The 461,373-nt window shown below is 70.2% G+C and carries 361 protein-coding genes and 10 pseudogenes (1 of these 371 cut by a window edge); 165 read left to right on the forward strand and 206 right to left on the reverse strand.

Translation table 11 applies throughout. The features are described 5' to 3' along the window. Positions 1-114 precede the first annotated feature (114 nt). Together OG584_RS05220 and OG584_RS05225 are read left to right on the forward strand one after the other, a co-directional pair. Positions 115-756, forward strand: coding sequence for a TetR/AcrR family transcriptional regulator (locus OG584_RS05220; protein WP_405775459.1), 642 nt, complete (start codon positions 115-117; stop codon positions 754-756). 5 nt (positions 757-761) lie between these two features. Beyond that, a complete protein-coding gene (locus OG584_RS05225; RefSeq protein ID WP_405775461.1) occupies positions 762-2,318 on the forward strand; it encodes an FAD-dependent monooxygenase in 1,557 nt (518 codons plus the stop codon). 389 nt (positions 2,319-2,707) lie between these two features. Here the strand turns inward: OG584_RS05225 and OG584_RS05230 are convergent, their stop codons facing one another. Then, on the reverse strand, positions 2,708-3,619 hold the full coding sequence (locus OG584_RS05230) for a LysR family transcriptional regulator (RefSeq protein WP_405775463.1): 912 nt from the start codon (positions 3,617-3,619) through the stop codon (positions 2,708-2,710). 166 nt (positions 3,620-3,785) lie between these two features. On the opposite strand from OG584_RS05230, the gene OG584_RS05235 reads away from it, so the two are divergent. The 3 genes from OG584_RS05235 to OG584_RS05245 all read left to right on the forward strand — a co-directional run bounded on the left by OG584_RS05235 (position 3,786) and on the right by OG584_RS05245 (position 5,609). Next, the gene (locus OG584_RS05235; RefSeq protein ID WP_405775465.1) at positions 3,786-4,418 is read left to right on the forward strand and encodes an NADPH-dependent F420 reductase; all 633 of its coding nucleotides are present in this window, start codon (positions 3,786-3,788) and stop codon (positions 4,416-4,418) included. Positions 4,419-4,504: 86 nt separating this feature from the next. Then, positions 4,505-5,440 (forward strand): SDR family oxidoreductase, encoded by a 936-nt coding sequence (locus tag OG584_RS05240; RefSeq protein ID WP_405775467.1) that lies wholly within the window; start codon positions 4,505-4,507, stop codon positions 5,438-5,440. Positions 5,441-5,504: 64 nt separating this feature from the next. Continuing rightward, on the forward strand, positions 5,505-5,609 hold the full coding sequence (locus OG584_RS05245; protein WP_405775469.1) for an NAD(P)-binding domain-containing protein: 105 nt from the start codon (positions 5,505-5,507) through the stop codon (positions 5,607-5,609). A 5-nt stretch (positions 5,610-5,614) separates the two neighbouring features. On the opposite strand, the pseudogene OG584_RS05250 reads toward OG584_RS05245, so the two are convergent. Beyond that, a pseudogene (locus tag OG584_RS05250) lies at positions 5,615-6,602 on the reverse strand (IS630 family transposase). A 6-nt stretch (positions 6,603-6,608) separates the two neighbouring features. On the opposite strand from OG584_RS05250, the pseudogene OG584_RS05255 reads away from it, so the two are divergent. Then, positions 6,609-7,040: pseudogene (locus OG584_RS05255) on the forward strand (formylglycine-generating enzyme family protein); the annotation flags it as partial. Between the two features lie 301 nt (positions 7,041-7,341). Here the strand turns inward: OG584_RS05255 and OG584_RS05260 are convergent. Continuing rightward, complete coding sequence (locus OG584_RS05260) at positions 7,342-7,866, reverse strand: hypothetical protein (protein ID WP_405775471.1); 525 nt, start codon at positions 7,864-7,866, stop codon at positions 7,342-7,344. Between the two features lie 378 nt (positions 7,867-8,244). Between OG584_RS05260 and OG584_RS05265 the strand changes: the two genes are divergently transcribed. Continuing rightward, positions 8,245-9,615 (forward strand): DEAD/DEAH box helicase, encoded by a 1,371-nt coding sequence (locus OG584_RS05265; RefSeq protein ID WP_405775473.1) that lies wholly within the window; start codon positions 8,245-8,247, stop codon positions 9,613-9,615. 405 nt (positions 9,616-10,020) lie between these two features. On the opposite strand, the gene OG584_RS05270 is transcribed toward OG584_RS05265, so the two are convergent. Both OG584_RS05270 and OG584_RS05275 read right to left on the reverse strand, forming a co-directional pair. Next, entirely contained in the window at positions 10,021-10,395 is a 375-nt protein-coding gene (locus tag OG584_RS05270) for an SH3 domain-containing protein (RefSeq protein WP_405775475.1), read from the reverse strand. A 438-nt stretch (positions 10,396-10,833) separates the two neighbouring features. After that, complete coding sequence (locus tag OG584_RS05275) at positions 10,834-11,400, reverse strand: pyridoxamine 5'-phosphate oxidase family protein (protein WP_405775477.1); 567 nt, start codon at positions 11,398-11,400, stop codon at positions 10,834-10,836. Between the two features lie 529 nt (positions 11,401-11,929). Between OG584_RS05275 and OG584_RS05280 the strand changes: the two genes are divergently transcribed. After that, positions 11,930-12,379 carry an SRPBCC family protein gene (locus OG584_RS05280; RefSeq protein ID WP_405775479.1) on the forward strand — a complete coding sequence of 150 codons (450 nt, stop codon included), beginning with the start codon at positions 11,930-11,932 and terminating at the stop codon, positions 12,377-12,379. A 139-nt stretch (positions 12,380-12,518) separates the two neighbouring features. On the opposite strand, the gene OG584_RS05285 is transcribed toward OG584_RS05280, so the two are convergent. The 4 genes from OG584_RS05285 to abc-f all read right to left on the reverse strand — a co-directional run bounded on the left by OG584_RS05285 (position 12,519) and on the right by abc-f (position 19,464). After that, on the reverse strand, positions 12,519-15,239 hold the full coding sequence (locus tag OG584_RS05285; RefSeq protein WP_405775481.1) for a TIM-barrel domain-containing protein: 2,721 nt from the start codon (positions 15,237-15,239) through the stop codon (positions 12,519-12,521). A gap of 362 nt (positions 15,240-15,601) precedes the next feature. After that, complete coding sequence (locus OG584_RS05290) at positions 15,602-16,900, reverse strand: erythromycin esterase family protein (RefSeq protein ID WP_405775483.1); 1,299 nt, start codon at positions 16,898-16,900, stop codon at positions 15,602-15,604. 180 nt (positions 16,901-17,080) lie between these two features. Next, positions 17,081-17,761, reverse strand: a complete 681-nt coding sequence (locus OG584_RS05295; protein ID WP_405775485.1) for a CatB-related O-acetyltransferase — start codon at positions 17,759-17,761, stop codon at positions 17,081-17,083. An 83-nt stretch (positions 17,762-17,844) separates the two neighbouring features. After that, entirely contained in the window at positions 17,845-19,464 is a 1,620-nt protein-coding gene (abc-f, locus tag OG584_RS05300; RefSeq protein WP_405775487.1) for a ribosomal protection-like ABC-F family protein, read from the reverse strand. Between the two features lie 155 nt (positions 19,465-19,619). Between abc-f and OG584_RS05305 the strand changes: the two genes are divergently transcribed. Further along, on the forward strand, positions 19,620-20,264 hold the full coding sequence (locus tag OG584_RS05305) for a TetR/AcrR family transcriptional regulator (protein ID WP_405775489.1): 645 nt from the start codon (positions 19,620-19,622) through the stop codon (positions 20,262-20,264). A gap of 142 nt (positions 20,265-20,406) precedes the next feature. Here the strand turns inward: OG584_RS05305 and OG584_RS05310 are convergent, their stop codons facing one another. Then, on the reverse strand, positions 20,407-21,363 hold the full coding sequence (locus OG584_RS05310; RefSeq protein ID WP_405775491.1) for a MerR family DNA-binding transcriptional regulator: 957 nt from the start codon (positions 21,361-21,363) through the stop codon (positions 20,407-20,409). Between the two features lie 177 nt (positions 21,364-21,540). On the opposite strand from OG584_RS05310, the gene OG584_RS05315 reads away from it, so the two are divergent. Continuing rightward, a complete protein-coding gene (locus tag OG584_RS05315) occupies positions 21,541-22,164 on the forward strand; it encodes a histidine phosphatase family protein (RefSeq protein WP_405775493.1) in 624 nt (207 codons plus the stop codon). 142 nt (positions 22,165-22,306) lie between these two features. On the opposite strand, the pseudogene OG584_RS05320 reads toward OG584_RS05315, so the two are convergent. After that, positions 22,307-22,621 (reverse strand): annotated as a pseudogene (locus OG584_RS05320) (acyl-CoA dehydrogenase family protein); the annotation flags it as partial. 283 nt (positions 22,622-22,904) lie between these two features. Here OG584_RS05320 and OG584_RS05325 point away from each other — a divergent pair. Further along, the gene (locus OG584_RS05325) at positions 22,905-24,923 is read left to right on the forward strand and encodes an alpha/beta fold hydrolase (RefSeq protein WP_405775495.1); all 2,019 of its coding nucleotides are present in this window, start codon (positions 22,905-22,907) and stop codon (positions 24,921-24,923) included. Positions 24,924-25,056: 133 nt separating this feature from the next. Here the strand turns inward: OG584_RS05325 and OG584_RS05330 are convergent, their stop codons facing one another. Beyond that, positions 25,057-25,230 carry a hydrophobic protein gene (locus OG584_RS05330; protein WP_405775497.1) on the reverse strand — a complete coding sequence of 58 codons (174 nt, stop codon included), beginning with the start codon at positions 25,228-25,230 and terminating at the stop codon, positions 25,057-25,059. 152 nt (positions 25,231-25,382) lie between these two features. Between OG584_RS05330 and OG584_RS05335 the strand changes: the two genes are divergently transcribed. Beyond that, on the forward strand, positions 25,383-25,556 hold the full coding sequence (locus OG584_RS05335) for a CsbD family protein (RefSeq protein ID WP_405775499.1): 174 nt from the start codon (positions 25,383-25,385) through the stop codon (positions 25,554-25,556). A 166-nt stretch (positions 25,557-25,722) separates the two neighbouring features. Here OG584_RS05335 and OG584_RS05340 read toward each other — a convergent pair whose 3' ends face one another. The 6 genes from OG584_RS05340 to OG584_RS05365 all read right to left on the reverse strand — a co-directional run bounded on the left by OG584_RS05340 (position 25,723) and on the right by OG584_RS05365 (position 34,139). Beyond that, positions 25,723-27,501 carry an ABC transporter ATP-binding protein gene (locus tag OG584_RS05340; RefSeq protein WP_405775501.1) on the reverse strand — a complete coding sequence of 593 codons (1,779 nt, stop codon included), beginning with the start codon at positions 27,499-27,501 and terminating at the stop codon, positions 25,723-25,725. Beyond that, entirely contained in the window at positions 27,498-29,258 is a 1,761-nt protein-coding gene (locus OG584_RS05345) for an ABC transporter transmembrane domain-containing protein (protein WP_405775503.1), read from the reverse strand. Before OG584_RS05345 ends, OG584_RS05340 begins: the two co-directional genes overlap by 4 nt. A gap of 407 nt (positions 29,259-29,665) precedes the next feature. Next, positions 29,666-30,187 (reverse strand): hypothetical protein, encoded by a 522-nt coding sequence (locus OG584_RS05350; protein WP_405775505.1) that lies wholly within the window; start codon positions 30,185-30,187, stop codon positions 29,666-29,668. Positions 30,188-30,302: 115 nt separating this feature from the next. Further along, the gene (locus OG584_RS05355; protein ID WP_405775507.1) at positions 30,303-32,669 is read right to left on the reverse strand and encodes a site-specific integrase; all 2,367 of its coding nucleotides are present in this window, start codon (positions 32,667-32,669) and stop codon (positions 30,303-30,305) included. Then, complete coding sequence (locus tag OG584_RS05360; RefSeq protein WP_405775509.1) at positions 32,666-33,019, reverse strand: helix-turn-helix domain-containing protein; 354 nt, start codon at positions 33,017-33,019, stop codon at positions 32,666-32,668. Before OG584_RS05360 ends, OG584_RS05355 begins: the two co-directional genes overlap by 4 nt. A 16-nt stretch (positions 33,020-33,035) precedes the next feature. Beyond that, positions 33,036-34,139, reverse strand: coding sequence for a tyrosine-type recombinase/integrase (locus OG584_RS05365; protein ID WP_405775511.1), 1,104 nt, complete (start codon positions 34,137-34,139; stop codon positions 33,036-33,038). A 259-nt stretch (positions 34,140-34,398) separates the two neighbouring features. On the opposite strand from OG584_RS05365, the gene OG584_RS05370 reads away from it, so the two are divergent. From OG584_RS05370 to OG584_RS05380, 3 genes are all read left to right on the forward strand, one after another. Continuing rightward, positions 34,399-34,533, forward strand: coding sequence for a hypothetical protein (locus OG584_RS05370; RefSeq protein WP_405775513.1), 135 nt, complete (start codon positions 34,399-34,401; stop codon positions 34,531-34,533). Positions 34,534-34,654: 121 nt separating this feature from the next. After that, the gene (locus OG584_RS05375) at positions 34,655-35,200 is read left to right on the forward strand and encodes a GNAT family N-acetyltransferase (RefSeq protein WP_405775515.1); all 546 of its coding nucleotides are present in this window, start codon (positions 34,655-34,657) and stop codon (positions 35,198-35,200) included. A gap of 202 nt (positions 35,201-35,402) precedes the next feature. Continuing rightward, positions 35,403-35,951 (forward strand): putative immunity protein, encoded by a 549-nt coding sequence (locus tag OG584_RS05380; protein ID WP_405775517.1) that lies wholly within the window; start codon positions 35,403-35,405, stop codon positions 35,949-35,951. A gap of 100 nt (positions 35,952-36,051) precedes the next feature. Here OG584_RS05380 and OG584_RS05385 read toward each other — a convergent pair whose 3' ends face one another. Next, complete coding sequence (locus OG584_RS05385; protein ID WP_405775519.1) at positions 36,052-37,443, reverse strand: MFS transporter; 1,392 nt, start codon at positions 37,441-37,443, stop codon at positions 36,052-36,054. 763 nt (positions 37,444-38,206) lie between these two features. Between OG584_RS05385 and OG584_RS05390 the strand changes: the two genes are divergently transcribed. The 3 genes from OG584_RS05390 (at position 38,207) to OG584_RS05400 (ending at position 40,722) form a co-directional block, all read left to right on the forward strand. Further along, complete coding sequence (locus tag OG584_RS05390; protein WP_405775521.1) at positions 38,207-39,550, forward strand: MFS transporter; 1,344 nt, start codon at positions 38,207-38,209, stop codon at positions 39,548-39,550. A gap of 269 nt (positions 39,551-39,819) precedes the next feature. Further along, positions 39,820-40,212 carry a PPOX class F420-dependent oxidoreductase gene (locus OG584_RS05395; protein ID WP_405775523.1) on the forward strand — a complete coding sequence of 131 codons (393 nt, stop codon included), beginning with the start codon at positions 39,820-39,822 and terminating at the stop codon, positions 40,210-40,212. Between the two features lie 99 nt (positions 40,213-40,311). Then, a complete protein-coding gene (locus tag OG584_RS05400; protein ID WP_405775525.1) occupies positions 40,312-40,722 on the forward strand; it encodes a VOC family protein in 411 nt (136 codons plus the stop codon). 339 nt (positions 40,723-41,061) lie between these two features. On the opposite strand, the gene OG584_RS05405 is transcribed toward OG584_RS05400, so the two are convergent. From OG584_RS05405 to OG584_RS05420, 4 genes are all read right to left on the reverse strand, one after another. Continuing rightward, positions 41,062-41,619, reverse strand: coding sequence for a cysteine hydrolase family protein (locus tag OG584_RS05405; RefSeq protein ID WP_405775527.1), 558 nt, complete (start codon positions 41,617-41,619; stop codon positions 41,062-41,064). Positions 41,620-41,752: 133 nt separating this feature from the next. Then, positions 41,753-43,171, reverse strand: coding sequence for an MFS transporter (locus OG584_RS05410; RefSeq protein ID WP_405775529.1), 1,419 nt, complete (start codon positions 43,169-43,171; stop codon positions 41,753-41,755). Beyond that, positions 43,164-43,610, reverse strand: a complete 447-nt coding sequence (locus OG584_RS05415) for a MarR family winged helix-turn-helix transcriptional regulator (protein ID WP_405775532.1) — start codon at positions 43,608-43,610, stop codon at positions 43,164-43,166. The genes OG584_RS05410 and OG584_RS05415 overlap by 8 nt, the downstream gene beginning before the upstream one ends. Positions 43,611-44,099: 489 nt before the next feature. Continuing rightward, positions 44,100-44,519, reverse strand: a complete 420-nt coding sequence (locus OG584_RS05420; protein WP_405775534.1) for a PPOX class F420-dependent oxidoreductase — start codon at positions 44,517-44,519, stop codon at positions 44,100-44,102. A gap of 198 nt (positions 44,520-44,717) precedes the next feature. On the opposite strand from OG584_RS05420, the gene ligD reads away from it, so the two are divergent. Then, the gene (gene ligD, locus OG584_RS05425) at positions 44,718-45,677 is read left to right on the forward strand and encodes a non-homologous end-joining DNA ligase (RefSeq protein ID WP_405775536.1); all 960 of its coding nucleotides are present in this window, start codon (positions 44,718-44,720) and stop codon (positions 45,675-45,677) included. 62 nt (positions 45,678-45,739) lie between these two features. On the opposite strand, the gene OG584_RS05430 is transcribed toward ligD, so the two are convergent. The 7 genes from OG584_RS05430 to OG584_RS05460 form a co-directional block, all read right to left on the reverse strand. Next, positions 45,740-46,858: a cation diffusion facilitator family transporter gene (locus tag OG584_RS05430; protein WP_405775538.1), complete on the reverse strand. Its 1,119-nt coding sequence runs from the start codon at positions 46,856-46,858 to the stop codon at positions 45,740-45,742. Positions 46,859-47,027: 169 nt separating this feature from the next. Beyond that, a complete protein-coding gene (locus OG584_RS05435; RefSeq protein WP_405775540.1) occupies positions 47,028-47,609 on the reverse strand; it encodes a hypothetical protein in 582 nt (193 codons plus the stop codon). Then, positions 47,606-48,754, reverse strand: coding sequence for an ROK family glucokinase (locus OG584_RS05440; protein ID WP_405775542.1), 1,149 nt, complete (start codon positions 48,752-48,754; stop codon positions 47,606-47,608). Before OG584_RS05440 ends, OG584_RS05435 begins: the two co-directional genes overlap by 4 nt. Positions 48,755-48,779: 25 nt before the next feature. Beyond that, positions 48,780-49,640 (reverse strand): ATP-binding cassette domain-containing protein, encoded by an 861-nt coding sequence (locus OG584_RS05445; RefSeq protein WP_405775545.1) that lies wholly within the window; start codon positions 49,638-49,640, stop codon positions 48,780-48,782. Then, positions 49,637-50,674, reverse strand: a complete 1,038-nt coding sequence (locus OG584_RS05450; RefSeq protein WP_405775547.1) for an ABC transporter permease — start codon at positions 50,672-50,674, stop codon at positions 49,637-49,639. The genes OG584_RS05445 and OG584_RS05450 overlap by 4 nt, the downstream gene beginning before the upstream one ends. Next, complete coding sequence (locus OG584_RS05455; RefSeq protein WP_405775549.1) at positions 50,671-51,675, reverse strand: sugar ABC transporter substrate-binding protein; 1,005 nt, start codon at positions 51,673-51,675, stop codon at positions 50,671-50,673. Before OG584_RS05455 ends, OG584_RS05450 begins: the two co-directional genes overlap by 4 nt. Before the next feature lie 293 nt (positions 51,676-51,968). Continuing rightward, the gene (locus OG584_RS05460; protein ID WP_405775551.1) at positions 51,969-52,733 is read right to left on the reverse strand and encodes a GntR family transcriptional regulator; all 765 of its coding nucleotides are present in this window, start codon (positions 52,731-52,733) and stop codon (positions 51,969-51,971) included. A 77-nt stretch (positions 52,734-52,810) separates the two neighbouring features. On the opposite strand from OG584_RS05460, the gene OG584_RS05465 reads away from it, so the two are divergent. Beyond that, entirely contained in the window at positions 52,811-53,815 is a 1,005-nt protein-coding gene (locus OG584_RS05465; RefSeq protein WP_405775553.1) for a Gfo/Idh/MocA family oxidoreductase, read from the forward strand. A 39-nt stretch (positions 53,816-53,854) separates the two neighbouring features. On the opposite strand, the gene OG584_RS05470 is transcribed toward OG584_RS05465, so the two are convergent. The 6 genes from OG584_RS05470 to allB form a co-directional block, all read right to left on the reverse strand. Beyond that, on the reverse strand, positions 53,855-54,277 hold the full coding sequence (locus tag OG584_RS05470) for a PaaI family thioesterase (protein ID WP_405775555.1): 423 nt from the start codon (positions 54,275-54,277) through the stop codon (positions 53,855-53,857). A gap of 43 nt (positions 54,278-54,320) precedes the next feature. Beyond that, the gene (locus tag OG584_RS05475; RefSeq protein WP_405775557.1) at positions 54,321-55,499 is read right to left on the reverse strand and encodes a cytochrome P450; all 1,179 of its coding nucleotides are present in this window, start codon (positions 55,497-55,499) and stop codon (positions 54,321-54,323) included. Positions 55,500-55,503: 4 nt separating this feature from the next. After that, complete coding sequence (locus tag OG584_RS05480) at positions 55,504-56,187, reverse strand: response regulator (protein WP_405783892.1); 684 nt, start codon at positions 56,185-56,187, stop codon at positions 55,504-55,506. Beyond that, positions 56,175-57,389: a sensor histidine kinase gene (locus tag OG584_RS05485; RefSeq protein WP_405775559.1), complete on the reverse strand. Its 1,215-nt coding sequence runs from the start codon at positions 57,387-57,389 to the stop codon at positions 56,175-56,177. Before OG584_RS05485 ends, OG584_RS05480 begins: the two co-directional genes overlap by 13 nt. Before the next feature lie 170 nt (positions 57,390-57,559). Further along, a complete protein-coding gene (locus OG584_RS05490; RefSeq protein WP_405775561.1) occupies positions 57,560-58,387 on the reverse strand; it encodes an AIM24 family protein in 828 nt (275 codons plus the stop codon). A gap of 296 nt (positions 58,388-58,683) precedes the next feature. Then, entirely contained in the window at positions 58,684-60,021 is a 1,338-nt protein-coding gene (allB, locus tag OG584_RS05495) for an allantoinase AllB (RefSeq protein ID WP_405775563.1), read from the reverse strand. A gap of 298 nt (positions 60,022-60,319) precedes the next feature. Here allB and OG584_RS05500 point away from each other — a divergent pair, with 298 nt between their 5' ends. Then, entirely contained in the window at positions 60,320-61,123 is an 804-nt protein-coding gene (locus tag OG584_RS05500) for an IclR family transcriptional regulator (RefSeq protein ID WP_405775565.1), read from the forward strand. A gap of 13 nt (positions 61,124-61,136) precedes the next feature. Here OG584_RS05500 and OG584_RS05505 read toward each other — a convergent pair whose 3' ends face one another. Continuing rightward, positions 61,137-61,814 (reverse strand): ABC transporter ATP-binding protein, encoded by a 678-nt coding sequence (locus OG584_RS05505; protein WP_405775567.1) that lies wholly within the window; start codon positions 61,812-61,814, stop codon positions 61,137-61,139. Next, positions 61,811-62,851, reverse strand: a complete 1,041-nt coding sequence (locus tag OG584_RS05510; RefSeq protein ID WP_405775569.1) for an FtsX-like permease family protein — start codon at positions 62,849-62,851, stop codon at positions 61,811-61,813. The genes OG584_RS05505 and OG584_RS05510 overlap by 4 nt, the downstream gene beginning before the upstream one ends. A gap of 135 nt (positions 62,852-62,986) precedes the next feature. Between OG584_RS05510 and OG584_RS05515 the strand changes: the two genes are divergently transcribed. Together OG584_RS05515 and OG584_RS05520 are read left to right on the forward strand one after the other, a co-directional pair. Then, complete coding sequence (locus tag OG584_RS05515) at positions 62,987-64,195, forward strand: sensor histidine kinase (RefSeq protein ID WP_405775571.1); 1,209 nt, start codon at positions 62,987-62,989, stop codon at positions 64,193-64,195. A 13-nt stretch (positions 64,196-64,208) separates the two neighbouring features. Beyond that, complete coding sequence (locus tag OG584_RS05520) at positions 64,209-64,853, forward strand: response regulator (RefSeq protein WP_405775573.1); 645 nt, start codon at positions 64,209-64,211, stop codon at positions 64,851-64,853. Positions 64,854-64,927: 74 nt separating this feature from the next. Here the strand turns inward: OG584_RS05520 and OG584_RS05525 are convergent, their stop codons facing one another. After that, positions 64,928-65,236, reverse strand: coding sequence for a DUF5955 family protein (locus OG584_RS05525; protein WP_405775575.1), 309 nt, complete (start codon positions 65,234-65,236; stop codon positions 64,928-64,930). A gap of 346 nt (positions 65,237-65,582) precedes the next feature. Between OG584_RS05525 and OG584_RS05530 the strand changes: the two genes are divergently transcribed. The 4 genes from OG584_RS05530 (at position 65,583) to OG584_RS05545 (ending at position 70,809) form a co-directional block, all read left to right on the forward strand. Then, a complete protein-coding gene (locus OG584_RS05530; RefSeq protein ID WP_405783894.1) occupies positions 65,583-66,152 on the forward strand; it encodes an NTP transferase domain-containing protein in 570 nt (189 codons plus the stop codon). Positions 66,153-66,366: 214 nt separating this feature from the next. Then, positions 66,367-67,986: a malate synthase A gene (gene aceB, locus OG584_RS05535; RefSeq protein ID WP_405775577.1), complete on the forward strand. Its 1,620-nt coding sequence runs from the start codon at positions 66,367-66,369 to the stop codon at positions 67,984-67,986. 406 nt (positions 67,987-68,392) lie between these two features. Then, complete coding sequence (locus OG584_RS05540) at positions 68,393-69,967, forward strand: NCS1 family nucleobase:cation symporter-1 (RefSeq protein WP_405775579.1); 1,575 nt, start codon at positions 68,393-68,395, stop codon at positions 69,965-69,967. An 86-nt stretch (positions 69,968-70,053) separates the two neighbouring features. Next, positions 70,054-70,809, forward strand: a complete 756-nt coding sequence (locus OG584_RS05545; RefSeq protein ID WP_405775581.1) for an aspartate/glutamate racemase family protein — start codon at positions 70,054-70,056, stop codon at positions 70,807-70,809. Positions 70,810-70,845: 36 nt separating this feature from the next. On the opposite strand, the gene OG584_RS05550 is transcribed toward OG584_RS05545, so the two are convergent. Both OG584_RS05550 and OG584_RS05555 read right to left on the reverse strand, forming a co-directional pair. Continuing rightward, complete coding sequence (locus OG584_RS05550; RefSeq protein WP_405775583.1) at positions 70,846-72,375, reverse strand: YfcC family protein; 1,530 nt, start codon at positions 72,373-72,375, stop codon at positions 70,846-70,848. Beyond that, positions 72,372-73,724 (reverse strand): M20/M25/M40 family metallo-hydrolase, encoded by a 1,353-nt coding sequence (locus OG584_RS05555; protein WP_405775585.1) that lies wholly within the window; start codon positions 73,722-73,724, stop codon positions 72,372-72,374. Before OG584_RS05555 ends, OG584_RS05550 begins: the two co-directional genes overlap by 4 nt. A gap of 138 nt (positions 73,725-73,862) precedes the next feature. Between OG584_RS05555 and OG584_RS05560 the strand changes: the two genes are divergently transcribed. Continuing rightward, positions 73,863-74,483, forward strand: coding sequence for a TIGR03086 family metal-binding protein (locus tag OG584_RS05560; RefSeq protein ID WP_405775587.1), 621 nt, complete (start codon positions 73,863-73,865; stop codon positions 74,481-74,483). A gap of 99 nt (positions 74,484-74,582) precedes the next feature. Here the strand turns inward: OG584_RS05560 and OG584_RS05565 are convergent, their stop codons facing one another. Continuing rightward, positions 74,583-75,266, reverse strand: a complete 684-nt coding sequence (locus tag OG584_RS05565; RefSeq protein WP_405775589.1) for an alpha/beta fold hydrolase — start codon at positions 75,264-75,266, stop codon at positions 74,583-74,585. A 256-nt stretch (positions 75,267-75,522) separates the two neighbouring features. On the opposite strand from OG584_RS05565, the gene OG584_RS05570 reads away from it, so the two are divergent. Beyond that, positions 75,523-76,392 (forward strand): chitosanase, encoded by an 870-nt coding sequence (locus tag OG584_RS05570; RefSeq protein WP_405775591.1) that lies wholly within the window; start codon positions 75,523-75,525, stop codon positions 76,390-76,392. A gap of 89 nt (positions 76,393-76,481) precedes the next feature. Here the strand turns inward: OG584_RS05570 and OG584_RS05575 are convergent, their stop codons facing one another. The 7 genes from OG584_RS05575 to OG584_RS05605 form a co-directional block, all read right to left on the reverse strand. Next, positions 76,482-77,996, reverse strand: a complete 1,515-nt coding sequence (locus OG584_RS05575; RefSeq protein WP_405775593.1) for a nucleobase:cation symporter-2 family protein — start codon at positions 77,994-77,996, stop codon at positions 76,482-76,484. A 284-nt stretch (positions 77,997-78,280) separates the two neighbouring features. Beyond that, on the reverse strand, positions 78,281-79,666 hold the full coding sequence (locus OG584_RS05580; protein ID WP_405775595.1) for an 8-oxoguanine deaminase: 1,386 nt from the start codon (positions 79,664-79,666) through the stop codon (positions 78,281-78,283). A gap of 169 nt (positions 79,667-79,835) precedes the next feature. Continuing rightward, positions 79,836-80,759, reverse strand: coding sequence for a factor-independent urate hydroxylase (gene pucL, locus OG584_RS05585; protein WP_405775597.1), 924 nt, complete (start codon positions 80,757-80,759; stop codon positions 79,836-79,838). Between the two features lie 7 nt (positions 80,760-80,766). Further along, positions 80,767-81,156, reverse strand: coding sequence for a hydroxyisourate hydrolase (gene uraH, locus OG584_RS05590; protein ID WP_405775599.1), 390 nt, complete (start codon positions 81,154-81,156; stop codon positions 80,767-80,769). A gap of 5 nt (positions 81,157-81,161) precedes the next feature. Next, a complete protein-coding gene (gene uraD, locus OG584_RS05595; RefSeq protein WP_405775601.1) occupies positions 81,162-81,710 on the reverse strand; it encodes a 2-oxo-4-hydroxy-4-carboxy-5-ureidoimidazoline decarboxylase in 549 nt (182 codons plus the stop codon). A gap of 196 nt (positions 81,711-81,906) precedes the next feature. Then, complete coding sequence (locus tag OG584_RS05600; RefSeq protein WP_405783896.1) at positions 81,907-82,209, reverse strand: helix-turn-helix domain-containing protein; 303 nt, start codon at positions 82,207-82,209, stop codon at positions 81,907-81,909. Positions 82,210-82,262: 53 nt separating this feature from the next. After that, complete coding sequence (locus OG584_RS05605) at positions 82,263-82,523, reverse strand: hypothetical protein (RefSeq protein ID WP_405775603.1); 261 nt, start codon at positions 82,521-82,523, stop codon at positions 82,263-82,265. Positions 82,524-82,648: 125 nt separating this feature from the next. Between OG584_RS05605 and OG584_RS05610 the strand changes: the two genes are divergently transcribed. The 3 genes from OG584_RS05610 to OG584_RS05620 all read left to right on the forward strand — a co-directional run bounded on the left by OG584_RS05610 (position 82,649) and on the right by OG584_RS05620 (position 86,058). After that, the gene (locus OG584_RS05610) at positions 82,649-83,470 is read left to right on the forward strand and encodes a TIM barrel protein (RefSeq protein ID WP_405775605.1); all 822 of its coding nucleotides are present in this window, start codon (positions 82,649-82,651) and stop codon (positions 83,468-83,470) included. Positions 83,471-83,505: 35 nt separating this feature from the next. Then, a complete protein-coding gene (locus OG584_RS05615; protein WP_405775607.1) occupies positions 83,506-84,396 on the forward strand; it encodes a 2-hydroxy-3-oxopropionate reductase in 891 nt (296 codons plus the stop codon). Between the two features lie 204 nt (positions 84,397-84,600). Continuing rightward, a complete protein-coding gene (locus tag OG584_RS05620; protein WP_405775609.1) occupies positions 84,601-86,058 on the forward strand; it encodes a catalase in 1,458 nt (485 codons plus the stop codon). A 1,280-nt stretch (positions 86,059-87,338) separates the two neighbouring features. On the opposite strand, the gene gcl is transcribed toward OG584_RS05620, so the two are convergent. Continuing rightward, entirely contained in the window at positions 87,339-89,129 is a 1,791-nt protein-coding gene (gcl, locus tag OG584_RS05625) for a glyoxylate carboligase (protein WP_405775611.1), read from the reverse strand. A gap of 204 nt (positions 89,130-89,333) precedes the next feature. Between gcl and OG584_RS05630 the strand changes: the two genes are divergently transcribed. Next, positions 89,334-90,197: a hypothetical protein gene (locus tag OG584_RS05630; RefSeq protein ID WP_405775613.1), complete on the forward strand. Its 864-nt coding sequence runs from the start codon at positions 89,334-89,336 to the stop codon at positions 90,195-90,197. Positions 90,198-90,249: 52 nt separating this feature from the next. Here the strand turns inward: OG584_RS05630 and OG584_RS05635 are convergent, their stop codons facing one another. Genes OG584_RS05635 through OG584_RS05645 form a run of 3 tightly spaced genes read right to left on the reverse strand, consistent with a single transcriptional unit; the run spans position 90,250 to position 93,768 of the window. Further along, positions 90,250-90,483 carry a hypothetical protein gene (locus tag OG584_RS05635; RefSeq protein ID WP_405775615.1) on the reverse strand — a complete coding sequence of 78 codons (234 nt, stop codon included), beginning with the start codon at positions 90,481-90,483 and terminating at the stop codon, positions 90,250-90,252. Between the two features lie 13 nt (positions 90,484-90,496). Continuing rightward, a complete protein-coding gene (locus tag OG584_RS05640; protein WP_405775617.1) occupies positions 90,497-92,092 on the reverse strand; it encodes an AMP-binding protein in 1,596 nt (531 codons plus the stop codon). Beyond that, the gene (locus OG584_RS05645) at positions 92,089-93,768 is read right to left on the reverse strand and encodes an AMP-binding protein (protein ID WP_405775619.1); all 1,680 of its coding nucleotides are present in this window, start codon (positions 93,766-93,768) and stop codon (positions 92,089-92,091) included. Before OG584_RS05645 ends, OG584_RS05640 begins: the two co-directional genes overlap by 4 nt. 136 nt (positions 93,769-93,904) lie before the next feature. Between OG584_RS05645 and OG584_RS05650 the strand changes: the two genes are divergently transcribed. Together OG584_RS05650 and OG584_RS05655 are read left to right on the forward strand one after the other, a co-directional pair. Continuing rightward, positions 93,905-94,723: a response regulator transcription factor gene (locus tag OG584_RS05650; protein ID WP_405775621.1), complete on the forward strand. Its 819-nt coding sequence runs from the start codon at positions 93,905-93,907 to the stop codon at positions 94,721-94,723. A 121-nt stretch (positions 94,724-94,844) separates the two neighbouring features. Beyond that, positions 94,845-95,699, forward strand: a complete 855-nt coding sequence (locus OG584_RS05655) for a GNAT family N-acetyltransferase (protein WP_405775623.1) — start codon at positions 94,845-94,847, stop codon at positions 95,697-95,699. A gap of 79 nt (positions 95,700-95,778) precedes the next feature. Here the strand turns inward: OG584_RS05655 and OG584_RS05660 are convergent, their stop codons facing one another. After that, positions 95,779-96,873, reverse strand: a complete 1,095-nt coding sequence (locus tag OG584_RS05660; protein ID WP_405775625.1) for a winged helix DNA-binding domain-containing protein — start codon at positions 96,871-96,873, stop codon at positions 95,779-95,781. A gap of 158 nt (positions 96,874-97,031) precedes the next feature. On the opposite strand from OG584_RS05660, the gene OG584_RS05665 reads away from it, so the two are divergent. Beyond that, positions 97,032-98,189: a magnesium and cobalt transport protein CorA gene (locus OG584_RS05665; RefSeq protein ID WP_405775627.1), complete on the forward strand. Its 1,158-nt coding sequence runs from the start codon at positions 97,032-97,034 to the stop codon at positions 98,187-98,189. Between the two features lie 41 nt (positions 98,190-98,230). Here the strand turns inward: OG584_RS05665 and OG584_RS05670 are convergent, their stop codons facing one another. The 7 genes from OG584_RS05670 to OG584_RS05700 all read right to left on the reverse strand — a co-directional run bounded on the left by OG584_RS05670 (position 98,231) and on the right by OG584_RS05700 (position 103,945). Further along, positions 98,231-98,749, reverse strand: coding sequence for a hypothetical protein (locus tag OG584_RS05670; protein ID WP_405775629.1), 519 nt, complete (start codon positions 98,747-98,749; stop codon positions 98,231-98,233). 34 nt (positions 98,750-98,783) lie between these two features. Beyond that, positions 98,784-100,250: an APC family permease gene (locus OG584_RS05675; RefSeq protein WP_405775631.1), complete on the reverse strand. Its 1,467-nt coding sequence runs from the start codon at positions 100,248-100,250 to the stop codon at positions 98,784-98,786. Between the two features lie 662 nt (positions 100,251-100,912). Further along, positions 100,913-101,347: a YdeI/OmpD-associated family protein gene (locus tag OG584_RS05680; protein WP_405775633.1), complete on the reverse strand. Its 435-nt coding sequence runs from the start codon at positions 101,345-101,347 to the stop codon at positions 100,913-100,915. A gap of 150 nt (positions 101,348-101,497) precedes the next feature. Further along, on the reverse strand, positions 101,498-101,911 hold the full coding sequence (locus OG584_RS05685) for a VOC family protein (RefSeq protein WP_405775635.1): 414 nt from the start codon (positions 101,909-101,911) through the stop codon (positions 101,498-101,500). A 131-nt stretch (positions 101,912-102,042) separates the two neighbouring features. Next, positions 102,043-102,702, reverse strand: a complete 660-nt coding sequence (locus OG584_RS05690; protein ID WP_405775637.1) for a glyoxalase — start codon at positions 102,700-102,702, stop codon at positions 102,043-102,045. Positions 102,703-102,707: 5 nt separating this feature from the next. Then, positions 102,708-103,229, reverse strand: a complete 522-nt coding sequence (locus tag OG584_RS05695; protein WP_405775639.1) for a helix-turn-helix transcriptional regulator — start codon at positions 103,227-103,229, stop codon at positions 102,708-102,710. 305 nt (positions 103,230-103,534) lie between these two features. Beyond that, positions 103,535-103,945, reverse strand: a complete 411-nt coding sequence (locus tag OG584_RS05700) for a VOC family protein (protein WP_405775641.1) — start codon at positions 103,943-103,945, stop codon at positions 103,535-103,537. 309 nt (positions 103,946-104,254) lie between these two features. Between OG584_RS05700 and OG584_RS05705 the strand changes: the two genes are divergently transcribed. Beyond that, positions 104,255-104,641, forward strand: a complete 387-nt coding sequence (locus OG584_RS05705) for a VOC family protein (protein ID WP_405775643.1) — start codon at positions 104,255-104,257, stop codon at positions 104,639-104,641. Between the two features lie 351 nt (positions 104,642-104,992). Here the strand turns inward: OG584_RS05705 and OG584_RS05710 are convergent, their stop codons facing one another. Beyond that, positions 104,993-105,709 carry an SDR family NAD(P)-dependent oxidoreductase gene (locus OG584_RS05710; protein ID WP_405775645.1) on the reverse strand — a complete coding sequence of 239 codons (717 nt, stop codon included), beginning with the start codon at positions 105,707-105,709 and terminating at the stop codon, positions 104,993-104,995. A gap of 95 nt (positions 105,710-105,804) precedes the next feature. Between OG584_RS05710 and OG584_RS05715 the strand changes: the two genes are divergently transcribed. Next, positions 105,805-106,374, forward strand: a complete 570-nt coding sequence (locus tag OG584_RS05715; protein ID WP_405775647.1) for a MarR family winged helix-turn-helix transcriptional regulator — start codon at positions 105,805-105,807, stop codon at positions 106,372-106,374. 39 nt (positions 106,375-106,413) lie between these two features. Here the strand turns inward: OG584_RS05715 and OG584_RS05720 are convergent, their stop codons facing one another. Beyond that, positions 106,414-106,626: a nucleotidyltransferase domain-containing protein gene (locus tag OG584_RS05720; protein WP_405775649.1), complete on the reverse strand. Its 213-nt coding sequence runs from the start codon at positions 106,624-106,626 to the stop codon at positions 106,414-106,416. Between the two features lie 126 nt (positions 106,627-106,752). On the opposite strand from OG584_RS05720, the gene OG584_RS05725 reads away from it, so the two are divergent. The 3 genes from OG584_RS05725 to OG584_RS05735 all read left to right on the forward strand — a co-directional run bounded on the left by OG584_RS05725 (position 106,753) and on the right by OG584_RS05735 (position 108,703). Then, the gene (locus OG584_RS05725) at positions 106,753-107,100 is read left to right on the forward strand and encodes a VOC family protein (RefSeq protein WP_405775651.1); all 348 of its coding nucleotides are present in this window, start codon (positions 106,753-106,755) and stop codon (positions 107,098-107,100) included. 301 nt (positions 107,101-107,401) lie between these two features. Further along, on the forward strand, positions 107,402-107,911 hold the full coding sequence (locus tag OG584_RS05730) for a hypothetical protein (RefSeq protein ID WP_405775653.1): 510 nt from the start codon (positions 107,402-107,404) through the stop codon (positions 107,909-107,911). Positions 107,912-108,424: 513 nt separating this feature from the next. Then, a complete protein-coding gene (locus OG584_RS05735) occupies positions 108,425-108,703 on the forward strand; it encodes a hypothetical protein (RefSeq protein ID WP_405775655.1) in 279 nt (92 codons plus the stop codon). Positions 108,704-108,787: 84 nt separating this feature from the next. On the opposite strand, the gene OG584_RS05740 is transcribed toward OG584_RS05735, so the two are convergent. Both OG584_RS05740 and OG584_RS05745 read right to left on the reverse strand, forming a co-directional pair. Then, complete coding sequence (locus OG584_RS05740) at positions 108,788-110,845, reverse strand: phosphocholine-specific phospholipase C (protein ID WP_405775657.1); 2,058 nt, start codon at positions 110,843-110,845, stop codon at positions 108,788-108,790. 246 nt (positions 110,846-111,091) lie between these two features. Beyond that, positions 111,092-111,460, reverse strand: a pseudogene (locus tag OG584_RS05745) (helix-turn-helix domain-containing protein); the annotation flags it as partial. Between the two features lie 300 nt (positions 111,461-111,760). Here OG584_RS05745 and OG584_RS05750 point away from each other — a divergent pair. Beyond that, positions 111,761-112,177, forward strand: coding sequence for a hypothetical protein (locus OG584_RS05750; RefSeq protein ID WP_405775659.1), 417 nt, complete (start codon positions 111,761-111,763; stop codon positions 112,175-112,177). Between the two features lie 59 nt (positions 112,178-112,236). Here the strand turns inward: OG584_RS05750 and OG584_RS05755 are convergent. Together OG584_RS05755 and OG584_RS05760 are read right to left on the reverse strand one after the other, a co-directional pair. Further along, a pseudogene (locus OG584_RS05755) lies at positions 112,237-112,642 on the reverse strand (transposase); the annotation flags it as partial. Positions 112,643-112,926: 284 nt separating this feature from the next. Next, entirely contained in the window at positions 112,927-113,838 is a 912-nt protein-coding gene (locus tag OG584_RS05760; protein ID WP_405775661.1) for an SDR family oxidoreductase, read from the reverse strand. Positions 113,839-113,981: 143 nt separating this feature from the next. Between OG584_RS05760 and OG584_RS05765 the strand changes: the two genes are divergently transcribed. Both OG584_RS05765 and OG584_RS05770 read left to right on the forward strand, forming a co-directional pair. Next, positions 113,982-114,893, forward strand: a complete 912-nt coding sequence (locus OG584_RS05765) for a LysR substrate-binding domain-containing protein (protein WP_405775663.1) — start codon at positions 113,982-113,984, stop codon at positions 114,891-114,893. A 323-nt stretch (positions 114,894-115,216) separates the two neighbouring features. Continuing rightward, the gene (locus OG584_RS05770; RefSeq protein WP_405775665.1) at positions 115,217-115,669 is read left to right on the forward strand and encodes a hypothetical protein; all 453 of its coding nucleotides are present in this window, start codon (positions 115,217-115,219) and stop codon (positions 115,667-115,669) included. Positions 115,670-115,702: 33 nt separating this feature from the next. Here OG584_RS05770 and OG584_RS05775 read toward each other — a convergent pair. Then, positions 115,703-116,512: pseudogene (locus tag OG584_RS05775) on the reverse strand (IS110 family transposase); the annotation flags it as partial. Between the two features lie 417 nt (positions 116,513-116,929). On the opposite strand from OG584_RS05775, the gene OG584_RS05780 reads away from it, so the two are divergent. Further along, entirely contained in the window at positions 116,930-117,325 is a 396-nt protein-coding gene (locus OG584_RS05780) for a VOC family protein (protein ID WP_405775667.1), read from the forward strand. 135 nt (positions 117,326-117,460) lie between these two features. Here OG584_RS05780 and OG584_RS05785 read toward each other — a convergent pair whose 3' ends face one another. Beyond that, entirely contained in the window at positions 117,461-118,288 is an 828-nt protein-coding gene (locus OG584_RS05785) for a class I SAM-dependent methyltransferase (protein ID WP_405775669.1), read from the reverse strand. A gap of 417 nt (positions 118,289-118,705) precedes the next feature. Between OG584_RS05785 and OG584_RS05790 the strand changes: the two genes are divergently transcribed. From OG584_RS05790 to OG584_RS05820, 7 genes are all read left to right on the forward strand, one after another. Next, positions 118,706-119,215 carry a MarR family winged helix-turn-helix transcriptional regulator gene (locus OG584_RS05790; RefSeq protein ID WP_405775671.1) on the forward strand — a complete coding sequence of 170 codons (510 nt, stop codon included), beginning with the start codon at positions 118,706-118,708 and terminating at the stop codon, positions 119,213-119,215. Between the two features lie 107 nt (positions 119,216-119,322). After that, positions 119,323-121,713 (forward strand): MFS transporter, encoded by a 2,391-nt coding sequence (locus OG584_RS05795; RefSeq protein WP_405775673.1) that lies wholly within the window; start codon positions 119,323-119,325, stop codon positions 121,711-121,713. Between the two features lie 277 nt (positions 121,714-121,990). Beyond that, positions 121,991-122,074 (forward strand): putative leader peptide, encoded by an 84-nt coding sequence (locus OG584_RS05800; RefSeq protein WP_356832488.1) that lies wholly within the window; start codon positions 121,991-121,993, stop codon positions 122,072-122,074. A 181-nt stretch (positions 122,075-122,255) separates the two neighbouring features. Beyond that, positions 122,256-123,125 carry an ABC transporter permease gene (locus OG584_RS05805; RefSeq protein ID WP_405775675.1) on the forward strand — a complete coding sequence of 290 codons (870 nt, stop codon included), beginning with the start codon at positions 122,256-122,258 and terminating at the stop codon, positions 123,123-123,125. Next, the gene (locus OG584_RS05810) at positions 123,098-123,835 is read left to right on the forward strand and encodes an ABC transporter ATP-binding protein (RefSeq protein WP_405775677.1); all 738 of its coding nucleotides are present in this window, start codon (positions 123,098-123,100) and stop codon (positions 123,833-123,835) included. The genes OG584_RS05805 and OG584_RS05810 overlap by 28 nt, the downstream gene beginning before the upstream one ends. Before the next feature lie 59 nt (positions 123,836-123,894). Next, positions 123,895-124,938, forward strand: coding sequence for an ABC transporter substrate-binding protein (locus OG584_RS05815; RefSeq protein WP_405775679.1), 1,044 nt, complete (start codon positions 123,895-123,897; stop codon positions 124,936-124,938). After that, positions 124,935-126,092 carry an LLM class flavin-dependent oxidoreductase gene (locus tag OG584_RS05820; RefSeq protein ID WP_405775681.1) on the forward strand — a complete coding sequence of 386 codons (1,158 nt, stop codon included), beginning with the start codon at positions 124,935-124,937 and terminating at the stop codon, positions 126,090-126,092. The genes OG584_RS05815 and OG584_RS05820 overlap by 4 nt, the downstream gene beginning before the upstream one ends. A 65-nt stretch (positions 126,093-126,157) precedes the next feature. Here OG584_RS05820 and OG584_RS05825 read toward each other — a convergent pair whose 3' ends face one another. From OG584_RS05825 to OG584_RS05850, 6 genes are all read right to left on the reverse strand, one after another. Continuing rightward, positions 126,158-127,153: an N-acetylglucosamine kinase gene (locus OG584_RS05825; protein ID WP_405775683.1), complete on the reverse strand. Its 996-nt coding sequence runs from the start codon at positions 127,151-127,153 to the stop codon at positions 126,158-126,160. Between the two features lie 74 nt (positions 127,154-127,227). Continuing rightward, on the reverse strand, positions 127,228-128,568 hold the full coding sequence (locus OG584_RS05830; RefSeq protein ID WP_405775685.1) for an alpha-glucosidase/alpha-galactosidase: 1,341 nt from the start codon (positions 128,566-128,568) through the stop codon (positions 127,228-127,230). Between the two features lie 245 nt (positions 128,569-128,813). Then, positions 128,814-129,701, reverse strand: coding sequence for a carbohydrate ABC transporter permease (locus tag OG584_RS05835; RefSeq protein WP_405775686.1), 888 nt, complete (start codon positions 129,699-129,701; stop codon positions 128,814-128,816). Next, positions 129,698-130,657 carry a carbohydrate ABC transporter permease gene (locus OG584_RS05840; protein ID WP_405775688.1) on the reverse strand — a complete coding sequence of 320 codons (960 nt, stop codon included), beginning with the start codon at positions 130,655-130,657 and terminating at the stop codon, positions 129,698-129,700. Before OG584_RS05840 ends, OG584_RS05835 begins: the two co-directional genes overlap by 4 nt. 11 nt (positions 130,658-130,668) lie before the next feature. Next, on the reverse strand, positions 130,669-132,003 hold the full coding sequence (locus tag OG584_RS05845; RefSeq protein ID WP_405775690.1) for an ABC transporter substrate-binding protein: 1,335 nt from the start codon (positions 132,001-132,003) through the stop codon (positions 130,669-130,671). A 58-nt stretch (positions 132,004-132,061) separates the two neighbouring features. Then, positions 132,062-132,898, reverse strand: coding sequence for an endo alpha-1,4 polygalactosaminidase (locus OG584_RS05850; protein WP_405775692.1), 837 nt, complete (start codon positions 132,896-132,898; stop codon positions 132,062-132,064). 218 nt (positions 132,899-133,116) lie between these two features. Here OG584_RS05850 and OG584_RS05855 point away from each other — a divergent pair, with 218 nt between their 5' ends. Then, complete coding sequence (locus OG584_RS05855) at positions 133,117-133,869, forward strand: DeoR/GlpR family DNA-binding transcription regulator (RefSeq protein WP_405775694.1); 753 nt, start codon at positions 133,117-133,119, stop codon at positions 133,867-133,869. A gap of 173 nt (positions 133,870-134,042) precedes the next feature. Here OG584_RS05855 and OG584_RS05860 read toward each other — a convergent pair whose 3' ends face one another. After that, positions 134,043-137,306 carry a glycoside hydrolase family 3 C-terminal domain-containing protein gene (locus OG584_RS05860; protein ID WP_405775696.1) on the reverse strand — a complete coding sequence of 1,088 codons (3,264 nt, stop codon included), beginning with the start codon at positions 137,304-137,306 and terminating at the stop codon, positions 134,043-134,045. A 632-nt stretch (positions 137,307-137,938) separates the two neighbouring features. Here OG584_RS05860 and OG584_RS05865 point away from each other — a divergent pair. Further along, on the forward strand, positions 137,939-138,262 hold the full coding sequence (locus OG584_RS05865) for an alpha-L-rhamnosidase C-terminal domain-containing protein (RefSeq protein ID WP_405775698.1): 324 nt from the start codon (positions 137,939-137,941) through the stop codon (positions 138,260-138,262). A 264-nt stretch (positions 138,263-138,526) separates the two neighbouring features. Beyond that, positions 138,527-138,868 carry a hypothetical protein gene (locus OG584_RS05870; protein ID WP_405775700.1) on the forward strand — a complete coding sequence of 114 codons (342 nt, stop codon included), beginning with the start codon at positions 138,527-138,529 and terminating at the stop codon, positions 138,866-138,868. 74 nt (positions 138,869-138,942) lie between these two features. Here the strand turns inward: OG584_RS05870 and OG584_RS05875 are convergent, their stop codons facing one another. Continuing rightward, positions 138,943-139,971: a S66 peptidase family protein gene (locus OG584_RS05875; protein ID WP_405775702.1), complete on the reverse strand. Its 1,029-nt coding sequence runs from the start codon at positions 139,969-139,971 to the stop codon at positions 138,943-138,945. 595 nt (positions 139,972-140,566) lie between these two features. On the opposite strand from OG584_RS05875, the gene OG584_RS05880 reads away from it, so the two are divergent. The 3 genes from OG584_RS05880 to OG584_RS05890 all read left to right on the forward strand — a co-directional run bounded on the left by OG584_RS05880 (position 140,567) and on the right by OG584_RS05890 (position 144,875). After that, a complete protein-coding gene (locus OG584_RS05880) occupies positions 140,567-142,363 on the forward strand; it encodes a pentapeptide repeat-containing protein (protein WP_405775711.1) in 1,797 nt (598 codons plus the stop codon). Between the two features lie 158 nt (positions 142,364-142,521). Then, positions 142,522-143,481: a prolyl aminopeptidase gene (gene pip, locus OG584_RS05885; protein ID WP_405775713.1), complete on the forward strand. Its 960-nt coding sequence runs from the start codon at positions 142,522-142,524 to the stop codon at positions 143,479-143,481. Between the two features lie 254 nt (positions 143,482-143,735). Further along, entirely contained in the window at positions 143,736-144,875 is a 1,140-nt protein-coding gene (locus tag OG584_RS05890; protein WP_405775715.1) for a glycoside hydrolase family 88 protein, read from the forward strand. A gap of 243 nt (positions 144,876-145,118) precedes the next feature. Here OG584_RS05890 and OG584_RS05895 read toward each other — a convergent pair whose 3' ends face one another. Next, the gene (locus OG584_RS05895; RefSeq protein ID WP_405775717.1) at positions 145,119-145,598 is read right to left on the reverse strand and encodes an NUDIX domain-containing protein; all 480 of its coding nucleotides are present in this window, start codon (positions 145,596-145,598) and stop codon (positions 145,119-145,121) included. A gap of 333 nt (positions 145,599-145,931) precedes the next feature. On the opposite strand from OG584_RS05895, the gene OG584_RS05900 reads away from it, so the two are divergent. After that, positions 145,932-146,654 (forward strand): dienelactone hydrolase family protein, encoded by a 723-nt coding sequence (locus OG584_RS05900; RefSeq protein ID WP_405775719.1) that lies wholly within the window; start codon positions 145,932-145,934, stop codon positions 146,652-146,654. A 236-nt stretch (positions 146,655-146,890) separates the two neighbouring features. Here the strand turns inward: OG584_RS05900 and OG584_RS05905 are convergent, their stop codons facing one another. From OG584_RS05905 to OG584_RS05935, 7 genes are all read right to left on the reverse strand, one after another. Then, a complete protein-coding gene (locus OG584_RS05905; protein ID WP_405775721.1) occupies positions 146,891-147,715 on the reverse strand; it encodes an ABC transporter ATP-binding protein in 825 nt (274 codons plus the stop codon). Further along, positions 147,708-148,622: an ABC transporter ATP-binding protein gene (locus OG584_RS05910; RefSeq protein ID WP_405775723.1), complete on the reverse strand. Its 915-nt coding sequence runs from the start codon at positions 148,620-148,622 to the stop codon at positions 147,708-147,710. Before OG584_RS05910 ends, OG584_RS05905 begins: the two co-directional genes overlap by 8 nt. 49 nt (positions 148,623-148,671) lie before the next feature. Continuing rightward, positions 148,672-149,556, reverse strand: a complete 885-nt coding sequence (locus OG584_RS05915) for an ABC transporter permease (RefSeq protein ID WP_405775725.1) — start codon at positions 149,554-149,556, stop codon at positions 148,672-148,674. Continuing rightward, complete coding sequence (locus OG584_RS05920) at positions 149,553-150,503, reverse strand: ABC transporter permease (RefSeq protein ID WP_405775727.1); 951 nt, start codon at positions 150,501-150,503, stop codon at positions 149,553-149,555. Before OG584_RS05920 ends, OG584_RS05915 begins: the two co-directional genes overlap by 4 nt. Next, positions 150,500-152,143, reverse strand: coding sequence for an ABC transporter substrate-binding protein (locus tag OG584_RS05925; RefSeq protein WP_405775729.1), 1,644 nt, complete (start codon positions 152,141-152,143; stop codon positions 150,500-150,502). The genes OG584_RS05920 and OG584_RS05925 overlap by 4 nt, the downstream gene beginning before the upstream one ends. A gap of 107 nt (positions 152,144-152,250) precedes the next feature. Then, positions 152,251-153,195 (reverse strand): nitrilase-related carbon-nitrogen hydrolase, encoded by a 945-nt coding sequence (locus OG584_RS05930; RefSeq protein ID WP_405775731.1) that lies wholly within the window; start codon positions 153,193-153,195, stop codon positions 152,251-152,253. Beyond that, on the reverse strand, positions 153,192-154,229 hold the full coding sequence (locus tag OG584_RS05935; protein ID WP_405775733.1) for an agmatine/peptidylarginine deiminase: 1,038 nt from the start codon (positions 154,227-154,229) through the stop codon (positions 153,192-153,194). Before OG584_RS05935 ends, OG584_RS05930 begins: the two co-directional genes overlap by 4 nt. 164 nt (positions 154,230-154,393) lie before the next feature. Here OG584_RS05935 and OG584_RS05940 point away from each other — a divergent pair, with 164 nt between their 5' ends. The 4 genes from OG584_RS05940 (at position 154,394) to OG584_RS05955 (ending at position 158,125) form a co-directional block, all read left to right on the forward strand. Next, on the forward strand, positions 154,394-154,981 hold the full coding sequence (locus OG584_RS05940; RefSeq protein ID WP_405775735.1) for a TetR/AcrR family transcriptional regulator: 588 nt from the start codon (positions 154,394-154,396) through the stop codon (positions 154,979-154,981). A gap of 169 nt (positions 154,982-155,150) precedes the next feature. Further along, a complete protein-coding gene (locus OG584_RS05945; RefSeq protein ID WP_405775737.1) occupies positions 155,151-156,278 on the forward strand; it encodes an agmatine deiminase family protein in 1,128 nt (375 codons plus the stop codon). 226 nt (positions 156,279-156,504) lie between these two features. After that, on the forward strand, positions 156,505-157,242 hold the full coding sequence (locus tag OG584_RS05950; RefSeq protein ID WP_405775739.1) for a DUF4097 family beta strand repeat-containing protein: 738 nt from the start codon (positions 156,505-156,507) through the stop codon (positions 157,240-157,242). 49 nt (positions 157,243-157,291) lie between these two features. Beyond that, the gene (locus OG584_RS05955) at positions 157,292-158,125 is read left to right on the forward strand and encodes a class I SAM-dependent methyltransferase (RefSeq protein ID WP_405775741.1); all 834 of its coding nucleotides are present in this window, start codon (positions 157,292-157,294) and stop codon (positions 158,123-158,125) included. 63 nt (positions 158,126-158,188) lie between these two features. Here the strand turns inward: OG584_RS05955 and OG584_RS05960 are convergent, their stop codons facing one another. After that, positions 158,189-158,311 carry a hypothetical protein gene (locus OG584_RS05960; protein ID WP_405775743.1) on the reverse strand — a complete coding sequence of 41 codons (123 nt, stop codon included), beginning with the start codon at positions 158,309-158,311 and terminating at the stop codon, positions 158,189-158,191. A 217-nt stretch (positions 158,312-158,528) separates the two neighbouring features. Continuing rightward, positions 158,529-159,473, reverse strand: coding sequence for a LysR family transcriptional regulator (locus OG584_RS05965; RefSeq protein ID WP_405775745.1), 945 nt, complete (start codon positions 159,471-159,473; stop codon positions 158,529-158,531). A 65-nt stretch (positions 159,474-159,538) separates the two neighbouring features. Here OG584_RS05965 and OG584_RS05970 point away from each other — a divergent pair, with 65 nt between their 5' ends. Beyond that, entirely contained in the window at positions 159,539-160,483 is a 945-nt protein-coding gene (locus OG584_RS05970; RefSeq protein WP_405775747.1) for a DMT family transporter, read from the forward strand. A gap of 772 nt (positions 160,484-161,255) precedes the next feature. On the opposite strand, the gene OG584_RS05975 is transcribed toward OG584_RS05970, so the two are convergent. Continuing rightward, positions 161,256-161,837, reverse strand: coding sequence for a hypothetical protein (locus OG584_RS05975; RefSeq protein WP_405775749.1), 582 nt, complete (start codon positions 161,835-161,837; stop codon positions 161,256-161,258). 170 nt (positions 161,838-162,007) lie between these two features. After that, positions 162,008-162,712 (reverse strand): M24 family metallopeptidase, encoded by a 705-nt coding sequence (locus OG584_RS05980; protein WP_405775751.1) that lies wholly within the window; start codon positions 162,710-162,712, stop codon positions 162,008-162,010. Between the two features lie 605 nt (positions 162,713-163,317). On the opposite strand from OG584_RS05980, the gene OG584_RS05985 reads away from it, so the two are divergent. After that, positions 163,318-164,085, forward strand: coding sequence for a DUF4157 domain-containing protein (locus tag OG584_RS05985; RefSeq protein ID WP_405775753.1), 768 nt, complete (start codon positions 163,318-163,320; stop codon positions 164,083-164,085). Positions 164,086-164,861: 776 nt separating this feature from the next. Here the strand turns inward: OG584_RS05985 and OG584_RS05990 are convergent. The 7 genes from OG584_RS05990 to OG584_RS06020 all read right to left on the reverse strand — a co-directional run bounded on the left by OG584_RS05990 (position 164,862) and on the right by OG584_RS06020 (position 170,815). Beyond that, complete coding sequence (locus tag OG584_RS05990) at positions 164,862-165,740, reverse strand: urease accessory protein UreD (protein WP_405783897.1); 879 nt, start codon at positions 165,738-165,740, stop codon at positions 164,862-164,864. A gap of 59 nt (positions 165,741-165,799) precedes the next feature. Beyond that, positions 165,800-166,480 carry an urease accessory protein UreG gene (gene ureG, locus OG584_RS05995; RefSeq protein WP_405783899.1) on the reverse strand — a complete coding sequence of 227 codons (681 nt, stop codon included), beginning with the start codon at positions 166,478-166,480 and terminating at the stop codon, positions 165,800-165,802. A gap of 115 nt (positions 166,481-166,595) precedes the next feature. Continuing rightward, positions 166,596-167,282 carry an urease accessory protein UreF gene (locus tag OG584_RS06000; RefSeq protein WP_405783901.1) on the reverse strand — a complete coding sequence of 229 codons (687 nt, stop codon included), beginning with the start codon at positions 167,280-167,282 and terminating at the stop codon, positions 166,596-166,598. A gap of 79 nt (positions 167,283-167,361) precedes the next feature. Next, positions 167,362-169,086, reverse strand: coding sequence for an urease subunit alpha (gene ureC / locus OG584_RS06005; RefSeq protein WP_405775755.1), 1,725 nt, complete (start codon positions 169,084-169,086; stop codon positions 167,362-167,364). After that, positions 169,086-169,526, reverse strand: coding sequence for an urease subunit beta (locus OG584_RS06010; protein WP_405775757.1), 441 nt, complete (start codon positions 169,524-169,526; stop codon positions 169,086-169,088). The genes ureC and OG584_RS06010 overlap by 1 nt, the downstream gene beginning before the upstream one ends. 25 nt (positions 169,527-169,551) lie before the next feature. After that, on the reverse strand, positions 169,552-169,857 hold the full coding sequence (locus OG584_RS06015) for an urease subunit gamma (RefSeq protein WP_405775759.1): 306 nt from the start codon (positions 169,855-169,857) through the stop codon (positions 169,552-169,554). 4 nt (positions 169,858-169,861) lie between these two features. Then, positions 169,862-170,815 (reverse strand): urea transporter, encoded by a 954-nt coding sequence (locus OG584_RS06020; protein ID WP_405775761.1) that lies wholly within the window; start codon positions 170,813-170,815, stop codon positions 169,862-169,864. 547 nt (positions 170,816-171,362) lie between these two features. Here OG584_RS06020 and OG584_RS06025 point away from each other — a divergent pair. After that, on the forward strand, positions 171,363-171,722 hold the full coding sequence (locus tag OG584_RS06025; protein WP_405775763.1) for a hypothetical protein: 360 nt from the start codon (positions 171,363-171,365) through the stop codon (positions 171,720-171,722). Positions 171,723-171,787: 65 nt separating this feature from the next. Here OG584_RS06025 and OG584_RS06030 read toward each other — a convergent pair whose 3' ends face one another. Beyond that, entirely contained in the window at positions 171,788-172,273 is a 486-nt protein-coding gene (locus OG584_RS06030; protein ID WP_405775765.1) for a hypothetical protein, read from the reverse strand. A gap of 404 nt (positions 172,274-172,677) precedes the next feature. Here OG584_RS06030 and OG584_RS06035 point away from each other — a divergent pair, with 404 nt between their 5' ends. Next, entirely contained in the window at positions 172,678-173,823 is a 1,146-nt protein-coding gene (locus tag OG584_RS06035) for a D-alanyl-D-alanine carboxypeptidase family protein (protein WP_405775767.1), read from the forward strand. A gap of 18 nt (positions 173,824-173,841) precedes the next feature. On the opposite strand, the gene OG584_RS06040 is transcribed toward OG584_RS06035, so the two are convergent. Beyond that, positions 173,842-174,711 (reverse strand): UbiA family prenyltransferase, encoded by an 870-nt coding sequence (locus OG584_RS06040; protein WP_405775769.1) that lies wholly within the window; start codon positions 174,709-174,711, stop codon positions 173,842-173,844. A 389-nt stretch (positions 174,712-175,100) separates the two neighbouring features. On the opposite strand from OG584_RS06040, the gene OG584_RS06045 reads away from it, so the two are divergent. The 4 genes from OG584_RS06045 to OG584_RS06060 all read left to right on the forward strand — a co-directional run bounded on the left by OG584_RS06045 (position 175,101) and on the right by OG584_RS06060 (position 182,261). After that, on the forward strand, positions 175,101-176,168 hold the full coding sequence (locus OG584_RS06045) for a type III polyketide synthase (RefSeq protein ID WP_405775771.1): 1,068 nt from the start codon (positions 175,101-175,103) through the stop codon (positions 176,166-176,168). A gap of 13 nt (positions 176,169-176,181) precedes the next feature. Then, positions 176,182-176,727 carry an isoprenylcysteine carboxyl methyltransferase family protein gene (locus tag OG584_RS06050; protein ID WP_405775773.1) on the forward strand — a complete coding sequence of 182 codons (546 nt, stop codon included), beginning with the start codon at positions 176,182-176,184 and terminating at the stop codon, positions 176,725-176,727. Continuing rightward, positions 176,724-177,737: an NAD(P)/FAD-dependent oxidoreductase gene (locus OG584_RS06055; protein ID WP_405775775.1), complete on the forward strand. Its 1,014-nt coding sequence runs from the start codon at positions 176,724-176,726 to the stop codon at positions 177,735-177,737. Before OG584_RS06050 ends, OG584_RS06055 begins: the two co-directional genes overlap by 4 nt. Before the next feature lie 228 nt (positions 177,738-177,965). Further along, on the forward strand, positions 177,966-182,261 hold the full coding sequence (locus tag OG584_RS06060; protein WP_405775777.1) for a discoidin domain-containing protein: 4,296 nt from the start codon (positions 177,966-177,968) through the stop codon (positions 182,259-182,261). 81 nt (positions 182,262-182,342) lie between these two features. Here OG584_RS06060 and OG584_RS06065 read toward each other — a convergent pair whose 3' ends face one another. From OG584_RS06065 to OG584_RS06090, 6 genes are all read right to left on the reverse strand, one after another. Continuing rightward, positions 182,343-183,746, reverse strand: coding sequence for an LLM class flavin-dependent oxidoreductase (locus OG584_RS06065; protein ID WP_405775779.1), 1,404 nt, complete (start codon positions 183,744-183,746; stop codon positions 182,343-182,345). 14 nt (positions 183,747-183,760) lie between these two features. Then, positions 183,761-184,528, reverse strand: coding sequence for an ABC transporter ATP-binding protein (locus OG584_RS06070; protein ID WP_405775781.1), 768 nt, complete (start codon positions 184,526-184,528; stop codon positions 183,761-183,763). Further along, entirely contained in the window at positions 184,504-185,463 is a 960-nt protein-coding gene (locus OG584_RS06075; protein WP_405775783.1) for an ABC transporter permease, read from the reverse strand. The genes OG584_RS06070 and OG584_RS06075 overlap by 25 nt, the downstream gene beginning before the upstream one ends. Continuing rightward, entirely contained in the window at positions 185,460-186,524 is a 1,065-nt protein-coding gene (locus OG584_RS06080) for an ABC transporter substrate-binding protein (protein ID WP_405775785.1), read from the reverse strand. Before OG584_RS06080 ends, OG584_RS06075 begins: the two co-directional genes overlap by 4 nt. 48 nt (positions 186,525-186,572) lie before the next feature. Next, positions 186,573-187,094 carry a flavin reductase family protein gene (locus tag OG584_RS06085; RefSeq protein WP_405775787.1) on the reverse strand — a complete coding sequence of 174 codons (522 nt, stop codon included), beginning with the start codon at positions 187,092-187,094 and terminating at the stop codon, positions 186,573-186,575. A 356-nt stretch (positions 187,095-187,450) separates the two neighbouring features. Beyond that, positions 187,451-188,713, reverse strand: a complete 1,263-nt coding sequence (locus tag OG584_RS06090) for an ROK family protein (protein WP_405775789.1) — start codon at positions 188,711-188,713, stop codon at positions 187,451-187,453. A 492-nt stretch (positions 188,714-189,205) separates the two neighbouring features. Here OG584_RS06090 and OG584_RS06095 point away from each other — a divergent pair, with 492 nt between their 5' ends. From OG584_RS06095 to OG584_RS06105, 3 genes are all read left to right on the forward strand, one after another. Continuing rightward, complete coding sequence (locus tag OG584_RS06095; RefSeq protein ID WP_405775791.1) at positions 189,206-189,403, forward strand: hypothetical protein; 198 nt, start codon at positions 189,206-189,208, stop codon at positions 189,401-189,403. 197 nt (positions 189,404-189,600) lie between these two features. After that, complete coding sequence (locus OG584_RS06100) at positions 189,601-190,584, forward strand: glycosyltransferase family 2 protein (protein WP_405775793.1); 984 nt, start codon at positions 189,601-189,603, stop codon at positions 190,582-190,584. Then, positions 190,581-191,084, forward strand: a complete 504-nt coding sequence (locus OG584_RS06105) for a GtrA family protein (protein WP_405775795.1) — start codon at positions 190,581-190,583, stop codon at positions 191,082-191,084. The genes OG584_RS06100 and OG584_RS06105 overlap by 4 nt, the downstream gene beginning before the upstream one ends. Here OG584_RS06105 and OG584_RS06110 read toward each other — a convergent pair. From OG584_RS06110 to OG584_RS06135, 6 genes and pseudogenes are all read right to left on the reverse strand, one after another. Further along, complete coding sequence (locus tag OG584_RS06110) at positions 191,059-192,555, reverse strand: DUF6056 family protein (protein WP_405775797.1); 1,497 nt, start codon at positions 192,553-192,555, stop codon at positions 191,059-191,061. The genes OG584_RS06105 and OG584_RS06110 overlap by 26 nt on opposite strands. Positions 192,556-193,058: 503 nt before the next feature. Beyond that, positions 193,059-194,174, reverse strand: a pseudogene (locus tag OG584_RS06115) (XdhC family protein); the annotation flags it as partial. A gap of 35 nt (positions 194,175-194,209) precedes the next feature. Next, positions 194,210-195,688 (reverse strand): NCS2 family permease, encoded by a 1,479-nt coding sequence (locus OG584_RS06120; protein WP_405775799.1) that lies wholly within the window; start codon positions 195,686-195,688, stop codon positions 194,210-194,212. Positions 195,689-195,920: 232 nt separating this feature from the next. After that, positions 195,921-198,305, reverse strand: a complete 2,385-nt coding sequence (locus OG584_RS06125; protein ID WP_405775801.1) for a xanthine dehydrogenase family protein molybdopterin-binding subunit — start codon at positions 198,303-198,305, stop codon at positions 195,921-195,923. A gap of 2 nt (positions 198,306-198,307) precedes the next feature. After that, a complete protein-coding gene (locus OG584_RS06130) occupies positions 198,308-198,910 on the reverse strand; it encodes a (2Fe-2S)-binding protein (protein ID WP_405775803.1) in 603 nt (200 codons plus the stop codon). Continuing rightward, positions 198,910-199,800, reverse strand: a complete 891-nt coding sequence (locus tag OG584_RS06135) for an FAD binding domain-containing protein (protein ID WP_405775805.1) — start codon at positions 199,798-199,800, stop codon at positions 198,910-198,912. Before OG584_RS06135 ends, OG584_RS06130 begins: the two co-directional genes overlap by 1 nt. A 284-nt stretch (positions 199,801-200,084) precedes the next feature. Between OG584_RS06135 and OG584_RS06140 the strand changes: the two genes are divergently transcribed. Beyond that, on the forward strand, positions 200,085-201,785 hold the full coding sequence (locus tag OG584_RS06140; RefSeq protein WP_405775807.1) for a PucR family transcriptional regulator: 1,701 nt from the start codon (positions 200,085-200,087) through the stop codon (positions 201,783-201,785). Between the two features lie 153 nt (positions 201,786-201,938). Next, positions 201,939-202,709, forward strand: coding sequence for a hypothetical protein (locus tag OG584_RS06145; protein WP_405775809.1), 771 nt, complete (start codon positions 201,939-201,941; stop codon positions 202,707-202,709). Between the two features lie 81 nt (positions 202,710-202,790). Here the strand turns inward: OG584_RS06145 and OG584_RS06150 are convergent, their stop codons facing one another. After that, positions 202,791-203,624 (reverse strand): GntR family transcriptional regulator, encoded by an 834-nt coding sequence (locus OG584_RS06150; RefSeq protein ID WP_405775811.1) that lies wholly within the window; start codon positions 203,622-203,624, stop codon positions 202,791-202,793. A gap of 120 nt (positions 203,625-203,744) precedes the next feature. Here OG584_RS06150 and OG584_RS06155 point away from each other — a divergent pair, with 120 nt between their 5' ends. Continuing rightward, the gene (locus OG584_RS06155; protein WP_405775813.1) at positions 203,745-204,593 is read left to right on the forward strand and encodes a (2Fe-2S)-binding protein; all 849 of its coding nucleotides are present in this window, start codon (positions 203,745-203,747) and stop codon (positions 204,591-204,593) included. Positions 204,594-204,759: 166 nt separating this feature from the next. After that, positions 204,760-205,830 carry a DUF2637 domain-containing protein gene (locus tag OG584_RS06160; protein WP_405775815.1) on the forward strand — a complete coding sequence of 357 codons (1,071 nt, stop codon included), beginning with the start codon at positions 204,760-204,762 and terminating at the stop codon, positions 205,828-205,830. 62 nt (positions 205,831-205,892) lie between these two features. Here the strand turns inward: OG584_RS06160 and OG584_RS06165 are convergent, their stop codons facing one another. Further along, positions 205,893-206,342, reverse strand: coding sequence for an ATP-binding protein (locus OG584_RS06165; protein WP_405775817.1), 450 nt, complete (start codon positions 206,340-206,342; stop codon positions 205,893-205,895). Positions 206,343-206,504: 162 nt separating this feature from the next. Here OG584_RS06165 and OG584_RS06170 point away from each other — a divergent pair, with 162 nt between their 5' ends. Then, a complete protein-coding gene (locus tag OG584_RS06170; RefSeq protein ID WP_405775819.1) occupies positions 206,505-209,585 on the forward strand; it encodes an alpha-mannosidase in 3,081 nt (1,026 codons plus the stop codon). A gap of 360 nt (positions 209,586-209,945) precedes the next feature. On the opposite strand, the gene OG584_RS06175 is transcribed toward OG584_RS06170, so the two are convergent. From OG584_RS06175 to OG584_RS06185, 3 genes are all read right to left on the reverse strand, one after another. Next, entirely contained in the window at positions 209,946-210,329 is a 384-nt protein-coding gene (locus OG584_RS06175) for a hypothetical protein (RefSeq protein ID WP_405775821.1), read from the reverse strand. A 113-nt stretch (positions 210,330-210,442) separates the two neighbouring features. Beyond that, a complete protein-coding gene (locus OG584_RS06180) occupies positions 210,443-212,185 on the reverse strand; it encodes a pyruvate dehydrogenase (protein WP_405775823.1) in 1,743 nt (580 codons plus the stop codon). A 113-nt stretch (positions 212,186-212,298) separates the two neighbouring features. Continuing rightward, on the reverse strand, positions 212,299-213,966 hold the full coding sequence (locus OG584_RS06185; protein WP_405775825.1) for a protein phosphatase 2C domain-containing protein: 1,668 nt from the start codon (positions 213,964-213,966) through the stop codon (positions 212,299-212,301). 267 nt (positions 213,967-214,233) lie between these two features. Between OG584_RS06185 and OG584_RS06190 the strand changes: the two genes are divergently transcribed. From OG584_RS06190 to OG584_RS06205, 4 genes are all read left to right on the forward strand, one after another. Further along, positions 214,234-215,277 carry a helix-turn-helix domain-containing protein gene (locus OG584_RS06190; protein WP_405775827.1) on the forward strand — a complete coding sequence of 348 codons (1,044 nt, stop codon included), beginning with the start codon at positions 214,234-214,236 and terminating at the stop codon, positions 215,275-215,277. Positions 215,278-215,405: 128 nt separating this feature from the next. Next, complete coding sequence (locus OG584_RS06195; RefSeq protein ID WP_405775829.1) at positions 215,406-215,888, forward strand: DUF456 domain-containing protein; 483 nt, start codon at positions 215,406-215,408, stop codon at positions 215,886-215,888. Positions 215,889-216,262: 374 nt separating this feature from the next. Then, on the forward strand, positions 216,263-218,617 hold the full coding sequence (locus OG584_RS06200; RefSeq protein WP_405775831.1) for a glycosyl hydrolase family 95 catalytic domain-containing protein: 2,355 nt from the start codon (positions 216,263-216,265) through the stop codon (positions 218,615-218,617). Between the two features lie 64 nt (positions 218,618-218,681). Beyond that, positions 218,682-219,047 (forward strand): PPOX class F420-dependent oxidoreductase, encoded by a 366-nt coding sequence (locus OG584_RS06205; protein ID WP_405775833.1) that lies wholly within the window; start codon positions 218,682-218,684, stop codon positions 219,045-219,047. A gap of 36 nt (positions 219,048-219,083) precedes the next feature. On the opposite strand, the gene OG584_RS06210 is transcribed toward OG584_RS06205, so the two are convergent. The 4 genes from OG584_RS06210 to OG584_RS06225 form a co-directional block, all read right to left on the reverse strand. Further along, a complete protein-coding gene (locus tag OG584_RS06210) occupies positions 219,084-220,412 on the reverse strand; it encodes a bifunctional transcriptional activator/DNA repair enzyme AdaA (protein WP_405775835.1) in 1,329 nt (442 codons plus the stop codon). 83 nt (positions 220,413-220,495) lie between these two features. Continuing rightward, positions 220,496-221,626 carry a ribosome small subunit-dependent GTPase A gene (gene rsgA, locus OG584_RS06215; protein WP_405775837.1) on the reverse strand — a complete coding sequence of 377 codons (1,131 nt, stop codon included), beginning with the start codon at positions 221,624-221,626 and terminating at the stop codon, positions 220,496-220,498. A gap of 355 nt (positions 221,627-221,981) precedes the next feature. After that, a complete protein-coding gene (locus tag OG584_RS06220; RefSeq protein WP_405775839.1) occupies positions 221,982-223,187 on the reverse strand; it encodes a low temperature requirement protein A in 1,206 nt (401 codons plus the stop codon). A 234-nt stretch (positions 223,188-223,421) separates the two neighbouring features. Next, on the reverse strand, positions 223,422-224,405 hold the full coding sequence (locus tag OG584_RS06225; RefSeq protein WP_405783902.1) for an Ig-like domain-containing protein: 984 nt from the start codon (positions 224,403-224,405) through the stop codon (positions 223,422-223,424). A gap of 241 nt (positions 224,406-224,646) precedes the next feature. Here OG584_RS06225 and OG584_RS06230 point away from each other — a divergent pair, with 241 nt between their 5' ends. Both OG584_RS06230 and OG584_RS06235 read left to right on the forward strand, forming a co-directional pair. Continuing rightward, positions 224,647-228,687, forward strand: a complete 4,041-nt coding sequence (locus OG584_RS06230) for an amino acid adenylation domain-containing protein (RefSeq protein WP_405775841.1) — start codon at positions 224,647-224,649, stop codon at positions 228,685-228,687. A gap of 86 nt (positions 228,688-228,773) precedes the next feature. Continuing rightward, positions 228,774-229,124 carry a hypothetical protein gene (locus tag OG584_RS06235; RefSeq protein WP_405775843.1) on the forward strand — a complete coding sequence of 117 codons (351 nt, stop codon included), beginning with the start codon at positions 228,774-228,776 and terminating at the stop codon, positions 229,122-229,124. Positions 229,125-229,208: 84 nt separating this feature from the next. On the opposite strand, the gene OG584_RS06240 is transcribed toward OG584_RS06235, so the two are convergent. Then, a complete protein-coding gene (locus OG584_RS06240; RefSeq protein WP_405775845.1) occupies positions 229,209-231,527 on the reverse strand; it encodes an ATP-binding protein in 2,319 nt (772 codons plus the stop codon). A 288-nt stretch (positions 231,528-231,815) separates the two neighbouring features. Beyond that, complete coding sequence (locus OG584_RS06245) at positions 231,816-232,982, reverse strand: YihY/virulence factor BrkB family protein (RefSeq protein WP_405775847.1); 1,167 nt, start codon at positions 232,980-232,982, stop codon at positions 231,816-231,818. A 17-nt stretch (positions 232,983-232,999) separates the two neighbouring features. Between OG584_RS06245 and OG584_RS06250 the strand changes: the two genes are divergently transcribed. The 14 genes from OG584_RS06250 to OG584_RS06315 all read left to right on the forward strand — a co-directional run bounded on the left by OG584_RS06250 (position 233,000) and on the right by OG584_RS06315 (position 246,512). Continuing rightward, positions 233,000-234,637, forward strand: a complete 1,638-nt coding sequence (locus OG584_RS06250; protein WP_405775849.1) for an acyl-CoA dehydrogenase family protein — start codon at positions 233,000-233,002, stop codon at positions 234,635-234,637. Positions 234,638-234,951: 314 nt separating this feature from the next. Next, the gene (locus OG584_RS06255; RefSeq protein WP_405775851.1) at positions 234,952-236,253 is read left to right on the forward strand and encodes a GAF domain-containing protein; all 1,302 of its coding nucleotides are present in this window, start codon (positions 234,952-234,954) and stop codon (positions 236,251-236,253) included. A 52-nt stretch (positions 236,254-236,305) separates the two neighbouring features. Then, positions 236,306-236,875 (forward strand): GNAT family N-acetyltransferase, encoded by a 570-nt coding sequence (locus tag OG584_RS06260; protein WP_405775853.1) that lies wholly within the window; start codon positions 236,306-236,308, stop codon positions 236,873-236,875. Between the two features lie 115 nt (positions 236,876-236,990). Then, positions 236,991-237,074 carry a putative leader peptide gene (locus OG584_RS06265; protein ID WP_317824784.1) on the forward strand — a complete coding sequence of 28 codons (84 nt, stop codon included), beginning with the start codon at positions 236,991-236,993 and terminating at the stop codon, positions 237,072-237,074. A 174-nt stretch (positions 237,075-237,248) separates the two neighbouring features. Further along, the gene (locus OG584_RS06270) at positions 237,249-238,946 is read left to right on the forward strand and encodes a nitrite/sulfite reductase (protein ID WP_405775855.1); all 1,698 of its coding nucleotides are present in this window, start codon (positions 237,249-237,251) and stop codon (positions 238,944-238,946) included. Then, on the forward strand, positions 238,943-239,131 hold the full coding sequence (locus OG584_RS06275) for a hypothetical protein (RefSeq protein WP_405775857.1): 189 nt from the start codon (positions 238,943-238,945) through the stop codon (positions 239,129-239,131). Before OG584_RS06270 ends, OG584_RS06275 begins: the two co-directional genes overlap by 4 nt. Then, positions 239,128-239,829 carry a phosphoadenylyl-sulfate reductase gene (locus OG584_RS06280; protein ID WP_405775859.1) on the forward strand — a complete coding sequence of 234 codons (702 nt, stop codon included), beginning with the start codon at positions 239,128-239,130 and terminating at the stop codon, positions 239,827-239,829. The genes OG584_RS06275 and OG584_RS06280 overlap by 4 nt, the downstream gene beginning before the upstream one ends. After that, positions 239,829-240,398 (forward strand): adenylyl-sulfate kinase, encoded by a 570-nt coding sequence (cysC, locus tag OG584_RS06285; RefSeq protein WP_405775861.1) that lies wholly within the window; start codon positions 239,829-239,831, stop codon positions 240,396-240,398. The genes OG584_RS06280 and cysC overlap by 1 nt, the downstream gene beginning before the upstream one ends. After that, positions 240,395-241,330: a sulfate adenylyltransferase subunit CysD gene (gene cysD, locus OG584_RS06290; protein WP_405775863.1), complete on the forward strand. Its 936-nt coding sequence runs from the start codon at positions 240,395-240,397 to the stop codon at positions 241,328-241,330. The genes cysC and cysD overlap by 4 nt, the downstream gene beginning before the upstream one ends. Further along, entirely contained in the window at positions 241,331-242,689 is a 1,359-nt protein-coding gene (locus OG584_RS06295; protein WP_405775865.1) for a sulfate adenylyltransferase subunit 1, read from the forward strand. It abuts the gene before it with no gap. A 267-nt stretch (positions 242,690-242,956) separates the two neighbouring features. Next, positions 242,957-244,069: an aliphatic sulfonate ABC transporter substrate-binding protein gene (locus tag OG584_RS06300; protein ID WP_405775867.1), complete on the forward strand. Its 1,113-nt coding sequence runs from the start codon at positions 242,957-242,959 to the stop codon at positions 244,067-244,069. A gap of 36 nt (positions 244,070-244,105) precedes the next feature. After that, positions 244,106-244,891 (forward strand): ABC transporter ATP-binding protein, encoded by a 786-nt coding sequence (locus OG584_RS06305; protein WP_405775869.1) that lies wholly within the window; start codon positions 244,106-244,108, stop codon positions 244,889-244,891. Beyond that, positions 244,878-245,756 (forward strand): ABC transporter permease, encoded by an 879-nt coding sequence (locus OG584_RS06310; protein ID WP_405775871.1) that lies wholly within the window; start codon positions 244,878-244,880, stop codon positions 245,754-245,756. Before OG584_RS06305 ends, OG584_RS06310 begins: the two co-directional genes overlap by 14 nt. A 6-nt stretch (positions 245,757-245,762) precedes the next feature. Then, a complete protein-coding gene (locus OG584_RS06315) occupies positions 245,763-246,512 on the forward strand; it encodes a sirohydrochlorin chelatase (RefSeq protein ID WP_405775873.1) in 750 nt (249 codons plus the stop codon). Between the two features lie 297 nt (positions 246,513-246,809). On the opposite strand, the gene OG584_RS06320 is transcribed toward OG584_RS06315, so the two are convergent. Continuing rightward, positions 246,810-247,745 carry an MBL fold metallo-hydrolase gene (locus tag OG584_RS06320; RefSeq protein ID WP_405775875.1) on the reverse strand — a complete coding sequence of 312 codons (936 nt, stop codon included), beginning with the start codon at positions 247,743-247,745 and terminating at the stop codon, positions 246,810-246,812. A 346-nt stretch (positions 247,746-248,091) separates the two neighbouring features. Between OG584_RS06320 and OG584_RS06325 the strand changes: the two genes are divergently transcribed. Beyond that, entirely contained in the window at positions 248,092-248,652 is a 561-nt protein-coding gene (locus tag OG584_RS06325) for a TetR/AcrR family transcriptional regulator (RefSeq protein ID WP_405775877.1), read from the forward strand. Positions 248,653-248,689: 37 nt separating this feature from the next. On the opposite strand, the gene OG584_RS06330 is transcribed toward OG584_RS06325, so the two are convergent. Both OG584_RS06330 and OG584_RS06335 read right to left on the reverse strand, forming a co-directional pair. Beyond that, on the reverse strand, positions 248,690-249,292 hold the full coding sequence (locus OG584_RS06330; protein WP_405775879.1) for a DsbA family protein: 603 nt from the start codon (positions 249,290-249,292) through the stop codon (positions 248,690-248,692). An 81-nt stretch (positions 249,293-249,373) separates the two neighbouring features. Continuing rightward, entirely contained in the window at positions 249,374-250,393 is a 1,020-nt protein-coding gene (locus OG584_RS06335; protein WP_405775881.1) for a ketopantoate reductase family protein, read from the reverse strand. A gap of 358 nt (positions 250,394-250,751) precedes the next feature. Between OG584_RS06335 and OG584_RS06340 the strand changes: the two genes are divergently transcribed. After that, on the forward strand, positions 250,752-251,552 hold the full coding sequence (locus tag OG584_RS06340; protein ID WP_405775883.1) for an ABC transporter ATP-binding protein: 801 nt from the start codon (positions 250,752-250,754) through the stop codon (positions 251,550-251,552). A 60-nt stretch (positions 251,553-251,612) separates the two neighbouring features. Here OG584_RS06340 and OG584_RS06345 read toward each other — a convergent pair whose 3' ends face one another. Continuing rightward, a complete protein-coding gene (locus tag OG584_RS06345) occupies positions 251,613-252,161 on the reverse strand; it encodes a DUF1697 domain-containing protein (protein ID WP_405775885.1) in 549 nt (182 codons plus the stop codon). A 61-nt stretch (positions 252,162-252,222) separates the two neighbouring features. Then, a pseudogene (gene mgt, locus OG584_RS06350) lies at positions 252,223-253,520 on the reverse strand (macrolide-inactivating glycosyltransferase). A gap of 63 nt (positions 253,521-253,583) precedes the next feature. Between mgt and OG584_RS06355 the strand changes: the two are divergent. After that, on the forward strand, positions 253,584-254,435 hold the full coding sequence (locus OG584_RS06355) for a phosphotransferase enzyme family protein (protein WP_405775887.1): 852 nt from the start codon (positions 253,584-253,586) through the stop codon (positions 254,433-254,435). Between the two features lie 86 nt (positions 254,436-254,521). On the opposite strand, the gene OG584_RS06360 is transcribed toward OG584_RS06355, so the two are convergent. From OG584_RS06360 to OG584_RS06375, 4 genes are all read right to left on the reverse strand, one after another. Next, positions 254,522-255,307: an SDR family oxidoreductase gene (locus OG584_RS06360; protein ID WP_405775889.1), complete on the reverse strand. Its 786-nt coding sequence runs from the start codon at positions 255,305-255,307 to the stop codon at positions 254,522-254,524. 126 nt (positions 255,308-255,433) lie between these two features. Beyond that, positions 255,434-256,147, reverse strand: coding sequence for a 3'-5' exonuclease (locus OG584_RS06365; RefSeq protein WP_405775891.1), 714 nt, complete (start codon positions 256,145-256,147; stop codon positions 255,434-255,436). 89 nt (positions 256,148-256,236) lie between these two features. Then, the gene (locus OG584_RS06370) at positions 256,237-256,500 is read right to left on the reverse strand and encodes a GlsB/YeaQ/YmgE family stress response membrane protein (protein WP_405775893.1); all 264 of its coding nucleotides are present in this window, start codon (positions 256,498-256,500) and stop codon (positions 256,237-256,239) included. A gap of 77 nt (positions 256,501-256,577) precedes the next feature. Next, complete coding sequence (locus tag OG584_RS06375; protein ID WP_405775895.1) at positions 256,578-257,810, reverse strand: SAV2148 family HEPN domain-containing protein; 1,233 nt, start codon at positions 257,808-257,810, stop codon at positions 256,578-256,580. Positions 257,811-258,028: 218 nt separating this feature from the next. Here OG584_RS06375 and glgX point away from each other — a divergent pair, with 218 nt between their 5' ends. Both glgX and treY read left to right on the forward strand, forming a co-directional pair. Continuing rightward, positions 258,029-260,194: a glycogen debranching protein GlgX gene (glgX, locus tag OG584_RS06380; protein ID WP_405775897.1), complete on the forward strand. Its 2,166-nt coding sequence runs from the start codon at positions 258,029-258,031 to the stop codon at positions 260,192-260,194. A gap of 48 nt (positions 260,195-260,242) precedes the next feature. Then, a complete protein-coding gene (gene treY, locus OG584_RS06385; RefSeq protein WP_405775899.1) occupies positions 260,243-262,594 on the forward strand; it encodes a malto-oligosyltrehalose synthase in 2,352 nt (783 codons plus the stop codon). 39 nt (positions 262,595-262,633) lie between these two features. Here the strand turns inward: treY and OG584_RS06390 are convergent, their stop codons facing one another. Then, positions 262,634-263,200, reverse strand: coding sequence for an FHA domain-containing protein (locus OG584_RS06390; protein WP_405775901.1), 567 nt, complete (start codon positions 263,198-263,200; stop codon positions 262,634-262,636). Between the two features lie 127 nt (positions 263,201-263,327). Here OG584_RS06390 and OG584_RS06395 point away from each other — a divergent pair, with 127 nt between their 5' ends. Beyond that, positions 263,328-264,290, forward strand: coding sequence for a GNAT family N-acetyltransferase (locus tag OG584_RS06395; protein ID WP_405775903.1), 963 nt, complete (start codon positions 263,328-263,330; stop codon positions 264,288-264,290). 150 nt (positions 264,291-264,440) lie between these two features. Here OG584_RS06395 and OG584_RS06400 read toward each other — a convergent pair whose 3' ends face one another. After that, positions 264,441-265,532 (reverse strand): alpha-L-fucosidase, encoded by a 1,092-nt coding sequence (locus OG584_RS06400; protein ID WP_405775905.1) that lies wholly within the window; start codon positions 265,530-265,532, stop codon positions 264,441-264,443. Between the two features lie 14 nt (positions 265,533-265,546). Then, the gene (locus tag OG584_RS06405) at positions 265,547-266,926 is read right to left on the reverse strand and encodes a GH1 family beta-glucosidase (RefSeq protein WP_405775907.1); all 1,380 of its coding nucleotides are present in this window, start codon (positions 266,924-266,926) and stop codon (positions 265,547-265,549) included. A gap of 102 nt (positions 266,927-267,028) precedes the next feature. Between OG584_RS06405 and treZ the strand changes: the two genes are divergently transcribed. Then, positions 267,029-268,774, forward strand: coding sequence for a malto-oligosyltrehalose trehalohydrolase (treZ, locus tag OG584_RS06410; RefSeq protein ID WP_405775909.1), 1,746 nt, complete (start codon positions 267,029-267,031; stop codon positions 268,772-268,774). Between the two features lie 248 nt (positions 268,775-269,022). Here the strand turns inward: treZ and OG584_RS06415 are convergent, their stop codons facing one another. Next, complete coding sequence (locus OG584_RS06415; protein ID WP_405775911.1) at positions 269,023-269,310, reverse strand: hypothetical protein; 288 nt, start codon at positions 269,308-269,310, stop codon at positions 269,023-269,025. Further along, complete coding sequence (locus tag OG584_RS06420; RefSeq protein WP_405775912.1) at positions 269,303-269,644, reverse strand: hypothetical protein; 342 nt, start codon at positions 269,642-269,644, stop codon at positions 269,303-269,305. Before OG584_RS06420 ends, OG584_RS06415 begins: the two co-directional genes overlap by 8 nt. A 109-nt stretch (positions 269,645-269,753) precedes the next feature. Between OG584_RS06420 and OG584_RS06425 the strand changes: the two genes are divergently transcribed. Then, a complete protein-coding gene (locus tag OG584_RS06425) occupies positions 269,754-270,956 on the forward strand; it encodes a helix-turn-helix domain-containing protein (RefSeq protein WP_405775914.1) in 1,203 nt (400 codons plus the stop codon). An 833-nt stretch (positions 270,957-271,789) separates the two neighbouring features. Here OG584_RS06425 and OG584_RS06430 read toward each other — a convergent pair. The 4 genes from OG584_RS06430 to OG584_RS06445 form a co-directional block, all read right to left on the reverse strand. Continuing rightward, entirely contained in the window at positions 271,790-272,122 is a 333-nt protein-coding gene (locus OG584_RS06430) for a hypothetical protein (protein ID WP_405775916.1), read from the reverse strand. Then, positions 272,119-272,322, reverse strand: coding sequence for a hypothetical protein (locus OG584_RS06435; RefSeq protein ID WP_405775918.1), 204 nt, complete (start codon positions 272,320-272,322; stop codon positions 272,119-272,121). Before OG584_RS06435 ends, OG584_RS06430 begins: the two co-directional genes overlap by 4 nt. A 248-nt stretch (positions 272,323-272,570) precedes the next feature. Further along, positions 272,571-273,695, reverse strand: coding sequence for an aminopeptidase P family protein (locus tag OG584_RS06440; RefSeq protein ID WP_405775920.1), 1,125 nt, complete (start codon positions 273,693-273,695; stop codon positions 272,571-272,573). Positions 273,696-273,766: 71 nt separating this feature from the next. Further along, the gene (locus tag OG584_RS06445; RefSeq protein WP_405775922.1) at positions 273,767-274,396 is read right to left on the reverse strand and encodes a nucleoside/nucleotide kinase family protein; all 630 of its coding nucleotides are present in this window, start codon (positions 274,394-274,396) and stop codon (positions 273,767-273,769) included. A 117-nt stretch (positions 274,397-274,513) separates the two neighbouring features. On the opposite strand from OG584_RS06445, the gene OG584_RS06450 reads away from it, so the two are divergent. Next, positions 274,514-274,903 carry a VOC family protein gene (locus OG584_RS06450; protein WP_405775924.1) on the forward strand — a complete coding sequence of 130 codons (390 nt, stop codon included), beginning with the start codon at positions 274,514-274,516 and terminating at the stop codon, positions 274,901-274,903. A 34-nt stretch (positions 274,904-274,937) separates the two neighbouring features. After that, entirely contained in the window at positions 274,938-276,443 is a 1,506-nt protein-coding gene (locus OG584_RS06455) for a hypothetical protein (protein WP_405775926.1), read from the forward strand. Positions 276,444-276,564: 121 nt separating this feature from the next. Here the strand turns inward: OG584_RS06455 and OG584_RS06460 are convergent, their stop codons facing one another. Together OG584_RS06460 and OG584_RS06465 are read right to left on the reverse strand one after the other, a co-directional pair. Then, positions 276,565-277,422, reverse strand: a complete 858-nt coding sequence (locus OG584_RS06460; RefSeq protein WP_405775928.1) for a ketose-bisphosphate aldolase — start codon at positions 277,420-277,422, stop codon at positions 276,565-276,567. 4 nt (positions 277,423-277,426) lie between these two features. Next, on the reverse strand, positions 277,427-278,311 hold the full coding sequence (locus tag OG584_RS06465) for an SIS domain-containing protein (protein ID WP_405775930.1): 885 nt from the start codon (positions 278,309-278,311) through the stop codon (positions 277,427-277,429). A gap of 126 nt (positions 278,312-278,437) precedes the next feature. On the opposite strand from OG584_RS06465, the gene OG584_RS06470 reads away from it, so the two are divergent. Then, the gene (locus tag OG584_RS06470) at positions 278,438-279,223 is read left to right on the forward strand and encodes a DeoR/GlpR family DNA-binding transcription regulator (RefSeq protein ID WP_405775932.1); all 786 of its coding nucleotides are present in this window, start codon (positions 278,438-278,440) and stop codon (positions 279,221-279,223) included. On the opposite strand, the gene OG584_RS06475 is transcribed toward OG584_RS06470, so the two are convergent. The 3 genes from OG584_RS06475 to OG584_RS06485 form a co-directional block, all read right to left on the reverse strand. Continuing rightward, a complete protein-coding gene (locus OG584_RS06475; protein ID WP_405775934.1) occupies positions 279,210-280,415 on the reverse strand; it encodes a Gfo/Idh/MocA family protein in 1,206 nt (401 codons plus the stop codon). The two genes, OG584_RS06470 and OG584_RS06475, sit on opposite strands and share 14 nt — an antisense overlap. Positions 280,416-280,680: 265 nt before the next feature. After that, positions 280,681-281,418: a 4'-phosphopantetheinyl transferase gene (locus tag OG584_RS06480; protein WP_405775936.1), complete on the reverse strand. Its 738-nt coding sequence runs from the start codon at positions 281,416-281,418 to the stop codon at positions 280,681-280,683. A 2-nt stretch (positions 281,419-281,420) separates the two neighbouring features. After that, positions 281,421-282,041: a TetR family transcriptional regulator gene (locus OG584_RS06485; RefSeq protein ID WP_405775938.1), complete on the reverse strand. Its 621-nt coding sequence runs from the start codon at positions 282,039-282,041 to the stop codon at positions 281,421-281,423. Positions 282,042-282,216: 175 nt separating this feature from the next. Here OG584_RS06485 and OG584_RS06490 point away from each other — a divergent pair, with 175 nt between their 5' ends. Continuing rightward, a complete protein-coding gene (locus OG584_RS06490) occupies positions 282,217-282,678 on the forward strand; it encodes a hypothetical protein (RefSeq protein ID WP_405775940.1) in 462 nt (153 codons plus the stop codon). 264 nt (positions 282,679-282,942) lie between these two features. Here OG584_RS06490 and OG584_RS06495 read toward each other — a convergent pair whose 3' ends face one another. Further along, positions 282,943-284,448 carry an arabinofuranosidase catalytic domain-containing protein gene (locus OG584_RS06495; RefSeq protein WP_405775942.1) on the reverse strand — a complete coding sequence of 502 codons (1,506 nt, stop codon included), beginning with the start codon at positions 284,446-284,448 and terminating at the stop codon, positions 282,943-282,945. Positions 284,449-285,107: 659 nt separating this feature from the next. Further along, entirely contained in the window at positions 285,108-285,611 is a 504-nt protein-coding gene (locus OG584_RS06500; RefSeq protein WP_405775943.1) for a hypothetical protein, read from the reverse strand. A 332-nt stretch (positions 285,612-285,943) separates the two neighbouring features. On the opposite strand from OG584_RS06500, the gene OG584_RS06505 reads away from it, so the two are divergent. The 3 genes from OG584_RS06505 to OG584_RS06515 all read left to right on the forward strand — a co-directional run bounded on the left by OG584_RS06505 (position 285,944) and on the right by OG584_RS06515 (position 288,389). Further along, positions 285,944-286,066, forward strand: a complete 123-nt coding sequence (locus OG584_RS06505; protein WP_405775945.1) for a hypothetical protein — start codon at positions 285,944-285,946, stop codon at positions 286,064-286,066. Positions 286,067-286,375: 309 nt separating this feature from the next. Then, complete coding sequence (locus tag OG584_RS06510; protein WP_405775947.1) at positions 286,376-287,443, forward strand: hypothetical protein; 1,068 nt, start codon at positions 286,376-286,378, stop codon at positions 287,441-287,443. A 283-nt stretch (positions 287,444-287,726) separates the two neighbouring features. Further along, positions 287,727-288,389, forward strand: coding sequence for a hypothetical protein (locus tag OG584_RS06515; protein ID WP_405775949.1), 663 nt, complete (start codon positions 287,727-287,729; stop codon positions 288,387-288,389). A gap of 452 nt (positions 288,390-288,841) precedes the next feature. Here the strand turns inward: OG584_RS06515 and OG584_RS06520 are convergent, their stop codons facing one another. The 3 genes from OG584_RS06520 to OG584_RS06530 are packed head-to-tail and all read right to left on the reverse strand — an operon-like array spanning position 288,842 to position 291,308. Next, positions 288,842-289,030, reverse strand: coding sequence for a hypothetical protein (locus OG584_RS06520; protein ID WP_405775951.1), 189 nt, complete (start codon positions 289,028-289,030; stop codon positions 288,842-288,844). Between the two features lie 24 nt (positions 289,031-289,054). Further along, on the reverse strand, positions 289,055-289,957 hold the full coding sequence (locus tag OG584_RS06525) for an alpha/beta hydrolase (RefSeq protein WP_405775953.1): 903 nt from the start codon (positions 289,955-289,957) through the stop codon (positions 289,055-289,057). Next, positions 289,857-291,308 carry an amidase gene (locus OG584_RS06530; RefSeq protein ID WP_405775955.1) on the reverse strand — a complete coding sequence of 484 codons (1,452 nt, stop codon included), beginning with the start codon at positions 291,306-291,308 and terminating at the stop codon, positions 289,857-289,859. Before OG584_RS06530 ends, OG584_RS06525 begins: the two co-directional genes overlap by 101 nt. 124 nt (positions 291,309-291,432) lie before the next feature. On the opposite strand from OG584_RS06530, the gene OG584_RS06535 reads away from it, so the two are divergent. Both OG584_RS06535 and OG584_RS06540 read left to right on the forward strand, forming a co-directional pair. Beyond that, positions 291,433-292,056, forward strand: a complete 624-nt coding sequence (locus OG584_RS06535; protein ID WP_405775957.1) for a TetR/AcrR family transcriptional regulator — start codon at positions 291,433-291,435, stop codon at positions 292,054-292,056. A gap of 75 nt (positions 292,057-292,131) precedes the next feature. Next, on the forward strand, positions 292,132-292,383 hold the full coding sequence (locus OG584_RS06540; protein ID WP_405775959.1) for a hypothetical protein: 252 nt from the start codon (positions 292,132-292,134) through the stop codon (positions 292,381-292,383). Between the two features lie 132 nt (positions 292,384-292,515). Here the strand turns inward: OG584_RS06540 and msrB are convergent, their stop codons facing one another. The 4 genes from msrB to OG584_RS06560 form a co-directional block, all read right to left on the reverse strand. Then, positions 292,516-292,923 (reverse strand): peptide-methionine (R)-S-oxide reductase MsrB, encoded by a 408-nt coding sequence (gene msrB, locus OG584_RS06545; protein WP_405775961.1) that lies wholly within the window; start codon positions 292,921-292,923, stop codon positions 292,516-292,518. Between the two features lie 9 nt (positions 292,924-292,932). After that, on the reverse strand, positions 292,933-294,327 hold the full coding sequence (gene murC, locus OG584_RS06550) for a UDP-N-acetylmuramate--L-alanine ligase (RefSeq protein ID WP_405775963.1): 1,395 nt from the start codon (positions 294,325-294,327) through the stop codon (positions 292,933-292,935). 47 nt (positions 294,328-294,374) lie between these two features. After that, complete coding sequence (locus tag OG584_RS06555) at positions 294,375-294,845, reverse strand: indole-3-glycerol phosphate synthase (RefSeq protein WP_405775965.1); 471 nt, start codon at positions 294,843-294,845, stop codon at positions 294,375-294,377. Between the two features lie 104 nt (positions 294,846-294,949). Next, on the reverse strand, positions 294,950-295,747 hold the full coding sequence (locus OG584_RS06560) for a pyrimidine reductase family protein (RefSeq protein WP_405775967.1): 798 nt from the start codon (positions 295,745-295,747) through the stop codon (positions 294,950-294,952). A 35-nt stretch (positions 295,748-295,782) separates the two neighbouring features. On the opposite strand from OG584_RS06560, the gene zapE reads away from it, so the two are divergent. Both zapE and OG584_RS06570 read left to right on the forward strand, forming a co-directional pair. Next, positions 295,783-296,853 carry a cell division protein ZapE gene (gene zapE, locus OG584_RS06565; protein ID WP_405775969.1) on the forward strand — a complete coding sequence of 357 codons (1,071 nt, stop codon included), beginning with the start codon at positions 295,783-295,785 and terminating at the stop codon, positions 296,851-296,853. A 31-nt stretch (positions 296,854-296,884) separates the two neighbouring features. Further along, on the forward strand, positions 296,885-297,310 hold the full coding sequence (locus OG584_RS06570) for an OsmC family protein (protein WP_405775971.1): 426 nt from the start codon (positions 296,885-296,887) through the stop codon (positions 297,308-297,310). Between the two features lie 43 nt (positions 297,311-297,353). On the opposite strand, the gene OG584_RS06575 is transcribed toward OG584_RS06570, so the two are convergent. The 4 genes from OG584_RS06575 to OG584_RS06590 are packed head-to-tail and all read right to left on the reverse strand — an operon-like array spanning position 297,354 to position 299,787. Beyond that, complete coding sequence (locus OG584_RS06575; RefSeq protein ID WP_405775973.1) at positions 297,354-297,548, reverse strand: hypothetical protein; 195 nt, start codon at positions 297,546-297,548, stop codon at positions 297,354-297,356. Between the two features lie 33 nt (positions 297,549-297,581). Further along, complete coding sequence (locus OG584_RS06580) at positions 297,582-298,250, reverse strand: ABC transporter (protein WP_405775975.1); 669 nt, start codon at positions 298,248-298,250, stop codon at positions 297,582-297,584. Then, positions 298,247-299,113, reverse strand: a complete 867-nt coding sequence (locus OG584_RS06585) for an ATP-binding cassette domain-containing protein (RefSeq protein ID WP_405783904.1) — start codon at positions 299,111-299,113, stop codon at positions 298,247-298,249. Before OG584_RS06585 ends, OG584_RS06580 begins: the two co-directional genes overlap by 4 nt. After that, positions 299,110-299,787 (reverse strand): AIM24 family protein, encoded by a 678-nt coding sequence (locus tag OG584_RS06590; RefSeq protein WP_405775977.1) that lies wholly within the window; start codon positions 299,785-299,787, stop codon positions 299,110-299,112. The genes OG584_RS06585 and OG584_RS06590 overlap by 4 nt, the downstream gene beginning before the upstream one ends. A 92-nt stretch (positions 299,788-299,879) precedes the next feature. Here OG584_RS06590 and OG584_RS06595 point away from each other — a divergent pair, with 92 nt between their 5' ends. Continuing rightward, entirely contained in the window at positions 299,880-300,608 is a 729-nt protein-coding gene (locus tag OG584_RS06595; protein ID WP_405775979.1) for a peptidyl-tRNA hydrolase, read from the forward strand. 112 nt (positions 300,609-300,720) lie between these two features. On the opposite strand, the gene OG584_RS06600 is transcribed toward OG584_RS06595, so the two are convergent. Next, the gene (locus OG584_RS06600; RefSeq protein ID WP_405775981.1) at positions 300,721-301,818 is read right to left on the reverse strand and encodes a hypothetical protein; all 1,098 of its coding nucleotides are present in this window, start codon (positions 301,816-301,818) and stop codon (positions 300,721-300,723) included. Between the two features lie 905 nt (positions 301,819-302,723). On the opposite strand from OG584_RS06600, the gene OG584_RS06605 reads away from it, so the two are divergent. The 3 genes from OG584_RS06605 (at position 302,724) to OG584_RS06615 (ending at position 307,034) form a co-directional block, all read left to right on the forward strand. Continuing rightward, positions 302,724-302,924 carry a hypothetical protein gene (locus OG584_RS06605; RefSeq protein WP_405775983.1) on the forward strand — a complete coding sequence of 67 codons (201 nt, stop codon included), beginning with the start codon at positions 302,724-302,726 and terminating at the stop codon, positions 302,922-302,924. 913 nt (positions 302,925-303,837) lie between these two features. Continuing rightward, a complete protein-coding gene (locus OG584_RS06610; protein WP_405775985.1) occupies positions 303,838-305,259 on the forward strand; it encodes a DUF692 domain-containing protein in 1,422 nt (473 codons plus the stop codon). A 128-nt stretch (positions 305,260-305,387) separates the two neighbouring features. Further along, a complete protein-coding gene (locus tag OG584_RS06615) occupies positions 305,388-307,034 on the forward strand; it encodes an alpha/beta hydrolase (RefSeq protein WP_405775987.1) in 1,647 nt (548 codons plus the stop codon). A 29-nt stretch (positions 307,035-307,063) separates the two neighbouring features. Here OG584_RS06615 and hemQ read toward each other — a convergent pair whose 3' ends face one another. Further along, on the reverse strand, positions 307,064-307,801 hold the full coding sequence (gene hemQ / locus OG584_RS06620) for a hydrogen peroxide-dependent heme synthase (RefSeq protein WP_405775989.1): 738 nt from the start codon (positions 307,799-307,801) through the stop codon (positions 307,064-307,066). Between the two features lie 4 nt (positions 307,802-307,805). Next, on the reverse strand, positions 307,806-309,224 hold the full coding sequence (gene hemG, locus OG584_RS06625) for a protoporphyrinogen oxidase (protein ID WP_405775991.1): 1,419 nt from the start codon (positions 309,222-309,224) through the stop codon (positions 307,806-307,808). A gap of 233 nt (positions 309,225-309,457) precedes the next feature. Between hemG and OG584_RS06630 the strand changes: the two genes are divergently transcribed. Continuing rightward, a complete protein-coding gene (locus OG584_RS06630) occupies positions 309,458-310,837 on the forward strand; it encodes an FAD-dependent oxidoreductase (RefSeq protein ID WP_405775993.1) in 1,380 nt (459 codons plus the stop codon). A gap of 98 nt (positions 310,838-310,935) precedes the next feature. On the opposite strand, the gene hemE is transcribed toward OG584_RS06630, so the two are convergent. Then, positions 310,936-312,000 (reverse strand): uroporphyrinogen decarboxylase, encoded by a 1,065-nt coding sequence (gene hemE / locus OG584_RS06635; RefSeq protein WP_405775995.1) that lies wholly within the window; start codon positions 311,998-312,000, stop codon positions 310,936-310,938. Between the two features lie 92 nt (positions 312,001-312,092). On the opposite strand from hemE, the gene OG584_RS06640 reads away from it, so the two are divergent. From OG584_RS06640 to OG584_RS06670, 7 genes are all read left to right on the forward strand, one after another. Next, on the forward strand, positions 312,093-312,743 hold the full coding sequence (locus OG584_RS06640; RefSeq protein WP_405775997.1) for a DUF3000 domain-containing protein: 651 nt from the start codon (positions 312,093-312,095) through the stop codon (positions 312,741-312,743). A gap of 323 nt (positions 312,744-313,066) precedes the next feature. Continuing rightward, complete coding sequence (locus OG584_RS06645; RefSeq protein ID WP_328320403.1) at positions 313,067-313,723, forward strand: response regulator transcription factor; 657 nt, start codon at positions 313,067-313,069, stop codon at positions 313,721-313,723. A gap of 116 nt (positions 313,724-313,839) precedes the next feature. Further along, entirely contained in the window at positions 313,840-315,123 is a 1,284-nt protein-coding gene (locus OG584_RS06650) for an HRDC domain-containing protein (protein ID WP_405775999.1), read from the forward strand. A 135-nt stretch (positions 315,124-315,258) separates the two neighbouring features. Beyond that, on the forward strand, positions 315,259-318,912 hold the full coding sequence (locus OG584_RS06655; RefSeq protein WP_405776001.1) for a beta-galactosidase: 3,654 nt from the start codon (positions 315,259-315,261) through the stop codon (positions 318,910-318,912). Between the two features lie 177 nt (positions 318,913-319,089). Next, positions 319,090-320,319, forward strand: coding sequence for a thiolase family protein (locus OG584_RS06660; RefSeq protein ID WP_405776003.1), 1,230 nt, complete (start codon positions 319,090-319,092; stop codon positions 320,317-320,319). Further along, positions 320,316-322,448, forward strand: coding sequence for a 3-hydroxyacyl-CoA dehydrogenase NAD-binding domain-containing protein (locus OG584_RS06665; protein WP_405776005.1), 2,133 nt, complete (start codon positions 320,316-320,318; stop codon positions 322,446-322,448). Before OG584_RS06660 ends, OG584_RS06665 begins: the two co-directional genes overlap by 4 nt. A 98-nt stretch (positions 322,449-322,546) precedes the next feature. Then, complete coding sequence (locus OG584_RS06670) at positions 322,547-323,653, forward strand: signaling protein (RefSeq protein WP_405776007.1); 1,107 nt, start codon at positions 322,547-322,549, stop codon at positions 323,651-323,653. Between the two features lie 21 nt (positions 323,654-323,674). On the opposite strand, the gene OG584_RS06675 is transcribed toward OG584_RS06670, so the two are convergent. The 5 genes from OG584_RS06675 to OG584_RS06695 all read right to left on the reverse strand — a co-directional run bounded on the left by OG584_RS06675 (position 323,675) and on the right by OG584_RS06695 (position 331,009). Next, positions 323,675-325,291 (reverse strand): glycosyltransferase family 2 protein, encoded by a 1,617-nt coding sequence (locus OG584_RS06675; protein WP_405776009.1) that lies wholly within the window; start codon positions 325,289-325,291, stop codon positions 323,675-323,677. Positions 325,292-325,333: 42 nt separating this feature from the next. Then, the gene (locus tag OG584_RS06680; RefSeq protein ID WP_405776011.1) at positions 325,334-326,158 is read right to left on the reverse strand and encodes a hypothetical protein; all 825 of its coding nucleotides are present in this window, start codon (positions 326,156-326,158) and stop codon (positions 325,334-325,336) included. After that, positions 326,155-326,970: a rhamnogalacturonan acetylesterase gene (locus OG584_RS06685; RefSeq protein WP_405776013.1), complete on the reverse strand. Its 816-nt coding sequence runs from the start codon at positions 326,968-326,970 to the stop codon at positions 326,155-326,157. The genes OG584_RS06680 and OG584_RS06685 overlap by 4 nt, the downstream gene beginning before the upstream one ends. 39 nt (positions 326,971-327,009) lie before the next feature. Beyond that, positions 327,010-329,163, reverse strand: a complete 2,154-nt coding sequence (locus OG584_RS06690) for a hypothetical protein (RefSeq protein WP_405776015.1) — start codon at positions 329,161-329,163, stop codon at positions 327,010-327,012. Between the two features lie 262 nt (positions 329,164-329,425). Further along, positions 329,426-331,009: a hypothetical protein gene (locus OG584_RS06695; RefSeq protein ID WP_405776017.1), complete on the reverse strand. Its 1,584-nt coding sequence runs from the start codon at positions 331,007-331,009 to the stop codon at positions 329,426-329,428. Between the two features lie 363 nt (positions 331,010-331,372). On the opposite strand from OG584_RS06695, the gene OG584_RS06700 reads away from it, so the two are divergent. Continuing rightward, a complete protein-coding gene (locus tag OG584_RS06700) occupies positions 331,373-332,440 on the forward strand; it encodes an LCP family protein (RefSeq protein ID WP_405776019.1) in 1,068 nt (355 codons plus the stop codon). 128 nt (positions 332,441-332,568) lie between these two features. Here the strand turns inward: OG584_RS06700 and OG584_RS06705 are convergent, their stop codons facing one another. The 10 genes from OG584_RS06705 to ngcE form a co-directional block, all read right to left on the reverse strand. After that, positions 332,569-333,615, reverse strand: a complete 1,047-nt coding sequence (locus OG584_RS06705; protein ID WP_405776021.1) for a hypothetical protein — start codon at positions 333,613-333,615, stop codon at positions 332,569-332,571. Positions 333,616-333,727: 112 nt separating this feature from the next. Beyond that, positions 333,728-335,239 carry an amino acid permease gene (locus OG584_RS06710; RefSeq protein WP_405776023.1) on the reverse strand — a complete coding sequence of 504 codons (1,512 nt, stop codon included), beginning with the start codon at positions 335,237-335,239 and terminating at the stop codon, positions 333,728-333,730. Positions 335,240-335,370: 131 nt separating this feature from the next. Continuing rightward, positions 335,371-337,293, reverse strand: coding sequence for a 1-deoxy-D-xylulose-5-phosphate synthase (gene dxs, locus OG584_RS06715; protein WP_405776025.1), 1,923 nt, complete (start codon positions 337,291-337,293; stop codon positions 335,371-335,373). Between the two features lie 255 nt (positions 337,294-337,548). After that, complete coding sequence (locus tag OG584_RS06720) at positions 337,549-338,835, reverse strand: sugar ABC transporter permease (RefSeq protein WP_405776027.1); 1,287 nt, start codon at positions 338,833-338,835, stop codon at positions 337,549-337,551. Then, on the reverse strand, positions 338,832-339,620 hold the full coding sequence (locus tag OG584_RS06725) for an ATP-binding cassette domain-containing protein (protein ID WP_356830350.1): 789 nt from the start codon (positions 339,618-339,620) through the stop codon (positions 338,832-338,834). The genes OG584_RS06720 and OG584_RS06725 overlap by 4 nt, the downstream gene beginning before the upstream one ends. A gap of 163 nt (positions 339,621-339,783) precedes the next feature. Then, positions 339,784-340,887, reverse strand: coding sequence for a sugar ABC transporter substrate-binding protein (locus tag OG584_RS06730; RefSeq protein WP_405783906.1), 1,104 nt, complete (start codon positions 340,885-340,887; stop codon positions 339,784-339,786). Between the two features lie 132 nt (positions 340,888-341,019). Further along, positions 341,020-342,219 carry an ROK family protein gene (locus tag OG584_RS06735; protein ID WP_405783908.1) on the reverse strand — a complete coding sequence of 400 codons (1,200 nt, stop codon included), beginning with the start codon at positions 342,217-342,219 and terminating at the stop codon, positions 341,020-341,022. Between the two features lie 242 nt (positions 342,220-342,461). Next, a complete protein-coding gene (locus OG584_RS06740) occupies positions 342,462-343,385 on the reverse strand; it encodes a carbohydrate ABC transporter permease (protein ID WP_405776029.1) in 924 nt (307 codons plus the stop codon). A gap of 1 nt (position 343,386) precedes the next feature. Beyond that, entirely contained in the window at positions 343,387-344,310 is a 924-nt protein-coding gene (locus OG584_RS06745) for a carbohydrate ABC transporter permease (protein ID WP_405776031.1), read from the reverse strand. 49 nt (positions 344,311-344,359) lie between these two features. Next, positions 344,360-345,805 carry an N-acetylglucosamine/diacetylchitobiose ABC transporter substrate-binding protein gene (ngcE, locus tag OG584_RS06750; protein ID WP_405776033.1) on the reverse strand — a complete coding sequence of 482 codons (1,446 nt, stop codon included), beginning with the start codon at positions 345,803-345,805 and terminating at the stop codon, positions 344,360-344,362. 472 nt (positions 345,806-346,277) lie between these two features. Between ngcE and OG584_RS06755 the strand changes: the two genes are divergently transcribed. The 3 genes from OG584_RS06755 to xylA all read left to right on the forward strand — a co-directional run bounded on the left by OG584_RS06755 (position 346,278) and on the right by xylA (position 352,681). Beyond that, a complete protein-coding gene (locus tag OG584_RS06755; protein WP_405776035.1) occupies positions 346,278-350,102 on the forward strand; it encodes a GH92 family glycosyl hydrolase in 3,825 nt (1,274 codons plus the stop codon). Positions 350,103-350,255: 153 nt separating this feature from the next. Then, entirely contained in the window at positions 350,256-351,245 is a 990-nt protein-coding gene (locus tag OG584_RS06760) for an aldo/keto reductase (protein ID WP_405776037.1), read from the forward strand. Positions 351,246-351,511: 266 nt separating this feature from the next. Then, positions 351,512-352,681: a xylose isomerase gene (gene xylA, locus OG584_RS06765; protein WP_405776039.1), complete on the forward strand. Its 1,170-nt coding sequence runs from the start codon at positions 351,512-351,514 to the stop codon at positions 352,679-352,681. A gap of 129 nt (positions 352,682-352,810) precedes the next feature. Here the strand turns inward: xylA and acnA are convergent, their stop codons facing one another. Continuing rightward, positions 352,811-355,525: an aconitate hydratase AcnA gene (gene acnA, locus OG584_RS06770; RefSeq protein WP_405776041.1), complete on the reverse strand. Its 2,715-nt coding sequence runs from the start codon at positions 355,523-355,525 to the stop codon at positions 352,811-352,813. A gap of 583 nt (positions 355,526-356,108) precedes the next feature. On the opposite strand from acnA, the gene OG584_RS06775 reads away from it, so the two are divergent. Next, a complete protein-coding gene (locus tag OG584_RS06775; protein ID WP_405776043.1) occupies positions 356,109-356,528 on the forward strand; it encodes an ASCH domain-containing protein in 420 nt (139 codons plus the stop codon). Between the two features lie 178 nt (positions 356,529-356,706). On the opposite strand, the gene OG584_RS06780 is transcribed toward OG584_RS06775, so the two are convergent. After that, complete coding sequence (locus OG584_RS06780) at positions 356,707-357,747, reverse strand: hypothetical protein (RefSeq protein WP_405776045.1); 1,041 nt, start codon at positions 357,745-357,747, stop codon at positions 356,707-356,709. A 740-nt stretch (positions 357,748-358,487) separates the two neighbouring features. Here OG584_RS06780 and OG584_RS06785 point away from each other — a divergent pair. Next, on the forward strand, positions 358,488-358,682 hold the full coding sequence (locus OG584_RS06785) for a hypothetical protein (protein WP_405776047.1): 195 nt from the start codon (positions 358,488-358,490) through the stop codon (positions 358,680-358,682). 26 nt (positions 358,683-358,708) lie between these two features. On the opposite strand, the gene OG584_RS06790 is transcribed toward OG584_RS06785, so the two are convergent. From OG584_RS06790 to OG584_RS06835, 10 genes are all read right to left on the reverse strand, one after another. Further along, a complete protein-coding gene (locus OG584_RS06790) occupies positions 358,709-359,482 on the reverse strand; it encodes a thioesterase II family protein (RefSeq protein ID WP_405776049.1) in 774 nt (257 codons plus the stop codon). 935 nt (positions 359,483-360,417) lie between these two features. Beyond that, positions 360,418-360,609, reverse strand: a complete 192-nt coding sequence (locus tag OG584_RS06795; protein WP_405776052.1) for a hypothetical protein — start codon at positions 360,607-360,609, stop codon at positions 360,418-360,420. A gap of 297 nt (positions 360,610-360,906) precedes the next feature. Next, positions 360,907-361,923, reverse strand: coding sequence for a 2,3-diaminopropionate biosynthesis protein SbnB (sbnB, locus tag OG584_RS06800; RefSeq protein ID WP_405776054.1), 1,017 nt, complete (start codon positions 361,921-361,923; stop codon positions 360,907-360,909). After that, a complete protein-coding gene (gene sbnA, locus OG584_RS06805; protein ID WP_405776056.1) occupies positions 361,917-362,978 on the reverse strand; it encodes a 2,3-diaminopropionate biosynthesis protein SbnA in 1,062 nt (353 codons plus the stop codon). Before sbnA ends, sbnB begins: the two co-directional genes overlap by 7 nt. Before the next feature lie 24 nt (positions 362,979-363,002). Next, positions 363,003-363,221: an MbtH family protein gene (locus tag OG584_RS06810; protein ID WP_405776058.1), complete on the reverse strand. Its 219-nt coding sequence runs from the start codon at positions 363,219-363,221 to the stop codon at positions 363,003-363,005. 94 nt (positions 363,222-363,315) lie between these two features. Next, on the reverse strand, positions 363,316-370,971 hold the full coding sequence (locus tag OG584_RS06815; protein WP_405776060.1) for an amino acid adenylation domain-containing protein: 7,656 nt from the start codon (positions 370,969-370,971) through the stop codon (positions 363,316-363,318). Next, positions 370,968-391,682, reverse strand: coding sequence for an SDR family NAD(P)-dependent oxidoreductase (locus OG584_RS06820; RefSeq protein WP_405776062.1), 20,715 nt, complete (start codon positions 391,680-391,682; stop codon positions 370,968-370,970). Before OG584_RS06820 ends, OG584_RS06815 begins: the two co-directional genes overlap by 4 nt. Further along, the gene (asnB, locus tag OG584_RS06825; protein ID WP_405776064.1) at positions 391,679-393,670 is read right to left on the reverse strand and encodes an asparagine synthase (glutamine-hydrolyzing); all 1,992 of its coding nucleotides are present in this window, start codon (positions 393,668-393,670) and stop codon (positions 391,679-391,681) included. The genes OG584_RS06820 and asnB overlap by 4 nt, the downstream gene beginning before the upstream one ends. Further along, entirely contained in the window at positions 393,658-393,927 is a 270-nt protein-coding gene (locus OG584_RS06830; RefSeq protein ID WP_405776066.1) for an acyl carrier protein, read from the reverse strand. The genes asnB and OG584_RS06830 overlap by 13 nt, the downstream gene beginning before the upstream one ends. Continuing rightward, complete coding sequence (locus OG584_RS06835) at positions 393,924-394,799, reverse strand: ACP S-malonyltransferase (RefSeq protein ID WP_405776068.1); 876 nt, start codon at positions 394,797-394,799, stop codon at positions 393,924-393,926. Before OG584_RS06835 ends, OG584_RS06830 begins: the two co-directional genes overlap by 4 nt. A 267-nt stretch (positions 394,800-395,066) precedes the next feature. On the opposite strand from OG584_RS06835, the gene OG584_RS06840 reads away from it, so the two are divergent. After that, positions 395,067-398,102: a BTAD domain-containing putative transcriptional regulator gene (locus OG584_RS06840; RefSeq protein WP_405776070.1), complete on the forward strand. Its 3,036-nt coding sequence runs from the start codon at positions 395,067-395,069 to the stop codon at positions 398,100-398,102. Here the strand turns inward: OG584_RS06840 and OG584_RS06845 are convergent. From OG584_RS06845 to OG584_RS06855, 3 genes are read right to left on the reverse strand one after another with little or no spacing between them, the layout of a single operon-like run. Then, a complete protein-coding gene (locus OG584_RS06845; RefSeq protein WP_405776072.1) occupies positions 398,045-398,797 on the reverse strand; it encodes a thioesterase II family protein in 753 nt (250 codons plus the stop codon). The two genes, OG584_RS06840 and OG584_RS06845, sit on opposite strands and share 58 nt — an antisense overlap. A gap of 51 nt (positions 398,798-398,848) precedes the next feature. Beyond that, positions 398,849-400,609 (reverse strand): non-ribosomal peptide synthetase, encoded by a 1,761-nt coding sequence (locus OG584_RS06850; RefSeq protein WP_405776074.1) that lies wholly within the window; start codon positions 400,607-400,609, stop codon positions 398,849-398,851. After that, the gene (locus OG584_RS06855; RefSeq protein ID WP_405776076.1) at positions 400,606-401,589 is read right to left on the reverse strand and encodes a TauD/TfdA family dioxygenase; all 984 of its coding nucleotides are present in this window, start codon (positions 401,587-401,589) and stop codon (positions 400,606-400,608) included. The genes OG584_RS06850 and OG584_RS06855 overlap by 4 nt, the downstream gene beginning before the upstream one ends. 206 nt (positions 401,590-401,795) lie before the next feature. On the opposite strand from OG584_RS06855, the gene OG584_RS06860 reads away from it, so the two are divergent. From OG584_RS06860 to OG584_RS06870, 3 genes are read left to right on the forward strand one after another with little or no spacing between them, the layout of a single operon-like run. Next, positions 401,796-411,911, forward strand: a complete 10,116-nt coding sequence (locus tag OG584_RS06860; protein ID WP_405776078.1) for an amino acid adenylation domain-containing protein — start codon at positions 401,796-401,798, stop codon at positions 411,909-411,911. A gap of 51 nt (positions 411,912-411,962) precedes the next feature. Next, positions 411,963-413,183: a cytochrome P450 gene (locus OG584_RS06865; RefSeq protein ID WP_405776080.1), complete on the forward strand. Its 1,221-nt coding sequence runs from the start codon at positions 411,963-411,965 to the stop codon at positions 413,181-413,183. 21 nt (positions 413,184-413,204) lie between these two features. Further along, the gene (locus tag OG584_RS06870) at positions 413,205-414,197 is read left to right on the forward strand and encodes a TauD/TfdA family dioxygenase (RefSeq protein WP_405776082.1); all 993 of its coding nucleotides are present in this window, start codon (positions 413,205-413,207) and stop codon (positions 414,195-414,197) included. A 66-nt stretch (positions 414,198-414,263) separates the two neighbouring features. On the opposite strand, the gene OG584_RS06875 is transcribed toward OG584_RS06870, so the two are convergent. Further along, positions 414,264-414,887, reverse strand: coding sequence for a TetR/AcrR family transcriptional regulator C-terminal domain-containing protein (locus tag OG584_RS06875; protein WP_405776084.1), 624 nt, complete (start codon positions 414,885-414,887; stop codon positions 414,264-414,266). A gap of 64 nt (positions 414,888-414,951) precedes the next feature. Between OG584_RS06875 and OG584_RS06880 the strand changes: the two genes are divergently transcribed. The 5 genes and pseudogenes from OG584_RS06880 to OG584_RS06900 all read left to right on the forward strand — a co-directional run bounded on the left by OG584_RS06880 (position 414,952) and on the right by OG584_RS06900 (position 421,149). Then, positions 414,952-416,421, forward strand: a complete 1,470-nt coding sequence (locus OG584_RS06880) for an FAD-dependent monooxygenase (protein WP_405776086.1) — start codon at positions 414,952-414,954, stop codon at positions 416,419-416,421. Positions 416,422-417,479: 1,058 nt separating this feature from the next. Next, on the forward strand, positions 417,480-417,872 hold the full coding sequence (locus OG584_RS06885) for a hypothetical protein (RefSeq protein WP_405776088.1): 393 nt from the start codon (positions 417,480-417,482) through the stop codon (positions 417,870-417,872). 334 nt (positions 417,873-418,206) lie between these two features. Beyond that, positions 418,207-418,421: pseudogene (locus OG584_RS06890) on the forward strand (GNAT family N-acetyltransferase); the annotation flags it as partial. Between the two features lie 142 nt (positions 418,422-418,563). After that, positions 418,564-419,670 (forward strand): trypsin-like serine peptidase, encoded by a 1,107-nt coding sequence (locus tag OG584_RS06895; protein WP_405776090.1) that lies wholly within the window; start codon positions 418,564-418,566, stop codon positions 419,668-419,670. A gap of 528 nt (positions 419,671-420,198) precedes the next feature. Further along, a complete protein-coding gene (locus tag OG584_RS06900; protein WP_405776092.1) occupies positions 420,199-421,149 on the forward strand; it encodes an SDR family NAD(P)-dependent oxidoreductase in 951 nt (316 codons plus the stop codon). Here the strand turns inward: OG584_RS06900 and OG584_RS06905 are convergent. Further along, on the reverse strand, positions 421,103-421,861 hold the full coding sequence (locus OG584_RS06905) for a TMEM175 family protein (protein ID WP_405776094.1): 759 nt from the start codon (positions 421,859-421,861) through the stop codon (positions 421,103-421,105). The two genes, OG584_RS06900 and OG584_RS06905, sit on opposite strands and share 47 nt — an antisense overlap. Positions 421,862-422,039: 178 nt before the next feature. Between OG584_RS06905 and OG584_RS06910 the strand changes: the two genes are divergently transcribed. Continuing rightward, on the forward strand, positions 422,040-423,569 hold the full coding sequence (locus OG584_RS06910) for a helix-turn-helix domain-containing protein (protein WP_405776096.1): 1,530 nt from the start codon (positions 422,040-422,042) through the stop codon (positions 423,567-423,569). Positions 423,570-424,048: 479 nt separating this feature from the next. On the opposite strand, the gene OG584_RS06915 is transcribed toward OG584_RS06910, so the two are convergent. Further along, complete coding sequence (locus OG584_RS06915; protein WP_405776098.1) at positions 424,049-424,783, reverse strand: DNA-binding response regulator; 735 nt, start codon at positions 424,781-424,783, stop codon at positions 424,049-424,051. Positions 424,784-425,027: 244 nt separating this feature from the next. Here OG584_RS06915 and OG584_RS06920 point away from each other — a divergent pair, with 244 nt between their 5' ends. From OG584_RS06920 to OG584_RS06960, 9 genes and pseudogenes are all read left to right on the forward strand, one after another. Continuing rightward, positions 425,028-425,474 (forward strand): XRE family transcriptional regulator, encoded by a 447-nt coding sequence (locus OG584_RS06920; RefSeq protein WP_371534943.1) that lies wholly within the window; start codon positions 425,028-425,030, stop codon positions 425,472-425,474. A gap of 244 nt (positions 425,475-425,718) precedes the next feature. Further along, the gene (locus tag OG584_RS06925) at positions 425,719-426,282 is read left to right on the forward strand and encodes a hypothetical protein (RefSeq protein ID WP_405776100.1); all 564 of its coding nucleotides are present in this window, start codon (positions 425,719-425,721) and stop codon (positions 426,280-426,282) included. A 55-nt stretch (positions 426,283-426,337) separates the two neighbouring features. Beyond that, complete coding sequence (locus OG584_RS06930; RefSeq protein ID WP_405776102.1) at positions 426,338-427,567, forward strand: MAB_1171c family putative transporter; 1,230 nt, start codon at positions 426,338-426,340, stop codon at positions 427,565-427,567. Beyond that, the gene (locus OG584_RS06935; RefSeq protein ID WP_371534946.1) at positions 427,564-428,565 is read left to right on the forward strand and encodes an aldo/keto reductase; all 1,002 of its coding nucleotides are present in this window, start codon (positions 427,564-427,566) and stop codon (positions 428,563-428,565) included. The genes OG584_RS06930 and OG584_RS06935 overlap by 4 nt, the downstream gene beginning before the upstream one ends. 141 nt (positions 428,566-428,706) lie before the next feature. Continuing rightward, on the forward strand, positions 428,707-429,108 hold the full coding sequence (locus tag OG584_RS06940; protein WP_405776104.1) for a hypothetical protein: 402 nt from the start codon (positions 428,707-428,709) through the stop codon (positions 429,106-429,108). After that, on the forward strand, positions 429,105-429,959 hold the full coding sequence (locus OG584_RS06945) for a S8 family serine peptidase (protein ID WP_405776106.1): 855 nt from the start codon (positions 429,105-429,107) through the stop codon (positions 429,957-429,959). Before OG584_RS06940 ends, OG584_RS06945 begins: the two co-directional genes overlap by 4 nt. A 133-nt stretch (positions 429,960-430,092) precedes the next feature. Beyond that, positions 430,093-430,917, forward strand: coding sequence for an ABC transporter ATP-binding protein (locus OG584_RS06950; protein WP_405776108.1), 825 nt, complete (start codon positions 430,093-430,095; stop codon positions 430,915-430,917). Positions 430,918-431,122: 205 nt separating this feature from the next. Then, positions 431,123-431,395 (forward strand): annotated as a pseudogene (locus OG584_RS06955) (FtsX-like permease family protein); the annotation flags it as partial. Between the two features lie 217 nt (positions 431,396-431,612). Then, on the forward strand, positions 431,613-432,842 hold the full coding sequence (locus OG584_RS06960; RefSeq protein ID WP_405776110.1) for an ABC transporter permease: 1,230 nt from the start codon (positions 431,613-431,615) through the stop codon (positions 432,840-432,842). 637 nt (positions 432,843-433,479) lie between these two features. On the opposite strand, the gene OG584_RS06965 is transcribed toward OG584_RS06960, so the two are convergent. Beyond that, positions 433,480-434,043 (reverse strand): TerD family protein, encoded by a 564-nt coding sequence (locus tag OG584_RS06965; protein ID WP_405776112.1) that lies wholly within the window; start codon positions 434,041-434,043, stop codon positions 433,480-433,482. 1,414 nt (positions 434,044-435,457) lie between these two features. On the opposite strand from OG584_RS06965, the gene OG584_RS06970 reads away from it, so the two are divergent. From OG584_RS06970 to OG584_RS07000, 7 genes are all read left to right on the forward strand, one after another. Further along, positions 435,458-439,384 (forward strand): glycoside hydrolase family 3 C-terminal domain-containing protein, encoded by a 3,927-nt coding sequence (locus OG584_RS06970; protein ID WP_405776114.1) that lies wholly within the window; start codon positions 435,458-435,460, stop codon positions 439,382-439,384. A gap of 183 nt (positions 439,385-439,567) precedes the next feature. Further along, entirely contained in the window at positions 439,568-441,628 is a 2,061-nt protein-coding gene (locus OG584_RS06975; RefSeq protein WP_405776116.1) for a phosphocholine-specific phospholipase C, read from the forward strand. A gap of 202 nt (positions 441,629-441,830) precedes the next feature. Beyond that, positions 441,831-443,417, forward strand: a complete 1,587-nt coding sequence (locus tag OG584_RS06980) for an alpha-amylase family glycosyl hydrolase (protein ID WP_405776118.1) — start codon at positions 441,831-441,833, stop codon at positions 443,415-443,417. A gap of 113 nt (positions 443,418-443,530) precedes the next feature. Further along, the gene (locus tag OG584_RS06985; RefSeq protein ID WP_405783910.1) at positions 443,531-444,250 is read left to right on the forward strand and encodes a response regulator transcription factor; all 720 of its coding nucleotides are present in this window, start codon (positions 443,531-443,533) and stop codon (positions 444,248-444,250) included. After that, positions 444,247-445,743: a sensor histidine kinase gene (locus OG584_RS06990; protein WP_405776120.1), complete on the forward strand. Its 1,497-nt coding sequence runs from the start codon at positions 444,247-444,249 to the stop codon at positions 445,741-445,743. Before OG584_RS06985 ends, OG584_RS06990 begins: the two co-directional genes overlap by 4 nt. Positions 445,744-445,974: 231 nt before the next feature. After that, positions 445,975-446,415, forward strand: a complete 441-nt coding sequence (locus OG584_RS06995) for a hypothetical protein (RefSeq protein WP_405776121.1) — start codon at positions 445,975-445,977, stop codon at positions 446,413-446,415. After that, entirely contained in the window at positions 446,412-446,642 is a 231-nt protein-coding gene (locus tag OG584_RS07000; protein WP_405776123.1) for a hypothetical protein, read from the forward strand. The genes OG584_RS06995 and OG584_RS07000 overlap by 4 nt, the downstream gene beginning before the upstream one ends. A gap of 172 nt (positions 446,643-446,814) precedes the next feature. On the opposite strand, the gene OG584_RS07005 is transcribed toward OG584_RS07000, so the two are convergent. From OG584_RS07005 to OG584_RS07015, 3 genes are all read right to left on the reverse strand, one after another. After that, positions 446,815-447,774 carry a LysR family transcriptional regulator gene (locus OG584_RS07005; protein ID WP_405776125.1) on the reverse strand — a complete coding sequence of 320 codons (960 nt, stop codon included), beginning with the start codon at positions 447,772-447,774 and terminating at the stop codon, positions 446,815-446,817. Positions 447,775-447,945: 171 nt separating this feature from the next. Beyond that, entirely contained in the window at positions 447,946-448,464 is a 519-nt protein-coding gene (locus OG584_RS07010; RefSeq protein WP_405776127.1) for a hypothetical protein, read from the reverse strand. Positions 448,465-448,578: 114 nt separating this feature from the next. After that, positions 448,579-449,481 (reverse strand): amidohydrolase family protein, encoded by a 903-nt coding sequence (locus OG584_RS07015; protein ID WP_405776129.1) that lies wholly within the window; start codon positions 449,479-449,481, stop codon positions 448,579-448,581. 226 nt (positions 449,482-449,707) lie between these two features. On the opposite strand from OG584_RS07015, the gene OG584_RS07020 reads away from it, so the two are divergent. After that, positions 449,708-450,847 carry a PP2C family protein-serine/threonine phosphatase gene (locus OG584_RS07020; RefSeq protein WP_405776131.1) on the forward strand — a complete coding sequence of 380 codons (1,140 nt, stop codon included), beginning with the start codon at positions 449,708-449,710 and terminating at the stop codon, positions 450,845-450,847. 16 nt (positions 450,848-450,863) lie between these two features. Here OG584_RS07020 and OG584_RS07025 read toward each other — a convergent pair whose 3' ends face one another. The 3 genes from OG584_RS07025 to OG584_RS07035 are packed head-to-tail and all read right to left on the reverse strand — an operon-like array spanning position 450,864 to position 453,200. Continuing rightward, positions 450,864-451,694 (reverse strand): alpha/beta fold hydrolase, encoded by an 831-nt coding sequence (locus OG584_RS07025; RefSeq protein ID WP_405776133.1) that lies wholly within the window; start codon positions 451,692-451,694, stop codon positions 450,864-450,866. A 1-nt stretch (position 451,695) separates the two neighbouring features. After that, positions 451,696-452,094 (reverse strand): RidA family protein, encoded by a 399-nt coding sequence (locus tag OG584_RS07030; protein WP_405776135.1) that lies wholly within the window; start codon positions 452,092-452,094, stop codon positions 451,696-451,698. Next, a complete protein-coding gene (locus tag OG584_RS07035; RefSeq protein WP_405776137.1) occupies positions 452,091-453,200 on the reverse strand; it encodes an acyl-CoA dehydrogenase family protein in 1,110 nt (369 codons plus the stop codon). Before OG584_RS07035 ends, OG584_RS07030 begins: the two co-directional genes overlap by 4 nt. Positions 453,201-453,288: 88 nt before the next feature. Between OG584_RS07035 and OG584_RS07040 the strand changes: the two genes are divergently transcribed. After that, a complete protein-coding gene (locus OG584_RS07040; protein WP_405776139.1) occupies positions 453,289-454,899 on the forward strand; it encodes an AMP-binding protein in 1,611 nt (536 codons plus the stop codon). Here OG584_RS07040 and OG584_RS07045 read toward each other — a convergent pair. Both OG584_RS07045 and OG584_RS07050 read right to left on the reverse strand, forming a co-directional pair. Continuing rightward, positions 454,886-457,189, reverse strand: a complete 2,304-nt coding sequence (locus OG584_RS07045) for a bifunctional salicylyl-CoA 5-hydroxylase/oxidoreductase (RefSeq protein WP_405776141.1) — start codon at positions 457,187-457,189, stop codon at positions 454,886-454,888. The two genes, OG584_RS07040 and OG584_RS07045, sit on opposite strands and share 14 nt — an antisense overlap. Positions 457,190-457,191: 2 nt before the next feature. Further along, positions 457,192-458,019 carry an enoyl-CoA hydratase family protein gene (locus tag OG584_RS07050; RefSeq protein WP_405776143.1) on the reverse strand — a complete coding sequence of 276 codons (828 nt, stop codon included), beginning with the start codon at positions 458,017-458,019 and terminating at the stop codon, positions 457,192-457,194. A gap of 267 nt (positions 458,020-458,286) precedes the next feature. Between OG584_RS07050 and OG584_RS07055 the strand changes: the two genes are divergently transcribed. Further along, positions 458,287-458,718 (forward strand): ATP-binding protein, encoded by a 432-nt coding sequence (locus OG584_RS07055; protein WP_405776145.1) that lies wholly within the window; start codon positions 458,287-458,289, stop codon positions 458,716-458,718. Here the strand turns inward: OG584_RS07055 and OG584_RS07060 are convergent. From OG584_RS07060 to OG584_RS07070, 3 genes are all read right to left on the reverse strand, one after another. Continuing rightward, on the reverse strand, positions 458,690-460,141 hold the full coding sequence (locus OG584_RS07060) for an amino acid permease (RefSeq protein WP_405776147.1): 1,452 nt from the start codon (positions 460,139-460,141) through the stop codon (positions 458,690-458,692). The genes OG584_RS07055 and OG584_RS07060 overlap by 29 nt on opposite strands. Before the next feature lie 149 nt (positions 460,142-460,290). Then, positions 460,291-461,298, reverse strand: a complete 1,008-nt coding sequence (argF, locus tag OG584_RS07065; protein ID WP_405776149.1) for an ornithine carbamoyltransferase — start codon at positions 461,296-461,298, stop codon at positions 460,291-460,293. Positions 461,299-461,358: 60 nt separating this feature from the next. Further along, on the reverse strand, positions 461,359-461,373 hold the 3' portion of the coding sequence (locus OG584_RS07070; RefSeq protein WP_405776151.1) for an arginine deiminase. The gene runs 1,212 nt beyond the window's last position; the window shows 15 of its 1,227 coding nt (coding positions 1,213-1,227); the start codon falls outside the window, past its right edge; its stop codon occupies positions 461,359-461,361.

The following is a 461,373-nucleotide window of genomic DNA, read 5'->3' on the forward strand; positions in this document are numbered from 1 at the left end:
CTTCTGGGCCGCTTGAGCGTCGGCGGGTGTTTCGTCGTTCCCGCAGGGTCGGGCGCACATTTCTTGCCCAATGAGCAAAGTTGCTCAATGTGCACTCTTTGTTATTGTGGAGGCATGGAAGACGGTCTGCGGGAGCGGAAGAAGCAGCAGCTGCGTGACCAGCTGAGCATGACCACGGTGCTGCTTGCCAAGGAGCGCGGCCTGGCGCATGTGCGTGTGGAGGACATCGTCGAGCGGGTCGGAGTGTCGCGCCGTACGTTCAGCAACTACTTCGCGAGCAAAGAGGAGGCCATCGCCGACCGGCATGTCCAGCGGACGCGCGAGGCAGCCGAGGCCCTGCGCGGCCGCCCTGCGGGCGAGCCGCTGTGGGACTCCGTCACCACCGTGATCGTGGGCCGCTACGCGGCCTGGTCCAGCACCACCGCCGCGCAGATAAAGGCAGACCCGGATCTGATCTCCCTGCTGGGCGAGCCCGAGATCCAGGACGCCATCGCCCGCGGAGCGCGCACGGCCACCGCCGAACTCGCGCGGGCGGTGGCCGACCGACTCGGCACCGACGCGGCCACCGACCTCCACCCGACCCTGATCGCCAACGTCGCCCTGAGCACCCAGATGTCCACCCTCGACTTCTGGTTGCGCACCGATCCACAGGTCGAGCTAGGCCCGCTGATGCAGGAGGCATTCCAGCGACTTGCCGCGGGCTTCGGCGCTCTCCCGGCCCGCCAGTCGGCTACGGCCGGAGACGAAAGGAAGTAATCATCATGTTTGACACCATTATCGTCGGGGGCGGTCCGGTCGGGCTGTTCCTCGCCTGTGAACTGCGGCTCGCCGGAGCCAACCCTGTCGTCCTGGAGCGCCTGCCCGGCGCGAGCCAGGCCGACAAGGCGCACGGCCTCACCGGACAAGTGGTCCGGCTGATGGACCACCGCGGTCTGTACGAGCGCTGCGGCGGGAGCGCGCCGCCCATGCCCGCGCCGCAGTTCTTCTTCGGTGGGCTCACCCTGCCGCTGGACGTGCTCGGCGCGGACAACCCGATGTACCTGCTGCGGATCAACCAGCGCGATCTTGAGGGTGTGCTCGGCGAGCGGGCGGCCGAGCTCGGCGTGGATGTGCGTCGCGGCTACGAGGTCCGCTCCTTCAGCCAGGTGCAGGACCACGTCGCCGTGGTCGTGACTGGCGAGGACGGCAGCGAGACGACCTTCCACGCCCGGTACGTCGTCGGCTGCGACGGCGCGCGCAGCGTGATCCGCAAGCAGTCCGGGATCGGCTTTCCCGGCTTCACCGACCCCCACGTGGTCGACCGCAGCGCGCTGGTCGGCCCCATCGAGCACGTCCACCCCAGGCCAGGCGGACGCATCGCCATCGACGGCCTCGGTGAAGTCCCGGCCAGCTTCTACCGCACCGAGCGCGGCGTGCTCACCATCGGCGGCTCCCCGCAGCAGCCGATCATCCACACCATGGAATGGGAGGACCAGCCGGCCGGAACCTATCCGGGACCCGGCAGCCCCATGACGATGGCGGAGATGGAGGACAGCATCGAGCGGGTCATCGGCGTACGCATCGCCCTGACCGAGCCCGCCGACGGCTCGCCCACGCTTTCGCGCCGTCTGTGCGGCCGCAACACCCGCCTGGCCGACCGCTATCGCGACCGCCGCGTCTTCCTCGCCGGCGACGCCGCACACGTCCACTCCGCCGCCGGTGGCCCCGGGCTGAACCTCGCGCTGCAGGACGCCGCGAACCTGGCCTGGAAGCTGGCAGCCGAACTCCACGGCTGGGCACCCACCGACCTGCTGGACACGTACGAGAGCGAACGCCACGCGATCGGCGAGCGAGTCTTCATGCAGACCCAGGCCCAGACCGCCCTCATGGCCCCCGGCAGCAATGTAACCGCCCTGCGGGAACTGTTCACGGAACTCCTCGGCCAGCGGGAGAACGTCCAGCAGATCGCCGACTTGATCGCAGCCTCCGACATCCGCTATGACATGGGCGACGAACACCCCGCCGCACCCACCGGAAGGTTCGTCCCTCCGCTGGAACTCACCACCGAAGACGGCCGACACCGCCACCTCGCCGAACTCACGCACCACGCCCGCCCACTGCTCCTCGATGCCTCGCACGGCACCGACCTCGCCGCCGCAGCAGCCCCTTGGGCCGATCGCGTCCTGCGGATCCCCGCCGACGTCAAGGACACCCCGGCCCCCGCACTTCTGATCCGTCCCGATGGATACGTCGCCTGGGCAGGCTCCGACCCCGTCGGCCTCCAAGGAGCTCTGACCCGCTGGTTCGGCAGCGCACCCGACGACCGGCCCGCAGCCTGACCACGGATCGGCCGCCGGGACCGCTTCGAACGCTGTGGCCATACAGGTGTAAAGCGGAAGCTCCACCCAAACCGGAAGATCGTTAACATCCGACAACTGACCGCCACTGAACGTTGCTGCTGCCCATGGTCACGCGGAAAACGCTCGGTCGGTACTCATGATCACACCCAAGCCGGGAAGAGCTGGCCCGCCGCGGCAGGGGAAGCCTCCTCGCACGCCGAACCCGCTGCCCTGATCTCCTCCTCCGAAATGACCCCGCGCACCACCCTCAGCAGGCTGTCCTCCAGATCCGACAACACAAGCCCATGCGCCTGGCCGCGCGCGCCGTGGCGACGGGGTGTGTGCGGTGGTCGAAAGTCTCGAATCCGACGGCGGTCTCCAGCACCTACTTAGGGGTGCCGTGCGAGGGCGTCGCCCCCGAGCTGCCACATCTCGTAGTTGCCGCATTCTGCCGTGATCTCGGCCGCCGAGTGAGCCGCCGTGATGAAGTCGTCCACGACCGGTGAAGTATGCGTTGTCGCTACCGCGAGATGTACCTGGTCGGGTGCCAGGTCCGGGATGGGCACGTAGGCGATGTCGGGATGCGAGTAGAACACGGACGCCGAGCGGGCCAGGAAGGAGATACCGCGTCCGGCCGCTACATGTTCGAGGGTCTCGTCGACGCCGCGCACCGGGTATCCAGCGTTGGCGAACGGGCGCTCGGTGGGCTGCGAGCGCGCGTCACCGTCCCACAGCAGCGGCTCACCGGCCAGGTCGGTCTCGGTGACCTCCGCCTTGTCGGCGAAGCGATGTCCGGCCGGCAGCACCGCCACCCGCGGCTCGGTGTACAGGGGTGTCAGGCGCAGGCCGGTTTCGTCGATGGGCAGGCGCACGAAGGCGACGTCGATGCGCCCGTCTAGCAGCATCGCGGCCTGGTCGTCGCCCTCGATCCGCTGCATGTCCACGATCACGTCCGGGTGCCTGCCCGCGAACGCGCGAGCCGCCGGGGTGATGGGAATGCCGGCGCGGAAACCGACCATCAGCCGCCTCCGGCCGTCGGCGGCCTCGGACACCCGGCGCCGCAGCGCGTGTGTGGAGGCTAGCAGCGGGCCGGCGTCGGCGAGCAGCTGCCGGCCCGCGTCAGTCAGCTCGACGCCGTGACGGTCCCGGGTGAACAGCGCCGCGCCGAGATCTTGTTCGAGTACGCGGATCTGTCGGCTGAGCACCGGCTGCGCGATGTGGAGTTCGTCGGCGGCGCGGCCGAAGTGGAGCCGGTCGGCCACGGCGACGAAGTACCGCAGCTTTCGCAGATCGAGATCCATACGGCCTCCAGCGTGGTGAGACCTCCAGGGTATCACCAGGGTTTAAAGAGGTCTTGGACGTTTCCTGGGGGCGGTGACAGCATGAAATGCGGCGCCTCATGGCGTCGGAAATGAATTCGATGCGGAAATCTCTGGGCAGGACCGGAAACCGAAAGCAGGAATACTGATGAGCAGTATCAGCATTGTCGGACTGGTAAACATGGCCCGAGCCCTGGCCGGACGGGCGCTCGCCGCCGGGAATACCGTTGAGATCCTCGGCCGCAACCAGAGCAAGGCGAAGGAGGTGGCCGCCGTGCTCGGCGGCGCCACAGTGGGCACGGCCGGTGACGTCCCGGCCGGGGACATCGTGATCCTCGCCGTGCCCTACGCCGGCGCAGCAGCGGTGGTGAAGGAGTACGGGGACGCTCTGCGCGGCAAAATCATCGTTGACATCACCAACCCTGTTACCCCTGACCTGCAGGGTTTCGTCGTGCCCGACGACAGCTCCGGAGCGCAGGAGATCGCCAAGGCGGCTCCCGATGACGCGCACGTCGTCAAGGCGTTCAACACGGTGTTCTCCCACGTGGTGGCCGCCGGGTCCGCCGAGGGTCGCCCGGTGGACGTGTTCATCGCCGGCACCGACGCGCAGGCCAAGGCCCGCGTGTCGGCGTTTATCGAGAGCTTGGGGCTGCGCCCCTGGGACACCGGCGACCTGTTCATGGCGCGGGCGCTGGAGAACGTCGGCCTGCTGGAGCTGGGCCTGATGAGCCACTCCGTCAAGCACACCGATTTCTCCCTCAACGTCACCCTTCTGCGCTGAATAGCGCTTCTCATCTCTTTCCGTGCCGTCCAGCATTAGTTCACTAGCGGCACGGAAAGCCCCCACCTATTTAAGGAATAATCCAGGTGCGTGTATTCATCGCTGGCGGGACCGGGCATTCCGGTTCTCACATCATTCCCGAGCTTATCTCCGCAGGGCACGAGGTCACCGGCCTAGCCCGGTCGGACGCGTCCGCGGAAACCCTGTCCGCACTCGGCGCGAAGGTACGGCGCGGCAATTTGGAGGACCTCGACGGGCTCAAGGAAGCAGCCGCCACCTCCGACGGCGTCATCCACGTCGCCCACCGACAGGACCTCCTGCCCACCGGCGGTATGGACGCCGTGGCCGCCGCGGAGATCCCCGTCATGCTCGCCTACGGCGAGGCCCTCGCGGGAACCGGAAAGCCGCTGGTCACCGCCGGGAGCATAGGTTCGCCCGGCAACCTGGGACGGCCGGCCACCGAGGAAGACCCTGCCCTGCCGTCCGGCGAAGAGCACCGGGGCACCCTGCGAGTCCGCAACGTCGTGGAGCGGGCCGTGATCGACCTGGCCGGGCGGGGGGTTCGTTCCTCGGTCGTACGGATCGCCAACATCGCGCACGGCACGAGTGATGTGGCGGGCTTCCTTCCCACGCTGATCGCGCTCGCGAAGGAGAAGGGGTTCGCCGGCTACCCCGGCGATGGCGCCAACGTGTGGAACGCCGTCCACATCCGCGACACCGCCGCCCTGTTCCGCCTGGCCCTGGAAGACGGGCCGGCCGGCAGCTACTGGCACGCGGTCGAGGACGGGGGCACCCCCTTCCGCGACATCGCCGAGGCCCTCGCCGACCGTCTGGGCCTGCCCGCCGTGAGCATTCCCAATGACGCCCTGATGACACCGGGCTACTTCGGATTCCTCACCAACATCGTCACGCAGAGCTATCCGGCGTCTAACGCCATCACCCGCCGCACCCTCGGCTGGGAACCCGCCCAGCCCGGCCTCCTCGCGGATCTGGACAACGGCCACTACTTCCCCGCCGACTGAACAGCACCATCAGCGGCTCGTGACCAGTCCGGCACGCCCGGCTCTATGAAAAGGACGTACAACTATGACAACGGTGGGCTTCATCGGAAGCGGAGCCAGCGGTAAGACTCTCGCACGCCTGGCCGTGGGCGCCGGGCATCAGGTAGTGCTCAGCAGCGCGAGGCCGTGAGCCACCTAGTGACCTGAGTCGGAGACTCGTCGGCAGTAGGTGGCGGCGTTGTCGAGGATCTCGTCTGCGGTCTTTGTCCAGGCGAAGGGTCTGGGGTGTTCGTTCAAGTCCGTGAGCCAGGACCGGATGTCGCGTTCGAGGGCCTGGACGGAGCGGTGGACGCCGCGCTTGAGCTTCTTCTGCGTGAGCTCGGCGAACCACCGCTCCACCAGGTTCAGCCAGGACGCACTCGTCGGCGTGAAGTGCAGGTGGAACCGGGGATGCCTCAACAGCCACCTCTTGATGTCGGGCGTCTTGTGGGTCGCATAGTTGTCGAGGATCAGGTGGACCCGGAGATCAGCCGGTACTTCTCTGTCGAATTTGGCGAGGAATTTCTTGAACTCGGCAGCCCGGAGGCGGCGATGAAGAGCCGATGACTCTGCCGGTCGCCACTTCCAGAGCTGCGAACAGGGTGGTGGTGCCGACCCGCACGTAGTCGTGACTACGCCGTTCAGGGACGCCGGGCACCATCGGCAGAACCGGCTGGGACCGGTCCAGAGCCTGGATCTGCGACTTCTCGTCCGCGCAGAGCACCAGCGCCTTTTCCGGCGGGTCGAGATAGAGGCCGACGACGTCGCGGACCTTGTCGATGAACAACGGATCGGTCGACAGCTTGAACGTCTGCGACCGGTGCGGTGCGAGAGCGAATGCCCGCCAGATCCGCGAGACCGTCGGCTGCGACATCCCCGTCGCCGCCGCCATCGACCTGGTCGACCAGTGGGTCGCATTCTTCGGCGTCTCCTCGAGCGTCTTTACGGTCACCCGCTCGACATCGGCATCCGTGATCTTCCGTGGCACGCCTGGACGCCGGTCGTCGCACAACCCGTCCGGGCCCCGTTCGAGGAAACGGCGTCGCCAGGTGCGGACCGTGTCCGGAGTGATCCGCAGCCGACGGGACACCTCCATGAACTCCGGAGGCCGGGCGCCCCGTTGCGGGGCAACCAAAGCGGTAATGGGGCGGACGGCCTCCGCCCGGGTGGCGGGCACCGGTGCCGTATCTGGAACGGCGAGTTCCCGCACCGGCCCACCGGCGAGGACGGTTGGTTCGCCACGTCCCCCGTCGGCACCTACCCGGTAAACGGCTACGGGCTCCACGACGTCGCGGGCAACGTCTGGGAATGGTGCGCCGACTATTTCGAACCCCGGTGGTACGAGCGCTCCTCCCGGGACAATCCGCAGGGGCCGCCCACAGGCGACCGGCGAGTCCTGCGCGGCGGCTCCTATCTGTGCCATCGCAGCTACTGCAACCGCTACCGAGTGGCCGCCCGGACGGGAAACACACCGGAGTCCACGAGCGGCAACTGCGGCTTCCGCACGGCAGCGGCTGGAAACGGGCACCGGGGAGTGTCTGCAGCGGCGCCGAGCCGCCCGTCCAGAGCCGTCGAGCGGTAACCGAACGGGTAGAGGTGCGTGCGGCCGCCCGAGATGTGCACGTGGGCCCGCGCCATGCGCGTCGTACCGGCCTCGACCAGTATTCGCGCGAGCACGGCGGAGCGCGTCTCGCCCGGTGTTGCGTCCGGCCGTGCGGAGTGCGGCGAGGGCCGCCTGCTGGTCCGCGTGCGCCGTAAGGCGGGCGACAATCCCCACGCCACGGGAGTGTGGCAGGAAGTAAAGGGCGAGGCGCCTGCACCGGCGTATGAACGGTCGCGGGAGCAGCACCCGAGCGCATCGCGCTCCCCCGCGGCCGCCGTCCTCACGAGCCGTAGGCACCACGGCACAGGGCTGCCACCTCGGCACTCGTCACCCCTGCGGAGGCTCTCCGGCACAGCGGGCGCATGCTGGAGCGGGGCGGGGGCTGGTGACGGGTCTGCGGCCGCCGGTTCGGCGCGCTGCGGTGATGGCGGCGGTACACCTTCTTGGGGGCGGGTGCGGGCCGGAAGCGGTGGATACGGGGCGCAGCGGGGGCGTACACGGGAGCCCGGTGGCGGTGGACGTGAGTAACTGCTGGTGCCAGGTGAAAGTGGCGGCGGGGGCGCTTCTTCTTGGCCTTCGCATGCTCGGAAGGCTTCGGCTTGTGGGTCGAAGCCTCCACGGTGGCCAGGATGGACCGGCCCGGGGGCTGGTGCGCGTCGGGCCGCAACTGGGCAGTCAGCGGCGCCCCGGCAGCAGCCGGTGGGTGGCTCGGTCCGGCCGGGCGCGGGGCGGACGGTACGGAGACGCAGCCGGATGTCGCGAGCAGAGCGGCCAGGACGAGAAGGAGGGGGCGGCGGGGGATCACCTGCTCAGCGTGGCGCACGGAACGCAGGCGTTGCGGGCGCCGCGCGTGACCGCCACCGTACCGAGTGACCGTCCGTCCACGTCCAGGTGACAAATCCGGGATGCGCCGTGACTCGCGGGATCCGGTGAGGGGGCCGCCCATGAGGACGCGCACAGTAGCTGCGTCGCGTCCCGCCGTCCGGACCTCCGTGACGCGGTCGGGCAGGTCCGAGCGGCTGCCCCTGGGCGAGGACGGCTGTGACAGGGGGCGTGCCGCCGGAACCGGAATGTGCCGTGTCCCCCGCTGATAACCTGGGGGCACGCTTCGAAACCGTTGGGGCCCGTACCGAGGGGTACGGGCCCCGGCGCGTTCCGGGCACCAGACCGAGGAAGGTTCCCCATGAACGCGAAGCCGCCGGCCCCGAAGGGCGAACTCACAACGCCGCAGACGGCTGCCCCTAGCCTGCCGCCGGTCGAGTCCTTCGACGCGCTCGGGCTGCCGCCGGAGCTGACGGCGACGATGACCGGCCTCGGCGTGACAGAGCCCTTCCCGATCCAGGCGGCGACCCTGCCCGACGCACTGGCCGGCCGTGATGTCCTCGGCCGCGCCCGGACCGGCTCCGGCAAGACCCTTGCCTTCGGGCTTGCACTGCTGGCGCGCACGGCAGACATGAGAGCGGAGCCGAAGCGGCCGCTCGCACTGGTCCTGGTGCCGACCCGGGAGCTCGCGCAGCAGGTGAGCGACGCGCTGGCCCCGTACGCGCTGGCGCTGAACCTGCGGCTGGCGACGGTGGTGGGCGGGCTGTCCATCAACCGGCAGGTGGCGCTGCTCCGGACCGGTGCCGAAGTGGTTGTCGCGACACCCGGACGGCTCACCGACCTCGTATCGCGCCGGTCCTGTGATCTGCGGCAGGTACGGATCACGGTGCTGGACGAGGCGGACCAGATGTGCGACCTGGGGTTCCTGCCGCAGGTCTCGGAAATCCTGGACCAGGTCCGTCCAGACGGTCAGCGGCTGCTGTTCTCGGCCACGCTCGACCGCAATGTCGACGAGTTGGTGCAGAACTATCTGCGCGAGCCGGCAGTGACGTCGCTCGACCGTGTGGCGGGCTCGGTCACCACGATGGAACACCATCTGCTGAACATCCACCCCGCCGACAAGTACGCGACCGCGACCGAAATCGCCGCGCGGGACGGCCGGGTCCTGATGTTCCTGGACACCAAGGCCGGCGTGGACCAGTTCACCCGGCACCTGCGGGCCAGCGGCGTACGGGCCGCCGCCCTGCACAGCGGGAAGTCGCAGCCCCAGCGCACTCACACGCTCGCGCAGTTCAAGGACGGCGGGATCACCGTGCTGGTGGCCACCAACGTCGCGGCGCGAGGCATTCACATCGAGGCGCTCGACCTCGTCGTCAACGTCGACCCCCCTGCCGATGCCAAGGACTACCTGCACCGCGGCGGGCGCACGGCACGCGCCGGGGAATCCGGGAACGTGGTCACGCTGGTCACACCGAACCAGCGGCGAGACGTGAACCAGATCATGGCCGAAGCCCGGATCCGGCCGACTGTCACCCAGGTGCGCTCCGGCGAGGAGAAGCTGACCGCCATCACCGGGGCGAAGCGCCCCCCGATCGAAGGCAAGGGCAGCGGAAACACACCCTTCCGCGGCATGGGCACCCGTCCGGGCCGGCCCAAGGAGTCCCGTAAGACGGCCGACGCACGCAAGGCGGCAGAGGCCCGAGCGGCGGCCCGGGTGCGCAAGGGCCGCTGAACCGGACGGACTTACCGGACGGGGGCCGAGCGCCGCCGGTGGCGCCGTCCGCCCGAGCACCGGTCAGGGGGGCGCTGCCGAACGTGGGCGAGCACTCCGGCCAGGACGCCCCTGCGGACGCCGGCACCGGCGTGGTCGTACGGCGGCACACGGTCCGCGCCGAACCGACCGGCCCGGCTCCACGTCATCATCGCCTGTGGCGGCGACTCCATCGAGCCAAGGGATCCGACAGCGACGTCGCCGGCTTCGCCCGGCTGAATGCCGTGGACGGTACCCGTGCCACGAAGAACGTGACCGGATTCCGCCTCCTCCGAATTCCGCCGACCGCAAACAGCGGAAAAGCCCTCGCACATGGGTGACGGGACATCAGGTCCGTTACCGCGCGAGGGCTCTTTCCGCCAGGACTCAGCAGTAGTGCGGGATGTTTCCGATGTTGGCGATGTAGCGCGCCGACACGAAGTTACCCTGGGGGGTCTTGTACCACAGGGAGTTCCCGTTCACGTTCTGGCCGCGCACCTTGCACTTGATCAGAACGACCGAGTTGTACGAGTAGGAGCCGACGACCCGGTAACGCTGGCTGGGGCCACTTCGCACCAGCACTCCCGCCCGGGTGGTCACGCGGCCCTTGTAGTAGGACGTAGCCGCGGCACTTGTCCTGGCCTTGTAGGCCGTGTCGCTGCTGTGGTCGCCGGCCAGGGCCGGCCCGGCTGCCACACCGACGGCCATGGCACCGGCTGTCAGAGCCATGACGAGCTTACTGGTCTTGGGCTTGGGGAACACGCGTTGCCTCCACGAGGTCACAGACCGACAGATAGATGTCCGAGACGACGTCCCGTTATGTGCGCCTGCACGAATGTCGCTGCTCGCACAATTCATCCTCGAACGGCCCGGAGGATGAGACTCATCGCCTCAGCAACAGCAACGTACTGCGACGCCCACGATAAATATCCAAGTACGAAATTCGACACGCGGCACGATCCCTGAATGGGCGTATAAGCTTTCTGCACTCCGGGAGTCGGATCTGCGAGCACCGGAGCCGCAGGGCGCTAGATGCGTTCCCGCCTCTCGGCGACCTGCGGCACGTTCGCGGCACCCCCGGCGAATTGAGCGATCAGGAACCGGCACCCTTGAATCCCGCGTCGCCCCGGCGCAGCGCGTCCCGTGACCGGTCCGCGCGACTCCGTTCCTCGGCCTCACAGTCCCCCGGGCCACCGTGACTCAGAACGTCCACCGAGTGTGGGTGTAGACGCCGTCGTTCCGGCCGAAGCCGAACGCCGTGTCAGGGGCCACCACGAAGACCATCGCGTCGCCCTTCCGGAACGCATCGCTGATCCCGTGGAACGTGCCGTCGGGTGAGGTGATGTGCGGCCCGTACTTGTCTTCGTACGCCGCGATCACCCCTTCAAGCACGGTCGGGTCGACAACCGGCTCCGCCTTGCCCTCGACCACGACATCGAGCCCTTCGGTGAGCGAATTCCGCCCGGTGGTCAGCGCGCAGTGCCCGTCATGAGCGAGATTCTTCCGCTTCTGCTCCCCGGGGCCGGTGGAGAAGTACAGCACCCCGTCGTGCCAGGCGGCGATCACGGGAGTGACGTGCAGCCGGCCGTCCGGCCGTACCGTGGAAACCCAGAAGATCTCGGCTTCCCGCAAATGACGTTGGGCCTCGGCCCACTCGGTGGCGGTGGCGTCCGCGGCCCCCGGGCGGGAGTTGAGCGCGGAGCTGTAGCGACCGTCGAGCTCGGCCATGGGCCGCATGGGCTGCTCCGCGGGTTCCTGTGTCGGCATGTGATGTCCCCTTTCTCGCCCCGATAACGACTGTCCGCCCAGGAAGAAATCATCGCCGCATCCGGATTTCCTGCCCGGCGTTCCCGCATCGCGCGCCGGGGCCGTCCTTCAACACGGTCCGCCGGCGCGAAAATCGATTGACGCAGCCCGCCTCGTGCCTGTTCTGTAATACGGATTTGGGGACCGTGATACGGGAGGGGTGGTTGTGTGAACGCGGGAATGCAACATGCGCTGGACGCCTATCGGGCCAGTCAGCATGACGAGCCGGCTCCTGCACATCCGTACGAAGCAGTCACGGGCAGCCCATTGCGGGCCGTCCGGCGTGCTTGGCTGTTGCGGAAGATGTCCAGGCTGGTGCCGAAGGGGCGCGACACACCCCCCACGGATCATGAGCCTGGGGCCGCCAGTCCCGACCAATTGGCGTGACGCGAGAGGTTCCCCGGGGCCCGTCGGCCCCGGGGAACGGCCTGAGCGCCGGCAGGACGGTCATGTCATCGGCGGGGGCCACGTACAGGTCTACGATGAGAGAGTGCCCAATTTCGAGGTCGTGACAGCTGTCGCAGCACCTCCGGATCAGGTTTTCGCGTTGTGCCTGGATGTGCAGGCCCACACCCGCTCGATGGCCGCGTCATCGGAGCGAGCGGTCGACGGCACTACCCGGGGTGAACTGTCGCTCGGTGACACGGTGACCTTCCAGGCCCGCCATTTCGGCCTGACCTGGCGGCTCAAGGCCCGCATCACCTCGTACGAACGGCCCCGGTATTTCGTCGACGAGCAGGAGTCCGGCCCCTTCGAGCGATGGCGTCACGTCCACTGCTTCGAGCCCGACGGCGCCGGTGGCACCGTGATGAGAGACGTCATCGAATTCGCCTCACCACTGGGCCCTGTCGGACGCATCGTCGACAGCATCGTGCTGAGCCGGTACATGCCCCGCCTCATCAGAATTCGCAACGCCTCACTGAGCAGAACCTTCGACTGATCGGCTGCCCGTGGACCTCGGTCGGCTGTGCGGGCCGGTGGACTCGACCCGGTGATGTCGCTGCCGCAGGCCGCACGTCGGGACGTACCGACTCCTCCGCGGGCCGGGGCCCGGCGGGCCCCGGCCTGCGCTCACACGGTCACCCGACCGTGATCACCGTCCGACGACCGGTGGGAAGTTCGGCGGTTGTGGCTGTGACGGTCCGCCTGCCGGCGTCGTACGACCACGTCACGGGTCTGCCGTTGACCCTGACCGAACGCGGGTGGGCGATGTCGCTCAGCCGCAGTGTCCAGGAGCGCCCACGGACCTGGCCCCGGTAGGCACCCTTCTGCGGATCGATGGTCACGGTCGCGCCGTGCGCACGCACCGTGGTCGTGGCGTGAGCGTCCGTGCTGCCGTCGCCTTCGTCCTCGTACAGCGAGAACGAACCGTGGCCGCCGGCCGCAACGTTCAGTGTGACCTTGTCCATCGGGGACTTGGCGTCGTAGTCCTTGTATTCCTGCTCGGCGAGAATTCCACCGGAGCGGATCAGAACCGGCATTTCGTCGAGCTGCGATGTGGTCTCGACGGTTTTGGGTCCCGTGTACGACGTACCGGTGAAGTAGTCGGTCCAGGTGCCCGGCGGGACCCACACCGTGGTCCTGCCGCCCGGCCCGGTGACGGGGGCGACGAGGACGTCGTCGCCGAGCGTGTACTGGGAAGTGTGCTCGTACGCTCCCTGCTGCTCCGGGTAGTTGAGGTAGAGGGGTCGGGACATCGGCAGGCCGGTCGCGTGCGAATCGGCCGCCAGGGAGTACATGTACGGGGTCAGTGCGCCGCGCAGCCGGAGAGCCTTGGCACCCGCTTCGCCGGCCTTGCCGCCGAACTCCCAGGGCAGGGACTCGCCACCGCCGGAATGGATCCGGTCGATCGGCGAGAACGCCCCGAGCTGCATCCACCGTGCGTACAGCTCCGGATCACGGGTGCCGGGGTCGCCGTGGAATCCACCGACGTCGTCGCTCACGTAGGGGAGGCCTATGTTGCCTTCGGTGGCGTTGAGCATCGAGGTGAAACCCAGGGTGTCCCAGTTGGCGTAGGAGTCGCCGGTGAAGTGCATCGTGGAGCGGTGGTCGGCCCAGGGCCCGGACGCGTACCCTCCGCCGAGCCGCTGGTAGGAGGCGCCTATACGGGAGAAGGCGAAGCCCCGAAGGCCGGTGGCCTCACTGTCGTGCGCCGCGTAGAGGGAGTTGACCAGTGTGTCGGGTGTGATGCCTGCGCCCGAGGCGAGAGAGGCATCACAGCACCAGTCGTTCCACCACAGGCGCACTCCCTGGGCGTCGTAGGGCTTGTGCAGATCGAAGAAGGCCGCCGCCTGCTCGGGGTCGGAGAAGTCGAATCCGTAACAGTCGTCACTGGAGTAGCACCCGATCTTCGGGAGCTTGCCGCCCGCGGTCTTCATGGCCTGTGCGAAGGCCGGGTCGGATCCGTCGATGGACGGGTGGGTGTTGAGCGTGACGGGCAGGCCGTTGTCCTTGGCCCACTTCATGAACTCAGCTGGATCGGGGAAGAGTTCCTTGTTCCAGCCGGTCCAGCCGTTCCACCATCCGGAGCCCTTGTAGTCGGTATCGACGACGAGCGAGTCGAGCGGCACCTTGTTGCCGCGGAACTGAGCGAGCAGCTTCTTGTAGTCGTCGAAACTGTAGGCCTGCCAGCGGGAGAACCAGACGCCGAAGGCCCAGCGCGGCAGCATCGGTGCCGGACCGGTCAGTTCGCGCAGATCGCGCAGGCCCTGTTTGTAGTCGTGGCCGTAACCGAAGAGGTAGCCGTCCTGGTACTCGTTCTCCGGGCGCTCCGCCCGCGGCGTGGGCTGTTTGCCGTCGCCGTTGGTGAGTGCGGTCTGCGAGTCGTCGAGCAAGTACCAGCCGTCGCGCGACAGCATGCCGTCGTTGAGCTGGTAGGGCGCGGCCGGAGTGTTGTCGAGCCCACGGGTCCATCCGCCCAGGTTCGCCGTGGCGCCCTTGGTGGCGGGTGTGGGGTAGGCGGCATCCGCATCCGGGGTGAGCGCGAAGGAGTCGATGTTGGCGCGGCCGGTGTCGCCGGGGCGCTGCTCGACACTGATGTCGTCGACGCCGCGCTTGAGTTGAACGGTGATGGGTCGGGAGACGGCGTAGGTGTTCCAGTCCCCGGTCGGTGCCAGAGCGGCCTGCTGCCATACGCCGCCCGCTTCGACGGAGAGGCTCCGTTCGGCCGTCCGGCCGTCGGATGCCTTGGCGTTGGCGTACCGCAGCCGCAGGGTGTACGCGCCGTCGGCGGGGACACCGCGGACGCGAACCGTGCTCCGGGCGCCCTCCTTCTCGTAGCCCTCGACGACCCCTCGCCCGTACGCCTTGGTGGTGCCGCCCGGGAAGGCCCACTTGGCGCCGCCTGTCATCACCCCGTACTCGGTGTCGCAGACCGCTCCGACGGCGCAGGTGGAGGTGGACTCGCCGAACTGGGGGTGCCCGGTGACGCTCTCCGTGCCGGCCTTGAGGCGGACCTCGGTGTTGTCCTGGGTGAAGGGGCCCGACCCCAGCTTGTGGCGCAGCGTCAACTCGTGGGTACGAATGACGCGGTAGCCGTTCTCCACCGTCGAGGAGTAGGCGGCTCCGAAGTCACGGTCGACCGCGTTGACGGTCGGCCGGTCCTCGAAATGACCGTCCTTGGCGTACTCCATGCGGATCAGGGTGGGAGTGAGGATCTGAAAGCGGGCGCTGCCGTCCACGACCATGTGTGCGTTGCGAGTTCTCGCGCCGTCGGCGTGGGACACGCCGGCCGCCGCGGGTAGCGCGAGCAATGCGCCGGCGGTCAGCAGAGCCCAGGTCCGCTTGCCACTCTTGGGCATCTCGGTGCCTCCTGGTCCGGGACCGCCGACGGACGGGCGCGATGCCGCGATGCTCGCCTGCGGTCGTCGCACGGTACCCTCGTAATTAGTTCGGCTAGGATCCGAACTAATTACGGGTAAGTCAAGGGCTGCGTACAGCAATTCGGGTTGCGGTCCGCGCATTCCCGCAGGCGCTGAAGATCCTCAACGCGAAGGGCGACAGCGGGGCGATTCGCCGGTCCACCTGACAGGGGGCTCGGTGGTGTCAGGCGGGCATCCCGGTCCATCGCCGCCCCGCGCGTCCAGGTGACTGTGCCGTATTCCTTTCTCCTGACCCCGGCCGCTGTGTTCTCTCGGCCCGACGCCCTCGTGGCCTGCCTGTCTCAGGTGTTGTCGAGGTCGGCGGCAACGGTGGAGGCCGGGGTGTTGAGGATGGCGTCGAACGCGTCGAGGACGGGGGTGTGCAGATACGTGCTCTGTATGCGGATGCGGTCGGGCCCCGGGGTGAGGTCGGCGCCGCCCTGCGTGTCGCGGGGGGCCCGGCGAAGCCCGGCCATGCTGAGTCCGAGGCCGGCATCGGCGAAGGCTGCTTCGACACTTCCCGGCTCGGGCGGCTCCAGCGCGGTGGGGGCGATGGTGAAACCGAAGCGGGAGTTCTCGTCGCGGGGCATGTCCGCGGTGTGTCCTGTGGTGCTTGTCAGTCCGAGGGCGGCGTAGTCGTCGCCGAGCGCGCGGGTCAGGTAATGGCCCATCGGGAAGCCTGTGAGATGGCCGTCGAAGGAGACCGGTGTTTTCTGGATGTGGGCGTTGTGGGCTGCCAGAACGATGCGGGTGCCGGGCTCGGAGCGCTCCAGGTGCCACAGGACCGACTCGGCCATGTAGCCGTCGCGGGCAGAGGTGTCGGCGGTCAGCCCCTTGCCCGTGAAGAGGTCCGCCAGGGCGCGGAAGGTGTAGTCCGCGTGGCAGGCGCCTTCGAGGCGTCGCAGGGCGACGTCGTAGCGCGACCGGCCGCCGCGGGCGACGTACAGCGGTTCAACGGCACGGAACCGGATGAGCAGCCGCGCCAAGGCCGCGCTGAGCGCGTCCTGTTCGGCAGCGGGAAGACGTGCCCACGCGGGCGCGGTGTCGGCCCCGGAGCCGCCTGCGAATGATTCGGCGATCTGCATCGCCGTGTGGAGGGCCGGGAGGGTTTCGGAATCGATGTCGCGGAGGTAGTCGGCGAGCGGGGTCAGAGCGGGAAGCAAGGACCCACCGGCCGCCGGGATGTCGATGCCGGCGAAGCGGACCGGTGCCGCGGCGGTGCGGTTGTGCCGGCGCATCCAGCGCAGCGGCTCATCCACTCCCACGGGGATCGTCGAGGCGAGGTGGGCCGACAGTTCGCCGTCCGCCCCCTCGCCCTGGGCCCAGGTGTCGAGCGGGAAGCCCTCGCTGAAACCGTATTCGAAGGCCAGGACAGTGAAGCCGCAGCGCTCGACCAGGAACCGCAGGATGCGCAGGCGCATGGCGGCGAACTCGTTGATGAAGTGGGAACTCTCACCGATCGCGACCACACGGGCATCACCGACGATGTCGCGCAGCGGCTCCAGGTCGTCGAGCGGCGCGGCGGGGTCGAGGTGGGTGAGCGGGACGGCCTGGGCGCGAAGCCAGTCGGCGAACGGCTCGTGGTGAGACGAAGCAGGCATGCTGACAGCTCGTTTCTCGGTGCTGGAGTGTGAAGGGACCACCGCGTCCGGGTGCATCCCGGGGGCCCACGGGCATTCGGCGACCGGCACGGGCAGGTGGGGCCGCTCAGCCTCACCGCCCGTGGCGTTTCCTCAAATGGAGCCAGGTTTCCGCGGGGCCGGACGGGCTGTTGCGCGGGTTCAGCGGTCCGGTGGCGGGTCCTGACGTGACCCTGCCGCCTGCGCGGGCGCTGCGTCCTCAAGGGCGTCGATACTGCCGGACATGATCGTTCGGATGTGTTCGCCGATGTGCTGGACAGGCCAGTCCCACCAGGCGAGAGCAAGCAGGCGGGCGATGTCCTCGTCGCTGTGCCGACGGCGAATGAGGCCGGCGGGGTTGCCGCCGACGATGCCGTAGTCAGGAACGTCGTCGACCACAACGGAACCGGAAGCGATGACCGCTCCGTGACCGATACGGACGCCGGGCATCACCATGGCCCGGTACCCGAACCAGACGTCGCTGCCGACCACGGTGTCGCCCCGGCCTGGCAGGCCGGTGATCAGATCGAAGTGCTCGGCCCAGGAACCGCCCATGATCGGGAAGGGGAACGTCGAGGGGCCGTCCATGCGGTGGTTGGCACCGTTCATGATGAACCGCACGCCTTCGCCCAGCGCGCAGAACTTACCGATGACCAGCTTCTCCGGCCCGTAGTGATACAGCACGTTCCGGGTCTCGAAGGCCGTTGGATCGTCCGGATCGTCATAGTAGGAGAACTCTCCGACCTCGATCAGCGGCGAGGTGACGAGTGGCTTCAGCAGTACCACGCGCGGCTGCTCGGGCATCGGACGGAGCACGGTCGGGTCGGCGGGAATCGATGGCATGCCGTACTGCTTCCTTTACGACGGGTGCGACGGGTGGATGGGGCGGTGAAGCGGGTGCGGGGAGTCTGCGGGGCCGGAAGGCCTCAGCATGTGGTGACGGAGGTCGATGTCGCGCGCATGGCAAGGTGGGTGCCCCGCCAGCGTCGGCGCAGCCTGCGATCGTGGCTGACGACGACGAGCGTGCCGTCGTACCCCAACAGCGCGGTCTCCAGCTCCTCGACGAGCGCGGGGGACAGATGGTTGGTGGGTTCGTCGAGCAGCAGGACGTCCGAAGGATCGCCGAGCAGTTGTGCCAGGGCGAGGCGCTGCCGCTGTCCGGTGGACAGCCGGCCGACCGGCACCGTGAACTGGTCGCGGTCGAACAGGCCGAGGGACAGCAGCTGTTCGGCATGATCTGCGGCTTCTCCCGCCCGTCCGCGGGCAAACGCGGCCAGTACTGTCTCGCCCGGATTCGCCGGGCGCGGCTCTTGCGGGAGGTAGCCGATCCTGCCGCGGCGTGTGACACTCCCGCGGTCGGGGGTGACTTGTGCGGCCAGAACACCGAGCAGGGTGGACTTGCCCACTCCGTTGGGCCCCGTGATCAGCAGGTGTTCGCCGGCCGTGACGGTGAGGTCCGTGCGGTCGAGCCGGTCGGTGACGGCAATGCCCGCGACGTCCAGCACGGCCCCCTGCAGGGGGCGGGCACGCAGTACCGGGGTGAAGCGCAGCGGCTCCGGCGGAGGCGGGACCGGGTCGGCGAACAGCCGGCTCAGCCGTTCCTCTGCGTTGCGCACCCGGCCGGCCAGCGACTGCTGCACTCGTCCGCCCGCGCGGTCGTAAGCCATCTTGTTGCCGTCCTTCATCGCGCGGCCGGGGGCCACCTGCCGAGCAGTGGTCGCAGCGGCCTCGCGCAGCCGGTCGACGTCCGTCCGCCACTGGTCGTACGCCTGAGCCCAGCGCTGCCGGGCAGCCCTCCTCTCGGCGAGATAGCCGGTGTATCCGTTGCCGTAGCGCACGACGCGGCGCCGGTCGGCGTCCACTTCCAGCAGGCTGGTGGCGACGCGCTCGAGGAAGACGCGGTCGTGGGAGACCGTCACCGTCGTGCCCCGACGCGTGCGCAGGTGGTCCTCCAGCCACGTCAGGGCAGCGCCGTCGAGGTGGTTGGTCGGCTCGTCCAGCAGCAGCACCTCCGGCGCTGCCGAAAGTACGGCCGCCAGCCGCAGTCGGGCCTGTTCCCCGCCGGACAGCGCGCCCACCGTACGGTGACGGCTCACCAGCCCGAGGCCGAGGCCGTGCAGGGCACGTTCCACCCGGGCGTCGGCGTCATAGCCGCCGCGCAGCTCGAAGACGGTCATGAGGTCGCCGTACTCGGCCATGCCCGACTCGTCGCCCGCGCCCATCTCGGCCTCAAGGCGGCGCATTCGCTGCTCGACGGCGCGCAGGCCGCTCAGGGCGCGGTCGATGATGTGCTGAACAGTCGCCCGCGGAGCCACCCGCTCGTCCTGGGCGAGATAGCCGACGCCACCTGCGGCCTGGACGACGACCTCGCCCTGATCGGGCCGCTCACGCCCGGCGAGCAGCCGCAGCAGGGTCGTCTTGCCCGAGCCGTTCTCGCCGATGATCCCGGTGCGCTCGCCCGCGGCGAGTGAGCAGGTCACCGAGTCGAGGACGGGCCTGCCGTTGTAGGACTTGCTGATGGCGAGTGCGGTGATCTGTGTAGGCATACGGGCAACTCCAGAGCATTCGAGGACGAGGCGGCAGACACGGGCCGCGGGGCCGGGCGAACGCTTCGGAAGAGCATCGACCACTCCACTAGTGCGACAATTGATGCACTAAGATGGTGCCATAGTGCCGCCCCCGGAGCAACGGATTACCAGCAATGCCTCTCGAAGTCCCAGGACCGCAAGGTGCCCAGCCGATTCCGGCACGGCGCCCCGGAGGCCGCACCGCCCGCATCCGTACGCAGGTCATCGACGCGGTCCTCGCCGAGCTCGGTGAACACGGCTACGACGGCCTCAGCATCGACACCGTCGCCGCCCGCGCGGGTGTGCATCGCACCACGGTGTACCGGCGGTGGGGGGATGTCGGCGGCCTGCTGGCCGACGTCCTCGACGCGGCGGGCGACGACGACTGGCAGCCACCGGACACGGGTTCACTGGAAAGCGACCTGGCAGCACTGAATCAGGAGATCCATGAGGCACTGAGTGCGCGGCCGCCGGTCGTCGCAGCTCTGATCGCCGCCTCCTTCCGCTCCGAGAAAGCCGCCCACGCCCAGCAGCGGCTCTGGGAGGACCGGTACGCCCGCTGTGAGATCTGCGTCAGCCGCGCTGTCCGGCGCGGCGAACTCCCGCCGCACACCGACGCCCGCCGACTGCTCATCGCCGCCACCGCGCCGCTGTACCACTCCCTGGTACTCCTGCGCACCCCACCGGACCCGCGACTGGCCGGCCAGGCAGCCAGAACCGCCGCCCTCGCCGCGACCGCCGGTGCTTTCGCCGAACCCCCGTCGGCAAGCGGCATTTAGGGGTCCTTGCACTATGAGCGCCCGATGAGGTCGCGGTCGATGGCTGCCCGGCCCTCTACGGCCCCTTCAAGGGATGTCCGCCGCGCCGTTGCCCGAACTCGCCGGCAGCTGCCCGCGCAGAGATCGCCTCCGGCGTGACCGGTCACATGGGGTGGTCCTGCATCCATCGGAGCACCTGTTGGGCGTGCTTGTCCGGCGGAAAGACCGGGTAGAAGACGTGCTCGATCACGCCGCCACGGATGACAAGGGTGAGGCGTTTGTAGAGGAGCGACCCGCCCGCCTCGAATGTGGGCAGGCCGAGCAGGGCGGCCAGCAGAAATCTGGTGTCGGAGACCATTGCGAAGGGGAGCCGCAGCCGCTCGGCGACCTCCTTCTGGTAGGCGGTGTCCTGGCTGGACAGACCGAATACGTGGGTCGCGCCTGCCGCTGCGAGATCGCCGTAGTGGTCACGGAAGCCGCACGCCTCGGTGGTGCAACCGCGTGCTCCGGGGATGTTGTTCCACCCGTCGGGCAGGTCCGTGTCGGGGTGTCCGGTGAGCGGGTAGCAGTAGACGATCGACCGGCCCTCGCCCAGGGCGTGCAACGAAGCGACGCCGCCTGCGGTGTCGGGCAGTTCGACGTCCGGTACGGCCCGGCCCCGGAGGTGAGCGGCCGCCCCGTCGTCCTCGGGGACAGGCAGGTCCGCGGGGAGCTGGTACAGGTGACTCACATGGGTCCCCGCAACACCGGCGCTGTCGGCACCGCTGTTGCGGTGGGCGGCCTCGTGCAGATGCTGGGCAAGGGCGGCTCGACGGGCGGTGAGTTGCTCGATCCGCGCGGTCAGTTCGTCAATCGCGTCGCGGTACCCGGCCAGCGAGGACGGGCAGTCGTCCCTGTGGTCCCGTCCCCCGGCCAGGCATTCGAGGAACGGACGTGTCCGCTCGACGGGGATTCCCAGGCGGTTCAGCTCCCGTGCTTCGCACACCAGCCGTGCGTCGTGTTCCGAGTAGTCCCGGTAGCCGTTGGCCAGCCGGGCAGGAGAGATCAATCCCAGTGTCTCGTAGTAGCGGACCGTCTTCGTCGTCACCCCCGCGCGCCGCGCGACCTCACTGATTCTCATAGTGCGACGACCGTAAACCCTCCCCCCAGGGGCAACGTCAAGCCTTGCCGTTCGGCGGGAACCACACGGTTCGTTCATTCGTCCAGTCAGGTCGTTGGCAGATTACGCACCCCGGCGGGGCTTCTCTTCCTGTACTCGCTCGCACAACCATGTCCGCAATCCCAGTTCTGGAGCCACATGTCCACAACAGCTGCCCGCTACCTGTATCTCGCGCGACACGGTGAGGCTTCACCGGACGAGAGCGAGCTGACGGACGCGGGCTGCCGGCAAGCCGTACTCCTCGGTGAGCGACTACGGCGCAATCCTCTAGCGGCTGTCCACCACGGGCCGCTCCCGCGAGCCGCCCGGACGGCCCAGCTGATCGGCGAGCAGCTCGACGACGTACCCCTGCGGGTGTCCGAACAGGCCGGGGACTACATCCCCTACCTGCCGCAACGCCAGGAGCTCCCCGCGGAGTCGGCAGACGCCATGCTCGACCGCCTGTCCCAGTTCCCGGACGAAGAACGCGACAAGGGGCCGGAGTTGGCCCGGTCCGCACTGGCTCAGTTCACAGGACCTGTCGACGGTGACGAGCCTCGCCATGAACTGGTCGTCACGCACAACTTCCTCATCGGATGGCTCGTCCGAGCCGCCCTGGACGCTCCCAAGTGGCGCTGGATGGGCCTTGCCCACGCCAACGCCGCACTGACCGTCATCCGGTACGCACCCGGCCGGCCGGCCTCCGTGCTCCTCTACAACGACACCGGGCATCTCCCCACGGAGCTTCGCTGGACCGGTTTCCCGGCCGAGCTGCACGTCTGAGGCCTGGCACGAACGGAGAACCACCCCGTACATGCTCAACGCAGGAGCCGACCGTCAGGGAATCCCCGGTGCCGCGGCACCGGGGATTCCTCGCATCGCACCGCTGGGGCGCGCACCCGTAGCGCAACAGCCCCAGGGGCCCTTACAGCCCCAGCTCACCGGCAATGATCATTTTCATGACCTCACTGGTGCCGCCGTAGATTCGGTTGACCCTGGTCTCGGCATACAGGCGGGCGATGGGGTATTCCATCATGCAGCCACAGCCGCCGTGCAGTTGGAGACACTTGTCGATGACGCGCCCGGAGACCTCGGTGCAGAACAGTTTGATCTTGGCCGTGTCGGCGCCCGTCAGCTCCGCCGCGTCGTCGGCCTCGATGCCCCGGTCGACGAGCGCCTGCGCCGCTTCGGCCTCGGCCGCACACTCCGCGAGCACGAACTTCGTGTTCTGAAACGTCGAACGATGCGCAGGGCCGACGGGACTGACACCGTCACCACCACTCCCCGCCCCACCCTGCGCGCCCCGCCCGGCCGGCTGTTCACCCCGCTGACCAGGAGAACCGTCTCGGACTTTTTCACCGTGACGACCGGGCCACCGACGCGCCCCTCTCCGTGATCGCGGGCGCGCTGATCACCTCCGCCGGTGTACTGCCCGGCGCTCCACCTTCGGAACGGCGACCGCGGTCGTCCTCATCTTCGGTACCAGGAACTCGGCATCAGGAACTCGGCATCAGGAAGGCACTATGAACGCAAAACTCCTCGCCTACGACACACTCGGCAACGAGGCGGACCCACCGCTGCTGCTCATCCAGGGGCTCGGCGCACATCTGGTGGGATGGCCTCCCGGATTCTGCCGGCTCCTCGCGGACGAAGGCTTCTACGTGGTCCGGTGCGACAACCGCGACGTCGGCCTGTCGCCCCGGTACCCGGAGGGCGGGTACGGGGTGGGCGATATGGCGGACGACGTCGCCGCACTGCTGCGCTCCCTCGGTACGGCCCCTGCGCACGTCGTGGGACAGTCACTGGGTGGTGTGATCGCCCAACACCTCGCTCTGCGACACCCCGGGACGGTGCGTTCCCTCGGGCTCCTGTACACCGCCGCCACAGTCAGCCACTTCACCGGCGACGATCTGGTTGCGGACCGCCTGGCGGCCCCGCGTCCTCGCGACCGGGCGGAGTTCACCGCGGCCTACGTGGCAGGCGAGGCGGCTTGTGCGTCCACGGCGTACGAGCAGGACATCGAGTGGCTCACCGGCCTCGGCGGCCTCATGTACGACCGCGGGCACGAACCGGCCTCTGTTGAGCGGCAGTTGATGGCAGCCCTCGGCGCCCCCGACCTCAGGGCACGGCTGGGCGGGATCACCGTGCCCACCGCGGTGGTCGCCGGTGACAGCGACCGGCTCATCAGTCCCACGGCCTCCGCCGAGCTGAGCGACCTCATTGCCGGCTCGACCCTTACCGTGTTCCCTGGCATGGGGCACGAACTGCCCGCACCGCTCTGGCCCGAGATAGTACGGCGTATCGCCGACAACGCGCGGCGGACTTCCACAACCGGCCGGAGCACCGTCGTACGTGGTCAGGACGGCAAACGAGGCAGCAAGCCGGCGCAGGGTGCGCCCCTGGACGGCACCACCGCCCCGGGATACGAGGCCGTCGCCGATGCGTTCGCGGCAGCGGTCGCGAGCAGCCCGCGCGGCGGCTGCGCGCTGGCGGTCACGTCGGGTGGTGAGACCGTCGTCGACCTCTGGGGTGGATACGCCGACGTGCGTTCAAGGGTGCCGTGGGCGCAGCCGACCACCTCGGTCGCCTTTTCGATGACCAAGGGCCTGGTCGCGCTGCTCGTCGCCAGGCTGGTGGAAGAAGGGCTGGTCGATCTGGACGCGGCCGTCTCGTCCTACTGGCCGGAGTTCGGGCAGGCGGGCAAGGAGTCGATCACCGTCCGCCAGGTCATGGCACACCGCGCGGGCCTGTCCCATCCGGACCGCAGCTTCACCCGCGAGGACGTCATCCGGTGGAGCCCTGTCGTCGAAGCACTCGCCGGACAAGCACCGCACTGGCCGCCCGGATCAGCGCACCAGTACCACGCGCTGACCTACGGCTGGCTGGTCGGCGAAGTCGTCCGCCGCGTCACCGGCATGTCGGCGGGCGCCGCCTTCGCCAAGTACCTCGCCGGCCCGGCGCGTGCCGACGTGTGGATCGGCGTCCCGGCTGCCGAGCTCAAAAGGATCGCTCACGTGGTCCCCGGCCCCGGCTTCAGCCTCGTACTCCCCGACGGTATCCCGCACAAGGAGAAGATCGAGCGGTCCCTCACCCTCGGAGGCGCTTTCCCCGACCATGCGGCGGGAGACGGCACCGGCCTGAACGACCCCGGCATCCAGCGGGCCGAAATCCCTGCCGGTGTCGGGATCGGCACCGCTCGCGGCATCGCTGCCCTCTGGTCCGCCGCACTGGACGGCTCGGAACTCACGAACTCCGTCCCCGCCGCCATCCTCGACGACATGACCGCCCCGCAGTCCTCGGGCCGGCCGTTCTGGCCTGTCGAGGGGCTGCCCGAAGAAGCGTGGGGAACGGGGTTCCATGTCCCGAGTCCCGCCATGCCGATGCTCGGGCCGACCTCGTTCGGGCACGGCGGCGCGGGGGGTCAGATTTCCTTCGCGGACCGGGACAGCGGCCTCTGTCTGGCCCTCCTCACCAATGACCTTCAGATCATCGACGACCGCGTACCGCGCCTGCTCGACGCGGTACGGGCCTGCATGCCATAGCCGCGTCCGCCCCTGTCCGGGGCAAGCCATCCCCGGACACCCGGCCCGAGGCCCGCCGACCCCGGGGAGCGGTGAACGCGTGGGTGGGGTGACCGGCGCTCAGCCGCTCACCCCACCGCAGGACGGATTCCGGCTACCAGCGGTACCAGCGGCCACGCTTGGCACCGCCCCTGGCCGCGGGCCGGATCACAAAGCCCAGGAGCCAGACGACGAGCACGATGACTGCGATCCACCACAGGGCCTTGAGCGCGAAGCCGGCACCGAAGAGGATCAGGGCGACGAGGAGAACAAGAATGATAGGAAGCATGACCAGCCTGATGCCCCGAACCCTCTGGTCCACTCCCCCCGTGTTTATGCGGGTTTTAGATCGGCGCCTGTTCAGGGGTTCGCGTTTGGACGTGACAATGGCGGTCATGCGGTGGTTGTCCCTGAAGTCGACCACAGCAAGGTGTGAGTGACATGGCTGCCAACGAGAAGACCCAGGCCAAGACCGAGCAGGCCAAGGGCAAGGTCGAGGAAGCCGCCGGCCGCACTGTGGGCAACGAACGCCTCATCGCCGAAGGCCGTACCGACCAGGCCAAGGGCGACGCCCGCGAGGCCAAGGAGAAGACCAAGGACACCTTCAAGCACTGATCCTCTCCCGTCCCATCCGGGGAACCTCTCCCGGACCGCGGGCGTGGGGTCGGCCCGGCACCCGTGCCGGGCCAACCCCACGCCCGCGTGGCACTGCCCGAGGCCACCGCCCGGTCACCGGTCATGGGCACTCGTCCGGCGGGACAGGTGCAGCCAGCAGGAGCAGTCAAGGGGACGCGGAAGGCTGTCCCTCACCGTGCCATGAACGCCAGAGCGATGCGTAGACGCCATTGGCTGCTACGAGTTCCCCGTGGGTGCCGAGTTCGGTAATGCGTCCGTCGTCCATCACCGCGACCCGGTCGGCGTCGTGGGCCGTCTGCAGGCGATGCGCAATGGCGATGACGGTCCTGCCGGCGAGGACAGCGGCCAGCGCGCGCTCGGTGTGCCGGGCGGTCCTCGGGTCCAGGAGCGCGGTGGCCTCGTCCAGTATCAGCGTGTGCGGATCAGCCAACACCACACGTGCCAGGGCGAGTTGCTGCGCCTGAGCTCCATCGGGCCGGTGACCTCCGTGGCCCAGATCCGTGTCCAGGCCGTCCGGCAGCTCATCGGCCCACTCGGCGCCGACGGCGGTGAGCGCCGCGCGCAGTTCGGCATCGGTGGCATGAGCGGAGGCGATCCGCAGGTTGTCCCGGACGGTGCCCAGGAACACATGATGCTCCTGGGTGACGAGCAGGATGTGCCGGCGCAGTTGGCCGGGGTCCAGGCCCGCGACCGGAACCCGCCCCACCGTCACTGAGCCGGTGTGCGGGGTGTCCATGCCTGCCAGCAGTCTGCCCAGGGTCGTCTTGCCCGCACCGGACGGCCCGACGATCACCAGCCGCTCACCGGGCTGGACCGCCAGGTCGACACCGTGCAGGACGTCGCTCCCGTCGTCGTACGCATAGCGCACGCCGGCGGCTTCGATCCGGTCGTCGGCGGGTGCGGGCGACGCGGCCGGTGGTGTTCGCGCAGCCAGGCCGACGCCCTCGACCCTGGCGAATGAGGCGTTGCTGCTCTGCACCCGCTCCATCTGCTGGAGAATGGTGTCGAGCGGCTGGGACAACTGCCGGAGATACAGGGCCGATGCGACCACCGCGCCGAGGCTCATCGATCCGTGGCCGTGCAGCACGCCACCGATCAGCAGGACACCGGCCACGGGAATGACGTACGAGATGTCCACGGCCGGGAAGAGGACACTGCGCAGGAACAGTGTCCGGGCCCTGGCACTACGGCACCTTTCGATTTCCGTCCGGCAAGCCGTGATACGGCGCTGTTGCAGCCCGAGGGCCTCGACCGTGCGGGCGCCGGCGGCGGTGGCCGCCAGCTGTTCGGCGAGAGCCGAGTTGGCGGTTCCCTCGGCGAGGTAGGCGACACGCGCCCGGCGCAGATACCAGCGGGCCGCGAACCAGATGCCGAGCAGGCCCAGCACCCCGCACGCGCCGAGCAGCGGGTCGAGCGCGAAGACCGCTGCCAGGATGAACAACGCCTGGGCTCCGGCGATGAGAACCTCGGGCCCGGCATCCCGGAGCATGGCGCCGACAGCGGCGACATCGGTCGTACCGCGGGTCATCAGGTCACCTGTGCCCGCCCGTTCGACCACAGCGGCGGGCAGCCCGAGTGCCCTGTCGGCGAACTGCTCCCGGATACGCGCCAGGGTCCGCTCCCCGAAGCGGTGTCCTACGTAACCGGCGTAACGGATCACGAGGAGCTGGGCCAGTGCGAAGACGAGAATGGTGAACGCGAGGCGGTCCACCGAGGCCACCTGGCCGCCCGACCTGACCTCGTCGATGATGCGCCCGAGCAGCCACGGGCCCACCAGCCCGGCACCGGCCGCCAGTGCGTTGAGGCCGATCATGGCGGCGAAGGCCCGGCCGTCGAGCCGGATCAGCCGGAGCGCCGCCCGGCGCACCTCGGACGGTCCGGCGATCGGCAGGGTCCGGGACGCCCGCTCGCGGCCGTCAGTCATCGTGTGGCCTCCCTGGGCGACGGGACGGTTCCTTCGTGCGTTCGGCCGTGCTCGTCGTCCGGACCACGTGACACCAGGAGGCGGTACCCGGCCTGCCTGTCCAGGAGTTCACGATGGCTGCCGACGGCCGTGACGGAGCCGTCGACCAGGTAGTACACAGTGTCCGCCTGGTCCAGCAGGAGCGGTGACGTGCTGGTGACGAGGGTGGTTCGGCCGGAGCGCGCGGCGCGCAGCCGGGTAGCGACGACCGCCTCGGTATGGGCGTCGACCGCCGAGGTGGGCTCGACCGCCAGGAGCACCTCCGGGTCGGCCAGCAGGGCCCGGACCAGCCGGACGCGTTGCCGCTGGCCTCCGGACAGGTTGCGGCCCTGCGCGTCGACGGGCGAGTCGAGTCCGTCCGGCAGACCGCGGACGATGTCCTGGGCCATGGCCGCATGGACACTTCGGCGGATTTCTTCCTCGTCCCGGTCCCACTTGCCGCAGACCACCTCGCGCAGCGGCCCGGCGAAGAGGTCGGCCTCGTTGTCCGCGACGAGGATTCGCCGGCGAATCTGCGTCAGGTCGATATCGTCGAGGCGTATCGCGCCCCAGGTCGCGGCCGACTCCACGAATCGGGCTAGGCGGTCGACCACCGCCGCGGAATCCCTCGGCCGGGCGCTGACCAAGGCGGTCAGTTCTCCGGGTGCCACCTCGACGCCGGACTGCGGATCACGGAGCACCGACGGCAGTCCGGGGCCTTCGGCAGCCGTGTCCTGCGTGCCGGCGGAGTCGGGTTCCAGGGCCAGGAATCGTATGACCCTGCGAGCGGCGACAAGTCCGCGGCTGAGATCGGAGCCGCCCTCGATGAAGAACGAGACCGGCACTACAAGCACCGCGGTGTACCCGTAGACCGCGACCAACTCGCCCACGGTGATGGCGCCTTGGACGGCCATGCGGGCCGCCAGCCAGGTCACCGCCCCGAGGAACAGGGTCGGAAGGCCCGCGCCGAGGGCCTGGATCCAGCTCGTGACCGCGCCGACGCGGTATCCCTCCTCCTGCAACATCCGCGAGCCACGCCGGTAGCGCTCGGCGTACACCTCCTTGCCGCCAATGCCGTTCAGCACCCGCAAGCCCCCGACGACATCCCCGAAGCGCGCGGCGAGCCCGCCCTGCTGCTCCCGGTAGGCGGCCTCGGCGCCCTGCAGTCGCCCGAGGAGCGGGCCGACCAACACCAAGAGCAGCGGCACGCCGAGCAGCACCACCACGGCCAGCAGCGGCGAGACGGTCAACAGCAGTGCGGCCACGACGATGCAGGCGAGGACCGCGCCGACACCCGGGCCCGTGATGGTCAGCGTATTGGCGATCACGGCGACATCGCGGAACCCGATCGTGACGACCTCACCGGCAGTGACCCGGCGCGGCAGCGCAGCGCCCAGTACGGTCGCCTGCCCGACCACGACCCGTACGGAGCGGAAAGCCGCGTCCAGCCGCACTCTTGTCATGGTGCGGTGCCGCATGATGGCAAGCCACGCGTTCAGCACGCCCACGCCCAGCAACGCCGCCACCCAGCCGACCAGTGCGGGCCACTTCCCCGGCTCCAGGCCGTCGTCGATGGCGCGGGACAGCAGGAACGGCGGCAACGTCAGACAGACCATCCAGGCACTGCCGAGCACCGCACCGGCGGCGATCCGGAGGCGCTGGCTCCTGACCAGCCACCACAGGTACCGCATGGCGCTGCGGCAGTCCGGGGTCCCGGGATCCACGTACGAATCATCCATGTACCGCACCTCAGTCACGGGCTGCCCGAAGTGGCGCCCGTCCGATTCGGACCGCACCCCGGGGAGCCACACGGCTGCGTCGGACTCGGAGGGCACCAGGGCCGTGCTTCTCCCGGGGCCCGTAGAGTCTGCGTCTGCCGTTGATCGGACGGCCACGATACCCATGACCGGCACGACGCAGACGGAGGGGCCAGGCAGCGGCAGATGAGCGGTATGAACCGGAACAACGGAGTTCCGCCCTGGAACGGATAGTTCTCACCGCGGCAGTCACGGCGGTGGCCGGGTGGGTGGTGGCCATCGCGATGGCACTTCTCCCTGTCACTGTTGGAAGCGGCAATGGTGGAGTCGGGTATTGGAACTGTCCGAATGCCCTCCCTCAAGCGACTCTGGCGCTGATCGTGGCGGCGTCAGTCATCAGCTGCGACGAGGAGAGTGAGCGTCGCTGCTTGGCGGTCGATGAGGACGAGTTCGTGGTAGTCGATGTGGATGGGGCCATAGTCGTGGAACGCATCCTCGGGAAGCTGCCCTAGCAGGTACCGGCTGGTCGCCTCGCGGATTGGGATGTAGATCTCCTGATGAAGGCGTGATGCGAGTGAATCTGGGATGTCTCCATGTTGGTTGGCCCATGCGTGGATGACGTCGACTGCCGTCACGGCGTCGGCGGTCTCGTAGGCATCGGGGGTGATGCGGTCAAGCCACCACTGACCGTGCCGCGGCCAGTCTTGGACGCCGGCTCCGTCGTACGTGTTCCGAAACTGAGGGTGGGCGATCAAGGCGGCCAGCACGTCTCGGTCGTCCAGCGCCTCGGACGAGAGCTGGAAACGTGTGGCGTCGATCCAGCGGTAGCCATGGGAGCCCTCTCCGAAGTCGAAGTCTCGGAAGTTGATGAAGGGGCTATTCACGTGGACGAGGACGGGCACTGGTTCCATGATGGTCATCGTAGGTCTCGCGGGTACTCAATCCCATTGGGGATCTACGGCCTGACCAGCGACGATCCCTGATTGTTCTCATGTCCAGCACTCGATTTTCCCTCGACTGCACGGCTCAAGAGGTCGTGCGCCGGCTGACTTCGGCGGCGTAGGCGGCCCAGTCTCCGGCGGCGGCGCGCTGCCATTTGACGGCGACGGTGATGTCGATGCCGAGGGTGCGGGCAAGGACCGCGGCGGGCAGTTCGGTGGCAAGCTGAAACAGCGCGGTTGAGCGGGCTTGTGAGAGTCGGATACCGAGTTTGCGGAGCCGTTCGCCCATGGCCCAGGCACTGATCGGGTGGCCGGGCTGGCCTCCGGGGAAGAGCCAGGGTGAGTCTGTCTGGCCGAGGACGGCGTGACTGCGGCGAGCCGCGACTTGTTGGAGGGCCAGTTCAGCGACAGGTGCGGGAAGCTCGACTGGGACGGCGCCGAGGCGGATGCGGACGGCTCCGTCCGTCTTGGCGATGTGGTCGATGGTGAGTCGGGAGATCGCCGCGGGCCACTGGGCGTAGAGGAGCAACAGCAGGCCGGCTAGGCGGTCTTCGGGCTTGAGGGTGTCTTCGTGCAACAGACGTCGGGCGGTGGCCCAGCGGGCCTCGTCGTCCATCGGCTGGGAGGGGCCGTTCCATCGCTCGGCCGGGAAGCTGAGATCACGGGTGATCTTCTGGGAGAGGGCCCAGCGCACGAAGTGGCCTGCCTCCTGGCGAAGACGGACGTCGTCGCTGGTCATCCAGCGCTCCAGGTCGGCCTGCCGGCAGGTCGCAAGAGTCAGATTCTGGCCAGTGAGCCAGTTCAGGAGATAAACGGCTGCCCGCAGATGTTGCCGCGCGACCTGGAGCTGGGAGTGAGTTGTCTCCTTGCCGCCGCTGCGGCGGCGAAGCCGTCGCAGGAGGTGCCAGGTCGCGTACCGGTGCAGGATCTTCCGTCCCTCGACGGTCGCATGGGAGGTGACGAGATCCTTCACGTGCCGTTCGAGACGGGCCATCTGCTCGTCCCGCCGCGGCAGGGCGCCGGTGGCGACGAGGACGCTGCGGATGTGCTCGACGACCTTGCCTTCAGGAAGCTCGTCCAGGGCCTCGTGAGTGAGGGGGCGACGGCCGGAGCCGAGATCGGTCAGGACGGTGGAGACGATTCCGCCGGAGAGCCAGCGCATCGCTGTGGCGGCCCGTTCGGTGCCGGCCAGGGCCTGGTGGAGTTCCTGCAGTTTCGTGGGAATGGCGCCGGTGTCATCGGCGAGAAGCTCGTGGAGCCGCTGCTTGAGGGTGCAGTGAGGGCACGGCCCCGGAGCTTGCAGCCGTTCGGCTTGCCCGCAGGCGGGACAGGGGCGCCAAAGCTCGGCGTCCGGTTTGGTGCAGGGGCCGCAGAAGGGGGCTTCGGTGGTCCCGGAGTGGATGCCGCGGAGTCGTCCGCAGATGGTGCAGTGAGCCGGTCGCCGGTCGCAGCCGCCGCAGCGGGGCAGGCTGGTGAGCTTCGAGAGTGTGCAGGGTGCGGTGCGGCCGCAGATCGAGCAGAGCAGCATGGGCAAGGGACGGCAGTTCGGGCAGATCGGTCCGTCCGGGGTGCGGCAACTGACCATGCGTGACTCGCCGCAGACGGTGCAGGTCTCCCGGTTTGCCGGGTCTCTGATCAGGCAGCCCGGACACAGGGGTCGTCCCTGGGCGTCGCGGGTGGCCGGTTCGCGCCGAGCACCGCAGCGTACGCATTCTTCGATGCGGGACTTGGCGATGCAGTTGCGGCAGACCCGCTGCCCGTCGAGCGGCTTATCGATGCGCACCACCCGGTGGCAGCGAGGGCAGGCCGGGCGGACGATCTCGGTGACGCCAGCCTCGTGCAGCAAGTCGATGAACCGCAGGATGGCGCGATGCGGCGCGAGATATCCCTCCCCGGTCAGCAGACGAGGGTTTTCCTCCAGGGCCCAGACCAGTCTCTGCCGATAGTGGGGACGGTGGGGTGCCGACTGGTGGAGGGCATCGGCGATCACGTCACGGTCGTCGTTGTCGGGACACATCTTGCAGCGCAGCAGGCCCTTGCGGTCCCGGAAGGCGACGCGTCGGACGGTGCCGCAGGCGGCGCACTCAGCGGTCTCGTGTCCACAGACCGAGCAGTACCAGTCCTGTCCCTGGCGTTGGAGGGTTTGCAGCTTCTTGCCGCACTTGACGCAGACCGGCGGAGAGATCTCCGAGGCGCCGGCCTTGCGGAGCTCGATGAGCAGATCGCCGATGGCCCGGGGTGCCGGGGACCGGCCGTCGGTAAGGACGGAGGGCCGCATCGCTAGGGCCTCAGCCAGGCGCCGTGACTTCGCGCGGCCGCCCGCGACCGCGGTGACCACGGCCCGGATGGTCTCCGCGCCGAGTTTCTTCTCGACGTCGGCGACGAGGTCGGTGATCAGGCCGGTCGGGTCGGCGACGGCACGGCCGAGGTCGAGATGGTCAGCGGTGGTCATGGACGGTCAACACCCCTGATCCGGGCTCGCTTTGGCCGCAGCCCGCCAAGCCCCTCCACATCGGGCGCCGAGCCGCCTCCGGCGGCAGCCCTCTTCGGCTTCTTCACCGCGCCGGCCGCCGCGACGGGCTCGATGAGGTCGTCCATGGTGCAGTCGAGGATGTCGAGCAGGGCCATGAGGATCTTGAGGCTCAGTCGCTCAGGTCGCTCGACGACGAGCCGGTAGACCTGGCTCGACGACAGGCTGATGCCGCGTTCGGCGAGCGGAGGGATCAGGTCGGTGGTGGAGAACATCCCGCGGTCGGCCATGACTTTGCGCAGGTGCCAGTGGTAGTCGAGCTTGGCGGCCATCGCCGGATCCCTCCTGTCAGGCCCCGGCGAATGCCGGCGCCAGTGCCTTGTGCAGGGAAGTGTTCATGAAGTCGTCGCTGACGTGCGTGTAGATGGCCAGGGAGCTGTCGCACTCGTGGCCGACCTGCTGCTGGATGAACCGCCGGTCCACCCCGTCCTCGGTCAGATGCGTGACGTACGAATGACGAAGTCCGTGCGGGGTCAACTCTCTGTGCAGCCCCAGGGCATCCCGGTATGCCTCGAAACGGTCGTTGATCGACCCGGGCTGAAGGCGGCCTCCGCGCTCGGTGACCCACAGGGCCGGCTGGTCGGGAAACCCGAAGCGGGGCCGGACGTTCTCGACGTAGTCGGCGACAGCTTCGACGGCCCAGTCCATCACCGAGAGCACGTTCCGCCGCCGCGGCTGCTGGCCCTTCTTGGCTTTGCCATAATGGACGTTGAGCGTGCCGAACCGTCCGAACTGCCGGGCCTGCGGGTTGCGTCCGAAGTCGACCACATCAAGCTTGGACGTCTCGGTCCGCCGAAGCCCCCACCCATAGATGACCTTGAAAAGCGTGGCGTCCCGGTAGGCGGCGAGGGCCCCCTTCCGCTTCGACTTCACAGCGCGAGCGACTTGGTCGTCGGCGTAGTCGAGGAAACGCTGCAACTCTTCCCGCGTGAACGGCCGCGCCTCCGGATCGCCTTCGTAATCCTGCAGGTGAGGGAGGGTATTCCACTCATGGCAGATCGCCACCGGGAACGCGCCGAAGGCTTCATCGCATGCCATGCCCCAGCCGTAGCGGGCGTCGATGAGAAGCTCGGTGAACAGCCGAACGGTGCCCTGGTAGCTGCGGATTGTAGAGGGCGCCAAGTGCCTCTCACTCGTCAACGATGCCGACCACTCGTCCAGGTGGGCAGGCGTCCACTGCCACGGGTACTCGTTCGCGAACTCAAGGAACCGGCGGATCAGCCGTTCCCTCGGGTCGATCGTGTCACCTCTCAGCCCTCGCGACTTCTGCTGAGCCCGCCAGCCCCTCAGCATCGCGTCGAACATCGCGTCCTCCGGACGCAGCTGAACCACACCGGAGACGAGCTCCAAATGGGCCGCCCCAGCCAGGGCCACCGTGCGCTGATGCACCACTCCAGGCCATCCCTTCTGGAGAGAAGATCATGCATCAGAAGGGCTCATCTAGGCAACAGCCCTGCTCAGGCTGCCAGTTCGTAGAGGCTGAGAAACCTTTCCGCTTCCCGTCGTGACCACGTGACCTGCGGCTTCTCGCCCGTTTGATGCAATTCCCGAGAGTTCGGATACAACGACATCGCCTGCGGCCCCCGATGCCTCGACAGGTTCCGACGCGTGCGAAGTACCGGCCAACAGGCATGTGCGGTACGCGGTCGGGGTGAGTGTGGTGACTCTGCCCCTCACCGCCCTGTGGCTGTGGTCGGGCTTCCTGCTGTCCTCCCGGCGTCTCGCGCGGGAAGCCGAGGAGCGGGCCGCCGCCCTCGGGCTGCGGGGCCCCGGACAGGGCGCCTGACACCGGAAGGCGTACCGGCCACCGGATCACGGAGCCTTCCTTCGAAGTTCCGTCGGGGAGAGCGGAAGACATACGCGGAGTCGCTGACGGCCGTCCCGGGTCACTGCACCACGATGGGCGCATGAAGCAATCGCTTGACGTACCTGAGCTCGCTGCCGCCGGCTTCCTGCTTCGGCCGTGGCGCCTTTCGGATCTTCCGCTGGTCCGTGAGGCGTCGGAGGACGAGTACATCCCGTTGATCACGACGGTGCCCTCGCCCTATTCCGAACCGGACGGTGCCGCTTTCGTCCGGAGGCAGTGGGGGCGGGCAACCACGAGGACCGGCTATCCGTTCGTCATCGTGAACTCCGGCGGTCGCCCGGTCGGCAATGTGGGGCTGTGGCTGAAGGGCCGGGCGCAGGGCCGTGCCTCGTTGGGTTACTGGGTCGTGAGGTCCGCTCGCGGTCAGGGCGCGGCCGGGGCGGCGGTGGCGGCAGTCACCGGCTGGGCCTTCGGCGAGCTGCGGCTTCCCGCACTGGAGCTTTACGTCGAGCCGTGGAACACGGCCTCCGCACACACCGCGGAGCGCGCGGGGTTCCAACGCGAAGGGTTGCTGCGGGAGTGGCAGCAGGTGGGGACCGAGCGCAGGGACATGTTCAGGTACTCGCTGGCGAACGGCGAGCTGTGATGTCACCGGCCCTGCCCGGCCGGGCGGGACCGCAGGACCAGCGGCAGCCGGGGAAGCGGCAGTTCGGGCCGGCCGGGGCCGCGGACCGGCGCGCCGTGACGATCTGAGTGGAGGACCTCACGCGGACCGCCCGTCAATGGGCGCTCCCAACCAGCCGATTGTCGTGTTGCCCAGTGGCGGCGCGCCAGTGCGATGGACGAGGATGCACCCCGTGGTCAGCGAAACCGGCGAGATCGTTCTGAGCAAGCAGGACCTTCGTGAGGTCACCGGTTATGCCGCTGAGAGCGCGCAGGATGTCCTGGAGATCTTTGAGAGCACACACCCGGCCGACCCGCGGCCTCACGACGCAATCGACGCCGCTTGGACGTTCGCTCGAGGCGGCGAACGTGGCAAGTCGCTGCGCGACACCGGGTGGGCAGCGCACAGGGCAGCCCGAGAGGCAGACACCGCGACCGCGGGCCATGCGGCGCGAGCAGCGATGTGCGCGGCCTCCGCCGCGTACTTGCATCCGCTGGCCGACGCTCACCAGCTGAAGCACATTCTGGGGGCAGCGGCCCACGCGGCGAGAGCAGCCGAACATTCGGCGGGCAGTCATCGAGATGTCGGCGCTGAACACATCGAGCGAGCTCGCGAGCGCGCGGCACCAGCCGTCGTCGATGTGCTCAGGCGCTACCCCGCGGCACCTCTTGGCGGAGGGCGCGTCGGGGAACTGCTTCGCGATCTGGATACGGCTCTGCGCGGCCGTCAGTGACGGCCGCGCAGAGCCGGGCGGGGCGATCGTTCGTGACTGCGGCTCAATACTCCTGAGAGGCGTCCGGTGCTGACGATCGGCGAGCCGGCTCCGTACGCCCTCAGCTCTCCCGCCCCTGCGTGGGCCCGGTCGACCACCAGCCGCCCGAATCCGCCTCGCGGTGCCCCGTGGCGGTGAGTTGGCGGCCGTTCGTCTCCGGCGCCCACATCAGGGCCGTGATGCCGCCGATGAGCGAAACCGCCGCCATGAAGATCATGGACCAGCTGAGGCCGAGGTGGTCCAGCGAGACCGGGAGCAGGAACGTGCCGATCGCCGCGCCGATGCGGCTGGCCGCCGAGGCCAGGCCTACGCCCGAGGTGCGGATCGAAGTGGGGAAGACCTCGTCCGGGTAGATGCCCGGAAGGATGCTCATGATTCCGTACGAGAACAGGTAGCCGAAGAAGCACACAGTGGCCAGCCAGACCGGCAGTACATGGCCGAGGCTCACCAGGAACAGGGCGAGTGCGCAGCCGAACATCGGCCGGACCAGGATCGTGCGGCGGCCCACGCGGTCGACGAGCCACCAGCCGGTGGCCGCTCCCAGCAGGGCGACGACCGTGCCGATCAGCGCGCCTGCCAGCGCACTGCCGCCGAGGCCGATGGCGCGGAGGACGGCCGGCTGGAAGAACGTGAGCGCGAAGTACGGCAGCACGATGCAGATCCAGAACGTGCACACGAACACGGTCCGCCGCAGATACGCGCCCGAGAACAGTTCGCGGTAGCGGGTCTGTTCGGCCTCCTCGGAGCCGAAGTCCTCGCTCTCCAGGGTGGTCCCGAGGTCCTGCTCGATGATGGCCACGGCCTCGTCCCTGCGCCCCTTCGAGATCAGCCAGCGCGGCGACTCGGGCAGACCGTGGCGGATCAGCAGGCAGAACACCGCGGGCACGGCGGCTGCGGCCAGCGTGATGTGCCAGGCGCCCGGCCATGTGGTGTTGATGATGTAGCCGAGGAGGTAGGCGACCACATAGCCGACGTTCCAGAGGATCTCCAGGATCCCCAGATAGTGGCCGCGCTTCTCGCTGGGCGCGAACTCGGCGAGGAGTGGTGAACCGATCGAGTAGTCGGCCCCCACAGCGAGGCCCATGACGAGACCGAGCGCGAAAACCATCCACGGGGAGGTGACGAAGAGCATCAGCACGGCACACGCCAGGAAGACCGAGAGATCGATCGTGAACATCGGGCGCCGGCCGAGCCGGTCGGTGACATAGCCGAGCAGCAGGCCCCCGAAGAACGTGCCGATCAGTGTCGACGAGGAGATCAGCGAGTTCCACGTCGAGGTGACACCGATGTCGCGAGCCATCGCACTGCCGGCGAGGGCCGAAGCCACCGAGGCGAAGACGAAGCCGTCGATGAACATTCCACCGCCTGTGGCGGCGGTCAGCCGGCGCAGGAAGCGCCGGGTGTGATCGCTGGGCCCTGCGGTGGCCGGCGGTATCGCGGCAGCTGCGGTCATGGGCGCGCCCTTCCGTGCTCTTCGGTTGTCATTCGGCGGTCACGGGCGAATCTGCTCCGGTTTACCACCCCGGGGCCGGCCGGGCGGCACGTCACGATGGTGCTGTGGCGTGCGCCGGGGAGGCCCCACGCCTCCGTCGGTGACCTGGTCGGCATTGCTGCGGGACAACCACGCGAGCGCTTACTCGCGCACCGCACACAGCAGGCTCCATGCCGATCCACCGCCCGTCGTACGCAGATCGCCACCCGACCGTGCGGGTGAACGTGTGAACGGGCGCCTGCCCACGGCCCCGGCCCTTCATGCCGCCCGGTTCATCCGCCTCGGTCTCATATGCGGGGCGCAGTGCCGTAGTGTCGTAGTTCGTACGCAGTTGGTGGCCGGACCCGGGTCAATGCACCTTCGGGGCCGGGGCCACGTGTCACCCGGGCCCCGCTCCACGCGCAATGGATCCGGCTCGCGTGTCGCACCGCACTGTCGTGCAGCTCCCGCAGGCACTGGGCCGGCCCACTCGGACCACGTCGTCAGCCGCGGTGGCCAACTGCGGCCGGGAGCATCTCCGCGGAGACGGTCAGTGTCGATCGCCGCCCACCCCTTGACACCTTTTCATTCATCGATGAACCTACATGAAACTTGTTATTCACGACGTTGGCGACGGTGCGGAGCAGGCGAGGTGCCCCCTGCCTGCCTCCTTGTCCGTGCCTGACCGCACGTGGGCGGACGCCGGGAAAGACAACTTCCACGCGGATAGGACGTTAGTGGGACGATGCCTGAAAATAAGCTAGCTCCGGCTCCGGCATCGGAGACCGGACTCGTCCCCTTCGACGACGCACCGCTCAACAGATTTCACATCAAGATCACCGCGCTCACCTTCGGTGCCAACTTCTCCGACGGCTATCAGCTCGGCGTCATCGGGATCGCGCTGACACTCATCAGGCCTCAGATGGGATTCGGTTCCGCCTGGGAGGGGCTGCTCGGGGCCTCGGCCCTCATCGGGATCTTCCTGGGCAGCATCACGCTCGGCTGGCTGGCCGACCGTATCGGCCGCCAGCAGCTCTACATGCTGAACTTCGTCCTGATCACCCTGGCGTCGATCGCCCAGTTCTGGGTCGGCGGACCGCTGGAACTGTTCGTCCTGCGGCTCCTCATCGGTGTCGGCATCGGCGCCGACTACGCCATCGGCCCGACACTCGTGGCCGAGTTCTGCCCCCGGCGACACCGCGGATTCCTGCTGGCCTCGCTCACGGCCATGTGGACGATCGGCTACATCTGCTCCTTCTTCTTCGGCAACTACCTCATCGACCAGGGCGGCGACGCCTGGCGGTGGCTGCTGGCCAGCAGCGCTCTGCCCGCCCTCGTGGTCCTGCTGATGCGAATCGGCACCCCGGAATCGCCTCGCTGGCTGATCAGCAAGGGGCGGGTCGAAGAGGCCCGCGCCGTCGTGGAGAAGTACATCGGCCGGCATGTCGACTTCGCCTCGATCGCGGCCGAGCCCGGCACGGACAAGGCCCCCTCGGCGTCCTACCGTGCGCTGTTCAGTGCGGAGCAGTGGCGCAAGACCGCTTTCGGCGTCCTCTACTACAACTGTCAGGTCATCCCGTACTTCGCCATCTATACGTTCCTGCCGATCGTCATGGCCAAGTTCGGGATGAAGGGAGGATTCCTCGGCGACGGGCTGCTGAACGTATTCCTTCTGCTCGGCAGCATCGCCGGCCTCTGGTTCGTCGCGCGCTTCTCGCGCCGCGGGTTCGTCATCGGGTCCTTCGTGGTGATGGCCGTCGCGCTGGGGCCCATGGGCATCTGGCCGGGCGCACCGAAGCTTCTGCTCTTCGTTCTGTTCCTGGTCTTCACCTTCATGATGTCGGCGTCGTCCAACCTGGACCAGGTCTATCCTCCCGAGCTTTTCTCGACGGCCCTCCGCAGCTCCGGCGTCGGTCTGCTCAACGGCCTCAGCCGGATCGGGTCCGCTGTGGGCACCTTCCTGCTGCCGACGAGCATCGATCATCTCGGGTTCTCGCCGTCCATGACGATCCTCAGCGTGTTCCTGGTCCTCGGCGCGGTGGTCTCCTTCGCCTGGGCGCCCGAGACCTCCGGGTCGGCCCTGGACTGAGAGGGGGCGCGCCCGGTGGGGTGGACCGGACGGATACCGGCGGTCCACCCCACCGGGCGTTCGTGACGGTGGCCCCTGGACCCCCGGAACTCGTTTGCGACGACGCAGCGGACCGGTCACTACGGCCTTGCTGAGCCTCCCGCGCCCCTGCCCCGGCAGGCGCCGGCACATCCCGGAACGAGACCCGGAGCGGCCTCGTAGGCACCCGAGCGGTCCTCCGCTCCCGGATCGGCGCATCATGGCCACCTCACACCGCAAGGAGAGCGATCATGCACCTTCCAGATGACCTCGTAGCGCTGCTGCGCCGCCCGAGCACCTGCTACCTCGCCACACTGATGCGCGACGGCTCGCCGCAGCTCACCCAGACCTGGGTGGACACCGACGGCGAGCACATCGTCATCAACAGCGTGGAGGGGCACGTCAAGACGCGGAACATCCGCCGCGACCCGCGCGTCGCCGTCACCGTGTCCGATCCCGGAAACCCGTCCCGCTACTTCCAGGTGCGGGGCGAGGTCGTCGATATCACGAACGAGGGCGCCGCCGAACATATCGAGAGCCTGGCCCAGAAGTACCTCGACGGCCCCTATCCCTGGTTCGGTGGCCGCGATGAGGTCCGGGTGAAGTTCGTCATCGCACCGAGGTCGGTGAGCGGCATCGCCTGACAGTGGCGTCACCGGCCCGCGCGAGCACCGCACCGGTCGGCTTCACGCCGGTCAGGAATGGAGAAGCGCGCCCGCGGACCCGCGCATAGCCTGGCGGACATGGACATCACCATTCACACCAGCCTCCTTCCGCACGACGACCCGGACGCCTCCGTGGCCTTCTACCGCGACACCCTCGGTTTCGAGGTACGCAGCGACGTCGGGCAGGGCAAGATGCGCTGGATCACGGTCGGGCCCGTCGGCCAGCCCAGCACATCCATCCTCCTGGCGCCGCCGGTCACGGACCCCGGGGTCACCGAGGACGAGCGCCGTACCATCGCCGAGATGATGGCCAAGGGCACCTACGGCTGGATCCTGCTGGCCACCCGGGACCTCGACGGCACCTTCGAAGAGGTGCAAGGCCATGACGCCGAGGTAGTCCAGGAGCCGACCGACCAGCCCTACGGCATCCGAGACTGCGCCTTCCGCGATCCCGCGGGCAATCTGGTACGCATCCAGGAGCTCGGCTGAGCCGCCCTGCCGGTGGTTCCACCGCGCCGGGCGGCGTCACAGCCGATCCGCCGATAACGCACTGATCCGCCCGGCAGACCGGACCCCCGCATCACGCTCTCGCCTGCCGGGCTGGGGCGGGGCGGGTCACTTGCCCAGCGTCCTGGCCCTGGCGGCACGCCGGGCGAACGTCTCCTCCTTCGACGCAGCCATCGCCGTGGCCGTAGCGGCTGTCACCCGGCTGTTCCCCCTGTCCGCCGAGAATCCCGTCGGTCCGTGACTGCGACCCGCGTTTCTCAACTCCATTCCAGGCGCACCGTGTTGACGCGAGACGTCACCTGGCCGGCGGCTCGGGCGCACTCAGGCGGCGGCGTCGAGCGAGTGCCCCCATGCCTCGACTGTGGCGACCTCTACGCGCCGCGTCAGCAGTTCGTTGATGAGGGTGTCGTGCAGGTCGCGGCTCGGGTCGGCGCAGGCATCGGACAGGACCGTGACCCGGAAGTCGAGGTCGGCGGCCTGCAGCGCGGTGGACAGGACGACACCTGCGGTGGAGACACCGGCCAGCACGAGGTGGCCGATGTCCTGCGTTGCCAGGATCTGCCGAAGGTTGTTGCCGGCGAACGCGCTGACGCGGTTCTTGTGGACGACGATCTCACCTACCGCGGGGGCCACATCGGGGTGGATGGCGGCGCCGGGGTCGTCGGCCGTGAAGAGGTGAGGCGGCAGGGCGCCGAAGATCTTGTTGCGGGGGTGGGCGTCGGTGTGACCGTGACGCAGCTGAAGCGCTATGTGGATGACCGGAATACCGGCGGCGCGCGCCATGCGCAGAGCGTGCACGGCGTGGGGAAGGTAGCCGTCGGGCATCTGGGAGAGATGGTTGCCCTGCAGGTCCATGAGCAACAGTGCGGCGCGGGACATGGTCGTACCTTTCCTCTGCGTGTGGTGCGGTGCGGTGCGGGCAACGCCGCCGTGCGGGGCGGTGCGTGGAGATCTCGCGGCCCGGCGCCGCGAGGGTTGAAGGGCGCCGGAAAAGACCAGGCCGCCGGGAGGTCTACTTCGCTGCCTCGGTGCCTGTTCTCGCCGCGCGCCCGAGGGTGCGGTCGAAGGCGGTCAGCAGCAGGTAGAGCACACCGGCGCAGAGCATGATCCAGGCGAGTTGGTGCATACCGCCGGTGTCCGCACGCTGTCCGAAGGAGGCGGCCGTCGTCGAGGAGGCGACCATCGAGCCGACGTAAGCGAACGTACGCAGCAGGCCCGCGGATGACGCGGTGCGCTCTGGATCGGCCTGGAAGTAGACCGAGTTCTGCAGGGCCAGACTGTTCAGTCCCTGCGGGACGCCGAAGATCAGGGCGACGAGTACGAGCATCCACACCGGGCTGTCACCGGTGAGCGTCAGCATCACCACGCAGGCGACAACCTGCCCGAGTCCGCCGACGAGCAGCTTGCCGCGTACCCCGGTGCGCCGCCCGGAGACGATCGAGACACCGATCGCCACCAGGAACATGGGAATCTGCACCAGCCCGGCGCGGAAGGGCGAGAGCCCGAATCCCTCCTCCGTCCACTGGGTGAATCCGTACAGGAAGGAGTACGCGACGACGTAGGCGACGAGCGCGCGGCCGTATGTGACAAGCAACGGCGAGTTGCCGCCCAGCACCCGCAGGTCGATGAACGGGGTGGGGGCCCGTAGCTCCCGGACCGCGAATGCGGCTCCCGCGGCAGCGACGATCGCCAGCAGATACCAGTTGCGCAGATGCAGATTCATCAAGAAGAGCAGCAGCGAGGTGAGCATCGCGGCGAACAGGCCCATGCCGGGCAGGTCGATCCGGGCGAGGAGTCGCCCACGCTGCGGGGAACCGCCCGTTCCGGCCTCCTTGGGCAGCCGGAGCAGCCCCAGCACTACGGCAGCGACGGCCAGGGGCACATTGAGGGCGAAAGTGGCGCGCCAGCCGCCCAGCCCGATCAGCAGGCCCCCCAGCAGCGGGCCGAGGACCGAGATGGTCTGGTTGGTGACTGCCAGGGCGGTCAGCACCCCGCCCGGACTGTCCCGTCCGGTGCGTTTGGCCTCGCTGCGCAGCAGTGCCATCGCTGCGGGGTAGCCGGCGCAGGTGCCGAACCCGAGCAGAACGCGCGCGCCGATCAGCACCCCCAGGTCGGGTGCCAGGGCGCCGACGACTCCGGCGACGCCGACGAGGCTCGTGCTGACGAGGAAGAGTCTGCGCGGCCCGAAGATGTCGATGAGCCGGCCCACGACCGGCTGCCCGAGTGCAGTCGCCAGATAGAGGGCCGAGACCAGCCAGGCTGTCTGCGAGGCCGGGGCACCCAGGGCCTTGCCGATGGGCACAAGGGCGACGGCGATGATCGTCGAGTTGATCGGGTTGAGCACCGAGCCGAGCATCATCGGCGGCAGCAGCCGCCGGTCGAAACCCGGCTTGGCCGTCTCCGTTATGACGTCTGTCCTGGCATCAGTCATGGGTCAGCCGCTCCAGTACGCCCATGGCGGCGATGACGGCCTGGCGTTCGTCCTCCGTGCACCTCTCCTGCAACCGGCCTGCGAGCCATTCCGTCCGGGCCTGCCGGCCCTCCTCCACCCGGCGGTGCCCCTCCGCGGTCAGCGCGATCAGCAGCCGCCGCCCGTCGTCCGGGTCCGGGCTCCGCCGCACCAGGCCCATCGCGGCGAGCGATGTGACCGTCGTCGTCATCGACTGGTGCCGCACCCCTTCGGCGGAGGCGAGTTCACTCGCCGTGACACCCTCCTCGCCGGACAGCCGGGCCAGCACTGAGGCCTGCCCCAGGGTGATGTCCTCCACCTCGGAGGCGTTCATGATGCGGCGCCTCAGACGGCTGATGACAGCGCGGACATCGCGCGACGCCTGAACCGCCGAGGGGGAAAGGTCCGGGTACTCACTCATGCCGTCACGGTAATATGTGCAGCCTCAACTGTCCAGTTTCATCTGTACAGTATTAACTGTACAAGATTCTTCGAGAGGGCATCCGGCCGCTTGCGGCCCGGACGGGTGAGTTTCCGGATCTTGTCAACGGGCACCTGGACAGTGAATGGCTGCCCCTGCAAATCCGAGAGGAGCAGCTGACCGCCCCGCATCGCGCGGGCCGATCCCTGGAGGGCCCATGCAGGTAGCCACGCGCAGGAAAGCCACCAGCCCGGCTCCGGCCAGGCCCACTCCCCCTGAGCCGCCCCCCGGGCCGCTCGATCCCGTCCACCCAGACCCGCAGCCGCTGCCGGTTCCCTCCCCCGACAGGGAACCGGAGCCGCAGCCCGAGCCGGCCTGAGGCGGACGAGCGGCGCTGATGGTCACACCATCAGCGGTTCCGTCGGCCCGCACGGCTCGGAAGGCCGGCAGGACGGTTCGGCCCCGCACCGGCCACGTGGCCGGCCCAGGTCAGCCGGGCTGTCCGCTGTCCTTCAGAGTTCCCCAGCCGTGCCACCTGTCGACCTCGATCCAGGCGGTGAAGCGGCTGCGGTCGCGCTGCGGGTACTGCTTCCCGAGGTAGTGCTGGGCCAGCCGGTCGATATCGGTCAGGTCCCGGTCCTCACGCAGTTCGGCGACGTGGCCGATGATGCTGAGGTGTGTGTACCAGTTCCCCTCGTCGAGCACGGTCAGCGTCACCCTCGGGTCATTGCGTACGTGTGTCAGCCGTTTGCGGCCCTCGTCCATGTTGACCAGTACGCGACCGTTGTCCCAGAGGTACCAGGTGGCGGTGGACACCGGCTGGCCGTCAGCCCTCAGCGTCGTGATGACAGCCGGATTGGCCTTTTCCAGCATGGCGACCGCTGATGCGGGGAGCGGGGGCTTCGACATGGAGCACGCACCTCAATACATGGAGAACATGGAGTTCGGGGATAAACTCATGGTCGTCCGTAGCCACTCGCCCCGCCAGTGCTCAACAGCCTCGCCGATACGCCGACCGGACCGCCGATCACCCGGGAGGCCGCCTCCATACGGTGACGAGAGCGGCCGCCGGAGTACAGGGGGATCCCGAACGGGTACCCCGCCGACATGAACGAGGACCGCGGCACCACGGGGAACGAGGAAAGGCGCGGGGCGTCCCGTACCCGCGCGGTACGGGCCGGCCGGCGCACGGTCGAGGTCCATCGTCCGGACAAGGTGCTGTTCGCCGACGACGGGCTCACCAAAGCGGATGTCGTCGGCTACTACCGGCAGGTGGCAGCGGCGATGGTCCCGCAGCTGCGGGACCGGCCTCTCATGCTGGAGCGGCTTCCTGACGGGCCGGGCGGTCCCCATTTCATGCAGAAGGAGACCCCCCGCCACTACCCGGACTGGATCCGGCGCACCACGGTCACGAAGGAGGGCGGCACCGTCACCCACACGCTCTGCGACGACAAGGCGACTCTGCTCTTCCTCGCCGACCAGGCGTGTATCACCCTGCACCGCTGGCTTTCCCGCTCCGGCTCGCCCGGCCGCCCGGACCGCCTGGTGTTCGACCTCGATCCTCCGGGACGGGACTTCGAGACCGTACGGGACGCCGCGCGCCGGGTGCGGGAGCTGCTCGACCAACTCGGTCTGCCGGCCGCCCTGATGACGACGGGTTCGAAGGGACTGCATGTCATCGTGCCCCTCGACGGCAACAGTGACTTCGAGGCGTCCCGGCACTTCGCCGGCCGGTTCGCCGAAGTGCTCGCCGAGCGCAACCCGGACACCCTCACCACCGCCGTACGCAAGAAGGCGCGCGGGAACCGGCTCTACCTCGACGTACAGCGCAACGCCTACGCGCAGACCGCCGTAGCCCCCTGGTCGGTACGGCCGACGGCGGGTGCGCCGGTCGCGGCGCCACTGACCTGGGAGCAGCTCGACGACCCGGCCATCACGGCACAGACATGGTCGCTGAGGGATGTCACGAGCGTTCTGCAGCAGGTACGGGCACGTCCGTGGGCGCGGGTGCCGAGCCGAGGCCGTTCACTGCGGGCGGCCCACCGGCGGCTGGACGCGCTGCGCTGAGCCGCGGGCCACTCGGGCGGCGCCTTGTGCCCGGGGCCCGCGACCGTCCGCCCCGCCGGCGGTCAGCGTGCCTGGCCGGTGCCCCCGGAGCCGTCACCGCTCCCGGCGCCGTCCTGGTCGCTCACCGCGGCGGCAGCGACCGTTTCGTCGAGCCGTTGCCGTTCGATCCGGGCCCTGGCCCGGTCCTTGGCCGAGGCGTCGGTGACGTCCAGGAAGATCTGATCGGCGATCGGCCACCGCTTCGTGAGATCGGCCTTCACGCGCACCAGGACATCCTCGACCTCCTCGCTGTCGAGTCCCCCGACGAGGTCGATCCGCGCGGCGACCAGCGTCGACTGCGTCCCCATCTGCATCGACAGCAGACGGCTCACCATGTCGATCTCCGGCTGCTGTTCGAGGAATTCCTGTATCGCCTGGCGCAGCGCGGGATCCGCCGCCTCGCCGATGAGCTGCCCTCGGGACGACTTGGCGAGCTGGTAGGCCACGTACACGAGCAGCGCTCCGATGACCAGCGAGGCCCATGCCTCGTAGGCGACCTTGCCGGTGATCATGTGGAGCGCCATACCGACCATGGCGACCAGCACACCGAAGCAGGCGGTGGAGTCCTCGGCCAGCACCGTCCGCAGCGTGGGGTCGCTGCCGGCCCGGATCGCGCCGAGCATGCTGCGGCCCGTCGCCCGCGCCTGGCCGCGGACCTGGACCAACGCGCGGACGAGCGACGACCCTTCGGCGATCAGCGCGATGGCCAGGACGGCGAGACCGACGAGATACCCGGTGTGGGTCTCCGAACTGCCGGACTGCATGGCCTCGATGCCCTGGAAGAACGAGAAACAGCCACCCATGACGAAGATGCTGACGGCCGCGAGCAGCGACCAGAAGTAGCGCTCCTTGCCGTAGCCGAAGGGGTGCTGGGCGTCGGGCGCGCGAGCGCTGCGCTTGAGGGACGCGAGCAGGAACAGCTCGTTGAGGCTGTCCGCCACCGAGTGGGCGGCCTCCGAGAGAAGGGCCGGTGAACCGGCGAAGAGGCCACCGACCGCCTTGGCGAGAGCGATGACCAGGTTGGCGCCGAGGGCGACGAAGACGGTGACCCGGGTCTTGGCGTCCTCGGTGGTCGCCTCGTCGGGTCCGGTGTCGGCATCCGTTCGGGCATCGGTGTGGTGTGCGGCGTCGGAATCAGACACGGTTTTCCTCCCCCTTGCGGATAGAGCAGCCGACAGTAGCCGCCCGCACGGCTCCGGTGCACATCGGAGGGTCGAACCACCCTGCCGCCGCCCGCTCGCCGCCCAGGTCGGGCGCGCCACTCGGGGCGCGGCGGACAGCCGGGCGGCCGCAGGCGTGAACGAGGGTTCGTCAGGGGGTGTCGGTGGAGACGAGGTACACCCTCTTGCCGTGCGGGAAGGTCCGGTCGACGGTGATGTCAACGGTGGGCAGCGGCTTCTTGCGGTTCACTGTCGTTCCTGCCCAGTCACGGGTCTCGGGGAACTTCCAGCCGACGATCTTCGCGTTGCGCGGGGAGACGGTGACCTTCCCGTCCTTGAGCGCCGCGGAGCTGGTGCCCGCCTTCTTGAGGAACGCGTCGAGTCCGGCCTGCGTGGTGGTGAACCGCACGTACAGCCGGCTGACCTTCCAGTTACTGGTCTGGTAGTACCAGACGCCCACCGCGTTCTTGGGGATCGGTACGTCGAACGTGCGGCGCTGTACCTTCGTCGGCCAGCCATGGGTGAGGCCGGTCGCCATGGCCTCCTGCTCGTTGGACCGGCCGCTGTCGCGGCTCTGCTCGGCGGAGATGGCCAGATAGCCGGCGGGGACCCCGATGAGCAGCACGATAATGACCGCGGTGAGCCACCTGCGGCGCATCATGTGCCGGTGGTCCTCCGGCGACTGCCCGCCGCCCTCGGGGGGCGAGGTCTGGTGCGGTACGGGCGTGGTCATTCCGGGGATCCCTGCGTGGTGCGGTTGGTACGGGCGGCCTGTGCGTACCGCTCGTGGCGCTCCACACGGCGGCGGTTCGCCCTGCGGAACCGCCTGGCGATCAGCCTGGAGAGGTCGGCCGCCCCGACCATACCTGCCTCGGGTCCGAGCTGCGCCTTGGCGATCCTGGCCTCGGGGCGGTAGCCGCGCCCGGTCAGCTGGCGGCGGAAGGCGTCCCGGGCGGGACCGATGAGCAGGTCGTCGGCGGCGCTCACTCCGCCGCCGATGACGAAGCAGGACGGGTCGAGCGCGGCGGCGAGGTTGGCGATGCCGACGCCGAGCCACTGGCCGATGTCCTGGAACAGTTCGACGCACATCGCGTCGCCCTCGCGGGCCAGTTCGGTGATGAGCGGCCCGGTGATGTCGGGGATGTTGCCCTGGACCCGCTCGATGATGCTGTAGGCGACCGGGGAGTCGGCGGCGGCCATCTCCTTGGCCTCGCGGACGAGCGCGTTGCCCGAGCTGTACTGCTCCCAGCAGCCGCGGTTTCCGCAGGGGCAGCGGTGGCCGCCGGGGACGACCTGCATATGACCGAATTCACCCGCGACGCCGTACTTTCCGCGCTTGACCTGACCGTCCTCCAGGATCGCGCCGCCGATGCCGGTGCCGAGGGTGATCATCACCAGATGGTCCTCGCCCCGGCCCGCTCCGAAGCGCCACTCCGCCCACGCGGCCGTGTTGGCGTCGTTGTCGACCATCACGGGTACGGCGAGCCTGCCCTGGAGCGCGTCGCGCAGCGGTTCGTCGCGCCAGGCGAGATGAGGGGCGAACAGGACCCTGGAGCGGTCGGCGTCCACCCAGCCGGCCGCTCCGATACCGACGGCGTGCACATCGTGCCGGTCCGAGAGATCGAGGACCAGCTCCACGATGGTGTCCTCGACGACCTTGGCGCTCTTGGACTTGTCGGGCGTCTCGGTCTTGATCTGCTCCAGGATGACGCCGTCGGCATCGACGACGCCCGCCATCACCTTCGTACCGCCGATGTCGATGCCGACGGTCGGGACGCGGGGCGCTGTGAGGTGCGAGCGCCGCTCGCGGGTCCCGACGGTCCGCAGGACCGTGGCGCGGGCGGAGCCGCGGTGCGCGAAGTCACGGTACGTACTCATCGGACAGATGATGCCATCCGAATGCTCAGGAGGCGTCCTCGGCCGGGTTTCCGTCCGCCTCGCCGGGTCCCTGGTCCCCGGGCCCCTCGCCCCCGGAACGCGGAGTCCGCTGCAGCTCGTGGCTGAGCTCCTCCAGTTCGCTGCCGCCCGCCATCTGCCGGGTGAGCTCGTCCAGGGTGATCTCGTCCTTGCTGTGGCTGCCGAACATGGTGCCGCGCTTCAGCAGCACGAAGCGGTCGCCGACCAGGTAGGCGTGGTGCGGGTTGTGCGTGATCAGGACCACGCCGAGTCCGGCGTCCCGGGCCGCCGCGACGTACTTCAGGACGACCCCCGACTGCTTCACACCGAGCGCGGCGGTGGGCTCGTCGAGCACCAGCACCTTGGCTCCGAAGTGAACGGCGCGGGCGATCGCCACGCACTGGCGCTCACCGCCCGAGAGCGTACCGATGGGCTGGTCGACGTCGCGCAGGTCGATGCCCATGCGCAGCAGCTCGGAGCGGGTCGTCTCGCGCATCAGCTGGACGTCGAGGCGCTTGAGGGGGCCGACGCCCTTCGTCGGCTCCGAGCCGAGGAAGAAGTTGCGCCAGACCGGCATGAGCGGGACCACGGCGAGATCCTGGTAGACCGTGGCGATGCCCCGGTCGAGCGCCTCGCGCGGCTTGCCGAGGCTCGTCTCGTCGCCGTCGATCAGGAAGCGGCCCGCGTCGTGCTGGTGCAGCCCGGAGATGATCTTGATGAGGGTCGACTTGCCGGCGCCGTTGTCGCCGAGCACACAGGAGATCTCGCCCGCGTGCACGACGAGGGAGACCTCTTCGAGCGCCTTGATGTTCCCGTAGAACTTGCTGACACGGTCGAGTTCCACCAGGGGGGTGGTCCGCTCCGTCATCGCGATGCCTCCGCTCGCTTGCGCACCCAGGCATTGAGCAGGGCGGCCAGGAGCAGCATGGCTCCCAGGAAGAACTTGAACCAGTCCGGGTTCCACTCCGCGTACACGATGCCCTTGCTGGTCATGCCGAAGATGAACGCGCCCACCGCGGAGCCGATGGCCGAGCCGTAGCCGCCGGTGATCAGACAGCCGCCGATGACGGCCGCGATGATGTACGTCAGCTCGTTGCCGACCCCCTCGCCCGACTGCACGACGTCATAGCTGAAGAGCAGGTGCTGGCCGGAGATCCAGGCCGCGAAGGCCACCCCCATGTAGAGGCCGATCCGGGTCTTGACGACCGGGACGCCGACCGCGCGGGCCGCGTCGTCGTTGCCGCCGACCGCGAAGATCCAGTTTCCGGCGCGGGTGCGCAGCAGCACCCAGGTCGCCACGGCGATCAGCGCCGCCCACCACAGGAGGGTCACCTTGAGGTTGACGCTGCCGATGGTGAGCTGGGAGGCGAAGACCTTCTGCGCCGACGGGAACCCCTCCATGTCGCCGATGGACTTCGTCGACACGGTGCCGCTGATCAGTTTGGTGAAGCCGAGGTTGAGCCCGGTCAGCATCAGGAAGGTGCCCAGCGTGATGATGAAGCTGGGGAGCTTGGTGCGGGTCAGCATGAAGCCGTTGAAGACTCCGATGGCCAGCGTGACCAGCAGCGAGACGCCGACACCGACCCAGACGTTCGCGGTCATCTGGTAGCTGAACATCGAGGAGATCAGCGCCGAGCTGGTCACCAGGACCCCGGCCGACAGGTCGAACTCGCCGCCGATCATCAGCAGTGCCACCGGCACGGCCATGATCCCCAGCGTCGAAGCCGCGTACAGCACGGTGGAGAGGCTGGAGGGCCGCAGGAAGCTGTCGGCGACGACCGAGAAGAAGATGAAGACGGCGACCGCGCCCACGACCGAGCCCAGTTCGGGGCGGCCGAGCAGCCGGCGCAGCGGTGAGGTGCGCAGCAACCGTTCGTCCGGCGTCTGCGTCGCGGTGCTCATCGGGTACCCCGCTTGGTGTACGCGGCCAGCGCGCTCGCGTCCTTCTTGGTGATCACCTGGGGCCCGGTGAGGACCGGCCGGCCGCCGCCGAGCACGTTGGCGTTGTACTTGTGGAGCCAGAGCAGGTCGACCGCCTCGTACCCCTGCAGGTACGGCTGCTGGTCGACGGCGAAGCCGAGGGTGCCCTTCTCCAGGGCGGAGGCGACCTTGGCGTTCAGGTCGAAGGTGTCGACCTCGGCCTTGCTGCCCGCGGTGTCCTTGGCCTGGACGGCGGCGTCGGCGAACGGGGCGCCGAGAGTGACGACGGCGTCGATGGAAGAGTCGGCCTGCAGCTTGGCCTCGATGGAGGACTGGACGTCGGGCATGTTGGTGCCGTCGACGTAGAGGTTCTCCATCGTGCCGTGGAAGTTCTTCTTGGCGCCGGCGCAGCGCTGCTCGTGGCCGACGTTGCCCTGCTCGTGCAGGATGCAGAGGGCCTTCTTGCGGCCGCGCTTGTTCAGCTCGTCCCCGACGGCCTCGCCGGCGATCGTCTCGTCCTGGCCGATGTGGCTGAGCGCACCGAACTTCTTGGACTCCTCGGATCCCGAGTTGACGGTGATCACCGGGATGCCGGCCTTCTCGGCCTTCTGCACGACGGCCTTCATCGAGTCGGGCTTGGCGAGGGTGACGATCAGTCCGTCGACCTTCTGGTCGATCGCCGTCTGCACCAGCTGCGCCTGCTGCTGGCCCTCCTCGCTGTGCGAGTAGAGGAAGGTGACGTTGTCCTTGACGGCCGCCTGCTTGGCGCCCTTCTGGACGATGTCCCAGAAGGTGTCGCCGTCGCCCGAGTGGGTGACCATCGCGAACTTCCAGCGGGGGGTGTTGACCGCCGACCTGCCGACGGCCGTGGCCCGCGCGGCCCGGTCCTCGGCCCGCTTGCCGCCCGTGCTGCTGCATCCCGCCAGGGACAGCCCCAGCGCTAGCGCCAGCGCCCCGCTGACCCAGGTTCGTACCCTTGCCACGACGTGATGCCCTTCTCGGTGTCCCATTGCTTGATTCCGTACCCGCCGGTGCGGCCGGTGGCCGTTCCGGTCCGGACCGGCGGCCCAAGTATGGGTCACCGCTGGTCGTGGGCGAGTCATCGGGGGCCGCACGCGGAAGCGGCGAGCTGCGCTGCCGCTGCGCGGGCCGTACGCAAGGGGATCCGTCCTCTCGACCGGCCGCCGGATTGCGGCAGGAGAGTTCTAACGGCGGTCACCGGGCCCCGTCAATGCTTTGTCAGAACATTCTTACGGGCCGACGGCCGGAGGGCGGCCTACGGACGCACCAGCAGCTGGAACTCGAAGGCGTACCGCGAGGCACGATAAGTGTGCGTGCCGAATTCGACGGCCCGTCCGGTGGAGTCGAACGTGGTGCGCTCCATCGTCAGCAGCGGCGCGCCCTCGGGCTCCGCCAGCCGTATGCCTTCGTCGGCGGTCGCGGCGCGGGCGCCGACCGACTGGCGGGCGCTGTGCAGGGTGATCCCCGCCGCACGCATCATCCGGTACAGGCCGGTGGACTCCAGCCGTGCCGTGTCGAGCGCCAGCAGCCCTTCGGGCAGGAAGTTGCACAGCTGCGCCATGGGTTCGCCGTACGCGAGCCGCAGCCGCTCCACACACCGGACCTGGCTGCCTTCGGGCACCGCGAGCGCGGCAGCGACCTCGGCAGTCGCGGGAACGGTGTCGTTGCGAAGGACACGGGTGGTGGGCCGCTGGCCGGCCGCGAGCAGGTCGTCGTAGAGGCTGCTCAGTTCGAGAGGGCGCCTGACCTGGCTGTGCACCACTTGGGTGCCGACACCTCTGCGGCGTACGAGCAGGCCCTTGTCGACCAGCGACTGGATGGCCTGGCGGACGGTGGGGCGCGAAAGGCCCAGCCTTCCCGCCAGGTCGATCTCGTTGCCGAGCAGGCTGCCGGGGACGAGTCGCCCACGCTCGATGGCCGACTCCAGCTGCTGGGCGAGCTGGAAGTACAGCGGGACCGGACTGGTGCGGTCCACGCTGAGCTCAAGGCTGAGGGCGGGGTCGGCCGCGGGTTTGGACACGCCAGGAGCGTAGCTCAGGTCCGGTTGTCAGGACAAAGGCTTGACAGCGGGCGGAGCCTGCGGCCACTTTGGGGTCCATGCGAATCGGACTCATCGGGACAGGGCGTATCGGATCCTTCCATGCTGACGTGCTCAGCGGTCACCGGGATGTCGGCGCACTGGTGGTGGCCGACACCGACGGGGCACGCGCCACCGAGGTCGCGCAGCGGATCGGGGCGACCGCGGCTCCGTCGCCCGACGAGGTGTTCACCTGGGGCGTGGACGCCGTCGTCATCGCTTCGGCGACCGCCTCGCACGCCGGCCTGATCGCCAGGGCGGCCCGCGCCGGCCTGCCGGTCTTCTGCGAGAAGCCCATCGCCATCGATCTGCCGGGCACCCTGGCCGCCCTCCAGGAGGTCGAAGCGGCGGGCACGGTCCTCCAGCTCGGCTTCATGCGCCGCTTCGACGCCGGGTACGGGGCGGCGCGCGAGCGCGTGAGGTCGGGATCGCTCGGCCGGCTGCACACCGTCCGCGCCCTCACATCCGACCCCGCGCCGCCACCCGCCGCGTACCTGCCGCTGTCCGGCGGGCTCTTCCGTGACTGTCTGGTGCACGACTTCGACATGGTGCGCTGGGTGACCGGGCGCGAGGTGACGGAGGTGTACGCCACCGGCTCGGACGCGGGGCCCGCGATGTTCCGCGAGGCCGGTGATGTCGACACCGCAGCCGCACTGCTCACGCTGGACGACGGGACGCTGGTGACCGCGACCGCCACCCGGTGCAACGGAGCGGGTTACGACGTCCGGATGGAACTGGCCGGGGAACTGGACCAGATCTCGGTGGGGCTCGACGACCGGACGCCGGTCACCTCGACGGAACCGCAGGGACCGCCCCCCGCGGACAAGCCCTGGCCCGGCTTCCTCGAACGCTTCGCCCCGGCCTACAAGGCCGAACTGGACGCGTTCCTGCGCGTGGCCCGCGGCGAGCTGGACAATCCGTGCGACGGCCGCGAGGCCTTGGCGGCCCTGCGCATCGCCGAGGCCTGCGAACTGTCGCGGCGCGAGCGCCGCCCGGTCCGCACGGACGGAATCGGCACCGGCTGAACCGGCGCGCACCGCCGGCCGGGGAACAGTGACGCCCGGTCAGGACGGCGCGGCGGCACGCAGCACGGTCCCCTGCGCCACGGCGCACAGCGCCTCGCCGCCGTCCTCGTCGGCCATGAACAGATCGCAGCGGACCGTGGCCTGGCGGCGGCCCGTGTGCACCACTTCGGCGCGGGCGATGAGCGTACGGCCCGCGCCCGGCCGCACGTACTGGATGGAGAACCCGCCGGTCAGTACGGCGGCCCCCAAGGTGGTCCCGGCCGCGAAGGTGAGCGCGTTGTCCGCCGCGTACGCCAGCACGCCGCCGTGCAGAAAGCCGTTCTGCTGGAGCAGCTCGTCGCGGACGTCCACCTCCAGTACGGCCGCTCCGTCGCCGAACGCGGTGACGCGGGCCCCCACCAGCCTGCTGAACGGCTGCGCGTCCAGTGTCCGGCGCGCCAGGTCCAGGTCGAGTTCACTCATCGCGCCGTTCCTCCCTGTCCGGTGCGGGTCGCGGGCCCCGGCCTCACCAGCGCACCGGCATTTTCCGCACCCCGTGCATGAGAAGTCCCGGAATCCACTCGTAGCCGCCGTTCCGGTCGAGCGCCAGACCGGGGCACCGCTCCAGCAGCGTACGGACGGCGATCCGGCCCTCCATCCTGGCCAGCGGCGCACCGAGGCAGAAGTGAATGCCGTGCCCGAACGCGAGGTGCCCCTGCGGGGCACGCCGGATGTCGAAGCGGTCCGGGTCCGGGAAACGGGCCGGGTCCCGGTCGGCCGAACCGAGCGAGACCAGGACGGGATCGCCCGCCGCGATCTCGGTGGAACCGATCCGGACGGGCTCCGCCGCGTGCCGGTAAGTGGCGGTCTCCACCGGGCCGTCGTAGCGCAGCATCTCCTCGACCGCGCCGTCCAGCAGGCTCATGTCGGCGCGCAGCGCGGCCAGCTGGTCCGGGTGGGTGAGGAGCGCGCGTACGCCGTTGGAGATCAGGTTGACAGTGGTCTCATGACCTGCGACGAGCAACAGGAAGGCCATACCGACGAGTTCCTGGGCCGACAGCTGGTCGCCGTCCTCGTCGCGGGCGCGGATCAGCGCACTCAGCAGATCCTCACCGGGCCGCTCCCGCTTGGCCTCGATGAGCGAGACGAGGTAGTCGCTCATCGCCAGGACCGCCGCGCTCTCCTGGTCACCGCCGGTCGGGCCGATCAGCTCGTTGGACCAGACCCGGAAGCTCGCCCGGTCCAGGTCGGGCACGCCGAAGAGTTCACAGATGACAGTCATCGGCAGCGGGAACGCGAGCGAGTCCACCAGATCGGCCGCGCGCGCCGGAGCGGACAGCATCCCGTCGATGCAGGCGTCGGTGATCTCCTGCACACGCGGGCGGAGCGCCTGGACGCGGCGCCCCGTGAACTCCCGCGCCACCAGCTTGCGCAGCCGGGTGTGCTGGGGCGGATCGGCGTCCAGCATGTTGGTGAAGAGGCCTTGGGACTCGTCCCGCCAGCCGTTGATCTCCCGGGAGTCCTTGACGAGCCGCGGGTCGTTGAGCGCGGCCCGCGCCTCCTCGTGACCGACGACCAGCCAGACACCGTCCGCGTCCTGCGTGCGGATCCGGTGCACCGGCCCTGCGGCGCGCATCTTCGCGTAGTACGGATACGGATTCGCGTTGAAGTCCTCGGCGTCCTGCCGCAGATCGATCAGCGTCATCGGCTCAGCGTACGTCGCCCTCCCCGTCGAGGAGGCCCGCGTCGTGGACCAGCAGCGCGATCTGGACACGGTTGTTGAGGCCGAGCCGCGCCAGAATGCGTGACACCTGCGTTTTGACTGTGGGCACGCTCAGGTACAGGGCTGCCGCGATCGTCGCGTTCGACTCGCCGCGCCCGACGGCGACGGCCACCTCCCTTTCACGGCCCGACAGTTGGCCGAGATGTGCCCGTGCACGCACCGCGCGGTCGTCGGGCGCGCCACCCGCCACGTGGCTCATCAGCTGCCGGGTGACCGCGGGCGAGAGCACCGGGTCCCCGTTCGCCACCCGCCGGACCGCCGCGACGATGTCGGCCGGCGGGGTGTCCTTCAGCACGAAACCCGCCGCCCCCGCGCGCAGCGCGCGCACCACCTGCTCGTCGGCGTGAAAGGTGGTGAGCAGCACGACCTCGGGCGCACCGGGGCTGCCGCGCAGCCGTTCGGTGGCCGTCAGCCCGTCCACGCCGGGCATCCGGATGTCCATCAGGACCACATCGGGGTGGGCCGCGGCCACCGCCGCCGGTACCTCTGAGCCGTCCGCCGCCTCCCCCACGATCTCGATGTCACCGGCGCCGCCGAGCATGAGTGCGAGCCCGGCGCGTACGAGGGGGTCGTCGTCGACGACGAGGAGCCTGATGGTCACGCGGGCCAGGGTAGCCAGGCGGCGAGCCGGAAACCGCCACCGGCCGTCGCGCCATGGTCGAGACGGCCTCCCGCGAGGGTGGCCCGCTCGGTGAGCCCGATCAGCCCCTGGCCGGACCCCGGCACCTTCGGCACGTCACCGGGTGGGGGCGGATTACGTACCTCGACGGTGAGCCCGGCCCCCGGGCTGCCGTCCACCGTGACGGTGACCTCGGCCCCTGGCGCGTGTTTGCGGGCGTTGGTGAGCCCCTCCTGCGCGATGCGGTAGGCAGTGCGGCCGGTGGCTGCCGGGACGGTGGCCGGGTCCGTGACCGAGTTGTTCAGGGTGACCGACATCGCGGCCTGCCGGGACTCGGCGGCCAGGGCTTCGAGCGTGGCCAGGGTGGGCTGCGGCCGGTTCTCCTCGCCCTCGCCCGGGGCCCGGAGCACCCCGATGATCTGGCGCAGGTCCTGGAGGGCCTCGTGGGCGCTGTCCCGGATGACCCCTGCGGCGCGCGCGACCTCGGGCGCGGGCGCGTCGGGCCGGAATTCCAGGGCTCCGGCGTGGACGCTGAGCAGGGTCAGCCGGTGGGCCAGTACGTCGTGCATCTCGCGGGCGATGGCCTCACGGGCCAGCCGCTGCGCCTGTTCGGCGCGGAGGTCGGCCTCCGTCTCGGCGCGGTGGGCGCGTTCGCGCAGCACCACGACGAGCTGGCGCCGTGAGCGTACGAACATCCCCCAGATGATGACCAGCAGGATCAGTACCGTGCTGAAGAGTGTCGACTGGATCCAGGACATGGTCGGATCGGGGCGCAGCGCGGCCTGCACTCCCCCGGCCACCACCGCAGCGGCCCCCAGCACCAGGACCGGGCGGAACGGGCGGCGCACAGCCAGGCTGAACAGCGCGACGAGTACGGCCCCTGACACAAGCGGAGCGAAGGCGCTCGCCGCAACCAGCACCACCGCGAGCCCCATCGGCCACCGCCTGCGCACCCACAGCGCACAGCAGGACGCGGCGCCCATCACCTGGTCGGCGGCGCTGTCGAAGTCGGAGTAGCCCGCGCCGTTCTTGATGGCGTCCAGGGCCAGCAGGCCGACAGTCACCGCCAGCACAAAGGCAGTGACGTCCACGAGCCAGTCGCGCAGTGTCCGGCGCGGTCGCTCCCGGACCGAGGCCGGCTCCGGGTCGGCCAGGGCCGACGGCAGCAGCCATGGATACTCCGAACGCGTCATACCGACAACGCTACGCAGCAGCCGTGCCGGGTGCGGTGTCCTGAAGGGCACTGGAGACCAAAGTCGCGGAATCCGAGACTTTCGACCTTCCGTCCGGCTGCCGGAGGCCCGCCTGCCGGACGCCGCCGGCCGCCCGGTCCGTCCCGCGTTCGTGCTGCCCGGGGTCGGTGCTATCCGGCGTTCGTGGAGAAGAGTCCGCCCGTGGGCCCCTGCTTGTCACCGCCCTGTGCCTTCTTCAGGGCGTTCGCCAGGCCTTCGATGGTGAGCGACTGGAGAATGACACGGCCGTTGCCCTCCAGAGTGGCCAGGGACAGGCCCTCGCCGCCGAAGACAGCGTTCATCATGCCCTGGCGGTTGAGGCCGCCGATGCGCTGGACGCCGTACTCGATGCCCTCCTCGAAGGCGACGATGCAGCCGGTGTCGACCTCGATCCGGCCGCCGAAGTCGGCGGGGTTGAGGTCGATGAAGTTTCCGGCGCCACAGATGATCACGGTGCCACGGCCGGTGAACTTCTCCAGGATGAAGCCCTCACCGCCGCTGCGGCCCGTCCGGCCGCCCTGCCAGGCGATTCCGAAGTCGACAGTGGACTCCGCCGCCACGAACGCGTCCTTCTCGGCGAACCAGGCCCTGCTGCCGTTCAGCTCCAGGGCGCGCATCTCGCCGGGGAGCACCCCCGCGAAACCGACGGTGCCTTCGCCGCCGGTGGCCTCGAAGTACTGGAAGGCGAGGGATTCACCCGCCAGGGCGCGCTGGCCCACCTGCATCGCGGTGCCCATGGCCTGTCTGAGGATGCCGCCCATGCCGCCGGCCTGTCCCTGCTGGCCGCCCTGCGGCTGCTGGCCGCCGCCTCCGCCGGGCCCGGAGAGACGGGTCTCCATGCTCACGTTCGCGGTCTTGAAGAGGAACTTCCCGGCCTCGCAGTAGACGGTCTGGCCGGGCTGAAGGCTGACGACGGCCATCTGCATGGCGTTGCCGACGATCTCTTGCTGGAGGGTCACGGCCGGTTCTCCTTGGTGCGGTGGCGGGGCCGGTACGTCCGTACCGGAAGGTGAACGGCCGGCACGGACCGTTCGGTTCCGGGCCGGTTCCCGCGGTCCGGTCTCCGCCGGCGCGCGAGGCGGTCCGCCGCTCTGCTGGGACGTGCGAACACTACCGACGCGGCGGTGAGGACGGCAGCCGCGCGACATGAGGCCCGCGGCCGGTCCGCCCTTCCCCCGGCGCACCCCTCCCGCTGGACGACCGCCGCCCCGGGCACCCCGTTCACCGGGGCCCGGGGCGACGCCGTGCGGGCGGGTCAGCCGTTGCGTTCGAGCAGCCGGCCCACCGGCTCGCCCAGCACCCCGTCGGCTGCGATCCGTACGCCCCGCAGCCAGGTGGACCGCACGACGCCGTACAGCGTCTTCCCGGCGTAGGCCGTCACCTGGTTCCGGTGGAACAGCTCGGCGGGGTCGACGGTGAACGTGTCGTCCGGGGCGAGCACCGCGAAGTCGGCGTCCCGGCCGGCCTCGATCGCGCCCTTCTCGGACAGTCCGGCGAGCGCGGCCGGAGCCGAGGACATCCAGCGGACCACGTCGTCGAGGGTGTGGCCCCGCTCACGCGCCGCCGTCCAGATCGCCGGGAGTCCCAGCTGCAGGGAGGAGATCCCGCCCCAGGCGTCGGCGAAGTCGGGAGTCTTGAGGTCGGTGGTGCAGGGCGAGTGGTCGGAGACGATGCAGTCGATCGTCCCGTCGGCCAGCCCCGCCCACAGCGCGTCCTGGTTGGCACCCTCGCGGATCGGCGGGCAGCACTTGAACTCCGTGGCCCCGTCGGGTACTTCCTCGGCCGTCAGAGTGAGGAAGTGCGGGCAGGACTCCACGGTGATGCGGATGCCCTCGCGCTTGGCGGCGGCGATCAGCGGCAGCGCGTCGCTGGACGAGAGGTGCAGGACGTGGATGCGCGCGTCCAGCCGGCGGGCGAGCGCGATGAGGCCCTCGATCGCCTCGTTCTCGGCTGCGCGCGGGCGGGAGGCCAGGAAGTTGGCGTACTGCGGGCCACCTTGCTGCGGGGCGTCGGCCAGCTGGTGCGGGTCCTCGGCGTGAACGATCAGGAGCCCGCCGAACCCGGCGATCTCCGCCATGGACCGGGCCAGCTCCTCCTGGTCGAGCTCGGGGAACTCCTCGACGCCGGACGGGGACAGGAAGCACTTGAAACCGAACACGCCGGCGTCGTACAGCGGCCGCAGGTCCTTGACGTTGGAGGGGATCGCGCCGCCCCAGAAGCCGACGTCGATGTGCGCCTTGCTGCGGGCCACCTCCTGCTTGGTACGCAGGTTGGCGGGGGTCGTGGTCGGCGGCAGCGAGTTGAGCGGCATGTCGAGCAGCGTGGTGATGCCGCCCGCGGCCGCGGCCCTGGTCGCGGTCCAGAACCCTTCCCACTCGGTGCGGCCGGGGTCGTTCACATGGACATGGGTGTCGACGAGTCCCGGGAGCAGCACGTCGTCCCCGAAGTCCGTCAGCCGGGCGCCGTCCGGCACCTCCGCGTCATAGGGCAGCACTGCTGCGATCTTCCCGCCGGCGACGGCAACCGATGCGGCGCGTGTCCCCTGGGGGGTGATGACACGCGTCGAGCGCAGTACCAGTTCGGTGGTGGACACCCGGGCCCCTCTTTCCATCTAGCGAAATTCACATTCCATTAATGGAGTCTTCGCTGCGTACCGCGGCTCGTCAAGACCGAACCGGCCACATGGAGGTTTCCACAAAGCAAAAGCCAAATTTCGGCCACCGGAATGTGTGTCTCGTGGTGTCCCCGCGTCCGGATCGTACCCATCCGGCCGTCCGATCCGGACAAAGGGGTCCTGACCGGCCCCAACGCATGCGTCGACGGGGGGCTGCGGCGGACCGCGGCCCGGTAGGCTGGCGCCTTGCCCCGCCCGCCTCGAAAGGACCGCCGCCGTGCCGCAGTCCCACCCCAGTGCAGCCGACGCCAAGACCGCAGTGCCGAGCGGTGGCGTGCAGTCCCTGGAGCGCGCCTTCGACCTGCTGGAGCGGATGGCCGACGCAGGTGGAGAAGTCGGCCTGAGCGAGCTGTCGGCCGCCAGCGGCCTGCCGCTGCCCACGATCCACCGGCTGATGCGCACCCTGGTCGCCTGCGGCTACGTACGCCAGCAGCCCAACCGGCGCTACGCACTGGGCCCGCGCCTGATCCGGCTCGGCGAGTCGTCGGCCCGGCTGCTCGGCACCTGGGCCCGCCCCTATCTCGCGCGCCTGGTCGAGGAGACCGGGGAGACGGCGAACATGGCCCTGCTGGACGGGGACGAGATCGTGTACGTCGCACAGGTCCCGTCGAAGCACTCCATGCGGATGTTCACCGAGGTGGGACGGCGCGTCCTGCCGCACTCGACCGGTGTCGGCAAGGCCCTGCTCGCACACACCTCGCCGCCCGAGGTCCGCGCGCTGCTCGCGAGGACCGGGATGCCGGCGGCGACCGAGAAGACGATCACCACGCCCGAGGGGTTCCTGGACGCGCTGGAGGTCGTACGCCGCGCCGGGTACGCGGTGGACGACAACGAGCAGGAGATCGGCGTCCGCTGCCTCGCGGTCCCGGTCCCCAACTCCCCCACCGCCGCCGCGATCTCGATCTCCGGTCCGGCGGGCCGGGTGACGGAGGAGGCAACCGAGCGGATCGTGCCCATCCTCCAGGGCATCGCCCTGGAACTGTCGGCCACCCTCGCGAGCGCCGGGTCCCAGCAGGTCTGAACCGTAACGGGCGTCAGCCGACCGGCACCGCGAGACGTCCGTCGGCCATCGACACCGTCCGGTCCATCCGGTCCAGGTGCGCGTGATCGTGGGTGACCAGCACAGTCGCGGTCCCGCGCGCCCGGGTCAGCGTGACCAGCAGGTCGAGGATGCCCGCGCCCCGCTCGTGGTCGAGGGCGCTCGTGGGCTCGTCGACCAGCAGCACCGACGGCTCGTTCATCAGGGCCCGCGCGATGTTGACGCGCTGCCGCTGGCCGCCCGACAACTGGTGCGGACGCCTGCCGGCCTGATCGGCGAGGCCCACCGCATCCAGCAACTCCACTGCACGCCTGCGTACTTGGGCGGCGGGCCGGCCCGAGATGTGCGCCATCACCTGGAGCTGCTCGGCGGCGGTCAGCGCGGGAAGCAGGTTCGGCTGCTGGAAGACGATCCCGATGCGCTCCCGCCGGAGCGCCGCCTTCCCGGCGCGGCTCAGCGCGGCCGTGTCCGCCCCGTCGACGACCACCCGGCCCCGCTCGGGCGTCACCAGGGTCGCCGCAACGGCCAGCAGACTGGACTTGCCGGAACCGGATGGCCCGACCACAGCGGTCAGTGAACCGGCGCTCACATCGAGCGTCACCGCGTCCAGTGCCATCACCCGGCCGTCCCCGTCGGGGTAGGTCAGCGTCACATCGTCAAGGGTCAGAGTCATCGTGCGCTCCCGAGAGCGGTCAGCGGGTCGACGGCGGTGATCCGCCGGATGGACAGGCCCGCGCCGAGCACGCCGAGGGCGACGATCACGGCTGCGGGAAGGACAGCGGTCAGGGGATCGAGCACGAAGGGCAACTCGCGCGGGACGACGGCGCCGATCCCTGCGGCCAGAGCGGTACCCAGCAGGGCCCCGGCCAGCAGCATCAGCACCGCCTGGCCGAGTGCGTCGCGCAGCAGATACGCGGTGGAGGCGCCCAGCGCCTTCAGCACGGCGATGTCGCCGCTGCGCTGGATCGTCCAGACCGTGAAGAACGCCCCTATCACCATGGCCGAGATGACGAAGAGGAAACCGCGCATCAGCTGGAGCGAGCCGTTCTCCGCCTGGTAGGAGGGGAGCGCGCTCAGCGAGCCGTCCAGCGTGAGCGTCTTCGTCCGGGCCGCCCGGTCCCCCGCGCCGATATCCGCTCCGTCGGTGGTCAGGGCCACCACACTGGCGTGCTCACCCGCACGCAGCGCTGTCCAGACGACCGGCGTGTGGCTGTACGAGGCGTCCCCGGCGACCGCCGTCACCCTGAGCCTTCTGCCCGCCAGGGTCACCTGCTCCCCGGCCGCCGCGCCCAGGTCGGCCGCGGCGCCCCTGGACAGCACCACACCGCGCCCCCCGGGCTCCGCGGGCGCCAGACCGGAGCCGGGCCGCACCCCGAACGAGGAGACCGCGGCCGTACGGCTTCCCGCTCCCGCGTTGCCGGTCGCGATGGCGACGGGCTCCGCGCCCTTCACGCCGGGCTGCGCGGCCCAGGTCCGCCACGCGCTCCGCGGCAGCTGAGATCCGGAGAAGGACGCCGACTGCCCGGAGGGCGGCGCGGCGAAGGCCAGGTGGTCGGCGGACAGGCCGGTGACGGCGGAGGTGTTGTCCTTGGCCAGCCCCGCCGTCAGCCCGGACAGCAGCCCGACCAGGAGGGTGATGAGCACGATGACCGTGCCCATCAGCGCGAACCGGCCCCGGGCGAATCTCAGATCTCTCCATGCGACGAACATGGGCCCAACCCTGCTGGCTCCGGGGGTGTGTGGGCATCGCGCCACGGATGGCTCCGGACGGATCGAAAGGCGGAGCCGGCAATCAAACTTTCGATTGAGGGCGGGCCGGGACGGTCCGCCTACGCTGGAAGGATCATGGACCCTCGTGCACTGACCCCCGCGCTCCTGGTGCTGCGGCTCTGTCTTCACCTGCTGATGGCGGGGCTGCTGGCGCTCGCGGCGGCGCGGGCACTCGCCGACGGCACGGCGAACGCCCCAGCCGTGGTGGCTGCCGCCGCGGTGCTGGGCGGTGTGTACGCGGCGGGCACCGTCTGGGCTTCCGTACGGACCTCGCGCTCGTCCGCCGCCGTCTGGCTCGGGATACTGGAGCTCGCGTGGCTGGGGCTGCTGGCCTTGTCGCCGGACGGGCTGTGGGTCGCGTTCCCGCTGTACTTCCTCCAGCTGCATCTCCTGCCGGTGCGGTGGTCGGTGCCCTCGGTCGTACTGACGGCGGGCGCGGCCATCGCCGCCTACGTGGGGCACGGGGCCGAGCTGAACCCGGGAGCGTTCATCGGACCGCTCCTCGGGGCGGCGGTCGCGGTGGCCACCGTGCTCGGCTACCAGGTGCTCTACCGCGAGAGCGAGAGCCGCCGGCGCCTCATCGGGGAACTGATCTCGACGCGGGCCGAACTCGCCGACGCCGAACGGACCGCGGGCACGCTCGCCGAGCGTGAGCGCCTCGCCCGGGAGATCCACGACACGCTCGCCCAGGGCCTCTCCTCGATCCAGCTGCTGCTGCGTGCCGCAGGACGCACCCTGCCGGCGGGTGCGCCGGCCGCCGCCCATATCGAACAGGCCAGGCAGGCAGCGCAGGACAACCTGGCCGAGGCACGGCGTTTCGTGCGGGCGCTCTCGCCGCCCGCGCTGGAGCACGGTTCGCTGGCGGCCGCGCTCGACCGCCTGTGCACGGCCGGCGGTCCCGGGCCGCGCGTCCGTTTCACCACGAGTGGCACGCCGGTCGCGCTGCCCACGCCGTACGAGGTGGCTCTGCTGCGCATCGCCCAGTCGGCGCTCGCCAACACCGTCCGGCACGCCGGGGCCTCGCACGCCCAGATCACCCTGAGCTTCATGGAAACCGCCGTCGCGCTGGACGTGGTCGACGACGGCTCCGGCTTCGACCCGCGGCGCACCGGCGCCGCGTCCGGCGACAAGGGCTTCGGGCTGCCCGCGATGCGGTCCCGCGCCGAGTCGCTGGGCGGCACCTTCGCAGTCGAGTCCACACCGGGCCAGGGCACCGCGGTCGCCGTCACCCTGCCGCTGCCCGACCCGGCAGGGACGCCCGAATCCGAAGAAGGATCCCCATGACAGGAGTCTCACCATGACGATCCGGCTCCTGCTGGCCGACGATCACCCGGTGGTCCGGGCGGGGCTGCGTGCCGTTCTGGACACCGAGCCCGGCTTCCAGGTGACCGCGGAGGCGGCGACCGCCGAACGGGCTGTGGAGCTGGCCGCTTCAGGAGGGTTCGATGTCGTCCTGATGGACCTGCAGTTCGGCGGAGGCATGCACGGCTCGGAGGCGACGGCCGCGATCGCGGCCGTCGAAGGCGCGCCCCGGGTCCTGGTACTGACGACCTACGATACGGACGCCGACATCCTGGCGGCGGTGGAAGCCGGAGCGAGCGGCTATCTGCTGAAGGACGCGCCGCCCGAGGAACTGGCCGCAGCCGTACGCACCGCGGCGGCGGGCCGCTCGGCACTGGCGCCCGCCGTCGCGCACCGCCTGATGGACCGGATGCGCGCGCCCGGCGAGTCGCTCACCCGCCGGGAACTGGAGGTTCTGCAACTGGTCGGCGACGGTCTGTCGAACCAGCAGGTCAGCAAGCGGCTGTTCCTCAGCCAGGCGACGGTGAAGTCCCATCTGGTGCACATCTACGCCAAGCTGGGGGTGGACTCCCGCACATCCGCGGTGGCCGTGGCCTCGGCGCGACGGCTCATCCGCCGTGCCGGTGGCTCAGCGCATTGACGAGCAGCCCGCAGAAGTCCCGGTCTCACCCATGGAGTGCGTGGTGATCTCCGGTACCCCCCTGCGAACGGCCGTCAGGGCGCGGTCCCGAACAGCTCCACAGCGTTGCGCACCTCGCAGAGCGATACCGCGAGTGCGCTGACCGAACCGATCGCCCCCGCGATCAGCAGCAAGGAGCGGCGCAGCCGCAGGATTTCGGGCACCCCGCTCTGCGCCATCGCGTCCAGGGCCGCCAGTTCGTCCTCGGCGATCGCACGGTCCGGGAACTCGGCGGGATGAGCGGCCAGTTCACGACGGAGCCTGGAGACGGACGAGCTGAGTTCCGTCACCCTCGGATCCTCGCCGCTGCCCGTTACGCGCTTCTGCCCCACACTTCGCAACAAAGCTCCCCCTCGCACAGCACCGTGCTGGTCTTTCCCTGCGGTGATCGACCGTATGGCGCTGGTCGGACACCGTGGGTCACGAGTCAGTTAACGCCACCGCGTGCTGTTCTCGCCACTCCACAGAGGGAATTCAGCCGGACGGGGTGGTGTCCTTGACGGAGCCGGCCTCATGACGGATACGAAGACGGAGTCGCACGTGGATACGGAACGACCGGATGCGGGACTGCCGAGAGCTGCGCGGGCAGGACGAGCGGGTGCGGGGCAGCCGCATGCGGGACACGCGGACACGCCGCCGGACGGGGCGCCGACCGGGCCGGGCCGGGGCGGCGGGCCCGTGGTCGCCGGGCTGCTGCTCGCGGCGGGCGGCGGCCGGCGGCTGGGCGGCCGCCCCAAGGCTCTCCTCGATCACCGCGGCCGACCGCTGGTCGAGCACGCGTTGCGGGTGCTCCGCGAGGGCGGTTGCGGCCCGGTACATGTCGTACTGGGCGCTGCCGCAGCCGGCGTACGGGAGCACGCTGATCTGTCCGGATGTGTACTGGCCGACAATCCCGGCTGGGAGGAGGGCATGGGCTCGTCACTGCGGGCCGGGCTCGCTTCGCTCACCGGGACGGGCGCGGACTGCGCCCTCGTGATGCTGGTGGACCAGCCGGGGATCGGGGCGGCCGCGGTCGCCCGGGTACGGGCGGCAGGCGGGTCCGCGACGAGCCTCGTGGCCGCCTCGTACGGTGGAAAGCGTGGCCACCCGGTCCTCTTCGGCGCCGACCGCTGGGCGGACATCGCGGCGACGGCGGTCGGCGACCGCGGCGCCCGCGCCTATCTCAAGGCCCACCGGGAGGCGATCACGCTGGTGGAGTGCTCCGATATCGCCGAGGAGTACGACATCGACACGGTCGAAGACCTGTTCCACTTGGAGTGACCGACCTGGCACTCTGCGACGACTTCTGTCGATCCGGAGAATCTCGATGTCAACATAGCGTTGAACTTCCACCATGAGGAAACTAGTATCCACACGTCAGAAGCGCTCTGTGCCTCACAGAGCGCCCGCGACCGTATCGCGACCCCGTGGCACTCCGTGCCACCATGAGAGTCCTACGGCCGTCAGGTACCGCCCGCTGAAGGAGTGACAGCTCATGTCCGCACCAGCGCCGTCTCCGCTGGCCATCGTCGATGCCGAGCCCCTGCCCCGGCAGGACGAGGTCCTCACCGATGCGGCCCTGGCCTTCTTGGCCGAGCTGCACCGGCGGTTCACCCCCCGCCGTGATGAGCTGCTCGCCCGCCGTGCCGAGCGCCGTGCCGAGATCGCCCGGACGTCTTCTCTCGACTTCCTCCCGGAGACCGCGAGCGTCCGCGACGACACCAGCTGGAAGGTCACGCCGGCCCCGGCCGCGCTGAACGACCGCCGTGTCGAGATCACCGGCCCGACCGACCGCAAGATGACCATCAACGCCCTGAACTCGGGCGCCAGGGTCTGGCTCGCAGATTTCGAGGACGCGTCCGCCCCCACCTGGGAGAACGTGGTCACCGGCCAGCTCAATCTCACCGACGCCTACGAGCGCCGGATCGACTTCACCGACCCGAAGTCCGGCAAGTCCTACGCCCTGAAGCCCGCCGCCGAACTCGCGACCGTCGTGATGCGCCCGCGCGGCTGGCACCTGGACGAGCGCCACCTGGTGCTGGGCGACAGCCCCGTTCCGGGCGCGCTGGTCGACTTCGGCCTGTACTTCTTCCACAACGCCAAGCGCCTCATCGAACTCGGCAAGGGCCCGTACTTCTACCTGCCGAAGACCGAGTCCCACCTGGAGGCGCGCCTCTGGAACGAGATCTTCGTCTTCGCGCAGGACTACGTCGGCATCCCGCAGGGCACCGTGCGCGCGACCGTTCTGATCGAGACGATCACGGCGGCGTACGAGATGGAGGAGATCCTCTACGAACTGCGCGACCACGCGTCCGGGCTCAACGCGGGACGCTGGGACTACCTGTTCTCCATCGTGAAGAACTTCCGCGACGGCGGCGCCAAGTTCGTCCTCCCGGACCGCAACCTGGTCACGATGACGGCGCCGTTCATGCGGGCGTACACCGAACTCCTGGTCCGCACCTGCCACAAGCGGGGTGCGCACGCCATCGGCGGCATGGCCGCCTTCATCCCGTCGCGGCGGGACGCGGAGGTCAACAAGGTGGCCTTCGAGAAGGTCAAGGCGGACAAGGACCGTGAGGCCTCCGACGGCTTCGACGGCTCCTGGGTCGCCCACCCGGACCTGGTGCCGATCGCCATGAAGTCGTTCGACGCGGTCCTCGGTGAGAACCCGAACCAGAAGCAGCGCCTGCGCGAGGATGTCGCGGTGGCACCGGGCGACCTGATCGCGATCGACTCCCTGGACGCCAGGCCGACGTACGACGGCCTGGTCAACGCGGTCCAGGTCGGCATCCGTTACATCGAGGCGTGGCTGCGCGGCATGGGGGCGGTGGCCATCTTCAACCTGATGGAGGACGCCGCCACGGCGGAGATCTCGCGCTCGCAGATCTGGCAGTGGATCAACGCGGACGTGGTGTTCGAGAACGGTGAGCGCGCCACGGCCGAGCTGGCCCGGAAGATCGCGGCGGACGAACTGGCCGCGATCCGCGAGGAGACCGGCGAAGAGGCGTTCGCCGCGGGCAAGTGGCAGCAGGCGCACGACCTGCTGCTGACAGTGTCCCTGGACGCCGACTACGCGGACTTCCTCACCCTGCCCGCTTACGAGCAGCTGGGCTGACCCCCGGCCCGACGCGCGGATGAGGGTGTCACGGAGAACCGCCTCCTCCGTGACACCCTCATCCGCGCGTCCGCGCCCGCCCCCTGAGGGCCGCGCCCCGGACACAACCGGGTACACGACCGACCGCAGTGCGACAGCGCACGCGCGGCCGGTCGTTTTGTCATGCCCGCACGCAAACGGGCCCGCCGTACGCCAACTCCGTTCCCAGCAAACGGAATCCACCTCTCCGCAAGTCATCCGAAGCCCCGTCCGCACCCCGGCCGCCACTGGCGGACACCGCGCTCACCTGGGACGTTGTAGGAAAACACAATCCCTTGACAGTCAACTTGGACGAACCTAGCCTTGCCGCATCCCGATACCTTTATTCCACATTGTGGAATTCTACTCAAGGATGAGTGGCCCGGTGATGAGCGCAGACACGCCTGTGGACCCGCCCCGAGCAACACGCTTCGTAGACACCGACATCACCACGGACGTCCGGGACGATTCCAGATTCCTGCCGGCCGGCGGCGGGCTCCCACCGGCTCGCGACACGCCTGCGCTGAGCCCGCGCCTCTACAACACCGACCTCGCGCCCACCGAGGTCCAGGGACGGCGCTGGGGCAGCTACAACATCTTCACCCTGTGGGCGAATGACGTGCACAGCCTGGGCAACTACACCTTCGCCACCGGGCTGTTCGCCCTGGGGCTCGGCGCCTGGCAGGTGCTGCTCGCTCTCGCGATCGGCGCCGCGCTGCTCTTCGGGATACTGAATCTCTCCGGCTACATGGGCCAGAAGACGGGCATCCCGTTCCCCGTCATGAGCCGCATCAGCTTCGGCGTCCGGGGCGCACAGATACCTGCGCTCATCCGGGGCGCCGTCGCCATCGCGTGGTTCGGCATCCAGACATATCTCGCGTCCCACGTCCTGAACGTCCTGCTCATCACCCTGCACCACCCGCTCGTCCATCTGACCGAGAACTCCGTACTCGGCCTGTCCACCCTCGGATGGATCTCCTTCGGGTTCCTGTGGTGCGTTCAGATCGCGATTCTCATGTACGGCATCGAAATGGTGCGGAAGTACGAGGCGTTCGCGGGCCCGGTCATCCTGTTCACGCTGTCGGCGCTCGCCGTCTGGATGTTCTGGAAGGCGGGAGGCTCCATCGCGCTGTCCAACGGGCACCCGCTGACCGGCGGGAAAATGTGGCGCGAGATCTTCGCGGGAGCGTCTCTCTGGGTCGCCATCTACGGCACCTTCGCGCTGAACTTCTGCGACTTCACCCGGTCCTGCAAGAGCAAGAAGTCGATCACGATCGGCAACTTCTGCGGGATACCCGTCAACATCATGCTCTTCGGAATCATCACGGTCGTGCTGGCCGGGGCGCAGTTCCGGATCAACGGGAAGGTCATCAACAGCCCGGCGGACGTCGTGGAGGCCATTCCCAACACGTGGTTCGTGGCCCTCGCCAGTCTGGCGCTGATCATCCTCACCATCGCGGTGAACCTCATGGCCAACTTCGTGGCCCCCGCCTACGCGCTGGCGAACCTCTTCCCCAGGCACCTCAGCTTCAGGCGGGCCGGGTTGGTGAGCGGAGTCATCGGCATCGTCATCCTGCCGTGGAATCTCTACAACAACCCGACCGTCGTCAACTACTTCCTGGGCGGTCTCGGCGCTTTCCTCGGCCCGTTGTTCGGCGTGATCATCGCTGACTACTGGCTGATCAGGAGGGGCCGGGTCAATGTGCCCGAGCTCTACACCATGGAAGCGTCCGCCGCGTACCACTACACGCGTGGCATCAACCTCCGCGCCCTCGCCGCCTTCATACCGGCCGCCGTCGCGGCGATCGTGTGCGCCCTCGTTCCACTGTTCTCCTCCGTCGCGCCGTTCGCCTGGTTCATCGGCGCCGGAATCGCCGCCGCCGTGTACGTCGGCGTCTCGGACCGGGACGGAAACCACCACGACGTCCCCGGGACGGCGATAGCCGTCCCGAGCGCGGACTGAGCTGGGCGCTGCCCTGCGCCCGACCGGCAGAGGCACTGCCCGACGCCCACCCTGAAGCAACCGGACCATCTGTGAGGTACCACCCCGTGCGGATACTCGTCGTGAACGTCAACACCACCGAATCCATTACGGAGGCGATCGCCGCTCAGGCGAGGTCAGTCGCCTCGCCCGGCACGGAGATCGTCGGCCTGACCCCGCGCTTCGGGGCCGAGTCCGTCGAGGGGAATTTCGAGAGCTATCTCGCGGCGATCGCGGTGATGGACCGTGTCCGCTCCTACCCGGAGCCCTACGACGCCGTGATCCAGGCGGGGTACGGCGAACACGGCAGGGAGGGGCTGCAGGAACTCCTGGAGGTACCCGTCGTCGACATCACCGAAGCGGCGGCCAGTACCGCCATGTTCCTCGGGCACACCTACTCCGTGGTCACCACCCTCGACCGGACGGTGCCCCTGATCGAGGACCGGCTGAAGCTCGCCGGGCTCTCCGCCCGGTGCGCGTCGGTCCGGGCCAGCGGCCTGGCCGTACTGGCGCTGGAGGAGGACCCGGCAGCCGCCGTGGAGTCGATCGTGTCCGAGGCCGAGCGCGCCGTGCGCGAGGACAAGGCCGAGGTCATCTGCCTGGGCTGCGGCGGTATGGCGGGCCTGGACCAGCAGATCAGGGACCGCACGGGTGTCCCGGTCGTCGACGGCGTCAGCGCCGCCGTCACCCTCGCGGAGTCGCTGGTCCGCCTGGGGCTCTCCACGTCCAAGGTGCGCACCTACGCCAGCCCCCGCCCCAAGCACATCACCTGGCCTGCCTCTCTCCCCGGCGCGCCGAGCCCGGCGGGCGCCGGACTCGGCTGAGGCGCACGGCCGGCCCCGAAGCCCCGCCGGCCCACGTCACGTCCAGACCGCTCCCAGCGCCACGAACCCCCCGATCAGCACGAACAGGATCGCCAGCAGCGGCCAGATGAACCGCAGGTACTTGTCGTAACCCACCTTCGCCAGCGCCACTCCACCGATCGTGACGGCGGTCGTCGGGACCCAGAGGTTCATCCAGCCGCTCGCCGACTGCCAGGCCGTGACGACGACGGCGCGCGAGACCCCCGCGAAGTCGGCCAGCGGCGCGAGGATCGGCATCGCGAGCGTGGCGTGCCCCGACGTCGAGGGGATCAGGAAGGCCAGCGGCAGATTGACGAGGAAGACGAAGAACGCGAAGACCGAAGACGACGTGCCCGAGACCAGGCCCTCGATGGAGTGCAGCACGGTGTCCGTGATCTGCGAGTTGTTCATGATGACCGTGACACCGCGGGCCAGCACGATCACCAGCGCCGGCGAGATGAAATCAGCGGCGCCCTGCACGATCGTGGCACTGATCTTCTGCTCGCCGAACCGGGCCACGATCCCGACGAGCACCCCGGCGACCAGGAAGAGGGCCGCCAGCTCCGGGAAGGACCAGCCCAGTTCGAAGCCGTACGGAGTGGCGTCGGCGTCTCCCGTCAGAGCACTGGCCCAGGGCACGACCGAGAAGATCATGAACACGAAGGTCAGAGTGACGAGGACCAGGATGGTCTTGTGCAGAGCGGTGAGCTGCGGGGGCTCCTCCGCCCCCGTGGCGCTCTGCTCACGGTCGCCCGGAAGGAATCCGGAGAGCGAGCGGTCCGGATTCCCTCGCACCCGTTTCGCGTAGTGGATGACGTAGGCGATGGTCACCGATGTCAGCACGATCCACATCAGCCCGCGCAGCACGATGCCGTCACCCAGCGAGATGTCCGCAGCCGACGAGGCCACTCCGGTCGCGAAGGGGTTGACGGTGGAGCACAGCACACCGATCCCCGCGCCCAGGATGATCGTGCCGGTGGCCACCATCCGGTCGTAGCCGAGCGCGAGCATCAGCGGAACGATCAGCCCGTAGAACCCGAGAGTCTCCTCGGCGAAGCCCTCCACCGTACCGAGCAGTGAGAACACCAGCATCACACCCGCGATGAGCAGGGGCCCGCGGTCCCGCAGCCGGTGGGCCAGGCGGCCGATGCCCAGGTCGAGCGCGCCGGTCGCGAAGACGACGGTGATGAAGGCACCGATGGCGATGACGAAGAGGAACACGCCTGCGCTGCCGTACAGTTCCCCGGCCCGATCGGGGCCGACCTGGCCGGTTCTGCCGTCCTGGACTCCGTAGAGACCGTTGACCGGCGAGAGGAAGAGATCGTTGAGCCGGTGGACGATGCCCCGGTCGGAGGGGACGCGGTGGTACGTGCCCTGGATCGGTGCCCCCGACTTGTTCCTGCGGTAGGCACCCGACGGGATCAGGAACGCCAGGGCCCAGACCGCGATCGTCACGACGGCCAGGATCGTCAGAGCGCTCGGGAAGACGAACGTGCGCTTTCGCCGCGGCTTCCCCGCCGGAGCCTTCCGGGGCTGGGCCGTGCTCACGCGGCGCGCCCGGACCGGAACGCCGCCGCGTACTCCCGCAGGAACGCGGCCTCGGCGATGACCGCCGAACGCAGCTCGGAGAAGAGCACGCGCTCGTTGGGCGCGTGCAGATTGCACATGCTGTCCTGAGCCCCGAAGAGCAGCACCTCCGCGCCGGGAGCCGCCCTGGACAGGCCGTTGACCAGCGGAATAGATCCGCCGCTCGCCACGAAGGCCGGCTCGTCGCCCCATCCCTCGCGCAGGGCGGTCAGCGCCGCCCGGTAGGCGGGGCCCCCGGTCGCGGGCTCGAATCCCGGGCCGGTGTCGCCGGGCGTCACGGTGAGCGCGACGCCGAGCGGGCGCAGCGCGGCCAAGTGGGTGACGAGTCTCTGCTGTGCCTCCTTCGGGTCATGCTGCGGGTGGAAGCGGAGATTCAGCTTCGCCCGCGCGTACGGCACCACGGCCGACGCGCCCTGGTCGACCGACGGGGCGTCGATGCCGACGACCGTGATCGCGGGGCCGCTCCAGAGTCGCTCCCCGAGGCTTCCCGATCCGGTGAGCGGTGTGTCGCCCAGCACGCCCGCCAGCGTGCGGAACTCCTCCACCGTGTAGCCGGCGCCGCTCCACTCCTCGCGCCGCAGCCCCGTGACGGCCACATCGCCGTGTGCGTCGTGGAGCGTGGCCAGCGCCTTGATCAGGACGAGCAGGGCGTCGGGGGCTGCTCCGCCGAACTCCCCGCTGTGCCGCGGTTCGTCCAGTGTCCGTACTTCGACGACCACTTCCGACGCACCGCGCAGCCCGGTGGTGAGGGTGGGGCTCCCGGGACGGATGTTCCCCATGTCGGCGATCACCATGGCGTCGCAGGCGAACCGTCCGGGGTCGGACGGCGGGTACTCGTCGAAGGCACTGCCGAACTCCTCCTGGCCCTCCAGGACGATCTTCAGGCCGACCGGCGGCCGGCCCTCGTACAGCCGCAGCACACCCAGGTGGACGATGATGTTGGACTTGTCGTCCGCGATTCCCCTGCCGCGCAGCCCGCCCTCGACGGGCGTCGGTTCGAACGGTGGCGATGACCAGAGGCTCTCGTCGCCGGCCGGCTGGACGTCGTAGTGCCCGTACAGCAGGACGGTGGGGGCGTCGGGTGTCGGGGGTGGCACATCGGCGACGATGACCGGCGAGGTGTCCGGCAGGTCGAGCCGCTCGATCTTCTCGACCCCGGCCTGCCGCAACAGCTCCACCAGCAGATCGTGTGCCTGTTGTACGGGCTCCGCGGGGAAGCCGGGAAAGGCGATCGACGGGATGGCGGCGAGGCGCTCCAGATCGGAGCGGAGTCCGCCCATCAACGCGTCGGCCTTCGGTCCCAGCTCCATCGTGCAGCCCCTGTTCGCTCCGGAGGATCCTGCGCCAACGGGATCACAGCGGGTGCGGGCCCGCACTTTCTCGGCTCTCCGGCCCGCCGGATTCCCCGCCGACCGATGAGTTCTCGCGGCGGGCCCGGTCTGAAGGGTATGGACACGCACACGCACGCGGACACATCCGCGGACCCGGACAACGCCAGGCCCGACCTCGGACCGTCGGCCCGCTGCATGGCGGAGCTGGCCGCCGCCGTCGGCGACGATCAGCTGGGCGATCGCACGCCCTGCCCGGACTTCGCGGTCCGGGATCTGCTCGCCCATGTCGTTGGGTTGTCGGCGGCCTTCTGCGACGCGGCGAAGAAGGACTTCGGACCGAACACGGACACGGCTCCGGGCAGCGTCCCGAATCCCGTGCTGGGCACCGACTGGCGCACGGAGCTGCCTCGCCTGCTGGACGGGCTGATCTCGGCCTGGCGGTCCCCAGCCGCCTGGGAGGGTGATACCCGGGCGGGCGGATTCACGCTTCCCGCGGGGGTGGCCGGCCGTGTCGCGCTGAACGAACTCGTCATCCACGGCTGGGACCTGGCCCGCGCGACCGGCAGGCGATACTCCCCCGATCCGGCGAGCCTCGGCGTCTCGTACGCGCTGCTCGGCCAGGCGGACAGCCCGGCGCGCGCGCCTGCCTTCGGCCCGGCTGTCGGGGTTCCGCAGGACGCCCCGTTCCTCGACCGGGTGATCGGGCTCAGCGGGCGCAGCCCGGAGTGGAAGCCGTAGCCGCCACGGGCTGCACCGGCTGGAGGCCCGGAACCGGGCCTCCAAGGGTCCTTGCACCATGCCCGCCCGGGTCGCGTGGGCTGGCATAGTGCAAGGACCCTAACTGGTGAAGAAGTCGCTGACGGCGGCCGAGAATTGTCCGGGCTCCAGGGCGTGCACCGTATGGCCGACCGGAATCGTGATCACCCTGGAGTCGGGGATGTCCGCGGCCATCTCGGGGATGCGCTCCTGAGGCATGGAGCTGTCGGGGCCGCCGGTCACGATCAGCGTGGGCGCCACGATCTCGCCGAGCCGGTCGGCCCACTCCGGTGCGGGCTCCCGGACCTGCCTCTTGATGGCGGGCACCACGTTCCAGTCGTAGTCGACCGGTCCGTCGGGGTGGACCGGCTCGGCCACGTTCCTGGGATAGGGCGGCGGGGTCTCCTCCAGAACGAGCCGCTCCACGCGGTCGGCGTGCTCCTGGGCGAGCAGATAGCCGACGACGCCGCCCATGGAGTGGCCGACGATCCCGACCCGGTCCAGCTCCAGTTCGTCGAGGAAGCCGAGTACGTCGTCGCGCATGAGCTCGAACGAGTACTCGTCGGGCCAGTCACTCTCGCCGTGTCCGCGCAGGTCGAGGGCGTACACCCGCCACTCCTCACCCAGCGCCCGCCCGGTGTCCTCCCAGGTCGCGGAGGAGCCGCCGAGGCCGTGCAGCAGCACCACCGGCGCGCCGAAGGGGTCGCCCCAGGTGCGGTACGCGAGCCGTACGTCGCCGACATCGACTACTGAGTGATCGTCCATACCGCAGACGCTACCGCGCGCGGGCCGGTGCTCCCGCCGCCGTAACTCCCAGGGCCTCGTTCGATTGCGCGGAGTCATAATCGTGCAAAATAGACCATACATACCGCCCTGCTCCCTGCGTCATCGGTCAGGAGTTGGACTTGAATACATCCGGTTCGCTCAACTCCTTTCACTCCAGGGGTGTACGACCTCTGGAGCAGCTGATAGGAAAGCTTCCTAACAGAACTCGGACGGACGAACTCCCCCTGGAGGACCGGTGAAAGCCCCCCACCGCAACACCGCTGGACGCAGTAAGAGGATCGTCACCCGCACAGTGCTCGGCCTGGCCCTGGTAGCCGTGCCGGCCACCGCGTATGCGGCCAACAGCCCGGCACAGCACGAGAGTTCGCACAGTGCGCAGCGCGTGGCCGTCGCCGCGACCGGGCTCGACGACCCGGCGAAGAAGGAGATCGCCATGAAACTGGTCTCCAGCGCCGAGAACTCCTCACTGGACTGGAAGGCGCAGTACGAGTACATCGAGGACATAGGTGACGGCCGCGGCTACACGGCCGGCATCATCGGGTTCTGCTCCGGCACCGGCGACATGCTCGACCTGGTGAAGCTCTACACCGACCGGGAGCCGGACAACCCGCTCGCCAAATACCTCCCCGCACTGGAGAAGGTCAACGGCAGCGACTCCCACTCGGGGCTCGGCTCGGCCTTCGAGGACGCCTGGAAGACCGCCGCCCAGGACACCGCGTTCCAGACCGCGCAGAACGACGAGCGTGACCGCGTCTACTTCAACCCTGCCGTCAAGCAGGGCAAGAGCGACGGCGTCGGCGTCCTCGGCCAGTTCGCCTACTACGACGCCATCGTCATGCACGGCGACGGCGACGACAGCACCAGCTTCAGCTCCATACGCAAGAGGGCCCTGGCCAAGGCCAAGACCCCGGCCCAGGGCGGCGACGAGACGGCTTACCTCAACGCCTTCCTCGACGCCCGCGTCTGGGCGATGCAGCAGGAGGAGGCGCACAGCGACACCAGCCGGGTCGACACCGAACAGCGCGTCTTCCTGAAGGACGGCAATCTCGATCTGCACACGCCGCTCAGCTGGAAGGTCTACGGGGACCCGTACAGCATCGGCTGACCGGCCCGCGGACACACGGACGGGGCGCGTTCCGCACCATCGGTGCGGAACGCGCCCCATATGTCATGCCACGGTCAGTCGCACCGTGTTCAGTGCAGTGCGGCTGCCGCCTTGGCGACGGCCTGATGCGTCGAGTTGTCGTCGGCCGCCGGCTCGTCCACGACCTCCGCTACCCCGCCGTCCTTCCTGCGCCCCAGGTGGTTGAAGGCCAGGTTGAGCACGATGGCCACCACACACCCGGTGGATATCCCCGAGTCGAGCACCACCAGCATGTTCTTCGGGAAGGCGTGGTAGAAATTCGGCGCCGCGATCGGGATCAGCCCGATACCCAGCGAGGTGGCCACGATCAGGGCGTTCTCGCCCTTCTCCATCGCCGCACCGGCCAGGGTCTGGATACCGCTGGCGGCGACCGAGCCGAAGAGCACGATTCCGGCGCCACCCAGGACGGGCAGTGGTACGAGCGCGATCGCCGCCGCTGCCATCGGACAGAGACCGACCAGGATCAGGATCCCGCCGCCGGTGGCCACGACGTACCGGCTGCGCACCTTGGTCATCGCCACCAGGCCGATGTTCTGCGCGAAGGCGCTCGCCATGAAGCTGTTGAAGAACGGGCTGATCAGGCTGGAAAGGGTGTCGGCGCGCAGGCCTCCCTCAATGATCCGCTCGTCGGCGGGGCGCCCGACGATCTTACCGAGCGCCAGCATGTCCGCGGTCGACTCCGTCATACAGACCAGCATCACGATGCACATCGAGATGATCGCGGATATCTCGAACTGCGGGGCGCCGAAGTGGAAGGGCGTCGGGAATCCGACCGGGTCGGCGTCGCGCATCGCGTCGAAGCTGGTCATGCCCATCGGTATCGCGATGACCGTACCGATCACCAGACCGAGCAGGATGGCGATCTGCTGGAGGAAACCACGGAGCAGTTTCCGCAGGGCCAGGACGATCACCAGCGTGAGGGCGGCCAGGCCGATGTTCTTCATCGCGCCGTAGTCCGCCGCCCCCTGGGTGCCCTGCGCCCAGCCGAAGGCGACCGGCAACAGCGAGACCCCGATGAGGGTGATGACGGTGCCGGTGACGACGGGTGGGAAGAACCGGAGCAACTTGCTGAAGTACGGGGCGAGTATGAACCCCAGCACGCTCGCCACGATGATCGCGCCGAAGATCACGGCGATGCCCTCGTGCCCACGGCCCTTGCCGATGGCGATCATCGGGCTGACCCCACCGAAGGAGACGCCGTTGACGAACGGCAGCCGGGAACCGACCCGCCAGAACCCGAGGGTCTGGAGCAGGGTGGCGATTCCCGCGGTGAACAGGCTCGCCGCGACGAGGAAGGCGGTCTCCTTGGCGCTGAGCCCCACGGCGGGGCCCACGATCAGTGGCGGGGCGACAACTCCCGCGTACATGGCGGCCACATGCTGCAGGCCGCTGCTGAACATCTTGAAGGGCGGAAGGACTTCGTCGACCGGATGCTTCGCGGACGTCCCTCCCGTATCTGCGGAGGTCTTGCCGGGGTCCGCGGAGGTGTCCCCGGGATCTCCGGACGTATCGGTGTCGACGGCTACGGCTGCTGCATCGTTGCGAAACCTGGGCTCGGCGGCCACGGCGGCTCCTCCGGTCGGGTACACGTCGGCGGTGACGCGGGTGTCAGGGAGGTGGTGCGAAGTGCAGGTGCGGCTGCGGGAGGGGGTGAAGCGTTTCTGCTGCTTTTTTCTCGGTCAACTGCCGGGCGGGGCTTGTGCAGTTCCGGTGGTTTCCGGGTACGTCACCGCCCCGGAGGGTGTGTGCGCTCTGGGCACACACCCTCCGGTCACGGCTGCCGTGAACCCCGCTCGGGTTCGCGGCCGCCGACCGGGGACCGTCCTCCCCGGCCGGAGCTTGTCGGACGTCAGGCCCGCGCTGCGATCTGCGCGAGGCGTCGGGCCTCGTCCCGCGTGGAGCGGGCGATGGCGTCCTCGTCCACCGTGGTCAGGTGGTTGTCCTCGACGACGGTCCTGCCGTTGACGAGGGAGAGAGTGACCGGGGCCGCGGCCCCGAAGACGAGTGCGGTGACCGGGTCCGCGATGGAGGCGTGGGCGAGGGTGTCCATCTTCCACAGCACCAGGTCGGCCAGTTTCCCCGGCTCCAGCGAGCCGATCTCCGCGGCGCGGCCGAGGACCTGCGCTCCGCCGTACGTTCCGAGGCGAAGCGCCTGCCGGGCGTTGAGCGCCGCTTCGCGGTGGGCGCCGAGGCGGTTGATGAGCAGGGCGTTGCGCAGCTCGGTGTGCAGCTCGCCGGACTCGTTGGACGCGGTGCCGTCGACCCCGAGGCCGACCGGGACACCGGCCTTGAGCATGTCGGGGACCCGCGCGATCCCCGCCGCCAGACGGGCGTTGGAGGAAGGGCAGTGGGCGACGCCGGTGCCGGTCCGCGCGAAGGCGGCGATGTCGGAGTCGTTCATATGGACGCAGTGCGCCATCCATACGTCGTCGCCGAGCCAGCCGGTCGATTCGAAGTAGTCCGTCGGGCCCATTCCGAACAGCTCCTTGCAGAACTGTTCCTCCTCGACGGTCTCGCTGCCGTGCGTGTGCAGGCGTACGCCCTTGCGGCGCGCGAGCTCGGCTCCCTGCTTGAGCAGTTCGGTCGAGACGGAGAAGGGGGAGCAGGGTGCGACGGCGACCTGGGTCATGGCGCCGAACGAGGCGTCGTGATGCTGGTCGACCGTGGCCTCGGTCGCCGCGAGGGCGCCTTCGAGGGTCTCCACGGCGAAGTCCGGGGGCAGTCCGCCGTCCTTCTTGCTGCGGTCCATGGAACCGCGGGCCAGCGTGAACCGGACGCCCATCTCGGATGCGGCGCCGATGACGGCGCTCGACAGATCGCCGGAACCCTGTGGGAAGACGTAGTGGTGGTCCATCGCGGTGGTGACGCCGCCGCGGGCCATCATCGCGAGGGAGCCCTGCGCGGCCGAGCGGACCATCTGCTCGTCGATGCGCGCCCAGGTCGGGTAGAGCGCGACGAGCCAGTCGAACAGATTGTGATCGGTGGCCACACCACGGGTGATCCACTGGTAGAAGTGGTGGTGGGTGTTGACCAGCCCCGGGGTCACCAGGTGCCCGGTGCCGTCGATCCGGCGCTCGGCGCCGGTGAGTCCTTCGGGGGCCTTGCCCGCGCCGACGGATTCGATGCGATTCCCTGCGACCACGACATGGCCCGAGGCGTACTCGGTGTCGTGAGCGTCGACTGTCGCGATGGCCACGTTCTCAATGACCGTGCGCGCGGCTGCCGTTGCTGCCATGGGAATACCTTCTCTCGCGGTGGCGATGCGGGCACGGCAGGACCCCAGGAGGATTTGAGTGCCGGAGCCGTGTGGCTCCGGGTGCCGAAGACGTGAAGTGAAGTTGTGTCCGGTCCGGTACGCCGCCGCCTGCGACTGCTTCAGCCGGCGGAGGCGTACCGGTCCTGGCTCAGAGGTTGGTCATGTCGACCGGGATACGGGGCTCGGCGCCGTCCCGCAGGATGGTCGCCTCGATGAGACCGTACGGCCGGTCGGCCGCGTAGTAGACCTCGTTGTCGTTCTTGAGCCCGAAGGGCTCCAGGTCCACCAGGAAGTGGTGCTTGTTCGGCAGCGAGAACCGGATCTCGTCTATCTCGCTGCGGCTGTTGATGATGCGCGAGCCCATCTGGTACATGGTCTGCTGCAGGGAGAGCGAGTACGTCTCGGCGAAGGCCTGGAGCATGTGCTTCTTGCTCTGCTCGTAGGACTTGTCCCAGTTCGGCATCCGGTCCGCGTCGCTGTTCCAGCTGTAGCGCCACTGCGCGGCAACCTGGGTGGCGAGGATGCGGTCGTATGCCTCCTTGAGCGTCGTGTACTTGTCCTTGGCGTAACCCCAGAACTCCGAGTTGGTGGAGTTCATCACCGTCAGGTCCTTCAGACCCGAGATGACCTGCCACTTCTCACCGTCGAAGGTGATCTCGGTGGTGCGCAGCTCCTGGCCCTTGCGGACGAAGGAGTGCCGCACGTCATCGGCACCGATGAACTGCGAGCTGGCGTCGGAGGTGGCGATGCGCTCCCAGGCGTACTCCTCGATCCGGATCCTGGCCCGGTGGATCCCGTCCTGGCTCGTCACGAAGTGCCGGGCCAGATGGATGCCGAACTGCTCGGCGGACTCGATCCCGTGCTCCTTGGCGAACGCGTACACCGTGTTCTTGGTGGTGTCGGTCGGCAGGACACTGGTGTTGGAGCCGGAGTAGTGGACGTCGTCCATGTCGCCGGAGAGGGCGACCGAGACGTTGAGGTCCTTGATGTGGTGGGTGTCGCCGTCCCGCGTGATCTTGACTACGCGGTTCTCTGCTTTGCCGTACTGGTTCTGGCCGAGAATCGTGGGCATGTCGGTGCTAGCTCCCTCGGTATACGGAGTAGCCGAACGGGTTGAGCAGCAGCGGTACGTGGAAGTGCTCACCCGGGACGACGGCGAACGTGATCGCCACCTCCGGGAAGAAAGCGCCGCTGTCCCTTACGCGGGGGGCGTCCTGCTGTGCCTCGGCTTGTTTCTTGGAGAAGTACGCCTCGGTCTCGAAATCGAGACGTACGTGGGTGGTTCCTTCCGGCAGAGCCGGCAGGTCTTTGCAGCGCCCGTCAGCGTCGGTCGCTGATCCGCCGAGCGCCGTCCACTGCGCACCGGGGCCACTACGGGCCGCGAGCGAGATGGCGACACCCCCGGCGGGGCGTCCCACGCTGGTGTCCAGGATGTGCGTGGACACCGACGCGGTGGTCTGCGTACTCAAGACCTTCACTCTCCTTCTTCGGCGGTCGCTGCGACCAGGTTCAGCCGGATGCGGTTGATCTTGCCCAGTTCGGTGCGCACGATGGCGCGTTCCTGCTCGGGCGTATGGCCGATCCTGGATTTCATCGCGTCGCGCATCTGCTCGCCGGTGGCGCCGGTCGCGCAGATCAGAAAGACATGTCCGAACCTCTCCTGGTAGGCCAGGTTCAGTTCGAGCATCTCGGTCTTGAGCTCCTCGGACGCTCCGGCCATCCCCCGCTGCTCGCGGGAGGACGTCGGGTCTCCGGGCTTGGGGCGCCCGATCGGCGGGTGCCCCGCCATCGCCTCGGCAAGATCTCCCTCGGTCAGTTCGGCCGTGGCGGCGTCACTTGCGAGAAAGAGTGCCTCTGCGGTGGCGTAAGGGCGCTGGGCGAGGAGTTTGCTCCCCCAGACCGAACTGGCGCAGACCTCGTGCAGCGCTGCTCGCGCCGCACTGTCCCGCAGTGTGTTGAACCGGGCGAGGCCCTCGGGGGTGCCTGGGTGCTCCCCCGGCAAGTGCGATGGACTCGAAGTCACGGGGACCTCCGTGGCCTTGTGTGGGCCTTGTGCTGGACGGGCTGCGGATAGCTAACGCCCTCGGAAACACCACGTCAACACTTTGTTGAAAACTTTGGTCATACAAAAACCGCCGCCCGGCACCCCGGACGGCGGTTGTTCACTCCGGGGGGCCCGATTGTGCCGCCACGCAGTGGTTCAGTCACTCTTGGCGACGTTATTCCCGGTTCAGGTAGTTGTAGACGGTGAATCGACTGACGCCCAGGGCCCCGGCCACCGTCTCCACGCCATGGCGTACGGAGAAAGCGCCCCGTGCCTCCAGTATCCGCACAACGCCCTGTTTCGTCCTCCGGTCGAGTTCCGACAGCGGCACACCGTGCCGGCGCTCAAGCGCCGCCAGGATGTGATCGAGGGAGTCCGAGAGCTGCGGCAGCCGTACGGCCATGACATCCACCCCCTCCCAGGCGAGCACAACATCGTCCTCCGTCGCCTGGCCCGGCACGAGGACCTCGGCGCCCATGGCGTCGACCAGCGGCTTCACCGCGGCGACGAGCGGGTGCTCTCCCGGCTCGCTCACTTCTCGCCCTCCCCGTCCTGCCCGATCACGTTCACCTGGAGGGAGACCCGGGTGGCGCCCGCACCCAGCGCACGTCGCAGCAGCGCGTCCACCGCGGTCAGCACGGCGTCCGAGCCACCCTCGGCGGTATTGCCGAACGGCCCGACGTCCACCGCGTCCAGCTCGGCGGCCTGGATGACCTCCCGCGCGACCACCGCATGCGGCGGCGCGTCGTCCAGATCAAAGGGCTCCGTCGTGAATTCCACTCTCAATCGCACGCGCACAACCTACTGCGCGGGGCACGAAAAACGGCAGGCCCACTTGACAGCTCAGCAGAACGGCAGGCAATCTTCCATCAAGTAGAAAGTAACTTCCGCAATACGGAAGGAGCGCCGAACGCCTTATGGGCTACACGGACAAGCGCTTCGATGTGAACCTCTCGATCCTCTTCACGGAACTCCCGCTTCTGGAGCGTCCCGCGGCTGCTGCCGCGGCCGGTTTCAGCGCGGTCGAGCTGTGGTGGCCCTGGATCGAGTCCCCCACCCCCCCGCAGGCCGACCTCGACGCCCTCAAGAAGGCACTCGACGACGCCGGCACCCAGCTCGTGGGTCTCAACTTCTACGCGGGCCGGCTTCCCGGACCGGACCGCGGCGCACTCTCCGTCCCCGGCCAGGAGTCCGAGCGCTTCCGCGCCAACATCGACGTCGCGGCGGACTTCGCCGCCTCGGTCGGCTGCAAGGCGCTCAACGCCCTGTACGGCAACCGCGTCGAAGGCGTGGACCCCGCCGTCCAGGACGAGCTCGCCCTGGAGAACCTCACGGTAGCGGCCCGCGCCGCCGACCGGGTGGGCGCGATCCTGCTCATCGAGGCGCTCAACAAGCCGGAGTCGCCTCTCTGCCCGCTGGTCAGCGCACCGGCGGCGATCGACGTGGTCAACAAGGTCAACGCCCTCACCGGGCTCGGGAACGCGAAGTTCCTGCTCGACCTGTACCACCTGTCGATGAACGGCGAGGACCTCAACGAGGTCATCGACACCTACGCCGCGCAGACCGGCCACGTACAGATCGCGGACAACCCCGGCCGCGGCGCACCCGGTACGGGTTCGCTGCCGCTGGAGGACCTGCTCGACCGGCTCACGAAGGCCGGCTACGACGGCTGGGTCGGCCTGGAGTACAAGCCGGGCGACCGCCCGAGCGCCGAAGCCTTCGGCTGGCTCCCCAACTGACCATCTCCACACGCGTGTTGAAAGAGGACCCCCGCATGAGCAATCTCCCCAAGGTCGCATGGATCGGCCTCGGCATCATGGGCTCCCCGATGTCCGAGAACCTGATCAAGGCCGGCTACTCGGTGACCGGCTACACCCTGGAGCAGGACAAGCTGGACCGGCTGGCAGCCGCAGGCGGCACCGCCGTGTCCTCGATCGCCGAAGCGGTGCGTGACGCCGACGTAGTGATCACCATGGTGCCCGCGTCGCCGCACGTCGAGGCCATCGCCTACGGTCCCGACGGGATCCTGGAGAACGCCAAGCCGGGCGCCCTGCTGATCGACATGTCGTCGATCACCCCGCAGACCTCGGTGGACCTGGGCAAGGCGGGCGGCGAGAAGGGCCTGCGGGTCCTGGACGCCCCGGTGTCCGGCGGCGAGGCCGGAGCCATCGAGGCCGTGCTGTCCATCATGGTGGGCGGCGAGCAGGCCGACTTCGACACCGCGAAGCCGATCCTGGACGCGCTGGGCAAGACGATCGTGCTCTGCGGTCCGCACGGCTCCGGGCAGACGGTGAAGGCCGCCAACCAGCTGATCGTCGCGGTCAACATCCAGGCGTGCGCCGAGGCCGTGGTCTTCCTGGAGAAGTCCGGCGTGAACCTGAACGCGGCCCTCGACGTCCTCAACGGCGGCCTGGCCGGTTCGACCGTCCTGACCCGCAAGAAGGACAACTTCCTGAACCGGGACTTCAAGCCCGGTTTCCGGATCGACCTGCACCACAAGGACATGGGCATCGTCACCGACGCGGCCCGCAACGTCGGCGCCGCCCTGCCCGTCGGCGCGGTCGTCGCCCAGCTGGTCGCCTCGCTGCGCGCCCAGGGCGACGGCGGCCTCGACCACTCCGCGCTGCTGCGCTCGGTCGAGCGGCTGTCCGGCTCGCAGGTCTGAGGCTCCGCCTCACCTCCCGCCTCACTCCGGGGCTCCGGCCCCTCCGAACTCCGGGCTGCGGCAGCGCTGACACCTGTCCTGTCGCGCCCAGGCGCTGCCGCCGCCCGGTCTCCTCACACTTCAATTTCAACAAACTGTTGACGTAGCGTTCGCAGCGTATTTACGCTCCTGAAGCCGTCAGCAGCCCAGTACGGAAGGTCCACGATGTCGAAGCGCGTGCTTACGACCGAGTCAGGCGCCCCGGTCGCCGACAACCAGAACTCAGCCACCGCCGGCGTCGGCGGCCCGATCCTCCTCCAGGACCAGCACCTCCTGGAGAAGCTCGCCCGGTTCAACCGTGAGCGCATTCCGGAGCGCGTCGTCCACGCCCGCGGCTCCGGCGCCTACGGCTACTTCGAGGTGACCGACGACGTAACCGGCTTCACCCGCGCCGACTTCCTCTCCAGCGTGGGCAAGCGCACCGACACGTTCATCCGCTTCTCCACCGTGGCCGACTCACTGGGCGGCTCCGACGCCGTACGCGACCCGCGTGGCTTCGCGCTGAAGTTCTACACGGACGAGGGCAACTACGACCTCGTCGGGAACAACACACCGGTCTTCTTCATCAAGGACCCCATCAAGTTCCCGGACTTCATCCACTCGCAGAAGCGTGACCCGTTCACGGGCAAGCAGGAGCCCAACAACGTCTGGGACTTCTGGGCGCACTCCCCCGAGGCCACCCACCAGGTGACGTGGCTGATGGGCGACCGCGGCATCCCCGCCTCGTACCGGCACATGAACGGCTACGGCTCGCACACCTACCAGTGGACGAACGCCCAGGGCGAGGCCTTCTTCGTCAAGTACCACTTCAAGACGAACCAGGGTGTCCGCAGCCTCTCCGCCGACCAGGCGTCCGAGCTGGTGGGCAAGGACGGCAACAGCCACCAGACCGACCTGCTCCAGGCGATCGAGCGCGGCGTCAACCCGTCCTGGACGCTGCACGTCCAGGTCATGCCGGCCGCCGACGCCGCCGACTACCGCTTCAACCCGTTCGACGTCACGAAGGTGTGGCCGCACAGCGACTACCCGCTGCAGCGCGTGGGCCGTCTGGTCCTCGACCGCAACCCGGACAACGTCTTCGCCGAGGTCGAGCAGGCCGCGTTCTCGCCGAACAACTTCGTTCCCGGCATCGGCCCGTCGCCCGACAAGATGCTGCAGGGCCGTCTCTTCGCGTACGCCGACGCGCAGCGCTACCGGGTGGGCATCAACCACACGCAGCTGCCCGTCAACGCTCCGCGGAACGGGACTGCCGACAACTACGGCCGCGACGGCTCCATGGCGACCCGCTACGGCTCGCGCCAGGACAAGAACTACGAGCCCAACTCCCACTCGGGCCCGGCCCAGACGGACACCCCGCTGGCCGCCCCGATCGCCGTCACCGGCTGGACCGGAGCGCAGGGCGCCGCTGAGCACGTCAAGGACGACGACTTCTTCCAGGCGGGCGAGCTCTACCGCCTGATGTCGGACGACGAGAAGTCGCGGCTCATCGCCAACATCTCGGGCGGCCTCTCGCAGGTCACCCTGGACGAGGTGATCGAGAAGAACCTCGCGCACTTCCACGCCGCCGACACGGAGTACGGCAAGCGCGTCGAGGAAGCGGTCCGCGCCCTGCGCGAGGACTGAGCACCGCGAACCGATAGACGGCGCAGGCGGCCTGACGGGAGGTCAGGTCACCGGCGCGGTCCGGGCCGCCGTCCCGATGAGGGGTGGCCGGCGACCCGGACAAGCCTGCGGACCGCGGCGGAGTGAGATGCCAGTGCGGTGGTCAAGGCTCCCCCGGAGCTCTCCTGATGTGAAGGAGAGGGACCGGGGAGCTGATCGCACTCCGCCGCGGTCCCCTGCTGCTTCAGCACGAAGAGCTCCACCACATACTCCGCCCGGCGGCACGAAAGTCCTGTCGCGCCCAGCCTCGTGCTGTCGGGCGGTACCAGCAGCACGAACCGGAGTGCGGAACAGGGCCCACGATCCCTTGTTCCGCACTCCTTTTTGCGTGGGGCCTGGAGCGCTGTAGCGGTGTCACTCGCAGAACACCCGCACCTGCGCGTCGGGGCCGTCGATGCTGAGCTCACCGAGCTTTCCGACGAGCTTCGAGGTGCTGCGGCCTGAGCTCCTCGGCGAGACCGGCCGGTACGCCCGCGCTGCCCAGCTCCGCGTTGACCTGAGCGTCCGCGGAAAGATGAGGCCCGCGGCCCCGGACCCCGCAGCTGCGGCGGGACCCTGATTCCGACCCGGCTGGGACCGTCGCCACCGGAGTCGTCCGCAGCGTTCACCATCACGCGCAGGTACGTAGGCCGGGCTCGGGCGGGGAGGGGCGCCTGTCGGCGACTCCGGCCGTCGCCGTTCGAGGGCGCCTGTCGACCGCCCGGCCTCGTCGACTGTCATATCGCCGCCGGCCAGTGACTCCAGAATCCGGCGGCGCTGCTCGTTCACCGCTGCTCCCCCTCCTCCGCTCCGACTCGTCCGACGCTTACCAGAGGGGCCGTTGGACCGTGCTGGAGTCCGAACCGGGTGCCGGGCAGCTCCCACAGCGGTCGCCCAGCGCCGCAGCAGCGTGCCCACCGGCCTGACCCGGGTGAGCGATGCGGCCACTCCGCCCAGCACGGCAGCAGGCAGGCAGGCAGGAAGAGCGGCGACGGCGATCGGCCACCAACCGCGGGCTCATCGCGGCCCCTCCAGCTCCGCCGGCGCCAGTGGTGACCCGGACTGGACCACCGCGACGCCGCTGCCCTCGTGACGGACCCGCTCGACCACGAACAGCTGCCCGGCGGGCAGGCGCGCAGGGCATCGGCGAGGCCCCCACGGCGCGGGGTCGCACCGTGGGGGCGGGGAACGTACGAAGGTCCGGGGCGACACACGAAAGGGCGGGCTGCCGTTACGGCAGCCCGCCCTGGTCGTACGAAGGGTCAGGACTTGGTCAGCGGGAGGATCGCCGTCGGGGCGTGGCCCGGCTCGGTTGCGATCTCCTCGAACTCCTTGACCGCGCTGATGTCCGCGGTCGGGCTCATCGCGATGTTGGTGATGCGCTCCAGGATCGCCTCGACGACGACCGGGACGCGGTACTCGGCGGCCAGCTTCTTGGCCTCCTCGAACGCGGGGAGCAGCTGGTCGGGCTCGGTGACCCGGATCGCCTTGCAGCCGAGGCCCTCGACGACCTTGACGTGGTCGACGCCGTAGACGCCCAGTTCGGGAGCGTTGATGTTCTCGAACTCCAGGTTGACCTGGAAGTTGATGTCCAGGCCGATCTGCGACTGGCGGATCAGGCCCAGGTAGGCGTTGTTCACGAGAACGTGGACGTACGGGATCTTGTGCTGCGCACCGACCGCCAGCTCCTCCAGCATGAACTGGAAGTCGTAGTCGCCGGAGAGCGCGACCACGGGGGTCTCGGGGTCTGCGGTGGCGACGCCGAGCGCGGCCGGGATGGTCCAGCCCAGCGGGCCCGCCTGGCCGCAGTTGATCCAGTGGCGCGGCTTGTAGACGTGCAGCATCTGCGCGCCGGCGATCTGGGAGAGGCCGATGGTGGTGACGTAGCGCGTCTCCGGGCCGAAGGCCTTGTTCATCTCCTCGTAGACCCGCTGCGGCTTCATCGGCACGTTGTCGAAGTGCGTGCGGCGGTGCAGCGTGGACTTGCGCTCCAGGTGCGAGGCGACCCAGGCGGACCGGTCGGGCAGCTTGCCCTCGGCCTTGAGCTCCTTGGCGATCTCGACGAAGAGCTTCAGCGCGGCCTTGGCGTCGGATGCGATGCCGTAGTCCGGGGCGAAGATCTTGCCGATCTGGGTCGGCTCGATGTCGACGTGCACGAACTTGCGGTCCTTGGTGTACACGTCCAGCTTGTAGCCGGTGTGACGGTTGGCCCAGCGGTTGCCGATGCCGAGGACGAAGTCCGACTCCAGGAACGTGGCGTTGCCGTAACGCGTGCCGGTCTGCTGGCCGACCATGCCGGCGTTCAGCTCGTGGTCGTCCGGGATCGAACCCCAGCCCATGAGGGTGGGGACGACCGGGGTGTTGGTCAGCTCGGCGAACTCGACCAGCAGGTCCGACGCGTCGGCGTTGAAGATGCCGCCACCGGCGATGATCAGCGGGCGCTCGGACTCCAGCAGGAACTGGATCGCCTTCTCGGCCTGGGCGCGGGTCGCGGCGGGCTTGTAGACGGGCAGCGGCTCGTAGGTGTCGGGGTCGAACTCGATCTCGGTCTGCTGGACGTCGATCGGCAGGTCGATGAGGACCGGGCCGGGACGGCCCGAGCGCATCAGGTGGAACGCCTGCTGGAAGACACCGGGGACCTGCGCGGCCTCCAGGACGGTGGTCGCCGCCTTGGTGACCGGCTTGGCGATCGAGGCGATGTCGACGGCCTGGAAGTCCTCCTTGTGGAGGTAGGCGACCGGCGCCTGGCCCGTGATGCAGAGGATCGGGATCGAGTCGGCGATCGCCGAGTAGAGACCGGTGATCATGTCGGTGCCCGCGGGGCCCGACGTACCGATGCAGACACCGATGTTGCCGGGGTTGGCACGGGTGTAGCCCTCGGCCATGTGCGAAGCGCCCTCGACGTGACGGGCGAGCGTGTGCTGCACACCACCGGCGGCCTTGAGGGCCGCGTAGAACGGGTTGATCGCCGCGCCCGGCACGCCGAACGCGTTGCTGACACCCTCGCGCTTGAGGATCTCGACTGCCGCTCGGGCAGCGGTCATACGAGGCATTGAATACTCCTGCTCGGCCAGTCGGAGTGGGCCTCCTGTCGCGCCAACCTGAGATCGCCCATTTCCGTATTGCGGAAGTTCGATTCTGCTATACGGAAGCAATGTAAGAGCTGGTTCCGCCTGCCGTCAAGAGAGGGGCAGCGGAGTTGCGTCACCTGTGCGAAGTACGCCCCGGGCCCGGCCCTCCGGGTGGACGATGACTCCATGGGTGAGGGAGCTGGAAAGGGACCGGAAAACGGCGCGACCGGGTGGACGACGAGCGCCGTCGTGCAATGCCCGGTCTGCGGCAAGGAGCACGCCTATCTGGCAACGGTCCTGCCCTGCGCCTGCGGCGCTCCGCTGGCGCCGCCGCTGCTGAGGGGCGCGCCACCGGTGCCGATCACCCGCCGGAGCTGGTCGGACGGGTGGGTCGCGGTCCGCTGCGCATCGTGCGGGCGGCAGGACGAGTGGCCGAGGCCCGAACTCGGCTGCTCGTGCGGCACGGTTCTCGGTATCCCGGTGATGCCGGTAGCGGCCGCCCCGGACCCGGCCGTCCCCGGCGGGGCCTCCCCGGCCGGTCGCCCGGCCCCGGACTGTCCGCCCCCCGGCCTCCGGGTCGCCGGGTCCACCGGGGAGGACCGGCCCGCCGCGACACCGCCGCCGGCCCATATCCCGCTGCCGCGCACGGCCGCCGCACCCCGTGCCGCGTTCCGGCCGGTGACGATCCGCACCGCGGGCGACGTGGTGTCGGCGGCGGAGCGCTATCTGGAGTGGCTGGGCTTCGACGGTGTCGTGAGGCCGCAGCCGCGGCCCGCGTCCGGGATCGATCTGCGCGGGCCCCGCCTGGTCGCCTCCGTGGAGGCGACCACCCGGCCCGCCACGCTTCGGGACATAGAGTGCCTGTGGCTGAACGGGATGAGTTCAGCGGCGTCGTGCGTGTTCTTCTCGCTGTCGGGGTACGCCGACGACGCACGCGCCAGGGCCGACGAACTGGCGGTGCCGCTCTTCGCGCTCGATCTCACGGGCGCCCCGCAGCCGGTCAACGGACCGGCCGACGAACTGGTCAGCACGGGCGCGACGCACACCTGAGCACACCCGCCGTGCCGCGGCCGGGCGCGCGGGCAGTACACCTCGTCCTGCTTCAGCTGCGCCGGTTCCGCCTCGCGGGCGCGATCAGCCGCTGCGCGGTGACGAAGTGGCGGCCGCGCTTCCGCAGCTTCCCGGTGACGCCCGGGGCCGCGGGCACCGCGCCCGTGCAGACGGCGTGCGGCAGAACGATCCCGTCGGTCCCCGCCCCCTTCGGGGCCCGCTCCTCCCTGAGGGCGGCGGCAATGCCGCGAGACGCGGTGCCGGCCCACGCGACCCGGACGGTCACAGCACGAGGACCCCTACACGTCCGTGCCGCCGAACTGGTTGCGCAGCTCCACCTTTCTGACCTTGCCGCTGACCGTCATGGGGAAGGCGTCCAGGATCCGCAGTCCGCGCGGGATCTTGTAGTGGGCCAGACGGTCCCGGCAGAACTCCCGGACCTCCTCGATCGTCGGGGGGTCGGCCGGGTCCCGTGGGATGACACAGGCCAGTACTTCTTCGCCGTACCGCTCGTCGGGGACGCCGATCACCTGGACGTCAGCGATCTGGGGATGGGTGTAGAGGAACTCCTCGATCTCACGCGGATAGACGTTCTCACCACCCCGGATGATCATGTCCTTGATCCGGCCGACAATCCGGATGTACCCATCGTCCCGGATGACCGCGAGATCCCCGGTGTGCATCCAGCGGCCCGCGTCGATCACCTCGGCGGTCTTCTGCGGCTCCCCCCAGTAGCCGAGCATCACGCTGTAACCACGGGTGCACAGCTCGCCCGGCTCGCCGCGCTCCACCGTCGCCCCCGTCGCCGGGTCGACGACCTTCACCTCCAGATGCGGCAGGACCCGGCCCGCCGTCCCGGTGCGGCGCTCCAGATCGTCGTCACGGCGCGTCTGGGTGGAGACCGGCGAGGTCTCCGTCATCCCGTAGCAGATCGATACCTCGGCCATGTGCATCTCGGTGACGACCCGCTTCATGACCTCGGCCGGGCAGGGTGAACCCGCCATGATCCCGGTGCGCAGCGACCCGAGTTCGTACGCCGCGAAGTCCGGGTGGTCCAGTTCCGCGATGAACATCGTGGGCACGCCGTAGAGCGAGGTGCAGCGCTCCTGCTCGACGGCGCGCAGCGTCGCCGCCGGGTCGAAGGAGGGCGCCGGGATGACGATGCACGCACCGTGCGACATGGCCGCCAGATTTCCCATGACCATGCCAAAGCAGTGATAGAAGGGCACGGGGACGCAAATCCGGTCGTGCTCGGTATAGCCCACCAGCTCCCCGACGAAGAACCCGTTGTTGAGGATGTTGTGATGGGAGAGCGTGGCCCCCTTGGGGAAGCCGGTGGTGCCCGAGGTGTACTGGATGTTGATGGGTTCGTCGCAGGACAGGGCCGCTTCGAGCGGCACCGGCCGGGCGGCGGCAACCAGTTCGTCCCAGGACGGATCACCGATGTAGTGGACGGACCGCAGCTGCGGGCAGTTGCCGCGCACCTCCCGGACCAGGGCCCGGTAGTCGCTGCCCTTGTGCTCCGTCGATGCGACCAGGACGCGGACCCCCGCCTGTCGCAGCACGAATTCCAGCTCGTGCGCCCGGTACGCCGGGTTGATATTGACCATGATCGCCCCGATCCGGGCGGTGGCGTACTGGACGAGCACCCACTCCGGGCAGTTGACCGCCCAGATCCCCACCCGGTCGCCCTTGCGGACCCCGCTGCCGAGGAGACCGCGGGCCAGCTCATCCACTGCCGCCCCGAGCCGGGCGTACGTCCACCGGCGCCCCGAGGGCACGTCGACGAGCGCCTCACGGTCGGGGAAGGCGGCGACCGCCCGGTCCAGACCGGCGCCGATCGTATCGCCGATGAGCGCCGTCGTCCCGGTCCCGTGCGCGTAGGAGAGGGTCACCGCAGATCTCCCTCGTCGTACTCGGCGGTGGAGCCGGCCGCGGTCGCCCGGCGCAGTTCGATCCTGCGGATCTTCCCGGAGACCGTCTTCGGCAGGTCGGCGAACTCGATACGCCGGATCCGCTTGTACGGCGCGAGCACCGCGCGCGAGTGCGCGAAGAGCACCTTCGCCGTGTCGGGTCCCGGCTCCCAGCCCGCTGCCAGGACCACGTACGCCTTCGGGACTGCGAGCCGCAGAGGGTCGGGGGCGGGCACGACGGCGGCCTCCGCCACCGCCTCGTGTTCCAGCAGCGCGCTCTCCAGCTCGAAGGGCGAGATCTTGTAGTCGGACGCCTTGAAGACGTCGTCGGAGCGGCCGATGTAGGTGATGTAGCCGTCCTCGTCGCGCGAACCGATATCGCCGGTGCGGTAGTAGCCACCGGCCATCGCCTCGGCCGTGCGCTCCGGGTCGCCGTGGTATCCGGTCATCAGGCCGACCGGCCTGGTGGAGAGGTCGAGGCAGATCTCGCCCTCGCTCACGCCCGGCTCCCCGCTGACCGGGTCGAGCAGCTCGACCCTGAACCCGGGCGTAGGACGGCCCATGGAGCCGGCCTTGAGCAGCTGGCCGGGGCTGTTGGCCACCTGGACTGCTGTCTCCGTCTGACCGAAGCCGTCCCTGATCGTGGCCCCCCAGGCACGCCGTACGGTCTCGATGACCTCGGGGTTCAGCGGCTCGCCCGCCGCCGCGACCTCGCGCGGCGGTGTCCGCAGCCGGCTGAGGTCGGCCTGGATCAGCATCCGCCAGACGGTCGGCGGGGCGCAGAAGGACGTCACTCCCGCCCGGTCCATCTCGTCCATCAGCCGGGACGGTTCGAAGCGCGTGTAGTTGTGGATGAAGACGGTCGCCTCCGCGTTCCAGGGCGCGAAGAGGTTCGACCAGGCGTGTTTGGCCCATCCGGGTGAGGAGATGTTGAGGTGTACGTCGCCGGGGCGCAGTCCGATCCAGTACATCGTCGCCAGGTGGCCGATGGGATACGAGGCGTGCGTGTGCTCCACCAGCTTGGGCCGGGCGGTCGTCCCCGAGGTGAAGTACAGCATCAGCGGATCGTCCGCGGCGGTGATCCCGTCGGGCTCGAACAGAGTGGAGGCACTCGCGGCCTCCCCGTACGACAGCCAGCCGTCCGGGGTCTGCGGGCCGACCGCGATCCGGGTGTAATCACCCGGCACACCAGCGAACTTGGGAGTGTCCTCGGTCCGCACGAGCACATGGCGGGCGCCGCCGCGCTCCACCCTGTCGCGCAGATCGGCCGTTCCCAGCAGTGGAGTTGCCGGGATGACGACGGCCCGCAGCTTCATCGCGGCGAGCGCCGTCTCCCACAGCTCCTGCTGATTGCCGAGCACGACAAGGACGCGGTCGCCGGCCAGAACACCGTTCGCCCGCAGCCAGTTGGCCGCACGGTCGGACCGCAGCGCCATCTCCGCGAACGAGACCCTGGTCTCGGTGCCGTCCTCCTCGACGATCTGCAGCGCGGTCCTCTCGTTGTCCCGGGCGATGACGTCGAACCAGTCCAGCGCCCAGTTGAAATGCTCGGGCCGCGGCCAGCTGAAGCCCTCGTACGCCGTGCGGTACTCCTCACGGTGCCGGAGCAGAAAGTCCCGTGCGGCCCGGAACTCCTCCGTCGCGCCGTTCGACGCCATGTGTCCTCCTCGTTGCGGGACTGCTGCCCAGCATCGTGTAATCAGTGCCCGGGTCCCACCACCCCCGAACGGGGGTGGAGTCGGAGTCCCGCCCCCGGATGCCCGGGGGCCTGCCCACGCCGAGAGGAGTGACCGCGTGCCGGAACCGGCCGATGCGGTGGACATGCGGGCGGCGCTGCTGGCGATGCGCCGCACCACCGGGCTGCCCGTCGCGTTCGGCGGGCTGCTGACGGGCGCCGGACAGCTGCGCATCGCCGAACTCAGCGGTACGGCCACACCGGCGCTGCGCGGCCTCGCGGTGTCCGCGGGCAACGGCCTCGGCGGCAAGTCGATCGCGCTGTCCCGGCCCTGCGCGGTGACCGACTACCGTTCCTCGCTCCACATCAGCCATGAGTACGACACAGCGGTGAGCGCCGAGGGCCTGCACGCGGTGCTCGCCGTGCCGGTGGTAGTGCGGCGGAAGGTGCGCGGGGTGCTGTACGGGGCGGTGCGCGAACGGCTGTCCTTCGGTGACCGGACGTACAACGCGGCGGTCGCGGCGGCTCGCGACGTGGAGCAGTCGCTGGTGGTGCGGGACGAGGTGCAGCGGCAGCTGGCTGCGGCGCGAGAACCGGTGGCCGGGCGGGGCGCGTGGGAACAGGTACGCGAAGCACACCGTGCGCTGCGCGCGCTGGCACCGCGTGTCACGGACCCGGAGCTGCGTGGTGAGCTTCTGGGTGTCTGCGTCCGGCTGGCAGGCGGCAGTGGCGGCGAACGGCCGGTCGCCCTGGCGCCTCGCGAGGTGGACGTGCTGGCCTGGGTGGCGACCGGAGCGACGAACGCCGCGGCCGGTGCGCGGCTGGGGCTGAAACCGGAGACCGTGAAGGGCTATCTGCGCTCTGCGATGCGCAAGCTGGGGGCACACACCCGCCTGGAGGCGGTGGTGGCGGCCCGTCGGGCGGGTCTGCTGCCGTAACATCCGGCCGGAGCCATGAGAAAAGCCCCGGCGGAATCGCCGGCGGGAGAACCGGGCGGGACACCGCGAAGCGTGCCGGGGAGCGTCACCGCAGGGGCGTCCAACGACTTACGGAGCATGCATGACGTACTCATCCGCCGGGGAGCTCGTCGTCGGGCCGGCGACCGAGGAGGACTGGCCCGTCATCAGCGGATGGGCACAGGAAGAGGGATGGAACCCAGGTGTGAGCGACGCCCGGAGCTTCTTCGCGCAGGACCCGGAAGGATTCTTCATCGGGCGCCTCGCCGGGGAGCCCGTCTCCGCGATCTCGGTCGTCAACTACGGTGCGCACTACGCGTTTCTCGGCTGCTACCTGGTCCGCCCGGATCTGCGGGGGCGCGGCTACGGCCTGGCCACGTGGCAGACCGCGCAGACCCACGCGGGGAACCGGACCATCGGCCTTGACGGGGTCGTCTCCCAGCAGGACAACTACCGCAAGTCCGGGTTCGCCCCGGCCCACCGCACCTTCCGCCACACCGGTGTGCTGCCGCCCCGCACGCCCACGGGGGTGCGGCCCGTACGGCCTCAGGACCATGAGGCACTCGCGGCGTACGACAGCGCGTGCTACCCGGCCGACCGCCCGCACTTCCTGACGCACTGGCTCACCACCGACGGGCACCGCGCGTTCGTACGCTTCGACGAAGGCCGCCCTGCCGGGTACGCCGTGATCCGTCCGACGGTCGGCGAAGTGCTCCGTATCGGACCGCTGTTCGCCAACTCGTCCACCGACGCGGAGGCGCTGTACGGGGCGCTGGCGGAGGAGGCGGGTACGACGCCGGTGGCCGTGGACGTCCCGGAGTCCAATCCGGCAGCTGTCGCGCTGGTCGGGGCGCTGGGCCTCACGCCCTCCTTCGAAACGGCTCGCATGTACACGGGCCGGATCCGCCCGGTCGCCGGACAGTGCGTCTTCGGCCTCACCACGCTCGAGCTCGGCTAGGAGCCGTCGCGTCCGGGGCGGACGCCGCGTTCGTGCCCGCCCCGGCCCCACGGACACCACCGGCCCACCGCTTGGCGGCTCACGCGTCCAGGGCGCCGAATCCGATGTCGTGGACGGTGGCCCGCGTCATACCGGCGAGCAGCCGCTCACCCTCGTACGCGAGCGCCGCCCGGTCGGCGCGGGCAAGCCGGGCGAACGGCTCGATGCGGAGCGTCGCGGTTGCCCTGTGCTCCTTCAGCCGCCAGATACCGGCGAGGAACCCGTCGAGCAGGAAGCTGCCGAAGGTCTGGTTTCCCACGCCATTGCGGCCGCGGTACTCGGCGGGGACGACCCGCGTACGGTCCGCGTGTGCGAGCAGCAGATTGTCGAACTCCGGCAGAAAGCGCGGTGGCGCGGGCGTGTCCTCGTCGGGCCGGGGCGCGTCGGGCAGGTCGAAGAGCTCGACGCCGTTCGGACCCCGGAAGGTGAGCAGCTGCGGCCGCAACCGTTCGAACACATCGGCCAGCCCGGTCAGCCCGGCCCACATCTGCATGTCCTTGACCGACGCCGGGCCGAAGGCACGCAGATAGCGCAGCACGGTCGCGTCGGGGGCCGGAGCGGGGACCGACGCGCGGCCGAGCCACTCCTCGAGGGTGGTGAGAGCGACCTGCCCCGCGCGGCCCCAGAGTCCGCGCGGGGTGACCTGTACGAGCGGGAGGCGGCAGCGGGCGGCGACGGAGAGCGCCTGGGGATCGGCGTCCGGCCACTCCTTGAGCAAGTGCTCCCTGAGCTCCTTCATCGTGCGGGGACGTTCTTCCACCAGATCACGCGCCAGCTCGGCCAGCCGGTCGAGACCGACTCCGGGCAGCCGCCCGCGGAAGGCGCGCAGCTCGCGTTCCCGTGCGGCCTGGACCAGTGGCCGCAGGGTGAGGGCGTCGTCGGCGGTGTGCAGATGGATGGTGGAGCGCATGGTCACCATGCGCACGGCCGCCCGGCTCTCCAGCAGCCCCGACAGCTCGTACGGGTCGAATGCCGCGAGCCGGGACCAGAGCTGGAAGTAGGGCGGCCTGGTGTTCTGCGCCTGAAGACCCAGCAGCCGCGCCACAGCCTCTTCGGCCGGCAGCTCGGCACGGCTCAGCAGGAACTGGCGTTCGAGGGTGGCGCGGTTGAGTGCGCGGGTACTCATCGGGGCCATGCGGGGCACGCTACCCGCCGCTGCGGACACCTTCCGTCCACCGTCCTCAGTCCGCTCCGTCACGCCTGGGCCATGCGGCCCGTATATCCTGCACCGAAGTCGGCCGACGTCCGCAGGAGCCGTCACGGGCCCAGCCGAAACGGGAGGTCAGAGACCGGATGCCGCTGTCCCCGAGGAACAGGAACGCCTGGAAGCACTCCTGGCGCAGGGCGGCGTCCCCGCCCGACCGCGCGGAGCAGCCGCCCGCCGACACGCCGACGGCACCCGCCGCTCCCGAACCCGTACAGCTGGACAACACCAGCGTGGTGCAGGCGGCGCTGTACCGTGACGGCCGCCGGGTATCCACCCCCGACTCGCTCGCGGAGACCTTCCGCCAGCTCCGCGAGTATCCGGACGGTATGGCGTGGATCGGTCTGCACCGCCCGTCGGAGGCAGAAATCCTGTCCCTGGCAGCGGAGTTCGACCTGCACCCACTCGCCGTGGAGGACGCGCTCGAGGCCCATCAGCGGCCGAAGCTGGAGCGGTACGGAGACACCCTCTTCGTCGTCCTGCGCGCGGCGCGTTACCTCGATGCCTCGGAGGAGGTCGACTTCGGTGAACTGCACGTCTTCATCGGCAGGGACTTCCTGATCACGGTCAGACATGGCGCGGCACCCGACCTCTCCGCCGTGCGCAAACGCATGGAGGAGACCCCGGACCTTCTCGCACTCGGCCCCGAGGCCGCGCTGTACGCCATCCTCGACTCGGTCGTCGACGGCTACGCGCCGGTCGTCACGGGTGTACAGATCGATATCGACGAGATCGAGACCGAGGTGTTCGGCGGGGACCCCGCGGTATCCCGCCGAATCTACGAACTCTCCCGTGAAATGGTCGAGTTCCAGCGCGCCACCCGGCCACTCGTGGGCATGCTGCACGCCCTCATGGCGGGATTCGCCAAGTACGGGACACACGAGGAACTCCAGCGCTATCTGCGCGACGTGGCCGACCACGTGACCCATACCAGCGAGCGGGTGGACGGCTTCAGGCAGGCCCTGACCGACATCCTCACCGTCAACGCCACCCTGGTGACCCAGCAGCAGAACGCGGAGATGCGCGCACTTGCGGAAGCGGGTTTCGAGCAGAACGAGGAAATCAAGAAGATCTCTTCTTGGGCGGCGATCCTGTTTGCGCCCACGTTGGTGGGAACGATTTACGGGATGAACTTCGATGAGATGCCGGAGTTGCACTGGGCGTTCGGGTATCCATTCGCGATCGGCCTGATGGCGGTGGTCTGTGTGAGCCTCTACTTCATCTTCAAACGGCGGGACTGGCTGTAGCGGTAAACACGCCCGATGAGCCGTTTCGGGGTGAGCACCGCTCAGCTGCCCGGCCCGGTCACCGTGAGCGGGCGTACCGCGGGTTCGAGCAGTGACAGAGTCCGCAGCTGTGCGTCGAGGGCTACGCGAGTGCCGACGGGCAGGGGGAGGTTCGGGCCTGCGTTGCCCAGGACCGGGATGTCGCGGTCGCGGTCACCGAGTGCGTCGAGGACTGTCTCTCGCAGGGGCGGGGACCCCTCGGGCGAGTCGAGTCCCTCGATCGCGGCCGGGATTCCCACGACCATGCCGCAGATGCGATCGAGGATGCCGGCGTGCCGCAGCACCTGGAGGTAGCTCCACACATGTGAGGCGTGGCCACCCGCCTCCTCCCAGAACAGCACCGCTCCGTCGAACCGTTCGAGTGGCAGCGCAAATCGCGTCGCCTGGTTCAGTGCGATGCGGTTGATGACCCCGCCGAGCAGACGGCCTTCGGTGCGACCGGCACGCCAGCACTCCCACGAGGGACCGGCCGGCAGCGCACCAATCGGCTCCGTACCGGTCAGCAGCGTCGAGTAGAGCAAAGGTCGTTTCGGGACAGAGGGACCCTTCCTGGTCTCAGCCGGTGAAAGGGTCCGCCTCACCAGGCTCCGTCTCCAGTGCTTGGCGGTCGAACTTCAGCATGGCGACGAAGAACAGGCCTCCCAGGATCAGGAGACCCCCCACGATCACGACGGAGACCAGCGCCTCGTCCGGGGATACCAGCACGAACAGGGCGAAGAGTGTCCACACCAGGGCGCAGATCGCGACGGGCAGTTCGAAGCGTCCTAGGTTGAAGGCGCCCTTCTGACGGCTGAGGCGTCCGCGTACCGCCAGGTAGAGCACGATCGTCGAGCCGTAGGTGAGGGCGGGGAGAATGGTCGAGGCCGTGATCAGCTCCAGCAGCGCGGCGCCGGGCAGGGCAAGCATCAGGACGACGCCGAGGGCGAATACCAGCACGGTCGCCGGGATCGGCGTCCTAGTGCGGGGGTTGACCCGCCGCATCAGGCGGTGGGCGGGGAAGCGGGCGTCGCGCGACATCGCGAAGACGAGGCGCGAGCATGCGACCATCGTCACGATCCCGGCGCCGAAGAACGCGATGGTGATGGCGACCAGCAGTGTCCTTTCCGTCACCGGACCGAGCTGATCGCGGATGATCGCCGCGACGGGCGAGCCGGTGTTGCTGATACGGGGGATGTCGTCGATCGCGACGGTGAGCGTGATCAGGAACAGCATGCCCAGGACACCGGCCGCCACGACCGATCCCACAATCGCGCGTGGAACGGTGCGGAACGGATCCTTGGCCTCCTCGGCCAGGTTGGCCGCCGAGTCGAAGCCGACGAGAGTCGCGAGTCCCATGATCATCGCGAGTATCACTCCACCGCCAACTGCGAAGTAGTCAGGGGCGTTCCCGACGACACCGCGCGAGGTGAGGTTGCCGACCGAGCCGTTGCCAGTGACCGAGACGGCGATGACGAGTGCGATCGCCACCACCACGACGAGTGCCAGTTCGAGCCCCACAGCGACCGTATTGATCAGGCTGACGAGGCGCGTGGAGGCCACGGCCAGCACGGTCTGGACGAGCAGTACCACGAGCGTGATCAGGCGCGCGGCGTCCTCGTCCGGTGCGATGCCGGCAAGTGGCATGAACGCCTGGCTCGCCAGCGCGTTGTCCACCGCCACCACGCCGATCGCCAGGTAACAGAAGGTCAGCCAGCCGAACCACCAGCCGATCTTCGGGCTGGTCAGCCGCGAGGCCCATTGATACGAGGAACCGCTGAGCGGGATGCGGGCCGCGAACTGCGCGACGACCAAGGCCACCAGGGTCTGCCCCGTGGCCGCGACGATCCACAGCCAGATACCGACCGGCCCCGCGGTCGTCAATACTTCGTCGTAGGTCGCGAAGATGCCGACCGCCACCGAGATGAACGCGAACGAGATCGCGAACACCTGAAAGGGGCCGAGGGTGCGTTTCAGCTCCTGCCGGTAGCCTCCGGCCTCGACGGACTCCGCATCGCCCTGCGTATCGGGCGAGGACTCCACCACCGCAACCACCTCACCTTCCACGGCCCTCCAGTGCCCGGCACACACGCCAGGCAGGGACCGGTCGGTGCCCCATTTTCACCCTCTAATACGTCTATGCCCCGTTCGACTCACCGGACCGACCGCACGGATGCCGACCTGTCCCCCGCCACGCCGGGCCAGGCCGGGCAGACGCTGATCGTGTCGTCCGGATGGCGCTCACGCTGATCTGGCTGTAGCGATCGACCCGCACGGGAAGGGCCTGCCTCGAAAGGCTCCTCCGAAGGCGCGGCTCCCTCGCGGTCGTCGAACGGAGCGGGCATCCGTGGAGGGCGGCGGGAATCAGCGACGATGACCCGCACCGGTTGTTCGCGCTTAACTTCCTTGTCCCGTACGGCTGATAGAGCGACCCGCCGAACGCACTTGTCGGGTGTTCTGCGCTGTGTCCCGTCCGTACGGTCGGGGGTATGGGGGGCGTTCTGGTCTAGTGAGGGCTGGGAGTCCGGGGGGCTGCCGGCGAAGCCTGCGATGCCGTGGTCACGGCGCCCAGCGCGAACTCAAAGGCCAGGAACCAGTGCAGACCAGTCATGAATCGCTTCGACATGCTTGTCACTTCAGGGGAACTGGGCACGGTCAGGCCTCCGCACGGCGATTGCGGTGCACGGCGGAGTGTTTGCTCTCGGGAGTCAGCCCCGCAGGGTGGCGATGGCCTTCTCGATGCGCTGTCGGCGCGTGTCCGGCTTCTTCGCGCCCTCGATGGCGCGCACGTGCTCGCGCTTGCGGCTATAGGCGAGGTTGTCGTACGCGGCGCGGGCGACCGGGTCGCTGTCCAGAGCCTGGGCGAAGTCCGGGGGCTCGACGACGACGCGCGGCTCGGTGTCGAGCTCCAGCTCGACCTCGACCTCCTCGCCGATCGCGACATCCGCGGCCTGCCGGTTGGCGTTGCTGAGGCCGAGCAGGTGGCGGCCTCGCATGATGGCGACCCGGCTCTTCCAGGAATGCCCGTTGACTGTGATCGTCACCGGCGGCCGCGCGCCCCCGCCCAACGCTGCTACCACCTCGGGTGGAACTTCCAGGCCCCGCATGGGCTCAGGTGGCTCGACGTGGGCCCGAAACTTCATGATCTTCTCCTGTTCGTCCTGCCGGTTCACGCGGATCCCGCTCGCTCGGCTCCGATCACCTTTCCCGCTTCCCGCACCCGGGTCACAGCCGTCCCGGACGGCGGCGGCACGCGCCCGCCGCCCCGGACGACTGTGAGACACAGATCGCGGTTACTCCGCGTAGGGCTGGTCGGTTCCTTGGCCGCTGTAGCCAAGACTCCAGATGTAGCCGTCCGGGTCGGCGAAGGTGCCGCCGTACCCGCCCCACGGCAGAGCACCGGCGGGCTTGAGGACCGATGCGCCGGCCCTCTGGGCCTCCGCCATGATCTCGTCGACCCGCGTCTCGCTGCGGACGACGTAGGTCAGAACCAGTCCGCTGAAGCCGCTGCCTTCCTGGTCCGTGCCCACCTGGTCGGCCAGGCCTTCACGGCTGTAGAAGCCGACGGGCGAGGCGCCATCCGATGCGAAGAACACCGAGATGCCGAAGTCGCTCTGGATCTTCCAGCCGAGCCCCTCGGTGTAGAACTGCTTGGCCCGGTCCATGTCCCGGACACCAAGAAGGATCGAGCTGACGTGCGCTTTCATGTCTGACTCCTTCCGCTGTAGAGGTATACGTGCCGGACATCCGGGCCAGGGCCCGGATGTCAGATCGGTGCGTGTCCGCCGGTCAATCGCTATGACAGGAGGTCAAGCGGGGCGGGAGTGGGGGCCGGGCGTCAGGACGGCGTGGGGGCGGGCGATGCGACAGCCTCCCAGACGAACCCGTCCGGGTCGGTGAAGGCGTCGGCGGTGCTGCCGAGGACGATGCGGTGCGAGCCGGTTCCGTCGACGGGGACGCCGAGGTCCTTGGCCAGAGCACGGCGCTTGTACAGCGCCATTCTGACCGGGCTGGACTGACCGGGGGCGAACTCGACGTACTTGGCACCGAAGCTCTTGGCCACGGTCATGCCTCGGCCGAGGTAGAACTGCTTGGTGGCCTTCACTGCCTCGACGCCGAGCAGCAGGACGACGTCGTCGATCACGCGGGTGGCGGGGCCGGTGTCCTTCTTCGCCGAGGTCGCAATCTTCCAGATCGTCCCGTCCGGGGCCTGGACGACACCGCTGTAGCCCCACAGCGACTTCTCGGCGGGCTTCAGGACCGTGGCGCCGGCGTCCACGGCGGCGCCGAAGAAGCCGTCGACGGTGGCCGGCCCGGACACCGTGAGCCCCAGGGTGAAGCCGCGGAATCCGGTGGAGTGCGCCTCGGACACCCGCAGGCGCAGGTAGGTGTCCACGCCGAAGGCGCTGTAGAAGCGGCGAGCGGCCTCGAGGTCGGCCACCTCAAGGGTGACGGACGCGAGGGACGTGTCGGCTGTGGTGGAAGCGGTGGTTGCCATGACCATCACGCTAGGGGCTGCCCGGCGGCCGGGGCTTCTCGATTCCTGACCGGTCTTGAGACTTGCTTCGCCACGCACGCCGGCATCCCCTCCACCTTGATCGCCGACTCCGCACCGCGGGCCGTACCCGCAGCATCGGCATGATCGGCCGCCGCATCCGCCGCCCGGCGCCGGAAGGCCCCGGGCGGCATGCCGACCAGCTCGGTGAAGCGGGTGGTGAACGTTCCCAGCGACGCGCAGCCGACGGCGAAGCAGACCTCGGTGACGCTGAGATCACCCCGCCGCAGCAGCGCCGTCGCGCGCTCGATACGACGCGTCATCAGGTACGCGTACGGCGACTCGCCGTACGCGGCCCGGAACTGCCGGCTCAGGTGCCCGGCGGACATGTTCGCATCATGGGCGAGCGCCTCCACGTTCAACGGCTGCGCGTATTCCCTGTCGATCCGGTCGCGGACGCGGCGCAGCCGCGCGAGATCAGCCAGGCGCTGCGCCTGGGCGCGTGCACGCCGCCATTCGGGCTTACACATGAGAACCCTCCCCCTCGTCCTTCATCTTCCAGTTCCATCGACGTCTTCGAGCGTCTGAGGTGCCCGCGCGGCGGGCCCCAGACGCTCGGTGTGTGGACCGGCCCGCTGGACTCGGCCAGCCGCCGATCGAGTAGCTGCCGGACAGCAGCGGGCCGGAGTCCGGGCTCATGACCGGCTCGACGAGGACCCGGACGCGGTCCGGGCGGGTGGGCGACCGGCAGGGCAGGCGCTTGCGCTCCGGTGCCCCGCGTTCCTTGTGGTTGGTCGCGATGTCGCCCGCACGGTCGCATCGATACCCGCACGGCTCAGCGCAGCTCCTGGATGCGGACCAGGTTGCCCGCGGGGTCGCGGAACGCGCAGTCGCGGACGCCGTACGGCTGCTCGGTCGGCTCCTGGACGACCTCGGTGTCACCGGCCTGCACCTTCTCGAACGTGGCGTTGAGGTCCGGGGTGGCCAGCAGGATCCAGCCGTAGGTGCCCTTGGCCATCAGCTCGGTGATCGTGCGGCGCTCGTCCTCGGTGATGCCGGGATCGGCGGCAGGCGGCGCCAGAAGGATCGACGTTCCCGGCTGACCGGCCGGGCCGACCGTGATCCAGCGCATCCTGCCCTGCCCGACATCGCTGCGGACCTCGAAGCCGAGGACGTCGCGGTAGAAGGCGAGCGACGCGTCCGGGTCGTCGTGCGGAAGAGAAGTCGTGTGAATGGTGATGTCCATGGTGAGCAGGCTAGAGGCGGCTCCGTGAACCGTGCTTCTCGATTCCTGATCGATCCGGACACGCCCGGACGTTCACGGGCAGGTTACGCGGAGCGCACTCACTTCCCGCGACGGTGCACCCGATGCCCCGTCAGCCGCCCTCCAGGGGGAACGGAGGCTCAACGCCGGTCTTTCGTTCCGATGTATCACCCTCCCCCACTCTGGCATGCGCCACGGGCAGCATCGTTCGAGTGTCCAAATTCAGCGAACGTGCCGTCCACATCACAAGTAGGACCCAGCCTGTCCTGGATCCCTAATACCGTCCCGGCCATGAGTTATGAAGACACGTCAGCATCCACGTTCCGCTACTCCGCTGTCAGCTTCGACTGCCCTGACCCCGCCGAGCTGGCCCACTTCTACGGAGAGGCCCTCGGCCTGCCGATGGTCCTCTCCACCGAGAATTTCGTCCTGCTCGGCCAAGAGGGGTCTGCAGGACTGGGATTCAACCGGCTCACCGACTACCGCCGCCCTACCTGGCCGGACCCCTCCCAGGAGAAGCAGGCCCATATAGAACTCGGCGTCGACGACTTGGACGCAGCTCAGGCTCGCCTGCTCGCGCTGGGGGCCGTCAAGCCTGAATTCCAGCCGGACCCCGACCGGTGGCGGGTCCTGCTGGATCCCGCAGGCCACCCGTTCTGCATCTCCACTCTGGTCTGAGCACGACCGCCCCTACGTGGCTGGTGCACATGTCGCCGTACCTGGTGGAGCCCTCAGAACGGCGGGGACACCGCGGCTGCTGCGGCGAGGACGGCCGGGGCCGAAACCCACAGAGCCCCGATCGCTGAGGTGATGCCGATCGAGCCGAGCACCGCGAGGAGCGGGCCCGCGCAGCACACGGACCCTCTGGAATCGTCGCCGTGTCGTCGAATCTTCCGACCGTCAAAGTGTCCGTGATGGGGCTGAACTGGTCTGACGCGTCACGTAGACATCTGTGACGCGTCAGTCCAGTCGAAGGGGCTCAGCTCAACAGCCGCAGCCGGACGGCAGCCTCTCCGAACTCCTGGCGGATCAACGGGTGGTGGAGGCGCCTCCGTTGACATTGATCGTCTGTCCGGTGATGTGCCGTGCTCCGGACGAGGCGAGGAAGTAGGCCGTCTCGGCGACGTCGTCCACCGAGCCAGGGCGCTTGTTATGAGTCTCCTCGACGAGCGCGGCGTGGCGTTCGTCCGAGAGCTGCCCGCGGAAGAAGTTCGTATCGGCGATGTATCCGGGGGAGATGACATTGCAGGTGATGTCGCGGGGTGCCAACTCTGCGGAGAGAGAGGCGTTCCAGGCCGCGAGCGCAGCCTTCGCCGCTCCGTAGGAGCCGCCGCGACGTTCCGCCCCGATCGAACCGATGTTGATGACGGTGCTGCCGTGGGTGAGCCGGTCGCGGAGTGCGGTGGTGGTCAGCACTGCGCTGAGCAGATTCTGGCTCAGGTGGCTCTGCCACTCCGCATGGGCCGCTTCGAGCGGCGAGGCCCCTTCCGGCGGCGGGCCGGCCAGCCCGCCGACAGCGTTCACCAACACGTCGAGGCTGCTCAGGTGAGTGGCAAGGTTGGCGACGGCGACGGGGTTGGTGGCGTCACAGACGATGCCCCGGACGTTGAGCTCCTTCGCGGTGCGCTCGACGGTGTCCGCGTGGCGTCCGGTGATGAAGACCTCCGCCGGTTCGGCTGCGAAGCGGGCCGCAGCGGCGCGACCGATGCCGCTGGTTGCGCCGGTGACGAGGATTGTGCGGGTCACGTGTTCCTCCTGGCTAGCAGCTACGTTTAGCCCTGAACGGTAGTATGTTTAGAGCTAAACATGACGGCGAGCGATGAGGCAAGGTGATCTGGCTCATGCCGGAGGGAACGAGAGATTCCGATGGGGAGTGGCCGCCGTATCCGGCTGCGGAGATCGCAGCGGCCTGGCGCCGGGAGCGACCGGGGGCGCCGACGGAGTCCATCGAGATCGTGACGCCGATCTGGTGGCTGGCCAAGCTCTTCACGGATGACCGCGCTCGCGCGCTGCGGGCCGCCGACATCGATGCCGCGACCCTGGACCTGCTGTCCGTCCTCCGTCGCTCCGGCCCTCCGTATTCGCTGACCACGCGGCAGATCGCCTACCGGACGCTCGTCACGGCGGGCGCCGTTTCGCAACGCGTCGCCCGCGCCGAGAACCAGGGACTCGTCGAGCGGACCGTGGAGGAACGAACACCCGGGAAGGCGGGGCGGGCCGCAGTACGAGTGACGCTGACCGAAGCCGGTCATGAACTGATCGAGCAGTCGGTCGACGAGGTCCTGAGCCGGGAAGCACGGCTCGTCGACGAGCTTTCGGTGACCGAGCGAGAAGCCCTGGCTTCGCTGCTGGGAAAGCTGTTGCAGCAGGTCAGGGAACAGACGGCAAGTGGTGAACAACGTCCGAGCTGACCACGGGACGAATGCCCTGCCACCTTCGGCGTCAGGTACTCAAAGGTTGTTGAGGCCGCGCACCACATCAGCTTCCTGGCCCTGTCGAGGCGTCAGGTCCACGTCGCGGTGGTGGCGGGTCTGGTGCCCGATCAAGGCGTCGAGCCCCCATCCTCCACCGGTCCGGACATCGGCGTCCGCCCGCCGTAGCAGCCCCGGGACGGACAACACGTGCTCAGCCGTCATCACCCGGAACAGGCTGGAGGCGGACACGCCGCGCAGCGAACGGATTCCTTCGACTGCGGCCAGGGCATGTTGCGAAAGTGTGTGCGGCGACGGACGTGTCGTAGTACTCCTTGATAGACATGAAGTCGCGTTTGTTACCACTTGGAGTCGTCGATGGCCGTTCGTCGTGTAGTGCCCAACATCCAGTCGGAGGCCGCGCAGGAGAGCCGGGAATTCTACGGCCTGCTGGGTTTCGAGGAGGTCATGAACCACGGCTGGATCATGACGCTTGCCTCCCCGTCCAGCCCGGCAGCGCAGATCAGCGTCATGACCAGCGACAAGACCGCGCCTGTCACCCCCGATATGAGCGTCGAGGTGGACGACGTGGACGCGGCCTACACGGTCATGCAGGAGAGCGGTGTGGAGATCATTCACCCCTTGCAGGACGAGGAGTGGGGCGTGCGGCGGTTCTTCGTCCGTGACCCCAGCGGGCGGGTGGTCAACGTACTGGGCCACCGCTGACGCCCCCGCCGCACGACGGGTGAAGGTGCTGCCCCGGGTGGGGGTGCCGGTCACGGCCACCCGCTGATGGCCACGGCCAGGTCGGTGCTACGCACAAGATCCGCTATCGGTACGCCTCGGGGCTGGTCCGGCAGGTCAGGCCGGATGTGGGGTGCGGGGGTGCGGCTCCCCGGTATGGCTGTTGCATCCCGCCGTACCGTGTCTCCCGGCCTACCTGAGTGGTCCGCTCACCTGCAACATGGCGTATGTGCTGCCGTTAGGGTTCGGTCTGTATCTATGACCGGCCCAAGGAGATCAACGAGTGTCCGATCTGGACTTCTACGCCCACGTCGCCACCTGCTGCGATGTCTTCGGGGCCGGTATCGGATCCAGCCCTGACGCGTGGGAAGCCGCAGTGGGACCCGATTACCTCGACGATCCGGGCAAGGGCCTGCTACGCAGGGACTACGGGCTACTGGAGCTCTCCTTCTCCGAAGCGGAAGGGCAACTGTCCTGTTCGGGGATCAGTGTGCAGGTCCACCGGTTGGTCCACGGCCTCTCCCTGCCGGCCTCTCTGCCAGGGACGTACGGGGAGTTCGCACCCCGCGTCCGGTTCGCACAATTGCGGGACGTGATCGTGTCTCTGGGGCATACGGTCGAGCCCGACGATCTCTCGGGGGACGTCCACCGCTATCGAGTGGCCGGGACCGGCGCTCGCGTTTTCGTCATCAACGATCCCGACCCGTACGGGGACGGCGATCACGATGTCGATGATCAGGCGGTTCACCAGGCGGGCGACGTGTGGGCAGTGAGCGTGGCCCCGGCCTGGTGAAGCGGCGCGAGGAGCTGAGGCGCGCTGCCGATCGCACTCGGAACGGCCGGTCGCCCTGCGGATGACCGGTCCTTCGTCTTCCGTGAACGCGGTCCCGTGCGCCCGCACAACAACCGTGTACCGAGCACCTGCACTCAGGTTCATGTGGGGAGGACCGCCCCCACCACCGCCCGTGACGGACCACCATCTGCCTCAGTGAGCGGCTGGTAACTTGCCTCCCATGAAGGTGGCATTGACCGACTCAGGGCTCGGGCTCCTTTCCACCACCGGATGGCTTCGGCACCTCGCCCCGGACCTCGATCTGCTTCTCTTCCTGGACCCCGACGGCGCCCCCTGGGGACCGAGAACCGCCTCCTTCGTCACGGACCGTCTGTTCAGTTCCGCTCGATCGGCCGTCCAGCGAGGTGCGGAGGCCATCGTGGTCCCCTGCAACACCGCCACCGCGCAGATGCGGCCGGGCGGACCCCCCGGAATTGCCGGTCGGTGGTGCTGGGATGCACGCACTACCCCCTGGTGGCACCGGACATTCTGCAGAGTCTGCCCACCGGAACAACCCTGTACGACAGTGCGGAGGCAGTCGCCCGCCAGACACTGCGGCGACTGGACAGAACCGGGCAGCCGCCCAGCACCACGGGCTCCGTCGACGTGGTACTCAGCGGTCGCCACGGGAACCTCCCCGCAAGCGCCCACGCCTACCCGGTGGGCCGCGCCCTTGCCGCTGCGGCGCGGGTGCCCCGTGACATCCTCATCTCCGCAGCAACTCACGCCCCGGTGAACGCTCCTGCGCTCTGAGAGGGGTCCGGCGACGGGTACGCGCGCACCAACCGGCGGGCGGAGATCTGGCCCGCCGGTGCGTCTCGCGGATGTGTCTGTGGGTCAGACGGTGCGAAGTGCGGGATCGCTGGTGCCGGGCTCGCCCGTTTCGACGTGCCCGGCGAGTCTGCGCAGATAGGTGCTGTCGCTGTCGGAGCGGATGTGCAGGTCGTACCAGCGGTTGCTGTTGCCGAGGTCGACCCAGCGCGTCTGCCGGCCGCCCGCCTCGACGACGATCTTGCTGGTCCTCCCGCCGTAGGCGTTGGTGACGGTGAGGTGGCAGGAGGTTTTGGCGGGGTTGGTGATGTTGAGTTTGACGCGGCCGGTCTTTTCGTCGTGATGGCCGGTGACTTCCGGGCTCGGAGTCGCCGCATGGCCTCGGCAGGCACGCAGATAGCCGTTGGGGCCGTGCACAGTCAGGTCGTAAGTCCCGCCGGAGGGGCCAGTGCTCCAGGTATCGGAGATCTTCTTGCCGGCTTCAGCGGTGTAGGTCCAGGGCCCGTCGTCACGGTTGGCGGAGGTGACGAGGAAACAGGCTCCAGCTTCATCACCCGGGGTGAAGGTGAGCTTGATGTTACCGACGGAGGGTTTGACGGACGCGGAGACGAGGGGTGCGTAGGGAAGGGGCCGGGTGGGCTTGGCGCCCTTTTCCTGCTTGGGCAGGGCCGGGGACGCCGGCGGTGAGTGGGTGTAGCTGCTGTGCCGCTCCTGGTCCGCCGGCCGGTAGGCGTCGGTGCTCGGCAGCGGGGCGTGCTTGGTGTGTTTGAGGCTGAAGTCGAAGGCCGATGTGAGGTCTCCGCAGATGGCGCGGCGCCAGGGAGAGATATGTGGCTCGTGGACGCCGAAGCGGCGTTCCATGAACTGGATGATGGAGGTGTGGTCGAAGACCTCGGAGCACACGTAGCCGCCGGTCGACCACGGGGAGACGACGAGGGTGGGGACCCGCATGCCGAGCCCGTAGGGGCCGGCGCTGTAACTGCTGTCACCGGGGAAGAGGTCGAGCTTGGTGTCGACGGTGGAGGCCCCCCAGGAGGGGTCAGCCGGCGGGTAGGGCGGCGGCACGTGATCGAAGTAGCCGTCGTTCTCGTCGTAGGTGATGAACAGCGCGGTCCTGCTCCACACCTCGGGGTTGGATGTCAGCGCATCCAGAACCTGCGAGATATACCAAGCGCCGTAATTCGCAGGCCAGTTGGGGTGCTCGCAGAACGCCTCCGGGGCAGCGACCCAGGAAATCTCCGGCAAGGCTCCGGCCTTGACGTCCGCCCGGAGGTCATCGAGGAGATGGCCGCTCTTCTTGATGTTCGTTCCCTTGCATGCCCTTTCGTAAAGGGCATCACCGGGCTTGGCGTTGCGGAACTTGTTGAAGAACATCAGCGAGTTGTCGGCATAGTTTCCGCGGTAGGCGTCCTCCAGTGCGCCCCACAGTCCGTCCTCGGTCAGTCCGTCGCCGGTGTCCTGGTAGATCTTCCACGAAACCCCCGCCTTCTCCAGGCGTTCGGGATAGGTGGTCCAGTCGTAGCCGGCTTCCTCGTTGCCGAGGACCGGTCCGCCTCCCTTGCCGTCGTTTCCGACGTGGCCGCTGTAGAGGTAGTAGCGGTTGGGGTCGGTGGCCCCCATGAAGGAGCTGTGGTAGGAGTCGCAGACGGTGAAGGCGTCGGCCAGGGCGTAGTGGAAAGGTATGTCTTCCCTGTTCAGGTGGGCCATGGTGCCGGTCGTCTTGGCGGAGATCCAGTCGTCGTACTTGCCTTTGTTCCACGCCTGATGGCCGGTGCCCCAGTTGTGGTCGAGTCCGGCGATGAATTGCATTCCCAGATCATCGGCGACCGGATGATAGGGCAGGACTTCCTCACCGCTGCCGGATTGGTGCCAAACCGATTTTCCGCTGTCCAGCGTCAGCGGCCGGGGGTCGCCGAACCCCCTCACACCCTTGAGGGTGCCGAAGTAGTGGTCGAAGGAGCGGTTTTCCTGCATGAGGACAACGATGTGCTCGACGTCCTTGATCGACCCGGCCCGGCCGGAGGCGGGGATGCCGACGGCGCGCATGATGCTGGAGGACAGCGCTGCGACGCCCGCGGTGCCGCCCGCTACCTGGAGGAAGCGTCGGCGGTTGAACTCAGACATGGAGCTGTACCTCTGAAAACGTGGAGGGTAGCGAATCGGTCACCGTAATCCGGCTCACCCTTGAGACGTCAAATGGTGCGAAGGAAAGGTGAAGGACCGGGGCCGTTTCATCGTCAGAAGCAACGTGGCGCGCCTTCGGATCCTCGCCTCGCCGGAAGGTGTGGGGCGCTTGTGGGTTCTCTGCTTCGCCGCCAGATGGCAGCGCCGTGACTGCGGTGCTTCTGAACGCCTCAGGTCGTGTCGCTGCACCATCGCCGGGACGCCGTCGACGGCGCGCAGGAGGTCGCGGGTTTCGTCGGTGAGGCTCTCCGGCCGCGGGCGGCGTGGCCCGCGTGCGTGGCGGCCGGCGTCGGCGAGCCGGTCGAGGTGCTCGCGTTCGTGGTGATCGAGCAGGAGAGCGCGGGCGATCGCGTCGCGTACCTCGGCCGATGCCCCTCGGGACTGGCCCTGTTCCAGCCGGGCGTAGTACGAGACGCTGACGCCCGCCAACTGCGCCAGTTCCTCGCGCCGGAGGCCGGCCACTCGTCTGCGGGGCCCCAGGTCACGCAGGCCGACGTCCTCGACCCCACCCCATCCCCCGCCTGGCTGGCTGGCTGGCTGGCAGCCCAAGTACACGGCGCCTGGGTCGCGTTCGCCCGCACCGGGGGCCCGGGTCGGGCCCCCTACGACCCGCAGTGACCCACCGTGGAAATCCTGGGCGAAGAGATAACCGGCTGACCGGCCCGCCTCAGCTCGGTGGCCGATGGGCCACCCGGTGGCCCCCGTCGTGAGATGTGGCCACGGAATCCGAGACCCCACAGCGCTGCTGGCGTTCTGCCGCCGGAGCGGGGGGTGCCTCTATGTTCTTCGTCAACCGTGCGGAGGGCTTCGGTCCGGGTTCGATGTTCTCGGTAGGGCATGTGAGATTGTCTGGCTGTGTCGGAGTCGATGATCGGGCTGCAGGCGGCCTTGGATGGGGCGTTGTCCCCTTGTTCGTCGCTGCGTGTTCGTGCAGGGCGTGACCTTGCGCCCTTCGCTGCCGCCCCTGAGGCTGCGGAAGTGTTGTTGGGTCTCCTGCTGGACGTCGCGGACACGGCAGTGACTCGACGGACGGCAGAGGCCCTGGCCCGGGTGGGGACGGTGGCTGCGGTGCGACTTATCGCTCTGGCACTCGCCGAAGCCGACGACGGTCATGCGGATTGGATGCAGACCGGGGTGCAGGACGTGCTCTGGATGCAGACCGGGGTGCCTGACGTCGCGGCAGTCTGCGTGCAGCTCGCTCGGGACGGGGAGACGGCTGTCCGTCAAGGTGCCGCGGAAATCTTGGCGTGGGCGGGCGACGCAACACGCTGACGTCGGCTCCGGCGGCTGCTGGATTGTTGTGCTGGCGGGTCGAGGTGCTGGTGGGCTGGTCATGCGACGGCTGCTTCGGGGGCTCGTGATTCGTAGAAGGTGCCGTCGCGGAGCATGGCGAACAGGACGCTGATGCGCTGGCGGGCGAGGCGCAGGAGTGCTTGGGTGTGGGTTTTGCCGCGGGCGCGGTGCTTGTCGTAGTAGGTCCGGGAGGCTGGATCGGCGTTCATGCAGGCGAAGGCGGAGAGGAACATGGCGCGTTTGAGCTGTCGGTTTCCTCCTCGGGGTGCGTGTTCGCCGTGGATTGAGGTGCCTGAGGACTTGGTGGTGGGGGCGAGGCCGGCGTAGGAGGCGAGGTGGGCGGCGCTGGGGGAGGTTGGTGCCGTCGCCGACGGTGACGAGCAGCACGGCGGCGGTCCTGACGCCGACGCCCGGCATCGAGGTCAGGACCTGGGAAAGAGGGTGGGTGTAGCTCCTTTCAAGGGACAGGCTGAGCTGGGCATTCGCCTGACCGGCCGGGCTGAGCACCGCATAGATCGTTTCGAAACCGGCAGGTCACGCTCGGGGCTGGGCCAAGACTGACTGCCTGGAAGCCAAGGATCGCGGCGATGCCCTCCTGGGGACCTGGTTCGATCACCCGGTCACGCGCCAAGCCGCAGTTCACGCAGGTAGGGCCGCCCCATGAAGGAGCTGCACCCAACAGGGTTCGCGTTCACGGCGCGCGGGGTTCGGCGGCACCTCCACCGTCCTTACGCCGTGTCCTTGAAGTAATGGCCGTCCTCGATGTCTGCGATCAGCTCGGGGTGCGCGGGAACCCAGCCGAAGCGTTCTCGGGTCAGCGCGCTGGACGTCGGGTTGTCGAGCGACACCAGTGGGGCGAGAAGGCCGAAGTGGCCGCTCGCTTCCTCGGCCGTCAGACTCACTGCCGGAAGCTTCAGCTGACGGCCGATGGACTCGGCGATGTCCCGGAACCGCACACCCTCCTCCGCGACCGCGTGCACCGGAGTGCCGGGCGGGGCGGATTCCACGGCCAGCCGGAACAGGACCGCGGCATCCCGCCGGTGCACCGACGACCAGCGGTTCGCCCCCTCGCCGATGAAGGCCGAGACACCCTTCGCGCGAGCGATACCGATCAGCATCGAGACGAACCCGCGCGCGTCCCCCCGACCGTGCACGGTCGGCGCCAGCCGTACCGACGACGAGCGCACCCCGCGCCCGCCCAGGGCCAGAACGTACGTCTCAACCGGGAGCCGCAGGCCGGTGAGGGCATTGGGAACAGCCGGGGTCTCCTCGGTCAGCACCTGTCCCGGCGTGCGGCCGATGACCCCCGAGGTGGCCACGAAGGGCTTGCCGGTCTGCTCCAACTCCGAACCGATCGCCTCCACAGCATTCAGCTCGACCCGCGCACGAGCGGCAGAGTCGGTGGTCTCGGAGATGTGCTGGTTGGCGGCGAAGACCACACCGTCCGCCTCCGCCGCGCCGGCGCGCAAGCTGTCCAGGTCACCGAGGTCACCACGGTGCACCGCAATGCCTGCCCTGGCCAGAGTCGCGGCTGAGGCATCGGAACGGGCGAGACCCACGACCTCGTGGCCAACTTGCAGCAACTCACTCACGATGGCCGATCCGACGTACCCGGTTGCCCCTGCGACGAAAATACGCACGATGAGAATCCCCCGATGATTTCAAGTGGCCCGCCGCACGGCGCCGGGTTCGTACCTCGACGGTAGAAGCGGCAGGAACACGGCGTCCAAGACCTGTTCCGCACCACGCGATACGGATCAGGTATCACGATTACGATGCAGGAGTGCCCACAGCCCACGTACCCCCGGTCGACTTCGACCTTCGCCTGGTGCGGTACTTCACAGTCGTGGCCGAGCACGGCAACTTCCGCCGCGCAGCGGCCGAACTGCGGCTTGCACAACCGTCGTTGAGCCGCCAGATCCAGAGCCTCGAAAAGCGGTTGGGCGTCCGCCTGCTCGACCGCACCACCAGGGGCTGCCGCCTCACCGCGGCCGGACAGGAGTTCCTGCCCCAGGCGGAAGCACTCCTGCGCTCCGCGGAACTGGCAGCGACGACGACCCGCGCCGCAGCGGCATCCGGCGCCGTCACCATCGGGTACGTGGGCGGACTCATCATCACCCCCGCAGTACGCGAACTGCGCAGCCGCCACCCTCACGCCCAGGTCACCACGCTGCACCTGGACTGGAGCGATGTCCACACGGCCCTGCTCGACCACCGCGTGGACGCGGTCATCGCCCGAGAGCCGTTCCCGACCGACCGGCTGCGGGTGACGCCCCTGTACCAGGAGCCCCGGGTGCTCCTGATGCCGACAACGCACCGCCTCGCGGGCAGGGAGTCGGTCACCCTCGACGACTTCGCAGACGAACCCCTCATCCGCTACCCGGACCCCGCCTACGACGCCTTCTGGCGCCTCGACCCCCGACCGGACGGACGCCCGGCACCCGACGGCCCGCTGGTGGAGGCGCACGCGGACAAACTCGAATCCATCGCCGGCGGCCAGGCCATCGCCCTGGCACCGGCCGCCGACGGGAACAGCACGCCCAGGCACGATCTGACGACCGTTCCCGTCCAAGGAATCGAACCGTGCGACGTGGTGATCGCCACCCGCACCCGCGAGCACAACCGCCTGGTGTCGGCCTTCCTCGAAACAGCCCGATCGCATCTCACCGGTCGCGACATACCCCGAAGGGCGTAGCTCCTTCATGGGACGGGCCCACCTGCGTGAACTGCGGCTCGGCGCGTGACCGGGTGATCGAACCAGGTCCCCAGGAGGGCATCGCCGCGATCCTTGGCTTCCAGGCAGTCGATCTTGGCCCAGCCCCGAGCGTGACCTGGCGTTTTCGAAACGATCTATGCGGTGCTCAGCCCGGCCGGTCAGGCGAATGCCCAGCTCAGCCTGTCCCTTGAAAGGAGCTGGATGCGGATCCTCTGGGGGGACTGTTGAGCTGGGGTTACGCTGATTCGGGTGTGGGCGGGGTGCTGGCGTCTCTACCGTTCGGGTAGAGGAGGCGGTGCTGGATGGGGTCGTTGTTCGGGGAAATCGAGGAACGCCGAGCCGCTGTTCGGGCCCGAGTGGAGGAGATCGAGGGTGAGATCGCCGCGTTGACGGCCCGGCTGGAGGCTGAGCGGAGCCGGCTGGAGCGGTTGACCGTGACGCGGGAGACGTTGGAGGAACTCGCGGCCGAGGGGGTGAGTGTCGATGCGGTCGCGCCGGAGGTGCGGGAGCCTGTGAACGAGGGCCAGGTCGTGGGCGTGCAGACGGTGGTGGCCTGGCGGGAGGGGATGAAGAGTGCGGATCTTCCGCCGGTCTACCGGGACATCGTGGACGTGATCGATGATGCGCCGGGCCCGGTCCAGGCCAAGCAGATCGTTCCGCGAATCGGCCTGCCGGTGCAGTACCTCAGCTACCACCACACCCGAGAACACCAGCGCACCTACCCCGACCAGTACAACTACCAACTCGGAGCCTGATCAACGACCTTCCCCGGAAAGGATCCGCACCCAAAGAGGGTGAGCCTCCAGCAGGGCGTTGATCTGGGCTTCCAGGGCCCGGCGCTGTTCATGGACGGCCGCGAGGGAGCGAGCAAGGGAGGGGACGACGGTGTCGAGGGTGCCGGTCCCGGGCACGACGACGGTCTGCTCGTCCAGGGCGTCGAAGACGTCGTCGATCAGCCGGGTGGCCTTGCGTGGGGCCTTGGGGCGGATGAGCTCGACGAGGCGTCGGCGGCCGGCTTTCCGCAGAGCTGCGGGGGAGCCGTGGCGTTCCAGCAGCCAGGTGACGGCCTGATGGTCGAGGCGTGGCCCGAGTACGCGTTCCAGGCTGGGGTGGAACTGGGTGAGCAGGCCGCGTATCCGGTTGGAGGTGCGGGTGGCCTCAGCCGCGAGGTCCTGGTCGAAGCCGGTCAGCACGGTCAGTTCGGCGGTGATCTCGTCGGTCAGTTCCAGGGTGCGCAGGGTGTGCGGCATGGTGCGGGCCGCGTCTGCGATCACTGCGGCGTCCTTCGCGTCGGTCTTGGCCTCGCCCGGGTAGAGGTCGGCGATGCGACGCATGGCCAGGCCGGGCAGGTAGGCGACCTTGCAGCCCGCGTCGCGGGCGACGGTCAGGGGGAGGGCGCCGATGGAGGCCGGCTGGTCCACGATCACCAGCACGGTCCCGAACTTCGCGGCCAGCTTCTCGAAAACGGCCCGGAGCTTGGGCTCGCTGTTCGGGAGCGGCTTGACCTTTTTCCCGGCCCGCGTGAGCCCGTGACCGTGATGAGCACTCTTGCCGACGTCCAGGCCGAGGAAAACGCCCACGTCTTCGGTATCGAACATCGCGCCCCTCCAGGCGAGTTGAACGTGCTGGCCTCGGCAGTGGTGTCGTACGCGCGCATCCACGTTATGCAGACCTGCCGCCCAAGGGCTGCCCGGCATTGCGCCGGACCGGACGGTGGCCGGACCTCTCATCAGCGTCTCCGACGGCACCTCCCGGGCCCGGCGACACCACCCCCCAGGTCATCCGCTCGACAGGGGGCAACAGTCATACCGGACCCGGAGGCCAGCGGCCCCATTGCAGGACCGCGAAAAAGATAACGGGGTGGGCGCACCCCAGTGAGCCTGGCCTCGTGGTGTTCGACCGCATGAAGAACTGAAGGATCCTCCGCGGCCGTTCACGGCGAAGCCAGTGCGAAGGGTCTCGGATCTGCCGGACGGGCGGCATACTCTTGCCCGTCCGCACTATCTAGGAGAGTCATGACAAGCAGGTTCACCGAGTTGGCCGTTGACTGCCATGATCCGGAGCGGCTGGCGGCCTTCTGGTGCGCGGTCCTGGACTTCAAGGTGATCGACCGGAGTGAGGACAAGGTCGAGATCGGCTCCTGGGTGCCGACTGCCGAGGATGTCAGAGCCCGCCAGATGCCACCCACCGTGCTCTTCATCCAGGTGCCCGAAGGCAAGACCGTCAAGAACCGGCTTCACCTCGACATCAGCCCGATCGACGGCAGCACCGACGACGAGGTGACCAGGCTGCTCGGCCTCGGCGCCACCACGGCAGACGTAGGCCAGGGCCCGGACCGGAACTGGGTGGTCATGGCTGACCCCGAGGGCAACGAGTTCGACGTCCTGCGCACCCTGGCACCGCACAACTGAGAGCGGCTGCCACCACCCGGCCGGCCACGCACCGCGGTTGCCCGGTCAGTCGTGAACCTGCCCGGCTCCATGGGCACGTGAGCACCTGGGGCGGCGGCCCCTTGGGCATCGCAGCAGGGCAGCGTCGGGGTCCGGTCATCCCGCGGAGGCCCCGGGTCTCCGTCCCCATACCGTCAGCATGCCGGCCGACAGCGCGGCGCACTCGTCGGACTCCAGGTACCTGACCGCCGCGTCGATGGCCGCATCGTCGACCGAGCCGGTTGCGAGCATCGCCGCTCTGCTGCGCTCCCATGTGTCCGCCCAGAAACGGCTGATGGCACTGCCCGGCTGCAGCGGCGGCACATGGATCTCGGCGGCTACGGGCTTGAGCCCCACACCGCGCAGCAACTGCGGATACGACGGCACCCAGGAGACATCAGTGCCGATAGTGGCCCGCAGCCCTTGCCACATCGCCCGCATGACCGCGGTGTACGGCGTGCTGGGCGTCCGGTCGCTCGTCAGGTCCACCGCGTCACTGAGCACCAGCACACCGCCAGGAGCGACGAGTTCGGCCAACACGCTGATCAATCGCTCGCGTTCGGGCAGGTGCATCAGCACAAAGCGTGCGTGGACGAGCTGGAACCGGCCGGTGACGAAGTCCGGGGCAGTGATATCGGCCTCCACCACCTCGAGCCCGGACAAGGACCGCTCACTGAGAAACCGTACGTCGCGGTCCACGGCGAGCACGCTCGCCACCCCTGCCTCGTCCAGCAGCCGGCTGGAGACGGTGCCTGTGCCGGCGCCGATGTCGAGGCAGCGCCACCCGGGTCCCGCCCCGACTGCCCGCAGCCGCGCCATGGTGATGTCGTCGTAGGCGAGGGCTCCGAAGTCGATGCGTTCGCCCTCCCCCGCCTGTTCGGGACGGAAGAATGCTTCGCCGTAGCGGCCGGCTCCCGGCTCGTCCCCACGCGGAGCCGGGCTCACTCCGCCCCCGGGGCGAGCCCGTCGTCCTGGATGAGTCCCCGCGCCCGCGCTGTGAGGGACTGGAACAACCGGTCTCCGGACGGTTTCATGACCGGGCCTCTCCTTACGGTGGGCGGTGCCCGGCGGCCCGGTCCCGAGGCCGCCGCCCCACCGATCCTCCACCGGCGGCCGCCCTCGCGGCCGAGGCGCGCCGCGCCTGGGCCAATCAGCTCTGCGGGCGCGGCACACGAAGCAGCTCCACGGACCGGCCTCCCGGCGCCGGGACCGTCACGATCGCCCCCCAGCCGGGTGTTCCGCCGAGGCTGGCGCCGCCGGTGGCGTTGTGCCGGCACAGGGCCTCGGTGCCGGGGAGGTCCGGCCGGGCTCGCGGTCCCTCCGCCGTTACGATGGGGGCCGTTTGCCCGCAGGGAGTTGAAGATGCCGAGCCGTCACCCGGAGGGGACCGCCTCCAGCACGCCGTGGAACCAGACGTTCAGCCACTCGATGTGGCGGGCGAACAACGCTGTGCACCGTGCCCTGAACGAGCGGCTGCGCCCTCTCGACGTCACGATGACGCAGCTCGGGATCGTGATGACGCTCGACCAGCACGGGCCGCTGTCCGGGGCGGATCTGGCCCGGGGACAGAACATCACCCCGCAGAGCGTGACTACGGCGCTCGCGCATCTGGAGCGGATCGGGTGGATCGAGCGGCGTCCGCACGCCGTGCACAAACGGGTCCTGCTGGTCGAGCCGACAGAGGCAGGGCTACAGGGCATGGCCGAGGGCCGGGGACTTGTGGAAGCCGTCGTGGAACGGCTCTCCGACGTGGTCGGCGGGCCCGAGGAGCTGGCCCGCCTGACGCTCGGCATGCGCCGTATCGCCATCGCGCTCGACGGCCCCGACTCCCCCGTGGCCCGCATGTGGCCCGATCCCCCGACGGCCGGCTGACGGCGTTCCCTCCCGCCCTCGCCCGCGCCTCTGGTCGCAGCCATTTGAGACTTTGGCAGGCGCCTGATAACTTGGCGGCCGCGTTCGATCAGGAGGGCCGTCTCACCATGTCCGCGATACCCACCCACCACCACCGCGCTGTCGCGCGCCCGGCCCTGACCACCGTGCTGGCGTGCCTCGGAATGTTCGCCGCCTACGTGCCCATCGGCAGCGTCTCGGTGTCCTTGTCGCGCATTCAGCAGGGACTCGGTGCCTCCACGTCCGACCTGCAATGGGTCTCCGACGCCTTCATCCTGCCGATGGCTGCGCTGATCCTCACCTTCGGCCTGATCGGCGACCTCTACGGCCGCAAGAAGGCCTATCTCGCGGGCATGCTCCTGTTCGCTGCCGGCTCCGTGACCTCCCTGACCGCGCACGGCGTCGAACAGGTCTGGGCCGGCCAGGCCATCGCCGGCGCGGGAGCCGCTGCTCTCGCCTCCTCCACGCTCGCCCTGATCAGCCACGCCTACCCGGACTTCCGGGCCCGCGCCAAAGCCATCGCGGCATGGGCCGCGTCCCTGAGCATCGGCATGGCCCTCGGTCCGGTGATCAGCGGCGTCATCCTGGAGCACGCGAGCTGGCGCTGGATCTTCCTGCCTGCCGCCGTCATCACCGCCGTCACCGGACTGGTGGCAGTGCGGATGCTGGAGGACTCGCGTTCCGCCCACGGCCGTGCCATCGACGTCCCCGGCCAGATCGCCGCAGTCGTCTTCATCATCGGCCTGATCTACGGGGTGATCGAGGGGGGCGGGGCCGACGGCTGGGGCGAGACCAAGGTCATCGTCGCGTTCGCCGCAGCCGCGCTCGGCCTGGTCGCCTTCGTCGTCGCCGAACTGCGCTCCGCCTCGCCGATGCTCTCCCTGAAGCTGTTCGCGGTGCGTCCCTTCACCGGCGCCGGCGTCGTCAACGCGGTCGTCATGTTCGGGATGATCGGGTCCGTCTTCGTCCTCAGCCTCTTCTTCGGCAGCGTCCAGCAGCTCTCCGTCCTGGACATCGCCTGGCGGATGCTGGTCTTCAACGGCGTCTCCGTCGTCGCGGGCCCGCTCGTGGGGCGCCTGATGGGGAAGGTCGCGCCCGGTGTGCTGCTCTGCGCCGGCCTGCTCGGCGTCGGGGGCGCCATGCTGTGGCTGACCGGTGTGGAGACCGGATCCGGGTTCGGCGCGATGGCTGGTCCGCTCGCCCTGTTCGGCCTCGGCATGGGCTTCGTGATGACGCCGATCAGTGCCGTCGCTGTCGGCAGTGTCCCGCACCACCTCGCGGGCATGGCCGGAGCGGGCAACAACACCCTGCGCCAGCTCGGCGGTGCCCTCGGGCCCGCGGTCCTCGGTGCCGTACTCACCAGCCGGCTCACGGCGGCCCTGCCCGGCCACCTCGCGGACTCCGGGCTCCCCGTCGCCGACCAGCGGCGGGTGGGCGAGGCCCTCGCGCAGGGCGGTGTGGGCGCCGCGGGTCACCTCGGGCTCTCGCCCGAATCGACCGGCCCCGCGCTCGGCGCTGTCGGCGCGAGTTTCACCGACGCCGTCCACGTCTGCATGACCGTCGGCGCCGTCGGCATTCTGGTGGCGCTGATCGCCACGGCCACCCTGATCGGCTTCCGCCGCCCGCAGCCTGCCGCTCCGGCCCAAGCCCCCGCCCGGGAAGAAGCCCACTCCCCCGCCGAGGACCAGGGCCCGCCGGCGGAACAGTCCTGGGAAGCGCCCGTCGCCGGCTCCGCCCTCCGCGGACACATCCGCAGTTCCACCGGGACATCACGGCCCACGGTCACCCTGATCTCCATGGCGGGACGTCAGCTGGGCCGGACCGTGGCCCGTTCCGACGGCGGCTACGAGATCGCCGCGCCCGGCGCCGGCACCTACGTACTGATCGCCGCCGCCGACGGGCACCGCCCGCAGGCAGCCACCGTCGTCGTCGGCGACGAGCCGCTCACGTACGACATCCTGCTGTCCGGTGCGCGAGGCCTGAGCGGGGCCGTCAGGGGCGCCGACGGGCTGCCGGTCACCGCCATGGTGATCGTGACCGATGTGCGCGGCGAGGTACTCGGCACCGACCGGACCGGACCGGACGGGGAGTTCTCCTTCGGGGACCTGCCCGCCGGGGAGTTCACCGTCGCCGTGAACGCGGCGGGGCACCGGCCGGCCGCCGCGCCCGTCACGGTCGGCGAAGGCACCCCCGGCCGCGTGGAGATCAACCTCGCCGCGGGGGCCCGGCTCCGGGGGGCGGTACGTTCCGGTGCCGGCCTGCAGCCGCTGCCGGACGCCCGCGTCACGCTCGTCGACGCGACGGGCACCGTCGCAGCGACGGCCACAACCGACTCGGACGGCGCGTACGCCTTCGCCGACCTGGACGCTGGCGAGTACTCCGTCATCGCCAGCGGCTATCCGCCGGTCGCCACTCCGCTGCGCGTGACCGGTGCCCGGACCGACGCCCTCGACATCGAGCTGTCCCACCCGGCGTCCTGAGGACGTGACGCCGGGGCACACTGGGCCCTGGCGGCACGGCTGTTGCCCGCGAGGCGGGCCGCCGGCACGTGTCACCGCGGCGGCCGCGGTGAACTCACTTACCGCGGCCGGGACTTCGCCTCGCACGGCAGACCCGCAGATCCGCAGACCGACAGTGCCGGGCAGGTCGAGGGCGAGGCCGGTGCCCAGCCGCCCGAAGTGCTCCCGGTGTCCACCGGAGTCCGCGTGGCGAGACGCCCATTGACCAGGCAGTCGATTCATCGCTACGTTCTGCGCCATGTTGCGTACAGCTCTGCTCACCACGCGCGGTCACATCGACCTGCTGCGGGTGGCCTCCGCCGCGTGTTGTCGCGGCTGCTGACGCCCTTCCCGCCTCTGCGCGAAGCTACGTAGCTCCGTAGCTCCTACTGCCCAGCCGGCAGAGCGCCGCTTCTCCACCAGCAGCACAGGCGTGCATCCCGTCTGTCCGAATCCTTTTCCGGCCCGGCCCTCTGCCGAAGGCCGGTCAATGAGCTGCGCCTCCCCCTTTCGAGGAGACATCCATGACCGTCGACCACGCGCCGCCCGACATATCGGCTAAATCACCATCTGCTCTGCCTTTCGAATTGGAGACCGTCACTCCCGTCAGCAGCCGCAGAGGCGGACTGCGTTCCGTTCCGCGATGGGTGCGCCGCACCGTCGGCCCCCTGCTGCTGCTCGTCCTGTGGCAGGTGCTCAGCGCCACCGGTGTCCTGCATCCCGACATCCTGGCCTCGCCGGGGACCATCGCCCGCGCGGGACGGGATCTCATCGACGACGGCACACTGCCCGCCGCGATGGGCATCTCGCTGCAGCGGGTCGCTCTGGGGCTGCTGCTCGGCGGGGTGGTGGGCACCGGACTCGCGCTGGTCTCCGGGCTCTCCCGGCTCGGTGAGGACCTGGTCGACGCGAGCGTGCAGATGCTGCGCACCGTGCCGTGGGTCGGCCTGATTCCCCTTTTCATCATCTGGCTGGGAATCGGTGAGGCACCCAAGGTGGCGCTCATCGCGCTCGGTGTCGCCTTCCACCTGTATCTCAATGTGTACGCCGGTATCCGGGGCGTCGACGAACAACTCATCGAGGCCGGTGAGTCGCTGGGGCTCGGCCGGTGGGGGCTGATCCGCCATGTGATCCTGCCGGGCGCGCTCCCCGGTGCGATGACCGGGCTGCGCTACTCCCTGGCCACCGCCTGGCTGGCCCTGGTCTTCGGGGAGTCCATCAACGCCGACGCCGGCATCGGCTTCCTGATGAATCAGGCCCGCGAGTTCTTCCGTACCGACGTGATCGTCGTCTGCCTCGTCGTCTACGCCTTCCTCGGCCTGGCAGCCGATGTCATCGTCCGCACTCTGGAAAGGCTGCTGCTGCAATGGCGACCGACGTTCAAGGGCCAGTGACCTCGACGGCGGTACGGGTCGAGGGGCTGACCCGTACCTTCGACGGCCGTCCGGTCATCGACCATCTCGATCTCACCCTGCGACCTGGGGAGTTCACCGCTCTCCTCGGACGCAGCGGATGCGGCAAGTCGACCCTGTTGCGCGTACTGGCCGGGCTCGACCGTGAGATCGAGGGGACCGTCCTCGTTCCGAAGAAGCGGGCAGTGGCCTTCCAGGCGCCGCGGCTCATGCCGTGGAAGCGGGTCTGGCGCAATGTGCTGCTCGGCCTGGAAGGCCATCCCGAACGGGCCGTCGCGGAGAGCGCGTTGGAGGAGGTGGGACTGACACACCGCTCGGGTGCCTGGCCCAAGACGCTGTCCGGCGGCGAGGCCCAGCGTGCTTCTCTCGCCCGAGCACTGGTACGCGAGCCGGATCTCCTGCTGCTCGACGAACCGTTCGGCGCTCTCGACGCGCTGACCCGGATCAAGGCCCAGCAGCTGGTGGCGGAGTTGTGGCAGCGACGCGGCTGCGCCGTGCTGCTGGTCACGCACGACGTGGACGAGGCGCTGCTCCTCGCCGACCGTGCCCTGGTCATGCGGGACGGAGTCATCGCGTACGAGACTCCCGTCGCCCTGGACCGCCCCCGTTCCGCGGGAGATCCCCGGTTCGCCGAGCTGCGTTCCCGTCTGCTCACGGAGCTGGGCGTCGACGAGCCCGCCCCCACCCTCTGAACGACCCCGGCGCCTCGGACCGCCGGGCCCGCACCCATCCGGAAGAGAGACATACGTCCATGCGACGCCCATACCTGCCCGCGCTCCTCCTCCCCCTGTCCCTCCTGCTGGCCGCCTGCGGCGGTGCGTCCTCCGCGAATACCGGGGGCGCACCGGGCGACGGTACCGACGGGTCGGGCAGCGTCACGCTCAACGTCGGGGATCAGAAGGGCGGCAGCGAGGCCGTTCTGCGGGCTGCCGGAGAGCTCGACCACCTCAAGTACAAGATCAAGTGGTCGACCTTCACGTCCGGTCCCCCGCTGCTGGAAGCCGTGAACGCCAAAGCGGTCGACATCGGTGGTGTGGGGAACACCCCGCCGGTCTTCGCCGCGGGTTCGAACTCGAAGATCGCCATCGTGGCTGCCTCCCACGGCTCGTCGCGGGGTGAGGCGATCCTCGTCCCCAAGAACTCATCGCTGAAGTCCGTCGCCGCGCTCAAGGGCAAGTCGATCGCCGTGGCGCAGGGCAGTTCGGCCCACTTCGAGCTGCTCGCCTCGCTCAAGCGGGCGGGGCTGAAGATCAGTGACGTGAAGGTGAAGTATCTGCAGCCGGCCGACGCGCTCGCCGCGTTCAGCCGCGGCAAGGTCGACGCCTGGGCGGTCTGGGACCCGTACACCTCGCAGGTGCTCAAGACCGCGCAGGGCCGCGTCCTGACCACCGGTCAGAATGTCGTCAACGGCCTTTCCTTCCAGGTGGCCTCGCCCTCGGCGCTCAAGGACAAGCAGAAGTCCGCGGCGGTCTCCGACTACCTCACCCGTCTCAACCGGGCACAGTCCTGGGTCTTCAAGCACCCCGAGGCCTGGGCCAAGGTATGGGCGAAGGAGACCGGTCTGCCGTACGACGTGGCACTCGCCGCGGTGAAGCGCACCAACGGGACGCGGGTGCCCGTTGCCGTGGACGACGCGGCGGTCGCCTCCGAGCAGAAGATCGCCGACACCTTCTCCGCGCTGAAGCTGATCCCCCGCCGCTTCTCGTTCAAGGACTACGTCGACCGGCGCTTCAACGGCACCCTTCCGCCCTCCACCACAGCACCTCTCTCCTACGCAAAGGGTTCATCCTCATGAGCGTCCACCTGAACTGGTTCCTCCCCACCGGCGGCGACGGCCGCACCCTGGTCGACCGGCACGCCTACACCGACGGCGGCATCAAACGTGACCGCATCACCCCGGTCAGCGGCGTGCGCGCGCCCGACATCGAGTACCTCGCACAGATAGCCAAGGCCGCCGAACAGCTTGGGTTCGAGGCCGTGCTCACGCCGACCGGAACCTGGTGCGAGGACGCCTGGCTGACGACCGTGGCACTCGCGCAGCACACCGAGCGGCTGAAGTTCCTGGTGGCGTTCAGGCCCGGCGTCATCTCCCCGGTACTGGCGGCCCAGATGGCGGCGACGTACCAGCGCATCACCCGGGGGCGACTGCTGCTCAACGTGGTGACAGGGGGCGACTCCACCGAGCAGAAGCGCTTCGGTGACCATCTGGACCACGATCGCCGGTACGAGCGGACCGCCGAATTCCTCTCGGTCGTGCGCGGTGCGTGGAGCGGGAAGCCGTACGACTTCGACGGCAAGCACTACCAGGTCGAGGGCGGGCTGACCGCGCTGCCGCCGGACCCGCTGCCGGAGATCTTCTTCGGCGGTTCGTCCCCGGCGGCGGGCCCGGTGGCCGCCGAGCACGCGGATGTGTACCTCACCTGGGGCGAACCTCCCGCTCAGGTGAAGGAGAAGATCGACTGGATCCGTGGACTGGCCGAGGAACGCGGGCGCACCGTGCGGTTCGGTATCCGGTTGCACACCATCTCCCGGGACTCCGCGCGCGAGGCGTGGGCGACCGCGGACAGGCTGCTCGACGACCTCGGCCCCGAGACGGTCGCCGCTGCCCAGCAGGCGCTCGGCAAGAGCGAGTCGGTCGGTCAGCAGCGGATGCTCGCGTTGCACGGCGGCTCGCGCGACAAGCTGGAGATCTCGCCCAATCTCTGGGCGGGTGTCGGGCTCGTGCGCGGTGGTGCCGGTACCGCGCTGGTCGGCAGCCACGCCGATGTCGCGGACCGGATCGAGGAATACCACGCGCTCGGTATCGAGCACTTCGTGTTCTCCGGCTACCCGCATCTGGAAGAGGCGTACTGGTTCGGTGAGGGCGTACGGCCCGTACTGGCGTCCCGCGGTCTGCTCCCGGAGCTGGCGGCCACCGGCGCTCCGATCCAGTTCGCGGGTGGTCGCTGACCCGGACGTTTCGCACCCCGGGTCTGTCGGCGCGAGCTGTGGACGCCGGGGTGCGACGTGACCGTTCACGGCGTGTCATGGGCTCCTGGCGCGGTACGTGTGGCGGCGATGGTCAGGCCCTCCAGCGAGGCCGCGCCCAATGGGCTTCCGGCGAGCCGGGCCGCGTGGATGGCGGCTCCGATCACCGGTTCGAAGAGCGGCTGACGCAGCTCGTAGGCGGCGTCGTACGCGCGCAGCCCGGCAGCGAAGGCCTTCAGCACGGGGGCCGAGCTGAAGACCCCGCCGGAGTACGAGACCGGGACGGTCTCACCCGGTGTGAAACCGAGGCGGCGACGTGCGCTGTCGGCCAGCAGAGCCAGCTCGTACCCCGCATCCGACAGGATGGCGGCGGCATGGGAGTCGCCGAGTCCGGCCGCCTCGGTGATCAGCGGGCTGAGAGCCGCGATGTCGCTGCGCCGGCCCCGCCATCGGTTGAACACCGTGTCGATCAGGTCGAGGTCCGGCCCGGTCTTCAGACCGCGGCGCAGTACACCGGCGAGCGGGCCCTCCGGGAGCCGCCCGTCACTCATGCGGGAGAAGACGTTGAGTCCTCGGACAGCGATCCAGTAAGCGGACCCCTCGTCGCCGAACAGCTCGCCCCAGCCGCCGGTGCGGACGCCGAGCCCTTCGCGCTCGCCGTAGGTCATGGATCCCGTGCCGCTGATGACGTTGATGCCGTCCGCCGCGCCGAGGGAACCGGCCCAGCCGCAGACCATGTCGTTGTCGCAGGAGTACCGGTGGTGTCCCAGGGCGCTGTGGGGGGCGGCGTCCAGTGCTGCCACATCACCGGAGGACTCGCCGTAACCGGGCAGCCCGAAGAACGCGTGCCCGATGTCCGCGGGCTGGATTCCCGCATCGGCACACAGGGAGGTGATTCCCTCGGTCAGCACCCGTTCGACATGGCGCACTCCGTCGGTGGAGTCGCCCGAGAAGTAGTAGGCACCGGCGCCGAGCGCTCTGGCCACCAGTCTTCCGGACGTGTCGATCAGGCTGAAGGCGGTCTTGGTGCCTCCCCCGTCCACACCCAGGAACACAGTGTCTCCGATCGATGGTCGTCGCGGTATCAGTTCACGGCCAGAGTGTGGACGTACCCGGCTCAGTGCCCCAGTGTGGCCCTCAGTTCGGGCGGCAGCAGGTCCCCGTGGGCGCGCACCAGGTCGTCGCACAGATCCCAGATCCGCTCCACCGGGAGCGCGGCCGCCGTCGCCGGGTCCGTCATCGCCGCGTGGCGGATGTGCCGGGGCTCGCCGTCCGTGGCCGCTCGTACGACCAGGTCGTTGACGCTGGTGTAGGTACGGTTGAGGGCGGCACACTGCGGAGGCAGGGCGCCGACGCGGGTGGGCTGTACTCCCTGGGAGTCGACCAGGCACGGCACTTCGACGACGCTGTCGGCGGGCAGGTTCTCGATGAGGCCGCGGTTGGACACATTGCCGTAGACGGTACGCGGGGTGCCGGTGACCATGCTGTGGATGATCTGCGGCGCGTACTCCATGCTGGCGTCGACCGGCAGATCGGCGCCCGAGGCGAGGGCTTCGCGGGTCTGTTCGTAACTGGCGACGTTCTCCTCGATGATGTCCAGGTAGGCGCCGACCGGCAGACGAAGTCGCTCGATCTCACTGTCGTGGTGCAGATACCAGGGCACGTACTCGGAGGAGTGCTCGCTGGTCTCCGTGGGGTAGTGGCCGAGCCTGCGGTACATGTCCACGCGTACGCGCCGCAGCAGTCCGGGGTCCTTGGCGATGGCATCGTCGAGGAGCGGATAGAGGTCCCTGCCCGCTTGCTCGAAGCGCAGTACCCAGGCCTGGTGGTTTACTCCTGCGGCGAGATACGACACCTCGTCGAAGGGCACACCGACCAGTTCGGCGAGGTCGTGCATGGTCCAGTGCACCGAGTGGCACAGTCCTACGGTGCGCAGCGCGGGCGCGATCCGGTTCAGGTAGAGGACGTTCATCGCCATCGGGTTGGTGTAGTTCAGCAGCCAGGCGTCCGGGCAGAGTTCGGACATGTCGGCGGCCAGCGAGCGCAGTACGGGGAACGTGCGCAGCGCGCGGAAGATCCCGCCGATGCCCAGGGTGTCGCCGATGGTCTGGCGCACTCCGTATCCAGCGGGCACCGCGAAGTCGGTGCGGGTGGCCTCGTTCATGCCGACCTGGACCATGTTGATGACGAACGTGGCGCCTTCGAGCGCGCTGCGCCGGTCGGAATGCGCGGTGATCACCGGCCGGGCGCCGCGCTCGGCGGCTATCCGGTGGGCGGCGCCTTCGGCTGTGGCCAGCCGTTCGGCGTCGATGTCGTGCAGGGCGATGTGGACTCGCGTGAGCTCGGGAAACGCGAACAGGTCGGCCAGCAGCCCCTGGGTGAACACCACACTGCCGGCGCCCACGAAGACAATCTTCACCGCCGTACGGCTCGTGCTCGTACTGGTCGTGCCGGTCATGAGGAATCCTCCTGGTTCAAGGTGGCGGACCGGGCACCGGCCCGGATGGGCCGGATCGCCGCGGAGCCGCCGGGTACCGCGTCGTGGCCGACGTCGCCGGTCACGAGCAGGTCGAAGGCGGAAGGCACTGGGCGTCGCACGCCAGGAGCGACTTTGCGGACACGGCCCAGGCTTCCCGGGAATCGGATACGCACGGCGAAAGCCCCCGTACGGAATGGAAAAGGTTCACGCCGGGATGACAGAAGTCAGCCCTTGAGCCCGCTCGACGTGAGGGACTGGACAAAGGTCTTCTGGGCGATGAGGAAGGCCACCAGTACCGGCAGCACGGTGATGAGGTTGCCCGCCATGACCGCCGACCACCGCGTGTGGTGAAGGCCCTGGAAGGTGGTGAGTCCCAGCTGGAGTGTGTACTGGCTGTCGTGGTTGATCGCGATGAGCGGCCAGGACAGATCGTTCCAGGTGGCCAGGAACGTCAGGACCGCGACGGTGGCCAGCGCGGGACGGGCCAGTGGCATGACGATCGAGAACAGCACCCGCAGCCGTGAACAGCCGTCGATCCAGGCCGCTTCCTCGATCTCTCTGGGCAGCGCGAGGAAGAACTGCCTGAACAGGAAGACGGCGAACGGTGTGACGAGCGAGGGCACGATGAGCGCGCCCAGCGTGTCGATCAGCCCAAGCTCCTTCATCACCAGGAAGGTCGGGATCATGGTGAGTTGGAACGGGATGACCATCGTCGCGAGCATCAGCCCGAGCAGCAGCCGCGACCCGGCGAATCGCATCCGGGCGAACGCATAACCGCCGAGCGACCCGAGCAGCAGATTCGACAGCACCGTGGTGACCGCGACGACGAAGGAGTTGGCGAACCAGCGCGGGAACATGGCGTTGCCCAGGACGTACCGGTATCCCCCCAGGTCGATGCCGTGCGGCCACAGCGCGGCCGGGAAGCGATTGATCTCGGCATCGCTCATCACCGAGCTGAGAACCAGCCAGAGAAGGGGCAGCGCGAACCCGAGCGACAGGGGCGCGAGCACCAGGTGCCAGGCGCTGAAGGGCAGCCGCCTGCGTCGTGCTGAGCCCCCTTCGGCCGGGGCTGCGGCCCGGCGCGCCTCGCGCACGGCCAGGGAAGCGGTCATACGGCGGCTCCTTCCGTACGGTTCTGGCGGCGCCGGTGAAGATGGAGCGCGGCGCCCGCGAGGAGCAGGGCAAGGGCGAGTACGTAGGCGGCCGAGGCCCCGTATCCGGCGGTGAACAGCTGGAAGGCCTGTGCCCAGACGAAGTAGACGATGACGGTCGTCGATCCGAGCGGCCCGCCCTTGGTGGTGACGTAGACCAGATCGAATACCTGGAGGGCAGCGATCAACTGCCACAGCAGCAGGAAGACGGTGACCGGTGTGAGAGTCGGCAGGGTGATGTGACGCAGTACGGTCCAGCGCCCCGCGCCGTCGAGGCGGGCGGACTCGACGAGTTCGGGCGGCACGTCCTGCAGCGCGGCCAGATAGACGATGACGCAGAATCCGACCCCGCTCCACAGCGAGATGATCACCAGCAGAAACAGTGCCTGTCCCGGATCGGACAGGAAGCCCTGCGGGGAGATTCCGAGCGTGTGCAGCAGGGAGTTGGCGACGCCGAAATCCGGGTCGAGGATAAAGGAGAACAGCACGCCCTGGGCCGCGGCCGAGACCACGAAAGGGATGAAGATCAGGGTGCGGTAGAGGCCGATGAACCTGATCCTGCGGTTCAGCGCCAGGGCCAGTGCCAGGCCGCCCACCAGGCTCAGCGGCACGTACAGCGCCGCGTACACAAGCGTGTTCTCCACGGCGGTATGGAAGTTGGGGTCCTGTACGAGGGCGCGGTAGTTGTCCAGGCCGACCCAGCGGCCCGGGGTGACCAGGTCGTCGGCGCGGAAGGACAGCAGCAGGGACCAGATGACCGGAACGATGCTCAGGCCGATGATGACGACGACCGAGGGGCTGATGAAGCCCCATGCGGTGGCGGACTCACGGCGTGCTCGACGGCGGCTCGCCCGGGGCCGGGCCGCCGCGTCGCGAGCGGCGGGCGCGAGGGTGACCGCTCGGGGCAGTTGCGACATGACGGCCTTCCTCATCTCGGTATCAGCAGGGCGGCGTTGGCCTTGTCGGCGCAGGTCCGCAGTGCCTGTGCCGGGGACCTGTGCCCCAGGAGTACGGCGACGACGGCCTCGCCGAGCGCCATCGAGATCTGCGGGTACGCCGCGTGGATGGGTCGGACCCGCGCGGATGCGAGTGCGTCGGTGAACACCTGGAGGCCGGCCGTCCGGTGGGAGTGCTGCTTCCACTCCGCCCGCCGCGCGGTGGCGGTGCTCAGCGGGAGGCTGCCGGCCCTGATGTCCCAGCGGGCGTCCCGCGCGGGCTGGATCAGCCAGCTGACGAACTCGACGGCGGCGCGGGAGCGTGCGGAGCCGTTGTCGAAGACGGTCCAGGTGTCGGGGCCCGAGATGGTGACGGCGTGAGCGTTGTAGGTGGGCAGGGGCACCACGCCATAGTCGATCTTCGCGGCGGTGATGTCGGGAAGCTGCCACGGCCCGGTCGCCACCATGCCCATCCGGCCGCTCCCGAAGACCTTGTACATCTGCTCGCTGCCGGGCTTGGAGTCGATGTAGACACTCCTGTCCTCGGCCAGCCGCGCAAGTGTGGACAAGGCCCGCACACCCTGACCGGCGAAGCCGATACTGTGCCCGTCGTCCGCGACGATGTCGCCGCCCAGGTCCCAGATCATCGGCCACATCCGCCAGGTGGTGTCCTCGTCACCGACACCGGGCCAGCCCGTGCCGAAGACCCCACGGCCGGGATCGGTCAGCTTGGCGGCGGTCTGCAGGAATTCGTCCCAGCTCCAGCCCGCCCTGGGGTACGGAATACCGGCTCTGCGGAACAGCTCCTTGTTGTAGACGACCGCCAGCGCGTCGAGTACCGCGGGGGCGGCCCGCACCTTCCCGTTGAGTGTGACGGCCTCCCGCACCGGAGCCCAGTAGTCCGCCCACGGTGTCGCTCCGCCGCGCAGCTGCGAGGTCAGGTCGACCACGCGGGGGCTGCGGGCGACGCTCGCCAGGTCCGAGCCGAAGATGTAGGCGATGTCGGGGTACGAGCCCGACGCCAGCGCGGCAGTCACCTTCTGCAGCATGGCGTCGGCGAGCACCCCGCCGCCGCCCGCGTCCACCCGGATCCGCGGATGGGTGCGATTGAACTCCGAGACCAGTGCCTCAAGGGCCTTTCTGCCGGTGTCGGTCTGGCCGTGCCAGAGCTCGACGGTGACCGTGCCGTCGGCGCCGACGCCGCCGGCTTCGGGGTCCGCGCAGCCGCTGACGAGCGCCGCACCCGCGGTGCCTGCGGCGAACGCCGCCCCACCGCGCAGCAGTCGGCGGCGGTCGAGTGATCCCGGGGCACCCCGGATACGGGTCATGACGTACTCCTTGCAGACGCGCGGGGAGGGGCGGACGGGCTACGGAGCGGGTGGCGCGTCAGCAGGTCTTGCGGACGTATCCACCGGTGCCCGGCGTGCTCACGTCCACGTCCCGGCGCACGATGCTGAGCCGGCTGCCCCAGCCCGCGCAGGCCTTCTGCAGGCCTTCGGAGTCGTACTCGATGACGATCACGTGATCGCCGAAGGCTGCCGTGTAGTCCCCGCACTCGTCGTACCGACCGCACTCCTCGGCGACCGCGAAGTCCAGGCCCGTCTGGGTCCTGCTGCCCGCGAGCGGCACAGTGTTCTTCTGGCCGATGGCCAGGTTCCTCGAGTGTGCGTGGGCGGACAGCAGGGTGATGAAGGCCTTGGCGTTGCTCGACGTGAGCAGCCCCTTGGAGCGGGTGTAGCTGTCGTAGTTGTCGGGCTCGATGGCGTTGAAGCCCTTACTGGCGCAGCCGTCGATCCACCCGTTGACCTTGGCGGCAACCCGGTCGCGCTTGGCCGCCGTGCTGATGTCCAGCAGTGCCTCGCCCCAGTCCGGGTCCTCGACGACGTTGCCGTTCGCGTCGCGCAGCAGCAGGTCGGACGGCCACTGCCCCTCCTCGCCCGGCTGCACCTGGAAGGCGTTGACGTAACAGATGTTGTACAGCCCTGGCGCAGGGGAGTCCGAACGGTCACGGCTGACGACCTGCACCCCTGCCGGTGGGGTGTAGGCGCCGCCGATCTGGTAGTCGAACCCCGCGTGCACCGGGGGCAGCGCCACGGTGGCGGCGCCGGCCTGAGATGCGGAGCCGGCGGCGAGTGTGGCGGCCATGGTCGCGGTGGCCAGGACGGCGGCCGCCCAGGGGCGACGGATACGGGAAACGGTATTGACGGGCACGGTGAGCTCCATCAATCGCGGGTACGACCCCGCCTCGGACGCTACTGCGATCCTGGCGACTTTGGCCGGGCTTGGGATGGAGTCCACTACCGGCTGGGCGCACCTCTGAGTGCTGGGCTGCATACCCGGGCACTGGCAGGATCAAAGCGCGCGAGGATGCTCACGTCAAGGGCTTCAGCCGGGTCGAACGAGCAGTTCTGCGCAGAACTGCTCAGAGATACGCTGTAGTTATGCTCAAGGCTGACCGGCTGAATCGCATCATCGATCACGTCTCCGCAGCAGGCAGCGCGGATGTCCACGCCCTGGCCGAACTCCTCGGCGTCTCCGGCGCCACCGTCCGCCGTGACCTGCAGTCACTGCACGAGCAGCGGCTCGTGCAGCGCACCCATGGCGGCGCCGTTCCGGTGGAGCTGGAACTGCCGCTGCGCCATCGCGCCGGCCGTCAGCAGGACCAGAAGCAGCGCATCGCCGCGACAGCGGCAGCGCTCGTACCGGCAGGCGCCGTGGTGGGATTGACCGGTGGCACGACGGCCACCGAGGTCGCGCGGGTGCTGGCCGCCCGCGGTGGTCTCACCGTGGTGACCAATGCGGTCAACATCGCGGCGGATCTGGTCGTACGGCCCGACATCAAGCTCGTCGTCATCGGGGGCGACGCCCGCTCCGAGAGTTACGAACTGGTCGGACCCGCCGCCGAACGGATGCTGGACGAGTACCACCTGGACATCAGCTTCATCGGCGTCGACGGCCTCACGGTCGCGCAGGGCTGCAGCACTCACGACCAGATGGAAGCGCACACCGACCGGGCGTTCCTGCGCAACAGCACACGTACCGTCGTGGTCGCGGACGGCACAAAGATCGGCAAGGTCACCTTCGCCAGGATCTGCCCGGTCGTGGACATCAGCGCGGTAGTGACCGACAGCGGCGCCGACGAAGCGGAGCTTGCCGCCGTCCGGGCGCTGGGGGTCGAAGTCCTCGGCGTATGACCGGTGAAGCGCCTCCCGTCGGGAACTGCGCCCCGCACGGACGCACAGGCCTCGACGGGTGGCAGTGCATCGGGTGGCACAGCGCGTGCTGTGCCACCCGATCCCCCGGGTCCCTCAGGCCGGCCGCCCGGACAACACCCGCACCGCAGGGCGGCTGCGCGTCTCCGGTGCGCTCACCGTGCCGTACCCGGCGCCGAGGTTGCGCCCACGGTGACCTGCAGTCCGCCGTCGGTGCGGTAGCCGCCGGCGGCGGTGGCCGAGGCCAGCAACCGGTCCAGACCGTCCGGCGCACCCGGTGCGGGAGTCACCTGCCATGAGGTCCGGGGACGGGCCCCCGGCCGCGCGGTGTCGAAGGTGGCCGGGGTCAGCGCCTCGGCCGTCCAGCCGGGCGGAACCTTGAGGCCCAGCTCGACATGGTGCAGGGTCTGGTTGCCGCCCGCGGTGAGCGTCGTGGTGACCACGCCGCCGTGCACGGGATCGAGGGCCGCCGGCGCCCGCGCGGTGACGGCCCGTGTGCCGGTGGAGCGCCGCAGTGTGTAGGTGCCGTGCAGCGGGAGGCTGCGGGAGGAGTCGCCGACGAACAGGCGGTAGGTACCGTCGTCGGTCTTCCAGGCATGTGTGCCGCTGTCCCAGGTCTGCAGATCGGACGGGCCGAGCGTGAGAGTGACGCGCTGCGACATGCCGGGCCGGAGCGTGACCCGGCTGAATCCCTTGAGCTCCTTGGGCGGTTCACCGGAGCCGTCCGGATGGCCCACGTAGAGCTGAGCCACATCGGAGGCTGTCCGGGTGCCCGTGTTCCGCACGGTCGCCGAGACCTTCACCGGCCCCGCGGCGTTGGCCGCGCCCGGTGATACGGCCAGATCGCTGAAGGAGAACGTCGAGTAGCTCAGGCCGTAGCCGAAGGGGAACAGCGGTGTCAGATGGTGCTCGTCGTACCAGCGGTAGCCCACGTTCAGGCCCTCGGTGTAGTGGTAGTTGGTGGTGTTCGTGGCAACGTCGACGGTGCCGGGGTAGCGGGAAGGGTCCGCGGTCGGCAGCTGGTCCATGCTCGCCGGCCAGGTCTGCGGCAGCTTGCCGGACGGGTCGACGTCTCCGAACAGGACGGAGGCCAGGGCCGTGCCGTTCTGCTGGCCGCCGTACCAGGACTCCAGTACGCCGTCGACCGAGCCGAGCCAGGGCATGAGCACCGGTGCGCCGGTGTTGAGGACCACGACCGTGTGCGGATTGGCGGCGGCGACGGCCTCGATCAGGTCGTCCTGGGCTCCGGGCAGGGTGAGATTCTGCCGGTCGCCGTCCTCGCTCTCGTCGTCGTTGACGACGACGACCGCGACGCTGTCCCGCTTGGCGGCGGCTGCTGCCGCCTTGATCGCATCGGTGTCGGGCGCCTGCCATCCCAGGGTGACGTAGCCGTTGGCCGGCGGGCTGGTGGGGGTGCCCGCCACTGGGCCGCTGGGCCCGTTGACCGGCTGGTAGTTCTCGACCGTGACCGGCGTCCTGGCTCCGCCCTTCAAATGGACTGCCGAGACGCCGGGGCCGTACTGCGCCCAGTCCTGAAAGACCGGCCGGCCCCCGACAGTCATCCGGATGCCACCTGTGTTGGCCATGGAGAACGTGTACGTACCGGTGACCGGTGCGGTGAGGTAGCCCTTCCAGCGGACGGAGAATCCCGCCGGGTTGACTCCGGGGCCGGGTGCTTCGGTGTAGTGGTCGTCGACAGTGGGCTCGACGCGGGTGAGCGCGGGCGAGCCGGACAGGTCCAGGTTGTTGTAGTAGCTGGCGGTCAGGCCCTGTTGACCGTCGGCGGTGGTGAAGCGCGCGGCGGGAACGGTGGGCAGCTTGTCGTTCACACCCGGCACGTGCACGCTCGACCGGCCGCCGATGGCCCTCTGGCCACCGCTGCCGTCGGCCGTGTAGGCGTTGAGTTCGGCGATCGACCACCAGCTGTCGGCCGACCCGGTCTGCACGATCTTGAGGTAGCGGGCCTGCCGGGCCCCGAACGTCGCGGTGACGGCCTGGCCGGTGCCGGTGCCTTCGGCTACGGGGGCGCCCCAGGTCGTGCCGTCGGTGGACAGGTAGATCCGGTATCCGCGGGCGTAGTCGGTGGAGTTTCCGGCATCCATGGTGATCCGGTCCACCTGGTGCGAGCTGCCCATGTCGGCGGTGACCCACTGGCCGTCCGTCATCGGGGCGCCACTCGACCAACGGGAGGCAGCGTCGTCGTCGAACATGTTGCCCGGCTGATCGGAGCCGCCGGCAGAGGAGGAGGCCGCCCCGATCCAGGAGCCGACATGGTCGACCCTGGTCGTGCCACCCGCGCGCTTGGCGATACCGTCGGCGATCGTGACGACTGAGGACGAGTCGGCCGGTACGTGTGAACTGCCGCCGCCCCCGGTGATCGGAGCAGCCTTCGCCGCCTCGCCGATCACTGCGACGGAGGGTGTCGACGCGGTGTCCAGTGGAAGCAGACCGCCCTTGTTCTTCATCAGGACGGTGCCCTTCGCGGCGGTGTCCCGCGCCGTGGCGACGTGTCCGGGCGTCGTCGCGGTGGCTGAGGGGGAACCGGCCGCGGAGTCGAAGAGGCCGTAGGCGAACTCCTCGGTGAGCAGCCGGGTCACCTTGTCGTTCAGCACCGCCATGCTGACCCGGCCCGAGCGTACGGCGTCCGAGAGAGGCTGCCCGAAGTTGCCGGGGGCGGGCATGTTCAGGTCCAGTTCGGCGTTGGCGGCCTGGACCGTGCTGCGGGCACCGTCCCAGTCGGTGACCACGAATCCGTCGAAACCCCAGTCCTGCTTGGCCTTCTCCTTCAGCAGGGTGGCGTTCTCGTTGGCGTGGACGCCGTTGACCAGACTGGTCGCAGCCATGATCGACGCGGCGTGGCCGTTCTGCACGGCCTGCTTGAACGCCGGGTAGTAGACCTCGTTGAGAGTCCGTTCGTCGACGATCGCATTGCCGTTGTTGCGGTTCTGCTCGGTGTCGTTGGCCACCAGGTGTTTGAGGTCCGCCATGACACCCTTGGACTGCACGCCCTTGACGTACTGCGTCGCCATCTCGCCGGCCAGGTAGGGGTCTTCGCCCGCCATCTCGAAGGCCCGTCCACCGCGCGGATCCCGCAACAGGTTCACATCAGGTCCCAGATTGACCCCGATGCCCTTCGTCTTGGCCTCGGCTCCGACCACCTGCCCGTACGCCCGCTCCGCCGACGGGTCCCAGCTGGCCGCCGCGGCCACCGGCGCCGGCATGGCTGTCGTTCCGCCCATCACCACGCCCGCGCCGCCGTCGTTCAGATTCAGTGCGGGTATGCACAGTCGCGCGATGCCGGCCACCACCCCCGCGTATCCCGGCAGTTGGCTTCCGTGCGTCATCGACAGCTTCTCGTCGGTGGTCATCCGGGCCAGCACCTCTGCGGCGCGCTGCCCGGACGAGGCAGTCGACCCCACCCAGGGACAATCCCCGGACGCAGCACCCGGCGCACCCGCGGCTGCGGGCAACTGGCCCGCTGTCACCGTCAGCAGCAGCGCGGCCGTCAGGCCGCCGGCTGCGATCCCGGCCCGCCGCCGCCTTCTTCGCCCTGCAGCGGCGCGGTCGGGTCGGTTCTCCTCACCCGGCACGGACATGCTTGATCCCCTCTGGCGTTCGCCGCACGATGACACCGCGCGCTGAAATAGAACGTTTCAACCAGGCCGCACAGAACGTAAGGCGCGACTAGCGACAGGGCAAGGGGTGACGCGGTAAATAGGGGTATGCATCGTGGCCTAGACTATTTGAATCGTTATTGAAATCCTGACAGTCCGGCCATTGCAGGCGAACAACGTCGGGGCTGCCGGTGCGTTCGGTCCGGCTGGAGTCCGTTCCGGCCGGCGCGGGTGGTCCCCCGCACGTAGGCACTCGGGAGGCCGGTTTCCCCGTGGGCTCCACTGCCCATGAGGCCCCGGCCGCCCGGTCGCAGAACCGGATCGGTCCCGGTCGCTCACCGGTCCTGCGGGTCGCGCGTTCGCTGCTGTGGCCGCCCCGCGCAGGCCACGACCGAGGCGTTGCCAACCTTCCCGTGGGCGGGACGGCCGGAGTCTGGATGTACCGCACGATCCTGGGCATAGCCCCCGACCCGGAACAGCCCGGCTACCGGCACTTCACGATCCACCCGCAACCCGGCGGCGGGCTCACCCACGCCGCCGGCTCGCTCCAGAGCCCGTACGGCCGGATCAGCAGCTCCTGGAAAGAGCAGGACGGAAAGTTCACGCTCTCGGTCGAGGTGCCCGCCAACACCACGGCCACGGTCCGGATCCCGTCCGGGAACGATGTCAGCGCCCCGCGAAAGGCCCGGCTCGTACACCACAACAGTGAAGGCTCCGCGTACGAGGTGCCTTCAGGCAACTACACCTTCACCAGCCGCTGACCATCCACCTCGCCAGATCCTGACCGGGCCACGCCTCGCTCCGCGGACGTGGCCCGGTCCCCCGGCGCGCCCTCTGCCGGACCCGGCTCCGCCCCGCCGCCGTCCTCGTCCGGGCGCACCGCCGTAGTGCTTTTCGGGCCCGGCACAGCTCCGGCCGGGTGACACCGGGAGCTCCGCCGCCGTGCAATGCCGCCGCTCCCCAGGCACTGCCGCCAGAGTGTGCGGGGCCTGTCGCCATGCCACCGCGGATTACGGAGCCCCGTCATGCCCCATCCCCCCACCGGACCGACCGGAGCGGAGACCTTCCTCGCCGTATGCGGTCACACACATCTCTTTCCGGGCGCGCGCTGCCGCATCCAGGGACTGCCCGGCCCCGGTGCCTTCACGGAGGGCCCCTGGCCGGTCGAACTGGCGCTGCGCTTCTCCGACGACGTGGAAACCGATGCGGCACTGCGCACCGTGGGTCCGATGGGCCCCGTACTCACCGTCCCGGCCTACGTCACCGGCGCCGGCACCCCTGTCGACGGCCGAACCTGGCTGGTCCGGGAGTTCAGCCGAAGGGGAGACGAGGTCGAGCTGACGATCGGCGGGCATGCCCCGGCCTGAGTACCTGGCCCGACGGGCCTCTCCCCGGCGCGACGGGGAGCCGGAGACCGGGCCGGCCGGTGCCCGCCCGGGGATCAGTCGAGTGTCTGGGTCAGTTCGCTGCGCATCGGGGTGTGCACGACCCGTCCGCGCGCTCCGTTGACGATGGGCAGGTGGGGTGGGACGTGCCCGCACTCGATGTCGGCGATGATCGGCACGTTCAGGGACCCGAGCGCGTCGAGGACGGCCTCGTGCTGGGTCAGTGACCCGGTGTCAGGTGCCGAAGTCCGGCCGACCAGGACCGCGTTCGCGCTGTCGAAGAAGCCGGCCAGCCTCATCCCGTGCAGATTCCTGCAGATGGCGAAGGCGTCGTCGCCCGCCGCTTCGACGTGGACGAGGAGTCCCTCCGGGGCCGCTGCCCGCGCGAAGGCCGAAGTGTCGAGATAGGCCGATCCGCTGAGATTGCACAGGGACTCGATACAGCCGCCGATCAGACGCCCCTCCGCCGCCACGTCCCCGTCGCCGTCCAGCCTGGTCCACGTTCCGCGAGTGTCCAGCACGTAATCGCGTACGCCGGGGTCGGTGCGGTAGTCGTCCCAGCCCGCAGCCCGGTGACGGCCGGGCGGGACCTGGGTGAACCGGTGCCCCTGCGGTGCGGCGACGATGTCGAGCCACGACAGCAGCCCCTCGGGCACCCGGTAGGGCGTGTCCATGAGGTTGTTGCCGTGAACTGTCGCCATGCCGGTGAGGAGGGTCAGCGGCGTGCTGACGGTCGAGATGTCGGAGAACCCGACGAGCCAGGTCGGCTCGGTGTCACGCAGCCGGTCCCAGTCCAGCAGCGGCAACAGGTCGATCGCGGTCTCGCCGCCCCACGGCGGTACCACGGCCCTGATGCCGGGATCCGTCAGCATCGACATCAGCTCGCTCGCGCGATCGGCCGCAGCGGCACTGACGTGACCGTCACCGTCCATGCAGCGGCCGACGGTCACTCCGTACCCACGGGCCCGCACCTCATGAATCGCCACATCGAGGCGGTCACGCAGATCCTTCGGGACTCCGCTCGACGGAGAGGTGACGCCGACCCGGTCACCGGGACGCAGGGGGCGCGGGTATCGGACTGTCATGCGCCTGAGTCTGACACGCCCCTGCCCTCCTGCGACAACGAGTTCTTGACCCGCTGGTACTGAACGGGATCGGGTGGAAGCTGCGGGCCGGTTCGGCCGGGCGGGACGTGCCCGAGAGGCGCGTCGTGGCGGGCGTTGCACACCGGCTCCCACTCGCTCCCCCATGCCTGGACCCCGCGGCGAGTCCGGTGTTCGTCACGGACGCTGCCGTCACGGATACACCTCATGACCCCGCTGTCGGCATTGACGGCAGCCATACTGCTCGATGCGTCGGCCAAGTCCTGTCCGGTGCCCGCCCAGGCCCCTGGCCACATCCGTAGGTCGCGCCTCGACGGCGCCCCGAGGGTTTGCTCGCCCTGAGCCTTGCGACAGCCAACGCACCTTCCGGTACGGCTGGTTGGATGACGGAACGCGCTCCGTATGTCCACCTGGCGGGCGTCGTACCGCACCATGCCCGGGGCCGTTCCCGCGCAACCGCCCGACGGCTCAGGCCGTCTCCTCCCAAGTGACGATTCCCCGGACTCCTGTACCGGCCCCGCGGCACCGGCGGCACTGCGCGGACGCGGGCGGCCCCGACGACTGCCACGGCTGCGTCGTGGATCCGTACCACCTCTGCCTGGCCCACCTGAACGACGCGGACCGCACCGAATACCTCGCAGGCCTGGCCCCAGGTGCCGCCATCGATCACCGGGGCACCGTCTTCACGCCCACCCTGCTGAGCCAGTTGCTCGACGCCCTCCGCGATCCAGCCGGCGGGCACCCCCGCCTGGGCGACGCCGAGTTCGGTAACGCGACGTTCCACGGCACCGCCCGATTCGGCGGGACGAGGTTCGACGGCACCGCTCGGTTCGGCAGCGCGACCTTTACGGGAACCGCTCGGTTCAGCAGGGCGGTCTTCGCGAGCACCACCCGGTTCGCCTGCGCGTCGTTCGCCCGCGACGCCGAGTTCGCCGGGGCCGTCTTCGAAGGCACCACCCGCTTCTACGGGGCCACGTTCGCCGGCAGCGCGGGGTTCAGCGGGGTGAGGTGCAACGGCACCGCCGAGTGGGGCAGGTCGGTCTTCGGCGGCGAGGCACTGTTCAGCAGAGCGGTATTCGACGGTGCCGCTCGGTTCGGTGGCGTGACATTCACAGCCGACGCCCGGTTCGGCAGGGCGGCATTCCACCGCACCGCACTGTTCGGCAGGACCGCGTTCGCCGGTGAAGCCGAGTTCAATGGGGCCGCCTTCGCAGGTGCAGCCCGGTTCCACGGGGCGACGTTCGCTCGCACCGCAGATTTCTACGGAGCCACTTTCGAGACGGCTTCGATGCTGGGCCCGCTCGTCTGCCGCGGGAAGCTGGACCTCTCCGAGGTGAGCTTCTGCGGCCCGGTGACCATCGAGGCGGCTGCCGCCAGTCTGGTGTGCCGACGAACGCTTTGGGCTGCCTCTGCCACCCTGCGCCCCCGCTACGCCACCCTCGACTTCAGCGATGCGGTCACCGAGTCTCCGCTGCGCGTCGCCGCTCGGCCGTCCCCCTTCGCGGCGTCCAGTGGAGGGCTGCTGGACGAATCCCCGCTGGAGGGACTGGAGCCCGGCGTCCGCGTGGTATCGGTGAGCGGTGTGGATACGGCCCATATGGTGCTGGCCGACATCAACTTGTCCGCCTGCCGCTTCACCGGCGCGGTCCATCTGGACCAACTTCGGCTGGAAGGCCGCTGTACCTTCGCTTCCACCCCCACCGGCATTCACCGACGCGGACCGGTGTGGGCGCGCTGGACCCCCCGGCGCACACTGGCCGAGGAACATCACTGGCGTGCGGCTGGCGGGTCGGCCGGCTGGTCTCCCTCTTCCGGCACCGATACACCCGCTCCCGCGTCCCTGGCGCCGGTGTACCGGCAGCTGCGCAAGTCGCTGGAGGACGGCAAGAACGAACCTGACGCGGCCGACTTCTACTACGGCGAGATGGAAATGCGCCGACATGATCCGGACAGGCCCCGAAGTGAACGCGCTCTGCTCACCGCGTACTGGGCGCTGTCCGGATACGGCCTGCGTGCTTCCCGCGCCCTGAGCTGGCTGCTGCTCGCCGTAATCACCACTGTGCTGGCCATGATGCTGTGGGGCGTACCGCTGCACAGCACCCAGCCGTCGTCGGACGGGGCTGTGACCGCCCGTCGCATCCACCTGGTGAGCGACGCTCCTGACCCGGCCAACCCCACCGGGCCGCTCCTTGGCCGCCTGAGCGGCCGGCGCTTCGAGAAGTCCCTGCGGGTCGTGGTCAACTCGGTGATCTTCCGTTCATCGGGGCAGGACCTCACGACTGCGGGCACCTATCTGGAAATGGCCTCCCGCTTGACCGAACCCGTCCTCCTCGGCTTCGGACTCCTCGCCGTGCGGGGCCGTGTGAAGCGGTGAGCGCTCGGTACGCGACAGCTCAACCGGTCCTTACCCGCGGCGGCGTCCACTGGGCATGAACGGGACTGCGTGACCGGACCACTGTGCCCGCACCGCCGGACACCACGGCCGGTTGATTCAGATCGCTCGCACCCCAACTGCCCCTAGGATCATCGGTCATGGTGGATCTCTACCCCCCGACGAGTCCCTACGATTCCGGCTTCCTCGACACCGGAGACGGCAACCGCGTCTACTACGAGCAGCTCGGCAACCCCCAAGGCAAGCCCGCCCTGATGGTCCACGGTGGTCCGGGCGGCGGCGCCATGCGGCGACCGACCAGGTCCTGGGACCCCGATGCCTACCGGGTCATCCGCTACGACCAGCGCAACTGCGGCCGGAGCACCCCGCACGCCAGCGACCCGGCCGCCGACATGAGCCTCAACACCACGCGGCATCTGATGGGCGACATGGAGCAGTTGCGCGAACATCTCGGCATCGAGAGGTGGCTGCTCAACGGCGCCTCCTGGGGCCCGACGCTCGTGCTGGCCTACGCGCAGCAGTACCCGGAGCGGGTCAGCGAGATCGTCATCCAGGCGGTGATGACAAGCCGCCGCTCGGAGATCGACTGGCTCTACCGGGGTGCCGGGCAGTTCCGCCCCGAGGCCTGGGACCGTTTCCGCGACGGCGTTCCCGAGGACGAGCGGGACGGCGACCTGCTCGCCGCCTACGCACGGCTGATGGAGCACCCCGACCGTACGGTCCGCGAGCAGGCCGCCGCCGACTGGCTCGCCTGGGAGGACGCGGTCATCGCCGGCGAGCCCAACGGCATACCCGGCATGTACAGCGACCGCGAGGCCGACGCACGGGTCGCGTTCGTGCGGATCTGCGCGCACATCTTCAGCAACGGTGCCTGGCTGGAGGAGGGCCGGCTGATCCGGAACGCGCACAAGCTGGCCGGGATCCCCGGGGTGATCGTTCAGGGCCGGCACGACATGGGCTGCCCGGTCCAAACGGCATGGGAGCTGGCGAAGGCATGGCCGGGCGCGCGGCTGCACATCATCGAGGACGCCGGGCACGCCGGAAGCGACGCGGCGGGCGAAGTGGTCCGGGACGCCATCGAGGAGTTCAAGAACCTCTGACGGGACACCGCTGGTCGTACTCGGCAGCGCCGGAGCGTCCCGGACCGGTCCGGCACCGGTCGACCACCGCACGGCGCGGGCTTCGCGTTCCTCGGTGCGGGCTTCGCCACCGTGCAGGTCCCCTCCACCGGACCGGTCGTCCGGGAGACGCGCCGGGAGAGCGGCGATCTTTACGGGACGCCGGGTCCGCGATAGGAAGGACAGCGGCCGATCCCCGGCAACGCCCCCGGGCGAGCAGAGTCAGGGAGAACTACATGAAGCGCCGCACGTTCCTGGCAGGTACAGCAGCACTCACGGTCCCGCTCATCGGCGCCCGCGGTGCCGTCGCGGCCACCGCCGCCGGCAGCCCGTCGGGCACCCTGCCGGGCAGGGCGGAGGTGCTGGACACCATGAAGCTCGTGAACGACTGCTGGATCGGCGCGAACGCCGATTCCGGCGACAACGGCTGGGCCAGGGCCACTTATCACAGCGGGAACATGTACCACTACCGGCTGGCCGAGACCCAGCGGTATGTGGACTACACCCGGGGCTGGGCCGAAGCTCACCACTACGGCCTCATCGACGGCACGTCCACCAGGGTGGCCGACAACCAGTGCGCCGGCCAGGCGTACACCGACCTGTACGAGCTCGCCGGCGGGGACAGCAAGGTCGCCGGGATCAGGGCCAGCCTGCAGAACATGGTCGACTCGGACGGCCGGGACGACTGGTGGTGGTGCGATGCGCTGCACATGGCGATGCCCGCATTCGCCGCGATGGGCGCACACTTCGGCGGCGGCTTCACGCAGACGATGTACGAGCTGTACGACGACGCGAAGACGCGGGCGAGGGACCTGCACGGCAACCCGACCGGGTTGTACAACAGGGATCTGTCGCTGTGGCACCGGGACAACAACTACCTGCCGGGAGCGCCGAAGGGCAGCTCCCCCAATGGCAAGCCGGTGACCTGGTCACGCGGCAACGGCTGGGTGCTCGCCGCGCACGCCAAGGTGCTGGCCGCGCTGCCCGCGGACGACCCGCACCGCGCCGAATACCAGAGCACGTTGAAGGACATGTCCGCCGCGATCGCCGCGGTACAGCGCGACGACGGGCTGTGGAGCACCAACCTGTCCGACCCGGACGACAACGGCGGTCCGGAAAGCAGCGGGACGGTGTTCTTCGTGTTCGGCATGGCGTACGGCATCAGCGCGGGCCTGCTGGACCCGGCCACCTACCTGCCGGTGGTGGCCAGGGGCTGGAACGGACTGGTGGCCACCTCGGTGAACGACGACGGCGTGCTCGGCTACGTACAGGAGGTGGGCATGGCGCCGGGCCCGGTGTCTGCGGATCACACCGAGGACTATGCGGTGGGCGGCATGCTGATGGCCGGTTCAGCGGTGGCCTCGCTGACCTCCTGAGCGGCCCGGTCGCCGCCCCCCTCTGATCATTTCGGGGTGCCGGTGCTGCCCGCCCCGCTTCTCGCCGGCGCACGGGATACCGCCTCCTCGATGCGGACTTCACCGTGCTCCCGGACGCAGGCCGCTTGATCCCGCTGGAAGCTCCGGCCGGCCTCGCCTGCGCAATCGCCGCGGTCGCCCCGGTTGCCCGACCTGCGGACCGGCGCACCTCCTGGCAGCGGATGCCGGCCGGTCCGCAGGTGATCAGCCGACCGCCGACCCGTTCTCCAGGTACACGGTCGTCGCCCGTCTGCGGGCATCGATGCTGGCCTTCACGCGGCGGGCCAGCACGGGGATCAGCCTTCTTTCGAGCTGATCCTTCGAGGCGAACTCGAACGCCCGGAGCTCCTCCGGCTGCAACCGGACGGCTTCGAGCTGCTCCCCGGACAGTTCGCCCCCGTCGAAGAGCATGGCGATTCCTTCGCTGCGCTCCGCACGGGGAGCGGTCCAGTCGACGCTGAGAAGCCGGCCCGGCTCGATGTCGAGCCCCAGCTCCTCACGCACTTCGCGCCGGGCACCGGCCCTGGGGGACTCGTCCTTCTCCACGGCCCCTCCGGGAATCTCCCAGCATTCCTTGTAGACCGGGTCGACGATCATCACCCGGCCCGAGGAGTCGAAGAAGAGCACACCTGCTGCTGCACGTTTGCGCGAGAGCGCCCGGTCGTATTCCGAAAGGTCCGTCATGGCAGACGACGCTACCGGTGGGAGCCCGGCAGTCCGGGCGGAAGCAGGCCACCGGCTATGAGAAGGCGGCCGGCGCACGGTTCCCGAAGGTCCCGCAGCTGGCGCGTTCCCGTTCCGTCCCACCGTGCCCGGCAATCGCCCGCCACGGAGCCCCCCGCACAAACCTGTTGGCGGATCATGGCGACCACTGCTACTTTCCGGGAGGCCGTGCGAGAGAACGAGGAGGTGGTACCCGTGAACGCAGTAACGACATGGGTGCTCCTCCCCGGGGTCACGGTCGGGCGATAGGTCGTCCGGGAGCGCCGTTCAAGAGCACTCCCGAAAGGCACGACGATGCGATTCACTTCTGAACAGCGCCTCGACGACGGCATCCTCGAGCGCGACTTCACCCTGGGCGAGATCCCGGGCATCCTGTGGACGTCTGGGTCCGCACCGGCCCCGCTGATCCTGATCGGCCACAACGGCGGCTTGCACAAGCGGGAATCGCGGCTGGTGGCCCGCGCCCGGCACTGCGCGGCGGAGCACGGCTACGCGGTGGCAGCCATCGACGCCCCCGGGCACGGTGACCGGCCCCGTTCCGCCGTCGACGAGCAGGCCCGCGCCGATCTCCGCCGGGCGATGGCGGCCGGCGAGCCGGTCGACGAGATCTTCGAGTCCTTCATCGTCCCGCTGGTCGAAAAGGCTGTCCCCGAATGGCGGGCCACCCTTGACGCCCTCCTTTCGCTGCCCGAGATCGGCGGTCCGGTCGGGTACTCGGGGATGACCGCCACCGGCATTCGGCTGGCGGCGGTCGAGCCGCGCATCTCGGCCGCCGGATTCTTCGCCGGGGGCTACGTGCCCCGCGCCCAGCGCGAGGAGGCCCGGCAGGTCACCATTCCGCTGCTGTTCCTGCTGCAGTGGGACGACGAAGGGAACCCCCGGCAGCGGGCCCTGGACCTGTTCGACGCCTTCGGCAGCGAGGAGAAGACCCTGCACGCCAATCTGGGCGGGCACGCCGGGACCCCGTGGTTCGAGGTGGAGGACGGGGACCGGTTCTTCGCCCGGCACCTGAAGTGAGGCCCGGCCGCCAGGCCGGCAGCAGCCGGTAGGCGGTGTCGGCCGGGATGCCGCTCATCGAGGACAGGTTCCGGCCCTCCTCGATGAGCGGTGACCGGCAGTCGCACAAACCGCCCGGCGCCGGGCTCGGGCCCCTCAGCGGCCCGGCGGACCTCGGTGAACGGGGCGGCGGTGGCGGTGGCGGCCGGACCGATGCAGGCCGTTTCGTTGCGCGCCCGAGCGGGGCCGGGCACCGTTCAGTCTTGTTCGCGTGCCGCCGCGATGCCGCGCGGATCCCAGTTCGGGCCCGGGACGGAGTCCAGGAGGATCCGCGTGTACGAGGTGTTGGGCCGGGCCAGGACCGTAGCGGTGGCTCCCGATTCGATGACGCGCCCGTGCCGCATGACGATCACGTCGTCGGTGATACTGCGGACGACCCCGAGGTCGTGGGTGATGAACAGGTAGGTCACGCGGGTCTGTTCACGTATGCCCGCCAACAGGTTGAGGATCTGCGCCTGGACGGACACATCGAGGGCGGCGACTGCTTCGTCCAGGACGAGAATGCGGGGGCGCACCGCGAGAGCACGGGCGATGGCTACGCGCTGTCGCTGGCCTCCGGACAGGCCGCGAGGCCGTGCGTCGGCGTCGCGGGAGCTGAGCTGCACCTGGTCGAGGAGTTCCCTGACGCGTGTGTCCCGTCGGCTGCCGGGAAAGTGCAGGCGGAGCGTTTCGTCGAGAGTGTCGCGTGGGCTCAGGCGTGGATCCAGGCTCTGCAGGGGGTCCTGGAAGACGATCTGCACCTGCCGGGCGCGGGCCAGACGCTGGGTCTTGCCGCGTTGAGCGGAGCGCGGCCGGCCGTCGATGGTGAGCGTGCCGCTGGTCGGGCTGTCCAGTCCCGTGATCAGCCGGGCCGTGGTGGTCTTCCCGGATCCTGACTCGCCGACGATTCCCAGGGATCCACCGGCGGACACCGAGAAGGTGACGTCGTCGACGGCCGTGAAGTCACCGAAGCGCTTGGTCAGGCCGCGGACGTCCAGCAGTGCTGGGTCCGCTCCGGTGGGCGGGATCCTGATGTCAGACATGGAGGTCCAGTTCGGCGGTGTGGTGGCATGCGACGGGGTCGGCCGGTGGCGTCCGGCGGAGGCAGATGTCGGTGCGGTGCGGGCAGCGCGGGGCGAAGGCGCAGCCGGTGAGCCGAGTGTGGAGGTCGGGCGGGCTGCCGGGGACGGGAGTGAGCTGTCCGGCCTTGCGATGCAGTCGGGGAGTGGCTTGCAGGAGGGCAGCTGTGTAGGGGTGCTGGGGGCGGGTGAACAGCTGATCGGGTGTACCGGTCTCGATGATGCGGCCGGCGTACATGACGCAGATGCGGTCGCTGATGGCAGCGGCAAGGTCGAGGTCGTGGGTGATGAACAGCAGGCCGGTGTGGAAGCGGTCGCGCAGGTCGGCCAGGAGGGCGATGGTCTCGGCCTGTGTGGTGGCGTCCAGGGCCGTTGTGGGTTCGTCGGCCACGAGGAGCTGCGGGTCGGGCATCAGCGCTGCGGCGATGGCGACGCGCTGCAGCATGCCTCCGGACAGTTCGTGGGGGTGCTGACGCAGCGTCCTCTCGGGCAGGTGGACCGCTTCGCACAGTTCGCGGGCGCGGGCGAGCGGGTCGCTGGAGTACGCGGGCTGTGCGTAGCGAGCGGCTTCGATGAGGAAGTCACCTATGCGGTGCAGGGGGTTGACAGCTGCTCTGGGGTCCTGGAAGACCATGGAGGCTGTGCGGGAGCGCAGTGTGCGCAGCCGGCCGGGGCTCGCGGTCAGGACCTGTTGCCCGGCGACGGCGATACTTCCGGTGGTCTGCGCGCCTGCTGGAGTGAGTCCGATGGCGCTGCGTGCCGTGAGGGACTTTCCCGAACCCGATTCCCCGACGAGGGAGACGGTTTCACCGGCCCCGACAGTGAGGGTGACGCCTGCCAGAACAGGGCGTGCCTGACGGGGCAGTTGCATGGTCAGACGGTCGATCCGAAGGAGCGGGGACGTGTCAGGGCCGGGCATTTCAGGACCTCCGGGCGACGGTGTCGGCGACTCGCTCGCCGACGACGTTGAAGGTCACCACTGTCAGGACGATCGCCAGACAGGGCACCGCTGCGGACAGGGGGCTGCCTTGCAGGATGGCCGACTGGCCGTCGTTGACCATGGATCCCCAGTCGGGTTCGAGGGGCGGGGTGCCGAGCCCGAGATAGGACAGGGACGCGAGGTCGAGGAGGGCGTAGCCGAAGTTGACGGCGGACTGGGCCAGGACCACGGCGATGATGTTGGGCATGAGGTGACGCAGACACACCACCCGGCCGGAGAAGCCCTGGATGGTGTACGCGGCGAGGTAGGGCTTGTTCATCTCGCTCAGAGCGAGGGAGCGTGACAAGCGGCTGACGTAGGGGATGTAGGCGACGGACAGTGCCAGGACGGGGGCGAGCAGGCCCCGCCCGTAGAGGGCGGTCAGCAGCATGGCCAGCAGCAGTCCGGGAAAGGCGAGCAGCAGTTCGCTGCCGCGCGACAGCAGCGTGTCGGCGGCGCCGCCGCGCCACGCAGCCGTCACGCCGATGAGGAGGCCGGCGGCGGTGGAGAGGACGACTACGCACAGCGGGCCGAGCAGCGAGGTGCGTGCGCCGGTCAGCAGGCGGGAGGAGGTGTCGCGGCCGCTGATGTCCCCGCCGAGGAGCCGGTGGGCCGACGGGTCGGCCAGTGCCGTCGAGAAGTCGATGCTGTTGGGGTCGTGCGGGGCGATCCACGGGGCGAGAGCGGCACCGAGGATCACCGCCACGAGGAATGCCAGGCACAGTGAGACGAGTACGTTGCTTCGGGTGGCGAGCCGGCGCAGCAACCGGCGGTGCGGCAGCGCGATGTTCGGCGCGGGCGCCGCGGCGACGGTGTCAGTACTCATGCGGTGTTCCTCGCGCCGAGCGTCGTGCGGGGGTCGACCAGCGGGTGGAGGAGGTCGATCGCGGCGTTGACGCAGATGAACAGAGCGATGATGAGCAGGGAGATGCCCTGCGCGACGGGGAAGTCCTTGATGGTGACGGACTTGGCGAGCAGATCGCCGAGGCCACCGAGACCGAAGGCGTACTCGACGAGCACGGTGGAGACCACCAGGTTGGCGACAGCCAGTCCACCCTGGGTGACGATGACTCCGAGAGAACCGCGCAGCAGGTGGCGGCGGATGATGACGCGTTCGGGAACGCCGCGGGCGCGCGCGACAGTGGTGTGGTCCATGGCTGCCTGCTCGATGACACTGGCCCGTGTGACGCTGGAGATGACGCCGATGAACGGCAGTGCGAGGGCGATGGCCGGCAGTGTCAGGTGCCATACGGTGTCCGCCGGGCCGTCGCCGGCACCCAGTGCGGGGAACCAGCCCAGTCGCACGGAGAAGACGGACAGCAGGCCGATGGCCGCAACGAACGACGGGGTGGCAACTGCGGCGGAAGTGGCCATGTTGACCGCGGTATCCACCGGCCCCCGCCGTACGGCGCCGAGGGTGCCCAGTGTGACGCCCACGACGATCACCAGTGCCGTCGACATGGCAAGCAGTTGGAGGGTGACGGGGAGCCGGGAAGCGATAAGTGAGGAGACGTCGGAGCGGTACTGGATGGAAATGCCCAGGTCGCCGTGGAGGGTGGCGGAGAGCCAATGCCAGTACTGGGCGAAGAAAGGGTCGTCGAGGTGGTAGCGCTCCCGGATGGCGGTGAGGGCTTCGGGGCTCGCCGCGCGGCCGCCGAGGAGGAACGTCTCGGGTCGGCCAGGGGCGATCTGCACCGAGGCGAAGATCAGGAAGGAAGCGACGAGGAGGGTCGCGAGGAGTTCGGCCAGGCGGCGTACCAAGAAGCGGATCATGGCCGCGTCCTTCGTGGCTGTGCCGCGCCGATGTCGGCGGCCCAGGGGTAGTAGAGGTAGGAGATCGTGGTGGGAGCACCCGTGATCCGCTTGTTGAGGAACACGCTGTTGGGCAGCTCGGCGACCGGGACGACCGGCAGGTCGCGGTCGGCCAGGTGCTCCAGTTTCACGGCGAGCCGTCGGCGCTCGGGCAGTGAATCCTGCACGGAGGCCTCGTCGGCGGTCCTGTCGTAGGCGGGTGAGGAGAATGAGCCGTAGTTCTCGAACTCACCGGTCCGCATGTTGGTGTAGAAGCCGAGCGGGTCGTTGATGGACAGGTAGTAGGTGTAGGGGAACAGGTCGATTCCCTTGCGGGCCTGTGCGTCGCTGAACAGTGAGGTGAACGCGTCGGGGGCGATGGTCCTGAGGTCGACATGGAGCCCGATCCGGGTGCCGGCGTCCTGGACGGCGGTGGCGAGCTGGGAGACGTCCGGGCCGACGGGGCTGGTCGCGATGGTGATCTTCTTGCCCTGTGCGTGGGCCTCCTGGATCAGGTGGCGCGCCTTCGGCAGGTCACGGCGAGTCGAGGGCCTGGTGCGTTCCCGTGCGGCGCTGTCGGCTTTCGGCAGACCGGTCCAGGTTCCGTCGGTGACCAGGGAGGAGCTGGGGGTGGCGGAGTTGTGCATGGCGACGCGGGCGAATCCGTCGCGGTCCAGGGCCAGGGACAGGGCGCGCCGGACGCGCACGTCACCGAGGGGCCCCTTGGGGTTGGTGAGGGCGAGGTTGATGGTGGTCAGTCCTTCGCCGAAGTACACCTGGCCCTCGTCACTGGCCTTCAGACGTTCGAGGGATTCCGGCGCCGGTGCGTAGGTGCCGTCGACCTCCCCGGTGAGCAGCGCGTTGGTGCGGGCGGCGGCGTCCGGCAGGAAGGAGAAGGTGACGGAGGTGTTCTTGGCCGGACGCCCCCAGTACCCGTCGAAGCGGGTGAGCTTGATGGAGCTGCCGCGGGACCAGCGGGCCAGTGCGTAGGGGCCGGTGCAGTCGAGGGTGCCGTCGGCGGTTCCGAAGCGGTTCTTCTCGGCGCGCATGGTGGCCGCGCTGGCGACGGTGCCGGCGCTGTTGGCCATGGCCTGCGGGAACAGGGCGTCAGGGGTCCTGAGTTCGACAGTGACCTGCAGGGGTCCGGTCCGGCGGATCGAGCGGACGTTCTTGAAGTCTTCGGCCCAGTAGGAGCCGGTCCTCTTGTCCATGTGGCGGCGCAGCGAGTAGACGGCGTCGGCTGCGGTCATGGTGCCGCCGTGCTGGAAGCGCACGCCGCTGCGCAAGTCGTAGACCCAGGTGAGCGGATCGGGGTGGCTGGCCTTCCGGGCCAGTGCGGGTTCGGTGTGCAGCGACGGCGTGAGCCGCATGAGGCTCTCGCAGACGTTGGACAGGATGGTGTTCTGGGGGTAGTCGAAGGCGTAGACGTAGTCCAGGACCGGCGGTTCGGCGTACAGCGCCCAGCGGATCGCGCCGGTGTCCGCACGGGCCGGCGGGGTGGAGGCGGACAGGGTGGGCGGCGATCCGAAGTTCTGCGCGTGGCCACAGCCCGCGAGCAGCAGCAGCGCGGCGGAGCCGCACAACAGACGCGCGCGCCGAAGGTACCGCAGGAGATGAGGCATTCTTTGGCTCCAGCGTGATGGGACAGCACCGGGCGGGCCGCGCCCGCGGTGGGGGTGGGGCTCCCGCTCCCCTCACTGCGGGAGCCCCGCGTCCTGATGGACCGGCGTCAGGCGCCGACCGGACGGGTGAGGTCGTTGTAGAGCTCGGGGCGGCGGGTGGCGATCAGGCCGAACTCAAGCCAGTCGCGGCGCTGGTCGAGGTCCAGGTCGGCGACGAGGACGGCGGGGCGGTGGCGCGGCCCGCGCAGGATGATCCGGCCGTAGGGGTCGGAGATGAACGACGATCCGTAGAACCTCGAAGGGCCTTCACTGCCGGTGCGGTTGGGCACGACCATGAACAGGGCGTTGGACAGACCGTTGCTGCTGATGGCCTGCTCCCAGATCGGCTGGGTGTCGAAATCGGGCATCCCCGGTTCGGACCCGATCGCGGTGGGGTGCAACAGGATGTCCGCGCCGCGCAGGGCGTAGGTGCGGGCCAGCTCCGGGAACCACTCGTCCCAGCAGGTGGGGAATCCGAACTGCGCGCCCTCGATCTCCGTCACGGGGAAGTCGCTGTCGCCGGGGCGGAAGCACAGGTCTTCGCGATAGCCGGGGAAGGCGGGGATGTGATTCTTGCGGGTACGAGCGGCCAACTGCCCGTCCGGCCCTGTGCAGACAGCGGTGTTGTAGCCCAGCCCGCCGTCGGCGGCCCTCTCGTAGAGCGAGGCGGAGACGTGGATGCCCAGTTCGGCGGAGAGCTGCGAGATCAGCTGCACGGTGCGGCCCGACTCGACGTCCTCCTCCCACTGCTTGGCGCCGCCGGCCATGGGGTCATCGGTGTTGCAGAAGTAGGGCGAACGGGTCAGCTCCGGCAGGGCGACCAGGCGTGCGCCCTGCTCAGCGGCCAGCCGCACGCCGGTACGCAGGGCCTCGTCGTGCGTTGCGGGGTCGGCGTCCCATTGCATCTGGACCAGGCCGACGCGCAGCAGGCCGCGCTCGGCGTCGAGCGTGCGGCCGGGTGAGCCGAGCGGCGAGCCGAAGGAGGTGAGCAGGTCGTAGTGCGGGCCGGTCATCGAAGCTCCATGGGGATCTGCTGGGTGATGCAGTGCACGCCGCCGCCCCCGAAAGCGAGGGTGGGCGCGACAACCGGGACCACCTTGCGCTCGGGCATGGCCTTGGCCAGTGCCTCGGCGACTTCCTCGTCCTCGGTCCGGCCCGCGACGGGCACCACGCATCCGCCGTTGGGCAGATAGAAGTTGAGGTAGCCGACCTCGACGCTCCGGCCGTCGGCGTGGCCGTACGCGGTCTGGGGCAGAACCACGATGTCGAGCTTGCGGCCCTTGGCGTCGCGGGTGGCCTCCAGCACGGCGAGGTTGGCTCGCATGCGGGCGTAGTCGGGATGGTTCTCGTCGTCGGGCAGGCTGACCACCACGCGGCCGGGCGCGATGTAGGCGGCCACCCCGTCCACATGCCCGTCGGTCTCGGTGTCCTCAAGCCCGCCGTACGGCAGCCAGATCACCTTCTCGATGCCGAGCATGCGGGAGAGTTCGGCCTCGATGCCGGCGCGGTCCGCGCGGGGGTTGCGGTTGGGATGGAGCAAGCACTGCTCGGTGGTGATGAGCGTGCCCTCCCCGTCGACGGTGATCGCGCCGCCCTCCAGCACCATGCCCGAGTGCAGGCGCTCGACGCCGAGACGGTCCAGGACCAGTGCGGCAAGCTTGTCGTCGCTGTCGTAGGGCCAGTGCTTGCCGCCCCAGGCGTTGAAGCGGAAGTCGGCGCCGAAGCGCCGCCCGGTCTCGTCGTGGACGAAGATCGGGCCGCTGTCGCGGGTCCAGGAGTCATCCAGCGGCAACTCGACGACCTCGATCTCGTGAGCCGCCCGCTCCCCGGTGAAGCGCCCGCGCACCTCGGCGGCAGTTCCCGGTGCCGTCACCATCAGCACCGGCTCGAACGCGGCGACCGCACGAGCGACCGCCGCGTACTCGTCCTGCGCGTCGCTCAGCAGGCCGCTCCACAGCTCGCTGCGGTAGGGCCAGGCCATCAGACAGCCTTCGTGCTGAGCCCACTCCGCCGGCATGCGCACGGATCGCGCTGCCTGTGCACACATGGCGCACTCCTCTCCATGACCACCACAGGTGGCCGAAAACCAGTAGGTGCAGCCCCAGAGTGAACCCTGACTGAAATTTTCGTCAATAGGTCGGGTGTGATCGGATCCGCTTGCGCCGGTGAGCGAGAATGGCTGCTCGTAACCGTCAGGGAGGAAGACTTCGGGTGTCAGATCGCCAGCGCACGATTCTGGAGGCCGCCGTGCGGACCATCGCCCGCTCGGGCGTCCGCGGGCTGCGCGTGGAGGAGGTCGCCGCCGAGGCCGGCGTCTCCACCTCGCTGCTGTACTACCACTTCAAGGACCGGGCCGGCCTGGTGCGGCGCACCCTGGAGTTCGTCAACGAACGCGCGGGCGACTCGACCGAACCCGGCGCCGCCGAGGACCAGAGCCCCCGCGGCGTACTCGAACACCAACTCCTGATGGAGCTGCAGGACACCCCCGCCGTACGCGAGGACTCCACAGCCTGGGGCGAGATGCGCGCCGCCGCGGTGTTCGAGCCGGACCTCCAGCCCACTCTCGCCCGGTCCACTCAGGTATGGGTCGATGAGATCGCGGGGGCCATCAAGGCGTCCCAGCTGACCGGACAGGCCCGCAAGGACGCCGACCCGCACGCGGCGGCGGAGCGGCTGACCTCATTGGTCGAAGGACTCAGCGAGCGCTGGCTCAGCGGTTCACTCGCCCAGGACCGCGCAGTGTTCCTGCTCCGCGGAGCCATCGAAGTGGAGCTCGGCCCCTCGTCGGCCACGCCCTGACGCGGCACGCACGGCGCGCCCCGGACAGGCGGGGTCCTGCCGCGGCCCGCCCTGGCGTATCGAGGGAGACCGCTCGGCGCGCCTGACCCGGGACCCGTTCGCAGCCCGGCCCGGCCTGACGTAGGCTCGGACCTGACTAATATTTCAGTCAGGGAGATCAGTGGTGCGTATGTCCAGGCGACGAACACTTCGGGCGGGCCTTGCCGCCGCCCTCGGTGCCGCAGGCGCGGGCGCCTGCGGCCGGACCGGCAGCAGCGGGCAGACCGCTCCGGCGACGCAGGCCACGTTGCCGTCGGCGGGCGAGTGGCGCATGCCCGGCGAGTCACATCCTCACGAGCTCACCTTCATGGCCTGGCCCACCCGCCGTGTCTGGACGTCGGACATCACCGGAGTACGGGAGGACATCGCGGGTATCGCGAGAGCCATCGCCGAGTTCGAACCGGTGACACTCCTCGCCAACGCGCGGGACGTCGAGCACGCCGAACGCGCCTGTGGTTCAGGCGTGACGGTCGCACCCATCCCGGTGGACGATCTGTGGATGCGCGACACCGGCCCGAACTTCGTGCTCGGCACGCAGGGAGTCGCCGGCGTCGCCCTCAACTTCAACGGCTGGGGCGACAAACAGACGCACGACCTGGACGGCCACGTCGCCCGGAGGATCCTCGAGAGCACGCACATCCGAGGGCTCCGGGCACCGATCACCGGGGAGGGCGGTGGCATCGAGGTCGACGGGCGGGGCACATTGCTGGCGACCGAGAGCTGCTGGGTCAACGACAACCGCAATCCCGGACAGTCACGCGCGGACATCGAACACGCGATGAAGTCTCTCTTCGGCGTCACCACCGTGATCTGGGTCGAGGGCGCGAAGGGACACGACATCACGGACTACCACATCGACGCGCTGGCTCGCTTCGCCGAGCCGGGAGTCGTAGTCATGAGCACCCCGCCCGGTGACGCGCCCCGTGACGTATGGACGAAGGCCTACGAACAGGCCCGATCGGTCCTGGAGCAGGCACGGGACGCCCGGGGCAGGAGCCTGGAGATCGTAGAGCTGCCGGAACCCACCGCCCTGCGCGGCCACAGCGAGGACTTCCTGGCGAGCTACGTGAACTACTACGTGTGCAACGGCGGGGTCGTCATCCCACGCTTCGGCGCCGCCGGGCCGGACGCGAACGCCCTGTCCATCGTGAAGGATCTGTATCCGGGCCGCGAGGTGGTCCAGGTTCCCGTCGACACCCTTGGCGAAGGCGGAGGCGGTATCCACTGCTCGACCCAGCAGCTGCCGAAAGCACCCTGACCGCAGGCGTCGCCGACGCACGCGTGCGCCTCGCTCTCGCGACGGTGTACGGACGGCGGCGCGACTGCCACGCCTGATCACCCTGCCGGCGTACACGCACGAGCTCTGTCGTTCTCTGCCCCCGAAGGGGTCGTTTCAGGAGGTCTCCCGGGTGGGCGGGGCTCCGGCTGCGTAGGATCACAGCGGGCCAGGATCGATGCAACTCACGCCATACGGGGGAATGTTCATGCGAAACCGAAGGACGCGCACCCTGGCAGCAGGGGCTTTGGCCGCTCTGGCGGCCGGGGGCCTCTCCGCATGCTCGGCTCCCGGGCAGAAGTCCTTCGAGGACGACGCCAAGGTGCCCCAGAAGGTCACCTCGGTCCGCCTCGACAGCGCGAACGGCGGCGTGAGGGTGGATTCTTCGGCGGACACGTCCACGATCTCCGTGCACCGCAAGGTCAACTACCGTGGGGACAAGCCGAGTGGCACGTCGTTCAGCGTCAGAAACGGCGTCCTGGTGCTCTCCGGCTGCGGCAGGAACTGCGGCGTCGACTACATGGTCCGCGTACCGGCCGGCCTTCCGGTGGCCGGCGGCGCGTCCAACGGCAGCCTGACGCTGACCGATGTCGGCACGGTCGACGTCCACACGAGCAACGGCGCGATCGCGGTGACGAACGCGACGGGCGCGGTGAAGCTGCGCACGTCCAACGGCGACGTGGACGTCAAGGACGCCAAGGGCGGGGACATCGACACGCAGACCTCGAACGGCGAGGTGACGATCCGGACGGCCGCCCCGCAGAACATCAGGGCCCGCTCGACCAGCGGCAGCCTCACTGTCACGGCGCCGCCCGCGGCGTACCGGATCTCGGCGAACGACTCCCACGGCGATACGCAGGTGGCACTCAAGAACGACCCGTCGGGCGAGTACCGTCTGGACCTCTCGACAACGAACGGTGACTTGACGGTCAAGCCGGCCGGCTGAGGGGGTTCGGTGTGGTGCTGTGCTCGGTCCGAGGAGGGCTGGTGTCGTCGTGACCGAGTTCGATGAGCGTGCGAGTGCCATCTGGTCGGGGCAGGCGGCCGCGTACGCGGAGTCCTTCGCCGCCGTATGCGCGTATCCGATCGAGGATCTGCTGGATGCCGTCGGGGCCGGACCCGGCGTCCGTCTGCTGGATGTGGGCACAGGGTCGGGCAACGTCGCGGCCGCGGCATGTGCGAGGGGTGCCCGGGTCACCGCTGTTGATGCCGACCCGGGGATGGCGGAGTTCACCGCGGCAGCCGTGCCACTGGCCGATGTCGCTGTCGCCGGGCTGCCCGTTCTGCCCTTCGCTGACGGTGCCTTCGATGCGGTGACCGCCAACTTCGTACTGGACCATGTCGGCCGGCCGGCGCGTGCGCTGCGCGAGTTGGGCCGGGTGACCCGGCCGGGCGGCCGGATCGCGGTGACGGTATGGTCCGTGCCCGCCGGGGCCGGGCAGGCTCTCCTGGGACGGGCGACGGAGGCCGCCGGGGTGCCGCGCCCCGCACACCGGCCGGTTCTGGCGCCCGAGACCGATTTCCCCCGCACTGAGCAGGGGCTTGTGGACCTGATGCTGGCCACCGGACTCTCCGGGCCCTCCTGTCGGGCCATCGCCTGGAACCATCGGACATCCGCGCAGGGATGGTGGCACGGCGCGGCGGCGGGCGTCGGCTTCACGGGCCACCTCATCGCCGCCCAACCATCCGAAACCAGGGTGGAGATCAAACGGCATTTCGATCTCCTCGGCGCAGAGTTCACCGGCCCCGACGGCCTGCTCGCGCTGCCGCACCTGGCGCTGCTCGCCGGCGGAACAGCCCGAGCAGGAGCATTGCCGGAGTCCGGGTGACTCGCGGGCCGGCCTCATGAAAACGGGAGGCGTTCGACGGCTGTCGCTCAGGTCCTCGGGCAGTCACTGGACGCTCACAGCGGGGCGTACGACGATTTCGCTCACGTCGGCCTCCGGAGGCTGGGCAGTGGCGTAGGCGAAGGCATCTGCCGCGCGCGCAGCGGTATCGGTGCCGGTCTGCGACATGGTGTGTTCCTCCTGGTGGGAACGGAGTGCTCCTGGTGGAGCACAGCGCCCCGCGCTCGGACCGGCTCAGTCGGATGGGCATGAGTCCGGGCAGTGGCGAAGGGCCCCGACCAGGGCAGGAGGTGCCTGGGCACGGCGCACCCAGGCACCCGGTCGCGAGCAGGGAACACCGGGCCCGGTGGCGGGCGGCAAAGGTGCGGAGAACGACATCGCCCCTTCAGGCCTCACCCGCGCGGGTCACACCCGTGTCCGGCCCCGCGCCGGCGTCCCGGTTCCGGACCGTCGCGGCCGCACGGTGCAGGTCTGTGATCACCGTCCGCACGGCGCGGCGTGCCGCACGTTCGGGGCGGTGGAGCACATCGATATGGCGTCGGGTGCGCACGCCGCTGAGCGGTCTGAGGGTCAGCGCCGGGTGCGGACGTGTGGTCCAGCGCGGCATCAGGGCCAGACCGCCTCCGGCGGCCACTGCTTCGGCGACCACCGAGAATTCATTGATGCGATGGACGATGTTGAGCGGTCGGCCGGCAGCGGTCGCGATCGCGTCGATGGTGGTCATCAGCGGGAACCCGTCGTGAACGGTGATCCAGGGCTGATCCGCGACATCTCGCGGGGTGAGCCGTCGTCTCGCGGCCAGCGCGTGCTCCACGGGAAGGGCGATGTCGATCGGTTCTCGCAGCAGCGTGCCGGCGGTGACCGTAGCCGGCCACTGCGGTGCCTGGTCGAGACGGTGGGCGATGACGAGGTCGTAGTCCCGGGTCAGTGCAGGGAAATGGTCCTGCGCGACATCCTCGTCGGCGAGCGAGAGCCGCGGACGGCCGGGGCCTTCCTGGCTCAGCAGCAGGGGGAAGAACGCGGCGGCCGCGCTGTGGAAGGCCGCCACCGACACCCTTGCGTCCGACTGGTCGACGAACGCGTCGACGGTGTGCCGCGCCCTGGCCAGCGCGGTCTCCACCTCGATCGCCGCCCCGGCGAGGGCCCGCCCGGCATCGGTGAGCACCAGCCGACGTCCATCACGTTCGGTGAGTGGGACCGGGATCGGACGTTGCAGCAGCCGAAGCTGCTGGGAGACCGCGGAGGGCGTCATCAGCAGCGCGTCGGCGGTCGCGGTGACACTGCCCAGCTCGCCCAGCTCCCGCAGGATCTGCAGCTGTCGTTCGTTCATCGCCTCAATGTAGCGATGCTTCATGGTTGGTGAAGAACCTCGCCCTTGGCTTCAGAGTGGAAGCAATGCAGCTTTGGGGGGTGTTCGCCACCCGCCGCACTGACGCAGTGCTTCTCCTCGTTGCCATCGTCTGGGGCTCCAGCTACCTGGCCGCGAAGTCCGCCACCCACACCCTGCCGGTCCTGTTGGTGCTGTTCGCGCGGTATGCGATCTCCGCGATCGCGTGCCTCGCACTCATCGCGTCCCGCCGCCGGGACAGGCGCTGCACGCGGGACGAGACACGCGTCGGTGGGCTGCTGGGGATCACACAGGCGGCGGTCCTGGTTCTTGAGACATACGGCGTCGCGCACACCAGCGCGGCCAACGCCGGCCTGATCATCAGCCTCACCATCGTGCTCACCCCGCTGCTGGACCGCACAGCAGGCAGCAGCAGGCGCCTGCCCCCGCGCTTCTTCGCCGCCACGGGTGTATGCCTGCTGGCCGTCACACTGCTCATGTCCGGCAGCGGCTTCCACGCTCCCGGGAGCGGCGATCTGCTGATGCTCGCCGCCGCGGTGGTGCGTGCAGCGCATGTCGCGCTCGTGGGGCGGCTCACCAAGGGACGCACTGTCCGTCCGTTGCAGCTGACGGCCGTCCAGACGGCTGTCGGTACCGCGCTGTTCGCCGTACCGGCCGTGAGCAGCCTGCCGATGACGGCACGGATCGATGGCACGGACTGGGGCCGACTCGTTTATCTGGCCCTTTTCTGCAGCGTGTTCGCCTTCCTCGCCCAGACCTGGGCGGTGCAGAAGAGTTCCGCCGGCCGGGCCAGTCTGCTGCTGGGAACCGAACCGGTCTGGGCGCTCCTGGCCGGTATCGGCATCGGCGGCGAGAAGTTCACCGCCGTAGCCGGCCTCGGCGCGGCGCTCATGGTCGCCGGAACGTACTGGGGACAGAACATCGAGCGTGTCCACCGCACCGCCGACGACACCGAGCCCTCGTCCCGGGCGACGGCGCCTGCCGGTATCTGACCGTGCATGACCGGCTCGGGCCAGGACTGATGCCTCTCGCGGTCCCCTCCACAGGCAAGTCCTCGGTCGCGCCAGGCCTCGATCACGCCTGCCGGTCCCGAAAGGACCGGGCGGGCCGCGTCAGCGACGCCACGTCAGTGACGACGGGGCCTTCGAGGCGCGGCGGCGGACGGGGACACCGAATGAGGCGGAAGCTCCTCATCCTCATCGTCGAACGGGGGCGGCTCGGTGCTGAAGCTCGGTTCGACGAACAGGTTGTGATGCTGCGGCTGGGCTGCGGGAGCCGGGCGCGTACCTGAACTTGCTGTGGGGGTGCGGCGGTCGGGAGCGGTGGTCAAGGCGATCCATCCTGTCTGGCCGGACACGCAGCATGGCATTTGCGGTCCGGCAAGGTGTGGGCGGCGCGTTCTGCCCGGCTTCAGCTGTGAATGACGACGTTCGGCCACGGGGCGTGCGCGCGTTGTCCAAGTAGAGCAGATGTCCGACGTGATGGGGCCCGCCTGGGTGCGTGTGACGCGATGACGGAGGGCGCGCGGCGATGGTCCCGCCTCCGGACACGTTCTTGACCCAGGAGTCAGGACCGGTGCTGCCTGCCGCGGCAGGCAGGGTTACCCGGCAGGGAGCGATATCCGCTGCGTGCTCGGTACGCCGGCCGGGGTCGCTCGTTCTGGGCGCGCCCCGGCCTCTTCCGGGCTGCACGTGGGGTTACGCGTCCTCGCGTCCGGACGTCTCCGCGGGCGCCCGCACCCGAACGCCCGGAGAAGCATCCGGATCACCCGCCCGGCGGCCTGCGGCGCAGCGCCCGCACCGCCGCCCGTTCGGCCCCGCGCGGGCCCAGCCAGGCCTGCCGCCGTTCGCGCGTCGCGGCGGGTACGGGGAGATCAGCGTGGCCAGACACACGGCGATGACGATGGCGAGCAGCCTGGGGAAGTACGTGCGCCGGACGGTGTCGCTGCCTGCGCACGGTCTTCTGGACCGCCGCGCGGTCGGTATGCCCGACAGCGACGTCCGGCCTGCCGCCGCCGTTGAGGCCGCGGAGCGCCACGGTGGTCGGAAGGGTGCCCGTGTCGGCGGTATGGGAAGTGGCGGGTGCGGAGCCGCCCCTGTCGTCACCGAGGGAGGTGGTCGGCGTGTTGACACCCTTCACCGTGGCGAGGAGGTCGGCTTTCCCGCCGACGCCGAGGCCGCCGAGCGCTGTCGCCGTCCCCCTGCCGGAACCGGTGGGAAGAGCGGCCGGAGTGGCGCCCGCGAAGGAGGTCGTGGGGCCGGGTACGGCCTGGGCGTCCGGGGCAGGACGCAGTCCGGCGACGAGTACGGCCGTGGTACCGGTGGCGAGCAGGCCACCGGTGCGCAACGGTGGGAAATCATTCCCAACCCACCTGCTCCTCAAGGGTTTTGGGCACGCGATGGGACGGGACCGGCCTGCGGAGAGCCACTGGGCCGCCGGCGGCGCCCTGCCCTGGACGGACCTGCGGGGAGCCGCGCGGGGCTCCCCGCAGGCCGGGCGGGCGGGCGGTGTCCGATTCAGGCCAGGTCGAGGAGTTGCTCGTAGAAGCCACCGAAGCCATGGGGCTCGTCGAGCAGGTGGATCTCCAGAATCCAGTGGCAGCGCCACCCGGCCCGGTCGGTCCGGCGCAGCGGGGTGTCGTTGTCGGGCGTGATGTACGACTCCGTCCTGGCCCCCTCGATCGTCTCGTGCGGGAACTCACCGACGAGGTGACCTGCGTGCCAGCCGCCCAGTGACCAGCCCGCTTCGGCGGCCAGCCGCTCCACCTCCGCGTACAGCTGCTTCCCGGTGATGTCCGTGTCCGCCCGGAACGCGTCCCGGCCTGCCGCGAACACCGTTGCCAGGTCGTCGCGCAGCCGGTGCTTCCGGGGGTCGCTCCCGAAGACGAAGGTGCGCCCGAAGTCCGCCTCGTACTCCTCGAAGATCGGGCCGAAGTCGGCGAACGCGACATCGTCCTCCCCGATCACCCGGTCCGGGGGGTTGTCCTGGTAGGGGAACATCGTGTGCGGGCCGGACCGGACGATCCGCTTGTGCCAGTGCTTCGTCGTCCCGAACATCTCGTTCGCGAGGTCCCGGACCCGGTCGCTGACCTCCCGCTCACCCGCTCCGGGAGCGACCAGGCCCCGCGCCTCGACCTCCGCGAAGAGGGCCACAGCCTTGCGCTGCGCCTCCACCAGGCCGAGCGCACGCAGTTGTTCGTCCATCCGATCAGGTGTCGCCATGGTGCTGTTCCTCTGCCTCTCACGGGCCGCGCGCACGATGACGAGCGTCCCTCGTAGTACGACTGACCGCGCAGGCCCGATGCGTTCGTCCCACGCTCAAAGAGTCCGGGTCTGCGCGCAGCTGGTTGGTGAACCGCTCACGCACGCCGTCGCCGCCTCCGCACCTGTGGGGGGAGGGCCGTCCGCCCCATACTGCATCTGCCAAGCCCTTGGCGTAAAACGACTGGTGGATGCCTGCCCATCAGACGCAATCCCTGGCATATGTGAATGTGCTGGCGCCCAAGGACCTGCGCGCCCTGCCGACCCGGCGGATACAGCGGCCCTCCCCCGTCACTCCCGCCTCGCCCGCGGATATGGCACGATCACTGAAGAGCAGCATCGTCGCGGAGCCGCACCGTTGCGGCCGGTGATCCCGGCGCTCCGCGCGGCTGCGACCCCCGGGGGCGGTCCGGCCGCCCGCCGGGCCGTGGCGGGAGGAGCCGCGCGGGCCAACCGCCTTGCGCCGCGGGCTTCCGGGCATGTCCCGGGGTCTTCGCGGGTAGAGGTCGTGACCGGGCAGGCACACATTGGCTGTTGGCCGCACGAATGCCCTCCCGGGTGGTTGGGTGGTCACGACCGACCAGATGGAGAGGGCGACCCGCATGCCGTTCGACGAGAAGTCCGTGGTCCCTGGACTCGATCGCGCCGCGCTGCCTCGGCCCGGACGGCCGGCCCGCGAGGGCGCACCCGGTGTCTCTCCGCTCGGGCTGCGGTCCCCCCAGGCACTGGCCGCGTTGCAGCAGACGGCCGGGAACGCCGCGGTCGTCCAGACACTGCGCGATGAGCAGGAACAGGAGCAGCACCGTCACGGTGCGGGGTGCGGCCACCAGCCCCCCGTACAGCGGTCGTCGGTCGACGAAGCCCTGCGTTCGCCGGGCCGTCCCCTGGAACCTGCCAAGCGGGAGGAGATGGAGAGCAGGCTGGGCGCCGACTTCTCCAGTGTCCGGGTGCACACCGACACGGTGGCTCAGCGCTCCGCGTCCGAGTTGGGCGCCAGGGCGTGGACCTCGGGCAACGATGTGGTCCTCGGCCCTGGCGGCGGCGACGACCACACTCTCGCGCACGAGCTGACGCATGTGATCCAGCAGAGCAAGGGCCCGGTGGACGGCACGGTCGGGCCTGGCGGGGTGCGGGTCAGCGACCCCGGTGACCGGTTCGAGCGGGAGGCCGAGGCCAACGCGACGCGTGCGATGAGCGCCCCGCTCCCCGAAGTGCAGCGCGCCCCCGCGCGCAGCGGAGCTCAGGAGTACGGTGCGGCGGTCGGCGACGTGGACGCCGTGCAGCGCGCCCGGCACGCCACGGAGCGCGCCCCGGACAGCGACAACGACTCGTAGACCGGCAACTTCGGCACGCTCCACCGTGGTGGGCCAGGAGCGAGGGAGCGGGCGGGGCGGCTCCCGACGCGAACACACCGGCTCCGGGCCACGCTGCTAGCCGGGACCAGGTCGGCGGCGGAAGGCAGCCGACGGAGTTCACCACGCACACCGGTGTCTCCGAGAGTTCGGGTCACCGGAACGCTGGTGGTGATCTCCATCGCCGCGAAGTACCCCGGGGCTGTGGCAGCGAGGAGGGCCGGCCGCTCTGCCGTCCGTGACGCTCAGGGTGCTCGAACTCGTCGACCGGACGCCCGGGACGCAGCCATGACGCGCGGCCGGCGCATCCTGAGCCCACGGCCTCGGCTACGGAGTCCGGTGGCGCCGCGTGGCGACACTGCCGGCACATCGCTGCGGTGCACGCGCTGTTCTCGGTCAGCATCAGCCGCCGGACCACGGCCGCTTGACCCGTGGCGTGACAGGGTGTGAAACTCAAGGCGCGTTCGGCGTGTCCCCAAACCGCCGATTCAGGACGCAGAAGGCTCCGACCACCCCCCGGGTCGGAGCCTTCGCCGTGGCGGCATCAGTCCGCCCGATGTGCGGCCTTCGGCGGCCCCGGCGTCGCGAAGCCGGACGGCATCGAGCAGCAGCAGGTGCCGTGATGCGTGAATGTGCGCACGCGCATCACGCATCAGGGCCGGTGGCACCGGCGTTGCCGGAGCCCGGACGTACCGTGCCCGCGGTCCGGGAGCCGGGTCGCAGGCCGGTCCCTGTCGGCCGGGTGGCGCGGCCGCCCGTCAGGTCTTGCGCAGATCCGGAGCCGGCACCCCGATCAGCAGGCGGCGCACGGCGTCCCACGCGGCCCGCAGCGCGCGGGTCACGGCGGGGGAATCGCTGCCCATGACGCGGACCCACGCGCCCGCCTCGTCGGGGAGGATGCTCACCCCGAACACGAGCCCGGTGGCCAGCAGGGCCTCGTGCAGGACGTCGGCGACCCTGGCCGCGGGGGCCAGGGGTGTGAACGCGTACAGCGAGGCCATCAGGTCGTGGCCGGCGAATACCGCGGGACCGGTGACCCCGCCGGGGCCCTGCGGTTCCAGCCGTACGGTGTCGGCTGCCAGGAGCGAGCCGTCGGGGCGCTGGACCTCCAGATCGCTGAAGAGCATCCGGTAGGCGTGCCGTTCGCCGCGTGCCAGGCGTCCGGCCGCGATCGTCTCCCCCAGCAGTACGGTCGCTGTCGGGTCGGCCGTCACGCGGGTGTGCTGGTAGAAGCGCGCGTCCCGGTACGGGATCAGCGGGTCGGGCAGATACTCGACGTAACTCCCCTCCCCCGCCGACAGGTTGATGATCTGGGTCGCATGGTCGAACTCCATGCGGTGCACCTTCGTCGCGGCCTGCGTCGTCAGGTGCACGGCCGAGCCGGGACCGCAGTCGATGTCGATCCGGTTCCGGTCGGCCTGCAGGATGCCGCCTCCGGTCGACATCAGATAGGTCACGGGCAGGTCCGGCCGGTGCGGGTCGATGTACAGCGGCCGCATGATCTGCAGCGGAGACTTCTGGTAGCGGTCGACGAGTTCGGTACGGTCGCCGACGCGCGCGTACCGCAGTTCGAGCAGACCGACCTTGCCGGGGCGCCCGGCGGCCAGCGTGTCCGGCGGGCCGGCGAGGCCGAGCATCCGGGCCGGAGTCCGCCGGGGTTCGTAGTGCGCGGGGTCCAGCCGCGCGGGCGCCGTGGTCACGCGGAAGCCGCCTCCCGGGCGGCTTCGTGGGCCAGGATGAAATCGGCGATGGTGTCGAGGCCTTCGCCCGTCAGGGAGTTGGTCAGCACCACGGGCCGTCCCTCGCGGACACGGCGCGCGTCCGACTCCATGACCTCCAGATCGCAGCGCACGTACTGGGCGATGTCGACCTTGTTGATGACGAGCAGTTCGCACTCGGTGATGCCGGGGCCCCGCTTGCGCGGCATCTTGTCGCCCTCGGCCGTGTCCAGCACGAACAGGAAGAGATCGACCAGCGCGGGGCTGAAGGTGAGTGTCAGGTTGTCGCCGCCGCTCTCGAAGAGCAGCGTGTCAATGTCGGGGTGGCGCTCCAGGAGCTCGTCGGCCGCCGCCTGGTTCATCGTCGGGTCGTCGCGGACCGCGGTGTGCGGGCAGGCTCCGGTCTCCACGCCGACGATCCGGTCCGCGTCGAGGATGCCGTCCAGGGTCCGCCGGACGTGGGCCGCGTCCTCGGTGGTGAAGATGTCGTTGGTGATGACTGCGGGGGTGCGGCCGCGCGCGAACAGTATGGGTACGAGCGCCTCGATCAGGGCCGTCTTGCCCGAGCCGACCGGGCCTGCGATTCCTACGCGCAGTACACCGTCCTTCGGGCGCCGCAGGAGTTCGTCGTCGTGGCTGTGGTGGTGCCTGGCCTGCATGGGGTCGTGCATGGTGATCCTTCTCTGGTGTGGTGTCTTCTCGCGGGGGGTGGCACGCGGTGCTGCCCTGGTCCGGTGCCTCCGCACGGGCCGGAAGCCGTCCGGGGCACTGCGCCTAACTGGCGAACAGCCGCGCCTCCGCCCGCTCATGGCGGCCGGCCATGATGTCGGCCACCGGGGCGAAGCCGCCGATGTCGGCCAGTTCCCGCTCCAGGGCGGCTTCGGCGGTCTCCTCGATCACCCGAGCCGCCCGGTGCAGTACCACCTGCGCCTGGCGGTGGTCGGTCAGGCGCAGCCGCAGGGCGGCACCCACGAAACTGGCCGCGAAGGCGAACAGTTCGCAGGTGACCGCCTGCCGTACGGGCACCGCGTTGCCCGCGTGGACGGCTGCGGCGACGACCGGCTGGCAGCCGCGCACGGCGCCGTCCCGGTAGAGGCTGCGGTACTGCTCGATCTGCGGGGTTCCGTACACCTCCGCCGCCAGGTCCAGCAGTTGACGGCCGGTACGGACACTCGCCTGCCTGGCCTCACGGCCCAGTTTGGTGGCGTGCAGCCGCTGTTCGACCGCCGTCAGCTCGGCCCAGTCGCCGGCGGTGACCGCGCGGTGGGCGAGCGCGAGCGCGGTGGCGTCGGACGGCCCGGCGCTGTGGCGCAGGAGATCGTGGAGGAGGCCCGGCAGGCTGCGCGGGGTCACCGCGCGGGCCTGCTGGAAGCCCTCCAGGCCGTGGGAGAGGGTGTAATAGCCGCTGGGGAAGGCCGAGTCGGTGAGCTGGAGCCCGGTCAGCAGCGCGGCTGTGGGCATCGGGTCGTTCACGCCGGGGCTCCGTTCGCGCGAGGGGGTGGTCCGCGGTGATCCGGCCGTCGACGACCGCCGGGGGCGGTCAGACGATGTAGAAGAGGTGGTTGAGCGGGAGCCGCTCGGCCGGTTCGATCGTGGCGGGTTCGCCGTCGACAGTGACCTTGTACGTCTCCGGGTCCACCTCGATGCGCGGCAGCGCGTCGTTGCGCACCATGTGCTGCTTGCCGATGGTCCGGCAGCGCTGCACGGGCTCGGTCCGCCGCTGCAGACCGAGTTCGCCGGGGACGCCCGCCGCGATGGACGCCTGCGACATGAAGGTGACCGACGTCCGCTGCTTGGCCCGGCCGTACGAGCCGAACATGGGGCGGTAGTAGACGGGCTGCGGCGTCGGCAGGGACGCGTTGGGGTCGCCCATCAGCGCCCAGTTGACCATGCCGCCCTTGATGACCAGCTTGGGCTTGGCGCCGAAGGAGTGCATCGGCCACAACACGATGTCGGCGAGCTTGCCCGGCTCCAGGGACCCGATCACGTCGGAGGCGCCGACCGCGATGGCGGGATTGATGGTCAGCTTGGCCAGGTACCGCAGCACGCGTGCGTTGTCGTTGCGGGAGCTGTCCTCCGCCAGCGGGCCACGCAGCTCCTTGCAGTGGTGCGCGGTCTGGAAGGCGCGGACGAACGACTCGCCGACGCGTCCCATGGCCTGGGAGTCGGAGGAGAAGATGCTGATCACCCCGAGGTCGTGCAGCACGGTCTCGGCGGCGATCGTCTCGGCTCGCACCCGGCTGTCGGCGAACGACACGTCCTCGGGGATGTCGCGGGACAGGTGGTGGCAGACCATCACCATGTCGAGCAGTTCGTCGACCGCGTTGACCGTGTACGGCAGTGTGGGGTTGGTCGATGCGGGCAGGACGTTGGCCTCGCCCGAGACCCGGATGATGTCGGGGGCGTGGCCGCCGCCCGCTCCCTCGGTGTGGAAGGTGTGGATGGTCCGGCCGTCGATCGCGGACAGGGTGTCCTCGAAGAAACCGCCCTCGTTGAGGGTGTCGGTGTGAATGGCCATCTGGACGTCGTACTCGTCGGCGACGCGCAGGGCGGTGTCGATGGTGGCCGGTGTCGCGCCCCAGTCCTCGTGCACCTTCAGTCCTGCGGCGCCGGCCTCGATCTGCTCACGCAGGGCCTCCGGTTGACTGCCGTTGCCCTTGCCGAGCAGCCCCACGTTGACCGGCAGGTCCTCCACGGCCTCCAGCATCCGGTGGATGTTCCACGGGCCGGGGGTACAGGTCGTGCCGTTGGTCCCGTCGGTGGGGCCGGTGCCGCCGCCGAAGAAGGTGGTGATGCCGTTGGACAGGCCCTCCTGGGCCTGCTGCGGCGCGATGAAGTGGATGTGGGTGTCGACGCCGCCGGCCGTGGCGATCAGGTGCTCGCCCGAGATCACCTCGGTACCGGGTCCGATGACCAGCTTGGGGTCCACGCCGCTCTGCAGCTGGGGGTTGCCTGCCTTGCCGACCCCGACGATCAGGCCGCCGCGGACGCCGATGTCGCCCTTGACGATGCCGAGTACCGGGTCCATGACCACGACATTGGTGATGACCAGGTCGAGGGCGCCCTCGCGGTTGAGGGCGGACGGGTCCTGGGCCATGCCGTCACGGATGGCCTTACCGCCTCCGTATACGGCCTCTTCGCCGTAGGAACCTGCGTTGTGGTCGTACTCGACCTCGACCACCAGGTTGGTGTCGGCGAGGTGGAAGCGGTCCCCCACCGTGGGGCCGAACAGGTCCGTGTACTGCTTGCGCGGGATGATCGCCATCAGTTGTGAGTCCCCTCGGTGCCCGCGGTGCCGGGCGTGTTCCCCGTACTGTCCGGCCCCGCCGTGCTGCCGGTGTGTGTGAATCCCAGCTCCGCGGCACGGCGCAGCGCGGTGCGCTTGGTGTCCGGGGCGGACAGGCCCCCGTTGACGAGGCCGGCGAAACCGACGAGCCGCCCGGTACCGGCGTAGGCGCACAGGTCGACCTCCCGGGTGTCGCCGGGCTCGAACCGCACGGCGGTGCCGGAGGGGATGTCCAGGCGCATGCCGAACGCGGCTTCACGGTCGAAGCGCAGCGCGCGGTTGATCTCGAAGAAGTGGTAGTGGGAGCCGATCTGGACGGCACGGTCGCCGGTGTTGGCGACCGTGAGCCTGATCTTGGCCCGGTTGGCGTTGATCTCTATGGGGTCGTCCCCGTAGAGGTAGTGGGCTCCGCCCGACATCTCTGTCTCCTCGGTGGTTCAGGGTTCAGGCGCTGATCGGGTCGTGGCAGGTGACCAGCTTCGTCCCGTCGACGAACGCCGTCTCGACCTGGAGGACGCTGAGCATCTCGCGTACTCCGGGCATCACGTCCTCCTGGGTGACGATCTTGCGGCCCAGCTCCATGCACTCGGCGACGGTGTGGCCGTCGCGGGCTGCCTCCAGGACGGCCTCGGTGATCAGCGCGGCGGCTTCGCTGTAGTTGAGCTTGGTCCCCCTGGCCCTGCGCCGGCGGGCCAGGTCCGCCACTACGTAGACGTGGAGCTTGTCGATTTCGCGTGGTGCGAGATTCATGGCGTCACTCTGCTTTCTCGGATGAGATGCCGGGCCGGCCCAGCGCTGGACCCGCCGCGAGGAAGAGCCAGGTCGTCACTACGAACGGCCAGGTGAAGGGAGACCCGCCGGACGGCCGGGTGAACGCCTCCCAGGCGGCTGTGAAGGGGACCGAGGACACGACGGCCAGCGCGGCGTAGCCGGCGGTCCACGGGGTGAGTGTGAGGAAGGTGGCTGCCAGCGCGATGGCGCAGAGCACCCCGTTGTAGCCGTAGAGGCCGGCGGCGATCCGGTCGGCCGGGAGCCCGGCCGTGCAGGCGGTCAGCAGTGCGAGGGCACTGGCACCGGCCGCTGCGACCGCGGCGGCCCGCGAGGTGACCAGGAGACCGACGAGCAGGATCAGGCCCGCGTACCACGTGTCGAGGAAGAAGACCTGGCCGATGTTGGCGCAGAAGGCCCGGCCGGCCTGCTCGGCGGTGAGCGTGGTGAACCCGCCGGCCCGCACCGGATTCCCGGACACGGCCGGGCCTGCCGGCAGTGCGATCACCAGGACCCCGGCGACCAGGCAGTACGGGGCAGTCAGCACCGGCAGCCCGACACGCCCGAAGAGGCGGCCAGCCGCCGCACTCAGCACCGAGCAGACCGCCGAACCGACGACCGCCAGAACGACGGTGCGCCACGAGGCGCCGAAGCTGACCAGGAGGGCGATGGCGGTCAGGCAACCGCAGTAGCCCTCCAAGCCCTTGACGAGATTTCCCCGGTCGGCGCCGAGTAAGGCGGCGGTCGCCGTCGACGCGCCCGCGCCGAGCAGCCCGTACACGCCGGTGCGCCATCCCCCGGCGAACAGCGCGACGGTGAACAGCAGTCCGGTCCACGGGTTCGCGCTGAGTGTCACCTGGGCTATGCCCCGCAGGTGTATCTGACCGACCAGCAGGGACACCCGGCACCTTGTCTGCACCGTCTGTTCCGCCGCAGACATGCGTACTCCCTTGAGGACATGGCGAGTTCGCCGGGCCCTCCCACGTGCGGCGCCGGTGCCAGATCAACGTTCTGTTGAAAACCGTACGCCCGGCGCCCGCGGAGTGGTGTCGCGAACACCGGCCACCGAGCGTGCCTGGAGCGGTACGGTATGACATACCCGCTGTTGGGACCCGGTCCTCGCCCGGCCCGCTGCGACCTGCCCCCTGTCGGCCCGGCCGCAAGTCTTGGTAAGAGGTTGAACTTTTGTTGAATGCTTCATACCTGTCATTTGACCGAACCTGGCACGGGCCACCGCACGCCTTGTTCACCAGGTGTTTCGGCCCGGTAAATTCATCGGGTTGCGGGAGCGTCGCCCTCCGGCCATGCTGGAACGGCTTCGGCAGGCTCTGCCCCGCACACCACGTTCACCCCGGCAGAGCGACATCCCCATCGGCGCGACAGAGTCCGACGTCGCCGTCGCCGCAAAGGCCGTGTGCGGGTCACCGCAGCCCACTCCAGGGCGGCTCGCCCCGACACCGCCTTCGACGAGCCGAAGGAGTCCAGCCATGCACTCCGCCCTGATCCGCACCGCGCTCGCCACGGCAGCGCTGTGCGCCACGCTCACAGCAGTGGCCATCACCCCGAGCACCGTGCACCACCCGGCGGCCACCCGCCCGACAGCCGACCAGCCGTCGGAGCCCCCGGCAGCGGACGGCCGTCCGTCCGAGCCCCGCACGGAGGGCGACACGAATCCGCCTCCGTACGACCGGCGCGCGTTCACCGAGCAGACGGTGCGGCTCAGCTGGGCGGGCACCACGGACGCCGGGCGCGACCGTATGTGCGCCCATCCGGACAGCTTCACCAGCCCGGCCCTGGACGCGCGCTACGCGGCGCAGCTGATCAAGGCGGACTGCCGGAACCACTGAGCCGGACAGCGGCGGCATCCCACCCCGGGTGCCGCCGCTGAGGCACACCGCGCGGGGCGGGCAGGTCAGGACGCGCCGTGGGAGGCGCGGCGGCGCAGGTGGAGGACTCCGCCGAGAGCCGCCGCGATGAGTACGCCGCCGGCGACCAGTTCCGTGGTGTCCAGATCGGTGAGCGAACCACTCAGGACCGCCCTGATGCGCTTGTCCGGCGCTCCCGAGAGCAGCAGCGGGGCCGTGCCCTTCCGGCCCTCGCACGCGAAGGTCACGTCGTACCTCGCTCCGGCCCTCGCTCCCGGGTCGACGACAACCGTCGCGGATCGTCCGTGGTGGAGGGTGACGGGGCGGAACGCGCCGGACGAGACGTTGACACCGGGCGCTCCGCAACCGGTGGCACCGAGCGTGACCCTGCCGCCGGGGGCCACCGATCCGGGTGACACGGTGAACCCGAAGGACGGGACCCCGCTGCCGTCACGTGCGGTCGCGGCCGGGACGGCCAGGGACAGCACCGCGGCGCTCAGCAGAGCGACCGACCCGATACTCGTCAAGCGCATGAGGGGTACCTCCGGACACAGGATGCGGGTACAGGACCGAGGCAGCAGGGCTGCGACAGGGCGCTGCGGCAACCGGGCTGCGGCCAACAGGGCTGCGCGGCGAAGGAACACGCGCACGGACATGTGTATGCCGCGGCCGAGGGCGCTCAGCGGGAAACGCACACCACTGCCGGGCAACGGTAGGCCGGTCCACCGCTGCCTGGCGACCCCTGCCACCCGTACGGGTCGTCACATTGCGCCGGACAGGCCAGCATGCCCTGGTCCCGGCCGGTCCGGCGTTTTCCGGCCTGCGTGGCACCTCCCTCGGCCGGGGCCGGGGCCGGCGGCAGGTGGGCGTCGGCCGTTCGGGCTCCTCCGGGGACGCCTGAGATGCGGGCAACGTCCAGTCTTTTTAACGTGACTGAATGATCTTCAGACCAGCCGTACGAAGCCTCTGCGCCGGAGCTGTGGTGCTGGCCGCCGGCGTCACCGCGATCGCCCCGAGCGCCGCGCTGGCCCCGCTGCCCGGCACGCGTCCACTCGGCGGCAGGACAGGTCAGGGGGCAGCCGCCCCGGCCCTGCCGGAACAGGTCTCGGCCCTGTCCTGGGTGGTCGCCGACGCATCGACAGGCGACGTGCTGGCGTCCAAGGACGCCCACCGGCATCTCCCTCCGGCCAGTACGCTCAAGACCCTCTTCGCCCTCACCGTGCTGCCTCACCTGCCCTCGCAGCAGCTGCACACGGTGACCAGCGCGGATCTCGACGGCCTCGGTGAGGGAAGCAGCCAGGTAGGTGTCACCGTGGGGCGCGCCTACCGGGTGGACGACCTGTGGCGCGGGGTCTTCCTCCGCTCGGGCGGGGACGCGGTCCATGTGCTGGCCTCCATGAACGGCGGCTGGCAGAAGACCACCGCCGAGATGCGCGAGCGGGCCGTCCAGCTGGGGGCCAAGGACACCCATGTCATGTCCCCGGACGGCTACGACACACCGGGCCAGTACTCGTCGGCCTTCGACCTCGCGGTCTTCGGCCGTACCGGACTGGCCGACCCGGCGTTCGCCCGCTACTGCTCGACGAGCGTCGCGGAGTTCCCCGGTGGGCGGGACAAGTCCGGCCGGGCCGGCGCCCCCTACGAGATCCAGAACACCAACCGTCTGCTGTCGGGCACTCAGGACGTCAGCCCGTACCCGGGACTCATCGGGGTCAAGAACGGCTACACCACCGAGGCGGGCAACACCCTCATCGCCGCCGCCCACCGCGGGGGCCACACACTGATCGTGACGGCGATGAACCCTCAGGGCGCCGTCTACGAGGACGCCCGCGCACTCCTCGACTGGGGCTTCGCCGCTGCCGGCAAGGTGCGGCCCGTCGGATCGCTCCGGCCCCCTGTCACGACGGCCGCAGCGGATTCGGCCGCCGGACCCGCGCACGCGCCGCCGGGCGCGCCGCTCGTGACGGACCACCACTCCGTGATCAGGAAGTCCTCACCGCTGGTGAGCGTCGCGGTCATCGGGGCCCTGTTCGTCTCGCTCTCCGCCTCGCTCTGGCTGCTGCGGCGGCGGATGCGGCGCTGACCGGCGGCGCAGGCCGGTTCAGACGATGCCGGCGCCGCTGAACAGCAGCAGTGCCACATCGACCGCGGCGACACAGACCGCGGCGGCGAACGCTGCCCGCTCGCGGCGGCGCCCCAGCAGCGTTCCCGCGACGGCCGCCGCGCTCGCGGCGGTGAGTGCCGCCAGGGCCCAGCCGGCGGGCGGCCCCGCGGGCCCGAGCACGAGGACGGCCGACGCCGCCACCAGCGGGACCGGGAGCAGCAGCCGCGCCCCGTCGGGTCCCAGCCGGTGCGGCGCGCCGCGCACACCCAGTTCGAGATCGCTGCGGATGTCGGGCAGCACGTCACCGAGGTGGGCGCCGATCCCCAGCAGTGCGCCCACGACGACGATCCACCAGGTGGGCGCCGGCTGCCCCGGCAGCCCGAGTGCCACGAAGGCCGGCAGCGCGGCGAAGCCCACCGCGTAGGGAAGCCAGGACCACACCGTCGCCTTGAGCCGGAGATCGTACGCCCAGGCCCAGGCGACCCCGGTCAGATGGACGGCGCCCGCCCACGGGCCGCAGCCGAAGGACAGCGGTACGCAGAGCGCCAGCGCCGTGAACGCGGCGGTCCACACGGCCCGTGGGGTGACCGTGCCGTCGGCGACGGGCTTGCCGCCGCGGCCTGCCGCGGTGTCCCGGCGGGCGTCGACCGCGTCGTTGCACCAGCCGACGGACAACTGCCCGGTGACTACGGCGCCGGCGGTCAGCACACACCGCGCCGGGCTCTGCCCCGCGGACACGGCGAGCGCGGTGAGCAGGGCCGTGACCGCCACGACAGGACCTGGGTGGCACGACCCGGCAAGACCGGTCACGAGACCGTCAGGACGGCCCGCGGGTACCTCTGCCAGGGGCTGCTCGGGAGTTCCCACCCGGCGATCCTAGGCCGTGTCCGCAACGTCGCGTCGTTGCCCGGAGGGCGGGTGCGCGGCGCCCGGTGCGTGCTCTCGGTGTGCCGGGCGGCAGCCTCCGTACTGGGTGTGCTCGGGCTTTCGCCCGGTGCGGCGGGACTGCGTATCAGGCGTCGCACGCCAGGCGCGACTTTACGGACACCGCCTGAGCCGTGTCCCCGCGTCACCGGCTTACGCGCGCGGGACAGTGGGCACGGCCCCGCGGGCGGGTCGCGCCGCGCGGGCGCGTCCCCCGCGCGTACGGGCGAATCGGCGGGAGGCTCCGGCGGCGCGGCCAGGGTGTCGGGGGCCGCGCCGGGGGCAGGGATGCTGCAATGCAGGGCACGTCATCCCCCGAGGCGGGAGAACATATGACCCGGATCGCAGCCGTCCACGGTGTTCTGGCACCGCACCGCCACGCCCAGCACGAGATCACCGACATGGTGGCGCGCGTCTGTCTGCCCGAAGGCACCGACCGGCGGGTCCTCGACCGGCTGCACCACAGCGCCCAGGTCCGCTCCCGCCACATGACGCTGCCGCTCGACGCGTACGAGAAGCTGGACGGGTTCGGAGCTGCCAACGACGCGTTCATCACCGGGGCGATGGAGCTCGGCACCACTGCGGTCCGGGGCGCCCTGCACGCGGCGGGGCTCCGCCCCGAGGACGTGGACCTGCTGATCTTCACTTCGGTGACCGGGATCGCCACCCCCTCGGTCGACGCCCGCCTGGCGGGGCGCCTCGGAATGCGCCCGGACGTCAAGCGGCTGCCGCTCTTCGGACTCGGCTGCGCCGGGGGCGCGGCGGGGCTGGCCCGGATGCACGACTATTTGCTGGGCCACCCCGGCCACGTCGCGGTGCTGCTCTCCGTCGAGTTGTGCTCGCTCACCTTTCAGCGCGACGACAGTTCGATGGCCAATCTCATCGCCACCGCGCTCTTCGGGGACGGCGCCGCAGCGGTCGTGGCATGCGGCCCGGACCACGCCGCCGGGGAGCGGGACCTGCCGGGGCCGACCATCGTGGACACCCGCAGCCGGCTCTATCCGGACACCGGCCACGTGATGGGCTGGAACATCAGGAGCTCCGGCTTCCAGGTGGTGCTCGACCCGTCCGTCCCCGATGTGGTCCGCCGTCATCTCGCCGCGGACGTCACGGGTTTCCTCGGTGATCACGGGCTGAAGCCGAAGGATGTGGCCGCGTGGGTCTGCCACCCGGGCGGGCCCAAGGTGCTGGAGGCCGTCACCGAAGCGCTCGGCCTGCCCGGCAGCGCGCTCGGTGTCACCTGGCGCCACCTCGCCGACACGGGCAACCTGTCGTCGTCCTCGGTGCTCCACGTGCTGCGGGACACCCTGGCGGAGGATCCCCCCGAGCCGGGCACACCGGGGCTGCTGCTGGCGATGGGCCCTGGTTTCTGCTGCGAACTGGTTCTGCTGCGCTGGTAGGTCGGAGGACCCCATGATCTGGTACGTGCTGCTGGTGGCCGCTGTGGCGGCCGAGCGCATCGCCGAACTCGTCGTCGCCCGGCGCAACGAGCGCTGGAGCATGGCGCGCGGTGCGACCGTCGCGGGACAGGGCCACTATCCGGCGATGGTCGCTCTGCACACGGGGCTGCTGGCGGCGTGCGTGGCCGAGGCGTGGCTCGGCGGACGGCCGTTCCTGCCCGCGCTCGGGTGGACCATGGCCGCCGTGCTGGTGGCCGCCCAGGGGCTGCGCTGGTGGTGCATCGCGACGCTGGGGCCGCGCTGGAACACCCGGGTGATCGTCGTACCCGGCCTGCCGCTGGTGCAGGGCGGCCCCTACCGGTGGCTGCGGCACCCGAACTACGTGGCCGTGGTCGCCGAGGGGGTGGCGCTCCCGCTGGTGCACACCGCCTGGATCACGGCGCTGGTGTTCACCGTCCTCAACGCCGCGCTGCTGACCGTCCGCATCCGCTGTGAGAACGAGGCACTGGCGGGCTCCTGGGCAGCGCCGTCCGCCCCGGCGGGGGACGTCACGGCGTGATCGACGTACTGGTGGCGGGCGGTGGCCCCGCCGGGCTCGCCACCGCGATCCACGCAGCGCTCGCCGGGTTCGAGGCTGTAGTCGTGGAGCCCAGGACCTCGCCGGTGGACAAGGCCTGCGGGGAGGGGATCATGCCCGGCGGGGTCGCGGCACTGCGAGCGCTGGGGGTCGGAGTACCGGGGCGGGAACTGCGCGGCATCCGCTATCTGGACGGCCGGCGCAGCGCCGATGCGCCGTTCCGCAACGGGACGGGCCTCGGCGTCCGCCGCACGGTGCTGCACGCCGCGCTGCACGCGCGCGCCCGCGAGCTGGGCGTACGGATGGTCACCGGCAAGGTCGGCGGAGTACGCCAGAGCGCCGGCAGTGTCACGGCGGCCGGGCTCACCGCACGCTGGCTGGTGGCCGCCGACGGCCTGCACTCACCGCTGCGCCGTGCACTCGGACTCGATCTGCCCGCCCGCTCCCCCGGGCGGTACGGGCTCCGCCGCCACTACCGGTGCGCCCCCTGGACCGACCTCGTGGAGGTCCACTGGTCCCCGTACGGCGAGGCGTACGTGACCCCGGTCGGCGACGAGCTGGTGGGGGTCGCCGTACTCAGCCGCAGCCGCCGCGGCTACGACGAGCACCTGGCCGGATTTCCCGGTCTCCGCTCGGCGCTGGCCGGGCCGCACGCGAGCACCGTGCGCGGCGCGGGGCCGCTGCGCCAGCGGGTACGCCGCAGAGTCGCCGGCCGTGTGCTGTTCGTCGGTGACGCCGCCGGGTACGTCGATGCCCTCACCGGCGAGGGCATCGCCCTGGCCCTGGCCACCGCCGGGGCCGCGGTGCGCTGCCTGGCCGCCGGCCGGCCCGCGGACTACGAACGCGCCTGGCATCGGCTGACGCGACGCCACCGGGTACTGACCGGCGCCCTGCTGTCCTTCAGCGGCAGCCCCAGGACTGCCGGCCTCATCGTGCCGGCCGCCGCCCGGATGCCCGCTGTCTTCGCGGCGGCCGTCCACACCCTCCAGTAGCCGCGCGCACCCCAGGAGAGCGCGCGCAGTGAAGTAGTTGCAGGTCGCGCGAGCCTAATTCCGCGATTCTGCATGCATCTTGCGGTGCACTCGGCCCAGGCCCACGCCGTCACTTGGCATGCCCCCGTCGATTATCCGTTGTCAGACCTGTAGACCTACGTACAACTCTCTGCAATTCTCCAACAATTGAACGCAAGAACTCGAACTCCATGAGTATGGGGACAGTAGATGACACGTCACAGAAGCACCTGGCGGACCTTGACCGCCGCCCTCGCGACAACGCTGTTACTGCTCGGACTGCCCGCTCTGTCCGCCGCGGCGGCCGGCGGGCCCGACCTCGCGGCAAGCAAGCCCGCACGGGCCTCCGGCGCAGCCGCGGAGTACGGTGCGGCGAACGTCACCGACGGCAACTCCAGTACGTACTGGGAGAGTTCGAGTAGCACCTTCCCCCAGTGGGTGGAGGCCGATCTGGGATCGACCGCCCGCGTCGACCAGGTCGTGCTGAAGCTCCCGGCGGGCTGGGAGAGCCGGAGCCAGACCCTGTCCGTGCAGGGCAGCACGGACGGCACCGGATACAGCACCCTCGCCGCGTCCGCGGCGCACACCTTCGGTCCGGCGAACAGCAACACGGTGACCGTCGGCTTCCCGGCCACCCGGGCCAGATACGTGCGGATCGAGATCACCGCCAACTCCGGCTGGCCCAAGGCTCAGCTCTCCGAGCTGGAAGTCCACGCCGCCGACGCTGCGGCGTCCTCGGCCAATCTCGCCCTGGGCAGCACACTGACCGCCAGCAGCTACACCGAGACGTACACCCCGGGGCAGGCGAACGACGGCAATCGCGCCACCTATTGGGAGAGCAAGAACAACGCCCTCCCGCAATGGGTCCAGGCCGACCTCGGCGCAGCGGTCCGGGTGAACCAGGTCGTCCTTCGGCTGCCGGACGGCTGGGGCTCGCGCACCCAGACGCTGAAGATCCAGGGCAGCGCCGACAACACCGACTTCACCGATCTCACCGCGTCCAAGGGCTACACCTTCGACGCGGCCGGCGAACAGACCGCGACGATCTCGTTCGACGCCACCACCACCCGCTACATACGGGTGCTCATCACCGCCAACACCGGTCAGCCGGCCGGGCAGCTGTCGGAGCTGGAGGTCTACGGACCCACGACCGGCGACGTCACGGCGCCGACGGCCCCGCAGGGCCTCTCGTACACCGAACCCGCGTCCGGCCAGATCAAGCTCGGCTGGCAGGCGTCGACCGACGCGGTGGGTGTCACGGGCTATGACATCTACGCCAACGGCGAGCTGCGTTCCTCCGTCGCCGGTGGTGTGACCACGTACACCGACAGCCAGCCGGCCGGCACCACCGTCTCCTACTACGTACGGGCCCACGACGCCGCCGGAAACCAGTCGGGAAACAGCAACACCGTGACCCGCAAGGGCGACACCGGAGACACCCAGGCGCCCACCGCGCCATCGAACCTGGCGTTCACCCAGCCGTCCGCCGGTGACATCAAGCTGACCTGGGGCGCATCCACGGACAACGTGAAGGTCACCGGGTACGACATCTACGCCAACGGCGAGCTGAGCAAGTCGGTCGCCGGTGATGTCACGACGTACACCGACAGCCGTCCCGCCGGCACCACGGTCTCCTATTACGTACAGGCGAAGGACGCGGCCGGGAACGCATCGGGCAACAGCAACACCGTCACCCGTCTCGGCTCCACCGGAGCCGGTTCCGATCTCGCCCGGTCGAAGCCGATCAGTGCTTCGTCCACGGTCTTCACCTTCGCGGCCGAGAACGCCAACGACGGCCTGACCAGCACCTACTGGGAAGGATCCGGGGGCAGTTACCCGAACACGCTGACCGTGAAGCTCGGTTCCAACGCCGATGTCAGCTCCGTCGTGCTGAAGCTCAATCCGGACAGTTCCTGGGCCACCCGGACCCAGAACGTCCAGGTGCTGGGGCGTGAGCAGAGCGCCACCTCATTCACGAGTCTGGCGGCGGGCAAGGACTACACGTTCAACCCGTCCAGCCAGAACACCGTCACCATTCCGGTGACCGGACGGGTCGCCGATGTCCAGCTGAAGATCACCTCCAACACCGGGTCCGCGGCGGGACAGATCGCGGAGTTCCAGGTCATGGGTGTTCCCGCCCCCAACCCCGACCTCCAGGTCACCAAGATCACCTCCTCCCCGGCCGCACCGGTCGAGTCCGACGACATCAGTCTCTCGGCCACTGTCACCAACAGCGGCACCCAGGCGTCGGCTGCCACGGACCTCAACTTCAGCCTCGGCTCCACCAAGGCCGGGACGGCCGCGGTCCCCGCACTCGCCGCCGGCGAGTCGAAGACCGTCACCGGCTCCATCGGCACCCATGACGCGGGAAGTTACCCGCTGAGCGCGGAGGTCGACCCGGCGGACAAGGTCGTCGAGACGGACGAGGGCAACAACACCTTCACCAGTCCGGCCCCGCTGGTGGTCAAGCCGGTCGACAGCTCCGACCTGGTGGCATCGCCGGTCGGCTGGTCGCCCAGCTCCGCCTCCGCCGGCGACGCGGTGAAGTTCTCGGTGGCGGTCAAGAACCAGGGCACGGTCGCCTCGGCCTCCGGCGCCCATGCCATCACCCTCACCGTGACCGACTCCAAGGGCGCCACGGTCAAGACCCTCACCGGCTCCTACTCCGGGACGATCGCGGCGGGCGACACCGCTCCCCCGGCCGATCTGGGCAGCTGGACCGCGGTGAACGGCACTTACCAGATCAAGACGGTGATCGCGGACGACGCCAACGAACTGCCGGTCAAGCGCGGCAACAACACCACCACGCAGCCACTGTTCATCGGGCGCGGCGCGGACATGCCGTACAACAGCTATGAGGCGGAGGACGGTGTCCTGGCCGGCGGCGCCAAGGTCGTCGGGCCGAACCGCACCGTGGGCGACCTCGCGGGTGAGGCGTCCGGGCGCAAGGCCGTGACCCTCAACAGCACGGGTCAGTCCGTGGAGTTCACCACCAAGGCCAGCACCGACACCCTGGTGACCCGCTTCTCCATCCCGGACGCACCGGGCGGCGGCGGCATCAACTCCACTCTCGACCTGTACGTGGACGGCACGTTCCTCAAAGCCGTCGATCTCACCTCCAAATACGCCTGGCTGTACGGAGCCGAGACCGGTCCCGGCAACGACCCGGGCTCCGGCGCCCCCCGCCACATCTACGACGAGGCCAACGTCCTGCTGGGCATGACCGTCCCCGCGGGCCACAAGATCAAGCTCCAGAAGGACGCCGCCAACACCTCCACGTACGCGATCGACTTCGTCAACACCGAACAGGCCACGGCCGCCCCCAACCCGGACCCGGCCACGTACACCGTTCCGGCCGGCTTCTCCCAGCAGGACGTCCAGAACGCGCTGGACAAGGTCCGGATGGACACCACAGGCAAGCTGACCGGTGTCTATCTGCCCGCCGGTGACTACGAGACGTCCAGCAAGTTCCAGGTGTACGGCAAGGCAGTCCATGTGGTCGGTGCGGGCCCCTGGTTCACCCGCTTCCACGCCCCCTCCTCGCAGGAGAACACCGATATCGGCTTCCGGGCCGAAGCCACGGCCAACGGCTCGTCCTTCGCCGGTTTCGCCTACTTCGGGAACTACACCTCACGGATCGACGGCCCCGGCAAGGTCTTCGACTTCTCCAACGTCTCCGACATCACCATCGACAACATCTGGGACGAGCACACGGTGTGCTTCTACTGGGGAGCCAACACCGACAGCATCACCATCAAGAACTCACGGATCCGTGACACCTTCGCCGACGGCATCAACATGACCAACGGCAGCACGGACAACCACGTGACCAACAACGAGTCGCGGGCCACCGGTGACGACAGCTTCGCGCTGTTCTCGGCGATCGACGCCGGGGGCGCGGACGAGAAGAACAACGTCTTCGAGAACCTCACCTCTCTGCTCACCTGGCGTGCGGCGGGGGTCGCCGTCTACGGCGGCTACGACAACACCTTCCGCAACATCCGGGTGGCGGACACCCTGGTCTACGCCGGCGTCACCGTCAGTTCACTGGACTTCGGCTACGCGATGAACGGGTTCGGCACCGATCCGACCACCTTGGAGAACATGACGCTGGAACGGACCGGGGGCCACTTCTGGAACGGCCAGACCTTCCCGGGAATCTGGCTGTTCTCCGCGTCGAAGGTGTTCCAGGGCATCCGGATCAACGATGTGGACATCGTCGATCCGACGTACAGCGGAATCATGTTCCAGACCAACTACGCGGGAGGACAGCCGCAGTTCCCGATCAAGGACACGGTGCTGACCGACATCACGATCACAGGCGCCAGGAAGAGCGGTGACGCCTACGACGCCAAGTCCGGCTTCGGCCTCTGGGCCAATGAGATGCCGGAGTCGGGTCAGGGCCCGGCGGTCGGCGAGGTCACGTTCCACAATCTCAAGATGAGCGGCAACGCTCAGGACATCAAGAACACCACGTCGACCTTCACCATCAACAATCTGCCGTAGCGGCGGACGTTCACGGGCCCCGGCCGGAGTTCCGGCCGGGGCCCGCTGCCGGGTCCGGAGGCACGCTCCGGGGGCCGCAGGTCAGCCGGCCGCCGAGCCCGCCAGGACGGTTCCGGCGTGGCCCTCGCTGCCGGGAGCCGTGTCGAACAGCTGGTTGGCGGGGCGCGGCAGGCCGTAGTGCTCGCGCAGCGTGCGCCCCGTGTACTCGGTGCGGAACAGACCGCGCTCCTGGAGGATCGGCACCACCCGGTCCACGAAGATTTCGAGCCCGGAGGGCAGCACGGCGGGCATGATGTTGAATCCGTCGGCCGCCCCGCTGTCGTACCAGTGCTCGATGGTGTCGGCCACCTGCTCCGCCGTGCCCGCGAAGGTGCGGTGGCCGCGGCCGCCTCCCAGCCTTCCGATGAGCTGCCGGACCGTGAGGCGCTCACGCCTGGCCAGCTCGACGACGAGGGTGTACCGGCTCTTCGCTCCCTCGATCTCGTCCTCGGTGGGAATGTCCTCGGGCAGTTCCTCGTCGAGCGCGAGGTCGTCCGGCGCGATTCTCAGCCGCTCGGCCAGCTGCCGCTTGGCGTACTCCGGCACGATCAACCGGTCGAGCACATCGTCAAGTTCCCTCGCCTCCGCCTCGGTGTCGCCGATGACGGGGACGATACCCGGAAGGATCTTGATACCGCCGGGTTCGCGTCCCGCGGCTGCCGCACGCCGCTTGACGTCCTGGTAGAAGGCGATGCCTTCCTCCAGTGTCTGCTGGGCGGTGAACACCGCTTCCGCGTACCGGGCGGCGAAGTCCTTGCCGTCCTCGCTGGAGCCTGCCTGCACCAGCAGCGGATAACCCTGCGGCGGACGCTGGACGTTCAGCGGTCCGTCGACGCGGAAGTACTCGCCGCTGTGGTCGATCCTGCGGACGCGGTCCGCCAGCGCGTGCACACCGCGCTCCTTGTCGGCGACCACCGCGTCGTCGGCCCAGCTGTCCCACAGTTTGGTCGACACCTCCACGAATTCGGCGGCCCTGCGGTACCGGTCGCGGTGCAGCGGAGTGTCGTCCAGGCCGAAGTTGCGGGCGGCGTCGGCGCCGGCGGTGGTCACGATGTTCCAGCCGGCCCGCCCCCCTGAGACATGGTCGAGCGAGGCGAACCTGCGGGCCAGGTTGTACGGCTCGTTGTAGCTGGTGGACGCGGTGGCGATAAGGCCGATGTGCTCGGTTGCACCCGCCAGCGCGGTGAGGAGGACCGTCGGCTCCAGCTTGGCCGCCGGCCGCCGGCCCGGATCGCCCATCAGGACCGGGCTGTCGGCGAGGAACAGCGAGTCGAGTCTTCCGCGCTCGGCGATGCGGGCGAGGTTCTTGTAGTGCTCGACGTCGGTCTCGGCGTGCGCCGGGCTCTCGGCGAGACGCCAGGACGCCTCGTGGTGGCCGGTGGACATCAGGAACGCGTTCAGGTGCAGCGGTGCGCGGCCGGGGGTGGCGCCGGGTGTGCGTGGCATGGGGTGTCGTCTCCTCAGGAGGTACGGGGAAGTACCGGGGGCAGGGGGTGGGGCTGTGTCACGCCGAGAGCGGTGAGCAGGGTGTCGCGGTACTCCTGGAACCGGGGATCGCGCCGGGTCCTGGGTGCGGCGAGGTCGACGGCGAGGTCGAGGGAGATCCGTCCGCTCTCCAGGACCAGCACCCGGTCGGCGAGCTCGACCGCCTCGTCGACGTCGTGGGTCACGAGCAGTACGGCGGGCCGGTGGCGTTCGTACAGTTCGCGCAGAAGCCCGTGCATCCTGATCCGGGTGAGTGCGTCCAGTGCTCCGAACGGCTCGTCGGCCAGCAGGAGTTCGGGGTCACGGACCAGAGCTCGGGCGAGTGCCGCACGCTGTTGCTCGCCGCCGGACAACTCGTGCGGCCAGGCCTTCTCCCGGCCTGCCAGGCCGACCTCGTCAAGTGCCGTAAGCCCGCGTTCCCGGGCGCCGGGTCCGCGCATTCCGAGTACCACGTTGTCCAGGAGGCGCAGCCAGGGCAGCAGCCTCGAGTCCTGGAAGGAGAGGGATACCCGTTCGGGGACGCTGAGTTCGCCGGAGCCGTCGACGCCGTGGTCGAGGCGGGCCACGGCGCGCAGCAGCGTGGACTTGCCCGAACCGCTGCGGCCGAGCAGGGCGGTGAACTCGCCCCGGCCGAGGGTCAGGTCGAGCTCCTTCAGGATGATCCGGTCGCCGAAGCGGCGTACCAGCTTCGTCGTCCGTATGGCCGGACCCGTCACGGTCAGCCCGCCAGGGTGCGTCGCCACGACAGAGCCCTCCTCCCGATCGCACGGACCAGGGCGTCCGACGCGTAACCGAAGATCCCGTAGATGACGAGGCCCACGATGATGACGTCGGACTGGGCGTACTGCTGCGCCTGGAACATCATGTAGCCGATTCCGCTGGTCGCGTTGATCTGCTCGACGACGACGAGGCCGAGCCAGGAGGCAGTCACGCCAAGCCGCAGACCGACGAAGAAGCCGGGCAGCGACCCGGGCCCGACCACCTTGACGAGGAACTGCCGGCGGCTGAGTCCGAGTGCTTCCGCCAGCTCCACATACCTGCTGTCGATGCTGGTCAGCGCGGCGTAGGTGTTGACGTACATGCTCACCGCGACGCCGAGCGCGATGACGGTGACTTTCATCTGCTCACCGATGCCGAGCCAGAGGATCATCAGTGGAAGCAGCGCCAGCGAAGGAATGGCCCGCTTGATCTGGAGCGGGCCGTCGAGCAGATACTCCCCGGCGCGGCTCAGCCCGGCGGCCACGGCCAGGATGGTCCCGGCCGCGGCCCCGAAGAGGAGGCCGAGCCCGGCACGCTGGAGCGAGATCAGCACGTTCGTCTGGAGCCGTCCGTCGGCGGCCAGGTCGCCGGCCGTGGAGAGCACCGTGCCGGGGCCGGAGAGGATCCTCGGGTCGAGGTAGCCGAGGGCGGAGGCCGCCCACCACACGACGACCAGCAGTACCGGCCCGATCAGCCGCCCGAAGGGGACGGTCCGGCCGGGGCCCAGCCGTCTGCGAGCGGTGCGGACACGTGGCCGGGTGCGCGACGTGGACTCGGGACCGGACCGCACCGAACCGGCTCGCACCGGGCCGGGGTGCGCGGCGTCGGGATGCGTGGCGTCGGGGTGCGTGGGTCTGGGGTGCGTGGGTCCGGGGTCCGCCGGTTCCTGAAGGCGTATGCCCGAGAGCGCTTCGGTCATGATCCCTCCCGGTACGACGCCGGTACGGCCTCGTACGCCAGCCGCTCGAAACGGCGGTCGAAGAGCTTGGTGACGTCCTGTTCGGGTACGAACCCGCCCGCGGCCATCAGGTCGGCGGTCTCCTGCTCCCAGGCGACCGCCCTGTCCCAGTTCCTGGTGAACACCGGTCTGGCCTGGGAGGCGACGATGCGTCTGCCGTCCGCCGCCGTGACGCCCTGGTCCTTGACGTAGTACCTGTCGATCCACTGGTCGGTGTGTTCCCACGCCCAGACCTGGCCCCGCGCCCAGAGCGGGATGAAGTCACGGACGGCGGCGGCCTTGGCCCGGTCGTTCAGCACCTCGTCCGGTGCCCAGAGAACCGTGAGCAGATCCACCACGTCGGTGTGCACTCCGCGGGCGCCGTCCTTGGCGTACTGACTCAGGTACTTGGTGAGCGTGGGCTCCGCGAGCGGGGCCACATCCACCTGCTTGGACTGGAGAGCGGTGAGGAACTGAGTACTGGGCAGAGCCACGAGAGTGACGTCGCTGTTGCGCAGACCGGCCTTCTTCAACGCCCGCAGTACGACGACGCCCTGGGCCTGGCCCTGCGAGAAGGCGATCTTCTTGCCGCGGAAGTCCGCTGCCTCTCTGACCGCCGAGCCCGGAGCGGTGGCGAACGCGTACGAAGGATGGTGCCGCTCCTGGACCGCCACGATCCTCGCCCCGACCCCGATCGCCCGCGCCTGGATCGGTGGAATTCCCGCATTGACCGCCAGGTCGACGGAGTGCGCACGGAATCCCTGGATGACGTCGGGTCCCGCGGTGAGATTGGGCCAGTCCGACACGGTGAACCGCAGATCCTTTTCCAGCCCGGACGGGGCCAGTTGAAGATGTGTGGTCCATACGGCAACCGATAGTTTCGTTCCCGGTGGCGGGGCGCCGGAAGGGAGAGCGCCCAGCGGCTTTTCACTGGCGGCCGTCGTGGTCTGCGGGGCGCAGCCGGCCAGGCCGAGCGCCGTTGCGCCCATGAGGGCGAGAAACGACCTGCGGCCGGCGTGAGCGGATGACGGGGAAGCTGACATGGTGTTTCCCGTTCGGTGGGTGGCTGTGGGCGGGGCGGGTCGGCGGGGTCAGAGCGACCGGAAGCCGCCGTCGTGGAACAGCAGGGGCCCCCGGCTCTCGTCCAGCCAGGACTCCTCGACGCGCGCCACCACGATCCGGTGGTCCCCGGCCGGCACGATCTGCTCGACACCGATCCGCAGCCAGCCCGCCACTCCGCCGAGCACCGGCTCTCCGCCCGGCAGCCTCCGCCACTGCGTCGGAGCGGCGAACCTGTCAATGCCGCTGGTCGCGAACGTCCTGGCCAGCGAGGTCTGGTCGGCGGCGAGAAAGTTGACGACCGCAGTCGTGGCGCGTTCCAAGTGAGGCCAGGAGGAGGCTGTCACCGCGATTCCGAAGGACACCAGCGGCGGGTCGAGCGAGAGCGAGGTGAGTGAGGTCGCGGTGAATCCGACCGGGCCCCGCCCGGCGTCGGCGGTGACGGCGACCACCCCGGCAGGATGCCGGCGGAACACCTGCTTGAAACGCTCGGGAGCGATCCCCGGAGCGGCGTACGGAGACGGCGCGGCATACGGCGGCACGGTGACAGACATGATCTCCCCAGGAGGAATCGGCCGTCGGGCATGACGGATCAGCACGTGCATGCCCGACCGGCGGGAAAAACAGGATGGAATGCGAGAAACCAAGAGATCTGCGAGATCTGCGAAATACGGTCGCTCTTCAACAGGAGCGGTCGAGGCGCTCTGCGGCTATCGGGGAACCCGAATGGAGCGACAACAGAGACAACGGGCGAAGACGCCGGCCGGCGCGACTGTGCGGCAGCCGCATGCCCTTCGGGGCATGCACTGGGAAATCCGCTGCGGTCCGGTCATGAATCCATCCTCGCGTCCCGTTTCCCACCCGGTCAACAATGCAACGTTCTGAATTAATTCGGTGCCTCCGCGGACGGTCAGCACGCCGCTGTCACCACCGGCCAGGGGCCGAGCGGGTCCGCGTACAGTGCGCCCAGCGCCACCGCGCCGCCCGCGGTCGCCAGCACCGATCCGGTGAAGCTGCCGGGCACCACGCCGTGTTCGGGGTCGTCACAGACCAGGGAGCGCTCCCCCACCTCGGCCCGCAGCACGGCCAGACACTCCGGCAGCCGGGCGGCTGCCGGCTCCACGACCACCAGCACCTCGGGATCGAAGGTGTCGAGGAGCAGCGCCGCCGCCCTGCCGACGTACCGGGCCCGGTCCTCGAAGAGTTCCCGCGCACGGGGTTCCCCGGCGAGCGCGAAATCCAGCAGGTGACTGAACGACGGTGCGTGCAGGCCCCGTTCGGCCGCCCGGCCGAGCAGCGCGGACTCCGAAGCCACTGCGTGCAGACAGCCGGGTCTGGCGCAGACGCATGGTTCCCCCGCGCCCGGCGGACAGGCCGGGCCGACCGGCAGATGGGCCACACTGCCCGCCCCTGCCCGCGGTCCCAGATGGACGGTGCCCGCGGAGGTGAAAGCCGCGTCGATGACCGCACCGACGAAGAGGAGAACCGCACTGGCGCGGGTGGTCACCTCACCGAACATCTGCTCGGCGCGCGCCAACGCCCGTGCATGGCTGTCGACATGGACCGGCAGCCCGGTCGCCGCCGCGAGGTACTCCCGTACCGGCACGTTCCGCCAGCCGAGCTGCGGGTGGTCCACGATCGTCCCGGCAGCGGGGTCGACCCGGTTCCCGGTGGCCACGCCGAGCGCGAGCACGGTGCGGCCACCGGCGTGCGCGGCCACCATCCGGGGCAGCCGCGCGGCGAGGGTGTCCAGCACCCGCCGCGGGTCCGTGTCCCGGTGCGGCTGCCGGTCCTCGGCCACGATGCGGCCCCGCAGATCCATCAGGGAGAGCGTCGAGTGGGCCACGGCGATGTGCGCACCGGCCACCAGACAGAGCCCGGTGTCGATCTCCACAGGGATGTGCGGCCGCCCGAGACCGCGGGGCCCCGCGGTCTCGGCGCTCTCCCGGACCAGGCCGCGGGCCAGCAGCTGCCTGGTATGGCCGGTGACCGACGCGGGCGACAGACCGGTGAGACGGGCGACAGTGGAGCGGGCGACCGGGCCGTGATCGAGGATCGCGGCGAGTACGGCACCGGTGCCGGTACCTGCGGCACGGCGCTGCTGTCCGGCGGCCGGTATGTCGGAGCGGCGAAGCGGGGTGGGGCGGCGGGCGGGCGCGGGCGGACGGTCCACGGATGGCATCCCGGTGCTCGGATGGGGTGGCGCTCCAGTACGGGGCTCCCCGGCGGGAGCCACACGGCAGCCCCGCCGACGCCGTCGGCGGGGTTCTGCTTCTTCCATGGGAGGGCGCCACGCGACCCGGTGGAACCGGTGCGGGAAAGGCGGGTCGGGTCAGTGGAGCCGGCCTGGGGGCGGGCCCCGGTGACCGGCCCGTGCGGGCGCCGTACGGACCAGTGCGTTCAGGCCCGGTGACACGCCGCGGAGCACACACGCTTCAGGTCGACATGACCACGAGTCGTCAGGTGCGCGGAAGGGTGCATGGCGCGCAAGGTATCCGGCTCTGCCGAACCCGGTCAAACCGCCGACCACATCATGGACAGCGTGGACGGCGCACGCGCCGCCCCCCGACGCGCGCTGGGCGCCGGGCGGCCAATCATGCATGGTCCGGCGCTTTCCGGGCATCAGCGGCTGGACGGGAAACCGAGACCTAAGGAACGTACGACAGTGAGCTATCCCCCCACCCCCGGTTCGCCCATATACGACCAGCTGGTCCAGGAGCACGGCGATGTTCTCGCCGAGGCGCGGAAGCTGGCCGAGGAGGCTCTTCAGCAGGCGGACCCGGCACAGTACTGGGAGGGCGCACTGACACACCGTCGGGCGTCCGAGAAGTCGGAAAAGGCCGGGGCAGCGGGGAAGATCTGAGCCTTACACCGGCCCGCACCCCCGCGAAAGGTCCGGCTCGCACTGTTCGGGCCGTTTTCGATCGTCATGCCCCGGTGGCGCAAAGTCTGAATCGGTTTGGTCACGACAGGCAACCCATGCGTCGTCGTCGCCGTTCTTGATGGGTAGCGGTTCCCGGAGGGGAATCGCCGTTCGCGACAGACACGGAGTGAATGACGATGGTCCACCTTTCGGTTGTCGTACCGTGCTACAACGAAGCGGAGGTGATCGGCTCCTTTCACACCGCGCTGGTCGCCGCGCTCGAACCGACCAGGGAGACGTTCGAGATCTGCTACGTCGACGACGGCAGCAGCGACCGGACCCTGAGCGAACTGCGTCGGCTCGCCGCCGACGACTCCCGGGTGCGCTTCACCTCCTTCAGCCGCAACTTCGGCAAGGAGCCGGCGATGCTCGCGGGACTGCGGATGACCGCAGGCGACGCGGCCGTTCTCATGGACGCGGATCTCCAGCATCCGCCCGAACTCCTGCCGCGCATGCTCGATCTGCACCGGCACGGCTACGACCAGGTCATCGCACAGCGCGACCGCTCGGGTGAGGGCGCGCTGCGGTCGGCGCTCAGCCGGATGTACTACCGGCTCGTCCGGCGCTGCATGGATGTGGAAGTCATCGACGGAGCAGGCGACTTCAGGCTGCTGTCCCGCCGCGCGGTGGACAGTGTGCTGTCGCTCCCGGAGAGCAACCGCTTCTCCAAGGGGATCTTCTCCTGGATCGGATTCGACAGCGTCAGCTTCACATACCAGAACGTCGAGCGAGCGGCCGGTGAGTCCAAGTGGGGCGGCCGCCATCTGCTCAACTACGGCATCGACGGGCTGCTCTCCTTCAACAGCAAGCCGCTCAGGCTCGCCATCCACACGGGCCTCTGCCTCTTCCTCTCGGCGCTCGTCTACGCGGTGTACATCATCGGGAACGTCGTGCTCGACGGTGTCGACACCCCCGGATACACCACGCTGCTCACCGCGATCGTCGCACTCAGCGGGATCCAGCTCGCCACGCTCGGGGTCATCGGTGAGTACGTCGGACGGATCTACCACGAGTCGAAGCGCAGGCCGCACTACGTCGTCAGCGAGACCGACGACCGCGCCAGGGACTTCTCGCCGCGCTCCTCACTGGAGACCGCGGGCCGGGTGCGGCCTACGTCATGAACCATGACGAGACGCGTCCGCCCCCCGCGTCGACTCACACGCCGGAACCGGAACCAGCGCCCCGCACGCAACCCGCGCGGGCCCGGACGCTCGGGCAGTTCGCCACCTTCGCAGCGATCGGCGTCGCCAACACCGCTGTCTACTACGCCGTGTACGCCACGCTGAACCACTGGATCCCGTATCTGGCAGCCCATGTGCTGGGCTGGACCGTGAGCATCACCGTGTCGTTCCTGCTCAACTCGTACATCACCTGCCGCACCCGCCCCACCTGGCGCGCGTTCGCGCGCTACCCGCTCTCCGGTGCGGTCAACGTCGTGGGCAGTGGAATCCTGCTCTACCTGGCAGTGAGCACGCTGGGGATGAACGAGGACATCGCCGCTGTGGCGGCCGGTGTCCTCGTCACGCCCGTATCGTTCCTGCTGGCCAGGTGGGCCATCGACTCCGGTGCGGCGCCCGCGCCGGAGGAGGGCCCGGTCAGGGCACGCGCTTCCCGCGGGTGACCCGGTCGACGTGGTAGTAGTCGGCAACGCAACTGGCGGGCCAGCCATGCGGCTTCGTACCGAAGGGTTCCAGCATCCGGCCCACGTGGAGCGGCTTGTACGGCAGGACCTCGGCCCCGGCTGCCGACTGCTCCCGCAGCCAGTGGTCCTGACGGTCCCACCTCTCGGCCCTGACGTGCATCTGGTGGCCGAGAGTATGCAACGGGACGGCCAGCGAGACACAGGCCCCGGCACTGATGACTGCGGCCGCGACCACCACCGCCGGTACCCCGGCCGGGCGCCGCCGGATCGCGCGCCCCAGCAGCGCGCCGGTGCCCACGAGCAGCAGGACGTACAGCAGCAGGTAGTCGTTCCAGGTTCGCTGGGTGGTCAGCAAGTGGTTGCCGAACACCGGGTATGTGATGACCGCGCACAGGTACCCGGAGACCAGGAAGGCCAGTGCGCCGACGCCCACGAGGAGGAACGGGCGGCAGGGCAGCAGCACCCCGGCCCGCTCGCGGCGCGCCACCAGACCGAGCACCAGTCCTGCCGCGACCGCGCCCAGGTACTGCCAGGTCGACAGGACCGCCCAGAGGATATGGGCGTACTGGTGCAGCGAGGCGGAAAGCGAGTCCGGTGCCAGCATCGAGGTCCCGGCGCCGAACTTCTCACGGCGCCGGCGCGAGCCCGGTGATGTCACCAGCAGCAGTACGCCGATCGCGACGCCGGCGGCCATGGCGATCGCCCAGCGGCGGACATGCGCTCGTACCCCCGCGGCGAAGACCTGCCCGGCGAAGAGCACGACGGCGGAGAGGACCACCAGGACCACGACCGAGGTCTCCTCGGACAGCGTCCCCAGGAACGTCCCCGCGAACACGGCGAGGACGAGGGCCGCGACTCTCCCGCGTGGCCCGCGGGCCAGGAGCGCCGGGATGACCGCGGCGCAGGCCAGTACGGGCGCCACAGTGTGCGAGACGGAGGCCGCGGGCCAGAAGAACGTCTTGTATGTGTTGGTGGTGGCGAGGAGGAAGACGACGGCCGTGACGGACGCCACGAGCAGCGGTACCCCGCGCGGCACGGTGAGCCGGGCCGCCCGCACGACCAGGGCGGCAACCACCCACAGCAGTCCCAGCATCAGCACAGCGCTGACCAGTCCGAACCACTGGTGTCCCGGGACTCCAGGCTCCGCGTAGAGGCCGACGAGCCAGCCGTTCGCGATCCGGCCGTTGTCGCGGAAGTAGAACTTGCCGGTGAGCCCGGAGATCCCGTGGTCGCGGACGTACGGCAGGAAGCACCACTCGTCGGCGCTGGGGCGCACGTACTGCCCGTACCAGGCCGCCACCGCGAGCAGGCCCAGTGGCACCAGGGAGAGAAGCAGCGCCCACGACCTGGTCAGCTGCCGGAGGGGGCCGTCGCGCCCTGGGCCTCTCGACGTCCGGTCTCCGTCGCCCGGTTGTCTGGGGACGGTGACGCTCGATGCGTCGACGGCCATGTGCACCACTGCCTCTCGGGGGAAATGCCGGTCTGCCCCGAAGACGAGTTTCGATGCCCCCGCGTTGCGCCCCGTACCCCCACGGGCCATGCAATTGCCCCGATCGGGTGAAGCCGGGCGACAGGTTGTCCGAGGACGGCAGGCCGGGCTACGGAACCTGTCCGGCCCGTCGGCCCCGGTGCCCCAGAACTCCGTACAGGGCTTTCGGATCCGCCTGGATCAGCCTCTGGAATACCTGCCAGGTCCGCTTGATCAAGAGCCTCCAACAAAGCGGGACACAAGGCGTATCTTGGATTTTCTGGAGCAGATCCGGCCCGGCATACTGGCGCAGATTATTTCCGGGCTGTCTTCGATGCTCTGAGCCGCCGTTTGCATCGTCACTGTGCCTGTTCCTTCCTCGCGAGAGAATTGACCGCAGGAGCGGGCAGGGGCTCGCTGATGAGCGCAACAGGCTCGTCCACGGGTTCTTCGCTTCCCTTACCCTGCGTCCAACGGTTGGTGGTGTTGCCGTCGTGGTGGATGGGGGTGTGCGCACCGGCGAGTGGAACGCCTGTGCCACCGCGCCGGTGGGCGACGATCTCCGCGCAGATGGACAGGGCGGTCTCCTCCGGGGTGCGGGCACCGAGGTCCAGGCCTATCGGCGAGCGCAGACGGGCCAGTTCCAGCTCGGTGACTCCGACCTCACGGAGGCGGCGGTTCCGGTCGAGGTGCGTGCGGCGCGAGCCCATCGCGCCCACATAGGCGACCGGCAGCGTGAGGGCCAGTTCGAGCAGCGGCACGTCGAATTTGGCGTCGTGCGTGAGGACGCACAGCGCGGTCCTGCCGTCGACCTCGGTGGAGTCCAGATAGCGGTGCGGCCAGTCGACGACGATCTCGTCGGCCTCCGGGAAGCGGGTGGCCGTCGCGAAGACCGGTCGCGCGTCGCAGACGGTCACCCGGTAGCCGAGCAGCTTGCCGACCCTGACCAGCGCCGCCGCGAAGTCGATCGCCCCGAAGACGATCATCCGGGGCGGCGGCACACTCGACTCGACGAGCAGGGTCAGCGGGCGTCCGCAGCGGGACCCGTCCTCGCCGATCGTGACGGTCTGGGTGAGGCCGGCGTCCAGCAGGGCCGCCGCCTCGACGACCGCGGTGCGGTCCAGCTCCCGGTGGCCGCCCAGCGTCCCTTCGAAAGTCCCGTCGGAGTGGACCAGTACGGCGCGGCCCAGCAGTTCGCCGGGGCCCTCGGTGATACGCGCCACGGCCGCCGTCGCCCCCTCCGCGGCGGCGGCCAGCGCGGCCACGTAGGTCTGCCTCGCCGGTGCGTCGGCGCGGAGGGGTGTGATCAGTATGTCGATGACTCCACCGCAGGTCAGACCTACGGCGAAGGCATCCTCGTTGCTGTAGCCGAAACTCTCCGCGACGGTGCGGCCCGTTTCCAGGGCCTCCCGGCACAGTTCATAGACCGCGCCTTCCACACATCCGCCGGAGACCGAACCGATCGCCGTGCCCTCGGTGTCCACCGCGAGGGCGGCTCCCGGGAGGCGCGGTGCGCTTCCGCCGACCGCCACCACGGTGGCGACGGCGAATTCACGTCCCTGCTCGACCCACCGGTTGAGTTCTTCGGCGATGTCCAGCATGTCGGTCTCCTCACGGATATGCGAAAGGCGGCGGGCTAACTGACGCCCAGCCAGCTCTCAATGGGATGAAGTGCGAAGTAGGCGACGAACACCGCGGTGAGCACCCACATCAGCCAGCCGATCTCCCGGAACTTGCCCTGGACGGCCTTGATGAGGACGTGGGAGATGACGCCGGCCGCGATGCCCACGGTGATGGAGTAGGCGAACGGCATCAGAACGGTGGTCAGGAACACCGGGATGGAGGTGGCCTGGTCGTTCCAGTCGATGTGCTTGGCGTTGGTCAGCATCATCGAGCCGATGACGACCAGCGCCGCGGACGCGACCTGGGTGGGGATGAGCTGGGCGAGCGGGGTGAAGATCAGGCAGAGCGCGAAGCCGAGGCCGGTGACGACACTGGCGAGGCCGGTGCGCGCACCGTCGCCGACGCCCGCGGTGGACTCGACGAAGACCGTCTGGCCCGATGCCCCGGCGAGACCGCCGACGATGCCGCCGGCGCCGTCGATGGCGAGGGCCTTGCTGAGCCCCGGCATCTTCCCGTCCTTGTCGACGAGGTTGGCCTGGTGGCCGACACCGACGATCGTGCCGATCGCGTCGAAGAACGCGGCGAGCACCAGGGTGAAGATGATGACACCGACGGTGATGCCGCCGACATGGCCGATGCCGCTGAACGAGACACTGCCCAGGAGGCCGAAGTCCGGTGCGCTGATGGGCGAGCCGTGGAGCGCGGGGGCGTTGAGTCCCCAATCCTTCTGGCTGAGGCCGGCGACCTGGTCGATGATCGCGGCGAAGATGGTACCGCCGACGATGCCGATCAGGATCGCGCCCGGGACCTTGCGGACCTGGAGTGCGAAGATCAGCAGGAGGGTGACGGCGAAGCAGACCACAGGCCAGCCGGTGAGCATGTCACTGGTACCCAGCTGGAGCGGCTTCGCTCCGGTGACGCCTCCGGGGCCCTTCATGCCGGTGACGAAGCCGGCCTGGACCAGGCCGATGAGGCATACGAAGAGGCCGATTCCCATGGTGATGCCGTGCTTCAGCGCCAGCGGGATGGCGTTCATGATGAGTTCACGCAGGCCGGTGAGGACCAGGAGCACGATGATGGCGCCGTAGATGAGGCACATCGCCATCGCATTGCCCCAGGTCATCTCCGGGGCGACCTGGTAGGCCATCACTGCGGAAACACTGAGGCCCGCCGCGAGGGCCAGCGGCACATTGCCGATGAAGCCCATCACGATGGTGGTGACGGCGGCGGCGAGCGCGGTGGCGGTGGTGACCTGGCCACCGCTGAGGTGGTGGCCCGTGACATCGGCTCCGGAGAGGATCACCGGGTTCAGGAGGATGATGTACGCCATCGCCATGAAGGTGGTGACGCCGCCGCGCACCTCCGTCGCGACAGTCGACCCTCTCTTGGTTATGTGGAAGTACCGGTCCAGCCAGGACTTGCCGGCCGGCTGGCGCGTGCCCGCGCCCGCGTCTTCCGGCACGGTCTCTGGCTCGAGTGACTGCTGGGTCATGATGCCTACTCCCAAGGTTCAAAGGGGCACCCGCCTGGAGATTTGAGATGCGGGATTTGGGATGGTGCGTTGGCTGCACGACCCGGGGGACGGCCCGAGACGAACTGGGTACTGCGTACTGCGGTGTGGGGGCCAGGACCGCGAGCGGGGCGGTACTGGTTGACTCCGGGCGGCGCGCGCTGGGAAGTGTGACGTTCCTAGGAGGCACACGCCGCCCGGAGGGTTCTGGGGGTCAAGTGCCGGTGAGGTGCTCCGGCCTGACTGGTGTCCTGTTGAGTTCGAGTCCGGTCGCGTTGCGGATCGCCGCGAGGACGGCCGGGGTCGAGGAGAGCGTCGGGGCCTCGCCGACACCGCGCAGGCCGTACGGCGCGTGGTCGTCGGCCAGTTCGAGTACGTCGACCGGGATCGTCGGCGTGTCGAGGATCGTCGGGATCAGGTAGTCCGTGAAGGACGGGTTGCGTACCTTCGCGGTCTTCGGGTCGACGATGATCTCCTCCATCACCGCGATGCCCAGGCCCTGGGTCGTACCGCCCTGGATCTGGCCGACGACGGAGAGCGGGTTGAGCGCCCTGCCGACGTCCTGGGCGCAGGCGAGTTCGACGACCTTGACCAGTCCGAGCTCGGTGTCCACCTCGACGACCGCACGGTGCGCGGCGAACGAGTACTGGACGTGCCCGTCGCCCTGGCCCGTCACCGGGTCGAAGGGGGCCGTGGGGCGGTGGCGCCATTCGAGTTCGAGGTCCACCGCTTCGTCCTCCAGCACGTCGACCAGGTCCGCCAGGACCTCGCCGCCGTCGGTGACGACCTTGCCGCCCTCCAGGAGGAGTTCGGCCGTCGCCCAGGCCGGGTGGTACGTGCCGAGCTTGGCCCGGCCGATCTCCAGGACCTTCTCGCGGACGGCCTCGGCGGCGTTCTTCACCGCGCCGCCGGTCATGTACGTCTGCCGGGAGGCGGACGTCGAACCGGCCGAGCCGACCTGCGTATCGGCCGGGTGGATGGTCACCTGGAGGACGCCGAGCTCGGTACGGGCGATCTGGGCGTGCACGGTGACTCCGCCCTGGCCGACCTCGGCCATCGCGGTGTGCACGGTCGCGACGGGCTCGCCGTTGATGATCTCCATTCGCACCCGGGCGGTGGAGTAGTCGTCGAAGCCCTCGGAGAAGCCGACGTTCTTGAGGCCGACGGCGTAGCCGACTCCGCGTACGACGCCTTCTCCGTGCGTGGTGTTGGAGAGCCCGCCGGGCAGGGCACGGACGTCCGCGTCCTCGCCCGCCGAGAGCCACTGCTGCTCGGGCGGCAGCGGGCGCGCCTTGACCAGGCGCAGCAGCTCGGCGACGGGCGCGGGTGAGTCGCAGACCTGGCCCGTCGGAAGCAGCGTGCCCTGTTCCATGGCATTGATCCGGCGGAACTCCACCGGGTCCATGTCCAGCTTCGCCGCGAGCTTGTCCATCTGCGCCTCGTACGCGAAACACGCCTGGACCGCGCCGAATCCGCGCATGGCGCCGCAGGGCGGGTTGTTGGTGTAGAGCGCGAGGGCCTCGATGTCGACGTCCTCGACGGCGTACGGGCCCACGGAGAGCGACGAGGCGTTGCCGACGACGGCCGGGGAGGCGGAGGCGTAGGCGCCGCCGTCCAGCACGATCCGGCACTTCATGTGGGTGAGCTTGCCGTCCTTGGTGGCCCCGTGCTCGTAGTGGAGCTTCGCCGGGTGGCGGTGGACGTGGCCGAAGAAGGACTCGAAGCGGTTGTAGACGATCTTGACCGGCTTGCCGGTGCGAAGCGCCAGGAGGCAGGCGTGGATCTGCATCGACAGGTCCTCGCGACCGCCGAAAGCGCCGCCGACGCCGGAGAGCGTCATCCGGATCTTGTCCTCGGGCAGACCGAGGACCGGCGCCATCTGCCGGAGGTCGGAGTGCAGCCACTGGGTGGCGATGTACAGGTCGACACCGCCGTCGTCCGCCGGTACGGCGAGGCCGGACTCGGGGCCGAGGAACGCCTGGTCCTGCATGCCGAAGACGTAGTCGCCCGAGACGGTGACGTCGGCACGCTTCGCGGCCTCGTCGGCGTCGCCGCGGACGATCGGCTGGCGGTGGACGATGTTCGGGTGCGGGACGTGACCGATGTGATGGTCGTCGCGGGCCTCGTGGATGAGCGGCGCGTCCGGTGCGGTCGCCGACGCCTCGTCGGTGATGACGGGCAGCTCGGCGTACTTGATCCTGATTTTGGCCGCGGCCCTGCGTGCGGTCTCCGGGTGGTCGGCGGCGACGAGGGCCACCGGCTCGCCGTGGTGGCGTACCTTCCCGTGGGCGAGAACCGGGGTGTCCTGGATCTCCAGGCCGTAGTTCCTGATGTCGGTGGGCAGGTCGTCGTAGGTGAGCACGGCGTACACGCCGGCGGTCGAGACGGCCTCCGAGACGTCGATCGACTCGATCTCGGCGTGCGCGGTGGTGGAACGGAGTGTGAAGCCCCAGAGCATGTCCTCGTGCCACATGTCCGACGAGTACGCGAACTCGCCGGTGACCTTGAGGGTGCCGTCGGGGCGGAGCGTCGACTCGCCGATGCCGCCCTTGGTCTTCGATCCCTGCTTGATGTCTCCCGGGGAACCAGTGACGCCCATGATCAGACCGCCGCTTCCTGGCGAGCGGCTGCGAGGCGGACCGCGTCGAGGATCTTCTCGTAGCCGGTGCAGCGACAGAGGTTGCCGGAGAGCGCCTCCCGGATGTCCGCGTCGGACGGCGAGCCGTTCTGCTCCAGCAGCTCGTCGGCGGCGACCAGCAGACCCGGGGTGCAGAAGCCGCACTGCACGGCGCCCGCGTCGATGAACGCCTGCTGGACCGGGGAGAGGTCACCGTCCTCGCCGGGGCGGCCGTCGGCGGGCTTGGACTGCCAGCGCTTGGCGGCGTCCAGGCTGATGCCGCAGGTGCCGGAAGCGCCGGCGGGGCAGCCGGTGCCGGGGTGGGCGTCGGCGCGGTGCCTGGCGTAGTCCGCCAGGCCCTCGACCGTGACGACCTCACGGCCCTCGGCCTGACCGGCGGCGACCAGACAGGAGCAGACGGGGACCCCGTCGAGGCGCACCGTGCAGGAGCCGCATTCACCCTGTTCACAGGCGTTCTTGGAACCGGGGAGGCCCATGCGTTCGCGGAGCACGTAGAGCAGGCTCTCGCCTTCCCAGACGTCGTCGGCCTCCTGCGGCCGCCCGTTGACCGTGAAGTTCACGCGCATTATGCGACTCCCTCTGTGCTGCGGCCCTGGCCGCGGTACGACTCCCAGGTCCAGCCGAGCGTGCGGCGGGCCATGATGCCGACGGCGTGCCGGCGGTAGCTCGCCGTGCCGCGGACATCGTCGATCGGGTTCGCCGCGCCGGAGACCAGCTGGGCGAACTGCTTGGTGATCGACGGGGTGATGATCTTTCCGCTCTCCCAGAAACCGCCCTCGTCGAGTGCCGCGTTCAGGAAGTCCTCGGCCGCCTTGGCCCGGACCGGCGTAGGGGCCGCCGATCCGATGCCGGTGCGGACGGTGCGGGTCCCGGGGTGCAGGGCGATCCCGAAGGCGCACACCGCGATGACCATGGCGTTGCGGGTGCCGACCTTGGAGTACTGCTGGGGGCCGTCGGCCTTGTTGATGCGGACCGACTTGATCAGCTCGTCGGGGGCGAGCGCGTTGCGCTTGACCCCGGTGTAGAAGTCGTCGATGGGGATGAGCCGCGAGCCCCGCACCGACTCGGCTTCGACCTGGCAGCCGGCCGCGAGCAGCGCCGGGTGGGCGTCGCCCGCGGGCGAGGCGGTGCCGAGGTTGCCCCCGACGCCGCCGCGGTTGCGGATCTGCGGGGACGCCACCGTGTGCGACGCCAGTGCGAGTCCCGGCAGCTCCGGGCGCAGGTGCTCCATGATCTTGGCGTACGGGACGGATGCGCCCAGCTGGACGGTGTCCTCGCCGACGCTCCACTCGGTGAGGAGGCCGATGCGGTTCAGATCCAGGAGGTACTGGGGTCGGCGGTGGTCAAAGTTGATCTCGACCATGACGTCGGTGCCACCGGCGATCGGCACAGCTGTGGGGTGCGCTGCCTTCGCGGCGAGCGCCTCCTCCCAGCTGGCGGGGCGAAGGAAGTCCATAAAGCGGCTCTCTTCTTCATCGGGACTGATCGCTGGGGCCCGGGGGCGTTCGGCCCCCGGCTGGTCGTTCATCTGCTGTTCACGCTCGACGGCACAAGTACACAAGCCGTGCGGTGTGCGGTGCAGTCACCGAAACCATGAAGGAGTTGGCTGGTGACCTTGGTCGTCTTGTATGTTCGAACGAAAGACGGGATTCAGTTACCTCTTTGCTTTCCTCTGGAAACGACTAGTTCCGCCGACCGGCTGTACCGGAGCGGCGGACGATACGGATCGGCGGCGACGAGATGCGGCTGCGCGCACTGCTGGAAACCGACGCGCTGGGCTTGCGGCTGCTCGGCGGCGACGACGAGCTGGACCGCACGGTCCGCGGCGTGATGACAACGGATCTGCGTGATCCCAGCCGGTACCTCGCCGGTGGCGAACTGGTCCTGACGGGACTCGCCTGGCGGCGCTCCGCCGAGGACTCGGAACCCTTCGTACGGCTCCTGGCGGGCGCCGGGGTCGTCGGGCTCGCGGCGGGCGAGGCGGAGCTGGCGGCCGTGCCCGACGACCTGGTAGCGGCGTGTGTCCGCCACCGGCTGCCCCTCTTCGCGGTGGAGGAATCGGTCGCCTTCGCCGCCATCACCGAGTACGTGGTACGCCAGGTCTCGGGCGAGCGTGCCGGGGACCTGGCCGCCGTGGTGGACCGCCACCGCAGGCTGATGACGTCCGGCCCGACCGGCGGCGGCCCCGACGTGGTGCTCGATCTGCTGACCACCGATCTGGACCTGCACGCGTGGGTGCTCTCCCCCACCGGCCGCCAGATCGCCGGGGCCGGCGCTCCGCTGCCGGAAGGGACCGGCGCCGTACTGGCCGCAGGTCACCTGGGCGCGACCAGGACCGGGCGCCGCGGCCCGCACCGGATCACGGTGCACTCGACCGCGTACTCACTGTTCCCGGTGCGGGGCGGCGGACGTGGCGCCACCGGCCCGCGCGATGTGCGCGAGACGGTGCTCTCCGACTGGCTGCTCGCCGTCGAGGCGGACGCGGGCGACTGGCCGGCTGCCCGGCTGGATCTGCTCCAGGGTGTGACACAGCTGATCGCCGTCGAGCGGGACCGGCGCGACGCGGCCCGCACCGTACGGCGCAGACTGGCCCAGGAAGTTCTCGAACTGGTCCAGACGGGTGCGCCTCCCGCCGAGATCGCCGCCAGGCTGCGGGTGGCCGCGCCGGTACTGATGCCGGGCATCGGGGCGGCTCCGCGCTGGCAGGTGGTCGTGGCCCGCGTCGACTGGGACCAGCAGGACGGCCCCGCGATCGACGCCGGTCCGGTGGCCCAGTCCCTGCTGGAGGAGATCCTCGTCGACCAGGAGCTGCCGGGCGGTACGGGCTCGGGTTCGTCCGACCGGATCGCGGTGGCCCATACGGGCGACGAGGCCATCGCGCTCGTCCCGCTGCCGCCTCTGGCACCGGGACCGGACGGCGAGGAGCCCGATCAGGGCCCGGACGCCGGGCTGCACGCGGACGAGCTGCTCACGGCGGTGCGCGAACCCCTCACGGCCGGACTCGCCGACGACGGGCGGCTGACGCTCGGCGTCTCCGCCTCGGTGCACTCGGCGGAGGGGCTGCGCGGCGCCCTGGAGGAGGCCAGGCACGCCCGGCGAGTGGCAGCGGCCAGGCCGGGCCGGGTCTGCGCGGCGGGCCACCACGAGCTCGCTTCACATGTGCTGCTGCTGCCGTTCGTCCCGGACGACGTACGGCGGGCCTTCACCGCGAGGCTGCTCGATCCGCTGCGGGACTACGACCGGCGCCACCGGGCGGAGCTGATCCCGACGTTGGAGGCCTTCCTGGACTGCGACGGTTCGTGGACGCGCTGCGCCACCCGGCTGCACCTGCATGTCAACACGCTGCGCTACCGGGTCGGCCGAATCGAGCAGTTGACGGGACGGGATCTCTCACGCCTGGAGGACAAGCTCGATTTCTTCCTGGCACTGCGGATGAGCTGACGCGTGGCGCCCCCGCCGGGGCCCGCGCGGAGCCCGAAGATTGTGAATTGATTCACCCAACCCCTTGGCCCGGCATGCCAATCCGTGCTGAGATGCGCCCAGACTCAACAGCTCAATGGCGCGCTCGGGGAGGGCAATGTGGCCTATACCGCCATGTCTGGTTACGGAACGACAGCTGATGACGATCCTCCACTCCAGACCGCGGTATGGCGGCTGCGCTCGCGCGGCTGCTGGGCGGACGCGGCCGCCCTCCTGGAGCCGCACGCGAAGCACGACGCTGAAGCGGCCCTGCAGCGGGCCGCGCTGCTGATCGAGCGATGCCTCTACACGGAGCAGGGCTGGACCGACGCGGAGGACGCCCTGCGAACGGCCGAAGCACTCGCCCGCAGCGACGAGGCACGCGGCGCCGCGGCCTGCGAACGCGGTCAACTCGGTTATGCGTCAACCCTGCTGGGGACCCGGGACCGGGCCGACGAGGCTCGTGCCGCGATGGGCAGAGCGGCCGCCCTGATAGCGCCCGGCTCACCGGGCCGCCCGCTCCTGGACTTCCGCCGCGGGCTGATCGCCCAGAACCTGGCCGATTCACCGCAGTCGGCGCGCGCCGCCTACCGCCGCGCCCACGCCGGCGCCACAGCGCACGGCCAGACACTGCTGCTCTCCTTCACCTGGCGCCATCTGGCCTCGCTCGCCCTGCGGGAGGGTGAACTCGCCGAGGCACGGCACGGCTTCGCGGAATCCCTGCGGATACGGGAGGAACTGGGCTACCTCGTCGGTACGGCCCCGGCGCTCGCCGCGCTCGCGGACGCGGAGCCGGAACCGGAGGCGACCCGGCTGCGGGCCGAGGCGACCCGGCTGTTCCGGCTGCTCGACGGCGTACCGACCTGGCTGGCCGCACAGCTCACTCCGCCGGCCGCCGCGGTATGACTCGCAGCGGTCGCGCACGGCGGGACACGAGGGGGTTCCGGCCGGGTGGCCGGGGCCGGCCGGCGGGCGTCGGCGGCCTGTTCAGCCGGGTGCGCCGGTGAAGTGCTCGCGTACGAGCGACTGGACGACCGCCAGATCGCGGGCGATCAGGGCGTCGAGCAGCGCGGTGTGCTCCGAGGCGTCGGCGACGAGGTCGGCGCGGCGGGTGACGGGAGCGCTCACCAGCGGCCACTGGGCCTTGCGGTGCAGTTCGTCGGCGACGGCGACCAGCTGCTGGTTTCCCGAGAGTCCGAGTACGGCCCCGTGGAAAGCGCGGTCGGACTCTGCGTATCTGCCCCGGTCACCGACGGCCGCTGCGGACACCGTGGCATCGGCGAGGGGCCGCAGCTCGGCCCAGCAGCCGGCCGGAACCGTGCGGGCCAGCCGCAGCATCACCGGGACCTCGATCAGCGCCCGCACCTCGGCCAGATCGGCGAGCTCGCCGGCGCTCCGCTCGGCCACCCGGAAGCCCCGGTTGGGCACGACCTCCACCGCACCCTCCACCGCGAGCTGCTGCATGGCCTCCCGGACCGGGGTGGCCGAGACGCCGAACCGCTCGCCGAGCGCCGGACCCGAGTAGACCTCGCCGGGGACGAGGTCGCCGTCCACCAGGGCGGTGCGCAACGCGTCGAGGATCTGGCCGCGCACCGAGTGGCGCCGCACCGCTTTCGCCCCCGGAGCCGCGAGAGGCTCCGGCCCTCCGGGGACGGGCCGCACGGCGGGGCCCGCCGGCTCGCTGCGGCTGTGCTCGCCGTGACCCGATCCGACGGCGGCCCGCTGTTCGGGGCTGCGGGCGGGATCGGGGACACGGGTCCGGTGGGCGGGGTGCGCGGGCGCGCACGGCCATGCGGCGTCGCGCGCTCTGCCCTGTTCCACCTGGGTCCTCCTCCGGTGTCCTGTTGAGCACGATAGGCGGACCGGGCCGCAGTTCAAACATCGATCGGATCGGATAAGGTAAGGCTTACCTGCAAACGATCGCGATTCGGTGGTCCCTGCATGACCGTCCCCATGCTGCTGCGCTCCCCCGTCACCGCCGCGTACGAGCGGCTGACCGAGGTGTTCCCCGGCCTGTCCGTCACCGAGCCGGACGGCGGACTCGCCCCGTCCGGCGGCGGCTGGGTGACCGCGACCGACCTCGCGGCGGGCGGTGTCGCGCTCGACGCGTTCCTGGACTGGGACAGCGCCCAGGTGCTGCGCGACTACGGGCAGCGGGCCAGGCCCGACGTCATCGCCGGCTTCGGCTTCCACCGGTACGCCTGGCCCGCCTGTCTGCTGATCACGGTGCCGTGGTTCCTGCACCGCAGGGTGCCCCGGCTGCCGGTCGGCGCCGTCGCCTTCCAGCGGACGCTGGGCCGGATGGCCGTACGCACCGGCTCCTTCGCCTGCCTGCCGGACGACCCGGCCGCCGGACTGCCCGGCGCACAGGTGGTCGCGGACGAGGACGCGCTGCGCGCCGAGGTGCGGGCGGCCGTCGCCGAGCACCTGGAACCGGTACTCGAAGGCTTCGGGCCGCGGATGCGCCGCGGCCGGCGGGCGCTGTGGGGGATGGCGACCGACGAGATCGTCGAGGGCCTCTGGTACATCGGCCATCTGCTCGGCGAGGAGTCGCGTGCGGTGGCGGAGCTGGAGCTGCTGATGCCGGGCTCGACCGCTCCGTATGTCGGCACGGCGGGCTTCCGGGAACTCGCCGGACCGCAGGGCCGGCCGCTGCCGACCCGCGACCGCGCGAGCTGCTGCCTCTTCTATACGGTGAGCCCCGGTGACACCTGCGTTACCTGCCCGCGCACGTGCGATGCCGACCGAGTGGCCAGGCTCAGCGCCGACACCCCTCCTTCGACTGACTGAATTCGAACCCGACGCAGCTCGCACGCAAGGCAGTTCGATCAGATCGCCCCTATCCGGTGCTCCCTGCACTCCGTTGGCGTGCTCTTGTCCCGAAACGCTCTGAGGCCCCCGGGATCTGAGCCAATATTGCGGCCGCAAGGCACTGACGCGATGCAAGGGACGCCGCATGCGACTGACCGACATATCTCTGGACTGGCTGCTCCCCGGTGGCGTGATGATCGCGGGGGTCCTGGTCGCGGTGGCGGTGCTCGTGCGCGGCAGGCGCTCCGCCGACAAGGGAACGGCCGACGACACCTGGGAGCGCACCGAGGAACGCAGACGGCACAAGGAGGCGGTCTACGGAACGGCCTCGTATCTGCTGCTGTTCTGCTGCGCCGCGGTCGCCGCCGCACTGTCCTTCCACGGACTGGTCGGCTTCGGCCGGCAGAACCTCGATCTCACGGGCGGCTGGGAGTACTTGGTCCCGTTCGGCCTGGACGGCGCCGCCATGTTCTGTTCCGTACTGGCGGTCCGGGAGGCGAGCCACGGCGACGCGGCGCTCGGCTCGCGGCTGCTGGTCTGGACGTTCGCGGGAGCGGCTGCCTGGTTCAACTGGGTGCACGCGCCCCGCGGCCTGGCCCACGCGGGCGCTCCGCAGTTCTTCGCGGGGATGTCGCTCTCGGCGGCGGTGCTGTTCGACCGGGCACTGAAGCAGACCCGGGTGGCGGCGCTGCGCGAGCAGGGACTGGTTCCCCGTCCGCTGCCGCAGATCCGGATCGTACGGTGGCTTCGCGCGCCCCGGGAGACCTTCGGCGCCTGGTCGCTGATGCTCCTGGAAGGGGTGCGGACACTGGACGAGGCGGTCGACGAAGTGCGTGACGACCGCCGCCAGAAAGAGCAGAACCGTCTCCGCAAGCGGGAGCACGAGAAGCTGGAACGGGCCCATCTCAAGGCGATCAACCGGCAGCACCGGTCGCTGGGGCGCGGGCGCGGCAGCCGTCAGGTGGAGGTGGCGGGCACGGCCCCGGCTGTGGGCGCGGCGAAGGCGGTCACGGAGCCTGCCATACCCGAGCCGGGACAGCTGCCCTTACGCGCCAGGCCCTCCCTGCAGGCCGTGACGAACTCTGAATCCGACCGGGGTACGGCGGGAGCCGACGGCGTGACGGTCGACCTCACCGCCGAGGACGACACTCAGACCCTCCCCCGCCTCGATTCCCTGGAGCAGAAACTGAAGGACCTCGAACAGCAATTCGGCTGACCGCGCCACCGGTTCCGGCGCACGGTCCGAAGGTGCGCCATCCGCAGGCGGTCAGGTGTTTCTCACACCTGGCCGCCTGCGAGTTCGAACCAGACCGACTTCCCCACCTCGTGCGTCCGCACACCCCAGGCGTCCGCGAGAGCCCGCACCAGGACGAGGCCCCGTCCGTGCGTACTCTCGTCGGTGGCCCGGCCCGGCTCCGGCCGCCCGGCCACGAAATCCCTGACTTCCACCCGCAGCCCGGCGGGCCCGACTCCGGCCGTGACCACCGCGCCCCGGTCCGTGTGGATCAGCGCGTTCGTCACCAGCTCGCTCGTGAGCAGCTCGGCCACGTCGGTGTCCCCCTGGCTCCCGCACTGGCGCAGCAGCTCCCTCAGCCCGTGCCGCACGTCCTTCACCGCGGGCAGGTCCCCCCGCCGCAGCCTGCGGTGCAGCCGGCCGCTCCGGCGGTCTCCGGATCCCTGACCGCACCGGTCCGGTGCGGTACTCGTACTACTGTGACGCCCCGTCATGTCCCCCGCCTACAAGTCGTGATACCCCGTCGTGCTCGAACAGTCTCACCGCATGCATGCCCGGCAGGCGGGTGCTCACTCATGCCGGGCGGGTGCCGGACGCTCCGCCGGGGAAGGCACAGCGGTGAACCGTCACGCCGAGCCGATCCCGCAGGAGCCGCGATGCACGACGACCGATCCCTGGTTGAGGGCCGCCTGGAGCGGGCCCTGCGCCAGTTCATCCGCCCCGCGCAGTACACGGACCGGGTGGCTCTCACCCTGTCCGCCCAGCATGTACCGGGTGAGCCCGTGCCCGTGGACGAGGCGCTGCGCGGCACGTACGAGCCCTTCGAGACCGGCACCGAATGGGGCAGCCCCTGGTCCACCAGCTGGTTCCGGCTGGAGGGCGCCGTCCCGGATTCCTGGGAGGGCCGCCGGGTCGAGGCCGTGATCGACCCGGGGTTCACCGGTGAAGGACCGGGGTTCCAGGCGGAGGGAATGGTCTACGACGCCGGGGGCGTGCCCGTCAAAGGCATTCACCCGCGCAACCGCCATGTGCCCGTCGCGGCGCCCGCGGCGGGAGGTGAACGGGTGAGCCTCCTGCTGGAGGCCGCGGCCAACCCCGCGGTGCTGCACGGCTTCGAGCCGACGCGGCTGGGTGATGTGCTGACCGCTGGAGACGAACCGCTCTACCGCTTCGCGTCCGCGGATCTCGCCGTGCTGAACGAGGACGTCTGGCAGCTGGTCATCGACATCGAGGTGCTCTCCGAGCTGATGCGGGAGCTGCCGGCCGACCGGAGCAGGCACCACGAGATCCTCCGCTCGCTGGAGGACATGCTGGACGCGCTCGATCTGCACGACGTGCCGGGCACGGCGGCAGCCGGGCGGACGGCCCTCGCTGCCGCGCTGGCCAGGCCCGCCGAGTCGGGCGCCCACCGGATCTCGGCCACCGGCCACGCGCATATCGACTCGGCCTGGCTGTGGCCGCTGCGCGAGACCGTGCGGAAGGCATCGCGGACCTTCGCGAATGTGACGGCGCTGACCGCCGACTACCCGGAGCTGGTCTTCGCCTGCTCGCAGGCGCAGCAGTACGCCTGGGTGAAGGAGCACCAGCCGCACATCTGGGAACGCGTCAAGTCAGCGGTGGCAGAGGGCAACTGGGCGCCGGTGGGGTCCATGTGGGTCGAGTCGGACGCCAACATGCCGGGCGGGGAGGCGCTGGCCCGCCAGATCGTGCACGGCAGGCGCTTCTTCGCCGAGGAGCTGGGCGTCGAGACCGAGGAGATCTGGCTGCCGGACTCCTTCGGTTACACCGCGGCCTTCCCTCAGCTGGCGAAGCTCGCCGGGATCAGGTGGTTCCTCACGCAGAAGCTGTCGTGGAACCAGGCGAACCGGATGCCCCACCACTCCTTCTGGTGGGAGGGCATCGACGGGACCCGGGTCTTCACCCACTTCCCGCCGGTCGACACCTACAACTCCCAGCTGCACGGGGCCGAACTCGCCCACGCCGAGAGGAACTTCGCCGAAAAGGGCCGTGCGACACGGTCCCTGGTCCCGTTCGGGTGGGGTGACGGCGGAGGCGGCCCGACCCGCGAGATGCTGGAGAAGGCACGCAGGCTCCACAGCCTGGAGGGCTCCCCGCGCGTCGAGATCGAGAAGCCATCGGCGTTCTTCACGGCGGCCGAGGAGGAGTACGGGCCGCAGGCGCCTGTCTGGTCGGGTGAGCTCTACCTGGAGCTGCACCGGGCCACGTACACCACGCAGGCGAAGACCAAGCAGGGCAACCGCCGCAGCGAACACCTGCTGCGGGAAGCGGAGTTGTGGGCGACGAGGGCGGCGCTGCGGTCACCTTCGTACAGCTATCCACACGACGAACTGGACCGGATCTGGAAGACGGTACTGCTTCACCAGTTCCACGACATCCTGCCGGGTTCGTCGATCGCCTGGGTGCACCGTGAGGCGCGGGACACCTACGCCCGGGTGCGGGAGGAGCTGGAGGCGCTCGTCGACGGGGCGGTAGCCGCGCTCGAACCCGGACCTGACGTGCGGCCGCTGAGCGGCGGCGGGGGCGCGAGGACGGTGCTCAACGCCTCTCCGTACGGACGCCGCGAAGTCATCGCCACGGCCGACGGCACCCTGGACTTCGCGGACGTACCGCCGCTCGGGTCCGCTCCGGCCGGCGGCCCCGCGAGCGGCGACGCCGTGAGTGCGACGCGGGAAGGCGAGTCGATCGTGCTCGACAACGGGCTGCTGCGGGTCACGGTGGACGCGGACGGACTGCTGGCGTCGGTACGCGACCTGGCGGCCGGCCGCGAGGCCCTGGCGCCGGGCAGCCGCGGCAACCTCCTTCAGCTGCACCCCGACCACCCCAACCAGTGGGACGCGTGGGACATCGACCGGCACTACCGGCGCAGCCGTACCGACCTCACCACCGCCGAGTCGGTTGAGCTCGTCGGCGAGGGCCCGCTGCGGGCGGCAGTGCGGGTCGTACGGGCATTCGGGGCCTCGCGCATCACCCAGGAACTGCGGCTCGACGCGGGGAGCCCGCGCCTCGACGTCATCACCGATGCCGACTGGCAGGAGTCCGAGAAGGTACTCAAGGTGGCGTTCCCGCTCGATGTGCACGCCGAACGGTCCACGGCCGAGATCCAGTTCGGGCATGTGCACCGTGCCACTCACACCAACACCAGCTGGGATGCGGCGCGTTTCGAGATCTGCGCGCACCGCTGGCTGCGGGTTGCCGAGCCGGGGTACGGGGTAGCGGTGCTCAACGACTCGACGTACGGACACGACGTGACACGCACGGAACACCGGGACGGTCTGGGCACGACCGTACGGCTGACACTGCTGCGCGCCCCGCACAGCCCGGACCCGGAGACGGACCTGGGGACGCACAGGTTCAGCTACGCGCTGTATCCGGGGGCGGGCGTGACCGACGCGGTACGGGAGGGGCTCGCCCTCAATCTGCCACTGCGGACGGCCGAAGCACCCGCGCTCGCACCACTCGTCACCACGGACCATCCGGCCGTGACCGTCGAGTCGGTGAAGTTCGCCGAGGACCGCAGCGGCGATGTGGTGGTGCGGCTCTACGAATCAGCGGGCGGACGCGCGGACGCCACGGTCGGATTCGGGTTTCCGGTGGGGCGGGCCGACATCACCGACCTGCTGGAACGGCCGCTGCGGGAGACGGCGGCGGACAGCGGCCAACTCAGCGTGTCCCTGCGGCCCTTCCAGATCCTGACCCTTCGGCTGCGCCCGTCCTGAGGGGGCTCCGCCCGGCTGGAGAGCGCTCCGTCCGGAGGCTGCTCAGCCCGGTGAAGAGACGCAAGCAGCCGCGATGATGTCGGGGCCGGTCCACTCACGCGGGGTGCGTGTACTTGGGCGGGTGAGCGCTGGGGGTTTCAGTACTCCGAAGGTGAGACGGTGCTGCCGGTGCCTCGGGCAGAGGCAGTACCGTCCCGCCCGGCCGACGCCCGAGTGCCCGAAGCCGAGGGTCCGGCAGGCAGCAGTCGATGACCTCCGGCAGACACCGCAACGTCCTGAGCGTGCGCTTCACAGCAGGGGGGACCCGACCGCATCGCCCGACCCGCAACGGCAACGGCAACAGCAACAGCAACAGCAACGTCACGACAGGTGCAGGAAGCTCCGCACATCGTCATAACCGTCCTGGGCCCGACCGTCCACATCCGACGCGTCCGCCTGCGCCCGCACCGCCAGCGACACCGCCAGGGCGAGGGCCTCATCGCTGAGCCGGCCGAAGCGTCGAGCGGTATGGCCCAGGCACAGGCCGGCCAGCCCGAGGAGCGGGCTGCCCGGCACGGCCCGCGTGCCGACCTCCATGCACCAGTGCTCGACGAAGTCCCGGTCGTCGTCGTTCAAGGCGCTCCCGACCAGGACACTCGCCGCCTCGGACTCGTGCGAGCGGTCACCGAGGGCCCGCTCCAGCGTCTCGGATACGACCACATGAGACAGCGCGGGAGGACTCCGGAAGCTCAGATGCGTATGCACCCGGTGAGACTACGCGGACCCACAACACCGCCAGGGGCGCCCGCTGGCCGGGCCGCGGTTCGGCCGTACGGACGGAGACACTCGCCCACGGCGCCGAGGCGCCGGTGCGGTGCCTACGGCCGGGGCATGTTCCGCAGGTTGGAGCGGGCCATCTGCACCATCCGGCCCACTCCGCCGTCCAGCACGATCTTGGACGCGGAGAGCGCGAAGCCGCTGACCATGTCGGCGCTGATCCGCGGCGGGATGGAGAGGGCATTCGGGTCGGTGACCACGTCCACCAGGGCCGGGCCCTTGTGCTTGAAGGCGTCCGTGAGCGCCCCGGCCAGCTGCTTCGGCTTCTCCACCCGGACGCCGTAGGCTCCGGCGGCCCGCGCGATGGCCGCGAAGTCGGAATGGTGGTGAGTGGTGCCGTACGACGGGAGACCGCCCACCATCATCTCCAGCTCCACCATGCCGAGGGCGGAGTTGTTGAAGACGACGACCTTCACCGGCAGGTCGTACTGTACGAGGGTCAGGAAGTCCCCCATCAGCATCGAGAAACCACCGTCGCCCGACATCGCGACGACCTGCCGCTCCCGGTCGGTGAACTGGGCTCCGATGGCCTGCGGCAGCGCGTTGGCCATCGAACCGTGACTGAAGGAACCGATCACCCGGCGGCGGCCGTTGGGCGTGAGATAGCGGGCCGCCCACACGTTGTTCATCCCGGTGTCCACGGTGAACACGGCGTCGTCGTCGGCTACTTCGTCCAGGACGGACGCCACGTACTCGGGGTGGATCGGGGTGTGCTTCTCGACCTTGCGCGTGTAGGCCTTGACGACACCCTCGAGCGCGTCGGCGTGCTTCTTCAGCATCTTGTCGAGGAACTTGCGGTTGGTCTTGGGCTTCACCCGCGGCGTCAGGGCCAGCAGCGTCTCGCGCACGTCGCCCCAGACCGCGAGGTCGAGCTTGGTGCGGCGGCCCAGATGCTCCGGACGGATGTCGACCTGGGCGATCTTCACGTCGTCGGGCAGGAAGGCGTTGTACGGGAAGTCGGTGCCGAGCAGGATCAGCAGATCACACTCGTGCGTGGCCTCGTAGGCGGCGCCGTACCCGAGAAGGCCGCTCATGCCGACGTCGTACGGGTTGTCGTACTGGATCCACTCCTTGCCGCGCAGCGCGTGGCCCACCGGGGACTTGATCCGCTCGGCGAACTCCATCACCTCGGCGTGCGCGCCCGCCGTACCGCTGCCGCAGAAGAGCGTCACCCGCGCTGCCTCGTCGATCAGGCGGGCCAGCTTCTCGATCTCCGCCTCGCCTGGGCGTACCGAGGGGCGTGAGGTGACCAGCGCGCTCTCACCGGTCCGGTCCGGGGCCGGGGCGCCCGCGATGTCGCCCGGGAGGGTGACCACGCTGACGCCGCTCTGTCCGATGGCGTGCTGAATGGCCGTCTGGAGCAGCCGCGGCATCTGCTGCGGGCTGGAGATCATCTCGCTGTAGTGGCTGCATTCCTGGAACAGCCGGTCGGGGTGGGTCTCCTGGAAGTACCCGAGCCCGATCTCACCGGAGGGGATGTGCGAGGCGAGCGCCAGCACCGGGGCCATGGAGCGGTGAGCGTCGAAGAGCCCGTTGATCAGATGCAGGTTCCCGGGGCCGCAGGAACCGGCACAGGCCGCCAGCTTCCCGGTGACCTGGGCCTCCGCGCCGGCCGCGAAGGCCGCGGTCTCCTCGTGTCTGACCTGGATCCAGTCGATGGCCGAATTGCGCCGGATCGCGTCGACCACAGGATTCAGGCTGTCGCCGACGACCCCGTACAGGCGCTCCACGCCCGCACGGACGAGGATGTCGACGAACTGCTCCGCAACATTCTGTTTGGCCATGCCTCCATCAACCCATGGGCGCGGCGGCCGCGCCTGCGCTATTACGCCTTTCATGAGCCGTGCGGGCGCTCCGCACGGGCCGCGGGGGTGCGCGGTCGTCCTCCCGGCAGGCCCTACGACTCCCAGACCGCCGCGGCCGTGCGGTCGTCGGCGTACCCCTTGACGCGCACCTGGGCGTCGCCGAGGAACTCGGTGAGCCCAGGCGGTTCGGTGGCCGCCCAGCGCGCGGCCAGCTCGTCGGAGAGCGCGGGCTCACCGCGCAGTGGTTCGGCGAGGCCGGCACTGCAGAGCAGCAGCGTGTCCCCCGGTCTGGCCACCGAGGCCCGGAAGCGGAAGGACTCGGCGGGCGGCGGCTGAGCGTTTCCGGGGTGCACGGCGAGAGGTGGCGCCGCGCCGGGGTCCGTGTCCGGCCGGTCGCCGGACGTCATGCCGGAGGGCGCCGGGCCGAAGCCCACGACGGCCTCACCGGTGGTGTGGGCCGGACCGGGAAGCACCGGCTCCATGTCCTGCCAGGCGCCGTCACGGAGGCGGAAGATTCCGCCTCCCCCGACCCCGAAGAAGACGCGGGTACGGCATTCGGGGTCCGCGGAGAGCAGCAGACAGCGCAGCGACGCCGTGTACTCGTGCGGTTCGAGGCCGAGTTCCGACGCACGGGCGCGCAGTTTGCCGAAGCCGCGCCCGGTGAGCCGGTGCAGCCCCGACTTGAGGTCACCCCTGCGGCCCGCCCTTATGTCATCGGCGAGCCGCTGCCGACTGCGTCCGACGGCCCCGCCGATCCACCGGCAGGCATCGGCCGCCGCCAGGTGCGCGCCTTCCGACGCCCGTGCGCCACTGGCGACGGCGATGAGCACGAGCGCGCTGTCTCCGGTGCCGAAACGGACGGTGAGCAGCGCATCCCTGCGGGGCTCCCCCCGGTAGCGAGCGGAGTCCCCGCGTACGGAGGCGGCGCGCACGGTGTACGAACCGTAGGAGGCGCCGTCGAGGACGGTGTCGGCGACGAGTTCGTCCAGGGCGTCGGGCTGCGCGTCGGGCAGCGCGGTGGGCTCCGCGTTGTAGGTGGGCGGCCCGTCACCCACATGGGTGACGGCGGGCCGCGGGCTGGGGTCTGTGGTGCCAGGGGTGGGGGGTGCGGCGGGCGGATGTGGTGATTCCGGCGCGGGCGCGGGCGGCGATGCCTCTACGGGCGCGGGCGGGGCAGCGGGTACGGGTGTCGCCGGAGGTCTGCGGAACGGGAGCGGGGGGTGGGCGGCCGGCTCAGCCGCCGGTGGGCGGGGCGGCGCTGTGGGGGGCGGCACGGTCGTGGGGGGCGGCACGGTCGTGGGGGGCGCCGGCGGCGGCTTCGCGGTCGCGGGCTGTGCCCCGGTCCCGGCCGGGGCCGCGCTCTGCGGCGTCAGTCCGGTCCCGGACGGCGCTCGGGCCTCCGGCACCTCGCCGGGCCTGCCGGTCCCGTTCCGCTGGAACGGAAAGGTACGTGAGGGCAGTTCACCTTCTGCGGGCGGTTCCCACGGCGCCCGGTCCCTCGGACTGGCGGCCGGCCACGGAGCGGGACCGGACGGTGAGCCCGCCGCCGGGGCGGGCAACTCCGGCTCCGGGACGCGTGGTTGCTGTTGCGCGGCCTCCGGCACGGCGGACGGCTCGTCGCCCACCGTCCCCGCGGCGGAGTCGAAACGGTCGTCCAGGCTGTCGCCCTTGTCGGCGGCCCCCTGGCCCTCTGCGGTCTCGTCGTACAGCCGGCTCCACCAGTCGTCGGCGGTGGCGGGCCTCTCCCCCTGCTGACTCATGCCCCTATTGTCCATCGATGGGGTGGTCCCGGTACAGGGTGCGCCGAAATGCCCGTTGGGCCGCACCGCCCCCCACGGGGGTGCAGCCCAACGGAGATGCGGAACAGGCCGTCGCAAACCGCTCGATACGGTCAACCGGGCTTTGTGTGCGCCCGAGTTCTGTTACATCAGTTCGATCACCCTGGCAGAAGAAGGAGTTGAACAGCGATGATGTGCCGCGGCGGAAACCCGCCGTGACTCAAAACCGCCACCGGATCGGGGCCCCCCTTGCTCGGCGTCATAGGTCTGGACGACCTCCAGGAGTCGGCGTACCGCTCGCTCGTCGCGCTGGGCGCGGCCGAGCTGTCCGATCTCGCCCACCGGCTCCAGCTCTCCGAGGCCGGTACGGAACGCGTCCTGCGCCGGCTCGAACAGCACGGTCTGGCCGCCCAGTCGACCGCCCGGCCGGGCCGGTGGGTGGCGGCGCCGCCGGGTGTCGCGCTGGGCGCGCTCCTCACCCAGCACCGCCACGAGCTGGAGCAGGCGGAGCTGGCAGCGGCGTTGCTGGCCGAGGAGTTCAGGGCGGAGGCGAGGGAGCCCGCGGTACTCGACCTCGTCGAGTTGGTCACCGGTGCGACCGCGGTGTCCCAGCGGTTTCTCCAGTTACAGCTGGGTGCGGCCGACGAGGTCTGCGCGCTGGTCACGGGGGGCCGCCCGATCGCGGTCTCCGGCGGTGACAACGATGCCGAGGAGCGGGCGGCGGCACGCGGGGTCTCCTACCGAGTGGTACTGGAACGCGTCGTCCTGGAGGAGCCCGGCGGCATAGCCGAGCTGGCCGGGGCGCTCGGCCGCGAGGAGCAGGTGCGGGTCGTCGACCGGGTGCCGACGAAGCTGGTGATCGCCGACCGGAGCCTGGCGATGGTGCCGCTGACCGGCCGGGGAGCCCAGCCCTCCGCACTGGTCGTCCACGAGAGCGGGCTCCTGGAATCACTGCGCGGACTGTTCGAAGCGGTCTGGCGGGAGGCACTGCCCCTGCGACTGGGACACGAAGGGGATGTTTCCGAGTCCAGTAGGCCGGGTCCTGACGCCACGGATCTGCAGATCCTCTCCCTGCTGCTCGCCGGGATGACCGACGCGAGTGTGGCCAAGCAGCTGGAGCTCGGGCTGCGGACGGTGCAGCGGCGGGTGAAAGGGCTGATGGGGCTTACCGGGGTGACCACCAGGCTGCAGCTCGGCTGGCACGCGTACGAGAGAGGATGGGTCGCCAGGGGGCCCGATCGGAATTCGCCCGGCCGGAGCACACCGGACGCCCCCTTCGCGGGGAACGGCTGACCGAGGTCCGGCGACCGTGCCAGGCGCACATGCCAGGCGCCTCTTCGCCCCCTCCCACCTGGTGACGCCGGTCGCCGGGAGCGCTGTGCCGGGCTGCGGGAGGCCGCCCCTTACCGCAGGCTTGGCAGATGAGTCTGTGGCAGCTCGTCGCGGTCGGCCTGGTGATGCTGCTCGGCCTGGTGGGGGTGATGGTCCCCGGGGTACCGGGGCCGGCGATCGTCTGGGCCGCGGCCGCCTGGTGGGCACTGACCGACACCACCGGTCTCGCCTGGGGTGTGCTCGCCGGGGCCACGGCCGTGCTGCTGCTGAACCAGGCCCTTCGCCCGCTGCTGCCCGCACGCCGGCCGCGGGAGTCCGGGGCGCCGCGCAGGACGGTGTACACCGGCGGGGTCGCGGGGGTCGTGGGATTCTTCATCGTGCCGGTACTGGGCGGTGTCGCCGGTTTCATCGGCGGGATCTACGGAGCGGAGCGGGTGCGGCTCGGCAGCCACCGCGCCGGCTGGGCGTCGACCCGTACGGTCATGCGGGCCATCGGGACGGCGGTCCTCGTCGAACTGCTCGCTTGTCTGACCGTCATCGGCGCCTGGCTCGGCGCACTCGTCTGGGGCTGAGCGGTCGGCTCCGGAAGGCCGCGCTCACCGGCATGCCCCAAGGGTCCGGGGCCGCGGGACATGACTCCGACCGTGCGCCCGCCGGCCCGGGAACGCCCGGCCCGTCCGCCGCCCGCACATGCGGCCGTCGGCGCCGTCATCCGCGGCGGCCACCGGCCGATACCCCCGCCTTTCCGCGGACCATCGCGTACGTGCCGCACGAGGGTGCGGCCGGCGGGGCGCCCCCACGGTCCCGACCAGGCATCACGGTTACGCAGCTCCGCCCCGATACATGGGATCTATCCCGACTCATTGACGCACCCCAAGGCCATGCTTACCTTTCTCCCTGGGATAGCTCGGATGAATCAGTTGATGACGAGCCGCCGGGAGGCGTCATGGCCGCTGCACCTGAACCACCGAAACGCCGCACCGTCCTCACGACCGGCACCGCCATCGGGGGAGCCCTGCTGACCGGAGGCCTGACCGCGGTGCCCGCGCAGGCCGCCCCGGGCGGCGCCGACGCGGCAGCCCACCGGCTCACGCCGACCGCCGTACAGTCGTCGGACGACAGCTGGAAGACGATTCTCGCGGACGCGGATCTCGTCTGGCAGAAGATGCCGGAGACCTGGTACGAGGGCCCGTACCTCGGCAACGGCTACCTGGGGTCGGGCATCTACGCCGAGCCCGGCCGCAACGCGGTCCGGTTCAACGTCCAGCACTCCGAAGTGACCGATCACCGGCCCGAGTTCGGTTCACTCTTCGGCCTCGCCCGGCTGCCCATCGGGTACTTCACGCTGGAGCCCGTCGGCACCATCACCGCCGTCGACTGGCGGCTGGGGCTGCGCGACGCCGAGCTGACGGGCACGCTGACCACAGACCGCGGCACCCTCACCCTGCGAGCGCTGGTCCACAACTCGCTGTCCGTGCTGGCCGTCGAGATCACGCCGAGCGCGGGTGAGAAGGACTTCCGCTGGGTCTTCCACCCCGCCGATGCGATCAGCCCGCGCGCCGCCTCGAAACCGCTCCCCGACGGATACACGGCCAACCCGCCCGCCGTCACCGAGCAGCACAGCGGAGTGACCGCAGCCGTCCAGCCGCTCCTGGCGGGTGGCCGGCACGTGACCGCGTGGCAGGAGCACGCCCACGGCGCGGGGCGGACGCTGTACGTCACCGTGGCGCACTCCCACCCGGGGAACTCCGCGAGCGACCGGGCCGTACGGCTGATCCGCGGAGTCGCGCCGGTCCCCTACGGCATGCACGCTCCGACCCACCGCGCCTGGTGGCACCGCTACTACCGCAAGAGCTTCATCTCGGTGCCCGACGCCCGCATCCAGCGCTTCTACTGGATCCAGCTCTACAAGGTCGCGTCCGCCGCCCGCGCCGACGCTCCCGTCATGGCTACGTCAGGCCCCTGGCTGGAGCCGACGCCCTGGCCGAACACCTGGTGGAACCTCAACGTTCAGCTGGAGTACTGGCTGATCCACGGCTCGAACCACCTGGAACTCGACGCAGTGACCAGGGCGTTGGGCGAGTTCCGGGAGAACCTGTCGAACCAGCTGGCGGCCCCGTACCGGAAGGACTCGGCGGGCATCCCCCGCACCACCGACCCCCAGCTGGCCAACGGCGGGGACGTCACCGACGGCGGTTACGGCGTGGGCATCCCCGGCCAGGACCCGCCGACCCCCGAGGTCGGCAACCTCACCTGGGCTCTGCACAACGTCTGGCTGAGCTACCGCCACACCATGGACGAGCGAATCCTGCGCGACACGCTCTTCCCGCTGCTGCGCAAGGCAGTCAACTACTACCTGCACTTCCTGACACCGGGCAAGGACGGCAAGCTGCACCTGCCGGCCACCTTCTCGCCCGAGTACGGCGTCAACGCCCCGGACACCAACTACGACCTGATGCTCCTGCGCTGGGGCTGCAGCACCCTGGTCGATTCGGCCGCCGCCCTCGGTGTCAAGGACCCGCTCGGGGAACGCTGGCAGGAGGTACTGGCCAGGCTGACGCCGTACCCGGTCGACGAGAACGGCTTCATGATCGGCGCGGGTGTCCCCTTCGCGATGTCCCACCGCCACTACTCGCATCTCCTCGCGGTCTACCCCCTTTACGAGCTGACCGGCCGCACCCCGGACGAACGCGCGCTGATCGAGAAGTCGCTGGCCCACTGGGTCGGCTTCGAAGGAGCCCTGCAGGGCTATACGTTCACCGGTGCCGCCTCCATGTCGGCGCTGCTCGGCAAGGGCGAGGACGCACTGAAGTACCTGGGCGAGCTCATGACACGCTTCATCCAGGCCAACACGATGTACAAGGAGTCGGGCCCGGTCATCGAGACGCCTCTGTCGGCGGCGCAGTCGCTGCACGACATGCTCTGCCAGTCGTGGGGCGGCGTGCTCAGGGTCTTTCCCGCTGTCCCTGCGGCGTGGCGCGACCTCGTGCTCCACGACTTCCGTACGCAGGGGGCGTTCCTGCTCAGCGCGGTACGGGAGAAGGGTGTGACCCGGTGGGTGCGGGTGGCCAGTGAGGCGGGCGCGCCGTGTGCCGTGGTCCATGGGATCGACGGACCCATCGACGTACGCGACAGCCACGGGCGCCCGCTGCATTACGAAACGGCGGACGGCGGCTGCATCGTCATCACGCTCCGGCGGGGCGAGTCCGCACTCATCACCGCGGCGGGTGACCGTCCGGATCTGACGGTGCGGCCGGTCGCTCCTGTCGCGGACGCGCCACACTGGGGGCTGCCCGCGTGAGATCGCGGAAGATCGGGGCCGTGCCTCCGGTGCGGGGACCGGATACGCGCGCGATGCTTGGCGCATGAGTGAATTCACCGACGCCGAGCGCGCGTATCTCGCCACCCAGCGCCTGGGGAGGCTGGCCACGGTCGACCCCAGGGGGCAGCCGCAGGCCAACCCGGTCGGCTTCTATCCGCAGGAGGACGGGACGATCCTGATCGGCGGATACGCCCTCGGCACGACCAAGAAGTGGCGGAATCTGCAGGCCAATCCGAAGGTCGCACTCGTCGTCGACGATGTGGTGAGCGTGCAGCCGTGGAAGGTACGCGGGGTCGACATCAGGGGCGAGGCCGAGCTGCTGACCGGACCGCACGAGCTCGGCCCGCACTTCAGCGAGGAACTGATCCGCATCCACCCCGTGAAGATCCACAGTTGGGGCCTGGAGTGACCCGGGGCCTCTTCCTCCCGGCGGACATCTGACCCGCTATTCGAGCCAGATGTGGCGCAGCGCGTACGAGCGCCACGGCCGCCAGGTCTCCGGGCCCGGCTCCCCGGCGGGCGCCACGTCGGGGTCGCCGAGCGCCCGCATCCGGATCAGTGCCGCGGTCCGCGGTGTCATGCGGGGCAGTTCGAGAAGCGCGTCCTCGGCCTCGTCCCGGTCGGCTCCCGGGTCGAGGCGTACGCCGGACACGGCACCCAGTGACGGCTCGTCGGCCAGCAGTCCGGCCGCGGCGGGGAAGAGGTGCGTGAGCCCGCCGTTCGGTTGGTCGAGCACGGTTCCGTAGCGCTCGACCAGCCACTGTGCCTTCTCCCGGCCGGCCAGCACCCGTACCGCGAACTCCTCGGGCTCCGCGGTACCGGGCGAGCGCAGTCCGGGGCGCCGTGCGACGAGCGGCGCGAGGCGGGGGTCGGCGGAGAGACGCTCGTCGATGGCGTACGGATCGGCGTCCAGGTCGAAGAGCCGGCGCAGACGCTGTACCGCTGTGGTCAGGTCCCGCAGATCTGTGAGGTGGATCCGGGCATCCAGCCAGCGTCCCGGCGAACGCTCGCCGACGGCGACGACGCCCGAGCCGTACGGCAGCCGCAGGGTGCGCCGGTAGGTACGGAAGCCCGGGTTGCCGAGCACCTCCTCGATCCGCGGGATCGCCTCCCGCGCGAGGAGGTCGAAGACCTCGCGTGCGGCGTAGCGGCCGCGGTGGGCGAGCCGGAGCGGGATCCCGGCCGCCGTCCCCGCTGTGCCCGCCGGCGTGGATGTGGCCGCCTCCGCCCGCAGCTCGCTCGGCGTGCGGGCGTAGATCTGCCGGATGGTGTCGTTGAACTGGCGCACGCTCGCGAACCCGGCAGCGAACGCGATCTCCGTCACGGGCAGGCCCGTCGTCTGCAGCAGGACGCGCGCGGTGTGCGAGCGCTGCGCGCGGGCGAGGGCGACCGGCCCCGCGCCGACCTCGGCGGTCAGCTGCCGCTGGACTTGGCGGGTGCTGTATCCGAGCCGGAGCGCGAGGCCCGGCACACCCTCGCGGTCCACCACTCCGTCGCCGATCATGCGCATGGCGCGGCCGACCACGTCAGCGCGGACGTTCCAGGCGGCCGAGCCGGGCACAGCGTCCGGCCGGCAGCGGCGGCAGGCCCGGAAGCCGCCGCCCTGGGCCGCAGCCGCTGTCGGATAGAAGCAGACGTTCTTGCGTTTGGGGGTCACCGCCGGGCAGCTGGGCCGGCAGTAGATGCCCGTGGTGCGCACGGCGAAGAAGAACTCTCCGTCGAAGCGCGCGTCACGGCTGCTCACCGCTTCGTACCTGGTCTCTTCATCCGTCACGGAAACCAGTGTGCCCCGGCCCCCGCCACCCGACCGGCGGGAATCGGACAGCGCGGCCGGGGCGGCGGGGACCACTCCCAGGGTCAGCGGGCCTTGCCGCGCTTGGCCTCCATGTTGGCCCGGCCCTGCTGGCCCTTCATCTTCCAGTCCCGCCGGATCTCCGCACGCAGCCGGGCGTCGGTCCTCGCGAGGATGCGCTGGTTCTCCCTGAGCAGCTTGCGGAAGCTCTCCAGTCGGCGGACCGGCAGTGAACCGTCGTCGATCGCCGCGAGCACCGCGCATCCCGGCTCCGCTTCGTGGGCGCAGTCGTGGAAACGACACTGCTGAGCGAGCGCGTCGATCTCGGCGAAGACCTGGCTGACGCCGCTCGACGCGTCCCAGAGCCCGACACCGCGCAGCCCCGGGGTGTCGATGAGGACTCCCCCGCCGGGCAGGACGATCAGATTGCGGGTGGTGGTGGTGTGCCGGCCCTTACCGTCCGCATCCCGGGTGGCCTGCACCTCCATCACGTCCGCGTCGGCCAGTGCGTTGGCCAGTGTCGATTTGCCCGCACCGGAGGCTCCGAGCAGCACGCTCGTCCCTCCGGCCACCACGGCGGCCAGTACATCGACGCCTGTGCCGGTGGCGGAACTGACGGGCAGCACCTGCACCCCTGGCGCGGTGGTCTCGACGTCGTCGACGAGATACGAGAGCCCGGTGGGATCGGGTACCAGGTCGGCCTTGGTGAGCACGACGAGCGGTGCGGCGCCCGACTCCCACGCCAGGGCGAGGAACCGCTCGATCCGGCCGAGGTCGAGCTCCACGGCCAGCGACACCGCGATGATGACGTGGTCGACGTTGGCGGCGAGGATCTGTCCCTCGGACCGCTCGGACGACGTCGAGCGCACGAACGCGGTCCGGCGCGGCAGCAGAGTCCGTACGAACTGCGGGTCACCGCCCGGATCGACGGCGGCCCAGTCGCCTGTGCACACGACCCGCATGGGGTCGCGCGGAACGACGTACTCGGTGTCGGCGCGCACCGGCCCGGCCGGAGTGATGACGTCGCACCGGCCGCGGTCGACTCTCACGACGCGGCCGGGCAGCAGCCCCTGCGCGGCGTAGGGGGCGAACTCCGCCTCCCAGCCCGCGTCCCAGCCGTACGGTGCGAGCGGGTGCGCGGGAGCGGAGAGGTTCTCGGAGTGGGAGGAGGAACGGGAAGGCAGACGAGAAGACAAGGGGGACCCTTCAAGGGGCAGCCCCGGCAGGCGACTTACGAAGAGATCACCCGGGGACCGCGGGAGGAGGACACGACTGGCTGAGTGCGGGCAACGCCCACCGCGGAAACGACAGTCATAGGTCACACCTCCCGGGTCACACATGAAACGGCCACAGCCGTGGCGAACTGCGCCACCGCCGTGCGGAACGAGACGGACAGTAGCCCGGCCGGCTCGCCACGCACCACCCATTTTACGGACGGGGGGAACGGGCGGCCGGATGGACCGGCGGCCGGATGGACGGGCAGACGCGGGCGGGCAGACGCACGCACCTGGCCCTGTGGTTCACAGGAAGCGCTGAGCAGGCACCAGGACTTCACGCCTCCTGAACGGCGGGGTGCCGCCGGGCCAGCACAATGCCGGCGACGACGGTGGCTGCGACGACGAGCCCGGCGAGCGGCACCGCCCAGTGACCGGCGAAGGTGGTCGCGAGCACCAGCGGGACGCTGACCGGCAGGACTGCCCGCTGAGCCGTGTCCCGTTTGAAGTGGCGCGTGTGCAGCAGCGACACCGTCAGCAAGAACAGTGCGGTCGGCACGGTGGCCGCCGCCGCTGCCGCGAGCGCCGGGATGTGTGCGTGGCCCGTCACCTCCTCGACGGTCACCTCGATGCCCGAGCCGATCGCGGCGGCCGAGCCGAAGACCAGATAGTGGCCGTAACCCCAGAGGAAAGCCTGCCGGTTGGAGACCAGATACTCGTGGATGGGCACCGCGAAGTAGATCCAGTAGGCGCCGAAGACGATGACGAGTCCGCCTGCGGCGATCGGCAGCAATTCGCCGAGCGCGGCTGACTCGTCCACCGCCGACTGCACCGCGACCGTGGCGGCGGCGACCGTCTCACCGAGCATGATGATGGTGAAGAGCCCGTAGCGCTCGGCGATGTGGCGGGGATGCCAGTTGGTCCGGTGGCGGTGCTCCGCGTACGCCGGCACGCCCAGGTCCACGACGGCCATGGGAACGAAGCCCCACGTCCAGGCGGCATCGGGCAGCAGCAGCAGAGCGACCCAGCCGATCTGCACGGTCACGAGCCCGGCGGCGTAGCGCAGGGCCGTGGTCCGGGCGGCTCCCGTCTCGCTGTGCGCCGCCCGGAGCCACTGGAGCGTCAGCACGACCCGCATGATCAGGTATCCGACGATCGCGACCCCGTAGTCGGCGTGGTCGAAGGCGCGCGGAACCCCGGCGGCGAGTACGAGTACCCCGGCGATCTGGACCAGGGTGGCCACCCGGTAGAGCACGTCGTCGGTGTCGTACGCGGAGGCGAACCAGGAGAAGTTGACCCAGGCCCACCAGATCGCGAAGAACACGAGCAGGTACCCGGTGATCCCGTGGGCCGGGTCGCCTTCGGCAAGCGCGTGCACGAGGCGGCTGCCCGCCTGTGAGACCGCGACGACGAAGCACAGATCGAAGAATAGCTCCAAGGGGGTGGACGCGCGGTGCGGTTCGGCCGGGTTCCGGGCCCGCATCCGGATCACCGGGAGCCCGGGTCCTCCGTGCCCCGCTCCCGCCGCTGTCTCTTCACTCATCGGCGTTTCGCTCCTCCGCTCGCACACGGCACCTGCCCTGTCCCGTGCCCTACGCACCTCACCATGGCGCAGATCGCGGCCCGCCGCACAGCCGACACGGTCGCCGCGGGAAAGGCCGGCACGGCTCGGACCGGGGCGCCGGGGCCCGGCGGACGCGCTGGCGCGGACCGCACGCGGACCGGCCCGCAGCGGGAGCTGCGGGCCGGTCGGGAACGGTGCGGTGCGGAGAGCGGGTCAGCCGGTGGCAGTCGTCTGCTGGCCGGCGGCGCTGTCCTTCAGCCACTGCGACCAGGAGAGATTGAAGTCGGCGTAGCCGTTGTCACCTGCCGCCTTGCCGCGCGGGGAACCGGTGATGGTGATCGGGTCGCCCTGCTTGACGAAGTCGTAGAACCACTTGGCATCGGCCATCGAGAGGTGGACACAGCCGTGCGAGCCGTAGCTGTGGCCCGGGTAGGGATCGCCGGTCGAGTAGTGGATGTAGGTGCCGGAATTGGTGAGGTGCACGTCCCACGGCAGGGTCAGGTCGTAGAAGTCGGGGCTGCCCTTGGTGCAGCTGATGCCGACGCTGCACGAGGTCATGTGGACCTCGCGCGCCTTGTCCATCACGGCCATCGTGCCGTCCCACGAGGGGAAGCTCGGGCTGCCCGCGTCGATCGGGAGCGTCCGGACCGTCTTGCCGCCGCGCGTCACCTTCATCGAGTGGCCGGGCACCGAGGCTGTGGCCTCGACGTCGTCACCGATGGTGAACTTGTGCGTGTAGTTGTGCGTTCCGTAACGGCCGTTGCCGTTCGCCACGTCCTTCAGGTCCGCGTCCAGGGTCACCTTGGTGCCGGGGTGCCAGTAGTTCTGCGGACGCCAGTCGGCGCGGGTGCTGCTGAACCAGTGCCAGGCGCCGGTGACCGGTTCGGAAGCGGAGACCTTCAGGTGCTTCTCGACCTTGGCACGGGCCGAGGTGGCCACCGGATTGGTGAAGACCACCGAGATCGGCATCGCGACGCCGACCGTCGCACCCGTCTTGGGGGCGATCGTCTCCAGCAGCATGGGCGGTCCGGCCGGATGCGTCGGTTTCGGGTGGGCGCTCGCCGACGCCTTGGGCGATGCCCCGTTCGCCGAGTCGCCCGAGGCGGACGCCGAGGCATTTCCCCCACAGGCACTCGTGCCCGCCAGTACCGCGCTGACCAGCAGTGCGATTCCTATGCTGCCCTTGACCCGGCCCATGCTCATGCTCCGCTCACATTACTTCCCGCTGGACACAACACCCCTACAGACAGCTGTTGGGGCACAGCGGTTGCAGAGCTTCTCGTAAAGCGCAGGCCAAGTCTAGGCGAGCACCGTTCGCGGGCCCTCCGCGGGCTGCCGTCCCAAAGAGTTTCGCCCGGGACCAATACACCTGTCCGGTGACGCTCGTTGGCCCTGATGGCCCGTAGAGACCAAGCACCTGCGTCAGGAGACGGCACGCATGAACAGGAAGTCCGGCAGCCGGAACGGTCGCTTGCCGCTGACCGCCTCACAGACGGGGATGTGGTTCTCCCAGGAGCTGGACGCGGAGAACCCCAACTACCGCGCGGCCGAGTACGTCGAGATCCGGGGTCCGCTCCACCTGGAGCTGCTGGAGGAGTCCCTGCGCGAGGCCGTCGGTGAGACGCAGGCGCTGCGGGCCGGCTTCGAGACCGACACCGACGGCCGCACCTGGCAGCACGTCGGGCCCCCGCCGCAGTGGTCACTGCCGCAGGTCGATCTGCGCGGCGCCGATGACCCGTGGGCCGCCGCGCACGCGTGGATGTGGCAGGACATGCGGCGGCCGCTGGACCTCGGGCGGCCTCCGCTCTTCACCTTCGCGGTGCTCAGGACCGACGACGAGTGCTTCCTGCTCTACATCAGCGTGCATCACATCGCGCTGGACGGTTACGCCTTCTCCCTCTTCATCCAGCGGGTCGCCGAGATCTACACCGCGCTGGAGTCCGGGCGCTTCTGCCCCGCCTCCACCTGGGGCACGCTGGAGGAGCTGCTGGCCGACGAGGCGGCGTACCACGCATCGCAGCGGTTCACCGAGGACCGGGAGTACTGGGCCGCGCAACTCGCGGACAGCCCGGCGGCGCCCGACGCGGCGGGCCGGCTGAAGTCGGTCCCGCACCGGTTCGTACGGGAGAGCGGGCCGGTCGGCGCCCAGTCGGCCGCCGCGCTGCGGGCCCTGGCCCGGCAGGCCAGGACGAGCCTGCCGTCGGTCGCGATGGCGGCGCTGGCCCTGTACGTGCACCGGCTGAGCGGACGGGAGGAGGTGTCGCTGGATCTGACGGTGACCGGCCGCACCGGCCCGGTGGCCCGTACGGTCCCGGTCATGCTGGCCAACGTGCTGCCGCTCTCCGTACGGCTGGAGCCCGGCACCACCCTCTCCGAGCTCGTACGCCACACCTCGCGGCAGGCGCGCGGGCTGCTGCGCCACCAGCGTTACCCGGCGCCGGATCTCGTCAAGGACATCGGCGGCATGCCCACCCATGGATACCTGGGCGACTGGGGCATCAACATCATGGGATACGACCCCCAGTTGACGTTCGGCCCGCACCCCGCCGTCCTGCACAACCTCTCCAACGGGCCCGTCACCGGACTCGGCGTGAATGTCTACGACCGCCCGGCCGACGGTTCCCTGCGCATCGACTTCAACGCGGACCCCGCCCTGTACAGCGCGGAGGTGACGGCCGCGCACCACCGCCGTTTCCTGGCCCTTCTCGACACGCTGGCCGCGGCCGGCCCTGATCTGCCCGTCGCGGAGATCGGGCTGCTGACGACCGAGGAGCGGCACCAGGTGGTGGGGGCCTGGAACGACACCGCGCGCCCCGTGCCGACCGCCACGCTGACCGAACTGTTCGAGGGCCACGCGCGCCGTGCGCCGGAGGCGACCGCCCTGGTCTGCGGCGACGACGTACTCACGTACGGCGAACTGAACACACGTGCCAACCGGCTGGCCCGGCTGCTGATCTCGCGCGGTGCGGGTCCGGAGACCTTCGTCGCGCTGGCCCTGCCCCGCACCGCCGACTACCCGGTCGCGCTGCTGGCCGTGCTCAAGTCGGGCGCGGCATGCGTGCCGGTGGACCCGGAACACCCCGCCGAGCGCGTCCGGTACCTGCTCACGGATGCCGCCCCGCTCTGTGTCATCACCACTGCGGCGGGAGCGGCGGCGCTGCCCGGAACGGCGTCCGGGCTGCTGATCGACGCCCCCGGCACCGTCCGCGCGCTGGCCGCCGAGCCCGGCACCGACCTCTGCGACAGCGACCGTCTCGCCCCACTGCTGCCGCACAACGCCGCATATGTCAGCTACACATCGGGGTCCACCGGGAAGCCGAAGGGTGTGGTCGTCGAACACCGCTCGCTGAGCAATCTCTGCGCCGACCACCACAGCGAGCTGATCGCCCCGGCCGTCGCGGCGGCGGGCCGGCCGCTGCGGTCCGCGCTGACCGCGACGTTCACGTTCGACACGGCGTGGGAGGGCCCGCTGTTCCTGGCGGCCGGTCAGGAGCTCCACGTGATCGACGACTCCGTACGGCTCGACCCGGCGGCACTGGCCGCCTACGTCGACCGGAACGGGATCGACTTCCTGGACGTCACTCCCTCCTATCTGCACCAGTTGACCGCAGCCGGTCTGCTCGCGGACGCACGGCACCGCCCCCGTCTGCTGATGGTCGGCGGCGAGCCGCTGGACGCCGCACTGTGGCGGCGGCTGCGGGACTGCGCGGACACGGCCGCGTACAACTACTACGGGCCGACCGAGTGCACGGTCGACTCCGTGTACTGCCGGCTGGACGCGGAGGGCGACGAGCCGGCCATCGGGCGGCCCGGTCACAACGTCCGTGCCTACGTCCTGGACCCCGCCCTGAACCCGGTGCCGCCCGGGGTGCCCGGGGAACTGCACCTGGGTGGCGCCCAGGTGGCGCGCGGCTACCTGCACCGGCCCGCACTCACGGCCGAACGTTTCCTCGCTGATCCGTTCGGTGCTCCGGGCAGCCGGATGTACCGCACAGGCGATCTGGTGCGGTGGACCGCTCAGGGCTCGCTGGAGTACCTCGGGCGCACCGACGACCAGCTCACCCTGCGCGGGCTGCGGATCGAGCCCGGTGAGATCGAGGCGGTGCTCACCCGCCATCCCGGGGTGGCCCGTGCGGCGGTCGCGGTACGCGAGTCTCCGCGGGGCGGGCCGGTGCTGGTCGCGTATGTGGTTCCCGTCGGCCCGCAGACTCCACGCCCGGTGCCGGGGCCGAGGACCGCCCCCGACAGCGCCCCGGACCCCGCGACACTGCGGGCCTGGGCGACGGAGCGGCTGCCGGGATACATGGTCCCCACCTCGTGGCTGGTGCTCGGCACGCTGCCGCTCACCCCCCACGGCAAGCTCGACCGGGCCGCGCTCCCCGCGCCGGAGGAGACGGCCGAACGGGCGGGAAGGCCTGCCCGCAGCGCACAGGAGAGGACGCTCTGCGCCCTCTTCACCGAAGTGCTCGGTGTCGGCGACGTCAGCATCGACGACGACTTCTTCGCCCTCGGCGGCTACTCGCTGCTGGCCGCGAGGCTCATCGGCCGTATCCGCTCCTCGCTGGGCACCGCCCTCTCGATCGGCGCGGTATTCGAGGCTCCGACCGTCGCCGGGCTGGCCAGGCTGCTCGACAGCGGCACGGCACACGACCCCTTCGCGATGCTGCTGCCACTGCGTACCGACGGCTCCCGGCCGCCGCTGTTCTGCGTCCACCCGGCGGGCGGCCTGAGCTGGTGCTACGCGGGAATGCCACGCCATCTCGCCGACGACCTGCCGGTGTACGGGCTGCAGGCCCGGGGGCTTTCCGGGCCTGACGGGCTGCCCGCGACCTTCGAGGAGATGGTCGCCGACTACGTGGCGCACATCCGCTCCGTACAGCCGTCGGGGCCCTATCACCTGCTGGGCTGGTCGCTGGGCGGGGCGCTGTCGCACGCCATCGCGGTGCGGCTGCAGGACCGGGGCGAACGGGTGGACCTGCTGGCCATGCTGGACTCCCGTCCCATCGACCCGCGCAGCGGTATCCGGTCGCTGCCCGACGACCACGCGGCCCTGGCGCTCCTGCTCGAAGCGGCCGGGCACACCCCGCAGGGCCCCGGTCTCTCCGCCCTGACCGCGACCGATGTCGCCGCGATCCTCAGCAGCGACGGAGGGGACGGGCAGCCCGCCGCGCTCACCGAGCGCCACGGGCTCGCCGAGCACCACGTGGCCGCGATGACCTCGGTCCTGACGAACTCCGTCCGGCTCCAGCCGACTTTCGTCGAGGGCGTGTTCGAGGGAGACCTGCTGTACTTCCACGCCACGCAGGGAAAGTCGGCGCAGGCCCTCACCGGGGAGGCGTGGCGTCCGTGGGTGACCGGACGAATCGAGTCGCACGACATCGCCTGCACCCACCACGCCATGACTCAGGCAGCGCCGCTCGCCCACATCGGGCGCTCCCTCAGCCGGCATCTCGACGCGGCGGGGGCCTCCTCCGTCTGACCGGACTCCGGAGCGCCGACGCGCCGGGCGTCTCGGCGGAACCCCGCAGAGACATCACCACGAAGGAATCGGACACACTCAGAAGTATGAGCACCCCGGAGAGAGAACCATTCGATGACGAACGCGTGGGTACCAGGTACCGCGCCGAAGCGGAGGCGGCGTACCGGAAGGTGGAGGGCACCGCGGCTCCCGAGGCGCAGAGCCAGCTCTCACGCGGTGTGCTGGCCGGGTACCTGTGGGCCCTGGGCCGGGCGGACGCGGCGCCGGTCACCGGGATCACCGGCGGCGCACCGGACCTCGGGCTGCTGACGGCGGAGGTGGACGCGGTGACCGTGCAGTTGGAGGACGCCGTGCAGCGCGGCGTCCCGGACGATTACGCGCGAGGGCTGTACGACGCCCTGTCATGGATCTGCGGACAGAGCGACCGGCGGCCCTGAGCCCCGCGCGGGCCGGGGCCGGAGGGCGCCGCCGCGAGCGGTGTCGCCTTCCAGGGCCCGGACCGCCGTGTCAGGACCGGGAGGTCACTCCGGTGGCGATCCGGTGCCTTCGGCGTGCCCGGCCAGTGCCGCGATCTGCGCGCGGGAGGAGAAGCCGAGTTTCGCCAGAATGTGCTCGACGTGGGCGTCGGCGGTGCGCTTGGAGATCACCAGCTGTTCGGAGATCTCCCGGTTGGTGAGCCCTTCGGAGACCAGTGCGGCGACCTGGCGCTCCCTGCGGGTCAGCGTGTCGCCCGGAGCGGAGTCCGGCTGCCCAGGGATGGGAACCGCCGGGGTCTCGGCGTCCATGAGCGCCAGCTCCACGGCCCGTTCCAGCGGGAGTTCCGCGCCCTGCGCGAAGAGCCGGGCGAACTCCGCCTCGCCCAGCTCCGCACGTACGTCGCTCTCGACCCGGGTGTGGCCGTCGAGGTACACCGCGGCCCCCATCATCGGGGAGCCGACCTTGCGCCACAGCGCCCCGGCCGCGCCCAGCAGCCAGGCCGCCCGGCTGGGACTCGCGAGAGCGGCGGCTCCCCAGGCCAGCAGTTCCAGGCTGTTCGCAGCGCCGAACATCTCCCGGACCTCGCGGCTGCGGTGCAGGCCGGAGCGGGCCAGCGCCACGCATTCGGCGGGCTTCCCCCGCGCCCAGGCCGCCATGGCCTCGATGGCCAGGATCTGCCCCTTGATGATGCACTCACCGCTCTCGTCACCGAGCAGCAGCAGCGCTTTCTCACACTCCTCGACAGCGGCATCGGGGTCACGCAGCACCGCGTGCATATAGCCCTTCTGGTAGTGGAAGACGACCAGTCCGAGACGGTCGTTGATCCGGTGCTGGCGGGACAACGCCTCGTCGAGGAGCCGCTGTCCCGTCTCGGGGTCGCCGAGCAGCCAGCGGACTCCCCCGGTGTAGCCGGTGGCCAGGGCGATATCGAGCTCCGACCCTGCCTGCCCGGCCGCCTCCCGGCTCGCCTCGAATCCGGCGAGCGCCGGTTCGAGGTCGCCCTGCACCAGGGCGAGAAGGCTGCGCCAGACCATCGCGAGCACCCGTTCACGGCAGGGTGCCGGGTCGGCGTCGATGCCTTTGCCCAGCCAGTAGCGGCCTTCCTTGGACAGCCCGGCGGTCAGCCAGAACGGCCAGAGCATGGCGGCCATCTCCAGGCCCGGCCTGATGCCGTCGGGACGGGAGAGCGAATAGTCGAGCGCGCTCCGCAGATCAGCCAGATCGCGGTGCAACTGCCAGTAGAGCGGCACCTGTTCGGAGGTCAGAACCGTGTCGTAGAAGTGCTGGACGCGGGCCAGGTAATGGCTGCGGTGCCGGGCGCGGCAGCGTTCCTGCTCGCCGTCGAGCGTGGCGCAGTGGTCCGCTCCGTACTCCCTGATGGTGTCGAGCAGCCGGTAGCGGGAGCCGTCCTCACAGTCCCGCTCCACCCTCATCACGACCGACTTGTCGACCAGGCCGATGAGGTGCTCCAGGATCTCGTCGCGCGGCAGGCCGGCCCCCGAGCAGACCTCTTCGACTGCCACCAGATCGAACGGTCCCGCGAACACCGACAGCCGCCCCCAGAGGAGCCGTTCCTCGGCGGAGCACAGGTCGTGGCTCCAGTCGATCGCCGTGCGCAGCGTCTGATGACGGGGCAGGGCCGAGCTGCGGCGGCCGCCGGTGAGCACTCTGAAGCGGCGTTCGAGCCGGGCGGTCAGCTGATCGAGCGGGATGGCTCTGAGCCGTACCGTGGCGAGTTCGATGGCGAGCGGGATGCCGTCGAGGCGGCGGCAGAGCGCCAGCACGTCCTGGTGGTTGGCGGCGTTGATCCGGAAGCCGGGCACCACCGCCGCCGCGCGCTGCTCGAAGAGCGTCGTCGCATCGTCCTGCGCCAGGGGCGGTACCGGCAGGGTGTGCTCCCCGGGGACGTCGAGCGGTTGCCTGCTGGTGGCCAGCACCGTCACCCCTGGTGCCTCGCGCAGCAGCAGGTCGGCGAGGAAGGCGCAGGCGTCGAGATGGTGTTCGCAGGTGTCCAGGACGAGCAGCAGCCGCCGTTCCTGCAGGTGCTCCATGACGACGTCCAGCAGGGTCCGGCCGGACTGCTCGGCGAGACCCAGCGCGCTCGCCGCGGCCTGGGGCAGCAGCTCGGGGTCGCGCAGCGACGAGAGTTCCACCAGGACGACTCCGTCCGCGTACTCCCCCTTGAGGGTGAGTGCGGCGCGCAGCGCCAGCCGGCTCTTGCCCACACCACCGGGGCCCACGAGAGTCACCAGCCTCGCCCGGACGAACAGCTCACGGATCATGTCGAGCTCCGCCGAGCGGCCGATGAATCCGGTCACCTCCGCGGGCAGTTCACCGGTGCGCCGACTGTAACCGAGTTCCATACCGCCCCCGCCGCGCTTCCTGAACGTCTGCGCGCACCACGCGCGTCTCCGTTGCGCACCTCAGCGTACGGGCTCCACCACATTCCGTGACAGCCGCAAGCCCGTAGAGCAACCGGACGAGCGACCCCGGCGGTCCGGGCGGGAACGTTTTCCGTAAGGGCGTTCCCAAGCCTTCGCCAAGGCCGTGACCCGCGGTACCACCGGGACAGTTGGCGGGGGTACGGCGCCGGGCGGTGCGGGGCGGGGCCGGCGCGCCCTGGAGACGCAGCGCCAAGTCCTTGCGCCCGGTCAGTCCTTGTCCGGCCCTTCGTGCCGTCCGCTGTGCTTGTCGTCCTGCTTCTTCGTGCGCAGCCGGGCCGTGACGTCCTCGGGCGGCAGGAATCTCGACCAGCGCTCGGGGAACTCGGACGGCATGTCCGAACCGTCGTCATCGAGGTCCGGTACTCCGGCGCCCGGGTGCCCCGGGACGTGAGCTCCGCCTTCCGGGCGGGCGGTCTGCTGGGCCCGGAGCCGTTCGTTCGCCGCGCGTGCGGCCGCTGTCGCCACCGACGGCCAGATCCGGTCGATCGCTGCGTTGACCGCGGCGCCGACCAGGACGGCGAAGGCCGAGACCCCGATCCACAGCAGCACGGCGACGGGAGCGGCCAGCGAACCGTAGATCGTCGGTCCCTCGACGGTGCTGGTGAGGTAGATGCGCAGCAGCACGCTCCCCAGGAACCACATCGCCAGCGCCACCAGGGCGCCCGGTACGTCCTCGATCCAGGGCGAGCGCACCGGCACGGACACGTGGTAGAGCGTGGTGAGGAAGGCGATCGACAGCAGGACCACCACCGGCCAGTAGAGGACGGAGACGAGCTGCTCACCGCCGGGCACGAACTCGACGACCCGGTCGGGCCCCACCACCGCGAGGGGCAGCACCACGGCCCCGATGACCAGCGCGACGATGTACAGCACGATGGACAGCAGCCTGGTCATGACGATGCCGCGCCGGCCGTCCAGCCCGTACATCACGGTGATCGTGTCGATGAAGACGTTGACCGCCCGGGACCCGGACCACAGCGCGAAGGCGAAACCGATCGACACGACATCGGGGCGCTTGCCGTGGGTGACGTTCTTCAGGAGCGGCTCGGCGAAGTCATGGACACCGCGGTCGGAGAGAACGGTGCTCGCCGCGTGCAGCAGGTTGGTCTCCAGGCTGGCGACGGTGTGCGTGTCGGTCCAGCCGTCGACATAGCCGAGCAGGGCGATCAGGCTGAGCAGCAGTGGCGGCAGGGAGAGCAGCGTGAAGAACGCCGCCTCCGCCGCGAGTCCCAGGATCCGGTACTCCATGCACGAGTTGACGGTGTCCTTCAGTAGCAACCACGCCATACGGCGCTTCGAGACGTTGCGGTAGAGGGCTCTGGCCCGGTGGAGCAGCCCTGAATGCCGCTCCCCTGTTTCATTTGCTGCCTGCACCTCCATACCGTAGCCCCATGGCACCGAGCACTCACACTGTGACCAACCAGCCTCCCCTCCTGGTGGGACACGACGTCTTCACCACCGACAGGGTCCTGTCCGAGGCCGTGGACCGGCACACCGCCCCGGAACTCGCCGGCGAGGTACGGGGGGAGCTGGCCCTCCTCGGCCGCAGCGCCGGATCGGCACAGGCGCGGGAGTGGGGCTTCCAGGCGAACGAGAACCCGCCCAGGCTGCTGACCCACGACCGCTACGGGCACCGGATCGACGAGGTGGAGTTCCATCCGGCCTGGCACCGGCTGCTCGGCAAGGCCGTGTCGGCGGGGCTGACGGATGCCTGGGGCAGACCGGCCGGTCATGTGCGGCGGGCGGCCGGGTTCCTGGTGTGGGCGCAGGTCGAGGCGGGGCACGGCTGCCCGGTGTCCATGACGCATGCGGCGGTGCCCGCGCTGCGCGCCGATCCCGCTCTCGCCGCCGAGTGGGAGCCGCGCCTCACCTCGCACGTGTACGAACGGGAGCTGGGGTCCCCGGGCAGCAAGCCGGGGGCCCTGTTCGGGATGGCGATGACGGAGAAGCAGGGCGGCAGCGACGTCCGCGCCAACACGACGACGGCGGTGCCGGTCGCGGGCGACGGCGGCGAGTACCTGCTCACCGGGCACAAGTGGTTCTGCTCGGCGCCGATGTCCGACGGCTTCCTGGTGCTGGCACAGGCGCCGGAAGGGCTGACCTGCTTCCTGGTGCCGCGGGTGCTGGCGGACGGGGCCCGCAACGTGTTCGCGATCCAGCGGCTGAAGGACAAACTGGGCAACCGGTCGAACGCCTCCGGCGAGGTCGAGTTCGACGGGACCTGGGCGCGCCGGGTGGGCGACGAGGGCCGGGGGGTGCGCACCATCATCGAGATGGTGGCGGCGACCCGGCTCGACTGCGCGATCGGTTCCGCCGCGCTGATGCGGCAGTCCGTGGCGCAGGCGGTGCACCACGCCGAGCACCGGCGGGCGTTCGGCGGGGAGCTGATCGACAAGCCGCTGATGCGCAACGTCCTGGCCGATCTGGCGCTGGAGTCGGAGGCGGCGACGACACTGGCGATGCGGCTGGCCGCCGCGTACGACAGCGACACGGAGGAGGAGCGGGCGTTCCTGCGGCTCGCCGTACCGGCGGCCAAGTACTGGGTGACAAAACGCTGTACGCCTGTGGTGGCCGAGGCGCTCGAGTGTCTGGGCGGCAACGGCTACGTCGAGGAGTCCGGGATGCCCAGGCTGCTGCGCGAGTCGCCGCTCAACTCCATCTGGGAGGGCTCGGGAAACGTGCAGGCGCTGGACGTGCTGCGGGCTCTCCAGCGCGAGCCGCAGGCACTCAACGCCTTCCTTCAGGAGGTGGGCCGGGCGCGCGGCGCCGACCACCGGCTGGACCGGGCGATCAGGGATCTGCTGACGGAGCTCGCCGATCTGGAGGGCATCGAGGCCCGAGCGCGCCGGGTCGCCGAGCGCGTCGCGCTGGTGCTCCAGGGCTCGCTGCTGGTGCGCTGGGCGCCGCCTGAGGTCGCCGACGCGTTCTGCGCGTCACGGCTGGGCGGTGACTGGGGTACGGCTTTCGGCACCCTGCCGCACACCCTCGATCTCGGGTCGGTCGTCGACCGGGCCCGAGCCTGCGGGTAAGGGGCGGGAGCCGGGCCCGGACGGGGCAGGGGTGCCTCCCCGTGCGGCGGAAGCGGTACGGGCGGGGCCAGCCGGGGTTGGTGCTGCGCCGACACGGCACCACCCCGGCTGACCCCCCACCTTCGTACAACCCGCCATGCTTACACCAGGGTTGCAGACAGTTGCACGCGTTGCGGCGACTCCGGTGCGCGCGGCAGCCGGGACATGCACGATGGGCACCCGGCCAGGAGGCACCGGGCGGGGCAGCGGCGCCCGCCCGCAGTGGATCAGCCGGACCGTCAGTTCACCGTCGTGGATCACATTCGGGAGTACCCATGAGGACCGGAGCCTCCAACGTGGCCGGCCCCATGGTCAGGCACACCCGCGAGAGCGCCCGTACGCTGCACGGCATACGTGAGGCCGCGCTCTCCGGGGACCGCCCCGAGGTGGGGCCGCGCCCCGTCATCGGCGCCTCCTGGCAGCGGATGCTCCGGATCGGGCTCGACCCGGAACGGGACACCAGCAGCGTGCTGCTCGGCGCCGAGGAGCTGGAGCACCGGCGCAGAGCCACCGCCATCGGCGAGCTGCTGCCGGCGCTCAGCCACGGACTCGCCACGGTGGCCGATGCGTCGATGCAGGTCATGGTGGTCACCGATACCGAGGGCCGGGTGCTGTGGCGGGAGGGCAACCGGGCCGTGCTGCGCCGGGCCGACGGCATCTGGCTGCAGGAAGGCGCCGCCTGGAGCGAGGGCTCCACCGGCACCAACGCGGTCGGCACCGTCCTGGCGACCGGCCAGACCCTCCAGGTGCACTCCGCCGAGCACTTCGTCCGTACGCTGCAGGACTGGACCTGCGCCGCCGCGCCTGTCCAGGACCCCCGCGACGGAAAGCTGCTCGGCGTCATCGACGTCAGCGGGCCCGACTCCACCTTCCACCCGGCGATGCTCGCGCTGGTGGACTCGGTGGCCCGGCTGGCGGCCTCGGAGCTGCGGGACCGGCATCTCGAATCCGTGGAACGTCTGCGGTCGGTGGCCGCGCCGGTCCTCAGCAGGGTGGGCGGCCGGGCCCTCGTGGTGGACGCGCACGGCTGGCCGGCCGCGGTGACCGGGATGCCGCCGCCCGGCCGGCTGCCGCTGCCCAAGTCGTTCGGAGCGGGGCGGATCTGGCTGCCCTCGCTCGGGATGTGCACGGTGGAGGCGCTGCCCGGGGGCTGGCTGATCCGCCCGGCCGGGGAGGTGACGGGTCCGCGGCGCCCGGCGGACGGGGCCGCGGCGAGCCGGGTCGTGCTCGACCTGAGCGGACGCCGGCGCTGGTCGGTCACCGTGTCGGGGGCGTCCGGCAGCTGGACCCAGGAGCTGACACCCCGCCACGCCGAGCTGTTGTACGTACTGAGCCTGCACCGCGAGGGCCGCACGGCGGCAGAGCTGGCGGACGACCTGTTCGGCGACCCGACGCGGAATGTGACGGTCAGGGCGGAGATGTCGCGGGTGCGCCGAGGGCTCGCCGAGGTGCTGGCACACCGCCCGTACCGCTTCGCCGAGGGGGTCGAGGTGGAGGTGACGGGCCCCGACGACCCGGCGGAGCTGCTTCCGCACTCGACGGCGCCCGCGGTGCGCCGGTCCTTGCCTCCGCTGTGAAGCCGCAGGGCTGCCGCGCGACCCGGCGGCGCCCCATGATTCGCTGGGCACCATGAACACCGTCACCGTGACCACCTGGCATCTGGAGCAGACATCGCCCGCCGACCTGCGGCCGGCTGCCGAGCCCGGCGGCGGCGTCCGTATCGTCCGGGCCGAGGTCCCCTCCCCCGAGTTCAGCAGGTTCCTCTACGCCTCCGTGGGCGGGGACATCCGGTGGACGGACCGGCTGTCGATGTCGTATGCCCAGTGGCAGGAGGTGCTCGGGCGGCCGGGCACCGAGACCTGGGTGGCGTACGACCGGGGTACGCCGGCCGGATACGTGGAGCTGGCCGGGCACGACGGCGGCGAGGTGGAGATCATGTACTTCGGGCTGATCCCGGCCTTCCGGGGCCGGCGGATCGGCGGCCACCTCCTCACGCACGGCGTCCGGCGGGCCTGGGACCTCGCGGACCGGACCCCCGGGCGGGCGCCGACCGAGCGGGTCCGGGTGCACACCTGCAGCAAGGACGGGGCGCACGCGATGGACAACTACCTGCACCGCGGGTTCCGGCTCTTCAGGACCACGACGGCGGAAGAGGAGAACGTACCGACTCCGGGCCCGTGGCCGGGTGCGATTGCGTGATCACCATGATCACCACCGAGTGACGGACGCCACAGCGTCTCGCGATACGGGACCATCTCGTCCATATCCTGGATAGTGGTGGACTGGTGCGAGATCGCCGTGACACGCTTCCGTCATGTCTGGAACTGGAATTGCCTTGGTGAGTCGACGCCACGTCGATCTCTGCCGCATGTCCAGCGCCATCTGTCCGGCGCGCTGATCTCCACCAGCCACGCCGATTTCCCGCCGTCCCCGTCGTAGCGGACGAGCGAAGTCCCCTGCCGGGGTCCAGCATCATCCCCGCCGCCGTGCCCTGCCATGAACAGGCAGGCCACAGGGGTCTCTTCAGCTTGATCGACCGCCCTCTCGAGCCGCCACAGAAGGACGAAGCATCATGGCCGCCAGCCCGGAAACACCCCAGCCAGCCACGCCCCGACGCAAAGTGAGCCGTCACCGTGGCGAAGGCCAGTGGGCCAAGGGCCACTTCACCCCGCTGAACGGCAATGAGCAGACCAAGAAGGACGACGACGGTCTCAACGTGCGGACACGCATTGAGACGATCTACTCCAAGCGCGGGTTCGACTCCATCGACGGCGGCGATCTGCGCGGCCGGATGCGCTGGTGGGGTCTCTACACCCAGCGCAAGGAAGGCATCGACGGCGGCAAGACCGCGGTCCTGGAGCCCGAGGAGCTGGACGCCGAGTTCTTCATGATGCGCGTCCGCATCGACGGCGGCCGGCTCACCACCCAGCAGCTGCGGGTCATCGGCGAGATCTCGCAGGAGTTCGCGCGCGGCACCGCGGACCTCACCGACCGGCAGAACATCCAGTTCCACTGGATCAGGATCGAGGACGTCCCGGAGATCTGGCGGCGCCTGGAGGAGGTCGGTCTGTCGACCACCGAAGCGTGCGGTGACACCCCCCGTACGATCCTCGGCTCCCCGGTCGCCGGCGTCGCCGAGAACGAGATCATCGACGGCACCTGGGCCGTCGACGAGATCCAGCGCCGCTTCATCGGCAACCCCGCTTTCTCCAACCTGCCCCGGAAGTTCAAGACCGCGATCTCCGGCTCCCCGCAGCTCGATGTGGCGCACGAGATCAACGACATCGCGTTCGTCGGTGTCGACCACCCCGAGCACGGCCCCGGTTTCGACCTGTGGGTGGGCGGCGGGCTCTCCACCAACCCCAAGCTCGGTGTCCGGCTCGGCGCCTGGGTGCCGCTGGACGAGGTGCCCGACGTCTTCGAGGGCGTCATCTCGATCTTCCGGGACTACGGCTACCGCCGGCTGCGCACCCGCGCCCGGCTGAAGTTCCTCGTCGCCGACTGGGGCCCGGAGAAGTTCCGGCAGATCCTGGAGGACGAGTACCTCCAGCGGAAGCTGACCGACGGCCCCGCGCCCGAGCAGCCCGCCGATGTCTGGCGCGACCACCTCGGGGTCCACAAGCAGCGGGACGGCCGCTTCTACGTCGGCTTCGCGCCCCGCGTCGGACGGGTGGACGGCACCACCCTGACGAAGATCGCCGAGGTCGCGGAGGCCCATGGCTCCGGCCGGCTGCGCACCACGACCGAGCAGAAGATGATCGTGCTGGACATCGAGGAGTCGCAGGTCGACTCGGTCGTCTCCGGTCTCGAAGCGCTCGACCTCAAGGTCAACGCCTCGCCGTTCCGGCGCTCCACCATGGCCTGCACCGGCATCGAGTTCTGCAAGCTGGCGATCGTCGAGACCAAGGCGCGCGGGGCCTCGCTGATCGACGAACTGGAGCGCAGGATCCCGCAGTTCGACGAGCCGATCACCATCAACATCAACGGCTGCCCGAACGCCTGCGCCCGGATCCAGGTCGCCGACATCGGTCTCAAGGGCCAGCTGATGCTCGACAAGGACGGCAACCAGGTCGAGGGTTTCCAGGTGCACCTGGGAGGCGCACTGGGCCTGGAGGCCGGGTTCGGCCGCAAGGTCCGCGGCCTCAAGGTCACTTCGGATGACCTGCCCGACTACGTCGAGCGGGTCCTGAAGAACTTCCAGGCGGAGCGCGAGGACGGCGAGCGGTTCGCGGCATGGGCCGCACGCGCGGAAGCGGAGTCCCTGTCGTGAGCGAGCGAGCGGCGCCCTTCTTCTGCCCTTACTGCGGCGACGAGGACCTGCGCCCCAACGAGAGCGGGCACGGCGCCTGGGAATGCGCGGCGTGCAACCGCGCATTCCAGTTGAAGTTCCTCGGGCTGCTGGCCCGTGGGCTTCAGCACAGTCCGGCCAACGGCGTTGAAGGGGACGGGATATGACCGGCACTCTGGAGACCGAAGATCCGAAGGCACTCGCCGCGCGCGCGGGGCGCGAACTCGAGGACGCGTCGCCCCTGGAGATCCTCCGCTGGGCGGCCGGCACTTTCGGCGATCGCTTCTGCGTGACCTCCTCGATGGAGGACGCGGTAGTGGCCCACCTGGCCTCCCGCGCGTTCCCCGGAGTGGATGTCGTCTTCCTCGACACGGGCTACCACTTCCCCGAGACCATCGGCACCCGCGACGCGGTGGAGGCCGTGATGGACGTCAACGTCATCACCCTGCTGCCCTGGCAGACCGTCGCCGAGCAGGACGCCGAGTACGGCCCGAAACTGCACGACCGCGACCCCGACCTGTGCTGCGCGCTGCGCAAGGTCAAGCCGCTGGAGGACGGGCTCAAGAACTACTCGGCCTGGGCGACCGGCCTGCGCCGCGACGAGTCCCCCACCCGTGCGGGCACCCCCGTCGTCGGCTGGGACGAGAAGCGCCAGAAGATCAAGATCTCGCCGATCGCCCGCTGGACGCAGGACGACGTGGACGCGTACGTCGCCGAGCACGGGGTCCTCACCAACCCGCTGCTGACGGACGGGTACCCCTCGATCGGCTGCGCGCCCTGCACCCGGCGGGTCGAGGAGGGCGAGGACGCCCGAGCCGGCCGCTGGGCCGGCAGCAACAAGACCGAGTGCGGGCTGCACGGCTGATGACGAGGGATCAGGAGAACGAGATGACGACGGACCAGGGAGCCACTGTCTGGCTCACCGGTCTGCCGAGCGCGGGCAAGACCACCATCGCCCGTGAACTCGCGGACACCCTCCGCGGCGAGGGCCACCGGGTGGAGGTGCTCGACGGCGACGAGATCCGCGAATTCCTCTCGGCGGGCCTCGGCTTCAGCCGCGAGGACCGGCACACCAACGTCCAGCGGATCGGCTTCGTCGCCGAACTGCTGGCGTCCAACGGGGTGAAGGCGCTGGTACCGGTCATCGCGCCGTTCGCGGACAGCCGCGAGGCGGTCCGCAAACGGCACGCGAGCACCGGGACCACGTACCTGGAGGTGCATGTCGCGACCCCGGTCGACGTGTGCTCCGTACGCGATGTGAAGGGCCTGTACGCCAAGCAGGCGGCGGGCGAGATCTCCGGACTCACCGGGGTGGACGACCCGTACGAGGCGCCGGAGACCCCGGACCTGCGCATCGAGTCGCACACCCAGACCGTGCAGGAGTCCGCAGCCGCGCTGCACGCGCTGCTCACCGAGAGGGGCCTGGCCCGATGACGACCGCCGCCACTGTCACCGAAGGTACCGACAGCCCGTTCGCCCTGAGCCACCTGGACGCCCTGGAGTCCGAGGCCGTCCACATCTTCCGCGAGGTCGCGGGCGAGTTCGAGCGGCCGGTGATCCTCTTCTCCGGCGGCAAGGACTCCATCCTCATGCTGCACCTGGCGCTGAAGGCCTTCGCCCCGGCCGCCGTGCCGTTCTCGCTGCTGCACGTCGACACCGGGCACAACTTCCCCGAGGTACTCGCCTACCGCGACCGGGTGGTGGCCGAGCACGGGCTGCGGCTCCATGTGGCCTCCGTCCAGGAGTACATCGACGCCGGAAAGCTGCGCGAGCGGCCCGACGGGCTGCGCAACCCCCTCCAGACGGTCCCGCTGACCGAGGGCATCCAGCAGCACCGCTTCGACGCGGTGTTCGGCGGCGGGCGCCGGGACGAGGAGAAGGCGCGCGCCAAGGAGCGGGTCTTCTCGCTGCGCGACGAGTTCTCCCAGTGGGACCCGCGCCGCCAGCGCCCCGAGCTGTGGCAGCTCTACAACGGCCGCCACGCGCCCGGCGAGCACGTCCGGGTCTTCCCGCTCTCCAACTGGACCGAGCTGGACGTCTGGCAGTACATCGAGCGGGAGCAGATCGACCTCCCGGAGATCTACTTCGCCCACGAGCGCGAGGTGTTCAAGCGCTCCGGCATGTGGCTGACCCCCGGTGAGTGGGGCGGGCCCAAGGACACCGAGAGCGTCGAGACCCGCCTGGTGCGCTACCGCACCGTCGGCGACATGTCCTGCACCGGCGCGGTCGACTCCGAAGCCACCACGCTCGAAGCCGTGATCACCGAGATCGCCGCGTCCCGGCTGACCGAGCGGGGCGCGACCCGCGCCGACGACAAGGTGTCCGAGGCCGCGATGGAAGACCGCAAGCGTGAGGGGTACTTCTAAATGACCACATCGACCACCCGGTCGGCCGATCACCTCTCGGCCACCACGCTGCTGCGCTTCGCCACCGCCGGCTCCGTCGACGACGGCAAGTCCACCCTGGTGGGCCGCCTGCTGCACGACTCCAAGTCGATCTTCACGGACCAGCTCGAAGCCGTCGAGCAGGCCTCGATCAGCCGCGGCCAGGAGACCCCCGACCTCGCACTGCTCACCGACGGCCTGCGCGCCGAGCGCGAGCAGGGCATCACCATCGATGTCGCCTACCGCTACTTCGCCACACCCCGGCGCCGGTTCATCCTCGCGGACACCCCGGGCCATGTGCAGTACACCCGGAACATGGTGACCGGCGCCTCCACCGCCGAGCTCGCGGTGGTGCTGGTGGACGCCCGCAACGGTGTGGTCGAGCAGACGCGCCGCCACGCCGCGGTCGCCGCCCTGCTGCGGGTGCCGCACGTGGTGCTCGCCGTCAACAAGATGGACCTGGTCGACTACGCCGAGCCGGTGTTCGCGGCCATCGCCGAGGAGTTCACCGCGTACGCCGCCTCGCTCGGCGTCCCGGAGATCACCGCGATCCCGATATCCGCGCTGGCCGGTGACAACGTGGTGGAGCCATCCGCCAACATGGACTGGTACGGCGGTCCCACTGTCCTGGAACATCTGGAGACGGTCCCCTCCAGCCACGACCTCACCGGCTGCAAGGCCCGCTTCCCCGTCCAGTACGTGATCCGCCCGCAGACCGCCGAGCACCCCGACTACCGGGGCTACGCGGGCCAGATCGCCTCGGGCGCGCTGCGGGTCGGCGAGGCCGTCACGGTGCTGCCTTCGGGCCGTACGTCGACGATCGCCGGGATCGACGTGCTGGGGCAGAGCGCGGACATCGCCTGGGCCCCGCAGTCGGTGACCGTGCGGCTCACCGACGACCTGGACATCTCGCGCGGCGATCTGATCGCACCGAGCGCACACGCTCCCGTACCGACGCAGGACGTACTGGCGACCGTGTGCCATGTGGCCGACTCGGCGCTGGCGGTGGGGCAGCGGGTGCTGCTCAAGCACACCACCCGCACGGTCAAGGCGATCGTCAAGGACATCCCGTCCCGGCTGACCCTCGACGATCTGTCCCAGCACCCGGCCCCGGGACAGCTGGTCGCCAACGACATCGGACGCGTCGTCATCCGAACCGCCGAGCCGCTGGCTCTGGACGCGTACGCGGATTCCCGGCGGACCGGCTCCTTCCTGCTGATCGACCCGGCCGACGGCACCACGCTGGCGGCGGGCATGGCGGGCGACGCCTTCGCCGCCACGGCACAGAGCGTGGCAGGGACGGCCGAGCCCGTACCGGACGAGACCGGGTGGGATTTCTAGTCATGGTGGTCGTCGACATCTATGCCACGTTCGCGAAGGAGCGCGGCCGCGTCGGCTGGGGGTACCCCCGGACGAAGTCTGGGGGAGGTGCCCTCGGCAGCGGCCAGGGCGGGGTCGGGCGATGTGTGTGAAGGCGTACGCGCACTGCCTGCGCGCCCGGACGCACCGCTCGCCGTACCTGACCCGGCGAAGACCTGGAAGAACAGCCGACCGCCCGGCGATGTCCTGAGGGACACCCGTACCGGGCCATCGAGAGGAAAACCTCCCGTGCCTGTCACTCTCCCCCTGCGCCGCAGCCTCGTGGCTGCCGCCGCCCTCCCGCTGCTGGCCGTGGCGCTCAGCGCCTGCGGCTACGGATCCGACAAGACCACGGACGACACGGGGAAGTCCAAGGTCGCAGCGGGAGCCAAGAAGCTCTCCGCCGACTCGGTGAAGATCGGTTACTTCCCGAACCTCACCCATGCCACCGCACTGGTCGGGGACCAGCGGGGGATATTCCAGAAGGAGCTGGGCGGCACCCAGCTGAAGACGTCCACCTTCAACGCGGGCCCGTCCGAGATCGAGGCGCTCAACTCGGGCTCGATCGACATCGGCTGGATCGGCCCGTCCCCGGCGATCAACGGCTACACCAAGTCCCAGGGCAAGAGCCTGCGCATCATCGGCGGCTCCGCGTCCGGCGGCGTCAAGCTGGTGGTCAACCCCAAGAAGATCAAGTCCCTGGACGATGTCAAGGGCAAGAAGATAGCCACTCCGCAGCTCGGCAACACCCAGGACGTCGCCTTCCTCAACTGGGTGGCGAGCAAGGGCTGGAAGACCGATGCCACCAGCGGCAAGGGTGATGTCTCCGTCGTCCGTACGGACAACAAGGTGACCCCGGACGCCTATGCGTCCGGTTCCATCGACGGGGCGTGGGTACCGGAGCCGACCGCTTCGAAGCTGGTCCAGCAGGGTGGCAAGGTGCTGCTCGACGAGAGCGACCTGTGGCCGCAGAAGAAGTTCGTGATCACGAACATGATCGTGTCGCAGAAGTTCCTCAAGGAGCACCCGGACGTCGTCGAGGCCGTGCTGCGCGGCTCGGTGAAGACCAACGCGTGGATCAAGGCGCATCCGGACGCCGCGAAGGCATCGGCCAACACGGCGCTGAAGAAGCTGTCCGGCAAGGCCCTGCCCGCCAATGTGATCGACCCCGCGTGGAAGTCCATCCAGACCACGGACGACCCGCTCGCGGCGACACTCAGCACCGAGGCGGACCACGCGGTCAAGGCCGGTCTGCTGCAGAAGCCCGACCTCAAGGGCATCTACGACCTGCGGCCGCTCAACAAGGTACTCCAGGCGGCGGGCCGGCCGGCGGTCGCCGACGCCGGTCTCGGCGTCAAGTAGCCCCGGACCCAGACCCGTTCCCAGGAGGTGACGACCATGGCCACAGCACTCGCCAAGGCCGATGACCGGACCGCGGTGACGCACGCGGCCGCCATCGGTCACGTCTCGAAGTCCTTCGGCGGACCCGCCGGGCAGCTCGTACTCGACGACATCACCCTCGACGTCGCACCGGGCGAGTTCGTCACGCTCCTGGGGGCGTCCGGATGCGGAAAGTCCACTCTGCTCAATCTGGTGGCAGGTCTCGACGCGCCGACGTCGGGGTCCATCTCGACCCCGGGCGGCCGTCCCGCCCTCATGTTCCAGGAGCACGCGCTGTTCCCGTGGCTGACCGCGGGCAAGAACATCGAGCTGGCCCTGCGGCTGCGGGGCGTGCCCAAGGCCGACCGGCGGGGCGAGGCGGAGCGGCTGCTCTCTCTCGTACGGCTTGAGGGCGCGTACGCGAAGCGGGTCCACGAGCTGTCCGGCGGTATGCGTCAGCGGGTGGCGCTGGCGCGCGCACTGGCGCAGGACAGCCAACTGCTGCTGATGGATGAGCCGTTCGCCGCCCTGGACGCCATCACCCGCGATGTGCTGCACGACGAGCTGACCCGGATCTGGCGCGAGACGAACGTTTCCGTCCTCTTCGTCACGCACAACGTGCGGGAGGCGGTGCGCCTCGCCGAGCGGGTCGTGCTGCTCTCCTCGCGCCCCGGCCGGGTGGCGCACGAGTGGAACGTGGACATTCCGCATCCGCGCCGGATCGAGGACTCCGCGGTGGCGGAGCTCTCGGTGGAGATCACTGAACAACTGCGTGGGGAGATCCGCCGACATGGCCAACACTGACGTCAGGACGGACGAGCTGGCCGGCCTGGGAGCAGGCCTGGACGCGCTCGACACCGTACGGGTGGACCGCGTCCCGGTCCGCCAGGTGCTGGTGCGCAAGGTGCTGCCGCCCGTGGTGGCGGTCGTGCTGGTACTGGTCGTCTGGCAGATCCTGATCTGGGCGAAGGTCACCGACAGTTACAAGCTGCCCTCGCCCACCCAGGTCTGGGACGAGGTGTCCAGCGCCTGGACCGAGGGCACCCTGCTCGGCTACATCTGGACGAGCGTCTCGCGCGGCCTGCTCGGCTTCCTGCTGGCGCTGGTGATCGGTACGCCGCTGGGGCTGCTCGTGGCGCGGGTGAAGTTCGTCCGCGCGGCGATCGGCCCGATCCTCTCGGGCCTGCAGTCCCTGCCGTCCGTCGCCTGGGTACCGCCCGCGGTGATCTGGCTGGGGCTCAACGACACCATGATGTACGCGGTGATCCTGCTGGGCGCCGTTCCCTCGATCGCCAACGGCCTGGTCTCGGGCGTCGACCAGATCCCGCCGCTCCACCTGCGGGCCGGCCGTACGCTCGGCGCCTCGGGGCTGCGCGGCACCTGGCATGTGGTGCTGCCAGCCTCGCTGCCCGGATATCTGGCGGGTCTGAAGCAGGGCTGGGCGTTCTCCTGGCGGTCGCTGATGGCCGCGGAGATCATCGCGTCCTCGCCCGATCTGGGCGTGGGACTCGGTCAGTTGCTGGAACAGGGCCGGGAGACCAGCAGCATGTCGATGGTGTTCCTGGCCATCTTCCTGATCCTCATCGTCGGCATCGCCATCGATCTGCTCATCTTCAGTCCGCTGGAGCGGCACGTGCTGCGCAACCGCGGTCTGCTGGTCAGGAGCTGAACCGGGATGTACGACCACCGTCCGGTGCTCCTGGTCGTCGCACACGGCAGCCGTGATCCCCGGCACGCCGCGACCGTCCACGCGCTGACCCGGCGGGTGCGGTCGCTGCGGCCCGGGGTGCGGGTGGAGACGGGGTTCCTGGACTTCGACACGCCGTCGGTCCCGACGCTGCTGGAGCAGCTGGCGTCGGACGGCGTACGGGACGTGGTGGCCCTCCCGCTCCTGCTGACCGCGGCGTTCCACGCGAAGTCGGACATCCCGGCCGTGCTCCGCGGGGCACCTGCCGGGATGCGGGTGCGCCGGGCGGAGGTGCTCGGCCCCTCCCCACTGCTGCTGACCGCTCTGGAGCGGAGGCTGTACGAAGCGGGCGTCGCCCCGTCCCACAAACGCTCGACGGGGCTGGTCCTGGCCGCGGCGGGCTCATCGGACCCGGAGGCGATCGCAGTGATCGCTGAAATGGCGCGGGAGCTGCGGCACACCGGTTGGTGCGCCGTGCGGCCTGCGTTCGCCTCCGCCACTCTGCCCCGCACCGAGGACGCGGTGCGGGAACTTCGCGCGTCCGGCGCCGGCCGGGTGGCGGTGGCGCCCTGCGTCATCGCTCCCGGCCGGCTGCCGGACCGCATAGCGGCGGGTGCACGGACCGCCGGTGCCGACGTGCTGGCCGGCGTGCTCGGCCCCTGCGCGGAGCTGGCCCGGCTGGTACTGGCCCGGTACGACGAGGCACGGGTGCCGGGGCCGGAAGTACTGAGCGCCTGACCCCTCGTGTCCCTGGCGGTACCGGCCTCGGAGACCGACGGAACAGCCGGGATCGGTGAGATGGATCTTGAGTTTTTGGCGCGGCCCCGCGGACCATCGGGACAGCCCTCAAAATCAGGCCCTACCGCGTCCCGGTGTTCGGGTGGGGCCGGAGCCGATCGCGCAGGCCGACCCCTTCGGCGGTGAGCGGGTCCTCGGGTGATCCCGCGTCGTCGAGGAGGCGGCCCGTGGTGAGCATGGCCCGGTGAAGGCCGTTGCCCTGGGCGGCGATTGGGGCGCGCCTGGCCGGCCCTCGGTTCACCCGCGGGCCGTTGGGACGCCGGGTGCGGCCGGCGCCAGCCGGTACGCCCCGCCCTCGCGCCGCACGTGACCGGCGGTCGGCGCCGGGAAGTGGCTGCCGAGGAGCAGGGTCGGGGTGCCGGCCAGCGAGTCGAGCATCCGGTGCCGGGTCATGGCGGCGAGTCCGGGTGCGACGTCCACGCAGCTGCAGAGATCCGGATGCCCCATCTGGACCGGGTGGTGGATACTGTCGCCGCTGATGAGCGCGCTCTCGCCCTGGCTGCTCAACTCGACGGTCACCTGGCCCGGAGTATGACCGGGGCTGGGCAGCAGGCGGACACCCGGCGCGATGCCCGTGCCCTCGTCCGCGACGTCGACGAGGTCGAGGAGACCCGCGTCCCGGACGGGGTGCACCGAGTCCTGGAACATCTGCTGCCGCGCCTCCTCCATCTCGACACCGGCCCAGTAGTTCCATTCGGTACGCGAGGTGAGATAACGCGCGTTGGGGAAGACGGGCACCCAACTGCCGCCTTCGGAGCGCGTGTTCCAGCCCACGTGGTCGGCGTGAAGGTGGGTCAGGATGACGACGTCCACGGCCTCCGGTGCGAAGCCCGCCGCCGTGAGCCGCGCTTCGTAGTCGCTGTTCAGGTTGTGCCAGGCGGGATTGGCGCGCGGCTTCCCGTTCCCGATGCCGGTGTCGACGAGTATCCGCAGCCCGTCCACTTCGACCGCGAAGCTGTGGCTTGCCAGCCGGAGGACTCCCTCGCCGTCGGCGAAGTCGGGGCGCAGCCAAGGGGTCCGGGTCACGACGTCCGCGGTCGCCTCCGGCAGCAGCCACGCGCCGGTCGCGGCGGGGAGAGCTGTTTCGTCGATACGTCGCACGGTGTGGTCACCCACGGACCACGTCGGGGCCTGCGGGGTGAGGGCGGCACTGGGCTGCGAGGTCGTGGACACGGTGGATCTCTCCCTACGCGAGCTAAAAGCAACTGGTTCGCTTTAATGCACCTTAGGCCCTGCCGCCACCTAAAGCAAACCATTCGCCTTTAGGTGTCGCGGACCGCGGCCAGTTCCCAGGCCGATGCACGGCACGGCGCGACCGCCACCGGTACACGGCACAGAGCTGTGGTCCCGTCTCCCGGCGGCTCGTGCCCGCGCAGGGGCACCCGGTGGACCTTCCCGGTCGCCGGCTTCGGATGGTGGTGCGGTGCCGGGAGTGGCGGCGCCACCCCCGCACACACCCTTGCCGCCGGGAACGGGACGGGGCGACCAGAAGCAATCCATTCGCATTAAGGTGAAACGTATGAGCCCCAAGCCCATGACGCGTCCCGGCGGGCGCAGCGCACGTGTGCAGGAGTCGGTCCATGCCGCGGTCCGCGAACTCGTCGGCGAGACGGGCCGCGAAGCACTGACCGTTCCCCTGGTGGCGGCCCGAGCCGGCGTGACACCTTCCACGATCTACCGCCGCTGGGGCGACCTGCAGGAACTGCTGTCAGACGTCGCGGTCGAACGGCTGCGCCCCGGGACCGCCCCCGAAGATCTCGGCGGCCTGCGGGCCGACCTCGACGCGTGGGCCGAGCAGTTCCTCGACGAGATGGCCTCTCCGCCCGGCCGTGCATACATCCGTGACGCACTCCTCGGCGATCCGGACGGAACCAACGCCGGACAGTGCTCCGCCTACGCCGCAGAGCAGATCGACACCGTCCTGGACCGTGCGACGCGGCGCGGCGAGGCCGTACCTGACACAGAACGAGTGATCGACCGGGTCGTGGCGCCGATGATGTACCGCATCCTGTTCCGCCCCGGCCGACTGGACGCCGCGTACGCGCGCGAACTCGTGACGAACGCCCTCGGCCGGCCCTGACAGCGAAACCGCACCGGAGCGACCGCGCGGGACCCGGTCAGCTGACGTCGAGGCTGCCGGTGCGGGTGCGCTTCAGCTCGAAGAAGTCCCGGCACCCGGCGAGTACCCGGAAACTGTCGAAGATCCGGGCGGCCTCCTCACCGCGCGGGATCGAGCCGAGAACCGGACCGAAGTACACGGCGCCGTCGATGTGGAGCGTCGGCGTCCCGACGTACGCACCCTCCGCCGGGTCCTTGCCCGCATCGTGGCTGCGCCGCACCGCGTCGTCGTACGCCGTGGAGCGGGCAGCCTCCGCGAGCGCGGCGGGCAGCCCGGTCTCGGCGAGGGATTCCGCGACGACCGCGTCGAAGTCCTCGTTCTTCCCCACGTGGATTCTGGTGCCGAGCGCGGTGTAGAGGTCGCGGAGCACCTGGTCTCCGTGCTCCTGTGCCGCGGCGGCGGCCACGCGTACGGGCCCGATCGATCTGTCGACCAGCTCCCTGTACCACTCGGGAAGTTCGTTGCCCTCGTTGTGGAGGTACAGGCTCATCACACGGAAGCGGACGTCGATGTCCCGGTACTGCTCGACCTCCAGGATCCAGCGTGAGGTGATCCAGGCGAAGGGGCAGGCAGGGTCGAAGTAGAAGTCCAGAGTCGTCATGCGGAGGAGGCTACGGGTGCAACGGCCCGGCCCTGTGGGCCACTTGGGGCACGAATCCGCGGGCCAGTCCGGCCGGGCCGCTCAGCGCCGCGCCGCCTCGGCCACCAGGCCCGCGAGCTCGGCGGCCGGCATGGAGCCCGCGGGCCTGTGTTCACGCGCGAAAGTGTTGGCCATCCGCTGGAGTACGTCGTTCACCGGGGTCGGCACCCCGTGCAGCCGCCCCAGCATGGCGATCTCGCCGTTGAGATAGTCCGCCTCGATGGTGCCCGTGCCCCGGTTGAGGCTCTGCCACGAGGAGCCACCGCCGCGCTGCTGCCCGAGCGGCTGCAGGACGATCTTGTCGCCGCGTGTCCGCTGCTGTTCTTCGGGCCCGGCGGCCTCGATCCCGGCTGCCGCGTAGACGGCGAGACCCTCTGCCTTCGCCTGCCGCCGGAGTACGTCCGCGGGGTCGCCGGGGGCGTCGAAGCCGCCGATCCCGCAGACCGCCTCCAGCGAATTGGTCAGGTTCGAGAGGAGTTTGGCGTACTTCCAGCGCATCACGTCCGCGACGACCGGCACCTCGAACGGGGCCTTCTCCAGGTCCGCCGAGATCTGCCGGGCCGTGCTGTCGGCACCGTCCGGATAGCGGCCGATGTGCAGTATGCCGGTGAGCGGAGAGCCCGCCGCGGCGACGGAGCCGGGCTCCACAAAGGTCGAGGGCAGCCAGACGCACATGCCGTACACATGGCGGAAGCGGCGCAGTGCGAGGCGTTCGCTCTCGACTCCGTTCTGCGCGCAGATCAGCGGGAGCACCTCGGCGGCCGTCGCGTCCGTCCCGGCAACCGGGCGCGGGCCCCAGGCATCGAGGGCCGCGGCACTGTCCTGGGTCTTCACCGTCAGGACGAGGACATCACCAGCGCGCAGCTCCACCGACTCCGGACCGTCGGCGACCGGCAGGTCGAGTGTGCAGGCGCCCTCCGGGGTCTCGAACCGCAGCCCGCCCTCCCGCAGCGCCTCGTAGTGGGCCCCGCGGGCCACCAGGACCACGTCGCTGCCGGCCTCGGCCACCCGGCCGCCGATGGTGGCGCCGACGGCGCCCGCCCCGATGATGATGTAGCGCATAGGGAGACTCTGGCACGGACGGACGGCGCGGGACCAGGATCCGGACGCCTTCCGGCCGGGGACGGCCAGGAAGGTACGATCCGGTGCGTCGGCCCGGACACGATGACCGCCGACCAGCTCGAACAGGCGCTCTCCCTGACCGGGACGGCCTCGGTGCAGAGCGGCTCCAGTCCCCCGGCCGCGCGTCGGCGGACCCGCGGTGCGCCGGACGCACCGCCTCGCCCTTCTGCCCTGGTTCCCGCTGCACCGAGGCGCACCGGCCGGCGAGGCTCCATCGGCACTCGCCCTGGTCGCCGACCGCCGTGGCGCCATCAGGGGCAGGCCCGGCCGAGAAAGAGATGAAGGAGCTGAACGACCTGTGAGCACCGTCGTGATCCGTGCGGACGACGTCGATTTCGTACGGGACGGGAACCTGTTGCTGGACTCGGTCTCGCTGACCGTGCGCAGCGGTGAGCACTGGGCCCTTCTCGGCGCCAACGGCGCGGGCAAGTCGACCCTGCTGGGGCTGCTGGGCGCTGTGGCACACCCCACCCGCGGAGATGTGGAGATCCTCGGGCACCGGCTCGGCCGGGTCGACCTGCGGGAACTCCGCTCCCGTCTGGGGCACATCAACCCCCGCCATCCGCTGCACTCGCCGCTGCGGGTCCGCGACGTCGTCCTGACCGGTCTCACGAACTCCATCGAGCCCGTCCCGCGCTGGTCGCCGACCGACGAACAGGTGAAGCGGGCCGACCGGCTGCTGACCATGCTGGGCATGGGCGGCGAGAAGGCCGAGTCGCGCTGGCCGACGCTCTCGCAGGGCGAGCGCGGCCGGACCCTCATCGCCCGCGCGCTGATGCCGAGTCCCCGTCTTCTCCTGCTCGACGAGCCGGCCACCGGGCTGGATCTGGCCGCCCGCGAGCAGCTGCTGACCAGCCTGGACGAGCTGCGCGCCGAGCATCCGGAGCTGGCGACGATTCTGGTCACCCACCATCTGGAGGAGCTGCCGGCGTCCACGACCCACGCGATGCTGCTGCGCGACGGCGCGTGTCTGGGTTCGGGGCCCGCCGACGAGGTGCTCACGACCGACCAGGTCAGCAAGTGCTTCGACCATCCGGTGCGGATCACCCGCACGGACGGCCGCTGGGCGGCCCGTTCGGAGCGGGCCGCCCGGCACTGACGGCGCATCCGGCAGCGGGTGACGGCAGCCGGTGGCGGACAGCGGCCGGCGGGGCTGCGATCAGTCTGCCGTCATCTCCGCGAGCTTGAGCACGGTGTTCCAGTTGCGGGAGGTGCCGATGATGTCCTTGTTCACGGCGGGCTTGTTGAGGGCCACCGCGAGCTTGGAACGGCCGAGCCCGTCCGGTGCGTACAGATAGAGCACCCGGTCACCGAGTCTGAACTCCTCGGGCAGATAAGCCTGCTGGTCGATGGGCGCGAACCGGCCGGGCTCGACGGGACCGGAGAAGTAGGTGACGTGCAGCTGCTTGCCCTGGAGTCCGGACGCCTCGAAGGGGCACGCGTCGGCCACGGCCCGCAGATAGCCGCCACCTCGGACGAGACAGTCCACCGTGAAGCCGAACCGGCTCGCGATGGCCTCCTCGACACCCGCCGCCAGCTCGTTCTCGCCCGACGCCTCACTGCTGAAGACGGCGTTGCCGCTGTTGAGGTACGTGCGGACGTCGCCGTGGCCGAGTCCGGTGAGCAGCTCCCTGAGGTCCGCCATCGGGACCTTCCTGTTTCCGCCCACGTTGATGCCGCGCAGCAGGAGGGCGTATCTGTTCGTCATGGGACGAACATAGACCGGGCGCCGGCCTCCGCGGATGCCGCCGGGCGCCCTCCGACAAGGGCTATCGTGCGGGGATGTCGGCCTCGATGAGGTCCGCCGCACGCGTGGTGCCGCCTTCCTGCGCCATCTCGGCACCGATGCGCGCGAGGCGGTGGGCGACCTCCGGGTCGCCCACCAGGGCGAGCACCGCATCGCGCAGGGTCTCCGCGGTGGCCTCCGCCATCGGCACGTGCCTGGCCACCCCCAGCGACTGGAGCATGTCCGCGTTGGAGAACTGGTCCACGGCCTGCGGGACGGCGACCATCGGTGTCCCGGTGGCGAGCCCCTCCTGGCTGCCGCCCGCGCCCGCGTGGGTGATGAACGCGTCGGCCTGCCGGAGCAGGGCGAGCTGCGGCACCCACTTCCGCACCTCGACGTTGGCCGGGACCGGGCCCAGCTCGCCGGCGTCGACGTACTTGCCGATCTGGAGCACCACATGCCAGCCGGGCAGGTCGCGGAAGGCCTCGATGCACTCGCGGTAGAAGCCCGGCTGCTTGGTGAAGGTCGAGCCCAGCGAGACGAGCAGCACCTTCTCGGCGCCCTCCGGGCGCTGCCAGTCCCCCTGGTCCTCGCGGTCTCCCTGACAGGAGCCGACGAAGGTGTACGTACTGTCGTCGATGCGGTCGTTGTTGGGCTGCAACGCGCGCGGGATGAGGACGATGCTGCGACGGGGGTGACCGACGAACCGGTCCGCGTGTTCATCGATCCCGTTGGCCTCCAGCCAGGCGTGGAATCGCGCGTAGTAAGCACGGCCCCGCTCGGTCGCCATCAGCTCGGCGAGCATGGGCGCGCCGACCTCCTCCTCGGCCCCCTGCCAGGCGACCAGGTTCGGGGAGAGCGAGATGGCGGGGACGCCCCAGCGGTGGGACAGCACCTTCGCCGGGTAAGAGGTGATGTCGTGCACGATCAGATCGGGCACGCCCACTCCGTCCGGGCCCTCGTACGCCTCGGTCAGCTGCGGCAGTGCGGCGATGGCGTCTCCGAGGAACTGCTCGATGTTCTCGATCAGCGTGGTGCCCCAGGCCCCGGGGTCGTCGTCGGCGGGCAGAGTCGACGTATAGGTGACGGGATCGGCGCCGGTCTCCGCGACCTTCTCGGCGAAGGACTCCGGGATCGCGTAGGTGACGCGGTGGCCGCGGGCGACGAGCTCCCGGATCACCTCGATGCTCGGGTTCACGTGCCCGGCAGCCGCGAAGGAGAACATGGCGATGTGGGCACGCGGCGGTGAAGTCATACCCCGACCGTAACGAGACGAGACGTCTCGTGCAATTTGTATGCGGGGCTCGATGCTCCTGACCTCCGGCCCCTGGCACCTCGGATGTCCGGCCCCGCCTGCCCGGATGCGAAACTTGGCCCCGTTCCATCTAGAGCGGGAGACATCACATGGACGAGGCGACAGCGCGGGACATACTGCTGGCTGCCGGTCTGGCACCGGACGCGGAACTGCTGGCCCTGGGCGAGAACGCGGTCTTCGCCGACGGCGGGCTCGTCGTCAAGGTGGGCCGGGCCCCGGAGCTGCTGCAGCGGGCGGAGCGTGAACTGTCCGTGGCGCAGTGGCTCTCGGAAGCGGGCGTCCCCGCGGTCCGCGCGGCCGAACCGTCGCCCCGGCTGGTCGAAGGACATCCGGTCACACTCTGGCACCGGCTCCCCGACGCGGTCCGGCCGGCCGGATCCGATGACCTCGCAACACTGCTGCGCTCCGTCCACGCGCTGCCCGTTCCGCCCTTCGCCCTTCCCCGGCGTGAACTCCTGGGCGGGGTCGAACGCTGGCTGCGGCTCGCGGGGGACGCCGTCGATCCAGCGGACGCGGACTACCTCCGCGAGCGCCGCGACGGGTTCGCCTCCGCCTCGGCGGCCCTGACACCCCGCCTGCCGCCCGGCCCGATCCATGGCGACGCGCTCCCCCGCAACGTCCATGTCGGCCCGGAGGGACCGGTCCTGGTCGACCTGGAGACCTTCTCGTCGGACCTGCGGGAGCACGACCTGGTCGTCATGGCCCTCTCCCGGGACCGCTACGGGCTTCCCCCACAGGCATACGACTCCTTCGTGGCCACCTACGGCTGGGACGTCCGCGACTGGGAGGGCTGCGCGGTCCTGCGCGGAGCCCGCGAGACGGCGAGCTGCGCCTGGGTGGCGCAGCACGCCCCGGCCAACCCCCGGGCGCTCGAAGAATTCCGCCGCAGGGTGGCGTCACTGCGGGAGAACGACCCGGGGGTGCGGTGGTATCCGTTCTAGCCGGAGTCAGGCATGGGCCCCTGAGCCGGCCGCCGCCCCGCGCGGCGGATGAAGCCGGGGGCTCCTGCCGATGGAACGGCGGTACCTCACGCCAACCCGCCGTTGCTCATGAGGAGTTGCCCGTTGACCCACCCACCCCGGGCGGAGCAGAGGAAGTCCACCAGGTGTGCGGCGTCCTGCGGGGTGCCGAGCCGGCCGAGCGGGGTCGCCTGCCGCAGCCGCTCCCCCGCGGCGCCGGACAGCCAGCCGGTGTCGACAGGTCCCGGGTTGATGACATTGGCGGTGACGCCGAGGTGGGCCAGTTCGTGCGCGGCGGCCAGAGTGACTCGGTCCAGGGCTCCCTTGCTCGCCCCGTACGGAAGGTTGCCCACGGTGTGGTCGCTGGTGAGGGCGATGACTCGTCCGGAGCCGGGAGCCGCGGTGAAGCGCAGGCCGTACTCGCGGATCAGCAGCCAGGTGGCACGCGCGTTGACCGCGAAGTGCCGGTCGAAGCTCTCCACCGTGGTGTCCAGCAGCCCGGAGTCGACCGATTCGCAGTGGCACATCACCAGAGCCGTGACGGCGCCGAGGGCCCGCTCGGCCTCGTCGAAGACGCGGGAGGGGCCGTCCGGGTCGGCCAGGTCGGCTTCGACAGCCACTGTGGCAGCGCCGCACTCGGCGAGCGCCCCGGCGATCACACCTGCTGCTCCGTCCTCGGCGCCCCACGCCATACGGCGGTCGTAGGGAGTCCAGTACGTGAAGGCGACATCCCAGCCTGAGGAGGCGAGTTGGCGGGCGACAGCCGCGCCGATGCAGGCGGTCCGGCCCACTCCGGTCACCAGCGCCACCGGCCGCCGAACATCGCGGACACCGGTCTCGTCAGTCTCAGCCATCGTCACAGCACGCGATCGTTCGCCACGAAGACCGGCGGGGCAACCGGTTTTCGCCTCATGGCAACGGCCGGCCCGCGATATGACGACCACCCCCGTATGACGGCCCGAGGGCCGGCGGACGCCGGCTCAGCGGCTGCGCGGGATGACCGGCCAGGCCGCCTCCACGACCGCCGTCGGATTCGCCGTGCGCCGCAGATAGGCCTGCAGCGAGGCCGACTGCTCGGCTGCCGCGCTCACCTGGAGGCCGTGGAGGTCCGCCAGCGGCATCGCGCCGACGGGCTCGTGCATCTCCCCCATACGGCGCACCACCCGCGCAGCCGCCACCGCGTCCGCACTCGCGTCGTGCGCGTCGTCCAGCGTCACTCCGTAGTACGCGCACAGCGCCTGGAGGGCGCGCTTGCCCTTGCGGTACTTGTCGACGTGTTTGTCGATCACCAACGGGTCGATGACAGGTGAGGGCACGGTGCCGAGCCGCTCGCTGACCGACGCCACCCCGTGACGCCGGCACTCACGGTCCAGGAGCGACAGGTCGTACCGCGCGTTCATCACCACCAGCGGCACCCCCGAGCGCAGCACGTCGGCGACGGTCCGCGTGATCTCCTCGACGGCCGCTGCCGCCGGGACGCCGTGTGCGCGGGCGTGGTCCGTCGAGATGCCGTGGATCGCCGAGGCCTGCTCGGGTATCGCCACTCCGGGGTCGATCAGCCAGGTGTGCTGCCCCTGGACACCCCCGTCCGGGCCGAGTCGCACGACCGCCGCCGTCACGATGCGGTCGGTCTCGACGTCGGTGCCCGTCGTCTCCAGGTCGAAGCCGACCAGTTGTCCCCGGTGCCAGCTCATGGCGGCCCTCCTTCGTGGTACGTCCCCCAAGTGAGAACCACCCTCGCACGCGCCACTGACAACCGGTCCGCCGCCGCCCGCTCACGGCGTCAGCGGCGCGCCCTGGAGCGGTCGAGAACAGCGACGCCCACGGCGGCGAGACCGATCTGGATCAGCCATTCGATCCAGTCGACGCCCTTGGTGTCGTCCACCCCGGCCGCATGGGCGATGAACGCTCCGACGAAGGCGGCCACGATACCCACGACGATCGTCAGCAGAATGCCGATGCGCTGGCGCCCCGGCACGACGAGCCGTCCGAGCACCCCGATGACGATGCCGATCACGATCGCGCTGATGATGCCTGCTATCTCCATGGCTCCTCGATCCGGTCGACAGGACGTTCGCTCCCGATGACCGACCCTGTACCCCCGAAGAGGGAACTCACTCTCCGTCAGGACACCGGCCGGGAGTCGCCCCACACTGATTCGAACTCGTCCCGGTATGTCTCGAAGAGACCGTGCTCCGAGTCCTGCCCGTGCCGGACCACCGAGCGGCCGCCGCCCCGGAGCACCAGGACCGGCGCCTCCATGCCTCGCGCCCTGCGCAGATACGACTGGACGACCGCGAGACCGTCCGCACCGTCCCCGTCGACCAGACAGGCCATGAAGCGCGGCGTCTCGTCGAAGACATGGATCTCGAAGGCCCCGGGGTCCCGGAGCCGGGACCGCACCCGGCGCATGTGCAGGATGTTCGTCTCGACCGAGCGGCTCAGCTCGCCCTTCTTCAGCCCCAGCTCCCGCTCACGCCGTTTGACCGCGCTGCTGGCCGGGTTGAGGAAGAGCAGCCGGACCCGGCACCCCGACTCGGCCAGCCGGACCAGCCGGCGGCCCGAGAAGTTCTGGACGAGGAGGTTCAGGCCGATCCCGATCGCATCGAGCCTGCGCGCCCCGCCGAACAGGTCCTCGGCGGGAATCTGCCGCTGGAGGCGGACCCGGTCCGGGTGCACACCGATGACGTCCGCGTACCGGTCTCCCACCAGGTCCTCGACCGCGTCCACCGGGAGGCGGTCGGCGGAGGGGGCGCCCGACCCGGCGCCCAGGATGTTCAGCAGGCGCGCGGAGGCCCGTTCGGCCTGAGCCAGCACCGTCTCGGAGAGCGCACGGTTGCGGGAGACCACATTGCGGGTGACCTCCAGCTCGTCCAGAGCCAGTTCCACGTCGCGCCGGTCGTCGTAGTACGGCTCGAAGCACGGCCAGTGCTGGACCATCAGCTCGCGCAGCTGCGGCAGCGTGAGGAAACTCAGGACGTTGTCGTCGGCCGGGTCGAGCAGATAGCCCTTGCGGCGCGAGACCTCCCGTACGGCGACGGCCCGCTGCACCCACTCCTGCCCCGCAGGACCCGCGGCCGCGACCACCCAGTCGTCGGCGTGCACCGGTTCGTAGATGGGGCGCAGCACAGCGGCCACCACCGCGCGGAGCCGCTGCTCGACCAGGTTCAGCCAGATGTAGGCGCGCCCGGCCCGCTGCGCGCGGGTCCGCACCTCGTTCCAGGCGTCGGCGCCCCAGTCGAGCTCCGCCCCGATCTCCATGGGCCTCGCCAGGGAGACCGCCCCCGGTGGGACGTCTGTGGAACCCCCGTCGTGACCCGGGTCACCTGGGGGCAGCTCCAGCCCACCCGAGCCCACCCGCGTACCACCTTTCACTGCCCCTGCAACGATCAAGGAAGGGTACTCCGCGCGCGGGAGCCGGTGCAGCCGGATGCACCAGCTCCTTTCCCAACTCCCCTATTCGTGGTGACGGTTCCGTGCGGGGGCATGCGGCCGAGTGAGGGGATTCATAGTGGTTCGTGGCGAGGACGCGATGACACGCCTGACTCGGCACCGGATGTGGAAGAGTCGTGCCCATGCAGGTCTGGCCGGGACAGACATACCCGCTCGGCGCCACGTACGACGGCGCCGGGACCAATTTTGCGGTCTTTTCGGAGGCCGCCGACCGAATCGAGTTGTGCCTGCTGCACGACGACGGCTCAGAGACGGCGGTGGAACTGAGAGAGACGGACGCCTTCGTCCGCCACGCCTATCTGCCCGGCATCATGCCGGGCCAGCGGTACGGGTTCCGGGTGCACGGCCCGTACGCGCCCGAGAGCGGGCAGCGCTGCAACTCCGCGAAGCTGCTCCTCGATCCGTACGCCAAAGCGGTGAGCGGGGAGGTCAAATGGGATGAGTCGGTGTACGGCTACCATTTCGGCCGGCCCAACTCGCGCAACGACCTGGACTCGGCGCCGCACACCATGACCTCGGTGGTGGTCAACCCCTACTTCGACTGGGGGGACGACCGGCTGCCGCGGACCCCGTACCACGAGACCGTGCTCTACGAGGCCCACGTGAAGGGCCTCACGATGCTCCATCCGGCGCTCCCCGACGAGATGCGCGGGACGTACGCGGCCCTGGCGCATCCGGCGGTCATCGAGCATCTGACCGAACTGGGCGTCACGGCACTGGAGCTGATGCCCGTTCACCAGTTCGTCAAGGACCACCGCCTGGCGGACAGCGGCCTCTCGAACTACTGGGGCTACAACACCATCGGATTCTTCGCCCCGCACAACGCTTACGCCTCCTGGGGCGACCGCGGCGAACAGGTGCTCGAATTCAAGCAGGCGGTCCGGGCGCTGCACGAGGCCGGGATCGAAGTCATCCTCGACGTCGTCTACAACCACACGGCCGAGGGCAACCACCTGGGGCCGACGCTGTCCTTCCGCGGCCTCGACAACGCCTCGTACTACCGCCTGACGGACGATCCGCGCTACTACATGGACACCACCGGCACCGGCAACAGCCTGCTGATGCGCTCACCGCACGTGCTGCAGCTGATCATGGACTCGCTGCGTTACTGGGTCACCGAGATGCACATCGACGGTTTCCGCTTCGACCTCGCGGCCACCCTGGCCCGCCAGTTCCACGAGGTGGACCGGCTGTCGTCCTTCTTCGACCTGGTCCAGCAGGACCCGGTGGTCTCCCAGGTGAAGCTGATCGCCGAGCCGTGGGACGTGGGCGAGGGCGGCTACCAGGTGGGTAACTTCCCGCCGCTGTGGACCGAGTGGAACGGCAAGTACCGCGACACCGTACGGGACCTGTGGCGGGGCGAGCCCCGGACTCTCGCGGAGTTCGCCGGCCGGCTGACCGGCTCGTCCGACCTGTACCAGGACGACGGGCGGCGCCCGCTCGCCTCGATCAACTTCACCACCTGCCACGACGGGTTCACGCTGCACGACCTGGTGGCGTACAACGACAAGCACAACGAGGCGAACGGCGAGAACAACCAGGACGGCGAGAGCCACAACCGGTCCTGGAACTGCGGCGCCGAGGGCGACACGGACGACGCCGGCGTGCTGGAGCTGCGGGACCGTCAGATGCGGAACTTCATGGCCACGCTGCTGCTCTCGCAGGGGGTGCCGATGCTCAGCCACGGCGACGAGTTCGGTCGTACGCAGCACGGCAACAACAACGCCTACTGCCAGGACAGCGAGCTGGCCTGGGTGCACTGGCCCGGCCCGGACACACCCGGAGCGGAGACCGACGGTTCCGGAGCGGAGGGCTCCGGCCGGGGCGGGAGCGGCACCCTGCTGGCGTTCACCCGTGCGATGGTCGCGCTGCGGCGGGAGCATCCGGTCTTCCGGCGGCGGCGTTTCTTCCACGGCCGCCCGGTGGAGGGCACCCACGACGACCTCTCCGACATCGCCTGGTTCACACCTGAGGGTGAGGAGATGGTCCAGCGCGACTGGCAGGCCGCGCACGCCAAGGCCCTTTCGGTCTTCCTGAACGGGAGCGCCATCTCGGAGCCGGGCACGCGGGGCGAGCGGATCGCCGACGACTCGTTCCTGCTGATGTTCAACGCGAGCGCGGAGGAGATCGAGTTCCTGGTTCCGGTGAACCACGGCAGGCAGTGGGAGGTCGTCGTGGACACGGCCCATGAGGAAGGTGTGCCGCCTGGGCCCGGCCCGAAGGTGGACGCCGGCGACCGGCTGGCACTGATCGGGCGGAGTCTGACCGTGCTGAAACGGCCGGCCTGAGAGAGCGGGGGTGACAGGGAGCGCGCGAAACGGGGTACGTAGGTTCCCATGACGCCCACTGCGACCTACCGGCTCCAGATCCAGCCGGAGTTCCCGTTCTCGGCCGCCGAGGCAGCGGTGCCGTATCTGGCTGCCCTCGGGGTCTCGCACCTCCATCTGTCACCCGTGCTGGACGCCGTGCCCGGCTCGACCCACGGTTACGACGTCGTCGACCACGCCCGGGTGCGCGACGAGCTGGGCGGCGAGGCGGGGCTGCGTGCGCTGGCGCACACCGCGCGGACGCACGGGCTCGGCCTCGTCCTCGACATCGTGCCGAACCATATGGCCGCCGCCCCGAGGTTCAACCGGCCGCTGTGGGAGGTGCTGCGCGAGGGACCCGTATCGCCGTACGCCCGCTGGTTCGACATCGACTGGGAGTCGGGCGGCGGCAAAGTGCTGCTGCCCGTGCTCGGCCACCGGCTCGGCGACGAGCTGGGGCGGCTCCGGGTCGACGGTGATGTGCTGCGCTACTACGACCAGGCGTTCCCGCTGCGCGAAGGGACGGCGGAGCTGCCGCTGCCCGAGCTCCTCGACGCCCAGTGGTACCGCCTCACCTGGTGGCGGCTCGCACGTACCGAGCTCAACTACCGCCGCTTCTTCACCATCTCGGACCTCATCGGCGTGCGCGTCGAGGACCCGGCGGTCTTCGACGCCACCCATGCCAAGGTCCTGGAGCTCATGGACGACGGCGTCATCGAGGGGCTGCGCATCGACCATCCGGACGGTCTCGCCGATCCCGGCGCCTATCTGCGGCGGCTCGGAGAGGCGACGGACGGCCGCTGGACGGTCGTGGAGAAGATCCTCACCGGCGACGAACAGCTGCCCGCGGACTGGGCGGTCGCGGGGACAACCGGCTACGACGCACTCCACCGGATCGACGGACTGTTCACCGACCCGGCGGGCGCCGACGAACTGCTGCGCCACTACCGGGAGTACGCGGCGCCCCCGGACGACCGGGGCGGGTACTGGGAACAGACGGTCCGCCGGGCCGCGTACAAGGTCATCACCCACGAGCTGGCGGCCGAGACCGCCTTCCTGGTCCGCACCGCGGGGCAGATCTGCGCGGCCGACCCGGCGCTGCGCGACCACGCGCCGTGGGCGCTGGAGGCCGCCCTGCGCGAGCTGCTCGTCCGGATGCCGGTCTACCGGCCGTATGTGACCGCGGGCGGCCCGACGCCCGATGCCGCGGAGGCCACCCTGGATCCGGCGGCGGTACGGCAGGCCGTCGCATCCTTCACCGTGCCCGAGGAGGCGGACGCCGTCGGTGTCGTACGGGATCTGGCGCTCGGCAGGCTGGGCGGCGGCCCCGCCCACACCGCCTTCTGCGCCCGCTTCGCCCAGACCGCGTCGGCGCTGCACGCCAAGTCCGTGGAGGACACCGCCTTCTACCGCTACACACCGCTCGTGTCCGCCGGTGAGGTGGGCGGCGACCCCGGGGCGCCCGCGGTGAGTCCGGCACGGTTCCACGCGTTCTGCGAGCGGACGGCCCGCGACTGGCCGGCCGGCGGGACGGTCCTGACCACACACGACACCAAGCGCAGCGCGGACGTCCGGGCGCGGACCGCGGTACTCACCGAGTGCCCGCAGGAGTGGGCCGCGCTGCTGGGACGGCTGGACACCCCGGCGCCCGATCCCCAGCTGGCCTGGGTGGCCTGGCAGACCGCGTTCGGCTTCGGACTGCCCGACCAGGAACGGCTGGCCCCGGCCCTGCTGAAGGCCGTGCGCGAGGCCGGACTGCGCACCAGCTGGACCGAGCAGGACGACGCGTACGAGCAGGCGGTCGCCGACTTCGTGGCAGCGGGGCCCGCGGGTCCGCCGCAGTCGGCCGTCGCCTCGTTCGCCCGCGGGCTGGCCCCGTACGTACGGGCCAATGTGCTGGGCGCCGCGCTGGTCCACCTCACGATGCCTGGCGTGCCCGACCTCTACCAGGGCACGGAAGGCACGTACATCGCGCTGGTGGACCCGGACAACCGCAGGCCGCCCGTGCCTGTCGACCCGTCGGACGAGAAGCTGGCCCTGACGACCACGGCGCTGCTGCTGCGCCGTGACTGCCCGGCTGTCTTCGGCGAGTCGGGCACCTACACACCGCTGACGCCGGAAGGCCCCGCCGCCTCCCACTGCCTGGCCTTCTGCCGCTCGGGCGAGGCCGTGACCGCGGTGACCCGGCTGTCGCTGCGGCTCGAACAGGAGGGCGGCTGGCGCGACACGGAACTGCCGCTGCCCGCCGGGGTGTGGCTCGATCTGCTGGCGCCCGAGCGGGAGTTCACCGGGCGGGTCGCCCTGAGCGAGCTGTTCGCGGTACGGCCGGTGGCGCTGCTCAAGCGGGTGGTACCGGCGGCGGCAGAGCCGTACCAGCGCTGAACCGCGGGGCGCAGCACCGCGGTTCAGCGGCCACCGGGGTCACTGCGACGCGAGCCGGAAGTGGACCCGTCCGAAGCCGACCATGTCGCCGTCGCGGACCACGACCGCGCCGGTGACCCGGTGTCCGTTGACCGTCGTCCCGTTGGCCGAGCCCAGATCGCGCAGCACCCACACACCGGCCTGCGCACCGAGTTCGGCGTGCAGCCGGGACACCGTCTCGTGGTTCAGCCGCAGGCCGTTGACCGGGTCGCGGCCGATCCGCAGTGGGTACGGGCCGGCCATGGGCAGCAGCAGCTTCGGCAGCCGCTCGGCGGCCCAGGCCCTGCGCATCCGGCCGGGGAAGGCCGACACCTGGCCCACCGCGCCCAACAGCCGCTGCGACCAGCCGGTCCCGCTCTCCAGGTCCGCGGTGAGAGCGGCCAGTTCGTCGGACCTGCGGGCCGCCAGGGCCAGTTCCATCCGGCGCATGAAGGTGTCGTGGGAGAGCTTGCCCTGGACCGCGCCCTCCTTCAGCACGCTGAGCACCCGGTCGCGCTCTGCGTCGGACAGCCGGGCAGGAACCGCGTGCGGCTCGTGGGCGGGCGCCGGGGGCTCTGGAGAGGACATCACAGGGTTGATTGTCGGTGGGACCCGATCCAGGTGTCCAGGCGGACCCGGGTTTGCGATATCCATGTGACCAGGCCGGACGCCGATTGTTACGGTCTGCGGACATCCCCCCGCCCCAGGAGCCGAATTGCCCGAGCAGCCGCATGGCCACGAGCTGGTGATCCGCCCGTTGACCGGGCCCGACGAGCTCTCCCTCTTCCGTACCCTGCCCTACGTCCTCGACCATGAACTCGCCGGCGACCTCGCGGGCGGTCTGCGCCGTCCCGAGTGGATGTGGGTGGCGCTGCGCGGCGACCGTGTACTGGCGCGGGCCGCCTGGTGGGCCCCCGCGCCCGGCGGCGCCCCGTACACCCTGGACTTCTTCGATCTGGACGACACCCTGCCCGGCCCCGAGCGCGGCGACACCGGCGTGCGGCTGCTGGAGACCGCGATGGCACGGCTCTTCCCCGCCGGCGCCCAGCGCCCCGAGTACGGCCGGTACATCCCGCCGGACTGGCGCACCGACCCGGTCGCCCGCGATGTGGTCGAGGCACGGATGCGCGCGGTGGAGCGCACCGGCGCGCGGCTGCTGGTCGAGCGGCTGCGGCTGGAGTGGACCCCCGGAGCGGCGGCGGCTCCGGCGCCCGGAGGCCGGCTGGTGTTCCGCGCGGTGCGCGACCGGGAGGATCTCGTCCCGCTGATGACGCTGGTCGCCGATGGCTCACTCGACGCCCACACCCGGGCCTCGGTGGAGTCCGGGCTGAGCCCGCGTGCGGTGGCCGATGCGCAGTACGACGAGGAACTGGCGGGCTACCGGAGCCCGGACGGCTGGTGGCGGATCGCGGAGCTGCCGGACGGGGATCCGGTCGGCTTCGTGATCCCCGCGCGCAACAACTACCACGCGATCATCGCGTACATCGGGGTGCTGCCCGGCCACCGGGGACACGGGTACATCGACGAGATCCTCGCCGAGGGGACCCGGATTCTCGCCGGCCAGGACGTGCCCCGCATCCGCGCGTCGACGGACGTCGGCAACGTTCCGATGGCGCGGGCCTTCGAACGGGCCGGCTATGTGAACTTCGAGCGGGCGGTCAACATGGTGTGGGACTGAGCCGCCCCGGGCCGGGTGGGCTCCCCGGACCGGACTCCCCGGTGCCGGCTACACCGTGGAGCCGATTCCGGCCCGCGGGCGGTCAACATGGTGTGGGACTGAGCCGCCCCGGGCCGGGTGGGCTCCCCGGACCGGACTCCCCGGTGCCGGCTACACCGTGGAGCCGATTCCGGCCTCGCCGAGCCAGTCCAGGCGTCGCTGCTGCTCGGGCGGGATGGTGGCGTCCTCGCCGCGCGGGCCGACGTTGAGCAGCAGATTGCCGCCGTCGGAGCGGACCGTCCCGAGCAGCGCGGCAAGCGCCTCGCGGGTGAGGAAGGAGCCCTCGCCGGAGTTCCGGTTGTAGCCGAAACTGTGGTCGACGCCGCGGGTGATCTCGAAGGCGTCGGGCCCGGTGTAGCGCGAGTACTCCGGGGTCCTGAAGTCGAAGTACGGCGGCTTCTTCGGGACGAAGCCCTCGTCGCTGACGACCGTGCGGCGCTCCCAGCTGTTGTACGCGGCCCGCAGGCCGGGGACCCGGAGCGCCCGCCACAGCGGGGAGTACGGGTAGAGCCGGTCGTTGACGACGCCGTGCGGGACGGTGAACCGGTAGTACTCCACCAGGCTCCGGATCGCCGCGCGCCCCGCGGGCCAGGCGATGTCGTTCCAGAGGATGTCGGGGTGGTAACGCCTGATCAGCTCGCGCACCTGGGCGTCCGCGTACGCCGGGTACGCGCCGCGCGGGACGGCGGCGACGGTGTCGGCGCCGGTCGCGATGGGGCGCGGCTGGAAGGTCCAGTCGAGGCCGCCGGAGTAGTAGACACCGAAGCGCATCCCCTCGGCTCTGACCGCTTCGGCGAACTCGCCGACGACATCGCGCGGGGTGTGCCAGCCGGGACGGTTCGGGTTGCGCACATCGGACGGCCAGAGGCAGTAGCCGTCGTGGTGCTTGGTGACGAGCACGGCGTAGCGCGCGCCGGCCGCCCGGAACCGGCGTGCCCAGTCCGCCGGGTCCCAGCCGCTCAGCGCGTCCGCGAAGTCACCGCCGAACGCCGTGTACGGGCGGTTTCCGTAGGTCTCCCTGTGGTGTGCGGAGACCGGGCTGGCCGGGAAGCGCAGGGAGTTCTCGTACCACTCGCCGTACGAGGTCCAGCCGAGGTGTGCCCGTGTGCTGACGTCGTACGGAGGGGCCCATCCCGGCACGGACGCCGGCGTCCAGTGCACAAAGATCCCCAGCTGAGCCTGTTGCCACCACGGAGCGATCATGGTTGAAGTATTGATCATTCCTGGGGGTGTCCGTAAGGGTGTCCGGCCTGTGAACCGCGGATCACCTCGCGGTACCAGCGGTAGGAGTCCTTCGGGGTGCGCCGCATCGTCTCGTAGTCGACGTGGACCAGTCCGAAGCGCTGGGAGTTGCCCTCGATCCACTCGAAGTTGTCGGTGAGCGACCAGGTGAAGTAGCCGCGGACGTCGACGCCCTCGGCCATGGCCGCGTGCAGTGCGCGCAGGTGGCCGTCGAGGAAGGCGATCCTGGGCGAGTCCCGCAGGCCGTCGTAGCTGCAGCCGTTCTCGGTGATGTAGAGCGGCGGCAGCCGGTCACCGTAACGGCTCTGCAGCCGGCTGAGCATGTCCCGCAGCCCGTCCGGGACCACGGGCCAGCCGAAGTCCGTGCGGTCGTACCCTTCGATCTCCCTGATCCCGAAGGGCAGTTCGGGCGGCATCCCGAACCCGGCGAAGGTGTCCAGGGCCTGTGGGTCCGGCGCTCCGACGAGGGTGGGGTTGTAGTAGTTGACCCCGTACCAGTCGAGCGGGGCCGAGATGATCTCCAGATCGTCCGCGACCGGCCCCGGCATCAGGGCCGCGAAGTTCTCGTCGGGGTAAGCGCCCGTGAGGAGGGGGTCGGCGAACAGCCAGTTGGAGAGCGTGTCGTAGAGCCCGGCCCCGGACCGGTCCTCCTCGCTCCCGCCGGCCGTCCAGACCGGCGTGTGCGAGACGGCTATGCCGATGTTCGAAGCACCGGCGGCGCGCAGCGCACGGACGGCGAGACCGTGTGCGAGCAGCTGGTGGTGGGCCGCGGGCAGCGCGTCGAAGAGCAGCTGCCTGCCCGGGGCGTGCTCGCCCAGCGCGTAGCCCAGCAGTGTCACCTCGGCCGGTTCGTTGATGGTGATCCACATCGGGACCCGGTCGGCGAGGCGTTCGGCGACGGCGCCCGCGTACTCGGCGAAGCGGTACGCGGTGTCACGGCTGAGCCAGCCGCCGCTCCGTTCGAGGGCGAGCGGGGTGTCCCAGTGGTAGAGCGTCGGTACCGGGGTGATGCCCCGGCCGCACAGTTCGTCGACGAGCCGGTCGTAGAAGCCGAGACCCGGAGCGTTGACGGGGCCCGCGCCGTCCGGGACGACGCGGGGCCAGCTCACCGAGAAGCGGAAGGCTCCGGCGCCGAGCCCGGCGAGAAGGGCGACGTCCTCGCGGTAGTGGTCGTAGAAACCGGTGCCCCGCGAGCCGTCGGCGCCGTCCTTGATACGGCCGGGCTGCGCGGCGAAGGCGTCCCAGCCGGACGGGCCCTTGCCGTCGGCGCCCGCGGCGCCCTCGGTCTGGAAGGCGGATGCGGACGCGCCCCACAGGAAGCCCGGCGGGAAGGCGGGCAGCGGCGGAATCTTCATGGCACGCGACCCTAATGGCCCGAGTGCGCTCGCTCCAGCCCCTGATCTTGTCAAGATGAAAGCCTGCCGGCCGGTCGAGGTCCCGATACCGAGGGGGAATCTGTGCTGTTCGAAGTGTGGGCACCGGAGAAGGACGAGGTCACGCTGGAACTGTCCGGGCGGGAGCGGCCCATGGAGCGTGATCCGCTGCGGGAGGGCTGGTGGACCGTCACCGCGGATGCAGCCGACGGCGACCACTACGGCTTCCGGCTCGACGGCGGTCCTGTGCTGCCCGACCCGCGCTCGCGCCGTCAGCCCGCGGGCCCCGACGGCCTGAGCGCCGTCGTCGCGCAGGACGCCTACCAGTGGGCTCAGGAGTGGGGTGGCCGGCCGCTGCCCGGAGCCGTGCTGTACGAGCTGCACGTGGGCACGTACACCCGCGAGGGCACCTTCGAGGCGGCGGCCGGGCACCTCGACCATCTGGCCGCGCTCGGCGTCACCCATGTGGAGCTGATGCCGGTGTGCCCCTTCCCCGGCCGGCACGGCTGGGGGTACGAGGGCGTCTCGCTGTGGGCGGTGCACGAACCGTACGGCGGCCCCGAGGGGCTGAAGCTCTTCGTCGACGCGGCTCACGCGCGCGGGCTCGGAGTCGTGCTGGACGTCGTCCACAACCATCTCGGCCCGTCCGGCAACTACCTGCCCGCCTACGGCCCGTACTTCACCGACACCCACCACACTCCGTGGGGCTCCGCGGTCAACCTCGACGCGCCGGGCTCCGACGAGGTCCGCGCCTATCTGCTGGGGAGCGCGCTGGCCTGGCTCCGCGACTACCGGATCGACGGGCTGCGGCTCGACGCCGTCCACGCGCTCGCCGACGGGCGGGCGCTGACCTTCCTGGAGGAGCTGTCCGCGGCCACCGACACGCTGGCGGCCGGGCTCGGGCGGCCGCTCTTCCTGATCGCCGAGTCCGATCTCTGTGATCCGCGGACGACGACCCCCCGGGAAGCGGGCGGTATCGGCGTGCACGCCCAGTGGAACGACGACTTCCACCACGCGCTGCACACCGCGCTGACCGGTGAGTCCCAGGGGTACTACGCGGACTTCGCCCGTGCGCCGCTGGCCGCCCTGGCCAAGACGCTCACGCGGGTCTTCTTCCACGACGGTACGTACTCGACGTTCCGCGGCCGTACGCACGGCCGCCCCGTGCACCGTACGTCGACGCCCGCACACCGCTTCGTAGGCTTCACACAGACCCATGACCAGGTCGGCAACCGGGCACTGGGCGACCGGCTCTCGGCGACCCTGTCGCCCGGTCTGCTGGCGTGCGCGGCGACTCTGGTGCTCACCGGGCCCTCCGTACCGATGCTGTTCATGGGCGAGGAGTGGGGGGCGGCCACCCCGTGGCAGTTCTTCACCGACCACACGGACCCGGATCTCGCGGAGGCCGTACGGAACGGCCGTCGGCGGGAGTTCGCCGAGCACGGCTGGGCGGAGGAGGACATTCCCGACCCGCAGTCCCCGGCCACCAGGGAGCAGTCCTGCCTGAACTGGGACGAGCTGGACGGCGGCCACCACTCGCGGCTGCTCGCCTGGTACCGCGAACTGATCGCGCTGCGCCACACGTGCCCCGACCTGGTCGACGCGGATCTGGCCGCGGTCAAGGTCGCGTACGACGAGGACGCGCGATGGCTGGCCCTCCGCAGAGGAGAACTGCGGATCGCGGTCAACCTCGGCGACGAGGCGGCGCGGATCCCGGTGGACGGGCACGGCAGCCGGATCCTGGCGTCGTGGGAGCCGGTCCGGCCGCCGGGCACCGACGGTCTTCTGCTGCTGCCGCCCGCCTCGTGTGCCGTGCTGGCCGACTCCTGAGACCGGTACAGCAACGGGGTCCCGAAGAGAGCCGCGCCCCTGCACGACGGGCGGCGGCTGCCCGGAACAAGGACGTGTGCTAAGCGGCCCCTCTCTATCTGCGTATTCGCAGATCAGCGGCGGTTTCGGGTTCCACTGGTGTCCGTGGTTGTGCGGGGGAATCCGTGGGTGTTGCCGTCGCTACTGCCGTCAGGAGCGCGGAGCGCATGGTGGTGCTGCCGCTGGCGGGGTGTCGGCGCAGGGGGACTTTACTGCCACGCGCCGGGCTCGGCGCGGAGTATGGCGCGGACGGTCTGCTCGTAGTGCTGGTGGCCGGTCCGGGCGCAGTGTCCGGCGATCCAGCGCGTCAGCTCGTCCGGGGTGTGCAGGGTGCCGGATGTGGCACCGCAGTTGCTTTCCTCGCCGGTGACGCAGACCGCCGTGAAGGCTGGCAGAGCCAGGGGGTCGGGGACGGTGGTCACGTGGTACTCGCGGGAGCGGTAGCGCCCCCGTGCGGCGTCGCGGACCGGTGCGTCGGTGTCCGCGGAGTCAGGCACCCTCGTCCACCTCTTCCGGGTCGGTGAGGCGCTGACCGCGCGAGTCGGCGACCCTGAGCGCGTCGGAGAGGGCTTCGGCCAGCCGGCGGGCCAGCCAGCGGTATTCGGTCGCCGACAAAGTCTTCGCGTCAGGGGCCATGGTGTCTCGGGCGTATCCCAGCAGGTCCTCACCCATGCCCAGCTGTATGGCTTCGATGTTGTCGGCGAGGTTGGCGAGGTAGCCCTGGCCGTCGGTGCTCAGGTAACAGGGGTGACCGCCCTCGGTGGTCCACGGCAGCAGCCGCGGCCCCTGCGCCGTGCGTCCTCCGGGCTCTTGTCTCGTTCGCTCGACCATCCTGATTCCCTCTCCTTGGCTCGACTCGTGGCTATTGATCACGATCTCGCTGGTGTGAGCCTTTGGGAGTAGCCAGCCTGTCTGCCTTTCTGTCTGCCAAGCTGGTTGGGTGCGGGAGACGATCGGGGAACTGGTCAGGCGGCTGCGTCTGGCGCGTGGGTGGAGTCAGGGGCGGCTCGCCGAGGCGCTGGCTGAGGCTGCTCCTGGGCATGTTCCTCCGACACGAAATGACGTGTCCCGCTGGGAGATTGGGAAGCGGTCCCCGCGCGAGTGGCTGCCGTTCCTCGCGCGGGTGCTTCAGGTCCCGCGCGAGATGTTGGAAGCGGCGAAGGCTGTTGCGCCTGTCGAGTCCGCTGCGCACGTACGGTCCGTGGCCGACTTCCTGCCCGAGGGCGACCCGCTGTCCCCACTGAGCGCCCGTTCGGGCCGCCGGATCGGATCCGGGCAGGTGGCCGACCTGGCCCAGCGGGTTCACGGCCTGCGGCTGGCCGACGACGTGGTGTACGGCAAGGATCTGATCGGACCCGCCCTGCGCGAGCTGCGGGCGGCGGTGAAGCTCTACCGCGAGGGAGTGCATACCGAAGAGGTCGGCCGCGAACTGCTGCGGACTATTGCCGAGTTGGCGCAGATCGCCGGGTGGGTCGCTTCCGACGCTGGAGAGCATGCCGAGGCGGAGCGTATCTACCGGCTCGGCATGAGCGCCGCACGGGCCGCCGGGGACGGCGTACTGTCCGGGAACGTCGCGGGCTCGCTGGCCTACCAGTGGAGCAATACCGGGCGGACTGCCGACGCGGTCGGGCTGGCCCGCGCCGCACTGGAGGACGCCGGTCTGGACGCCCCGCCGAAGGCTCGTGCGCTGTACCTGGACCGGGTGGCTTGGGCGCATGCCCGTGCCGGGCAGGACCGCCCGGCGATGGCCGCACTGGGAGAAGCGGCCGAGGCCCTGGCTGAGGACTCGGCCGGCACCGAATCGCCGTCGTACCTGTACTGGATGGACGCCGGGGAATTGCAGGTCATGGAGGCCCGCGTCTACACCGAGCTGAGACGCCCCCTGCGCGCCGTGCCGCTGCTGACGGACGTGCTCGAACGCTACGACGCCAGCCACTCCCGGGAGTTGGCTTTGTACCTTTCATGGCTGGCCGTGGCCTACGCCGACGCCAACGAGCCCGAGGCCGCCGCCGCGACGACGAGTCGCATGCTCGCTCTTGGACAGAGCGGCAGCGAACGCACGGCAGAGCGCACGCGGATCGTGCTGGACCGCCTGCGAGCCTTTCGAGACGTGCCCGAAGTCGCCGAGCTGCTGGTGTCCTGATCACCCGTGGTGCACCACGGCACGGAAGAGACCGCACACTGGCTGGCGCCGAGGCATCCGGTAAGAAGCCGGCCTGAGCGGGAGGGGTCCCTCGTCGGTCGGGCAGCTTCGCCGTGCCAGGGTTCCCCGGGGGCCGCCAAGGCTCACCTCGTGACGCGTGCGCTTGGCCTTGGCGGCCCCCGGGGGTTCCTGGTACGCCTCCGGTGACCGGGCGACGAGGGACCCCTCCCGCGACCTCGACCCCACACCACGACGAAGCTGCACCCGCACTCGGGCCCCCTGCCCCTCAGAGAGAGGGCCGGGGTCTGGGGCAGCGCCCCAGGTGGTTCGCTGTGCTGGCTGTTGCGCGCCCGGACCGGCGGGGCCGTTGCCAGCGGGGCGGAGACAGGAGCGGGCGGCGGCCCCGCGGGGCCGGAGCGCGCGCGGGCCGCGTCAGCGGGCCGCCTTGATCAAGTAAAGAAACTCTGAACAGCTCATTCTCTGTGACGACTGGACCTGACCTCCTGCCGCTGACAGGACGACCTCCGCCCCTCAACCGCGACGCTCCTCCTGGTACAGCGCATCGAACTCGTCGCGATCAAGGAGCTCCTCAACCACGCCCATACCGGCGTCAACGCAGCCGTCTTGCCCCCCGTCCAAACCCGCCTACAGCGTCAAGCCATCGACCTGCTCGGCGCCGTACTCGGCTGGCCGGTGATACGAGCCCCAGAGGCCAACCGCCATCATGCGCCCCCTCGTCCGCTGACGTTGCCGTCAGCTACTGCCGTCAGGCATGTCTGAGGTCCCGCCGGAGTGCAGCCCAGCGGGACCTCATAAGGCTTCAGCAGGCCTGCCTATTTATCACTAATCCGTGCGGCGTCTGGCTTTGCCCAGTAGATCATGCGATACCCAGACGAATTTGATTTCGGATCCGGTTCGCCGATCTTGATCACGTACTCCACCAACGGATGATCTTCGGAAAATAGCGCGTCCAACTCGAAGGTAACCTCTTCGGCATCGTCCTCAAGTTCGCCCGATTGACGATGAGTCCAGAAGACCACTTCCACGCGATCTTCCTCAACACGTACAGCCACGGCGATCACATCAGTCGAAATCATGCCGAGCAGTGCTTGCACTGCAAGAAGGGTGATCTCGTTCTCGCGCTGATTCTCTTGCTTGTCGGTCACGGCGCGCCCGCCTGGGGATTCATAGGCACAACGCTCGGACTCTTAGTCCCCTTGATCATGAAGATATTCGCGGGAACTCCGAGACAGTTCATAGCTGGATTGTTGTCGTAGCCCACGACGGAAGGAACTCGAATTTGAATATTTCCCGTCTTCGTCATCCCCATGACCTGCGCCGATCCGGAATCGTAGGCGTCGAGCACTTCTGCGCATCTTCTTGCGAATTGAAATAACCTCCGCCTTTATATCCCCTCCCGCCAAGGATGTGCCGTCCCTGCTTCTGACTGCTGATGCTCGCTTTAACCTGCGGCAATTCGATGACATTACCGGAGGCGTCTGCAATGAACCGTGGACACGACGAGTTGTGAACGAGGACCGGCGTGGCCCCTGCCAGCACATAGGACGTGTGCCTGCGACAGGGGCCTTCGTCCGGGGTGGGGCAGCGCGGCCGCTACTCCACGATCGCCAGCTCGCGCCGGGTGGTGTTCAGCCGCCGGCCGCCGTCGTCGGTGACGGTGACGATGTCCTCGATGCGGACACCGAAGCGGCCGGGGAGATAGATACCCGGCTCGACGGAGAAGCACATGCCGGGCACCAGCGGCTGCTCCTCGCCCTCGATCATGTACGGCGGCTCATGGGTGGTGACACCGATGCCGTGGCCGGTGCGGTGGATGAACCGCTCACCGTAACCGGCGTCGGTGATGACCGCGCGTGCCGCCCGGTCGATCTCCTGGCAGGCGATGCCGGGCCGCACCGCACGGCAGCCCGCGTCCTGCGCCTCCCGCACGATGTCGTGCACCCGCTGCTCCTCGGCGTCCGGGGCGCCGACGTGAACGGTGCGGGAGGTGTCGGAGCCGTACCCCTGCTTGAGCCCGCCGAAGTCCAGGACGACCATGTCGCCGGTGCCGATGACCCGTTCGCCCGCCTCGTGGTGCGGGTTCGCGCCGTTGGGCCCCGAACCGACGACGGTGAAGTCCACCTGGGAGTGGCCGAACCGCCGCAGCAGCGCGGCCAGGTCGGCCGCGACGTCGGTCTCCCGGCGCCCGGAGAAGCGGACCTTGAGGATCTCCTCGTAGGTCGCGTCGGCCGCGGCACCCGCCGCTTCCAGCCTGGCCAGCTCGGGCGCGTCCTTCACCGCACGCAGCATCGGCAGGGCCTCGGTCAGCGACCGGTACGAACTGTCGGGCAGAGCGCGCTGGAGTCCCAGCAGGTGCATCGCCCAGCCGTTGTCGCTGACCGCGAACCGGCCGTCCGGCCTGAGGAGCGCGGCCGTGATGCTGTACGGATCCTTGCCGTCCGTCCAGTCCCGCAGGGTGAAAGCGGGTGCTCCGACGGCATGTTCGGCGTCCGCTGCCTCCAGCGTCGGCACAACGAGGACCGGGTCCTGGCCCGCGGCGATGACCAGCATGGTCATCCGCTCGGTGGCCGCGGTCGGCCGGTAGCCGGTGAGGTGGACGAGATCGGGGCCGGGTGCGACGAGCACCCCGGCGAGCCCGGCGTCCGCCGCGCTCCGTGCGGCACGGGCCATACGGGCGCGGTAGTCGTCGGCGGTGAACGGTACGGGTTCGGTGGACATGGCCTCATCCTGCCCGGCCGCGACCGGGTGCGCGAGGTCCCGGGACGCGGCGGTTCGGAACCCCGGTGCGGTCAGAGGTCCGGCACGATCAGATCGGCCCGGTGCCTGGTGCGCTCGACGGTCCGGGCGTTGACCTCGTCGCTACCGTGCACCCAGCGCTCCGCCTCGTCACGGCTCCTGCCGTACCGGATGTGCCGCTCGATCAGTCTGCCGACGCGGGCGGCGTTCCACGCTCCGTCCGGTCCGCCGTGCCGGCCGGGGCCGACGAACCACGCGTCGTCGAGCAGGGCCCTGGCACGCGGCCAGTGCAGCAGATAGTTGCCCTCGGTGATCACGAGCGGGGTCCCGGGAGGAACCGGCACGGATCCCGCGACGGGCTCCTCCAGCGCGCGGTCGAACGCCGGGGCGTACACGACGTCTTCGCCGGGCGTACGCAGCCGGGTGAGCAGCGCCACGTACCCGGCCTCGTCGAAGGTGTCGGGGGCTCCTTTGCGGTCGGCGCGGCCCAGGCGGCGCAGTTCGGCCCCGGCGAGGTGGAAGCCGTCCATCGGGACCACGACGGCGCTCGCGCCCAGCACCCCGGCGAGTCCGGCTGCGAGGGTGGACTTCCCGGCGCCCGGCGGGCCCGCGATACCGAGGATCCGTCGGTGCCCCGCCCCGGCGAGCAGCCGGGCACGGTCGATGAGGTGCTGCGGAATCATGGCGGTCATTGTCCCCGGCCCCCGCCGGGCGCCACCAGCCGCCGGACTCCCCGCGGGCCGCGGCCTCTCCCCCGTGGATCTCCGGAGTGCGCGCGTAGTACGTATAACCTTCCTGTCATGCCGCACATCGCACTGATCACCCTGGTCGTCGACGACTACGACGAGGCCATCACCTTCTACACCGGAGCGCTCGGCTTCGGGCTGACCGAGGACACGGACCGTGGCGACGGCAGCCGCTGGGTGGTGGTCACGCCGCCCGGCGGCCGGTCCGGCACCGGCCTGCTGCTGGCCCGCGCGAAGGACGACGCCCAGCGGGCGAGCGTCGGCCGCCAGACGGGCGGCCGGGTCGGATTCTTCCTGCACACCGAGGACTTCACCCGGGACCATGCCCGGATGCGGGCAGCGGGCGTCCGATTCCTGGAGGAACCGCGCCACGAGCCGTACGGTTCGGTCGCTGTCTTCGAGGACCTCTACGGGAACCGGTGGGACCTCCTGCAACCGGCGTGAGAGTCATGTCCGACATGGCTGTTACGTTTCCCGTATGACGGTTTACGGACGTGCCATCGCCCTCCTCGGGGACCAGCCGGCGCTGGCCGAAGTGGCCGCGTACCCCTTCGGTTTCGACCTGGCCGGAGCCGAGCGGGGCGGGACCGCGCGGCTGGCGTCGGGCGCCCCGCTGGTGCCGCTCGCCGGGGACGGGTCGGCGGGCGGGTACTTCGTGTGCGGTGACGGACCCGTGCTGTACGCGTCGGCGGACGGCAGGGCCGGGCTCGTAGCCGCGAGCGCGGACGAGGCGCTGGAGCTGGCGATCGGGCTGCCCCGCTGGCGCACTCTGCTCCACCTGACCCCGGCCGGCGCCGGGCCGGAGTCCGCGGCTTTGGCGGCCGCGTCGGAGGCAGAGATACGTAAACCCCCGCCGGACCCCGGCGCCTCCCGTCCCGGCATACCCGGTCCCGGCGCGCAGCGCGCCGCGCTGCGCGGCGCGCTCGGCCTCCCGGACCGCTCCCCGGCCGAGCTGTTCGCCCTGCTGCACACGGCTCTGCTCCGCACCGAGCCCGACCACCTGCTGCTCGGTTCGGCCGGGGGCCGGGCCCACGCGCTTCTCGATCCGCATCCGCGCACCCCGTTGCGCGAGACAGTACTGAGCCCCGGCCTGGCGGATCTGGCACGGCTGAGGGACGACACGGCCGGGTGGGCCGCGGTTGCCGGTGACGGGGTGCGCCGGGCCACGGTGCTGCGTGCGGCGCAGTTCGACCGGCAGAACCGCGACCTGCCGCTGCTGCGCCGGCTGCTGGCGGCAGAGACCGCCGGCCCGGGAACGGGCGAGGATCTGCGTCTCGCCACCGTGCTGGTCGCCCTGCACGGCAGCGCGGATGACGTTCCGCTGCTGCGAGCCGCCCGCGCGGCCCCGCAGGCCGCCCGGTGGGGGGCTGCGGAGATACCCGAGCGGCCCGCGGACATCGTGGAGTGGGCACGCGGGCTCGGTGGCCCGCACCTGGGCCAGGACCCTTCGCGGGAGCCGGAGTTGACCTGGATACGGCTTGCCAGGAGACAGGGCCGCACGGAGCACGCGCGGGTGGCGCTGCTGCGCATGCTGGACGCCTCAGGACCTCGGGCCGATCTGCTGCGGGTACTGAGCGTCGAACTGGAGGCACTCGGCGACCTCCGTCAGGCGGCACGTGCCCAGTCCGGGTACGCCGCTCTCGTCGACGAGCCGCGCGAGCGGGGCCTGGCACACCGCGGGCTCGCGGCGCTCCAGCGGCGTACCGGCGAGCTCCCCGCGGCCTGGCGGACGCTGCGGCCGGTGCCGGAGATGCTCGACTCGGACGACTCGGAGCGGCGGTGGCGGCGCCTCGGCCCGGGGCGGATGGTCGCCGCCGAACACTTCGAACTGGCTCTCGCGGCCGCGGGTGCCGGGCTCGCGTCCATCGCCCAGGAGTCACTGGCTGTCGCCCGGGAGCTGCACGCCGGAATGGGCAAGTCCGCCCAGCGGAGCCTCGGCATGCTGGCCCAGGAGACGAAGTGGGCCGTGGCACGGCTGAAGTAGCTCCGTATCGGCTTCCGCACCTGCCTGCGGCCGCACACACCGTGATCGCAGTGAGGGGGTGCCGGCCGCGATGGCGGCCGGCGCCCCCTGCCGGTGTCGCGACCGGCCCGAACCCGCCTCGTCAGCCGGCGGCCCCGACCAGCTGGACAAGTCCTGCCACGGTGTCCGCCATGGCCCGGCGCCCGGCCTTGAGGTACTTCCGCGAGTCGACCGCGTCCGGGTGGGCGGTCAGCACCTCGCGGATCGCCGTGGTCATGGCAATGTTCAGCGCCGTACCTATGTTGACCTTGGCGATACCGCCGGCGACGGCCGCCGACAGTTCGGCGTCCGGCACCCCGGAGGAGCCGTGCAGCACCAGCGGCACGGTGAGGGCGTCCCGCAGCCTGCCCAGCAGCTCGTGGTCGAGGACCGCGGTGCGCGAGGTCATCGCGTGCGAGCTGCCGATCGCGACGGCGAGCGCGTCCACTCCGGACTCGGCCACATAGGCGGCGGCCTCGTCCGGAACGGTCCGCGCACCGGGTGCGTGCGCGTCCAGCGGAGCGGCCCCGTCCTTGCCGCCGACCTCACCCAACTCGGCCTCGATCCACAGCCCGTGGGCGTGTGCCCAGGATGCCGCGTCACGGGTCGCGGCCAGGTTCTCCGCGTACGGAAGGTGCGCGGCGTCGTACATCACCGAGCTGAATCCGGCGTCGGCGGCCTGCCGCAGCAGGGCGTCGCTCTTCACATGGTCGAGGTGCAGCGCGACCGGTACGGCCGCCGCCCTCGCCGACTCGGCCGCGGCGCGGGCCAGCGGAAGCAGCTGGCCCTGCCGGTACTTCACCGCGTTCTCACTGATCTGGAGGATGACCGGGGAGCCGGTGGCCTCGGCCCCGGCGATCACCGCCTCCGCGTGCTCCAGGGTGATGATGTTGAACGCGGCCACCGCGCCACGCCGCGCCGCGGCGTCGGCGACCAGTACTCCGCTCTCGGCGATGGGCACCGGCTCAGGCCTCTTCGAGGATGACGGAGCGGGTGAGGTGGCGCGGCGAGTCCGGGTCGAGGCCGCGTGCGGCCGCGATGGCCACGGCGAGGCGCTGCGCCCGTACCAGCTCGGCGAGCGGGTCGAGGCCGCCCGCCACCCACATGCCGCCGGTGGCGCGGACCTGCTCCTCCAGCCCCTCGGGTGTCTCGCCGAACATCCAGGTGGCAGTGCCCTCGGTGGTGATGCTGATCGGGCCGTGGCGGTACTCCATGGCGGGGTACGCCTCGGTCCAGGAGAGCGAGGCCTCCCGCATCTTCAGGGCGGCCTCCTGCGCCAGGCCGTTGCTCCAGCCCCGGCCGAGGAAGGTGAACTGCGAGCAGTCGACCAGGCCTTCGGGCAGCGGCTCGGCGAGCGCGGTCCGGGCGTCGGCCACGACGGCGTCGGTGTGCAGGCCGAGGTGCGCACGGAACAGCGTCAGAGCAGTCGTGGCGAAACGAGTCTGCACGACGGACTGCTCGTCGGCGAAGTCGAGGACGACGATGTCGTCGGCGGCCTCCATGACCGGGGTCTTGGGGTCACCGGTGACGGCTGTCGTGCGGGCCTGCCCGCGTACCCTGGCGAGGAGTTCGAGCACCTCGGTCGTGGTGCCCGAGCGGCTGAGCGCGATCACCCGGTCGTAAGTGCGGCTGAAGGGGAACTCGGACGCGGCGAAGGCGTCGGTCTCACCCTGGCCGGCCCCCTCACGCAGTGCGGCCACGGCCTGCGCCATGAACCACGAGGTACCGCAGCCGACGATCGCGACGCGCTCCCCGGCGGCGGGCAGGGCCGCCGTCTGGCTGCCCGCCAGCTCCGCGACGCGCTCCCAGCACTCGGGCTGACTGGACAACTCGTTCTGGACATGGCTCATGCTGGTTTCCACCCCTCAAGGTAATGATTATTTCTGCAAGATACTGCCTTGTTTCAAGCACAATCAAGCAAGTAGACGATTCTGGGTTAAGGTCACAGCGTTCCACCGAAGAGGAGAGTGCGAGAGATGTCCCAGTCCCGCGACGCGCGTTGGAAGGCACTCCTGGAGCTGCTCGTCGAGCAGGGCCGTCTCGACGTCGAAGCGGCGGCTCTCGCACTCGACGTCTCGGCCGCCACCATCAGGCGCGATTTCGACCAACTCGCCCAGCAGCAGATGCTGGTGCGCACCCGTGGCGGCGCCGTCGTCCACGGCGTCAGCTATGAACTCCCGCTCCGCTACAAGACGGCCCGGCGCGCCTCCGAGAAGCAGCGTATCGCGCAGGCCGTCGCCGAACTGATCACAGCGGGCGAAGCAGTCGGGCTCACCGGCGGCACCACGACCACGGAAGTGGCCCGCGCACTCGCGGTCCGGCCCGATCTGGCATCCGGCACTCCGGCCCTCACCATCGTGACCAACGCGCTGAACATCGCCAACGAACTGGCGATCAGACCCCAGTTCAAGATCGTGGTGACCGGCGGGGTGGCCCGCCCCCAGTCGTACGAGCTGACAGGTCCCCTCGCCGACGGCGTCCTCGGCCAGATCACCATGGACACCGCCGTGCTCGGCGTGAACGGCTTCGACGCGGCTCACGGCGCCGCGGCCCACCACGAGGACGAGGCGGGCATCAACCGGCTGCTGTGCGAGCGCGCCGAGCGGGTGGTCGTCGCCGCGGACTCCACCAAGCTCGGCACGCGCGCCTTCGCCAGGATCTGCACCACCGACCAGGTGGACGTCCTGGTCACGGACTCCGGCATCAGCGAGGAGATGACAGATCTCTTCACCGATGCCGGTGTCGAGGTCATCGCCGTGTGAGGGCTGCCGCACCCTGCGCGTCGCGCTGCTGGCCCGACTCGAAGTAGGCGATCAGCTCCGGGTCCAGCGGCGGCACGTCGTAGGGCGTACCACCGTCACGCAGCGACCGCGTCGCCATCACTCCGGCGGCCACGCTCATGCGGGCGGCGACCGGCGAGGTGTCGGTCACCCCGCCGTCCCTGACGAAGCGGCAGAACTCGCCGATGATCCGGCCGTCCGCGCCGCCGTGCGAGCCCTTCGACTCCGGCACCCGGTAGACCGCGTCGGCGTCCGCCCGGTAGCCGGTAGGCCCGGTGTTCCAGACCCTGACCTCGTCGCCGGGCCGGTCGCCGAAGTTCTCCAGCCGCCCCTCGGTGCCGATGACCGTGTAGTTGCGGAAGTAGTCGGGGCTGAAGTGGCACTGCTGATAGGCGGCGATCACCCCGTTGTCCAGCCGCATGTTCATGACGGACACGTCCTCGACGTCCACCACGTGATTGAGGTCCTTACGGGTGGCCGGCGGCCAGTCGAACTCCCTCAGCCAGCCGTCGGGCCGGGGGGTGTCCGGCGCCCTGCGCGACAGGTCCCCGTACATCATCAGGTCGCCCATGGCGTTGACGCGCGAGGTGTAGCCGTCCGCCAGCCAGTGCACCACGTCGAGGTCGTGCGCGGCCTTCTGGAGCAGCAGGCCGGTCGTGCGGGTGCGGTCGGCGTGCCAGTCCTTGAAGTAGTAGTCGCCGCCGTACGAGACGAAGTGCCGCACCCACACGGTCTTCGGCTCCCCGATGTCACCGCGCGCGATGATGTCGCGCATCAGCCGCACCACACCCATGTGCCGCATGTTGTGGCCGACGTAGAGCCGGGTGCCGGTCTCGTACGCCGTCCGCAGGATGGTGTCGCACTGCTCGACGGTGATCCCGAGCGGCTTCTCCACGTACACCGGCTTGCCCGCACGCAGGATGTCGCAGGCGACTTCCTCGTGGGTGTCGTCGGGCGTGGCCACGATGAGGGCGTCCACCGTGTCGTCGTCGAGCAGCTTGCGGTAGTCGTCCACCGCGGCCGCACCGGCGAACCTGTCCGCCACCCCTGCACGCACGGCGGGGTCGGTGTCGGCGACGGCGGTCACGACCGAGCCGGCGCCCGGACGGTGGGCGGCATCGGCCAGGCTGGCCCGCAGGCCGAGGCCGACCACGGCGATACGGAGGTCCTGCATGGTGCTCCTTGAACGCGAGTGTGAGGTGGTTGTGGCGGTCCGTCCGGCCGTCCGGCGGTCAGTGCGACCGGTTTCCGTACTCGGCCCGGATCCTGTCGCCGCCGCGCCCGGTCCAGGAGATGCGAAATCTGGTGTTCTGGCCCGCAAGATGCACTGATCCTGCCCCGTCACCTACCGGAATGACAATAGCTGCTCGAAAAAACCTTGTTAAGCGCAGTTCCGAGCACGCTGCGCGCACTCTTCGAGCAGTCACGGACGTCAGAGATCAGCGGATGACGGCGACAGCGGTACGGATCAGCCCGTCCTGGACCGTCCAGGTCCCGTCGAATCCGGCGAGCGGCTCCCCGGCCAGCACGGGGCCGGGTACGAGCAGCCGGGCGGTGAACGTGCCGGCGTCCGGGTCCACGGTGATCACGGCATCCTCGAAACCGAGCCATCGCCCAGCCAGCGGGTACCACGCCTTGTACACGCTCTCCTTGGCACTGAAGAGCAGCCGGTCCCAGCAGATATCCGGGCGCCGGGCTGTCAGCAGGGGCAGGTTCCGGCGCTCCTCGGCCACGGTGACCAGCCGCAGCTCACCCTCGCCCGGCATCGGCAGGTGCGGCTCGGCGTCCAGGCCCAGCGACACCACGTCGCCCGCACGGGCCACGGCGGCGGCACGGTAGCCCGTGCAGTGCGTCATGGCGCCGACGATTCCCGCAGGCCACAGCGGCTCGCCCCGCTCACCGCGCAGGATGGCGGCGGGTGCGACACCCAGCTGGGCCAGCGCAGCTCGGGCGCAGGCGCGCGCGGTGGCGAACTCGGCCCTGCGGGTGGCCACCGCGCGGGCCACCAGCTCCTCCTCGCCGGGAAAGAACGGGGTCGGCTCCTCGGGATCGCCGTAGGACTCGACCAGCACCACAGGACCGGCCGGCGGCCTCCCCGTGGTGGATGCGGACGACCCGAACCGTCCGGTCCGCAGGCCGGGCCCGGGGACGCTCCCCGGCTGCTGTTGTGTGCGCATGATCAAATCCTCAGTCCGGTGGCGAGCAGGGCCAGTTGACGGTCGTAGAGTTCGGCGAGGTCCTCGCTGCCGCCGCCCTCCGTCCAGTACCGGACGACCGACGAGAAGACGGCGATGATCGCCGCGGCCGCGCAGTGCACGTCGAGGTCGTCCGGCTCACGGCCCGTGCGGTCGACGATCAGCGCGGCGACTGCGTCCTGGCTGCGGCGCTGTTCGTCGGCCGCACGGGCCCTGATGGCCGGAACGGTGACGGCGAGCCGGGTCCTGAACAGCAGCTCGTCCCTTTCGGCGCCCACGAGCCGGGCGGGCGAGTCGGTGAGGGCGTGCCGGATCGCATCCACGATCGGCTCGTCGGCGGGCCTGGACTTCAGCGCCTCGCCGAGCACCGGGGCGTACTCGTCGTCGAGGACCACGTCCTCCTTGGTGGGGAAGTACCGGAAGAAGGTACTGGGAGAGACCTCGGCGGCCTCGGCGATCTGGTCGACCGCCGTCGCCGCGTACCCCTGCTCGGCGAAGAGCCGGTACGCCGCACGCCGAATCGCCCGCCGGGTCTTCAGCTTCTTGCGTTCACGCAGCCCGAGAGCGGGCGGCTCGGACGCGGTGGGGGTCTCCCTGCAACTCATGGCGGTGATTCTCCGTGCTCCGGACCCCGTATGGCCAGCACGTGTCACGGCCGTCCACCGGGCCCCGGAACGGCGGCATCGCCGTGCGTCACAGATGCCCCGGCGAGGCGGGTACCGTGGTATGAACCGATCTCATGGGCCTCCTGACGGGCTGCGTGAACCCCAGGAGGCACACATGACGACCAACCACGGCCGCAAGGACGCCATCCGGACCCGGATGGCGAACACCGGCGAGTCGTACAACGTCGCGGCCGGCAACCTCAAGGCGATGAAGGACATGGGCGCCACCCGGGACGCCGTCCTCACACAGCGCTGGCGTCCCGCCGCCTCGCTCGACCTGCCGTGCCCCTGCGGCGGCACCTGCGAGCCGGGCGAGAAGTGCGACCGCTGTCACGCCCGGCACCGGCACACGGCCCGCATCCCCCGCAGCCTCACGGACGTCGAAGCCTGGTCGGACCGGTACGACTGCACCGGCTGCGCGGCCTCCTACACCCTGCCCATCACGCTTCCGGGACGCCCGTGGGGCATCGCGGAAACGGTGATCCAGGGCGGCTCCGCGGAGCCGGTCGTCCGGGCCCGGGTGTTTCCCGGCGTGGTACACCCCCAGCTGCGCCCGGAGACGCCCGCGGAGGACTGACGCCGGCCGGTGGTGTGCACCCACTGACGCCGGCAGACGGACGCCCGGAGGGGGTACGGGACAGACGCCCCGTACCCCCTCCACGGGCTCCGGCCCGGCCCCCGGGACCCGCACGGGGCGTGGGGCAGGCCCTTGCTGATCCCGGCCGGGCGCCCGGCCGGGATCAGCACCCGGCCCGGATCAGCGCCTGGCCCGGTGCTCGGCCCGGCTCGGGGCTCGGCTCAGTGCTCGGGGCTCGGGGCTCAGCTCAGTGCTCGGCTCAGCTCAGTGCAGCGCGAATTTCTGCGCGGCGGCACCGTTGCAGTCCCAGATCCGCAGCCGGGTGCCGTTGCCCGTAGCGCCGTCGGGCGAATCCAGGCAGCGGCCGGACTGCGGGTTGAGCAGCGATCCGTCGGACTGCTGCTTCCACTCCTGGCCGCCGACACCGTTGCAGTCCCACAGTTCGACCTGAGTGCCGTTGGCCGTTCCGTTCCCGTTGATGTCCAGGCAGCGCCCGATGGTGCTGAGCGACCCGTTGGCGTGGTGCGTCCAGTACTGGTCCTCGGCGTACGACTGGCAGTTCCAGAGCTGGACCGCCGTTCCGTTCACACCGGTGTCGTCCGCCGCCACGTCGACGCACTGGCCCCCGGGGCCGGTGATCGTTCCCTGCGGACCGTTGGGCACATTGGTCTCGCCCGAGTACCCGACCGAGACGATGTTGGCCTGGACCGCGTTCTCAGCCGCGTCGGTCGGATAGCCGGAGACCATCACACCCTCGAAGAACGAGCCCATGTTCCGGTTGCTGTTGTCGCCTCCGGTGCCCAGGATGATGCCGCCTTCCTGCTGCATCGGCCGGTAGCCGGCCCGCGTCGGCAACGCGCCGTCCCACTGTGTTCTGAGGCCGCCGGTCTGCGAATCGCCCCCCTTCAGGGCGTACATGGTCTGCCCGTTGTTCTTGAGCATGGCGGTGACATAGCTGCTGTTGTTACCGGTGTTGGCCGTGTTGGAGCCGTTGTCGCCCTGGAACATGCCGTTCTCCATGTCGGCCTCGACCCAGGGGCCCGAGCCGGTGCACGGTGCGAAGTAGCACGTGGTGGCGATGGACACGGCGTCCATGTGCCCGTTGCCGGTGTCGGCCGGGGTGCTCTCGGCGTTGCCGTAGTCGAAGCAGCAGTCGGAGCCGACGTGGGTGCCACTGGCCACCATGTAGGCGCCCTCGGCCTGGCCGTTCACGGCGACACCGGACGCCGCTCCGTCGGAGCGGTAGCCGACTCCGGGTGAGATCCAGATGCCGTACGCCTTGTGGCCGCCGGCCGTCACCGAGAGCTCGGCGGCATCCGCCCCACGGTCGGCTCCGCCGGCGGTGCCCGCAGGCCCGGGGTTGAGGTCGTTGTGCCGCGAGGTCTGGTCGTAGACCCTCGTGATGGCGCAGGTGCTGTCCCCGCAGAACGTGTCCTGCTGGGCGGCGTTGGCGTAACCGCCCTGGGACAGCAGCCCGATGTCGGCGGTGGCGCCGTCCGACGCGCGAGTGACCTGATACAGCGGCCCGTTGTACGAGGAGAAGAGGGCTCGCACCGTGCTGTGTGCGGCGACGCAGGGGGTGTTGGCGGCGCCGTAGATGTCGCACGGCAGCGATCCGGCGGCCTGCGCCGCGCCGGGCAGGGCGGTCAGCGCACCGAGGAAGAGCCCGACGGCCGCCACGGCGGACATCAGGGCCCGCCAGTAACGAGGACCTGGCCGGACCCTGATTCTCTGGACGACTCCCGCGGCGGCAGATCTCATTCTGCGCATGGCGTGCTCCTGAATTGGGGGGATGGAGCTCCAACTGGCCTGCACGGCAAGCGCGTTCACGCCACCGGGCGACTCGGTCGGAAGTTACGCCCGCTGGTCGATTGCGTCAATGTTTGTTGCTTTTATTTTTTTGAGCGGGTCGGGTTGTGGGAATTTGTTGCTTCTGGGCCGAGCCGTCGCGACCGGCCCGTCAGCTCCTCGTTACCGTTTGTGGCTGCCTCGCAACGGGGCCCCGGACCTCCGGAGTTGAACGAGGTTGGAGGGCCTCCTGCACCGACGGCGGCAGATGCCGCGCGTCCCCCACCAGATCGCTCACCCCCACCAACAACGCCGGGGTGAACATGCTGAAGCACCACTGCGTCGAGTTCGCCGAACAACACCCCGGCTTCCCTGCGACGAGCGAGATCAGACCCGACCGGCGCCAGGGTGGCGCCGGTCGGCATCGGCATACCCGGCATCGCGCCGCGGCCAGCGGCGAGGCGGGAATGGGGGGCGTATCTCACTGCCAGGATTCGGGGCGACCTCGGCATGTCTGCCCGCAGAGGGAAGCCGAAATGTGGTTGCGACGCGCCGCGGACGCTGCCGACATTCCTGTACCTCTTGACGGACCAGGACCGTCCGATCTCACCTCAGTCCCGGCGAACCTGGCCGCCTCGGGGTCAGTCGGAAAAGGATTGCAGGAGTACTGCGAAGACGGTGCCGTCAGTACCCGCGACCAGGCTGTCGACGGTGCATCCGGTGAAGGAGTCCGACGACAGGTCGTCATGGTTCGACCACCACTGGGCGTCCGGGCCGAGGATCTGGACGACGCGCGAGGTGTGGCGGAGGGCGCGTGAGCTGTCCATCAGCGTGACATTCCACAGAGGGCACTCGGATGCGAATCTCGCCATCGTCGCGGCGGCCTCGTGCCGGGCGAGCGCCACCAGGCCCGCCTCGATCTCGACATGGGAGGCGGGCATCTGCACGTAGCTGTCCTGCCGCGCCCACTCCTCGTGGGCCTGGTACACGAGGGTGTATATCTCCGATACGAGGCTCGACCCCCGAGCCGCAAGGCCGCCGTCCTCAGGGCGCAGGCGCCCGTGCGCCACGTAGGCGCCGCTCTCGCGTGCCAACCGGCCCATCAGTGAGCCCAGTTCGGCCTGCGCTTCCTCAGCCGTCGTCAAGCTGCCGCCCCGCCCCAGATCCGTCTGCTCGCTCTTCGCCCCAGCTGCGCGCAGGTGATGCCATCGCGTGACGAAGACCCAAGGAGGATACCGGTCCGCCGCTCGGGCCGGTGGCGGACGACCAGAGCGAGGGTGGCAGCGGGTCCCCGCCGGCGGCAGCACAAACCGTCACGCCGCTTCCGCGCCGGCCACGCTGGACACGACCGCCGACGAACTCGTCGTCCATACATCCACATAACCACCCACTCCTCACACACCGAGTAGGACGGGGTCTATCCGGACGATCACGGGGTGCCTCGGAACGGCCCCGGCGGGGATGAGGCTTGGCGTCAATGGATGCCTTGAACGCCTCGGTCAAAACAGCGAGGAAGGCGCGCGGCGAAGGCACATCCGTGCACGACGTCAAGCACACCCCCGCAAAGAAGGCCGCCACCCGCAAGCCGAAAAGCGCCTGACCCGGCGGCCGGGGAGAGGAAGGGGACATGGACGACGCCAAGAAGGTCGCACGAGGAGGGAGCCGGCTGACGGTGCCGGCAGCCTGACCGTGGGGGCTGCGGGTTCACCGGCGGAATGCGGTCACCAGCACAGAGCCCTGGTGCCCTGGTGACGCGGGCCTGGTGGGCATGGAGCCGGCCCGAGCAGACGGCCGCCGCGTGGGACGCCTGCCGGGGTTGTCACAGCTCAGGCAGCCTGCTGCGGCGGGCACGGCGGTGGGTGCGTAGGCTCCCGGGACGTCGAACGGAACTTGATAGCACGGGGGGTTTGTGTTGAGGAGGCGACGGCTCTGGCTGGTGGCGGCTTCGGTGGCTGTGGCGTTGGCGGCTGCCGGTAGCGCGCTCTGGTTCCGGGAGCACTCCCCTGAGCACCAGTTGGCCGAGATCTGCAACGGGGTGCTGCCAGTCGACGAGATGGTCGAGCTGACGGACCCGGACGCGGAGTACGCCAATGGATCGGGGTACAAGCTGGAGAGTTGGCATCCCGGTGGCCCATCGCTGGGCGGTGAGCCAGAAGGGCTTCCGGTCTCCTGCAGGGCCACTCCTTCCGGCGTGGTGGTGACGATCGAGACGGTCGACCACGCTTACGACGCCTACTTCATGCACTCCTTCCAGCGACGCGAGGACGTCCTCCCGCTCCCTCTCGGACACGGGTGGACGGGGCTGCTGGAACAGGACGGCACTGGGCTTGGGTCCGCCATCACCGCCTCCGTGCTGCTGGACTGCCCGGACTGGAGCCGCGGCCAGGGCAGCGGGATTCTGGTGACCGCTTCAGCTGACGGCGACCGCACCCCGATAGCCCGGGTTGCCACCGTCGCGGCCGAACGGACGGCGTCACGGAGCGGCTGCGGGGCCGACCCGGGAGAGAAGATCACCCGGATCGCGGGACGCGGCGCCGGCCAGGAGACGTCCGCCGGCGAGGCGAAGGGAACCTGCGCCGGGCTGCGCTCGCAGTCGCGGATGCGTGAGACCGCGGCAGGCGTTGCACCCGCCGAGGCCTGTGTACTCGGCCGCGAACTGGTGCTGCGCGCCTATTACGGACCCTTCGTGCCAGGCTCCTTTGAGGGCTCGCGCAGCCAAGGGCCATACGGCGAGTTCGAGAAGCCGTCGGGCGAGGATGGTTTCGGGATGTGGGGCTCGGCCCACTGTCCGGGAGGAACCAAGACAGCCGTGTACAACATCTCGACCGTCGAGAAGAGCAAGCGCGACTTCACCGAACAGCCGCTCACCTCACAGGAACGCGAGGACCTGCGCACCTTCGCGACCCGCTCCGCCGCCCGGCATGGCTGCACGGCGCCCGTACTGCCGAACCCGTCGGCCGACGGCCCCGGCCGATGAGCCGGGGCCGGCACTGCCATTCGGCCGGGACGTGCCGGTCCGGGTGGTCGGCCGGACCCCGGCTACCGGCAACCCTGACGCGATCCGCTTCGGCTGGTGCGGGCTGATCGGGTCGGCTGACCATCTCGACCGCGTCGCCTGCCGACATTGACGGAGAGCAGTTTCACGACGCGGCGGTACGTGCCCATCAACGCTGTCGCGACTCATCTCCCCCGCGCGGCACCTCGTCACGCTGACGTGCTACCACCCCACCCCTTGGAATCGATCATCTAGTGTGACAGCCATGTCTGACGGGATCGCGTGGATCGGTGAACACAGCGCCATAGATAAGTCTTCAGCCCTGCCCGGAATGCTCGGCAGGATATCGATGACCTGCGCCCGCGGCGTCGACGCGGACGAGTTCCTCATAGCGTTGGGCGCCGACTTCGATGAGCTCGCTGCCCGCACCCCGTACAAGGATCTTGCCGTTCCTGTGGCGCGGCCGGGCAGGTCCTCCCCTCTCATCAATCGTGTCATGTACGGGACGCACGGTGATTGGGTGTACGTGCTGGAGGACTGGGGTGTGGCGACGTGGTCAGCCGGCTACCGAGGAGTGGAGTCGATGCGGCCCTGCCCGGACGAGGAGATCGTCTGTCTGACGATGAACCGGTGGAATCCGCCGTCGACGATCATTCATGCGCCGGGCGACGGGCGTGCCTGGCGGGCCGACTTCGGGGAGGACACCGGCCGGTGCTCCGACTTGGATGCGGCGCTGCATGCAGCGGGAGCAGTGTTTCCGTCCATACCGGACGAAGAGGAAGCCGTAGTGATGGCGTACTACGAGGAGCATGGGGAGCGCCTGCCCGAGGCCGTGTTCTCCGGCGTCGGCGCCTACTGCGGGCTGACCATCGACCCAGAAGCTGTCCAGGCCGGCGAACTCCCGTCGCTTCTGGTCCCCATGGTCTGACGACCGCGCAAGCGCCGCCCCACTCCAGGTCGCGAAATGAGCCGGGGCTTGTGGAGCGGGCTGCTACTGAGCTGTCAGCTTGCAGATGGCGGGCGTGGCGCCGTCGTACAGGCAGGTGCTACCCCGAGCCATGCGGGTGTCCAGCCCGTACACATCTTTGCCCATGGGAGCCGCAGCGCGCTCATGAACGCTGAGCTCTGACTGACGCCGGTCACGGCGTTCGTCAGCTGAACCTTCTGCGAGATGACTCGCTGGAACACCGCTTAGCCTCGCGCTTTCGTCAGCGCCCCCGTCCACGCCGTGACCGAATAGGCGAATAGCACCCCTGAGTTGCAACGATGTGATTCATCCGGGGTTCTGCCAGCAGCACGGGGAGAGGCACTCTTCAGGTGGGTGAGCGTATCGGGTGGTACCCGAGTGTCCGTGCCGAGGTCGGATGCAGCGGGGCAGGTTCACCGGTCGGGGCGGGGGTCGTTCTTTTCGGCGGTCCTGAGGTGGGTGTTGAACCAGTCGATCGCGACCGTGGAAGAGAGTTCGAACTGCTGGATGCAGGACAAGACGTGGTCGCCGTCCGTGAGGACGAGCTTCTTCGGTTCGCGGGCGCGGTTGAAGCCGTCGAGGGGGATGTCGGCGGGGGGCAACGTCGTCGCCCTTGGCAACGAGCATCAGCAGGGGGTGGGGGCGATGCGGGAGATCCACTGACCGGGTTCGCAGGCGCGGGCGCGGCGGTTGGACTGAAGGGTGACCTTGTTCGTCCATGTGTCGTCCGGTGCCCGGTGCAGGTAGAAGTCGGCTGCCCCCTCGTGTGAGTAGGCCGCTGGGGAGCCAGGGCTCGTGTCGGTGTCGACGAAGGGTACGTAGACGGGCGGCTTGCCGGCCAGCTGGTCGCGTTCGTCCTGGTGGAAGCGCTCTTCCAGGGCGCGTACCTCGTGCGGCGGGACGCGGCGCAGTCCGGTCTCGTAGCCGCTGACGGTGGGGGCCTGGGCGTAAACGGCTTTGATGCGGCGGTCGGTGGCGCCGAGGACCAGGGTGTGCCCCCCGGCGTAGCTGAATCCCCAGATGCCGATGCGCTGTTCGTCGATTTCCCCGCGTGTGCCGAGGCAGGTGATCGCCCATCGCCAGTCCGCGATCTGCTGGTAGGGGTCGATGTCCTGGCGAGGTGTGCCGCCGCTGTCGCCGAAGTTGCGATGATCGTGGAGGAGAACCTCGTAGCCGGCCTCGCTGAAGCGGCGGGCTGTGTGCTCGATGCTGTGATGGCGGGCGCCGCCGAAACCGTGGGCCATGGTGATGGCGGGCAACGGCTTCTCGGCGTTTTCGGGAAGGAACAGCCAGGCGGCCAGTTCGATGCCGTCGGGCAGGGGAATGCGTACTCGGCATTGAGGGCATTCCCGTGCGCCGCGAGAATTTTCGGTCCTGAGACCGATAAGAATCCGTCGATGTCTCTCCGCAGCGTGCCAGGAGCGTTCTTCAGCGGCCTGGGTGGTTCCCTGCCCATACCGTGGGGGTTCGGCCTGACCACGGACTTGCCTGTTCGAGTTGTCCGGCGAGGCGGAAGAGCCGGCTTTCAAGGCCGTATCCGGCGGCGAACTGCATGCCGACCGGGAGCCCCGTCCCGGCGTCGGCCGTCACAGGTACGGACATGGCGGGCGTGCCCGCCACATTGAACGGCATGGTGAACGGCGACAGGTCATTGATGCGCTCGATCCAGCCGAGACCGTCCAGTGTCTCCGCACCTTCGGTATGGGTGCCCAGAAGCAGGGGAGGCTCCGGCAGGGTCGGCGTGAGGAGGATGTCGTACGCGTCGAAGTACCGCGCCAGGCTTCGGGCCACCCGGTTCCGCATCGCGAGAGCGGTGAGGAACTGCGCGCCGCCGACCCGCTGCCCGTAGTGGTAGCCGGCGAGGGTCGCCGGCTCAAGGGTCGAGGAGTCGACGGGACGGCCGAAGGCGGCGGCCAGCCCGTCGACCAGGGTGGTGAGGTTCACCGTCATGAGCCGGGCGTTGGCCAGGACGAATTCCTCCCGGTCGGCGCCGAGGTCGACCTCTACCTCGTTCACCTGGTGGCCGAGGGATTCAAGCAACCGCACGGTGCGGGAGAGGGCGTCGGTCACCGGTGCGGTAGTACGGCGTCCGCCCCAGGCCTGGGTGAGGACACCGATTCGCAACGAGCCCGGATGGCGGGTGACTTCCTCCGCGTACGGCCGTGACGGCTGCTGGGCGAAGTAGGGGTCGCCCGATTCCGGGCCACGTATCTGGTCGAGCAGTACCGCACTGTCGCGTACGGTGCGGCTGACGCTGCCGTGCACGGCCAAGCCGTTGAAGACCTCGTCGACGTCGGGCCCCATGGACACCCGGCCACGGGTGGGCTTGATCCCGAAGAGGCCGTTGTAGGCGGCGGGGATACGGAGCGATCCGGCGGCGTCGGTGCCATGGGCGACCGGAACCACCCCAGCGGCGACAGCGGCGGCCGCGCCTCCACTGGATCCGCCCGCGCTGCGCTCCAGGTCCCACGGGTTGCGGGTCGCGCCGTACAACGCTGATTCCGTCGAGATGCCATAGGCCATCTCCGGTGTCGCGGTGCGCCCGAACGTCACGAGGCCCGCGCGCCGGAAGCGCTGCATCAGCGAGGAGTCGGCGCCGGCGACGTTACCGGCCGCCAGGCGGCTTCCCAGCTCCATCCGCTTCCCGGCCATGGCGACCGCGATGTCTTTGATCAGAAAAGGGACGCCGGCCAGTGGTGTGCTGCCGGGGACAGGTTCGTCGTCGGTCAGCCAGGTCTCCACGACGGCGTTGACCTGCGGATCAACTGCCTGCACAGCCTCGCGCGCGGCTGCCTCCAGCTCGGCGGGGAGTACCTCGCCCCTGGCCACCAGCTCCGCCAGTCCGACTGCGTCAAAGCTCACGTACTCAGAAACTCTCACTGCCACTCCCTGACAAGAACGATACCTTTAAGTATCGAACGATACCCCACGGTATCGAAGGGGCCGGACTGGTACCGTGAGAGAGGTGGTGAACCGCACGATCGACCGGAGTGACGGAGCAGTCATGGCATCGACCCTCAGAAGGCCAAGCAGAGTGGCGAAGCTGCCGCCTCGTGAGCGCATTCTCGACGCGGCCGAAGAGCTCTTCCAGAGGGAAGGGATCCGGCAGGTGGGGGTCCAGGCGATCGCCGACAAGGCCGAGACCACCAAAATGGCGATCTACCGACACTTCGAGACAAAGGACGCGCTGGTCGCGGAGTGGCTGCGGATCGTCGCCGCGGACTATCAGGCGGCCTTCGACCGCGTGGAAACCGAATACCCCGACCGGCCCTACGAGCAGATTCTGGGCCTGGCCCGCTTCATCGCCGAGGGGCTGCCGGCGATCTCATACAGGGGCTGCCCGTTCATCAACTCCCTCGCCGAGCTGCCCGACCGCCTTCATCCGGCACGGCAAGTGATCGAGGAGCACAAGGCCTTCCAGACCCGCAGGCTGATCGACATGTGCACCAAAGCCCAGATGCCCGACCCCGGACAGGCCGCGGCCGAGATCACCTTCGTACTCGAAGGGGCTCAGGTCAGCACACAGAACGGAAGCATCGATCAGACGGGAGACCGACTGATGAAGATCGTCGAGGGAATTGTGGACCGGCACCGCTCCCACCTCGGCGCATACGGGGCGGCTGACTGACCACCCGCGCTGACCGCCCGGCCACCGCTCGCTGTCCAGGGTCCTGCCGGTTGCACGGAAGGAAGCACTTTCCGGGTGAAGAAGCGTCTCGGGTCGTACCGGCGCGCCCGGATCGAGGGCGGCGGCCGGGTGGTGGTCTCGCAGGCCGGAGGAGCTGCTGGTCGAGACCCTCGCGAGACCGGCTCGGACACCGCGACATCAACGGCGCTGTCGCCGTGGCGGAAGGCTCGGGCGGTGCACGATCCGGGCGAAGTCCTGCTGGATGTCGCGCTTGCCACGGCTCCGGGCGGGCCCCGTTCGGCTTCCACCGCGCATCTCCCTGTCTGAAATCCGCCGCGGTGGCCGCGACACCGGCACCCTCCCTCCGCACCTCCTGACACAACAGCTTGGTGAAACGAGAAGATGCCCGCACAGAACTCCCTGTGCGGGCATCGGTCGCCCATGGTCCGCCGCTGACGGTCAGACTTCGCTCGGCGTCAGCCGCAGCGAGATGGAGTTGATGCAGTACCGCTGATCGGTCGGTGTCGCGTAACCCTCGCCCTCGAAGACGTGCCCGAGGTGCGAGCCGCACTTCGCGCACCGCACCTCGACCCGGCGCATCCCGAGCGAGCGGTCCTCGATCAGTTCGACCGCGTCCGTGTCCTTCGGGTCGTAGAAGGACGGCCAGCCGCAGTGCGATTCGAACTTGGTGTCCGACCGGAAGAGCTCGGCGTCGCAGGCCCGGCACGAGTAGACGCCGGTCGTCTTCGTATCCGTGTACTCACCGACGAAGGCGGGCTCGGTGCCGGCCTTGCGCAGCACCGCGTACTCCGCGTCGGACAGCTCGGCCCGCCACTGCTCGTCAGGCTTCTCGATGTCGTACGGCATGGCGCTCCCTCAGCTCGACAGGTGTTCCAGGATCTGCGGGCCGATGTCGGTGACGTCGCCCGCACCCATGGTCAGAACGAGATCACCGGGCTTCGCCATTCCCGCGATGGTCCCGGGAACCTGCGCCTTGTCATGGACAGCAGTCACATCGGCGCCGGCGGCGCGGGCGGCGTCGATGATCAGCTCGCTGGTGATGCCGGGGATCGGGTCCTCGCGGGCCGGGTAGATGTCCAGGACGACCGAGGCATCCGCCAGCCGCAGCGCCTGCCCCATCTCGGTGCCGAGCTCCTGGGTACGGGAGAACAGGTGGGGCTGGAACACCACCAGGATCCGCGCGTCGCCGACGGCGCCGCGCATGGCTTCCAGGTCGGCGGTCATCTCGGTCGGGTGATGGGCGTACGAGTCCACGACCTGCACCCCCGCGGCCTCGCCCTTGAGCTGGAGGCGGCGCTTGACCCCGGTGTACTTGCCCAGCGCGGACGCCAGATTGTGCGCCGGAATACCCAGGGCGACACCGGCGGCCAGAGCCGCGACGGCGTTGTGGGCGTAGTGGCGGCCGGGGACGGAGACCGTGAAGGTCAGGAACTTCCCGTTGAGCAGGACCGTGACCTCACTGGTCAGGCCGCGCGGGGTGACCTTGTGGACGCGTACGTCGGCCGCGTCGGACTCGCCGTAGGTGACGACCTTCAGCGTGGAGAGGTCGCGGATCCGGGCGGTCAGCTCGACCGCGCCGGGCTGGTCGGCGTTGATCACCAGAGTGCCGCCGGGGACGATCTTGCCCACGAACGTCTCGAAGGAGTCGTAGATCTCGTCCATCGACGCGTAGTTCGCGTGGTGGTCCAGTTCGACGTTGAGGACGACGGCGACCTGGGGGTCGTACTTCTGGAAGCTCCGGTCGCTCTCGTCGGCCTCCGCCACGAAGATGTCGCCCGCGCCGTGCCGGGCGTTGGTGCCGGGACCCGCGAGGTCGCCGCCGATCGCGTACGCCGGGTCGAGGGCGAGCTCGGTCAGGGCCACGGCGAGCATCGAGGTGGTCGTCGTCTTGCCGTGCGTACCGGCGACCGCGATGGAGCGCAGCCCCCGCATCAGTGAGGCGAGCGCGTCCGACCGGTGCACCACGGGGATGGACAGCTCGGCGGCGCGGGCCAGCTCCGGGTTGTCCTCGCGGATGGCGCTGGAGACGACGACACAGGTCGCGTCGTCCGCCAGATGTCCGGCCGCGTGACCCACGTGCACCGTCACGCCAAGTCCGCGCAACGCCTCGGCCACCGGGGAGTCCCGGGCGTCGCTGCCCGCGACCCGGGATCCGCGCTCGGCGAGGATCTTCGCGATCCCCGACATCCCGGCGCCGCCGATGCCGATGAAGTGCGGTCGGTCCATGGCGGTCGGGCTACCGGGTGCCATACGGGTGTCTCCCCAAGCTGTACGTCTGCGTAACGGAAGGCCTCAGCTTATTCGCTGTGCGCGAAGAGCTTGAGCACCGGTACGCCGACCTTGTGGCGGGCCCGCGACGCCCAGTCCCGGTGGAAGAACTCCTCCACGTAGTGCGGGGCGGTGAGGACGATCACCTCATCGGCGGACTGCTCCCCCACCACGGACTGGAGCACATCGAGCGGATGTTCCTCCACCACCCGGCCGATCGCCTTGCAGCCGGTGGCCCGCAGCGCCTCCAGCGACTGCAGCAGCGCCGACTCGGCGGGGATCCGCGCCTCCTGGCCCTCGGGCACCTCGTTCTCCCGGCCCACCTCGTCGAGCTCACCCAGGGCCACATCGTCGATCGCCCGGAGCAGGAAGTCCGCCTGATCGCCGCGGGGCTGCATGAGCACGACGAAGGAGACGGACTCGTCCCCGTGCAGCGTGGTGACGAATTCCACGTCCTCCGACGTCAGAGGTTTCTCGATCATCAATACGCTCGTGAACACCGAAGGGCCCTTCTGCTGAAACCATCCTTCCCCGTGCCCGCACGGGGTCTGCGCTGTAAGTCTGCCCAAAGAACGGAAAGCGGAACGGTAGATTCCGCAGATTGTCAGATACGAACGTACCGGGCAAAAAGGAACCCGGCCTCCTCCAGCAGGGCGGCCAGGGTGAACCGGTCGGGCACCGCGAGACCAGGACCGCCCACGATGCGCTGGGCGTCACCCGATGTGAGCACGGGCGAGAGGGTCAGGCACAGCTCGTCCAGCACCCCGGCCGCCACGAACTGACCGAGCATCCGCGGTCCGCCCTCGGTCAGCAGCCGCCGGAACCCGAGCGCGGCCAGCTCCCGCACGGCCCTGGCCGGGTCGACGGCTCCCGCGTCGCCCGCGATCACGACCCGCGCGCCCGCCCGCCGTGCCTCGTCCATCCGGTCCGCCGCGGCTCCGGCGCCGGTGATCACCAGAGTGGGCACGAGGGGGGCGGTGAACAGCGGGAGCGAGAAGTCCAGCTCCAGACTCCGGCTGACCACCGCGATGGCCGGTGCGGGGCCCTGACCGGCCGCCTCGCGCCGCTCGGCGAAGGCGTCCCGCGCGCGGGCCGGGCGGTACCCCTCCAGGCGTGCCGTTTCCGCACCGACCACCACCACATCGGCGAGCCCGCGCAGCGTGCCGAAGATCCGCATGTCCGTGGCGGTCGAGATCGGCTGAGAGCGCCCCTCGTGCTGGGCGGCTCCGTCGAGCGAGGAGACCATGTTGGCGCGCAGCCACGCACGGTCCGTTCCGGCCCCCGCCGGATACGCGTAGGCCTCGGCCAGCTCGTCCAGGCTCCACTCGTGACCGGCGCCGTCCGGACACTCCGTTCCGGGAGAAGTGGCTGGCCGGTCGGTCTCAGGGAGCAGGCGTCGCATGTCAGGCAGTGTGGCACGGCCCTTACCCTGGTGACGTGTCGTCGCCCATAGCCGAAGTGGCCCCCCAGTCCCTGTGCGCCCGCGAGCCGCGCGTCCCCGCCGACCGTCTGGTCGCCGAGATGGTGCCACCGCCGCGCTTCGACTCGGTGCGCTTCGATACGTACGTACCGGACCCGAACCAGCCGAGCCAGAGCGAGGCGGTGACTGTGCTCAGCGCCTTCGCCGCCGGGCTGGGCGGGGCGACGGCCGTGGGCTCGGGCCGCAGGCGCTGGTTCGGCGGCCGCAGGTCCGCCGCGCCCGCAGGGCCGCGCGGTGTCTATCTCGACGGCGGTTACGGCGTCGGCAAGACGCACCTGCTCGCCTCCCTCTGGCACGCGACGCCCGCCCCCGCGGAGCTCAAGGCCTTCGGCACCTTCGTCGAACTGACCAACCTGGTCGGCGCGTTGGGGTTCCAGCAGACCGTCCGGACGCTCAGCGAACACCGGCTGCTCTGCATCGACGAGTTCGAACTGGACGATCCGGGCGACACCGTCCTGGTGTCCTCGCTGCTCAGCAGGCTGGTCGAAGCCGGGGTCGCGCTCGCCGCCACCTCCAACACGCTTCCCGGCAAGCTCGGCGAGGGCCGGTTCGCGGCAGCCGACTTCCTGCGGGAGATCCAGGGGCTCTCGGCCCATTTCCGGCCGCTGCGGATCGATGGCGAAGACTACCGCCACCGGGGCCTGCCCGAGGCTCCGTCGCCGTACGGGGACGAGCAGGTCACCAAGGCGGCGTACGCGACCGCGGGGGCCTCACTCGACCCCTTCCCCGCTCTTCTGGACCATGTCGCCCGGATCCACCCGAGCCGCTACGGCGCCCTGACCGAGGGCATCACCGCCGTCTGCCTCACCGATGTGCGGCCGGTGGACGACCAGTCGACGGCGCTGCGTCTGGTCGTACTCGCCGACCGGCTCTACGACCGGGAGATCCCGGTCCTCGCCTCCGGGCTCCCCTTCGACCGGCTCTTCAGTGACGAGATGCTGAACGGCGGATACCGGAAGAAGTACTTCCGGGCGATCTCCCGGCTGACGGCGCTGGCACGCGACGCGAAGCCGCTGGTGCGCCAGTAGGTTGGGACGACGTCACCAGAAGGGAAACACCATGGCCACCAAGCGTGTCGCTCATACGGTCTGGGAAGGCGAGCTCATCAAGGGCTCGGGCACAGTCACCTTCGATACTTCGGGCATCGGCGACTACCCGGTCACCTGGGCCTCCCGCGCCGAGACGGCGAACGGCAGGACCAGCCCGGAGGAGCTCATCGCGGCAGCCCACTCCAGCTGCTTCTCGATGGCCCTGTCGAACGGCCTGACCGGTGCGGGCAACCCGCCCGCCAGGCTGACCACACAGGCGGAGGTCAGCTTCCAGCCGGGTGAGGGCATCACGGGTATCCACCTCACCGTGGAGGGCCAGGTACCCGGCCTCGACGCGGAAGCCTTCACCGCCGCCGCCGAGGACGCCAAGGCCAACTGCCCGGTCAGCCAGGCCCTCACGGGTACGACGATCACGCTCACCGCCAAGCTGAGCTGACCCCGGCGTCAGGCCGGCCGGACGCCACCCGGTCGGCCCGCTCTCAGCCGGAGCAGGCGGTCCGGCCGGCCTCCTGCCACTCGCAGACCGGGCAGAGCGTCGCGCCGCGTGTCGACTCCGGGTATTCGGTCGGCTCGCGGCACAGCACGCACTCGGCGTACGGAGGGCCGCCCGGCACGGCGTCAGCGGGTGCGGGCGGTGCGGGAGCCGCCGGGGTGCCGCAGTAGGACTCGTCCATGCGTACGAGCCTACTCAGCCCGCTCGGCCGCGGTCAGCCCCGCCGGGCGGCCTGCACGCTCACCGCGGCGCCCGCGCCCGCCGCGGCCAGCACCGCGACGAACAGGGCGAGCACGGGAGTGTGCACAGTTCCGCTGTGCGACCCGTCGACCAGCCCGTACACCGCCGACCGGGCGGGCGAGCCACGGGTGACGAGCAGCAGCAGAGCAGCAAGCGAGGTGGCCGCGACCGACCAGCCCCTGCCGTGCAGCACCGGGCGGGTGAGGACCGCGCCCGCAGCGGCGCCGGTAAGCGCGCAGACGAACAAGGCGAGCAGCCCGGCCAGCCCGGCCCGGAGTACCGGGACGGCCACCTGGTGGCTGGTGTCGGTCGGCGAGCTGACCAGGGTGATCACCAGGGTGCCCGCGCAGCCGAGCAGGGCAGCGCTCCCCACCGCGACGCCCAGTGAGGCGAGATGGGCCCGGCGCGGGCTCGTCGCGGCTGCCGCGCAGTCGCGGGCGGCCGCCGGTTCCTGGTTGACGCAGATCCGCACCAGCCAGGCCGCGACCGGCAGCAGCGCGGCAGCGGCGTACCCGAGCGAGTCGAGTACCGGATCGCCGCCCTGCGCCCCGACCGCGAGAAAGATCCCGTACAGCAGGACGGGTGGCAGCCAGCGCTGGGAGCGGAGCAGCAGGGCCGCCTGGTAGCGGAGGAGTGCGGTCATCGTTCCCCGTCGGTGAGCGGCTCCGCGCAGGAGCCCGCGGCGGTCACCGCCCGGATGCGCCAGGGCGTCCGCGCCGTGAGCAGGGCGCGGAGCAGGGCGTCGGAGTGCGCTTCGGCGACGGTGAACACCGTCGCGTCCGCCCTGATTTCGCGTACCGGATCGCCCGGCAGACCGGTGGGTGCGGCCGCTCCCGGCGGCCCTGCGGCCTCGATCCGGACCGTCGGCCCCACCGCGGCCGGCTCCCGCGGCGGGGCCTGGACCTGTACGAGTGCGGTGCCCTCGACTCGCAGCCGCAGGTCGACCGCGTCCGCAAGGCGGTGCGCATCGTGATCGACGAAAACCGCCGTGGCGCCGGCCCCGACCCGCTCGGCGACCGCGCGGTCGAGCTCCGCGCGGGCCGCCGCGTCGAGGCCGGTCCACGCCTCGTCGAGGATCAGCAACTCCGGCCCGGCCAGCAGCGCCTGGGCGACCGCGACCTTCTGACTGGTGCCCTTGGAGAGTTCGCCGAGCGGTGTACGGGCGTGTCCCGCGGCCCCGAACCGGGTCAGCCACTCCTCGGCGCGCGCCGCCGCCTCCGCACGTCGCAGCCCGTGGATCCGGCCGAGGTGGACGAGGTAGCCGCAGGCGGTGAACGGCAGAGCGACGGGGAAACGTTCCGGGACGTACGCGGTGCGGGGGCGGCCGGTGATACGGCCCGACGTCGGGGTGTCGATCCCGGCGAGCAGCCGGAGCAGGGTGGATTTGCCGCTCCCGTTGCGGCCCTCGATCCGGACGAGGCACCGCGCGGGCAGGTCGAGATCCACCCCGCGCAGCACCCAGGGGCCGCCGAGGCCGTACCGTCGCCCCACCTGATCGAGCCTCAGTGCTGCTGCGGTTTCTCGGGCTTGGCCTCGCTGGGCCGTACGATCACGAACCCCTCGCCCTGGAGCATCAGCTGGACGGCCTCGCCGGAGCCGCCGCGGAGCATGGAGCCGAGGGACTGCGAGCGGTGCAGCGAGGTCTGCAGGTGCGCGGACCAGCCGACGACCGCGTCGGTGTCGACGTAGACCGGCTGCTGCGGGGTGACCGGGATGACGATGGGGTTCCCCTCGCAGATCAGCCCGAGCTTGCCGTGCCCGGTGAAGAGGCTGTTGAAGAGGCCGCCGCCCGTGATGCCCGAGCCCTTCACGGTCTTGATCTCGTACGAGAGGGTGGAGTCGAAGCACAGGACGTTACGGCCGTTGATGGTGAGCGCGTCACCCTGTTCGATGTCGACGATGAAGCAGTTCGCCGCTTCGTGAGCGAACCAGGCCTCGCCCTGACCGGTGACGGACATCAGCGGCAGGCCCTCGCCGGTGACGGCCCGCTTGAGCATCCCTCCTATGCCCTGGCCCTTGCGCTCGAACTGCAGACTCCCCCGGTAAGCGATCATCGCGCCCTGTCGCGCGAGGAGATCACCGTTGACGGTGTACTTGATCGATTTGGCGTTCTGCAGGGTCATCCCGGGGGCTGTCGCCTGCTGTGCCATGTTCTCGGTCTGGAACAGATCGCTCTTCATGGAGGCATCCTCACCCGGAAGATTCCCCTCCGCCAAGAATCCGCCGGGCACCATCGGAAATCCGCGGTGAGACGGCTGGCAGACTGGGGCGGGTGAGCAGCAACGACAGCCCTTTCCGCGCGGAGCCGACGGCACGCGACGAGTCCCCGCAGTTCGTCCTTCCGCTGGTGGTCCACCTGGAGAAGACCGGTCCCCCGGCCCGTACGGACGCTCTGGAGACAGCGGCGCGTGCGGTGCTCGTGATGCTGTCGGACGAACGCTCGACGGGTGAGGGCGAGTGGGCGCAGGCCATGCGGGACTGGGAGGACGCCAGGATCCGCAAGGTCGTACGGCGGGCGCGAGGCGCCGAGTGGCGCAAGGCGTCCGAGCTGCCGGGCACCACGGTCACCGGGACCGCGGCCGAGGTGCGGGTCTACCCGCCGGTGCCGCTGGACGGCTGGCCCAAGGAGCTGGCGAAGCTCCAGGTCAGCGGCACCGACCTGGAGGACACCGAGCCACTGCCGGCCCCGGACACCGCGGCCCCGGTCATCTGGCTCAACCCCGGACTTGAGATGTCGGCGGGCAAATCGATGGCGCAGACCGGGCACGGGGCCCAGCTGGCCTGGTGGGAGCTCGCGGCCGCGGAGCGCGACGCGTGGCGGGCCGCGGGGTTCCCGCTGTCGGTGCGTACGGCGGAACCGGGGCGCTGGAAGGAGCTGACCGTAAGCGGGCTGCCTGCCGTGCTCGACGCGGGATTCACCGAGATCGCACCCGGCTCCTGCACCGTGGTGGTCGAGGGCGGCCGCCGTTTCGGCCCTCTCCCGGGCGGAGGACGACGGTAGACGGCTGCACGGCACGGTGCCGCCGCCGTCAAAGACGGCGGCCCGTCCGTCGAACGCCTCAGGCCCGCCGCCGCGGCCTCACGTTCAGCGCCTCACCGTCCCGTCGGTCTGTTCATGACCGTGAAGCTGTCCCGCAGTCCGTTCCGTCGGCAGCGCGCATGCGGGTGTCCATCGACGCACTCCGGTCGTACGGGTCGGTCCTGGGCCCGTCGTCCGGGGCGGGGCCGGTACGGTCGGCGCTGAACTGGGGGACGAAGTAACCGGTGAAGGTGGAGCAACCGCCGTTGGTGGAGTCTTCTTTGTAGGAGACCAGGGAGAACGTGCCCCGCTCGGTGATGACCTTTGCGGGGTTGTCCCAGCTCATCACCGTCTCGCGTCGCACGATGACACGGGTGACCTCGTCGCTTCCGCCCGCGCGTACGGCGGGGTAGACGTACGTGACATCGGCTGTCACCTCGACCGCACCACGCTTGCCCTCCCGGAACGTGATCCGGCCGCGCGTCTTGACCACGTCCCCCGCGAGCCGGACCTTGGCCCTGTCGAAACGGCTGAAGAGCAGGAGCGGGTCGCTGGTACGGCCGGGGGTACGGAATGCGGCCTTCAGGTAGTCCTGAACGTCCTGCTGGTGCGGATTGATGAACGCGATCGCCCGCGTGGGCCGCTGCCCGTTCAGTACGCCGTGGTCCAGGCTTGACGCCTCAAGGAATTCCCGGCTCCGGGTGAGGGCCTGCGCGACCTGTTCCCTGTTCATCCAGCCGGTCGCCCGTGCCGGCGGCAGATGGATCCCTGCCGTCCCGTCGGCCCACCGCACAGCAGGTGACCCCCTGAACGGCTGCTCCAACGTGGGGAGTTGGGCTGCCATATCGGACGCCGGTGCATGTTCAGGGCGTTCGGACTCCGCGGCCAGGGGTGCGGTCCCACTACCGCTGCCGCCTCTCAGCCACCCGGCCACGTGCCCCGGCGCCAGCGCGACGACCAGCAAGGCTGCCGCGGCCAACAGGCCGACGACGGACCAGATCGCCCGGGACCGGCGTCGTACGGGGGGCCGGTGAGCCCGCCACGCCTGTGACCGGCCGGGCTCCTCGCGAAGCCGCCGCGCCACCTCGCGAGCTCGCGCCGACGGTTCCACCGGTGCGTCTTCACTGCCGGACTGGGCCTCACGCAGGAAGCGCGCCCACTCCTCGTCCGGTATGGATCTGTCCTCATCCATGGTGTGTACTCGTCCCCTCCCCGGGCGGACGGCCCTCCCCGGGCCGATCGCCGACTGTGCTTGATCACAGATTATTGGAGGGCAGTGGCCGCAACCACGTCGTGCACAGGATGGAACATGACGCTTGCGCGGCGGGCGCCGTGATTGCTCCGGGCCCCTGAGGGTTGCCGGGGCATCGTGCCAGGCGGCCGTCCCGCCCCGGCTCGGGCAACACCGTCCGCCAGGCGGTCAACTGTCCCCTTCCCAGCCCGGGTTACACAGACAGTCGGTGCTGACCGAGACGTTCAGCACGTGGCACGGCCCCTTGGGTGGACGGCGAATTCCGCGGTGCCCGCTTGGGCCACTTCGGGCCTGCCGTCGTTCCGCTGCGTCCGAGAAGGACCCCTACCTGTTTCGGCGTCCTTACTCAGGTCGCCGAACCGCGCGCCAACCGGGTGGAGTAGGGGCCAGCATTCGGGCAAGACCACCAAGTACGCGTCACAACAGGGGGATTCGACTGACGCCGGTCGCGACCGACAGGGGTGGCAAGACGGACTGTTATGGCTACAGGCCACCGGTACCAGGCACCACGGCGGGTCCGGATACAAAGCAGAAGGCGGGCGTGCCTGATGAGGCCTGAATGCCCGTAGACGCAGCCGTGAATTCACACGCCACACGACTTTCGGGATGGGGGGGTTGGATATTCGCAATTATCGCAATCCTGGCGGCCCCATTCGCGCTGACAGTATCTCTGCGAAACCGGCGTCGGCACAGGTGAATCACCGTGAGCCGGTGTATCCAGAGCAAGTAATCACCAGTCCACAATCATTCAATCCGCGGGCACAGCGGGCGGCCAACCATCGGGAACAGCGGGCGGCGAGGCAACCGATGCCAGCCATGAATCAAACAGAGGGGCGGTGCACCGAGTGAGTAAGAATCCGGAGCGGGGGTTCATCATCTTCATCCTGATCACACTGTTCATCGGCATGGCATCCGTCTTCGAAGGAGTGGCAGGGCATGGCGACCGCCAGGGCATGCACATTGGCCTGGGCGTGATAATGCTGGCATTCGGCGGGTTCTTGTTCTACAAATTCGTCAAGAGATCGAACGACAGCGGACAACTGTAAAAAGGAACCCGCTTTCGGACAGCTGACACCGTTGGCAGCCAGGGACGGGCGGTGGAAGATCCCGTTGATCACCTGTCGTCGGGCCCGCCACCGACCGCACGGTTATTGCTCCTGGGGAAAGCGCTCGCGTTCGCGGTCCGCGGTGTTCGTGTACTGCCCGACCACCGCTTCGGTGACGGCCTCGGCCAGCCGCACTCATGTGGCGTCGGGGACAGACCTACCCCGACATGGAACGGGAACCCAAGGCCGCTTTCGCAGCAGTGGCGCAGATATCGGGGTAAGTCCCGCGCGGGCCGACCGGTGGCCGGGATCTGTACTACTGCCTCAGCCGCAGACGCCGAGCACATGGAAGGGGTACCGAACCCCGCTCGCTGCGGATCTCGCGCCGAACTGCCGCCACCGCCACCGCCCGCAAACCGGCGGCGCGGCGGCGCCGGGGCCAGGCGCTTTCCAGCTGCGCGGTTACGGACGCCGCGGGCGCAGCAGGGGGTGAGGAACAGGCAGCGGTTCAGCCGCCGCCGGACTGCAGGTCGGGCGCATCCGGGTCCCCGGACTTCCGGGGCTTGACGGACGTGTCCGACTCGGCATCACCGGTGCCGGCAGGCCGGTCCGACGGCCCGCCCGAAGGGTGTTTCGACCCTGTGTCGCGTGACCCTTTCGCACCCCGCTCCGCCTGCGGTTCTTCTGCGTGGTCTGCACCTGGTGCGTCTGCCATCGAGTCCACTTCCCTGCTCACATCGCTGATCTCCATCGTCGTCCCCCCGGACGGCGTCCGCATCCGGGCCGGATGGGAACGCGATGGGGGCGGGAACCTCAAATGAAGCTCTGAACGTCCCACCGGGTGGATTGTCCGCGGCCCGGCGGGGCCATCACCCCTGTACGCGTCGCGGTCGCGGCGGCGAAGGGGGACACCATGGATCAGCTGGGAATCGGTATCGGCTGGCGGCCGGAGATCGCCAGCACGGTGGAGGAACTGCCCGGCATCGACTGGGTCGAGGTGGTCGCCGAGAACCTCTGCCCCGACCACCTGCCGGACTCGCTGCGACGGTTGCGCCGGCGTGGCGTGACGGTCGTCCCGCACGGCGTCTCCCTGGGTATCGGCGGCGCCGAGCGCCCGGCCCCCGACCGGCTCGCCGCGCTGGCCGAGCGTGCCGTCCTGCTGGACTCGCCGCTGGTCACCGAGCACATCGCGTTCGTCAGGGCCGGGGGCCCGCTCACCGCGTCCCCCGGTCTTGAGGCCGGTCATCTGCTGCCCGTTCCGCGCACCTGGGACGCGCTGCACGTGCTGTGCGAGAACGTCCGGGCCGCGCAGGACGCCCTGCCCGTCCCCCTCGCCCTGGAGAACATCGCGGCGCTGATCTCCTGGCCCGGCGAGGAACTCACGGAGGGGCAGTTCCTGGCCGAGCTGGTGGAGCGTACAGGCGTACGCCTGCTGATCGACGTGGCCAACCTCCACACCAACCACGTGAACCGCGGCGAGGACCCCGCGACCGCACTGGACGAGCTTCCGGTGGAGGCGATCGCGTACGTGCATGTCGCGGGCGGAGTGGAGAAGGACGGCGTCTGGCACGACACTCACGCCCACCCGGTGACCGAACCGGTCCTCGGCGTACTGGCGCAACTGCGCGACCGGGTGGACCCGCCGGGTGTGCTGCTGGAGAGGGACGACGACTTCCCGCCCGCCGCGGAGCTGGCCGGTGAACTGGCCGCGATCCGGGAGACGCTGACGGCACGGCACACCGTGACGGCAGGGGTGACCGTGACGGCACGAGAGGCCGTGACCGTGCGAGGTACTGTGCCGGCACAGGGTGCTGTGACGGCGCGGGAAGCCGTGCACGTCGGTGGAGGGCGGGCAGCCGCGGAGTACTCGCCTGCGCCGGCGTCCCTTTCCGGCGCCGGCCCCGCACCTGCCTCCACCACCGCGCCCCGGCAGCGGCTCGCCCTCGCGGAGACCGCACTGCTCTCCGCCCTGGTCGCGGGTACTCCGCCGCCCGAGGGGTTCGACACCCGGCGGCTGGGGGTACAGAGCCGCGCTCTGGCGGCCAAGCGTGCCGACGTCGTCTCGCACGTCGCCCCCGAGCTGCCCGCCATACTCGGAGGCGAGTACCGGCCCGCGTTCCTGATGTACGCCAAGTCCCGCCCGATGGGCGGTGGTTACCGCCGTGACGCGCTCGACTTCGCGGAACAGCTGCTGCACGCCGGACGGCCCGCCGACGCCGCGGCCAGGCGTCGGCTCACCCTCTGGTGGCAGGAGCGGGCGGCCCCGCACCGGCCGACCGGGGTGGCCAGGATCGCCCGAGCGGCCCGCGCCCGGTTCAGTCACCCGTACCGCTGACGGCCTCTGGCCGTACCGCAGGCCCGTCTGCGGAGTCAATGACACCGACACCGCCGAGTGGTCCTTTACAACATCAGCTGCCGGACGAATTATCCCTTTTATTCAGCAGCTGTACGAAAGGGACCCCGATGAAGGCAGTCGCGCTGTACGGAACGGCCGGCGTACTGGTGTTGTCCGGACTGGCCGCTGTGGCCGCCGCGCCGCCCGGCAGCGCGGACACCCCGGCAGCCGCGTACCCGGCCGCCGGGGGAACGGCCGCGGCCCCCGGCGCCGACGCCGCCGAGGCGGCGGGTACCCTCACCGCGGCCGCCCGCGCCGCCGCTGCCGGGATCGCCTTCGGCGCCTGTCCGAAGAGCGAGTCGCTGCCCGCGTCCGTGCGGTGCGGCAGCATCCGGGTCCCGCTCGACTACGCGCGTCCGGACGGCCAGCAGATCTCCCTGACCGTCAGCAGGGGGCGCGCCACCGGCAAGGCAGCCGAGCGGCAGGGCGCGCTCATCTACAACCCCGGCGGCCCCGGCGCCTCCAGCATGTTCTTCCCGATGGCGGCCGCGGTCCCGGTGTGGAAGCCGCTGGCGGCCGCGTACGACCTGGTGGGGTATGCCCCGCGCGGCGTCGCCCGCTCGGCGCCACTCTCCTGCGAGGAACCCGCCCAGTACGCGAAGCCCTCGACCACGGCCCCGATCTATCCGTCGGAGGCGTTCAAGCGGAAGAAGATCGCGCAGGCGAAGTCGTACGCCCGGGGCTGCAGCCGCCGGGCAGGCACGGCGCTGCGGCAGTACAACTCGCTGAACAACGCCCGGGACCTGGACGTACTGCGGGCCGCGCTGGGCGAGCGGAAGCTCACCTTCATGGGCGCTTCCTACGGCACCTACTTCGGGGCGCTCTACGCGACGCTCTTCCCCACACACGTGCGCCGGATGGTCTTCGACTCGGCGGTCGACCCGGACCCCGCCAAGATCTGGTACCAGGACAACCTCGGCCAGTCGCTCGCCTTCGAGCGGCGCTGGACGGACTTCCGTACCTGGGTGGCGCAGCACGACAAGACGTACCACCTGGGCACCGACGCCTCGGATGTGCTGGCCGCGTACGAGACGGCGCGGTCCCGGCTCGCCGACCGGCCGGCCGGCGCGGTCGGCCCGGCACAGCTGCAGGGCGCCTTCCTCCAGGCCGGTTACTACGACGACGTCTGGCCGGACAGCGCCCGTGCGCTCGCGCGGTATCTGAAGGGGGATCCCAAGCCGCTCATCAAGCTGGCCGCACCGGACCCGGCGGCAGCGAAGGCGAACGAGAACAGCACGGCGGTCTACACGGCGGTCGAGTGCAACGACGCGGACTGGCCCGGGGACTGGCGGGTCTGGGACGACGACAACACCGCGCTGGCCCGCCGGGCGCCCTTCGAGACCTGGGACAATGTCTGGATGAACCTGCCGTGTGCCTACTGGCCCGCTCCGCGGCAGAAGCCCCTCGATGTCCGCAGCACCGACGGCAGGCTGCCCACGACGCTGATCCTGGCCGCCGAGCGGGACGCGGCCACCCCCTACCCGGGCGCGCTGGAACTCCAGCGCAGGCTCAAGGGGTCGGTGCTGATCACCGAGCGGGGCGCCGGCACACACGGCATCGGCGGCGGCGCCAACACATGTGTCAACACGTACCTGGACGACTATCTGCTGAAGGGGCGGACGCCGGTGCGGCGCGCGTCATGCGCGCCGCACCCGCTGCCGGACCCGGTGTCGCTGGAGAAGCGGACGCTGCCGCGGCCGCGGCCCGCTCTCTGATCTTCCGGGTCATGGGTGGTCGGGACGCCTCAGGCGAGCCCGGCCACCAGGTCGGCCACCGACTTGCGCCGGCCGGTGTAGAAGGGGACCTCTTCGCGTACGTGCATCCGCGTCTCGGAGCCCCGCAGATGACGCATCAGGTCGACGATGCGGTACAGCTCGTCCGCCTCGAAGGCCAGCAGCCACTCGTAGTCGCCGAGCGAGAACGACGCGACGGTGTTGGCCCGCACGTCCGGATAGCCACGGGCCATCTTGCCGTGCTCGGCGAGCATCCTGCGGCGGTCCTCGTCGGGCAGCAGGTACCAGTCGTAGGAGCGCACGAAGGGGTAGACCGAGATGTAGTCGCGGGGGGTCTCGTCGGCGAGGAACGCCGGGATGTGCGACTTGTTGAACTCGGCGGGGCGGTGCAGCGCCATGTTCGACCAGACCGGCTCGAGGGCGCGGCCGAGGCGGGTACGGCGGAAGAGGTTGTACGCCGACTGGAGCTCGTCCGCGGTCTCCGCGTGCCACCAGACCATCAGGTCGGCGTCGGCACGCAGCCCGGAGACGTCGTAAGTGCCGCGAACGGTGATGTCCTTGGCCGCGAGCTGGTCGAACAGTTCCTGGACCTCACCGGCCACCGCGGCACGGTCGGTGTCGCCGGGGAGCACGTCGCGCAGCTTGAAGACGGACCACAGCGTGTAGCGCACGACCTCGTTGAGGTCCTTGGCCTTCTTGCCCGCGTTCGGGGCTTTGGGGGACGTCACGGTCTCCGGAGCATCAGTCATGCCGCTATTCTCCCGCGCCGCCGGTGGTGCCCGACGCCAGGGTTGCTGTGATCTCCTTCGCAGCCCGCTGGGCACTGGCAACACAGGCCGGAATGCCCACCCCGTCGTAGGCGGCGCCGCAGACCCGCAGGCCCGGCAGGGCGGCGACCGACTCCCGCACCCGGGCGACCCGTGCGAGGTGGCCGACGGGGTACTGCGGCAGTCCGCCGATCCACCGGGTCACCTCGGTGGCGACCGGCTTCGCCGTGAGTCCGACGGCCTCGCCCAGGTCGTGCAGTGAGAGCTTCACCAGGTCGGCGTCCTCGCGGTGCAGATGTTCCTCGTCCCCGTAGCGCCCGAGCGAGGTGCGCAGCACGACGAGCTCCGGGTCCGCGTCGGACCAGGCCCACTTACGGCTGGAGAAGGTGGACGCCTTGATGGCGTGGCCGTCAACAGGCGGTACGAGGAAGCCCGTGCCGCCCGGGAGGTCGAGCTCCGCACGGCGGAAGGCCAGAGTGACCAGGGACATCGAGGCGTATTCGACGGCCGCGAGCTCCGCGGACGCGGTGGGCGAATCGCCGGCCAGCAGTGCGGATGCCGCCCAGGCGGGTACGGCGAGCACCACGGCGTCGGCCTCGGTCTCGCCGCCTTCCGGTCCGCCGGTGCGGATCAGCCAGCTGTCCGCGGTACGCCGCAGTTCCAGCGCGGGCCGGTGCAGCAGGACGTCGCCGCCCCCGGCACGGATCGCGTCGGCCACGGCGAGCGGCAGGGTGCCGATCCCGCCGTCGAGGCCCATGAAGACGGGGCCGGAAGCGGAGGCGCCGCGCTGCTGGAGCGAGCGCACGGCGGCGCCGAGCGTGGGGTGGCTGCGGGCGGCCTCGAAGAGCGCGGGTACCGCGGCGCGCATCGATGTGCGGTAGACGTCGCCCGCGTAGACACCGCCGAGCAGCGGCTCGACCAGCCGGTCGACGACCTCACGGCCCATCCGGCCGGCCACGTACTCGCCGAGCGCGATGTCCTCGCCGACCTCCGTGGGCGCCAGTTCGGCGTCCCGGCCGATCCGGCGCAGCCCTTCGTCGGAGAGCACCGCGCCGAGGCCGTCCGCGCCGGCCGGTACGCCCATGACATGGCCCGTGGGCATCGGGGTCAGCGTGCCTCTGTTCCAGAGAGCGGCGCCGCTGGTGGCGGGCGGCTGGAGTGCGTCGCTCAGACCGGCCTCGCGTGCCAGGCCGACGGCCTCGGGCCGTCGGGCGAGCATCGACTCGGCGCCGAGGTCGATCCGTACGCCCTCGATCTCGCCCGCGTGGAGCTTGCCGCCGACCCGGCCCGAGCCCTCCAGGACCGTCACCCGGGCTCCGGTGCCGAGCAACCGGTGTGCTGCCGCCAGACCCGAGATCCCGCCTCCGATGACGACGACATGGCCCGTACGCGTATCCGCTTTCATGCCCCCACTCTCTCAAATCCGTTCGGGGGCCCGGAGGTGCCCGGTCCTGAACCGGATCCCGGGTGCCCGCTGAACGGCCCCGGACGCCGAACGGGCCCCGTTCCGGGGGCTGCTGGGGCCGCGGCCGGTGAGACCTGTCCGCCGCGCCCCGCGCCGCGGGGGAATGTTCCACCGCGCGCCGACGTACCGTCCCAGGAGACGACAGAGCGGCAACAGCCCCGGAGGGACGCGCAATGGCAGCGGAGCGACTGGTGGTCATCGGCGGGGACGCGGCGGGAATGTCCGCCGCGTCCCAGGCCCGCAGGCTCAGGGGTCCGGAGGAGATGGAGATCATCGCCTTCGAGCGCGGCCACTTCACCTCGTTCTCCGCGTGCGGCATCCCCTACTGGGTGGGCGGAGAGGTCGGTGACCGCGACGACCTGGTCGCGCGCACCCCCGAGGAGCACCGTGAACGGGCGATCGACCTACGGATGCGGACCGAGGTGACGGAGATCGACGTCGACGGTCAGCGGGTCCGCGCCCGTGGCCTGGACTCCGGCGACGAGGGCTGGACCGCGTACGACAAGCTCGTCATCGCCACGGGCGCGCGGCCGGTGCGCCCCTCGCTGCCCGGCATCGACGCGCCGGGCGTGCACGGGGTGCAGACCCTGGACGACGGCCAGGCGCTCATCGAGTCGCTGCGCGCGGCCACCGGCCGCCGTGCGGTGATCGTCGGAGCCGGGTACATCGGTGTCGAGATGGCGGAGGCGCTGCTGCGCCGAGGCTACGAGGTGACGGTCCTGACCCGCGGTGCACAGCCGATGGCCACACTCGACCCGGACATGGGGCGGCTGGTCCACGAAGCGATGGACGGCATGGGCATCACCACCGTGACCGGAGCGGAGGTCACCGCGATCCGCACGGACCGGGAGGGCCGGGCCCGCTCGGTCGCCACGGACGCCGCCGAGTACCCGGCGGACATCGTGGTCCTCGGGATCGGAGTGGAGCCGCAGACGGCTCTCGCGGCCGCCGCGGGGCTGCCGCTGGGCGAGTACGGCGGGCTGCTGACCGATCTGTCGATGCGGGTGCGCGGACACCGGAACATCTGGGCGGGCGGCGACTGCGTCGAGGTTCTCGACCTGGTGTCCGGGAGGACGCGGCACATCGCGCTCGGGACGCACGCGAACAAGCACGGCCAGATCATCGGGGCAAACGCGGGCGGCGGATACGGCACGTTTCCCGGCGTTGTCGGCACCGCGGTGAGCAAGGTCTGCGATCTGGAGATCGCCAGGACCGGGCTGCGCGAGAAGGACGCCGACGCGGCCGGTCTGCGGTACGTCACGGCGACCGTCGAGTCGACCAACAGCGCCGGTTACTACCCGGACGCGGCCCTGATGACGGTGAAGATGCTCGCCGAGCTGCGGACCGGGCGGCTGCTGGGCACCCAGATCGTAGGGCGCGAGGGCGCCGCGAAACGGGTGGACATCGCGGCTGTGGCGCTCACCGCGGGGATGACGGTGGAGCAGATGGTCTCGCTCGACCTCGGGTACGCGCCGCCGTTCTCGCCGGTCTGGGACCCGGTGCTGGTCGCCGCACGGAAAGCGGTCACGGCGGTGCGCAAGGCGGGCGGCTAGGCAGTACGGCCGCTCCCGGGCGCCGGGCGGTATCCGTACCGTCCGCTCCCCAGCACCCGGACGTAACGGGCCTGTCCGGCGCTGGGGAGCGGAGCGGCTCAGCGGGCCGTGCGGGTGTGGACGTACTCCACCAGCCGGGTCAGGGCGTCGGGGTCGGTGGTGGGCGGGACGCCGTGGCCGAGGTTGAAGACATGGCCTTCGAGCCCCGCCGCCGCGGCCAGCACCTCGTCGGTCTTGGCCTCGACCGCCTCCCGGGTGGAGAAGAGAACGGCCGGGTCGAGGTTCCCCTGGAGCGCCTTGCCGGGACCGACCCGCCGGGCCGCCTCGTCCAGGGGCACCCGCCAGTCGACGCCGACAACGTCCGCACCGGCCTCGCCCATCAGCCCGAGCAGCTCACCGGTGCCCACACCGAAGTGGATGCGCGGGACCCCGTACGGCGCGACCGCGTCCAGGACCTTCGCCGAAGCCGGCAGCACCGAGCGCCGGTAGTCGGCCGGGGCGAGCGCGCCCACCCAGGAGTCGAAGAGCTGGACGGCGCTCGCGCCCGCCTCGATCTGGATCCGGAGGAAGGCGGCGGTGATCCCGGCGAGGCGGTCGAGCAGCTCGGCCCAGAGCTCCGGGTCGCCGTACATCATCGCCTTGGTGTGCTCGTGGTTGCGGGACGGACCGCCCTCCACGAGGTAGCTGGCGAGCGTGAAGGGCGCACCGGCGAACCCGATGAGCGGTGTCTCTCCCAGCTCGGCGGTGAGCATGCCCATCGCCTCGGTGACGTACCAGACGTCGGCGGGCTCCAGATCGCGCAGCCGGGCCAGGTCGGCGCGGGTGCGGATCGGGCTGGCGATCACCGGCCCGACACCCGGCTTGATGTCGAGGTCGATCCCGATGGCCTTGAGCGGCACGACGATGTCGCTGAAGTAGACCGCCGCGTCCACCTTGTGGCGGCGGACCGGCTGGAGGGTGATCTCGGTGACCAGGTCGGGCCGCATGCACGAGTCGAGCATGGCGATCCCCTCCCGCACCTTCAGATACTCGGGGAGTGAGCGTCCGGCCTGCCGCATGAACCAGACAGGGGTGTGCGGCACCGGCTCTCGCCTGCACGCCTTCATGAAGGCGGAGTCGGCTGTCGGGTTCTGGGCGCCCATGGGGCGGTCGTTGGCACTCACGTCCTGAAGTTTCGCATGTGCGGGCGAAGCGGTTGCCCCGGGCCGGGTGTCCTTCCCCCCGCTAATGCCTCGTTCCGCCTAGTCTTCCCGGCATGGCTGCGGCTCAGGGACGATTTTCAGATGGCGCTGACGGTATGAACAGCGCGGAGACGGACTCCGTCCCGCCCGCATTCAGGCAGGCGGTCGACGCGTTGCAGTCGGCGAGTCTGCGGCCGGAGATGGAGATCGACCCGACCAAGGCGCCGCGCAAGCTCGCGCCGTACGCGTACGCCCTGGAGGCGGCGGTCGTCGAGAACGACAACGACCTGGCCGACGGCAGGCTCGTACTGCTGCACGACCCCGCCGGTCACGACGCCTGGCAGGGGACCTTCCGGCTGGTGACGCTCGTCCGCGCGGAGCTGGAACCCGAGATGGCCGCCGACCCGCTGCTGCCCGAGGTCTGCTGGTCGTGGCTGACGGGCGCGCTGCAGGGGCGAGGGCTGTCGTACGGGGAAGCGAGCGGCACCGTCACGCGCGCCGGATCGCACTATTTCGGCGGTCTCTCGGAGCGTAAACCGGCGACCCAGATCGAGATCCGGGCCTCCTGGACGCCGCGCGAGGGTCTCGGTGGAGTGCCGGACGCCGGGGCGCATCTGGCCGCCTGGTGCGATCTGCTGTGCCAGATCGCCGGGCTGCCGCCGGTCGGACCGCCGGACGCCGGCGTGGTCTCGCTGCCGCAGCGCCGCGGGCCCCGGACCCACTGAGCGGTCCTCGCGGACATCGGGCCGGAGCGGTCGGACCAGGTCACCCTGGTACACCGCCAAATATGGAGCAAAGCGGACTCAAGCGGACTTCGGCAGTCCCTGATGGGGGCGCAATGAGGGCGCGAACAGACCGTCAGCGAACACGCGCACCTTTCGAATGATCGATCGCGTATCCGATTTGCCCGAATTGTTACTCACTAAATCGTGATCATTGTCTAAAGGCGGGCGGGTTTGGTGCCGAAGAAGTCTGTGACCCTTCCAGCACGGTTCGCCCCGGCTCTTCCCCCGGCCGGCACCCGATCCGCACCTTCCCAGGAGGCCTGGTGTCCGTTCTCCTCGAGCAGCCCGCAAGCCTGGTCGCCTACCGCCCGAACAAGCCGACGGCCATGGTCGTCGTGGCCGACCCGCGCGTCCGCTCCACCGTCACCCGCCACTTGTGGGCCCTTGGAGTACGTGACGTCATCGAGGCGTCGTCCATCGCGGAGGCCCGCCCCCGCGTCGGCAAACCACGTGACATCTGCGTGGCCGACGTCCACCTGCCCGACGGTTCCGGGCTGACCCTGTTGTCCGAGACCCGGGCCGCAGGCTGGCCCAACGGTCTGGCACTTTCCGCCGCCGACGACATCGGCGCCGTGCGCAACGCCCTCGCGGGCGGCGTCAAGGGCTACGTCGTCACCGGCACCCGCAACAACATCGGCCACCCGACCCGGCCCGGCGCCGCACCCATCGGCGCCGCCCGGATGCAGCGCCGCCCCCCGGGTGCCCCGAGCCATCCGGGCGGTTACCGCGAGCTCTCCGGCCGTGAGGTCGAAGTGCTGCGGCTGGTCGCCGAAGGTCAGTCGAACAAGGCCATCGGCGTCTCCATGGGGCTCTCCGCCCTGACCGTCAAGAGCCACCTCGCCCGGATCGCGCGCAAGCTCGGCACGGGCGACCGGGCCGGCATGGTCGCGGTGGCTCTCCGTACCGGAATCATTCACTGACAACAGGCCATCCCGGCCACGCGGTGCCACGGCACTGACTGTTTTCAGCCCCCTGAGCACCCGCCGACGCGAGGTCACGTCGGCGGGTGCTGTGCGTTCACCGATACCCTTGACGGGTGACCGACGCTCAAGAGACCGCAGCAGAGACAGCACTGCGAACCACTGGGGGCGCTCCCCCGGACGACGTCGAACAGGCGCCGATCCCCTTGCTGGAGCCCCGCGAGGGCATTCCTCCAGTGGTCGCCACCGATGAAGCACTGGCCGCTGTCGTGGCGGCGTTCGCCGCGGGGACGGGACCTGTCGCCGTCGACGCCGAGCGCGCGTCCGGCTACCGGTACGGACAGCGCGCGTATCTCGTGCAGATGCGCCGCGAGGGTGCGGGCAGCGCCCTCATCGATCCGGTCGGCTGCCCCGACCTGTCCTCGCTCGGTGCGGCCGTCGCCGACGCCGAGTGGGTACTCCACGCGGCCACCCAGGACCTCCCGTGCCTGCGCGAAATAGGCATGATTCCCACCCGGATCTTCGACACCGAGCTGGCCGGCAGGCTGGCCGGATTCCCGCGGGTCGGCCTCGGCGCGATGGTCGAGAGCGTGCTGGGCTTCACGCTGGAGAAGGGGCACTCCGCCGTCGACTGGTCGACACGTCCGCTGCCCGAGCCGTGGCTGCGGTACGCCGCGCTCGATGTGGAGCTGCTGGTCGACCTCCGGGACGCCCTGGAGGAGGAGCTGGACCGGCAGGGGAAGCTCGGCTGGGCGATGGAGGAGTTCGACGCCATCGCCTCGGCCCCGCCCGCCCCGCCGCGCAAGGATCCGTGGCGCCGGACGTCCGGGATGCACAAGGTGCGCAGGCGCCGGCAGATGGCAGTGGTGCGGGAGCTGTGGAACACCCGCGACGCGGTGGCGCAGCGGCGTGACGTCTCGCCCGGCAAGGTCCTCGGCGACGGGGCGATCGTCGAGGCGGCCCTGGGCCTCCCGGGGAACGTCCAGGAGCTCACCGCCCTGACCGGTTTCGGCCATCGCATGGGCAAGCGCCAGCTGGAGCAGTGGCAGGCCGCGGTGGACAGGGCCAGGGCGCTTCCCGACACCGCGCTTCCGCAGCCGGGCCAGCAGGTGGCCGGACCGCCGCCGCCCCGCGCCTGGGCCGACAAGGACCCGGCGGCCGCGGCGCGGCTCTCCGCGGCGCGTGCGGCCGTGTCGGCCCTCGCCGAGGAACTGAACATGCCGCAGGAGAACCTGATGACCCCGGACACCGTGCGCCGGGTCTGCTGGGAGCCGCCGCGTGAGCGGACGGTGGAGACGGTCTCAGCCGTTCTCGCCGGGCTCGGCGCCCGGAACTGGCAGGTCGAACAGGTCGCTCCGCTGCTGACGGCGGCGGTCCAGGACACCCCGGCACAGAGCTGACGCCTCGGGTCTGCGGCGGGTCCCGCCGCAGACCCGAAATCCCCAAGACCGGACCGTATCCAACACGGTCCAACAGCTTTAGGCTGTGCGTCGCATCAGATTCTTTCAGCATGTCCATGCGACCGAAGGAATGACATGCACACGCCATTAAGACGTTCCCTCACCGCCGCGCTCGCCGTGCTGGCGCTCAGCGCCGGGGCGCTCACCACAGCCGCAGGAGCGGAGCGGCCCGCCTCGGATGCCGGGCACCCCGCCGCAGCCACCGCGCACCCCGGGGCCCACGCCTCCGCCCACACCGTCGGGCACGACGACACGGCGCTGACCATCGACGGCAAACCGCTGAGCATCTGGTCCGGCGAGTTCCACTACTGGCGGCTGCCGAGCCCGGACGCCTGGCGCGATGTCCTGCAGAAGATGAAGGCGGGCGGCTTCAACGCCGCGTCCGTCTACTTCGACTGGGACTTCCACTCCCCCAAGCCCGGCGTCTACGACTTCAAGGGCGTCCGCGATGTCGACAAGCTCCTCGACATCGCCCAGGAGGCGGGCATCTATGTCATCGCCCGCCCCGGCCCGTACATCAACGCGGAGACGGACGGCGGCGGCTTCCCCGGCTGGCTGACCCAGCAGAAGGGACGGGCCCGTACGACCGCGCCCGACTATCTGGCGGCGGCCGACGAGTGGCTCTCGAAGATCGACCCGATCATCGCAAGGCACCAGCTGACCAACGGCACCGGCTCGGTGATCGCCTACCAGGTCGAGAACGAGTACTACCAGGACACCCCCGACGGCCACGCCTACATCCAGCACCTGGTGGACAAGGCCCACGCCGACGGCATCACCGTCCCGCTGACCGGTAACCACAACGGCGTCTTCGCCAAGGAACTGGACATCGACGGGCACGACTCGTACCCGCAGGGCTTCACCTGCTCAAGTCCGGACAAGTGGAGCGGACTGCCCGATCTCTCCGGCGCGAAGAAGCCCGGACAACCGCTATTTCTGGCCGAATTCCAGGGCGGCTCGTTCGACCCCTGGGGCGGTTCCGGATTCGACAAGTGCCGGCAGCTGACCGACGGCGACTTCGAGAAGGCCGCGTACGAGAACAACATCGCTTCCGGCGCCACCATGCAGAACTTCTACATGGCCTACGGCGGCACCTCCTGGGGCTGGCTGCCCTCGCCCGGCGCTGTCTACAGCTCCTACGACTACGGTGCGCCGATCCAGGAGGACCGTCAGCTCAGCGAGAAGTACCTGACGGACAAGCGGCTCGGCTATCTGGTGCAGTCGGTGGCACCGCTGACCAGGACGGAGCCGCTCACCGCGGCAGCGCCTGAGAACACCGCCGTGCAGCGCCGCGACCGGCGCAACCCGGACGACGGGACGACCGTCACGGTCGTCCGCCACAAGGACGTCAACAACAAGGCGAAGGACACCACACATCTGTCGCTCGGCGGCTATCCCTCGGTGCCGCAGGAGCCGGGGACCTCGCTGACCGTCGACGGACGCGACTCCAAACTGCTGGTCTCCGACTACGCCATGGACCACCAGCAGCTGCGGTACTCGACGTCGGAACTCATGACGCACGGGACCTTCGGGTCGCGCGATGTGGCGCTCCTGTACGGACGGCACGGCCAGGACGGCGAGACCGTACTGCGCTACGCCGCGAAGCCCGGCGTCGAGGTGACCGGCGGCACTGTGAAGCAGAGCTGGGACCCGGCCACCGGCGACCTGCGGCTCGACTACCGGCACGACGGGCTCGCCCAGGTCCTGATCACCCCGCCCGGCGCGAAGACACCGCTGCTGCTCCTGCTCGCCGACGACGCGACGGCCGACACCTACTGGCGGCTGGACACCCCGCAGGGGCCGGTGCTGGCCAGTGGTCCCGAGCTGCTGCGCACCAGTGCGTACAAGAACGGCGTGCTGAAGCTGACCGGCGACACCGGCAAGGCGTCGGAGCTGAACGTCATCACCGGCGCGCCCGCCACCTCGGTGACCTGGAACGGGAAGCCCGCCGCGGGCGCACTGGACACCACCGGAGCCGCGCTCGCCGGCCCGAAGCCGGTCGCGCTGCCGCGGCTGGGCACCTGGAAGTACCAGCGCGAGACCCCGGAGGCACAGCCCGGCTTCGACGACGCGGCCTGGCGGGCCGCGGACCGGCAGACGCTGCCGGCCGACGACTACGGTTTCCACGCGGGCTCCGTCTGGTACCGGGGGCACTTCTCGGCGGCCGGTACGGAGAGCGCTGTACAGGTCAACGCCAGTACGGGCAAGGCAGGTTCGTATCTCGCCTGGCTCAACGGCACATATCTGGGCAGCTCCGGCTCGGCGACGCACACCTTCACCGTCCCGCCGGGGACGCTGAGACCCGGCAAGGACAACGTGCTCGCGGTCCTGGCCGCCGACATGGCGCACGAGCAGGACGGCGGCGTGAACGACAGTCACAAGCAGCCGCGCGGCCTGACATCGGTACGGCTGGTGGGCTCGGAGCGGCAGATCGGCTGGCGCATCCAGGGCGCGCTCGGTGGCGAGAACCTCGTCGACCCGGTGCGCGGGCCGCTCAACACCGGTGGCCTGTACGGCGAGCGGCAGGGCATGCACCTGCCCGGCTACCCGGACACCAAGTGGCCGGATGTCCCGCTGCCGGACACCCGCAAGGGCGCACCCGGGGTCTCCTGGTACCGCACGGGCTTCGACCTGCGGCTGCCGGAGGACCAGGACGTCCCGATGGGTCTGACCTTCGCGGACGACAAGGCGAAGAACTACCGGGCGATGGTGTACGTCAACGGCTGGATGGCCGGCCTCTACATCAACGGCCTCGGGCCGCAGACCAGTTTCCCGGTACAGCCGGGGATGCTCCGCACCGACGGGCACAACACGGTCGCCATCGCCGTCATCGGGGAGGACGCCGCGGGTGACGGGCTGGGCAGGGTGTCCCTGGAGGAGTACGGGAACCACACCACACCGCTGCGGTACGGGGACATCGCGTCCCCCGGCTGGTCGGCCTCGGTGAACCACGACCCCCGGGCGACGGGCGACGTACGGATCACCGCGCCGGACACTCTGCCGCGGGGCGGCACGGGTTCGGTGACCGCGGCCTTCACACCGCGCGGGTCGGCCGCACGCGACGCCTCGCTCGCGCTGCGGCTGCCCGAGGGGTGGAAGGCCGACCCGGCGGTGCGCCAACCGCTCGGCGACGTACGGGCCGGGCGGACGGTGAGCCGTACCTGGCGGGTGACGGCGCCCGCGGGGTCCCAGCCGTGGTCGGCCGTGCTGTCGGCGGCGGCCCGGTACTCGGGGCGCGGCTCGGCGGCCGCGGCCGTGAGCGTGGCGACGCCGCCGCCCGCACCGGGAGCGGGCAGCCATGACGTCTCCGGGCTCGACTTCACCGCCACCAACGGGTGGGGGCCGGTGGAGCGCGACACCTCAAACGGCGAGGAGGCGGCCGGGGACGGCGGCCCGTTGTCCGTCGCGGGCACGGCGTACCCGAAGGGCCTCGGGACGAACGCGGACAGCGACATCACGGCCTTTCTGGGCGGGGCCTGCACCCGCTTCACCGCGTCGGTCGGGGTGGACGACGAGACGGACGGCGGCGGCTCGGTGACCTTCTCCGTGCTGGCCGACGGGAAGCAGGTCGCCGCCAGCCCGGTGCTCAGGGGAAAGCAGCAGGCCGTCGCGCTCGACGCGGACGTGTCGGGCGCCCGGGTGGTGGATCTGGTCGTAGGGGACGGCGGGGACGGCAACGGGCTCGACCACGCGGACTGGGGAGCCGCGTCGGTGAGCTGTACGGGCTGAGCGCCGTCCTTCCGGTACGCCGGGCGGGTTCGATTCCGGGCCCGTCCGGTGTGACCTTCGACGCTCCCGCCCCAAGGACTGGGCAGCATGGTTACCCGTGGGTAGCATGGCCTTGCGCGGCGCGCCCCGGCGCGCCCGCAGCAGCAGTGCCATCCCGCACCCTGGAGGAGAGCCATCGTGCCTCGTACCATCCGGGACGTCGTCTTCGTCGACGGCGTCCGCACCCCGTTCGGCAAGGCGGGCCCGAAGGGCATTTACCACGAGACCCGGGCCGACGATCTCGTCGTGAAGGCGATCCGGGAGCTGCTGCGCCGCAACCCGGATCTCGACCCGGCGAAGATCGACGAGGTGGCCATCGCGGCGACCACGCAGATCGGCGACCAGGGCCTGACCCTCGGGCGCACCGCGGGCATCCTGGCCGGGCTGCCGCAGTCCGTACCCGGATTCTCCGTGGACCGCATGTGCGCGGGCGCGATGACCGCCGTGACGGCGACCGCGGGATCGATCGCCTTCGGCGCGTACGACATCGTCCTCGCGGGCGGCGTCGAGCACATGGGACGCCACCCCATGGGTGAGGGCGTCGACCCGAACCCCCGGTTCGTATCCGAGAAGCTGGTCGACGAGTCGGCCCTCTTCATGGGCATGACCGCGGAGAACCTGCACGACCGGTACCCCACGATCACCAAGCAGCGCACCGACGAGTACGCGGTCCGCTCACAGGAGAAGGCCGCCAAGGCGTACGCCAACGGCAAGATCCAGCAGGACCTGGTGCCCGTCTCGGTGCGTCGCACCAACCCCGAGGCCGGCGAGACCGGCTGGGGCCTGGCCACCGCCGACGAGCCGATGCGCCCCGGCACCAGCCTGGAGTCGCTCGCCGGTCTCAAGACGCCGTTCCGCGCGCACGGCCGGGTCACCGCCGGTAACGCCGCCGGGCTCAACGACGGCGCCACCGCCTCGCTGCTCGCCTCCGAGGAGACCGCGCGCGAGCTCGGGCTGCCGGTCAAGATGCGCCTGGTGTCGTACGCGTACGCCGGCGTCGAGCCCGAGGTCATGGGGTACGGCCCGATCCCGTCGACCGAGAAGGCACTCGCCAAGGCGGGTCTTTCCATCGACGACATCGGGCTCTTCGAGATCAACGAGGCCTTCGCCGTCCAGGTGCTCGCCTTCCTCGAGCACTACGGCATCGCCGACGACGACGCGCGCGTCAACCAGTACGGCGGCGCCATCGCCTTCGGCCACCCCCTCGCCTCCTCCGGTGTGCGTCTGATGACGCAGCTGGCGCGGCAGTTCGAGGAGCACCCGCAGGTCCGCTACGGCCTGACCACCATGTGCGTCGGCTTCGGTATGGGCGCCTCGGTCATCTGGGAGAACCCTCACTTCGACACCACAGCCGGAGGCACCAAGTGAGCACCACCACCTCCGATCTCCTGAAGGGCGCGGCCGAGCTGTTCCCCGGCGAGGTCGTCACGCAGGCGCACGTACGCCACCTCGATCTGCCGGGCGGTGCGGGCAGGTTCGCGCTCATCACGCTCGACAACGGGCTCGATCACACCAAGCCGACCACCTTCGGCCCCCAGTCGCTGGCCAACCTCGACGCCGCCATCGACCAGGTCGAGAAGGAGGCGGCCGAGGGCACGGTCGTCGGCATCGGCATCACCGGAAAGCCGTTCATCTTCGCGGTCGGCGCCGACCTCAAGGGTGTCGAGCTGCTGAAGAACCACTCGGACGCGCTCGCCATCGGCAAGGGCGGCCACGATGTCTTCAAGCGGCTGTCCGCGCTGGCCGTCCCCACCTTCGCCTACTACAACGGTGCGGCGATGGGCGGTGGCGTGGAGGTCGGTCTGCACTGCGCCTACCGCACGGTGACCAAGTCGCTGCCCGCCTTCGCTCTCCCCGAGGTCTTCCTCGGCCTGGTGCCCGGCTGGGGCGGCTGCGCGCTGCTCCCGAACCTGATCGGCGCGGACCGTGCGGTCTCGGTCATCATCGAGAACTCGCTGAACCAGAACCGGCAGTTGAAGGGCAAGCAGGTCTACGAGCTCGGGATCGCCGACGCGATCTTCGAGGGTGCGGACTTCCTCGAGCAGTCGCTGATCTGGACCTCCGCGGTCCTGCGCGGCGAGATCGAGGTCGTACGCCCGGAGGTCGACCGCGGCGACGCCTGGGACCAGGCGGTCGAGCGCGGCAGGGCCATCGCCGACTCCAAGGTGCACGGCGCGGCCCCGGCCGCCTACCGCGCGCTGGACATCATCGCCGCCGCCAAGAACGGCGACCTGAACCAGGGCTTCGACTCCGAGGACCAGGCTCTCGCCGACCTGATCATGGGTGGCGAACTGCGCAGCGGCATCTACGCGTTCAACCTGGTCCAGAAGCGCGCCAAGCGCCCGGCCGGCGCCCCGGACAAGAGCCTGGCACGCCCGGTGACCAAGGTCGGCGTCGTCGGCGCCGGTCTGATGGCCTCGCAGCTGGCGCTGCTCTTCCTGCGCCGCCTCGAAGTGCCGGTCGTGCTCACGGACATCGACCAGGAGCGCGTCGACAAGGGTGTGGGCTATGTGCACGCCGAGATCGACAAGCTGCTGCTGAAGTCCCGTATCAACCAGGACAAGGCCAACCGTCTCAAGGCCCTGGTGAGCGGTGTGCTCGACAAGGCCGAGGGCTTCGCGGACGCCGACTTCATCATCGAGGCGGTCTTCGAGGAGATCGGCGTCAAGCAGCAGGTGTTCGCGGAGGTCGAGGCGGTCGCCCCGGCGCACGCGATCCTCGCCACCAACACCTCGTCGCTCTCGGTCTCCGAGATGGCGTCGAAGCTGAAGAACCCCGAGCGGGTCGTCGGTTTCCACTTCTTCAACCCGGTCGCGATCCTGCCGCTCCTGGAGATCGTGCGCGGCGAGCAGACCGACGACGCCTCGCTGGCCACGGCGTTCGGTGTCGCGCGGAAGCTGAAGAAGACCGCGGTGCTGGTGAAGGACGCCCCGGCGTTCGTCGTCAACCGCATCCTCACCCGCTTCATGGGCGAGATCCAGAACGTCATCGACGAGGGCACCCCGGTCGAGGTCGCCGAGAAGGCCGTGGAACCGCTCGGCCTTCCGATGTCCCCGCTGGTGCTGCTCGAACTGGTCGGCCCGGCCATCGGACTGCATGTCTCCGAGACCCTGCACCGTGCCTTCCCCGAGCGCTTCACCGTCTCGGAGAACCTGGCCGCCGTCGTCAAGGCGGGCAAGCGCGGCTTCTACGTCTACGAGTCAGGCAAGCCCGAGCTGGACCCGGAGGTCGCGGCCCTCCTCAAGCAGGGCACGTCGGTGCTCTCCGAGGAGCAGACCCGCGACCGTGTCCTGGACGCGGTCGCGCAGGAGATCGGTCTGATGCTGGACGAGGGCGTCGTCGCCGAGGCCCAGGACATCGACCTCTGCCTGATCACCGGCGCCGGCTGGCCCTTCCACCTGGGCGGCATCACGCCGTACCTGGACCGTGAGGGAGTGTCGCAGCGGGTGAACGGCAAGCCGTTCCTCGCGCAGGGCGTGGCGAGCGTTCCCGCCTGACCCGGCTCTCGCCGTCGCGAGACCGTAGCTGTGTGCCCGTCCCGGCGAGACCGGGGCGGGCACTCGCAGTCGAGGGCGGGCCGCGTCGATGTGACAAAATGACCTTTTCCCGGTTCGTGGGAATGGGAGTCGAGTATCTGCCGCGCGGCGGACGCTGGGGAGCAATACGGTTCGTGGAACGGCAGCGGAATTACTCACGCAGGACCGCGCTGTGGGCGGGTGTGTCGGCGGCGGCCGCGGCCGGTGGGCTGGCCGGCGGCCAGTGGTACGCGGACCATCGGTCCGACCGGGACGGCACGTCCGAACCGGTGGACACCTCGCAGATCCTGGCCCCCACCCCGTTGCACCAGACCACGGTGCCCCAGTCGTTCGCCTTCGACGACAGTCAGGGCGACATCTACGCAGTGCAGCTGGTCCAGGGCGGGGTCCGGCTGCCCGGCGAGCCGCGCCGGCTGACGAGTACGGAACGGGACAGGCGCGGCGATCTCTGTGTGACGCGGCTGTCCGCAGGCGGGCGGACCCGCGGTCATATGTTCCTCCGCGGGTTCGGCCACGGCGTCTCCCTCGGCGTCGAGCCGTCCGCGGCCGGCGCACTGCTGTGGACGGAGTCGCAGGCCCACCCGGAGACCGGGTACGGCCAGGCCATCACCCGGTTCGCCTTCCGGGACGGCGCTGTGCTCGACAGCGGCCACCCCGGCTTGCGGCACCACCGCCCGGTGCCCGGCTCAGTGGCCAACCAGCCCAGCGTCGACATGGCCGCGCGGCGGGTGATGGTGAGCTACTGGACGGTCCCGGCGTACGGGGAACGGCAGCAGTGGTACGCGGTGTACGACATGGACAGCTTCCTCGCGGGCCGCTACGAGCCGCTCCACGCGGCGCGCCAGCGGGGACGCGGGGCGGACGAGACGTTCCAGGGGTGCGTCCTGCACGGAGACCGGGTGTACCAGCTCGCGGGCAACGCGTACACATCGGTGTCCGGCACCAACCCGGCCGATTCCGGGGGCAATACCCGTGTCACCGCGGTCGACCTGCGCGGCGGCGCCGCCCCGGCCCCGCGACGGATCACCTCCGGGGCGGGCCTCGCCTACCGGGAGCCGGAAGGGCTCGCCGTCACGCTGGCGGGCCGGCCCCGGCTCTGTGTGGGCTTCGCGACCGGCGGCTCGCGGGCCAGGATGCTGGCGGTCCACTCGTGCGGCCGGGTGTGAGGGCCTCGTACCGAACGGCCGTCACTGCGGCAGCGGGCGTCTCGCGGAGACCTCGGCGGTGAGGTTCCCGGCCTTCGTGGCGTAAAGGTGGCAGACCGTCTCCAGACCGGACGCATCGGCCCGGCCGACCACGACACCCTGCCGCGTCCGGTCGGTGACCGTCTCGGCGCGGGTCCCGCCGAGCCGCACCTCCTTGCTCACGCCCTGGTAGGAGACGTGCAGGAACAGGTCCCAGAGCCCGGGTGCGACGGGCTGGAAGCCGTCGGCCGCCGACAGGTCGAGCCTCGCTTCGAACCCGGCCTGTGCGCGGTCGGCGCGGGTGGCGGCGTCGAGCTTGGGGCTGGGCGTGGAGTAGACGCGGAAGCGGTACTCGGCGCCGCTCGCCCGCTCGCGCAGGACCACTCGGACGGCCGGGTCGCGGGTGGACAGGTGCTCGATGTAGCAGTGGCCTTCCACCCTGAGCACGGTGTCCGACCAACTCAGCCGGGTCAGCCGGTGCTTGGCCCGCAGGGTGTGGGTGACCTCGAAGTACGCGTCGGGCAGGCCTACTCCGGGGTCCCTGAAGAAGGGATACCGGCGGAAGGCGCGCCCCTCCTCCACGAACAGGGCGGCTTTCTCCTTGCCCTGCTCGAACGCGATCATCCGCTCGGCCTCGGCGAACCGGCCCCGGCGGATCAGCTCCAGGCGCGCCGAGAGCGGCCGGGGCAGCTTCCCGAACACCTCGGGGCCCGCGTGGAGGTCCAGCAGCCCACTGCATTCGGTGAGCGAGGCCCGGCGCAACTCATGGTCCTCGCAGGCCAGATAAGCGGCCCCGGTGGCCTTGCCGAGTTCCAGCTCGAAGTGGCGGGCGAGCAACTGGTCCCGCAGGGGACCCGGCTGCACCCGTTCCGTGACGAGCGACACCATCCGGCGGGTGAGCGCCATCCGGTCGGCGAGGGAACCGCTGAACCGGGAGGTGTTCACCCCGGGGACCCGGCGGGCCTGCTCGACGCAGACCTGGTCGGCGACGACCGAGATCCGGTCCGCGTACAGGTAGGCCAGCGCGGTGAACGCCTGGTCGTCGCCGAGGGACCAGTCCTCCGGGAAGCGCAGCCCGCAGCGGTCGACCAGCGAGCGGCGGAACAGCTTGTCGGCGCTCAGTGACCAGTACACCCGCGAGGTGGCGACCTCGGCGTCGGCCGCGCTCCGGGTGAACATGGACGTGCCGACCTTCTGTCCGTCCAGGCCCGCCACCTTGCCGAGGACGACATCGGCGTCGTTCTCGTCGGCCGCCAGCACCATGCTCCTCAGCGCGCCGGGAGCCAGCCGGTCCGTACCACTGAGGAAAAGGAGAAAACGGCCGGCCGACTGCTCGATGCCCGCGTTGCGCGCCTGCGCCGGGGTGTCCGAAGCAGCGGGCGCGGATGAACACTTCAGCGCCGGGTGGCGGGCCGCCCACTGCTGGAGCGTCTCACGGGTGCCGTCCTGGGAGCCGCGGTCGAAGACCAGCACTTCCACCACGAAGTTGTCATCGCCCTGGGCAAGCACCGATTCGAGGCAGGGCCCGATCTGGCCCACGGAGTCGGCCACTTCGACGACCACACTGACGTCGGGCTGTTCCTTGGGAAGGAGGGACACGGGGTTCACGACGCTGATCACCAGACTTCATTGCGTTCGGGGTTGGCGCGAGCGGGGTGGGGCTCAGCCGGGGGGCGTTGCGCCCTCGTGCGGCCAGGGCAGCGGACCGTGGATCTTCGGCTGGGTCCATTGCGCGTGTGCGGTGGTACCGGCCCCGTTGAAACCGGGCGGGGTCAGCAGCCCCGGGGTTTCGGAGAGATCACCGATGTGGATGACCACCCGGCCCTCGGCCCGCTCCCCCGACGGCGCCCGCACGGCGTACTGGAAGTAGTCGTAGCCGGCGGCCCCCGGGCCCGCCTGGAAGGCCAGGACGCCCTCGTGGGTGACGGTCACCTGACCGGAGCGCGGCTGCGTGTGTCCCACCACGACGGTGCCCTGCGGCAGGCCGTCCCGTACGTCGACCAGCGCGGCCGCGTACCCGGGCGCGGGTACGTTCAGGGCGCGGCCGGGGGCGGAGAAGCGCCTGATCCGCACCCCCTCGTCGGCCAGCGGTTCGGTGCGCAGCAGCTTGCGGGGGTCGCGGCCGGGGATGGCGGCTGCGATCGCCGGGCGCAGCACGTGCTCCGTGGTGTCCTGGCGGATCTGCAGTGTCAGGACCGCGGTCCCGGCCCCCGCGCCGTCGGCGCGGGCCCGGTAGTGCCGCAGCAGCGATGAGTACTCGGCGCCGTGGACCGCCACCACGTCCGCGGCCCCGGCGAAGGAGTCCTCCGCCAGATAACCGTAGGCATGTCCGATGCCGGGGCCCGCCTGGACCGTCAGCGCGATCCGGACGGTCTGCCCGGGAGCGAGGGAGGTACGGGGATGCGCCTCGCAGTGGACGGCCGCCGAGGTCGCGCTGTCCGGGAAACCGGGTTCCTGGATGCGGACCACGCCCAGCAGATACGTCACTGTCCGGCTCCGATCCGCGCCGCGTCGGGCACCCGCGCCACGCGCTCCTTGGTCAGCCGGTCGAACGTCGCGATGTCCAGCCAGCCCATCTCGTCGGTGGTGAAGTCGGACCGGTCGAGGCCGTGCACCCAGGACGCGGGGACGATCCCCTGGTCGCGCAGGGCACGGACGATGAACCGCGCGCATTCCACCGCCGCCTCGGCGCGGAGATGGGTGTCGTCCGCCCCCTTCAGATTGGCGACGGGTTTCTCGTACGGCCTCAGATGCGCGAAGACCTCCCTGGCGGCGTCGCTGCCGAGCTCCTCCCACCACGCCAGGCTCTGGGCGTAGAGGTCGACGAGCGGTACGGACAGCTCCTCGGCGACCTCCCGCATGGCCATCGGATAGGTGCGGAGAAAGCGCCGCACATTGCCGTACGCGTCGAACTTGCGGCGCTCGTGGGTGAGTACGAGGACGGGGTGCGCCTGTGCCTCCCTGGTCAGGTGCACCATCTGCCGGAGGTATTTCTGATACTCGTCGAAGGGCTCGGTGTGCAGACCCTTCTCCGGCTCCCAGTCGACCTGGCCGAAAGTGATGACGACGTAGTCGCCCGGGGCGGCCCGGTCAAGGATCCACTGGAAGCGGCCACGGTCGTAGAAGCTCTTGGAACTCGCCTTCGCGCGTGCGCAGTTCACGACCTCGACCGCGGAGGTGAGGAACAGCGGGAGCGTCTGCCCCCAGCCGGCCATCGGAAGGTAGTCGACCGATCGCGTCACCACCGTGGAATCCCCCGTGACGAACATCCGTCTGCGCGGCATTTCCTGCCCGTACATCGCCGTACCCTCCATCGGATCGTGTCCACCGCCCACAGGTCAGAAGTACTGTTCCATCGGTTCCTGCGGCCCCAGCTGCTGCCCGATCCACCCGGTCTGCTGCACGGGCACGGGGGTGTACATGGGCGCGCCCGGTACCGCCGCGGCCCCCTGTGTGAACGGGTTGGCCAGGATCGGCTCCGCGCTGACCCCGGCCGGGAATTCCGTGATGCCACGGGCGAACAGCGCGTTCACCGCGTCGTTGAACCGGACCATGGAGTCGCCGTCGCCGAGCAGATAGCGCTTGAGGTGCTCCCGGTGCCCGGCCAGCCGGTCGCGGCCGCCGGAGCGTGCGGCGTCCACACACAAGCCGAGCTCCTCGCACGAAGGACCGAGGATGTACGCGGCGGACGCCGCCGGGTTCAGTTGCTTGAAGAGCTCGGGGTCCGAGTCGGACGGGTTCGATACGGCGTACGGCTTCTCACTGGCCACGAAGTCGGACACGACGCTGGAGATGTCGCTGATCAGCATGTCCGCTTCGTTGAAGCAGCTGTAGAGGGACGGCAGTTGCCCGGTGACCACCTGGTGGCGCTCACCGCCGCCGGCGGTCCAGAAAGTCTCGTGCCACTGGGTCTGCAGCTCCTCCCAGGTCTCCTTCGGCGGCCGGGCGAGCATGGACCTGTCCTTGTGCCAGAGGCCGTAGACGCCCACCACGGTCCATGCCTTCAGCCTGGCCATCCGGGCTTCCAGACCGGCCAGCCGCTTGTCGCCGTCCGCCGGCGTGGCGCGGGAACCCCGGCCGTCCCTGGTGCGGTCGCGTTTTTCGTTGTCCGCCTCCAGGAGCGCCACGATGCGCCGGTGCACCCTGGTCGCGTCGGCCGACCGCTTGCCCGTCAGAGGGTGCGGCTTGTAGAGGATCCGGACCGGTTCCTGCTGGTTCAGCAGCATCCTGATGAGCTTCTCGCCCATCAGGATGAGCGAGGTGTGGAACGGATCGGCCGTCCACCCCTCCCAGGTCGGCGCGTACAGCACGGTGGTCATCCGGCCGGCCGGGCGGGCCGAGACCGACTCGACCGCGCTGAGCTGCGGCCGGCCCACGGACACGATGGCGGAATCCGGGATCGTGCCGCGCAGCCTCTGGTAGCGGTCCTCGCCCCCCTGGCCCGCCGTCCATATCTCGTCGTAGACCTTGCTCACCCGGTTACTGCTGGCCAGCTTGTCGCTGTCGCCGTGTCCGAGGAAGACGTGCTTGGCCTCGGCCACCCGCAGCATGTGGACGTTCTTGCCCGCGTTCGCCGGATAGAGGATCACCCGGACCTCGGGAAGTTCGAGCAGGCTGAGGTCATCGGCCTTGGGGAGGCAGACGACCGGCAGCGAGGTGTAAGCGAGGAAGCGCAGCGTGGTGACCTCGCGCAGAACGATCAACGGCCGCCTGCCGAGCCGGGAGAGCGTGTCCAGCCACATGTTGACCTGGTAGGCGGAGTCACGCGCGCCGGCCGCGTAGGTGAAGTAGAGGACGACCTCGGGACGGTACTTGGCGACCTGCTTGTTCAGGATGCGGAAGGTGCGCTCATGGCTGGGCACCCGGCGGCACTGTTTGACGGTCGGCAGCAGGAGCAGCATGCCGAGAACGGCGACGGTCACCGCCAGCGCACCGCCGAGGACGCTGAAACCGATCACATGCGTGGCACGGGAGGCGAGGGCGCCGGCGATGACCGCGCTGTCCAGGTGGAGCAGTTTCCGCTCGTAGGACCGGAAGGCGATCGGGGACGGCGGCTCCGGCATCTTCAGGGCGCTGAGATCGAGGTTGCGCACGCGTACCGGGAGCGCACGACGCCGCTTGATGAACATGCAGAGGAAGGTGTACAGCAGGCGCAGGGAATGCACGGCAGCGAAGCCGAGGAAGACCACCGTGAAGATGTCGCGGTCGGCCCCGGCGGTGTCCCGCAGCAGCACAAGCACACCGAGTTCCCGCGTCAGGACGCGGATACTCAGGCCCCACTTGAGTTTGCCGAGGAAGCGGATCAGATCGGGTTCGACGCGGTGCAGATAGAAGTCGGTCGCGTAGCTGAGAACCAGGGCCGCGGCGAAGGCCCAGAGAGAGCCGAAGGCGCCGGAGACCAGCATGCCGAGGTAGCTCGCCAGCAGCAGGAACAGCACAAGGACGTTCTTGCCCTTGGCTATCTCGGCATGGCGGATCAGTGCCGCAATCAATCTCGTCCTCTTCTCATCTGGTCGAACGCACACCCGGACACGCCATCTCCCCCCAGGGCATGCGTACGCGACAAGCGCGAACGCGGAAGCGGCACCGCAGCGTCAGCAAAGCTTCAGGAGATCCACCCAAAACCTTCACCTGAACTTTACCTGGAGTCAGGATAGTACCCGTAAGAACGTTACGGACAAGTCACAGCACGTGACTCACCGGCAGCCCCGGCGCGGGTCCGAGCACTGCCCGGCCTCCCCGATCAGGGCACGACTATTCCCAAAGACCCAGGTCCAGGCCCTGGCCGCCGGACATCCGGCGTGTGACGGCGAGGCGTGCGTCCGGGTCCAGCGTAGCGATCGCCAGATGGCCGTGCCGGTCCCGGACCAGCGCCGGCGGAACCAGGCAACGCTGCTCGGTACCCGACCACCAGACACCGGAATCGGGTCTTCCGTCGACATGGAACCCGACCAGGCAGTACCCGTGCACGTCGGTGGAGACCAGCACGGTGCAGGCCCATCCCCCGATGTCGACACCGGTCACCCCGGTGACCTTTCCCACAGCGTCGGAGCTGTGCAGCGCATAGGGGCCGGGGGCGTTCCACTGCCACTGGCAGAGCTCGCCCGTCCCCGCGTACCGGTAGCGCAGCGCACCGCTCTCGGGCGCGGGCGCCAGAGTGTCCGCAGCGGCGTGGACGTTCGGCCCGGTGTCCTCGGTCCAGACGCCGTCGCGCCCCGCCCGGCTCCAGCGCGCCGCCCCGGGGAAGTCCCGCAGCCGGGCGAAGAGCTCCACCCGGCCGTCCGGCACCCGGAGAGCCACCAGCTCGTCAGCGGTTTTCGTGCCGCGCAGATGCTGCCATGACGACCACGAGCCGCTGGGCTTCTCGTGGCGGGTGTTCACCGTGTGCTCGTCATTGCGGATGAAGACGTGGAGCGTCCCGTCGTCGTCGAACGCGGCCACCGGGAAACCGACATGGCGGCCCCGCTCCGGTTCGGCGCGGTGCGGGTTGCCGAGCGAGTGCCACGGTCCGGCCGGGCGCCCCGTCTGGTACTGCGTCGCGCACACGACGTCGACGGTGACCGCGCCACCGGGACCTTCGGTGCGCCGCAGGCCGATGAGCCGCACATAGCCGTCCGGCCCCTGGACCACGGTCAGGCCCGGCAACAGGCCCGGGGCGCCCAGCCGTTCGGGGGCCGACCAGCCGCCGGCCGGGCCTTCGGTCCAGCGCAGCACCGCACCGGCCGTGGGCAGATAGGCGGAGAGACGGCCGTCGTTCCCCCGGATCAGCCAGCCGGCCGGCTGCGGGTAGCGGGGGCGGAGCGCTGAGCCGGTCGCGTCGGGCAGCGCCGGGTCCCGGCAGTCGACGAAGAGCGGCTGCCGGCTCTCGCGCTGGTAGGCGTCGGCCGCCCGGAGAGCGGCGCGCGCGGCGGCGGTGCGGCGCTGCTCGGCGACCGGGTCCCCCGGGGGAGCTCCGGACGGGGTGTCGGGCCCCGTGGTGATGACCACCGCCGGCCTTACGGAGCGGAGTTCGGCCAGGAGCACCTGCGCCCCCTCGTCGCGCCCGGCGAGGACACGGAGCTCACCACAGACCCGACGGCCGCGACCTGCGACATCGGACACGGCCCGCTCGAACATCTGCCGTTCCTGCGGTCCCCCGCCGTCGAGACAGACCACGGTGACCTCGCCGGGGCCGGCCGTGCCCGCGAGCAGAACAGCCGCGTCGGCGGGCGTGGCCGCGACGAGCAGGGCGGTGCCAGTCCCCCCTCCCAGCCCGGCGAGAGGCGCCGCGGCCTGCTCGTCCCGACGCCCGTACTGCTCGGCGCCGGGTCCGGGTCCGGGTCCGGTTGATGCCACCATCGCGCTGTCGCTCCCTTCCGCCGCGGAGTCCGCGGCCCCTTCCCTTTGAGGCCTGTCGGATGGCGGCTGCCCGATCGAAGGCCACCGACAGGCCCTTAGGGGTCCTTGCACTATGTCCGCCCGGATCGCGGTGCCAGGCCACGCGACCTCACCGGACGCCCATAACGCAAGGACCCCTTACGCACACCAGCACGATAGACGCACACATTTGCCTATATGCTCTGGTGCCAATCGAAAGCGGCTGCGCCGACGCCCCCCATTTATTTGCGCTTTCGCACTCGCCGACCGCCAGTCCCCCCATGCCAGACGCGGTCGTCACTCCGTCACAACCGCCGATTACCGGGATCAGAGGACGACTACGGCATGACTCAGGCCACCAGCAACCCGCCCCGCTCACGCAAGGCACCCCGGCAGCGCCGCCGCGGGCGCCGGCTCCGCATCGTTCTGCTCGTACTCCTGGTACTGCTGCTCGCTGCGGGCGGAACCGCCTGGTGGTTGTACAGCAACCTGAACGGCAACATCAAGGGCGTCGACATCAACAAGTCGCTCGGCAAGGACCGCCCCGAGAAACTGCCGACCACCGGGCAGAATCTGCTGGTCCTGGGTTCCGACTCACGTGACGGCGAGAACGGGAGGATCGCCGGCGGCAACGTGAGCGGGGCCCGCTCGGACACCGCGCTGGTGATCCACGTGCCCGAGGGGCGGAGCAGGGCCACCGCGATCAGCATCCCGCGCGACACCCTGGTGACCAGGCCCGAGTGCGCCAAGTCGGACGGCTCGTCGATGCCGGCCGCGAACCGGGTCATGTTCAACTCGGTCTACTCGCAGGTCGGTCCGGCCTGCGTGGTGAAGACCGTGGAGAAGATGTCCCAGGTACGGATCGATCACTACATGGAGATCGACTTCGCCGGGTTCAAGGGGCTCGTGGACGCGATAGGGGGCGTGACCGTCGATGTCCCGCAGGACATTCACGACGGGGCCAGCGGCCTCAACCTCAAGGCGGGCCCGCAGAAGCTGAACGGCACCCAGTCGCTGGAGTTCGTACGGACCCGGCACGGCATAGGCGACGGCAGTGACCTGGGCCGGATCGGACTCCAGCAGCAGTTCCTGCTCGACCTCCTCAGCGAGGTCCAGAAGCAGGACCTGCTGAGCAGCCCCACCAAGACGTACAAGATCGCCAACTCGGCGACCAAGTCGCTGACCACCGACTCGGATCTGGCGTCGCTCACCTCGCTGGCGCAGTTCGCCCGCAGCATGAAGGGCGTCAACCCGGACACCATGGAGACGATCATGCTCCCGGTGGCGTACGACAAGGCCGATCCCAACCGTGTGGTGGCGGCCGAGCCGCAGGCCACGCAGTTGTGGAAGGCCATCCGCACCGGCTCGGAGATCCCCGCGTCGGCGAAGAAGTCCCCGGCACACGGCGGTTGACCTGCTCCGGCTGACCGCGTACGGGGCGATCCCCGTACGGGTGGGGCCCGTTCCCCGGGCCGTACCGGTCGACCGGGCCGGTCACCGGCCGCGGGGAAGCGTCCGCCGCGTACCGCAGGGCCGGATTCTCAGGCCCGGGTCCATGCCGCCAGCGCGAGCCCCGGTTCCGCCTTCTGGCGTGCGACCCGCAGCGTGCCGTCCTCCGCGATCGAGGCGAGCACCACCCGGCCCTGCGCGTCCACGGCCAGCGCGGGCGCACCCAGTGAGGGCTCACCGGTCTCCGTCCACCACAGGCCGTCCGCCTCTCCCTCGGTGGGGCAGGCGGCGATGGCGGGACGGCCGCTCCTGGCGCGGTGGGCGAGGACCGTGCAGTCGTGTCCCTCTATGGGGGTCCGCAGTACCGCCACCGGCCCGCCGTCCGGCGCGCCGCCCAGGGCGAGGGCATCGGCGCCCGTGCGGTGCGCGGTCACCCCGGTGTTCCCGGGGGCACAGCCGAAGTAGGTGGCGCGGCCGTCCGCTGTACACAGGCCCGTCAGGGAACCGGCGACGGCCGGGACGGCGAACGGTTCCGCCTCGGCGAAATCGCCGCCGGGCTCCTCCTGGTCCCAGCGCGACAGCTGCTTCTCCGCCGGTGCCAGCAGTTCGACGCGGCCCTGGAGGGCGACGGCCGCGGGCAGTGCGTCCGTGAGGTGACTGCCCTTCAGGTCCTTCCACCCCTCCCACTTGCCGGACTTGGCCTGTCTGCGCAGGCTTACGCCCCGGCCGGCGTTGCGCACGAAGACATGGACCCGGCCTTCCGCGCAGACCACGGCCGCAGGGACGCCGATCCCGCGGCCCCGCTGCTCGTCCTTGTGCGGGTTGCCGAGCGAGTGCCAGGGACCGAACGGACGGCCCGTCTGGTACTGCGTCGCGTGCATCAGTTCGACACCCCGGGCGGTGCTGCGCCGGGTGATCAGATGGATGTAGGCGTCCGGGCCCTGCGCCAGGGTGGCATGGGTGAGACCGGGGGCCTCGATGAATTCCGGCCCCGTCCAGTCGGGCCCGCCGGGCTGCTGTTCGGTCCAGCGCAGCAGGCCGGCGTCGGCCGGGGCGTACGCGCTGAGCCTGCCGTCACTTCCCCGCAGCAGCCAGCAGCTCGTGGCCGGGCCTGCGGCCTGTGCGGAACGCGACGACATGGCTGGCTGCCAGCCTTCCCTCAACCGGTCATACGGTACCGCTGAGAATAACATTCCAGCTGGTGAGAGCGGTGGGTGCCCGAGCGGCCCGGCGCTCGGGCACCGGGAGCGCCTACTGGTCCACGCGCTGCGACATCCGGCTGTGCCGCCGCCCGTACCAGACGTACACGACGGCGCCGATGACCATCCAGATACCGAACCGGATCCAGGTCTCGGTCGGCAGGTTCAGCATCAGCCAGAACGAGGCCAGTGCCGAGAGGACCGGCACCAGCGGGACCAGCGGGGTCCGGAAGGCGCGCGGCAGATCGGGGCGCTTCTTGCGCAGGATGATGACTCCGACAGCTACCAGGATGAACGCGAACAGCGTCCCGATATTGACCAGCTCGGCGAGTTCGCTGATCGAGGTGAAGCCCGCCACCAGCGCGACGATCAGGCCGAGCAGGATCGTGGACCGGTACGGCGTACCGAACTTGGGGTGTACCCGTGAGAAGACCTTCGGCAGGAGTCCGTCACGGCTCATGGCGAAGAAGACCCGGCTCTGGCCGAGCAGCAGGATCATACAGACCGAGGTGAGGCCGACGGCCGCACCGAAGCTGATCACACCCGCCCAGAAGGGATGTCCGACGGACTTGAACGCGTCGGCGAGCGGGGCGTCCGTGGAGAGCTGGGTGTACTTCTGCATACCGGTGACGACGATCGAGACCGCCACGTACAGCACGGTGCAGACCACCAGGGAGCCGAGGATGCCGCGCGGCACGTCACGCTGCGGGTTACGGGTCTCCTCGGCCGCCGTGGCGACGATGTCGAAGCCGATGAAGGCGAAGAACACGACAGCGGCCGCGGTGAAGATGCCCATCACGCCGAACGACCCCGGGGCGAATCCGAACAGCACCTGTACGAGCGGAGACTTCAGGTCACTGCCGCCCGACGCGTGCACCACGTGCGGGATGAAGGGGTGGTAGTTCGACCCCGTGATGTAGAAGGCGCCCACGATGATCACCAGCAGGACGACGGTGACCTTGACGGCGACGATGATGGTGGTCACGCGGGAGGACAGCTTCATCCCCAGGACCAGAATCCCCGTCAGCACCAGGACGAGGATGGCTGCCAGCAGGTCGAACCCGAACTTTCCGTCCTGTGTCCCGGAAAGGGCCTGCGGCAGGCTCAGCCCGGCCGTGTCCATCAGCGAACGGATGTATCCGGACCAGCCGACGGCCACCACGGCGCAGCCCAGGGCGAGTTCGAGGACCAGGTCCCAGCCGATGATCCAGGCCGGCAGCTCCCCCAGGGTCGCGTACGAGAAGGTGTAGGCGGAGCCGGCGACCGGCACGGTCGAAGCGAACTCGGCGTAACAGAGCGCCGCGAGGGCACAGACCACACCGGCCACCACGAAGGCCAGCGCCACGGAGGGCCCCGCGGTCTGCTTGGCGATCAGCCCGGTCAGTACGAAGATCCCGGTGCCGATGACGACCCCGATGCCGAAGACCGTCAGATCCAGTGCGGACAGGGATTTCTTGAGCGCGTGCTCGGGTTCCTCCGTGTCCCGGATCGACTGCTCCACGGATTTCGTCCGGAAGAGACTGGTGCTCACGGGTTTACCTCCACGCTTGTAGTCCCTCGCCATGATTGGAGCGCGTGTCCCCCATGTACCCCTCGGCGTGGACCTTTCACACGAATGAGCCGGCGGGACCACCCGTACAGGTAGCCCCGCCGGCTCGTCCGGCGCCGCGCTGTCGTGCGCGGGTGTGGCGTGGGTCAGTCGCGGGCGGGCTCGGCCGACGTGGCCGATTCGCTCTCGTACCTGCCGTCGATCTTCGAGACGAGGCCGGTGACCTGGCGTGCGATGTCCGGCGCGGTCAGCCCGATCTCGGACAGGATCTCCTTGCGGGACGCGTGGTCGAGGAAGCGCGGCGGGATACCGAAGTCCCGCAGCGGTACGTCGACGCCGGCGTCACGGAGCGCCTGGGCCACGGCTGAACCGACGCCCCCGGCGCGGCTGTTGTCCTCGACCGTGACGACCACCCGGTGCTGCTCGGCGAGCGGGGCGAGGGCCTCGTCGACCGGCTTGACCCAGCGCGGGTCGACGACGGTCGTCGTGATGCCCTGCTTGTTGAGCAGCTCGGCGATCTCCAGGCACATCGGGGCGAGTGCGCCGACGGAGACGAGCAGGACGTCGGGCGCGTCGGTGCCAGCTTCGCGCAGCACGTCCATCCCGCCGACCCGGCCCACGGCGGGTACGGCAGGCCCGACCACGCCCTTCGAGTAGCGCACCACGGTCGGCGCGTCGTCGACCTGAACGGCCTCGCGCAGCTGGGCGCGCACCTGCTCGGCGTCGCGCGGGGCAGCGATGCGCAGCGTCGGGACGCACTGGAGGATGGACATGTCCCACATGCCGTTGTGCGAGGCACCGTCGTCGCCGGTGACCCCGGCCCGGTCCAGGACGAAGGTGACACCGCACTTGTGCAGCGCCACATCCATCAGGAGCTGGTCGAAGGCGCGGTTGAGGAAGGTCGCGTAGACGGCGAAGACGGGGTGGAGGCCGCCCGTGGCCAGCCCGGCGGCGGAGACCGCGGCGTGCTGCTCGGCGATCCCGACGTCGTAGACCCGGCCGGGGAACTCCTTCGCGAACTTGGTCAGGCCGACGGGCTGGAGCATGGCAGCCGTGATGGCGACGATGTCCTCGCGCTCGCGGCCCAGCTTGACCATCTCGTCGCCGAAGACCGAGGTCCAGCTGGCGGCGGCGGTCTTGATCGGCAGACCGGTGTCCGGGTGGATGGGGCCGATGCCGTGGAAGTGGTCGGCCTCGTCCTGCTCGGCGGGCTGGTATCCGCGGCCCTTCTCGGTGAGGCAGTGCACGATGACGGGTCCGCCGAAGCCCTTGGCGCGCTCCAGGGCGGACTCCAGGGCCTCGATGTCGTGGCCGTCGATCGGGCCGACGTACTTCAGGCCGAGGTCCTCGAACATGCCCTGCGGGGCGATGAAGTCCTTGAGCCCCTTCTTCGCGCCGTGCAGGGTCTCGTACAGCGGCTTGCCGACCACCGGTGTGCGGCCCAGGAGGTCCTTGCCGCGCGCCAGGAACCGCTCGTACCCGTCGGTCGTACGGAGCGTGGCGAGGTGGTTGGCCATACCGCCGATGGTGGGCGCGTAGGAGCGCTCGTTGTCGTTCACGACGATGACGAGCGGGCGGTCCTTGGCGTCGGCGATGTTGTTCAGCGCCTCCCAGGCCATACCGCCTGTGAGCGCGCCGTCACCGATCACGGCGACGACGTGGTCGTCCTTCTTGAGGACCTGGTTGGCCTTGGCGAGGCCGTCGGCCCAGCCCAGCACCGTCGAGGCGTGCGAGTTCTCGATGACGTCGTGGTCGGACTCGGCGCGCGAGGGGTAGCCGGAGAGGCCGCCCTTGGTACGCAGCTTCCCGAAGTCCTGGCGGCCGGTGAGCAGCTTGTGCACGTAGCTCTGGTGACCGGTGTCGAAGAGGACCCGGTCCTTCGGTGAGTCGAAGACGCGGTGCAGGGCGATGGTCAGCTCGACGACACCCAGATTCGGGCCGAGATGGCCACCGGTCTTGGACACGGCGTCGACGAGGAAGGTCCGGATCTCCCCGGCCAGCTGTTCCAGCTGCTCCGGGCCCAGCCTGTCCAGATCGCGCGGTCCCCTGATGCGGGTCAGCAGCGGCACCCGTGCCTCCTTGCGTTCGAACTGTGATCGAGCCTTGCCGGGTCTGTCGAGTCTAATGTTCCATCCGGCGCAGTCGTCATCGGGCGGTGCGTTGTACATCACCCGTTCGGCGTAGGGCCCCTTGCATCATGAGCGCGCGACCCGGGCGGGCGCAGTGCAGGGATCCCTTACGGGCGCGCTTGCCGGACGCGCGGGAGCCCGGCGCGGGAGGGCTTCCCGGCCGGGCGTCCGATGTGCGGGGGTGCGGCTGCGCGGTCAGGCGCGGCCCGCGGACTTCTGGGTCTTGCGGGTCACGGCGTCGATCACGACCGTGGCGAGCAGGACTCCACCGGTGATCATGTACTGGATGGGCGAGGCGATGCCTTCCAGCGACAGGCCGTACTGGATCGAGATGATCACGAGTACACCGAGCAGCGCGTTCCAGGTGCGGCCCCGGCCTCCGAAGAGGCTGGTGCCACCGATGACGGCCGCGGCGATGGCGTTCATCAGCAGGTCGCCACTGCCGGCGCCCTGGTTGGCTGTGGCGATCTTGGAGGCCAGGAAGAGGCCGCCGACCGCGGCGAACGTACCGGCGATGGAGAAGACCGAGACCCGGATCAGCGTGACGTTGATACCGGCCCTGCGCGACGCCTCGACGCTGCCGCCGAGCGCGAAGACCTTGCGGCCGTACGTGGTGCGGCGGAGCAGGAAGTCGGTGCCGATCAGCACGACCAGGAAGATCAGGACGGCGAGCGGCATGCCCTTGTACTGGTTGTACATGTACGCGACAGCGAAGGCCACGACCGCGAGCACGCCGGTGCGCAGCAGGATCTCGCTGAGCGGCCGGGACGGGACGCCCGCGGCCTCACGGCGCCGTGCGTCCACGAACGAGGTGAGGAAGAAGATCACCACACCGACCAGCGCGATGCCGTAGGCCACTGCCACGTCGGCGAAGTAGTAGCCGGTCATGTTGGCGATCGGGCCGTCACCGGGCAGGTTGATCGTTCCGTTGTCGCCGAGGATCTGGAGCATGAAGCCGTTCCAGAACAGCAGACCTGCCAGGGTCACGGCGAACGCGGGAACGCCGATACGGGCGAAGAAGAAACCGTGGATCGCGCCGGCGACCGTGCCGGTGAGGATGGCGAGCACCAGGGCCAGCCACTGGTTCATCCCGTGTGTGACGTTCAGCACCGCGAAGGCGGCACTGGCCACACCGCTCACCGAGCCGACCGAGAGGTCGATCTCGCCGAGCAGCAGGACGAAGACGATTCCGACGGCGATCATGCCCGTACCGACCATGGTGACGGAGATGTCGGTCAGGTTGCCCGCGGTGAGGAAGCGCGAATTCAGGCTCTGGAAGACCGCGGCGATGACGATCAGGCCGACGACGACCGGGATGGAGCCGAGCTCACCGGCGCGTATCTTGCGCTTGAACTCGGACAGGTAGCCGGCGAAGCCCTGTTCGCGGACCAGCAGCCGGGGGTCGACCGCGGTCACCGCTTCGGCGGCCGGAGCGGGGGCGTCCACCGGGTCGGGCGCGGTGGAAGTCTTGTCCATGCTCACTTCTGAACCTCCACACCGCGCGACGCACGACGGGTCACAGCGTTGTCCGTGGCGCCGGTGATGGCGGCGATGATCTCTTCCTGCGAGGTGCTCTTCACGTCGAAGACACCGTTGTTGCGGCCGAGCCTGAGCACCGCGACCTTGTCGGCCACGGCCTTGACGTCGGCCATGTTGTGGCTGATCAGCAGGACCGCGTGACCGCGCTCGCGGAGCCGCTCGACGAGGTCGAGCACCTGCGCTGTCTGCTCCACACCGAGGGCCGCCGTCGGCTCGTCGAGGATGACGAGCTGGGGCTCACCGAGCATGGAACGCGCGATGGCCACGGTCTGGCGCTGTCCGCCGGAGAGCGAGGCGATCGGGATGCGCACGCTGGGTATGCGGATCGAGAGCGTGGTCAGCAGCTCGCGGGAGCGGCGCTCCATCTCGACCTCGTCGAGGATGCCGCGCTTGCGCAGCTCCCGGCCGAGGTAGAGGTTGCCGACGACGTCGATGTTGTCGCAGAGCGAGAGGTCCTGGTACACCGTCGCGATGCCCAGGTTCTGCGCGTCGTGCGGCTTGTTGATCTGGACTGCCTTGCCTTCCCACTCGATGACACCGTCATCGATGGGGTGCACGCCTGCGATCGTCTTGACCAGCGTGGACTTTCCGGCTCCGTTGTCGCCGACCAGGGCGAGCACTTCACCGCCGTAGGCCTCAAGCTCCACATCGGTGAGCGCCTGAACGGCACCGAATCGCTTGGAGACCCCACGCAACGCCAGCACGGGCGTAGCGGACACTTGAACCATCTCCTTCGCCGCCTGACCGGCGGGGATACCACGCTGCCATGAGAGCGCGGTGGCTGAGCGGGGGTGTACCGTCCGGCGCCCCGCCCCGGTAGCGGGACGTTGAGGTGGGGCGGGGCGCCGGACGGGCTTCAGTGGTGCGTAACTCCCTTGCGGGGCAGGGGTGTTACTTCAGACCGATCTTGTCGCACGCGGCCTTGTAGGCCGGGGTGCAGATGTCGCTGACCGTGTAGATGCCGTCCTTGATGACGGTGTCCTTGATGTTGGCCTTGGTCAGGGAGTAGACCGGGAAGATCACGGAGGGGATGCCCTTCGTGGTGGCGCTGTCGACCTTGGTCTTGACGATCGAGTCGAGCTTCTGGCCCTTGGCGAGCGCCACAGCCATCTCGGCCGCGACCGGGCCCTCCCTGAGGTACGGCTTGTAGACGCTCATGTACTGCGTACCGGCCACGATGCGCTGCACACCGGCGAGTTCGGCGTCCTGGCCGGTGACCGGCGGGAGCGGGCTGATACCGGCGGACTTGAGGGCGGTGATGACACCGCCGGCCATGCCGTCGTTGGCGGAGAGGACGCCGATGACGTTCTTCTTGCCGATGGCGGTGATCGCACCGTCCATGTTGGAGTTGGCGTTCTCCGGCTTCCACTCCTTGGTGTCGTACTCCTTGCCGATGTTCACCTTGCCGTCGAGGACGGAGTGAGCGCCCTTCTTGTAGTCGGCGGCGTTCGGGTCGGTGGAGGAGCCGTTCATCATGACGATCTTGCCGGACTTGGCCTTGGAGCCGAGCGCCTTCAGCAGGGCGGTGCCCTGCGTCTTGCCGACGGTCTGGTTGTCGAAGGAGACGTACGAGTCGATCGGGCCCGTGGCGAGGCGGTCGAAGGCGACGACGGGGATACCGGCGTCCTTGGCCTTCTTGACCGAGGCGGCTATCGACTTGGCGTCGACGGCGTCCACGATGATGGCGTCCACCCGGTTGGTGACCATGGTGTCCATCTGCTGGCTCTGCTGCGACGCGTCCTGCTTGGCATTGACGTAAGTGATCTTGCCCTTGCCGTGCGTCAGCTCCTTGACCTTCTTCTCGATCAGGGGCTTGTCGAACTTCTCGTACCGCGCGGTCTGGTTCTCCGGCAGGAGCAGACCGATGTTGAGGGCGTCGCCCTTCTTGGCGGAGGACGCCTTGTCCTTGCTTCCGTCGGAGTCCTTGGCACTGCCACAGGCAGCGAGAGAGACAGCCATCGCGGTGGCGGCCACGGCCACGGCGGCACGACGCATCTGCGTATTCACTTCAGAAACCTCCCTGACGAGGCCGCGACGTTGCGGCCGAGGTGCCTGGAGTCAACTCGGCCGCCGGGCCAGCGTCAAGGAGTAAATCCTTAACGAGATGGCAACGGTGTCATTCGTTATCTAAGTGAAGACAGGAGTACTGGTCGGCAGCGCAGCGTCCAAAAGGCTCGAATCGCCCATTTCGCTGAGCACCAGGGCCAGTGCGCCGAGTACTTCGGCCCTGCCCCCGAGAGCCCCGGGAAGCACCGAGAGCTGTCGCGCGGCGCTGGGGATCGCGTACCTGCCGACCGACTCGCGGATCGGCCCGAGCACCAGCTCACCGGCCTCGGCCAGGTCTCCGCCGAGCACCACCCTGGTGGGGTTCAGGAGGTTGCAGAGGTTGGCCACGCCGCTGCCGATGTGCCGGCCGACGTCCGCGACCACCCGGCGGCAGCCCGGATCACCCCCGCGGGCGAGCTGGACGACCCGCTCGATGGTCAGATCCGTCCCGTGACTGGACTCCAGCAGGGGCAGGACGTACCGGGCCGCCGTGAAGGTCTCCAGGCACCCCCGGTTGCCGCAGCGGCAGACAGGGCCCGACTCGTCGAGCGTGATGTGCCCGATCTCGCCGGCCGTGCCGCCGGGGCCCCGGTAGATCTGTCCGTCGATCACCAGACCGGCGCCCACGCCGCTGGCGACCTTGATGTAGGCGAGGTCCCTGACCCCGCGGCCGCTCCCCCAGACCAGCTCGCCGAGTGCCCCCAGGTTGGCGTCGTTGTCGACGTACACCGGGACGCCGAGCCTGGCCGCCAGCTCCTCGCTCGGGTTGATGCCCGTCCAGCCCGGGAGGATCGACGTGGAGCCGAGGGTGCCCGACTCGACGTCGATCGGCCCCGGCACCCCGAGCCCGACGCCGACCACCTTGTCGGCGCCGATGCCGGTCGCCTCGATCAGCCGGTTGACCAGCTCCTCGGCCCTTCCGAAGCCCTCGGCGGACGAGGCGTCCACGTCGAGCGGCTCGGACTCCTCGGCGAGCACCTGGTGGGCGAGGTTGCCGACCGCCACCCGCAGGTGGGTATGGCCGAAATCGACCCCGATGACGATGCCCGCGGAGCCGCTCAGCGACACGCTGCGGGCCCTGCGTCCGCCGGCCGATGTCGGGGTGACCTCGACCGTGCCGCCCTCTTTCAGTTCGCGAACGATATTGGAGACCGTGGCTGCCGAGAGCCCGGTGCTGCGGGCGATCTCCGCCTGAGTGAGCGAGCCCGCCATACGCACCGCGCGCACGACCCGCTCAAGGTTGGCCCGGTGCAGAGATGTCTGCGACCCCGGAGTCTCCATCGACTCATCCACTCCTGCCATGGGTGGACGGCACGACGGCCGTCCCCGCGCGGGGCGCGTCTGTTGAGCCCCCGCCCTATCTCCAACATGTGAACCCTCAGCTGACCCTTTAGCGCTCTCTCCCGTCAAGACCTTGAGCAAGGGCAGACACGGATGAGCGCCGCCTCCCCGGGAGGAAAAGGACGAACCGCCCGACGGCGGCTGCCGTCGGGCGGTTCGGGTGCGGACCAGAAGCGGAAGCTCTACTTCAGCGCCCCCGCGGTGAGTCCTGCGACGACCTGCCGCTGGAAGATGATGTAGGCCGCGAGGACCGGCAGCATCGCCATCACCAGACCGGCGAAGAGGCCGGAGTAGTCACCCTTGTAGCCCTGGCTGGTGGCCAGTTCGACGAGGCCCTGGGCCAGCACCCGCTGCTTCGGGTCGGTGTTCAGCACCGTAGGCAGCAGGTACTGGTTCCACTGGCCGAGGAAGTTGAAGATGCCGACGCTGATCAGGCCGGGCTTGGCCATCGGCAGCATCACCTGGAAGAACGTCCTGGTGTGCGACGCACCGTCGAGCGTCGCCGCCTCCGCCACTTCTCCCGGCAGTGTCCGGAAGAACGAGGTGAGGAAGAAGACGGTGAACGGCAGTGAGTAGGCGATGTAGACCAGGACCAGGCCCTGGGTCGTGTTCAGCAGACTCATGTTGTTCATGACGAAGAACAGCGGCACCAGCGCCAGGATGATCGGGAAGCTCATCCCTCCGACGAAGAGGAAGTAGATGAAGCGGTTCCCCGGGAAGTCGAAGCGCGCCAGCACATAGGCCGCCATGGAGCCGAGCAGCAGCGTACCGACGAGCGAGCAGCCGACGACCACGATGGTGTGCCCGAAGTACTGGCCCATGTGCGCCTGGCCCCAGGCGCGGGACCAGTTCTCGAAGTGCAGCCTGTCGGGCAGCTTCCAGGGCTCGGCGAGGATGTCGTGGTCGTTCTTGAACGAGGACATCACCGCCCACACCAGCGGTACGACGACCAGGACCGCCCAGATGATCAGGACGCCGTGCGAGAAGACGTTGAGGGTGCCGCCCTCACTCTTCTTCTCGCGGGGAGCCGCGGGCTCCGGCTTCGTCAGCTGCACGGGCTCCGGGTCCTCGGTGACCTCGGCCGGAGGGGTGTCAGTGGTCTTCATCTCAGAACTCCAGCCGCTCGCGCCGGCCCAGTCGCATCACGATGGCGGCGAACACCATGGTGAGCACGAGGAGGGCGACGCCGATCGTTGTCGCGTATCCGGCCTGGCCGTCGCGGAACGCCGTCTGGTAGACGAACAGCGGCAGCACGGTGGTCGATTGGGCGGGGCCACCCGGGCCCACACTCATGATGTTCACCGCGGCGAACGCCTCGGCGCCGAGGGACAGGATGCCCATGTACACCCAGCCCGACTGCACGGTGTCCCAGAGCAGCGGAAGGGTGATCCGGAAGAAGGTCGTGACCCGGCTCGCGCCGTCCAGCAGCGCCGCCTCGTAGAAGTCCTTCGGAATGGACGCCATGCCCGCCGAGAAGAGCACCACGAAGAAACCGACCTGCGACCAGACGAGGACGGCGAAGATGCACCAGAGGGCCAGCTTCGGGTCACCGAGCCAGTCCGGCTGGATGCTGTCGAGGTGGACCGCGCTCAGAGCACCGTTGAGGATGCCCCCGTCAGGGTTGTAGATGAACCTGAAGAGCAGCGCGACGATCGCGATCGACAGCACCTGCGGGAAGAAGTACGCGATCTTGTAGAACCCCGAACCGCGTACGCCCGCGATGGCGGAGCCCTTACGGCGCCGGCCACCGACATTCAGCATGAAGGCGAAGAACAGCGCGAGTGCGAGCGTCACCAGCGGCAGCAGCAACACGAACAGCACGCTGTGTTCCAGGGACTTCCAGAAGGTGGAGTCGTGGAACATCCGGCTGTAGTTGTCGAAGCCGACCATCTTGAAGTCCGGGCTCAGGCCGGTCCAGTCGGTGAACGAGTAATAGATCGACTGAATGAACGGCCATATGACGAAGACTGCGTACAACGCCAGTGGGGCTGTCAAGAACCCCACAATGAACCGGTACTTACCTTGTTGCATGGTTACCGACCCCGATCTTCCGGCGGGTGCCGCCGCTGGTGACGCGTGCTCACTGGTGCTTGTAGTGCTTGATCGAAGAGTCCTTGGCAGCCGCGTCCGCGTACTGCTGACACTTCTTGACGGCCTCGGCCGGGGTCATACGGCCCGCCATCATCTCACCGAGGACGGAGACACCGATCTGCTCCTTCTGGAGCTTCACGTACCAGTCCTGGAGCCTCGGGTTGACCACGTTGTCGCCCGCAGCCTTCAGCACGTCGATGCCCGACTGGAGCGCCGTCGACAGCTGCAGGCCCTCGGTGCCGCCGTTGAAGGCGGACAGCGACTTGACCTTGGTGGTGAAGTTCTTGGAGGAGGCCTCGCTGAGCATGATGCGCAGCTGGTCCATACCGGCCTGGGGGTTCTTCGCGTTCCTCGGGACGATGAAGGGCTCACCGCCCGCGGCCCAGATGGTGCCGTACGGCATCTTGTCCGAGGAGTCCAGGCTGGACGGCGCGCCGACCTTCATCTGGAAGTCCTTGGGCGTGGTCTTCGCCGCCTCGTTCTCCACCCAGGAGCCGTCGGGGATGAAGAGCGCCTTGCCCTCGGTCCACGCCGTCTGGGACTGGATGTGGTCGATACCGGGCGTGCCCTTGAGGATGTAGCCCTTCTTGAAGAGCTCGTAGTAGGCGTCGAACCCGGCCTTGACCGCGGGGTGCTTCCAGGCGTTCGGTGCCAGGTCGTCGATGTCGTCGAGGACCTTGCGGCCGCCGATCTTGCCGATGAAGGGGAAGAGCGAGAAGGGCAGGTAGTACGGGTACTTGCCCGCGTACGTCCAGCCCGCGATGCCCTTCTTCTTCGCCTTGGCACAGACGGCGAGCATGTCGTCCCAGGTCTTGGGGTACTCGACGCCCAGCTTGTCCAGGTTGGTCTGGGAATACCACACGCCATAGACGGTGTACGCGTAGTTCAGGATCCAGCACGGCTCACCGTCGTACTGGCCCATCTCCACGATGCCCGGCCGCAGGGTGTCCCTGACCTTCTTGCTCGGGTCGTCGACGGAGGGCGCGTCCAGCAGCGGCGTCAGGTCGGTCAGCTGGTTCTTGCCGACCAGGACACCCATGTCCATCTGCTCGGCGCCCGAGTTGTCGATCAGGTCCGGCGGGGTGCCGCCGTTGAAGCGCGGCTGCAGCTCGGACTGGATCTTCTGCGTGGACGAGAAGTGCACCTTCGACTTCGGGTGCGCCTTCGCGTACAGCTTGTTCGCGTCCTTGGCGTATTCGGTGCCGAAGCCGCCGTCGAAGATGACCATGTCGAGCGGGGCGGTCTCGTTCACACCCAGCGGGTTACTGGCGCTCGTCTTGCCCTTTTTGACCTTGTCGTCGCCGCTGCTGTCACTGCTCGCGCAGGCAGAGAGGAAGCTCATCGCCGGAACGGTGATCAGGCCGAGAGCGGCAGACCGCTTGATCAGATCACGACGGCCGAGGCCCTCATTGGTGCGGGCGGAGGTGGATCCCATGCTCAAGTCCTCGCCTTCTACAGGACTCAGGCGGTGTACCGGTCGCCCGTTGAGAATTCGCCTCAGGCGAAGGGCCCCGCCACCGCGTTCAGTTGACGCTGGGTTGTACTGGCTGCAGGAGGGAAAGCTCGGGAATACGGCCGGGGCTGCCTTGAAGCCCCCCGCCCCGATCCCCTCCCCCCTGGCCCGCCGCCGAAGACACGGCTAGGCGGACGTCGACAGGTATAGTCCACTTCCCTTCGACTGGGCAAGATCGAATGCAGGTTTGAACGCCAGTCTTTCCCGAGTTGAGACCTCACAGACATCTGGTGCACTCCGCCCATCGGGCGGCACCTCTCGTGAGAGCGCGTCCAATTCATCCGTCCGCGCGCCGTCAACACCCTTGACTCGGATGCCACTTACCTTCCTACTGGACCTTGCGCACCATCGTGACAACGTTGTCCAAAGCGTTTAGGTGAGAGGAAAGACCCTCATGCAGACCAGACCTCGGCACAGAGCAGGATCGGCAGGCGCCCTGGTGGCGGCCGCTTTTGTGCTCGTCGTGGCGGGGCAGGGCGCGGCCGTCGCCCGACCCGCCCAACCCCATGTAGGGGACAAGGGGTTCAGCTCCTCGTTCGAAGCGGACCAACCGCAGCCGGATTGGCGTAATACCGTAGAAGTAGGCCCGGACGGTCATAAACGTTCCTCCGGTATCGATGGCACCACTAATGCCGGAATACCAGGCAATGTCACTGATCATGTCGTCACCCTGCGGGCCAGTGACGAGAACGCGGGAAGCGGCGAGGGCAAAGGCAGCCTCGTCGACATCAACCCGGACACCAAGTGGCTGGCGTTCCATCCCACGGCATGGGTGGAGTTCGATCTGGACGAGGCGGTCAAGCTCAAGACCTACGCGCTGACGTCCGCCAACGATCACGACGAGCGCGACCCGAAGGACTGGACCCTCCAGGGATCCGCCGACGGCAAGGACTGGAAGACACTCAGCACCCAGCAGGGTCAGGACTTCGACAAGCGGGCTCAGACGAAGTCGTACGACATCGCGGGCGCGGACACCGCGTACGCGCACTACCGGCTGGACATCACGGCCAACCACGGAGCATCGGACGCGGTGCAGCTCGCCGACGTCCAGTTCTCGGACGGCGACACGGGCACGCCCCCGCCGTCGGACATGGTCACCCGGGTGGACAGCGGGCCCACCTCGTCGCCGACCGCCAAGACGGGCGCCGGTTTCACCGGAACCAGGTCGCTGCGGTACTCAGGCACACAGAAGGGCACGGGCCGGGCGTACTCGTACAACAAGGTCTTCGACGTCAATACCAGGATCAGCCGTAACACCGAGCTGTCCTACAAGGTGTTCCCGGAAATGGGGAAGACCGACCTGAACTATCCGTCCACCGACGTGGCGGTCGATCTGGCCTTCACCGACGGCACCTACCTGAGTGATCTGAAGGCCACCGACTCCAGCGGCGGGCTGCTGACGCCGCAGGGGCAGGGCGCGGCCAAGCGGCTGTACGTCAACCAGTGGAACGCGGTCTCCGCGGACATCGGGACGGTCGCGGCCGGCAAGACGGTCGACAGGATCCTGGTGGCGTACGACTCCCCCAAGGGCCCGGCGACGTTCCGGGGCTGGATCGACGACATCGCGCTGGCCGCCAAGAAGGCCGAGAAGCCGTCCGCGCATCTCTCGGACTACGCCCTCACCACCCGGGGCACCAATTCGAGCGGCTCCTTCTCGCGCGGCAACAACTTCCCGGCGACCGCGGTCCCGAACGGCTTCAACTTCTGGACGCCGGTCACCGACGCGGGCTCCACGAGCTGGCTCTACAACTACGCGAGTGGTAACAACGACGACAATCTGCCCACTCTGCAGGCCTTCAGCGCCAGCCACGAGCCGAGCCCCTGGATGGGCGACCGGCAGACGTTCCAGGTGATGCCGTCGGTCGCCTCGGGAATTCCGGACGCCTCCCGGACCAAGCGCGCACTCCCCTTCAAGCACGAGAACGAGGTAGCGAAGCCCGACTACTACGGGGTCACCTTCGAGAACGGTCTCAAGGCGGAGATGACGCCGACCGACCATGCGGCGATGATGCGGTTCACCTACCCCGGTGACAACGCGAGCATGATCTTCGACAACATCTCCAACGACGGCGGCCTCACGCTGGACCCGAAGACCGGCACCTTCAGCGGTTACTCGGACGTCAAGAGCGGCGGCTCCACCGGCGCGACCCGGATGTTCGTGTACGGCGTCGTCGACACCCCGGTCACCGCGAGCTCCAAGCTCACCGGCGGGGGCGGCGACAACGTCACCGGCTACATGCGCTTCAAGCCGGGCAAGGACCGTACGGTCACCCTGCGCATGGCCACCTCGCTCATCGGCGTGGACCAGGCGAAGTCAAACCTGGCCCAGGAGCTGCCCGCGTCGTCGACCTTCGCGGGGACCGAGGCGAAGGCGCGCTCCCAGTGGGACAAGATCCTCGGCAAGATCGAGGTGCAGGGTGCCACGCACGACCAGCTGACGTCGCTCTACTCCTCCATGTACCGGCTGTACCTGTACCCGAACTCGGGCTCGGAGAAGGTCGGCTCGAAGACGGAGTACGCCAGCCCCTTCTCGGCCAAGGCCGGTGACAACACGCCGACGCACACGGGCGCCAAGGTCGTGAACGGTTCGGTGTACGTCAACAACGGGTTCTGGGACACCTACCGGACGACCTGGCCCGCGTACTCCTTCCTCACCCCGAAGAAGGCCGGAAAACTGGTCGACGGCTTCGTCCAGCAGTACAAGGACGGTGGCTGGATCTCCCGCTGGTCCTCCCCCGGCTACTCCGACCTCATGACCGGTACCAGTTCGGACGTGGCGTTCGCGGACGCGTACGTCAAGGGCGTGAAGTTCGACGCGAAGGCGGCGTACGAGGCGGCCCTGAAGAACGCCACGGTCGTCCCGCCGAGCTCGGGCGTCGGCCGCAAGGGCATGGACACCTCGCCCTTCACCGGCTACGCCTCCACTGCGACCAACGAGGGCATGTCGTGGTCGATGGAGGGCTACGTCAACGACTACGGCATCGCGCAGATGGGCAAGGCGCTCTACAAGAAGACGCATGAAGCCCGTTACAAGGAGGAGTCCGACTACTTCCTCAACCGGGCGCAGAACTACGTCAAGCTCTTCGACCCGGAGGTCGGCTTCTTCCAGGGCAGGACCCCGGCAGGCGACTGGCGGCTCCCGGCGGACAAGTACGACCCCAGGGTCTGGGGTTACGACTACACGGAGACCGACGGCTGGGGGTACGCGTTCACCGCTCCGCAGGACTCGCGCGGTCTGGCGAACCTCTACGGCGGGCAGGCGGGTCTGGCGAAGAAGCTGGACACCTACTTCTCGACGCCCGAGACGGCGGGCCCCGAGTACACCGGCTCGTACGGCGGAGTCATCCACGAGATGACCGAGGCGCGCGACGTACGGATGGGCCAGTACGGGCACAGCAACCAGGTGGCGCACCACGTCACCTACATGTACGACGCGGCGGGTCAGCCCTGGAAGGCCCAGGAGAAGATCCGCGAGGTGCTCGGCCGGCTGTACACCGGCAGTGACATCGGCCAGGGCTACCACGGCGACGAGGACAACGGCGAGCAGTCGGCCTGGTACATCTTCTCCTCGCTCGGCTTCTACCCCCTGGTGATGGGCAGCGGTGAATTCGCCGTCGGCTCACCGCAGTTCACCAAGGCCACGGTGCACCTGGACAACGGCCGGGACCTGGTGGTCAAGGCTCCGCAGAACAGCACGAAGAACATCTACGTGCAGGGCCTCAAGGTGAACGGCAAGGCGTGGAACTCCACCGCGCTGCCGAACGACGTCCTGCAGAACGGCGGCACCCTGGACTTCGCCATGGGTCCGCAGCCGTCGAAGTGGGGCACCGGCAAGAAGGCGGCGCCGGTCTCCATCGCCAAGGACGACAAGGTGCCGTCGCCCCGCGAGGACGCGACGAGCGGTTCCGGCGCACTCTTCGACAACACGTCGAAGACGGACGCCTCGTTCACCTCGGCCGACCTTCCCGTGAAGTCGGCGACGCGGACCGTCCAGTACACCCTCACCTCGTCCGACAAGGCCAAGGCCCCGGCCGGGTGGAAGCTGGAGGGCTCCGACGACGGTACGAAGTGGACGACGCTGGACAAGCGCGCGGGTGAGTCGTTCGCCTACGACAAGCAGACCAGGGTCTTCTCCGTGGCCCACCCCGGTACGTACAAGAAGTACCGCCTGGTGAACACGGGGACAGCGACTCTCGCGGAGGTGGAGCTGCTGTCCTGACCACTGAGCCATCACCCGGAAGCGGGTGAACCGCTGGGGCCGGCCCGGGACTTCCGGGCCGGCCCCTCGGCATGTGCGGCGCCCCCGCCCTGCCCCGAGCGCCGGAACGGGACACTTGACCTCGAGTCCGCTCCAACACCTACGGTCGGGCACATGACTTCCACGCTTCCCGTCCGCCGCCTCGGCGAACTGTCCGTCTCCGCGCAGGGTCTCGGCTGCATGGGGATGAGCCACGGCTACGGCGCATCGGACGACGACCAGTCGATCGCGACCATCCACCGCGCCCTCGAACTGGGCGTCACCCTGCTCGACACATCCGATTTCTACGGCGCCGGCCACAACGAGGAGCTCATCGGCCGGGCGCTGGCCGGGCGACGTGAACAGGCTGTGCTGGCGACGAAGTTCGGCTTCGCCAACCAGTTGGGTGAGCCGGTCGCGATCCGGGGTGATGCCGCGTATGTGCGACAGGCCTGCGACGCGTCTCTGCGCAGGCTGGGCACCGATCACATCGACCTCTACTACCAGCACCGGGTCGACCCGGACGTCCCCATCGAGGAGACGGTCGGCGCCATGGCGGAGCTGGTCACGGCGGGCAAGGTCCGCCACCTGGGGCTCTCCGAGGCGAGCGCGGGAACCGTCCGGCGGGCGCACGCGGTGCATCCGATCGCCGCGCTGCAGAGCGAGTGGTCGCTGTGGACCAGGGACCTGGAGCAGGAGATCGCGCCCGTCTGCCGCGAGCTCGGTATCGGCCTGGTGCCGTTCTCGCCACTGGGCCGCGGCTTCCTGACCGGCAGGTACACCTCGCTGGACGGCCTGCCCGAGACCGACGTGCGCCGCAGCCAGCCCCGCTTCGCCGACGGCAATCTGCAGCAGAACCTCGCCATCGTGGACCGGCTGGACGAGCTTGCTTCCGCACGGGGTGTGACAGCCGGCCAGCTCGCCCTGGCCTGGGTCCAGCAGCGCGGATCCGACGTGGTGCCGATCCCGGGGACCCGCAGGGAGAAGTACCTGGAGGAGAACCTCGCGGCGGCGACCCTGGAGCTGTCGGCCACCGAACTCGCGGCGATCGACGAAGCGGCCCCGGCGGGCGCGGTCGCGGGCACCCGTTACGACAAGGGCAGCCTGCGCTTCGTCAACCGCTGAAGGACCGGGAGCGCTGGCAGCACTATTTCGATCCCATAAAAACAAATCGCGAGTGGCAGCGCCGCGCGGGCGCCGACGACGTACCCACGACGGTACGCCCTCGGCGCCCGCGCCCGTGACAGCTGCGCCGATCACCGGCGGCATCCCGCACGATGACGGCGCACCTCTGGAAACATTCGCCGCGATGCCGTATTAGTACTGTCGGCAAACAAATTGATCGGGCCGGCGGTGCGGCCGCCCGAGCCCTCGTCGACAAGAGGCTGAGTATGTCGGACCGTTTCACCCCCACCCCCGAGGACAGGTTCACCTTCGGTCTGTGGACCGTCGGCTGGCGGGGCAACGACCCCTTCGGCGAACCGACCCGTCCCGCCCTGGACCCCGTCGAGTCCGTGGAGCGTCTGGCGGAGCTGGGCGCGCACGGTGTGACCTTCCACGACGACGACCTGATCCCGTTCGGCTCGTCGGACAGTGAGCGTTCGGCGCTCGTCACACGGTTCAGGGACGCCCTGGACCGCACCGGTCTCAAGGTCCCGATGGCCACGACCAACCTGTTCACGCACCCGGTCTTCAAGGACGGCGGCTTCACGTCCAACGACCGTGATGTGCGGCGCTTCGCACTGCGGAAGGTCATCCGCAACATCGATCTCGCGGTGGAACTGGGCGCGCAGACATACGTGGCCTGGGGCGGCCGTGAAGGCGCCGAGTCCGGAGCGGCCAAGGACGTCAGGGTGGCACTCGACCGGATGAAGGAGGCCTTCGACCTGCTCGGCGAGTACGTCGTCGGCCAGGGGTACGACCTGCGCTTCGCCATCGAGCCCAAGCCGAACGAGCCGCGCGGCGACATCCTGCTGCCCACCGTCGGCCACGCGCTCGCGTTCATCGAGCGCCTGGAGCGTCCCGAGATGTACGGGGTGAACCCTGAGGTCGGCCACGAGCAGATGGCCGGGCTGAACTTCACCCACTCCATCGCGCAGGCCATCTGGGCGGGCAAGCTCTTCCACATCGACCTCAACGGCCAGTCCGGCATCAAGTACGACCAGGACCTGCGCTTCGGCGCAGGCGACCTGCGCCAGGCCTTCTGGCTCGTCGACCTCCTGGAGAGCGCCGGCTACGCGGGCCCGCGTCACTTCGACTTCAAGCCGGTCCGCACCGACGGCTTCGACGGCGTCTGGGAGTCGGCGAAGAACTGCATGCGCAACTATCTGATCCTCAGGGAGCGCGCGCTTGCGTTCCGCGCCGACCCGGCCGTCCAGGAGGCGCTGGCCGCCTCACGCCTGGACGAGCTGGCCCTGCCCACCGCGGAAGACGGTCTGGGCGGCCTGCTGGCGGACCGCTCGGCGTACGAGGAGTTCGACAGCGGCGCCGCCGCGGAGCGCAGCATGGCCTTCGAGGCGCTCGACCAGCTGGCCATGGAGCACCTGCTCGGCGTCGGCTGAGCAGGCTTGTCCCCGGGGCGCCCGAAAAGCGCGCACCGCGCCCGCCGGAGCCCGCGCACCGAAAAAGGGCCGTACCCCCGCAGTCTTCGCGGGGGTACGGCCCTTCGTGACCTCTCGGCCCCGTCCGCCCTACTTGCGGATCAGGTTGCGCAGCACGTACTGCATGATGCCGCCGTTGCGGTAGTAGTCCGCCTCACCGGGGGTGTCGATGCGCACGACCGCGTCGAACTCCACGCCGGTGTCGGTGGTGACCTTCACCGTGCGGGGCGTGGTGCCGTTGTTCAGCTCGGTCACACCGGTGAAGGAGAAGGTCTCCTGGCCGGTCAGGCCGAGTGTCTCGGCGGTCTGGCCCTCCGGGAACTGGAGGGGCAGGACGCCCATGCCGATGAGGTTCGAGCGGTGGATGCGCTCGTACGACTCGGCGATGACGGTGCGGACGCCGAGCAGCGCGGTGCCCTTGGCCGCCCAGTCGCGGGACGAGCCCGAGCCGTACTCCTTGCCCGCCAGGACGGTCAGCGGGATGCCGGCGGCCTGGTAGTTCTGGGAGGCGTCGTAGATGAACGAGACCGGCCCGTCCGCCTGGGTGAAGTCGCGGGTGTAGCCGCCCTCGGTGCCGGGCGCGATCTGGTTGCGCAGGCGGATGTTGGCGAACGTGCCGCGGATCATGACCTCGTGGTTGCCTCGGCGCGAGCCGTAGGAGTTGAAGTCGCGGCGCTCGACGCCGTGCTCCGTGAGGTACTTGCCGGCCGGGGTGTCGGCCTTGATCGCGCTGGCCGGGGAGATGTGGTCGGTGGTGACCGAGTCGCCCAGCTTGGCGAGGACCCGGGCCCCGGTGATGTCCTCGACCGGGGTCGTCTCCATCGTCATGCCCTCGAAGTAAGGGGGCTTACGGACGTAGGTGGACTCCGGGTCCCACTCGAAGGTGTTGCCGGTCGGGATCGACAGGGCCTGCCACTGGGCGTCACCCGCGAAGACGTCCTGGTAGGACTTGTTGAACATGTCCTCGCCGATGGTGTTCGCCACGACGTCGTTGACCTCGGCCTCGGTGGGCCAGATGTCCGCCAGGTGGACCGGCTTGCCGTCCTGGTCCGTCCCGAGCGCGTCCTTGGTGATGTCCACCTTCATGGAGCCCGCGATGGCGTACGCGACGACGAGCGGCGGGGACGCCAGGTAGTTCATCTTGACGTCGGGGTTGATGCGCCCCTCGAAGTTGCGGTTGCCCGAGAGCACCGACGTCACGGCTAGGTCGTGGTCGTTGACGGCCTTCGAGACCTCCTCGGGCAGCGGGCCCGAGTTGCCGATGCAGGTGGTGCAGCCGTAGCCGACGAGGTTGAAGCCGACCTTGTCGAGGTACGGGGTCAGGCCCGCCTTGTCGAAGTAGTCGGTGACGACCTTCGAACCCGGGGCGAGAGTGGTCTTGACCCAGGGCTTGCGGGTCAGGCCCTTCTCGACGGCCTTCTTGGCGACGAGCGCCGCTGCGACCATGACGTACGGGTTCGAGGTGTTGGTGCAGGAGGTGATCGCGGCGACGGTGACGGCGCCGTGGTCGATCTCGTACGTCGAACCGTCGGGGGCCGTGACCGTGGTCGGACGGCTCGGCACACCGTTGTGGGCGGCCGGGGCGTCGGAGGCCGGGAAGGACTCCTTGCCGGACTCCTCGTCCTCGGAGACGTAGTTGCGGACGTCCTGTGCGAACTGTGCCTTGGCGTTGGCGAGGACGATGCGGTCCTGCGGGCGCTTCGGGCCTGCGATGGAGGGGACGACCGTGGCGAGGTCGAGTTCCAGCTTCTCGGAGAAGTCGGGCTCGGCGGCCGGGTCGAGCCAGAGGCCCTGCTCCTTGGAGTACGCCTCGACGAGCGCGACCTGCTTCTCGTCCCGGCCGGTCAGGCGCAGGTACTTCAGCGTCTCGTCGTCGATCGGGAAGATCGCGGCGGTGGAGCCGAACTCCGGCGACATGTTGCCGATGGTGGCGCGGTTGGCGAGCGAGGTGGCGGCGACGCCCTCACCGTAGAACTCGACGAACTTGCCGACGACGCCGTGCTTGCGCAGCATCTCGGTGATCGTGAGGACCAGGTCGGTGGCGGTGGTGCCGGCGTTCAGCTCGCCGGTCAGCTTGAAGCCGACGACACGCGGGATGAGCATCGAGACCGGCTGGCCGAGCATCGCGGCCTCGGCCTCGATGCCGCCGACGCCCCAGCCCAGCACACCCAGGCCGTTGACCATGGTGGTGTGCGAGTCGGTGCCGACGAGGGTGTCGGGGTACGCCTGGCCGTTGCGGACCATGACGGTGCGGGCCAGGTGCTCGATGTTCACCTGGTGGACGATGCCGGTGCCCGGGGGGACGACCTTGAACTCGTCGAAGGCGGTCTGGCCCCAGCGCAGGAACTGGTAGCGCTCCTTGTTGCGGCCGTACTCCAGCTCGACGTTCTGCGAGAAGGAGTCCGACGTGCCGAACTTGTCGGCGATGACGGAGTGGTCGATGACCAGCTCGGCCGGGGCGAGCGGGTTGATCTGCGCCGCGTCACCGCCGAGCTCCTTCACGGCCTCGCGCATGGTGGCGAGGTCGACGACACAGGGCACGCCGGTGAAGTCCTGCATGATCACGCGGGCCGGTGTGAACTGGATCTCCTGGCTGGGCTGGGCCTGCGAGTCCCAGCCGCCCAGCGCCCGGATGTGGTCGGCGGTGATATTCGCGCCGTCCTCGGTACGCAGCAGGTTCTCCAGCAGCACCTTCAGGCTGTAAGGGAGGCGCGCGGAGCCCTCGACCTTGTCCAGCTTGAAGATCTCGTACGACTCGTCGCCCACGCGCAGCGTGCTGCGGGCGTCGAAGCTGTTCGCCGACACGACAGTCTCCTTCATCAAAGTGCGCGTACTACCGCGCCGCGCCTCATTTGCGGTCGGCGCCGCGTGGTGCCGCCTACGGCTGCTCGACCATCCGCTAAGGTAAGGATTAGTTAGGTAACCCTTACCGAGTCGCGGCCTGCGATGCGCCTCGGCAGATATCTCGATGTCGAGATAACTCTAGTACACGTCCGCGCAGAGGTCATGCGCGGACCGCTTTGACCACTCTCATCCAGTCGAGTCGTTTACTCGGCGAACCCAGCCGTTCCGCCTCCCGTCTCGGCGAACCTGGTCGTTCGGGTGATCGCGCTTGGGCGCTGGGTGACTGTACTGACTGGGGTGGATCCTGCGGAGCCGGATGCACGGAGTAGCTGCCTCCTACCCATCACGCCGGCAGGCAGCCCTCGACGGCGCCGTTGCTCACGGGCCTGCCAGCAGGAGAGCGACCGAAAACACCACCCGAAACAGAGCGAACAACCACGCGAAACAGCCAAATCGACCGTGCGCGTCCGGAGGCTTCTGTCCAGTCTCGGGCAGGGTGAAAAGCCGTGAGCCTTCAGGCCACAGGCTCGATAGCCTGCGTCGCATGAACCTCGATGTTCTTCCCACGGTGGAGTTCGCGTTCCCCGGTCCGCTGCGGGACCAGCTGGTCGCCGCGATCCTGTCCGGCGCCAAGACCACTACCTCCGGGCTGGTACTGGAATACGAGCGAGAGAACGAGCCGTTGCCCGAAATCGGCCGGCAGTCGGCCGTGGTCGACTCCGACGGGCGGCGGACAGCGGTGATCGAACTGACCGAGGTCCGGGTGATCCGGCTCGCCGACGTCGACCTGCAGCATGCCCTCGACGAGGGTGAAGGCGACACGTCGGTGGCCGAGTGGCGGGCCGGGCACGAAAGGTTCTGGCACAGCGCGGAGGTGCGCGAGGAACTGGGCGACCCCGATTTCACCGTCGACGACGACACCCAGGTGCTGGCCCAGCGCTTCCGGCTGGTGCACACGGCCTGACGAGCTCCCACAATCAGCGGTCCCTCACCTCGGCCGGGAGAGGTCCACCACTACCCGAGGGGTTCCGCCCGCATGCTCGGCGGTTTTCCGGAACCTGAGGTCGCAGGGTGATCGCACGGGTCAGGAGCGCGGCAGCTGCGGAGCTGGCGGCCGCCTCCGCGCCGAGCAGGGCACGGGCTCAGAACGACACCGTGAGGGAGATGACGACGATGTTGGCGAGGAGGTACAAGCCCGTCGTGACGGCGAAAACATGGTTGTTGAAGCGCCGCGCCGCTGGTCGTGCCATGGGATCGGTCAACAGCTTCATGAGGTAGGTGGTGTTGGCGACACCGACCAGTACGTAGAGCAGGCTCATGAAGTGGATCTCTTCGACCAGCGTCACGTTCAGGAAGGTGCCCAGCGCCTCGTCGACCGCCCGCAAGTTGAGCATGATCGTGAAGAGCGCGGTACCCAGAATCCCGAGCCGTGCGACCATCGCGACCTCGTTGTCCTTCGACCAGATCAGAAACGAGATCAGGGCGACCAGGAGAGCCACGTACACCGGCAGGATCTGCTTGCCGAAACTCGTGATGTCCTCTCGGGTCAGCTGGAACTCGATCACCAGCTGGGAGTAGTGACTGCTGCCTCCTTGCTTGAGCCGGGGATCGCCGAAGTTCGTCCTGTAGGGCGCGTCCCCGACACCGATCCGGAATTTCGTGATCTTGAAGTCGGCGGGATGGATCCTGGGGTTGTACGTGGAGTTCTTCGCATCCGCCCGGTAGACGAACCGCGACTTGTCCAGCCTGTTTTCCTCGACTTGGATCCGGACGACCTGTTTGTCGAACGGAAAGTTCGTCAGGTCCAGGGTCTGCCGGAAGGTCCCGGACACTTTGACCTGCGTCCAGTACTCGTTGCCCACCTTCTCGCTGGAAGGCGCGGTCAGCATCGTCTTCGTCGCGTTGGTGAATTCGAGACGCGGCACAGCGGCAAGATCCTTGCGTGGGCATACGCTCCACAGCCACAGGTCCGCGTTCACGGTGCCCTCGACCGGATCCACCCCGTAGAGGTCGGTGACGTAAGCCCCGACGTCGCAACTGGGCACGGCCGCAGCGGCGGGCGTGGCGGTGATCATCATGATCAGCACCGCGGCGGCAGCTGCGAGCAGCGCGCCTGCTCCCGACCGGAGTCCTGCCAGGAAGTCACGTCGGCCGTCCGCCGGCCCGCCGTACGAACGGGGCATACCTGCGAGCCTCCAAGGACACCAGCGGGAGCAGCAGGAACTGCCTCGGGGGGAGCGTTTCCACGCGGACCATAGCCCGGCGGCCGAGGCAAGATCGCGATCACAGCGGCCCGCCCCCGCAGACCGGCTCAGATGCACCCGGTCGGCCCATGCCCTGGGCCGCGGCGCACCGCGGCCGTCGACCACGCAGGCGGCATGCCCGTGATCGCCCAGGCCGGGCAGTGCCCCCTGTGCGGACAGGTGGCACTGCGGTGCGTGCGTTTTCGTCTCAACCGCATATCCGAGCCCGCGTGCCTCATCGAGTCCGGTCCGGTCCGGTCCCCGCGCGTCAGCGGAGACGGACGGCTCACCTCGCTGGGACAGGACAGCTCTGCCGGGCCCTCATCCAGTCGAGGCGTCTGTTCAGCGAACCCGCACGTCTCGCCTTCCGTCCCAGCGAGCCCAGCCGTGCGGGCGATCGTGCCGGAGCCGATGAGCGGGTACCGGCTGGGGTGGATCTTGGGGGGCCGTGCCCCGAGCCGCCCACACGGTCCAGCAGCGGACGGCGGCGACGCTCGTCCGCGCGGCGTCCACGTACGCCGAGCGGCAGCGAGCGGAGCACGCGCGGGGCCGGCGTGGCTCCGCTGCCGCGGAAGATCCAGCGTTCGCGGGACGGACTCCCGCCGACTTCACTGAACCATCATGGCCTTCACGCAATCCTCAATGCCACGAGCATCGGTTTCTGAGAACGGACACACGCCGTGAAGCAGTCAGCCATGTCACTGGTCCCGCCCAAGGCCGCGAGGGCGGTCATCGGCTGCGCGGCCGCCTCGCTGGTCCTCCTCTTCCTCGCCTCGCTGCCCGCGCTCGCCCGCGAGCACGCGGTACCGGACGGCCCCAAGGCCGTTCTGGCCAGCGGACTGTCCGACGGCGACGAGTGGAGCAGCCAGGGCTGAGCGCCCCGGGCCGTCGGCAGGGCCGCTCAGCCGTCGGCGCCCGCCGTCGCCATCAGCCGCCCTGCCACGGCCCCCACCAGTGCTTCGTGACGCTCGCGCAGGTAGAAATGGCCGCCGGGCAGCACATCGAGGCGGAAGCCGTGCGGCGCGACGTCGGCCCAGGCCTCCATGTCCTCCACCGGCGCGGTCGGGTCCCGGTCGCCGACGTAGGCGTACACGGGACACGGCACGGGGTCCGCGGCGCGCGGGCCGTACGTGCCGACGATCCTGAAGTCCGCGCGGATGGCGGGCAGCGCGACCTCGCGGAAGTACGGATCGGCCAGCACCGACGGGTCGGTGCCGCCCAGCCGTCCCACCTCGGCGAGCAGCGCCTCGTCGCCCTCCTCGTGCAGGGCGCGCGGCCTCAGCAGGTGCGGGGGCCTGCGGCTCGACACATGGAGGCCGGCCGGGTTCACCCCGTAACGCGTCCGGAGGCGCAGCGCCACCTCGTACGCCAGCGAGGCACCCATGCTGTGCCCGAAGAGCGTGACCGGTATGTCGAGCCGGGGCCGCAGCGCCGCGCTCACCTGGTCAGCGAACTCGTCCATGCTGGTCGCGCAGGGCTCCGCCAGCCGGTCGAGCCGCCCGGGGTAGCGCGCCACCAGCACTTCCGTACCTTCGTCGAAGGCGGTACCCCAGGCGTGGAAGTACGTCGCCCACCCGCCCGCGTGCGGCAGCACGACGAGCCTGCGACGGGGGCGCCGCGCCGCCGCGTAGGTGCGGAACCACCGTTCGTCCGGGTCGGCCTGTGGCACGCGCATCTGGTCATCCTCCGGGCTGTGTGGGCGGGTGCGGCGTACGGGAGGGAGCTGGGGGCGGGCTCACGGCGGGGCGGGGCTGAGCAGGCAGGCAGGGAGGCAGGCAGCGAGCAGGAGCAGTGCCCGACGGAGAACGGGGTGCGCGGGCCGTGGACCTGGGCGGGCGGGCCCGAGCCCGTGGCGCCGCGGGCGGCGGTACTGCCGGTGATCGTCTGCCGGGCGGTGCTCACCCGGCCCATGAACCTCCGTGGGCACCAGTTCCTGACGCTGCGAGACGGCCGTGCCGTGCCACGCCACGTTGAAGGCACCATAGCCGACGACGGCCGGAGCCGAGACCGTGCCTCCGGTGGCCGCCATGCACAACGTGGCGCCCGCCGGAGCGAGTTCGAGCGGCACCGCTGAACCGGGCGTACCGGCGCAGCGTGACGCCGGGCTCCGCCCACCCGCCGATGGTGCAGGCGCCCGGGGAACAGGTCGAACCCCTTTCGCGCCAGGCACAGTTCGACTCGGCGAGGAGCACCGGGACGGTGGTCAGCGCCCGCCGACGAGATTACTGATCCCGGCCACCAGGCGCCTCCTGCACAGCAGTTGGTTCCGTCGGAGCCAGGCGGGCCGCCTCCACCGTGTCCCGGCGCGGGGCGAGCGGGCGAGGGCGCCTCGGTACGGGATCTGAAGGCGCCGCGCGGCGGCAGGAAGAGCACAGCAGCCGGGGACCACAGCTGGTGGAATCCCACTCCCGGGCGGTCAGCCGGGGTGGTCCCGGTGGTGGGCATCGCGAGGGTTCCCCGATCGCGGTGGCGGTCACCGGGGGCACCGCAGTACATGACCCGACGGGTTCCTGCGGAGGCTGGTGGGGGTCGGCGCGGGGCCAGTGCCCTGGAACACCGGGACGGCGGCCGGGCCTCCCTTGAGCCCGGGACGGGCGGGCGTGTGCGGTCTCAGCCGGTGCTGCTCCACTCCAGCGGGGGCGCGACGCTCGTGGTGGAGGGGGCCGGGGGCGTGGACGGCGCCGGGGACTCGTCCGCGAAGGCCGGTACCGACGCTCCTCCGAGGGCCAGGAGTGCCGCCGCCGCGAGGGTGGCGAGTGCCTTGCGAGCGGTGTGGGCGGCCGGTTCGGCGGTGTGCTTCACGGGTGTCTCCGTTCACTGATCTGGCGGCCCCGCGCTGTACGCGGCCCGGGAGTTCGCTCCCTGGCCGGCGGGGCGATGCAGACTCTGGCGACCGGAGATCTTCGTCGTATCTCCATCGGATGTAAGCGCGTGCGGAGGCAGGCTCGGAGCAGGAGCCGAGACGTTGGCCCGTACCCCGAAGCAGCGGCCGAGGCGGCCGCGGGCCCGCCGATGCGGCTGCGAAGGCGGCCACCGCTCACTGAGACGTGCTGCGGACGGGGGAGCCACATGTGCCGCTCCCCCGGCTGCCGCTTCCCGTCAGCCGGCGGGCCGCGCGGCGGTTTCCCGCGCCGGTACGGGCAGGAAGTCGTTCATCCGCACCCCCAGCCCGTCCCGCACGGCGGTGTTGTGCACCAGCTCGGCCAGCGCGAGGTCCAGGACCCCCAGGCCGAACGGTGAGAAGACCGTGACCCGCTCCCGGTCCGGCTCGTAGCGCCCTGCCGCGGCCAGCACCTCCCCGATCGACGTCGTGATGAAGTCGCGGTGTCCGACCAGCTGTTCCGCCAGGTGCGGGGAGGTATCGGCGCGGCACACGTGGTCAGGGTCGTCGACCACGTTCACCGCGTCGAGGAGCGACTCGGGGGTCACGTCGCGCAGGGACAGGTGCAGGACGAGCGTGCCCGGCCTGCACGCCGCGAGGCCGGTGTGCGGGACGGCTGCCGTCGTGGCGAAGCTGACCAGCGGGTGGGCCGCCAGGGCCTCGTCCAGCGACTCGGCGTACGTGACTTCGAGGTCGGCGGCGTGGGTCCGGGCGAACGCCGCCGCACGGGCACGGTCGAGGTCGAAGAGACGGACCGAGCGCAGTCCGGGTGCGACCACCCGCAAGAACCGCAGCACCTCGCCGTTGATCACCCCGGATCCGACCAGGGAGACCCCGGTGTGCGCGGCCGCGTCGGTCAGTGCGCCCACGGCCAGCGCGGCGCTCGCTGCGGTGCGGCGGGCCGAGATCACGGACGCCTCGATCAGTGCCTGCGGGTGTCCCGTGCTCAGCGAGTTCAGGACGATCGCCGCCGAGGCACGTTCCAGGCCCGCCGCGATGTTGCCCGGGAACGACGAGATCCACTTCATCCCGGCGACCGGGCTGGTGCCGCCCAGATAGGCGGGCAGGCCGATGATCCGGTTCTGCGGGACGTCCGGGAACCTGAGGAACACCGAGTGGGGCAGGGACGTGTCGTGCGCGGCGTGCGTGACGTACGCGCGGCGGACGGCGTCGAGGATGTCGGGCTCTCGGTCGTCGAGGACGTCGCGGACGGTCTGGTTTCCGATGACTAGCACGAGACGGGCTCCGTAGCGTGAAGGCGATTGTGGTGGGACGTCTGCCGGGCGGAGACCTGGACGTCCGACCGCGGAAGGTCGAAGAAGTGCGGGAGGGAACCGAAACGGGCGCCGACCCAGGAGTCGTCGTAGATCGTCTCCAGGTACCGTTCGCCGCGGTCGGGGAAGACCAGCACGCAGGTGGCGCCGTCCGGCAGGGTGTCGCGCACCCCGGCGAGCGCGCTGACCACCGCACCGGAGGAGCCGCCCGCCAGGATCGCCTCGGTGGCCGCGAGCCGGCGGCAGCCGACGACGCAGGCAAGGTCGCTCACGTGCACCACCGAGTCGGCCAGGCCCGGCATGTGCAGGGCCGGGCGGACAGCGGCGCCGTGGCCGGGCAGCAGCCGCGGCACGGCGGGCGGGTCCGGGGTGAAGATGGCGCTGCCGAGCGCGTCCACGGCCACGATCTCCACCGGCAGGCCGTGTTCACGCGCGTATTCGGCACAGCCGCGCAGCGTGCCGCAGGAACTCGCCGAACAGATCAGGTAGTCGAGGCTGCCGTCCGGCACCCCTTCGACGATCTCGCGCATCGTGGTCCGGTGGGCCAGCGCGTTGACCTCGTTGCCGTACTGGTTGGTCCAGTGGGCGCCGGGAATCCGCGCAGTCAGTTCGCGGACCCTGCGTATCCGGGCCGGCAGGTAGTCGCCGGTGGCCGCGTCGGGCTCGGTGACCATCTCCACCTCGGCCCCGAGGGCGACCATGATGTCGACGTTCTGCCGGTTCACCCGGGGGTCGACCACACAGATGAAGCGGAGATCGAAGTAGCGGCAGACCTGGGCAAGGCCGATACCGAGGTTGCCCGAGCTGGATTCGACGACGGTCGACTCGCCCGGTACGAGCCTGCCCCGCCCGATCATTTCGCTCAGCATGGCCACCGCCGGGCGGTCCTTGATGCTGCCCGCCGGGTTGAAGCCCTCCAGTTTGGCGTACACCTTGATCCGGTCGTCGCCGAGGAGCCGGGTGAGTTCGACCAGCGGCGTCGATCCGATGGCCGAGAGGATTCCTGTCCTGAGCACGTTGCCCTCCTGTTTCTGTCCGGCCTATGCCGTCCGCGCGCCCATCGCGTCGACGAGGCTCTTGGGACGCATGTCCGTCCAGTTGCGCTCGACGTAGTCCAGGCACTCCTGCCTGCCGTCCTCACCGAAGACGGCGGTCCAGCCGGCCGGGCGGTCGATGACGGCCGGCCACAGCGAGTGCTGGCCCTCGTCGTTGACGAGGACGAGGAAACGGGCGTCGTTGTCGTCGAAGGGGTTCGCCATGATGGATCTCCTTGCTGGGTATGCGATGTGATGGAAAATCAGAAAGGGTGGGAAGTCCGGCCGACGGACCGTCGACGGTGGCGGGCGGTGACACTCAGGGCGTACGGCGCATCGGACGCAGCTTCGGGCGGGCCGGGGCTGCCGACCGCTCCAGCCGCGCCGCCAGCCGGACCGGGGTCGGCGCCTCGAACACCCAGCGCACCGGAAGCTCCACGCCGAGCGCTCCGCGTACCCGCGAGGCGAGCCGCGTGGCCAGCAGGGAGTGGCCGCCGAGGCGGAAGAAGTCCCCGTCGGCGCCGACCTGTTCGAGTCCGAGGATCTCGGCGAACAGCCGGCACAGGCTCTCTTCGCGCGCGTTGGCGGGGGCCCGCGTCGCCGCGGCCGCCGCTTCCCCGAAGTCGGGTGCGGGCAGCGCCCGCCGGTCGAGCTTTCCGCCTGCCGTGACGGGCATCTCGCTCAGCGCCACGACCGCACCGGGCACCATGAACCCCGGCAGGGACTCCCCCAGGTAGGCACGTACGACCGCGGGTGTACGGGCGATCAGGCGCCGTCGCCGACGTGCGGCAACCGGGTCGTTGGTCCGCACGGCACCGGCCGTACCGGCCGGGTGCCGTGCGGTCAGCGGCCCCCGTGCCCCGGCGGGCAGGAATGTCACGTCGAAGTGGTCGGGCCGGGCCGACCAGGTGGGCACGGCCCGCAGGCCCAGGGCCTCGCCCAGTCGGCACAGGGCCTCAGGGTCGACGCCCAGACCCTGGTGCCGCTCCAGTGCCTCGTGCGGGGAGCCACCGGTCCGCAGCCGCGCCAGCGCGACGAACTCTCCCAGCAGCCGGGCATTGGGCACCGAGGTGATCCGCAGCCCGTCCGCGCTGTCGGCGAGCAGGGCGGCGAGGGCCGCGACGGCGGGGGCCGGGTCCTCGGCCGTCGCCCCGGCCGCCTCGGCGAGCGCCTCCCACGGCCGGTGCGGGACGCCGTCAAGGGCGCGCGGCGCCAGGGCCGAGGACTTGTGCAGCACCACCTCGTAGCGGTGCCGTGTCAGTTCGTTGTGGAACGACCCCCGCTTGAGGCGGACGTCGACCCCGGCCACCCGCTCGTCCGTGTCGGCGAGCGCGGTGAAGTACTCCGGTGCGATGACGAGTTCCTCCTCCGCGGCGACCGCCCGGTCCACCTCGGTGCGCAGCCGGTCCACGGCTGTTCCGCGGGGCAGGCCGTGGCCCGCGACACCCATGCGCAGGGCGGGCAGCGTGTGCAGATTGCGCAGGTCGCCGAGGAAGAGCGACCCGCCCGGCGCCAGGAGTCCCAGACAGGCGTCGACGACCCGGGTGAGGTAGCCGGCGTCGGGGAAGTACTGGGCCACCGAGTTGAGCACGACCGTGTCGAAGTACCCGCTCGGCAGCCCCTCCAGCCGGTCGGCCGGCAGGCAGCGCAGCTCGACCTTCCGGTCCAGCGCGGGGTCCTGCGCCACGTGCCGGGCCAACCGGTCGACGGCGGTCGGTGAGATGTCGGTGCCCCAGTAGGCCTCGCACCCGGCGGCCAGCCGGGACAGCAGCAGCCCGGAGCCCACGCCGATCTCCAGCACCCGGCTGGCAGGCAGCTCGCGGACCCGCTCGACCGCCGCGTCCCGCCACTGCCGCATCTGCTCGGCCGGGATCGGCCGGGTGTCGTAGCTGCTGTCCCAGCCGCGGAAGTCCTCGCCCCACGGCACCTCGTCCGTGGTGGTGTACACCTGCTCGTAGATCTCCTCCCACTCCCGCAGCAGCTCGCCGCCGCCCGCGGTCTCCGGGTCGGCATCCTGGTCGGGAACGACGTAGGCCACCAGGCGCGTGTCGCCGGGCACGTCCTGTTGGGCCAGTACGACGGCCTGGCCCACCCAGGGGTGCTCCGCCAGCCGGGCCTCCACCTCGCCGGGCTCCACCCGGTGGCCGCGCACCTTCACCTGGTCGTCCGCCCGGCCCCGGAAGACCAGCAGGCCGTCGCGGGTGCGCGCCGCGAGGTCGCCGGTCCGGTACATCCGCTCCCCCGGCGCCCCGAACGGGCAGGCGACGAAACGTGCCGAGGTCAGCGCGGCCCGCCCCAGGTAGCCGCGCGCCAACCCGGCTCCGGCCACGTACAGCTCACCGGTCACCCCCGGGGGCACCGGACGCAGCCGCGCGTCCAGCACATGGACGCGGGCCCCGGCGAAGGGCCGGCCGATCGGCACCGGGGAGCCGGCCGGCAGCCGCGGGGACAGCGCATCGCTCATGGTTGCGCAGACGGTCGTCTCGGACGGGCCGTAGGCATTGACCAGGAGCCGTCCCCGCGCCCAGCGCGCGGCGAGCGGCGCCGGGCAGGTCTCGCCGGCCACCACGACGGTCCGCAGTCGTGAGAGCTCCCCTGCCAAGGGCGCGGGCACCGTCTCCAGGGCGGACGGGGTGACCGTCAGATGGGTGACCCGGTCCCTGGCCAGCGCCGCCGCCAGTTCCTGGCCCGCCAAGGGCCCTTCCTCACCGGGCAGCACCAGGGCCGCGCCGGAGGCCAGGGCCATCAGCAGCTCCCAGACCGAGGCGTCGAAACTGGCGGACGCCAGTTGCAGGATCCGGCTGGAGACGTCCACGCCGAGCCGTTCGGACTGCGCCGCCACGAGGGCGGGCAGGCCCGTGTGCGCGACGGCCACTCCTTTGGGACGGCCGGTGGAGCCGGACGTGTAGATCACGTAGGCCGGGTTCGCCGGCTGTGGCGCAGCGACCCGCTCGGCGTCCGCGAGGGGCTCGCCGGACAGCTCCGCCAGCCGCCTCGCGGTCCGCGGGTCGTCCAACGTCACCCGCGCCCCGGTCCAGGGCGGCAGGGCGGCCGCCGTCCTGGAGCCGGTCACCAGCGCCTTCGGTGCGGCGTCCGACAGCATGAACGCCAGCCGCTCCGCGGGGTAACCGGGGTCCAGCGGCAGGTACGCGGCGCCCGCCTTCAGCACGCCGAGAGCCGTCACGACCAGCTCCGCCGACCGTGGGAGCGCCACCGCAACCACATCCTCGGGGCCCACCCCGAGCCCGGCGAGGTGGCGCGCGACGCGGTTGGCCCGCGCGTCCAGTTCCGCGTACGAGAGGCATTCGCCGCCCCGCACCAGGGCCGGGGCTTCGGGGCGGCGGGCCGCCCACGCCTCGAACAGGTCCGGGAACGCCGGGCCGGCCTCGGCGGGCGTCGCCGGGGCGCCGTCGCCGGCCAGCAACTCCTCGCGCTCGGCGCGGGTGACCACCTCCAGCCGGTCCACACCCAGGCCAGGTTCGGCCACCACCTGTTCGAGGAGCAGCCGCAGACGGGCTATCAGCTGCTCGGCCGTGGCGCGGTCGAACAGGTCGGTGTCGTACTCCAGGGTTCCGTCCAGGCCGCCGGGGCGGCCGTCCTCGCCCTCCCGCTCGCTGAGCGAGAAGAAGAGGTCGATGCGGGAGGTGCCGGTGTTCGCCCACTCCAGGTCGGCCTGGAGCCCGGGGAGTCCGAATGCGGCGCGCCGGGTGTTCTGGAGCACGAGCGCCACCTGGAACAGTGGGTGGCGGGCCGCCGACCTGGCCGGTGCCAGCGTCTCGACCAGGTGCTCGAACGGCACGTCCTGATGGGCGTAGGCGGCCAGCGCCGCACGGCGCACCCGGCCGAGGAGTTCGGCGAAGGACGGGTCGCCGCTCAGATCGGCCCGCAGCACGAGGGAGTTGACGAAGAAGCCGACCATCCCGTCGAGCGCCTCGTCGAGGCGTCCGGCCACGGCGAAGCCGATCGGGATGTCCTGGCCTGCTCCGAGCCGTGACAGCAGCGCCGCCAGCCCTGCCTGGAGGACCATGAAGAGCGTCACGTCGTGTTCGCGCGCGATCCGCTGCAGCTCCGTGTGCAGCCCGGGTCCGAGGGTGAATGTCTCGAAGGCGCCCCGGTGCGAGGCGACGGCCGGACGCGACCGGTCACGGGGCAGCGCCAGCTCCTCCGGCGCCCCCGCCAACGCCCGTGTCCAATAGGCCACTTGACTGGCCGAGAGGCTCCGCGGGTCGTCCGGATCGCCGAGCAGCTCGCGCTGCCACAGCGCGTAGTCGGCGTACTGCACCGGCAGTTCGGCCCAGTCGGGGGCGTGTCCCTCGCTCCGGGACCGGTAGGCCCGCGCCAGGTCCCGCGACAGCGGTCCGAAGGACCAGCCGTCGCCCGCGATGTGGTGCAGTACGAGGACCAGGGTCCGCTCGCGGGCCGAGAGCTCCAGGAGCGTGGCGCGCAGCGGCGGTTCGCTGCTCAGGTCGAAGGTGTGCCGGGCGGCCTCGTCCACCGCCCCGGTCAGACCGCCGGCGGTGACCGGTACGGTCTCCAGACCGCGCCAGGCACGGTCCGTGTCGAGCACCGACTGCCGGGGCACGCCGTCCTCATCGGGGAAGACGGTGCGCAGGCTCTCGTGCCGGGCTACCAGGTCGCGCAGCGCCGCTTCCAGGGCCGTCGTGTCCAGCTCACCGGTCAGCCGCATCACCACCGGCATGTTGTACGTGGCGCTGGGGCCCTCCAGCCGGTGCAGGAACCACAGCCGCTGCTGGGCGAAGGAGAGCGGCACCGGCTCCGGCCGCCGCCTGCGGGCCAGCGGGGCGCGCGCGGCCGCCGAGGCGTCGACGCGCAGGGCCAGGGCGGCGGGCGTCGGGGCCTCGAAGACCTCGCGGACCGGCAGCTCGACCCCGAAGACGCCGCGCACCCGGGAGGCCAGCCTGGTGGCCAGCAGCGAGTGTCCGCCGAGCTCGAAGAAGCTGTCCTCGGCACCTGCCGACTCCACCCGCAGGATCTCCGCGTACAGGCCGCAGAGCACCTCCTCGGTGGGTGTGCGGGGGCGCCGCGAGGCAGTGGCCCCGCCCAGCTCGGGCACGGGCAGCGCGGCGCGGTCCGCCTTTCCGTGCGGGGTCAGCGGCAGCGCGGGCAGCACCAGCACCGCGGCCGGGACCATGTAGCCGGGCAGCAGTGCGGCCACATGGGCCCGGACGGCCGGCGCCTGGGCGTCTCCCTCGACGTAACCGCACAGCAGCGGGCGTCCGGCCCCGTCGGTCACCACCGCGGCGACGGCGGCTGTGACACCGGGCGCCGCGCACAGGGCCGCCTCGACCTCGCCGAGCTCGATCCGGTGGCCCCGCACCTTGACCTGGTGGTCGCGCCGCCCCAGGAACTCCAGTTGGCCGTCGGCCCGCCACCGCACCTGGTCGCCGGTGCGGTACATCCGCCCGCCCGCGCCCCGCGCGTGCGGATCGGCCACGAAGACCCCGGCGGTGCGGGCCGGATCGCCCGCGTAGCCGCGGCCGACGCCCGCGCCCGCCACGTACAGCTCGCCGGCGACGCCGATCGGCACCGGGCGCAGGTCGTCGCCCAGGACGAACAGCCGCGTGTCGCGCACCGGCCCCCCGATGGGGACCCGCGCCGCGGCCACCGGGCCGGTCAGCACCGCGTGTGTCACGTCGTCCGAACACTCCGCAGGACCATAGGCGTTGACCAGCGGGATCTCCGGGTAGCGGGCGAACCACCGCTCGCACAGGCCGGGCGACAGCTCCTCGCCCGTCACTATCAGCCGGCGCAGCCAGGCGACCCGGGGTGGAACGAGGCCCTCGTCCCAGCCGTCGAGGGCCGCGCGCAGCAGTGAGGGCACGACTTCGAGGACGGTGACGTCCTCCGCCTCCACCAGGGCGAACAGCGCCTCCGGGTCGGCTGCCGTGTCGTGGTCGACCACCCGGACCCGGCCGCCGACGGCGAGGGCGGCCAGCATCTGCCAGACGGCCACGTCGAAGGTGAGCGGGGCATTCTGGACCACCAGGTCGTCGGCCGTCAGCCCGAGGTCGGCGATCTTGGCGGCGAGGTGGTTGGCCATGCCGCCGCGGTGCACCATGGCGCCCTTGGGCCGGCCGGTCGAGCCGGAGGTGAAGATGACGTAGGCGAGGTCGAGCGGGTCGGCCACGCGCGCCGGCCACGCCGCCCCGTCGTGCTCCTCGGCGCCGGGGGCGTGCAGCGGCAGGACGGTTACGTCGGTGCCGGAGGCGGCCGCCAGTTCCCCGGCGACGGACTCCAGGCCCGGCCCCGCCAGCAGCACCCCGGCTCCGCCGTCGGCCACCATGGCAGCCGACCGGGCCCGGGGCGCCGCGGGATCCAGCGGTAGGAACGCGCCGGCGGCGCCGATCACGCCGAGCACCGACGACACGAAGCCAGTGCCGGGCTCCGCCAGCACGCCGACCACCCGGCCCGGTGTCCAGCCGGGCAGAGCGCACAGCCGGGCCGAGAGCGAGCCCGCGAGTGCCACGAGCTCGCCGTAATTCACCGAACCCGCTGCGTCGCTCACCGCGGGCCGTTCGGGGGCCGTGTCGGCGGCCCTGCGGACGTGCTCCACCAGGTCGTCCGCCACGGCCGGTGAGGAGGTGGCGTTCCACCCCGTGAGCACCTGGTGGCGCTCCTCGGCGGAGAGCACCGCCAGCTCTCCCACCCGCAGAGCGGGGTCGGCCGCCACCTGCCCGAGGATCCGCGTCAGGGCGTCCACCAGCCGCTGGACCGTCCCGTGGTCGAAGAGGTCGAGCGCGTACTCCAGTACGCCCGTCAGCCCGCCCGGCTCCCCGTGGGCCCCCGTCCGCTCGCGGACCGAGAACATGAGGTCGAAGCGGGACGTGCCGGTGCCCTCCATCTCGGTCCGGGTCCGCAGGCCGGGCAGTGCGAACCCCTCCTGCCCGCCGTCCTCCAGGACCAACTGGACCTGGAACAGGGGGTGCCGGGCGGCCGACCGGGCCGGGGACAGTGCGCCGACCAGGTACTCGAACGGGACGTCCTGGTGGGCGTAGGCGGCCAGGGCGGTGTCGCGGACCCTGGCCAGCAGCCCGGCGAACGAGGGGTCCCCGGACACATCCGCCCGCAGCACCAGGGTGTTGACGAAGAAGCCGACGAGCCCGTCCAGTTCCTCGTCCGTACGCCCCGCCACGTCGAAGCCGATCGGCACGTCGTCGCCCGCGCCCATCCGCGACAGCAGGGCCGCCAGAGCGGCCTGCAGCACCATGAAGAGCGACGCCTCGTTACCCCTTGCCGCACGGCGCAGGCCCTCGTGCACGGCGGCGGGGACCTCGAACGGTACATACCCTCCGCGATGGGAGGCCACCGCCGGGCGCGGCCGGTCGCAGGGCAGCGCCAGCTCCTCCGGCGCTCCCTCCAACGCCTTCCTCCAGTAGGTGACTTGTTCGGCCGCCAGGCTCTGCGGGTCATCCGGATCACCGAGCAGCTCGCGCTGCCACAGGGTGTAGTCGCCGTACTGCACCGGCAGCGGGTCCCACTGCGGCGCGCCGCCCGCCAGCCGCGCCGTGTACGCGGCCGACAGGTCGCGGGCGAAGGGGCCCAGCGACCAGCCGTCACTGGCGATGTGGTGCAGCACGACCACCAGCACCCACTCGCTCACCGCGACCTCGATCAGGGTCGCGCGCAGCGGCGCCTCGCTGGAGAGGTCGAACGGGTGGCGCGCCGCCGTGGCGACCGCCGCTGAGACGTCCTCGGCCTCGGTCCTCACGAACCGCAGACCGGGCCAGGCGTCACGCGGGTCGAGGACCAGCTGGCGGGCCTCGCCGCCCTCCTCGGGGAACACCGTGCGCAGTGCCTCGTGCCGCTCCATGACATCCCGCAGCGCCGACTCCAGTGCCTCGCTGTCCAGTTCACCGGACATCCGCAGGACCAGGGGCATGTTGTAGGTCGCACTCGGGCCTTCCAGCCGGTGCAGGAACCACAGCCCCCGCTGTGCGAACGACAACGGAATCATGATGCGTCTCCTTCATTGGTCATCCTGCGAAGCCTGGGTCGCCGAGTTCCGCTCGGCCGGTCCAGCCGCACCGCGAGGCCGGCGGGCGTCGGCGCCTCGAACACGGCGCGCACGGGCAGTTCCGCCCCGAACGTCTCCCGCACCCGGGCGGCCAGCCGGGTCGCCAGCAGCGAATAGCCGCCCAGCGCGAAGAAGTTGTCATCGGGCCCGACCTCCGGGCGCCCGAGGGCCTCGGCGAACAGGCCGCAGAGCTTCTCCTCCCGCGCGCCGCGCGCGGCCCGGCGGTTCGTCGCGGTGCCCGGCGGCGGCGCGGCGGCGGGCTCGTGCGGAGCCTGTGGCCGTTCCCGTACGGGTGCCACGCGCAGGCTCGCGCCGCCGTCCCCCGCGACCCGCTCGAGCAGTGCCCGCCAGTCGGCCAGCATGCTCTCGACCGTGTGGCGCTCGAAGCGGTCCGTGCCGTACTTGAGGAGGAGCTTGAATCCGGTCTCCTCCCGGTAGATCTCAACCGCCAGCTCGAACGCACTGTCCTGGTAGACCCCGTCCAGGGGGCGCAGAACCGGGCCCCCGCCCCAGCCTTCGCCGCCGTGCCCGGCGGTCCCGGCGCCGGCCTGGGCTCCGGTGTCCTCGCCCGCGTTCCGGCCCGCGAGGAGCCGGGCGCCGTCGAAGTTCTGGAACGACAGGCAGGTGGCGACGACGGGCAGCGCGTCGGCGTCCCGCTCCTCGCCGAGGTCACGGACCATCTCCGAGAACGGATAGGCGCCGTGCTCAAGGCCGTTCACGACGGCCCTGCGCACGTTCTTGAGCAGCTCGGGGAACGGCTCTCCCCCGGCGACGGTGCTGCGGATGGGCAGCATGTTCACGAAGTGGCCCACCACGTCGTCGAACCGCTCCTGCGACCGGCCTGCGGTGGGCAGGCCGACGACGATGTCCGCCTGCCCGGTGTGCCCGTGCAGGAATGCCAGGTAGGAGGCGAGGAACAGCACGGTGGGACTGACCCGGGCAGCTCGTGCCCGGTCCGTGAGGGCGTCCGAGAGTTCGCGGGTGAGGCACGCCACGACGGTCGCGCCGCGTGGTCCGGGCACGCCGCCCTCGGCGGCCTGCGCCGGTGTCGCACCGGGCAGGAGGAGCGCTGGGCGCGGCGCGCGGAGCCGGCCGGCCCAGTAGGCGCGGTGCTCCGCTCCCTCGGGACCGGCGAGCATCTGAGCCTCCCACTCGGTGAACTGCGCGTACTGGACCCGCTCCAGCGGCTGTTCCTCGTCCCGTCCTGGCCGCATGGCCGCACGGCAGGCGTCGTCGAGCGAGCGGACCAGCAGCGCGGCGGAGGTGCCGTCGAGCACCAGGTGGTGCGCGGTGATCAGCAGCACACGGCGCGGCGCGGCGGCCTTGCCCGGTGCCGTGAACGACGCCATGTGAGCCCGTACGAGGGGGCCGTCGGCCAGGTCGAAGGGCGCACTCGCCAGGCGGCGCAGGTACGCCAGTTGTTCCTCGGGCGATTCGGCCGTCGGCGCGGAGCGTTCGAGGACGAGGGTGTCCGGGCCCCGGAACTCCAGGTACGGCACGCCGTCCCGTTCGCCGACCACCGAGCCGAGCAGCGGGTGCCGTACGAGCTGGGCGCGGCAGCCCGCTTCGAGCGCCGCCTCGTCCAGGTCGCCGTGCACCTCGAAGGCGATCGGCACGTTGTACGCGGTCAGGCCCGGCCGGGCCTGCTGGTCCAGCCAGATGCCCAGCTGAACGTGGGACAGCGGCCCGCGCTCCGGCTCCCGGTACGGCTCCGGCTCCCGGCTCCGCTCGGGCTCGGGCTCGGGCCGTGCCAGCAGGGCGTCCACGCGCTCCCCGCCGACGGCGAGGAAGTGGGCGGCGAGCCCGTCCAGGGTCTCCACGTCGAAGAGCAGCGTGGAGGGGACCTCTCCGAGGCCCTTCCGCAGCGCGTTGGTCAGGTGCAGGACGAGGATCGAGTCCATTCCGTAGGCGCTGAGGGGCTCGGTGACGGCGATCCGGTCGGCCGGGATACGCAGGGTCTGCGCCGCTTTCGCGCGCAGATGAGCGACCAGCCGTTCGGCGCGGTCCGCCCCACCGGCCGCGTCCGCAGCGGGCAGCCCCGGGGCTAGCACACCGGGGGCGGCCGCCGGGGCCGGTGCGGGGTCCGGAGCCCGGGTCGCGGCCGGGCCCTGCGCCGGGGCTCCCGCTGCCACCTGCCGGCGCACGATCCCGTCGCTCCGGGCGGCGATCACCTGCTGCCCGAGCCCGAGTGCCTGCGGCAGCAGCTGGGTCACCGGGCCGAAGCCCTCGCCCGCCAGCACCTGCCGCCAGCTCCCGGGCGACAGCGCGGGCGAGCCCGGGACGCGCAGCGGCGCGTCCTCGAACAGCCACCAGCCCTCGAGGAGTCCGAATGTGAGGTGACTGAAGACATCGAACGCCGCGAGTTCGTTCATCAGCAGCCAACCGCCCTCACGCAGCGCCGCCTTGACGTTGCGCAGGGTGGTACGGGTGTCGCGGGTGGCGTGCAGGACGTTGGCCGCGATCACCAGGTCGTAGCCGCCCGGCGTGATGTCCTGTCCCGCCAGGGGCTGTTCGGCGTCGAACCGCGCGTACGTCAGATACGGCACGTCGGGTCCGTACGCGCCCCGTGCGTGGTTCAGGAAGGCCTTCGAGAGGTCCGTGTACGCGTACTCCTCGATGCTGCCGGCGAACGGTCGCAGGGCCGCGAACATGCCCGCGCTGGTGCCTCCGGTGCCCGCGCCGACCTCCAGGATCCTCAGCCGGGCCCCGGGTTCCCGGCGCAGCCGCTCGGCCACCAGGGCGACGGCGGCGCCGGTCATCGCGCGGTTGAAGAGGTCGGCCACCCGGTTGTCGCGGTAGCAGCCTTCGACCAGCTCGACCGATCCGCGCGGGAAGAGGACATCGGTGGGCGGCGTCCGCTCCGTCAGGATATCGGGCAGTCTGTTCAATGTGGCGTCGACCAGGGTGAGTTCTGCCTTCGCGTCCGGAGTCCCGGACCACTGGGCGCGTCGCTCGTCCCAGGTGCGGAGCAGATCCTCCAGCGGCGGCGCATCGGCCGGCACCACCGCCAGGGCGTGCTCCAGCCAGGCCCGGTAGCGCTGCGAGATGCCCGCGCGGGAACGGAGTCCGTCCAGCGGCAGGTCGGCCTCCCCGGCGCCCCGGACGGCGCCGAGCCGCTCCAGGTGGGCCCGGGTCAGCTGGAGCAGCAGCGGGTCGCGCTCCTCGGCGCGCCAGCGGGCCGCCGCACTCACCAGCTCGCGGTCCGCCGCGGCGTCCGCGGTGGCCGCGGGGAATCCGGTTGTGCCGCCCTGGGCCCCGTTCCGGTACGGGGTGACCCGCACCGCCGGGGTGATCGCCGCGACGGCGTCGGGCCTGGTCCGTTTGACGAAGCCCAGCTGCCGCTGCGGGCCGCCGAGCAGCGCGTCGAGGGCCGCCATCGCCTCGGTCGGTTCGATCGAGGAGAGGCCCGAACGTGCCATGCGCTCCTGGTAGAACGGGGACGCGACGCTGCCGAGGCTGCCCCACCAGCCCCAGTTCATCACCCGTACCGGGCCGTCGCGGTGCTGGGCGAGCAGCTGGGCGTAGGAGTCGCTGAACGTGCAGCCGGCCGCGTAGTTGGCCTGTCCGGCCGTGGGGGCGAAGGACTGCATCGACGAGAAGAACACCGTGAAGTCGAGCACCTCGCCGGCGAACGCCTCGGACGTCGCTACGCTCGCGTCGACCTTGGCCGCCAGGCTCGCGCGCAGCTCGTCCTCGTCCATCGCCGCGAGCGTCCGGTCCCGCAGCACCAGGGCCGCCTGCACGATGCCGTGGACGGGGCCGAACCGGGCCGTGATCTCGGCGCGGGCGCGGCGCAGCGCCTGGGGGTCGGCGGCGTCGGCGGTCAGGTAGTGCACCTCGCCCCGGCCGCGCACGCTGCGCAGCCGTTCCTCGATCGCGGCGTCGTGGGGACGGCGTCCGAGCCACACGACGCGTGCGCCGTAGTGCTCCACGACGTGCCGGGTCCAGGCCGTGCCGAGCCCGCCCGCTCCGCCGACCACCACATAGAGGCCGCCTTCACGGTACGGAACCGCCGGCTCCGCCACGCTCTCGCTGGGCGCCCAGCGGCGCGTCAGCCACTGGCCCGCGCGCCTCACCATGACGTCTCCCGCGCAGTCCGCGGGAAGCTCCGCGAGGTCGGCGGGCCAGTCGTCGGTTTCGAGGTCGACGCTCCGCACCGTCCAATGCGGGTACTCGCGGCCCAGGGAGCCGAACAGTCCGTGCAGACCGGCGTGGGCGGGCCGGACCTCTTCGTCCCGGTGGGTGGCCAGGCAGTTCCGGGTGACCAGCGAGATGCCCAGCGGCCGCTCGTCGTACCCCGATCGCAGCAGGGCCTTGATCATGCGGAAGGCAGCGACGACGCCCCCCTCCTGGGCGCCGGCGAGCCCGCGGGTGTCGGCCGGGCCGTACGACGTGCCGGGCGCGATCCAGATCAGGTGGTCGAACCGGTCCAGGGCCAGGAGTTCGGCCGCCGCTTCGTCGGCCGTCGCGGTCTGCACCGGGCGCCAGGCCGTCGCCCGGGGAAACAGGCGGCTCACCTCGGCGCGCTGTCCGGCGCTCCCGCCGACGACGAGCACCCGGTCCGCCGGGGACGGTACGGGCGCGGCGTCCCCGTCCGGTGTCACCGCGTCCCAGACGGGGGCGAGCAGCGCGGGCAGAGGCTGCGGCGCGATCCGGGAGGTGTAGCCGGTCAGGCGTACGCAGACCGCGCCGTCGGCGTCGACCAGGTCGATGTCCAGACGGACGGCCACGCTCGCCCCGCCGTCCGCGTATGCCGGTCTGACCACCGCGTACGGGGCTGCCGGACACGGCGCGAAGAGGTCCAGCCGGTCCAGCGCGAAGGGCACCGCGGTCCGGCGGTCGGTGTCCCCGGCCGCCAGCCGCAGGGCCGTCGAGGCCTGGATCGCCGAGTCGAGCAGTGCGGGCGGCAGCCCGTAGGGCGCGCCGGACAGCTCGGCGGCGGCCGGAGCGCCGAGCCGGGCCAGGACGGCCGACGAGCCGGCCCGTGCCTCGGTGATCGCCCGCAGGGCGGGCCCGTGGGTGATGCCCATGGCCGTCAGCGCCTCTTCGATGCGCGCCCCGGTGATCGGCACCGGGCAGTGCTCGCGCAGCGCGTCGAGGTCGACGGGGGCTGGACGCGGGGTGTCGCAGCGGGCGATGCGGCCCGAGCTGAAGACCGTCGCCGCCTCCTGTCCCGCGTGACCGCGCGCGGTGACTTCGAAGGTGAACTCGTCGCCGTGGCCCGGCCGTACGAAGACCTCCACGGGCAGCGGCGGGCCGTCGACGGTGAGCGGTCGTGCCCAGGTGATGTCGCGCAGGGTCAGCGGCGTCGTGGGGTCGGCGCCGAGCGCCCGCGCGGCGCTCGCCCTGGCCAGTTCCAGATGGACGACGCCGGGGAGCACCCGTCGGCCGTGCACCAGATGGTCGCGCAGGACCGGCTCCTCACCGGTCAGCTGCGCCGCCGCGCGCACCGCGCCCGGCTCGCCCGGCACCGGCTCCGGCGCTTCGACCAGCGGATGGCGGGTGGCAGCGGCGCGGAGTGCGGGCAACGGGGCGGCGGATGCGGCCCAGTGGGACTCCCGGGCGAACGGACGGGCGGGCAGCGGCACCCGGCGGTGGGCCCCCGGCTCGAAGAGCGCGGCGAGGTCGACCGGCAGGCCCCGTACGAAGCTCGCGGCGAGCGCGGTCAGGTCCGCGTCGGCCCTCTCCTGCCCGGGGCGGCCCGCGCACCGCACGGAGGCCTCGCCGGTCATGGCCCGGGGCCCGTCGAGGCCCTGGTCGAGGACGCGTATCAGGTCCTCGCGGTCACGGACCACGCAGGCGAACCGGTGCGTCATGTGCTCGCGCCCGAGGGCGAGCGTGAAGGCGGTGTCACCGCAGTCGAGGGCGGGCTCCCGCCGTGCGTGCGCGGCCAGGCGGGCGATCTGCTCGGCGAGTTGCTCGCGGGAACGGGCCGAGAGCACGACCAGGCGCTCGGTGCGCGGGGCCGCGCCGTCGCGTCCCCGCCCTTGCGGGGCCTCCTCGATGATGACGTGGGCGTTGGTCCCGCTGGCACCGAAGGCGCTCACCACCCCGCGCCGGGGGATGCCAGCGGGCACGTTCCAGGGGTGTGTGCGGGTGCTCGGATAGAAGGGGCTGCCCGGGAAACTGATCGCCTCGTTGGCCTGCTCGAAGTGCAGCGATGCGGGGATCTGCCGGTGCCGCAGCGCGAGGAGCACCTTGAGCACACCCGCGATCCCGGCGGCGAACTGCGCGTGGCCGATGTTCGTCTTGACCGAGCCCAGCGCGCAGTACTGCGTGGCGTCGGTGTCCGCGCGGAAGGCACGGGTCAGGGCCTGGAACTCGATCGGATCGCCCAGTGCGGTGCCTGTGCCGTGCGCCTCGACCAGCTGGATGTGCCCGGCACTGATCCCGGCGCCTCGGTGTACCTCCCGCAGCAGACGCTCCTGAGAGAGCGAACTCGGCGCGGTGATGCCGTTGGTGGCACCGTCGTGGTTGACGCCGGAGCCGCGGATCACGCCGTGTACGTGGTCCCCGTCGGCCAGTGCCTGGGACAGCCGCTTGAGTACGACGACGCCCACTCCCTCGCCCGGCACGAAGCCGTCCGCACGGTGGTCGAAGGTGTGGCACCGGCCGGACGGCGACAGCATCCCGGCGCGGCCCGCGAGCCCGTACAGGCGCGGCGTCGACTGGACGAAGACGCCGCCGGCCAGGGCCAGCTCGCTCTCGCCGGACCACAGGTCCTTGCAGGCGAGGTCGAGGGCGACGAGTGAGCTGGAGCACGAGGTGTCGACCGCGATCGCGGGGCCCGCGAGGTTCAGCGTGTACGAGACCCGGCCGGGGACGACGGAGGCCATGTTGCCCCACAGGGCCTGGGCGGGCGCGTCCGGCGCGGCCGGTCCCCGGTAGTCGCCGGACCAGCAGCCCGCGTACACGCCACAGCGGCGGCCCCTCAGGTCACGGGGGGCGTACCCCGCGTCCTCCAGTGCCTTCCAGGACTCCTCCAGGAACAGGCGCTGCTGCGGGTCCATGGCCTCGGCCTCGACGCCGGAGATGTTGAAGAAGAGCGGGTCGAACTCGTCGATCCCCGCAAGGAATCCGCCCCGCAGCGGCACATCGGTGCCGCCCTGTCCGGGCTCCCAGCGCGTGGCCTCCCGGACGAGGTCCTCGCCTGCGGCGAGATGCGTCCACAGTTCGTCCAGCGAGTCCGCTCCGGCGAACCGTCCGCTCATCCCGATCACGGCGATCGGCTCACGCGTGACGGACGGCAGGGCCCGGGGCCGCTCGGCGGGAGCGGGCGCGGCGGGGGTCGCTACGCGGTCCCCGTACTGGGCGACCAGATGGCCGGTGAGGCGGTCGGCCGTGCTGTGGTCGAAGAGGACACCGGTCGCCAGGTCGAGCCCGAGCGCCTCGTTGAGCGTGTGCACCAGGCGCACACCCAGGATGGAGTCGACCCCGTAGTCGGCGAAGGCCAGCGCGCCGTCGATCGTGGCCTCACCCATCGCCAGCGCCTCGGCCAGCTTGCCGCGCACGACGCCCGCGATGTACTCCTCGGCCGAGGGCCGGGCGGACGGCAGCGGTGCCGGTGCCGGGAGCGCGGCGGGCGGTGCCGGGGCCGGGGGCGTCCCGATGGCGGACGCCACCGGAGGAAGGTCGCCGATCCAGTACCGCTCGCGGGCGAACGGGTAGGTCGGCAGCGAGACGGGCCGTCCGTCTCCGGCACCCCGCAACAGCTGCCAGTCGACCGCGACGCCGTCCACCCACAGGGCGGCGAGCTTGGCGAGTTCGCCCGCCCCGGCCCAGCGGGTGACCAGCAGTTCGCGCAGGCCGGCATCCGCCGCGACCTCGGCGGCTACGCCCTGCGGGCTCCCTGCCGTGCCGCGCAGCACAACGGCGGGCCGGCGCTCGGCGAGATGGGCGCGCAGGGCGTCACGCAGGTCGGCGGTGGAGGCGGTGACCACGGCGAGCCGCTCGGACATCGCCTCGCGCCCGGCCTGGAGGGTGTGGGCCAGGTCGGCCAGGTCCACGTCGTGGCGGTCCAGGAAGTCCACGAGTCTCAGGACGACGGACCGCAGTTGCCCGGGTGTGCGCGCCGACAGGACGACGAGGCGCTCGCCGCCGTCCGCCGCGCGCTCCGGCGCGGCCTCGACGTATTCCTCCAGGACCACATGCGCGTTGGAACCGCCGGCGCCGAAGGACGAGACGGCGGCGACACGCGGGGTGTCCGAACGCCACTCGGCGAGCTCGCGCTGGACGAAGAAGGGCGTCCGCTCGAAGTCGATCTCGGGGTTGAGCCGCTGCGCGTGCAGGCTCGGCGCGAACTGCCGGTGGCGCAGCTGGAGTACGGCCTTGGTGAATCCGGCGATCCCGGCGGCGGCCTCCAGGTGCCCGATCGCCGACTTCGCGGAGCCGATCGCGCAGAACCGGGTGTCGTCGGTGTCCTGCCGGAAGGCCCGGGTCAGGCCCCGTACCTCGATCGGATCCCCCAGTTCGGTGCCGGTGCCGTGGGCTTCCACGTAACCGACCCGGCGGGCGGAGACACCGGCGCGGTCCAGCGCCCGGCGTACCAGCTCTGCCTGGGCGGCCGGGTTGGGCACGGTGTAGCCGTGCGAGCGGCCGCCGTGGTTGACGCTGCTGCCGCGGACCACCGCGTAGACACGGTCGCCGTCCGCCAGTGCCCGCGACAGCGGCTTGAGCAGCACACAGCCGACGCCCTCGCCGGGGACGAAGCCGTGGGCGTCCGCCCCGAAGCTGCGGCACCGGGCGTCCCGCGACAGCATGTTGGAGCGGGACAGTTCGACGTAGTCGTGCGGGTGCAGGTAGAGGTTGACTCCGCCCGCGACGGCCACCTCGCAGTCGCCGCGGTGGAGGTTCTCGCACGCCTCGTGGATGGCGGTCAGCGAGGCCGAGCACATGGTGTCGACGGTCAGGCTGGGTCCGCGCAGGTCCAGCACGTAGGAGGTCCGGGCGCTCAGCGAGGCGAAGGACAGGGCCGGTGCCACGGTCTCACCGGACGGGAGCAGCCCCGAGGGCCGGCGGGCGTGGCCCGACTTCGTGACGCCAGCGAAGACGCCGACCCGGCCGCGGTGGCGGCGGGCGAGGCGCTCGCCGCTGTAGCCGGCGTCCTCGAGGACCTCCCACGCGGCCTGCAGGAAGAGGCGCTCCTGCGGGTCGACGGCGTACGCGTCGCGCGGCGCCATCCGGAAGAAGTGCGGGTCGAAGTCCGCGAAGCCGTCCAGGAATCCGCCCCACTTGCTGTAACTGCGGCCAGTGGCGGCGGCCTTGGCACGATCGGGCTCGAAGAAGCCTTCCAGCGGCCAGCGGTCCGCGGGTACTTCACGGATGCAGTCCCGCCCGGCCTTGAGGTTCGCCCAGTACTCGGCGACGTTCTCCGCACCGGGATAGCGCCCGCTCATGCCGATCACCGCGATCGGCTCGCGCCCCTGCGGTGAGCCGTCGTGCCACTCGGCCGACGAGGTCGCGGGACCGGTAGCGGAATCGGACGTGGAGGCGGACGCGGAAGTGGCGGTGGGCGCGGAAGTGGCGGTGGACGGGTCGGCGGACGGGGAAGTGGCGGTGGGCGGGGCGGCGGACGGGGAAGTGGCGGTGGACCGAGCGGTGGTCCGGGCCGGCGCGGACGCCGGTGTGCCGGTCCAGGCGAGGGCGTGCGGGGCGTACTCCGCCGCGAGGTGTCCGGCGATCGCCCGCAGGGTCGGGAACTCGTAGAACAGAGTCGTCGAAACATCGGGGAACGCCGGAAGGAGCGCGTTCTTCAACTGGACCACCATGATCGAATCAAGACCCAGCGCGGTCAGCGGCCCGTCGGCATCGACGCTGCCGGGGGGCAACTTGGTCACGTCCGCGAAGAGTGCGGCCAGTCGCCGCAGGGTCTCGCGGCAGAGGCGGCCCGAGTCGGCGGGGGCCGCGGAGGCGGGTCGCGCGACCGGCGGGACGGGGGACGTCGCAGGGGCCGGGCCGGCGGAGACCGCCGAAGCCGCCGAAGCCGCCGGGACGGAGCGCAGTCCGGGTATCCGGGTGAGTTCGCCGTGGTGCACCCACACCTGCTCCGTACCGAGGGCCCACGCACGCCGCAGGGCGGCGACGCCCTCGGCCGAGCCCATCGGCACCAGGCCCCGGCTGCGCCGCAGACGCTCGCGCGTGGCCGCGTCGACCGTCATCCCGCCGTCGCGCCACAGCGGCCACGCGACGGAAAGCGTGCGCCCCGACGCCTCCCCCGCCTCGACGCGCGCGGCACGCAGCGCCACGAACTCGTCCAGGAAGGCATTGGCGGTGGCGTAGTCGGCCTGGCCGGGGTTGCCGGTGACGGCCGCACCGGAGGAGAAGGCGATCAGGAAGTCGAGCGGCGTGCCCGCGACGGCGCGGTCCAGGTTGACCAGCCCGTCCACCTTCGGCGCGAGCACGTCCGACCACTCACGCGCCTTCTTGCGCGCCAGGGAGGAGTCCTGGACCACCCCGGCCGAGTGGACGATGCCGTCGATCCCGCCGTGCTCCCGCCGGACCCCGGCGGTCAGATGCCGCACTTCCTCCCAGCGGGAGACGTCCGCGCGGTGGTACTCGGCGAGCGCGCCCGCCGCGCACAGTTCCGCGACGAGCGCCTCGATGCGCGCGTCGCGCGGTCCCCGTCCGGCCAGGACCAGGACAGGCCCGGCGACGTCGCTCGCGATGGCCCGCGCGACGACCGCGCCGATGCCCCCCGCGCCTCCGGTGATCAGATAGACCCCGCCCGCGCGCCAGGGCGTGTCCGGCGCACCGTGCTGGGGCCGCGCGGCACTCCAGGTCCGTACGGTCCGCTCGCCGTCGCGGTAGCGCACCAGGTCGTCGCCGCCGGCGCCGTTCTCCGCGCGCAGGGCGGCGAGGACGGCGCCCGGAGCGGTGCCATCCGGACCGTCGCCGTCCAGGCCGATGACCTGGGCGACGATCCGGGGATTCTCCTGGGCCGCCGTACGCAGCAGGGCGGCCAGCGCCAGGTTGACAGCCTCGTCACCGTGGGCCTCCACCACCACCTGTACCAGCGTGCCGGCGTCGCCGGGTGCGGCAGCCAGCTCCCGGACGATCCCGAAGACCTGCTGCGTGAGGTCGGCGAACCGGCTCCCGGGGCGCTGCCCGGCCGTCGTAGCGGTGAAGCAGCGCGCCCGTGGCAGGTCCCGCCGCACCTGTTCGCACGCGCCGGCCGCCGCCCCGCAGAGGATCACCGCCCGGTGCGCAGGGGCACCTTGACCGCCGGTGGCGGAGGGCGCGGGCTTCGGTGTCCAGCCGCGCACCAGCAGCGTGGTCCCCGTCGCGGGCCCGTTCTGCGCCGGTACATTCGCCGGGGTGTCCTGCGGCGTTCCGGTGCCGGGGCCGTCCGTCGGCGTCGTGGTGCCCGGGATCCAGTACCGGTCGCGGGCGAACGGGTAGCCGGGCAGGTGGACCCGGCGGGGCGGGCGGCTGCCGTGGAGGACCCGCCAGTCGACGGGGCTTCCCTGGGCCCAGCGCCTCAGCAGTCCGGCCGGCTCACCGCCTGCGGGTTCCGTGGCGGCCGGTGCGGCGGGCCGCTCCGCCCCGCGGGTGGCGAAGCCGGCGTGGCGCCGGGAGGCGCTCCCCCGGGCGACACCGTCCGGCAAGTCGCGGCCGGCAGCGAACTCCCGCAGATGGTCGGTGAGTTCCGCGTGCGAGCCAACCACCCAGCCGACCCGCTCGGTGAGGTCCTCCCGCCCGCACTGGAGGGTCCAGGCGATCGAGGCCAGCGAGGGCGGGACGTCTGCGGACTCCAGGAAGGACAGCAAGTCAGCGGCGCGCTGACGCAGTTGTCCCTCCGTACGGGCCGACAGCGGCACGACGGCTTCTGTCCGCAGCCCGCCGGGGACGTCCACCGGCAGGTCGGCAGGGACGTACTCCTCCACCACCACGTGGCAGTTGGAGCCGCCGAATCCGAAGCTGCTCACCCCTGCGCGGCGCGGGGCGGGCTCACCCCCGCGCTCGCGCAAGCGCGGCCAGGGCTCGTTCTCGCGCACGAGGCGCAGCGGACCGCCGTCCAGTTCGGCGTACGGGTTGAGGTCGCCCACGTTGCGCGTCGCCGGGATCACGCCGTGACGCATCGCGGACAGCACCTTGAGCAGGCCGGCGATTCCGGCGGCGGCCTCCAGGTGACCGATGTTGCCCTTGACCGAGCCGAGCCCGCAGGTGCCCAGGCCGGTGGCGCCGAGGCGCCGGAAAGCGGACCTGAGGCCGCGCACCTCCACCGGGTCGCCCAGCGCCGTGCCGGTACCGTGGGCCTCTACGTAGCCGATCGTGTCGGGGTCGGTGCCGCCCATCGCCCGTACCACCAGGTCGGCCTGGGCCTCGGCGTTGGGGGCGGTGAGTGAGTTGGCGCGCCCGCCGTGGTTCTCGGCGGTGCCGGTCAGCACGCCGAGGACGGCGTCGCCGTCCCGCTCGGCGGCGGCGAGCGGCTTGAGGATCACGGCGCCGACGCCCTCGCCGCGTACGTAACCGTCGGCGTCGGCGGAGAACGCCTTGCAGCGGCCTTCCGGGCTGAGCATGCCGGCGCGCCCCGCGCTGACGAAGGTGTCGACGCTCAGCAGCAGGTTGACCCCGCCGGCGATCGCGGCTTCGCAGACTCCCGACCGGATCGCCTCGGCGGCACGGTGCACGGCGACCAGCGAACTGGAGCAGGCCGTGTCCACCGGCTCGCTCGGGCCACGCAGGTCGAGCAGGTAGGAGACCCGGTTCGCGAGCATCGAGTGGGCGTTGCCGGTGGAGGTGAAGGCGTCCGCCGGGACGCCATGGGCGGTGAGGAGCGTGGAATAGTCGGTGCCGGAGACGCCGAGGAATACGGCGGTGTCCGCGGGCAGGCCGGCGGGCCGGTACGCACTGTGCTCCAGCGCGTTCCAGACCGTCTCCAGGGCGAGCCGGTGCTGAGGGTCCATCAGTTCGGCCTCGCGCGGCGTGACCCGGAAGAACTCGGCGTCGAAGGCGTCGACGTCGTCGAGCACGCCCGCGTACTTGGGGAAGTCGGCAGCCTCGACGGTCCGTGTGTAGGCGGCGCCGTAGCGGTGGGCCGGGAAGCCGGTGACCGAGTCCCGGCCCGACACCAGGTTGTCCCAGTACGCGTCCAGGTCCGGCGCGCCGGGGAAGCGGCCGGCTGCCCCGACGATCGCGATGCGCGCGGACGCGTCCCGGTCGGACGACGGGCGTGGGCCCGCGGCGCCCTCCGGCCGGTTGCCCGGGGCTGCGGCAGGCGCGGGGGCGGCGGACGTCGTGGCCCGCGCTCCCTCGCCTGCCCGGACCGCCCGGATCTCCTCGGCGAACTCCTCGGTCAGATACCGGCCGAGTGCGTCGAGCGTGTTGACGTCGAAGAGCACGGCAGGACTCAGCTCGACGCCGAACCGCTCGCGCACGAGGCCGGAGAACGAGACCAGCGAGATCGAGTCGAAGCCGAAGGCGTCGAAGGTGGTGTCGCCCTCCAGCTCTTCGGGGGCGAACATGAGGATGCCCGCGGCCATGTCGCGCAGCGCGCCGACCACGTAGGCCGACGTCCCCCCGCCGGATGTCCGCTCGCCTTCCCGGTCCCGGGGCGCCGCCGGGCTCACCGTGCGGACGTCGCCGCACCGCAGACCGGTGAGGGCGGCACGGACCTCGCCATCGCGGCCGATCAGCCGGACCGCGCCCTGTCCGCCCTCGGCGCGGGCGGCCAACTCGACCAGTACGTAAGCGACTTCGCCGCCTGCGAAGACCCGGACCTCGTCGATGTGGAGCGGGTCCGTCGAGGCCCAGCCGGGCAGACCCGCCCGCCGCGCGACCAGCCGCAGCCCTTCGCCGACGGCGGCGAGCACGAAGGGCTCGACCGTGGTGTTGCGCGCGGTGTGGTCGTGCCGCCGCTCGGGTGCGGCGACTTCGAGCAGCAGCGAGCCCCCGGACAGCCAGTGGCCGCTCTTCAGGCCGCAGTACGCGGCCGGGCGCTCGCAGCCGCCCTCGGCGAGCGCGGCACGAAGTTCGTCCCGGGTGGCGAAGGAGCGGCTCCGGTCACGCAGTTCGCGGAGGGGGACCCGTGCGGGGGGCGGCGTATCCGCTCCGCCCCGGTGCAGGTCGAAGCCGAGTACGGGGGTCCGTGTCCCGGCGGCGTCCTCGGCGAGGACCGAGCCGGACGCCGCCCCGTGCCCGTCCGCGGTGACGGCCGTGACCAGGCGGGCGGTGCCGGCCCAGCGCAGCGGCCCGAGCGCCCGCAGGTCGCGGACCACGGGGTCGGTGGCGAAGCCGGACACCTTCGCGGCCGCCAGGGCCAGGTCGACGGCGAATGCCGGTACGACGCCGGCCCCGCCGCCCTGGCGCTGGGTGTAGTCGGCCAGGTCGGCCAGGTGGACGTCGAGGGCGTAGCGCACTCCGTCCACGTCGGACTCGTTGCGGCCCAGGAACGGGTGGAGCTTCTCGCGCAGCGCAAGGGGCGCGGTCACCGACGGCGCGCCGTCCTCCCCGGCGACCCAGCAGCGCACCTGCTCGAACGGGTAGGCCGGCAGCGACACCCGGCGCGGGGGGCGCCCGTCCACGAGGTCACCCCAGTCGACGCTCCGGCCGCCCGTCCAGCTCAGTGCGAGCTCGCGAGCCCGTGCGGAGCGCGGGTCCGCGGCGGCGAGTGCACCCTCCTGGTCGCGGTCGCCGCCGAGATAGCGGTCGATCCCCGCGCGCACGCCACTCAGGTCCTTCGCCAGGAATGCCCAGCGGCGCGGAAGTTCGTTCTTGCCGACGCGCAAGGTGTGTGCGATCGACGGGAGTTCGCTCTCGTGTGCCCGCTCGGCGAACTCGCGGAACGTCGTGAGGTGGGTAGCGAGGGCCTCCTCGGTCATCGCCGAGAAGACGAACAGCTCCTCACCCGAACGGCGTTCGGGGTCCGGTGTGCCGTCCGGTCCCCGGTACTCCTCGACGATCATGTGCGAATTCATCCCGCCGGCTCCGATCGATGTGATGCCCGCACGCCGGGGGTGGACCACCCGGCGGCCGCCTTCCGTGGTGATGACCGGCTCCCAGTCGGCGAGTTCCTGTTGCACGCGGAAGGGAGTGCTCGCGAAGTCGATGTCGGGATTGAGTACGGAGCTGTGCAGCGAGGGCGCCAGCTTGCCCCGCTGGAGCTGGAGGACGACCTTGGAGAAGGCGGCCACGCCCGCCGCCGCGAGCAGGTGTGCCACGTTCGACTTGACCGAGCCGAGGGAGCAGAACTCCTTGTCATCGGTGTGCGTGCGGTATGCGGCGGTCAGCGCGGCGACCTCGATAGGGTCGCCGAGGGAGGTGCCGGAGCCGTGTGCCTCGACGTAGTTGACGGTCCGCAGGTCGACGCCCGCGTCTGCAACCGCCTTCTCGATCGCCCGGGTCTGCATGCGCGGGTTCGGCACGGTGAATCCGTTGCGGACACCGGCGTTGGACAGAGCGGTCCCCTTGATCACGGCGTACACCTGGTCACCGTCACGCTCGGCATCGGCCAGCGGCTTCAGCACGACGGCGCCGACGCCCTCGCCGAGGATCGTCCCGTCCACGCCCTCGCCGAAGCTGCGCACCACATCGGATGTGGCCGTGGTGAAGTGCTCCTGCGAGGAGGTGATCAGGTTGTACGGGTGCAGCAGCAGGTTGATCCCACCGGCCACCACCATCCGGCAGTCGCCGGCTCGCAGCATCTGCACGGCCTGGTGGATGCAGGTGGAGGAGGTCGAGCACATGGTGTCGAGGAAGATCGACGGTCCCGTGAGCCCGTAGAAGTACGACAGCATGTTGGGAATGGTCGCCATGTAGCTGCCGCTCGCCGGGGCTCCCCGGGTCAGGGCGTTCTGGAAGCCGTAGAGGCCGTAGTGGTTGCTCATGGTGCCCACCAGCACGCCGACGTCGCCCTGGTACTGCCGCTGGATGGTCTCGCGGGAGTACCCCGCGTCCTCCAGCGCCTGCACGCCGGTCTGGAGGAAGAGCCGGACCTCCGGGGACATCTGCTCGGCCTCGCGCTTGGAGATGCGGAAGTAGCGGGGGTCGAACCGGTCGGTGCCGCTCAGGAACGCCCCGGTGCGGATCACGCTCTTGCCCGGCACACTGCGTTCGCGGGAGTAGATCGCGTCATGGTCCCAGCGGTCGCGCGGGACCTCCTCGAAGGCGTGGCGGCCCTCGGCGAGCATCGTCCACAGCTCGTCGAGCGTGTCGGCGCCGGGGTACCTGCCCGAAATACCGATGACGGCGATGTCGTGACGGTCGGCGGCCGGGGTGCCCGCCGCGTCGGCGACGGAGGGGGTGACAGTGGCGGTGGTCCGTGCGAAGCGGGGACGACGGGCCGTGCGCGGCTCGCCGGGGCCCGCTGCCGGGTCCGCGGCGGGCTCAGGTCCGGGCTCTCGGCCGGCTGCGAACACCGCCGTGAGCCGGTCGCTGTGGCGCGTCACGAAGTAGCCCGCGATGTCCCGGACGGTCAGGTACTCGAAGAAGATCGTCTTGGCGAGCGTCCCGAACAATTCCTCCAGGCGCGCCGTCAGTTCGAGGATGCTGAGCGAGTCGATGCCGTACTCGACCAGGTTGGCCGAGGCGTCGAGAGCCTCGGGGTCGTACCGCAGCACCTCTCCCACGTGCCGCTTCAGCAGCAGCGTCATCCGCTCCAGGAGCTCCTCGTGCCCGGCCTCCCCCGGGGCCGGGGCCCCGGCCCCGGGGGAGGCAGCGGTCCCGGACGGGCCGGCCGCCCCTCCGGTGGGCAGGAGCGTCGCGTCGGCGCCGTAGCCGACCACCACGTGAGGGTGGGCGCCGTCGTGCAGCACCCGCCCGAGCAGGCGCAGCCCCTCCTCCGTCGGAAGCGGTTCCCAGCCGCGCAGGCGGCGCAGTGACTCCCGGGTGACCGCGTCCATCTCCATGCCGCCGTCCGCCCAGAACGGCCAGCTCACCGCGACGGTACGGCCGGTCCGCTCGCCGCTGTCGACCAGCGCGCCGCGGTGGCGGGCGAAAGCGTCCAGGAAAGCGTTCGCCGCCGCGTAGTCGGCCTGTCCGGCGTTGCCGTACACGCCCGCGACGGAGGAGAAGACGGCGAAGAAGTCGAGGTCCAGATCGCGGGTAGCAAGGTCCAGGTTGACCGCGCCGTGCATCTTGGCGGCGGTCACGGCGGGCAGGTCGGCGGTGTCCTTGTGCAGGATGTAGGCGTCCCGCAGCAGGCCCGCCGCGTGCACGATCCCGGTGACCGCCCCGTGCTTGCGGGCGATGGCGCGCGCCGCGCGCCGTACGTCGGCGGCGCGCGTGACGTCGACGCGCAGATAGTGGGCGTCGATGCCCTCCGCACGCAGTTCGGCGACGGCCGCCCGGGTCGTGGCCCCGGCCGCCGAACGTCCGCTGAGGACAACGGTCACTCCGGTGTGCCGCGCGAAGTAGCGGGCTACGTGGCGGCCCAGGCCGCCGAGGCCACCGGTCACCCAGTAGACCCCGCCCTCACGCAGGGCCGGGACCCGCGGCCCCGCGTCGAGCCGGAGCTCGACAGGGCGCAGGGCCCGGCGGGTGCCGTCCGCCGCGTAGCCGACTTCCGCGTCGGACGCGGTGTCGGCCGCTTCCTGGTGGAGGATCCGCGCGATCCGCTCAGTGGGAGCCTCCGCCAGGTGTGCCACGCGGACCACTCGCCCGGAGACCAGCGGGTTCTCCAGCTCGGCGGTGCGGAACAGACCCGTGAGCGGGGCGTACGCCGGGTGCGGCACCCGGTCGTCGGCCAGCACCACGAAGCGGTGCGCCGTGGTCGGGCTCGCCGTCAGCACCTGCTTGACCTCGTCGAACAGCAGGCGGAGCGCGACGTCCGCGGTGTCGGCCGGGCGGCCCGGAAGGGCCTCGGGCAGTGCGTCGAGCGGGAGTTGGGGGTGCGCGGTGGTGTCGCCCACCAGGAACGCGTGCACCGTGACACCGTCCGGGGCTGCTCCGGCGGCCTCGTCGAGGGGCGCCGGTGTCCAGCCGGAGGTGGCCGCGACCACCCGGGCCCCGGCGCTCGCGGGCGGTGCGGCGACCGTGCGCTGCACCAGGCCGCGCAGGCTCGCACAGATGTCGCCGCTCTCGTCGCACAGGTCGATGTCGAAGGTGTCCGGCGAGTCGCCGCCCGCACTGGGCCGCACCCAGGCCCAGGTCCGCGAGGGGCATGGGCGGTGGACGTCGATCCGGTCAAGTACGAACGGCAGGGCGAGGCCGTCGGCGGGCTCGGCCGCCTCTCGCGCCATCAGGACGACCGAGGCCTGCAGGGCCGCGTCCAGCACGCTGGGCGGCAGGACGTGACCGGCCGTCTCCCCGGCGGATTCGGGCTGCTCGATCCGTACGAGCAGCTGGCCGCGGCCGGCGAGGATCTGTGTCAGGCCCCGCATGGCCGGGCCGTAGTCGAGCCCGGCCCGGCCGAAGGCGGCGTACGCCTCCTCGGTGTCGTACGGCGTCGCGCAGGCGGCACGCAGCGCTTCCAGGTCGAGCGGCGCCACCTGCCCGGCGGGCCGCGGTTCCACGACGCCTCGGCTGTGCACAACGACTGACGGGTCGGTGGCCGACGTCCCGGAGTACACCTCGAAGGCGACGCGGTCGTCGCCGTCGGGGAACAGACCCACCTTCACATCGATCGGTGCGTCGTCCACGCTCAGCGGGCGCAGCCAGGCGATGTCGCGCAGCCGCGGGTACGGACTGGCGCCGTCGCCCGGCGCCAGGGCCGCGTGGGCGGCGGCCCGGACCATCTCGATCGTGGCGGCGGCGGGAAACACCCGTGTGCCGCGGACACGGTGGTCCGCCAGGAATGCCTCGTCCCCGGTGAAGGCCGAGGCGTAGCGCTGCTCGGTGAGGTCCGAGGTGTTGCGGTGCACCAGCGGGTGCGGCGCGGTGGACGGCACCGCCCCGGCCCGCCCGGCCGCCGACGGCTCGAACCAGTGCCGCTCGCGTGCGAACGGGTAGGTGGGCAGCCGTACGCGGCGGACCTGTGCGTTCTCCTGGCCGGGCAGGTCCGACCAGTCGACGGTGTCCCCCTGCGCCCAGCGGGTGGCGGTCTCCAGGGCCTCGCGGGCCACCGGCGCGGCGGTGAGTACGTGCGCATCGGATGGGGCGAGCGAGCCGTCCACGACCGCTTCGAGCCCCGCGCGCAGTCCGGCGTGGCCGGCGACGACGAGCACGAGTCGCGCGGCCATGGGCTCGCGGCCGGTCCGCAGGGTGTGTGCGATGTCGGCCGGCGTGGTGCGCGACGTCACCGCCTCGTTCCGGAGGTGGCGCAGCAGGTCCGCCGCCACCGCGCGCAGCCGCTCCGGCGTCCTGGCCGAGAGCGGAACGACCTGGGCGCCGTCGGGCAGTGCGTGCCCGGACCGCGGTGCGTCATCGGGGACGTGTTCCTCGATGACCACGTGGGCGTTGGTCCCGCCGAAGCCGAACGAGCTGACGCCGGCGCGGCGTGGTGCGGGCCGTCCCGGCTCCCCCGCCCCCGGCGTGTCCCAGGGGCGGGTCGCGCCGACGATGTAGAAGGGGCTGTCGTCGAGACTCACCAGTGGGTTCTGTGTCTCGAAGTGGACGGTGGCGGGCAGCTCCCGCTCGGCCAGGGCGCCGATCACCTTGACCATTCCGGCGACGCCGGCGGCCCCTTCGAGGTGCCCGATGTTGGTCTTGACCGACCCGATGCCGACGCTGTCCGGCTCCGCCCGGGTCCCCTGGGCCGCGTGCAGGTTCCGGAACGCGCGCTTGAGCGCGACGATCTCGATGGGGTCGCCGACCGGGGTGCCGGGGCCGTGCGCCTCGATGTACGAGACCGTCTCCGGCCGGATGCCCTCGCGGGCGTACAGGTCCTCGATCAGGCTCGCCTGCGCGGCCGGGTTGGTGACCGTCAGGGAGTTGGTGCGACCGCCGTGGTTGGTGGCCACGCCCTTGATGACGGCGTGTACCGGGTCGCCGTCCGCCAGTGCCCGGGAGAGCGGCTTGAGGAGCAGGACGGCCCCGCCCTCGCCGCGGACGTAGCCGTCGGCGCCCTGGTCGAAGGCCCGGCACTCGCCACTGCGCGACAGCATGCCCGCCTGGCTGAAGGCCACGAAGTGCTTGGGCGACCAGCACAGGTTGACCCCGCCGGCCAGTGCAAGGTCGCACTCCCCGCCGCGCAGCGCGGAGACCGCCTCGTACACCGACACCAGCGAGCTGGAGCACGCGGTGTCGTTGGTGATGCTCGGCCCGTGCAGGTCGAGGAAGTAGGAGACGCGGTTGGAGATGACCGAGTACGCCGTACCGGTCGGGAAGTAGACGTCGGTGGGCGCACCGTCCCGTTCCATGAGTTCGGCGTAGTCCGCGTGGCAGACACCCATGAAGACACCGGTGCGGGAGCCCGCGAGCCGGCCGGCCGCGTATCCGGCGTCCTCGATCGCCTTCCAGGAGAGTTCGAGCGCGAACCGCTGCTGCGGGTCCATGCTCCTGGCCTCGCGGGGAGAGATGTTGAAGAACGCGGCGTCGAAGCGGTCGGCCTCATCGATGAAGCCGCCCCAGATGCTGTTCGTCCTGTCCACGCCCGGCGCGGGGTCTCCGAAGTAGCGTTCCTTGGACCAGCGTTCGGCGGGCACCTCGGAGATCAGTGACCTGCCCGCGACCAGATGCGGCCACAGCTCGTCCAGTGCCTCGGCGCCCGGGAACCGCAGGCCGATTCCGACGATAGCGATGTCACCCGCGCCGGGCGGCGGCTGCGTCGCGGTCACCGTGCCACTCCCGTCGGCTGCGCGGCACGGCGGCGGTCGGCGACCGTGCGCAGGTTCAGTTCGCTTGCCGGGGGCGTGCCCATGTAGCTCTCTCGATTCATGACGAACTGCTGGTTGAGGACAGCGGTCGTGAGCAGATAGACGAACGCCTGGTCCTCCTTGGTGCTGATCTCCGCGGAGGGGACGGTCATGACCTTGTCGACCAGCTTCCGGGCGAAGACGGGATCGACGCAGTCGAGCCCGGCCAGCTCGGCGTCGGACAGGACCAGTTCCAGGTAGTCGGGCCGCTGGTCCCTGAAGACGGTGCTTCCGGGCGCCCGGTAGGGCTGTTTGGGCCGGGCCAGGCTCTGTTCGGGAAGTTCGCCGTGGAAGGCCTTGCGGAGGATCGCCTTCTCCTGCGCGCCGTCGTCGTAGCGCAGGTTGACGGAGGCGGCGGCGCGCAGAACGGCGGGGTCCAGGAACGGACAGCGGTTCTCCACTCCGTGCGCCAGGCCCATCCGCTCGCCCTGGGTGGACAGCAGGTAGCCGGGCAGCAGCGTCTTGTACTCCAGCCACTGCGCCTTACGCACCGGGCTCAGCTCCGCGTAGCCGGGCGTATCGCGCACCAGGGCAAGCAGGCCGGCGAACGGCTCGTCCCGATCCTTGAGCAGGCGGGTGGCGAACTTCCCGTTCTGGTAGCGCAGTTCGTGCGAGAACAGGCCCGGCAGGCGCTCGGTGGCGAACTGCTGGAAGAGCCCGGCCAGCTGGGCGCGGTGTGCGGGGCCGAAGTGCGCGAGCTCGGGGTGCAGACCTGCGATCCGGGTCCTCCTTTCGTCATCGGAGAGGTCGTGCCAGGCGGCGCGCAGCATGGTCTCGCGGAACAGGGAGTACCCGAGGAACGCCTCGTCGGCGCCCTCGCCACTGAGCACGGTCTTGATCCCGGCGTCCCGTACGTGCCGGGACAGCAGGTACATGGGGACGAACGCCGTCCGGAACGCGGGGACTTCGGCGTGGTACACGGCGGACGGGAAGGCGGCCGCCAGGTCGGCGGCTGTCACCGTGACGGCCGAGTGCCGGGTGCCCAGATGCCCGGCCACCAGCCGCTGGCTGCCGGACTCGTCGAAGGTCCGGTCGTCGAACGCGACGGAGAAGGTGCGTACTTCGCCCTGGCACAGGTCGGTGGCGAGCTTGGTGACGATCGACGAGTCGAGTCCGCCGCTGAGATAGACGCCGACCGGCACGTCGCTGCGCAGGCGCAGGGAGACGCTGGTGCGCAGCGTTTCGCGGACGAAGGCGGCCGCCTCGGCCTCGGTCCCCGCGAACGCGGGAGCCTCCAGGACGAGTTCTTCGTACGCGCGGAGCGTGCGCCGTCCGTCGCGGATGCTCAGCCAGCTGCCCATCGGCAGCTGCCGCACGCCGGTGAACGGGCTGCGGTCGGGCAGCGGGGTCCACACCGCGAATGTCGAAGCCAGTTCCCGTGCGTCCAGTTGGAAGCGGAAGCCGGGAAAGGCACGGAAGGCCTTCATCTCGGAGGCGAACAGGAAATGCCCGTCGTGCTCGGTGTAGAAGAGCGGACGCTTGCCGTGGCGGTCGCGGGCGAGGAACAGCTCACCGGTGACGGCGTCGCGGATCGAGAGCGCGAAGGCCCCGTTGAAGCGCGTCAGGCAGCCGGCGCCCCACTGGATCCAGGCCTGGAGCACCACCTCGGTGTCCGATCGGGTACGGAACGGGCGGCCGAGACGGCGCAGTTCGTCGCGCAGCTCCACATGGTTGTAGAGCTCGCCGTTGAAGCAGATCCAGTAGCGTCCGGACGGGTCCGCCATCGGCTGCGTGCCCGCTTCGAGGTCGACGATCGCCAGGCGGACCGCGCCCATCGCGAGGCCGTCGTCGAGGTAGTAGCCCGCCTCGTCCGGCCCTCGGTGGCCGATCATCGAGAGCATCGAGGTGATGACGCCCGGCGCGGCGTCGGACACGGCCGTGGCGGAGAGGAATCCGGCTAGCCCGCACACGGCGCGCCCTCCGTTCCACCGAGCTTCTGCGCCACGAACGCGTCCATGGCGTCGAGCGTGACGAGGACGTTCATCAGCACTTCCTCGTCGGAGATGTCGATGGAGAACTCCTCCTTCAGGAAAGCCACCAACTGGACGTATCCGAAGGAGTCGATGACGCCCTCCTGGAAGAGGTCGCTCTGTGCCGTCACGTCGGCGCCGAATTCCACGAGGAACCGGTCCTCGACGAACCGGGTGATGCGCTCCGTCCTGTTCATGCCTGCTGCCTCGCTTCGTCGGGCCGGGTGGAGGCACGGATGTGCTCCACCATGCGGAGCAGGGCCTTTCCGCCCAGCTCTTCGCACTCTGTTCGGGGGTCGAGGGCGAGCAGGTGACGGACGCTGTCCGTCCACCGCACCGGCTCGACGAGCTGGTCGCACAGCAGCCGCACGGTCTCGTCCGGCCGGTAGGGGCGTCCGGTGACATTGGCGATCACCGGGGTGCTGGGTTCGCCGAAGTCGAATCCCGTCAGGAACGTCTCGAACTCGGCGCGGGCCGGGGCCATGTAGCGGGAGTGGAAGGGCCCGCTGACGCGCAGCGGTGCGAAGCGGATCCCGTGCCGCTCCAGGCAGGCGTGGGCGGCGGGCAGCACGTCGAGCGGCGCGGCGATGACGATCTGGGCGTCGGTGTTGAAGCCCGCGATGTCGACGCCCTCGACACCGTCCGCCGCGAGGATCTCCACGAGCCGCGCGGCCGGGGCGTCCCTGACCGCGGTCATCCCGCCGTCCGAGGCCTGTGCCATCAGCTCGGCGCGCTTCTTGACCAGGCGCAGCCCCGTGGCGAAGTCGAAGACCCCGGCCGCCAGGAGGGCGTTGTACTCGCCGATGCTGTGGCCCAGGTAGTAGTCCGCGGGCCGCTCCTCGCGGTGGGTGCGCTCGAACATCTGGAGCGCCTGCACGGTGTAGAGGGCGGGCTGTGTGTAACGCGTGCTGGCCAGCAGGCCGTCGGGGTCGTCGCGGCAGAGCGCCACGAGGTCGTACCCGAGCAGGTCGCAGGCGAACTGCGTGAGCCCCGGATAGCGGTTGAAGAGGTCCGCTCCCATGCCTCGGAACTGCGCCCCCTGACCGGGGAAGAGGATCGCAAACACCATGACGTACGTCTCTCAGCTCGATCTCCGCAGTCGTGGTCGCTGCGGCCGCCGCCGGTCGGTACCGGCTGGGATCAATGTCGCGGCACCCGATCAACGCCGGATCTTCAACCGCTCCGCGCGGCCTTTCGGGACGCGCCGAGCCGCTTCTGCGGGGGGCGCACGGCCGCATGAGAGGATCCGCGGAAGCGTTCGACCTGATCCTCGGACGCAGGGGGTGGGGGGCAGTCGCCGGACATGCCCTTACGTGTTATCTGGGGGAAAGCCGTGTTGGACAGTGACATTTCCTTCCGGGTGCTGGGAACCGTGCAGATCTGCCAGGACGACCGCTGGCAGCGGGCCGGGTCCCCGCAACAACAGGCGGTACTCGCTGTACTGCTGCTGCGGGCGGGCCGCATGGTCACCGCCGACGGGCTGGTGGACGCCGTGTGGGGGGACGACCCGCCGTCGAGTGTGATCACCGTGCTGCGCACCAACGTGTGGCGACTGCGCCAGAGACTGGAAAAGAGCCGTACCGGCACCCAGGCCCTGCTGGTCTCGGTGGGCGACGGCTATCGGCTCGATGTCCCGCCGGAGACCCTCGACGCGCTGCGCGCCGAGATGCTCGCGGCCGAGGCCGTGGAGGCGCGCAGGCAGGGGCGGCACGCGGAGAACCGGCAACTGCTGCGCGACGCGCTGGCCTTGTGGCAGGGAACGCCGCTGGCCGGAGTGCCGGGCCCCTTCGCGCGTCAGCAGCGCGACCGCCTGGAGGAGCTGCGCTTCTCCCTCGAGGAGCAGCGCTTCGAGGCCGACCTGTCCGCGGGCAACTCCGCGTCGGCCATCTCAGGGCTGACTTCCCTCAGCCAGGAGAGCCCGCTTCGCGAGCGGCCGTACGGACTGCTGATGCGGGCGCTGAGCGATGTGGGCAGGCGGGCCGACGCGCTGGCGGTGTACCAGCAGGCCCGTGCGGTGCTGCGCGAGGAACTGGGCATCGAGCCCAGCGCGGAACTGCGTGAGCTGCAGGTGAGGATGCTGGTGGAGGGCTCGGCGCCCAGCACCCCGGCCCCCGTGGTGCAGGCCGCACCCGTCGAGTTGGCCGCCCCGGTACCCGCCCCGGAGCCCGTCGCGGCCGACGAGTTCCAGGTGATACCCGCGCAACTGCCCTCCGGCATACCGGACTTCATCGGCCGCGAGGAAGCCCTCACGGTGCTTCGACGGGCCCTGGAGAACGGCGGCGACACACCCGTGATCACCGCTATCGCCGGCATGGGGGGCGTCGGCAAATCGGTGCTCGCCACCCGGTTCGCCCACCAGGCCAGGGAGCACTTCCCCGACGGACAGCTCTACGCCGACCTGCACGGCACCGCAGCTGACCCGGAGGACCCGAAGACCGTACTGGACGCCTTCCTCACCGCGCTGGGCGTGCCGCGCCGCGCGCTGCCCACCGAGACCGCCGACGCGGCACGGCTGCTGCGCACCGTCCTGGCGGACCGCCGCACGCTCCTGGTGCTCGACGACGCCCGCGACGCGGCGCAGGTCAGACCGCTGCTGCCGGGGTCGGCCGGGTCCGCCGTGGTGATCACCAGCCGGGCGAAGCTGATCGGCCTGCCGATCAGCGCCCAGGTGGATCTCGATCTGTTCACCCCCAAGGAGGCGTGGAAGCTCCTGGGCCGGGTGGCCGGGACGGAACGGGTCGGCGTCATGGCGGACTCCGGCGCCGAGAGGCTGCTGAGCGCGTGCAGCCGGCTGCCGCTGGCCGTACGGATCGCGGCGGCCCGCCTCGCGGCCCGCCCGCAGTGGTCGGTCGACCGGCTGGCCGACCGCCTGAGCGACAGCGACCGGCGGCTGGCCGAGCTGCGGATCGGCGAGCTGGCCGTCGCCAACACCTTCGAACTGAGCCACCGGATGCTGACCTCCCCGCAGGCCAGGGCGTTCCGGCTGGTCGCCTGTGTGACCCGGGCCGCGACCAGCCTGGCGTCGGCGGCCGCCCTGCTCGCGCTGCCCGAACCCGACGCCGAGGACCTGCTGGAGTCACTGGTGGACGCCGCTCTGCTGGAGTCCCCGCAGCCCGGCTCCTACCGATTCCACGACCTGGTACGGGAGTTCGCGGAGCAGCTGCCCGCCGAGCGGGACGACGAGCGCGTGACAGCTCTGGAGCTGCTGCTCGAAGGCCTGCGGGCCGGCGCCTACCGGGCCTTCCAGGCGATGGTCCCCGGTGACCCGGTCGTCGACCTGCTCGCGCCGGACTGCCTGCCGGGCCCGGCCTTCAAGGACCTGCCCGCCGCCCGCGCCTGGGTGCAGGCCGAGGTGGAGACCGCCGTGGACGCGGCCAGAACGGCCGCGCGCGGCCCGATGGGCACGGACTCGACCCTCTCCGCGGCCGCCGACACACTGATCCTGTTCAGCCCGTTCGGACAGGAGATCCCGTACAGCCGCCTGGCCGCCGCCGCGGAGGCCGTCGCCGTGGCGGCGGAGCGGACCGGCGCCGACCGCACCGCGGGCCGGGCGCGTTTCGTCTGCGGCAACGCCGCACTGCAGCAGCTGGATCTGGACACCGCCCAGACGCACGCGCTGGCCGCCGAGGCGGCGCTGCGCCGGGCCGGCGACTCGGCGGTGCTGCACCAGGTCCTCAACGACCTGGGGCTGATCGCCCAGCTGCGTCAGCACTACGCGGACGCAGCCCGCCGTTACGAGGAGGCGGCCGACGTGGCGCGCGCCGCGGGGCACCGCGCCAGTGAGCTGGTGACGAGCCTGAACGCCGCGCAGGCCCGCCTCAAGGACGGCCACCCCGAGGAGGCCCGGCGGGCCGCCGCAGCCACGCTCGGCCCGCTGCGCGCACTCGGCAACGTCCCCGGGCTGGGCTTCGGCCTGTACGTGCACGGCCTCGCGCTGTACGAGACGGGGCACCACGTGGAGGCGGTCTCCTCGTTCGAGGAGTGCCTGGCGATCTGCACGGAGGCCGGGCTGCGCCGGCGCGAGGCCGTCTGCCGGTCCGGGCTCGCCGACGCGCTGCGGGCGCTCGGGCAGTTCGACCGCGCGCTGTCGCTCGCACAGCAGAGCGTCGAGCAGTGCCGCGAGCGCGGCGCCGACCGCGACGGCGCCCGCGCCCTGCTGATTCTCGGCCGGGTGCTCAGCGCCCTGGACCGCCCGGCCGAGGCCGCGCAGCGCACCGAGGAGGCCATGGCCGCGTTCCAACGGCTGGGCCTGGCCGAACTGGCCGAGGCACAGCAGCAGCTCGCGGCCCTCGCGGACGGGGACGCGGCGCTGTCTCAGCAGCCGAGGGCCGTCAGCCGCGTCGGCAGGGTGTCCCAGACCTCCGGAGTGTAGAAGTGCGCGCCCGGCAGCACGTCGTGCCGGAACCCGCCGCGGGCCAGCTCGCCCCACCGCTCGCCCGCGGCGTGCGGGATCACCTCGTCCGTCTCACCGGTCAGCAGCTGTACGGGCACGCCGGTGGTGACGCCCTCCTCGTACACGTACGAGTCCCTGGCGTGGATGTCCGCGCGCATCAGCTCGACGGCCATGTCCAGGAGGTCCGGGTCGTCGAGCGCGTACTGCGGCAGGATGCCGAAGGCCCGCATCCAGGTGACGATCTCCGTGTCGGACCAGCCGGCCCAGGGTGTGGTCGGCCACATGTCCTGCGGTGACTGACCCGGGCTGGGCGCGGCGGCCGACGAGATGACCAGCGAGCTGGGCAGCGCGCCGCCGCGCCGCTCCAGCCGCACGGCCACGTCGAAGGCCAGCAGCCCGCCGAGGCTGTGCCCGAACAGCACGTAGGGGCGGTCAGTCTCCGCTTCCAGCACGGAGACCACGTCCTCGGCGAGCGCGTCCCAGTTCGCGGCTGGCTCCTCGCCGAAGCGGCCCTCGCGCCCCGGATAGCAGACGGCGCCCAGGCCGGTGCCTGGCGGCAGTTGCCCGGCCCAGGGCAGGTAGGCGCCGGCGCCGCCGCCGCAGAAGGCGAGGCAGATCAGCTCCTGCCGTGCTCGCGGGGTGCGGTTCGGGCGGACCAGGACGGTGTCGTTCACGCGGACGTCCCTCTCGGATGCGGTGAAGCCGGGTGCGGTGGGGTGCGGTGATCAGCTGTCGGCCCGCGCGGTGCGCAGCGATTCGAGGTGCGCGACCAGGTCGGTGAGGACCGGGTACCGGTAGATGTCCCTGATCGACAGGGGCAGGCCCAGGGTGTCCTTGAGGTTCTTGAGCACCCGAAGGGCCGCCAGGGACTGCCCGCCGAGGGCGAAGAAGTCGTCGTGCGGCCCGATCAGCTCCCGCCGGAGGACGGTCTGCCACAGGGCGGCCGTGTACGTCCCGATGTCCTCGCCCGCGGCCGGCGCGGCCTCCTGCGGCTCGGGCAGGGCCGCCGTGTCGATCTTGCCGTTGACGGTCAGCGGCATGCGCGTCAGCGCGACGAACGAGGTGGGCACCAGGTAGTCGGGCAGCACCTCGGCCGCGTACCGCCGCAGTCCCCCGACGCAGAGCGGGACGGGGCCCGCCGCAGTGACGTAGGCGACCAGACGGGCGTCGGCCGCTCCCTCGCCGCGCGGGACGACGTGCGCGGTCGCCACGTCGTCGGCCCGCTCCAGAACCCGCTCCACCTCGCTCAGCTCGACCCGGTGACCCCGGATCTTCGCCTGGCGGTCGCGGCGCCCGAGGAACTCGAGCGCGCCGTCCGCCCGGCGGCGTGCCCGGTCCCCGGTGGCGTACATCCGGGTGCCCGGCGGGCCGTAGGGGTCCGCGAGGAAGTGCTGTGCGGTCAGTGTCCGGCGGTGCAGATAGCCGTTGGCCAGCCGGGGGCCTGCGAGGAACATCTCCCCGGCCGACCCGTCGGGCACCGGGCGCAGTGCGCCGTCCAGGACGTACAGCCCGACGCCTGGCAGCTCGTGGCCGATCGTGGGGGCGTCGCCGGTGATCCACGCCGCGGTGGCGTCGACGGTGCATTCGGTGGGGCCGTAGAGGTTGACCGCTTCCAGGACGCCTCGTTCGGTGGCGCCGGCCAGCTCCCGCCAGGTGTGCTCGGGCACCGGCTCGCCGCCCATCAGCAGCCGCAGCCGACGGCCGTCGGGGCGCGGCGTGAGCAGCACGTCACGCAGCAACTCCCAGTGCGAGGGCGTCAGATCGAGGTCGTCAACCCGGTGGCGTTCCAGCACGGCGGACAGGCGCCCGGGGTCCAGACGGTCCGCCTCGTCGAGCACGACCAGGGTGTCGCCCCTGCACACCCGGATCCACTGCTGGACCGAGGCGTCGAAGGCGACCCCCGCGTTCCAGGCGACCACGCGCGGCTGCGCCGCGTACACCCCGGCCTGTTCCAGGGACTCGGCCAGAGAGGCGACGCCGCCGCGGGTGACCTCGACGCCCTTGGGGGCGCCGGTCGAGCCGGAGGTGAAGACGACGTAGGCCGGGTCGCGGGGATCGGGGGTCACGGGGGTGTCCTGCGGCGCGGGCCCTTCGAGCGTGCCCGGCGTCAGCACGGGGACGTCGAGGGGTGCGAGGGCCGCGTCGTCCTCGGCGATCAGCAGCCGCAGCCCGGCCCGGCCGGCGACCTCCGCCAGCCTGCGGCGCGGGTGGCGGGGGTCCAGCGGCACATAGGCCGCCCCGGCCCGCCACACGGCCAGCATCGCCACCACCAGGCCGCCGCCGCGGGGCAGGCACACCCCGACCCGCGCGCCGCGGCCCACACCGCGGGCGCGCAGAACGGCCGCCAGGCGACGGGTCTGCTCGTCGAGCAGTGCGAAGTCCCAGGTGCCGTCGGAGCCGTGCACCGCGATCCGGTGCGGAGTGCTCCGCACCGCCAGGCGCAGCCGCTCCAGCACATCGGACGTCTCACGGAGCGCCCCGCTCATGCGCGGACCCCCTCGCGCTCGCGCTCGACGGCCTCGGCCATGGCGACGACTATCCGGCGCTCACCGGTGTACGGCTCGCGGGCGTGCGACGTCAGCATGTTGTCGATGACGAGGATGTCGCCCCGGCGCCAGGAGAACCTGACGCTCTCCGCCTCATACGCGGCGCGCAGGCGGGCGACGACGTCGGGGGCGACCGGGGAGCCGTCTGCGTGGCGTGTGTCGTACGGGAGCTGGTCGGCGGGGAACGCGGAAAGCAGGGCCTCCTGGACGTCGGGCGGGAGCGTCGTCGGGTGGAAGAACACCAGGTGGTTGAACCACAGTTCCTCGCCCGTCGCCGGGTGTCGGGTCGTGACCGGACGCAGCTGGCGGGTGCGCAGCAATCCGTCGTCCAGCCACTCGCACTGGATGTCGTGCCGCGCGCAGATCTCCTCGGCCTCCTCGCGGGACTCGCAGCCGAACGCCGTCTGCCAGGACAGACCCATGCCCTCGTGGAAGTGGCGCACGAGCTGGTAGCCGTCGGCGAAGAGCGCGGCGGTCTCCGGGTCGATCCGGCGCGTGACCGCGCGCAGGTCGGCGAGGGGAGTGGCGCCCCCGGTGGCCGGTTCACTCACGCAGTGGAAGGCGATGCACTGCGGCCAGACGTGCCCGTACGACTGCTCGTTGTGCAGGAAGATCTCTTCGTCGGCGGGGTGGTCGGTCGAGGTGTAGACGTTGTTGGCGACCGCGTGGCGGGGCGAGGAACGCAACTCGTAGGCCAGGGGTTCGCCGATCGCGGTGCGCATGAACTCCTCGAACACGGCGACCGAGGGGATTTCCCAGCCGCGCAGCAGCAGCGCGCCGTGCCGCTGGAGGCCGGCGCGCAGTTCCCGCCTCGCCCCGGACGCCCAGGCGATGAGGTCGGCACCGGGCTGCGGAGGGGGGACCAGCAACGGCAGGGACCGCTCCTCGGCCGGACCGGGTCTGGTCGGAGCAGAGGTCATGGAGAGCGCCTTCCGTACGGGGCCGGGTTGCTTCCCCCGCAGGCTCCCGGTCGCCGATCTCCTTTCGATCCGCGTCCGATGGCCGGCCGGGGCGGGTCCGGGGGCGGTTCGTTGATGCGCTGGAGATCGAACGGAGAAAGGCGCCGGAGACTGTGGCCGTTCCCGCGCTCGCGCCAGTCGCCGCGTCATAAGGAGCCACCGTCCCCATGATCCCCCTGTCACCCGTACAGCGACGCCTGTGGTTCGCCGACCGCTTCGAGGGCCCCAACGGCAGCTACAACAGCCCGATCGCGCTGCGCTTGCGCGGGCCGCTGGACCAGAGGGCGCTGCGGGCCGCCCTGGTGGACCTCCTGGGGCGCCACGAGGCGCTTCGCACCGTGTTCCCGGACGTCGACGGCGAGCCGTACCAGCACGTCCTGGAACTCGACGAGGTGGCCTTCGAGCTGCCCGCCGATGAGTGCGACGAGGCGGGTCCGGCCGGCGCTCTGTCCGGCGCGGCGGGGGCCCCGTTCGACCTGGCCACGGAACTGCCTTTGCGGGCAAGGCTGTTCAACACCGGCCCCGATGAGTCGGTGCTGCTGCTGGTGCTGCACCACATCGCCACCGACGGCTGGTCGATGGCTCCGTTCTTCCGTGACCTCGCCCACGCCTACTCTGCGCGCCTTGCGGGGGAAGCGCCGCGCTGGGAGCCCCTCCCCGTCCAGTACGCCGACTACACCCTGTGGCAGCGGGAGCTGCTGGGCGACGAGGACGACCCGGACAGCGTGGTGTCGCGCCAGCTCGGCTACTGGCGTGATGTCCTGGCCGAGCTGCCCGGAGAGCTGTCCCTGCCCACCGACCGCCCCCGCCCCGAAGTGGCCTCCCACCAGGGCGGCACGGTCAGTTCCGAGGTGGACGCACGGACCTGCGGGGCGCTGCTGATCCTGGCGCGGGACCACGGCGTCACCCCGTTCATGGTGCTCCAGGCGGCGGTCGCCGCCACTCTGTCGCGGCTGGGCGCCGGAACCGACATCCCGCTCGGGACATCGCTGGCCGGGCGCACCGACGAGGCGCTGGAGGACCTGGTCGGCTGCTTCCTCAACACGCTGGTGCTGCGTACCGATGTGTCGGGCAACCCGACCTTCAGCGAACTGCTCTCACGCGTACGGGAAGTGGACCTGGGCGCCTTCGAGAACCAGGACGTGCCCTTCGAGCGGCTGGTCGAGATGGTCAACCCGGAGCGGGGAGGCGCCCGCCACCCGCTCTTCCAGGTCCATCTGCAGCTTCAGAACGCCGGCGAGGGGCGCCCGGAACTTCGTGGCGTGGAGGTTGAGTTCGAGGAGGCCGGCTGGGAGCGTTCGGTCTTCGACCTGGGGCTCACGTTCTCGGGGGGCGCGGAGGGTCAGGGCCTGCGCGCCACCCTCGAATACGCCACCGATCTCTTCGACCCCACCACCGCACAACAACTCCTCGACCGCATCCTCCACGTACTCACCACCACCACCCAAAACCCCACCACCCGCATCGCCACCATCGACCTCCTCACCCCCCACGAACACCACCAACTCACCCACTGGAACCACACCACCACCCCCCTCACACCCACCCCCCTCCACACCCTCTTCGAACAACAAGCCGCACGCACCCCCCACGCCACCGCCATCACCCACCAGAACACAACCCTCACCTACCACCAACTCAACACTCGAGCCAACCAACTCGCCCACCACCTCCTCACCCAAGGCGCCGGACCCGAACAACTCATCGCCCACACCCTCCCCCGCACCCCCGACCTCATCATCACCCAACTCGCCATCCTCAAAACAGGAGCCGCCTACCTCCCCATCGACCCCCAATACCCCACCCCACGCATCACCTACATGCTCAACGACGCCCAACCCCTCCTCACCCTCACCACCGAAACACTCACCCAGAACCACACCCACCACCCCCACACAAACCCCCACACCCACACCCACACCCACACCCACCCCACCAACCCCGCCTACGTCATCTACACCTCCGGCTCCACCGGCCACCCCAAAGGCGTCGTCGTCACACACGAGGGCATAGCGGGCCTGGTCGGCGCGCAGGCGGAACGGTTCGGGATCGGGCCCGGCAGCCGGGTGCTCCAGTTCGCGTCGCCCAGCTTCGACGCCTCGGTCTCCGAGTGGGCCACGGCCCTGCTGACCGGCGCGACCTTGGTGATGGCCGCCGCCGACGAACTGATGCCGGGGCAGCCGCTGACGGATCTGGTGGCCGGGCAGGGCGTAACCCACCTCACGCTGCCTCCTGCGGCCCTGGCGCAGCAGCCTGCCGGCAGCCTGCCCCCGGGGGTGACCCTGGTACTGGCCGGCGAAGCTGCGCCCGGCGAGCTGGTCGGCCGGTGGGCGCCCGGACGGCGGCTGATCAACGCCTACGGGCCCACCGAGATGACGGTGTGCGCCACGATGAGCGGGCCGCTGGACGGTTCGGCCACGCCACCGATCGGGCGGCCGATATGGAACGCCGGGGCCCATGTCCTCGACGAACACCTGCGGCCGGTGCCGGTGGGCGTCGTCGGCGAGCTGTACGTGACCGGTCCCGGCATGGCCCGGGGGTATCTGGGCAGACCGGGCCTGACCGCGCAGCGCTTCGTGGCGAGCCCCTTCGAGCCCGGTCAGCGCATGTACCGAACCGGAGACCTGGCCCGCCGGCGCCCCGACGGCCAACTCGACTTCGCCGGGCGCGCCGACGACCAGGTCAAGCTCCGCGGCTTCCGCATCGAACTCGGCGAAGTCGAAGCAGCCCTCCTCACCCACCCCACCGTACGAACAGCCACCGCCACCATCCGCGAAGACACCCCCGGCGACCCCCGACTCACCGCCTACACCACCACCACCGACACCACCACCACACCCACCCACATCCGAAACACCCTCACCCAACACCTCCCCACCCACCTCATCCCCACCACCATCATCATCCTCGACACCCTCCCCCTCACACCCAACGGAAAAATCAACCGCAAAGCCCTCCCCGCCCCCCAACACACCCACACCACCAACCCCAACCAACGACCCCGCAACCCCCGAGAAGAAATCCTCACCACCCTCTTCGCCGAAGTCCTCAACCGCCCCACCATCAACACCCACGACAACTTCTTCGAACAAGGCGGACACTCCCTCCTCGCCACCCGCCTCACCAGCCGCATCCGCACCACACTCGGCACCGAGGTGAGCATTCGCGACCTCTTCGAAGGGCCGACGCCGGCGCGGCTCGCCGAGAACCTGGCGGGGAACACCGATCTGCGCCCGGCCCTGAAGGCCGTGCCGCGCCCCGAACGCACACCACTGTCGTTCGCGCAGCAACGACTCTGGTTCATCGACCGGTTCGAGGGACCGAGCGGCACGTACAACACTCCGATGGCCCTGCGGCTGCACGGGCGGGCCGACGCGTCGGCGCTGAGCTCCGCGCTCAACGACGTGGTCGGCCGCCACGAGGCACTGCGCACGGTCTTCGGGGAGGCCGACGGGGAGGCGTTCCAGCTGGTTCTGCCCCATCGGGCGGCGGTGGTCGAGCTGGCCGTCACACCCTGCGAGCCGGCCCACCTGGCGGACGCCCTGGACGCCGAGGCGCATCGCCCCTTCGATCTGACGACGGAACTTCCCCTGCGGGCGAGTCTGCTGACGACCGGTCCGGAGGAGTCGGTACTGCTGCTCGTGCTGCACCACATCGCCACCGACGGCTGGTCCTGGGCCCCGCTCTTCCGCGACCTCACCCACGCCTACCAGGCACGCATCACCGGACAAGCCCCCGACTGGAAACCCCTCCCCGTCCAGTACACCGACTACACCCTCTGGCAACGACAACTACTCGGCACCGAGGACAACCCCGACAGCCTCCTCTCACACCAACTCGCCTACTGGCAGAAAACCCTGGCCGACCTCCCCGAAGAACTCACCCTCCCCACCGACCGCCCCCGCCCCGAAACCACCACCCACCAGGGCGGTCTCGTCTGGACCGAGATCGACCCGGGGGTGCACGGCGCGCTGGTGGAACTGGCCCGCGAGTGCGGCGTGACCCTCTTCATGGTGCTCCAGGCGGCGGCCTGCGTGCTGCTGACGCGGCTCGGCGCGGGCACCGACATCCCCGTGGGGACACCCGTGGCCGGGCGCACCGACGAGGCACTGGACCCGCTGGTGGGCTTCTTCGTGAACACCCTCGTGCTGCGCACGGACCTGTCGGGCAACCCCGTCTTCCGTGACGTACTGGCGCGCGTCCGCGAAGTGGACCTGAGCGCCTTCGAGAACCAGGACGTGCCCTTCGAGCGACTGGTCGAGGCGCTCAACCCGGCCCGGCACGCGGCCCGGCACCCGCTCTTCCAGGTCCTCGTACAGCTGGAGGACCTGGGTGAGGCGCACCTGGAACTGCCGGGCGTCGAGGCCGTACCCGAGCAGTCCGGCCGGGGCGCAGCCAAGTTCGACCTGGGCGTGTTCTTCGCCGAGGCGCGCGACGGCGCGGGGGCTGCGCGGGGCCTGACCGCCTCGCTGCAGTACGCCACCGAGCTGTTCGACCCGGAGACGGCGCAGTGGCTCCTCGACTGCCTGGTGCGGGTGCTGGAGTCGGTGGCGGCCGATCCCGGCGTCCGGATCGGCGCCGTCGACCTGCTGACCACGCACGAGCAGGAGCAGCTCACCCGGTGGAACGACACCTCGCAGGAGCGCGCGACGACCACGCTGCCGGCTCTGTTCGAGGCCCAGGCAGCCCGTACACCGACCGCGCCGGCCGTGGTGTTCGAGGGACTGACGGTGTCTTACGCGGAGCTGGACGCGCAGGCCGACCGGCTGGCGCGGCTCCTCCGGGAGAGGGGGGTGGGCCCGGAATCGGTGGTGGCCGTCTGCCTGGAGCGGAGCGTCGATCTGGTGGCGGCCCTGCTCGCGGTGGTCAAGGCCGGCGGGGCGTACCTGCCGGTCGACCCGGAGTACCCGGCCGAACGGATCGCGCTGACCCTCGCCGACGCCGCCGCGGCCGTCGTGGTGACGACGACGGCCCTCGGTCCGGCGCTGCCCCAGGACCGGCCGCGGATCGCGCTGGACGACCCGGAGACCGTCGCCTCCCTCGCCGGACAGCCCGCCGGGGCACCGGACACGGCAGGGGAGCTGCTGCCCGGCCACCCGGCGTACGTCATCTTCACCTCGGGCTCGACAGGCCGTCCCAAGGGCGTCGTCGTACCGCACGAGGGAATCGTCAACCGGCTGGCCTGGATGCAGTCCCGCTACGGGCTGACGGCCGGTGACCGGGTGCTGCAGAAGACCCCGTTCGGCTTCGACGTGTCGGTCTGGGAGTTCTTCTGGCCGCTGCTTCAGGGTGCGACGATGGTGGTGGCACGGCCCGGCGGGCACCGCTCCCCGGACTACCTGGCCGCGCTGATGCGCGAGCAGGCGGTGACCACGGCGCACTTCGTACCGTCCATGCTGGACGCCTTCCTGGCCGAGCCGACGGCCGGTCACTGCGTGAGCCTGCGGCGCGTGGTGTGCTCCGGTGAGGTGCTGCCGCCGCCGACGCAGAGGCGCTTCTTCGAGCTGCTGCCGGGCACCGAGCTGCACAACCTGTACGGCCCCACCGAGGCGTCGGTGGACGTCACCGCCTGGCAGTGCACCGAGGACCGGACGGCGGGGCCGGTACCCATCGGCGCGCCGGTCCCCAACACGCGGGCACACGTCCTGGACGACACGCTGCGTCCCGTGCCGGTCGGCGTGCGGGGCGAACTGTATCTGGCGGGTGTGCAGTTGGCGCGCGGGTACGCCGGGCGGGCCGGACTGACGGCCGAGCGGTTCGTCCCCGATCCGTCCGGGCGGCCCGGCTCCCGCCTCTACCGCACCGGGGACGTCGCACGGTGGCGCGCGGACGGCAACCTGGAGTACCTGGGCCGGGCGGACGACCAGGTGAAGATCCGTGGCCAGCGGGTCGAACCGGGCGAGGTCCAGGCCGTGGTGGCCGCCCATCCGCAGGTGGCGCGGGCGGCCGTGGTCGCCTGCCGGGGCCCCCGGGGGGACACCCGGCTGGTCGCCTATGTGGTACCCGCCGAGGGCGCCGGTCAGGACGGACTGCCCGGAGCCGTAAGAGAGTTCACTGTGCGTCGGCTCCCCGCTCACCTCGTGCCTTCGGCGGTGGTCGTGCTGCCTGCACTGCCGCTGTCCGTGAACGGGAAGCTCGACCGCAAGGCCCTGCCCGCCCCCGAGTCCGGCGCCGCGCCGGGCGGCCGGACTGCGCGCACCCCACGCGAGCAGATTCTCTGCGCCCTCTTCGCCGAAGTCCTCGGTCTCGACACCGTCGGTATCGACGACGGCTTCTTCGAGCTGGGCGGGCACTCGCTGCTCGCCACCCGCCTCATCAGCCGGATCCGCACCACGCTCGGTGTGGAGGTCACCGTCCGAGACCTGTTCGAGCACCCCAGCGCCGGCGCACTCGACAGCGTCCTCGATACACACAGGCGCCCGCGGCCGGCGCTCGCCGCGATCCCTCGCAACGGCGAGCCGCCGCTGTCGTTCGCGCAGCAGCGGCTCTGGTTCATCAACGGGTTCGAGGAACTCGGCGGCGGTTACAACAGTCCGGTCGCGCTGCGCCTGCGCGGGCCGCTGGATGCGGCGTCGTTGGAGGCCGCGGTCAACGACGTGGCCACCCGGCATGAGGTGCTGCGCACCTCATATCCCGAAGTCGGCGACGCACCCGTCCAACGGGTCGCCGAGGACGCCGCCGTGCGCATCCCGCTGCGGCTGAGCGCGTGCACCGAGGAGGTGCTGCGCAAGAGGCTGGAGGAGGCGGCCGGCCGGGGCTTCGACCTCGCGACCGGACTTCCGCTCCGCGCCGAGCTCCTGGAACTCGGGGACGGCGATCACGTGCTGCTGCTCGTGCTGCACCACATCGCCACCGACGGCTGGTCCTGGGCCCCGCTCTTCCGCGACCTCACCCACGCCTACCAGGCACGCATCACCGGACAAGCCCCCGACTGGAAACCCCTCCCCGTCCAGTACACCGACTACACCCTCTGGCAACGACAACTACTCGGCACCGAGGACAACCCCGACAGCCTCCTCTCACACCAACTCACCTACTGGCAGAAAACCCTGGCCGACCTCCCCGAAGAACTCCCCCTCCCCACCGACCGCCCCCGCCCCGAAACCACCACCCACCAGGGCGGCACGGTCGCTTCCGAGATCGCCCCGGCAACACACCGGGCGCTGCGCGCCCTCGCCCGGGATCACGGTGTGACGCCCTTCATGGTGCTCCAGGCGGCGGTCGCCGTGACACTGTCGCGGCTGGGCGCCGGAACCGACATCCCGATCGGCACGCCGGTTGCCGGGCGCACCGACGAGGCGCTGGAGGACCTGGTCGGCTGCTTCCTGAACACGCTGGTGCTGCGTACCGACGTGTCGGGCAACCCGACCTTCACCGAACTGCTGTCACGCGTACGGGAAGTGGACCTGGCCGCATACGAGAACCAGGACGTGCCCTTCGAGCGGCTGGTCGAACTCGTCAACCCCACACGGTCGTTCGCCCGCAATCCGCTCTTCCAGGTGCTGGTTCAGCTGGACAGTGGTGCCGGGGCAGCGCTGGAACTGCCCGGCATCGAGGCCGCACCCGAGCCGTTCGGGTGGGAGTCCGTCAAATTCGATCTGGCGCTGTTCTTCACCGAGGGCGCGGAGGGTGAGGGCCTGCGCGCCACCCTCGAATACGCCACCGATCTCTTCGACCCCACCACCGCACAACAACTCCTCGACCGCATCCTCCACGTACTCACCACCACCACCCAAAACCCCACCATCCGCATCGCCACCATCGACGTCCTCACCCCCCACGAACACCACCAACTCACCCACTGGAACCACACCGCCACCCCCCTCACACCCACCCCCCTCCACACCCTCTTCGAACAACAAGCCGCACACACCCCCCACGCCACCGCCATCACCCACCAGAACACAACCCTCACCTACCACCAACTCAACACCCGAGCCAACCAACTCGCCCACCACCTCCTCACCCAAGGCGCCGGACCCGAACAACTCATCGCCCACACCCTCCCCCGCACCCCCGACCTCATCATCACCCAACTCGCCATCCTCAAAACAGGAGCCGCCTACCTCCCCATCGACCCCCAATACCCCACCCCACGCATCACCTACATGCTCAACGACGCCCAACCCCTCCTCACCCTCACCACCGAAACACTCACCCAGAACCACACCCACCACCCCCACACAAACCCCCACACCCACACCCACCCCACCAACCCCGCCTACGTCATCTACACCTCCGGCTCCACCGGCCACCCCAAAGGCGTCGTCGTCACACACGAGGCGTTGGTGAACTATCTGACCTGGGCCGTAGAGGCGTATCCGGGCGTGGAGGAACGCACGCTGATGCACTCCTCACCGGCGTTCGACCTCTCCGTGACGGGGATGTACGCGCCCCTGCTCAGTGGCGGGACTGTCTGTCTGGGCGACCTGGAGGCGGGGGCCGCGGGCGGGAACCCGGTGTCGTTCGTGAAGGCGACCCCGAGTCACCTTCCGCTGCTGTCGCCCCCGGAGGGAGTGGCGCCGTCCCGCACGCTCTCGCTGGGCGGGGAGTTGCTGCTGACCGGCGCCCTGGAGACCTGGCGTCGGGCGAACCCCGGGGTGACGGTGATCAATGAGTACGGACCGACCGAGACCACGGTCGGCTGCATGGAGTTCCGCGTCGAGCCCGGCCAGGTACTGACCGGGGACTCGGTCGCGCTGGGGCGGCCGATCCGGAACACCCGTATCCATGTCCTCGACGAACACCTGCGGCCGGTGCCCGTAGGGGTGATCGGTGAGATGTACGTGTCGGGCGTCTCCCTCGCACGGGGATATCTGGGCCGTCCGGGTGCGACGGCCGGCCGCTTCGTGGCGAGCCCCTTCGACACCGGTCAGCGCATGTACCGAACCGGAGACCTGGCCCGCCGGCGCTCGGACGGCCGCCTGGAGTCGATGGGGCGCATCGACGACCAGGTCAAACTCCGCGGCTTCCGCATCGAACTCGGCGAAGTCGAAGCAGCCCTCCTCACCCACCCCACCGTACGAACAGCCACCGCCACCATCCGCGAAGACACCCCCGGCGACCCCCGACTCACCGCCTACACCACCACCACCGACACCACCACCACACCCACCCACATCCGAAACACCCTCACCCAACACCTCCCCACCCACCTCATCCCCACCACCATCATCATCCTCGACACCCTCCCCCTCACACCCAACGGAAAAATCAACCGCAAAGCCCTCCCCGCCCCCCAACACACCCACACCACCAACCCCAACCAACGACCCCGCAACCCCCGAGAAGAAATCCTCACCACCCTCTTCGCCGAAGTCCTCAACCGCCCCACCATCAACACCCACGACAACTTCTTCGAACAAGGCGGACACTCCCTCCTCGCCACCCGCCTCACCAGCCGCATCCGCACCACACTCGGCACCGAGGTCACCGTCCGGGACCTGTTCGCCCGGCCGACAGTGGCCGAACTGGCCGCCGGACTGGACAGCGGAGGCACCGACGACTCACTCGGCGTGCTGCTGCCGTTGCGGACGCGCGGTACAGGTACACCGCTGTTCTGCGTCCACCCGGCGGCGGGCATCAGCTGGGGATACGCGGGCCTGCTGCGGCACCTGCCCGCCGACTGCCCGGTCTACGGTCTCCAGGCCCGCGGTCTGACCCAGCCCGGCGAACCGCGCGCGACAGTGGCCGAGATGGCCGCCGACTACGTGGCCGAGATGCGGGCCGTCCACCCCAGGGGCCCGTACCGCCTGCTCGGCTGGTCCTTCGGCGGCGTGGTCGCGCACGCCATCGCCGTACAGCTCCAAGCCGAGGGCGAAGAGGTGGAGTTGCTCGCCCTGCTCGACAGCTATCCCGGCAGCACGGGTCCGACGGGCCCCGAGCTGACCGCCGACGGCCCGCGGACGCTGGCGGTGCTCCTCGGCTCCCTCGGATACGCGGCCGGCGAGGAGCCCCTGGACCAGGCCCGCTTCCTGGACGTCCTGCACGCCGAGGGCAGCCCGCTGTCGGGGATCGGCGCGGAGCGGGTACAGGCGTTGAGCGCCGTGTTCGCCGACAACGACCGGCTGGCGCGGCTCGGCGCCGAGGGCGTGTACCGGGGCGAGTTGCTCCACTTCACCGCCGTGCGCGGCCGGCCCGACGGTACACCGGTGCCCGGTGACTGGCAGCCGTACGTGTCAGGGCCGGTGCGGCGCTACGACCTCGACTGCACGCACGGCGAAGTGACCCGGCCGGAGCCGATCTCACGGATCGGCGCCGTGCTCACCGAGCACTTCCGCTGACCCCGTCACATGTTCCTTGTGACAGACCCCCGAGAACAGCGAGGACCACTCTTGCCCGGCAACAACGCCCTGAGTCTGCTGGACGGATTCCGCCCCGAGTGGGCGGCCGACCCCTACGCCCTGTACCGCCGCATCCGCAGTGAGCGCGGGCCCGTCCACTGGGACGACATGATGCGCAGCTGGGTGGTCCTGGACCACGCAACGATCACCCGGCTCGGCAAGGACCGCCGGCTGTCCGGGGCTCGCATACGAGACTTCCACCAGCGGCTGCCGCCAGCTGCGCAGGCCGAGATGGAGCCGCTGGCCCGCCCTCTCTCGGACATGATGCTGTTCAACGAGCCGCCGCGGCACACCCGGTTGCGCGGTCTGATCAAGCCGGGTCTCACTCCGAGGTTCATCCAGTCCATGCGCCCGGCGGTGCAGCGGCTGGCCGATGAGCTCCTCGACCGGGCGTTCCAGGAGGGCGGCGGCATACTCGATGTCGTCAAGGACTACGCGGAGCCACTGACCCGCGCCCTGATCACGGACCTCTCGGGCGTGCCGGCGGACGCGGCCCACCTGCTGGAGGGCTGGCAGAGCCTGCTGCACGAGCTGTTCAGCCAGTCCGACCGGGAGTTCGGGCGCCTGGACTCCCTGCGCGAGGCCTTCGACCGCGTCGCCGCACAGCGCAGGGCCCGCACCGCCGTCGACCGGTTCAGTGAGGTGATCGCCGCCCAAGTCGCGACGGGCGCCTTCACCGACGACGAGGTGTTCGCCAATTTCCTGCTGCTCATCGACGCCGGACAGGCCACCACCACGCACCTGATAGCCAACGCGGTCCTCGCACTGATCGAGCACCCCGGGCAGGCGGAGCGGCTGCGCGAGGAGCCCGCGCTGTCGGCCAACGGCGCGCACGAGTTCCTGCGGTACGACAGCTCGGTCCAGTTCACCACCCGGATCGCGCTGGAGGACATCGAAACCGACGGACACCGGATCGACCGGGGCCAGTCGGTCACCCTGGTGCTCGGGGCCGGCAACCGGGACCCGCTCCGCTACACGGACCCGGACACCCTCGACGTGACGCGCAAGGCGAACGATCACCTCTCCTTCGGGCACGGCATCCACTACTGCCTCGGCGCCGCGCTGTCGCTCGCCGAGGTGGACATCGCTGTCTCCACCCTGCTCCGCCGCACCGCCGAACTGCGGCTGACGGCCCCCCGGCTCCAGCGGTTGGACAGCATCAACTTCCGCTTCCTCAAGAGCCTGCCGATCGAGCTTCACCCGAGCGGCTGAGCCGCTCCGAAAGGATCCCCGATGACCACCGCCCGACTGCCCCAGAACGCCCCGGCCCGGTACGGCGAGGCGGTGCTGGACGCGCCCGCCCGCTCCCAGCTCGAAGCGCTCGCGCACACCCTGCTGGCCGCGGCCGGCGGCCGGATCGACACGCCGCAGTGGGTCGGCGCCGTACGGCACGCGTGGGCCGGGGCGCCGGCGGGGCTGCGCCGCGCGCTCACCGAGTTCAGACGTGACTCCGGCGTCGCGGGCTCCGTGGTGCTGCGCGGGCTGCCGATCGATCCGGACGCGGTGCCGGACACCCCGACCGTGCCGGGCTCGGTCCAGCGCGCCGCCACCCTGCCCGCGGCCGTCCTGATGCTCGCCGCGCACGGGCTCGGCGACCCCGTCTCCTATCGCCCGGAGAAGTCGGGCGCGCTCGTGCAGGACGTGGTGCCGGTGCCCGGCCTGGAGGATTTCCAGGGCAACGCCGGTTCGACCCGGCTGACCTTCCACGTGGAGAACGCCTTCCACGAACACCGCCCCGACCACGTCCTGCTGCTGTGCCTGCGGGCGGATCACGAACAACAGGCCGAGCTGCGCCTGTGCTCCTCCCGGCAGGTGCTGCCCCGCCTGAGCGAGTCGTCCCTGGCCGTGCTGCGTGCTCCCCGCTTCGAGACCTCGGCGCCCCCGTCGTTCGCGATGGGCGGGGACCGGCAGCCGCACGCGGTGCTCGTGCACGGCGCCGAGGACCCGGTACTGAGGATCGACGAGGCCGCCACGAGGCCGCTGGACGCGCGGGCGGCTGCGGCCCTGGCCGAACTGTCGGCCCTCTTCCAGGAGTCGTACCGCGCGGTGCGGCTCGCGCCGGGCGACCTGGCCGTCGTCGACAACCGGGTGACGGTCCACGGGCGGTCCGCGTTCGTACCGCGCTACGACGGCCGCGACCGCTGGCTGCAACGCACCTTCGTCGCCGCCGACCTGCGCCGCTCACGCGGCCACCGGCCGGGTGACGGTCAGGTCCTGGCCCACTGACGGCCCGGACCGTCCGCAGTTCCAACCGCCCACCGCTCACAAGAGACACCCCGGGAGGGCGCGCTGTCAGTTGGGAATGCGGGACAGAACCGCCTCCAAGCCGAAGACGAAGCGCTCGTCGTAGTTCTGCCGGAGATGGGGCAGGACGCGCTCCAGCGCCGGGTGTGCGCAGCGTTCGACGGCTTGGGCGAGCTTCGCGTCGTCCTCCTCGCCCTCGGCCTGCTCCTCCTGGGTCAGGCCGAGGGTGAAGTAGTTGACCGTCCAAGCCGTCCACGCCGCCTGCCGCTCATCGGCGCCGGCTTCCAGGAACGCTTCGATAAGGCGGTCGGCGAAGCGCAGCGTGTTGGGTTCGGCCGGATAGGTACCGGTGACCAGGGCGGCGCCGTCGCGACGGGCGAGCAACGCGTGCCGGTAACGGCCGGCCAGCTCACGGGCGCGTGCTGGAGGGGCGTCGGGCAGGTCGTCGTAGCGGATGCCGGCGAGGACGGCGTCGGCCATCAGTTCCAGCATCCGGGCCTTGGTCTTCACGTGCCACAGCACGGTGTTCATCCGCACGCCGAGCCGGTCGGCGACCGCCCGGGTGGAAAGCGCGTTCAGGCCTCGGTCGTCCAGCACCCGGAGGGCGGCATCGATCACGGCGCCGCGGGTGAGCTGGCCTGCGGCGTCTTCTCCGGTTTGCTTCTTGGTCACTGACCTAGTTTACTCCATCCCAAGCGTTGGTCACCGACCAAGACTCTGTGTCGGGAGAGAGATCATGAACTATCAGGTTGTCGTCGCAGGTGCCGGACCCGTGGGCCTTTGGCTCGCCGGCGAACTGCGACGCGCGGGCATCACCGTCGCCGTGATCGAGCCCCGCTCCGCACGCGACTCCCGCTCCCGCGCCCTGACCGTGCACCCTCGCACCATCGAGACCTTTGCCTCCCGCGGCGCGCACAAGCCCTTCGTGAGTGAGGGCATACCGCTGCCCGGAGGCCACTTCGGCGGCCTCGACTCCCGCCTGGACTTCAGCCGCCTGCCCAGCCCGTTCCCCCACACCCTCGCCCTGCCCCAAGAGCGCACCGAGGCACTGCTGGAGGACCAGGCCCTCGACCTGGGCGCGCACGTCCTGCGCGGACACGAGGTCACCGGCTTCACCGGGCATCCCGACCACATCGCCGTGCACACCGCCGGACCGCACGGGCCCTCCACCCTCCAGGCGGCCTACCTGGTCGGCTGCGACGGCGCCCGCAGCACCGTGCGCACCGCGGCCGGCATCGACTACCCCGGCACCCCCTCCACCGTTCTCGGCTGGCTTGGCGACGTGGTCCTGGACAACCCGCCCGCCCCTGGCTACAGCTACTTCGGCCCTGCGGGCGCCCTCATGGCCGTCCCCATGCCCGGCGGCCTCCACCGCCTGGTCGGCATCACCCCCCGCGACCTCACCACCACCTGGCCCGGCGACCTCACCCTGGACGAACTACGCGAAAACGTGGTCGCCATGGCCGGCACCGACTTCGGCCTGCGCGACCCGGCCTGGCTCTCCCGCTACGGCAACGCCACCCGCCTCGCCGACCAGTACCGCAAGGGCCGCGTCTTCCTCGCCGGAGACGCCGCCCACCAGCACTTCCCCGCCGGCGGCGTCGGCATGAACGTCGGCATCCAGGACGCCGCCAACCTAGCCTGGAAGCTCGCCGCCACCCTCAACGGCTGGGCGTCCGCAGACCTGTTGGACACCTACCACGCCGAACGCCACCCCGTCGGCGCCGACCTCACCGCCACCAGCCGCGCCCAGGTCGCCCTGATGACCGCCTTCACCCCCGAAGGACTCGACCTGCGCGGCCTCCTCGCCCGGCTGATCACCGCCCTGCCCGACCTCAACAACCACCTGGCCGCCCAGGTCAGCTCCCTCGCCGTCACCTACCCGCCCACCACCCCCGGCGGCCACCCGCTGACCGGCACCCGCGCCCCCGACCTCGCCTTCGGCGACACCGGCCTGTTCGCGCTGCTGCGCGTCGACCGCCACCTCCTGCTGGACCTCACCGGCAGCGGCCACCTCGCCGGGTACGAGCGCCGAGCACTGCACGTCCACACCGCCACCCCGTACCAGCCGCCGGCCGAGTTCACCGACGTCCGCGCCGTCCTCGTCCGCCCCGACGGCCATATCGCCTGGGCAAGCACCATGCACGACGACGCCGCCCTCACCCACAGCCTGACCGCGACCCTCGCCATCACGCACCGGAAGTGAGCCACTCTGCGCATGGACCCGTCCGGCCTGCACGCCGCACCCGGCCCCATCAGCCAACTCGTCGTCACCACCGGCCGCCGGCCCGTCCACTCCTCGGCCAGCGCGGCTCCGTTACGTCACAGTTCCCGCGCTTGCAGGCCCGCGGCCACCGGTCCAGTCCGTGTGCCGCTTCGCGCCCACGGATCTCCCGCAGACCTGGAGTAAGCCTGCTGTCGTCCAGGAGCCGGTCGGGGTGGCTGCCGTGGCAGCGAACGCCTAGTCCAGGCCAAGCTCGGAGCGGAAGGACCTGTCGGAGTCGAAGCTCCTCGGGGACGCGTTCAGCCTCAAGGCCCCGAGCCTGGCATGCCGCGCCTCCGCCTGGCGCCGAAGGAAGACAGCGACACGAGAACGAGCGCTGGAGCAGCTGGCCCCGTTCAGCATCCTCGCCCGCTGGATCGACACGGGGGTGGAGAAGGCCCCCTGACGTACCGCAACCCCCGGCCCGTGTAGGCGGCGCGCTGGCTTCCTGGCCACCTGGCCGGATCGCAGACCTGGAGCACGCCAAGACGATCCGGCTCTTCGCGACCTGGCACGTCCTCCCCCGGCTGCGGACCCGCGCAGAGAGGAGCCACATCACACCCGGCATCCGCCGGTTCGCTGCCGAACAGGTCAAGCACGCCACTGCGTTCCTACAATGGCTCGGAGAGCGGAACAGCGCCCTCGCGTCATGCGGCCAGATCGACACCAACGCCTGGTTCGCCGAGAACACCGGACACGCCCGCACCTGCCTGAGAGCCTTCCTCAACTGGGCCATGCAGAGCTGACGCTGCCGACGCTCACTGGCCATCCCCACGATGAAGCCCTCCCGCCGGGCCGCACTGATGGCCCTCGGCGAAGATCCGACCCCAGAAGACGGCATCTGGCGGCCGGTACAACCGCCGGAGTCATCCGGTCGAGTGGTGCACGGAGTGGCGGGCCGGGCCCGACCTGCTTCCCGGTAAGAGTCACGGTCATGGCGTGCGCACCGGCGCACGCCCGGGGAGCGGCGTACGTGCCGCTCCGGCAGAAGGAGATCTTCCATGCACACCTCCCCGCTCAAGGCCGTGGCCCTGGCCGCCGCCGCGTTCGCCCTGGCGATCGGCGGCGTTGGTGCCGCACACGCGGCACAGCCCCACACCCCCCACCTGGCAACGGCCGCATCGTCTGCCGCGGCTGACCACAACTACGGCGACGGCAGGCCCGGCCACGGACAGGGACACGGCAACGGTCACGGCAACGGCGGCCACGGCGGTCACGGCAACGGTCACGGCAACGGCGGCCACGGACACGGCCACGGCCACGGTCACGGCGGACACGGACACGGACACGGCCACGGCCACGGCCACGGCCACGGCCACGGCCACGGACACGGCCACGGCAACGGACACGGCGGCGGCCACGGACACGGTCACAGCGGCGGCCAGGGCTTCTGAGGTTCAGGGCGTGCGGCGGGCGACACGGTGATCGTCTTGGGGCACACCGTGGGCGATGTTCCTCCACTACCCGACTGATCATCGCGTGGGGGAGCAGTGCCTACATCGAATGAAGGGCAGCTCTGACGATCGTGCGTCCCTCATTGGTGCCGCTACGCCGTCGTCGGGCCCGTCGGCGCCCTTCCTCCTCTATCGGGTTGCCGTCGATCTCCCAACAAGGCACGGGCGTTGTCCAGTTCTTCTGCGGTCACGGTGCCGGCGTCGGGCAGGCCTGCGGCTTCCCATGCGGCCTTCGCCCGGTCGGCGTACCCTGCGGCTGCGTCCAATTGGGTGCGACCGATCGATCGGCGCGTGGGGCGGCGATGTGTGTGGGCACCACTGGGGCCTTCAGCTTCCATATCGCGGTGCCGGGCAGGTGAGCTGGTGCCGGGGGCCGGGGTGCGCGTCGCTCCCACCCACCGTCGACGCGGCATCCTCACCGCCATGATGCGGCGCCGGCTCGACGACGTGCGGGCCATGGGAGAGCCGTTGGCGGTGCTGACCGCCTCGGTCGAGGTTCGGTTGAGGGGCCACGAGCGGCTGTTCGGAGATGAATCAGATCCGCACGACAACACCACGAGTTCAACCTCAGTAACACCGCCTGCATACTTCTCTGACTGCTTCCTGACATCGCGTGCCTACTGTCCGGCGTATGCGCATACCGTCTCATCGCCCATGCGGTCAGCAGGGCACCCACAAGACCCTCCGCCGCGCGGTCGGGGCCACCGTCACAGTGTCGGCGGCCGTCGTCGCGCTGATCACGCCAGCCGCGGCCGCCAACGCCGCACCGCACAGCCCGTCGTCCAGCAGCGGCGGCGCGGCAGGACCGGACACCACCACCACCCACGTCGGCGCCAGGACCGCGCAAGAGCGCAACCGGGTCAACGCCTACTGGAGCCCAGAGCGGATGAAGCTTGCGGGCGCTGTGATCCCCGAGATCACCCCCGTACCCGAGGACGACAACACGCCGGACGACCCGCGGCCGCTTCCCGCGAACACTCCGGAATCCGGGTCAGTGTGGACTCACGGCGGGGCGGTGGAGAAGAACGTCGGCCGCCTGTTCTTTACCTTCTCCGACGGCTACGACGGCAGTTGCACCGCGACGGTCGTCACGAGCGCCAACCGCAGTACTGTCATCACGGCAGCACACTGCCTGAGAGGCGTCGGTGCACCTTCGGACGACGGCACCTGGAACCACAACATGTACTTCGTGCCCGGCTATCGCAACGGAACGAAACCGCTCGGTGGCTTCAGCATCAGGACCATGGCCACCTCTTCCCGCTGGAACGCCGATCCGAACACCACCGCGTCGTCGGACATCGCTGCCGACGGCTACGACACGGGGCTCCTCGTGGCGAACCCCGCTACCGGGGGACGCCCAATCGCGGACGTCACCGGAAGCCAGCAGATCGGGTTCGACCAGCCCGTCGAGGACGAATTCGTCCACATCTTCGGGTACCCGAAAGACGGACTCAATGACCCAGGGGACAAGTACGTCGGATCCCGCATGATCCACTGCGCGGGCACGAGCCACCCCGGGCCCAAGGCCCCCCTCCTGTGGGGTGAGACCTGCGACATGTCAGGCGGCTCAAGCGGTGGACCTCACCTGGCCCACTTCGACACCCGCACCGGCACCGGCACCATCGTGGGCGTCACCACCACTGATGAGGAACTCGCGGGCGGGCAGAACCCCACGCTCTACGCCACGCGCCTCGGCGACAGCGCCCACCGTCTCTACGACTGGGCGCAGTCGCGTTAGGACCATCCGCTGAAGCACGGTTCGGCTTCCGCCGCCGAGCCCGCACCGCACGCGGGCCGGAGCAGGCGGCCGCCCGGCTGGGTATCAGGAGGATCGAGTACAGCCACATGTTGCGGCTCGGCTGACTCCGCTCTCCTCAGTCGATCGGCGTCCGTCACAGCACAAGCCGGGCTGCGGCCGAAGACGTCGTGCTCTTCACCACGAAGTCCGTCGGTTCACTGCCCGATTGCACCCGGCGGCGCCAATGTAAGTGCGGGCATCATGGGACGATCGGTAAGGACCGGCCCCATGGCACCGCGTCTCGCGGCGGTGCCGGGGAGTCCAGGCAGCTCCACTCCCTGGACTCCCCGGCTCCGTGCCGGTCGTGGTGTGCGGGCCCGCTTGTTCCCCGCATTCTCCGGAGGGCGTGTCGGAGGTCTGTCGGCGGTGTACTCGATCTGTCGGCGGTATGTCGGTGGGGACTGCGACCTTTGCCGGAGTGGCGCTTCCCATGAGGACGCCGCCTCGGAGAGCAAGGAGCCTGTCATCGTGTCTTCCGCATACCAGAGCCGACCGTGGGACGTTCGCCGGTTGCCGTCAGCCGAGGACAGGATCTTCCTGGTCACCGGGGGGAACGCGGGGATCGGCTACTTCGCAGCGGAGCAGCTCGCCACCACCGGCGCCGTCGTCGTACTCGGCAGCCGCGACGCAGCGAAGGCCGACGCCGCCATGGCCTCGATCCGCTCGCAGGTGTCCGGCGCGCGCGTGCGTCACCTGCAACTGGACCTCGCCGACCTGTCGTCCCTGAAGGCCGCCGTGGACAGGCTGGACCTCGATCATCTGGACGCGGTGGTCTACAACGCGGGGGTCGCGCTCGATGACCCGCCGCGTCGAGCCACCGAGGACGGCCACGAGCTGATGTTCGGCACCAACCACCTCGGGCACTACGCGCTCACCCAGTGGCTGGCCCCCCTGCTGTCCGCGGCGCCGGCGGGCCGCATCGTGACGGTGGGAAGCTTCGCGGCGCGGTCCGAGCGACTGGACCTGGGCGATCCGCAGTCGACCCGGGACTACCGGCCCAAACGCACCTACGGCCGCTCGAAGCTGGCGCAGATGTGTTTTGGCTTCGAACTCGATCGCCGCCTGCGTGCCGCCGGCAGCACGGTGCTCAGTGTGGTGGCACACCCAGGTGGCGCCCTGGACTCCCTCACCCCGTCCCGCCCGCCGGTACGAGTGACAACCCCGGGCGAGCGGCTGCGGGCTTCGCCCGCCGGGCTCTTGGTGCAGGGCAAGGATGCCGGGGCATGGCCCGCCGTCCGTGCCGTTCTCGACCCGGAGGTGCGGGGAGGACAGCTGTGGGGGCCGAGGGTCTTCGGCCTGCGTGGTACCCCACGGCGTGAGCCCGTCCCGTCCCACATGGCCGACCCGGCCGTCGCAGCTCGGCTGTGGGCGGTCAGCGGTGAGCTCGTCGGCAGCGATCCGCACCTCGGCTTCCGGTAGGCGAGGGGCCGCCGTGCGGTGGCCGACTGCCCTTTCCTGCCGACCGGGACGGCCGGTCACAACCGTCCGCCCTGCCCCACCGCTCCCGGCCGTGCCGGCTCTCGTGCGTCCGTTCCTGTCTGCCGAGCACCCGCCTGACCGGGATCAGGGCGGGCCGCGTCCACCTGGCAGCACTCGGGGAGGCGAACGCGACCGGCACCGTCGCGCCGAAGACCAGAACGGTCGGGCCCGTAGCCATGACGGTGTCCCGGCCGGCACGGCGCGGGATCGGGCGGGCCGCCGTCCACGGGAGGCGCCGGATGGTGAGGAGGAGCCCCAGCTCCAGCAGGTCGATGACAGTGACGGCCGTCGCGTAACAGGCCACGGCCAGTGGCCGGGACGCGTAATCCGACAGCAGGGTGGTGGGGAGAGGGCCCAGAGCGATGGCCCCCAGCCCCGCCGTCGCCGGCCGCAGGGTCAGCCCGTCCACCCCGCCTGACAGATTCAGGGGCCGCCGGTGATCGCGGCAGAAGGACGCGAGAACGGTGAAGCTCAGGGCGAAGCCACCCAGCGCGGGCAGCACCCGGTCCAGCGCGTCACGGAAGGCGTCGGCATGCAGGTCACTCGCCACCCGGATGTCCAGCACCAGCAGCGTCATGGCGATGGCGAAGGTCCCGTCGGAGCGCGCGACAAGCCGCTCCGAGCTCTTGCCGTCCGCGCCGATGTCACTCATCCGGGCCCGCGTGGGCGGGACCGGTCACAAGGACCGGCCATGACCCCGACAGAGGGCAAGCCGGACAAGCCGGACAACTGGCCCGCACGGGCGGCGCCAGCACCTACGGGACGGCCCCGTCACTCCAATGGCCCACCCGAACGAGTCGGCATCTCATATGTGAGATAGCGTCTGTCGCATGGCAGATGACTACCTCGTACGCATCGGTAAGCTGATCCGCGTCGCCCGCCAGCACCGGGGCTGGACACAGACTCAACTGGCCGATGCGCTCGCCACGAGCCAAAGCGCCGTGAACCGTATCGAACGTGGAAACCAGAACATCAGCCTTGAGATGATCGCCAGAATCGGCGAGGCTCTCGACAGCGAGATCGTTTCGCTGGGCTACGCCGGGCCGATGCATCTGCGCGTGGTCGGCGGACGCCGCCTCTCCGGCGCGATCGACGTCAAGACGAGCAAGAACGCCTGTGTGGCGCTGCTCTGCGCCTCGTTGCTCAACAAGGGCCGGACGGTGCTGCGCAAAGTCGCGCGCATCGAGGAGGTGTACCGCCTGCTGGAGGTACTCAACTCCATTGGCGTGCGCACCCGCTGGATCAACGAGGGCAAGGACCTCGAGATCGCGCCGGGCGCCGAGGTGGACATGGCCGCCATCGACGCGTCGGCCGCGCGCCGCACCCGCTCGATCATCATGTTCCTCGGCCCGCTGCTGCACCGCCTGGACAACTTCAAACTCCCGTACGCGGGCGGCTGCGACCTGGGCACCCGCACCATCGAGCCTCACATGATCGCGCTGCGCCGCTTCGGGCTCGACATCACGGCGACGGAAGGGCTCTACCACGCGCAGGTGGAGCGGGGCGCCACACCCGACCGTCCGATCGTGCTGACCGAGCGCGGCGACACGGTCACCGAGAACGCGCTGCTCGCCGCGGCCCGCAGCACCGGCGTGACCGTCATCCGCAACGCGTCGTCCAACTACATGGTCCAGGACCTTTGTTTCTTCCTGGAGGCCCTGGGCGTACGGGTCGACGGTGTGGGTACGACGACGCTGACCGTGCACGGCGTGCCGGACATCGATGTGGACGTCGACTACTCCCCCTCCGAGGACCCGGTCGAGGCGATGAGCCTGCTGGCCGCGGCCGTGGTGACGGAGTCGGAGCTGACGATCCGCCGGGTCCCCGTCGAGTTCATGGAGATCGAACTCGCGGTCCTGGAGGAGATGGGCCTGGACCACGACCGCGGCGCCGAGTACGCGGCCGACAACGGCCGGACCCGCCTGGTGGACCTGACGGTCCGGCCCTCCAAACTCGAGGCCCCGATCGACAAGATCCACCCGATGCCCTTCCCGGGTCTCAACATCGACAACGTGCCGTTCTTCGCGGCCATCGCGGCAGTCGCCCAGGGCCAGACCCTGATCCACGACTGGGTCTACGACAACCGCGCGATCTACCTGACGGACCTCAACCGGCTGGGCGGCAGGCTGCAACTCCTCGACCCGCACCGGGTACTGGTCGAAGGGCCGACCCGGTGGCGCGCGGCGGAGATGATGTGCCCGCCGGCCCTGCGCCCTGCCGTGGTGGTGCTGCTGGCGATGATGGCGGCCGAAGGCACGTCGGTGCTGCGCAATGTGTATGTGATCAACCGCGGCTACGAGGAGCTGGCCGAGCGGCTCAACTCCGTGGGTGCGCAGATCGAGATCTTCCGGGACATCTGACGGGCGGGGATTTGTGCCCCTTGGACCCAAGGGGCACAACACCTCAACATGCCACCTGAACTGCGAATACTCACCTTCACGGCCCTTCACTGATCACTGTCGCTTTTCACTACCTTGTGCAACGCACGTGCAAGATGATCTTGAATGGCTGACGGGGCGTCAAAGACAACTGAGTAACCGTCAGTCTTCACGGAGGGTTGTCGCCGAAGTGGCCTCGCAACACCGGCTTGGCGCAGCGGGCTCTGCCCGGTGGGCCGTCGGCAACAGACCGCCGTGGCACGGGACGCCGGTCAGGAGCTGCCGTGTGTACGGGCAGGGGTTCGGGCTGCGACGGGAAGTTCACCACGCAGGCGAAGCCGACGGAGCGGGTAAGAGCCAGGACGCCTGGACGAATGGGCGCATGTGGGCCGGGCCTTGGCAGCGAGGGTCAGCTGCCCGCTTCCGGCTCGTCGGGAAGGTCTGCCGGCTTCGGGGCCGGGTCAGAGCCACCCGCGGCGCCGGGCGATGCGAACCGCGTCGAGTCGACTCCTGGCTCCAGCCTTCTGCACGGTGGACAGGAGATGGTTGCGCACGGTCCCGACGGACAGGTGCAGATGCGCGGCCGTCTCCTCGGGGCTTTCGCCCTCGGCGGCCAGGCCGAGGATCTCCGACTCCCGGGGAGTCAGCGGGTTGCGTGTCTGGGCGCTGCCCATGACGGCCACATCGGTGCCGACGATGCTCTCACCCCAGCTCAGGCGTCTGATCGTCTCGACCAGCTCATCGGCCGAGGCATCGTCGGAGATCACTCCGGCAATGTCGGCCTTCAGGGCACGCTGAATGCCCCCCGCGGACAGGGTTCCCATGACCAGAAGGATCGCGGATCCGTGAAATGCCTCGCGGGTCCGCCCGAGCTTCTCGAACTCCGCCCTGCTGCCGTCGGCGAGGCAGAGGACCAGCACATCCGGGCGGGGCTCCCCGCCCGCCGGAACGGACACCACGTCGTCCGCACCTCCCAGAACCCGGATGCCCGGCCGGGACGAAAGCATGGCGGCGATGCCACTGCGCGAGAGTGCGCCCTGCGCGATGATCAGTACGCCGATGGTGTCCGGCGCGCTGTCGACCGGCGCACAACCCTGGAGCCGTTCCACGGTCATCAAGGCCGAGAAGGCCCCCTCGCCCCCCTCCTCGTCTCCGCGCAGACACAGCCGGCCTGCTTCTCTTTCCGTGATGCTCACGAAACCCCCGCCCCCTCAGTACGGAAGATCAGGCCCGTTCCCTGCCGGACCTGAGCCAGGACCTGGCACCTGCTTCACGGCCACCAACCGCTGATTGATCAACACCCCGCACCAGCAACATGAGTTGATGACGCGAAGCAGGAGGCTAAGCCGCTGATCCACGTCCGTCAACTCATGTGAACGAGTCAGCCATCGACTCGCACACGAGTGTGCCGCTAGATTGAGGTGGGGACGGAGGCGTGATGTGACTGATCCAGAGGGCGTCGGTGAGCGTTCGCTCGCCGCCAAGTTGAACTACCTGTTTGAGACAGTTGTGCCGGCGGGGCGCGGTCCATACAGCACGGAAGAGGTGGCACGCGCCATCTCTTCCGGCAGCGTCTCCATTTCCGGCAGCTACATCTGGCTGCTGCGCAAGGGGCAGCGCGACAACCCCACCCTCAAGCACGTCGAGGCGCTCGCCCGGTTCTTCGGGGTACCGCCGGCCTACTTCTTCGACGATCAGGTGACCCAGGACGTCGACCGCGAACTCGCTCTGATGGTCGCGCTGCGGACCGCTGGAGTGCAGCACGTGGCGCTGCGGGCCGCAGGTCTGTCACCCAAGACCCTCCGGACCATCAAAGAGATCATCGAGCATGCCCGCGAGCTCGAAGGGCTTCCGGGAGAATCGGTCACGGGGCCCGGGGGCGAGTAGTCCGGAAGCACCCATGAGGTGACTGTTTCCGGCCATCGCGATCGAGCGGCAGCCGACGGCGACGGCTACCATTCGGGTGCCCAAACCGCTCTACGGGCGCGTGACTTTGCCATCGGGTTGGAGGACGCATGCCCCAGAACGTACAAGCCCGGGAGCTACCTCTCCTGCCGGAAGGCCGCCGGTACTGTCCTGCGGGCGGAATCGGTCAGTGCCTGTGAAGTTATCGGTGCCTGTGAAGTTATCGGTGCCTGCGCAGTTGTCCGCCGTCTCCCGCTGGTGGACCGCCCACAGGAAATTCCGGCGACTGCGCCGTACGTCCGAAGAGCTGCTGGACCGGCTGGATCTGCCCGCCGGGAGCGGGATTTCGACACTCATCGACTGGCTGAGCCATACGCGCAACCGCCCCATCCAGGTGATACCGACTACGCTGGGCGCGGGCGAGCCCTGCGGAATATGGCTGGCGACGGACAGCGTCGACATCATCGTCGTCGAGGCCGACACCACTGAGTTCCACCGGGACCACATCATCGCGCACGAGTTGGCGCACATGCTGTGCAGCCATTCCGGCTCCCAGGAGTGGGAACCGGAGGACATGAGCCTGCTGTTCCCGCACCTCGATGTCGTGCGCGTGCTCGATATTCTCGGCCGGACCGCCTATCCGACCGAAGACGAACAGGCGGCGGAGATCGTCGCCTCACTGATCCTTGAGCGCGTCACCCGCCCGCCCATGGAGTCCAGATGGGCGGTGCCCTCCAGCGATGCGGAGACCGTCGCACGGATCGACCAGTCCCTGAGGCCCCCGAAATGACCGGTATGGACTCTGCGGGCGCGTCCAGCGGAAACCCCGACGGTCTGGAGTTGCGTTGCTCGAGGTCAAGAGCACGGTCTTTCCGCTGTGCACCGCCCTCTGCGTGCTCGTTCTGCTCTACAAGCTGCGCGACGTACGCGCCCACCGCACCGACCCGGCGCTGCTGGCACTGCTCATTGCTTTCTCCTGCAAGGCAGCGTCTTTCGCACTGTCCACGCCGTGGGTCTCGGAAGCGGTGGACAGCCGTACGGGGACTCCCAATCTGGGTGCGCTCGGCATCCATCTCTTCGGCGGCGTAGCCTCCAGCGCAGCCATCCTCATCGCGATCGCCTACTGGGTCTATCCGGCGCAGGAGGCTCGCCGCAAGGCCCTCTGGAGACTGCTCAGCAGCGCGCTGTGCGCCACTGTGATGGTGGCGATGTGGTTCGTGGCCGGCTCCGGGGCCCAAGGGCGGGCCACCCACTACCTGCTGCAACAGGCACACCGGCCGCCTGTCGCCCTCTACCTGCTGGTCTATGTGACCGCTTTCGGATCCGGGATGGTCGAGATCATCCGGCTGTGCCGACGATTCGGGCGTGTGGCCGGACGCCAGTGGCTGCGACGGGGTCTGTACGCCACCGGGATCGGCGCGGGTGCCTACCTCATCTACTGCATTCATCGCGCGACGGCAGTGCTCGCCGTGCAGTTCGGGCTCGATCCGCTGCGCTGGGAGCTGCTCACACCGCTGGCCAACGGCATGGGAATTCTCTTTCTCTCAGTGGGGCTCACCATGCCTTCCTGGGGGCCGACGGCCTCCGAAACGCACCGCAGAATAAGCAACTTCATCAGCTACCAGCGGCTGCAACCGCTGTGGCGCGCCCTCAGCACGGCGCACCCCCACATCGTGCTGGAGCCACAGCAGTCCGCCCCTCTTGTCCGCATGATGCCCGGCAACATCAGCTACCGCCTCTACCGTGAGGTCATCGAGATCCAGGACGGGTTGCTGGCCCTCCGCCCCTACATGGATCCGGCGATCGCCACGAGCGCCCGGAAGACCGCTTTGCTGGCAGGCCTGTCGGGGAGAGCCCTGCAGGCAGCGGTACAGGCCACGGTGCTCAGCCAGGCCTTGCGGGCCAAGAGCGCCGATCCCGGCCTCCGGGTCCCCGAGGTACCCGCACCCGGGGGACCGTCCCTGCGCAAGAGTGGCGACTACGCCACAGAGGTGACCTGGCTGCTGAGTGTGGCCAGGGCATTCTCCAGTCTTCCGCCCGCCCGAAAGACCGCCCGAAAGAGGAGTTCCTCGTGAAATACCGAACGCTCGGCACGCACGGGCCACGTGTGTCATCCGTGGGTCTTGGCTGCATGGGCATGTCGATCGCCTACGGGGCCCCGGACGACACAGAGTCCGAACGCACCCTGGACCGGGCGCTCGATCTGGGTGTCACTTTCCTTGACACGGCGGACGCCTACGGACGGGGCGCCAACGAGGAACTCCTGGGCACCTGGCTGCGACGCCGGGCGGCCGACCGGGAACGCGTCGTACTGGCGACGAAGTTCGGGCTGCGTCACGACGCGGATTCGGGCCGGGTGAACGTCGTGGACACGTCGGCGGGATACGTACGAACCGCCTGTCACGCCTCGATGCGACGCCTGGGTGTTGAGTACATAGACCTCTACTGCGTGCACCGCCGCGACCCCGCGACCCCCATTGAGGAAACGGTCGCCGCCATGGCCGGGCTGGTGGCAGCGGGCGACATCCGGCACCTGGCCCTCAGCGAAGTGAACGCCGGCACGCTGCGCAGGGCCCACGCCGTCCATCCCATCAGCGCCGTCCAGTTGGAGTATTCGCTCTTCACCCGGGATGTGGTGGAGGGCGACATGCTGGACACCTGCCGGGAGTTGGGCATCGCTGTGGTGGCGTACGCACCCCTCGGCCGCGCCATGCTCACCGGGAACATCACCTCATCCGGCGAGTTGAGCAGCGACGACAATCGCAGGCGATGGCCACGGTTCGCCGAGGAGAACATCCGGCACAACCTGACACTCGTCGACGCGGTGCACCAGGTCGCGGCCCGGATCGGCTGCACTCCCGCCCAGGCGGCTCTGGCCTGGCTGCTGGCCCAGGGCGAGGACATCGTCCCCATTCCCGGCACGAAGAAGAGGCACTACCTGGAGGAGAACGCGGCGGCTGCCGACGTGGCCCTGAGTACGGAGCACATCGGCCTGCTCAGGGATGCCGTGCCGGACGGCTCGGTGGCCGGCGGTCGTTATCCGGACCAGGCGATGTCCCGGCTGGGGCACTGACCCCGGCGCGGCCCGCCCCGACGTGACGCAGCCAGGATCTCCGGCACCCGGGGCGCCACCCGTGGGTATCCCACGATTTCTCCGGTGAACCGTGTTCCGCCGGTGTACCGGACCGATCCTGTGGAGAAACAGGAGCGATCAATGGAGGGGAGCGAGCCGTATGGGGTCGGAGAGGAAGCCAGCACGCCGCGTCGCCGGCACGTGTGGAAGCGAACCGCCCGCCTGCTCGCGGCTGCGATGGTGCTACTGGCCCCCGGTACCGGTACGGCTGTCGCGGAGGGCGCTGGTCTCACCCGTGCCTGCGCCGTGCACGCCGCCGACGCGGCCGGTGAGCCGTCGATAGCCGTGCCGTACCGCGTGGACGAACTGTGGCGGCGCGGCATCACCGGCCAGGGTGCCACCGTCGCCGTGCTCGTCTCCTTCGGAGACCCGGGCATGGAGAAGTTCATGGCGGACTACGACGAGCAGTACGCACTCCCCCGGCCGACATCCGGCGGGTCGAGCCCTTGGGCAAGCCGCCCTCCTGCACCGACCCCGGAGTGAACACGGAGAACTGCCTGGCCTGGGTGTCGGAGAGCCGGCTCGATGTGGCGATGGTCCACTCGCTGGCACTGGGGGCGCGCATCGTGATCGCCGCGTCGCCTGTGGACGAGACCCAGGGCGACAGCGGCATGCCCGAGATGATGCGCACCCTGGACCATCTCACGCGGAACCGTCTGGCAGATGTGGTGTCCATGAGCTTCGGTTCCGTCGAGGAGAACTTCAACAGCCCTGATTCCATGCGCCGTTACGGTCGGACACTTGCCCGTGCCCGCGCCGCCGGCATAACCCTGGTCGCCTCGTCGGGAGACCATGGAGCCAGCGGCCCACTGCGCGACGACCCCGCCCTGCACCATCCCCGGCGGGTAGTGGCCTGGCCTGCGTCGGACCCCCGGGTGACCGCCGTCGGCGGCTCACTGCTGCACGTCGACCCACAGGGTCACCGCACTTCCCCCGACATACTGTGGCCCAAGTCGGGGGCGGGCCACTCCTCCGTCTTCCCGCGGCCCCCGTGGCAGCACTCCGTGGCGGGTACCGGCTCCGTGTCCGGCCGTTCGCTTCCGGAGATCACGATGCAGGGAGCGGCCGGAACATCCCAGTCGGCCCCGCTCTTCGCCGGAGTGCTCGCCCTTGCGGTACAGCTGCACCACGGACCTCTGGGAGACATCAATCCGGCTCTCTACCGACTGGGCGCCGCGGGGCCGGAAGCCGGGATCGTCGATGTCACGCAGGGCGCCAACTCCTATGCCGAGGTACCGGGGTTCACGGCGGGAGACGGCTTCGACACGGCCAGCGGCTGGGGCACGGTCGACGTGCCCCGGTTCGTCCGTGCGCTGGCCCTCGCCGTGACATGAACCGGCCGGGGGACCGCCGTCCCCACCCGCTCGGCACGGCCGGGCGGACGCGGCTGTGTCAGGACGAGCGGTGGCACGTATCCGGCGGTCACCGACCGCCGGACAGGAAATGCTGGAGCGAGAGAGAGTGCACGTGAACGAGCACGCAGGCGCTGGAGCCGGTCTTCACCTGGGCGCATCGGCGCACAACCGGCCACCGGGCGGTGGCGAGGCGACACCTGGACAGCGTCCCTGGGCAGTGCGTCTCAGCGCGGTGCGCAAGGTGCACGGCAGTGGGCGCTCCGCCGTGACGGCACTCGACGGGGTCACCACGGAGTTGCCGTACGGAACGTTCACCGCTGTGATGGGCCCCTCCGGTTCGGGCAAGAGCACATTCCTGCACTGCGCGTCCGGTCTGGAGCGCCCGGACCAGGGCACCGTCGAGATCGGTGGCCGTGAGCTGGGCCCTCTGGGCGAGCGCGAGCTGACGATGCTGCGACGGGAGCGGGTCGGCTTCGTATTCCAAGGGTTCAACCTCCTCCCCGCGCTGACAGCCGAGCAGAACATCACCCTTCCCGTGCGGTTGGCGGGCCGCCGCATCCGGCTCGACCGCCCCTGGCTGGAGCGACTGCTCGAATACACCGGGCTCACCGATCGCCGCGGGCACCGGCCGGGTGAACTCTCCGGCGGTCAGCAGCAGCGGGTGGCGATCGCCCGTGCGCTCATCACCCGCCCTGAGGTGGTCTTCGCCGACGAGCCCACCGGAGCCCTGGACACCACATCGGCCCGCAAGGTACTCGAACTGCTCGGAGGCCTCGTGGCCGACATCGGCCAAACGGTCGTGATGGTCACCCACGACCCGGTGGCCGCCTCGTACGCGGACGCCGTCCTGGTCCTGACGGACGGACGCATCACCGAGGTGCTGCACGGTGCTTCGGCCGGTGCCATCGCCGAGCGCATGGCGCGACTGGGGGCCTGAAGAAATGCTTCTCCTCTTGGCATGGTGGACCATCCGTACCCGGAAGGTCTCCTTCGCCGGGTCCTTCGTGGCCATGGTCTGCGCACAGGTGCTGATCACCGCCTGCGGGGTACTGCTGGACGCCGGAAGCAGGGCAACTCCCGTCCAGGGTGGCGCGGATGTGGTGTCCTTCGTCGTACCCTTCGGCTTCGTCTGCCTGTTCGTCATGGCATTCGCGGTAGGGGGCGCGTTCTCCCTCTCCGTCCAGCAGCGGATGCGGGAGATCGCCCTGCTGCGAGCCGTCGCCGCGACACCCGGTCAGGTCCGCAGACTCATCGGGTACGAGGCGCTGGTCGTCACCGTCGTCGCCGCCGTCCCCGGGTGCGGACTCGGCGTGCTGCTCGCCGGGGGCCTGCGCGCCTGGCTGGTCGCCCAGGACATGATCCCGGACGCCTTCCCTCTCCACTTCGGCCCGCTGAGTATCCTGACCGCCCTGCTGATCTGCTGGGTGACCGCCGAAGCCGCGGTGTGGAGCAGCGGCAGAAGGGCCTCCCGGGTGCACGCCGTACAGGCGCTGGGCGAGGCCTCCCTGCCGCGCCGCCGGGCAGGTGTGGTGCGTACCTGCTGCGGTCTCGGGGTCCTGGGCGGAGGCGTCTGGGGACTCGCGGCGATCGGGAGCTCCGGGGGGGGCCGACGCGGCGAACAGCGCTGTGGCGATGGTCATGGTGCTGATGGTCGCCGTGGGGCTGCTCGCCCCCTGCATCGGGAAGCTGGCGGGCGCCGGGCTCGGCCTGCTGTGTCAGGCCCTGTTCCCCGTGGTCGGTCTCCTGGTGAGGACCAACCTCGTCGCGGGCTACCGCCGGCTGGGTGCCGCGGCCACTCCGCTCGCCCTCACCGTCGCCTTCGCTGCCGTAGCGCTGTTCGTACCGCAGATGAAGTGGCACGAGCAGCAGGAGCAGGACGGGCAGCGCATGATGGCCGATCAGGTGGTCCAGAGCAACGGTAACGGACTGCCGGCCACCGCTGCCCGGACTCTCCTCAAGACTCAGGGGGCTGGTGCCGTGCTCGGCACCACGGGCACCTATGTGACGGTTCCCGTCGGCGACGACGCGTCGCAACCGGGGCCCGGTGGTATCGCGCAAGCCGTCACCGGAGGCCCGCTGGACGAGGTCCTCGACCTGGGCGTTGTACAGGGCACGATCCACGGACTGGGGCCACGGGACGTCGCGTTGAGCAGGGACCTGGCGGACCGGGCCCATGTGCGGGCCGGTGACGGGGTGCGGCTGGCCATGGAGGACGACCGGACGGAGAAGGTCAGGGTCGCGGCCGTGTACAGCCGCTCCCGCGGCTTCGGCGAGGCCGTGATTCCCCAGGGACTGACCGCCGGGCACCTGGGCGGGCAGTTGCTCCAGGATGCTGTGTACGTGCGGGCCAAGCCCGGTCGGCGGCAACAACTCGCCCATGGCCTGGCCGAGTTGCGCCGCGAGAAGCCCTCCTGGCGGGTACTCGACCGCGACGCCTACCGGGCCGAGGCGCTGCGCCGGCAGGATGCCTCCATGATCGCCACCTATCTGCTCCTGGTGGTGGTGACGGTCTTCACTTCGATCTCGGTCGTGAACACCCTGGTGATGACGACGATGGAACGCTCGGGCGAGTTCGCCCTGCTCCGCCTCGTCGGCGCCACTCGCAGACAAGTCGCCCGCATGATGCGTCTGGAGAACGCGGTGATCGTCCTGGCCGCGCTTCTGGTCGGAGCGCTGGTCGCCGGGGCCGTCCTCGCCGTGTTCAGTCACGCGCTGACCGGATCGGCCCGCCCGCAGCTCGCGGGCACCACCCTCGCCCTCATCCTGGGCGGCGCCGGCATCCTCGCACTCGCCACCGGTGTCTCCACCACCAGCATCGCCCTCCGGCAGCGCCCCACCAGCGCCCTGCGCGGGGCCGAGTAGGCGGCTCGGCGGCACAGACCGAAAGCCGGACGGCCGTCGGCCCGAGCGGATTCCACCGCTCGGGCCGGCGGCTTTCTGCGGCGATGAGCGCACGCCATGGGAAATCCATGGAAAGACTTCCGTCGTGTGAAATCCATGCACACGACCATGCGGAACACACTTGTTCGTCACCCACCCTCCGACCGAAAATATTCCTGTCGGCACAACAACCCGGGAGATTCCAGGAGGAATAGTGGACAAGCGCTATGACGTCTACTGCCTAGCAGACCGCTATTCCTACGACCGGCCGGACCAGAAGGCAACCGCCGAAGATCTCGAAAAGCTCTCCTTCCCTGCGGGCTCCACCGAACTTCCCACTGGATGGCGCAAGTTCGCAAACTCTGTACCCGCTGGACGAGCGAATTCTGCGTACCACTCTGGAGGAGCTCGGCGTCGAGCTCGACGGCCACCAGGGCCCGTACATCCTCAGTGATCTGCGGCGGGGGAACGGTCCCCTGTACGTGCGTTACGGGGGCTCCATCGAGCGGCACTGCATATCGGACACGGGTGCGCTGGCGTCATTACCGCTTCGAGAACGCGGCGCGCCCCCGTTCACGTCAGGCGCCATCACTCGCCGATCGTGCCCATTCAGGCGCCATCACTCGCCGATTGTGCCCATCTCCGCCATGAAGTCCACCGGATTGCTGTCGAAGCCGCGGAGCATCTCGCGCAGCTCCCAGCCCGCGGAGCCGTCCCGGGTGAACTCCGCGACCGTCGCGGCAGTGAAGCCTGCAAGCTGCGCGAAGTCGTCCGCGAGGAGGTCCCGGTACCGCTCGACGACGACCACACCGGGGTTCGCGATCTCGCCGAAGGTGAGAGGCCCGGCGTTCTGGTGAATCGCCACCCCCACCACCACCCGGCCGTAGTCGGACGGTATCCGGTCGAACTCCAGGACCATCACCTCGTCGAAGCCGAGGCCCTGGCCGGTCTCGCTGTGCCGGCCCATGGTGATGGTGCCGTCCGGGGAACGGCTCTCGGTGTGGACGACGTATACCGGCCGCCCCCGCGGGTCGTCGGCGGAGTAGACCGCGCCGATGATGTCCAGATGGTGCGGTGCCTCCCCCAGCGGGCTCGGATCCCACCGGAGCCTTACCTCGACCTTGCCCAGTTCGCCGTTCACGCCGTCTTCCCCCTTGTCGCGTCGCCGCGGGAGTTCCCCCACGTGATCAAGTATGGCCGCTGACGCTGCTCTTGATGCAAGGCCGGCGCAGGATGGCCGGGGGCTCCGGAAGCCGAAAGGCGCCCGTAAGCAGTAGTGGGATCCCTCTGGGACTTCTCTGGGACTTCCGGTCCCATCAACCGGCACGAGCGTGAAATAGCCGAAAGGCCATTCCCGCAGGTCAGCACCCCCTGACCACCCATCGCCGCAGGTCACAAAGCCGGCTGGTCCCTTCCGGGACATCTGAGTACGCACAAGCGACCGCTCCGCCGCACCCCGCCCGAACTGTGTACATGCAGATTCGGGTGGGGTGCGGCGGTAACTGCGGCACTTCGCCGGGGCATTGCGCCGAAGTCGGGTTGGCCCCATACGCTTCCCGGACTCGAATCGGAGGCTCCACGGCCCCAGCAGCGGAGAGATCAAGGAACCGCAGCTGCGCGCGCAAGGCAGCAGGCCCGCCGTCATCACCTCGCCGCTGCTCGCGTCGATGCGCGGCCGGATCGACACGTCGGCCGAGCCCGGTTCTCGGCAGGATCTGCTGCGGGCCTGCGGGCCTTGCGTCCCGCCTGCGGGCCTTGCGTCCGACGCCTCGTAAGAACGCGTTGCCCTCGTCACCGCCGGAGCGCCAGCGCCCTCCCACACTCCCCCGCGGCACCCCCCGCCGGGGACGGCTCAGAACCTCACTTCGAAACAAACGGATCGGCAGGAGGCCTGGAGATCCGGTGCATCCTGTTGACTCCTAGTTAGTTCGGATTCTAGTTTAACTAATTAGCTCAGGGGTGGTTGTCCGCGCCGGAGTGCGAACGTTCCGCGTCCCCGCGGGACAGGCGCCATTGGAAGGATGATCATGATCCGCAGATGGGCACCGCTGACCTCGCCGACGTTCGCAGCAGCGTTGCCACCGACCCCTGTGCCAGGCACTACCGAGATCGCGTGCGCCCCTTGGAGCACCTCGATCGCCCCTGCGAGGCCGGACGCCCACGGAGCCGTTCCACTGGCCACCTGCGACATCCCGGCGGACCAGGCCCGACCGCCCCGGCCGAGCCGGAAGCGGATGCGTCACCGGCCGCCACCGGGACGGAACTTGAAGCGCGGTCCTTCATCTCCAGCAGTGACGGCTCCTCCCGGATCGCCAACGCCGCCACCGGTCAACTCCCAACCGTGGAAACCGCGTCGGACAGCGCGCGGCGTGCGGGAGCACCTCCCCCGCCATCGCGTCGGCACGGGCGGCCCAGGACGACAGTAGCTCGCCACCCCCGCACGCCCGCCGGCGGCGCGGCCGCCTGCATGTACCGGCCGGCGAACCACTGCACGTATGTCCTCACGCCGCCAAGTGCGAGCGCTCTTGGCGATGTTGCTCACACATATCGGGGGCCTCACGCCGGCCCTTCCTCACCGCTCAAGAAGGGCGACCTGGATGAGCAGAATTCGTGTACGGCCGGAAGTAAGCAGAGTCAGGCCCGTGAATATACGCACACCCGCTCATTCCTGGCGTGCGGTGACCGTGGCGGCGGCGTGCACCGCCCTGCTGAGCGCGCTCGTCTGCGCCGCACCGCCCCGCGCCATGGCGGTCGGCCATGGCTTCACGGAAGTCCAGCCGGCCAACGTTCCCTACAAGCTGCCGGTCGTACTGCCGTCGGCGGTCCACTCACCGGCGCAGGATGCTCAGGCTCCGTACACCCGGACGGTCGTCGGACTGATCAAACAGCTGCTGCCGTCGGACCACCCGACTCTCGGCCAGCTGCAGAACGCGTTGCGGATCCTCGACGGCACCGACTCGTACAAGTACAGCGGGGGCCACTCTCCGGTCGCGAGCTGCAACCAGACCGGCTCCAATCTCGCACCGAGCGGGACTACGCCGGCCATCTCGCCGTTGTGCTGGACCGACGGAGCCGGCGTCGAGTTGTTCGCGGGGCCGCAGCGCGGACGGTCGACGGCCGCCACGCAGAATTCCGCGGTGGCCGGCTCGTTCGACCCCAGGTTGGGTAACGCATGGGGCCAGGTACAAGGGGCCGAGGCGCGGGCTCACATGGCCACCGGTCTTCTGGGCCCGCAAGTGGATACGGACATCTTCCCCAACTGGGCTCGTTCCAGTGACGAAACGGGTGAGGATCCCTACCTCGGCGGTGAAACCGCGGCGTCCGAGGTCAACGGTATCCAGGGCCGGAACACAATGGCTCAGACCAAGCACGTTCTGGGTTACTACGGAAACGATATATCCCAGCCGGCCCAGATAGCCGATCAGGCGCTGCACGAGCTGTTCGCGCCTCCCTACGAGAGTGCCGGGAAAAAGGGCTCGACCGCTTCGTACATGTGCTCATATCAGAAAGTTCAAGTACCCGACGCACCGAACGCAACGCTGGGGCAGCTCACACAGAGGAGCCCTTTCGGCAGCACCACAGCACGGACCCGTAATCTCAGCGACCCCAACTTCGCCTGCGGAAACCCCCTGATAGAGGATCAGCTCATCAGGGGCGAGTGGAACTCCAAGGCATTCGTGGGAACCGACTATCCCGTAGCCACCCGTGGCACCGATCTCGCCCAGGGCACCGAACAGAACATGCCGGGCGGGGACCCGCGCACCGGGACCAAGAGTGTCTGGGACCAGATTCCACAACTCGTACGTGATGGCCGCATCGCCTTGCCCGTATTCGAGCAGGCCCTTGCCCGCGTGCTCTACCAGGAGGAGCGCTTCGGTCTGCTCGGCTGCAACGACAGCAGCGCTTCTTGCGGCAATCCCGGAGGAGTGAACGGGGTACGCGACGGTTCAGCCGCCCTCCCCACCGGAAGCCCGGGTTCAGACGCCGTCATCGGCACAGAACACGGTGACGCGGCGGTCGCCGAGAAGTCAGCCGAAGAAGGAGCGGTGCTACTGAAGAACGACGCATCGACCCTCCCCATCACTCCGGCCGACCTGTCGTCCGGAGTCGCGCTCAGCGGCCCCCTGGCCGAATACAACGTCGGCTCGCCCAACAACGAGGCCTCCGGTGGCTACCCCGACCGCAGCGTGATCAGCACCCTCCAGCAGATCAAGACGTTCGCCCGGGACAAGAGCGCCTTCACCTACAGCCCGGCTCAGAGCCCGAGCGGCTACGCCATACCCTCATCGGCCCTCTCGACGTCGACCTCACATGTCACCGGTGGCCTTCACCGAACGGGCGGGCCCGGCGCTCCGGAGACAGACAGGTCACTCGACTTCACCACGGCCTCACCGGATGGACCACTCGGCAGGGGAGACTACGCCTGGAGCGGTTACCTGTATGTGCCGTCAGCAGACACATACACACTGCGCACCCAGAGCACAGAAGGCTCCGACATCGGAGTTGGGCTCTCCGTGGACGGGAAGGCCCAGAAAGCCTCGACGCCGGCCAGTGTCTACACCGGCCCCCGGCCCGGCATGTTTCCCATGGATATGAGCACTACCAGGGCCGGCTTCACGGCGGGTGGGCTCGATAACTCCGCCTACGAAGTGGGACGCCTGTCGGCCGGTTACCACTCGATCTCGGTATCGTTTTCGAATGCCGGCTCCGCGAAGGCCGACTTCCGGCTTGCTTACAGCCGTGCGGACGGCGACATAAGTGATGCCGCAGCAGCCGCGAAGGGCAAGTCCAAGGCCATCGTATTCGTCGGTGCGGGAAACACTGGTCAGCTTACTGATCCGGCGGATCCGGACATGGTTCCCGAGGAGCTGCCCGCCGGACAAGTCGCCCTCATCAAGGCGGTCGCGGCGGCGAATCCCAACACATCCGTTGTGCTGAACACCTCGGGCCCCGTCATCACGGCCTCCTGGATTCACGACGTCAGGAGCGTCCTGGATATGTGGCAGCCGGGCCAGGAGGGTGGTACGGCCACGGCACGACTGCTGCTGGGGCTGGCGAATCCCTCCGGGCGCACGGTGACGACCTGGCCGCAGGGAAGCAAGGACACCCTGTTCGGCAACGACCAGAACCAAGGTCTGTTTCCGGGAGATGCCACCGGTACCCATCCCGAGCGGGTGGGCGGAACAGCGAAGCCGACCGGGCAAGTGCCGGTCTGCGAGACGGACACGGTCTGTCAGGGCGAAGACGCCAAGCTGAACGGCCCGGCCATCGCCGTCGACCACAGGAACTACACCGGTTCCGGGTTCGCTTCCGGGTTCCTCGGCGACAATGATTCGCTGCGCTACCAGGTCAGTCCGGGCACAGCCGGCACGTACCGGCTGAAAGTCCGGTACGCCAACGCCACGGGGTCGAAAAGGTCGTTGCGCGTCGCTGTGGATACCGGACCGGCGCGACTGCTGGCTCTGCCGGACACCGGAGGCACGGACAACTGGTCGACCGCCCAGGTCTCATTGCGTCTCGGGGCCGGGCCCCACACCGTGCGGCTGTTCCGGTCCGGCTCGGACAGCACCAGCGGCGACGTCGATGTGGACAGTCTCGGGCTGACCGCCCCTGGCGCCCACTTCCCCACCGCAGCCAACAGTCTCGGCGGCTTGTTCGAATGCTCTGCCGCTGTCACCTGCGAGCTTGAACGAGGTCACATCAGCGGAACGGGTCTCGGGACAGCCACCGATCACGCGGGCTACTCCGGTGAAGGGTTCGTCGCCGGCTTCACCAGGGAGGGCGACCGAGCGCAGGTGAACCTCCCCTCCGACGCAGGGGACTACACCCTGCAGCTGCGCTACGGCAACGCCACGGGAAGCGCGCAAAAACTCACTGTCGACATCGACGGCAAGGCCCGTCACATCAGCCTGCCGGCCCTGAGTGACTGGAACACCTGGAGCGTCAGGACTGTCGGCGTCAGTCTGACCGCCGGAATTCACAGAATCAGCATTCTGCGGGGCAGCGAAGACAGCGGCAACGTCAACATCGACTCGATCGCACTGACAGCCGATGGCGCACGCTATCCGGCCCGTCAGGCCGCAAGCTTCGGTATCTACGCCGGCTATCGCTACTACGACCAGCTGGGTATGGCGGTGCAGTTCCCGTTCGGGTGGGGCCTGTCCTACACGGACTTCGCGTACTCGGCACCGGCTGTCACCGCCACCAACGACGGTGGACTGAAAGTGACTTACACGATCCGGAACACCGGATCGCAGGCCGGCTCCGCCGTGGCGCAGGTCTACCTGGGGCCCCCTTCCGAACGGCCGAACGGTGTGGAGTTCGCGCCTCGCGCACTGGCAGGCTTCGACCACGTGAGCATCGCTGCGGGAGCGTCGAGAACCGTGACGACCCACGTCGATCCGAGGGCCTTGCAGTACTGGTCCACGTCCGGACAGCGATGGACCCGCACCCACGGTGCCCGGGACGTGTTCGTCGGACCGGCAGACAGCCCGCATCAGCTGCGGCATGCCACGACTCCCTGACAGCTGCGGTCATCGGTGCCCGGACACCACTTCCGTCCGGGCACCGATGACCCCGGGCCTCACGCACACGACTTCGGCCGCCGTCCGTACCGGAAGACCCGGCCGGATCAAGGCACACCTCGTTCGATCCGGCTTGAAGGCCGAAGCCCCATTCCCGAATTCCCGAATCAAGAGGATCTTCCTGTGTCTGAACTCGATCGCCGGCGCTTCCTTCAGATCTCCGGGGCCACCGCGGGCTTCTCGGCCCTGTCCAGGAGCATCGCCCGTGCGGCGGCCATCCCCGCAGACCGCCGGACCGGATCGCTGCACGACGTCGAGCACATCGTGGTGCTGATGCAGGAGAACCGCTCCTTCGACCACTACTTCGGTGCTCTGCGTGGTGTACGCGGCTTCGGTGATCCACGGCCCGTCACCGCGGGAAACGGAAAATCCGTATGGCAGCAGAGTGACGGCGCCAAGGACGTCCTGCCCTTCCGCCCCGACCACGACGCCCTCGGCATGCAGTTCCTCGAAGGGCTGGACCACGAATGGGAGGGGGGTCACCAGGCCTGGAACAGTGGGCGCTGGGACCAGTGGGTGGCCGCCAAGGGCGCGGGGACGATGGCCCACGTAACCCGTGAGGACATCCCGTTCCACTATGCGCTGGCCGACGCCTTCAGCATCTGCGACGCCTACCATTGCTCCTTCATCGGTGCCACCGACCCGAACCGCTACTACATGTGGACCGGATACGTCGGCAACGACGGCACCGGTGGCGGCCCCGTCCTGAGCAACTACGAGGCCGGATACAGCTGGAAGACCTATCCGGAGCGGCTGGAGGCGGCCGGAGTCTCCTGGAAGATCTACCAGGACGTCGGCGACGGACTGGACGCCAATGGCTCCTGGGGCTGGATCAAGGATCCACAGCGCGGCAACTTCGGAGACAACTCCCTGCTCTACTTCGACAATTACCGCAGCGCCGAGCCGGGTGACCCCCTGTACGAGAAGGCGCGCACCGGCACCGACGCGGCCCGGGGCGACGGTTTCTTCGACATCTTGAGAGCGGACGTCACCACGGGCAAGCTGCCCCGGATCTCGTGGGTCGTGGCGCCCGAGGCGTTCAGCGAGCATCCCAACTGGCCTGCCAATTACGGAGCCTGGTACATCTCGCAGGTCCTGGACGCGCTGACGTCCGACCCCGAGGTCTGGAGCCGCACCGCGCTGTTCGTCACCTACGACGAGAACGACGGCTACTTCGACCACGTCGTCCCCCCTTTTCCGCCGGACACCGCTGATCACGGCCTCTCGGACGTCGATACGGCCCAGGACTGCTTCCCCGGCGACGACGGGCACCGGGCCGGGCCGTACGGGCTCGGAGCACGCGTCCCCATGACGGTGGTCTCGCCCTGGAGCACCGGCGGCTACGTGTGCTCGGAGACCTTCGACCACACGTCGATCATCCGCTTCATGGAACGGCGCTTCGGCGTGCACGAACCCAACATCTCGCCCTGGCGACGCGCGATCTGCGGCGACCTGACGTCCGCGTTCGACTTCGGCCTGCGCAACGATCACCCGTCCCGCCTGCCCAGGACCGACAGCTACCGTCCTCCCAACCCCGATCCCTACCGGACACTCACACCCGTCGCCCCCGCGCACGCGACGATGCCAGTGCAGGAGCACGGAACACGGCCGGCCCGCCCTCTGCCGTACGCGCCGCTGGTGGACGGCGCCGCCGACGCCGCGGCCGGCACGTTCGCGCTGACCTTCGGCGCCGGTCCCGGGGCCGGCGCATGCCTCCTGGTCTACCCGGGCAACCGCGACGACGGGCCCTGGACCTACACCGCGGCCGCCGGCGGAACGATCACGGACAGCTGGAGCACGGCCGGAACAGCGGGACGCTACGACCTGAGCGTCCATGGTCCCAACGGTTTCCTGCGGACCTTCCGGGGTGCCGTCTCCGCAGGAACCCCCGAGGTGGCCGCCCGTCACGATCCCGCGCACGGCGGCGGCCTCGAACTGACACTGACCAATCACGAGCGCCTCCGCAGCGTCATCACCCTGACCGACGCCTACCGCGGCGGGACCACACGCCTCGTCGTACCCCCGAGGGGACGACTCGTCCACCGGCTGCCGGCCGGCAGGGACCACCGCTGGTACGACGTGACCCTGCGCCATCCCGCCGACCCCCGGTACCTTCGGCGCCTCGCCGGTCACATCGAGACCGGCGATGCGGGCACCAGCGACCCCGGCATCCCGACAGCCTGACACGATCGGCCGGCCTGACGATCAGGGCCCTCCCGTCCGGCGCACTCTCCTCCCTGTGCCCTGGTCCCGGCACGGCGCCCTGCCCGCCCTCCCTTGCGGGAACGCCGCCCGCCGGGCAACGTGCGGGCTGACGAGGCCGCGACCGCCCGTCGGACGTCACGTGAACATCCCATCCTCATCGCACTGTTGAGAGGTTCCCGCCGTGCCGAACACCCCGGGCCACCCCACATGGCTGGCCGAAGCCGTGATCTACCAGATCTACCCCCAAAGCTTCGCCGACTCCAATGGCGACGGGATCGGAGACCTGCCGGGAGTCACCAGCCACCTCGACTACCTCCGGGACCTCGGTGTCAACACCCTCTGGTTCAGCCCGCTGTTCGTCTCACCGTTCCGAGACGCCGGATACGACGTGGCCGACTACACCGCCGTGGACCCGCGCTACGGCACTGAGGCCGACCTCGGGGACCTCGTGGCCGCGGCACGGACGCGCGGCATGCGCGTCATGCTCGACCTCGTGGCCGGCCACACGTCCGACCAGCACCCCTGGTTCGGCGCGGCGGCCGATGATCCATCCGACGACCGTTTCATCTGGAGCGACTCCGCCGTCCCGCCGGGCCCTGACTGGGCCCCTTCGCCCGGTGCACGCCCCGGCCACTACCTGCCGAACTTCTACTCCTTCCAGCCCGCACTCAACTTCGGTTACGCCCGCCCCCACCCGGACGAGCCCTGGCGTCAGAGCGTCGACGCCGCCGGTCCGCGGCTCAACCGGGCGGCTCTTCGCGAGATCATGGCGTACTGGTTCGATCGCGGCATCGCGGGCTTCCGCGTCGACATGGCAGCCTCGCTCGTCAAGGACGACCCCGGTCTCACGGCGACATCGGCCCTCTGGCGCGACCTGCGCGACTGGCTGGACGACGCATACCCGGACCGGGTTCTCCTTTCGGAATGGGGCGACCCGAAGCGGTCCGTCCCGGCCGGCCTGCACGCGGACTTCTTCCTGCACTTCGTGGGCCGCCCGCTGCTCTCGCTGTGGGGCAACGCGCAAGGCAGCCACAGCGCGGACTGGCCGTCCGGGCCCTGCTATTTCGCCCCCGAAGGCGACGGCTCGATGCGGGAGTTCCTGGACGCGTGGCACGAGGCCGACACAGCCATCGACGGCCGCGGCTTCGTCGCGCTGCCCACCGCGAACCACGATTTCTCCCGTCTCACGTGCGGCACCCGCACCCGCTCCATGGTGGCCCCGGCCTTCGCCTTCCAGCTCACCTGGCCGTCGCTGCCCGTGATCTACTACGGCGACGAAATCGGCATGCGCTACCTTCCGGGCCTGCCCGACGTCGAGGGCAGCCAGCTCGGCAGCGAGGCCCGGCAGGGCTCCCGCACCCCCATGCAGTGGGACGACTCCCCCAACGCCGGGTTCACCGAAGCACCGTCCGACCGGCAGTACCTGCCTCTCGACCCGGATCCCGGCCGGCCGACGGTGGCCGGCCAACTCGCCGATCCCGACTCTCTGCTGCACCAGGTACGCGCCCTGATCGCGCTGCGAGCGAGCCGTCCGGAGCTCGGCACAGGCGGTTCGGTGGAGGTGCTCAATGACGGCTACCCCTTCGTCTGCGTACGCGGCGACACGTACCTGATTGTCGTCAACCCCAGTGGACGCACGGCCCGTTACCCGCTCGACGGATTCAGGACGACGAAGGAATTGCTGGTGCGCGGCATCGAGTCGGGCTCCGGCGGGGAACTGCTGGCGGCCCCGTTCTCGTACGGGATCTTCGAACTCGCAGTCCGCTGAACCCTCCCCGGCCGCCCGCCAGGACGCATGCCACCGGTACGCGGGGCATGCACCGGGTGAGAATCGCTGTGGAGCATGATGCCCAGTGGTCGATCGAGGCGGTGGAGTCGGGTATGGACGCAAAGGCCGGTCAGGGGCGGGTCCTGCTGGTGGATGACGATGCTGCGATCCGGCGGTCGCTGGGCCGGGGTCTCCGGTTGAACGGGTTCGCGGTGGACCTGGCGGACGGTGGCCGGGCCGCGCTGGAGCACCTCGCGGAGCGGGCGTCCGATGTGGTGGTCCTGGACATATCGATGCCTGATATCGACGGCATCACGGTATGCAGACGTCTGCGCGGGGACGGCAGAGACATACCCGTGCTGATGCTCTCGGCACTCGACGAGGTCACGGACCGGGTGGCCGGTCTGCAGGCAGGAGGCGACGACTACCTCGTCAAACCGTTCGCTCTGGACGAGCTGGTTCTGCGCCTGCACGCACTGCTGCGGCGCAGGCCACCGGCCGCGACCGATGGCGTACGAGTCGGACCGCTGGCTCTCAGCACGGCGTCGCGCACGGCGAGCGTGGACGGCCGGCCGCTGGACCTGACCCGGCGTGAGTTCGAGCTGCTGGAGTGTCTGGCGCGTAACGCCGGGCTGGTTCTCACCCGCGACCAGCTGCTGGAGCGGGTATGGGGGTACGACTTCGAGGTTCGCACCGACGCGGTGGACACCTTCGTCAGCTATCTGCGGCGCAAGCTGGAGGCGGGCGGCCGGCCCAGGATCGTGCACACCGTGCGGGGTGTCGGTTTCGTCCTGCGCGAGGGTGAGAGCGGCGCGAGCGGGCGGCACTCGTGAGGCTGTCGACCCGGATCGCGCTCGTGGTGGGTGCGGTGGTGCCACTGCTGGTGGTGGCCTCCGGCTGGGTGCTGGTGGGGCTGGTCGCGAAAGACCTGCACACGCAGGCCGATCAACGGCTCGACGAGCGTGCCCGGAGCGTGGCCACGGCCGCCCGCGGTCTGCTGCGGGTCGCTTCCCACGACCGGCCGCAGGCCGAACAGGCCCACCAGCGAAAGCTGTTCACTTCCGCCTTGGACATCGGTATCCGGCTGACCGGTCCGGACGGCACCGTCATGGACGGCCCGCAGCCGGACCCTTCCGTGCCCCTGCCGGGTACGACGAAGCACCCGGTCAGCGTTCGGTCCCACGGGAAGACATGGCGCGTCATGACCATTGCGGTGAAGGGCGGCCAACCGCGGGCGCGAGTGCACGGGACGCTGTGGTTGTTCTCCCCGGACTCGGCGAGCCAGGCGCAGATCCAGCTCGTACGCAACCGGGTGATCACCGTCGCGGTGCTCGCCGCGCCGTTGTCCGCGGTGCTGGCCTGGGCGGCTGCCGCCGGCGCCGCACGCCCGCTGCGGCGGCTCCAGCAGCGGACCATAGGTCTCGACCCGCACGCAGGCCCGGCCCGGCTGGAACACACCCCGACCAGGATCGCCGAGGTGGATGATCTCGCGCACACCTTGCAAACCTTCCTCGCGCGCTACGACGAGCAGGCGGCACGCACCGTCGAGGCTCTCGCCACCGCGCGGTCCTTCGCCGCCGCCGCCTCCCACGAGCTGCGCACACCGCTGATGAGCATGCAGACCAACCTCGACATCCTCGGCGCTTTCCAGGACCTCGGTCCGCAGGACCGCCGGGACACGGTGGACGACCTGCGGCGTGAGCATGGCCGGCTGGTCGGGCTGCTGGTGATGCTGCGGTCGCTCGCCCAGGGAGACCTCGTCGAAGCGGAGGCGCTGGCACCCGTCGACCTGGCCGACCTGGCCGACGCCTGCGTGTCCGATGTGCGCCGAAGTCACCCCGGGGCCGAGGTGACGTTCAGCGCTAAGCCGGGGCTGACTGTGCACGGATGGCAGCCGGGGCTGCGTTCGCTGCTGGACAACCTCCTGTCCAACGCCCTGACTCACGGCCGGTCCACCGACAGCGGCACACACGTGACCGTGACCCTGCGCCCGTCCGGCGACGGGGCCGCCCCGGCGGCGGTCCTCACCGTGGACGACCGGGGACCCGGCGTGCCACCGGGACAGCGGCGGACGATCCTGCGGCGGTTCCACCGCCGTCCCGGCAGCCCGGGGTACGGCCTGGGCCTCACCCTGGTCGGTCAGCAGATCGCGCTGCACCGTGCGCACCTGCGTGTACTGGACAACCCGGTTGGCCAGGGTGCCCGCTTCGAGGTCACCTTCCCCCTCGCACCTGCCGGCACATCCCACGCGGCGTTGCCGCCCCACCGTGACTGGCTGACGGACACCGCCGGGCACCGACGGGAGACCGGCGAAGAACGTCCGTGACCTCCGGGCAGATCGGACGGGCCGCCGGCAGCGCGCCCCGCAGACCGCGCCCCGCGGAGTCCGTGGACCGTGCGCCCGGCCCCGCCGGACGTCGTCGCATCGCTGCCCCCGGTCCGTCGCCTCACAAAGAAACCACAAGAACGGCTCCTACTTTCGCTGTTCACGCGGCCCGCCGCCTCGCGGCGGAGGGGCCGCGAGGCGTATCCGCTCAGCACACAGATCGGAGTTCTCATGCAGCGTCGTAAGACGACCGTGACCGCGGCCCTCGCGGGACTCGTCCTCACCGGCATGGTGGCCACCACCGCGCCCTCCTTCGCGGCCGGCACGGCCTCGCCGTCGCCGGATGCCGCACACGTCCACACTCCCAAGGGCGACGGCGCGAAGGCGTTGTGCCACCGGGTGCCGAAGCTGGACAAGCGGATCACGAACCGGATCAAGAAGATCGAGGCAGGGGCCAGTACACGCGGCTCGGTCAAATTCCTGGAACAGCGCATCGCCAACGCCAAGAAGAAGAACCACACGGCCGTCGCGAAGCTGCTCGGTGACCGCCTCACCACCCGCGAGGCGTTGCTGCCCGGTCTCAAGCAGAAGCTGCCGGACCTGAAGGATGTCTCGACCTGGTGCAAGGCGAACAACAACGGCAAGAAGGCCGCGGGAAGCCCCGCGTCATGAACCACCGTCTGCCGGTACTGGTGGCAGCCGCGCTCGCCGTGCCCGTCCTGACCGTCACGGGCTGCTCGCACTCCTCGCAGCCGGACGGCGCGGCGCCGGCCGCCGGCCACGGCAGTCCCGCACCGGCGCGGGACCAGCTGCCCGAGATGCAGAAGAAGGTGGACGCCGCGCAGCACGCGGCCGACTCGGCGGACGCCAACGCCGACGCCGACAACTCCGGAGACTGAGATCCTGCGGCCGCCCGCACCGGACCGGGAGCGGCCTGGCGCGGGCGGCCGCAGGTAGTGAGCGGGCACCGGGCCGGGCCCCCTCCGCCCGCGACGACCGGAGGTGCGGTGTACCGGGCCGTATCCGCCCAAGACGCCCGGCTGCGCTGACCGGCGGGGCGACGGCCGCCCGTCAGGGAGCGGCGTCCGGGGCGCTGCGGCGTGGTGTCAGTGCCCAGGACGGACGCCAGACTGCCTCGGGGAGCGGTGCCAGGCTAGCGAAGTGGTCGACGATCGCCCGGAGTCCCGGGTGTGGATTCGCCCGGGGGAGGATGAGCGAGAGCGGGTATGCGAGCGTCGGACCGATGACCGGGATGCGGCGCAGGTCGTAGTTGGTCGGCCAGATGTACCGGTCCCGCGAGCCCACGAGGGTGGCCACGTCCGCGGAGTCCGCGAGGATGTCGAGCAGTACCTCATTGCCGAAGTTCGGGCCCGCGGCGTCGATCCGCAGGCCGAAGGCAGTGGTGAGCTCGTCGTAGAACTCCGCCCATTCGCTTCGCGGTGCGATGCCCGGCACCCAGATCCGGTGCCCGCACAGCTGGGACGGTGTCAGTGTCCGTGCGGATGCGAGCGGGTGCCGCGGGCCGACGACGAGTTCCAGCGGGGAGTCGAAGGCATGGATCATCCGCACGTCGCGCGGCAGTGCGGCCGGGTCGGTGACCGAGCGGAACGAGGCGTCGATCTCACCCGCCTGGACAGCGGCAACGGCCGTGCGCGGGTCGTTGACCCTGAGGGTCACCACGTCCAGGTCGGTTCCCGGGTGCGACCGCCAATAGTCGTGCAGGACGACGGCCTGCGCGGATCGCAGCCCAAGAACGTCGATACGAAGGGCCCGCGAGCCCGGTTTGATCGCGGTGACGGCCCGGTCGACACCATTGATGATGTTCCTGGCATGCGGGAGGAAGGCCTGGCCGTCGAGTGTCAGCTCGACCCCTCGGGCCGTGCGGGTGAACAGCCGGACGTCGAGTCCGCGCTCAAGGGCCGCGACACGCTTCGACACGGCCTGTTGCGTTACGCCGAGTTCGTCGGCCGCGTGTTGCAGCTGTCCGAGCTCGGCTGCGCGGACGAACGATCGCACCGCCTCGGTATCCATGGAGCCAGCATAGGCCTGGTCAACTGATGGTTGTGACGCTCCTGGTTTGCGGCTGATTCGTCCGCCGTCTGTGCGGAGAGTGCGCTTCAGCGACCCGCACATCGGTTGTCGGGGGAAGCCGCATCTGCGCGCCTGGCGCAGATCGGACCTCGTGCGCACCTGGCATCCGGCTCAGTGGCTCAGGATGTTCGCTGCCACGATGAAGAGGCCGAGCAGCATGTCCACGCAGCCCGTACGGCACGACCTCGCCCAGCCTCTGCCCGCCACGCGCGCGGCCCACAGGCCCCAGCCGAACAGTGCCACCGTGTTGATCGTCAGAGCGACCCCGATCGCGGCGTCCTCGTTCCACCAGCCCGCGTGCGCGCCGAGCAGGGCGGCCACCGTGGGCAGCACCGCGGCAGTCAGCGGCCATTCGGTCAGCACCGACCGTACGACGCTGCTGGTGACCGCCGCCCCGTCTGCTGTCCGGTGGGCGATGGCATGGGCGTAACCGTGTGCCCCCGCCGACGCCAGGGACGTGAGCAGCACCCACAGGGCGTCGTACCCGGGGTCGGGGTGCCCGTTGTCGTTGTCCAGTGCGGCTGCCAGCGCGCTGGCGAGAATCGTTCCGTAGATGCCGCCGAACAGCAGCCGTTGCAGTGGTTCGGCGCGCCGGTCCGGAGACACGGGAACACTCGGGCTGGCGGGCAAGGTGCTTCCTCCCACGACGAATGAGTCATTCCGTACAGGGGGATACAACCGCATACCACCGCGATACACCCGCATCCGGCGCGTCCTGGGCCTGCCCGCGACCGCGGCGGACGGTCAGAGCGAGAACAGCCGCGCCGCGTTGTCGTGGCAGACCGCGCGCAGCCAGCGCGCCCCGAGGCCGGTGGCTTCCAGCGCTTCCAGTGCCTCCGCGTAGGAGTAGGGAATGTTGGGGAAGTCCGTCCCCAGCAGCACGCGCTCCCGCAGGTCGGCGAGGCGGGGCAGCGCGGCCGGCGGGAAGGGCGCGGCAGCCTCGCTGAAGGGCGTGAACGCCATCGTGGTGTCCAGCATGACGTGCTCGTGGCGCTCGGCCAGCCCGAGGAACTCCTCGTACTCCGGCATCCCGAGGTGCGCCACGACCAGGCGAAGCCCCGGGTGCCGGGCAAGCAGTGCCGCGATCGGGCCCGGTCCCGTGAACGCGCCGGCCACGGGGCCCGACCCGCAGTGCGTCACCACGGGTGTGCCGGTGTCCGCCAGCAAGCCCCAGACCGCGTCGAGCAGTGGGTCGCCGGGGTCGAAGCCCCCCACCTGCACATGGCACTTGAACAACCGCGCGCCCTGGCTCAGCGCGCGCCCGACGTCCGCGAGGGCGGCCGGCTCGGCGAAGAACGTCGCCGAGTGCAGACAGTCCGGGGTCCGGGCGGAGAAATCCGCGGCCCAGTCGTTGAGCCACCGCGCCATGCCCGGCTTGTGCGGATAGAGCAAGGACGTGAAGGCCCGGACGCCGAAGCCCCGCAGCAATTCCAGGCGGCGCTGCTCCTCCTCCCGGTAGGCGATCGGCCAGCGGCGCCCCACGAGCGGCCCCGCCGCGTCGAAGTACGCCCATACCTTGGCGAGCACGCGGTCCGGCATGAAGTGGGTGTGGATGTCGACGAGGCTGTCCAGCTCCAGCGATCCCCGGAACGCGGCGACGCGGGCCCGCTCCTCGTCGTGGGCGCGTCCACCGCGCACGGCCGTCACGCGTCCGCCGGACCGGCAGCCGGATGGCGCCGGCCCGCGAAACGGGCGGCTGTCCGCCGGGGGCGGTCCGCCGGTCCGGACGCGACCGTGACCGGGCGGGCGCGCGCAGAGGGACAGGTCATGCCCGTCACCCTATCCACGCCCGTTCCGCCGGGAGCCGGGATCCGCACACCCGGCGGACGGGCCGCGGACAGGCGAACGTGGATCCTGTGAGGTATCCAGAGATATGAGCCCGCTGCGGGTACTGCGCCCGCTCCACGATTACCGGCCGCATCCGAAGGCACTCATGGTGGTGCCGTTCGCGCTGATCGCCGTCGTCACCGTGCTGGACATCACCACGTCGCCCGATGTCCACCTCGGCCCTTTCCTCGTGGCGGCTCCGGCGCTCACGGCGTCGTTCGCCGGGGCCCGCGCGACCGCCTTCGTGGGCGCTGTCGCCGTCCTGGCCCAGACGCTGGTGTCCGTGGTGCGCACCAGCATCAGCGACCTCAACCACACGTACCAGATCATCGCGCTGTTCCTGATCTCCGTCTTCGTCACGTTCTTCGCCCACCTGAGGGAACAGCACGCGCTGGAGTTGACCCACCTGCGCTCGGTGGCGCAGGTGGTGCAACGCGTGGTGATGCCGCCGCTTCCCGAGCGGAGCGGGACACTGCGCATCGCCTCCCTCTATCTGGCCGCGGAGGCGGAGGCGCAGCTCGGCGGAGACCTGTACGCGATCGCGCGCACGGCCGGGGGCACCCGCGTGATCATCGGAGACGTACGGGGCAAGGGGCTCGAAGCGATGGGCGAAGCCGCGCAGGTGCTGGGTGCGTTCAGAGCCCTGGCGCACCAGGAACCGGACCTGCCGCGGGCGGTGGCCCAGCTGGAGGCAACCGTCGCCGCCGACCGAGAGTTCACGTCGGAGGGGGACGGCGAGGGGGGCACGGAGACGTTCGTGACCGCGGCCGTCCTCGACATCCCGGACCACGGCGCGGACCTCCGCCTGGTCAGCTGCGGCCATCCGCCGCCCCTGCTGCTGCGGTCCGGGCGGGTGCGCCCGCTCGACGTCCCGGATCCCGCGTCGCCTCTCGGCCTGGGGGCCCTCGGCGCATCCGATTTCACGCCGCGGACGTTCCGCTTCGACGTCGGTGACGTTCTGCTCCTGTACACGGACGGCGTCATCGAGGCCCGGGACCCGGCCGGCCGGTTCTATCCGCTGTCCGACCGGGTCCCGTCGTGCCGCTCCGACAGCCCCGGCGCCTTGCTGGAGGACTTGCGGGCCGACCTGCTGCGGCACGCCGACGGTCATCTGGGGGACGACGCGGCCGTGGTCGTCATCGAACGGCTCGCCCCGGATGACGCGGCTGCGGCGGCGTACCGCTGATGTCACCGGCCCGGCCCTACGTCGTGGCGATGAACTCCCGCAGCGCCGCGGTCAGTTGTTTTGGCTGGTCCTCAGCGATCAGTGTGCGGCTGTCCTCGATCTCCAGGAGCCTGCCCTGCGGCAGCAGCCCGGCAAGCCGCCGGCCGTGCTCCCGGGGCATCATGAGGTCATCGACCGCCCAGACGACCAGCGCGGGCTTGCCGAACGTCCGCAGGCCCTCCGCGGCCTCCAGGAGTTCCCCCTTGCGTACGCCCAGTCCGTAGCGGCGGAAGTCCTCGCGGATCGCCTTGTCGGTGAGGAGCGGGCGCAGCCAGCCGTCGACGATCTCATCCGGGACGGGCCGCTTGGTGAGCGCCCCGATGCCGACCGGCAGCCGGCGCATCGGCCTGACCGCGAGCGTGCGGGCCAGGAAGCTGATCCCGCCGGGCACCCGGCAGGCCAGTGAGATCAGCTTGCCCGGGACTCCGGGCGGGTAGTTGTCGAAGGCCTCGCAGGATGTCAGGACCAGCCGGGCGAGCCGCTCCGGGTGACGGGCGGCGACGGACTGGGCTCGTCCGCAGTCGTTCTCGACGAGGGTGACATCCCGCAGTCCGAGCCGGTCGAGGAACTCGGCGATGAGTTCCGCCACGGAATCCGGGGTCAGGGGCACATCGCGGCGCATCGGGATGCGGTGCGACCCGTACGGAAGAGTGGGGGCGAGCACCCGGTGGTCGGGGCTCAGCCCCGGGATCACCTTGCGCCAGACGGTGGCGTCGTGGACGAGACCGTGGAGCAGGACGACTACGGGGCCGGGGCCGCCGGTGTCCACGTAGTCGACGGTGCCTGCGGCGAGTTCGATCTCCGGCATGTCAGGACAGTACTGCGACCCCGTCGATTTCCACCATGGCCTGCTCGTCCCAGAGGCGCGTGGCGCCGACCACCGCCATGGCCGGGTAGTCGCGCCCTGCCAGCTTCCGCCAGATGCGGCCCAGTTGGGCGGCGTGCGCGCGGTAGTCGGCGACATCGGTGGCGTACACGGTGACGCGCGCGAGATCGTCGGGGGCGCCGCCGGCGGCGCGCAGCGCGGTCAGGAGGTTCGTGAGGGCCACCTCGAACTGGGCCGGGAGTGTGGTCCCGGTGACGGCGCCTCCGCCGTCCAGCGCGGTCTGCCCCGCGAGGAAGACCAGCCGGGTCCCGGTGGCGGCGACGGCGTGGGAGAACCCGGTGGGCGGGGAGAGTTCCGGCGGATTGACGCGGTCGAGACTCATCCGTACAGCTCCTTGGCGATGATGGTCCGCTGGACCTCGGTGGCGCCTTCGTAGATCCGCGGGGCACGGACCTCGCGGTAGAGGTGTTCGAGGAGGTGGCCCCGCTGGAGGGCCCGTGCGCCGTGCAGCTGGACTGCGGCGTCCACGACGTACTGTGCGGTCTCGGTGGCGAACAGCTTGGCCATGGCGGAGCGTTTCGCGATGCCGGGGGCGCCCGCGTCGCAGGCGGCAGCGGCCGCGTGGACCAGCAGGCGTGCGGCTTCCGTGCGGGTCGCCATCTCGGCCACCTGGTGGGCCACGGTCTGCAGGTCCTTCAGCGGGCCGCCGAACGCGGTGCGCCGGGAGGTGTGGACGAGCGTCGCGTCCAGCGCCGCCTGCGCCATGCCGACCGCGAAGGCTCCCACGCTGGGACGGAAGAGGTTGAGGGTGTTCATGGCGACCCGGAAGCCGCGGTCCGGTTCACCCAGGACGTCCTCGGGCCCGACCGGGACACCGTCGAAGTCCAGTGTGCCGATGGGGTGGGGCGAGAGCATGTCGAGGCGGGAGCCGGTCAGGCCTGGCCGGTCGGCGGGTACCAGGAACGCGGTGACCCCACGGGCTCCGGCGCCCTCGGTCGTACGGGCGAAGACCGTGTAGAAGTCGGCGTCGGGCGCGTTGGAGATCCAGCACTTACCACCGGTCAGACGCCATCCCGGGCCGTCCGGTGCGGCCTTCAGCGCGAGGGCGGCGGCGTCCGACCCCGCGCCGGACTCGCTCAGTGCGAAAGCGGCGACAGCCCGGCCCGCGACCACGTCCGGGAGCAGCCGCCGGCGCTGCTGCGCGGTGCCGGCCTGGACGAGGGGGTAGCTGCCGAGCCCCTGGAGGGCCAGGGCGGTCTCAGCCTCGGTGCAGCCGTACGCCAGGGACTCGCGCAGCAGGCAGAGGTCGAGCGCTCCGGCGTCGAACAGCCGCTCCAGCAGGCCGTATTCACCGAGGGCGGCGACCAGGGGGCGGTTGACACGGCCCGGCTCCCCCGCTGCCGCGAGCGGGACGAACCGTTCGGCGGCGAGGGTGCGCAGTTCGGCGCACCACTTCTCCTGGCCAGGGTCCAGTGCGAATGCGGTCATCCCCGATCCCCTCTATCGTGACCCGTTGACTGTCGTCACGCAAACGATACGCTCCATGTGCGATGCCGCCTAAGGGGGCGATCCTGTGATGGAGCTGAAAACCTCAGCGCACGTCGACACTTTTCCCCGCGAGCAGCTGCCGCCCGCCGACCAGTGGCCCCGGCTGCTCCTCGATATGCCCGGACCGGTCTACCCGGACCGGCTCAACTGCGGCGCGGAGCTGCTGGACCGGACGGTGGAACGCTTCGGCGCCGACCGCCCCGTCTTCCGCACCGGCGCCGGTGAGCTGTGGACGTACGGCGAACTCCAGGCCGAGGTCGCCCGTATCGCCCACGTCCTCACATCGGATCTCGGGGTCGTGCCGGGCAACCGGGTACTGCTGCGCGGTCCCACCACACCGCATCTGGCCGCCTGCTGGCTCGCGGTGATGAAGGCGGGAGCGGTGGCGGTGACCGTGCTGGCCACCCAGCGTGCGCACGAACTGGGGACGGTGTGCGCGATCGCCCGGATCAGCCATGCGCTCTGCGACGTCCGGTCCGTCGACGAGCTGGTGAAGGCGGAGGCCCCCGGGCTGCGGATCACCACATACGGCGGTGAGGCCCCGGACGACCTGCTGCGGCTGGCAGAGGCCCGGCCGTCCGCCTACACCGCCGTGGACACCTCCTGCGACGATGTCGCGCTGATCGCCTTCACATCGGGGACGACCGGGCGTCCGAAGGGGTGCATGCACTTCCACCGGGACGTGCTGGCCGTCGCGGACACCTTTTCCCGGCACGTCCTGAAGCCGCGGCCCGACGATGTCTTCGCGGGCAGCCCGCCGCTCGGCTTCACCTTCGGCCTGGGCGGTCTGGTGGTCTTTCCGCTGCGGGCGGGCGCGTCCGCCCTGCTGCTCGAGAAGTCCGGACCCCGGCAGCTGCTGCCCGCACTCGCCGAGCACCGGGTGTCGGTGCTGTTCACCGCGCCGACCGCCTACCGCACGATGCTCGACGAGCTCGACGCGTACGACGTCTCCGCCCTGCGCCGCTGTGTATCGGCCGGGGAGAATCTGCCCGCGGCCACCTGGCACGCCTGGCACGAGCGGACCGGGCTGCGCATCATCAACGGCATCGGGGCGACGGAGCTGCTGCACATCTTCATCTCCGCGGCGGACGGGGCTGTCCGGCCGGGGACCACGGGGGTGCCGGTACCCGGGTGGGAGGCGCGCATAGTGGACCGGGCGGGTCACCCGCTGGCCGACGGCGAGCCGGGTCTGCTCGCGGTGCGCGGCCCTGTGGGGTGCCGCTATCTCGCCGACGAGCGGCAGTCCGCGTACGTACGGGAGGGATGGAACCTCACGGGTGACACGTATGTACGGGACCCGGACGGCTACTTCCGCTATGTCGCACGGGCCGACGACATGATCATTTCTGCCGGGTACAACATCGCGGGCCCGGAGGTCGAGGATGCGCTGCTCCGTCACCCCGACGTGGTGGAGACGGCGGTCATAGGGCGGGCGGACGTGGACCGCGGGGAGGTCGTGGTGGCGTACGTGGTGCTGCGGGAGGGTGCGGAACGGGACGCGGAAGCGCTGCGGGAGTTCGTGAAGTCCGTGCTGGCTCCGTACAAGTGCCCCCGGGAGGTGTCGTTTCTGGACGCGCTGCCGCGGACGGCCACCGGGAAGCTGCAGCGGTTCAGGCTGCGGGGGGTCACTGAAGCGTGAGCCTGGGCCTGGGGGCGTCCGTCCTGCCGGTCCTGCGGGCACGGCTGCCCGCCCGGTACGGGAGCGGCCAGGGGGCGGCCGGGCCCTCGTATCCCTGTTCCGCCGCCGCGTGCAGGGTCCACTGCGGGTCGTAGAGGTGCGGGCGGGCCAGGGCGCAGAGGTCCGCACGGCCGGCCAGCAGCAGCGAGTTGACGTCGTCCCAGGAGGAGATGGCGCCCACCGCGACCACCGGGACGTCCAGTTCGTTGCGGATGCGGTCGGCGAACGGGGTCTGGTAGGAGCGGCCGTACGCGGGTTCCTCACCGGGGACGACCTGGCCCGTCGAGACGTCGATCGCGTCGGCCCCGTGGGCCGCGAAGGCGCGGGCGATCCCGACCGCTTCGTCAGGGGTCGTGCCGCCGGGGGCCCAGTCGGCCGCCGATATACGGACCGTCATCGGCCGGTCTTCGGGCCAGACGGCCCGTACCGCGTCGAAGACCTCCAGCGGGAAGCGGAGCCGGCCCCGGAGGGAGCCCCCGTAGCCGTCGGTGCGCAGATTGGTGAGCGGGGACAGGAAGCCGGAGAGCAGATAGCCGTGCGCACAGTGCAGTTCGAGCAGGTCGAAGCCGGCCTGCACGGCGCGGCCGGCCGCATCGGTGAACTGCTCACGGACCGCGGCGAGCCCGGCCGCGTCGAGTTCCGCCGGGACCCGGCTGACGCCCGGACGGTACGGGAGCGGGGACGCCGCCGACAGCGGCCAGTTGCCTGCCGGGAGTGGCTCGTCCATGCCGTCCCACATGAGGCGGGTGGAGCCCTTGCGGCCGGAGTGCCCGAGCTGGACCCCGATGGCGGTGCCGGGTGACTGCTCGTGCACGAAGGTGGTGACGCGGCGCCAGGCCGTGGCCTGCTCAGGCGTGTAGAGGCCGGTGCAGCCGGGGGTGATGCGGCCTTCGGCGCTCACACACACCATCTCGGTCATCACCAGCCCGGCGCCGCCGAGCGCTCGGGCGCCCAGATGGACGAGGTGGAAGTCGCCGGGGACACCGTCGTGCGCCGAGTACATGTCCATGGGCGAGACGACGACGCGGTTGCGCAGTCCGAGACCGCGGAGGCGCAGCGGTGTGAACATCGGCGGTGTCCCGTCCGGGCAGCCGAAGTCCCGCTCCACCGTGTCCGTGAAGGCGGTGTCGCGCAGCCGCAGATTGCCGTGCGTGACACGGCGGCTGCGGGTCAGCAGGTTGAAGGCGAACTGCCGTGGCGGCTGGCCGAGATACATGTCCAGGTGCTCGAACCACTCCAGACTGGCCGCGGCGGCCCGCTGGGTGGAGGCGACCACGGGACGCCGTTCGCTCTCGTACGCGGCGAGGGCCGACGGAAGGTCGGGCTGTTCACCGATGTTCGCAGCCAGCGCGAGAGCGTCCTCGACGGCGAGCTTGGTGCCGGAGCCGATGGAGAAGTGGGCGGTGTGGGCCGCGTCGCCGATCAGCACCGTGTTGCCGTGCGACCAGCGGTCGTTGACCACCGTACGGAACGCGGTCCAGGCGGAGTTGTTGCCGGTGAGCGGCCGGCCGCCGAGCGCGTCGGCGAAGACCTCGGCGCACCGCGCGGAGGACTCCTTCTCGTCGCAGCGGTCGAGTCCTGCGGCGCGCCAGACCTCCTCGCGCATCTCGACGATGACGGTGGAGGCGTCGGGACCGTACGGGTAGCCGTGCAGCTGCATGACACCGTGCGCGGTCTCGGCGATCTCGAAGCGGAAGGCGTCGAAGGCGAAGGGAGCGGAGAGCCAGATGTAGCGGCAGCGGTGGGTGGTGACCCGGGGGGCGAAGGCCCCGGCGTAGGCCTGCCGGGTGGCGCTGTGCACACCGTCGGCCGCGACCACCAGGTCGTGTGTCCTGGCCAGTTCGTCCGGCGGTGGCGCCTCGGTGCGGAAGCGGATCCGTACGCCCAGGGCGCGGCAGCGTTCGTGCAGGATCTCCAGGAGCCTGCGCCGGCCGAGCGCCGCGAAGCCGTGGCCGCCCGAGGTCATGGTCGTGCCGCGGTGGACGATGTCGATGTCGTCCCACCGTACGAACTCGTCCTGGAGCGCGCGGTGGACCACCGGGTCCGCCTGCTCGATACCGCCGAGTGTCTCGTCGGAGAGGACGACGCCGAAACCGAAGGTGTCGTCGGGGGCGTTGCGCTCCCAGACGGTGACGGACCTGGCGGGATCGAGCCGTTTGAGGAGCGCGGCAGCGTAGAGGCCGCCGGGGCCGCCGCCGACGACCGCGATCCGCAGGGCGGACCCGGCGCGCTCCCCCGTACCGGCAGCCACGGCTACCTCCCCTGCCACTTCGGGGGCCGCTTCTCGGTGAAGGCGGCATGGAACTCGGCGTAGTCCTCGCCGTTCATGAGCAGCGCCTGCGTGGCCGCGTCCAGTTCGACGGCGGCGGCGAGCGGCATGTCGAGTTCGGCGGTGAGCAGTGCCTTGGTCTGCGCGTACGCGAGCGCCGGGCCCGCGGCGAGCCGCTGGGCCAGCGCCGCGGCCCGTTCGTCGGCCTGTCCTTCTCCGGCCAGCTCGCTGATCAGGCCGATCCGCTCGGCCTCGGGTGCCAGGACCGGCTCGCCCAGCATCAGCAGCCGGGTCGCGTGCCCGAGGCCGACGACGCGCGGCAGCAGATAGGCGGCGCCCATGTCACCGCCGGACAGTCCCACCCGGGTGAAGAGGAACGCGAAACGGGCGCTCGGATCGGCGACCCGGAAGTCGGCGGCCAGCGCGAGGACCGCGCCGGCGCCCGCCGCGACCCCGTGCACGGCGGCGATCACCGGGAAGGGACACTCGCGCAGCGCCCGGACGACCTGTCCGGTCATCCGGTTGAAGTCGAGGAGCTGAGCGGTGTCCAGGGCCAGGGTCGCGCCGATGATCTCCTCGACGTCCCCGCCCGAGCAGAATCCGCGGCCCTCACCCGCGAGGACCAGAGCCCGCACCGACCGCTCGCGGGACAGCTCGGCGAGCAGATCGCGCAGATCCGCGTAGGCGCCGAAGGTGAGTGCGTTGATCTTCCCGGGGCGCGCGAACGTGACCGTGGCGACGCCGTCCTGCCTGGTCACACGGAGGTGGTCCCAGTGCTCCACACGGCCTGCTGAGCCGGTAAAGGGGCTCATGGTGTGCGGCCTCCTTCGGTCGGGGGACTCGTCCGAAGCCGGCCGGAGACCCGGTGAAAGGGCTGCGTGCTCCATCAAATTATCACTCTCCCGTGACTACCGTCACGAGTACGCGATAAAGAAGACGACCGGGCCTCTTCCCGGAAGTCCCGTCAGAATGTGGCGCAGGTCCCTTTTCCTCCGGGCCGCTGCCTCTACTCGCAACGCCCCGGGCTCCGTATCGTTGAAATCAGGACAACCCCCTCCACACCGAACGGAACACCAGCCGTGCCGGACACCTCGCGCCCCGCCTCCTGGCGCATCGCGCTGCCGCACACCGCGGCCGCGGTGCCGATAGCGCGCGCCCTGATCCGTACGGTGCTCGCCGACATCGAGGGTCAGGAGGCCGCGGACTCCGACACGGCCGAACTGCTCACGTCCGAGCTGGTCGCCAACGCCGTGGAGCACACGCTCGGCAGCGACCCGATCGAGCTGGTCGTCGAGGTCCTGCACACGGGCTGCCAGGTCGAGGTGCACGACCGGGACCCGGTGCCGCCCGGCGATCTGGTCAGGACGCCCCCCACCGGCCCGCCCGACCCCTGGCAGGAGCACGGCCGGGGCCTGCTCCTCATCCGTACGCTCAGCTCCTCGTACGGGCACCGCCCGACCGAGCACGGCAAGGCCGTCTGGTTCACTCTCCCGGCGGGGCCGCCGGACTGAGCCGGGAGTGACGGCGGCCGTACCCGGCGTAGACAGCGGCCCCGGCCAGCAGGAACACCGCGAACTGGAGCCACGTCCGCCAGCCCGTCCCGTACATCAGATACACGCAGAACCCGACCCCGAGCACGGGGCTGACGGGGAACAGCGGCACCCGGAAGGTACGCGGGAGCGCGGGGTGGCTGCGGCGCAGCGCGACCACGGCGACGTTCACCGCCACCATCGTGGCCAGCGCGCCGATGGTGGTCAGGTTGACCACGACGTCGAGCGAGGAGAACGCGGCGGGGACGGCGACCACGGTCGCGACGATCCAGGTGTTGGAGACGGGCGTCGAGGTCTTCGGCGAGACCTTCTCGAAGACCGCGGGGACGAGCCCGTCACGGGACATCGACATCAGGATGCGGGTCTGCCCGTACATCACGGCGAGGACCACCGATGCGATGGCGACGACCGCGCCGAACGCGATCACACCGCCGCCGGCCGTGGAACCGGTGACCTGGTTGACGATCAGGGAGAGAGCGGCAGGCCGGTCGGCGACGGCGCGCGCGCCGAACGCCCCGATGGCGGCCACCGCGACCGCGCAGTAGAGCACCGTGACGATTCCGATGCAGATCATGATCGCGAGCGGGATGTTGCGCCGCGGGTTCCGGACTTCTTCACCCGCCGTGGTGATCGCGTCGAACCCGATGTACGAGAAGAAGGCGATCGAGGCACCTGACGTGATGCCGCCGACGCCGTCGGCCGCGAACGGCACCAGATGGCCGTCCCGGAAAGCCGTGAAGGCGACCGCGCAGAAGACCAGCAGGATGCCGATCTTCAGTACGGCCATCGCGGCCGTGGCGCGGGCGCTCTCGCGGACACCGCGCACCAGCAGCACGGCGGCGAGTCCGATCACCACGACCGCCGGGAGATTGATCACTCCGCCGTCGCCCGGACCACTGGAGAGCGCGGCGGGCAGCTGCCATCCGACGACGCTGTTCAGCAGCTCGTTGAGGTACTGGCTCCAGCCGACGGCGACCGCGCTCACCGAGATGCCGTACTCGAGGAACAGGCACCAGCCGACGAGGAACGCCGTGCGCTCGCCGAGCGTGGCGTACGCGAAGGAGTACGAGCTGCCGGAGACCGGGATGGCGCCGCCCAGCTCGGCGAACGAGAACGCCGTGAAGACGCAGGTGACAGCGGCGAGTACGAACGAGACGATGACCGCGGGGCCCGATTTGGCCACGGTGTCGGAGAGGCCGACGAAGATGCCGGTCCCCACGATCGCCCCGACGCCGAAGCACACCAGCTGGAAGAGCCCCATGGTGCGGCGGAGGCCGTGACCCTCCAGATCCGCCCCGGATTCGGCGATCAGGAGTTCGGGCGGTTTGACACGCAGCCCCGACGGGCGGGGAGAACGCGGTCCTGAGGGACGGGGGGAGCGCATGGCGGCGGGGGTCTCTTTCCGGACGTGCGCAGAGTGGCGCACAACAGCGGTACACACAGCGAAGTGGGGTTCGAGCGTGCGAGCTCGAACCCCACCAGGAGACGACATAGTATCCGCCTTATCGCATATTCACCCAATTGGGCGCATGGCTATCCTTCGCCCGCCAGGGTGGCGACCAGGACCGCCTTGATCGTGTGCATCCGGTTCTCGGCCTCGTCGAAGACGACCGAGTGTTCCGACTCGAAGACCTCGTCGGTGACTTCGAGCTCGCTCAGCCCGAACTGCGCATGGATCTCCCGCCCCACGCGGGTGTCGAGGTCATGGAAGGCCGGCAGGCAGTGCAGGAACTTCACCTGCGGGTTTCCGGTGGCGCGCAGCACGTCCATCGTCACGGCGTACGGGGCGAGCGCGGCGATGCGCTCGGCCCAGACCTCCTTCGGCTCCCCCATCGACACCCAGACGTCGGTGACGACGAAGTCACAGCCCAGGACGCCCTCGGCGATGTCCTCGGTGAGGGTGACGGTCCCGCCGCCGGCCGCGGCCAGCTCGCGGGCCTGCGCGACGACCTCCGCGGCGGGCCAGTAGGCACGCGGGGCGGCGATCCTGACGTCCAGGCCCAGCAGCGCGCCGGTGATCAGATAGGAGTTGCCCATGTTGAAGCGGGCGTCGCCGAGGTAGGCGAAGGCGATACTCTCCAGCGGCTTGTCACTGTGCTCGGTCATGGTGAGCACATCGGCCAGCATCTGAGTGGGGTGCCAGTCGTCGGTGAGACCGTTGTAGACGGGGACCCCGGCGTGCGCGGCGAGCTCCTCGACCTGCGACTGGCTGTCGCCGCGGTACTCGATGGCGTCGAACATCCGGCCTAGCACCCGCGCGGTGTCCTTGAAGGACTCCTTGTGCCCGATCTGCGAGCCCGAGGGATCGAGATACGTCGTCGACGCACCCTGGTCGGCCGCGGCCACCTCGAAGGCGCAGCGCGTCCTGGTCGAGGTCTTCTCGAAGATCAGAGCGACGTTCCGGCCGCGCAGCCGCTGCACTTCGGTGCCTGCCTTCTTGGCCGCCTTGAGCTCGGCGGCCAGCCCGACCAGGGCGCGGAACTCCTCCGCGGTGAAGTCGAGCTCCTTGAGGAAGTGGCGGCCTGCGAGGTCTATCGCCATGGTGACTGCTCCTGGGTCGCGAAGACCAGATAGTGGAATTCTATGCGTGTGAACGCATCACTATACGGCATCGCG

This window comes from Streptomyces sp. NBC_00859 (genome assembly GCF_045161865.1).
Classification (GTDB): Bacteria; Actinomycetota; Actinomycetes; order Streptomycetales; family Streptomycetaceae; genus Streptomyces.

Bases quoted from the DNA above. Each gene is read 5' to 3' on its own strand.
- OG584_RS05220 (WP_405775459.1), top strand. From the start codon at position 115: ATGGAAGACGGTCTGCGGGAGCGGAAGAAGCAGCAGCTGCGTGACCAG.
- OG584_RS05225 (WP_405775461.1), top strand. From the start codon at position 762: ATGTTTGACACCATTATCGTCGGGGGCGGTCCGGTCGGGCTGTTCCTC.
- OG584_RS05230 (WP_405775463.1), bottom strand. From the start codon at position 3,619: ATGGATCTCGATCTGCGAAAGCTGCGGTACTTCGTCGCCGTGGCCGAC.
- OG584_RS05235 (WP_405775465.1), top strand. From the start codon at position 3,786: ATGAGCAGTATCAGCATTGTCGGACTGGTAAACATGGCCCGAGCCCTG.
- OG584_RS05245 (WP_405775469.1), top strand. From the start codon at position 5,505: ATGACAACGGTGGGCTTCATCGGAAGCGGAGCCAGCGGTAAGACTCTC.
- OG584_RS05265 (WP_405775473.1), top strand. From the start codon at position 8,245: ATGAACGCGAAGCCGCCGGCCCCGAAGGGCGAACTCACAACGCCGCAG.
- OG584_RS05275 (WP_405775477.1), bottom strand. From the start codon at position 11,400: ATGCCGACACAGGAACCCGCGGAGCAGCCCATGCGGCCCATGGCCGAG.
- OG584_RS05285 (WP_405775481.1), bottom strand. From the start codon at position 15,239: ATGCCCAAGAGTGGCAAGCGGACCTGGGCTCTGCTGACCGCCGGCGCA.
- OG584_RS05290 (WP_405775483.1), bottom strand. From the start codon at position 16,900: ATGCCTGCTTCGTCTCACCACGAGCCGTTCGCCGACTGGCTTCGCGCC.
- OG584_RS05295 (WP_405775485.1), bottom strand. From the start codon at position 17,761: ATGCCATCGATTCCCGCCGACCCGACCGTGCTCCGTCCGATGCCCGAG.
- abc-f (WP_405775487.1), bottom strand. From the start codon at position 19,464: ATGCCTACACAGATCACCGCACTCGCCATCAGCAAGTCCTACAACGGC.
- OG584_RS05305 (WP_405775489.1), top strand. From the start codon at position 19,620: ATGCCTCTCGAAGTCCCAGGACCGCAAGGTGCCCAGCCGATTCCGGCA.
- OG584_RS05310 (WP_405775491.1), bottom strand. From the start codon at position 21,363: ATGAGAATCAGTGAGGTCGCGCGGCGCGCGGGGGTGACGACGAAGACG.
- OG584_RS05315 (WP_405775493.1), top strand. From the start codon at position 21,541: ATGTCCACAACAGCTGCCCGCTACCTGTATCTCGCGCGACACGGTGAG.
- OG584_RS05325 (WP_405775495.1), top strand. From the start codon at position 22,905: ATGAACGCAAAACTCCTCGCCTACGACACACTCGGCAACGAGGCGGAC.
- OG584_RS05330 (WP_405775497.1), bottom strand. From the start codon at position 25,230: ATGCTTCCTATCATTCTTGTTCTCCTCGTCGCCCTGATCCTCTTCGGT.
- OG584_RS05335 (WP_405775499.1), top strand. From the start codon at position 25,383: ATGGCTGCCAACGAGAAGACCCAGGCCAAGACCGAGCAGGCCAAGGGC.
- OG584_RS05340 (WP_405775501.1), bottom strand. From the start codon at position 27,501: ATGACTGACGGCCGCGAGCGGGCGTCCCGGACCCTGCCGATCGCCGGA.
- OG584_RS05345 (WP_405775503.1), bottom strand. From the start codon at position 29,258: ATGGATGATTCGTACGTGGATCCCGGGACCCCGGACTGCCGCAGCGCC.
- OG584_RS05350 (WP_405775505.1), bottom strand. From the start codon at position 30,187: ATGGAACCAGTGCCCGTCCTCGTCCACGTGAATAGCCCCTTCATCAAC.
- OG584_RS05355 (WP_405775507.1), bottom strand. From the start codon at position 32,669: ATGACCACCGCTGACCATCTCGACCTCGGCCGTGCCGTCGCCGACCCG.
- OG584_RS05360 (WP_405775509.1), bottom strand. From the start codon at position 33,019: ATGGCCGCCAAGCTCGACTACCACTGGCACCTGCGCAAAGTCATGGCC.
- OG584_RS05375 (WP_405775515.1), top strand. From the start codon at position 34,655: ATGAAGCAATCGCTTGACGTACCTGAGCTCGCTGCCGCCGGCTTCCTG.
- OG584_RS05380 (WP_405775517.1), top strand. From the start codon at position 35,403: ATGCACCCCGTGGTCAGCGAAACCGGCGAGATCGTTCTGAGCAAGCAG.
- OG584_RS05385 (WP_405775519.1), bottom strand. From the start codon at position 37,443: ATGACCGCAGCTGCCGCGATACCGCCGGCCACCGCAGGGCCCAGCGAT.
- OG584_RS05390 (WP_405775521.1), top strand. From the start codon at position 38,207: ATGCCTGAAAATAAGCTAGCTCCGGCTCCGGCATCGGAGACCGGACTC.
- OG584_RS05395 (WP_405775523.1), top strand. From the start codon at position 39,820: ATGCACCTTCCAGATGACCTCGTAGCGCTGCTGCGCCGCCCGAGCACC.
- OG584_RS05400 (WP_405775525.1), top strand. From the start codon at position 40,312: ATGGACATCACCATTCACACCAGCCTCCTTCCGCACGACGACCCGGAC.
- OG584_RS05405 (WP_405775527.1), bottom strand. From the start codon at position 41,619: ATGTCCCGCGCCGCACTGTTGCTCATGGACCTGCAGGGCAACCATCTC.
- OG584_RS05410 (WP_405775529.1), bottom strand. From the start codon at position 43,171: ATGACTGATGCCAGGACAGACGTCATAACGGAGACGGCCAAGCCGGGT.
- OG584_RS05415 (WP_405775532.1), bottom strand. From the start codon at position 43,610: ATGAGTGAGTACCCGGACCTTTCCCCCTCGGCGGTTCAGGCGTCGCGC.
- OG584_RS05420 (WP_405775534.1), bottom strand. From the start codon at position 44,519: ATGTCGAAGCCCCCGCTCCCCGCATCAGCGGTCGCCATGCTGGAAAAG.
- ligD (WP_405775536.1), top strand. From the start codon at position 44,718: ATGAACGAGGACCGCGGCACCACGGGGAACGAGGAAAGGCGCGGGGCG.
- OG584_RS05435 (WP_405775540.1), bottom strand. From the start codon at position 47,609: ATGACCACGCCCGTACCGCACCAGACCTCGCCCCCCGAGGGCGGCGGG.
- OG584_RS05440 (WP_405775542.1), bottom strand. From the start codon at position 48,754: ATGAGTACGTACCGTGACTTCGCGCACCGCGGCTCCGCCCGCGCCACG.
- OG584_RS05445 (WP_405775545.1), bottom strand. From the start codon at position 49,640: ATGACGGAGCGGACCACCCCCCTGGTGGAACTCGACCGTGTCAGCAAG.
- OG584_RS05450 (WP_405775547.1), bottom strand. From the start codon at position 50,674: ATGAGCACCGCGACGCAGACGCCGGACGAACGGTTGCTGCGCACCTCA.
- OG584_RS05465 (WP_405775553.1), top strand. From the start codon at position 52,811: ATGCGAATCGGACTCATCGGGACAGGGCGTATCGGATCCTTCCATGCT.
- OG584_RS05470 (WP_405775555.1), bottom strand. From the start codon at position 54,277: ATGAGTGAACTCGACCTGGACCTGGCGCGCCGGACACTGGACGCGCAG.
- OG584_RS05475 (WP_405775557.1), bottom strand. From the start codon at position 55,499: ATGACGCTGATCGATCTGCGGCAGGACGCCGAGGACTTCAACGCGAAT.
- OG584_RS05485 (WP_405775559.1), bottom strand. From the start codon at position 57,389: ATGACGCGTTCGGAGTATCCATGGCTGCTGCCGTCGGCCCTGGCCGAC.
- OG584_RS05505 (WP_405775567.1), bottom strand. From the start codon at position 61,814: ATGACTCTGACCCTTGACGATGTGACGCTGACCTACCCCGACGGGGAC.
- OG584_RS05510 (WP_405775569.1), bottom strand. From the start codon at position 62,851: ATGTTCGTCGCATGGAGAGATCTGAGATTCGCCCGGGGCCGGTTCGCG.
- OG584_RS05515 (WP_405775571.1), top strand. From the start codon at position 62,987: ATGGACCCTCGTGCACTGACCCCCGCGCTCCTGGTGCTGCGGCTCTGT.
- OG584_RS05520 (WP_405775573.1), top strand. From the start codon at position 64,209: ATGACGATCCGGCTCCTGCTGGCCGACGATCACCCGGTGGTCCGGGCG.
- aceB (WP_405775577.1), top strand. From the start codon at position 66,367: ATGTCCGCACCAGCGCCGTCTCCGCTGGCCATCGTCGATGCCGAGCCC.
- OG584_RS05540 (WP_405775579.1), top strand. From the start codon at position 68,393: ATGAGCGCAGACACGCCTGTGGACCCGCCCCGAGCAACACGCTTCGTA.
- OG584_RS05555 (WP_405775585.1), bottom strand. From the start codon at position 73,724: ATGGAGCTGGGACCGAAGGCCGACGCGTTGATGGGCGGACTCCGCTCC.
- OG584_RS05560 (WP_405775587.1), top strand. From the start codon at position 73,863: ATGGACACGCACACGCACGCGGACACATCCGCGGACCCGGACAACGCC.
- OG584_RS05565 (WP_405775589.1), bottom strand. From the start codon at position 75,266: ATGGACGATCACTCAGTAGTCGATGTCGGCGACGTACGGCTCGCGTAC.
- OG584_RS05580 (WP_405775595.1), bottom strand. From the start codon at position 79,666: ATGGCAGCAACGGCAGCCGCGCGCACGGTCATTGAGAACGTGGCCATC.
- pucL (WP_405775597.1), bottom strand. From the start codon at position 80,759: ATGCCCACGATTCTCGGCCAGAACCAGTACGGCAAAGCAGAGAACCGC.
- OG584_RS05600 (WP_405783896.1), bottom strand. From the start codon at position 82,209: ATGGGCGCCGAGGTCCTCGTGCCGGGCCAGGCGACGGAGGACGATGTT.
- OG584_RS05610 (WP_405775605.1), top strand. From the start codon at position 82,649: ATGGGCTACACGGACAAGCGCTTCGATGTGAACCTCTCGATCCTCTTC.
- OG584_RS05615 (WP_405775607.1), top strand. From the start codon at position 83,506: ATGAGCAATCTCCCCAAGGTCGCATGGATCGGCCTCGGCATCATGGGC.
- OG584_RS05620 (WP_405775609.1), top strand. From the start codon at position 84,601: ATGTCGAAGCGCGTGCTTACGACCGAGTCAGGCGCCCCGGTCGCCGAC.
- gcl (WP_405775611.1), bottom strand. From the start codon at position 89,129: ATGCCTCGTATGACCGCTGCCCGAGCGGCAGTCGAGATCCTCAAGCGC.
- OG584_RS05630 (WP_405775613.1), top strand. From the start codon at position 89,334: ATGGGTGAGGGAGCTGGAAAGGGACCGGAAAACGGCGCGACCGGGTGG.
- OG584_RS05645 (WP_405775619.1), bottom strand. From the start codon at position 93,768: ATGGCGTCGAACGGCGCGACGGAGGAGTTCCGGGCCGCACGGGACTTT.
- OG584_RS05655 (WP_405775623.1), top strand. From the start codon at position 94,845: ATGACGTACTCATCCGCCGGGGAGCTCGTCGTCGGGCCGGCGACCGAG.
- OG584_RS05660 (WP_405775625.1), bottom strand. From the start codon at position 96,873: ATGGCCCCGATGAGTACCCGCGCACTCAACCGCGCCACCCTCGAACGC.
- OG584_RS05665 (WP_405775627.1), top strand. From the start codon at position 97,032: ATGCCGCTGTCCCCGAGGAACAGGAACGCCTGGAAGCACTCCTGGCGC.
- OG584_RS05680 (WP_405775633.1), bottom strand. From the start codon at position 101,347: ATGAAGTTTCGGGCCCACGTCGAGCCACCTGAGCCCATGCGGGGCCTG.
- OG584_RS05685 (WP_405775635.1), bottom strand. From the start codon at position 101,911: ATGAAAGCGCACGTCAGCTCGATCCTTCTTGGTGTCCGGGACATGGAC.
- OG584_RS05690 (WP_405775637.1), bottom strand. From the start codon at position 102,702: ATGGCAACCACCGCTTCCACCACAGCCGACACGTCCCTCGCGTCCGTC.
- OG584_RS05695 (WP_405775639.1), bottom strand. From the start codon at position 103,229: ATGTGTAAGCCCGAATGGCGGCGTGCACGCGCCCAGGCGCAGCGCCTG.
- OG584_RS05700 (WP_405775641.1), bottom strand. From the start codon at position 103,945: ATGGACATCACCATTCACACGACTTCTCTTCCGCACGACGACCCGGAC.
- OG584_RS05705 (WP_405775643.1), top strand. From the start codon at position 104,255: ATGAGTTATGAAGACACGTCAGCATCCACGTTCCGCTACTCCGCTGTC.
- OG584_RS05715 (WP_405775647.1), top strand. From the start codon at position 105,805: ATGCCGGAGGGAACGAGAGATTCCGATGGGGAGTGGCCGCCGTATCCG.
- OG584_RS05725 (WP_405775651.1), top strand. From the start codon at position 106,753: ATGGCCGTTCGTCGTGTAGTGCCCAACATCCAGTCGGAGGCCGCGCAG.
- OG584_RS05740 (WP_405775657.1), bottom strand. From the start codon at position 110,845: ATGTCTGAGTTCAACCGCCGACGCTTCCTCCAGGTAGCGGGCGGCACC.
- OG584_RS05770 (WP_405775665.1), top strand. From the start codon at position 115,217: ATGGGGTCGTTGTTCGGGGAAATCGAGGAACGCCGAGCCGCTGTTCGG.
- OG584_RS05780 (WP_405775667.1), top strand. From the start codon at position 116,930: ATGACAAGCAGGTTCACCGAGTTGGCCGTTGACTGCCATGATCCGGAG.
- OG584_RS05790 (WP_405775671.1), top strand. From the start codon at position 118,706: ATGCCGAGCCGTCACCCGGAGGGGACCGCCTCCAGCACGCCGTGGAAC.
- OG584_RS05795 (WP_405775673.1), top strand. From the start codon at position 119,323: ATGTCCGCGATACCCACCCACCACCACCGCGCTGTCGCGCGCCCGGCC.
- OG584_RS05800 (WP_356832488.1), top strand. From the start codon at position 121,991: ATGTTGCGTACAGCTCTGCTCACCACGCGCGGTCACATCGACCTGCTG.
- OG584_RS05805 (WP_405775675.1), top strand. From the start codon at position 122,256: ATGACCGTCGACCACGCGCCGCCCGACATATCGGCTAAATCACCATCT.
- OG584_RS05810 (WP_405775677.1), top strand. From the start codon at position 123,098: ATGGCGACCGACGTTCAAGGGCCAGTGACCTCGACGGCGGTACGGGTC.
- OG584_RS05815 (WP_405775679.1), top strand. From the start codon at position 123,895: ATGCGACGCCCATACCTGCCCGCGCTCCTCCTCCCCCTGTCCCTCCTG.
- OG584_RS05820 (WP_405775681.1), top strand. From the start codon at position 124,935: ATGAGCGTCCACCTGAACTGGTTCCTCCCCACCGGCGGCGACGGCCGC.
- OG584_RS05830 (WP_405775685.1), bottom strand. From the start codon at position 128,568: ATGACCGGCACGACCAGTACGAGCACGAGCCGTACGGCGGTGAAGATT.
- OG584_RS05835 (WP_405775686.1), bottom strand. From the start codon at position 129,701: ATGACCGCTTCCCTGGCCGTGCGCGAGGCGCGCCGGGCCGCAGCCCCG.
- OG584_RS05840 (WP_405775688.1), bottom strand. From the start codon at position 130,657: ATGTCGCAACTGCCCCGAGCGGTCACCCTCGCGCCCGCCGCTCGCGAC.
- OG584_RS05845 (WP_405775690.1), bottom strand. From the start codon at position 132,003: ATGACCCGTATCCGGGGTGCCCCGGGATCACTCGACCGCCGCCGACTG.
- OG584_RS05850 (WP_405775692.1), bottom strand. From the start codon at position 132,898: ATGGAGCTCACCGTGCCCGTCAATACCGTTTCCCGTATCCGTCGCCCC.
- OG584_RS05855 (WP_405775694.1), top strand. From the start codon at position 133,117: ATGCTCAAGGCTGACCGGCTGAATCGCATCATCGATCACGTCTCCGCA.
- OG584_RS05865 (WP_405775698.1), top strand. From the start codon at position 137,939: ATGTACCGCACGATCCTGGGCATAGCCCCCGACCCGGAACAGCCCGGC.
- OG584_RS05870 (WP_405775700.1), top strand. From the start codon at position 138,527: ATGCCCCATCCCCCCACCGGACCGACCGGAGCGGAGACCTTCCTCGCC.
- OG584_RS05875 (WP_405775702.1), bottom strand. From the start codon at position 139,971: ATGACAGTCCGATACCCGCGCCCCCTGCGTCCCGGTGACCGGGTCGGC.
- pip (WP_405775713.1), top strand. From the start codon at position 142,522: ATGGTGGATCTCTACCCCCCGACGAGTCCCTACGATTCCGGCTTCCTC.
- OG584_RS05890 (WP_405775715.1), top strand. From the start codon at position 143,736: ATGAAGCGCCGCACGTTCCTGGCAGGTACAGCAGCACTCACGGTCCCG.
- OG584_RS05895 (WP_405775717.1), bottom strand. From the start codon at position 145,598: ATGACGGACCTTTCGGAATACGACCGGGCGCTCTCGCGCAAACGTGCA.
- OG584_RS05900 (WP_405775719.1), top strand. From the start codon at position 145,932: ATGCGATTCACTTCTGAACAGCGCCTCGACGACGGCATCCTCGAGCGC.
- OG584_RS05905 (WP_405775721.1), bottom strand. From the start codon at position 147,715: ATGTCTGACATCAGGATCCCGCCCACCGGAGCGGACCCAGCACTGCTG.
- OG584_RS05910 (WP_405775723.1), bottom strand. From the start codon at position 148,622: ATGCAACTGCCCCGTCAGGCACGCCCTGTTCTGGCAGGCGTCACCCTC.
- OG584_RS05915 (WP_405775725.1), bottom strand. From the start codon at position 149,556: ATGAGTACTGACACCGTCGCCGCGGCGCCCGCGCCGAACATCGCGCTG.
- OG584_RS05920 (WP_405775727.1), bottom strand. From the start codon at position 150,503: ATGATCCGCTTCTTGGTACGCCGCCTGGCCGAACTCCTCGCGACCCTC.
- OG584_RS05925 (WP_405775729.1), bottom strand. From the start codon at position 152,143: ATGCCTCATCTCCTGCGGTACCTTCGGCGCGCGCGTCTGTTGTGCGGC.
- OG584_RS05930 (WP_405775731.1), bottom strand. From the start codon at position 153,195: ATGACCGGCCCGCACTACGACCTGCTCACCTCCTTCGGCTCGCCGCTC.
- OG584_RS05935 (WP_405775733.1), bottom strand. From the start codon at position 154,229: ATGTGTGCACAGGCAGCGCGATCCGTGCGCATGCCGGCGGAGTGGGCT.
- OG584_RS05945 (WP_405775737.1), top strand. From the start codon at position 155,151: ATGTCCAGGCGACGAACACTTCGGGCGGGCCTTGCCGCCGCCCTCGGT.
- OG584_RS05950 (WP_405775739.1), top strand. From the start codon at position 156,505: ATGCGAAACCGAAGGACGCGCACCCTGGCAGCAGGGGCTTTGGCCGCT.
- OG584_RS05960 (WP_405775743.1), bottom strand. From the start codon at position 158,311: ATGTCGCAGACCGGCACCGATACCGCTGCGCGCGCGGCAGATGCCTTC.
- OG584_RS05965 (WP_405775745.1), bottom strand. From the start codon at position 159,473: ATGAACGAACGACAGCTGCAGATCCTGCGGGAGCTGGGCGAGCTGGGC.
- OG584_RS05970 (WP_405775747.1), top strand. From the start codon at position 159,539: ATGCAGCTTTGGGGGGTGTTCGCCACCCGCCGCACTGACGCAGTGCTT.
- OG584_RS05980 (WP_405775751.1), bottom strand. From the start codon at position 162,712: ATGGCGACACCTGATCGGATGGACGAACAACTGCGTGCGCTCGGCCTG.
- OG584_RS05990 (WP_405783897.1), bottom strand. From the start codon at position 165,740: ATGCTCGGCCTCGCCGGCCCGCCGGACACGCTGGCCGCCGGGCGCCCC.
- ureG (WP_405783899.1), bottom strand. From the start codon at position 166,480: ATGCAGGCCAGGCACCACCACAGCCACGACGACGAACTCCTGCGGCGC.
- OG584_RS06000 (WP_405783901.1), bottom strand. From the start codon at position 167,282: ATGCCCACAGCCGCGCTGCTGACCGGGCTCCAGCTCACCGACTCGGCC.
- ureC (WP_405775755.1), bottom strand. From the start codon at position 169,086: ATGGCGATCATCCCGCGCAAGCAGTACACGGACCTGTTCGGCCCCACG.
- OG584_RS06010 (WP_405775757.1), bottom strand. From the start codon at position 169,526: ATGTCGGGCGGAGCCCACTACCTCTACGGGGACGACCCCATAGAGATC.
- OG584_RS06015 (WP_405775759.1), bottom strand. From the start codon at position 169,857: ATGAATCTCGCACCACGCGAAATCGACAAGCTCCACGTCTACGTAGTG.
- OG584_RS06020 (WP_405775761.1), bottom strand. From the start codon at position 170,815: ATGTCTGCGGCGGAACAGACGGTGCAGACAAGGTGCCGGGTGTCCCTG.
- OG584_RS06025 (WP_405775763.1), top strand. From the start codon at position 171,363: ATGCACTCCGCCCTGATCCGCACCGCGCTCGCCACGGCAGCGCTGTGC.
- OG584_RS06030 (WP_405775765.1), bottom strand. From the start codon at position 172,273: ATGCGCTTGACGAGTATCGGGTCGGTCGCTCTGCTGAGCGCCGCGGTG.
- OG584_RS06035 (WP_405775767.1), top strand. From the start codon at position 172,678: ATGATCTTCAGACCAGCCGTACGAAGCCTCTGCGCCGGAGCTGTGGTG.
- OG584_RS06045 (WP_405775771.1), top strand. From the start codon at position 175,101: ATGACCCGGATCGCAGCCGTCCACGGTGTTCTGGCACCGCACCGCCAC.
- OG584_RS06050 (WP_405775773.1), top strand. From the start codon at position 176,182: ATGATCTGGTACGTGCTGCTGGTGGCCGCTGTGGCGGCCGAGCGCATC.
- OG584_RS06060 (WP_405775777.1), top strand. From the start codon at position 177,966: ATGACACGTCACAGAAGCACCTGGCGGACCTTGACCGCCGCCCTCGCG.
- OG584_RS06065 (WP_405775779.1), bottom strand. From the start codon at position 183,746: ATGCCACGCACACCCGGCGCCACCCCCGGCCGCGCACCGCTGCACCTG.
- OG584_RS06075 (WP_405775783.1), bottom strand. From the start codon at position 185,463: ATGACCGAAGCGCTCTCGGGCATACGCCTTCAGGAACCGGCGGACCCC.
- OG584_RS06080 (WP_405775785.1), bottom strand. From the start codon at position 186,524: ATGTCAGCTTCCCCGTCATCCGCTCACGCCGGCCGCAGGTCGTTTCTC.
- OG584_RS06085 (WP_405775787.1), bottom strand. From the start codon at position 187,094: ATGTCTGTCACCGTGCCGCCGTATGCCGCGCCGTCTCCGTACGCCGCT.
- OG584_RS06100 (WP_405775793.1), top strand. From the start codon at position 189,601: ATGGTCCACCTTTCGGTTGTCGTACCGTGCTACAACGAAGCGGAGGTG.
- OG584_RS06105 (WP_405775795.1), top strand. From the start codon at position 190,581: ATGAACCATGACGAGACGCGTCCGCCCCCCGCGTCGACTCACACGCCG.
- OG584_RS06110 (WP_405775797.1), bottom strand. From the start codon at position 192,555: ATGGCCGTCGACGCATCGAGCGTCACCGTCCCCAGACAACCGGGCGAC.
- OG584_RS06120 (WP_405775799.1), bottom strand. From the start codon at position 195,688: ATGACCCAGCAGTCACTCGAGCCAGAGACCGTGCCGGAAGACGCGGGC.
- OG584_RS06125 (WP_405775801.1), bottom strand. From the start codon at position 198,305: ATGGGCGTCACTGGTTCCCCGGGAGACATCAAGCAGGGATCGAAGACC.
- OG584_RS06130 (WP_405775803.1), bottom strand. From the start codon at position 198,910: ATGCGCGTGAACTTCACGGTCAACGGGCGGCCGCAGGAGGCCGACGAC.
- OG584_RS06135 (WP_405775805.1), bottom strand. From the start codon at position 199,800: ATGGACTTCCTTCGCCCCGCCAGCTGGGAGGAGGCGCTCGCCGCGAAG.
- OG584_RS06140 (WP_405775807.1), top strand. From the start codon at position 200,085: ATGCGGCTGCGCGCACTGCTGGAAACCGACGCGCTGGGCTTGCGGCTG.
- OG584_RS06145 (WP_405775809.1), top strand. From the start codon at position 201,939: ATGTCTGGTTACGGAACGACAGCTGATGACGATCCTCCACTCCAGACC.
- OG584_RS06155 (WP_405775813.1), top strand. From the start codon at position 203,745: ATGACCGTCCCCATGCTGCTGCGCTCCCCCGTCACCGCCGCGTACGAG.
- OG584_RS06160 (WP_405775815.1), top strand. From the start codon at position 204,760: ATGCGACTGACCGACATATCTCTGGACTGGCTGCTCCCCGGTGGCGTG.
- OG584_RS06165 (WP_405775817.1), bottom strand. From the start codon at position 206,342: ATGACGGGGCGTCACAGTAGTACGAGTACCGCACCGGACCGGTGCGGT.
- OG584_RS06170 (WP_405775819.1), top strand. From the start codon at position 206,505: ATGCACGACGACCGATCCCTGGTTGAGGGCCGCCTGGAGCGGGCCCTG.
- OG584_RS06180 (WP_405775823.1), bottom strand. From the start codon at position 212,185: ATGGCCAAACAGAATGTTGCGGAGCAGTTCGTCGACATCCTCGTCCGT.
- OG584_RS06185 (WP_405775825.1), bottom strand. From the start codon at position 213,966: ATGAGTCAGCAGGGGGAGAGGCCCGCCACCGCCGACGACTGGTGGAGC.
- OG584_RS06195 (WP_405775829.1), top strand. From the start codon at position 215,406: ATGAGTCTGTGGCAGCTCGTCGCGGTCGGCCTGGTGATGCTGCTCGGC.
- OG584_RS06200 (WP_405775831.1), top strand. From the start codon at position 216,263: ATGGCCGCTGCACCTGAACCACCGAAACGCCGCACCGTCCTCACGACC.
- OG584_RS06205 (WP_405775833.1), top strand. From the start codon at position 218,682: ATGAGTGAATTCACCGACGCCGAGCGCGCGTATCTCGCCACCCAGCGC.
- OG584_RS06220 (WP_405775839.1), bottom strand. From the start codon at position 223,187: ATGAGTGAAGAGACAGCGGCGGGAGCGGGGCACGGAGGACCCGGGCTC.
- OG584_RS06225 (WP_405783902.1), bottom strand. From the start codon at position 224,405: ATGGGCCGGGTCAAGGGCAGCATAGGAATCGCACTGCTGGTCAGCGCG.
- OG584_RS06230 (WP_405775841.1), top strand. From the start codon at position 224,647: ATGAACAGGAAGTCCGGCAGCCGGAACGGTCGCTTGCCGCTGACCGCC.
- OG584_RS06235 (WP_405775843.1), top strand. From the start codon at position 228,774: ATGAGCACCCCGGAGAGAGAACCATTCGATGACGAACGCGTGGGTACC.
- OG584_RS06240 (WP_405775845.1), bottom strand. From the start codon at position 231,527: ATGGAACTCGGTTACAGTCGGCGCACCGGTGAACTGCCCGCGGAGGTG.
- OG584_RS06250 (WP_405775849.1), top strand. From the start codon at position 233,000: ATGGCACCGAGCACTCACACTGTGACCAACCAGCCTCCCCTCCTGGTG.
- OG584_RS06255 (WP_405775851.1), top strand. From the start codon at position 234,952: ATGAGGACCGGAGCCTCCAACGTGGCCGGCCCCATGGTCAGGCACACC.
- OG584_RS06260 (WP_405775853.1), top strand. From the start codon at position 236,306: ATGAACACCGTCACCGTGACCACCTGGCATCTGGAGCAGACATCGCCC.
- OG584_RS06265 (WP_317824784.1), top strand. From the start codon at position 236,991: ATGTCTGGAACTGGAATTGCCTTGGTGAGTCGACGCCACGTCGATCTC.
- OG584_RS06270 (WP_405775855.1), top strand. From the start codon at position 237,249: ATGGCCGCCAGCCCGGAAACACCCCAGCCAGCCACGCCCCGACGCAAA.
- OG584_RS06280 (WP_405775859.1), top strand. From the start codon at position 239,128: ATGACCGGCACTCTGGAGACCGAAGATCCGAAGGCACTCGCCGCGCGC.
- cysC (WP_405775861.1), top strand. From the start codon at position 239,829: ATGACGAGGGATCAGGAGAACGAGATGACGACGGACCAGGGAGCCACT.
- cysD (WP_405775863.1), top strand. From the start codon at position 240,395: ATGACGACCGCCGCCACTGTCACCGAAGGTACCGACAGCCCGTTCGCC.
- OG584_RS06295 (WP_405775865.1), top strand. From the start codon at position 241,331: ATGACCACATCGACCACCCGGTCGGCCGATCACCTCTCGGCCACCACG.
- OG584_RS06305 (WP_405775869.1), top strand. From the start codon at position 244,106: ATGGCCACAGCACTCGCCAAGGCCGATGACCGGACCGCGGTGACGCAC.
- OG584_RS06310 (WP_405775871.1), top strand. From the start codon at position 244,878: ATGGCCAACACTGACGTCAGGACGGACGAGCTGGCCGGCCTGGGAGCA.
- OG584_RS06315 (WP_405775873.1), top strand. From the start codon at position 245,763: ATGTACGACCACCGTCCGGTGCTCCTGGTCGTCGCACACGGCAGCCGT.
- OG584_RS06325 (WP_405775877.1), top strand. From the start codon at position 248,092: ATGAGCCCCAAGCCCATGACGCGTCCCGGCGGGCGCAGCGCACGTGTG.
- OG584_RS06330 (WP_405775879.1), bottom strand. From the start codon at position 249,292: ATGACGACTCTGGACTTCTACTTCGACCCTGCCTGCCCCTTCGCCTGG.
- OG584_RS06335 (WP_405775881.1), bottom strand. From the start codon at position 250,393: ATGCGCTACATCATCATCGGGGCGGGCGCCGTCGGCGCCACCATCGGC.
- OG584_RS06345 (WP_405775885.1), bottom strand. From the start codon at position 252,161: ATGACGAACAGATACGCCCTCCTGCTGCGCGGCATCAACGTGGGCGGA.
- OG584_RS06355 (WP_405775887.1), top strand. From the start codon at position 253,584: ATGGACGAGGCGACAGCGCGGGACATACTGCTGGCTGCCGGTCTGGCA.
- OG584_RS06360 (WP_405775889.1), bottom strand. From the start codon at position 255,307: ATGGCTGAGACTGACGAGACCGGTGTCCGCGATGTTCGGCGGCCGGTG.
- OG584_RS06365 (WP_405775891.1), bottom strand. From the start codon at position 256,147: ATGAGCTGGCACCGGGGACAACTGGTCGGCTTCGACCTGGAGACGACG.
- OG584_RS06370 (WP_405775893.1), bottom strand. From the start codon at position 256,500: ATGGAGATAGCAGGCATCATCAGCGCGATCGTGATCGGCATCGTCATC.
- glgX (WP_405775897.1), top strand. From the start codon at position 258,029: ATGCAGGTCTGGCCGGGACAGACATACCCGCTCGGCGCCACGTACGAC.
- treY (WP_405775899.1), top strand. From the start codon at position 260,243: ATGACGCCCACTGCGACCTACCGGCTCCAGATCCAGCCGGAGTTCCCG.
- OG584_RS06390 (WP_405775901.1), bottom strand. From the start codon at position 263,200: ATGTCCTCTCCAGAGCCCCCGGCGCCCGCCCACGAGCCGCACGCGGTT.
- OG584_RS06400 (WP_405775905.1), bottom strand. From the start codon at position 265,532: ATGATCGCTCCGTGGTGGCAACAGGCTCAGCTGGGGATCTTTGTGCAC.
- OG584_RS06405 (WP_405775907.1), bottom strand. From the start codon at position 266,926: ATGAAGATTCCGCCGCTGCCCGCCTTCCCGCCGGGCTTCCTGTGGGGC.
- OG584_RS06420 (WP_405775912.1), bottom strand. From the start codon at position 269,644: ATGGTCGAGCGAACGAGACAAGAGCCCGGAGGACGCACGGCGCAGGGG.
- OG584_RS06440 (WP_405775920.1), bottom strand. From the start codon at position 273,695: ATGTCCACCGAACCCGTACCGTTCACCGCCGACGACTACCGCGCCCGT.
- OG584_RS06445 (WP_405775922.1), bottom strand. From the start codon at position 274,396: ATGATTCCGCAGCACCTCATCGACCGTGCCCGGCTGCTCGCCGGGGCG.
- OG584_RS06450 (WP_405775924.1), top strand. From the start codon at position 274,514: ATGCCGCACATCGCACTGATCACCCTGGTCGTCGACGACTACGACGAG.
- OG584_RS06455 (WP_405775926.1), top strand. From the start codon at position 274,938: ATGACGGTTTACGGACGTGCCATCGCCCTCCTCGGGGACCAGCCGGCG.
- OG584_RS06465 (WP_405775930.1), bottom strand. From the start codon at position 278,311: ATGAGCCATGTCCAGAACGAGTTGTCCAGTCAGCCCGAGTGCTGGGAG.
- OG584_RS06470 (WP_405775932.1), top strand. From the start codon at position 278,438: ATGTCCCAGTCCCGCGACGCGCGTTGGAAGGCACTCCTGGAGCTGCTC.
- OG584_RS06475 (WP_405775934.1), bottom strand. From the start codon at position 280,415: ATGCAGGACCTCCGTATCGCCGTGGTCGGCCTCGGCCTGCGGGCCAGC.
- OG584_RS06480 (WP_405775936.1), bottom strand. From the start codon at position 281,418: ATGCGCACACAACAGCAGCCGGGGAGCGTCCCCGGGCCCGGCCTGCGG.
- OG584_RS06485 (WP_405775938.1), bottom strand. From the start codon at position 282,041: ATGAGTTGCAGGGAGACCCCCACCGCGTCCGAGCCGCCCGCTCTCGGG.
- OG584_RS06490 (WP_405775940.1), top strand. From the start codon at position 282,217: ATGACGACCAACCACGGCCGCAAGGACGCCATCCGGACCCGGATGGCG.
- OG584_RS06495 (WP_405775942.1), bottom strand. From the start codon at position 284,448: ATGCGCAGAATGAGATCTGCCGCCGCGGGAGTCGTCCAGAGAATCAGG.
- OG584_RS06505 (WP_405775945.1), top strand. From the start codon at position 285,944: ATGGATGCCTTGAACGCCTCGGTCAAAACAGCGAGGAAGGCGCGCGGC.
- OG584_RS06515 (WP_405775949.1), top strand. From the start codon at position 287,727: ATGTCTGACGGGATCGCGTGGATCGGTGAACACAGCGCCATAGATAAG.
- OG584_RS06535 (WP_405775957.1), top strand. From the start codon at position 291,433: ATGGCATCGACCCTCAGAAGGCCAAGCAGAGTGGCGAAGCTGCCGCCT.
- msrB (WP_405775961.1), bottom strand. From the start codon at position 292,923: ATGCCGTACGACATCGAGAAGCCTGACGAGCAGTGGCGGGCCGAGCTG.
- murC (WP_405775963.1), bottom strand. From the start codon at position 294,327: ATGGCACCCGGTAGCCCGACCGCCATGGACCGACCGCACTTCATCGGC.
- OG584_RS06560 (WP_405775967.1), bottom strand. From the start codon at position 295,747: ATGCGACGCCTGCTCCCTGAGACCGACCGGCCAGCCACTTCTCCCGGA.
- OG584_RS06570 (WP_405775971.1), top strand. From the start codon at position 296,885: ATGGCCACCAAGCGTGTCGCTCATACGGTCTGGGAAGGCGAGCTCATC.
- OG584_RS06575 (WP_405775973.1), bottom strand. From the start codon at position 297,548: ATGGACGAGTCCTACTGCGGCACCCCGGCGGCTCCCGCACCGCCCGCA.
- OG584_RS06580 (WP_405775975.1), bottom strand. From the start codon at position 298,250: ATGACCGCACTCCTCCGCTACCAGGCGGCCCTGCTGCTCCGCTCCCAG.
- OG584_RS06590 (WP_405775977.1), bottom strand. From the start codon at position 299,787: ATGAAGAGCGATCTGTTCCAGACCGAGAACATGGCACAGCAGGCGACA.
- OG584_RS06600 (WP_405775981.1), bottom strand. From the start codon at position 301,818: ATGGATGAGGACAGATCCATACCGGACGAGGAGTGGGCGCGCTTCCTG.
- OG584_RS06610 (WP_405775985.1), top strand. From the start codon at position 303,838: ATGGATCAGCTGGGAATCGGTATCGGCTGGCGGCCGGAGATCGCCAGC.
- OG584_RS06615 (WP_405775987.1), top strand. From the start codon at position 305,388: ATGAAGGCAGTCGCGCTGTACGGAACGGCCGGCGTACTGGTGTTGTCC.
- hemQ (WP_405775989.1), bottom strand. From the start codon at position 307,801: ATGACTGATGCTCCGGAGACCGTGACGTCCCCCAAAGCCCCGAACGCG.
- hemG (WP_405775991.1), bottom strand. From the start codon at position 309,224: ATGAAAGCGGATACGCGTACGGGCCATGTCGTCGTCATCGGAGGCGGG.
- OG584_RS06630 (WP_405775993.1), top strand. From the start codon at position 309,458: ATGGCAGCGGAGCGACTGGTGGTCATCGGCGGGGACGCGGCGGGAATG.
- OG584_RS06640 (WP_405775997.1), top strand. From the start codon at position 312,093: ATGGCTGCGGCTCAGGGACGATTTTCAGATGGCGCTGACGGTATGAAC.
- OG584_RS06655 (WP_405776001.1), top strand. From the start codon at position 315,259: ATGCACACGCCATTAAGACGTTCCCTCACCGCCGCGCTCGCCGTGCTG.
- OG584_RS06670 (WP_405776007.1), top strand. From the start codon at position 322,547: ATGACCTTTTCCCGGTTCGTGGGAATGGGAGTCGAGTATCTGCCGCGC.
- OG584_RS06685 (WP_405776013.1), bottom strand. From the start codon at position 326,970: ATGTACGGGCAGGAAATGCCGCGCAGACGGATGTTCGTCACGGGGGAT.
- OG584_RS06695 (WP_405776017.1), bottom strand. From the start codon at position 331,009: ATGGTGGCATCAACCGGACCCGGACCCGGACCCGGCGCCGAGCAGTAC.
- OG584_RS06700 (WP_405776019.1), top strand. From the start codon at position 331,373: ATGACTCAGGCCACCAGCAACCCGCCCCGCTCACGCAAGGCACCCCGG.
- OG584_RS06705 (WP_405776021.1), bottom strand. From the start codon at position 333,615: ATGTCGTCGCGTTCCGCACAGGCCGCAGGCCCGGCCACGAGCTGCTGG.
- OG584_RS06710 (WP_405776023.1), bottom strand. From the start codon at position 335,239: ATGGCGAGGGACTACAAGCGTGGAGGTAAACCCGTGAGCACCAGTCTC.
- OG584_RS06725 (WP_356830350.1), bottom strand. From the start codon at position 339,620: ATGGTTCAAGTGTCCGCTACGCCCGTGCTGGCGTTGCGTGGGGTCTCC.
- OG584_RS06730 (WP_405783906.1), bottom strand. From the start codon at position 340,887: ATGCGTCGTGCCGCCGTGGCCGTGGCCGCCACCGCGATGGCTGTCTCT.
- OG584_RS06735 (WP_405783908.1), bottom strand. From the start codon at position 342,219: ATGGAGACTCCGGGGTCGCAGACATCTCTGCACCGGGCCAACCTTGAG.
- OG584_RS06740 (WP_405776029.1), bottom strand. From the start codon at position 343,385: ATGAAGACCACTGACACCCCTCCGGCCGAGGTCACCGAGGACCCGGAG.
- OG584_RS06745 (WP_405776031.1), bottom strand. From the start codon at position 344,310: ATGCAACAAGGTAAGTACCGGTTCATTGTGGGGTTCTTGACAGCCCCA.
- ngcE (WP_405776033.1), bottom strand. From the start codon at position 345,805: ATGGGATCCACCTCCGCCCGCACCAATGAGGGCCTCGGCCGTCGTGAT.
- OG584_RS06755 (WP_405776035.1), top strand. From the start codon at position 346,278: ATGCAGACCAGACCTCGGCACAGAGCAGGATCGGCAGGCGCCCTGGTG.
- OG584_RS06760 (WP_405776037.1), top strand. From the start codon at position 350,256: ATGACTTCCACGCTTCCCGTCCGCCGCCTCGGCGAACTGTCCGTCTCC.
- xylA (WP_405776039.1), top strand. From the start codon at position 351,512: ATGTCGGACCGTTTCACCCCCACCCCCGAGGACAGGTTCACCTTCGGT.
- OG584_RS06775 (WP_405776043.1), top strand. From the start codon at position 356,109: ATGAACCTCGATGTTCTTCCCACGGTGGAGTTCGCGTTCCCCGGTCCG.
- OG584_RS06780 (WP_405776045.1), bottom strand. From the start codon at position 357,747: ATGCCCCGTTCGTACGGCGGGCCGGCGGACGGCCGACGTGACTTCCTG.
- OG584_RS06790 (WP_405776049.1), bottom strand. From the start codon at position 359,482: ATGCGCGTGCCACAGGCCGACCCGGACGAACGGTGGTTCCGCACCTAC.
- OG584_RS06810 (WP_405776058.1), bottom strand. From the start codon at position 363,221: ATGGCGAACCCCTTCGACGACAACGACGCCCGTTTCCTCGTCCTCGTC.
- OG584_RS06815 (WP_405776060.1), bottom strand. From the start codon at position 370,971: ATGATTCCGTTGTCGTTCGCACAGCGGGGGCTGTGGTTCCTGCACCGG.
- OG584_RS06830 (WP_405776066.1), bottom strand. From the start codon at position 393,927: ATGAACAGGACGGAGCGCATCACCCGGTTCGTCGAGGACCGGTTCCTC.
- OG584_RS06835 (WP_405776068.1), bottom strand. From the start codon at position 394,799: ATGGTGTTTGCGATCCTCTTCCCCGGTCAGGGGGCGCAGTTCCGAGGC.
- OG584_RS06850 (WP_405776074.1), bottom strand. From the start codon at position 400,609: ATGAGCGGGGCGCTCCGTGAGACGTCCGATGTGCTGGAGCGGCTGCGC.
- OG584_RS06855 (WP_405776076.1), bottom strand. From the start codon at position 401,589: ATGACCTCTGCTCCGACCAGACCCGGTCCGGCCGAGGAGCGGTCCCTG.
- OG584_RS06860 (WP_405776078.1), top strand. From the start codon at position 401,796: ATGATCCCCCTGTCACCCGTACAGCGACGCCTGTGGTTCGCCGACCGC.
- OG584_RS06870 (WP_405776082.1), top strand. From the start codon at position 413,205: ATGACCACCGCCCGACTGCCCCAGAACGCCCCGGCCCGGTACGGCGAG.
- OG584_RS06880 (WP_405776086.1), top strand. From the start codon at position 414,952: ATGAACTATCAGGTTGTCGTCGCAGGTGCCGGACCCGTGGGCCTTTGG.
- OG584_RS06885 (WP_405776088.1), top strand. From the start codon at position 417,480: ATGCACACCTCCCCGCTCAAGGCCGTGGCCCTGGCCGCCGCCGCGTTC.
- OG584_RS06895 (WP_405776090.1), top strand. From the start codon at position 418,564: ATGCGCATACCGTCTCATCGCCCATGCGGTCAGCAGGGCACCCACAAG.
- OG584_RS06905 (WP_405776094.1), bottom strand. From the start codon at position 421,861: ATGAGTGACATCGGCGCGGACGGCAAGAGCTCGGAGCGGCTTGTCGCG.
- OG584_RS06910 (WP_405776096.1), top strand. From the start codon at position 422,040: ATGGCAGATGACTACCTCGTACGCATCGGTAAGCTGATCCGCGTCGCC.
- OG584_RS06940 (WP_405776104.1), top strand. From the start codon at position 428,707: ATGGAGGGGAGCGAGCCGTATGGGGTCGGAGAGGAAGCCAGCACGCCG.
- OG584_RS06960 (WP_405776110.1), top strand. From the start codon at position 431,613: ATGGTCATGGTGCTGATGGTCGCCGTGGGGCTGCTCGCCCCCTGCATC.
- OG584_RS06970 (WP_405776114.1), top strand. From the start codon at position 435,458: ATGAGCAGAATTCGTGTACGGCCGGAAGTAAGCAGAGTCAGGCCCGTG.
- OG584_RS06985 (WP_405783910.1), top strand. From the start codon at position 443,531: ATGGACGCAAAGGCCGGTCAGGGGCGGGTCCTGCTGGTGGATGACGAT.
- OG584_RS06995 (WP_405776121.1), top strand. From the start codon at position 445,975: ATGCAGCGTCGTAAGACGACCGTGACCGCGGCCCTCGCGGGACTCGTC.
- OG584_RS07000 (WP_405776123.1), top strand. From the start codon at position 446,412: ATGAACCACCGTCTGCCGGTACTGGTGGCAGCCGCGCTCGCCGTGCCC.
- OG584_RS07005 (WP_405776125.1), bottom strand. From the start codon at position 447,774: ATGGATACCGAGGCGGTGCGATCGTTCGTCCGCGCAGCCGAGCTCGGA.
- OG584_RS07020 (WP_405776131.1), top strand. From the start codon at position 449,708: ATGAGCCCGCTGCGGGTACTGCGCCCGCTCCACGATTACCGGCCGCAT.
- OG584_RS07025 (WP_405776133.1), bottom strand. From the start codon at position 451,694: ATGCCGGAGATCGAACTCGCCGCAGGCACCGTCGACTACGTGGACACC.
- OG584_RS07030 (WP_405776135.1), bottom strand. From the start codon at position 452,094: ATGAGTCTCGACCGCGTCAATCCGCCGGAACTCTCCCCGCCCACCGGG.
- OG584_RS07035 (WP_405776137.1), bottom strand. From the start codon at position 453,200: ATGACCGCATTCGCACTGGACCCTGGCCAGGAGAAGTGGTGCGCCGAA.
- OG584_RS07040 (WP_405776139.1), top strand. From the start codon at position 453,289: ATGGAGCTGAAAACCTCAGCGCACGTCGACACTTTTCCCCGCGAGCAG.
- OG584_RS07050 (WP_405776143.1), bottom strand. From the start codon at position 458,019: ATGAGCCCCTTTACCGGCTCAGCAGGCCGTGTGGAGCACTGGGACCAC.
- OG584_RS07060 (WP_405776147.1), bottom strand. From the start codon at position 460,141: ATGCGCTCCCCCCGTCCCTCAGGACCGCGTTCTCCCCGCCCGTCGGGG.
- argF (WP_405776149.1), bottom strand. From the start codon at position 461,298: ATGGCGATAGACCTCGCAGGCCGCCACTTCCTCAAGGAGCTCGACTTC.